This window comes from Cobetia sp. UCD-24C (genome assembly GCF_001306765.1).
GTDB lineage: Bacteria > Pseudomonadota > Gammaproteobacteria > Pseudomonadales > Halomonadaceae > Cobetia > Cobetia amphilecti.
Genome location: NZ_LJTD01000002.1, coordinates 56,896 through 478,995, shown reverse-complemented (window position 1 = coordinate 478,995; position 422,100 = coordinate 56,896). Strand labels below are relative to the sequence as shown.

320 protein-coding genes, 12 tRNA genes and 1 pseudogene are annotated in these 422,100 nt (G+C 63.8%); 123 read left to right on the top strand and 210 right to left on the bottom strand.

Annotated elements, in window-relative coordinates:
- Nucleotides 1–299: 299 nt before the first annotated feature.
- From AOG28_RS04225 to AOG28_RS04185, 9 genes are all read right to left on the bottom strand, one after another.
- Nucleotides 300–2,204, bottom strand: coding sequence for a M48 family metallopeptidase (locus AOG28_RS04225; RefSeq protein WP_054555403.1), 1,905 nt, complete (start codon nucleotides 2,202–2,204; stop codon nucleotides 300–302).
- A gap of 70 nt (nucleotides 2,205–2,274) precedes the next feature.
- The gene (locus tag AOG28_RS04220; protein ID WP_054555402.1) at nucleotides 2,275–2,868 is read right to left on the bottom strand and encodes a LemA family protein; all 594 of its coding nucleotides are present in this window, start codon (nucleotides 2,866–2,868) and stop codon (nucleotides 2,275–2,277) included.
- 187 nt (nucleotides 2,869–3,055) lie between these two features.
- On the bottom strand, nucleotides 3,056–4,705 hold the full coding sequence (locus AOG28_RS04215; protein WP_082388223.1) for a bifunctional 2-methylcitrate dehydratase/aconitate hydratase: 1,650 nt from the start codon (nucleotides 4,703–4,705) through the stop codon (nucleotides 3,056–3,058).
- Nucleotides 4,706–4,910: 205 nt separating this feature from the next.
- Nucleotides 4,911–6,179, bottom strand: a complete 1,269-nt coding sequence (gene prpF, locus AOG28_RS04210; RefSeq protein WP_054555401.1) for a 2-methylaconitate cis-trans isomerase PrpF — start codon at nucleotides 6,177–6,179, stop codon at nucleotides 4,911–4,913.
- The gene (gene acnD / locus AOG28_RS04205) at nucleotides 6,176–8,878 is read right to left on the bottom strand and encodes a Fe/S-dependent 2-methylisocitrate dehydratase AcnD (protein ID WP_054555455.1); all 2,703 of its coding nucleotides are present in this window, start codon (nucleotides 8,876–8,878) and stop codon (nucleotides 6,176–6,178) included. The genes prpF and acnD overlap by 4 nt, the downstream gene beginning before the upstream one ends.
- A gap of 67 nt (nucleotides 8,879–8,945) precedes the next feature.
- On the bottom strand, nucleotides 8,946–10,088 hold the full coding sequence (prpC, locus tag AOG28_RS04200; protein WP_054555400.1) for a bifunctional 2-methylcitrate synthase/citrate synthase: 1,143 nt from the start codon (nucleotides 10,086–10,088) through the stop codon (nucleotides 8,946–8,948).
- 182 nt (nucleotides 10,089–10,270) lie between these two features.
- On the bottom strand, nucleotides 10,271–11,182 hold the full coding sequence (gene prpB, locus AOG28_RS04195) for a methylisocitrate lyase (protein ID WP_054555399.1): 912 nt from the start codon (nucleotides 11,180–11,182) through the stop codon (nucleotides 10,271–10,273).
- A 73-nt stretch (nucleotides 11,183–11,255) separates the two neighbouring features.
- Nucleotides 11,256–12,035, bottom strand: coding sequence for a GntR family transcriptional regulator (locus AOG28_RS04190; protein WP_043333965.1), 780 nt, complete (start codon nucleotides 12,033–12,035; stop codon nucleotides 11,256–11,258).
- Between the two features lie 370 nt (nucleotides 12,036–12,405).
- Nucleotides 12,406–13,278, bottom strand: a complete 873-nt coding sequence (locus AOG28_RS04185; RefSeq protein WP_054555398.1) for an alpha/beta fold hydrolase — start codon at nucleotides 13,276–13,278, stop codon at nucleotides 12,406–12,408.
- Nucleotides 13,279–13,521: 243 nt separating this feature from the next.
- Between AOG28_RS04185 and pabB the strand changes: the two genes are divergently transcribed.
- Both pabB and AOG28_RS04175 read left to right on the top strand, forming a co-directional pair.
- On the top strand, nucleotides 13,522–14,973 hold the full coding sequence (pabB, locus tag AOG28_RS04180) for an aminodeoxychorismate synthase component I (protein WP_054555397.1): 1,452 nt from the start codon (nucleotides 13,522–13,524) through the stop codon (nucleotides 14,971–14,973).
- A gap of 215 nt (nucleotides 14,974–15,188) precedes the next feature.
- The gene (locus tag AOG28_RS04175; protein WP_054555396.1) at nucleotides 15,189–15,815 is read left to right on the top strand and encodes a phosphoadenosine phosphosulfate reductase domain-containing protein; all 627 of its coding nucleotides are present in this window, start codon (nucleotides 15,189–15,191) and stop codon (nucleotides 15,813–15,815) included.
- Between the two features lie 151 nt (nucleotides 15,816–15,966).
- Here AOG28_RS04175 and cysB read toward each other — a convergent pair whose 3' ends face one another.
- A complete protein-coding gene (gene cysB / locus AOG28_RS04170; protein ID WP_043333969.1) occupies nucleotides 15,967–16,938 on the bottom strand; it encodes an HTH-type transcriptional regulator CysB in 972 nt (323 codons plus the stop codon).
- A 176-nt stretch (nucleotides 16,939–17,114) separates the two neighbouring features.
- Between cysB and AOG28_RS04165 the strand changes: the two genes are divergently transcribed.
- On the top strand, nucleotides 17,115–17,891 hold the full coding sequence (locus tag AOG28_RS04165) for a sulfite exporter TauE/SafE family protein (RefSeq protein WP_043333970.1): 777 nt from the start codon (nucleotides 17,115–17,117) through the stop codon (nucleotides 17,889–17,891).
- A gap of 250 nt (nucleotides 17,892–18,141) precedes the next feature.
- Nucleotides 18,142–18,465 (top strand): thioredoxin, encoded by a 324-nt coding sequence (gene trxA, locus AOG28_RS04160; RefSeq protein ID WP_043333971.1) that lies wholly within the window; start codon nucleotides 18,142–18,144, stop codon nucleotides 18,463–18,465.
- Between the two features lie 134 nt (nucleotides 18,466–18,599).
- Here trxA and AOG28_RS04155 read toward each other — a convergent pair whose 3' ends face one another.
- The 5 genes from AOG28_RS04155 to AOG28_RS04135 form a co-directional block, all read right to left on the bottom strand.
- A complete protein-coding gene (locus AOG28_RS04155; RefSeq protein WP_235506940.1) occupies nucleotides 18,600–19,820 on the bottom strand; it encodes an AI-2E family transporter in 1,221 nt (406 codons plus the stop codon).
- Between the two features lie 414 nt (nucleotides 19,821–20,234).
- Entirely contained in the window at nucleotides 20,235–22,046 is a 1,812-nt protein-coding gene (locus AOG28_RS04150) for an acyl-CoA dehydrogenase C-terminal domain-containing protein (RefSeq protein ID WP_054555395.1), read from the bottom strand.
- A gap of 455 nt (nucleotides 22,047–22,501) precedes the next feature.
- A complete protein-coding gene (locus AOG28_RS04145; protein ID WP_054555394.1) occupies nucleotides 22,502–23,266 on the bottom strand; it encodes an SDR family NAD(P)-dependent oxidoreductase in 765 nt (254 codons plus the stop codon).
- A 127-nt stretch (nucleotides 23,267–23,393) separates the two neighbouring features.
- Nucleotides 23,394–25,052, bottom strand: a complete 1,659-nt coding sequence (locus AOG28_RS04140) for an AMP-binding protein (RefSeq protein ID WP_054555393.1) — start codon at nucleotides 25,050–25,052, stop codon at nucleotides 23,394–23,396.
- Nucleotides 25,053–25,391: 339 nt separating this feature from the next.
- Entirely contained in the window at nucleotides 25,392–25,994 is a 603-nt protein-coding gene (locus AOG28_RS04135; protein ID WP_054555392.1) for a TetR/AcrR family transcriptional regulator, read from the bottom strand.
- 117 nt (nucleotides 25,995–26,111) lie between these two features.
- Here AOG28_RS04135 and AOG28_RS04130 point away from each other — a divergent pair, with 117 nt between their 5' ends.
- Nucleotides 26,112–27,332 (top strand): acetyl-CoA C-acyltransferase, encoded by a 1,221-nt coding sequence (locus AOG28_RS04130; RefSeq protein WP_054555391.1) that lies wholly within the window; start codon nucleotides 26,112–26,114, stop codon nucleotides 27,330–27,332.
- A gap of 146 nt (nucleotides 27,333–27,478) precedes the next feature.
- Here the strand turns inward: AOG28_RS04130 and pstB are convergent, their stop codons facing one another.
- The 5 genes from pstB to AOG28_RS04105 form a co-directional block, all read right to left on the bottom strand.
- Entirely contained in the window at nucleotides 27,479–28,321 is an 843-nt protein-coding gene (gene pstB, locus AOG28_RS04125) for a phosphate ABC transporter ATP-binding protein PstB (protein ID WP_082388222.1), read from the bottom strand.
- An 81-nt stretch (nucleotides 28,322–28,402) separates the two neighbouring features.
- Nucleotides 28,403–29,569, bottom strand: coding sequence for a phosphate ABC transporter permease PstA (gene pstA / locus AOG28_RS04120; protein WP_043333976.1), 1,167 nt, complete (start codon nucleotides 29,567–29,569; stop codon nucleotides 28,403–28,405).
- 14 nt (nucleotides 29,570–29,583) lie between these two features.
- The gene (gene pstC, locus AOG28_RS04115; RefSeq protein WP_054555390.1) at nucleotides 29,584–30,840 is read right to left on the bottom strand and encodes a phosphate ABC transporter permease subunit PstC; all 1,257 of its coding nucleotides are present in this window, start codon (nucleotides 30,838–30,840) and stop codon (nucleotides 29,584–29,586) included.
- Nucleotides 30,841–30,968: 128 nt separating this feature from the next.
- A complete protein-coding gene (locus tag AOG28_RS04110) occupies nucleotides 30,969–31,985 on the bottom strand; it encodes a substrate-binding domain-containing protein (protein ID WP_043333978.1) in 1,017 nt (338 codons plus the stop codon).
- A gap of 112 nt (nucleotides 31,986–32,097) precedes the next feature.
- Nucleotides 32,098–33,315 carry a Bcr/CflA family multidrug efflux MFS transporter gene (locus tag AOG28_RS04105; RefSeq protein ID WP_054555389.1) on the bottom strand — a complete coding sequence of 406 codons (1,218 nt, stop codon included), beginning with the start codon at nucleotides 33,313–33,315 and terminating at the stop codon, nucleotides 32,098–32,100.
- 324 nt (nucleotides 33,316–33,639) lie between these two features.
- On the opposite strand from AOG28_RS04105, the gene tal reads away from it, so the two are divergent.
- Nucleotides 33,640–34,578, top strand: coding sequence for a transaldolase (gene tal, locus AOG28_RS04100; protein WP_054555388.1), 939 nt, complete (start codon nucleotides 33,640–33,642; stop codon nucleotides 34,576–34,578).
- 155 nt (nucleotides 34,579–34,733) lie between these two features.
- Here tal and AOG28_RS04095 read toward each other — a convergent pair whose 3' ends face one another.
- The 6 genes from AOG28_RS04095 to AOG28_RS04070 form a co-directional block, all read right to left on the bottom strand.
- Nucleotides 34,734–35,288, bottom strand: a complete 555-nt coding sequence (locus AOG28_RS04095; RefSeq protein ID WP_043333981.1) for an STAS domain-containing protein — start codon at nucleotides 35,286–35,288, stop codon at nucleotides 34,734–34,736.
- Entirely contained in the window at nucleotides 35,281–36,432 is a 1,152-nt protein-coding gene (locus tag AOG28_RS04090; protein WP_043333982.1) for a PP2C family protein-serine/threonine phosphatase, read from the bottom strand. Before AOG28_RS04090 ends, AOG28_RS04095 begins: the two co-directional genes overlap by 8 nt.
- Before the next feature lie 115 nt (nucleotides 36,433–36,547).
- Nucleotides 36,548–37,309: an MlaA family lipoprotein gene (locus tag AOG28_RS04085; protein WP_043333983.1), complete on the bottom strand. Its 762-nt coding sequence runs from the start codon at nucleotides 37,307–37,309 to the stop codon at nucleotides 36,548–36,550.
- A 135-nt stretch (nucleotides 37,310–37,444) separates the two neighbouring features.
- Nucleotides 37,445–38,629 carry a beta-ketoacyl-ACP synthase III gene (locus tag AOG28_RS04080; protein ID WP_054555452.1) on the bottom strand — a complete coding sequence of 395 codons (1,185 nt, stop codon included), beginning with the start codon at nucleotides 38,627–38,629 and terminating at the stop codon, nucleotides 37,445–37,447.
- Between the two features lie 398 nt (nucleotides 38,630–39,027).
- Nucleotides 39,028–43,194 carry an ATP-dependent RNA helicase HrpA gene (gene hrpA, locus AOG28_RS04075; protein WP_054555387.1) on the bottom strand — a complete coding sequence of 1,389 codons (4,167 nt, stop codon included), beginning with the start codon at nucleotides 43,192–43,194 and terminating at the stop codon, nucleotides 39,028–39,030.
- Between the two features lie 220 nt (nucleotides 43,195–43,414).
- A complete protein-coding gene (locus AOG28_RS04070; RefSeq protein WP_082388221.1) occupies nucleotides 43,415–45,175 on the bottom strand; it encodes an AMP-binding protein in 1,761 nt (586 codons plus the stop codon).
- A 520-nt stretch (nucleotides 45,176–45,695) separates the two neighbouring features.
- Between AOG28_RS04070 and cysK the strand changes: the two genes are divergently transcribed.
- Nucleotides 45,696–46,661 carry a cysteine synthase A gene (cysK, locus tag AOG28_RS04065; protein ID WP_043333985.1) on the top strand — a complete coding sequence of 322 codons (966 nt, stop codon included), beginning with the start codon at nucleotides 45,696–45,698 and terminating at the stop codon, nucleotides 46,659–46,661.
- 136 nt (nucleotides 46,662–46,797) lie between these two features.
- Here the strand turns inward: cysK and AOG28_RS04060 are convergent, their stop codons facing one another.
- The 3 genes from AOG28_RS04060 to AOG28_RS04050 are packed head-to-tail and all read right to left on the bottom strand — an operon-like array spanning nucleotide 46,798 to nucleotide 50,416.
- Nucleotides 46,798–47,691 carry a class II glutamine amidotransferase gene (locus tag AOG28_RS04060; protein WP_082388220.1) on the bottom strand — a complete coding sequence of 298 codons (894 nt, stop codon included), beginning with the start codon at nucleotides 47,689–47,691 and terminating at the stop codon, nucleotides 46,798–46,800.
- The gene (locus tag AOG28_RS04055; protein ID WP_082388219.1) at nucleotides 47,684–49,831 is read right to left on the bottom strand and encodes a VWA domain-containing protein; all 2,148 of its coding nucleotides are present in this window, start codon (nucleotides 49,829–49,831) and stop codon (nucleotides 47,684–47,686) included. The genes AOG28_RS04060 and AOG28_RS04055 overlap by 8 nt, the downstream gene beginning before the upstream one ends.
- A 60-nt stretch (nucleotides 49,832–49,891) precedes the next feature.
- Nucleotides 49,892–50,416 (bottom strand): hypothetical protein, encoded by a 525-nt coding sequence (locus tag AOG28_RS04050; protein WP_054555385.1) that lies wholly within the window; start codon nucleotides 50,414–50,416, stop codon nucleotides 49,892–49,894.
- A 267-nt stretch (nucleotides 50,417–50,683) separates the two neighbouring features.
- Between AOG28_RS04050 and AOG28_RS04045 the strand changes: the two genes are divergently transcribed.
- On the top strand, nucleotides 50,684–52,804 hold the full coding sequence (locus AOG28_RS04045; RefSeq protein ID WP_054555384.1) for a S9 family peptidase: 2,121 nt from the start codon (nucleotides 50,684–50,686) through the stop codon (nucleotides 52,802–52,804).
- A gap of 163 nt (nucleotides 52,805–52,967) precedes the next feature.
- Here the strand turns inward: AOG28_RS04045 and AOG28_RS04040 are convergent, their stop codons facing one another.
- From AOG28_RS04040 to AOG28_RS04025, 4 genes are all read right to left on the bottom strand, one after another.
- Nucleotides 52,968–54,494 (bottom strand): catalase, encoded by a 1,527-nt coding sequence (locus AOG28_RS04040; RefSeq protein ID WP_043333987.1) that lies wholly within the window; start codon nucleotides 54,492–54,494, stop codon nucleotides 52,968–52,970.
- Between the two features lie 450 nt (nucleotides 54,495–54,944).
- Nucleotides 54,945–57,191 carry a catalase HPII gene (gene katE, locus AOG28_RS04035; RefSeq protein WP_082388217.1) on the bottom strand — a complete coding sequence of 749 codons (2,247 nt, stop codon included), beginning with the start codon at nucleotides 57,189–57,191 and terminating at the stop codon, nucleotides 54,945–54,947.
- Between the two features lie 321 nt (nucleotides 57,192–57,512).
- Nucleotides 57,513–57,758: a GlsB/YeaQ/YmgE family stress response membrane protein gene (locus AOG28_RS04030; protein WP_043333988.1), complete on the bottom strand. Its 246-nt coding sequence runs from the start codon at nucleotides 57,756–57,758 to the stop codon at nucleotides 57,513–57,515.
- 98 nt (nucleotides 57,759–57,856) lie between these two features.
- The gene (locus AOG28_RS04025; protein ID WP_235506939.1) at nucleotides 57,857–58,474 is read right to left on the bottom strand and encodes a DUF924 family protein; all 618 of its coding nucleotides are present in this window, start codon (nucleotides 58,472–58,474) and stop codon (nucleotides 57,857–57,859) included.
- A gap of 266 nt (nucleotides 58,475–58,740) precedes the next feature.
- Here AOG28_RS04025 and AOG28_RS04020 point away from each other — a divergent pair, with 266 nt between their 5' ends.
- The 7 genes from AOG28_RS04020 (at nucleotide 58,741) to AOG28_RS03990 (ending at nucleotide 69,696) form a co-directional block, all read left to right on the top strand.
- On the top strand, nucleotides 58,741–60,465 hold the full coding sequence (locus tag AOG28_RS04020; RefSeq protein WP_082388216.1) for an alkaline phosphatase D family protein: 1,725 nt from the start codon (nucleotides 58,741–58,743) through the stop codon (nucleotides 60,463–60,465).
- Between the two features lie 363 nt (nucleotides 60,466–60,828).
- The gene (locus AOG28_RS04015; RefSeq protein ID WP_054555382.1) at nucleotides 60,829–62,424 is read left to right on the top strand and encodes a solute:sodium symporter family transporter; all 1,596 of its coding nucleotides are present in this window, start codon (nucleotides 60,829–60,831) and stop codon (nucleotides 62,422–62,424) included.
- A gap of 483 nt (nucleotides 62,425–62,907) precedes the next feature.
- Complete coding sequence (locus AOG28_RS04010; RefSeq protein ID WP_054555381.1) at nucleotides 62,908–64,500, top strand: solute:sodium symporter family transporter; 1,593 nt, start codon at nucleotides 62,908–62,910, stop codon at nucleotides 64,498–64,500.
- A gap of 240 nt (nucleotides 64,501–64,740) precedes the next feature.
- Nucleotides 64,741–65,544 carry a DUF2927 domain-containing protein gene (locus tag AOG28_RS04005; RefSeq protein WP_054555380.1) on the top strand — a complete coding sequence of 268 codons (804 nt, stop codon included), beginning with the start codon at nucleotides 64,741–64,743 and terminating at the stop codon, nucleotides 65,542–65,544.
- A gap of 144 nt (nucleotides 65,545–65,688) precedes the next feature.
- Nucleotides 65,689–66,894, top strand: coding sequence for an MFS transporter (locus AOG28_RS04000; RefSeq protein ID WP_054555449.1), 1,206 nt, complete (start codon nucleotides 65,689–65,691; stop codon nucleotides 66,892–66,894).
- A 112-nt stretch (nucleotides 66,895–67,006) separates the two neighbouring features.
- A complete protein-coding gene (locus tag AOG28_RS03995) occupies nucleotides 67,007–68,494 on the top strand; it encodes a YcjX family protein (protein WP_235506938.1) in 1,488 nt (495 codons plus the stop codon).
- Nucleotides 68,491–69,696, top strand: a complete 1,206-nt coding sequence (locus tag AOG28_RS03990; RefSeq protein WP_054555379.1) for a TIGR01620 family protein — start codon at nucleotides 68,491–68,493, stop codon at nucleotides 69,694–69,696. The genes AOG28_RS03995 and AOG28_RS03990 overlap by 4 nt, the downstream gene beginning before the upstream one ends.
- 132 nt (nucleotides 69,697–69,828) lie before the next feature.
- Here the strand turns inward: AOG28_RS03990 and AOG28_RS03985 are convergent, their stop codons facing one another.
- The gene (locus AOG28_RS03985) at nucleotides 69,829–70,980 is read right to left on the bottom strand and encodes an oxidoreductase (protein WP_082388214.1); all 1,152 of its coding nucleotides are present in this window, start codon (nucleotides 70,978–70,980) and stop codon (nucleotides 69,829–69,831) included.
- A 286-nt stretch (nucleotides 70,981–71,266) separates the two neighbouring features.
- Here AOG28_RS03985 and AOG28_RS03980 point away from each other — a divergent pair, with 286 nt between their 5' ends.
- From AOG28_RS03980 to glpQ, 7 genes are all read left to right on the top strand, one after another.
- Nucleotides 71,267–71,932, top strand: a complete 666-nt coding sequence (locus AOG28_RS03980) for an NAD(P)-binding oxidoreductase (RefSeq protein ID WP_054555446.1) — start codon at nucleotides 71,267–71,269, stop codon at nucleotides 71,930–71,932.
- 184 nt (nucleotides 71,933–72,116) lie between these two features.
- The gene (locus AOG28_RS03975; protein WP_054555378.1) at nucleotides 72,117–74,063 is read left to right on the top strand and encodes an exoribonuclease II; all 1,947 of its coding nucleotides are present in this window, start codon (nucleotides 72,117–72,119) and stop codon (nucleotides 74,061–74,063) included.
- A 290-nt stretch (nucleotides 74,064–74,353) separates the two neighbouring features.
- Nucleotides 74,354–74,731, top strand: coding sequence for a hypothetical protein (locus tag AOG28_RS03970; protein ID WP_054555377.1), 378 nt, complete (start codon nucleotides 74,354–74,356; stop codon nucleotides 74,729–74,731).
- A 723-nt stretch (nucleotides 74,732–75,454) separates the two neighbouring features.
- Complete coding sequence (locus AOG28_RS03965; protein WP_043333996.1) at nucleotides 75,455–76,579, top strand: glycosyltransferase family 4 protein; 1,125 nt, start codon at nucleotides 75,455–75,457, stop codon at nucleotides 76,577–76,579.
- Nucleotides 76,572–77,414 (top strand): DUF2334 domain-containing protein, encoded by an 843-nt coding sequence (locus tag AOG28_RS03960; protein ID WP_054555376.1) that lies wholly within the window; start codon nucleotides 76,572–76,574, stop codon nucleotides 77,412–77,414. Before AOG28_RS03965 ends, AOG28_RS03960 begins: the two co-directional genes overlap by 8 nt.
- Nucleotides 77,415–77,477: 63 nt before the next feature.
- Nucleotides 77,478–78,482, top strand: a complete 1,005-nt coding sequence (locus AOG28_RS03955) for a lysylphosphatidylglycerol synthase transmembrane domain-containing protein (RefSeq protein ID WP_054555375.1) — start codon at nucleotides 77,478–77,480, stop codon at nucleotides 78,480–78,482.
- A gap of 134 nt (nucleotides 78,483–78,616) precedes the next feature.
- On the top strand, nucleotides 78,617–79,777 hold the full coding sequence (gene glpQ / locus AOG28_RS03950; RefSeq protein ID WP_200906725.1) for a glycerophosphodiester phosphodiesterase: 1,161 nt from the start codon (nucleotides 78,617–78,619) through the stop codon (nucleotides 79,775–79,777).
- Nucleotides 79,778–79,957: 180 nt separating this feature from the next.
- Here glpQ and AOG28_RS03945 read toward each other — a convergent pair whose 3' ends face one another.
- The 10 genes from AOG28_RS03945 to sdhC all read right to left on the bottom strand — a co-directional run bounded on the left by AOG28_RS03945 (nucleotide 79,958) and on the right by sdhC (nucleotide 92,531).
- Nucleotides 79,958–80,500: a DUF302 domain-containing protein gene (locus tag AOG28_RS03945; RefSeq protein WP_054555374.1), complete on the bottom strand. Its 543-nt coding sequence runs from the start codon at nucleotides 80,498–80,500 to the stop codon at nucleotides 79,958–79,960.
- Between the two features lie 278 nt (nucleotides 80,501–80,778).
- On the bottom strand, nucleotides 80,779–81,651 hold the full coding sequence (gene sucD / locus AOG28_RS03940; RefSeq protein WP_043333998.1) for a succinate--CoA ligase subunit alpha: 873 nt from the start codon (nucleotides 81,649–81,651) through the stop codon (nucleotides 80,779–80,781).
- A complete protein-coding gene (sucC, locus tag AOG28_RS03935; protein ID WP_043333999.1) occupies nucleotides 81,651–82,817 on the bottom strand; it encodes an ADP-forming succinate--CoA ligase subunit beta in 1,167 nt (388 codons plus the stop codon). Before sucC ends, sucD begins: the two co-directional genes overlap by 1 nt.
- A 108-nt stretch (nucleotides 82,818–82,925) precedes the next feature.
- Nucleotides 82,926–84,365 (bottom strand): dihydrolipoyl dehydrogenase, encoded by a 1,440-nt coding sequence (gene lpdA / locus AOG28_RS03930; protein ID WP_043334000.1) that lies wholly within the window; start codon nucleotides 84,363–84,365, stop codon nucleotides 82,926–82,928.
- A gap of 113 nt (nucleotides 84,366–84,478) precedes the next feature.
- Nucleotides 84,479–86,059 (bottom strand): 2-oxoglutarate dehydrogenase complex dihydrolipoyllysine-residue succinyltransferase, encoded by a 1,581-nt coding sequence (gene odhB / locus AOG28_RS03925; protein WP_054555373.1) that lies wholly within the window; start codon nucleotides 86,057–86,059, stop codon nucleotides 84,479–84,481.
- 51 nt (nucleotides 86,060–86,110) lie between these two features.
- Nucleotides 86,111–88,945, bottom strand: a complete 2,835-nt coding sequence (locus AOG28_RS03920) for a 2-oxoglutarate dehydrogenase E1 component (protein WP_054555372.1) — start codon at nucleotides 88,943–88,945, stop codon at nucleotides 86,111–86,113.
- A gap of 227 nt (nucleotides 88,946–89,172) precedes the next feature.
- The gene (locus tag AOG28_RS03915; protein WP_054555371.1) at nucleotides 89,173–89,877 is read right to left on the bottom strand and encodes a succinate dehydrogenase iron-sulfur subunit; all 705 of its coding nucleotides are present in this window, start codon (nucleotides 89,875–89,877) and stop codon (nucleotides 89,173–89,175) included.
- Between the two features lie 159 nt (nucleotides 89,878–90,036).
- Nucleotides 90,037–91,809: a succinate dehydrogenase flavoprotein subunit gene (gene sdhA, locus AOG28_RS03910; RefSeq protein ID WP_043333106.1), complete on the bottom strand. Its 1,773-nt coding sequence runs from the start codon at nucleotides 91,807–91,809 to the stop codon at nucleotides 90,037–90,039.
- A gap of 3 nt (nucleotides 91,810–91,812) precedes the next feature.
- Nucleotides 91,813–92,160, bottom strand: a complete 348-nt coding sequence (gene sdhD, locus AOG28_RS03905) for a succinate dehydrogenase, hydrophobic membrane anchor protein (protein ID WP_043333107.1) — start codon at nucleotides 92,158–92,160, stop codon at nucleotides 91,813–91,815.
- A complete protein-coding gene (gene sdhC / locus AOG28_RS03900) occupies nucleotides 92,154–92,531 on the bottom strand; it encodes a succinate dehydrogenase, cytochrome b556 subunit (protein ID WP_043333108.1) in 378 nt (125 codons plus the stop codon). The genes sdhD and sdhC overlap by 7 nt, the downstream gene beginning before the upstream one ends.
- 391 nt (nucleotides 92,532–92,922) lie before the next feature.
- On the opposite strand from sdhC, the gene gltA reads away from it, so the two are divergent.
- A complete protein-coding gene (gene gltA, locus AOG28_RS03895) occupies nucleotides 92,923–94,209 on the top strand; it encodes a citrate synthase (RefSeq protein WP_043333109.1) in 1,287 nt (428 codons plus the stop codon).
- Between the two features lie 258 nt (nucleotides 94,210–94,467).
- Entirely contained in the window at nucleotides 94,468–95,355 is an 888-nt protein-coding gene (locus AOG28_RS03890) for an NAD(P)-dependent oxidoreductase (protein ID WP_054555370.1), read from the top strand.
- 530 nt (nucleotides 95,356–95,885) lie between these two features.
- On the opposite strand, the gene AOG28_RS03885 is transcribed toward AOG28_RS03890, so the two are convergent.
- The 3 genes from AOG28_RS03885 to gltX all read right to left on the bottom strand — a co-directional run bounded on the left by AOG28_RS03885 (nucleotide 95,886) and on the right by gltX (nucleotide 97,728).
- Nucleotides 95,886–95,961, bottom strand: a tRNA-Glu gene (locus AOG28_RS03885).
- 18 nt (nucleotides 95,962–95,979) lie between these two features.
- Nucleotides 95,980–96,055: transfer RNA gene (locus tag AOG28_RS03880), tRNA-Ala, on the bottom strand.
- A 197-nt stretch (nucleotides 96,056–96,252) separates the two neighbouring features.
- A complete protein-coding gene (gene gltX / locus AOG28_RS03875) occupies nucleotides 96,253–97,728 on the bottom strand; it encodes a glutamate--tRNA ligase (protein ID WP_054555369.1) in 1,476 nt (491 codons plus the stop codon).
- A gap of 257 nt (nucleotides 97,729–97,985) precedes the next feature.
- Between gltX and cydD the strand changes: the two genes are divergently transcribed.
- The 3 genes from cydD to AOG28_RS03860 are packed head-to-tail and all read left to right on the top strand — an operon-like array spanning nucleotide 97,986 to nucleotide 102,533.
- A complete protein-coding gene (gene cydD / locus AOG28_RS03870) occupies nucleotides 97,986–99,824 on the top strand; it encodes a thiol reductant ABC exporter subunit CydD (protein WP_054555368.1) in 1,839 nt (612 codons plus the stop codon).
- A complete protein-coding gene (cydC, locus tag AOG28_RS03865; protein ID WP_054555367.1) occupies nucleotides 99,821–101,683 on the top strand; it encodes a thiol reductant ABC exporter subunit CydC in 1,863 nt (620 codons plus the stop codon). The genes cydD and cydC overlap by 4 nt, the downstream gene beginning before the upstream one ends.
- 37 nt (nucleotides 101,684–101,720) lie before the next feature.
- Nucleotides 101,721–102,533 (top strand): SDR family NAD(P)-dependent oxidoreductase, encoded by an 813-nt coding sequence (locus AOG28_RS03860; protein WP_054555366.1) that lies wholly within the window; start codon nucleotides 101,721–101,723, stop codon nucleotides 102,531–102,533.
- A gap of 20 nt (nucleotides 102,534–102,553) precedes the next feature.
- Here AOG28_RS03860 and AOG28_RS03855 read toward each other — a convergent pair whose 3' ends face one another.
- From AOG28_RS03855 to AOG28_RS03845, 3 genes are all read right to left on the bottom strand, one after another.
- On the bottom strand, nucleotides 102,554–103,453 hold the full coding sequence (locus AOG28_RS03855; protein ID WP_043333112.1) for a LysR family transcriptional regulator: 900 nt from the start codon (nucleotides 103,451–103,453) through the stop codon (nucleotides 102,554–102,556).
- A gap of 441 nt (nucleotides 103,454–103,894) precedes the next feature.
- The gene (corA, locus tag AOG28_RS03850; RefSeq protein WP_082388213.1) at nucleotides 103,895–104,956 is read right to left on the bottom strand and encodes a magnesium/cobalt transporter CorA; all 1,062 of its coding nucleotides are present in this window, start codon (nucleotides 104,954–104,956) and stop codon (nucleotides 103,895–103,897) included.
- A 962-nt stretch (nucleotides 104,957–105,918) separates the two neighbouring features.
- Nucleotides 105,919–106,473, bottom strand: coding sequence for a carboxymuconolactone decarboxylase family protein (locus AOG28_RS03845; RefSeq protein WP_054555365.1), 555 nt, complete (start codon nucleotides 106,471–106,473; stop codon nucleotides 105,919–105,921).
- Between the two features lie 297 nt (nucleotides 106,474–106,770).
- Between AOG28_RS03845 and AOG28_RS03840 the strand changes: the two genes are divergently transcribed.
- Nucleotides 106,771–107,376, top strand: coding sequence for a TetR/AcrR family transcriptional regulator (locus tag AOG28_RS03840; RefSeq protein WP_054555364.1), 606 nt, complete (start codon nucleotides 106,771–106,773; stop codon nucleotides 107,374–107,376).
- 70 nt (nucleotides 107,377–107,446) lie between these two features.
- Here the strand turns inward: AOG28_RS03840 and AOG28_RS17600 are convergent, their stop codons facing one another.
- A complete protein-coding gene (locus AOG28_RS17600; RefSeq protein ID WP_160317849.1) occupies nucleotides 107,447–108,619 on the bottom strand; it encodes a DUF4263 domain-containing protein in 1,173 nt (390 codons plus the stop codon).
- A 152-nt stretch (nucleotides 108,620–108,771) separates the two neighbouring features.
- On the opposite strand from AOG28_RS17600, the gene dusA reads away from it, so the two are divergent.
- Both dusA and AOG28_RS03830 read left to right on the top strand, forming a co-directional pair.
- Entirely contained in the window at nucleotides 108,772–109,779 is a 1,008-nt protein-coding gene (dusA, locus tag AOG28_RS03835; protein ID WP_052384479.1) for a tRNA dihydrouridine(20/20a) synthase DusA, read from the top strand.
- Nucleotides 109,780–110,251: 472 nt separating this feature from the next.
- Nucleotides 110,252–111,649 carry a peptide MFS transporter gene (locus tag AOG28_RS03830; protein ID WP_054555363.1) on the top strand — a complete coding sequence of 466 codons (1,398 nt, stop codon included), beginning with the start codon at nucleotides 110,252–110,254 and terminating at the stop codon, nucleotides 111,647–111,649.
- Nucleotides 111,650–111,771: 122 nt separating this feature from the next.
- Here the strand turns inward: AOG28_RS03830 and AOG28_RS03825 are convergent, their stop codons facing one another.
- Nucleotides 111,772–112,797, bottom strand: a complete 1,026-nt coding sequence (locus AOG28_RS03825) for a succinylglutamate desuccinylase/aspartoacylase family protein (RefSeq protein ID WP_054555362.1) — start codon at nucleotides 112,795–112,797, stop codon at nucleotides 111,772–111,774.
- Nucleotides 112,798–113,030: 233 nt separating this feature from the next.
- On the opposite strand from AOG28_RS03825, the gene AOG28_RS03820 reads away from it, so the two are divergent.
- The 4 genes from AOG28_RS03820 (at nucleotide 113,031) to AOG28_RS03805 (ending at nucleotide 115,498) form a co-directional block, all read left to right on the top strand.
- On the top strand, nucleotides 113,031–113,801 hold the full coding sequence (locus tag AOG28_RS03820) for a sulfite exporter TauE/SafE family protein (RefSeq protein WP_234368262.1): 771 nt from the start codon (nucleotides 113,031–113,033) through the stop codon (nucleotides 113,799–113,801).
- A gap of 114 nt (nucleotides 113,802–113,915) precedes the next feature.
- Complete coding sequence (locus AOG28_RS03815; RefSeq protein WP_043333117.1) at nucleotides 113,916–114,257, top strand: DOPA 4,5-dioxygenase family protein; 342 nt, start codon at nucleotides 113,916–113,918, stop codon at nucleotides 114,255–114,257.
- Nucleotides 114,258–114,353: 96 nt separating this feature from the next.
- Nucleotides 114,354–114,845: a CreA family protein gene (locus AOG28_RS03810; protein ID WP_054555361.1), complete on the top strand. Its 492-nt coding sequence runs from the start codon at nucleotides 114,354–114,356 to the stop codon at nucleotides 114,843–114,845.
- 161 nt (nucleotides 114,846–115,006) lie between these two features.
- Complete coding sequence (locus AOG28_RS03805; protein WP_054555360.1) at nucleotides 115,007–115,498, top strand: pyridoxamine 5'-phosphate oxidase family protein; 492 nt, start codon at nucleotides 115,007–115,009, stop codon at nucleotides 115,496–115,498.
- A gap of 173 nt (nucleotides 115,499–115,671) precedes the next feature.
- Here AOG28_RS03805 and adhP read toward each other — a convergent pair whose 3' ends face one another.
- Together adhP and exaC are read right to left on the bottom strand one after the other, a co-directional pair.
- Nucleotides 115,672–116,700 carry an alcohol dehydrogenase AdhP gene (adhP, locus tag AOG28_RS03800; RefSeq protein WP_063124263.1) on the bottom strand — a complete coding sequence of 343 codons (1,029 nt, stop codon included), beginning with the start codon at nucleotides 116,698–116,700 and terminating at the stop codon, nucleotides 115,672–115,674.
- A 344-nt stretch (nucleotides 116,701–117,044) separates the two neighbouring features.
- Nucleotides 117,045–118,565 carry an acetaldehyde dehydrogenase ExaC gene (exaC, locus tag AOG28_RS03795; RefSeq protein ID WP_054555359.1) on the bottom strand — a complete coding sequence of 507 codons (1,521 nt, stop codon included), beginning with the start codon at nucleotides 118,563–118,565 and terminating at the stop codon, nucleotides 117,045–117,047.
- A 394-nt stretch (nucleotides 118,566–118,959) separates the two neighbouring features.
- Here exaC and AOG28_RS03790 point away from each other — a divergent pair, with 394 nt between their 5' ends.
- The gene (locus tag AOG28_RS03790) at nucleotides 118,960–119,763 is read left to right on the top strand and encodes a response regulator (RefSeq protein WP_054555358.1); all 804 of its coding nucleotides are present in this window, start codon (nucleotides 118,960–118,962) and stop codon (nucleotides 119,761–119,763) included.
- A gap of 97 nt (nucleotides 119,764–119,860) precedes the next feature.
- On the opposite strand, the gene AOG28_RS03785 is transcribed toward AOG28_RS03790, so the two are convergent.
- From AOG28_RS03785 to AOG28_RS03750, 8 genes are all read right to left on the bottom strand, one after another.
- Complete coding sequence (locus AOG28_RS03785) at nucleotides 119,861–121,186, bottom strand: Nramp family divalent metal transporter (RefSeq protein ID WP_235506937.1); 1,326 nt, start codon at nucleotides 121,184–121,186, stop codon at nucleotides 119,861–119,863.
- Between the two features lie 275 nt (nucleotides 121,187–121,461).
- Complete coding sequence (locus AOG28_RS03780; RefSeq protein ID WP_082388211.1) at nucleotides 121,462–122,964, bottom strand: ATP-binding response regulator; 1,503 nt, start codon at nucleotides 122,962–122,964, stop codon at nucleotides 121,462–121,464.
- Nucleotides 122,954–124,144 carry a nitric oxide-sensing protein NosP gene (nosP, locus tag AOG28_RS03775; RefSeq protein ID WP_054555441.1) on the bottom strand — a complete coding sequence of 397 codons (1,191 nt, stop codon included), beginning with the start codon at nucleotides 124,142–124,144 and terminating at the stop codon, nucleotides 122,954–122,956. Before nosP ends, AOG28_RS03780 begins: the two co-directional genes overlap by 11 nt.
- 112 nt (nucleotides 124,145–124,256) lie before the next feature.
- Entirely contained in the window at nucleotides 124,257–126,419 is a 2,163-nt protein-coding gene (gene recD, locus AOG28_RS03770) for an exodeoxyribonuclease V subunit alpha (RefSeq protein WP_235506936.1), read from the bottom strand.
- A gap of 4 nt (nucleotides 126,420–126,423) precedes the next feature.
- Entirely contained in the window at nucleotides 126,424–130,692 is a 4,269-nt protein-coding gene (gene recB / locus AOG28_RS03765) for an exodeoxyribonuclease V subunit beta (protein ID WP_054555356.1), read from the bottom strand.
- Complete coding sequence (gene recC / locus AOG28_RS03760) at nucleotides 130,689–134,762, bottom strand: exodeoxyribonuclease V subunit gamma (protein WP_054555355.1); 4,074 nt, start codon at nucleotides 134,760–134,762, stop codon at nucleotides 130,689–130,691. Before recC ends, recB begins: the two co-directional genes overlap by 4 nt.
- Nucleotides 134,763–134,966: 204 nt before the next feature.
- A complete protein-coding gene (locus AOG28_RS03755) occupies nucleotides 134,967–136,304 on the bottom strand; it encodes an MFS transporter (protein WP_052384471.1) in 1,338 nt (445 codons plus the stop codon).
- Between the two features lie 513 nt (nucleotides 136,305–136,817).
- Nucleotides 136,818–137,237, bottom strand: coding sequence for a DUF1499 domain-containing protein (locus AOG28_RS03750; RefSeq protein ID WP_043333122.1), 420 nt, complete (start codon nucleotides 137,235–137,237; stop codon nucleotides 136,818–136,820).
- Between the two features lie 421 nt (nucleotides 137,238–137,658).
- Here AOG28_RS03750 and AOG28_RS03745 point away from each other — a divergent pair, with 421 nt between their 5' ends.
- Together AOG28_RS03745 and AOG28_RS03740 are read left to right on the top strand one after the other, a co-directional pair.
- Nucleotides 137,659–139,077, top strand: coding sequence for an exonuclease SbcCD subunit D C-terminal domain-containing protein (locus AOG28_RS03745; RefSeq protein WP_082388209.1), 1,419 nt, complete (start codon nucleotides 137,659–137,661; stop codon nucleotides 139,075–139,077).
- Entirely contained in the window at nucleotides 139,074–142,664 is a 3,591-nt protein-coding gene (locus tag AOG28_RS03740) for an AAA family ATPase (RefSeq protein ID WP_054555354.1), read from the top strand. Before AOG28_RS03745 ends, AOG28_RS03740 begins: the two co-directional genes overlap by 4 nt.
- A gap of 49 nt (nucleotides 142,665–142,713) precedes the next feature.
- Here AOG28_RS03740 and AOG28_RS03735 read toward each other — a convergent pair whose 3' ends face one another.
- The 3 genes from AOG28_RS03735 to AOG28_RS03725 form a co-directional block, all read right to left on the bottom strand.
- Nucleotides 142,714–143,469 (bottom strand): endonuclease V, encoded by a 756-nt coding sequence (locus tag AOG28_RS03735; protein WP_054555353.1) that lies wholly within the window; start codon nucleotides 143,467–143,469, stop codon nucleotides 142,714–142,716.
- A gap of 53 nt (nucleotides 143,470–143,522) precedes the next feature.
- The gene (locus tag AOG28_RS03730; protein WP_054555352.1) at nucleotides 143,523–144,095 is read right to left on the bottom strand and encodes a PRC-barrel domain-containing protein; all 573 of its coding nucleotides are present in this window, start codon (nucleotides 144,093–144,095) and stop codon (nucleotides 143,523–143,525) included.
- Between the two features lie 205 nt (nucleotides 144,096–144,300).
- Nucleotides 144,301–146,007, bottom strand: a complete 1,707-nt coding sequence (locus AOG28_RS03725) for a DEAD/DEAH box helicase (protein WP_043333127.1) — start codon at nucleotides 146,005–146,007, stop codon at nucleotides 144,301–144,303.
- A gap of 591 nt (nucleotides 146,008–146,598) precedes the next feature.
- Here AOG28_RS03725 and AOG28_RS03720 point away from each other — a divergent pair.
- Nucleotides 146,599–147,120 carry a YaiI/YqxD family protein gene (locus tag AOG28_RS03720; protein WP_082388208.1) on the top strand — a complete coding sequence of 174 codons (522 nt, stop codon included), beginning with the start codon at nucleotides 146,599–146,601 and terminating at the stop codon, nucleotides 147,118–147,120.
- Between the two features lie 71 nt (nucleotides 147,121–147,191).
- On the opposite strand, the gene AOG28_RS03715 is transcribed toward AOG28_RS03720, so the two are convergent.
- A complete protein-coding gene (locus AOG28_RS03715) occupies nucleotides 147,192–148,202 on the bottom strand; it encodes a glutathione S-transferase family protein (protein ID WP_054555351.1) in 1,011 nt (336 codons plus the stop codon).
- Between the two features lie 151 nt (nucleotides 148,203–148,353).
- A pseudogene (locus tag AOG28_RS03710) lies at nucleotides 148,354–149,065 on the bottom strand (LysR family transcriptional regulator).
- Nucleotides 149,066–149,574: 509 nt separating this feature from the next.
- On the opposite strand from AOG28_RS03710, the gene AOG28_RS03705 reads away from it, so the two are divergent.
- The gene (locus AOG28_RS03705; protein WP_235506935.1) at nucleotides 149,575–151,188 is read left to right on the top strand and encodes a peptidoglycan DD-metalloendopeptidase family protein; all 1,614 of its coding nucleotides are present in this window, start codon (nucleotides 149,575–149,577) and stop codon (nucleotides 151,186–151,188) included.
- A 147-nt stretch (nucleotides 151,189–151,335) separates the two neighbouring features.
- Here AOG28_RS03705 and AOG28_RS03700 read toward each other — a convergent pair whose 3' ends face one another.
- From AOG28_RS03700 to AOG28_RS03690, 3 genes are all read right to left on the bottom strand, one after another.
- Nucleotides 151,336–151,563, bottom strand: a complete 228-nt coding sequence (locus AOG28_RS03700) for a hypothetical protein (protein ID WP_054555349.1) — start codon at nucleotides 151,561–151,563, stop codon at nucleotides 151,336–151,338.
- A gap of 236 nt (nucleotides 151,564–151,799) precedes the next feature.
- Complete coding sequence (locus tag AOG28_RS03695) at nucleotides 151,800–152,114, bottom strand: hypothetical protein (protein WP_043333132.1); 315 nt, start codon at nucleotides 152,112–152,114, stop codon at nucleotides 151,800–151,802.
- 643 nt (nucleotides 152,115–152,757) lie between these two features.
- Nucleotides 152,758–153,171, bottom strand: coding sequence for a hypothetical protein (locus AOG28_RS03690; RefSeq protein ID WP_152965322.1), 414 nt, complete (start codon nucleotides 153,169–153,171; stop codon nucleotides 152,758–152,760).
- A gap of 669 nt (nucleotides 153,172–153,840) precedes the next feature.
- Here AOG28_RS03690 and AOG28_RS03680 point away from each other — a divergent pair.
- Nucleotides 153,841–154,398: a PRC-barrel domain-containing protein gene (locus tag AOG28_RS03680; RefSeq protein ID WP_054555346.1), complete on the top strand. Its 558-nt coding sequence runs from the start codon at nucleotides 153,841–153,843 to the stop codon at nucleotides 154,396–154,398.
- Between the two features lie 279 nt (nucleotides 154,399–154,677).
- Here AOG28_RS03680 and AOG28_RS03675 read toward each other — a convergent pair.
- Nucleotides 154,678–154,754: transfer RNA gene (locus tag AOG28_RS03675), tRNA-Ile, on the bottom strand.
- A 251-nt stretch (nucleotides 154,755–155,005) separates the two neighbouring features.
- Here AOG28_RS03675 and AOG28_RS03670 point away from each other — a divergent pair.
- The 9 genes from AOG28_RS03670 (at nucleotide 155,006) to fhuB (ending at nucleotide 169,601) form a co-directional block, all read left to right on the top strand.
- Nucleotides 155,006–155,710: a hypothetical protein gene (locus AOG28_RS03670; protein WP_054555345.1), complete on the top strand. Its 705-nt coding sequence runs from the start codon at nucleotides 155,006–155,008 to the stop codon at nucleotides 155,708–155,710.
- Nucleotides 155,711–156,020: 310 nt separating this feature from the next.
- On the top strand, nucleotides 156,021–158,204 hold the full coding sequence (locus tag AOG28_RS03665) for a TonB-dependent siderophore receptor (protein WP_235506934.1): 2,184 nt from the start codon (nucleotides 156,021–156,023) through the stop codon (nucleotides 158,202–158,204).
- Between the two features lie 390 nt (nucleotides 158,205–158,594).
- A complete protein-coding gene (locus AOG28_RS03660; protein WP_082388207.1) occupies nucleotides 158,595–160,283 on the top strand; it encodes a pyridoxal phosphate-dependent decarboxylase family protein in 1,689 nt (562 codons plus the stop codon).
- Nucleotides 160,276–161,892, top strand: a complete 1,617-nt coding sequence (locus AOG28_RS03655; protein WP_152965321.1) for a SidA/IucD/PvdA family monooxygenase — start codon at nucleotides 160,276–160,278, stop codon at nucleotides 161,890–161,892. The genes AOG28_RS03660 and AOG28_RS03655 overlap by 8 nt, the downstream gene beginning before the upstream one ends.
- Complete coding sequence (locus AOG28_RS03650) at nucleotides 161,889–164,606, top strand: GNAT family N-acetyltransferase (protein WP_200906724.1); 2,718 nt, start codon at nucleotides 161,889–161,891, stop codon at nucleotides 164,604–164,606. The genes AOG28_RS03655 and AOG28_RS03650 overlap by 4 nt, the downstream gene beginning before the upstream one ends.
- Before the next feature lie 227 nt (nucleotides 164,607–164,833).
- Complete coding sequence (locus tag AOG28_RS17595; protein WP_082388206.1) at nucleotides 164,834–165,601, top strand: RNA polymerase sigma factor; 768 nt, start codon at nucleotides 164,834–164,836, stop codon at nucleotides 165,599–165,601.
- Between the two features lie 112 nt (nucleotides 165,602–165,713).
- A complete protein-coding gene (locus AOG28_RS03640; protein WP_054555344.1) occupies nucleotides 165,714–166,481 on the top strand; it encodes an ABC transporter ATP-binding protein in 768 nt (255 codons plus the stop codon).
- A gap of 8 nt (nucleotides 166,482–166,489) precedes the next feature.
- The gene (locus AOG28_RS03635) at nucleotides 166,490–167,494 is read left to right on the top strand and encodes an ABC transporter substrate-binding protein (protein ID WP_235506933.1); all 1,005 of its coding nucleotides are present in this window, start codon (nucleotides 166,490–166,492) and stop codon (nucleotides 167,492–167,494) included.
- Nucleotides 167,481–169,601, top strand: coding sequence for a Fe(3+)-hydroxamate ABC transporter permease FhuB (gene fhuB / locus AOG28_RS03630; protein WP_235506932.1), 2,121 nt, complete (start codon nucleotides 167,481–167,483; stop codon nucleotides 169,599–169,601). The genes AOG28_RS03635 and fhuB overlap by 14 nt, the downstream gene beginning before the upstream one ends.
- A 115-nt stretch (nucleotides 169,602–169,716) precedes the next feature.
- On the opposite strand, the gene purU is transcribed toward fhuB, so the two are convergent.
- From purU to glyA, 6 genes are all read right to left on the bottom strand, one after another.
- Nucleotides 169,717–170,592 carry a formyltetrahydrofolate deformylase gene (gene purU / locus AOG28_RS03625; protein ID WP_054555342.1) on the bottom strand — a complete coding sequence of 292 codons (876 nt, stop codon included), beginning with the start codon at nucleotides 170,590–170,592 and terminating at the stop codon, nucleotides 169,717–169,719.
- 238 nt (nucleotides 170,593–170,830) lie between these two features.
- On the bottom strand, nucleotides 170,831–171,532 hold the full coding sequence (locus AOG28_RS03620) for a sarcosine oxidase subunit gamma (protein WP_235506931.1): 702 nt from the start codon (nucleotides 171,530–171,532) through the stop codon (nucleotides 170,831–170,833).
- Complete coding sequence (locus AOG28_RS03615) at nucleotides 171,525–174,632, bottom strand: sarcosine oxidase subunit alpha family protein (protein WP_054555341.1); 3,108 nt, start codon at nucleotides 174,630–174,632, stop codon at nucleotides 171,525–171,527. The genes AOG28_RS03620 and AOG28_RS03615 overlap by 8 nt, the downstream gene beginning before the upstream one ends.
- Nucleotides 174,629–174,955 (bottom strand): sarcosine oxidase subunit delta, encoded by a 327-nt coding sequence (locus AOG28_RS03610; RefSeq protein WP_043333138.1) that lies wholly within the window; start codon nucleotides 174,953–174,955, stop codon nucleotides 174,629–174,631. The genes AOG28_RS03615 and AOG28_RS03610 overlap by 4 nt, the downstream gene beginning before the upstream one ends.
- Before the next feature lie 25 nt (nucleotides 174,956–174,980).
- Entirely contained in the window at nucleotides 174,981–176,231 is a 1,251-nt protein-coding gene (locus AOG28_RS03605; protein ID WP_043333139.1) for a sarcosine oxidase subunit beta family protein, read from the bottom strand.
- Between the two features lie 141 nt (nucleotides 176,232–176,372).
- Nucleotides 176,373–177,683 (bottom strand): serine hydroxymethyltransferase, encoded by a 1,311-nt coding sequence (gene glyA / locus AOG28_RS03600; RefSeq protein WP_043333140.1) that lies wholly within the window; start codon nucleotides 177,681–177,683, stop codon nucleotides 176,373–176,375.
- Nucleotides 177,684–178,054: 371 nt separating this feature from the next.
- Between glyA and AOG28_RS03595 the strand changes: the two genes are divergently transcribed.
- Nucleotides 178,055–178,945, top strand: coding sequence for an AEC family transporter (locus tag AOG28_RS03595; protein ID WP_054555340.1), 891 nt, complete (start codon nucleotides 178,055–178,057; stop codon nucleotides 178,943–178,945).
- Nucleotides 178,946–179,504: 559 nt separating this feature from the next.
- Here AOG28_RS03595 and nhaC read toward each other — a convergent pair.
- Both nhaC and AOG28_RS03585 read right to left on the bottom strand, forming a co-directional pair.
- Entirely contained in the window at nucleotides 179,505–181,037 is a 1,533-nt protein-coding gene (nhaC, locus tag AOG28_RS03590) for a Na+/H+ antiporter NhaC (RefSeq protein ID WP_054555339.1), read from the bottom strand.
- Between the two features lie 211 nt (nucleotides 181,038–181,248).
- Entirely contained in the window at nucleotides 181,249–182,358 is a 1,110-nt protein-coding gene (locus AOG28_RS03585; RefSeq protein ID WP_043333184.1) for a hybrid-cluster NAD(P)-dependent oxidoreductase, read from the bottom strand.
- A gap of 618 nt (nucleotides 182,359–182,976) precedes the next feature.
- On the opposite strand from AOG28_RS03585, the gene AOG28_RS03580 reads away from it, so the two are divergent.
- Nucleotides 182,977–184,260, top strand: a complete 1,284-nt coding sequence (locus tag AOG28_RS03580; RefSeq protein WP_054555338.1) for an aromatic ring-hydroxylating oxygenase subunit alpha — start codon at nucleotides 182,977–182,979, stop codon at nucleotides 184,258–184,260.
- A gap of 171 nt (nucleotides 184,261–184,431) precedes the next feature.
- Here AOG28_RS03580 and cyoE read toward each other — a convergent pair whose 3' ends face one another.
- From cyoE to cyoA, 5 genes are read right to left on the bottom strand one after another with little or no spacing between them, the layout of a single operon-like run.
- Nucleotides 184,432–185,286 (bottom strand): heme o synthase, encoded by an 855-nt coding sequence (cyoE, locus tag AOG28_RS03575; RefSeq protein WP_043333143.1) that lies wholly within the window; start codon nucleotides 185,284–185,286, stop codon nucleotides 184,432–184,434.
- Nucleotides 185,287–185,299: 13 nt separating this feature from the next.
- On the bottom strand, nucleotides 185,300–185,629 hold the full coding sequence (cyoD, locus tag AOG28_RS03570) for a cytochrome o ubiquinol oxidase subunit IV (protein ID WP_054555337.1): 330 nt from the start codon (nucleotides 185,627–185,629) through the stop codon (nucleotides 185,300–185,302).
- Nucleotides 185,626–186,237: a cytochrome o ubiquinol oxidase subunit III gene (gene cyoC, locus AOG28_RS03565; protein ID WP_389382371.1), complete on the bottom strand. Its 612-nt coding sequence runs from the start codon at nucleotides 186,235–186,237 to the stop codon at nucleotides 185,626–185,628. The genes cyoD and cyoC overlap by 4 nt, the downstream gene beginning before the upstream one ends.
- Before the next feature lie 17 nt (nucleotides 186,238–186,254).
- Nucleotides 186,255–188,264: a cytochrome o ubiquinol oxidase subunit I gene (cyoB, locus tag AOG28_RS03560; protein ID WP_054555335.1), complete on the bottom strand. Its 2,010-nt coding sequence runs from the start codon at nucleotides 188,262–188,264 to the stop codon at nucleotides 186,255–186,257.
- Between the two features lie 3 nt (nucleotides 188,265–188,267).
- Nucleotides 188,268–189,236: a ubiquinol oxidase subunit II gene (cyoA, locus tag AOG28_RS03555; RefSeq protein WP_082388205.1), complete on the bottom strand. Its 969-nt coding sequence runs from the start codon at nucleotides 189,234–189,236 to the stop codon at nucleotides 188,268–188,270.
- Nucleotides 189,237–190,682: 1,446 nt separating this feature from the next.
- Here cyoA and AOG28_RS03550 point away from each other — a divergent pair.
- Nucleotides 190,683–191,312, top strand: coding sequence for a flavin reductase family protein (locus AOG28_RS03550; protein WP_052384477.1), 630 nt, complete (start codon nucleotides 190,683–190,685; stop codon nucleotides 191,310–191,312).
- Between the two features lie 232 nt (nucleotides 191,313–191,544).
- The gene (locus AOG28_RS03545) at nucleotides 191,545–193,125 is read left to right on the top strand and encodes a BCCT family transporter (RefSeq protein ID WP_054555333.1); all 1,581 of its coding nucleotides are present in this window, start codon (nucleotides 191,545–191,547) and stop codon (nucleotides 193,123–193,125) included.
- Between the two features lie 124 nt (nucleotides 193,126–193,249).
- On the opposite strand, the gene AOG28_RS03540 is transcribed toward AOG28_RS03545, so the two are convergent.
- From AOG28_RS03540 to AOG28_RS03530, 3 genes are all read right to left on the bottom strand, one after another.
- Nucleotides 193,250–193,489: a hypothetical protein gene (locus AOG28_RS03540; protein ID WP_043333148.1), complete on the bottom strand. Its 240-nt coding sequence runs from the start codon at nucleotides 193,487–193,489 to the stop codon at nucleotides 193,250–193,252.
- Between the two features lie 274 nt (nucleotides 193,490–193,763).
- Nucleotides 193,764–196,790, bottom strand: a complete 3,027-nt coding sequence (locus AOG28_RS03535; RefSeq protein ID WP_082388204.1) for a molybdopterin-dependent oxidoreductase — start codon at nucleotides 196,788–196,790, stop codon at nucleotides 193,764–193,766.
- A complete protein-coding gene (locus AOG28_RS03530) occupies nucleotides 196,787–198,550 on the bottom strand; it encodes an NADH-ubiquinone oxidoreductase-F iron-sulfur binding region domain-containing protein (RefSeq protein ID WP_054555332.1) in 1,764 nt (587 codons plus the stop codon). Before AOG28_RS03530 ends, AOG28_RS03535 begins: the two co-directional genes overlap by 4 nt.
- A 420-nt stretch (nucleotides 198,551–198,970) precedes the next feature.
- Between AOG28_RS03530 and AOG28_RS03525 the strand changes: the two genes are divergently transcribed.
- Nucleotides 198,971–200,560 (top strand): BCCT family transporter, encoded by a 1,590-nt coding sequence (locus AOG28_RS03525; RefSeq protein ID WP_054555331.1) that lies wholly within the window; start codon nucleotides 198,971–198,973, stop codon nucleotides 200,558–200,560.
- A 153-nt stretch (nucleotides 200,561–200,713) separates the two neighbouring features.
- Here AOG28_RS03525 and AOG28_RS03520 read toward each other — a convergent pair whose 3' ends face one another.
- Entirely contained in the window at nucleotides 200,714–201,106 is a 393-nt protein-coding gene (locus tag AOG28_RS03520) for a DUF4168 domain-containing protein (RefSeq protein WP_043333741.1), read from the bottom strand.
- 543 nt (nucleotides 201,107–201,649) lie between these two features.
- Between AOG28_RS03520 and AOG28_RS03515 the strand changes: the two genes are divergently transcribed.
- The gene (locus AOG28_RS03515; protein WP_082388203.1) at nucleotides 201,650–202,351 is read left to right on the top strand and encodes a DUF4174 domain-containing protein; all 702 of its coding nucleotides are present in this window, start codon (nucleotides 201,650–201,652) and stop codon (nucleotides 202,349–202,351) included.
- Between the two features lie 103 nt (nucleotides 202,352–202,454).
- Here AOG28_RS03515 and AOG28_RS03510 read toward each other — a convergent pair whose 3' ends face one another.
- The 10 genes from AOG28_RS03510 to AOG28_RS03465 all read right to left on the bottom strand — a co-directional run bounded on the left by AOG28_RS03510 (nucleotide 202,455) and on the right by AOG28_RS03465 (nucleotide 216,475).
- The gene (locus AOG28_RS03510; RefSeq protein WP_054555329.1) at nucleotides 202,455–203,381 is read right to left on the bottom strand and encodes a hypothetical protein; all 927 of its coding nucleotides are present in this window, start codon (nucleotides 203,379–203,381) and stop codon (nucleotides 202,455–202,457) included.
- 33 nt (nucleotides 203,382–203,414) lie between these two features.
- Nucleotides 203,415–204,869 carry an electron transfer flavoprotein subunit alpha/FixB family protein gene (locus AOG28_RS03505; RefSeq protein WP_082388202.1) on the bottom strand — a complete coding sequence of 485 codons (1,455 nt, stop codon included), beginning with the start codon at nucleotides 204,867–204,869 and terminating at the stop codon, nucleotides 203,415–203,417.
- The gene (locus tag AOG28_RS03500) at nucleotides 204,866–207,061 is read right to left on the bottom strand and encodes a (Fe-S)-binding protein (protein WP_054555328.1); all 2,196 of its coding nucleotides are present in this window, start codon (nucleotides 207,059–207,061) and stop codon (nucleotides 204,866–204,868) included. Before AOG28_RS03500 ends, AOG28_RS03505 begins: the two co-directional genes overlap by 4 nt.
- An 88-nt stretch (nucleotides 207,062–207,149) precedes the next feature.
- Complete coding sequence (gene dgcA / locus AOG28_RS03495; protein WP_054555327.1) at nucleotides 207,150–209,228, bottom strand: dimethylglycine demethylation protein DgcA; 2,079 nt, start codon at nucleotides 209,226–209,228, stop codon at nucleotides 207,150–207,152.
- Nucleotides 209,229–209,500: 272 nt separating this feature from the next.
- On the bottom strand, nucleotides 209,501–210,037 hold the full coding sequence (locus AOG28_RS03490) for a DUF5943 domain-containing protein (RefSeq protein WP_054555326.1): 537 nt from the start codon (nucleotides 210,035–210,037) through the stop codon (nucleotides 209,501–209,503).
- 113 nt (nucleotides 210,038–210,150) lie between these two features.
- Nucleotides 210,151–211,161 carry a dipeptidase gene (locus AOG28_RS03485; protein WP_052384560.1) on the bottom strand — a complete coding sequence of 337 codons (1,011 nt, stop codon included), beginning with the start codon at nucleotides 211,159–211,161 and terminating at the stop codon, nucleotides 210,151–210,153.
- A 248-nt stretch (nucleotides 211,162–211,409) separates the two neighbouring features.
- A complete protein-coding gene (mtgA, locus tag AOG28_RS03480) occupies nucleotides 211,410–212,171 on the bottom strand; it encodes a monofunctional biosynthetic peptidoglycan transglycosylase (RefSeq protein WP_082388235.1) in 762 nt (253 codons plus the stop codon).
- A 285-nt stretch (nucleotides 212,172–212,456) separates the two neighbouring features.
- The gene (locus tag AOG28_RS03475) at nucleotides 212,457–213,638 is read right to left on the bottom strand and encodes a GlxA family transcriptional regulator (RefSeq protein ID WP_043333766.1); all 1,182 of its coding nucleotides are present in this window, start codon (nucleotides 213,636–213,638) and stop codon (nucleotides 212,457–212,459) included.
- A 742-nt stretch (nucleotides 213,639–214,380) separates the two neighbouring features.
- The gene (fghA, locus tag AOG28_RS03470) at nucleotides 214,381–215,244 is read right to left on the bottom strand and encodes an S-formylglutathione hydrolase (RefSeq protein WP_054555325.1); all 864 of its coding nucleotides are present in this window, start codon (nucleotides 215,242–215,244) and stop codon (nucleotides 214,381–214,383) included.
- A gap of 121 nt (nucleotides 215,245–215,365) precedes the next feature.
- Nucleotides 215,366–216,475 (bottom strand): S-(hydroxymethyl)glutathione dehydrogenase/class III alcohol dehydrogenase, encoded by a 1,110-nt coding sequence (locus AOG28_RS03465; protein WP_043333735.1) that lies wholly within the window; start codon nucleotides 216,473–216,475, stop codon nucleotides 215,366–215,368.
- Nucleotides 216,476–216,761: 286 nt separating this feature from the next.
- On the opposite strand from AOG28_RS03465, the gene AOG28_RS03460 reads away from it, so the two are divergent.
- A complete protein-coding gene (locus tag AOG28_RS03460) occupies nucleotides 216,762–217,655 on the top strand; it encodes a LysR family transcriptional regulator (RefSeq protein ID WP_054555324.1) in 894 nt (297 codons plus the stop codon).
- 153 nt (nucleotides 217,656–217,808) lie between these two features.
- Here AOG28_RS03460 and AOG28_RS03455 read toward each other — a convergent pair whose 3' ends face one another.
- Nucleotides 217,809–219,335: an NCS1 family nucleobase:cation symporter-1 gene (locus AOG28_RS03455; protein WP_054555323.1), complete on the bottom strand. Its 1,527-nt coding sequence runs from the start codon at nucleotides 219,333–219,335 to the stop codon at nucleotides 217,809–217,811.
- Entirely contained in the window at nucleotides 219,292–219,657 is a 366-nt protein-coding gene (locus tag AOG28_RS18100; RefSeq protein WP_152965320.1) for a hypothetical protein, read from the bottom strand. The genes AOG28_RS03455 and AOG28_RS18100 overlap by 44 nt, the downstream gene beginning before the upstream one ends.
- Nucleotides 219,658–220,144: 487 nt before the next feature.
- Between AOG28_RS18100 and AOG28_RS03450 the strand changes: the two genes are divergently transcribed.
- From AOG28_RS03450 to preA, 4 genes are all read left to right on the top strand, one after another.
- Nucleotides 220,145–221,047 carry a nitrilase-related carbon-nitrogen hydrolase gene (locus tag AOG28_RS03450; protein ID WP_052384559.1) on the top strand — a complete coding sequence of 301 codons (903 nt, stop codon included), beginning with the start codon at nucleotides 220,145–220,147 and terminating at the stop codon, nucleotides 221,045–221,047.
- Between the two features lie 84 nt (nucleotides 221,048–221,131).
- Nucleotides 221,132–222,574, top strand: coding sequence for a dihydropyrimidinase (gene hydA / locus AOG28_RS03445; protein ID WP_043333732.1), 1,443 nt, complete (start codon nucleotides 221,132–221,134; stop codon nucleotides 222,572–222,574).
- Between the two features lie 199 nt (nucleotides 222,575–222,773).
- Nucleotides 222,774–224,174, top strand: a complete 1,401-nt coding sequence (locus AOG28_RS03440; RefSeq protein ID WP_054555322.1) for an NAD(P)-dependent oxidoreductase — start codon at nucleotides 222,774–222,776, stop codon at nucleotides 224,172–224,174.
- Nucleotides 224,174–225,526: an NAD-dependent dihydropyrimidine dehydrogenase subunit PreA gene (preA, locus tag AOG28_RS03435; protein ID WP_082388200.1), complete on the top strand. Its 1,353-nt coding sequence runs from the start codon at nucleotides 224,174–224,176 to the stop codon at nucleotides 225,524–225,526. The genes AOG28_RS03440 and preA overlap by 1 nt, the downstream gene beginning before the upstream one ends.
- Before the next feature lie 160 nt (nucleotides 225,527–225,686).
- Here preA and AOG28_RS03430 read toward each other — a convergent pair whose 3' ends face one another.
- From AOG28_RS03430 to AOG28_RS03420, 3 genes are all read right to left on the bottom strand, one after another.
- Entirely contained in the window at nucleotides 225,687–226,307 is a 621-nt protein-coding gene (locus AOG28_RS03430) for a TetR/AcrR family transcriptional regulator (RefSeq protein WP_043333730.1), read from the bottom strand.
- 167 nt (nucleotides 226,308–226,474) lie between these two features.
- Nucleotides 226,475–227,683 (bottom strand): CmpA/NrtA family ABC transporter substrate-binding protein, encoded by a 1,209-nt coding sequence (locus AOG28_RS03425; RefSeq protein ID WP_054555321.1) that lies wholly within the window; start codon nucleotides 227,681–227,683, stop codon nucleotides 226,475–226,477.
- 50 nt (nucleotides 227,684–227,733) lie between these two features.
- Nucleotides 227,734–228,309 (bottom strand): ANTAR domain-containing response regulator, encoded by a 576-nt coding sequence (locus AOG28_RS03420; protein ID WP_054555320.1) that lies wholly within the window; start codon nucleotides 228,307–228,309, stop codon nucleotides 227,734–227,736.
- Between the two features lie 551 nt (nucleotides 228,310–228,860).
- Here AOG28_RS03420 and AOG28_RS03415 point away from each other — a divergent pair.
- Nucleotides 228,861–230,219, top strand: coding sequence for a NarK family nitrate/nitrite MFS transporter (locus tag AOG28_RS03415; protein WP_043333727.1), 1,359 nt, complete (start codon nucleotides 228,861–228,863; stop codon nucleotides 230,217–230,219).
- 121 nt (nucleotides 230,220–230,340) lie between these two features.
- On the opposite strand, the gene AOG28_RS18500 is transcribed toward AOG28_RS03415, so the two are convergent.
- From AOG28_RS18500 to dbpA, 3 genes are all read right to left on the bottom strand, one after another.
- Nucleotides 230,341–230,508 (bottom strand): hypothetical protein, encoded by a 168-nt coding sequence (locus AOG28_RS18500; protein WP_166019763.1) that lies wholly within the window; start codon nucleotides 230,506–230,508, stop codon nucleotides 230,341–230,343.
- A gap of 186 nt (nucleotides 230,509–230,694) precedes the next feature.
- Entirely contained in the window at nucleotides 230,695–231,267 is a 573-nt protein-coding gene (locus AOG28_RS03410; protein ID WP_054555319.1) for a GNAT family N-acetyltransferase, read from the bottom strand.
- Between the two features lie 251 nt (nucleotides 231,268–231,518).
- Nucleotides 231,519–232,919 (bottom strand): ATP-dependent RNA helicase DbpA, encoded by a 1,401-nt coding sequence (dbpA, locus tag AOG28_RS03405; RefSeq protein WP_043333726.1) that lies wholly within the window; start codon nucleotides 232,917–232,919, stop codon nucleotides 231,519–231,521.
- A gap of 1,096 nt (nucleotides 232,920–234,015) precedes the next feature.
- On the opposite strand from dbpA, the gene AOG28_RS03400 reads away from it, so the two are divergent.
- The gene (locus tag AOG28_RS03400; RefSeq protein WP_152965319.1) at nucleotides 234,016–235,623 is read left to right on the top strand and encodes a pyridine nucleotide-disulfide oxidoreductase; all 1,608 of its coding nucleotides are present in this window, start codon (nucleotides 234,016–234,018) and stop codon (nucleotides 235,621–235,623) included.
- Between the two features lie 341 nt (nucleotides 235,624–235,964).
- Here AOG28_RS03400 and AOG28_RS03395 read toward each other — a convergent pair whose 3' ends face one another.
- Nucleotides 235,965–236,399, bottom strand: a complete 435-nt coding sequence (locus AOG28_RS03395; protein WP_043333725.1) for a hypothetical protein — start codon at nucleotides 236,397–236,399, stop codon at nucleotides 235,965–235,967.
- 389 nt (nucleotides 236,400–236,788) lie between these two features.
- Here AOG28_RS03395 and AOG28_RS03390 point away from each other — a divergent pair, with 389 nt between their 5' ends.
- Nucleotides 236,789–237,292 (top strand): hypothetical protein, encoded by a 504-nt coding sequence (locus AOG28_RS03390; protein ID WP_152965318.1) that lies wholly within the window; start codon nucleotides 236,789–236,791, stop codon nucleotides 237,290–237,292.
- A gap of 203 nt (nucleotides 237,293–237,495) precedes the next feature.
- Nucleotides 237,496–237,810, top strand: a complete 315-nt coding sequence (locus AOG28_RS03385; protein WP_043333722.1) for a hypothetical protein — start codon at nucleotides 237,496–237,498, stop codon at nucleotides 237,808–237,810.
- A 126-nt stretch (nucleotides 237,811–237,936) separates the two neighbouring features.
- Here the strand turns inward: AOG28_RS03385 and AOG28_RS17590 are convergent, their stop codons facing one another.
- Complete coding sequence (locus tag AOG28_RS17590; protein ID WP_200906723.1) at nucleotides 237,937–238,608, bottom strand: DUF2290 domain-containing protein; 672 nt, start codon at nucleotides 238,606–238,608, stop codon at nucleotides 237,937–237,939.
- The gene (locus tag AOG28_RS03380; protein WP_054555433.1) at nucleotides 238,605–240,764 is read right to left on the bottom strand and encodes a DEAD/DEAH box helicase; all 2,160 of its coding nucleotides are present in this window, start codon (nucleotides 240,762–240,764) and stop codon (nucleotides 238,605–238,607) included. Before AOG28_RS03380 ends, AOG28_RS17590 begins: the two co-directional genes overlap by 4 nt.
- A 327-nt stretch (nucleotides 240,765–241,091) precedes the next feature.
- Between AOG28_RS03380 and AOG28_RS03375 the strand changes: the two genes are divergently transcribed.
- The 3 genes from AOG28_RS03375 to AOG28_RS03365 all read left to right on the top strand — a co-directional run bounded on the left by AOG28_RS03375 (nucleotide 241,092) and on the right by AOG28_RS03365 (nucleotide 243,947).
- Nucleotides 241,092–241,982: a pseudouridine synthase gene (locus AOG28_RS03375; protein WP_054555317.1), complete on the top strand. Its 891-nt coding sequence runs from the start codon at nucleotides 241,092–241,094 to the stop codon at nucleotides 241,980–241,982.
- A gap of 142 nt (nucleotides 241,983–242,124) precedes the next feature.
- Nucleotides 242,125–243,318: a DUF3500 domain-containing protein gene (locus tag AOG28_RS03370; protein WP_200906722.1), complete on the top strand. Its 1,194-nt coding sequence runs from the start codon at nucleotides 242,125–242,127 to the stop codon at nucleotides 243,316–243,318.
- Entirely contained in the window at nucleotides 243,315–243,947 is a 633-nt protein-coding gene (locus AOG28_RS03365; protein ID WP_054555316.1) for a hypothetical protein, read from the top strand. The genes AOG28_RS03370 and AOG28_RS03365 overlap by 4 nt, the downstream gene beginning before the upstream one ends.
- 173 nt (nucleotides 243,948–244,120) lie before the next feature.
- Here the strand turns inward: AOG28_RS03365 and guaA are convergent, their stop codons facing one another.
- Both guaA and guaB read right to left on the bottom strand, forming a co-directional pair.
- Nucleotides 244,121–245,695, bottom strand: a complete 1,575-nt coding sequence (gene guaA, locus AOG28_RS03360; protein WP_054555315.1) for a glutamine-hydrolyzing GMP synthase — start codon at nucleotides 245,693–245,695, stop codon at nucleotides 244,121–244,123.
- A gap of 165 nt (nucleotides 245,696–245,860) precedes the next feature.
- The gene (gene guaB / locus AOG28_RS03355; protein ID WP_054555314.1) at nucleotides 245,861–247,330 is read right to left on the bottom strand and encodes an IMP dehydrogenase; all 1,470 of its coding nucleotides are present in this window, start codon (nucleotides 247,328–247,330) and stop codon (nucleotides 245,861–245,863) included.
- Nucleotides 247,331–247,741: 411 nt separating this feature from the next.
- Here guaB and xseA point away from each other — a divergent pair, with 411 nt between their 5' ends.
- Complete coding sequence (xseA, locus tag AOG28_RS03350; RefSeq protein ID WP_054555313.1) at nucleotides 247,742–249,112, top strand: exodeoxyribonuclease VII large subunit; 1,371 nt, start codon at nucleotides 247,742–247,744, stop codon at nucleotides 249,110–249,112.
- A gap of 296 nt (nucleotides 249,113–249,408) precedes the next feature.
- Here the strand turns inward: xseA and glrR are convergent, their stop codons facing one another.
- From glrR to AOG28_RS03320, 6 genes are all read right to left on the bottom strand, one after another.
- The gene (gene glrR, locus AOG28_RS03345) at nucleotides 249,409–250,776 is read right to left on the bottom strand and encodes a two-component system response regulator GlrR (RefSeq protein WP_054555312.1); all 1,368 of its coding nucleotides are present in this window, start codon (nucleotides 250,774–250,776) and stop codon (nucleotides 249,409–249,411) included.
- Nucleotides 250,777–250,896: 120 nt separating this feature from the next.
- A complete protein-coding gene (locus AOG28_RS03340; protein ID WP_054555311.1) occupies nucleotides 250,897–251,463 on the bottom strand; it encodes a hypothetical protein in 567 nt (188 codons plus the stop codon).
- Between the two features lie 4 nt (nucleotides 251,464–251,467).
- Entirely contained in the window at nucleotides 251,468–253,024 is a 1,557-nt protein-coding gene (locus AOG28_RS03335) for a sensor histidine kinase (RefSeq protein ID WP_054555310.1), read from the bottom strand.
- Between the two features lie 1,089 nt (nucleotides 253,025–254,113).
- Nucleotides 254,114–255,424 carry an amino-acid N-acetyltransferase gene (gene argA / locus AOG28_RS03330; RefSeq protein ID WP_054555309.1) on the bottom strand — a complete coding sequence of 437 codons (1,311 nt, stop codon included), beginning with the start codon at nucleotides 255,422–255,424 and terminating at the stop codon, nucleotides 254,114–254,116.
- Nucleotides 255,425–255,606: 182 nt separating this feature from the next.
- On the bottom strand, nucleotides 255,607–256,890 hold the full coding sequence (locus AOG28_RS03325; protein ID WP_043333714.1) for an inorganic phosphate transporter: 1,284 nt from the start codon (nucleotides 256,888–256,890) through the stop codon (nucleotides 255,607–255,609).
- A 40-nt stretch (nucleotides 256,891–256,930) separates the two neighbouring features.
- Nucleotides 256,931–257,611: a TIGR00153 family protein gene (locus AOG28_RS03320; protein ID WP_043333713.1), complete on the bottom strand. Its 681-nt coding sequence runs from the start codon at nucleotides 257,609–257,611 to the stop codon at nucleotides 256,931–256,933.
- A 475-nt stretch (nucleotides 257,612–258,086) separates the two neighbouring features.
- On the opposite strand from AOG28_RS03320, the gene AOG28_RS03315 reads away from it, so the two are divergent.
- The gene (locus AOG28_RS03315; protein WP_054555308.1) at nucleotides 258,087–259,097 is read left to right on the top strand and encodes a CYTH domain-containing protein; all 1,011 of its coding nucleotides are present in this window, start codon (nucleotides 258,087–258,089) and stop codon (nucleotides 259,095–259,097) included.
- 149 nt (nucleotides 259,098–259,246) lie between these two features.
- A complete protein-coding gene (locus AOG28_RS03310) occupies nucleotides 259,247–260,311 on the top strand; it encodes an ion transporter (RefSeq protein WP_082388198.1) in 1,065 nt (354 codons plus the stop codon).
- 144 nt (nucleotides 260,312–260,455) lie between these two features.
- On the opposite strand, the gene AOG28_RS03305 is transcribed toward AOG28_RS03310, so the two are convergent.
- The gene (locus tag AOG28_RS03305) at nucleotides 260,456–261,079 is read right to left on the bottom strand and encodes an L-threonylcarbamoyladenylate synthase (protein ID WP_054555307.1); all 624 of its coding nucleotides are present in this window, start codon (nucleotides 261,077–261,079) and stop codon (nucleotides 260,456–260,458) included.
- Nucleotides 261,080–261,144: 65 nt separating this feature from the next.
- On the bottom strand, nucleotides 261,145–262,122 hold the full coding sequence (locus AOG28_RS03300) for a PHP domain-containing protein (RefSeq protein ID WP_442854943.1): 978 nt from the start codon (nucleotides 262,120–262,122) through the stop codon (nucleotides 261,145–261,147).
- Nucleotides 262,123–262,373: 251 nt separating this feature from the next.
- On the opposite strand from AOG28_RS03300, the gene AOG28_RS03295 reads away from it, so the two are divergent.
- The 3 genes from AOG28_RS03295 to mnmC all read left to right on the top strand — a co-directional run bounded on the left by AOG28_RS03295 (nucleotide 262,374) and on the right by mnmC (nucleotide 265,735).
- On the top strand, nucleotides 262,374–262,955 hold the full coding sequence (locus AOG28_RS03295; protein WP_043333711.1) for a septation protein A: 582 nt from the start codon (nucleotides 262,374–262,376) through the stop codon (nucleotides 262,953–262,955).
- Nucleotides 262,955–263,254 carry a YciI family protein gene (locus tag AOG28_RS03290; RefSeq protein ID WP_043333710.1) on the top strand — a complete coding sequence of 100 codons (300 nt, stop codon included), beginning with the start codon at nucleotides 262,955–262,957 and terminating at the stop codon, nucleotides 263,252–263,254. The genes AOG28_RS03295 and AOG28_RS03290 overlap by 1 nt, the downstream gene beginning before the upstream one ends.
- Before the next feature lie 141 nt (nucleotides 263,255–263,395).
- Nucleotides 263,396–265,735, top strand: coding sequence for a bifunctional tRNA (5-methylaminomethyl-2-thiouridine)(34)-methyltransferase MnmD/FAD-dependent 5-carboxymethylaminomethyl-2-thiouridine(34) oxidoreductase MnmC (gene mnmC / locus AOG28_RS03285; RefSeq protein WP_326998946.1), 2,340 nt, complete (start codon nucleotides 263,396–263,398; stop codon nucleotides 265,733–265,735).
- Nucleotides 265,736–265,749: 14 nt separating this feature from the next.
- Here mnmC and AOG28_RS03280 read toward each other — a convergent pair whose 3' ends face one another.
- Both AOG28_RS03280 and AOG28_RS03275 read right to left on the bottom strand, forming a co-directional pair.
- Nucleotides 265,750–266,487, bottom strand: coding sequence for a response regulator (locus AOG28_RS03280; protein ID WP_054555306.1), 738 nt, complete (start codon nucleotides 266,485–266,487; stop codon nucleotides 265,750–265,752).
- Nucleotides 266,488–266,552: 65 nt separating this feature from the next.
- Nucleotides 266,553–268,370, bottom strand: coding sequence for an ATP-binding protein (locus tag AOG28_RS03275; protein WP_054555305.1), 1,818 nt, complete (start codon nucleotides 268,368–268,370; stop codon nucleotides 266,553–266,555).
- A gap of 192 nt (nucleotides 268,371–268,562) precedes the next feature.
- Between AOG28_RS03275 and AOG28_RS03270 the strand changes: the two genes are divergently transcribed.
- Complete coding sequence (locus tag AOG28_RS03270) at nucleotides 268,563–269,873, top strand: 2-hydroxycarboxylate transporter family protein (RefSeq protein WP_054555304.1); 1,311 nt, start codon at nucleotides 268,563–268,565, stop codon at nucleotides 269,871–269,873.
- 169 nt (nucleotides 269,874–270,042) lie between these two features.
- Here the strand turns inward: AOG28_RS03270 and AOG28_RS03265 are convergent, their stop codons facing one another.
- From AOG28_RS03265 to ccmA, 13 genes are all read right to left on the bottom strand, one after another.
- Entirely contained in the window at nucleotides 270,043–270,321 is a 279-nt protein-coding gene (locus tag AOG28_RS03265) for a YheU family protein (protein WP_043333752.1), read from the bottom strand.
- Between the two features lie 92 nt (nucleotides 270,322–270,413).
- Nucleotides 270,414–272,528: an NAD-dependent DNA ligase LigA gene (ligA, locus tag AOG28_RS03260; protein ID WP_054555428.1), complete on the bottom strand. Its 2,115-nt coding sequence runs from the start codon at nucleotides 272,526–272,528 to the stop codon at nucleotides 270,414–270,416.
- A 397-nt stretch (nucleotides 272,529–272,925) separates the two neighbouring features.
- Nucleotides 272,926–274,038 (bottom strand): cell division protein ZipA C-terminal FtsZ-binding domain-containing protein, encoded by a 1,113-nt coding sequence (locus tag AOG28_RS03255; RefSeq protein ID WP_054555303.1) that lies wholly within the window; start codon nucleotides 274,036–274,038, stop codon nucleotides 272,926–272,928.
- A gap of 413 nt (nucleotides 274,039–274,451) precedes the next feature.
- Nucleotides 274,452–277,973 carry a chromosome segregation protein SMC gene (gene smc / locus AOG28_RS03250; RefSeq protein WP_054555302.1) on the bottom strand — a complete coding sequence of 1,174 codons (3,522 nt, stop codon included), beginning with the start codon at nucleotides 277,971–277,973 and terminating at the stop codon, nucleotides 274,452–274,454.
- A 280-nt stretch (nucleotides 277,974–278,253) separates the two neighbouring features.
- Nucleotides 278,254–279,621 carry a c-type cytochrome biogenesis protein CcmI gene (gene ccmI / locus AOG28_RS03245; protein ID WP_054555301.1) on the bottom strand — a complete coding sequence of 456 codons (1,368 nt, stop codon included), beginning with the start codon at nucleotides 279,619–279,621 and terminating at the stop codon, nucleotides 278,254–278,256.
- Complete coding sequence (locus AOG28_RS03240) at nucleotides 279,618–280,166, bottom strand: cytochrome c-type biogenesis protein (protein WP_054555300.1); 549 nt, start codon at nucleotides 280,164–280,166, stop codon at nucleotides 279,618–279,620. Before AOG28_RS03240 ends, ccmI begins: the two co-directional genes overlap by 4 nt.
- Nucleotides 280,163–280,741, bottom strand: a complete 579-nt coding sequence (locus AOG28_RS03235) for a DsbE family thiol:disulfide interchange protein (RefSeq protein WP_054555299.1) — start codon at nucleotides 280,739–280,741, stop codon at nucleotides 280,163–280,165. The genes AOG28_RS03240 and AOG28_RS03235 overlap by 4 nt, the downstream gene beginning before the upstream one ends.
- Nucleotides 280,738–282,738, bottom strand: coding sequence for a heme lyase CcmF/NrfE family subunit (locus AOG28_RS03230; protein WP_054555298.1), 2,001 nt, complete (start codon nucleotides 282,736–282,738; stop codon nucleotides 280,738–280,740). Before AOG28_RS03230 ends, AOG28_RS03235 begins: the two co-directional genes overlap by 4 nt.
- Nucleotides 282,738–283,244 (bottom strand): cytochrome c maturation protein CcmE, encoded by a 507-nt coding sequence (gene ccmE, locus AOG28_RS03225; protein ID WP_082388193.1) that lies wholly within the window; start codon nucleotides 283,242–283,244, stop codon nucleotides 282,738–282,740. The genes AOG28_RS03230 and ccmE overlap by 1 nt, the downstream gene beginning before the upstream one ends.
- Before the next feature lie 81 nt (nucleotides 283,245–283,325).
- Nucleotides 283,326–283,592, bottom strand: a complete 267-nt coding sequence (gene ccmD / locus AOG28_RS03220) for a heme exporter protein CcmD (RefSeq protein WP_235506928.1) — start codon at nucleotides 283,590–283,592, stop codon at nucleotides 283,326–283,328.
- The gene (locus tag AOG28_RS03215; RefSeq protein WP_054555426.1) at nucleotides 283,589–284,356 is read right to left on the bottom strand and encodes a heme ABC transporter permease; all 768 of its coding nucleotides are present in this window, start codon (nucleotides 284,354–284,356) and stop codon (nucleotides 283,589–283,591) included. Before AOG28_RS03215 ends, ccmD begins: the two co-directional genes overlap by 4 nt.
- Nucleotides 284,357–284,521: 165 nt before the next feature.
- Nucleotides 284,522–285,244, bottom strand: coding sequence for a heme exporter protein CcmB (ccmB, locus tag AOG28_RS03210; RefSeq protein ID WP_054555297.1), 723 nt, complete (start codon nucleotides 285,242–285,244; stop codon nucleotides 284,522–284,524).
- Entirely contained in the window at nucleotides 285,241–286,020 is a 780-nt protein-coding gene (gene ccmA, locus AOG28_RS03205) for a cytochrome c biogenesis heme-transporting ATPase CcmA (RefSeq protein WP_082388192.1), read from the bottom strand. Before ccmA ends, ccmB begins: the two co-directional genes overlap by 4 nt.
- 475 nt (nucleotides 286,021–286,495) lie before the next feature.
- Here ccmA and AOG28_RS03200 point away from each other — a divergent pair, with 475 nt between their 5' ends.
- Both AOG28_RS03200 and AOG28_RS03195 read left to right on the top strand, forming a co-directional pair.
- Nucleotides 286,496–286,972, top strand: a complete 477-nt coding sequence (locus AOG28_RS03200) for a LexA family protein (protein ID WP_043333703.1) — start codon at nucleotides 286,496–286,498, stop codon at nucleotides 286,970–286,972.
- 26 nt (nucleotides 286,973–286,998) lie between these two features.
- Nucleotides 286,999–287,625 carry an IMPACT family protein gene (locus AOG28_RS03195; RefSeq protein WP_054555296.1) on the top strand — a complete coding sequence of 209 codons (627 nt, stop codon included), beginning with the start codon at nucleotides 286,999–287,001 and terminating at the stop codon, nucleotides 287,623–287,625.
- 110 nt (nucleotides 287,626–287,735) lie between these two features.
- Here the strand turns inward: AOG28_RS03195 and AOG28_RS03190 are convergent, their stop codons facing one another.
- Complete coding sequence (locus tag AOG28_RS03190) at nucleotides 287,736–288,365, bottom strand: FMN-dependent NADH-azoreductase (protein ID WP_152965316.1); 630 nt, start codon at nucleotides 288,363–288,365, stop codon at nucleotides 287,736–287,738.
- 153 nt (nucleotides 288,366–288,518) lie between these two features.
- Nucleotides 288,519–289,499, bottom strand: coding sequence for an MliC family protein (locus AOG28_RS03185; RefSeq protein ID WP_160317847.1), 981 nt, complete (start codon nucleotides 289,497–289,499; stop codon nucleotides 288,519–288,521).
- Nucleotides 289,500–290,138: 639 nt separating this feature from the next.
- On the opposite strand from AOG28_RS03185, the gene AOG28_RS03180 reads away from it, so the two are divergent.
- Nucleotides 290,139–291,050 (top strand): LysR family transcriptional regulator, encoded by a 912-nt coding sequence (locus AOG28_RS03180; RefSeq protein ID WP_054555293.1) that lies wholly within the window; start codon nucleotides 290,139–290,141, stop codon nucleotides 291,048–291,050.
- A 239-nt stretch (nucleotides 291,051–291,289) separates the two neighbouring features.
- Here the strand turns inward: AOG28_RS03180 and AOG28_RS03175 are convergent, their stop codons facing one another.
- The 4 genes from AOG28_RS03175 to AOG28_RS03160 form a co-directional block, all read right to left on the bottom strand.
- Nucleotides 291,290–291,496 (bottom strand): cold-shock protein, encoded by a 207-nt coding sequence (locus tag AOG28_RS03175; protein WP_043333698.1) that lies wholly within the window; start codon nucleotides 291,494–291,496, stop codon nucleotides 291,290–291,292.
- A gap of 214 nt (nucleotides 291,497–291,710) precedes the next feature.
- Entirely contained in the window at nucleotides 291,711–292,160 is a 450-nt protein-coding gene (locus tag AOG28_RS03170) for a lipocalin-like domain-containing protein (RefSeq protein ID WP_054555292.1), read from the bottom strand.
- A 24-nt stretch (nucleotides 292,161–292,184) separates the two neighbouring features.
- On the bottom strand, nucleotides 292,185–293,846 hold the full coding sequence (locus AOG28_RS03165; RefSeq protein ID WP_054555291.1) for an ATP-binding protein: 1,662 nt from the start codon (nucleotides 293,844–293,846) through the stop codon (nucleotides 292,185–292,187).
- 3 nt (nucleotides 293,847–293,849) lie between these two features.
- Nucleotides 293,850–294,560, bottom strand: coding sequence for a response regulator (locus AOG28_RS03160; protein WP_043334706.1), 711 nt, complete (start codon nucleotides 294,558–294,560; stop codon nucleotides 293,850–293,852).
- Between the two features lie 599 nt (nucleotides 294,561–295,159).
- Between AOG28_RS03160 and AOG28_RS03155 the strand changes: the two genes are divergently transcribed.
- The 3 genes from AOG28_RS03155 (at nucleotide 295,160) to gnd (ending at nucleotide 301,002) form a co-directional block, all read left to right on the top strand.
- The gene (locus AOG28_RS03155) at nucleotides 295,160–298,060 is read left to right on the top strand and encodes a ribonucleoside-diphosphate reductase subunit alpha (RefSeq protein WP_054555290.1); all 2,901 of its coding nucleotides are present in this window, start codon (nucleotides 295,160–295,162) and stop codon (nucleotides 298,058–298,060) included.
- 277 nt (nucleotides 298,061–298,337) lie between these two features.
- A complete protein-coding gene (locus tag AOG28_RS03150; RefSeq protein ID WP_054555289.1) occupies nucleotides 298,338–299,591 on the top strand; it encodes a ribonucleotide-diphosphate reductase subunit beta in 1,254 nt (417 codons plus the stop codon).
- Between the two features lie 427 nt (nucleotides 299,592–300,018).
- Nucleotides 300,019–301,002 (top strand): phosphogluconate dehydrogenase (NAD(+)-dependent, decarboxylating), encoded by a 984-nt coding sequence (gene gnd / locus AOG28_RS03145; protein WP_043334711.1) that lies wholly within the window; start codon nucleotides 300,019–300,021, stop codon nucleotides 301,000–301,002.
- A 149-nt stretch (nucleotides 301,003–301,151) separates the two neighbouring features.
- Here gnd and AOG28_RS03140 read toward each other — a convergent pair whose 3' ends face one another.
- The 6 genes from AOG28_RS03140 to AOG28_RS18495 form a co-directional block, all read right to left on the bottom strand.
- A complete protein-coding gene (locus AOG28_RS03140; RefSeq protein WP_054555288.1) occupies nucleotides 301,152–301,694 on the bottom strand; it encodes a retropepsin-like aspartic protease family protein in 543 nt (180 codons plus the stop codon).
- Entirely contained in the window at nucleotides 301,691–302,188 is a 498-nt protein-coding gene (locus AOG28_RS03135; protein ID WP_054555287.1) for a DUF3592 domain-containing protein, read from the bottom strand. The genes AOG28_RS03140 and AOG28_RS03135 overlap by 4 nt, the downstream gene beginning before the upstream one ends.
- A 26-nt stretch (nucleotides 302,189–302,214) precedes the next feature.
- Nucleotides 302,215–302,880: an ankyrin repeat domain-containing protein gene (locus AOG28_RS03130; RefSeq protein WP_052384714.1), complete on the bottom strand. Its 666-nt coding sequence runs from the start codon at nucleotides 302,878–302,880 to the stop codon at nucleotides 302,215–302,217.
- A 342-nt stretch (nucleotides 302,881–303,222) separates the two neighbouring features.
- A complete protein-coding gene (locus AOG28_RS03125) occupies nucleotides 303,223–304,587 on the bottom strand; it encodes a sensor histidine kinase (RefSeq protein WP_043334721.1) in 1,365 nt (454 codons plus the stop codon).
- Nucleotides 304,584–305,282 (bottom strand): response regulator transcription factor, encoded by a 699-nt coding sequence (locus tag AOG28_RS03120; RefSeq protein ID WP_043334723.1) that lies wholly within the window; start codon nucleotides 305,280–305,282, stop codon nucleotides 304,584–304,586. Before AOG28_RS03120 ends, AOG28_RS03125 begins: the two co-directional genes overlap by 4 nt.
- A 151-nt stretch (nucleotides 305,283–305,433) precedes the next feature.
- The gene (locus AOG28_RS18495; RefSeq protein ID WP_200906721.1) at nucleotides 305,434–305,943 is read right to left on the bottom strand and encodes a PepSY domain-containing protein; all 510 of its coding nucleotides are present in this window, start codon (nucleotides 305,941–305,943) and stop codon (nucleotides 305,434–305,436) included.
- A 257-nt stretch (nucleotides 305,944–306,200) separates the two neighbouring features.
- On the opposite strand from AOG28_RS18495, the gene AOG28_RS03110 reads away from it, so the two are divergent.
- Both AOG28_RS03110 and AOG28_RS03105 read left to right on the top strand, forming a co-directional pair.
- A complete protein-coding gene (locus AOG28_RS03110) occupies nucleotides 306,201–307,037 on the top strand; it encodes a hypothetical protein (RefSeq protein WP_054555286.1) in 837 nt (278 codons plus the stop codon).
- A 337-nt stretch (nucleotides 307,038–307,374) separates the two neighbouring features.
- Complete coding sequence (locus AOG28_RS03105) at nucleotides 307,375–307,728, top strand: hypothetical protein (protein ID WP_054555285.1); 354 nt, start codon at nucleotides 307,375–307,377, stop codon at nucleotides 307,726–307,728.
- Nucleotides 307,729–307,893: 165 nt separating this feature from the next.
- Here the strand turns inward: AOG28_RS03105 and coq7 are convergent, their stop codons facing one another.
- Complete coding sequence (gene coq7, locus AOG28_RS03100; protein ID WP_205700843.1) at nucleotides 307,894–308,559, bottom strand: 2-polyprenyl-3-methyl-6-methoxy-1,4-benzoquinone monooxygenase; 666 nt, start codon at nucleotides 308,557–308,559, stop codon at nucleotides 307,894–307,896.
- Nucleotides 308,560–308,801: 242 nt separating this feature from the next.
- Nucleotides 308,802–309,143 (bottom strand): histidine triad nucleotide-binding protein, encoded by a 342-nt coding sequence (locus AOG28_RS03095; protein WP_043334727.1) that lies wholly within the window; start codon nucleotides 309,141–309,143, stop codon nucleotides 308,802–308,804.
- A gap of 221 nt (nucleotides 309,144–309,364) precedes the next feature.
- Between AOG28_RS03095 and AOG28_RS03090 the strand changes: the two genes are divergently transcribed.
- Nucleotides 309,365–310,195: an RIO1 family regulatory kinase/ATPase domain-containing protein gene (locus AOG28_RS03090; protein WP_054555284.1), complete on the top strand. Its 831-nt coding sequence runs from the start codon at nucleotides 309,365–309,367 to the stop codon at nucleotides 310,193–310,195.
- Between the two features lie 40 nt (nucleotides 310,196–310,235).
- On the opposite strand, the gene AOG28_RS03085 is transcribed toward AOG28_RS03090, so the two are convergent.
- The 4 genes from AOG28_RS03085 to phaR form a co-directional block, all read right to left on the bottom strand.
- Entirely contained in the window at nucleotides 310,236–311,108 is an 873-nt protein-coding gene (locus AOG28_RS03085; RefSeq protein WP_054555283.1) for a phosphoribulokinase, read from the bottom strand.
- The gene (locus AOG28_RS03080) at nucleotides 311,108–311,563 is read right to left on the bottom strand and encodes an acyl-CoA thioesterase (protein WP_054555282.1); all 456 of its coding nucleotides are present in this window, start codon (nucleotides 311,561–311,563) and stop codon (nucleotides 311,108–311,110) included. Before AOG28_RS03080 ends, AOG28_RS03085 begins: the two co-directional genes overlap by 1 nt.
- Nucleotides 311,564–311,822: 259 nt before the next feature.
- Nucleotides 311,823–313,115 carry a phosphoribosylamine--glycine ligase gene (purD, locus tag AOG28_RS03075; RefSeq protein WP_054555281.1) on the bottom strand — a complete coding sequence of 431 codons (1,293 nt, stop codon included), beginning with the start codon at nucleotides 313,113–313,115 and terminating at the stop codon, nucleotides 311,823–311,825.
- Nucleotides 313,116–313,280: 165 nt separating this feature from the next.
- The gene (gene phaR / locus AOG28_RS03070) at nucleotides 313,281–313,799 is read right to left on the bottom strand and encodes a polyhydroxyalkanoate synthesis repressor PhaR (protein ID WP_054555280.1); all 519 of its coding nucleotides are present in this window, start codon (nucleotides 313,797–313,799) and stop codon (nucleotides 313,281–313,283) included.
- 197 nt (nucleotides 313,800–313,996) lie between these two features.
- Here phaR and AOG28_RS03065 point away from each other — a divergent pair, with 197 nt between their 5' ends.
- Nucleotides 313,997–314,722 carry a 16S rRNA (uracil(1498)-N(3))-methyltransferase gene (locus tag AOG28_RS03065; protein ID WP_054555279.1) on the top strand — a complete coding sequence of 242 codons (726 nt, stop codon included), beginning with the start codon at nucleotides 313,997–313,999 and terminating at the stop codon, nucleotides 314,720–314,722.
- 126 nt (nucleotides 314,723–314,848) lie between these two features.
- Here AOG28_RS03065 and AOG28_RS03060 read toward each other — a convergent pair whose 3' ends face one another.
- On the bottom strand, nucleotides 314,849–316,537 hold the full coding sequence (locus tag AOG28_RS03060; protein ID WP_054555278.1) for a deoxyribodipyrimidine photo-lyase: 1,689 nt from the start codon (nucleotides 316,535–316,537) through the stop codon (nucleotides 314,849–314,851).
- A gap of 715 nt (nucleotides 316,538–317,252) precedes the next feature.
- On the opposite strand from AOG28_RS03060, the gene AOG28_RS03055 reads away from it, so the two are divergent.
- Genes AOG28_RS03055 through AOG28_RS03030 form a run of 6 tightly spaced genes read left to right on the top strand, consistent with a single transcriptional unit; the run spans nucleotide 317,253 to nucleotide 323,122 of the window.
- Entirely contained in the window at nucleotides 317,253–320,045 is a 2,793-nt protein-coding gene (locus tag AOG28_RS03055; protein WP_054555277.1) for a monovalent cation/H+ antiporter subunit A, read from the top strand.
- The gene (locus tag AOG28_RS03050) at nucleotides 320,045–320,401 is read left to right on the top strand and encodes a Na+/H+ antiporter subunit C (RefSeq protein ID WP_043334740.1); all 357 of its coding nucleotides are present in this window, start codon (nucleotides 320,045–320,047) and stop codon (nucleotides 320,399–320,401) included. The genes AOG28_RS03055 and AOG28_RS03050 overlap by 1 nt, the downstream gene beginning before the upstream one ends.
- Nucleotides 320,401–321,942: a monovalent cation/H+ antiporter subunit D gene (locus AOG28_RS03045; RefSeq protein WP_052384719.1), complete on the top strand. Its 1,542-nt coding sequence runs from the start codon at nucleotides 320,401–320,403 to the stop codon at nucleotides 321,940–321,942. Before AOG28_RS03050 ends, AOG28_RS03045 begins: the two co-directional genes overlap by 1 nt.
- Complete coding sequence (locus tag AOG28_RS03040; RefSeq protein WP_043334742.1) at nucleotides 321,939–322,439, top strand: Na+/H+ antiporter subunit E; 501 nt, start codon at nucleotides 321,939–321,941, stop codon at nucleotides 322,437–322,439. Before AOG28_RS03045 ends, AOG28_RS03040 begins: the two co-directional genes overlap by 4 nt.
- A complete protein-coding gene (locus AOG28_RS03035; RefSeq protein ID WP_043334744.1) occupies nucleotides 322,433–322,702 on the top strand; it encodes a K+/H+ antiporter subunit F in 270 nt (89 codons plus the stop codon). The genes AOG28_RS03040 and AOG28_RS03035 overlap by 7 nt, the downstream gene beginning before the upstream one ends.
- An 18-nt stretch (nucleotides 322,703–322,720) precedes the next feature.
- Entirely contained in the window at nucleotides 322,721–323,122 is a 402-nt protein-coding gene (locus AOG28_RS03030; RefSeq protein WP_054555276.1) for a Na+/H+ antiporter subunit G, read from the top strand.
- 187 nt (nucleotides 323,123–323,309) lie between these two features.
- On the opposite strand, the gene hemH is transcribed toward AOG28_RS03030, so the two are convergent.
- Nucleotides 323,310–324,299: a ferrochelatase gene (hemH, locus tag AOG28_RS03025; RefSeq protein ID WP_054555275.1), complete on the bottom strand. Its 990-nt coding sequence runs from the start codon at nucleotides 324,297–324,299 to the stop codon at nucleotides 323,310–323,312.
- Nucleotides 324,300–324,494: 195 nt separating this feature from the next.
- Here hemH and AOG28_RS03020 point away from each other — a divergent pair, with 195 nt between their 5' ends.
- Both AOG28_RS03020 and AOG28_RS03015 read left to right on the top strand, forming a co-directional pair.
- On the top strand, nucleotides 324,495–326,171 hold the full coding sequence (locus AOG28_RS03020; protein WP_235506927.1) for a cryptochrome/photolyase family protein: 1,677 nt from the start codon (nucleotides 324,495–324,497) through the stop codon (nucleotides 326,169–326,171).
- Nucleotides 326,168–326,554 (top strand): thiol-disulfide oxidoreductase DCC family protein, encoded by a 387-nt coding sequence (locus AOG28_RS03015; protein ID WP_054555274.1) that lies wholly within the window; start codon nucleotides 326,168–326,170, stop codon nucleotides 326,552–326,554. The genes AOG28_RS03020 and AOG28_RS03015 overlap by 4 nt, the downstream gene beginning before the upstream one ends.
- A gap of 16 nt (nucleotides 326,555–326,570) precedes the next feature.
- Here AOG28_RS03015 and AOG28_RS03010 read toward each other — a convergent pair whose 3' ends face one another.
- From AOG28_RS03010 to rnr, 10 genes are all read right to left on the bottom strand, one after another.
- Nucleotides 326,571–326,927 (bottom strand): DUF6482 family protein, encoded by a 357-nt coding sequence (locus AOG28_RS03010; protein ID WP_235506926.1) that lies wholly within the window; start codon nucleotides 326,925–326,927, stop codon nucleotides 326,571–326,573.
- Between the two features lie 214 nt (nucleotides 326,928–327,141).
- Nucleotides 327,142–329,016: a bifunctional diguanylate cyclase/phosphodiesterase gene (locus AOG28_RS03005; RefSeq protein ID WP_082388190.1), complete on the bottom strand. Its 1,875-nt coding sequence runs from the start codon at nucleotides 329,014–329,016 to the stop codon at nucleotides 327,142–327,144.
- 213 nt (nucleotides 329,017–329,229) lie between these two features.
- Nucleotides 329,230–329,517 (bottom strand): hypothetical protein, encoded by a 288-nt coding sequence (locus tag AOG28_RS03000; RefSeq protein ID WP_043334752.1) that lies wholly within the window; start codon nucleotides 329,515–329,517, stop codon nucleotides 329,230–329,232.
- Nucleotides 329,518–329,603: 86 nt separating this feature from the next.
- A complete protein-coding gene (gene dnaB, locus AOG28_RS02995; RefSeq protein WP_165873876.1) occupies nucleotides 329,604–330,992 on the bottom strand; it encodes a replicative DNA helicase in 1,389 nt (462 codons plus the stop codon).
- A gap of 286 nt (nucleotides 330,993–331,278) precedes the next feature.
- Nucleotides 331,279–331,725, bottom strand: coding sequence for a 50S ribosomal protein L9 (rplI, locus tag AOG28_RS02990; RefSeq protein WP_043334754.1), 447 nt, complete (start codon nucleotides 331,723–331,725; stop codon nucleotides 331,279–331,281).
- A gap of 12 nt (nucleotides 331,726–331,737) precedes the next feature.
- Nucleotides 331,738–332,592, bottom strand: a complete 855-nt coding sequence (locus AOG28_RS02985; protein WP_054555424.1) for a hypothetical protein — start codon at nucleotides 332,590–332,592, stop codon at nucleotides 331,738–331,740.
- A 12-nt stretch (nucleotides 332,593–332,604) separates the two neighbouring features.
- A complete protein-coding gene (gene rpsR / locus AOG28_RS02980) occupies nucleotides 332,605–332,832 on the bottom strand; it encodes a 30S ribosomal protein S18 (RefSeq protein WP_024952281.1) in 228 nt (75 codons plus the stop codon).
- Between the two features lie 26 nt (nucleotides 332,833–332,858).
- On the bottom strand, nucleotides 332,859–333,239 hold the full coding sequence (rpsF, locus tag AOG28_RS02975) for a 30S ribosomal protein S6 (protein WP_043334756.1): 381 nt from the start codon (nucleotides 333,237–333,239) through the stop codon (nucleotides 332,859–332,861).
- 324 nt (nucleotides 333,240–333,563) lie between these two features.
- Entirely contained in the window at nucleotides 333,564–334,475 is a 912-nt protein-coding gene (gene rlmB, locus AOG28_RS02970; protein WP_082388189.1) for a 23S rRNA (guanosine(2251)-2'-O)-methyltransferase RlmB, read from the bottom strand.
- 164 nt (nucleotides 334,476–334,639) lie between these two features.
- Nucleotides 334,640–337,354, bottom strand: a complete 2,715-nt coding sequence (rnr, locus tag AOG28_RS02965; RefSeq protein WP_082388188.1) for a ribonuclease R — start codon at nucleotides 337,352–337,354, stop codon at nucleotides 334,640–334,642.
- Nucleotides 337,355–337,708: 354 nt separating this feature from the next.
- Between rnr and AOG28_RS02960 the strand changes: the two genes are divergently transcribed.
- From AOG28_RS02960 to AOG28_RS02945, 4 genes are all read left to right on the top strand, one after another.
- Nucleotides 337,709–337,795 (top strand) — tRNA-Leu (locus tag AOG28_RS02960).
- A 123-nt stretch (nucleotides 337,796–337,918) separates the two neighbouring features.
- A tRNA-Leu gene (locus AOG28_RS02955) sits at nucleotides 337,919–338,005 on the top strand.
- A gap of 42 nt (nucleotides 338,006–338,047) precedes the next feature.
- A tRNA-Leu gene (locus AOG28_RS02950) sits at nucleotides 338,048–338,134 on the top strand.
- 100 nt (nucleotides 338,135–338,234) lie between these two features.
- Nucleotides 338,235–338,321 (top strand) — tRNA-Leu (locus tag AOG28_RS02945).
- A gap of 287 nt (nucleotides 338,322–338,608) precedes the next feature.
- Here the strand turns inward: AOG28_RS02945 and AOG28_RS02940 are convergent.
- Nucleotides 338,609–339,475: a DNA/RNA non-specific endonuclease gene (locus AOG28_RS02940; protein WP_054555272.1), complete on the bottom strand. Its 867-nt coding sequence runs from the start codon at nucleotides 339,473–339,475 to the stop codon at nucleotides 338,609–338,611.
- A gap of 448 nt (nucleotides 339,476–339,923) precedes the next feature.
- On the opposite strand from AOG28_RS02940, the gene AOG28_RS02935 reads away from it, so the two are divergent.
- Nucleotides 339,924–340,241, top strand: a complete 318-nt coding sequence (locus AOG28_RS02935) for a high-potential iron-sulfur protein (protein WP_043334757.1) — start codon at nucleotides 339,924–339,926, stop codon at nucleotides 340,239–340,241.
- Between the two features lie 189 nt (nucleotides 340,242–340,430).
- Here the strand turns inward: AOG28_RS02935 and AOG28_RS02930 are convergent, their stop codons facing one another.
- The 12 genes from AOG28_RS02930 to AOG28_RS02875 all read right to left on the bottom strand — a co-directional run bounded on the left by AOG28_RS02930 (nucleotide 340,431) and on the right by AOG28_RS02875 (nucleotide 352,790).
- Nucleotides 340,431–341,996, bottom strand: coding sequence for a SpoVR family protein (locus AOG28_RS02930; protein WP_054555423.1), 1,566 nt, complete (start codon nucleotides 341,994–341,996; stop codon nucleotides 340,431–340,433).
- A gap of 83 nt (nucleotides 341,997–342,079) precedes the next feature.
- Nucleotides 342,080–343,363, bottom strand: coding sequence for a YeaH/YhbH family protein (locus AOG28_RS02925; protein WP_043334759.1), 1,284 nt, complete (start codon nucleotides 343,361–343,363; stop codon nucleotides 342,080–342,082).
- Nucleotides 343,364–343,460: 97 nt separating this feature from the next.
- The gene (locus AOG28_RS02920) at nucleotides 343,461–345,383 is read right to left on the bottom strand and encodes a PrkA family serine protein kinase (protein WP_043334761.1); all 1,923 of its coding nucleotides are present in this window, start codon (nucleotides 345,381–345,383) and stop codon (nucleotides 343,461–343,463) included.
- 703 nt (nucleotides 345,384–346,086) lie between these two features.
- Nucleotides 346,087–347,172: a threonine aldolase family protein gene (locus tag AOG28_RS02915; protein ID WP_054555271.1), complete on the bottom strand. Its 1,086-nt coding sequence runs from the start codon at nucleotides 347,170–347,172 to the stop codon at nucleotides 346,087–346,089.
- 199 nt (nucleotides 347,173–347,371) lie between these two features.
- Nucleotides 347,372–348,445, bottom strand: a complete 1,074-nt coding sequence (locus AOG28_RS02910; RefSeq protein ID WP_054555270.1) for a 1-aminocyclopropane-1-carboxylate deaminase/D-cysteine desulfhydrase — start codon at nucleotides 348,443–348,445, stop codon at nucleotides 347,372–347,374.
- Between the two features lie 203 nt (nucleotides 348,446–348,648).
- Nucleotides 348,649–350,676, bottom strand: coding sequence for an NADPH-dependent 2,4-dienoyl-CoA reductase (locus tag AOG28_RS02905; protein WP_054555269.1), 2,028 nt, complete (start codon nucleotides 350,674–350,676; stop codon nucleotides 348,649–348,651).
- Between the two features lie 475 nt (nucleotides 350,677–351,151).
- Nucleotides 351,152–351,228 (bottom strand) — tRNA-Asp (locus AOG28_RS02900).
- Between the two features lie 4 nt (nucleotides 351,229–351,232).
- Nucleotides 351,233–351,309, bottom strand: a tRNA-Val gene (locus AOG28_RS02895).
- A 49-nt stretch (nucleotides 351,310–351,358) separates the two neighbouring features.
- Nucleotides 351,359–351,435 (bottom strand) — tRNA-Asp (locus AOG28_RS02890).
- 41 nt (nucleotides 351,436–351,476) lie between these two features.
- Nucleotides 351,477–351,553, bottom strand: a tRNA-Asp gene (locus AOG28_RS02885).
- Nucleotides 351,554–351,631: 78 nt separating this feature from the next.
- Nucleotides 351,632–351,707: transfer RNA gene (locus AOG28_RS02880), tRNA-Val, on the bottom strand.
- A 216-nt stretch (nucleotides 351,708–351,923) separates the two neighbouring features.
- Complete coding sequence (locus tag AOG28_RS02875; RefSeq protein ID WP_054555268.1) at nucleotides 351,924–352,790, bottom strand: alpha/beta family hydrolase; 867 nt, start codon at nucleotides 352,788–352,790, stop codon at nucleotides 351,924–351,926.
- Between the two features lie 321 nt (nucleotides 352,791–353,111).
- Here AOG28_RS02875 and AOG28_RS02870 point away from each other — a divergent pair, with 321 nt between their 5' ends.
- From AOG28_RS02870 to fnr, 4 genes are all read left to right on the top strand, one after another.
- A complete protein-coding gene (locus tag AOG28_RS02870) occupies nucleotides 353,112–354,602 on the top strand; it encodes a cbb3-type cytochrome c oxidase subunit I (RefSeq protein WP_054555267.1) in 1,491 nt (496 codons plus the stop codon).
- Complete coding sequence (locus AOG28_RS02865) at nucleotides 354,599–355,216, top strand: cbb3-type cytochrome c oxidase subunit II (RefSeq protein WP_054555266.1); 618 nt, start codon at nucleotides 354,599–354,601, stop codon at nucleotides 355,214–355,216. Before AOG28_RS02870 ends, AOG28_RS02865 begins: the two co-directional genes overlap by 4 nt.
- 25 nt (nucleotides 355,217–355,241) lie before the next feature.
- Nucleotides 355,242–355,520, top strand: coding sequence for a hypothetical protein (locus AOG28_RS02860; protein WP_054555265.1), 279 nt, complete (start codon nucleotides 355,242–355,244; stop codon nucleotides 355,518–355,520).
- Nucleotides 355,521–355,808: 288 nt separating this feature from the next.
- On the top strand, nucleotides 355,809–356,558 hold the full coding sequence (fnr, locus tag AOG28_RS02855; protein ID WP_043333190.1) for a fumarate/nitrate reduction transcriptional regulator Fnr: 750 nt from the start codon (nucleotides 355,809–355,811) through the stop codon (nucleotides 356,556–356,558).
- A gap of 234 nt (nucleotides 356,559–356,792) precedes the next feature.
- On the opposite strand, the gene AOG28_RS02850 is transcribed toward fnr, so the two are convergent.
- Nucleotides 356,793–359,291 carry a fatty acid cis/trans isomerase gene (locus tag AOG28_RS02850; RefSeq protein WP_054555264.1) on the bottom strand — a complete coding sequence of 833 codons (2,499 nt, stop codon included), beginning with the start codon at nucleotides 359,289–359,291 and terminating at the stop codon, nucleotides 356,793–356,795.
- Between the two features lie 270 nt (nucleotides 359,292–359,561).
- On the opposite strand from AOG28_RS02850, the gene bufA2 reads away from it, so the two are divergent.
- The 8 genes from bufA2 (at nucleotide 359,562) to AOG28_RS02810 (ending at nucleotide 366,216) form a co-directional block, all read left to right on the top strand.
- On the top strand, nucleotides 359,562–359,828 hold the full coding sequence (bufA2, locus tag AOG28_RS02845; protein WP_197738697.1) for a BufA2 family periplasmic bufferin-type metallophore: 267 nt from the start codon (nucleotides 359,562–359,564) through the stop codon (nucleotides 359,826–359,828).
- Nucleotides 359,829–360,047: 219 nt separating this feature from the next.
- Nucleotides 360,048–361,007: an MNIO family bufferin maturase gene (bufB, locus tag AOG28_RS02840; RefSeq protein ID WP_054555263.1), complete on the top strand. Its 960-nt coding sequence runs from the start codon at nucleotides 360,048–360,050 to the stop codon at nucleotides 361,005–361,007.
- Entirely contained in the window at nucleotides 361,004–361,840 is an 837-nt protein-coding gene (locus tag AOG28_RS02835; RefSeq protein ID WP_054555262.1) for an HvfC/BufC N-terminal domain-containing protein, read from the top strand. The genes bufB (AOG28_RS02840) and AOG28_RS02835 overlap by 4 nt, the downstream gene beginning before the upstream one ends.
- Nucleotides 361,841–362,080: 240 nt before the next feature.
- Nucleotides 362,081–362,920: a pseudouridine synthase gene (locus AOG28_RS02830; protein ID WP_082388226.1), complete on the top strand. Its 840-nt coding sequence runs from the start codon at nucleotides 362,081–362,083 to the stop codon at nucleotides 362,918–362,920.
- A 215-nt stretch (nucleotides 362,921–363,135) separates the two neighbouring features.
- Nucleotides 363,136–364,020 carry a tRNA cyclic N6-threonylcarbamoyladenosine(37) synthase TcdA gene (gene tcdA / locus AOG28_RS02825; RefSeq protein ID WP_054555261.1) on the top strand — a complete coding sequence of 295 codons (885 nt, stop codon included), beginning with the start codon at nucleotides 363,136–363,138 and terminating at the stop codon, nucleotides 364,018–364,020.
- A 73-nt stretch (nucleotides 364,021–364,093) separates the two neighbouring features.
- Nucleotides 364,094–364,351: a DUF1653 domain-containing protein gene (locus AOG28_RS02820; RefSeq protein ID WP_225996526.1), complete on the top strand. Its 258-nt coding sequence runs from the start codon at nucleotides 364,094–364,096 to the stop codon at nucleotides 364,349–364,351.
- Between the two features lie 221 nt (nucleotides 364,352–364,572).
- Nucleotides 364,573–365,091 (top strand): 5-(carboxyamino)imidazole ribonucleotide mutase, encoded by a 519-nt coding sequence (gene purE / locus AOG28_RS02815; RefSeq protein WP_043333193.1) that lies wholly within the window; start codon nucleotides 364,573–364,575, stop codon nucleotides 365,089–365,091.
- Nucleotides 365,092–365,094: 3 nt separating this feature from the next.
- Nucleotides 365,095–366,216: a 5-(carboxyamino)imidazole ribonucleotide synthase gene (locus tag AOG28_RS02810; protein WP_054555260.1), complete on the top strand. Its 1,122-nt coding sequence runs from the start codon at nucleotides 365,095–365,097 to the stop codon at nucleotides 366,214–366,216.
- 93 nt (nucleotides 366,217–366,309) lie between these two features.
- Here the strand turns inward: AOG28_RS02810 and bfr are convergent, their stop codons facing one another.
- Together bfr and AOG28_RS02800 are read right to left on the bottom strand one after the other, a co-directional pair.
- Complete coding sequence (bfr, locus tag AOG28_RS02805) at nucleotides 366,310–366,789, bottom strand: bacterioferritin (protein ID WP_043333195.1); 480 nt, start codon at nucleotides 366,787–366,789, stop codon at nucleotides 366,310–366,312.
- A gap of 399 nt (nucleotides 366,790–367,188) precedes the next feature.
- Complete coding sequence (locus AOG28_RS02800; RefSeq protein ID WP_043333196.1) at nucleotides 367,189–367,392, bottom strand: bacterioferritin-associated ferredoxin; 204 nt, start codon at nucleotides 367,390–367,392, stop codon at nucleotides 367,189–367,191.
- Between the two features lie 617 nt (nucleotides 367,393–368,009).
- Here AOG28_RS02800 and AOG28_RS02795 point away from each other — a divergent pair.
- Nucleotides 368,010–368,834, top strand: coding sequence for a hypothetical protein (locus tag AOG28_RS02795; RefSeq protein ID WP_054555259.1), 825 nt, complete (start codon nucleotides 368,010–368,012; stop codon nucleotides 368,832–368,834).
- A gap of 115 nt (nucleotides 368,835–368,949) precedes the next feature.
- Here AOG28_RS02795 and AOG28_RS02790 read toward each other — a convergent pair whose 3' ends face one another.
- Genes AOG28_RS02790 through lptF form a run of 3 tightly spaced genes read right to left on the bottom strand, consistent with a single transcriptional unit; the run spans nucleotide 368,950 to nucleotide 371,583 of the window.
- The gene (locus AOG28_RS02790) at nucleotides 368,950–369,414 is read right to left on the bottom strand and encodes an RDD family protein (RefSeq protein WP_235506925.1); all 465 of its coding nucleotides are present in this window, start codon (nucleotides 369,412–369,414) and stop codon (nucleotides 368,950–368,952) included.
- A complete protein-coding gene (lptG, locus tag AOG28_RS02785; protein WP_054555257.1) occupies nucleotides 369,407–370,489 on the bottom strand; it encodes an LPS export ABC transporter permease LptG in 1,083 nt (360 codons plus the stop codon). The genes AOG28_RS02790 and lptG overlap by 8 nt, the downstream gene beginning before the upstream one ends.
- Nucleotides 370,489–371,583 (bottom strand): LPS export ABC transporter permease LptF, encoded by a 1,095-nt coding sequence (lptF, locus tag AOG28_RS02780; RefSeq protein WP_082388186.1) that lies wholly within the window; start codon nucleotides 371,581–371,583, stop codon nucleotides 370,489–370,491. Before lptF ends, lptG begins: the two co-directional genes overlap by 1 nt.
- Before the next feature lie 412 nt (nucleotides 371,584–371,995).
- Here lptF and AOG28_RS02775 point away from each other — a divergent pair, with 412 nt between their 5' ends.
- From AOG28_RS02775 to AOG28_RS02765, 3 genes are all read left to right on the top strand, one after another.
- The gene (locus AOG28_RS02775) at nucleotides 371,996–373,516 is read left to right on the top strand and encodes a leucyl aminopeptidase (protein ID WP_054555256.1); all 1,521 of its coding nucleotides are present in this window, start codon (nucleotides 371,996–371,998) and stop codon (nucleotides 373,514–373,516) included.
- A gap of 145 nt (nucleotides 373,517–373,661) precedes the next feature.
- Nucleotides 373,662–374,756 (top strand): branched-chain amino acid aminotransferase, encoded by a 1,095-nt coding sequence (locus AOG28_RS02770; protein WP_043333205.1) that lies wholly within the window; start codon nucleotides 373,662–373,664, stop codon nucleotides 374,754–374,756.
- A gap of 235 nt (nucleotides 374,757–374,991) precedes the next feature.
- Nucleotides 374,992–375,462, top strand: a complete 471-nt coding sequence (locus AOG28_RS02765; protein WP_043333207.1) for a DNA polymerase III subunit chi — start codon at nucleotides 374,992–374,994, stop codon at nucleotides 375,460–375,462.
- A gap of 15 nt (nucleotides 375,463–375,477) precedes the next feature.
- On the opposite strand, the gene AOG28_RS02760 is transcribed toward AOG28_RS02765, so the two are convergent.
- Nucleotides 375,478–378,432, bottom strand: a complete 2,955-nt coding sequence (locus AOG28_RS02760) for a cache domain-containing sensor histidine kinase (RefSeq protein ID WP_054555255.1) — start codon at nucleotides 378,430–378,432, stop codon at nucleotides 375,478–375,480.
- A 263-nt stretch (nucleotides 378,433–378,695) separates the two neighbouring features.
- Between AOG28_RS02760 and AOG28_RS02755 the strand changes: the two genes are divergently transcribed.
- Nucleotides 378,696–381,539: a valine--tRNA ligase gene (locus tag AOG28_RS02755; RefSeq protein ID WP_054555254.1), complete on the top strand. Its 2,844-nt coding sequence runs from the start codon at nucleotides 378,696–378,698 to the stop codon at nucleotides 381,537–381,539.
- 165 nt (nucleotides 381,540–381,704) lie between these two features.
- Here AOG28_RS02755 and AOG28_RS02750 read toward each other — a convergent pair whose 3' ends face one another.
- Entirely contained in the window at nucleotides 381,705–382,211 is a 507-nt protein-coding gene (locus AOG28_RS02750) for an META domain-containing protein (RefSeq protein ID WP_054555253.1), read from the bottom strand.
- 460 nt (nucleotides 382,212–382,671) lie between these two features.
- On the opposite strand from AOG28_RS02750, the gene AOG28_RS02745 reads away from it, so the two are divergent.
- Nucleotides 382,672–383,418, top strand: a complete 747-nt coding sequence (locus AOG28_RS02745; RefSeq protein WP_235506924.1) for a phosphatase PAP2 family protein — start codon at nucleotides 382,672–382,674, stop codon at nucleotides 383,416–383,418.
- Between the two features lie 41 nt (nucleotides 383,419–383,459).
- Here AOG28_RS02745 and AOG28_RS02740 read toward each other — a convergent pair whose 3' ends face one another.
- From AOG28_RS02740 to AOG28_RS02725, 4 genes are all read right to left on the bottom strand, one after another.
- Nucleotides 383,460–384,686: a GGDEF domain-containing protein gene (locus AOG28_RS02740; protein ID WP_160317846.1), complete on the bottom strand. Its 1,227-nt coding sequence runs from the start codon at nucleotides 384,684–384,686 to the stop codon at nucleotides 383,460–383,462.
- 285 nt (nucleotides 384,687–384,971) lie between these two features.
- The gene (locus AOG28_RS02735; protein WP_043333215.1) at nucleotides 384,972–385,412 is read right to left on the bottom strand and encodes a VOC family protein; all 441 of its coding nucleotides are present in this window, start codon (nucleotides 385,410–385,412) and stop codon (nucleotides 384,972–384,974) included.
- A gap of 174 nt (nucleotides 385,413–385,586) precedes the next feature.
- A complete protein-coding gene (locus tag AOG28_RS02730) occupies nucleotides 385,587–387,974 on the bottom strand; it encodes an FdhF/YdeP family oxidoreductase (RefSeq protein WP_082388183.1) in 2,388 nt (795 codons plus the stop codon).
- A gap of 15 nt (nucleotides 387,975–387,989) precedes the next feature.
- A complete protein-coding gene (locus AOG28_RS02725; RefSeq protein WP_054555251.1) occupies nucleotides 387,990–388,781 on the bottom strand; it encodes a formate dehydrogenase accessory sulfurtransferase FdhD in 792 nt (263 codons plus the stop codon).
- A 337-nt stretch (nucleotides 388,782–389,118) separates the two neighbouring features.
- On the opposite strand from AOG28_RS02725, the gene trhO reads away from it, so the two are divergent.
- Nucleotides 389,119–390,213, top strand: coding sequence for an oxygen-dependent tRNA uridine(34) hydroxylase TrhO (gene trhO, locus AOG28_RS02720; protein ID WP_082388182.1), 1,095 nt, complete (start codon nucleotides 389,119–389,121; stop codon nucleotides 390,211–390,213).
- A 69-nt stretch (nucleotides 390,214–390,282) separates the two neighbouring features.
- Here trhO and AOG28_RS02715 read toward each other — a convergent pair whose 3' ends face one another.
- The 8 genes from AOG28_RS02715 to AOG28_RS02690 all read right to left on the bottom strand — a co-directional run bounded on the left by AOG28_RS02715 (nucleotide 390,283) and on the right by AOG28_RS02690 (nucleotide 397,583).
- Complete coding sequence (locus tag AOG28_RS02715) at nucleotides 390,283–391,170, bottom strand: LysR family transcriptional regulator (protein ID WP_082388181.1); 888 nt, start codon at nucleotides 391,168–391,170, stop codon at nucleotides 390,283–390,285.
- A 175-nt stretch (nucleotides 391,171–391,345) separates the two neighbouring features.
- Nucleotides 391,346–391,477, bottom strand: coding sequence for an entericidin A/B family lipoprotein (locus AOG28_RS02710; RefSeq protein ID WP_043333217.1), 132 nt, complete (start codon nucleotides 391,475–391,477; stop codon nucleotides 391,346–391,348).
- 151 nt (nucleotides 391,478–391,628) lie between these two features.
- Entirely contained in the window at nucleotides 391,629–391,760 is a 132-nt protein-coding gene (locus AOG28_RS17585; RefSeq protein WP_131431188.1) for an entericidin A/B family lipoprotein, read from the bottom strand.
- Between the two features lie 23 nt (nucleotides 391,761–391,783).
- Nucleotides 391,784–391,915: an entericidin A/B family lipoprotein gene (locus AOG28_RS17525; RefSeq protein WP_082388179.1), complete on the bottom strand. Its 132-nt coding sequence runs from the start codon at nucleotides 391,913–391,915 to the stop codon at nucleotides 391,784–391,786.
- A 65-nt stretch (nucleotides 391,916–391,980) separates the two neighbouring features.
- Nucleotides 391,981–392,976: a zinc-dependent alcohol dehydrogenase family protein gene (locus AOG28_RS02705; protein WP_054555249.1), complete on the bottom strand. Its 996-nt coding sequence runs from the start codon at nucleotides 392,974–392,976 to the stop codon at nucleotides 391,981–391,983.
- Between the two features lie 179 nt (nucleotides 392,977–393,155).
- Nucleotides 393,156–393,935, bottom strand: a complete 780-nt coding sequence (locus tag AOG28_RS02700) for a sulfite exporter TauE/SafE family protein (RefSeq protein ID WP_235506923.1) — start codon at nucleotides 393,933–393,935, stop codon at nucleotides 393,156–393,158.
- 202 nt (nucleotides 393,936–394,137) lie between these two features.
- Nucleotides 394,138–396,210 carry a TRAP transporter permease gene (locus AOG28_RS02695; protein ID WP_152965327.1) on the bottom strand — a complete coding sequence of 691 codons (2,073 nt, stop codon included), beginning with the start codon at nucleotides 396,208–396,210 and terminating at the stop codon, nucleotides 394,138–394,140.
- Nucleotides 396,211–396,575: 365 nt separating this feature from the next.
- On the bottom strand, nucleotides 396,576–397,583 hold the full coding sequence (locus AOG28_RS02690) for a TAXI family TRAP transporter solute-binding subunit (RefSeq protein WP_043333219.1): 1,008 nt from the start codon (nucleotides 397,581–397,583) through the stop codon (nucleotides 396,576–396,578).
- 404 nt (nucleotides 397,584–397,987) lie between these two features.
- Between AOG28_RS02690 and AOG28_RS02685 the strand changes: the two genes are divergently transcribed.
- The gene (locus AOG28_RS02685; RefSeq protein ID WP_054555248.1) at nucleotides 397,988–398,416 is read left to right on the top strand and encodes an HIT domain-containing protein; all 429 of its coding nucleotides are present in this window, start codon (nucleotides 397,988–397,990) and stop codon (nucleotides 398,414–398,416) included.
- 190 nt (nucleotides 398,417–398,606) lie between these two features.
- On the opposite strand, the gene AOG28_RS02680 is transcribed toward AOG28_RS02685, so the two are convergent.
- The 6 genes from AOG28_RS02680 to AOG28_RS02655 form a co-directional block, all read right to left on the bottom strand.
- Nucleotides 398,607–399,857, bottom strand: coding sequence for a nickel/cobalt transporter (locus tag AOG28_RS02680; RefSeq protein WP_054555247.1), 1,251 nt, complete (start codon nucleotides 399,855–399,857; stop codon nucleotides 398,607–398,609).
- Nucleotides 399,847–400,608 (bottom strand): DUF1007 family protein, encoded by a 762-nt coding sequence (locus AOG28_RS02675; protein ID WP_082388178.1) that lies wholly within the window; start codon nucleotides 400,606–400,608, stop codon nucleotides 399,847–399,849. The genes AOG28_RS02680 and AOG28_RS02675 overlap by 11 nt, the downstream gene beginning before the upstream one ends.
- Before the next feature lie 122 nt (nucleotides 400,609–400,730).
- A complete protein-coding gene (locus AOG28_RS02670) occupies nucleotides 400,731–402,260 on the bottom strand; it encodes a sigma-54-dependent transcriptional regulator (protein WP_082388177.1) in 1,530 nt (509 codons plus the stop codon).
- Between the two features lie 16 nt (nucleotides 402,261–402,276).
- On the bottom strand, nucleotides 402,277–404,379 hold the full coding sequence (locus AOG28_RS02665; protein WP_054555246.1) for a sensor histidine kinase: 2,103 nt from the start codon (nucleotides 404,377–404,379) through the stop codon (nucleotides 402,277–402,279).
- Nucleotides 404,380–404,518: 139 nt separating this feature from the next.
- Nucleotides 404,519–404,956 carry a hypothetical protein gene (locus AOG28_RS02660; RefSeq protein ID WP_043333222.1) on the bottom strand — a complete coding sequence of 146 codons (438 nt, stop codon included), beginning with the start codon at nucleotides 404,954–404,956 and terminating at the stop codon, nucleotides 404,519–404,521.
- Nucleotides 404,956–405,579, bottom strand: coding sequence for a hypothetical protein (locus AOG28_RS02655; protein WP_054555245.1), 624 nt, complete (start codon nucleotides 405,577–405,579; stop codon nucleotides 404,956–404,958). The genes AOG28_RS02660 and AOG28_RS02655 overlap by 1 nt, the downstream gene beginning before the upstream one ends.
- Nucleotides 405,580–405,991: 412 nt before the next feature.
- On the opposite strand from AOG28_RS02655, the gene AOG28_RS02650 reads away from it, so the two are divergent.
- From AOG28_RS02650 to AOG28_RS02640, 3 genes are all read left to right on the top strand, one after another.
- Nucleotides 405,992–407,989: a BCCT family transporter gene (locus AOG28_RS02650; protein ID WP_054555244.1), complete on the top strand. Its 1,998-nt coding sequence runs from the start codon at nucleotides 405,992–405,994 to the stop codon at nucleotides 407,987–407,989.
- Nucleotides 407,990–408,353: 364 nt separating this feature from the next.
- Nucleotides 408,354–408,833 carry a Dps family protein gene (locus tag AOG28_RS02645; protein ID WP_043333228.1) on the top strand — a complete coding sequence of 160 codons (480 nt, stop codon included), beginning with the start codon at nucleotides 408,354–408,356 and terminating at the stop codon, nucleotides 408,831–408,833.
- 199 nt (nucleotides 408,834–409,032) lie between these two features.
- On the top strand, nucleotides 409,033–410,145 hold the full coding sequence (locus tag AOG28_RS02640) for an App1 family protein (RefSeq protein ID WP_054555243.1): 1,113 nt from the start codon (nucleotides 409,033–409,035) through the stop codon (nucleotides 410,143–410,145).
- A gap of 98 nt (nucleotides 410,146–410,243) precedes the next feature.
- On the opposite strand, the gene AOG28_RS02635 is transcribed toward AOG28_RS02640, so the two are convergent.
- From AOG28_RS02635 to rmuC, 5 genes are all read right to left on the bottom strand, one after another.
- Nucleotides 410,244–410,717, bottom strand: coding sequence for a DoxX family protein (locus tag AOG28_RS02635; protein WP_054555242.1), 474 nt, complete (start codon nucleotides 410,715–410,717; stop codon nucleotides 410,244–410,246).
- A 78-nt stretch (nucleotides 410,718–410,795) separates the two neighbouring features.
- The gene (locus AOG28_RS02630; protein ID WP_054555241.1) at nucleotides 410,796–411,602 is read right to left on the bottom strand and encodes an HvfC/BufC N-terminal domain-containing protein; all 807 of its coding nucleotides are present in this window, start codon (nucleotides 411,600–411,602) and stop codon (nucleotides 410,796–410,798) included.
- Nucleotides 411,599–412,525 carry an MNIO family bufferin maturase gene (gene bufB / locus AOG28_RS02625; RefSeq protein WP_054555240.1) on the bottom strand — a complete coding sequence of 309 codons (927 nt, stop codon included), beginning with the start codon at nucleotides 412,523–412,525 and terminating at the stop codon, nucleotides 411,599–411,601. The genes AOG28_RS02630 and bufB (AOG28_RS02625) overlap by 4 nt, the downstream gene beginning before the upstream one ends.
- A gap of 109 nt (nucleotides 412,526–412,634) precedes the next feature.
- The gene (locus AOG28_RS02620; RefSeq protein ID WP_043333233.1) at nucleotides 412,635–412,931 is read right to left on the bottom strand and encodes a BufA1 family periplasmic bufferin-type metallophore; all 297 of its coding nucleotides are present in this window, start codon (nucleotides 412,929–412,931) and stop codon (nucleotides 412,635–412,637) included.
- A gap of 346 nt (nucleotides 412,932–413,277) precedes the next feature.
- The gene (gene rmuC / locus AOG28_RS02615) at nucleotides 413,278–415,197 is read right to left on the bottom strand and encodes a DNA recombination protein RmuC (protein WP_054555239.1); all 1,920 of its coding nucleotides are present in this window, start codon (nucleotides 415,195–415,197) and stop codon (nucleotides 413,278–413,280) included.
- Nucleotides 415,198–415,413: 216 nt separating this feature from the next.
- Here rmuC and AOG28_RS02610 point away from each other — a divergent pair, with 216 nt between their 5' ends.
- The gene (locus AOG28_RS02610) at nucleotides 415,414–416,001 is read left to right on the top strand and encodes a type 1 glutamine amidotransferase domain-containing protein (RefSeq protein ID WP_054555238.1); all 588 of its coding nucleotides are present in this window, start codon (nucleotides 415,414–415,416) and stop codon (nucleotides 415,999–416,001) included.
- 405 nt (nucleotides 416,002–416,406) lie between these two features.
- Complete coding sequence (locus AOG28_RS02605) at nucleotides 416,407–416,820, top strand: hypothetical protein (RefSeq protein WP_054555237.1); 414 nt, start codon at nucleotides 416,407–416,409, stop codon at nucleotides 416,818–416,820.
- A gap of 133 nt (nucleotides 416,821–416,953) precedes the next feature.
- Here the strand turns inward: AOG28_RS02605 and AOG28_RS02600 are convergent, their stop codons facing one another.
- Complete coding sequence (locus tag AOG28_RS02600) at nucleotides 416,954–418,420, bottom strand: aminoacyl-histidine dipeptidase (RefSeq protein WP_054555236.1); 1,467 nt, start codon at nucleotides 418,418–418,420, stop codon at nucleotides 416,954–416,956.
- Nucleotides 418,421–418,763: 343 nt separating this feature from the next.
- Nucleotides 418,764–421,094: a tRNA(Met) cytidine acetyltransferase TmcA gene (locus AOG28_RS02595; protein WP_160317845.1), complete on the bottom strand. Its 2,331-nt coding sequence runs from the start codon at nucleotides 421,092–421,094 to the stop codon at nucleotides 418,764–418,766.
- 312 nt (nucleotides 421,095–421,406) lie between these two features.
- Between AOG28_RS02595 and AOG28_RS02590 the strand changes: the two genes are divergently transcribed.
- Entirely contained in the window at nucleotides 421,407–421,967 is a 561-nt protein-coding gene (locus AOG28_RS02590) for an iron transporter (RefSeq protein ID WP_054555234.1), read from the top strand.
- Nucleotides 421,968–422,100: the final 133 nt, after the last annotated feature.

The following is a 422,100-nucleotide window of genomic DNA, read 5'->3' as shown; positions in this document are numbered from 1 at the left end:
GAGAAGTCAAGCACTTGATGATGAGTCAGTCGACTGCCTCTAAGCATCATCAAGCGGTGAGGAGCGTTGCTCGATCACCTGTTCCGTAAGGAGTGCGGCGTATTCTAGCGAATCGCCCGGGATTGTCAATCGATGATATCGAAGCGGACTTCAAAAACATCAAGTAAAACAACCACCTGCAAACCTCGTTTACCGCTGGTAACGCCATGCGTCCCCGGCAGCGGATGCGTACTTTACGCAGGAATCGGCTTGATGGCAAGGGCTTTGGCGCAGAAAACAGTCGCTATCCTGCTCGGCACTCAGATCGCCTTGCCGTCCGCGGGCCGAGATACTGGCCGCGCCTGCCAGCCACCACGCGAATGCGACTGTATCTCAAGCGCCGCCTCCAGGCGCACCTCCGGCAGCTGCATGACGCGCGCCAGCAGTGTCAGCAGGGCCACCTCCTCATCGGCCAGCGTCTGGTCGGCATGCACCACCTGGGCAAGCGCCGTGAACCATCGCTGCTTGTCCATCGGGCGCAGGTGAGCCAGCTGCGTGAGATGACGGCAGCGCAGCGCAGGGTTATCCCCATCCGGTTGCGACTGCGGATACGCAAGCGCCAGACCAAGTTCCGCACTGGCGTCCAGGAAGATGTCCTCGCGCAGCGTTTCATCGTCGATGAGTCCGACCATCAGCATGAGCCAATGCTGACAGGCCGGCTGGCATTGCTGCAGGGCCAGCGAGTCACTCTTGCGATCGATTCGCGGGTCCAGTGACTCCAGCAGCAACTGCCACAGACACCAGATGAACATGTCCTGCGAAGGTGTCTGCGCCTTGAGCATGCGATGCGCGCGCTCATCCGCTTCCCGCCAGCGCGGTATCAACCGGTTGAGCAAAGGGATCCACTCGACCCGCGGCAAGGACTCGAGCTTGCGCCGCGCCTCGCGCACGCGCTTGCCATCCAGCCAGTCATGTTGACGCTCAAGCTCGGTGAGCCAGACCCCACGCCGGGTGAGCTCCGAGGGCGCGATCATCGCCACCACCAGCTGCGGGCAGAGAAAGCGCGACAGCGTCAGGTTCTCTAGCTCACCCCGGGAACGCGACAGCTCGCCCATGACGGCCGCGCCGGCGATACCCGCCATGACCCCGCCAAGCACTTCTGCTCCGATGGGCCCCTGCTGCTCGAAGGTATGCACCGGTTGCTGGCGCGCGCTCAGATATTGCCTATCCCAACGGGGTTCCAGGCGCTTGATGCGTTCATCCAGCGGCGGATGCGAGTCGAACCAGCCCGTCAGCCATGGCGGACGCGCTTCGACGAAGAAGAGGTGGTTGTAGGTCATGGCGCGCGGATGCTGGATGCGCCCCTGCCAGCCCATGCCACCGATACGCTTGAGGGCCGAGGCGATGCCATCCGGGAAACGCGTCAGGCGCACTGCACTGGCATCGGCGAGATATTCGCGTGAACGCGCGACCCCGCGCTGCAACAGCCTGCCGCCCAGCCCGCCGAGACTGCCGAGCAACCACAGCGCCACACCGACCAGCATCAGCTGCGGCATGCCGCCTTTCCTGTCGGAACCGGAGGAGCGCGCCCTGCCCAACACGAAGCCGATGCGCCCCGCCCCCATCAGGAAGCGCCCCGCCTCGGAGAGAAACACCAGGCCGTGAACCGCACTCGCCAGACGCAGGTTGAGGCGAATATCGCCATTGGCGATATGGGCGAACTCGTGAGCGACCACGCCCTGCAGCTCGTTGCGATCCAGCTGCTCCAACGCCCCGCGACTCAGCGCGATCACCGCATCATGGGGCCGATAGCCCGCCGCGAAGGCATTGATCATCGCCTCATGCGGAAGCAGGAACAGCTGCGGCGTGGGCAGGTTGGCGGCGATCGCCATCTCTTCCACGACATTCAGTGCCCGCCGCTCGCGCGAGTCCTGGGTCTCGACATCCACCAGCTTGCCACCCAGGCGTGCGGCCACGACCGCACCGCCCTGCTGCAGACGCCGCAGCTCACGCGCCGCGACCAGTGCATTGCACAGGAAGATGATGCTCGCCACTGGCCAGACATATTCAAACGTCGTGGCGGCCGGGCGCCCCAGGAAACTGCTGATCGCGACATGCACAACGGCGCCGGCAGCAAGAGACACCACCAGCGACATGGCCGTGAAGGCCAGCAGCAATAGCCGCGTACGACGCCGCGCACTGTCCTGCTCATGATAGAAATTCATCCGCGCTCGCCATCTACCCAGTCAGGATCACAGCGCAAGGCCGCTGCGAGAGAAGCATCAGCCGGTCGACTCACGAGAAGCTGACATCCGGGGCCTGGCGAATCTTCACGCTGTCATCGAAGGCCAGCAGTCCTGCATCACTGCGATGACCGAAGGTCGGCGCGAACACCACCTGCGGGAAGCTCTGGCGATAGACGTTGTAGTCGGTGACGGCATCGTTGTAGGCCTGACGCGCGAAGGCGACGCGGTTCTCGGTGGCGGTGAGCTCTTCCATCAGGTCGCTCATGGTCTGGTCCGCCTTGAGCTCCGGATAGGCCTCGACCACCACATCCAGCTTGCCCAGACTCGCCGCCAGCCCCTGCTCGGCACCGGCCAGACTGGCCAGCTTGTCCATGCTGCCGGGATGCGCCGCTGCGGCATTCAAGGCGGCCATCGCCTTGTTGCGGGCATTGATCACTTCTTCCAGTGTGCCACGCTCATGACTCAGATAGCCCTTGGCCGTCTCGACCAGATTGGGAATCAGGTCATAGCGCCGCTTGAGCTGCACCTCTATCTGCGCGAAGGCATTCTCGAAGCGCGCCTTGAGGCTGACCAGCTTGTTGTAGATCGAGATCACGTAGATGACGATCAGCGCGATGGCGCCCAGCAGCAGAAAAGTTTTCATGATGAGTCCCTTGTGATGAAGCCTTTGCAATGAAGGCCCGGCAGGCGTTGTCCCGCTCTCCGGCGAGTCTTTGCAAGCGCCCCTGTCGGTCTTTCTGTGCAATCCGCTTCCAGTTTACCCATACCGGATGACGGCACCAGTCAATTGGATGACTGATTGCCAACGGGGCATCATGCGGCCGGCAACCTCACGGCACCCAATGCGCCATGAACTCGTGCACCGGCAGTGCTTCGAGTCGCTCGCGATCACCCAGCAACGCCATCAAGGTGTCGCACCGCGTGGGTGGGAAGCAGGTGGCCAGATTGGCCCGACACTTGTCCTCGAGCGGAACGAGCGACTCTTCACGCCGCCGACGATGTCCCAGCGGGTATTCCACCGTCACCTGCTCAGTGGCACTGCCATCGCAAAAGACCACCCGCAGGGCATTGGCGATCGAGCGCTTGTCGGCTTCCAGATACTCGCGGGTGAAGCGCGCCTCTTCCTTGACGACCATTCTGTCTCGCAGCCGGTCGATCTCCGGGTGAGCGGCATGGAAGCCATCTTCATAGTGGTCCGCGTTCAACTCGCCGAAGATCAGCGGCACCGCGACCATGTATTGCAGGCAGTGATCGCGGTCCGCCGCATTGGCGAGCGCGCCCTGCTTGGAGATGATGCGGATCGCCGATTCGTGGGTGGTGATCTCGATGCGCTCGATCTCCTCGAGCCGGTCGCGCACCTCGAAGTGGAGCTGGACGGCCGCCTCGGCGGCGGTCTGGGCATGGAATTCGGCCGGGAAGGAGACCTTGAAGAGCACGTTCTCCATCACATAGCTGCCCAGAGGGCGCGCCAGCGTCAGGTGCCGTTCGTCTTCAGGCTTGAGGGCGAGATCGCTATTGCCGTGACTGAAGGAGACATCATTGAAGCCCCACTGCGGCGCGCTGAGAGCACCGGGGATACCCATCTCGCCACGCAGGGCGATATCCGCCAGCCGCACGCCGCGTGAGGTGGCGTCCCCCGCCGCCCAGCTCTTGCGCGAGCCCGCATTGGGCGCATGACGATAGGTGCGCAGGCTCTGGCCATCGACGAAGGCGTGCGACAGCGCCGACAGCAACTGCTCGCGATTCGCTCCCATCAAGCGCGCCGTCACGGCGGTAGTCGCCACCTTGACCAGCATGACATGGTCGAGCCCGACGCGATTGAAGCTGTTGTCCAGCGCCAGCACGCCCTGAATCTCGTGGGCCATCACCATGCTCTCCAGCACATCACGCATCACCAGGGGTGGCTTGCCCAGCGCGACACGCTGGCGCGAGAGGTGATCCGCCACCGCCAGAATGCCGCCGAGATTGTCCGAGGGATGCCCCCACTCCGCCGCCAGCCAGGTGTCGTTGTAATCCAGCCAGCGGATGGTGCAGCCGATGTCCCACGCCGCCTTGACGGGATCTAGACTGAAGGCGGTGCCGGGCACCCGTGCACCATGCGGCACCACGGTCTCGGCCACCAGCGGGCCGAGATGCTTGGTGCATTCCGGGAAGCGCAGCGCCAGGATGCCGCAACCGAGGGTATCCATCAGACACAGGCGAGCGGTGTCCATCGCCTCTGCCGAGGGACCTGAGCGCACGCTCTTGCCGGCCAGGCCATCCACATCCACATCCACATCCGTATCCGCATTCGCGACATGAGGATCATCGCAATACCCCAGCACATAGTCGGCGATCTGCTGCAGCTCCGGGTCATAGTCCGGGCGCTGGTTGGCGCTGGCCTGATTGGTGCTGGCCTGACTTGTACTGGCCTGGTTGGTACTGACCTTGTTGGCGCTGAGACGGCTGTCGCCCGTCTGATCAGAGGATGGCGTGCTCATGTGTGATCTCCTGTCGTGGATCGTCTTTGCTCGCATGCATCTCCCGCGATACCGGCACGTCCCCCGAAATACCCGAGTCCGCACCACAGACACACGAAAGCCGGCCCTCTGCACATGCATGCCAGGCCGGCTTTCATCGGGATGCCCCAAGAGGGATATCAACAGAGATATATTGACAGTAGACCATCGCCTGCCAATACCGGCGCTAGCGCATCAAGGTCTCCGCCGGCACCCGCACCCAGCCTTCCATCAGGATACGCGCGCTGCGACTCATCACGGCCTCACTGACGGTCCATTCGCCCTCGCCTTGCTGGTCGTCACCGTCCTGACCCGAAGGTGACTGACGATGGGCACTCGCGCCGACCCTGAGCGTGCCGGAGGGATGCCCGAAGCACACCGAGTCACGCGCCGCGCCAGTCTGCCCGGCCCCAGACTCAGCCTCGGCTCCGCCAGCGGCGGCAAGATTGACCAGCGTGCCGGGTACCGCAGCCGCCGCGGCAATGGCGACAGCCGCGGTGCCCATCATGGCGTGGTGCAGCTTGCCCATCGACACGGCGCGAATCAGCACGTCGATCTCGTCGGCCTTGATCTCGCGACCACTGGAGACGACGTGATCCACCGGCGGCGCCACGAAAGCGACCTTGGGAGTGTGCTGACGTCTGGCGGCCTCGCCCAGCTCCTGGATCAGCCCCATGCGCAGTGCGCCGTGGGCGCGCAATGTCTCGAGGCGCGCGAGGGCCTCGCCATCCGCGTTGATCGCTTCCTGCAGCTCGGTGCCCTGATAGCCGAGATCGCGGGCAGCGACGAAGATGGTCGGGATGCCGGCATTGATCAGGGTCGCCTGGATCCGCCCGCCCGCGACCACCGATTCCGGCACTTCCAGCGTATCGACCACATTGCCGGTGGGGAACATGCTGCCCTCGCCAGCGGCGGGGTCGCGGAAGGCGACCGCCACTTCGGCGGCCGGGAAGGTCACGCCATCCAGGGCGAAGTCACCGGTTTCCTGGACGCGCCCCTCGCACATCGGCACCCGCGCGATGATGGTCTTGGCGATGTTGGCCTGCCAGATACGCACCTCGGCTATGCCATCACGCGGCAGGCGCTCGGCCGGCACCAGGCCCTTCTCGATGGCGAAGGGCCCGACCGCCGCCGAGAGATTGCCGCAGTTGCCGCTCCAATCGACGAAGGGCGAGTCGATGGAGACCTGACCGAACAGATAGTCGACGTCGTGGTCCGGCTGTTCGCTGCGACTGATGATCACCGTCTTGCTGGTGCTGGAGGTCGCGCCTCCCATGCCGTCGATCTGCTTGGCGTAGGGGTCGGGGCTGCCGATCACGCGCAGCAGCAGGGCATCACGCGCCGGGCCCGGCACCTGCGCCGCTTCCGGCAGCTCATCGTGCAGGAAGAACACGCCCTTGCTGGTGCCGCCACGCAGATAGGTGGCGGGGATCCTGAGCTGTGCCTGCTGGCTCATGCCGATACCTCCGCCGTCGTCTCGCCCGGCGCCTGCGAGCTCAGGAAGTCTTCGGCGAAGCGCTGCAGCACGCCGCCCGCCGAGTAGATGGAGACTTCCTCACGGGTATCGAGACGGCAGGTGACCGGCACGCGCTCGAGCTGGCCTGCCTTGTCGCCGGCGGTGCGTTCTATCACCAGCGTGAGTTCTGCCCCCGGCGCCGGCTCGCCCTCGACAGCGTAGATCTCGCTGCCATCCAGCGCCAGCGTCTTGCGCGTGGTACCGGCGGCGAACTGCAGCGGCATCACGCCCATGCCGACCAGATTGGTGCGGTGGATACGCTCGAAACCTTCCGCGACGATGGCCTCGACGCCCGCCAGCCGCACGCCCTTGGCCGCCCAGTCACGCGACGAGCCCTGGCCGTAATCCGCGCCCGCGATGATGATCAACGGCTGCTTTCGCTGCATGTAGGCCTCGATGGCCTCCCACATGCGTACCACCTTGCCTTCCGGCTCCAGACGCGTGAGCGAGCCCTGCTTGACCTCGCGCTTGCCGTCCGCCCCTTCCACCACGGCCATCTCGTTGATCAGCTTGGGATTGGCGAAGGTGGCCCGCTGCGCGGTGAGGTGATCACCACGGTGAGTGGCGTAGGAATTGAAGTCCTCCTCCGGCAGGCCCATCGCGGCCAGATACTCGCCCGCCGCACTGCTGGCCATGATGGCATTGGAGGGCGACAGGTGATCGGTGGTGATGTTGTCCCCCAGCACCGCCAGTGCCCGCATGCCCTTGAGCGTCGGTGCGCTGGCCAGGCCGCCTTCCCAGTACGGCGGACGACGGATGTAGGTGCTCATCTCGCGCCAGTCGTAGAGCGGGCTGGTCGTGTCGTCGCGATCCTGACGGGCCTCGAACATCGGGATGTAGACCTGACGGAAGTGGTCCGGCTTGACGCTGGAGCCGACGATGGCGTCGATTTCCTCGTCGCTCGGCCACAGGTCCTTGAGCATGATCGGCGAGCCGTCCGGCGCATGCCCGAGAACGTCCTTCTCGATGTCGAAGCGGATGGTGCCGGCGATGGCGTAGGCGACCACCAGCGGCGGCGAGGCCAGGAAGGCCTGCTTGGCGTAGGGGTGGATACGGCCATCGAAGTTGCGGTTGCCGGACAGCACCGCGGTGGAATAGAGATCACGCTCGACGATTTCCTGCTGGATCGCCGGGTCCAGCGCACCGCTCATGCCATTGCAGGTGGTACAGGCGAAGCCGACGATACCGAAGCCGAGCTGCTCGAGTTCCGGCAGCAGTTCTGCCTCTTCCAGATACAGCTGCACGGCCTTGGAGCCCGGCGCCAGCGAGGTCTTGACCCACGGCTTGCGCGTCAGCCCCAGCGCATTGGCGCGTCTGGCCAGCAGCCCGGCGGCGATGACATTGCGCGGATTCGAGGTGTTGGTGCAGCTGGTGATGGCGGCGATGATCACCGCGCCATCCGGCATCAGGTCACGCCCGTCCTCGTCCTGCTCATGCTCGACCACGCCGGAGATGCCGCGCGCGGCCAGCTCGCTGGTCGGCACGCGACTGTGCGGATTGGAGGGCCCCGCCAGGGTGCGCACCACCGAGGACAGATCGAAGGTCAGCTCGCGCTCATATTCCACCGCGCCCTCGATATGGCCGGTCTCATCTGCCCACAGGCCAGTCTCGCGTGCGTAACGCTCGACCAGCGCGATGTTCTCCGGCTCGCGGCCGGTCAGGGTCAGGTAATCCAGCGTCTGCTGGTCGATGTAGAACATCGCCGCCGTGGCGCCGTACTCTGGCGTCATGTTGGAGATGGTGGCGCGATCACCCAGCGTCAGGCTGGCCGCGCCTTCGCCGAAGAATTCCAGATAGGAGGAGACGACCTTCTCGGCGCGCAGGAATTCGGTCAACGCCAGCACGATATCGGTGGCGGTGATGCCCGGCTGCGGGCGCCCGGTGAGGCGCACGCCGATGATGTCGGGCAGGCGCATGTAGGAGGCACGCCCCAGCATCACGCTCTCGGCCTCCAGCCCACCGACGCCGACGGCGATCACGCCCAGCGCATCGACATGTGGCGTGTGGCTGTCGGTGCCCACCAGGGTATCCGGGAAGGCGACCTGATGGCCCTTTTCATCGGCGCGCGACTCGATCACCGGCGACATCCGCTCCAGATTGATCTGGTGCATGATGCCGTTGCCCGGCGGGATCACGTCGATGTTCTCGAAGGCCTGACGGGTCCAGTCGATGAAGTGGAAGCGGTCCTCGTTGCGACGCTCCTCGATGGCGCGGTTCTTGGCGAAGGCGTCCTTGTCGAAGCCGGCGTGCTCCACCGCCAGCGAGTGGTCGACGATCAACTGGGTCGGCACCACCGGATTGACCTTGGCCGGGTCTCCGCCGCGCTCGGCGATGGCATCACGCAGGCCGGCCAGATCCACCAGCGCGGTCTGACCGAGGATGTCATGACACACGACGCGCGCGGGGTACCACGGGAAATCGAGATCACGCCGACGCTCGATCAATTGCACGAGGCTGTCACGCAGCTGATCCGGCGGGCAGCGGCGCACCAGGTTCTCGGCCAGTACGCGTGAGGTATAGGGCAGACCGGCGTAGGCGCCGGGGGCGATGTCTTCCACGGCGGCACGCGCATCGAAGTAGTCGACCGGGGTACCCGGTGACGCCGTGCCAGGCAGGGGTTTGCGATACTCGGTATTCATGGGCATCCGGACTCATCAGGCGATCAGGAAAACGATCGGCCAGCACGCTGACTGGCCGAGGAAAGGGTCAGTCGCGCTGCTCGATGGGCAGCCAGTCGCAATGCTCCGGGCCGGTGTAATCGGCGCTCGGGCGGATGATGCGATTGTTGGCGCGTTGCTCGAAGACATGCGCCGCCCAGCCGGTCAGGCGTGAACAGACGAAGATCGGCGTGAACAACTTGGTAGGAATGCCCATGAAGTGATAGGCGCTGGCGTGGAAGAAGTCGGCATTGCAGAACAGCTTCTTCTCGCGCCACATCACGGCTTCGACGCGCTCGGAGACGGCGTAGAGCTGAGTGTCACCCACATCCTCGGACAGCTTGCGTGACCACTCCTTGATGATGGCGTTGCGCGGGTCACGTTCACGGTAGATGGCGTGGCCGAAGCCCATGATCTTCTCGCGGCGTTCCAGCATGCCGAGAATCTCGCGCTCGGCTTCCTCCGGTGAGCGCCAGTGCTCGATCATCGCCATCGCCGCCTCGTTGGCACCGCCATGCAGCGGTCCGCGCAGCGAGCCGATGGCCCCGGTCACGCAGGAATGCAGATCAGAAAGCGTCGAGGCGCAGACACGCGCGGTGAAGGTCGAGGCATTGAATTCGTGCTCGGCGTAGAGGATCAGCGAGGTATTCATCACCGCGGCATGCAGTTCGCTGGGGGCCTCGCCGTGCAAAAGGTGCAGGAAGTGCGCGCCGATGGAGTCGTCATCGGTCTCGGTGTCGATGCGCACGCCATCATGGCTGAAGCGATACCAGTAATTGATGATCGACGGGAACACCGCCAGCATGCGGTCGGCCTGGTCGGACTGCTCATCGAAGCTCTCTTCGGTCTCCAGATTGCCGAGCATCGAGCAGCCGGTGCGCATCACGTCCATCGGGTGGGCACTGGCCGGAATCTGCTCCAGTACCGCCTTCAGGGCATCCGGCAGGCCACGCAACCCCTTGAGGCGCGCGATGTAGGCGTCCAGTTCTTCGCGATTGGGCAGCTTGCCCTTGAGCAGCAGATAGGCGACTTCTTCAAAGCTTGCGTGGGCGGCGAGATCCTCCAGATCGTAGCCGCGATAGCGAAGGCCAGAGCCGGTCTGGCCGACGGTGCACAGGGCGGTCTCGCCGGCACTCTGGCCGCGCAGCCCGCTGGAGGCACTAGGGCTCGGGGTAGCGGTGGTATCTGACATGGCGCGATCTCCTTGGCAGTGACGTCATTGAGTTGTTCTTTTTCTTGTAGGGCATAAAGCGTCAAGCCCCTCGCCGGCCAGGCGTTTGCCAGCGAGGGAGAAACGGTCGGGCCGGAAGTGCCGGCCCGTGAAGCCAATGGCCTCCTGATGCGAGACATGGCGTCCGTCTCGAGCGTCTGGCATCAATCCTTGCGGCTTTCGGCCTCGAACAGGGTGTCCAGCTTCTGCTCGAAGGTGTGGTAATCGAGGAAGTCGTAGAGCTCCATGCGGGTCTGCATGTCGTCGACCACGTCCTTCTGGTCACCCTTGTCGTGGATGTTCTGGTAGACCTTGAGGGCGGCGGCGTTCATGGCGCGGAAGGCCGACAGCGGATAGAGCACCATCCGGCAGCCGACGTCACCCAGCTCGCGCTGATTGAACAGCGGCGTGGCGCCGAATTCGGTGATGTTGGCCAGAATCGGCGCGTCGACGACCTCGCAGAAGGCGCGGTAGTCCTCGAGGGTATGCACCGCCTCGGCGAAGATGGCGTCCGCCCCGGCCTCGACACAGGCATTGGCACGCGCCACGGCGGCCTCGAGCCCTTCCTTCTGGAAGGCATCGGTACGCGCGATCAGATAGAAGTCGTCATCACGACGGGCATCGGCGGCCGCCTTGATGCGATCGACCATCTCCTGGCTGGAGACGATGGCCTTGTTGGGACGGTGTCCACAACGCTTCTGGGCGACCTGGTCCTCTAGGTGCACGGCAGCCACGCCGGCACGCTCCATCTCCTGAATGGTGCGCGCGATGTTGAAGGCGCCACCCCAGCCGGTATCGATGTCCACCAGCAGCGGCAGTTCACTGGCGGCGGTAATGCGACGCGCATCTTCCAGCACGTCATTCATGCTGGTCATGCCCAGATCCGGCAGACCGTAGGAGGCGTTGGCCACGCCGCCACCGGACAGGTAGATCGCCTGATGCCCGACGCGCTCGGCCATGATGGCGGTGTAGGCATTGATGGTGCCGACGATGGGCAGCGGACGATTGGCCTCCAGCGCCGCGCGGAAGCGGGCGCCGGGGCTTGGCAAGGCGGTGGAACTCAGATGGCGTGACATGACATCTCCCGGGCTGGGCCCATGACGGGGTTGGAATTGTTGGGGGTGATCCGGTCGCAAGCGGTGTGGCAGTTCACTCCTCGCCCTGCTCTTCCTTGAGCGTGGCGGCATAGCGGCGGGCGACGTTCTCCCGCGAGGCGCTGACGTGGCGCCGCATCAGCAGCTCCGCCAGCTCCTCGTCGCCGGCCTCGATGGCATCGACGATACGGTGGTGCTCGACGAAGGCCTTCTGCGGACGCGAGCCACTGGCGCTGAACTGGGTGCGATACATGCGCACCAGGTAGTAGAGGTCGTCGCAGAGAATCGTCATCAGCATGTGGTTATGGCTGCCGAGGACGATCTGATAGTGGAAGTCGAGATCGCCTTCCTTCTGGAAGTAGGCGGTGCCGGTCTTGAGGTCCGACTGCTGCTCATGGGTCTTGAGCACGCTGCGCAGCCGCGTGACCTCCTCCTGCGTCATGTGCCGCGCCGCCAGACGCGCGGCCATGCTCTCCAACGCCTCACGTACGTCGAACAGCTCCAGCAGCTCGGTCATCGAGAGCTTGACCACCCGCGCGCCGACGTGGGGCACGCGCTCGATCAGGCGATGAACCTCGAGACGACGCATCGCCTCGCGCAGCGGGCCGCGCGAGATGCCATAGGCCTGCGCCAGCCCCGGCTCGGTGATCTTGCTGCCCGGTGCCAGCTCGCCGCGCACGATGGCGTCCTGCAGCTGGTGGAAGACGCGCTCGGCCAGGGTGCGCACCTCAGGCGTCGGAGCACTCGCGGAGGCGGTGTGGCCTGCCTGCTCGGCAGTGGCGCCGCGCGCGAGGCTTCGAGCGGTGGTGGCATTGTGAAAGGCATCGGTGGTCATGGCGGTCAGGCAATCCGGCTGGACAAGGGGCTGAGACAGGACAATGGCGATGAGGGACTTTCAGCACCATTGTCGACAATTATTCAATGACTGCCAGACTAGCCAGCGAGCCTGAGTGGGTCAAGATGCAATCCGCCAAATCCTCTACACCTTTGGCGTAAGAGAGCTGGCATGCGCTGGATAAACGGCTGCCAGAACAAGGCTTAACCGTCTGAGACGCCGCCATGCCAGTCTTCTCACTTCGACAAGCCAGAGGCACGCCAGCCGGTAGCGGCCGAGACGAAAGACGCCCCGCCAGCACAGGCTGACGGGGCGTCTTGAGTCTCAATGCCAGACCGCTCATCGGTCGGCTTGTCGACAATCACGCGATTTATGTGAAGCTGAGCTCCGCGCCGATGCGGCGGGGTTTCTGGAAAGGCAGCGAGTGATCGGTGCCGGGGATTTCCAGCGATTGCCAACCCGCATGACGCTCGGCCAGCAGGCTGTGATAGTCGCGCAGGGTCTGCGGGCTCTTGCCGCCGACCAGGCTGCGCACCTCGCTGCCTGAGGCCAGCACGTCAGCCAGCAGCGCCTCGCGGTCGATCTCGCGCACGGCATGCGTGACACAGTCCAGCGCATTGGCGAAGCCCAGATGGCGATGTGCCAGTCGCGCCACCATCATGCGCTCGGCGCGCGGGTTGCGCGTGCGATGCGGCGAGATGAGGTCGAGGAAGGCGGTGATGCCCGCCTCGGGACTTGAGGCTTCGCGCATGGCGCGCGCCGCCTCGGCGTAGCCGTCACGCACCTTGACCATGGTGGCGTGGCATTCGCGCTCCAGCAGTGCCGGCTCCAGCAGGCTGATGTCGCCGACCTTCACCTCCGGGCGCTCGGCGCGCAGACGCTGGACGAGACGCATGGCGACCAGCCCGCCGAAGCTGTAGCCGATCAGGTCGAAATGCGTGATGCGCTGGGTCTCGATCAGCGCCATCACGTCCTCGACCACCTGCTCGAGGGTGAAAGGAGGCTCGCCGCCCTGCGGCGCCAGCGTCTGCCCCATGCCACGCAGGTCCGGGATGATCAGCTCATCATGGGCCGTGAGATGCCCGACCAGCGGTGCCCAGGTCAGCGTGCCGGCCACACCCGCGCCGTGCAGCATCAGCAGTCGACGCCCGCCCTGGGCGCCATGCCGCTTGAGACGCTGCCAGAAGATGTTCTGATCGGGACGTGACAGCAGATGTTGGCCATGTTCGAACTCGGGATGCATGCAGGGGCTCCGGTGGGGTGCCAGGGGCTGGGCAAGAGACTGGGCAAGAGGGCTGGGCGAACGTCAGCACGCGCGTCAGGGCAGTCATCGATGACGGCGCAGGGCGTTCAGAGGCAGGCACCTTAATCAGCGCACGGGAGAACGGCAAGCCGACAAGGCAAGCCCCTCACCGGAATCCGCACGCATGGGCGGACAAAACGCTTTCGGATGCCTAGAATGCCCTGTCCGCCAACGGAAGCTGTCATGACCATCTCGCTCGAAATCAACGCCCTGCCCTACGCCCTCGCCGCCGAGGATGAAGCCTCCACGCTGTCGCGCTTCGCACGCCTGCGCTCACGTCCCGACGCCGTGCTGCTCGACAGCGGCCAGCCGTCGCTGGCCGGTGGCCGCTTCGACATCATCAGCAGCGACCCGCTGGCCGTGCTGGAGCAAGGCCCACACGGCGGCAAGCTCACTGGCCCGCTGCCGGAGTCGATGCGTGACCTGAGCCAGTTCCGTGAAGCGCTGGAGCGCCTCGCCCGCCTGCCGGTGATCGAGGCCCAGCGCCAGCTGCTGACCCTGCTGCCACAGACGCTGGCAGGCGAAGAGCTCGCCCGGCACGACCTGAGCGCCGAGGACCTGCCGTTCATCGCCGGCCTGCTGGGCTACTGGAGCTACGACTTCGGGCGCGCGCTGGAAGACCTGCCCGCCACGACCGAGGACGACATCGCGCTGCCCTGGGCGCGTCTGGGTCTCTATGACTGGGCATTGATCAGTGACCATCAGCGCCAGCAGAGCTGGCTGATCGCTTCGCCCCAACGGCGCCGACAGGTGCTTGAGTGGCTGGAGCAACCGGCGCCGCGCAGCGCCGACTTCGCCCTCGACACCCCCTTCGCGCCACTGCTGGATCGCGCGGGCTACGGCGAACGCTTCCGCCAGGTGATGGAGTATCTGCATGCCGGTGACTGCTATCAGATCAACCTGACCCAGCGCTTCTCCGCCGACTGCAGTGGCGACAGCTGGGATGCCTACCTGCGCCTGCGTCAGGCCACGCCGACACCCTACGCCGGCTATCTGAGCTGGCAGGACGCCAAGGGCGAGGAGATGGCGATCGTCTCCGTCTCGCCGGAGCGCTTCGTCGAGGTCAATCACCGCGCGGTCGAGACCAAGCCGATCAAGGGCACCCGCGCACGTGGCGCGACACCGGAAGAGGACGCCCGACTGGCCGCCGAGCTGCTGGCCAGTCCCAAGGACCGCGCCGAGAACGTGATGATCGTCGACCTGCTGCGCAATGATCTGGGGCGTGTCTCGGCACCGGGCAGCGTCAAGGTACCATCGCTGTGCGCGCTGGAGAGCTACGCCAACGTGCACCATTCCGTCAGCACCATCACCAGCACGCTGGAGGAAGGGCGCGATGCGCTGGATCTGCTCGGCGCCGCCTTCCCCGGCGGCTCCATCACCGGCGCGCCCAAGATCCGCGCCATGCAGATCATCGAGGAGCTGGAGCCGGTTCGCCGCAGCGCCTATTGCGGCAGCCTCGGCTACCTGGACATCCGCGGGCACATGGATACCTCCATCGCGATCCGCACGGCGGTGATCGCCGAGGGCCAGGTGCACCTGTGGGGCGGCGGCGGCCTGGTCGCCGATTCCGAGGAAGAGGCCGAATACCGCGAAAGCCTAGCCAAGATCCAGCGACTGATGGAAGCACTCGGCTGACAGACTGCGTTATAAGGCGTCATGAGCGCCATAACTCGATGGCATATAACGATCGAACGAATTCGTATTGGGGAAGCAGTGCCCGCCTTTGATAGGGTAGGCGCATTCCTGCACGTCTCCTTGAGCGCTACCCGCCTCTGCTGATGGCCTTTCCTGGCCATTGATCAGCCCTGCGCCCCGCTCCATCGGACGTGCCCTCGTTCTGGAGACTCCTCATGTCCGATACCTTCGATCTCGCCCGCATCAATGCCGAATTCGGCAACGACCCCGAAGCCCTGACCCGCTGGGCTCTGTCGCTGGACAAGCACGCCATCTGCACCACCAACTTCCGTCCCTTCGAGGCGGTGATTCTGCACATGGTGACGCGCTTCCGTCCTGACATCCCGATCGTGTGGATGGACAACGGCTACAACACCGATGCCACCTATCGCTTCGCCGATGAAGTGACGCGCAAGCTGAACCTGAACCGCATCATCTATCTGCCGCAGCGCACGCGTGCCCACCGTGAAGCCGTCGATGGCCTCACGCCGCATATCGATGACCCGCGCCACGAAGCCTTCACCCGTGAAGTGAAGCTCGAACCCTTCGAGCGTGCGCTGCGCGAACTGAACCCCGAGATGTGGTTCACCGCCGTGCGCGCCAGTGACACCGCCTTCCGTGCCGGCATGCAGCCGGTCTCGCTGAACGGCGATGGCCTGATCAAGGTCGCCCCGGTACTCAACTGGTCATCCAAGCAGATGCACGAGTATCTGGTCGCCCACGACCTGCCCAACGAGTTCGACTACGTCGACCCGACCAAGGCGGAAGACAACCGCGAGTGTGGCCTGCACTTGGCACACTGAGCCCTGTGGTTGACGCTGTGCGCTCGAGCCGCCCAGCCAGCAAAAAGCCCGCCTCTCAAGAGGCGGGCTTTTTCATCTGTGCTGTGGCAGATCAGGCGAGCGGCACTCAGTCCACCGACACTCAGTCCACCGACACTCAGCCAACCGGGACTCAGCGCACCGGCAGCTCGATGTCGTGGAAGATCTCGTGCTCGTGGCGCGGGCCAGCGGCCAGTGCCGCTTCGACACGCTCGCGCGTCAGGTGCGGCGCGAAGCGCTCGACGAATTCGAACATGTAGCTGCGCATGAAGGTGCCGCGACGGATGCCGATCTTGGTCGTGGAGCTCTCGAACAGATGCGTGGCGTCCAGCGCGACCAGGTCCTCGTCGGCCACCTCGTCCACCGCCATGTGCGCGACGATGCCGATGCCCATGCCGAGACGCACATAGGTCTTGATGACATCGGCGTCCGAGGCGGTCAGCACCACGTTGGGCGCCAGGCCATGGGACTTGAAGGCATCATCCAGCTGGCTGCGGCCGGTGAAGCCATAGGTGTAGGTGACCAGCGCATAACTGGCCAGCGACTCGAGGGTCAGCTCCTCGCCATTGGCCAGCGGATGATCCTTGGGCACCAGCACGCAGCGGTTCCAGCGATAGCACGGCAGCAGGATGAGGTCATTGAACAGCTCCAGCGACTCGGTGCAGATGGCGAAGTCGGCCTGCCCTTCACTGACCATGTTGGCGATCTGCTTCGGCGTGCCCTGCTGCATGTGCAGCGCGACATCCGGGTACTTGCGCGTGAAATCGGCGATCACCGGCGGCAAGGCATAACGCGCCTGGGTGTGCGTGGTGGCGATCGACAGGCTGCCGCGCCGGTCGTCACTGTGCTCCTGGGCGACGTGCTTGATGTTCTCCACCGTGCGCAGCACCTGGCTTGCCAGCTCGACGATGGACTCGCCGGCCGGGGTCACCCGCGTCAGGTGCTTGCCACTACGTGCGAAGATTTCGACGCCAAGCTCATCTTCCAGCAGACGAATCTGCTTGGAAATGCCCGGCTGGGAGGTATACAGACTTTGCGCGGTAGCGGACACGTTCAGGTTGTGGCGGGTGACTTCCCAGATATAACGCAACTGCTGGAGTTTCATGCGGCTTCACTCTCCTGAGAAGCACCATCGACGCGACGCGGCGTGACAGTGGCCCGGACATGGCCGGTCACCTTGCTAAGATGATCGGGCGATAAAATCATGAATAATGATTCCTTTCGGGAATATACGCTCAAGAGTAGATTGGCGACAGTAACCTGACAAGGGGGTAGGTAGGGATGGAAGTCACACAACTGCTGCTATACGTGCTGGCAGGCGCCGGAGTGGGTTTCGCGGTCGGTGTCACTGGCGTGGGCGGCGGCTCGCTGATGACGCCCCTATTGTTGATGTTCGGCTTCCCGCCGCACATTGCAGTGGGCACCGACCTGCTCTATGCCTCCATTACCAAGGCGGGCGGCGCCTTCGCGCACCATCGCCAGGGCCATGTGGACTGGACCATCGCCCGACGCCTGGCCATCGGCTCGCTGCCGGCGGCGCTGTTGACGATTGCGGTCCTGCATACCTTCTTCACTGACCCCACCGCCTACGCGGGCCTGATCAAGGGCATGCTGGGCGTGATGTTGATCCTCACCGCCGGCGTGCTGCTGTTCAAGAAGCGCCTGCTGGGGCTGATCAGCCCGGAAAGCTTCATCGTACGCCACGCGGCACCGCTGACCGTGCTGTCAGGCATCGTGCTCGGCGTGTGCGTCACCCTGTCCTCCGTGGGTGCCGGCGCCTTCGGCGCTGCCGTGCTGATCATGCTGTTCCCGCTGTTGAGCACCGCGCGCATCGTCGGCACCGATATCGCTCACGCCGTACCTCTGACCCTGGTCGCGGGGCTGGGCCACCTGTGGCTGGGCAACGTCGACTTCCTGTTGCTCGGCGCGTTGCTGGTCGGCTCACTGCCCGCCATCAGCCTGGGCGCACGCCTGACACGCCACATGCCCAGCGGCCTGCTGCAGGGCCTGCTGACGACACTGCTGCTGGGGCTGGGCATCCGTTACGCCTTCTTCTGAGCTCTCCTTGCTGCGGGATCCTTCGCACAGGCAATACCAAAGTCGGGGCAGGCAATCCACATTGCCTGCCCCGTTGCTATTCCCTCAAACCAATAAAACAGCTATAAAAACACTAGCGATCATAACCCCGTGCTATTGAGCCGATGGACAATGCCCATTTGTCAGTGATGCAAAGTGGCGCTACCATCGGACGCAGCCTGCATGTCCGGCAATGCCGCAGACAGCGAAACGAATCCCCTGGAGAAACAAGATGTCCAATCACGTCGATGTCACCGGCGCCAACTTCGAACAGGAAGTTCTCAACGCTGAAGCCCCGGTCCTGCTGAAGTTCTGGGCCCCGTGGTGTGGTCCGTGCAAGATGATGGCGCCGGTCGTCGAAGAAGTCGCCAACGAGAAAGGCGAAGGCCTGAAGATCGTCAACGTCAATGTCGATGACGCGCCGGAAATCGCCGCCGAGCAAGGCGTGCGTGGCGTGCCGACCGTGATCCTGTTCAAGTCCGGCGCCAAGGTCGCCTCTCTGGTCGGTGCCCAGTCCAAGGGTCAGCTGAGCCAGTTCATCGAGCAGAACCTCTGAGTCGACTTGCTGACAGGTGACTGCCCCGCCAGCCACCGCGCACTGATTCGATAACCAAAGGCCCCGTCACGCACAGCGTGACGGGGCCTTTGGCATTCTGGCAGCGGGTCATCCACGCAGAGCTGGCTCGCGGGTCATTCCTCCGCCATGCGTCGGCGACGGCGAATCCGGCGCACGGAGGGGCCCAGCAGGCGCGCCGCCCAGCGCGTGCCCGGGTGCGAGTCGAAGGCGATCTTGAGCGTCATGGTGATCGGCACTGACAGCAGCATGCCCACCGGCCCGAACACCCAGCCCCACACCACCAGCGACAGGAAGGCGGCCAGCGTCGACAGCCCCAGGGTGCGCCCCATCACGCGCGGCTCGATCAAGTTGCCGAGAATGAAGTTGATCGCCAGATAACAGCCGCCGAGCATCAGCGCCTTGACCGCGCCACCCTCCGGCATCACCAGCGTCAGCAACACCGCAGGCACCGCGGCCAGCGCCGAGCCGATGTTGGGAATGTAGTTGAGGCAGAAGGCCAGCGTGGCCCACAGGAAGGCGAACTCCACATCGAGCACCATACAGCTGATCGCGACCAGTCCCCCGGTCACGAGGCTGATCAAGGTCTTGACCGCCAGATAGCGGCGCAGCGTCAGCGAGAACAGCGTGAAGCGGCGCAGACTGACATGCGGGCTGCGCAGCGTGCTGACCAGCTTGTCGCGCAGTGACAGCGCCTCATAGAGCAGGAAGGTGGCCGTCAGCACGATGATGACGCTCGAGGACAGCAGCCCCCCAAGCCCGGTCAGCAGGTTCGGCACCCATTGGGTCAACGAGGCCGGATCGACCAGCTCGCTGAAACGGGCCGGCGCGATGGATACGCCGCTGTCCGCCAGCCATTCCAGCATGCTCTGATACTGTTCGCGCAGGCTCTCCTCAAGCTTGGGCATCTCATCGCTGAACAGGGTGAAGCGCGAGACCAGCAGCGCCGTCAGCGACGAGAACAGCACGCAGACTGTCAGGATGACGATCGGCACCCCGAAGCGTTGCCCGATACCGTGACGGGCCAGCCAGCGCACCGGCGCGTCGCAGACCGCAGCGACGAACACCGCCAGCAGCAGCGGGACCACCAGGTCCGCCGCCAGCTTGAGGCCGCCGATGATGATGACCACTGCGGCCATGCCGACCAGCAAGGGGTGAATCTCCAGCGCGCGGCGCACATTGGGCGCATGGCGAGAACGCCCGGAGCGTTCGAGCGCCTCCTGCTGACGCTCGTCGCGTGGCACCTGCATGCGTGTCACGGCCTCCTCGATGGAAGTGCCCTCACTGACGCTGCGTGGCTCGCCAACGCTATCGTCAGGCGCTTGCGCATCAGCCATCTGCGCCTCGGGCGGCACTTCCTCGTGTCGCGATCTTTCCTCAGGCGTATCGTTCGCGTGCATCCTGCGCCACCTATCCTGTCAGTGCTTGCCATCAGTACTTGCCATCAGTACATGCCATAAGTACTTGCGCGTCGTTGCCCCGCGGGTTCCTCGGGGCAGCCTTCGATGCGCCTATCTTGGGCGCATGCCTGTCACAAGCCAAGACTGAAACGAGATTGATTGCTCGTGTCGAGGAAAACCCGCGCCTCCCTCAAGACGCACAAAAAAATGGGGAGACCGAAGTCTCCCCAAGGGTACCGAGTCAGAGCGCACTGACTGGAGGCATAAGACACGACTGTTGCCGATACATCTAACTGCTGAGTCTTGAAACTGCTGTCAGGCTTGAAACTGCTGTCAGGCTTGAAGCCGTCATCAGATCTCGAAGCCGCTGCCGAAGCCTTCCACCGTCGGCGCCATCAGCGTCTCGCCACCGGCACGAATCATCGCGGCATGGCCTTGCGTGCGCGGCAGGATACGTTGGAAGTAGAAGCGCGCGGTATCCAGCTTGGCCTGATAGAAGGCAGCGTCCCCTTCGCCGGCCGCCAGCGCGGCCCTGGCCGTCTCACCGGCCCGCGCCCACAGGTAGCCCAGCGTGACGTAGCCGGCATACATCAGGTAATCGACACTGGCCGCGCCGACCGCTTCGCGGTCCTGCATCGCGCCCATGCCTACCGCCATGGTCAGCTCGCCCCATTCGCGGTTGAGCTCGGCGAGCGGATTGGCAAACTCGCTGCCTTCGCTGGCCTGACAGAACTTGTGGATCTCCTTGGTGAAGACCTTGAGCGATTCGCCCTGGCTCATCAGGATCTTGCGGCCCAGCAGGTCCAGCGCCTGGATACCGGTGGTGCCTTCATAGAGCAGAGTGATACGCGCATCGCGCACGAACTGCTCCATGCCCCACTCCTGAATGAAGCCGTGGCCGCCATAGACCTGCACGCCGTGATTGGTCGCCTCGAAGCCGGTCTCGGTCAGGAAGGCCTTGACGATGGGCGTCAACAGGCCGAGCAAGGTATCGGCACGCGCCTTGTCTTCGCTGTCCGGAGCATTCTCGACGATGTCATTGAACTGGGCGGCGTACATCACCAGCATGCGCCCGCCCTCGGCGATGGCCTTCTGGGTCAGCAGCATGCGGCGCACGTCCGGATGCACGATGATCGGGTCGGCCGCCTTCTCAGGCGCCTTGGCCCCGGACAGGGCACGCATCTGCAGACGGTCACGCGCATAGCTCAGCGCATTCTGGAAACTGGCCTCGGCCAGCGCCACGCCCTGGATCCCCACGCCGAGGCGCGCGGCATTCATCATGGTGAACATGCAGGCCAGCCCCTTGTGTGGCGGACCGACCAGATAGCCTGTGGCGGAGTCGAAGTTCATCACGCAGGTCGCGTTGCCGTGAATGCCCATCTTGTGCTCGATGGAGCCACAGCTGACGCCGTTGCGCTCACCGGCCTCGCCATTGGCGTCGGGCAGGAACTTGGGCACCACGAACAACGAGATGCCACGCGAGCCTTCCGGAGCATCCGGCAGCTTGGCCAGTACCAGGTGCACGATGTTGTCGGACAGGTCGTGCTCACCGGCCGAGATGAAGATCTTGGTGCCGCTGATGCGGTAGCCCTTGCTGCCATCGCTGTCATCCAGCGGCACGGCGCGGGTCTTGATCAGGCCCAGGTCCGTGCCGCAATGCGGTTCGGTCAGGCACATGGTGCCGGTCCAGCTACCTTCGACCAGCTTGGTCAGATAGGTCTGCTTGAGCACCTCGCTGCCGTGATGCTCGAGTGCATTCATCGCGCCATGCGACAGACCCGGATACATGCCCCATGACAGGTTGGCGGAGGCGACCATTTCCGAGAGCACCATCGCCAGTGACGGCGGCAGCCCCTGACCACCATGTTCCGGTGAGGCAGCCAGGCTCGGCCAGCCGCCCTCGACATACTGCTGATAGGCAGCCTTGAAGCCGCTCGGCGCCTTGACCTCGCCGCCCTCGAAGGTACAGCCCTCGCGATCGCCCGACTGGTTCAGCGGCGTCAGCACCTCGTGCGCGAAGCGTGCGCCCTCCTCGAGGATGGCGGTCACGATATCGTCGCTGGCCTCATCGCCACCCGGCAGGCTGGCATAGTGCGCGGGATAGTCGAGCAGCTCATTCATCACGAAGCGGATGTCGCGCAACGGCGCCTGATAGTCCGGCATGCTTTACTCCTTGAGCCGTCGCGACGCGGCGGCGCTGACCTGAACAACGACAGGTGGCGGCAAGACGCTTGTCAGGCGGCGCAACACTCGCTCGAGCAATGAAGAAGCGAGTCGCTGGCGGCGAACAGGTCTGACGCAACACTATCAAACATGTGTTTGAAATTAACGCCTCCTTCGCCATACCGTCAAGCGGTCGTTTGATTTCTGACCTGCGACATTGGTGGCAAGCCCTGTCTCATCAGTGGCAAGCCCTGTCTTCAGGCCACGCCGCGCGCACGGCAGACACAAAAAGACACACACTAAAAACAGACACAAAAAAGCCCGACCGCAGCCGCGGTCGAGCAATATCTCCCCCAGAGATAACCTGTCCTGCAAGATTCCTTGTGTACCGTGCTCTCTCCCGAGAGCCGATCCAGAGAGCCCGATCCAGACGATAAAGGCCTTGCCCGCCAGCCTCAGGCCATGCGAATGCTGCCATCGAGGCGGATCACCTCACCGTTGAGCATGCTGTTGGTGATGATGTGCTCGGCCAGACGCGCGAATTCATCGGGCTTGCCCAGACGCTTGGGAAACGGCACCGCCTCGCACAGCGCTTCGCGAGCCGGCTCCGGGATGCCGGCCATCATCGGTGTCTCGAACACGCCGGGCGCAATCGCCATCACGCGAATGCCATGGCGTGCCAGCTCACGTGCCATCGGCAGCGTCATGCCGGCGACCCCGGCCTTGGAGGCGCTATAGGCACACTGCCCCACCTGGCCGTCAAAGGCCGCGACCGAGGCGGTATTGAGAATGATGCCCCGCTCGCCGTCCTCGCCCTCGGCGGCATTGCGCGCCATGCGTGCCGCCGTCAGGCGCGCCACGTTGAAGGTACCGCTCAGATTGATCGCCAGTGTCTTCTCGAAGCCCGCGAGCGGAGCAGGCTCGCCGTCACGGTCCACCAGCTTGGCGACGCTCACCACGCCGGCGCAATGGATCACCCCATGAATGGCACCGAAGGTCTGCTCCGCGACATCCAGTGCGGCCTCGACACTGGCGCTGTCGGTGATGTCGCAATGACAGAAGCGTGCCGCCTCCCCCAGTGAGTCGGCCTGTTCACGTGCGGCCTCGGCAAGGTCCGCCAGCACCACCTGGCCGCCGGCCGCGACGATACGTGAGGCCGTGGCGGCCCCGAGGCCGGATGCTGCGCCGGTGATCAGAAAGCAGTGGTCGGCGATCTTCATGAAACGAGTCCCCCGAAAGGTGATGGCAGGAAAGGTGATGAGAGGCCGGTGGTGACAGGCGCGTGGTAACAGACAATCCCCGCCGGATAGCCGGCCGTGCCTGAAAGCCGCGTGTATGCCTCGGTGTTCAGCTCGCACGCGCCTGTGCTCGCAGCAGGAAACGCTGGATCTTGCCCGATGGCGTCTTGGGCAGGCTGTCGACGAAGTCGATCTCGCGGGGATAGCTATGCGCCGAAAGTCGCTGACGCACGCTGGCGCGAATTTCCTCCGCCAGCTCGTCACTGCCGACATGGCCATCGCGCAGCACCACATAGGCCTTGATGATCTCGCCACGCAGCGCATCCGGCTTGCCGACCGCCGCCGATTCCGCCACCGCCGGATGCACCAGCACAGCGTTCTCGACATCCGCCGGGCCGACGCGATAGCCCGCGGTGGTGATGATGTCGTCATCACGCCCGGCAAAGGTGAAGCGGCCATCGGGCTCTGCCACCACCACGTCTCCGGTCAGGTAATAGCCCTCGACGCAGGGCTGTTTCTCCTGCCAGGTGTAGCCGGCGAAGAAGTGCGCGGGAGAGCGGGCGATATCCACCGCCAGCACACCCGGCTCGCCCGGCGGCAGCTCACGATACTCGGCGTCGAGCACGGCGAGTCGATAGCCGGGTAGCGGGAAGCCGACACTGCCGACCACGACCTCATGGGCCAGCGCGTGATGATTACAGCAGGTCATGCCGGTCTCGGTCTGGCCGTAATGGTCCATCACCGCACAGCCCAGCTCCCGCGCGACCCAGCCCACCACCTCGGTGTTGAGGGGCTCACCGGCGGAGCTTGCGACCCGCAGGTTCAGGCGCTCGAAGGCCCCCTCCCCGAGCCCGGAGGCCTTGAGCATCCGATAGGCCGTGGGCGCCGCCGCGAAGTTGTCGATGGCGTGGCGCTGCAGGAAGTCCAGCCCGCCCTGCGCGCTGAAGGGAGCTTGCATGAAGTAGGTGGTGGCACCCAGCAACAGAGGTGCCGTGATCCCGTAGTAAAGCCCGTAGGCCCAGCCGGGGTCGGCCATGTTCCAGAAGCGCTCGCCGGGGCGCAGATCCACTGCCAGCCGCTGATAGAGCCAGAAGGCCGGCAGCGCATTGAGTGCCACCGCCACCCCCTTGGGCTTGCCGACCGTGCCGGAGGTGAACATCTGCAGGAAGGGCGCATCACTCGGCAATTGTACGGGCGGTTGCGCCAGGGGCTCGCTTTGCATCAGGGCCTGCCAGTCCAGATCCCCCTCATCCAGTGCCTCCCCCTCCCCGCGCACGCAGATGATCGGTGGATGGCTCGCAAGCGCCCTGAACTTGGCACGCTGACCGGACTCGGTGATCACGACACTGGTCTCGGCGCGCGACAGACGGTAGGCGAGCGCATCCGTTCCGAAGGCCGTGAACAGCGGCTGATAGATGGCGCCCAGCCGCCAGGTGGCGGCCAGCGCGATCAGAAGCTCAGGCGTACGCGACAGCATGCAGGCCACGCGCTCGCCGGGTCCGACGCCCTGCGCAGCCAGCGCCGTGGCCATCCGAGCACTCTCGAGATCCAGTTCGGCGTAGCTGAGCGTGCGTACCTTGCCATGCTCATCCTCGTGGACCAGAGCGATGCGCTCGCCCTGCCCAGCGCGCAGGTGCCGACCGATGCAGGCGTCAAAGGCATTGCCCATGTGCCCTTGCCCGGAGGACGTCAGGAGTTCATCGCGCAACGCGTCGATGTCGAAATGTTCCAGATACTCGCTCAGCGTCTGGCTGGCAGCCGGTTGCATGGCGGATGAATTCGCAGGTTCGTCAGATGTAGCGGCAGATGTAGCGACATATGCAGCAGAGGCGGCGCGTGACGTGCGGTTTGTTGTTGTATCGCTTGGCGTCATGGCGTGACTGGCTCCTGAGTGGCGCTCCGGGGCGGATCGAGATGGCTGGGCGCCAGCCATCTACAGTTAACGTAAACGTCAAGTTAGCGGCAAGCCTGTCGTGCGGCAAGCATTGTGGCGCTCGACTGGCCGAAAGTTGCAGACGCCGTGTAACGGACGGCGTGTAACGCACGCTGTGTAGCAGACGCCGGGTAACGGATGCTATGTAGCAGACGCCGTATAACCGACGCTCGCTCAGGGAAGACGACACAGGCTGTCGACCAGCGCCTCGGCCAGCTCATCCGGGGAACGCTCCCCCTCGGGACGGTACCAGCGTACGCTCCAGTTGAGCGCCCCCAGCATGAACTGGCGCAGAAGCAGAGCATCTCCCTTGAGCAGTCCCGCGGCGACGGCCGCCTCGATGGCGTCGCGCCACAGGGCTTCATACTCGTCACGCAGATGCACGAGATGCTCCCGCGAGGCTTGCTCGAGGCGACGCCATTCGTAGAGCGCCACGACATGCGCATTACGGTCCGTCAGCAGGGTTTCCAGATGCGCCCGTGCCAATGCCAGCAAGCGCTCTCGCGCCTGCTGATGCCGTGATGCGGGCGCTGAGCCGGCTTCCAGCCGCGCGAGATGCTCACGCGCGATGGCCAGTGCGCTGAACATGCCCTCCTCGATCACGGCGCACAGAATTTCCTGCTTGTCGGCGAAGTGATGGAAGAGACTGCCGGACTTGATGCCCATTTCCTGGGCCAGCATACGGACGGTGGTGCGATCGAAACCCTCCTCGACGAACAGGCGGGCAGCGATACGGACCAGCTCCTTGCGACGGGGTGAGGCGGTGGCTACATTCATCGTATAACTAGCGCTTGCTTGGTTTATGGGATTGAATGGATCAAAGCATAGCCACGCAGTGATCACAACGCCGACTGCACGACTCGATCTTCCAATAACAAGACACAGGAGACCGTCATGACGACCGCTTCCCGCACTACGCCAAGCCCCGCCGCCAGCGCCGATGACATCGTGATTCTCGCCGGGGCCCGCACGCCGATGGGCGGCCTCAAGGGCTCACTCTCGACGCTGAGCGCGCCACAGCTCGCCGCCGTGGCCATCAAGGCAGCCATCGAACGCGCAGGCCTCACGCCTGCCGATGTCGACGAGGGTATCTTCGGCTGCGTGCTGCCCGCCGGCGTCAAGCAGGGCCCGGCGCGGCAGGCCATGCGTCAGGCCGGCGTGCCGGACAGCATCGGCGCCACCACCATCAACAAGCTGTGCGGTTCCGGCATGAAGGCCACCATGCTGGCGCATGACCTGATTCGCGCAGGCACCAACCGCATCATGCTGGCCGGCGGGATGGAATCGATGTCCAACGCCCCGCATCTGCTCACCCAGGCGCGTGGTGGCTATCGCCTCGGCCATGGCGAGCTGAAGGACCACATGTTCTTCGATGGGCTGGAAGACGCCGAGACCGGCAAGCTGATGGGCGTGTTCGCCCAGGAAGTGGCCGATGCCCGCGGCTATGACCGCCAGCGCATGGACGACTTCGCCATCGAATCGCTAAGGCGTGCCATGACGGCGACCGAGTCGGGTGACATCGCGCCGGAAATCGCCGCCGTCACGGTCAAGAGCCGCAAGGGCGAGAGCGTGGTCGAGCAGGACGAGCAGCCCTTCCAGGCCAACCTCGACAAGATTCCCACCCTGCGCCCGGCCTTCGCCAAGGACGGCACCATCACCGCCGCCAATGCCAGCTCCATCTCCGACGGCGCCTCTGCGCTGGTGCTGACGCGCCGTGATGAAGCCGCACGGCGCGGGCTGGCCGTCAAGGCGCGTATCCTCGGTCACAGCACCCACTCCCAGCACCCCAGCGAATTCACGCTGGCGCCCATCGGGGCCATCGACTCGCTGATGAAGCGCCTGGAGTGGACCACGGAAGACGTCGACCTGTTCGAGATAAACGAGGCCTTCGCGGTGGTCACCCTGCTGGCGATGGATGCCCACGACATCCCGCATGACAAGGTCAATGTCTTCGGCGGCGCCTGCGCCCAGGGGCACCCGGTGGGCTCCACCGGCTCGCGCATCATCGTCACCCTGATCAACGCGCTGGAACGCCGCGGCAAGAAGCGCGGCATCGCGGCGCTGTGCATCGGCGGCGGCGAAGCCACCGCGATCGCCGTCGAACTGGAAGGCTGATCCGCCAGCAGACACTGAACCAACCTGATGCTTGAAACGACACGAGGCCCGGATCACGGATCCGGGCCTCGTGTCGTCGTGCGGCCTGCGATGCTCTCAGGAAGTGATCAGGGGCTCAGCCTTCCGAGCCCTGACACTGGCGCCGCTTAGCCATAGCGGCCGGTGATGTAGTCCTCGGCCTTCTTGGTATTCGGGTTGGAGAACATGGTCTTGGTGTCGTTGTACTCCACCAGTTCCCCCATATGGAAGAAGGCGGTGTAATCGGCGACGCGCGCCGCCTGCTGCATGTTGTGCGTCACGGTGACGATGGAGAACTGGGTCTTCAGCTTGTCCATCAGGTCTTCGATGGTCGCGGTGGAGATCGGGTCGAGTGCCGAGGTCGGCTCATCCATCAGGATGACGTCCGGCTTGACCGCGATGGCACGCGCGATGCAGAGGCGCTGCTGCTGACCACCGGACAGTGAGGTGCCCGGCTGGTCGAGAATGTCCTTCACCTCTTCCCACAGACCCGCATCACGCAGCGCGCTCTCGACCAGATCATCCTTGTCGGCGCGACGGCTGACCAGGTCGTGCATGGTCGGCGCGTAGGCGATGTTGTCATAGATCGACTTGGGGAACGGATTCGGCTTCTGGAACACCATGCCGACGCGACGACGCAGCGCCACTTCATCCATGTTGCGCGCGTTGACGTCACGGCCATCCATCTCGACCAGACCTTCGATGCGCACGCTGCGGATCAGGTCATTCATGCGGTTCAGACAGCGCAGGAAGGTCGACTTGCCACAGCCGGACGGGCCGATCAGGGCGGTGACGTTCTTCTGGAAGATATCGATGTTGATGTTCTTCAACGCCTGCTTCTCGCCGTACCAGAGGTTGAGATCTTCCACGCGAATGGCCAGCTCGTGGTTGGCATCTTCATTGATGACGACCGGGCTACCGGGACGAGTGGCGGCGGCAGGCTTGGCGGGAGTGGCGACGGTGCTGTTCATGTCTCGTATTCCTTGATGAGTCGTGGGCCAGGGCTAAGGGTGGAAGGCGACCGGCCAATCGGCGGGCCGCCTCGCAGCTGCCTACCAGCGACGCTCGAATTTCTTGCGCAGCATCACGGCTGCGGCATTGAGTAGGATCAGCACTGACAGCAGCACTAGGATGCCCGCCGCAGTACGTTCAACATAGGCCTGCTCCGGCTCGCCCGCCCAGGTGAATATCTGGGCGGGCAGCACGGTGGCAGCCTGGGTGATGGCAGTCGGCGCATCCGGAATGAAGGCCACCATGCCGACGATGATCAACGGCGCGGTCTCGCCCATCGCCTGTGCCAGGCCGATGATGGAACCGGTCAGGATCCCCGGCAGTGACAGCGGCAGCACGTGGTCACGCACCACCTGCCAGCGGGAGCAGCCGACGCCGAAGGCGGCCTGACGAATGGTGTCCGGTACGCTGCGCAGCGCCGAGCGCGTGGTGATGATGATCACCGGCAAGGTCATCAGACCCAGCGTCAGACCACCGACCAGCGGGGAGGAACGCGGCATGCCGAAGAAGTTGATGAAGATCGCCAGACCCAGCAGACCGAACAGGATCGACGGCACCGCCGCCAGATTGTTGATGTTGATCTCGATGGCCTGGGTAAAGCGGTTGTCCGGAGCGAACTCCTCCAGATAGACCGCCGTCAGTACGCCGACCGGGAAGGCGAAGGCCAGCGTGACCAGCAGCGTCAGGATCGTGCCCATCGCGGCCGACCAGATACCGGCGTATTCCGGCAACTTCGAATCACCGGTGGTGAAGAAGTTGATGTTGAACTTGAGCTCGGCCGTGCCGTTCTCGATCATGCGGTCCAGCACGGCGGTCTGCTTGGGCTTCAGGTGTGACTTGTGGCCCTTGAGGTACTGATCGACCTGGTCATCGGCGATCACCCAACGGTCGATCGTCTGACCCATCAGGCTGGCGTCAGCGGCCATGTCGCGCGGCAGCTGGCGCAGCCAGCCGCGGCTGACCAAATCACGCACGTCTTCTTCCACCGCTGCCAGCGGGATTTCCTGCGACTGCTCGCTGTAGGTGACCGGCACGTGCAGTTCTGCCTGCTGGAAGGCCGGGTAGCCGCGCATGACCATGTCGCCGATGAAGACCACCAGGAAGGTGGCGGCCAGGGCGAGTGCGCCCATGGACATGAATTTCAGGCGCTTGGTGCGGCGATGACGGCCCTTCAGCTGGGCCGAGATATCGTCGAATGAATGGCTCATGTCTAGTCTCGGCCTCAGAGGTTGTTGGCGCTGTACTTCTCACGGAAGCGGCGGATCAGGACCACCGAGACCATGTTCAGCAGCAGAGTGACAACGAACAGCACCAGACCCAGCGCGAAGGCCGACAGAGTCTCGGCACTCGCGAATTCCTGGTCGCCGGTCAACGCGGCAACGATGCGCACCGTGACGGTGGTCATGTCTTCCAGCGGGTTGGCGGTCAGGTTCGGACGCATGCCCGCCGCCATCACCACGATCATCGTCTCGCCGAGGGCGCGTGACATGGCCAGCAGAGACGCGGAGATGATGCCCGGCAGAGCCGCCGGCAGGATGACGTTGCGGATGGTCTCGCCGTGGGTCATGCCCAGCGCCAGAGAGCCCTGACGCATGGTGTCCGGCACGGAGGTGATGACGTCATCGGACAGTGAGGAGATGAACGGAATGATCATGATGCCCATGACCAGACCCGGCGCCAGCGCGTTGTTGTAGGACGCCTCGATGCCCAGCGGCGAGAAGATGTCGACGATCAGCGGCGCGACGGTGATGGCGGCGAAGAAGCCGTAGACCACGGTAGGGATACCGGCGAGCACTTCCAGCACCGGCTTGGCGACGGTACGCACGCTCTCGGGGGCGAACTCTGCCATGTAGACCGCGGCGAGCAGGCCGATGGGAATGGCCACCAGCATCGCGATCAGAGTGATCATGAAGGTACCGGCGAACAGCGGTACGGCACCGAAGTTGGCGGTGCTCTCGACGCCTTCACCACGGCCGGCGGCCATCTGGAAGCTGTTGCCCGGATCCCAGGTGGTGCCGGTGATGAAGGTCCAGAAGCTTTCCATCTGGAAGAAGCGGATGGCCTCGAAGATGATCGAGACCAGAATGCCGAACGTCGTGACGATGGAGATCATCGCCGCGCCGATCAACACATAACGAATGAGGGTCTCGATGGCATTGCGCGCATGGAAATCAGGCTTCACCAGGGCGAGGCCGATGACCAGGCCGACGGCTGCGACGACCAGACTGGCGATCAGCAGCTGCATGCCTTCGATATCGATATCTGCGGTGGCAATCGCAACGACGGCTGCCAGACCGACCAGCAGAGCAGGCCCTGAGCTGGAGATTGCCGTGAACCAGCCGTACTGATCCGGCTGGGCGTACATTTCAGCACCGCTGGCGCGCACACGCTGTGCCTTGCTGCGGCCGCTGAAGAAGGCCACCAGGCCAGCCAGCGCCACGATGCCTATGAAGAAGAGAAAGATCTGCTGAGTCTGCATCTTTCGGGTCCCGGAGTCGCGTTGTTCACAGGGGGAAGGCTTCATGCCTTGCGAAACCCTGCGACCAGTCAAGCAAACGGGCCGGCTGCCAAGGGCAACCGGCCGCGTCAGAGGGTCAGCTGCGTTGCTTACTTCTGGAGATCGGCCAGAGTCAGCTTGGTGCGCTCAGCGACCTGCTCGCGAAGCGTGGCGCGCTCTTCCTTCGGCAGCGGGATCAGACCGATGCCCTTCAGGTAGCCCAGCTCACCGATCATCTTCTCGCTCATGAACAGGTCGTTGTAGGCCTGCTGAGCCGGCACGTCATCCTTGTGCTGGTTCTTCACGTAGTAGAACAGGGAGCGGGAGACCGGGTACTCGCCAGAGGAGATGGCATCGGCTTCCGGCTGCACGCCATCGATGGAAGCACCGACGACCTTGTCAGCATTCTCTTCGAGGAAGGAGTAGCCGAAGATACCGAAGGCTTCGGTGTTCTCGACCAGCTTCTGGATGATCAGGTTGTCATTCTCGCCGGCAGCGATGTAGTGACCGTCCTGACGGATGTTGGTGTAACCCTCACCGCCGTAGCCTTCCATCTCTTCGGTGGAGACTTCCATCACCAGCTCTTCGAAGGCGTCACGGGTACCGGAAGTGGAAGGCGGCCCGTAGACGGTGATCTTGCGGTCCGGCAGGGAGGAGTCGATCTCGGACCACTTGGTGTAGGGGTTGTCGACGAGCTTGCCGTCGACCGGCACCTGAGCGGCGACCGCCAGGGTGATCTGCTCACGGGTCAGGTCGATGCTGCCATCGCGGACAGACTGGGCGAAGGCGATACCGTCGAAGCCGATCATGGCTTCGGTGATATCGGTCACGCCGTTCTCTTCACAGCGCTCGAATTCAGACGTCTTCATGCGACGAGAGGCGTTGGTGATGTCCGGAGTGCTGTCACCGACACCTTCACAGAACAGCTTCATGCCGCCGCCGGAACCGGTGGATTCGATGACCGGAGTCGGGAAATCGCTGGTGGCACCCAGCTCTTCAGCGACGTAGCTGGAGAACGGATAGACCGTGGAAGAACCCACGATGCGCAGCTGTTCACGGGCTTCTGCAGCACCAACTGATGCAGCGATGACAGCCACTGCGAGACCGGACTTGAGGAACGCCTTCATGCCTGAAACTCCTTGCGATAGGAATGAGCCAGTGAGGTGGCTTCTTGTCTACAGGGAGTACCTTGCCAAGCATTCATGACAACTGTGTGACAGTCGCCGGCTCAAGCCTTTCTCAGTCGGACGGCGTCTCATGGCGCGCCAGGGCGCGGCGCCCTGCCAGCACCCGCAGCAGAATATTGCTGACCAGCGCCGTGCCCAGCATGCCGAGAATCATCGGCCACAGGCTGTCCATCGCCAGACCTGCGATCAACATGCCGATCACGGCGCCACTGGCAAACTGCATGCTGCCGATCAGCGCATTGGCCGTGGCGCTGATGCGCGGGAAATACTCCAGCGCCGAGGAGATCGCGTTGGGCGCCACCATGCCGTTGGCCCCGACGAAAACCATCAGCAGCGGCGCGATGACGTAGAGCAGGTCCAGCCCCAGTGCCAGCGCCGATACCAGCAGGATGGCCGCAGACAGCTGGATACCGATGCCGATGCGCAGCAGACGCGGCGGCGACAGGCGTGACAGCAGGCGCACGTTGAGACGGTTGGCGGTGAACATGAACAGGATGTTGGCGCCGAACAGCACCGGGTACCAGGCCGCCGTCACTCCGAAATGCTGCATATAGACGTAGGGCGACGCGGTGATGAAGGCGAACATGCCACCGAAGCCCATCGCCTGCGTCAGCGCATAGCCCATCGCCGGCCCGTGGCGCAGCACGCTGGCATAGTCACGCGCGACCTGCAGGAGGCTGGCCGGCGGCTCGTCCGCCTCGCGCTTGCGCCGGGTCTCGGGCAAGCGCAGCGGCAGCACCACCAGCAGGAAGGCGGCATAGGCGGCCAGAAAGGCGAAGATCAGCCACCAGCCCGCCATGCCCAGCAGCAGACTGCCGATGGCAGGCGCGATCAAGGGCGCCAGCATCATGATCACCGCGACGGTGGACAGCACCTTGGCCGCCTCGCGGCCACTGAAGCAATCGCGCACGATCGCCGAGGAATTGACCACCGAGGCGCCGCCGCCCAGCGCCTGCAGGAAGCGCAGCGCATAGAGCCCCTCGAGGCTCTCGACCTGGGTGATGGCCAGACTCGCCAGCAGGAAGACGAAGATGCCTGACAGCAGGACCGGCTTGCGCCCGATACGGTCTGACAGCGGGCCGAAGATCAGCTGCCCCAGCGAGAAGCCGAGCAGGAAGACCGACAGCGACAGCTCCGTATGGTGCACCGTGGTCGCCAGGTCTTCTGCCATGGCCGGCAGTGCCGGCAGATAGGCATCGATGGCCAATGGAGCCAGGGCCGTATTGGCCGCGACCAGCAAGGCCAGCTGACGGGTTTGACGCTTGTCCACATCCCCTCCTGCAATCGTTTGTCGATGGTATGTCCACGTGCCGAAAACGCCACGTCCTTGCCGTCAGATGACGACAGTGGGCGCGCCGCCGCACAATTGATACAGTTGACCTACACAGGTGACGAATGTCACATCACGCTGATGAAATCCCCGCGGATCATCCACTTGGGGCGATCGGCCCGAGATGTCTTCACAGCCGGCAGGCGTGGGTGCACACTCGGTGGCAGCGCTCGCTCCGGCGGCCCCTGCCCTTCACCTCTTGCCTTATTCATGAGGGCCACTCACCCCTTCGGGTGGCTCACGCTCAGTACAGGAAACTCTTGCATGGCACAGGACAAGCTCTCCCAACTCAAGGAAATGACCACCGTCGTCGCCGACACCGGTGACCTCGAGGCCATTCGTCGCTTCGCGCCCACTGATGCTACCACCAACCCGTCACTGATCCTGCAGGCCGCTCAGGACCCGTCACGTCGCGAGCGCCTGACCGAAGTCGCGCGCAAGGCCACCGACATCGATGATGCCGTCGACGCCGTGGCCGTGGATATCGGTACCGAGATCGCCGGCCTGGTGCCGGGTTATGTCTCCACCGAGGTCAGCGCCCGTCTGTCCTTCGATGCCGACGAGACCATCCGTCGCGCGCATCGCATCATCGAGCGCTACGCCGCCAATGGCATCGGTCAGGAACGCATCCTGATCAAGACCGCCTCTACCTGGGAAGGCATTCGCGCCGCCGAGAAGCTCGAGCGCGAAGGCATCCGCACCAACCTGACGCTGCTGTTCAGCTTCGCCCAGGCCCAGGCCTGTGCCGATGCCGGCGTGACGCTGATCTCGCCCTTCGTCGGTCGTATCCTCGACTGGCACAAGGCCAATCAGCCGGACGCCGACTTCAGCGGCGACAACGACCCGGGCGTGAAGTCGGTCAAGGCCATCTACGAGCACTACAAGGGTCACGGCTACAAGACCATCGTGATGGGCGCCAGCTTCCGCAACACCGGCGAGATCGAAGCGCTGGCCGGCTGTGACCGCCTGACCATCTCGCCGGCACTGCTGGGTGAGCTGGCCGAGAGCACCGGCCCGCTGGAACGTCGCCTGCTGGCCGCCGATGCCGAGCAGAACGTGCCGGAAGTGCTGACCGAGTCCAACTTCCGCTGGGACATGAACGAAGACGCCATGGCCACCGAGAAGATGGGCGAAGGTATCCGCAAGTTCATGGCCGATCAGCGCAAGCTCGAGACCCTGCTGGCCGAACTGCGCAGCCACTGAGCCTGAGGAGGATAGCGCCGATGATGAGCTCTTGTTAAGCAAGAGCTCATTGAATGGCCAAGGCAACAAAAAGCGCCTGCCGTGTTTCACGGCAGGCGCTTTTGCATCGTGCATTCTGAATCGTGCTGTCAGGCTCAACGCTCCAGCGCGCGCCTTCAGTGCGGCTGGCGATGCTCCTCACTTTCCAGCAGCTCGATCAGCGGCTGGAACTCCAGGCGATTGTGGCCGTTCAGGCACATCAACAGCCGGTGAGCCTCGAGAATGCGACCGCGCAGCTCCTGCTCCTGCTGGGGCGAGGCATCGGCGTCATCCTGAGACTCGTTCAGCGCTGGCGCGTTGCAGCAGGAAGCTCCGTCCAGATCGGCCTGGTCCGCCTCCGGCAGGCTGCCGGCGTCCACGACACTGGCCACCTCGTCGAACCCCATCACCTTGAGCATGGTCAGCACGTCGGGATGGGCAGCCACCACCTGCGCCGGCATCACCAGCCGGTCGCGGACCGCCAGCGCCAGCTTGGCCAGAAAGCCCAGTGCGGTGGAATCGACATTGGTCGCTTCGCGCAGATCGATGATCACGCTTTCCAGTCCCTCAACCGCAGCCACGCGCTGTACCTGCTGATCCAGCGTGGCACACAGCGTCAGGCGTACATCACCGGATAGCTTGAGCACGAACAGGCCGTCTTCGAACACGGCCTGGATACGTCCTTCATCCATCATGGAATCCTGTCAGCGTCATCAAGGTAAGGTCATCCGGCAGCTCGCCATCCAGCGCCAGTCCACGACGCAATCCTTGCACATCCTCACTGCTCAGAATCCGTTGATGCAGTGCTCGAGTCCTGTCCTCCAGCGCCTCGCCCGGCAGGCATTCCAGTACACCATCACTGGCCAGCCACAGACGGAAGCGCTCAGGAAGCGCCACACGATACGCTGGATAGCGGGTGTCTGGGAAGAGCCCCACCGGCCGACCGCTGCCTTCCAGCTCACGCAGTTCGCCGTCGGGCGTGACCAGTACCGGCATCGGCAACTGGGCACCCAGGGTGTAATGCAGCGTGCGCGTGTCACGGTCCATCACACCACACATCACCGTGGCATGCTTGCCGATGCCACTGTCGATCAGTTCACGGTTGAGCAGTGCCAGCCACTCGGGGCCGAAGGTTTCCGGCGTATGTTCCTCCCAGTGGCGGATCGCGCGTGCGAACAACAGCTTGAGCAGCACGGTCACGAAGGCCGACGAGGCGCCATGCCCGGAGACATCCGCAAAGTAGAACAGGCTGAAGCGTTCGTCGATCGCCTGATACTCGAGGAAGTCACCCGACAGATACAGCGACGGCGACAGGCAGTACTCATAACTGACGCCATTGATGTGCTGCCCGCTCTGGGGCAGCAGACGCTGCTGGATCTGGCCACCGGCCTGCTGGTCCTGACGCAGCAGCGCCAGATGCGTCTCCAGGTGCTCGTTGAGCTCCTCGAGGCGCGCGCGTGCCTTGGCGTGCTCATGGGCCAGCTGGTGATGCTCCGCCGCCCGCTTGAGCAGACTGCGCAATACCGAGCCATGCTCGCGCGGCGAGATGAGGTAATCGACCAGCCCGGCCTCCACCGCCGGCAGCAGGCATTCATCGCCACGGCTCTCGGCCACCACCACCGTCGGCAGGCGCTCGGCCAGACGCGCCCACTCATGACTGGAAACGGCCTCGACATGCGCGACCACCACCGCCACTCCGCTGGGCAGTGTCGCGATGCCATCACAGGCCGCCACCGCACAGCGTTCATCCGTCAACAGGTTCGCCAGCGCATCACGCCGCGAGCCGGGAAGATCAATCAGACCGATCAACAGACGCTTGCCTTGCTCATCCGCCATGCCAACCCCTCATTCCCGTCCTTACTGCCATCCACTCGCAGTCTTGATGCTGCTTGCCCTCGCGACCGGCACCACTGCCCCTTCACGGTACCGGTCGCCTGCTGCGGGTGACGCGTTACTGGCTGTCGTCTTCCGGTGCGAAGGCACCGTCGAGATCGGCATCATCGAAGCTGTCACTGGCGAAGGGATCATCGCCCAGCTTGCCATCGTTGATCTCGAAGTTGCGGCGCTGCAGGTAGGCATCACGAATGAAGCTGTAGCGATCGCCCTGGATCAGCTTCTCCTGCTCGAGCAGACCGGCACGGGTATCGACCAGATCCAGCGCCTTCAGGCCGTAACGCACCTTGTCGTCTTCGACGTAGTTGACGGGATCAGCGAAGTAATCCACCGGCATGCCCGCGGTATCACGCACGGTACTCGGACCGAACAGCGGCAGCACGAGATACGGCCCCTGCCCTGCACCCCAGACGGCGAGGGTCTGACCGAAGTCTTCCTCGTCCACTGTCCAGCCAAGTTCGCTGGCCGGATCGAACAGGCCGCCGATGCCGACGGTGGAGTTGAGCAGCAGACGGCCGGTGGAGACACCGGCATTGGCCCACTTCCACTGCAGCACCGAGTTGAACATGGTGCTGACCTCTCCCAGATTGGAGAAGAAGTTGCCCACGCCATCCTGTACCAGCTCCGGCGTCACATAGTCATAGCCCTGCGCGACCGGCTTGAGGGCATAGCGATCCAGGGTGTCATTGAAGGTATAGACGTTACGGTTGAAGCCCTCCCAGGGGTCCTGAGGGTTCGGCTCGCTGTCTCCGGTGCTGGCGCAACCCGCCAGCAGGGACATGGCCAGCAGTGCCGGCAGGGAAGTCTTGATCGTGTGCATCTCGTCACCTGTAAGTCTATTGGATTCCTGCAGCGGTCCTTGCCACATCCCTGGCTGTCAGGTCCGGTCTTCTTTATACGTTCCGCGCCCGCCAAGAGCCAGCACAGGCCACGTGGATTCGCGCAATGTCCTGCTTCAACCGCAGCGTTTCAGCAGCACGCTGCCGGCACTGTAGCCTGCCCCGAAAGAACACAATACCCCCAGGCTCCCCGGCGCCAGATCAGCGTGATGGAGGTGGAAGGCGATCACCGAGCCCGCGGAGCTGGTATTGGCGTAGCGATCGAGAATGATCGGCGCTTCCTCGCTCGACGGGTCACGCCCGAGCACGCGCCGCGCGATCATGTCGTTCATGTGGCGGTTGGCCTGGTGCAGCCACATGCGATCAAGATCACCGCCGTCTGCCTCGATCTCGCCCAGATGGGTGGTGATCAGCTCGGCCACCATCGGGCAGACCTCGCGGAAGACACGCCGCCCCTCCTGGATGAACAGCTTGTCATCGGCCTTTACACGATGGCTTGCGCTGTCAAGTGTCATCGCGGATGCCACGTCGTCCTCAAGCACCGCCGTGCGATTGAGGAAGCCGAAATTGTTGCGTATCGCGTTGGAGAAGCGCGTCACCAGACGCGTGCCGAGCACCTCGAAGCCATCGGTGCGCGTGGCGACATCCGCCGCTTCCAGCACTACGGCCGTGCAAGCATCCCCGAAGATGAAGTGGCTGTCACGGTCGCGGAAGTTGAGATGCGCACTGCAGATCTCCGGATTGACCATCAGCACGCGCCTGGCACTGCCGCTGCGAATCGCGTTGGCGGCGGTCTCGATGCCGAAGGTGGCGGAGCTGCACGCCACGTTCATGTCGAAGGCATAGCCACCGGCCTCGAGCGCGGCCTGCAGTTCCACCGCCACCGCCGGATAGGGGCGCTCGAGGTTGGAACAGGCCACGATGACCAGATCCAGGTCCGCGGCGTTGACGCCCGCCGCCGCCAGCGCTTCACGCGCGGCCGCCACGCCCATCTCGCACTGCACCGAGGGCTGGTCATTGGCGCGCGCCGGCAGGCGTGGGCGCATGCGCTCCGGGTCGAGAATGCCCTCGGCATCCAGCACGTAGCGGCTGTGGATACCCGAGGCCTTGACGATGAATTCGGCGCTGGACTCGGTGCGTGCCTCACGCTCACCACGTGCGATGGCGTCGGCATTGGCGGCATTGTCCGCCGCCACCCAGGCATTGAAGGACGCCACCAATGCCTCGTTGCTGATGGCATTGGGCGGCGTGTAGAGCCCGCTGCCGGTGATCAGTACGCGATGATTGCCGCTGGCGCTCATGGACTGACCGGCGTTGGCGTGTTGCGTCTCGGCAGCGTGATCATTGTCATTGTTTGGCATGCATCCACTCCTGACAGTGCTATCCCGCGGGATATCACCAGAATTGAGCGGGGCACGACCCGGCGCCGCGTCGTCATGCCCCATGTTCAGTGTACGCTGTCTCGGCGATTCCAGACGCCCGAGTCAGCATTTGTCGGGCGATCACAGTGAATGCTTAAACAGCAAGTCCTGTCTGCAGCTTGGGCCATCCCGCCGCGGCACGCCTCCACGTACCGGTCACGCAAGCCCCTGATGCCACGCACAGCGCCCTGGAATGGCCCCAGACAAGGCAGAGCTTCAGCCAGGGCAGAGCTTCACAAGGCAGAGCTTCAGCCAGGACAGAGCCCAGCCTCAGGACATCAGCGGCGCGCCATCAGCTCCTGCCAGCGCTTCTCGAGGCGCTTGGCGGAGACGGTCTCCAGGGTGCCGAGCTGCTGGGCAAACAGCGAGACGCGCAGTTCCTGCAGCCACCAGCCGAACTCTTCCAGCTCCGCATCCGGCAGCCCCTGCTCGCGCGCCTTGCTCAGGCGGGCATCAAGGCGGGATTCGAAGCCCTTGACCTCCTCCATGTCACGCTGGTCGCGCATGCGCTCACGCGGCGCCTTGTCGAGACGGATCAGCATCGCCTCCACATAGCGTGGCAGCTGATGCAGCCATTCACCGGAGGCCTGGATGAAGCCCGGCGTGATCAGGCGTGCCTGCTGGGCCTTGAGGTCAGCCACCACCAGCGCCATCGAGAAGTCGATCTTGCCCTTGAGGCGCTTGGATAGCTCCAGATGCTGCTTGAGCGCGGCCTCCAGCGGCTTGAGTAGCGCCTCGGCGTGCGGCACCAGCTCGGCCCGCCTGTCATCGAGACGCGCCTGCAGCTCACTGCGCGAACGCGGCAGCGGCTCGACGGCCATCACCTGCTCGAAGACGCTGTAGATGAAGTCATCCGCCAGCTGGCGACGCGTCCCGACCTTGGCGAACAGCAACGCACAGCGTTCCAGCGCCTTGAGGTCACGGTCCAGATAGCGCACCTGGTCCGGCAGGCGTGCCATCGCCAGGCGCGTGATGCCATCACGGTGCGCGGCGGCGGCCTTGGCCGGATGATCGAACAGCTCCACGCTCAGATTCTGCTCGACCTGAGCCGTCGCGCTGGCAGGCGCATGGCTTGACGGCGCGCTGTTCTTGCCGGTCTTGCGCGCCAGCTTGCGCTGCTTGGCGCTCATGCCGCTGTCGGCAGGCGCCGCCGCCTTCACCACCAGCGCCGGGTAGGCCTCGACGCGAATGCCCGCCTGGGTGGTGCTGTGCGAGGTGGCGATCGGTGTCTCCGGCAGATCTTCCAGCACTTCGCTGTCGGCTTCACGGCTGCGGCTGGCCATCGCCCGCGCCGCGGCCGCGGCCGAGTCCTTGAAGCGTGCTTCCAGCGCTTCGAGATCACGCCCTTCGCCCAGCACCTTGCCGTCCTGATCGACGATGCGCAGGTTCATCTTCAGGTGCGGTTCCAGCGTTTCGGGCGCCCAGGCATCCTGCGGCAGGCGCAGGCCAGTCTTGACGCGCATGAACTCGGCCAGCGCATCGGTCAGCGGCACGTCGTCCGGGGTCAGCGCTTCAAGTGCGGCATCGACCCAGTTGGGAATCGGCACCACCTGCTTGCGGTACTGCTTGGGCAGCGACTTCATCAGCGCGATGGCCTTGTCACGCAACAGCCCCGGCACCAGCCATTCGATGCGATAGCGCGGCAGCTGCGAGAGCATCGCCGCCGGCACGATCATCGTCACGCCGTCATCCACCGCACCGGGCGCGAAGTGATAGCTCAGTGGGTAGGCGACGCTGTTGTGATGCAGCTGTTCGGGGTAGCGCGCGACGGTGACTTCCTCGGCGTCGCGCGCCATCAGGTCGTCGAGATTCAGGTGCAGGACATCGGGGTTGTCGCGCTCGGCCTCCTTGCGCCACTTGTCGAAGCTGCGCCCGTTGTAGATGCCTTCCGGAATGCGCTCGGCATAGAAGGAGAACAGCGTCTCTTCGTCGACGAGGATGTCCCGCTTGCGCGCGCGGTCCTCAAGCTCACCGACCTCATCCATCAGGCCGCGATTGTGGGCGAAGAACGGCGCACGGGTCTGGAATTCGCCCTCGACCAGCGCACGGCGAATGAACAGCTCGCGGGATTCTTCCGGCGCCAGCGGGCCGTAATGCACCTTGCGCGCGGTGACGATGGGCAGCCCGAACAGGGTCACCTGCTCACTGGCGACCACCTGGGCACGTTTCATCTCCCAGTGCGGCTCGCTGTAGCTGCGCTTGACCAGATGCTCGGCCAGCGGCTCGACCCACTCGGGCTTGATCGCCGCGACCTGACGCGCGTAGAGCTTGGTGGTCTCGACCATCTCGGCCGCCATCACCCACTTGGGCGACTTCTTGGCCACACCGGAGCCCGGGTGAACGAAGAAGCGTCGGTTGCGCGCGCCGAGATACTCGCGGTTTTCCTGCTTGAGGCCGAGATTGGAGAGCAGCCCGGTCAACAGCGCGCGATGCAGTGATTCGTGATCGATGGCCACCGACGGGCGGCGGCCCTGCCCCGGTGAGGCCAGTACCCGCGCGGTGACCTCGGCCTGCGCCTCGGCGTCGCGCTCATGCTGGGCGCTGGTCATCTCCAGCCCCAGGTCGCGCGTCAGCTGCTTGAGCTGACGGAAGGTGTCATGCCACTCGCGCAGGCGCAGATAGTTGAGGAAGCGCGCCTTGCACCAGCGGCGCAGCGGGTTGGCACCCAGCGCATCCCGCGCCAGTTCGAAGCCTTCCCACAGATTCAGCCAGCTGACGAAGTCGGAGTTGTCATCATCCCACTCGTGGTGGATCTGATCGGCCTGCTGGCGCTTGTCGGCAGGGCGCTCGCGCGGGTCCTGGATCGACAGCGCGCTGACGATGATCAGCACTTCACGCAGGCAGCCGCGCGAGGCGCCTTCAAGCACCATGCGCGCCAGACGCGGGTCGATGGGCAGACGCGCCAGGGTGCGGCCATCACGGCTCAGACGGTTGTGTTCATCCACCGCGCCCAGTTCGCGCAGCAGGCGGAAGCCATCGGTGACGAAGCGCGAATCCGGCGCATCGACGAAGGGAAACTTCTCGATGTCGCCCAGCTTGAGCGACAGCATCGACAGGATCACCGAGGCCAGGTTGGTGCGCTGGATTTCCGGCTCGGTGTATTCCGGGCGCGCGAGGAAGTCCTCCTCGCTGTAGAGGCGGATGCACAGGCCTTCGGCGATACGCCCGCAGCGGCCCTTGCGCTGGTTGGCGCTGGCCTGGCTGATCGGCTCCACCGGCAGACGCTGGATCTTGGAGCGATAGCTGTAGCGGCTGATGCGCACCAGGCCCGGGTCGATCACGTAGCGGATGCCCGGCACGGTCAGCGAGGTCTCGGCGACATTGGTGGCCAGCACGATGCGGCGACCACGATGCGGCTGGAAGACGCGGTTCTGCTCTTCGTTCGAGAGGCGCGCGTACAGCGGCAGCACCTCGGTATCACGCAGCTGGGCACGACGCAGGGTGTCCGCGGTGGCGCGGATCTCGCGCTCGCCGGGCAGGAAGATCAACACGTCACGCGGGCCCTGCATCCAGCCCTTCTCACGCTCGATCACCGACAGCTCTTCCACCGCGCGCAGGATACCTTCCTGCAGGCTGAGGTCTTCCTCATCCTCGGCGTCGCGCACCAGCGGCAGGTACTGGGTCTCGACCGGGAAGTTGCGCCCGCTGACCGAGACGATGGGCGCCGGCGTGCCATCCTGAGCCGCGAAGTGCTGACTGAAGCGCTCCACGTCAATGGTCGCCGAGGTGATGATGATCTTGAGGTCCGGGCGGCGCGCGGTGAGACGCTTGAGATAACCGAGCAGGAAGTCGATGTTCAGACTGCGCTCGTGGGCCTCATCGATGATGATCGCCTCATAGCGGCTCAGATCCGGGTCATGCTGGGTTTCCGCCAGGAGGATACCGTCGGTCATCAGCTTGATCAGCGTCGACGGGCCGGTGGTGTCGTTGAAGCGCACCTGATACCCGACCGTCTCGCCGAGTGTCGTCTCGAGCTCCTCGGCCAGACGCGCCGCCACCGAGCGCGCCGCCAGACGGCGTGGCTGGGTGTGACCGATCAGGCCATTGCGCCCCAGCCCCATCTCCAGACACAGCTTGGGCAGCTGGGTGGTCTTGCCCGAGCCGGTCTCGCCGGCGACCACCACGATCTGATGCTCGGCAAGCGCGGCGAGGATGTCTTCGCGACGCTCCACCACCGGCAGTTCCGGCGGATAGTTGAGCGCGGCGGGTGTCTGCCAGCGTGCCAATGCCGTCTCGCGCGCGGCGCGCTGGGCGATGCTCGCCTCCAGGCGGCTCTCGATATCGTTGATAGCACGATCGACCGGCTTGCCTTCCTTGAGACGCCGCCGCAGGCCAGCCAGGCGCTTGCCCAGCTCGCGCTGATCACGGCTCAGGGCGCGTTCAAGGCGAGCCGCGAGGGCTTCAAGACGCGCATGTTCGGACGGTGCGGTAGCGGTGTCGCTCAAGGACTGCCTCTTCTCAACCAGCGACCACACGCCACGCGCGCAGCCGGAAACTCTCGGGAATTCAGCCTCACGCTCGCCTGCACGAGGCAGCAAGCCATGACGCCTGAATGACAAAACGGCCCGTCAACAAGTGACGGGCCGTCCATTGTAGCCCTGCGCGTAGCCGCGCCCAACCTTGGCGGTGCTAGTCCCCTGCCACGCCGCCGGCTCAGCGCTGCCCTCAGTGCTCGCGTAGCGGCGTATTGCCACCGCTCTCTTCGCTGTCGCGCAGCTCACGGCGCAGCACCTTGCCGACGTTGGTCTTGGGCAGTTCATCGCGGAATTCGACGAAACGCGGCACCTTGTAGCCGGTCAGCTGCTCCTTGCACCAGCTGCGCAGGCTGTCGCGATCCAGGTCCGGGTTGCTGGAGACCACGAACAGCTTGATCGCCTCGCCGCTCTGCTCGTCCGGCACGCCCACGGCCGCCGCCTCGACGATATCCGGATGGCCGCTGACCACGTCCTCGATCTCGTTGGGGAACACATTGAAGCCGGAGACGATGATCATGTCCTTCTTGCGATCGACGATGCGCACGAAGTCATCTTGCTGGATGACCGCGATATCGCCGGTGCGGATGAAGCCCTCGTCATCCATCGCCTCACGCGTGGCATCGTCACGCTGCCAGTAGCCCTTCATCACCTGGGGGCCGCGCACGCACAGCTCGCCCGGCGCATCGCGCCCCAGCGTCACGCCATCGGCATCCACCACCTTGAGCTCGGTGCCTGGCACCGGCTTGCCGATGGTGCCCAGCTGCAGCTCGCGCGGCGGATTGAAGCTGACGATGGGTGAGGTCTCGGTCATGCCGTAGCCCTCGGCGATCGGGCAGCCGGTGACGGCTTCCCAGCGCTCGGCCGCGCTGCGCGTCAGCGCCATGCCGCCGGAGATGGTCAGCTTGAGACTCGAGAAGTCCAGCGCCTTGAAGTCATCACGCTGGCACAGCGCCGAGAACAGCGTGTTGAGGCCGACGAAGGCGGTGAACGGTGTCCTGGCCAGTGTCTTGATGAAGCCATCGATATCGCGCGGATTGGTGATCAGCACGCTGTGGTTGCCGCTCTCCATGCTGTAGAGGCAATTCACCGTGAAGGTATAGATGTGATAGACCGGCAGCGGCGCGATCAGCACCTCCTGACCTTCATTGAGCACATCACTGATCACGCCGCGCGCCTGCAGCATGTTGGCGACCAGATTGCGGTGGGTCAGCATGGTGCCCTTGGCAACCCCGGTGGTACCGCCGGTGTACTGCAGCGCGGCGATGTCCTCGGGCTGGCGCGTGACACGCGTGTGCGAGAGCCCCGCCCCGCGCTTGAGCACGTCACGCAGGCCGTGTGCGTCGGGCAGGTGGTACTTCGGCACCATCTTCTTGACGTAGCGCACCGCCAGATTGATCAGCGGACGCTTGGGGAAATCATGCAGGTCACCGATCTCGGTGATGATGACCTCCTCGATGGACGTGCGCTTGAGCACCTTCTCGAGCTTGTCCGCCATGTTGGCCAGAATCACGATGGCGCGGGCGCCGGAGTCATGGAACTGGTGCTGCATCTCGCGCTCGGTGTAGAGCGGGTTGGTGTTGACCACCACCAGACCGGCGCGCAACGCACCGAACACGGCCACCGGGAACTGCAGCAGATTCGGCAGCTGGATGGCGATGCGGTCACCGGGCTCAAGGCCGGTCTCGTGTTCCAGCCAGGCGGCGAAATTGCGCGACAGGCGGTCCACATCGGCGTAGCTGAGCGTCTTGTCCATGCAGCTGAAGGCCGGACGCTCGGCATAGTTGGCGCAGCTGGCCTCGAAGACCTCGAGAATCGAGGGGTAATCCTCGAGACCGGACAACGGCTCACCGCTGACGATCAGGTTGGCGTCCCCGGTCACGGGGCCAGCGTGATCAGACGCCTTGTCGGCTTCCGGGTCTGCCGAGGCGTTGGCAGGATTGGCATCATGCATGGCTTGGGCTCCATGACTGCATTCGTCTGCTGGATCGTGGCCGGGCGCGGAGTCTTTCACTGGCAGCCACAGGCGAGAATTCAGCACTTGTTGTTATCAGGGCGTCACGCCCACATGTGAACAATGACATGAATGACGGCGTGATGGGGAAAAGGACGGCGCGACAACGCGCGCGCAGGTACCGGCAATACACCGACGACACCCCGGCAAGAACCTCCAGGGCCGCCGCGCTTCACCTTAACCAGTCACGCCAATGATGTAAAACGACCGATTGAAACCATCGTTCACATCCGAAAAAGTGTCGTTGAATCAAACCACTACTCTTGTACGACCTTGGTCAGAGACTAGCCGCGACTGCCAACCTTGCCATGTCGTTATGCGCTTCAGGCCTTTGAGTCGCGCTCGGCTAGCCCTTAACCTTATGCTCATACAGTCGCGACAGGCGCTGCTGAGCATCATCACTTCACTCAAGCAGCGGGCATGATCGCTGTCTAGCCGCCAGATACCCAGAGGACCTCGCATGGCCAAGATCTATCAGGACAACTCGCAAGCCATCGGCAATACGCCGCTGGTCAAGATCAACCGCCTCAGCAGCCATCCACGCCTGTACGCCAAGGTGGAAGCCCGCAACCCGGCGTTCTCGGTCAAGTGCCGTATCGGTGCCAGCATGGTGTGGGACGCCGAAGAGCGCGGCGTGCTCAAGCCGGGCATGGAGATCATCGAGCCGACCTCCGGCAATACCGGCATCGCGCTGGCCTTCGTCGGCGCGGCGCGTGGCTACCCCGTCACCCTGACTATGCCTTCCTCCATGAGCATGGAACGCCGCAAGGTACTGAAGTCCCTCGGCGCCAACCTGGTGCTGACCGACCCGGCCAAGGGCATGCAGGGCGCCATCGACAAGGCATGCGAGCTGCAGAAGGCCGAGCCGGAACGCTACTTCCTGCCGCAGCAGTTCTCCAACCCGGCCAACCCGCGCATCCACGAAGAGACCACCGGCCCGGAGCTGTGGGATGCACTGGATGGCGAGATGGACGTGCTGGTGGCGGGCGTCGGTACCGGCGGCACCATCAGCGGCATCGCTCGCTACTTCAAGACGGTGCGCGGCCAGTCACTCGAAGCCGTGGCGGTGGAGCCGGCGGAATCTGCCATCATCACCCAGCGCATGCAGGGCGAGTCGATCACGCCGGCCCCGCACAAGATCCAGGGCATCGGTGCCAACTTCATTCCCGACAACCTGGACCTGGCGCTGATCGACCGCGTCGAGCCGGTCGCCAGTGAAGATGCCATGGCCATGGCGCGTCGCATCATGCAGGAAGAAGGCATCATGTGCGGCATCTCCTGCGGTGCGGCGATGACCGCGGCGCTGCGTCTGGCGGAAGACCCGGCCTACGCCGACAAGTCCATCGTCGTCATCCTGCCGGACAGCGGCGAGCGCTACCTGTCCTCGCCGATGTTCGCCGGCATGTTCGACGATGTCGAAGGCTGAGCCTCACGCGTTGACCAGGCAAAAGTCGCAAACACGAAGGGCCGCAATCGCGGCCCTTCGTGTGTCTGGCATTCACGCTCTTTCTCGGTCGCTCAGCGTCAGCGACTCAGCCAAACGTCAGCGACTCAGCCAAACGTCAGCAGCTCAAGTCAGAAGCCAGCCAATCCGGCTTGCGGCGCGCGGTGGCGGTGCGATCGACCGCCCCGCTCTCGGATTGCTCCTGCCCTGGCTCTTCCTGGCTCAGCGGCAACTCACCGCCAAGACTGGCGACCAGCTCGCCTTCGCGGAACACGACCAGTTGCCCCGGCAGCAGGCGCTGCCATTGCTCGTTGTCGGTCAGCGGATCGGTGGCGATCACCGAGACCACATCGGCATCGGTGGTGTGCTGCTGGAAGTCGACGCTCATCTCGAAGTCGGTGAGGCTCGCCTGCCCGAAGGGCGCACGGCGCGTGATGTGCGCCAGCTTGGTGGAGCAGTAGGCGTAGAGATGCACGCCATCGGAGAGCAGCAGATTGAAGACGCCAAGCCCGCGCAGACGCTCGCACTGGGCGTGCAGATGCCGCCACAGGTCTTCGCACCGCGCCGGCGGATTCGGGAAGGCGCGCCGGATCTCGCCGAGCAGGAAGCAGGCAGCGTGCTCGCTGTCCGTGCTGCCCACCGGGCGATAGTACGGCAGGGGCAGTGCCTGCCAGTCCGCCAGCTGACCGTTGTGGGCATAGCACCACTGCCGGCCCCACAGCTCGCGCGTGAACGGGTGGGTATTGGCCAGTGTCACCTGGCCGACATTGGCCTGGCGAATATGGCTGATGACCATCTGCGACTTGATCGGATAGTCGAGAATCATGCGCGCGATGGGCGAATCCACCGACGGATGCGGGTCACGGAATTCGCGATAACCGCCCTCTTCATAGAAGGCGATTCCCCAACCATCGCGGTGCGGACCAGTGCCACCGCCTCGCTGCAGAAAACCGGCGAAGCTGAAGCAGATATCGGTCGGCACATTGGCACTCATGCCGAGCAGTTCACACATGGGGTTCCTCCCGCTGAGTCGGCTTGCGCGTCATGCGACGCACCAACATGATCACTACCAGCAGGCCGATCACACCGGCCACGGCGTAAGCGATCATGCGGCTTTGCGGTGATTCTGCCTCACGCTGGGCAAAGTCCGAAGCTCCTTCGAACCACTGACTGATCAACGCAGGCACCTTGTCGATGGGCAGACGGCCCTTCATCAGCAGATCATTGAGGTCTTCCTTCTCCTCTACCGCCTGATCCAGGCCCTGAATCTCACCGAAGGACTCACCCTCGATGGGCGAGCGGTCCAGATTGGCGGCACGCCGCGCCGCATTCTCGTTGAGGGTATAGGGCGCCAGGTCAATCACCCGCGAACTCCCGCCCAGCGCGATGCGCGCGCTGATCTGCACATCGGCACTGACGTCACGTTCCAGCGGCGGCAGTTCGATACGCCAGCGACTCTCGCCCGCTTCCGCCACGCTCAGCGGCTCGCCCTGCAGCGTCGCGTCCAGCTGGGTATTGGCGGTGTTGAGCAGCGGATGGCGCGCGCTGACCTCCAGCGCGCTCGGCGGCGTCGCATTCTGCGCATTGCCACCGATCGGCTCGACCAGCAGCGGGTCGACCACGCTGGTGCGCTGGCTCAACTGACGTGCAAAGGGCGCGCCATCGCGCTGGCCCTCGATGGTCAGCGTCAGGCGAGCACCACCCGGCTGCTGCGGCGGCGGCATGTTGACGCTGAACTCCGAACCGTCACGCTCAAGGCCGCGCTGCTGGGCGCTGGTCACGGCTGCCGTTTCTGCTGACATGCCACCCTCGTCTTCCGGCACCAGACGCGCATTGCCGTCCAGCGTCGCCAGGAAATCCTGCTCGTCGACATCACGTGCGCCGTCGACCAGCGAGGCTGAGAGGGAATAGCCAAAGCCGCGATACAGCGTGGCCGGCAGCGGGCGCGACACCAGCGCCAGGTCTGACACCACGGTGATGCGGCTGTCGACACCCACCTGCCCTTCGATACGCCATTGTCCGGCCTCGGGATCGGCCACGGTGATCAGGTCATAGCGCGGCTGATGTTCCCAGCGCACGCCCTCAGGCAACGACGCCTTGTCGGCCAGCGAATAGCGCTGTCCATCCGGCGCAATCAACACCGGCGCGCTGTCATCGGGGCCATGGAAGACCAGCGCCGTGAATTCCTCGACGCTGCCATCGATGGTGAAGCGCTTGTCCTCGAGCGGCACCAGCTCGCCGGGCACGATACGGTCGAGCGCCCCAAGGAAGGCACGCAGCAGGTCTTCCGGGGTCTCGGCGACCGTCGCCAGCCCGCCGGTGCCATCGGCGACCTGCTGCAGCAGATCGATATCGGCGTTGCGCGACAGCGCGACGGTATGCACCGTGATGTTGTGCGCCGCCAGCTGTGGCGTCAGCTCATCGGTGATGCGCTGACGCGAGGCGCTGTCCGAGGCGGCCTTATCGCTGCTTGGCTCACGCAGGTCGACCATGCCATCGGAGAGCAGAATGACCTGACGCGGCCCCTGGCCATCGATGCTCGCATCGGCGCCTTCGGCGGCGGCACGCAGGCCCGCCTCGAGGTCGGTGTACTGCTCGTAATCGTCCAGCCGCCCTTCCAGCCCGCGGGCCGCCTGCTTCCAGCCCGCATCGACCGCGCCCAGCGCCAGCAAGGGCTGTACCTGCTCACCGAAGCCCCACAGTCCCGCACGCGAGCGCTCCGGCAGCAAGGTGACCAACAGGTCCAGCGCACTGGCGCGCAGATTGGTCGGGTCGTTGTGCTTCATGCTGCCGGAGACATCGATCGCCATGCGCAGGTCAGGCGCAATGTCGCGTGCCGAGCCACTGCTTGCATTCACGTCACTCGCGACATCCCGGGCCACGAACGGCATCTGTTCAGCCTGTTCGCTTGACGACTCATCTACCGGCTCACTCACCGACTCGCTCATCGGCTCACTTGCCGAAGCGTTGTCCGCTGGCGACGCCTGCTCGGCGAAGGCCGAGGGCGACGCGAGGCTGATGCCCGCCAGCATCAGGGCAGCCAGCCAGCGCGCCCCCGCACCCTTCGCTAGAGGGCCGGATGAAGAGCCGGACGCAAGCCCTGGTGAACGGACTGGCTCAAGAGACGAAGTGACAGCTACATCACGGGGCATGACAGATCCTTAGTCCACGCTCGGACAATGCACGGCTGGCGCTGATCGAACGACGCTCGATCAGAGCGACGGTTCCTGACGGTCACGGCCTGCGCGGGTACGCGCCGACGCACGAGCCGGGGTGCCACGTTTCTCGCTACGCAAGCTGGCGCCAGCGACGTGGCCCTCGCGCACTTCCTCATCTTCCTGCTCGTGGCCATGAGGCTGGCGGCGCTGCTGGGCGGCGCGGCGACGCTGTTCACGCCCGCGTCCCAGCCACCAGATCACCAGGCCCAGCACCACGCCGGCCCCGATGCCCAGTACCAGCATGCCGAAGGCCGAGGCCATGCCACCACCATCCTTCTGCACCACGCTGACGGCAAAGGCCACGATGGCCGGCGCAAGGCCGGTGTAGGCATCTTCCGCGACGCTGGCCGTGACGTGAAAACTGGTCGGCACGGCGATCATGCCGGCGATACCGCCGACGAGGATCCAGCGCAAGAAACGCGGCAGTATTCGCACCGCCATATAGCCGGTAAACAGCACTACCGCTGCCAGGCCAAAATAGATCAGCCACATCTGCGGCAGCGAATCGGAAATCATCATGCCCTTCACTCCTGTCATAACATCCTGTCGAGACTGACATTCTGAGGGGTGCCTGTCCCGTGCAGAAGCAGCCGGCACCTCAGTTCAGCCATCGAGTCATCCCATCATCGGGGCCACACGTTGCGTGGCACCAGAGGCTGCGCATTCATCTCTCACGGCGGCGATGCCTCCCATGAGGCAAGGGCTTGCGCACGCTGTGGGACAGGCTCAATGTTACACTCCATGCCCGCCCGACACACTCGAGCACCCCACTTTCAAGAGGTAGCCATGCCCGATAGCCCCGTCCAGCGCCATTATCGTGCCGATGACCCCGAATGGCACTGGCTTGAAGAACGCGACACGCCAGAGGTCACCACCTTTCTCACGGCGGCCAACGCCGAGAGTGATCGCTGGTTCGCCCCGCTCGCGCCGCTGAGCGACGCCCTCTATCACGGCCATCTTGCGCGCCGCGAACTGGCCGTCTCAAGCTTGGCCGAGGCACTGGATCACTACGTTTATTGGAGCGAGACCGCCGCCGACGCCGACTATCCGGTCTGGTGGCGCCATGCGATCGGCGCCGACCCCGCCGATACCCGCCAGCACGAATGCCTGCTGGACCTGCAGAGCCTGTCGCGCCATCACGACTTCGTCGAGCTCGGCGATATGGCCATCTCCCCGAATGAACAGCAACTGGCATGGACTCTGGACACCAGCGGCGACGAGGTGTTCAGCCTGCGTCTTGCAACACTGAACGCGACGAATGGCGACTCACGCAACGCCGGCCACGATGACGAGTGCCTACTGGAGGATATCGGGCCGGATCTGGTGTGGGCCGAGGACGGCCAGCACCTGCTGTTCACGCGCTATGACAGCACCCAGCGCCCCTTCGAGATCTGGTGTCTGAATGTCGCGAGCCGCGCCGAGACGCTGCTCTATCGCGAGGAAGACAGCGAATTCTGGATCGGCATGGGCAAGACCCGCTCACGCGCCTGGCTGATTCTGGAGACCGCCTCCAAGGACACCAGCGAGACCTGGTTGCTCAAGGCCGACACCCCGCTGGGTGAGATGCGTCTGGTGCGCGCCCGCGAGACCGGCGTCGAGTACGGCGTCGACCACCGCCCCGGCCACTTCTATGTGCTGCACAACAGGCAAGCGCCGCACTTCCAGCTCGATATCGCCTCCGAGCATGCGCCCGGCGACTGGCAGCCGCTGATCGCCACCCGCGATGAGGTGACGCTGGAAGGCGTCGAGGCCTTCAGCTGGGGGCTGATGGTCGATGAACGCGATCACCGTCAGGCCCAGGCCTGGCTGCGCGTGATCGAATTCGAGGGCACGGCACCGACACAATCGATCTGCCGCGACGAGCGCCTGGCGATGCCGGAGCAACCGCTGAGCCAGGGGCTGGGCGACTGTCCGCATTTCGACGCTCGCCGCCTGCGCATCCGCGAGGAAAGCTTCACCACGCCGCCGAGCTGGATCGAGCTGGACCTCGACACGGGAGAGCGCCGCCTGCTCAAGCGTCAGACCGTGCATGGCGATCTCGCGCCCGAGCAGCTGATCAGCCGCCGCCTGTGGGCAACCTCCGACGATGGCGAGCAGGTGCCGGTCTCGGTGGTCATGCGGCGCGACCTGTGTGATGACGCGGGCCGCCCCCACGCTCCGCTGCCGGTCTTGCTCTACGGCTATGGCGCCTACGGCGAGACGCTGGACCCCTGGTTCTCGATCGCCCGCCTGGAACTGCTGACGCGCGGCGTCGCCTTCGCGGTCGCCCACGTGCGTGGCGGCGGAGACCGTGGCGAGCCTTGGTATCTGGCCGGCAAGCTGGAGCACAAGGAAAACAGCTTCAATGACTTCCTCGCCGCGCGTGATGCGCTGGTCGAGCAAGGCGTCGGGGCCGCGGATCGCATTGCCGCCTACGGTGCCAGCGCCGGTGGCCTGCTGGTCGGCGCCAGCCTCAACAAGCGTCCCGAGGCCTTCTGCGCCGCGGTGCTCGATGTGCCCTTCGTCGATGTGCTGCGCACCATGGAAAACCCGGAGCTGCCGCTGACCACCGCGGAATACACCGAGTGGGGCAACCCGCACGAGAACGAGGCACGGCGTCGCATCCGCGCCTATTCGCCGCTGGACAACCTGAGCGCCGCGCCCTATCCGCCGCTGTTCCTGCAGGGCAGCTGGCATGACACCCGCGTGCCCTACTGGGAGCCGGCCAAGCTGTATGCGCGTCTGCGCCAGATGGACTGCACGCCGCATCCTGTCCTGTTGCGCACCGACATGAGCTCCGGACACGGCGGTGCCTCGGGTCGCTTCAAGGCGTGGCGTGACAATGCGCGCCAGGACGCCTTCCTGCTGTGGGCGCTGGGCGTGTGCGAGAAAGCCGACGGCAATGAGGCCACGCGCGACGACGACTGAGGTGCCTGTGCTTGCGTGTCTTTCGCACAGCGCTGTGACTGTCGGATAGCACCCTGACAGCCGCATACGACAAGGCCCCCGCCGGTTACCCGGCGGGGGCCTTGATGTTTTCGTCAGCTCAAGGGGTCACGCTTGACCTGACGAAGGGTGCAACATGACTGACTCAGCGCGGATCGAGCTTGGCCAGCTTGGTGGCGATACGATCACCATAATCGGCATCCGCCTGACGGAAGTGCGCGATCATCTTGTCCTGGACCACGTGGCTGACGCCTACCATGGTGCCGGCGATGACGTCGGTGATGCGCGTCTTCTGGCCTTCATCGAACAGACGATAGAGGTTGCCGGCCTGGCTGTAGTTATCCTCATCGCTGTTGTCGTGATAGCCCATCCAGGCGTTCTGCTCCAGCGGCATCGCCGGCTCGGCGACGGTAGCGTCCGGCACAGGGGCGCCCTGCTCGGCACGCTCGTTGGGGTAGAAGTTGGTGCGTGAGTACTGGCCACCTTCCTTCGTTTCTCCCGGCACGCCCTGACCGACCTGGCCGCCCAGCGGGCCGCCACCGTGACCGGTGACCGGGCACATGCCCGCCATCACGCCATCACGCTGGTAGTGGTTGACCGGGCAGACCGGACGGTTGACCGGCAGCTGCTCGGCGTTGGCACCGACACGGTAGCGGTGTGCATCGGCGTAGGCCCACAGACGAGCCTGCAGCACGCGGTCCGGCGAGGCGCCGATACCCGGCACGAAGTTGGACGGCGAGAAGACGGACTGCTCGACTTCCGCGAAGTAGTTCTCCGGGTTGCGATTGAGCTCCATCTTGCCGACTTCCATCAGCGGGAAGTCACCGTGCGGCCACACCTTGGTCAGATCGAACGGGTTGATGTGGTAGTCACGTGCCTGGGCTTCGGTCATCACCTGCAGGTTGACGGTCCAGCTCGGACGCTCGCCACGCTCGAGGCGGGTGAACATGTCGTGCTGGTGGAAGTCCGGTGCGACCTGCGCCGCTTGATCGTCGGTCAGTGTCTCGTGGCCCTGGTCGGTCTTGAAGTGCCACTTGACCCAGACACGCTCGCCCTTGTCGTTCCACAGGCTCAGCGTGTGCGAGCTGTAGCCGTTCATGGTGGTCAGCGACTTCGGGATACCGCGGTCGGACATCAGGATGGTGACCTGATGCAGCGCCTGCGGATGGTTGGCCCAGAATTCCCAACGATTCTGCCAGTCGACCATGTTGGTGCGCGGGTCTTTCTTCTGGGTGTGGATGAAGTCAGGGAACTTGGACGGCTCGCGGATGAAGAACACCGGCGTGTTGTTACCGACCATGTCCCAGTTGCCGTCCTCGGTGTAGAACTTCAAGGAGAAGCCGCGCACGTCGCGAGTGTTGTCGCCGCTGTCCTGGCCACCGGCCACGGTGGAGAAACGCGCCAGCAACGGGGTCTGCTTGCCGACACCCTGCAGGAAGCGGGCGATGGTCAGGTCAGACAGGTCACGGGTCAGGGTGAAGGTGCCGTAGGCGGCGACGCCACGGGCGTGGACGACACGCTCCGGAATGCGCTCACGGTTGAAGTGCGCCAGCTTCTCGAACAGACGCCAGTTGTCGAAGGTCAGTGAACCATTCGGGCCCGCTGTCTGGCTGATGTCATCGTGAGGCACCGGGGCGCCGTTACCTGTGGTATAGCGTGGAGTCTGGGACATGTAGACGTTCTCCTGTCAGGTAGAAAAAAGCGCTATCAAACTCGACTGGCAAGGCCAGATGCTGCTGATGTCACATTTTCATGCGCTGCTTGATGTGAAAGCCTGCAGCCCATTGTCGAATCGGGTCGGGGCCGATGCCTGCCCGGCATGTGCTGGCTTGTGGCCCCTTGATGCCTGCTTACCTTACGCACCTGGTGCTTCTAGCGATAATCAATTACCAGCATGTCTTCGATAATCAGCCCCTATCACTGAGCCTATCAGCCACCCTCAGCGGCGTGAACCGCAGGACGGCACTCAATCCGGCGGCATCACCAACCCTGTTTTCACCTTTCTTCGCCACCCCATCTTCACGTCCGGAAATGACCACATCATGACCATGAAAAAGCCCCCTGACCTTTGCAGGTCAGGGGGCTTGGTGAGTTACATCATACCTTGTGGGGCGTCAGCACCTCATGCCGGCATCTGATTGGCACGCGCATCACGCGACCACACACGGTGAGCCATCAGGGCATCACGCAGCGGCAGGCTGGCGGCGAGCACATCATCCACCAGGATGACGCCCTCCTCGACCGGCACGCGAGCGGCGGCCAGCAGCTCCTTGCCTTCACAGATCGCCACGATGGGCTTCAGGTGCTTGTAGGCTTCCTGGACATAATAGAGTCCCAGGCCCGAGCCGCTCAGCGCCTCGACGCTACCCACGCCGCCAGCGACGACGACGGCATCCACCGTCACGGACGGCAGGCCATTGAGCATCGCATCCGGCGACAGCATGGTGCCGTCTCCGGCCTTGATCGGCGCCATGCTCGGGGCGATCAACAGCCCTTCGGCACCCTCGGCGGCCAGCTGCTCCTTGATCGAGCGAACATCTTCCATGGCGACGCCATCGGCGGCCAGGATCGCGACCTTGCGGGTGGCGATGGAGTCCGGCAGGCGCGCCATCAGGCTCAGTGCCGGGTCGCTGTCGACCTGGCTGGTGCCCAGTTCACCGTCCGGCGCGGGCTTGCTGGTCGGTGTCTCGATGCCGTGATTCTCACCGACGCGACGTGCCAGCTCCAGATCGATGTTGGGCAGGATCTCGGTGATCACCCGCTCACGGATCCACGGACGCTCGACCTTGGAAAGCTCGAAGGTGTAGGCCGCGATGATGTGCTCCTTCTCCACATCAGTCTGGCTGTTCCAGAACAGGGTGGCCTGGGAATAGTGATCCCCGAAGGAGGCGCTGCGCGCACGTACCTTGTGCGCCTCGATGCGCTCATGATACGGCTCGAAACCGCCATGGGCATCCTGGGACGGCGGTGTCTCGGCCGGCCAGCCACCATCGATGGAGTTCGGCTCGTAGGACGCCTGCCCCGTGTTGATGGTCTGACGATGCTGGGCATCTCGCTGGTTGTTGTGGAACGGGCACACCGGCTGGTTGATGGGAATCTCGTGGAAGTTCGGCCCACCAAGACGCAGCATCTGGGTATCCAGATAGGAGAACAGACGCCCCTGCAGCAGCGGGTCATTGGAGAAGTCGATTCCCGGCACGATGTTGGCCGGATTGAAGGCGACCTGCTCGGTCTCGGCGAAGTAGTTGTCCGGATTGCGGTCCAGCACCATCTTGCCGATCGGCACCACCGGCACCAGCGATTCGGGGATCAGCTTGGTCGGATCGAGGATATCGAAGTCGAAGCTGTGCTCGTCCTTCTCCTCGACCACCTGGATGCCCAGCTCCCACTCCAGCGGCGCGCCGCTCTTGATGTCATCCCACATCATGCGACGGTTGAAGTCCGGGTCACGTCCCCACAGCTTCTGGGCTTCATCCCAGATCAGCGAGCAGGTACCAGCCACCGGCTTCCAGTGGAACTTGACGAAGCGCGACACGCCTTCACGGTCGATCAGACGGAAGGTATGCACACCGAAGCCTTCCATGTTGCGGTAATGACGCGGGAAGGCGCGGTCCGACATGGTCCACAGCACGGTGTGAGTGGTTTCCGGCATCAGTGACACGAAGTCCCAGAAGGTATCGTGGGCTGACTGGCCCTGGGGAATCTCGTTGTGCGGCTCCGGCTTCACGGCGTGCACGAAGTCAGGAAACTTCATCGCGTCCTGGATGAAGAACACCGGGATGTCATTGCCGACCAGATCCCAGTTGCCGTCATCGGTGTAGAACTTGGTCGCGAAGCCACGCACGTCACGTACCGTGTCGTTGGAGCCACGCGAGCCCTGCACGGTCGAGAAACGCACGAACACCGGCGTCTTCTTGGACGGGTCGCTGAACACGCCGGCCTTGGAATACCTGGCGGCATTGTCGTAGGCCTGAAAATACCCGTGCGCGGCCGCGCCACGCGCGTGAACGATACGCTCAGGGATACGTTCATTGTCGAAGTGGTTCATCTTCTCGCGGAAGATGAAATCTTCCATCAGGGTCGGACCGCGTTCCCCCGCCTTCAGCGAGTTGTGGTTGTCCGCGATGCGCAGCCCCTGGTTGGTACGCAGGTCATGCCCTTCGGCGTCGGCGCGATAGGTCTCCAGCGCCTCGTCCTTGGTATGACCGTCACCGGCATTGGGCTTGGTGTCATGCGGCCCATTGCGGTTGGGATGGGTATAGGGGTTCTCTCCCTCTGCCGAGCGATTCTGGCCCTCGTGATAGGGGCACTTCGCGCTGTCGGCATTCGACTGGGAAGAAGGTGCTGAATCGTGCTCATTGCTCGCCATGCTCAAACGCTCCTGTTTTCGCTAGATCCGCAACGCGCCACTACTGTGGCGCTGAAGGATGATTCGGCCTTGCCGCCTCTTGCCGGCGTACTTCTTGTCCAAGCACTTCTTGTCCAAGTACTTCTTCTCAAAGCACTTCTCGAACAAGGCACCTCTCGGCGCCGTGACAGATTACCGGGCAGTCAGGTGCCCCGGGTGACAAGAGGCGTTGCTGCGGCGGGTGTCTCCATCGAATCCATCCAGACACCCGTAAGGGACTTCACTTGCTGTTGACGACTGCACTTGCTGCTTGCACGCCTGACGGGACTCGACACCGCGCCGTCAGGCCTTGGACTTGACCTTCGAGACGATCCACAGCAACACCACCGCCCCCACGACCGAGACAACCAGCGAACCGATGATGCCGGTGGAGGCCAGCCCCAGCAGCTTGAAGATGACGCTGCCCAACAGGCCGCCGACGACACCGACGACGATGTTGCCAAGAATGCCGAAGCTGCCGCCGCGCATGATGTTGCCTGCGATCCAGCCGGCCAGACCACCGATGATCAACCCGAGAATGATACCCATCTGCTGTCTCCTTCCTTGCTGATGTACAGGCGCTTGGCGCCGCTGTACAAGTCTTGGAGACGACGTCACACAATTAAAAGGGGGCGATCTTTCATTTGTCAGAATGAGGAGCCGGGCTGGCCCAAGAAGGCGATCTCTTCCGGCGTGGACTCGCGACCGAGAATCGCATTGCGATGCGGGTAGCGGCCGAATCTACGCACGATGTCCGCATGCAGATGCTCATAGCGCAAGGTGTGCTCGAGGCCGGGGCGTGCGAACAATTGTTCGGCATGCTCATGGATGCGCAACGATTCGCTGTGCATCCACGGCATGATCGCGAAGGGCTGCCAGGCCAGCGGAAGGCAGTCCAGGTCGCCCAGCGTGACGGCCTGCTGGGAGAGCGCGAGTGCCAGGTTGTCGCCACTGAAGGCGCGCGGAGTATCGCGATGGATATTGCGCGCAAACTGGTCCAGCAGCAGGATTTCCGCCAGCCGCCCACCGACGCTCGCCCGCCACTCCCACAGCTCACAGGCAAGTGCCTGCTCGAGCCGCGCGGCGAATCGCTCACGCAGCTGGCCATCGAGGGCATCGCTCTTGCGAAACCAGTCCTTGGGCGTCAGCTGAGTGAACCAGTAATCGAGTACCTGCCGTGCCTGGGGATGGCTGTCCGCAATCAGCCTGGCGGCGTCAGGTTGCGGGGATTCCGAGGGGCTTGAGGGGAGCATGGAGGGGGGCATCGAAGGTGTCCTTGCGTGGAGTCGAGAAGGAAGCCGCGCGACAGGCCTGACTGAGCGCACCACCTTGCACTGCGAGTGTCGGGCCTGAGCGGCGCGGGGCGATCATGGTTCTGACACCGGATCTTCATCTTGAGCGTGGAAAGTAGCCTCTCCCATCAGCGCTGTCAGCCTTTGCGGCATGCCCCGCGCTGGCTGGTGCACTGATGTCACTTATGTTGCCACTCTCTATCCCAACCTGACGCCAGACCGTTACAAGGAAGCCCGCCATGTCCCGCCGCCTGTCTGATCTGCTGCCTTTGCGCTCCTCTCGCAAGTCCCACGCCGCTCAAACCACCCCTACATCCCCCGCTTCGCCAAGCGCTGCGCCAGCCGGCAATGACGCTTCGACAGTCACCCCCGCCGGCGCCCCGTCACGGATGGACCGCCGCCAGCTGCTGGGGCGCGGCCTGCAAGGTGCCGGAGTCGGGCTGCTGGCGACCACGGGCCTGCTCGGCGCTCCCGCCATCGTGATGGCTGAAGGACGGCGCCCGCGCATGCCCTCCGGCGTGATGAGCGGCGACGTGACCGCCAGCCGCGCCATGCTGTGGAGCCAGAGCGACAAGCCGGCACGTATGCTGGTCGAACTGGCCGACAATCCCGAGATGCGCGGCGCCTTCCAGATGCGTGGCCCGGTGGCCCTGCCGGCGGACGGCCTGACCAGCAAGCTCGACCTGACCCGCATCGGCACTCGCGCCAACGCCAGCGGCGAGGTCTTCTACCGGGTGCGCTACGCGGCGCTGGATGACCACCGCGCCATCAGCGAGGCCACCGCCGGTCGCCTGGTGCTGCCGCCGAGCGCCCAGGCACCGCGTGCGCTGCGTTTCGTGTGGTCCGGTGACACCGTCGGCCAGGGCTGGGGCATCAACCCGGACTTCGGTGGCCTGCGCCTCTACGAGACCATGCGTCAGGTCAAGCCGGACTTCTTCCTGCACTCCGGCGATACCATCTACGCTGATGGCCCGCTCGAGGAGAGCGTCATCCAGCACGACGGCAGCCTGTGGCGCAATATCGTCACGCCCGCCAAGTCCAAGGTGGCAGAAACGCTGGACGAGTATCGTGGCCAGTACGCCTACAACCTGATGGACGATAACCTGCGCCGCTTCAATGCCGAAGTGCCGATGTTCGCCCAGTGGGACGACCACGAGACCACCAACAACTGGTACCCGGGCGAGATTCTCGAGGATGATCGCTACACCGAGAAGAATCTCGACTTGCTGTCCGCCAATGCGCGTCGCGCCTTCCTCGAGAACATGCCGCTGCGCACCGGCCCAGCCGCGCCGGAGCGCATCCACCGCAATTTCAGCTTCGGGCCGGGGCTCGAGATGTTCATGCTCGACATGCGCAGCTTCCGCGGCGCCAATTCCGCCAACCGCCAGACAGGGCGTGGGCCACAGACCGACTTCCTGGGTCGCGATCAGCTGGCATGGCTCAAGCAGTCGCTCAAGGCCAGCACCGCCACCTGGAAGGTCATCGCCTCCGACATGCCGATCGGGCTGCTGGTGCGTGACGGCGACAACTTCGAGAACGGCGCCAACGGCGATGGCGAGGCGCTGGGGCGCGAGCAGGAGATTGCCGAACTGCTCAAGTTCGTACGCGATCACGACATCCAGAATCTGGTCTGGCTGACCGCCGACGTGCACTACACCGCCGCGCACCACTACTCGCCCGAGCGCGCCGTCTTCAAGGACTTCACGCCGTTCTGGGAATTCGTCAGCGGCCCGATCCACGCCGGCACCTTCGGTCCCGGCGAGCTGGACAACACCTTCGGGCCGAAACTCGAATTCGTGAAGGCACCGCCTGAGGGGCGGGCCAACATGTCGCCCAGCGAGGGCTTCCAGTTCTTCGGCCAAGTGGATCTCGACCCCGAGAGCGAAGCGCTGACCGTGACGCTGAAGGACATCCACGGCGCCTCGCTCTACCAGCAGGTGCTGACCCCCGCCGCCAGCGCCTGACAGCGGCGTCTGTTTCTGACACTCGCTGCTGACTATCGGCTTCCGATACCAGGTTCTGACAACGACAACGCCCCGCCTCCTGCTGTCGATCGACACGCAAGAGGCGGGGCGTTCTGGTCATGGCGACAGGTCGACAGCCGCTGGCGGGCTATGTCTGCACGAATCAGACAATTGCAGAAAAATGTCAGACAAATTGTCAATGGTGAGGGTCCGGCATTTCTTTGACACTGATCGGCACGCTAGATGTCGGTCGCTGACAGCGTGTCTCGTGGTACCGCGCGCCAACGGTGAGGCATGTTCTGCAGACGATGGGCAGCTGAGCAAGCAGGCCTCCGAGCCCTGTTGTTCAACAAGGATAATGCCATGAACGCCCTCACCCTGAGCTCCTTCGTGTTCTTCACGGGGCTGGTCGCCGTGATCACCTGGTGGCTGACCCGTCGTGACGACCATCAACATTCCACCGGCTATTTCCTCGCCGGACGCAGTCTGACCTTCCCGATCATCGCAGGCTCCCTGCTGATGACCAATCTGTCCACCGAGCAGATGGTGGGCCTCAACGGCGCCGCCTTCACCGACGGCCTCTCCGTGATGGCCTGGGAAGTGGTGGCCGTGGTCTCGCTGGTCGCGATGGCCATGTTCTTCCTGCCACGCTTTCTCAAGAGCGGCATCACCACCCTGCCGGAACTGCTGGCACTGCGTTTCGATCGCACCACCCAGCTGCTGGCCAACCTGATCTTCATGCTGGCCTACGCCATCATCCTGCTGCCCAGCATTCTCTACTCCGGTGCCCTCGGCCTGATGGGCGTGCTCGACCTGCGTGCCCTGACCGGCATCGACTCGCAGATGGTGCTGCTGACCGGCACCGTGATCGCCGTCGGCATCGCCGGTGCCATCTATGCCCTCTTCGGTGGCCTGCGCTCCATCGCCATCTCCGACACCCTGAACGGCATCGGCCTGCTGATCGGCGGCATGATCATCGTCTACTACGGGCTGGACCGTGTCGGTGACGGCAATGGCATTCTCGCCGGCTGGGAGACGCTCAAGGAGACCCACCCGGAGAAGCTCAATTCGCTGGGCGGGGATGACCAGTCAGTGCCGGTCTCGACCCTGTTCACCGGGGTGCTGCTGCTCAACATGTTCTACTGGTGCACCAACCAGCAGATCATCCAGCGCACCTTCGCCGCCAAGACCCTCGCCGAGGGCCAGAAGGGCGTGCTGCTGACCGGCGCCCTCAAGCTGCTGGGCCCGCTGTACCTGGTGCTGCCGGGCATCATCGCATTCCAGCTCTACGCCGGTGACGGCATCAAGGCCGACGCCGCCTATGGCCGGCTGGTCTTCGATGTGCTGCCCGCGCCGCTGACCGGCTTCTTCGCCGCGGCGATGGTCGGGGCGATCCTGTCGTCCTTCAACTCGGCGCTCAACTCCACCGCCACCCTGTTCAGCCTCGATGTCTACAAGGCACGTCTCAAGCCGCAGGCCAGCGATGAAGAGGTGGTCAAGGCCTCCAAGTGGGCCGGCTGGATCATGGCCGCCGCCGCGATGGCCATCGCGCCGCTGCTGGCGACCCAGGAAAGCCTGTTCGTCTACGTGCAGAAGGTGAACTCCATCTACTACATCCCGCTGCTGGCGGTGATCGTGGTGGGACTGATGTCCAAGCGCGTGCCGGCCATCGCAGCCAACCTGGCGCTGGTGCTCGGCTGCGCGGTCATCGGCCTGTTCTACTTCGTGCCGACGCTTTCCGAGCTGGTCGATCGGGTGCACAACTTCCACTTCATCGCCATCGTGCTGGTGCTGTTGATCGCCATGATGCTTGTGATCGGCAAGCTGTCACCGCGCGCCGAACCCTGGATCCAGCAGGACGTCGGTGCCATCGACATGACCCCCTGGGCTGGCACGCGTATCGCCAGCATCATTCTGCTGGTGCTGGTGATGGCCATCTACCTGGCCTTCGCCGGCTGATCGCCCCATTCGCCCAGAGCGATCGCATACCACATGTCATCGACATGAGCGTATGACATGAGCACGCCAGCGCCCCGTCATCTTCACCGATGGCGGGGCGCTGGCGTCTCTGATTGGGCATGAAGGATGACCCGCAATGCGCGGTGAAAGCCGTGACATGCGTCTTTTTACGACACTGCGATCAAGGCCTGATACCAGAGACTGAGAAGCAATGACCGCCTGTTCATTCTCAACGCTCAATCGACGCCAGCTGCACCTCAAAACCAACGTATGTTCTACAAATGGCGGATAGCGAGAAATCGGGAGATACCTACACTATCGCCAGTCTTGCCGTGAATGTTACCGGTGAGTCTCTTCACGGACGATGACACAGCTTGCTGTGTGCATTGCATCGCCACGGCTGGATCGGCGTCGAATCGCCACCCGGGTCACCTACCCACCGCCTCATGATTCGCCTCCGCACGCCTAAAGGAATCCTCCCCCATGCATGCCCTGACACTTGTTTCTTTCGTGTTCTTTACCGGCCTGGTCGCTGCCTTGACCTGGTGGTGGACACACCGCGATGACACCTCGCATTCCACCGGTTATTTCCTCGCTGGACGCAGCCTGACCTTCCCGCTGATCGCGGGGTCCCTGTTGATGACCAACCTGTCCACCGAGCAGATGGTCGGCCTGAATGGCGCCGCCTTCACCGATGGCCTGTCGGTGATGGCCTGGGAAGTCATGGCGGTACTGGCCATGGTGGTGATGGCGATGTTCTTCCTGCCACGCTTCCTCAAGAGTGGCATCACCACCCTGCCCGAGCTGCTGGCCCTGCGCTATGGCCGCAGCACCGAGCTGATCACCAACCTGATCTTCCTGTTCGCCTACGCGGTGATCCTGCTGCCGATCATCCTCTACTCCGGTGCCATCGGCCTGCAGGGCATGCTGGATCTGCCCTCGCTGACCGGCATCAGCTCGCCCAATGCGCTGCTGTGGATGACCATCTGGGTGGTCGGCATCATCGGTGCCATCTATGCCCTGTTCGGCGGCATGCGCTCCATCGCCATCTCCGACACCTTGAACGGCGTGGGCCTGTTGATCGGCGGCATGCTGATCGTCTATTTCGGCCTCGATGCGGTGAGTGATGGCCAGGGCGTGATGGCCGGCTGGGACACGCTGACCGCCGCCAATCCGGAGAAATTCAACTCCATGGGCGGTGAAGACCAGTCGGTGCCCTTCTCGACCCTGTTCACCGGCGTGATGATCATCAACTTCTTCTACTGGTGTACCAACCAGCAGATCATCCAGCGCACCTTCGCCGCCAAGACCCTCGCCGAGGGCCAGAAAGGCGTACTGCTGACCGGTGCCCTCAAGCTGCTGGGCCCGCTGTATCTGGTGATTCCCGGCATCATCGCCTATCACCTCTACGCCTCTTCCGGCGTCAAGGCCGACAGCGCCTACGGCCAGCTGGTCTTCGATGTGCTGCCCGCACCGCTGACCGGCTTCTTCGCCGCGGCGATGGTCGGCGCGATCCTGTCGTCCTTCAACTCGGCGCTGAACGCCACCACCACGCTGTTCTCCACCGGTATCTACAAGGCGCATCTGCGTCGTGATGCCAGCGACGAGGAAGTGGTCAAGGTCTCCAAGGGCTTCGGCTGGGTGCTGGCGATCGCCTCCATGACCCTCGCGCCGCTGCTGGCCGGTCAGGAAAGCCTGTTCGGTTACCTGCAGAAGATGAATGCCATCTACTTCATCCCGATCTTCGCCGTGGTGCTGATGGGGCTGCTGACGCGTCGCGTGCCGACCATCGCCGCCAACCTGGCACTGCTGATCGGTTGCAGCGTGATCGGGGTGGTCTACTTCGTGCCAGCCTTCTCCGGTGTGCTCGACGTGATCCACGAGTTCCACTTCGTCGGCCTGGTGTTCGTGCTGCTGATCGCGATGATGCTGATCATCGGCAAGCTGGCACCGCGTGACGAGCCGTGGATCCAGCAGGATGTCGGCGCCATCGACATGACGCCCTGGAAAGGCGCCAAGGTCTGCGCGCTGTTGCTGGTCGTGCTGGTGATCGCCATCTATCTGGCCTTCATCTGACGCCTGAAAGTCGCCGCTTCAAAACGACAAATCGTCATCAAATGAGTATCACGCCCCGCGTTGCCCCCTCGGACACGCGGGGCGTGTGCATTTCAGGCATGCTGGACTGCATGTTCCCTGAAGAGGTCGCCCATGCCCTGCTTACCCCATCGACAGTTAAAGGGGCTGTTCTTTTCCTCGCTGAGGTCGCCTTTCTCCTCTTCGCTGAGGGCTTCTTTCTCCTCTTCGCTGAAGGCTCCTGTGGCGCCCAAGGCGCTGGGTATCGCCCTGCTGCTGTCCAGTCTGACCGCCGTCACCCCGAGCCAGGCCGCCGAGCGCTGGCAGCGAGCCGAAGTGCTGACGGACAGCTTCATGGAAGTGGCACTCAAGCGTGAATACCAACCCGGCAGCAGCGCCTCGCTGGTGCGCTGGCAGGCGCCCATCAAGGTGCGGGTCGATTCGCAGCTGGGCAATTCGCGCATGCAGCGAAAGATGAGCGAGGTCCAGTTTCGTCATCTGGCCGCCATTACCGGCCAGCCGCTGAGTTTCGTGTCCTCCGCCAGAGAGGCCAACCTGCGCATCGCCTTCATCGCCCGAGACCACATGACGCGCGAGGCCGCCGCCTACATCGGCAAGCAGCAGGCCGCCACCCCGGGCATGCGCAAGGCATTGCGTGAAGGCGTGTGCCTGACGCTGTTCAAGACCGGGCCGGATCACGCCATCGCCAACGGCCTGATCCTGATTCCCGCGGACTATGCCCGCCAGAAGGCGCGTCTGGTGGACTGCGTCGTCGAGGAGAGCGCCCAGCTGATGGGGCTGCCCAATGATTCAGACAGGGTCTTCCCCTCCATCTTCAGTGACGTCACGGTGGATACCTGGCTGAGCCCGCTGGATTACGTGCTGCTCAAGATGCTGTATGCCCCGGAACTTTCCCCCGGCATGTCAGCCGCGCAAGTTCGCGCTGCGCTGCCCGCGGTCATCCAGCGCCTTGCCGAGCAAGGCGAGCTGTCACACGCCATCCGTCGCGTGCGCCAGGGCAGTCTGCGGGAATGGGCCGGTGACTAGGCTCACCGAGAGCGCAATCCCGGACACGGAGTTGGAACGCCTGAGCGGAGCACAGGCATAATCAGGTCAGGCGCGCCGGGCGCCGACATCCGACGGAGCTGCGCCTTCATGCCACTATCTTCTCCCGCTGCCGACCGGGCACGCCTGCCCTTGGCCGTCACGCTGCTGTCGCTGTGTCAGGCCTTGCTGGTCAGCGGCAACATCCTGCTGATCGCGGTCTCGCCGCTGATCGGTGCCCAGCTGGCTTCGAGCAGCTGGTCGACCGCGCCAGTCGCCACCCAGTGGCTGGGCCTGATGTGCGCCACCATTCCCGCCTCGTTGATCACCGCTCGTCTCGGGCGGCGGCGCGGCTTCGTGCTCGGCAATCTGTGCGGGCTGGCTGGCGCGGGGCTGGCCGTGCTGGCGCTGCATCTGCAGCATTTCGGACTGTTCCTGCTTGCCACCTGGCTGGTGGGCATCGGCATCGGCTTCGGGCAGCTATATCGCTTCGCCGCGATGGAGGCCGCCCCGGAGGAGCAACGTGAACGCGCCATCGGACTGGTGATGGGCGGTGGCGTGCTGGCGGCCTTCTTCGGGCCCTGGCTTGCACGCACCAGTCATGCATTGGCCGACACGCCCTTCCTGGGCAGCTTCATCGGGCTGGGGGCGCTCTATCTGCTGGCGCTGTTGCTGCTGGCCTTCATCCGCCTGCCCCGTGAAGGCAATGCCCAGTCAGCCGACGATAATGCAGTGGCGCCGGCACGCCCATTGGGCGTGATCCTGCGTCAACCGACCTTCCTGCTGGCCGTGCTCAGCGCGATGGTCGGCTATGGGGTGATGAATCTGGCGATGACGGCCACACCGCTGGCCATGGCCCATGCCGGGCACGGCTTCGATCACGTCGCCACCACCATTCAATGGCACGTGGTCGCCATGTTCCTGCCGTCCTTCTTCACCGGGCGGCTGGTCGCCCGCTTCGGGGCGGGCACCATGATCGTGACCGGCTGCGGCTTCCTGCTGGCAAGCCTTGCCACCGCGCAGCTGCTGGCCGCCGACTACCTGACGGGAACCCAGGGGTTCTTCCTCGGTCTCATCCTGCTCGGCATCGGCTGGAACTTCACCTTCCTGCCCGCCACCACGCTGCTGACCCGCTGCCATCGTCCCAACGAGAAGGCCCGCACCCAGGCCGCCAACGAGTTCCTCGTCTTCACCACCGGGGCGGTGACGGCGCTGCTGGCCGGCCCTCTGGTCAGTACGCTGGGCTGGGCGCTGCTCAACCTGCTGCTGATCCCCGCCTGCCTGCTGCCCATCGCACTGCTGGCGTGGCGTCAGCTTGCCTTGCGCGCCGATCGCCCGCAGATAGAGGGATGATGGCGAGCCGTGCGGCGCACGCTGACAAGTCCCGGCCATCACCCAGCTCATCATCAGCTGCCAGGACGCCATCACGTCGCGCCGCCTCGCCCCCACTGACAGGGAATGCCTGATGTTCAACACCATGACCCGCAACGCCCGCCAGCTTGCCCGCGATGTGGGCCGCGAAGCACATGACCTGCTGGAGCGCGGTCTCGACCGCCAGCTGCGGCTCGCCGTCACCGGCCTGTCCGGTGCCGGCAAGACCGCCTTTCTCGTCTCGCTGATCGAGCAGCTGCGCCATGCCGGACTCGGCGCGCGTCTGGAACTGCTGCCCGCCGCACGCGACGGCCGCCTGCTCGGCGCGGAACGCGTCAGTCAGCCGGACCTCTCCATTCCGCGCTTCCCGCTGGAAGCCGGCTTGCGCTCGCTGTCCGGCCAGTATTCGCCCCACGGTCCCGAATGGCCGACGCCGACCCGCAGCATCAGCGAGCTGCGCCTCAAGATCGGCTTTCGCCCCACCTCGCGCGCCGCGCGCATGCTCGACAGCCAGCGCGCCACCCTGACGCTGGACCTGATCGACTATCCCGGCGAATGGCTGCTGGACCTGCCGATGCTGGAGCAGGACTTCAGCGGCTGGAGCAGCGAGTGCGAAACCCAGCTGGCCGACGGGCGTGGCGACTGGGCGCAGGACTGGATGGCGGCCGTCGAGGGCCTGACACCGGACAGTGAGGTGGATGAAGACCGCCTCGCCGAGATCGCGAGCCTTTATACCGACTATCTGCACGCCGCGCGCCGCAAGGGTGGCTTCGTCGACCTGACACCAGGCCGTTTCCTGCTGCCCGGCGAGCTGGACGAAGCGCCGGTGCTGCAGTTCTTCCCGCTGCCGGGACTAGGTGACTGGAGACCCGACGCGCTGGCCGCCCTGCCGGAAGCCAGCCTGTATCGCACCCTTGCACGCCGCTTCGATCACTATCGCCGCCGCGTGGTGCGCCCCTTCTATCATGACCACTTCCGGCGCTTTGACCGCCAGATCGTGCTGATCGACGTGCTGGGCGCGCTGAATGCCGGCCCGGCGCCCTTCCGCGACCTGAGCCGTGCGCTGGACAAGCTGTTCGACAGCTTCGCCTATGGCCGCCGTCACCTGCTGGCGCGCCTGATGGACCGCCGCATCGACCGCCTGGCCATCGCCGCCACCAAGGCCGACCACGTCACGCCAGAGCAGCATGGCGCGATGCGCGACCTGCTCGAGCAGCTGCTGGCGGACCCGCTCAAGCGCCTGCGCTATCGCGATGTGCCGCTCAAGGCCTTCACCATCGCCGCCATCCGCGCCAGCGAGGCGCGCGAGGTGGTCGAGAATGGTCAGCGTCATCCGGCGCTGGCGGGACAACTGCTCGCTGAGCACGAGGGGGCGAGCGACTCGGACACGCAAGGCGCCGGCCGCGAGTCCGTGCTGCTGTTCCCGGGCGAGGTGCCCTCACGGCTGCCCGACCCGAATTTCTGGGCCGAAAGTCGCTTCGACTTCCCCCACTTCGCGCCGCCGAAGATCGACGGCAATGCGCCACCTCACATTCGCATGGACGCCGTGCTCGACTGGCTGCTGGGAGACCACCTGAAATGACTACCGAATCCCGCCATCCGCGCCCGGGCAAACGCTTCACGAGCCCCGATTCGGCGCAGGCCGATGCCGCCTCGACCACCTATGCCGAGCGCCCCACCGAGAGCGCATCAGAAAGCGCGGCAGAGGCCCTGCGCGGCGCGCGTCACTTCTCGCCGGAGATGGAAAGCCAGCCCCTGGCGGCGGCCGAGCCGGAACCCGCCACGCCGGGACTGGATGCGACGCTGAGCGCCCGGCCACGTCACCGCGGCCTCAAATGGCTGCTGCTCGGCACCCTGACCCTCGGGGGTGTCGAAGCCGGTCATGCGCTCTATCAGGCGGCCATGGGCGGTGATCTGATCACCGGCGCCTGGGGCCTGCTGGGCCTTGGCGCCATCGGACTCGGCGCCCGCGCGCTGGGCAAGGAGCTCTTCAGGCTGCGTCACCTGCGCAAGCACGTCGCGCTGCGCGCCGAGCTGGAAGAACATCAGCAGGATGACTTTGGCCAGGAGAGCTTTGGTCAAAGGGGTTTTGGCCAGAAAAGCTTTGGCCAGCGCGGTGATGCGCCACCCACGCCTGACGAGGACTCGGGCAAGGCAGGCGGCAAAGCCGACAGCCAGCAGGAAGACCTGCTCGAACAGCTGCGTCGCCAGATGAAGCTCGGCGATGATGACGCCGGCGTGCGCGCCTGGCGCGCCGCCTGTGAAGCGCATCACTCCCCGTCGGAGCGCCGCGAGCTGTTCGCCTTCCACGTGCTGGGGCCGCGGGACCGTGAGGCGCGGCGTCTGATCTCGCGCATGAGTGGCGAGACGGCGGTGATGGTGGCGGTCTCGCCGCTGACCTGGGTCGACATGAGTCTGGTGGCCTGGCGCGGGCTGCGCATGATGGAGCGCCTGTCGCGCCTCTACGGGCTGGAGCTGGGCTATGCCAGCCGCCTGCGGCTGTTCAAGGAGGTGCTGGCGTCGATGGCCTTCGCCGGTGCCAGCGAACTGGCCGCCGAGGCCAGCATGGACCTGCTGTCGATGAATCTGGCCGGCCGCCTCTCCACCAAGGCCGGTCAGGGGCTGGGCAGTGGCCTGATGAACGCACGTCTCGGCCTGCGAGCCATGCGCCTGCTGCGCCCCATCCCCTTCCATGCCGAGGAGGTGCCGCGCATCGGTGAGCTGCGCGCGGAGCTGTTCTCGCGCATGCGCAAGGCCGACAAGGGCGAGGACGACGCGAGCTGAGCAGGCCGCGACCTCCCCTGCCACTGCCTTGAAAAACAAGACGCGCGCCTCTGATAGCTGGCCATTCGGGCCTTCAGGGCGCGCGTCTTTCGTGAGTCATCTCACCTTCGATGGTTTTAGTCTTCGATGGTTTCAGCCTTCGCTGGCGATGCCGGCCTCCAGCCACTTCATCACGCGCAGTGCCTCATGGGGCGAGGTCGGATTGCCGCCCTGGCCACGAATGCAGTCGCGCAGCCCCGCGTACCAAGCCGGATAGTCGCCATCGCGGCCCTGATGGGTGCCGCCCACCAGCACCTGCTCGCCTTCGGCGCCGTCCGGGTCGGCCTCCAGCACAGTCAGCATTCCGGGACGCGCATCCCGCCCCCACTGGCGCGCCTGGCGCTCCTGCGGGTCACGCGAGGGCCAGTCACCAGCCTTGAGGCAATCTTCCTGAGGGTCGAGCCCGAACACCACATAGCTGCCACGGGTACCGTGCGCGGCGAAGCGTGCCGTCGGCGCCGCCGTCAGTGCACTGGCGTGCAGCTCCACCACCAGACCGGGGTGCCTTGGATGGTGGGCGTAATCGAGCACGGCGTGGAAGAAATCATCGGTCACCGCGCCTTCGCGCTGGGCGCGACGCGTGAGCTGGATGGCGTTCGGTTCGCCGAACAGGCACAGCGCCTGATCCAGCAGGTGCGGGCCGAGGTCATACCACAGGCCGCTGCCGGGCAGTGCCTGCTCACGCCAGCGGTTCGGCACCGTCGGGCGGAAGCGGTCGAAGTGGGATTCCAGATGCGCGATGCGCCCCAGCGTGCCGTCGTTGATCAATTCCGCCAGCGTCAGGAAGTCGGCATCGAAGCGCCGATTGTGAAATACCGCCAGCACCCGTCCGGCCTGCTCGGCCTGGCGGGTCAGGGCCTCGCCTTCTTCAAGCGTCACCGTGAAGGGCTTGTCGACGACCACATGCTTGCCTGCCGCCAGCGCCGCAGAGGCCAGCGGGGCGTGGGTCTCGTTGGGCGTCGCGATGATGATCAGATCGATATCGTCACGCGCAAGCAAGGCCTCCGGGGTGGCCTCCACCTCCAGTTGCGGACGCTCGGCCCTGACGACCTCGGGCCGCGAAGTGGACAGCGCCACCAGCGCCAGCCCGTCCGTGGCCTCGATCAAGGGTGCGTGGAAGGTACGCACCGCCATGCCATAACCGATCAGCCCGACCCGGATCGCGCTCTCGGAGGGGAAGGCGGCGCCGTGCCATGCGGCGGTGTCGCTGTGATCATCAGTGGCGGGGTGGGCTATGCGGCTCATCGGGCATCCTTGTCGTTGGCGCAATCTTGAGGGAGTCGTGCCTGGCAGCGCCATCCTAGCAAGGCTCCCGTGCCACAGACAGAGATGACAGCCGCCTTTAATGCTTGTCCATCGCAGACTTCATCCCGCGAGCGAGTCGCCGCGTAATGCCCGCCATCGAACAGCAGTCCCCTTGAAGTCTCGTGGCTCAGCCCGCAGACCTTGCTGTACCAGGAGAGGCGTGGCAATGAGTGGCAATATCACTCGCCAGCCGCCTCGCCATTTGATTCGCGAAGGAGCAGACAGCATGCGCAAGACGCTCATCATCGGTGCCAACGGCAAGATCGGTCGTCAACTCTGCGAGAAGGCTCAGGCCGCCGGCGAACCCGTCGTGGCGATGATCCGCTCGACCGAGCAGCAGAGCTGGTTCCATGAACGCAGCATCCCGACGGTTCTGGGCGATCTGGAAGGCGAGATGCGCCAGGCCTTCTATGGCTGCGATCAGGCGGTGTTCGTCGCGGGCTCCGGCCCGAATACCGGCCCGGACAAGACACTGACCATCGACCTGCACGGTGCGATGCGCACCGCGGAGCTGGCCGCCGAATTCGGGCTGTCGCGCGTGATCCAGGTCAGCTCGATCCGCTCCGAGACACCGCTGGCCGGTCCGGCGGCGATGCGCCCCTACTTCGCGGCCAAGAAGGCCGCTGACCTGTGCCTCGCCGAGAGTGGCCTGCGTCACGTCATCGTCAAGCCCGGCCGTCTCACCAACGAGAGCGGCAGCGGCAAGCTGACCCAGAACGCCGATGACTCCGACAAGATGCAGGTCTCGCGCGCCAATGTCGCCGAGTTCCTGCTTGGCTTGATCAAGGCCCGCGAGATCGGTGGCCGTCATCGCAAGGCGCCCATCTTCACCCTGTTCGACGGTGATACGCCGGTTTCGGGTCTGCTGAACGCCACGACGACCGCCGACTGAGTGCGCGCCTGAGCCTGTGGCAAAGCGCACTGGCAGGTCGCTTTCGCCAGGCTTGCCCACGCTTGACCTGCCACTCATCCATGCCTGCGCGCAGCCCGCGCGGGCGTTGGGCCATCTGGTAGCTTTCCCCCCATGCTCCATGTCCGTATAGTGAGCCACTGACCCCGCCAACAGAACTTCCGAAATGCTGCAGAACAATTCGCTGCTGGCGCAGCTGAAAGATCAAATCCGCCAGGAAATTCCCCGTGTCACGGGGGTGATCAAAGGCACCGACAAGGGCTTCGGCTTCCTCGAATGCGAGGACGGCGAGTCTTACTTCGTGCCGCCACCCGCCATGAAGCAGGTACTGCACGGCGATACCGTCGAAGCGACCGTCAAGGTGGAAGGTGAGAAGAAGTCCGTACAGCCGGAAGTGCTGATTGAGACGGGTGTCGATCGCTTCGTCGCTCGTGTCGGCAAGCGTGATGGCCGCCTGAACGTGATGCCGGACCACCCCTCCATCAACACGCGCATGAAAGCGCGCGTGAAGCGTGGCATCAATGAGGAAGCCCTCAATGATGGCGACTGGGTCGTGGCACGTCTGCTGCGTCATCCGATGCGCAAGGACGACCGCAGCTTCTTCGCCCAGATCGAGGAAGTCATCGCCACCGTGGACAACCCGCGTGTGCCGTGGCGCGTCACCCTGGCGCGTCACGCGCTGGAACAGGCCTCTCCGGAGGGCGGCACTGACTGGCCGCTGCTCGAGGAAGGCCTGACTCGCGAAGACATGACCCACGTGCCCTTCTTCACCATCGATGGTGAGAAGACGCGTGACATGGATGACGCCCTGCACATCGTCGAGCGCCCGGAAGGCGGCTGGACCCTGAGCATCGCCATCGCGGACCCGACCGCCTACGTGCCGGAAGGCAGCCGTGTCGACGAAGAGGCGCGCACGCGCTCCTTCACCGTCTACCTGCCGAGCCAGAACGTCACCATGCTGCCGGAAATCCTGGCCGACGACCTGTGCTCGCTGAAGGAAGGTGAAGACCGTCCGACGCTGATGTGCATCGTCGACATCGATACCGATGGCGTGATCGGCGAGCCGAAGTTCTTCGCGGCCACCATGCGCTCCCACCACCGCCTGACCTACGACAACGTCTCCGACTGGATCGAAGGCAAGGAAGGCAGCTGGAAGCCGGAAACCGAAGAGCTGGCCGAAGGTCTGCGTCAGCTGGAAGCCTTCACCCAGGCGCGTATCGCCTGGCGTGCACGCAATTCCCAGGTCTTCCGCGAGCGTCCGGACTTCGAGTTCGAGCTGGATGAGGAAGGTAACGTGCTCAACGTACGTGCCGACCACCGCCGCATCAGCAATCGCATGATCGAAGAATCCATGATCACCGCGAACCTGAGCTGCGCACGTCTGCTCTCCAAGCACATCGGTCACGGTATCTTCAACGTGCACCAGGGCTTCGCGCCGGAGAAGTACGACGACACCATCGAGTTCCTGGCTGGTCAGAACATCACCGCCACGCCGGAACAGCTGGGCAGCCTGGAAGGCTACCGCCTGATCCGTCAGGAGCTGGACAGCCGCGAAGACACCTGGCTGGACGTGCGCATGCGTCGCTTCCAGGGTTACACCGTGATGTCCGCTCAGCCGGGACCGCACTTCGGTCTGGGTCTGGAAGCCTACGCGACCTGGACCTCGCCGATCCGCAAGTACGGCGACATGGTCAACCACCGCTTGATCAAGCGCGTGATTCTCGGCCAGGACGTGCCGGCGGAAGCCACCGAGCAGCTGACCGAGCACCTCAGCGAACGTCGTCGTCTCAACCGCATGGCCGAGCGCGATGTGAAGGACTGGCTCTACGTGCGCTACCTGACCAAGGCCGCCGAAGAACAGCAGGTCTTCACTGGCGAGATCATCGACATCCGTCGTGGCGGCATGCGCGTGCGTCTGGAAGAGAATGGCGCCAGCGTCTTCATTCCGGCACCGCTGATCCACAGCGATCGCAAGAAGGTCGCGATCGATGACAAGGAAGGCCGCGTGCGCATCGAAGACGAGCTGCGTTACTCACTGGGCGACATCATCAAGGTCTCCTTGACCGAAGCCCGTGAAGAGCGTCGTTCACTGGTAGGTCGTCCGGCCGAATAAGCCGCGACCCACCACTGCCGTATGTAACTGCCTTGTCATCACAGGCAATTGCCACGGCCATCTACGCCCCGGAGCGCTCTGCGCCCGGGGCGTTTTTCGTTCTCGTGCATTACGTATACGGTGCGTGTACCAAGCGTGAGAAATTGTAATTTTGTGAAACAGAAGCTCACGCTATACTCCTCACATCGACACACGACATCTGCTTTCACTGCTGCAGCGTTACTGGATTGACCAAGCGCGAATGACTGAAGCCTGTCCCTGATGAAGTTCGTCCATGCGAGGACCCGGAAATGAAAACTCATCGCTCCACTGCAGCTACCTCACTGCGTCACCTGGCCGAGCATGCCGCCATCGTTCGTCACCCGGCCATGAGCTACGCCCGCGTCGACGCCGCAGCAGACAGCAGCTCAGGCAGAAGCTCGGAAGGCAACTCCACCTCTCCGGAGCGCCAGCGTGAGATTCAACGTGAAGCGATGGAACACGTCGCGATGCTGCTGGAACGTGATCGTCGCCGCACCCGCAACCGTCTGCTGCTGGCCGCCGGCCTGCTGCTGAGCCTTGTGCTGCTCGCCAGCCAGCGCCCAGCCGAGCCGGAAGCCGCCTTCTCGCAGGAGCTTGGCCAGGCAATGCCCAGCGCCCTGCACCTGTCCCAGCATGGACTGGCGTGATGACGCCCGATCTCCCTCCATCAGGACAGATAACGATGCCAGGACCCCATGCAACACCAGGCACGGATGCCAGACATGACTGAGTCGATCCTCTGCTAGACCCTGCAATGCCCGCTCCGGCGACCCTCCCCCCTGTCGCCCCCTGTATTCCTGTAGTGCACGCACTTGCCCTGTCCGGTGGCTCCGGACAGGGTCTTTTTTTGCCAGTCGTATGGCTTCTCTTGCGCAGCACTGACCAGAGGCCAGCTGCCGCACTCCCTGCTGGAGCACGCCAGCATGGCGAAACGCCTTTCTTCCTCCCTCGCAGTAAACCTGATGCCAGGAGCCTGATGCCAGGGGCGTGATGCCAAGAGCTTGATGACAAATGTCCGAGAGCGGGAGCGCATCGCACCAACATTGTTCCCTGTTGTCACACAGAACAGTCATCTCCTGATGTAACGTCATTGCCAGCCGCAGTGTGGAACATCGCGTGGCGAGGCGTCTCGTCACGCGCGACACCGCATGTCATGCCTCGTGCCCTTGGTTTCACGTCGGGTTCCCCCCATGACTTGACCAGAGGCTCGTTCGTCAATGCCACTGGCTTGCTGGAATCTGCGTGCTCGATTGCGTCTTTCTCAAGCACCCGGGAACACCCTGAAGCACGACAAGGCAGCCATGGCGGGCAGTGACGTCGGGATTCATCTTCATCGCGCACGACCGGTAAAGCGGTCTTGAGGAGTCCGTGTGCATATCGCTGACATGACCATGTTCCATGCCCCCTCCAGTGGCGGGGTCAGAACCTACTTGGAAGCCAAGCGACGACGTCTGCGGACGCGGCCCGATGTTCGTCACAGCCTGCTGGTCCCCGGCGAGACCACCAGTGTCAGTGATGATCTCTACAGCGTGCCGGCACCGCCCATTCCCTTCGGCAACGGCTATCGCTTCCCCCTGCGCCGGGGCGGCTGGGTCAGCACGCTGCTGGCACTGCAGCCGGATGTCATCGAGGCCGGCGACCCCTACGTCACGGCGTGGGCAGCACTCGATGCCGGTCGCAAGCTCGATGTCCCGGTGCTGGGCTTCTATCACTCGGACCTGCCGCGCCTGATCACCAATCGCCTGGGCGAGTGGTCAGGGGCCAACGTCGATCGCTACGTCAAACGCCTCTATCGCCACTTTGACCGCGTGCTGGCCCCCAGCCAGGTGATGGCCGACCGACTCGACCGACTTGGCGTCGACAATGTCCATATCCAGCCACTCGGTGTCGATCTTTCCACCTTCCACCCTGACTGCCGCGATGAGAGCCTGCGCCGCGAGCTTGGTCTGGAAGACCACGTGCGCCTGCTGGCCTTCGCCGGCCGCGGCTCACGCGAGAAGAATCTGGATGAGCTGCTGGAGGCCGCTCGCCTGCTCGGCCCCGACTACCATCTGCTGTTGATCGGCTCGGGCATGCCGCGACATCTGCCCGATAATGTCAGCGTGACCGGGCATTTCTGCAGCAGCACCGAAGTGGCGCGCCTGGTGGCCTCGGTGGATGTGCTGCTGCATGCCGGCACCCAGGAAACCTTCGGTCTGGTGGTACTGGAAGCCATGGCCTGCGGCACGCCGGTGGTGGCGGCACGCGCCGGCGCGCTTGCCGAGAATGTGCCACTGGGCTGCGGTCAGCTGTGCAACCCACACTCGCCGCATGCCATGGCGCGTGCCGTGCAGGAAGTCTTCGCCAACGACCCCGCCGCACTGGGTCGTCAAGCGCGGCGGCATGTCGAGAAGCACCACGCCTGGGACCGTGTCGTGGATGGCTTGCTCGGGCATTATCACGCGGTCACCGGGACTCGCATGCAACCGGTACTCGAGGAGGTGACCCATGGCTGAATCGCCGGCTGCCAAGCAGCACTTTCTGCTGGTCCTGCATGATGTCGCGCCCGAGACCTGGACCGACTACCGGGACTTCGTCGCCGAGGTGGATGCCCTCTGCCAGGCACGCCTGAACCATCCCTGCCCGATCACCTGGCTGGTGGTGCCTGACTTCCATCATCGCAGCGCCCTGGAAGACGCTCCGGAATTCATCGCCCTGCTGGACTCTCGCCGCCAACAGGGGGACGAGCTTGCCCTGCATGGCTTCCATCACTGCGATGACGCGCCAGCCCCCCGCACCCCGCGCGATTACCTGATGCGCCGCGTACTGACCTGGGAGGGCGAGTTCTACCCCCTCGATGAGGCCGAAGCCAGACGACGCCTGCGGGAAGGTGCCGCACTCTTCAAGCGTCTCGGCTGGCCATTGGACGGCTTCGTGGCCCCTGCCTGGCTGATGAGTGACGGCACTCGCAAGGCGCTGAAGTCCCTCGACTTCCGCTACACCAGCGACCCCCAACATCTCTATCGGCTGCCCGACTTCACGGTCATCGATGCGCCCGGACTCGTGTGGAGCGCACGCTCCGCGCCACGCCGCCTGATGTCGCAGTGGGTGACGCAGCGCAAGCTGAGCCGCGAGCAACAGGCGCCGGTGTTGCGTCTAGGCCTGCATCCGGTCGACATGCGTCATGCACGCTCACGCCAGTATTGGCTGACGCTGGTCGAGCGCCTGCTCGATGAAGGGCGCCTGCCGATGACCAAGATCGGCTGGCTGACCCAGCAGGGGCTGCTCACCCCCGCCACGTCTGACACGACGCAACTGAACTCGCACCAGGCGGCCCACAGTGCTGCCTGAGACCCACCCACCTGATGAGTCCCGTCGTATGGGCCTTGTGACAACCCGCTGCGGGAATCTGCCATGAATCGTGCCCTCTGGTTACTGGGTGCTGGCCTTGTGATGGTCATCGCGATACCGCTGGTGCTGGGCGGCAGCGGACTGGGCGGCCAGTTGCGCCAGTTCCCCCTCGACACCTTCCTCTTGATGCTGGGCATGATCGTGATGTGCTGGAACCTGAACGCCGGGCGGTTGCGTCTGCTGCTGGCCGGGCGTGGCGGTCACCTGGGGCAACGGCGCGCCGTCGGCATGGTGATGGCGACCGAGTTCGCCATCAGCGCCACCCCCGGCGGCAGTGGCGGTCCGCTTACCCTGATGGGGCTGCTGTCACGTCAGGGGGTGCGCCCGGCGCAGGCCACGGCGGTATTCGCGGTCGATCAGATCACCGACATGCTGTTCTTCCTCTCGGCACTGGCCAGCATCGGGCTCTACGCCCTCTCGCATACCATCGACCTGCGCCTGGGGTGGATGCTGGCCGTGCCGGCGCTGTTGCTGATCATCGGCTTTGGCCTGCTGGCCGCGCTGGGCAAGCATCATCGGCGCCTGCTCAAGACCAGCGGACGCCTGCTGCGCTGGCTCAAGGTACGCCATCGCTCACGCATCAAGCTGGCGCGGGGCCTGATCCACTTCCGCCATGCGCTGGTCGAGACGCTCGCCCTGCCGCGCCTGACGCTGAGCCTGATCTTCCTGCTCTGCTGTGCCCATTGGCTGCTGCGCTACTCGATCCTCTATCTGGCCGTGTCCGGACTGGGGCAGGACATCGACTGGAGCTGGACCTTCATCGTGCAGATGCTCTCGCTGGCGGCGGGCCAGCTGACGCTGTTGCCCGGCGGTGCCGGAGGTGCGGAGCTGTCCTCCACTGCCCTGCTCAGCCCGATGATCGGCGCCGCCAGTGCCGCAGCTGCCGTGGTGATCTGGCGAGCGGTGACCTTCTATTTCTACCTGATCGCCGGCGCTCCGGTGTTCTTCGTGATGGCGGGACGCAGCATGCTGGGAAGCTTGCTCAAGCGTCGCTCGGCAGCCACATGACAGGATGACCGAGCAGTGCTGCAGGCTTCATCATGAAAAACACTTGATCATCGCCATATGAATAAGACTTTGTTATGTTGGCAGGCGGCTTTATTGAACGGCCATACAATAACCACAGCTCAAGGTGATCTCACATGCCGCATCCTTCCCAACGTCACCCGACTTCCGCCCGCATTCGCCGTCCGCTGGCCATGATGGGCGTGGTCGGCTCGCTGCTGGCCACCTCGACCTCAGCGGCACTCGCTGATGACAGGCCCCTGCGCAGCATCGACCCCGGCCATGGCACCGACAAGGTCGTGGTCGCCCACCGGGGTGCCTCGGGCTACCTGCCGGAGCACACCCTCGCGGCCAAGGCGATGGCCTACGCCCAGGGCGCCGACTTCCTCGAGCAGGATGTAGTGATGAGCAAGGATGACCAGCTGGTGGTGCTGCACGACCGCTTCCTGGACCGCGTGACCAATGTCGCCGAGGTCTTCCCCGAGCGTGCGCGTGATGATGGCCGCTACTACGCCATCGACTTCACGCTGGATGAGCTGCGCCAGCTGTCGTTCAGCGAGGGCTTCACCGTCAAGGATGGCGAGCAGGTCGCCGACTACCCTGAGCGCTTCCCGCTGGGCAAGTCGCACTTCGGACTGCACACCCTGAGTGAAGAGATCGAGATGATTCAGGGCCTGAATCACTCCACCGGACGCGATGTCGGCCTGTATGTGGAGATCAAGGCGCCCTGGTTCCACCAGTCGGAAGGCAAGCAGGTCTCGCGAGCCGTGCTCGAGACCCTCAAGCACTACGGCTACGTCGCGCAGGATGACAATGCCGTCGTGCAGGTCTTCGATCCCAATGGCCTCAAGCGCATCCACGACACGCTGCAGCCCGAACTGGAGATGGACCTGCGTCTGGTGCAGCTGATGGGCGAGACCAGCTGGGACATGACCTTCCAGCCGGATGCGGCTGGCAAGCTTGAGCCCTACGACTATGACTGGATGTATCAGGAGGGCGGCATGCAGCGCATCGCCACCTACGCCGATGGCATCGGGCCGTGGAAGCCGATGGTGATCGAGGACAGCTCGACCCGGGACGACATCAAGGTCACAGCAATGGTCGAGGAAGCCCATGCGCAGGGCCTGATCGTGATGCCCTACACCTTCCGCCTCGATGAAGGGCGCATCCCGGACTGGGCCAGCGATTACGACGACATGCTGCGCGCCTTCTTCGTCGACGCCAAGGTCGATGGTGTCTTCACTGACTACCCGGACCGCGCCGTGCAGTGGCTGAAGCAGCACGGTGATGCTCTGTAAGAGCTCTACGAGCAGCCCTGCAAGCCCTGCCTGCAAGCTCCCCTGCAAGACAGTCAATCCTTGGCAGGGGAACATCAAAAAGCCGGGCTCCATGAGGAGTCCGGCTTTTTCGTCCTGCCTGATCGTCAGCGCTCGCTGTCAGTTCACGATATCAGCATCGACACGTGATGAGCGCTGCCTTCATTGACCCGCCGCTTCGGCGGCCAGCCCCTTGAGCAGCCCGGCGATCTTGTCCAGCGGCAGCTTGCAGTCGCCCAGATCATGACGATTGGCCATGTACTGCGGGTCATTCCACTCGATCACGCTGCCGCCCTCCACGGCGCGAATCAGCATCTTCTGCGGCAGGTCCAGGGCGGCCGCCCCGTTGCACTGCATCAACAGGGTGCCCACCTTGGGATTGCCGAAGATGACGGTATGCGTCGCGGGCAGCTCCATGCCGACCTTCTCGGCTCCCGCCTCATGATCGATGACGCTGAACAGCGTCAGCCCCTTGGCCTTGAGCGCCGTCTCGAGACGCGCCTGGACGGAGGCGACATCATCACGGCTGGTCACCGACTCGATGCCCTTGGCAGGCACCTGCATGCTCGCTGAAGCTTCAGGGGCGGAGGCTGCCGCCGCGCCGGAATCTGCACTGGCAGACAGCGGCATGCCTGCAACCAAAGGCAGGGACAGCAACGCCAGCAGGCGCGCGGAGCGCGTAAGGGCGGGGAATGACTTGAGCATGGAACATCCTTATCAGTGAGTCGTGTTGCGCCGTGGGGCATCTGCACGTGTCGCTTGGTCAGGTGCCAATGAACAGTCATCAGATTAGCAACTGCTTGATATGAACGCACCTGCCCCGCCTGCATCAGCTGAAACACCTCTCCCCTCGCCTGCGCCACCGGCTGCGTTTGGGAGCGACTGGTGGCGGCCAGAAACGAAAAAAGGGCAGGCCCTGTGGGCCTGCCCTTTCGGTGACATGCGATCCGCTTGACGCCGATCGCTGTCAGGAGATCAATGGCTTACCAGCCAGTGACTTCCTTGATGGCATCGCCGATCTGCGCGAGTGAACGCACAGTCTTGACGCCAGCTGCTTCCAGAGCCGCGAACTTCTCGTCGGCAGTACCCTTGCCGCCAGAGATGATGGCGCCTGCATGGCCCATGCGCTTGCCCGGAGGCGCAGTCACACCAGCGATGTAGGAGACGACCGGCTTGGTGACGTTCGCCTTGATGTAGGCAGCAGCTTCTTCTTCAGCAGAACCGCCGATCTCGCCGATCATGACGATGGCTTCGGTCTTCGGGTCCTTCTCGAACATCTCGAGGATGTCGATGAAGTTGGAACCCGGGATCGGGTCGCCGCCGATGCCGACACAGCTGGACTGGCCGAAACCGTGGTCAGTGGTCTGCTTGACGGCTTCGTAGGTCAGGGTGCCGGAACGAGACACGATACCGACCTTGCCCGGCTGGTGGATGTGACCCGGCATGATACCGATCTTGCACTCACCCGGAGTGATGACACCCGGGCAGTTCGGACCGATGACGCGCGCGCCCAGCTCGTCGCACTTGACCTTGACTTCCAGCATGTCGAGAGTCGGCACGCCTTCGGTGATGCAGACGATCAGCTTGATGCCTGCATTGGCCGCTTCAAGGATGGAATCCTTGCAGAACGGTGCCGGCACGTAGATGACGGACGCTTCAGCGCCAGTCTCGGCAACGGCTTCGGCGACGGTGTTGAACACCGGCAGGCCCAGGTGAGTCTGACCACCCTTGCCCGGCGTCACGCCACCGACCATCTTGGTGCCGTAGGCGATGGCTTGTTCAGAGTGGAAGGTACCCTGGCCGCCAGTGAAGCCCTGGCAGATCACCTTGGTGTTCTTGTCGATCAAAATGCTCATTACTTGCCCTCCGCAGCTTTGACAACCTGCTGCGCCGCGTCAGTCAGGCTGGTAGCAGCGATGATGTTCAGACCGCTTTCGGCCAGCTTCTTGGCGCCGAGTTCAGCGTTGTTACCTTCCAGACGCACCACGACCGGCACGTTGACACCGACCTGCTCGACGGCACCGATGATGCCTTCGGCGATCATGTCACAACGCACGATGCCGCCGAAGATGTTCACCAGAACAGCTTTGACGTTGTCGTCGGACAGGATGATCTTGAATGCTTCTGCAACGCGTTCCTTGGTAGCACCGCCACCCACGTCGAGGAAGTTGGCCGGCTTGCCGCCAGACAGGTTGACGATGTCCATGGTGCCCATCGCCAGGCCTGCGCCGTTGACCATGCAGCCGATGTTGCCGTCGAGGGCAACGTAGTTCAGTTCGAACTTGGCAGCATGCGCTTCACGCTCGTCTTCCTGAGACGGATCGTGCATCGCCTGCAGGTCCGGGTGACGGTAGACGGCGTTGGCGTCGATGTTGATCTTGCCGTCGAGGCAGTGGAGGTTGCCTTCGTCGGTGATGACCAGCGGGTTGATTTCCAGCAGCGCGAAATCCTTGTCGGCGAACATCTTCGCCAGACCCAGGAAGATCTTGGTGAACTGCTTGATCTGGGTCGGGTTCAGACCCAGCTTGAAGGCCAGTTCACGCGCCTGGTACGGCTGTGCGCCGACCAGCGGATCGATCTCGGCTTTCAGGATCTTTTCCGGCGTCTCTTCAGCAACCTTCTCGATTTCCACGCCGCCTTCGGTGGAAGCCATGAAGACGATGCGACGAGTGGTGCGGTCAACGACGGCGCCCAGGTACAGCTCTTCGGCGATGTCGGTGCAGTTCTCGACGAGAATCTTGGTGACCGGCTGACCGTTTTCGTCAGTCTGGTAGGTCACCAGGTTCTTGCCCAGCCACTGGGTCGCGAAGTCGGAAGCGGCTTGTGCGCTGTCGACCAGCTTGACGCCGCCAGCCTTGCCGCGGCCACCTGCGTGGACCTGTGCCTTGACGACCCACTTGTCGCCGCCAATCTTCTTGCACGCTTCAGCAGCGTCTTCCGGGGTGTCAACGGCAAAGCCCTTGGACACCGGCAGGCCATAGTCGGCAAAAAGTTGTTTTGCCTGATATTCGTGAAGGTTCATCGTGTCATGCCATTGGTTGCATTAGACTCGAACGGCAGTCGCAAGATGCCACTGCCACCGTTCGCCCCGGCCTGGCCGGGGCGACGCGCCTCTTGTTCGGAAGGACGCTTACTTGCGCTTCTTGCGGTTTGCGATGTGAATCGCATGCCCGTCAACGGCCAGCGCGGCTTCGTGCACGGCTTCCGACAGTGTCGGGTGAGCCGTGCAGATCAGTGCGAGGTCTTCGGCGCTTGCGCCGAACTCGAGGGCAGTCACACCCTGTGCGATCAGCTCACCGGCATGCTGGCCGATGATGTGAACGCCCAGGACGCGATCAGTCTCAGCGTCGGCAATGATCTTGGCCAGACCTTCAGTGGCATTGTTGGCCATGGCACGACCGCTTGCCGCGAACGGGAAGCTGCCGGTCTTGACTTCGATGCCTTCGGACTTGGCTTGCTGTTCGGTCTTGCCGACCCACGCCACTTCCGGGAAGGTGTAGATGATGCTCGGGATGGCGTCGTAGTTCATCTCGGCCTTGTGGCCAGCGATGATGTCGGCAACCATCACGCCCTCTTCAGAGGCCTTGTGCGCCAGCATCGGGCCACGCACCACGTCGCCGATGGCGTAGACGCCCGGCACGCTGGTCGCGCACTGGTCGTCGACGTGGATGAAGCCACGCTCGTCCAGATTGATGCCCACATCGCTGTCGAGCAGGCTCTGGGTGTACGGACGACGGCCGACCGCGACGATGATCTTGTCGAAGGTCTGTTCCTGTTCGCCGTTGGCGTCGGTGTACTTGACGACGACTTCGCTGTCCTTGATGTCGGAACCGGTCACACGGGCGCCGAGCTTGATGTCCAGACCCTGCTTCTTGAGCAGCTTCTGGGCTTCCTTGGCGACGGCCGCATCGACCATCGGCAGGAAGCTGTCGACCGCTTCCAGCACGGTGACTTCAGAACCGCAACGGCTCCACACGCTACCGAGCTCGAGACCGATGACACCGGCACCGATGACACCCAGACGCTTCGGCGCTTCGTCGAACTCGAGCGCGCCGGTGGAATCGACGATCAGACCTTCGGTCAGCGGCGTCGGCGGAATCTCGACCGGCACGGAACCGGACGCGATGACGATGTTCTCGGCTTCGTAGGTCGCCTTGCCACCGTCGTGATCGGTCACTTCGACCTGCTTGTTCGGCAGCACCTTGCCGGTACCTTCCAACGCGGTGACACCGTTGGCCTTGAACAGACCGGAGATACCGCCGGTCAGGTTCTTCACGATCTGCGCCTTGCGCTCGATCATCTTGGCCACGTCGATCTCGACGCCGTCGGCCTTGATGCCCAGTTCGGCGAATTCATCACGCGCTTCGACGTACTTGTGCGAGGTTTCCAGCAATGCCTTGGACGGAATGCAGCCGACGTTCAGGCAGGTACCGCCGTGAACGACCTTGCCTTCCTTGTTGACCCACTTCTCGACGCAGGCGGTCTTCAGACCCAGCTGAGCAGCGCGGATAGCGGCAACATAGCCACCAGGGCCAGCGCCAATGACGATCACATCAAATTTATCGGCCATGTCTCTTCCTGTTGGTGCAGTTCGATTCGGGTTGGCAACCCGGCGAGTGTCAGTGCCACCCGCCGGGGCCGCTCACGCCCTCGAGATCCTCAAGGACGTGAGACATTGCGGTCTCAGACGTCGAGCAGGAAACGAGCCGGATCTTCCAGCAGGTCCTTGATGGCGACGAGGAACTGGACTGCATCCTTGCCATCGATCATGCGGTGATCGTAGGACAGTGCCAGATACATCATCGGACGGATGACGACCTGACCGTTCACGGCCATCGGACGCTCCTGGATCTTGTGCATGCCCAGAATGGCGGTCTGCGGCGGATTCAGGATCGGGGTGGACATCAGGGAACCGAAGATGCCGCCGTTGGTGATCGTGAAGGTACCGCCCTGCATCTCATCGATGCCCAGCTTGCCGGCACGGGCACGCTGACCGAAGTCGACGATGGTCTTTTCGACATCGGCGAGCTTCATGCTGTCGGTATCACGCAGCACCGGCACGACCAGACCGCGGTCGGAAGACACGGCAACACCGATGTCCTGGTAACCGTGGTAGACGATGTCGGTGCCGTCGATAGAGGCATTGACGTCCGGGAAGCGCTTGAGCGCTTCGGTGGCCGCCTTGACGAAGAAGCCCATGAAGCCGAGCTTGGTGTCGTGCACCTTCTGGAAGGTGTCCTTGTACTGCTTGCGCAGTTCCATCACCGCGCTCATGTCCACTTCGTTGTAAGTGGTGAGCATGGCGGCAGTCTGCTGGGCATTGACCAGACGCTTGGCGATGGTCTGACGCATGCGGCTCATCGGCACGCGCTTCTCGGGACGCTCGCCCTCGAAGGTCGGTGCAGATTTCGGCGCGGCCTTGGCATCAGACTTGGAAGCGCCGGACTTGGCAGCCGGCTTGGCAGCGGACTTGGCCGCAGTGCCTTCCTTGACGGCCTTGGCCACGTCTTCCTTCAGCACGCGACCGCCCTTGCCGGTACCGACCAGCTTGCTGACGTCCAGATCGTGCTCGGCCACCATCTTGCGCGCTGCCGGGGCGAGGATCTTGTCGCCGACCTTCTCGTCCTGACCTTCGTCAGAGCCGGACTTGTCGTCGCTTGCCTCAGCGGCCGGCGCGGCGCCACCGGAAGCACCAGCGCTGAACAGTGCCAGCACGGCTTCGGTCTCGCAGGTATCGCCTTCCTCGACCTTGATCTCGCTCAGGGCGCCGTCGGCCGGAGCCACGACTTCCAGCACGACCTTGTCGGTCTCGATCTCGACGATCAGCTCGTCGCGCTCACAGGCTTCACCGACCTTCTTGTGCCAGGTGGCGACGGTGCCTTCGGCAACGGATTCCGGGAAGCTCGGTGCCTTGACTTCCAGCGTCTTGCCTTCGCCACCGGCGGCCGGCTTGCTTTCGGCCTTGGCGTCGTCCTTGCTCTCTTCAGCGGCGGAGTCGTCCTTGGCGTCAGAAGACGCAGCGGCGTCTGCATCACCGATGGAGCCCAGCACTTGCTCGGACTTGCAGGTGTCGCCTTCCTGGACCTTGATCTCGCCCAGGGTGCCGTCCTGCGGTGCGACGACTTCCAGCACGACCTTGTCGGTCTCGATCTCGACGATCAGCTCGTCACGCTCGACGCTGTCGCCGGGCTGCTTGTGCCAGGTCGCCACAGTGCCTTCGGCGACGGATTCCGGAAAAGACGGCGCTTTGATATCGATAGCCATTGGAGTTCCTTAACTCAATTCTCTCTCGGTGCCCTTGCGGGTCGCGAGCCTTTACTTGTTGAAGGCGTCGTCGACCAGCTGGCGCTGCTGCTCGTTATGAACGGACATGTAGCCCGCGGCAGGTGCCGCAGAGGCCGGGCGTCCGGCGAAGTCCAGGCTCATGCCAAGCCCCTGACGGTGCTGCTCAGCGACCTGACGCATATGGTGCTGACTCTGATACCAGGCACCCTGGTTGAGCGGCTCTTCCTGGCACCACATCACCTGCTCGAGATTCTCGTAGTCGGCGATGGCGGCCTGGAGCTCTTCCTTCGGGAAGGGATAGAGCTGCTCGACACGGATGATGGCAACATCTTCACGGCCCTGCTCGGCGCGATAGGCGGCCAGGTCATAGTAGACCTTGCCCGCACACAGCACGACGCGCTTGACCTTGGAAGCTTCCAGGTTGCCCTTGTCGGACAGCACCATCTCGAAGCGGCCATCGGCCAGCTCGTCGAGGGTGGAAGTCGCTTCCTTGTGACGCAGCAGAGACTTGGGTGACAGCACGACCAGCGGCTTGCGCAGAGAGCGGATGACCTGACGACGCAGCAGATGATAGATCTGCGCCGGCGTGGTCGGCATGCATACCTGCATGTTGTGCTCGGCACACAGCTGGAGGTAACGCTCGAGGCGTGCGGAGCTGTGCTCCGGGCCCTGACCCTCGTAGCCGTGCGGCAGCAGCATGGTCAGACCACACAGGCGGCCCCACTTGCTCTCGCCGGAGGAGATGAACTGGTCCATCACCACCTGGGCGCCGTTGGCGAAGTCACCGAACTGGGCTTCCCACACGACCAATGCCTTGGGCATGGTGGTGGCATAGCCATATTCAAAGGCCAGCACCGCTTCCTCGGAGAGGTAGGAGTCATGGATGGTAAAGGTCGCCTGACCATCCTTGATGTGCTGCAGCGGCACGTAGGTGTCGCCATCCTTCTGGTTGTGCACCACCGCATGACGGTGGGAGAAGGTACCGCGACCCACGTCCTGACCGGTGATACGCACCGGATGGTCGGCATCGACCAGGGTGGCGTAGGCCAGTGTCTCGGCGAAGCCCCAGTTCAGCGGCATGCCACCAGCGGCCATCTTGCGACGGTCTTCGTAGATCTTGTTGACCTGACGCTGGACCGAGATGCCGTCCGGCACTTCGCACATCTTGTTGGCGAGGGCCTGCAGCTGCTTCATGTCCATCGAGGTATCGGCAACGCCGGTCCACTCGTGGCCCAGGTACGGCGTCCAATCGACGAACAGACCGGTGTTGGGTTGCTTCACCAGCGCATTGGCAACGTGGTTGCCGGCATCCAGGTCGGCACGGTACTGGTCGACCAGGTGCTTGGTCTCTTCCGCGCTGAGCACGCCTTCCTCGACCAGACGATCCGCATACTTCTCGCGGGCAGTCTTCTGGGACTTGATCTTGGCGTACATCAGCGGCTGGGTACCGGACGGCTCGTCGGCTTCGTTGTGACCGCGCTTGCGGTAACACACGAGGTCGAGCACGACGTCACGCTTGAACTGCTGACGGTAGTCGATGGCGACCTGAGCGGCGTGCAGCACGGCGTCCGGATCATCTCCATTGACGTGGATGATCGGCGCCTGAACCATCTTGGCGATGTCGGTGCAGTATTCGGTCGAGCGAGCGTCATCGGCACGCGAGGTGGTGAAGCCCACCTGGTTGTTGATGACGACATGCACGGTACCGCCCGTCTTGTAGGCACGGGTCTGCGACATCTGGAAGGTTTCCATGACCACGCCCTGACCGGCGAATGCCGCGTCACCGTGGATGGAGATCGGCAGTACGCTGTCGCCTTCGCTGTCTTCGCGACGGTCCTGACGGGCACGCACGGAGCCTTCCACCACCGGAGAGACGATTTCCAGGTGCGACGGGTTGAACGCCAGCGCCAGGTGGACTTCGCCGCCCGGGGTCATGACATTCGAGCTGAAGCCCTGGTGGTACTTCACGTCGCCGGAACCCTTGGCAATCTGCTTCTTGCCATCGAATTCCTCGATCAGCTCTGACGGGCTCTTGCCCAGCAGATTGACCAGCAGGTTGAGACGGCCACGGTGGGCCATGCCGATCACGACTTCCTTGGTACCGTACTTGCCGCTGCGCTGGATCAGCTCATCCATCATCGGAATGAAGGATTCGCCGCCTTCCAGACCAAAGCGCTTGGTGCCCGGGTACTTGCTGGCGAGATAGCTCTCGAGGCCTTCGGCGGCGGTCAGACGTTCCAGCACGTGATGACGGACATCGCGTGAGAAGTTCGGCTTGGAACGTACGGACTCGAAACGCTGCTGCAGCCAGCGCTTCTCTTCCGTGTTAACGATGTGCATGAACTCGGCGCCGATGCTGCGGCAGTAGGTCTGCTCCAGCGCGGCGTGGATTTCCTTGAGCGGTGCAACATCCTTGCCGAGGAACAGCGAGCCGGTCTGGAACTCGACGTCCATGTCAGCGGCGGACAGCTGATGGAAGGACAGTTCGAGGTCCGGTACCGGTGCCGGCTTGCGCAGACCGAGGGGATCGATATCCGCCTTCTGGTGGCCACGGAAGCGGTAGGCGTTGATCAGCTGGAGAACACGAACCTGCTTCTTGTTCTCGCTGCTTTCGCCCGCAGAGACAGCCACCGGGCGGCGACTGTTGCGACCCATCTCGTAGAACTGATCACGGATCGGCGCTAGCGGAACATCCTGGGAGGGGCTGCCGTCATGACGCGGCAGAGTATCAAAGTAGTTGCGCCACTCGTCGGGAACCTCATTCGGGTCGACAAGATAACGCTCGTAGAGATCTTCTACGTAGTGGACATTCCCCCCGCTCATATGGGAAGTGCGCCACATCAACTCCATTGTGCCTTCTTGCATCTCTCGGTCACCCTGACTGATGGGGTGGGGTAGGCGCCTGACAAGCGCTGTCGGCGTCACTCGATTATGCCCTGTATGGCGAAACCATGGAGGCCTTCACCATCTGAGTCTTCTTTTATCGTCAAAAGCCGGTGCACAAGGCACCGGCTTCAGCAAGCTGTGCGCTGCGACAAGGTGTGACACCCTGCCGCAGCTGACGTGCATCATAGCAAGCTAAGGCGCGGCTTTTAAGTGGCGTTTGCCAGCAAAAGCTCACGAATCTTGCCGATGGCACGTGTCGGGTTCAGACCCTTGGGGCAAACCGCGACACAATTCATGATTCCGCGACAACGGAATACGGCAAACGGGTCGTCCAGCTCGCTCAAACGCTCCTTGGTGGCGGTGTCACGCGAGTCCGCCAGGAAGCGATAGGCCTGCAGCAGACCGCTCGGACCGACGAACTTGTCCGGGTTCCACCAGAAGGACGGGCAGGCAGTCGAGCAGCAGGCACACAGAATGCACTCGTAGAGACCGTCGAGCTTGTCACGGTCTTCCGGCGACTGCAGACGCTCGATGGCCGGCGCCGACGTGTCGTTGAGCAGGTACGGCTGGATGCGCTCGTACTGCTTGTAGAAGATGCTCATGTCGACGACCAGGTCACGCACGACCGGCAGGCCCGGCAGCGGACGCAGCACCAGCTTGTTGTCCTTGACGACTTCGGACAGCGCGGTGACACAGGTCAGGCCGTTCTTGCCGTTCATGTTCATGCCGTCCGAACCACAGACGCCTTCACGGCAGCTGCGACGATAGGCCAGCGAGCTGTCCTGTTCCTTGAGCATTTCCATCACGTTCAACACCATCAGGTCACGACCTTGGGTGTCGACCTGAAACTCCTGCATGTACGGCGCAGTATCGGTTTCAGGGTTGTAGCGGTATATGGATACCTGAAGCATGGTTTCCCCTCCGGGCAAACGGGTCAGGTGCGTGCGGTGACCTGCACGCACCTCGATCACGGCGAACTCAAGCGAGAGTGAACTCGAGCGAGTGCGAACTTGGTCTGAAAGAAGGCGCGGCGTCCCGAGCGGGTCGCGACGCGCGCCTTGGGTTCAGACTCAGTAGGTACGAATCTTCGGCTCGAAACGCTCGACGGTCTTCGGCGCGAAGTTCACATCACGCTTGCCGACACGCTTCTCGTTCGGGAAGAACAGAGAATGCTTGAGCCAGTTCTCGTCATCACGGTCCGGGAAGTCGTAACGGGAGTGAGCACCACGGCTTTCCTTGCGGGTCAGGGCCGCAATGGCAGTGGCTTCCGCCACTTCCATCAGGTTGTCCAGCTCGAGAGCTTCGATACGCGCGGTATTGAAGACCTGAGACTTGTCGGACAGACCCGCCTTGGCGATACGCTCACGCAGATCGGACAGTTGCTTGACGCCCTCTTCCATCTTGTCTTCCTGACGGAAGACACCGAAGGAGTTCTGCATGATCTGCTGCAGTTCGCGCTTGAGTTCCGGCACGGACTCGCCGCTTTCGGACTCGTTCCAGCGGTTCAGGCGCACCAGGGCTGCATCGATGTCGCTCTGCGTCGGCTCGAGGTACTCGACACCTTCGTTGAGCGCGCTTTCGATGTACTTGCCCGCGGCGCGGCCGAAGACGACCAGATCCAGCAGCGAGTTGCCGCCCAGACGGTTGGCGCCGTGAACGGACACACAGGCCACTTCACCCACGGCATAGAGGCCGTTGACGATGCGGTCGCTGCCGTCTTCGTTCTGTGCGATGGCCTGACCGTGCACGTTGGTGGCGATGCCGCCCATCATGTAGTGGCAGGTCGGCACGACCGGGATCGGCGCGTTGGTCGGATCGACGTGCGCGAAGGTCTTGGACAGCTCGGAGATACCCGGCAGGCGCTTGTTCAGCACTTCCTCGCCCAGGTGATCCAGCTTCAGGAAGACGTGGTCGCCATTCTCGCCACAGCCACGGCCTTCGAGGATTTCCAGCACCATGGAGCGCGCGACGACGTCACGGCCCGCGAGGTCCTTGGCGTTCGGCGCATAACGCTCCATGAAGCGCTCGCCGTCCTTGTTGACCAGGTAGCCACCTTCACCGCGGCAACCTTCGGTGACCAGCACGCCCGCACCGTGAATCCCGGTCGGGTGGAACTGCCACATTTCCATGTCCTGGACCGGCAGGCCGGCACGCAGTGCCATGCCGATACCGTCGCCGGTGTTGATCAGGGCATTGGTGGTGGAGGCGTAGATACGGCCCGCACCGCCGGTGGCCAGAACGGTGGCCTTGGACTTCACGACCACGGTCTCGCCGGTCTCGATGCACAGGGCAATCACGCCGACGATATCGCCGTTGGCATTCTTGACCAGATCGATGGCGTACCACTCGTCGAGGAAGACGGTACCGTTCTTCAGGTTGGCCTGATACAGAGTGTGCAGCAGGGCGTGACCGGTACGGTCAGCCGCGGCGCAGGTACGAGCCGCCTGGCCGCCCTTGCCGAAGTCCTTGGACTGGCCACCGAACGGACGCTGATAAATGCGGCCGTTGTCGAAACGGGAGAACGGCAGACCCATGTGCTCAAGCTCGAAGACCGCTTTCGGGCCTTCGGTACACATATATTCCGCAGCGTCCTGATCAGCGATGTAATCGCCACCCTTGACGGTGTCATACATGTGCCAGCGCCAATCATCATTCGGATCAGCAGAAGCGATGGCACAGGTGATACCGCCCTGGGCAGAGACAGTATGCGAGCGGGTCGGGAAGACCTTGGACAGCACGGCGGTCTTCTTGCCGGACTGGGACAGTTCGAGACCGGCACGCAGGCCAGCGCCGCCGCCGCCGATGATGATCGCGTCGAATGTCAGGCTACGCATGGTGGACATGTATCAGGCTCCCCACAGGACTTGAACGCCCCAGACCAAGAAGATGAACAACGCAAGGATGACGAAGACCTGGAAACCGAAACGCAGTGCGGTCGGCTTCATGTAATCGGTCGCCACGGTCCACAGACCGATCCAGGCGTGTGCGGCAATCGAGATGAATGCCATCAGAGAGAAGATGCGCATCGCCGTGTTCTCGAACAGACCACTCCAGGTGGTGTAGTCGAGGTTCGGATGGAGCAGCAGGTAGCCGACCATGAACACGGAATAGACTGCCAGAATCACGGCAGAAACACGCTGCAGCACCCAGTCGGACAGACCGCTGCGGCTGAAATTGGTGATGTTGTTTACCATACCCAGACTCCCGCCAGGACCACGAGAACAGCACTGATCACGACAGTGACCTGCGCCTTGCGATTAGCACTTTCCAGTTCGACACCAATATCCATGTCCATCAGCAGGTGCTTGATGCCAGCCACGAAGTGGAAACCGAGGGCAGACAGCAGGCCCCAGGCCACGATCTTGGCCAGGAAGTTGGTCGCCAGGGTGTCGCGCACTGCCTCGAACCCTTCCGGGGAGGACAGCGAGGCATCGAGTGCCCACAGCGCAAATACCAGGCCCACGAACAGAATCACGCCAGTAATACGGTGGGTGATTGAAGTCAGCGCAGGGAGAGGGAACTTTATCGTCGTCAGATCGAGATTTACGGGTCGTTTGCTATTCACGGCTCTTACACACTCTCTTGGCCCAACACGGACGCAAGCCCGCAGGGGCGGTGGTTTGAGGAAGGGTCTCGGGCGCAGGCCATCCACGGTACCGAGCCGAATTTCCCGCCAGTCGCGCGACGGTGGATTATAGGGGTTGGCCATTGGCATGACAAATGGCATGACGTCGCAGGGCCGCAACCACGGATTGCACAAAATGCAGTGAACAGGACGCGACCTGACGCCACGGGATACGTAAACGTCGGGGAACTGACGCACAGCAGCATGGCGCGCGTCTCTACGCCGTGTGGCGAATTGACAATCTTTCGCGGGCTTCTATAGTGGGCGGGATTGATGCAAGCCCGGCATGGCAAGCAAGTCAAAGAGTTACGCGAATAATGAGGAGGTCGGCATGACTGACAAGAAAGCGACATTGACAGTAGACGGTATCGACAAGAGCATCGAGTTCCCGGTCTATTCCGGCACGCTCGGCCAGGACGTCATCGACGTTCGCGGCCTGACCGCCGAAGGCATGTTCACCTACGACCCGGGCTTCGTCTCCACTGCCGCCTGCGAATCATCCATCACCTTCATCGATGGCCAGAAAGGCGTACTGCTGCATCGCGGCTACCCCATCGACCAGCTGGCCAAGAGCTCCAACTACATCGAGCTGTGCTACCTGCTGCTGTTCGGAGAGCTGCCGAGCGACGAGGAATACGACAAGTTCGCCCAGCTGATCAGCAACCACACCATGGTGCATGAACAGATCGTCAACTTCTTCAAGGGCTTCCGTCGCGACGCCCACCCGATGGCGATCCTGTGCGGCGTGGTCGGTGGCCTGGCCGCCTTCTATCACGACAACCTGAACATCACCAACGAGAAGGAACGCTACGTCAGCGCCGTGCGCCTGATCGCCAAGATGCCGACCCTGGCGGCCATGTGCCACAAGTACAACATCGGTCAGCCGTTCATGTACCCGCGCAATGACCTCTCCTACGGCGAGAACTTCCTGTACATGATGTTCGGCAACCCGTGCGAGGAGTACAAGATCAACCCGGTGTTCGCCAAGGCGATGGACACCATCTTCATGCTGCACGCCGACCACGAGCAGAACGCCTCGACCTCTACCGTGCGTCTGGCCGGCTCCACCGGTGCCAACCCGTTCGCCTGCATCAGCGCCGGTATCGCGGCACTGTGGGGCCCGGCACACGGCGGCGCCAACGAAGCCGTGCTGGCCATGCTCGACGAGATCGGTGAAGAGTCCGAGGAGAACATCCAGCGCTTCATCGACAAGGCCAAGGACAAGGAAGACCCGTTCAAGCTCATGGGCTTCGGTCACCGCGTCTATCGCAACTTCGATCCGCGCGCCAAGGTCATGAAAGAGACCTGCGACGAAGTGCTGGAGCAGCTGGGCATGGCGGACGACCCGCAGCTCAAGATCGCCAAGCGCCTGGAACAGATCGCGTTGGAAGACGAGTACTTCATCGAGCGCAAGCTGTACCCGAATGTCGACTTCTATTCCGGCATCATCCTCAAGGCGATCGGCATCCCGACCAACATGTTCACGGTCATCTTCGCCATGTCGCGCACCATCGGCTGGATCTCCCACTGGAACGAGATGATCGCCGGCGGCCACCGCATCGGCCGTCCGCGTCAGCTCTACACCGGCCACCCGCAGCGCGACTATCCGGCCAAGTAACCCAGCACCAGGCAACCCGGCAACATCGGGTCATTCGCCTGCAGGACAGACCGCCTCTTCGGAGGCGGTTTTTTTTGGCTGTCGCCTCTCATGCGCGCAGCCTCTGCCTGACAGCAAGCCACAAAGCCGCCCCATCCCCGCCCCGGACGTGCTAGCGTGCTGATGTACCTTCGTCACGCCCTGTACGCGCCGGCACGCCATGCGCCCCACCGCGAGCGGCGCAACCTCATTCCTGATTGATGGCAAGGAGCCCCCAGCATGTCAGACACACACACAACGCCACGTACCGCCGCCTTCATCGGACTCGGTGTCATGGGTTACCCCATGGCCGGCCACCTGAAACGCGCAGGCCTGGAGGTGCGGGTCTACAACCGCACACGTGCACGCGCCGAGCAGTGGAGCGAGGAGTACGGCGGCAGCCATCACGCTACCCCGCGAGAAGCCGCCGAGGGCGCCGATATCGTGCTGATGTGCGTGGGCAACGATGATGACGTGCGCAGCGTCACCTACGGCGACGACGGTGTGCTGGCCGGCATGGCGAGCGGCAGCCTGCTGGTGGACCACACCACCGCCAGTGCCGACCTGGCACGCGAGCTGGCCGCCGCCGCGGCCGAGGCTGGCATCGGCTTCGTCGACGCACCGGTCTCCGGCGGTCAGCAAGGCGCCGTGAATGGCGTGCTGACCATCATGTGTGGCGGCAGCGAGGCGGATTACGCACGCGCCGAGCCGGTGCTGACGCACTACGGTCGCATGGTGAAGCGCATCGGCGAGACCGGTGCAGGCCAGACCACCAAGATGGTCAATCAGATCTGCATTGCCGGGCTGGTGCAGGCGCTTTCCGAGGGCCTGCACTTCGCCGAGCAGGCAGGGCTGGATCGCGAGGCGGTGATCGAGGTGATCTCCAAGGGCGCCGCCGGCTCCTGGCAGATGGAGAACCGCCACGCCACCATGATCAAGGACGAGTACGATCACGGCTTTGCCGTCGACTGGATGCGCAAGGACCTCGACATCTGTCTGGCGGAAGCACGCCGCATCGATGCCAGCCTGCCGGTGACCGCGCTGGTCGATCAGTTCTATGCCGACGTGCAGGCCATGGGCGGCAATCGCTGGGACACCTCCTCGCTGCTCAAGCGCCTCTCCAGATGAAGCGGGCCTGAATACATGCGAGCGAGCTGAATCGCATCACACGGCCTCGCACTGAAAACGCCTCATTCCAACGCCATATGGACGCGGGAATGAGGCGTTTTTTCGTGCCGCAGCGCAACATCCCAGACAGCAGCGGCGCTCGGCAGGTTTTTCCACACTATCTGTGGATAACCTCGTTGATAACCCCTAGACAAGCGCGGCGAACCAGCATGACAGCAGGCTTACCAACAGATTGCACAAAATTTAACCAGCGCATAAACCATTGATATAAAAGAAATTTTTGGTAACACGACGTAAGCGCCAGCCGCAGGGGCCGCACTTTGGGAAGAGACGCAGGGGGAGATGTGACAGCGCGCGAACAGTGGACAAGACACGGGGTCTGTCAAGAGCGACTTGGGGATAACATGCTTTTCTGCCGACACACAAGCTGTGCATAAGCCAGAATCAGGGACAAAAAAAACACACCCCGTAAGGTGTGCTTTTTTGTTGACTTCACGAGACCTGAAAGGTGACTCGAGATGTCTGAAGAGTGGCGTCCCATAGGGGGTTCGAACCCCTGTTACCGCCGTGAAAGGGCGGTGTCCTGGACCACTAGACGAATGGGACGCAGTCGCTTGAGAAACTTGGTGGAGCCTAGCGGGATCGAACCGCTGACCTCAACACTGCCAGTGTTGCGCTCTCCCAGCTGAGCTAAGGCCCCGTCTCTCAAGAACGAGGCGTATCTTACTGATAACCCTCGGGGTCGTCAACTTCTTTTTCACACAATTCTCATCGTGCTGCTGATCAGCACTGAAAGCGCTGTTCAGCGCCCTGCTGCAAGACATGGCCCCCATGACGACATACGTCACGGGGGCCATCATCTGCACATCGCAGACACCCTTGCAGGTCGCGATATTCTTACAGGTCGCGATATTCCTTCTCGAAGCGCTTGGCAGCCTTCTTGGAGACGCCGCCCAGCACGGCCACGGCGTGACGCAGACGCGCGCGCGTCATGTCGGAGCCCAGAATGACCATCGCGTCCATCACCGAGGTGGAGGTCGCCGAGCCAGTCACCGCCACGAATACCGGTGCCAGGAAGTCCTTCATCTTGAGCCCGAAGTGCTCGGAGAGCAGCTTCATTTCCGCCAGCAGGTGCTCCTTGTCCCAGCGGCTCACGGCTTCAAGCTTCCAGGTCAGGAACTGCATCTGACGCACCAGGTCTTCGCCTTCCAGCTTCGCCTTGGCGAAGTCGTCCGGCGTGATGGCCGGCAGACCGGAGAAGAAGTGGCCGGCCAGCGGAATCGCCTCGGACAGCGTCTCGATGCGCGGCTTCACTTCCGGCAGAATCTGCTTGACGTAGGACTCGTTGAAGGCCCACTGACGCAGCTCGCTCAGCAGCTCGTCCTCGGACAGATCACGGATGTAGAGACCGTTCAGCCAGCTGAGCTTCTCGACATCGAATACCGGGCCACCCAGCGAGACACGCTGGATATCGAAGTGCTCCTGCATCTCGCTCAGGGTGAACTTCTCGCGCTCGTCCGGCATGGACCAGCCGAGACGGCCGAGATAGTTGATCACCGCCGCCGGCAGGTAGCCCATGCGACGGTAGTAGAGGATCGACGTCGGGTTCTTGCGCTTGGACAGCTTGGTCTTGTCCGGGTTGCGCAGCAGCGGCATGTGGCACAGTTCCGGCATCTGCCAGCCGAAGTATTCATACAGCAGCTGATGCTTGGGCGCCGAGTTGATCCACTCCTCGCCACGCAGCACGTGGGTGATCTCCATCAGGTGATCATCCACCACGTTGGCCAGGTGGTAGGTCGGCATGCCATCGGACTTGAGCAGGATCTGCGCATCGACCTGGGCCCACTCGACCTCGATCTCGCCACGCAGCATGTCCTTGACCACACAGGTACCGCTTTCCGGCACGTTCATGCGGATGACGAAGGGCGCGCCCGCCGCTTCACGACGTGCCACTTCTTCTGCCGGCAGCGCGAGATCGGACGGCTTGAGCGCCATGTGCAGACCTTCGGCCTTGCGCGACTCGCGCAACTCGTCCAGCTCTTCACTGGTGCGATAGCACTTGAAGGCATGGCCGGCATCGATCAGCTGCTGGCAGTGCCTGGCGTAGATGTCGCCACGCTCACTCTGACGGTACGGGCCGTGCGGACCACCGACATCCGGGCCTTCGGCCCATTCGATGCCCAGCCAGCGCAGCGAATCGAGGATCATCTGCTCGGATTCACCGGTGGAACGCGTCTGATCGGTATCCTCGATACGCAGAATGAACTCGCCACCGTGCTGACGAGCGAAGCACTGATTGAACAGGGCGATGTAGGCGGTGCCGACGTGGGGATCACCAGTCGGCGACGGTGCGATGCGCGTACGAACGGTCATGTGGAGTCCAGTAGTTCGAGAAGAGAGGGCAACAAGCGTCTCGGCAATGACTGACTGCCGGGGCGTGAAATCACGCTGCTGTCTCAGCAGCAAGTGCTGGGGCATATTATACGCAAGGTGAAGATGTGCGACAGTGCGTCGCCGTGTACCAACGCTCTCTCGGCGGTAAGCTTGCGCCAGATGCGTCATTCTCTGCCTTGAGACGTGACGCCAGCGCCTCCCTGCAACTATCTCTGCCACCACCGGCAGGAGCATGAATGCCCCGAACTGCCGCTGCACCCGATGTTTCACCCTCCCCCACCGATGCCACTGCATCGGCAGAATTCGTGCCACGCCGCTGGCTGGAGACACTGGCACGTGCCGGTGGCCGCTGGCCCCAGCTCGCCATCCTGTGCGCCCTGCTCTCGACACTGGTGCTGCTCGCCCAGGCCTGGGCCATCGCCCGTCTGGCCCAGGGCGTGGCGATCGACCGCGAAGGCCTGGCGACACTATGGCCGGCCATCGCGGTGCTCGCCGCCAGTCTCTCGCTGCGCGGCGCGCTCACTGGCCTGCGTGGCTATGCCGGCACCCGCGCCAGCCAGCAGATCCGCCGTCGCCTGCGCGAGCGCCTGTTGCAGCGCTTCGCCGAACTCGGCCCGCTGTGGGTGCGTCGCCAGCATCGCGCAAGTCTCGCCAACCGCGTCTGGGACCAGGTCGAGTCACTGCACGGCTACTACGCCGACTTCCGCCCACAGACACGCCTCGCGGGGCTGATTCCGCTGATGCTGCTGTGCGTGGTGTTTCCGCTCAACTGGACGGCCGGCCTGATTCTGGCCACCACCGCACCACTGGTACCGATCTTCATGATTCTGGTCGGCATCGCGGCGCGCAAGCGCTCGCAGGAGCAGTTCCGGGAGATGGACCGCATGGGCCGTCATTTCATGGACCTGCTCACCGGCCTCAAGACCCTGAAGCTGTTCGGCAGCGCCAGACGCGGCCCCCAGGTCGAGGCGGTCAGCCATGCCTTTCGCAAGCGCACCATGCGCGTGCTGCGCCTGGCCTTCCTGTCCTCCACGGTGCTGGAATTCTTCACCGCGGTGTCTATCGCGCTGCTGGCCGTCTACCTCGGCTTCCACTTCCTCGGCCACCTGCAATTCGGCACCTGGGGCGACTCACCGCTGACCCTGCAGACCGCGCTCTTCATTCTGGTGCTGGCGCCCGAGTTCTATCAGCCGCTGCGCGAGCTGGGCGTGCACTATCACGCCAAGGCCGAGGCCGAGGCTGCCGCCAGTGACCTCGCCCCCATCGTCGGCAGTGCCCCCTTCACGCAAGAGGCCGAGGCTGGCGCACAGGCGCACAATGCCATCAGCGACCTGCCCGCGGTGCGCCCTCAGACCCGCAAGCTGCACTCGCTGATGCTGGAAGAGGTCTGTGTGCGCTATCCCAATCAGTGGAACCGTCAGACCAGCACGCTGACTCCGCCGGCGCTCGGCCCGCTGACCCTGCGGATCACCCAGGGCGAACGCGTCGCGCTGACCGGCGCCTCCGGCTCCGGCAAGTCGACGCTGCTCAATCTGCTGCTCGGCTTCGTCGAGGCCAGCGACGGCCTGCTGTATCTCAACGGCCATCCGCTGAGCCACGGCCTGCCGCCGGGCATGGCGACCTGGGTCGGTCAGGAGACGGTGGTCCTGTCCGGCACGCTGGCCGACAACCTGCGTCTGGCCAGGCCTCACGCCAGCGACGCCCAGCTCGAAGCGGCGCTGGACAATGCCGACCTGCTTGACTGGTACCAGCACCTGCCGCGCAGGCTCGAGACGCGCCTTGGCGAGGGCGGTCAGGCGCTATCCGGCGGCCAGGCACGCCGCCTGTCACTGGCCCGCGCCTTCTTGCATGACGCGCCGCTGGTGCTGCTGGATGAACCCACCGCCAGCCTGGACGCCGACAGCGAAGCGCGCGTGATCGCCGCGCTCAAGCGTCTCGGCGAGGGCCGCACCCTGCTGTTGCTGACCCACCGACCAGAGCTGCTGACGCTGTGCCAGCGCCTGATTCACCTCGACGATGGCCAGCTGGTGCAGGACCACCCGCTCCCCCTCCCGACGCCGCGAGGTGACGCATGAACCGCGCCATCCGCAAGCCCGCGCCTGACACGCCCGCGGCTGTCACAGCCAGTGAGCCAGCACTGGCCGAGCCGCACGCCGAACAGCGCCCACATCTTCGCGAGTTGACACCCTATCTGGCCTTGATGCGCGAGCATCGCGGCTGGCTAGGCATCGGCGCGCTGCTGGCGCTGATCACCCTGCTGGCCGCCACCGGTCTGCTGGCGCTGTCGGGTTGGTTTCTCTCCGCCACCGCCGTGGCCGGCTTGAGCGTCGCCGCCACCCAGGCCTTCAACTTCTTCACCCCGGCGGCAGGCGTGCGCGGCCTGGCGCTGGCGCGTACCGCCGGGCGCTATGGCGAGCGCGTCACCACCCACGAAGGCACGCTGCGTCTGCTGGCGAGCCTGCGCCGCCGCCTGTTCGAGGCCATCGAGCCGCTCTCCCCCGCCGCCCTGCAGCATGCCGGCCAGGGAGAGTTGATGACGCGCCTGGGCGCGGATGTCGACGCCCTGGACAGCCTTTACGTGCGCGTATTGATTCCCTCGCTGGTGGCGATCTGCGCCATCCTCGCCGCCGGCACGCTGATCGGCATCTTCGCGCCGACACTGGCGCTGGTGGCGGTGATCGGGCTGGTGCTGACCGGCGGACTGGTGCCGTGGCTGGCCTGGTGGCGCGGCAGCCGTGACGCCATGCGGCATCAGTCCTCGGCCAGCCGCCTGCGCGCACGCCTGCTGGAGCGCCTGCAGGGACTGGGCGAGCTGGTGATCTATGGTCGCTGGAATGAGGAGCTTGAGCGCCTGGCCGAGCAACAGGCCGAGCGGGACCGTATCGAGCGCGCCCAGGCACGCCGTCAGGCACTGGCCAGCTGGCTGAGCCACAGTCTGCTGGGGCTGACGCTGGCCGGGGTGGCGCTACTCGGCGTGATGCAGATGGCGCCATATGCGAACACCGACATGACGATACATTCTGGCGAGCTGCTCGATGGTCGCCTGCTGGCGCTGTTCCTGCTGGCCGTGCTCGGCGCCTTCGAGGCGCTGGCGCCACTGCCGCTGGCCTGGCAGGGGCTCGGTCGCTGCCTGTCGGCGGCCGCGCGCCTCAACAGCGTGCAGGCCAATACGCCGGCGGCCCAGTTCCCCAGTGACTCCGAGGCTGCCACGCCGGTGGGACATGCCTTGGAGATCGAGCAGCTGAGCGTCACCCACGGCGACACGCCGGTGCTTGAAGAGCTGTCCCTGACACTGGCCGCAGGCGAGCATCTGGCACTGCTCGGTCCGTCCGGCAGCGGCAAGAGCACCCTGCTAGACGTGCTCAGTCGCTTCCATATTCCCAGCGCCGGACGCATCACGCTGGGCGGCGTGGCGCTGGACTCGCTCGATGAGGCCACGCTGCGCGCAAGCTTCGCGGTCTGTTCGCAGGACACGCATCTGTTCTGTGCCAGCTACGCCGACAACCTGCGCCTGGCCGCTCCCGAAGCCAGCGATGAGGCACTGACGCGCATGCTGGAAAGCCTTGGCCTCGGCGACTGGCTGGCCCGCCAGCCACAGGGGCTGGCCGGCTTCCCGGATGAAGGGGGACGCTCGTTGTCCGGTGGCCAGCTGCGCCGCTTCGGTGTGGCACGCGCGCTGCTGTCACCGGCGCCGATCGTGCTCCTCGATGAGCCCTGCGAAGGACTGGACCGCACCAGCGCCGAGCAGGTGATGAGCGCGATTCTCGCCGCCTGCGAGGGCCGCAGCCTGATCATGATCACTCACCAGCCGCTGGGGCTAGAGCGCTTTGCGCGCCTGGCGCTGCTGGAAGCGGGCCGCCTGCAGGAAGACGCCACCCCGACCACGCTCAGCAGCGATTCCCGTCTCGCCAGGCTGATGGAGCGCACTGCCTGACGACAGTCACATTCGGCCACTACGGAGGGATACATGCATGGCAGATAGCAGACTGGAAGATCAGCCATTGGCGGCGGATACCTTCGCGCGCCTGCCACAGGGCTTCTGCGCACTGGTCACCGGTGCCAGCGGCGGGATCGGACGGGCGCTGATCGCTGAGCTGCTCGCCCATCCCCACTGTGGAAAAGTGCTGGCGGTGAGTCGCGATGTCTCATGCCTGGCGGCGCATCCCGAGCTCGAGACGCTGGAGGCCGACCTGACCACCGAGCAAGGCACCGCAAGCCTCGAGGAGTGGCTGGCACAGCAACTGGATGGGGAGAGCGAGACGGGACAGCCACCGGCGCTGATACTCAACGCACTGGGCCTGCTGCATGACGAGCGCGAGCAGCTATGGCCGGAGAAGCGTCTGGAAGACTTGAGTCTGGCGGCCCTGACGCGCCTGCATCAGGTCAACGCCTTCGCCCCGGCCCTGCTGCTGGGAATGCTGGCGCCACGCCTGCGCCGACGCACGCCGGTGATCTTCGCCTCGCTGTCGGCGCGGGTCGGCTCGATCTCCGACAACCGCAGCGGCGGCTGGTATGCCTATCGCGCCAGCAAGGCCAGCCACAACATGCTGCTCAAGACCGCCGCCATCGAGATCGCACGGCGCAATCCCGAGGCGCTGCTGGTCGCGCTGCATCCCGGCACCACCGACACCGGCCTGTCGACGCCCTTCCAGGCCCGCGTGCCCGAGGGAAAACTGTTCACCACGGGCTTTGTGGCGCGCCGCCTGCTGCGCGTCGCCTCTGAGCTCCCGCCCATCGCCAGCGGCGGCTTCTACGACTGGGCCGGCCAGGCCATCGAGTGGTAACCCTCTCGGTGGAGGCAACGTCAGAGCTGCAGATGCTCCTGAAACCACTCGGTGATGAAGTCGAGGTAGGCGCGGGTCTTGTCGGGCAGGTACTTGCGTGAGCGGAACAGCACCACCATCGAGCCATGCTCGTTCCAGTAGGGCTGCAGCAGCGGCACCAGCTCACCACTCTCCACTGCCGCGCGGGCCGAGAAGGTCGGCAGATAGGCGAGACCGAAGCCGGCCTTGGCCGCCTCCACCACCCCGAGCAGATTGTTGATCACCAGCCGCGACTCCGGCTCCACATCGAAGGGCTGACCATTGAGCGTGAAGCGCCAATGAGCCCCCAGATCGTAATTGCCGTAGAAGATGGTATCGAAGGCGCGGATGTCCTGGGGCTGCACCGGCGGTGCATTGACGCGCGCCAGATAGTCCGGCGCCGCATACAGGCCATAGACCACCTTGCACAGCGGGCGCGAGACCATCGAGGAATCCGGCAGCGGCCCCATGCGAATCGCCAGATCCACCGACTCATCGATGGGCTCGAAGCGCTGATCCTCGAGCAGAATCTCGACGCTGACATCCGGGTAGCGACGCATGAAGGCGGTGGTCGGCGCGGCCAGATACATGAAGCCGAACGACACCTGCGCTGACACCTTGAGCTGGCCCATCGGCTGCGAGGTGACGGATTGCACGCGGGCCTCGGCGGATTCCAGCTCCTCGCGGATGCGCAGGCCGTGCTCGTAGTAGATGCGCCCCGCCTCGGTGAGATGCAGCTTGCGGGTCGAGCGATTGATCAGGCTGACGCCCAGCTGCTCTTCCAGTGCCGCCACCCGCTTGGACGCCAGCGACTTGGAAATTCCCAGTCGCCGTGCCGCCGCCGTGAAACTCGCTGCGCGCACGACTTCGACGAATACGCGCAATGCATCAAGTGTCGCCATGTGTCTCCCTTACCCTCGCTGTGCAACCGCCATGGCCCCCTGAACACGGCCAGACACCCCATCAATCTTCCAGGTTTCCATATTGGAAACCCTAGTTTTCGATTGTACGCGCTTATTCTCCAAAGCGCGGCACCCTATACTGTGCGCCACGAACATGCGGGAGCAGGCGCGCCGCGGCATCGGCCGCCTGCTCCCGGACTAGACCGACGACGGCCGGGCCTGCGTGGCGCAGCCCGACCGTCCAGGTTCGCGCTCAGGTAGTTGCACTGCTCATCCCACCGATTCCCGGTGACTGGTCTGCATGGCGACGCCCCCACGCGCGGTTTCGCTGTCGGCCCATCCCGGGCCTCGGTGGCGATCTTCAGTGTTGTAATGCAAGTTTCTTGTGCGCCTGGCCGTCTCACGACGCCAGGCGCTTTTTTTATGCCTGTCTTCAGTGACTTACAGCCACTTCTTCCACTTGAAGAATAGATAGGTCGAGAGCGCCGATACCCCCATCAGGCACAGCGCGAAGGGATAGCCCCAGTCCTCGTCCAGCTCCGGCATCCAGTGGAAGTTCATGCCGTAGATGCTGGCGATCAATGTCGGCGGCATGAAGACCACCGCCGCCACCGAGAAGATCTTGATGATGCGGCTCTGATCGAGGTTGGTGAAACCGATCGAGGCATCGAGCAGGAAGTTGACCTTGTCGAAGATGAAGGTGGTGTGCGGATTGAGCGAGTCGATGTCGCGCAGCATGTCGCGAATCTCCTGCCGTCGCGACTTCTGGCGTGGCGCCGAAGGCAGGTGGCGCGTCAGCTGACGCAGCAGGCGCTGACTGTCCAGCAGCGACTGGCGCACCTTGTCGTTGTAGCGCTCCTGCAACAGGATGCCGTGCAGGGTGTCTTCCAGCGCCTCGGGGTGCACCGCCTGCTTGCCCAGCGCCTCCAGCGCCCGGTAGATATCCTCGATCTCATCGGCCAGGTAATCGACCTTCATCGCCAGCAGCGCCAACAGCACCTCCCAGCCATCCTCCGGACTCAGTCGCTGGCGACGCAGGTGATTGCGGAACAGCCGCAGCAGGCCGATGTCCTCGTGGCGCATGCTGATCAGCTGGCGCCCATGCAGATGGAAGGCGACGTTGGCCGTCTGTGGCTCGCGCCCCTTGCGATGCGGAAACAGCGAGACGACGTGGATGCCATCGCCTTCCAGATAGAAGCGCGACGACGACTCGATCTCCTCCAGCTCCTCGACATCAGGCAGTTCCACCGTGAACTGCTCACTCACCCAGCGCTTTTCCTGCTCATCCGGCTCGCAGAGATCGATCCACAGCACATCGCTTCGCACCAGAATCGGTGGCGCCAGCTCGTCATCGGCCAGCAACCCGGCATGCAGGGTAGCCGCCTCTTCAGCGCTATCCGCCAGGCGCGGCGGCGCATCGGCTTGGCCGGGCTGCGGGTCGGGCAACACGATATGTTCGCCGCGCAGGCGGCCATCATCGTGCAGTCGATAGAGTGTGATCATGATGACTTCCTCGAAAAGCCCCGCGGGTCGCGCCTGTGCACTGACTGATGACAATGACTGGCCGCAATGGCCAACCGTCTGAAAAGGCAGCGAAACCCGGGCGCCTTGGCGGCGTGGGAATAGGATGTCGTCATTCTAAACGAGATGGCGCGCCAACGGAGGCCGAGCGACGGGGCGTTATCAAGCACGAGGGCGAGGTCGCGTGTGAGAGACCGCCCGAGGGAGTGATTGAGCGAGTGATCGAGCGAGGAACGAGCGAGGATCGAGATAGCGCGCCAGAGCTGCGTCTGACGGCCAGACACGAAAAAAGGCGACCCGTGAGAGTCGCCCTAAGACCGTGACTAGCTTGATGAGGAGAAACCCGAACAGGGGCCTGACTCCGCTGTTCTGGCTACCGCATTCCATGGCGGGAAGCGATGAATCCAGATTATGCTCTCCAGCAGACGCCGTCAATACTAATGAGAAATATTTTCATTAACATTGAGTCAGCGTTTATCTCACGCGCCGCTGGCCTCCCCTCACCGGCTGACGTATCATGGCGCCAGAATATCAAGGTCGTGACTGGCCTGATGAGACGCTTGCCAGGGACCTGACATCCAAATCTGGTGAGCACGAAGCACCGCTCGACTCGCAAGCCTTCCTCCCTGTCATTGGCAGACGGAAAGCGAATGAATCGAGAAGCGCTTCCGGACGCCTCCCTCGTGCAAGCGAAGGAGGCGTCTTTTTTTGCGCATAAAAAAGCGGCCCACCCCGTAGGATGAGCCGCTGGCAAGGACCGTAAAACTGTCTGATGAGAAGCCTCCCGGACAGGGGCCTGACTCCGCTGGCCGGGACACCGCTACCCATGGCGGGGAAGCGATGACCCCAGAATATGACCCGCAGGCTCAGACGTCAACACTAATGAGAAATATTTTCATTAGCATTGGTGGCTCAAGCACTTGCCGTGCCCTCTCACCTCAGTTTCAGCCCTGCTTGTGCCACTCGAACTTCTTGAACGGCTCGTCGATCGGCGTCTCGGCCAGGTGATTGGTGTAGTTGCTCATCACCTTCTGGGACAGGCCCAGAATCACTTCCAGCACATTGCGCTTGGTGTAACCGGCATCGAGGAAGGTCTGCACGGTGGCGTCATCGACGAAGCCACGCTCACGCACCACGGCCAGCGTGAAGGTACGCAGGGCTTCCAGACGCTCGGTCGGCAGCGGCGTCTCGTTGCGCAGCGCCTCGGTGATGGCGTCATCCACTTTCATCGACTTGGCGATACCGGTATGCGCCGGCACACAGTAGTGGCAGTTGTGCTCGACGTTGATGGTCTGCCACACGACGGTGGTCTCTTCATCATCGAAGCTGCTGTCGAGGAACAGCTGGTGCAGCACCTGGTAGCCTTCCAGCAGGCCCGGCGCTTCCGCCATCACGGCGTGCAGGCCCGGCACCATGCCGAAGGCTTCGACGGACTTGCCGAGCAGCGGCTTGCTTTCCTGCGGGGCATTGTCGGCGGTATAGAGTGTGAAATCAGTCATGAGAACTCCTTCGGAATGATGAGCGAGATGCGCGGAATCTCAGGGGCGGGCTGCCAGCCAGTGGCATGAAGCCTCCAGCAGCGCCCCTGGGGATGAAAGGCAAGATATGAGCAAACGCTCAAAATAACGCCTGACCATCCGCTGCACTGCGTTGTCGGGAAACACACTAGCTGGATTTGAGCGATCATTCAAGTTAAACTTGAGTACTCACTCAATACCTTGCTCCTTGCAGACCGCCCGCTTCGCCAAGCCGCGCGAAGACAGGCGTCACTCGCGAGCCCCATCGTCAGGACAGCCATGCCACGCGCGACCTTGCACAACCGCCAGGATTCCCTCGAACGGGCGCTCAATCTCTTCTGGCAGAAGGGCTTTCATGCCACTTCGCTGAAGGATATCGAGCACGCGCTCGACATGCGTCCCGGCAGCATCTACGCCACCTTCGGCAGCAAGGATGGCCTCTTCCAGGAAGCACTGGACTGCTACTCCGCGCGCAGCCTGCGCGAGATGGAAAGCCTGATGGCCAGCCACGACTCGCCATTGACCGCCCTCGCCACCTATATCCGCAAGCTCGGCGGACTGCGCGACTGCGAGGTGCCGTCCCGCGCCTGCATGCTGGCCAAGAGCCTGCTGGAACTCGGCGAGCGTGAACAGGCCGCCCGCGACAAGGTCGAGATGCTGCTCGCCAACATGGAAGCCCGCTTCCGCCAGGCCTTCGCGGACGCCCGCGACGCCGGTGAACTCATCGACCCCGAGCGCCCCGCGCACCAGCCGGAACGCCTCGGCCGCCGCCTGCAAGCCGAAGTCATGGGGCTGCGCGCCTACGCCCAGCGTGAAGGCGAAAGCGACGCGGTCCGCCAGCTCGCCGAAGACATCGCCCAGGATATCGAAGCGCTGAAGATCTAGAACACGTTACAGTTTAATAGCATTGATTTTATACTGGCAGGTTTATTATCAGCTGCCAGTAAATCAAACCTTAACCTTCGACACCTATGAATTGGTGACATAGAGTATCATAATCAATAATTTCAACATCTGGGTATCTTCTTCTAGCCTGCTTGACTTCTTCAATGGGCGCATTCTCCCAACTACCAACAACAAGGACTAGCTTAGGTAAATTCACTTTAATACCATATTTTTCATAGGCGTGCTTAATATTCAGACTATAAGAAAAATATTCACGATAGTTTGCCAGCTGCGCCACACCCTCTTCGACATAGTCTATAAACCTTCTGCGGCTACGCCCAGCTTTTGTTAAGCTCTTTTTAGTTAAAAGAGCAGTCTTTAGATCATAAATATCATAATTCCCGTCTTCCCTTTCTAGCAAGAGATCCGGGTTTATAGCAGTATCCTCGCAAGTGCCATCGTGCTCTTTCCACTCTAGATATGGTTCATATATAAATTTTGTCGCCTTAAAAGCATCTTCTATTATCTTAGGATGCAATTTCAAAAACTCGCCTATTGTCGTCTCATGTAGACTTGGGAAAAGATAAATACTTTGCAATTGTCCAGCTACTATTAGTTTTTTCTCCCGAGCTTCACTTGCCACATGAACAAACTTAAGTCTTTTATCGCTCAATGAGTCTTTAAAAGCATCATGCAGCTCTCGCTTATTGATAGATTTTCTTACTACGAACATTGTTAATATATTTTTACAACGAAATAGACCATCATTAACGTTTACCAAAACACAATTGCTCATAAAGAAAGAACTAAAGTTATCTCCAAACGATATAGGGGACCCGCTACCACCTACTCGAACCAATTTGGTTGGATATAATTCTAACAGAGGAAATCTTCGTGCTACTTCATCTACGTCATACTCTTGCGCCATACATAAATTGATAAAACCGTTATTACTACCATCCAAGTGCACTAACGGCTGGTGATCCTCAAGTTCAAATTGACTCAAATATCTATGAATGGACTTTTCTTTATGCCTTTTAGATATCAAACCATCATAAGTGTTTGTAGCACCTAAAAGCTCTACGATATAATAATCCCCGCACTGGCAAAAAAGAGCCATACTAGGATAGATCACAACATTATCATCAATAGATAACACTCCCTCTTGTAACTGTGTAGAAAGATGACAATAGTAACTATTGAAAAACTCTTTTGACTCGGCGACAAAATTCTCAAATAGCATAAATCCCTCTCTAGACTTTATCTGTCCGGTATTTCCATAATAACTAAAATAATATACCCATACACACGACATTACATACGAACTATGTATAATTCACAAATAAGTGTTAGAATGCCCAACAGCCCACACCAGCCGATATGACTGCCATGCCGATGACACCGATTGACCGCACCTTCTCCGTCGCGCCGATGATGGAATGGACGACCCGTGACTACCGCGCCTTCGCGCGCGTGTTGAGCCGTCGTACGCTGCTGTACACGGAGATGGTGACCACCGGGGCATTGCTGTTCAATCCGGACCGCGAGCGCTTCCTCGGTCACGACGAGACGGAGCATCCGCTGGCGTTGCAGCTGGGTGGCAGCGACCCGCAGGCGCTGGCCGAGTGTGCGGCGATCGCCGAGAGCTGGGGCTATGACGAGGTGAACCTGAATGTCGGCTGCCCGAGCGATCGCGTGCAGAACAACATGATCGGTGCCTGTCTGATGGGCCATCCGGAGCTGGTGGCCAAGTGCGTGGCGGCGATGCAGGCGCAGGTGAAGATTCCGGTGACGGTGAAGTGCCGCATCGGGATCGATGATCAGGATGAGGACGCCGATCTCGAGCGCTTCATCACCACCGTGGCCGATGCCGGCTGCGACACCTTCAGCGTGCATGCGCGCAAGGCATGGCTGCAGGGCCTGTCGCCGAAGGAGAACCGCGATGTGCCGCCGCTGAACTATGGTCGCGTGCACCGCCTCAAGCAGGCGCACCCGTCCTTGCATATCGGCATCAACGGCGGCCTGAAGCTGATGGATGAGCTGCACGAGCAGCTGGAGCACGTCGACAGCGTGATGGTCGGCCGTGAGGCGTACCACAACCCCTGGTTGCTGGCGACGGTGGACAGCGAGCTGTACGGCGAGGCCGAGAATCCGCACACCAGCCGCCACGATGCGCTGCGTGCCTTCCGCCCCTACATCGAGAAGCGTCTCGCCGAGGGCGTGCGCCTCAACCACATCAGCCGCCATCTGCTGGGGCTGTTCCAGGGTCAGCCGGGCGGCCGCCAGTTCCGCCGTCATGTCTCCGAGAACGCCCACAAGCCGGGCGCGGGCATCGAGGTCATCGATGATGCCATGGCGCGCGTGCCGGAGCATCGGCCCGAGGCACAGGTCGAGCAAGCCTGATCGAGCTGGCCTGTTCGCGCCGCTTCTGCCCTGTCTCTTCTACCCTCTCTTCTTCCCTCTCTATTCTGCCCTGTCCTCTTGAGAGCGGCGCTTTCAAAAGACAGTCCCCCGACACCCGGCCCTCGCGCCGGGTGTCGTCGTCTCGGCAGTCAGCAAAGTGACGACACTGCATTGGAAGGCGTGACACCTGACGCAACTCTGCGTCGCCATCTAAGCTAATAACCCCTTAAATACCAACAACATGCATGACTTTCGTTTGATTGTCTGACAAAGCCATCTCACGCAGAATGACTGACCATACGGACAACAACCGGTCTCGACATCGTCACGCCATGCTCGCGTGATGTCAGCCACACAACTGCTCCGTCATCGGCGATTCCTCCACAGTCCTCCTCTGCAGACCTGTGGGCCGGTCCATGTAGTCCCGTCATCCGGGCTGCGCTGCTTCTGCTGACACTTCCTTCGAGGTTCCATGTCCACACACTCCCCTACCGGAGCCAACAGCCGTGAGCTGTTCGGGCATCCGGCCGGACTCTATCTGCTGTTCTCCACGGAACTGTGGGAACGCTTCTCCTACTACGCCATGCGTGCCCTGCTGGTGCTCTATCTCACCGATGCCGTCACCAGTGGCGGTCTGGGCTGGAATCAGGGCGACGCCCTGCAGCTGTATGGCATCTTCACGGGCCTGGTGTACATCACGCCGATGTTCGGCGGAGCGCTGGCCGACAACTGGCTAGGTGCCCGCCGTGCGATCCTGATCGGGGGCCTGATCATGGCGGCCGGGCAATTCGTGCTCGCCGTGCCGCCGGCCATGAGCGGCCTCGACCCCGAGATGCTGCTGTATGTCGGTCTCGGCCTGCTGATCGTCGGCAACGGCCTGTTCAAGCCCAACATCTCCACGATGGTCGGCGACCTCTATCAACAGGGCGATCACCGCCGTGATGGCGCCTTCACCATCTTCTACATGGGCATCAACATCGGTGCGCTGCTGTCAGGCATCGTCGCGGGCTCCATGGCCGAAGGCTATGGCTGGAACGCCGGCTTCCTGGTGGCCGGTATCGGCATGCTGCTGGCGGTCGCCATCCAGCTCATCTTCGCGCCGCGCCATCTGGGTGACCTGGGGGTCGAACCCAGCGCCCGGCGTGAGGCACGCCTGAGCAAGAGCAACAACCGCAAGACACCGCTGAGCCGCGAAGAGCGTGACCGCATCAAGGTCATCATGGTGCTGGGCCTGTTCACCATCCTGTTCTGGGCCGGTTTCGAGCAGGGCGGCGGCCTGATGGCGCTGTATGCGCAGGACTACACCGACCGCATGCTGATGGGCTTTGAAGTGCCGGCGGCCTGGTTCCAGTCACTCAATCCGCTGTTCATCATCCTGCTCTCGCCGCTGCTGGCGGGTCTGTGGACGCGCATGGACAACCGCGAGCCCAGCTCGCCGGTCAAGTTCGCCTTCGGCCTGATCGCCCTCGGCATCGGCTTCGTGTGCATGATCGGCGCGGTGCTGGAGCAGAAAGCCGCAGGCAGCGCCTCGATGATCTGGCTGGTCGGCGCCTTCTTCTTCCACACTCTCGGCGAGCTGTGCCTGTCGCCGGTGGGGCTGTCGATGGTCACCAAGCTGTCACCGGTGCGCATGGGCGCGCTGATGATGGGCGCCTGGTTCGCCTTCGTGGCGCTGGCCAACTACCTGGCCGGCATGATCGGCTCTCTGGTCGGCGAAGCCGGTGCCATGAGCGTGTTCGGCGGCATCGCCATCACCGGCGTGCTCGGCGGCCTGCTGTTGCTGGTGTTCGCCGGCAAGCTGGTGGACTGGATGCACGGCGCGGAAGCGCGTCATGACGGCCCGCTCGAGACCCAGACCAGCCACGGCTGAGTGCTCTGTGGCTGTCGCTTTCGACCAGATGACAGACTGTTACAACGCAAACGCCCCGCTCATTAAGCGGGGCGTTTGCGTGATCACTGCCAGCAACAGGACCGTAAAGGAGCGTGATGCGCCTAGATGGAGTCCGGCACGAACAGCTGCTGGAAGTTGTCGACGGCGCTCTCGGCATCGTCGATCGCATGGAAGCGCGCCACGTGATAGAGCGCCTCGCCCTCATTGGCCAGCGGCAGATTGGCCATGCCGATGATGATGCCATCCGCGGGTGACAGCACCTCGCTTTCGCTGTTGCCGAAGGGGTCGGCGACGATGCCCAGCACCTGATGCTTCTCGACGCGGTCCCCCAGACCCACGCGGCTCTGGACGATGCCATCGATGGAGGCCCGCGCCCAGCTGGAGCCGTTGGACATCTCCACCGCGCGCGAGCTGGGCTTGCGGTCGCGGTCCTTGGCCAGCATGCCGATGGAGCGCATCACGCGCTTCACGCCGCTGACGCCCGGGCGAATCGCCCACTCATCGAAGCGCAGTGCCTCACCGGCCTCATAGGTGATGACCGGCACGCCGCGCTCGCTGGCATAGGCGCGCAGACTGCCCTCGCGCAACTCGGCATTCAGCAGCACCGGCGCGCCGAAGGCGTCCGCCATCTGACGTGTGGCATCGCTGCCGGTCATGGTGGCGCGGATCTGCGGCAGGTTGGTGCGATGAATCGCCCCGGTGTGCAGGTCGATGATGTGGGTGGCCTGATCGGCGATCTGCTCACGGAACAGCGCCGCCACCCGCGAGCCCAGCGAGCCGCTCTCGCTGCCCGGGAAGCAGCGGTTGAGGTCACGGCGGTCCGGCAGGTAGCGCGTGTGCTGCACGAAACCGAAGACGTTGACGATGGGCACCGCGATCAGGGTGCCGCGCAGCCGCGAAAGGCTGGAACTCTTGAGCAGCCGCCGCACGATCTCGACGCCGTTGATCTCGTCACCGTGGATGGCACCGCACACCAGCAGCACCGGGCCGGGCTGACGGCCATGCACCACCTCGACGGGGATGTGCAGCGGCGCATGGGTGTAGAGCTTGGCGACAGGCACATCGACCTGGGCCCGCGTTCCCGGCGCGATGCGGGTACCGCTGATTTCAAATGGAGCGCGTGACATCGCCACCTCAGAGATTGTTCGACCAACGAGCGGCAGGCACTGCGACATGCCCGCCAGATCAGGCTACTCGCCCAGTGTCTCGAAAGAAAACACTGTGCGACATGCGCCTTTTAGCGCATTGGTGCGCCAAGGGAAAGACTTCATTGCAGCGTGTCGGGATGAAGCGCGGCCAGAATTGTTCAACAATGGGCCTTCACGACTCACCTTGCCCGCCCTCTCGACATGAGATGCCCGTGACCGATTCTCTCGATGCCCTGCTGACACTGCCCGATTACTCTGCGCTGGCCTGGAGCGCGATCATCTTCTCGACCTACCTGACCGGCATCTCCAAGGGCGGCTTCGCCGGAGGCTTCGGCTCACTCTCGGTGCCGCTGATGGCGCTGGCCATCGGGCCGCTGGAAGCCGCCGGCATCCTGCTGCCGCTGTTGCTGGTGATGGACTTCCTGAGCTCCCGCGCCTGGTGGGGCAAGCAGCTGTGGTCGGAGGTGCGCATCATCCTGCCCAGCGCCGCCATCGGCATCGCGGTGGGCGTGGTGCTGTTCGACGAGCTGGACGAGAACATGATTCGCGGCCTGCTGGGCGTCATCTCGCTGCTGTTCGCCGCCTATATGCTGTTCAAACCGACAGCCAGGAAACCGCTGCCCCGCTGGCTGGCCATTCCTGCCGGGGCCACCGCCGGTTTCACCAGCTTCTTCGCCCACGCCGGCGCCCCGCCCTATAACCTTTACATGATTCCGCGCCAGCACCCCAAGGAGACCTTCATCGCCACCACGGTGATCATCTTCGCTGGCATGAACCTGATGAAACTGGGCCCCTACGTGGCGCTGGGCGAGATCAACCTCACCAGTCTCTCCACCTCGCTGCTGCTGGTGCCGGTGGCCTGGGCGGGCGTCAGAAGCGGCCTGTGGCTGCAATCCCGCGTCAACGAGAAGCTGTTCTTCCGCCTGATCATCATCGCGATGGCGCTGGTGGGTGTGCAGCTGATCTACAAGGCCTGGGGCTGAGGGCCACAAGGCCCATCACGCCCTGACGGCCACTGCCGCCAGCCATTGAAACTCCCGCCACGGCCCTTGAGGCCGAGCGCTGGAAGCCCCCTTGAGAACGATCGAGACAACGCCATGACACACCATATCAGCTACTACCACGCCCATCTCTATTACACCGATGAGCAGAGCCTGGCCGCCGCTCGCGAACTGGCGGCCCAGGCCGAACAGCGCTTCACGCTGCGCGTCGGGCGCTTCCACCAGCAACCGGTCGGCCCGCACCCGCTGTGGAGCTGTCAGCTGTCCTTCCTGCCTGAAGAATTCGGGCGCATCATCCCGTGGCTGGCACTCAACCGCGGCTCGCTGGACATCTTCGTGCACGCCGGCACCGGCGATGACCTCTTCGATCACACCCAGGGCGTGATGTGGCTGGGCAACTCGCATACGCTGAATCTCGCTGCCTTCGCCAGCGAGTGAAGCCGCGGCAAGCATTGAAGCCAGGGCGATGGTTGACGCCCACCGCGGGTCTGACACGCTATCATCGCCTGACACCACTGACTCAAGGATGACCTCATGACACGACTGCGCCGCCTTTCCTCTCGTGCTGCCCTGCTGGGTGTGATGGCCTCAGGCCTGCTGCTGGCCGGCTGTGATGACAACGAGGTCGGGGATGTCTCGCTGGGCCTGTTCACCACCAAGGACATCAAGATCGAGAGCCTGATCGACCCCAAGGTGCCGGGCGTGACCTGCCACCTGAGCAACATCGAGGCGGACCTCGACTTCTCCGATCCCTCCGACATGAGCATCGCCTGCCGCCAGACCGGCCCGATCACGGCGGAGATGATCGCCGACATCGATACCTCCAAGAGTGGCGAGGAGGTCTATCGCAAGTCCAAGAGCGTGCTGCTCAAGAGCCTCAAGATTCGCCGCATTCTGGATCGCGACTCCCAGAGCCTGCTCTATATCGCCTACAGCACCAAGGAAACCAGCGGCAGCTTCAAGCATGCGCTGAGCAGCGTGCCGCTGTGGGGCAGCGACGCCTGGCAGGCACCGTCAGCGCAGTGAGTCGCCCGAGCGTCTGAATCAAGCACCGACTCATCAAGTGCTGACTCATCAAGCGAAAGCTTCACCATCATCCCTTGAAGTTGTGGGCTGTCGCTCCAAGGTCTTGTGCAACGGCTAGCCAGCCGGATTTTCATTCGCATGACGCAAAGGAGTGACACACGATGTCGAGCCCGGAGCACAAGCAGAAGATCTGGAAGCTGATCAAGGATGTGAAGGTCGGCATGTTGGTGACGCAAGGCGATGGCATGCCCCACGCCCGCCCGATGCATCTGGTGCAGGATGACTACGACGGCACCCTGTGGTTCTTCACCCGCGCCAGCGCCGAGAAGGTGTTTGAGGCCAAGAAGGACAGCGAGGTCTGCCTGAGCTTTTCCGATCAGGATGATGGCGTCTACGTGTCGCTGAGCGGTCATGCCAACCTGCACCGCGATCAGGGCCTGATCGACAAGTTCTGGAATCCGTTCGTGGCCGCCTGGTTCCCGGAAGGCAAGGATGACCCCGACGTCACCCTGCTGGAGATCTCGGTGCAATCCGGCGAGCACTGGAAGGCCAAGGAGAGCAAGGCCTACCAGCTCTACGAGGTGGCGCGCGCCAACCTCGACAAGGACCACACCCCGGACATGGGCGAGAACGAGAAATTCGGCACGGTGTAAGCAGAAGCCCGAGCTCGTCATGGAGAGCTCTTTGCAGTGCCGCGTGAGAGTCAACGCGCACGGCCATGCCAGACACGACAACGCCAGCCCGAGGGCTGGCGTTGTCGTGTCTGGCAGCCTGCCGTTTCCAGCAGGCCTGTCATCGGTGGTGAGGATTCAGGCCAACGAACGCCTCAGGCCTTCATGTCGAGCACGATGCGCCCCTCGATCTTGCCGTCGATCATGCGTCCGAAGATGTCGTTGATGTCCTCCAGCCTGCCTGTCTGCACGGTGGCGGCGACCTTGCCTTCCGCGGCGAAGTCCAGCGCCTCCTGCAGGTCCTGACGCGTGCCGACGATGGAGCCACGCACCGTGATGCCATTGAGCACGGTGGAGAAGATCGGCAGCGGGAAGTCGCCCGGCGGCAGGCCGTTGAGCACCAGGGTGCCGCCACGGCGCAGCATGTTCTGGGCCTGATCGAAGGCCTTGGGCGATACCGCCGTCACCAGCGCCCCATGTGCGCCGCCGATGTCGCGCTTGATGACGCTCGCCGGGTCTTCCTTCATGGCATTGACGGTCACGGTCGCGCCCAGACGGCGGGCCAGTTCCAGCTTGGCATCATCCACATCCACCGCCGCCACGTTCAGGCCCATGGCGCGTGCATACTGCACCGCCATGTGTCCCAGCCCGCCGATGCCCGAGATCACCACCCACTGTCCGGGGCGGGTGTCGGTCATCTTGAGGCCCTTGTAGACCGTGACCCCGGCGCACAGCACCGGCGCGATCTCCACGAAGCCCACGCTGTCCGGCAGGCGGCCGACGTAGCCGGCGTCCGCCAGCGTGAACTGGGCAAAGCCGCCATTCACCGAATAGCCGGTATTCTGCTGGCTCTCGCACAGCGTCTCCCAGCCGCCCAGGCAATGCTCGCAGTGGCCGCAGGCCGAGTAGAGCCAGGGCACCCCGACACGGTCGCCTTCCTTGATGTGGGTAACGCCCTCGCCCACCGCGGCGATGGTGCCGACGCCTTCATGGCCGGGAATGAACGGCGGATTGGGTTTCACCGGCCAGTCGCCTTGCGCGGCGTGCAGGTCGGTATGACAGACCCCGGAGGCGGCGACCTCGACCAGAATCTCGCCACGCCCCGGTCGCGGCACTGCGACCTCCTCGATCACCAGCGGTGCACCGAATTCACGTACCACGGCGGCTTTCATGCTGCTATCCATGATGGACTCCTCATCCATTGAAGACTGACGAACATTCAAGAAAGACGGACATTCAAGACAGACGAACCAGCAGAGTTGCGGCGGAGAGTTGCGGCGGAGAGTTGCGGCGGAGAGTGTGGGCTTGCGCCTGCATGCGCCAGCGCCCAGGCCAGCGTTTTTCCAGCGCCCGAGCCTGCGCTCAGACCAGTGCAAAGCTTGCCCCTCCATTGAAACCGGACGCAGCGCTCCCTGCCCTGCGCCAGATCAAGCAATCGGATCTGGCGCGGGCATCGATGTCATTTTCTCAAGCAAGAATCGCGGGAGGCGTGCAGCACCACCAGTCGCGGTGGCGCTGCCAGCCAGGCCTAGAAGAAGCCGAGCGGATTGATGTCGTAGCTGACCAGCAGGTTCTTGGTCTGCTGGTAGTGCTCCAGTGCCATCTTGTGGGTCTCGCGACCGACACCGGATTTCTTGTAGCCACCGAAGGCGGCATGGGCGGGATACTGGTGGTAGCAGTTGGTCCACACGCGGCCGGCCTGGATACCACGACCCATGCGGAAGGCGACGTTCATGTCGCGGCTCCAGACACCGGCGCCGAGACCGAATTCGGTGTCATTGGCGATGGCCAGCGCCTCGGCCTCGTCACGGAAGGTGGTGACGGCCACCACCGGCCCGAAGATCTCCTCCTGGAAGACACGCATCGAGTTGTTGCCCTTGAGCAGGGTCGGCTGGATGTAATAGCCGTTGGCCAGCTCGTTCTCCAGCTGCTCGCTGCTGCCGCCGGTGAGCACCTCGGCGCCTTCCTCGCGAGCGACATCCATGTAGGACATGATCTTGTCGAACTGCTCGCGGGAGGCCTGGGCGCCGACCTGTACGTCGGTGTCCAGCGGGTTGCCGCGCTTGATGGTCTTCACGCGCTCCATCACCCGGGCCATGAAGTCGTCGTAGATGCTTTCCTGGATCAGGGCGCGTGACGGGCAGGTGCACACCTCGCCCTGATTGAAGAACGCCAGCACCAGGCCTTCGGCGGCCTTGTCGATGAACTCGGGTTCGGCATTCATGATGTCGGCGAAGTAGATGTTGGGCGACTTGCCGCCCAGCTCCACCGTGGAGGGGATGATGCTGTCGGCGGCGCACTTGAGAATGTGCGAGCCCACGGGAGTGGAGCCGGTGAAGGCGATCTTGGCGATGCGCTTGCTGGTGGCCAGCGCCTGACCGGCCTCGGCCCCGTAGCCGTTGACGATATTGAGCACGCCCGCCGGCAGCAGGTCACCGACCAGCTCCGCGAGCACCAGAATCGAGGCCGGGGTCTGTTCCGCCGGCTTGAGCACCACGCAGTTGCCGGCCGCCAGCGCCGGGCCGAGCTTCCAGGCCGCCATCAGGATCGGGAAGTTCCACGGGATGATCTGACCGACCACGCCCAGCGGCTCATGGAAGTGATAGGAGACGGTATTGGCATCGATGTCCGCCGCGGTGCCTTCCTGAGAGCGCAGGCAACCGGCGAAGTAACGGAAGTGGTCCGCCGCCAGCGGAATATCGGCGTTGAGCGTCTCGCGCACCGCCTTGCCGTTGTCCCAGGTCTCGGCGACGGCCAGCATCTCGAGGTTCTGCTCGATGCGATCCGCGATCTTGAGCAGGATGTTGGAGCGCTCCTGCACCGAGGTCTTGCCCCAGGCAGCGGCTGCCTTGTGGGCGGCGTCCAGCGCGAGGTCGATATCCTCCGCACTCGAACGCGGGATACGGCAGAAGGCCTCGCCCGTCACCGGGCTGACATTGTCGAAGTACTCACCCTTCACCGGCTCGACGAAGCGACCGCCGATATAGTTGCCGTAGATATCCTTGAACGTGACCAGCGCATCGGCGCTGCCCGGGGAGGCGTAGATCATGGCGAACTCCTGTTGGCCGGATTCACGAGTGGCGCTCGTGATCGACGGCCTGTTGTTGTCGTTGCTGCGCAGTCGTTGTCGTTACTGAAAAGTCGTTGTCGTTGCTGAAAAGTCGTTGTCGTGTCAGCGAAACGCCTGTGTTGGCCCTTCTGCAGTGGCGCCGTTGGCGCTGACCCGCTGCCCGATCCATCAAGCGGTACTTGATCAGGCGACTCTCACAGTCTTGACCACCGACGCCAATCGCGACATGCCCCCATGGGCGGAGACCGTCTCATCCCTTGGGAGGAGAAAAGGAAGGAGAAACGAACGCCGCCATACCGCGAAGGCCGCAAGGCACGACACCACGCCATGACGTTATGCTCAGGATATCGCCCGCCACCGGCCAGGAGCCTCCATGTACCGTCTGTTGATCGCGGATGACCATCCGCTGTTCCGTGATGCCATCAGTCGTACCCTGAGTCTGAGCGTCTCCGATGACTCGGCGCCGCCCTACGAGCTGCTGCAGGCCGCCAGTCTCGCCGAGACGCTCAGCCTCATCGACGCGCATGCCGATAGCCTCGACCTGCTGCTGCTGGATCTCGACCTGCCCGACAGCCACGGCCTGGAAGGCCTGGCGCGTTTGCGCCAGGAGGCAGACTGGCTACCGGTGGCGATTCTCTCCGCCCACGAGGCGCGCGAGACGGTGCTGGAAGCCTTGGCACTCGGCGCGGTGGGCTATCTCTCCAAGTCGAGCTCGGCGGAGGTATTGCGCGAGGCGCTTGCGCGCATGCTGGCCGGTGAGGTCTATGTGCCCGCCCGCTTGATGCGCGCCGCCCCGCGCCCGGCGCTGGCGAGCCAGGCGGCTTCTTCATCAGCCTCGGCATCGGCCTCAGCACCAGTGCCACCGCCAGCGCCTCAACTCGCGCCGAGCCTCAGCGAGGCGGAATTCGCGCAGCGCTGGCAGACCCTCACCACCAAGCAGCGCGGCGTGCTGGAGCGCATGGTGCTGGGCGAATCCAACAAGATGATCGCCTGGCAGCTGGGCGTGGCGGAAACCACCGTCAAATCGCATGTCTCCGCCATCCTGCACAAGCTGGGGGTCGCCAGCCGGGTACAGGCGATCCTGCTGGCCAGCCACTCCCTGCCTGCCGTGTCTGGCGCGAGCGCGCCCCCTGCCGCCCCACAACGCGCAACGCCCCGCCGGGGCGCTCACGAATGAGGCACACAGCGGGGCGTTGCGAGGGCCTGCCACCAGCAGGCCTTTTGGAACTCACCAAGGCCATAGGGCCTGGAGCATAGAACAGAGAGTGCGGGGCCTACATCAGCTCGCCGACCAGCACATAGCCATTGAGCAGGATGATGATCGCCGCGACCAGCACCCCGATGGCTGTCACCCAGTGACGATTGACCAGGTCTTCCATCAGGCGGCGGTTGGCGGTGAACATCAACAGCGGCACCAGTGCGAAGGGAATCCCGAAGCTGAGTACCACCTGGCTTGCGACCAGCACCTGCTGCTCCGGCAGCTCCATCAGGATAATGGCGATGGCCGGTGCCATGGTGATCACGCGGCGCAGCCACATCGGAATGCGGAAGTTGACGAAGCCCTGCATCACCACCTGACCGGACAGGGTGCCGACGATGGACGAGGACAGCCCCGCCAGCAGCAGCGTGAAGCCGAAGATGAGACTCGCCGCATCCTGGCCCATCAGCGGTGACAGCAGCTTGTAGCTCTCGGTGATGGAGGCCACGCCGGTCTCGCCGTTGCCGTGGAAGACCTTGGCGGCCAGCACCAGCATCGCCATGTTGATCAGCCCCGCCAGCGCCATGCCGATGATGACATCCAACCGGTAGTAGCCCATCACGCGACGACGCTGACCGCTGTCACGCACCCGGATGCGATTCTGGGACAGCGCGGAATGCAGGTAGATGACGTGGGGCATCACGGTGGCACCGAGGATACCCGCCGCCAGGAAGATGGCGTGACTATCCGGGAAGTTCGGCGACAGCAGACCATAGATGATCGGCTCCACCGGTGGGCGACTGAGAATGATCTCGAGCAGGAAACCCGCCGAGACCGCCAGTATCATCGCGCCGATGATCATTTCCATCATGCGGAAGCCGAAACGCTGCATCACCAGCACCGCATAGGTGATGGCGCCGGTCAGCAGCGCCCCTTCCAGCATGCTGAGCCCGAACAGCAGATTGAAGGCCAGCGCCGCCCCCAGGAATTCAGCCAGATCGGTCGCAATGGCGACGATCTCCGCCTGCACCCAGAAGGCCCACACCACCGGACGCGGGAAGCGTTCACGGATGACCTCGGCCAGATTCTTGCCGGTCGCCAGCCCCAGCCGCGCGGACAGGGTCTGGATCAACATCGCCATCAGGTTGGCCCACAGCACCACCCACAGCAGGGTGTAGCCATAGCGGGAGCCGGCCTCGATGTTGGTCGCGAAGTTGCCCGGGTCGATATAGGCGACGGCGGCGATCATCGCCGGGCCGAGGAATGGCAAGGCCCGGCGCAGGCGGCCAGTGAGACGGACAGGGGAAGCTGTGTGCGCACCACCGGCAGCAGAGGCAGCAGAGGCGTCGCCTTCGCTGCCCAGTGACATGCTTGCGGCATGACGTACGGATTTATCGGACATGACATTCAGCATGGGGGGAAAACCTGCCAGATCAATGACCCGCGAACAGATAAAGAAATATGCGGGAGGCTATGTGATCAGCATACACGCCAAATGTCATTGATTCTCATTAAAAATAAGCGTGATACCTGATAGGCTCCTTCAATCACCCCCCGTGGCGGACACCTATTTGCCACTGTCTTTGCCTTCCCCCTTTCCAGTTTCTTCTTGAGGCCCTTTTCCAGCTCCTTTTCCCTCCCCCCTTCCTGCATCTCTTCCAGCACCTCTGCGCGCGGCTAGCGACGATTGACCAGCAACTGGCGCAGGCGCAGTGGCTTGACCGGCTTGAGCAGAAACCCGAACCCGAGCGCGCGCGCCCTGGCCTTGAGCGGCGCCGAGTGGTCCGCGCTGATCACCACCACCGGCAGGCCCGGCCAGCGTTGCCGCAGGCGTTGCGCCTGCTTGAGGCCATCAGGCTGCCCTTCCCCAAGCTGATGATCGACGATCAAGACCTGCGGCGCGGCCACGGCCTGCTGCAACAGCACCTCGGCATCATCGGCGCAGTGGACACTCGCGCCCCAGCCCCCGAGCAATGACTGCATGCCGGCACACACCTCCCGATCATCCTCGACCACCCAGATAACGGTATCGAGCAGCGGCTGCGCGAGCGGTGACGCGCAAGGCTGGCCGGGAGAAGTCGCGTCAGCCGCTGGCCCCTCCACACTGGCAGGCTGACGAATCGGCACGCGAACCGCGAAGGCGGCGCCGCGCCCCGGCGTGCTGGTCAGCGACAGGGGGTGCTCCAGCAGGCCGGTGATGCGCTTGACGATCGCCAGCCCCAGCCCGAGGCCGCGCTGCTCGTTGTCCTGGCGCGGCGCCAGACGTCGGAATTCCTGGAAGACCACCTCGCGCTGATGCTCGGCGATGCCGGGGCCGTTGTCGGCCACGGTGATCTCCAGCCAGTCACCGCGACGCCGACACCCCAGCAGCACCCGCCCGCGCGTCGAGCCATCCGGCACATGGCGCAGCGCATTGCTCAGGAAGTTGCGCACCACTCGCGCCAGCAATTGCAGGTCCGACTCGATGCTCAGATGACTGGCCACGTAATGCAGCTCGAGCCCACGGGCAGCGCCCAGTTGGCGATATTCCTCGGCGAGCACATCCAGAAGCTCACGCACCGGAAAGACGGCGACATCCGCCGTCAGCACGCCGGCATCCAGCCGCGAGATATCGACCAGCGTGCCCAGCAGACTCTCGACATCTGCCAGCGAGCGCCCCAGCCGCGCCACCAGCTCGCCGGGCGTGGAGACACCCTGCGAAGCATCGCCCGGCGTGACGCCAGAAATGGCATCGCCCGGCAGGGAAGCATCCAGCGCCAGCCGCGCCAGTTGCTCTTCCAGGGCGCTGGCGAACAGCCGCGCGGCATTCAGGGGTTGCAGCAGGTCATGGCTGATGGCGGCGAGAAAGCGGGTCTTGGAGTGGTTGGCCGCCTCGGCGGCGGCCTTGGCAGCGGTCAGGCGTCGATTGAGCGCCCCCAGCTCATCGAGGGTGCGATGCAGGGCATCGGTACGCTCGCGCACCTGATCCGCCAGCAGTACCGCATGTTCGAAGGCGGCGTAGGGCGCGCTCGGTGAAGGGCTGCTGGATTCGACCCTCTCGATCAGGGCGGCGTTGATCTTCTCCAGCTGGCGATTGCGCGCCTTGAGGGCGGCGAGTTCGGCGCTCAGGGCGTCCGGCTCGGTCAGGGAGCCTGTCCTGGTCAGCAAGCCCTGCTCGGTCAGCGGCGTATCAGGCGACATCCTCTCCTCCCGTGCCGTCGGCAACCGAGCGGCGCTGGCCGATCACCACGCCGGTGAAGGTCTGGTTGATGTGCATGCCGTGGTGCTGCTCACCGTAGGTATTGAAGCCGATCACCCGGTGCCGCCTGAGCATGCGCGAGGCCTCATCCTCCAGCGCCAGCGCCTCGATCTCCATGCGCCGCAGGAAGCAGTCGCAGCCGATGGTCAGCGCGGGCGGCCCCAGGCGCGCCTCCACCTCGGCCAGGCGCTGCTCGAGCTGCTCGAGAATCGGCGTGGCCTGCATGGCGGTGAGCACGATGCCGGTCTCCACCGCGCAGTAGAAACTCAGACTGGCATCGTCATTCACGCGCTGGATGGAGCGCACGTAATGCGCCTCGCCGATGCGTACCGCCAGCGGACAACGCGCGAAGACCGCCTCCTCCAGCGCCTCGGGCGCGACGCCGGCCAGCCTGGCGTACTCCTCGGCGGCGGGCTCGGCATTCAGCTCCAGCACGCGGCGCGAATCACGGTCCACCGCCGTCACCACCAGCTTGTCGGCCAGCGGCGTGAGGTGATGGGTGCTGATGACCTCGAACGGCAGCCGCGTATTGACCACCACCACGACCGCCGCCTGATCATGAAAGACGCCATCGGCGTAGACATAGGTGTGCGACAGGCGATTGTCATCCCCGGCGGAGCCACCGAAGGCGGGAATGCTGCCCAGCGCCGCATCCAGCGTCGCCAGCACCTGCTCCTCGCTGCTCGAGAGCCCGTCGAGCAGCGTCAGCGCGAAGCTGTTGCCCATCACCGGCGCCACGGCCTGCTCGCGACAACGTGCCAGCAGCTCGTCACTCAGCGCCTGTGCACGCGGAAGATCGAAACCGCTCAGATCATCGATCAGCACCTGCGCCAGCGCGAAGTCACTGCGCGCAAGGCCAATGGCGGTGATGGAACCGCGCGCATAGCCCGCGGGCGTGATCTCGCCGGCGGTAGTGCAGCCGCTCACCGGCACCTCGCCGAAGGTGGCGGCCAGCGCCTGACCCAGTGCCGCCAGCGGATAATCCGCCGAGCAGAAGAACAGCACCCCGCCGAGCCGCTCACGACTTCCCAGCGCCAGATCAAGCGTTCGGGCAAGCTCAGCCACCGCCGCCTGTGGGTCCTTGAGCTGGCTGGCCGCCGTGGCCAGCGCCACGGCATGCATCTCGCTCTGTGGCTGCGCCCTTTCCTTCACGCGACTGCTGACATCCGTCATGTCCCCTCCTCCCGTCGAGCGCGGCGGAGCCGGAGATGACGATCATCCGTCGGTGTCCGGCCTAGAGCACCAGCCCGCTGGCTCTCACCACGCGTCGTTCAATGGCGCCTTCCAGCGTCTCGCGGCGGGTTCCCGCCAGCGTGACCCGCGACTTGGCCCGCGTGATGCCGGTGTAGACCAGCTCGCGGGTCAGAATCGGATTGGCGCCCTCAGGCAACACGAATAACACATGGCGGAACTCGGAACCCTGCGACTTGTGGACCGTCATCGCGAAGACCGTCTCCACCGCCTCGAGGCGTGACGGCAATACCGCGCGCACGCCACGGTGGAAGCGCTGGATGTCGGTGTCCTGCCCGTCACGCTCGGCGTCTGACGTCGCCTCCTCCTCGACCGGGAAGAACACGCGCAGGCGCCCGCCGGCGGCGGGATCCGGCAGGGTGATGCCGACATCGCCGTTGTAGAGCCCCAACGCGCGGTCATTGCGCGTCACCATCACCGGGCGACCGGCGTACCAGCCGCGCTCATCGTCGATCAGTCCACGCCGCATCAGCACCCGCGCCACGCGCTGGTTGAGGCCATCGACGCCGTAGGGGCCACGGCGCAGCGCGCACAGCAGCTGGAACTCGAGCAGCAGGTCGATCACCTCACGCGCCGGGCGCCGCTCACGCACGGCCTCCAGCGCCGGGCGGTAGCCATTGACTACTAGCTTCTCGAGATCGCGGTCCTCCGGGCCACTGAGCTTGAGCCAGGCGATGTCGCGATAACCGGCCTTCCAGACATCGCGCAGCGCCTGACGATCCCCGGCGTTGCTGGCGCGTGCCAGGGCGCCGATGCCACTGTCGGCAGAGAAGCGATAGCTATTCTGCAGCACCACCACGTGATCGGCGAGTCGGCCGCGTGTCGCACTCGAGACTTGCGGGGCCTCCTGGCTATCACCAGCAGGCTGGCCCTCTGCTGCCTCGGGCGCGGCGATGGCCTGCTCCAGGGTTTCGCCGGTCAGGCGGCTCAAGTCGGCACACAGCGCCGGTGAATAGCGCGGCGGCAACGCATGCTCGCAGAGATCGCCCAGCACGGCGCCGGCTTCCACCGAGGCCAGCTGGTCCTTGTCGCCGAGCAGAATCAGGCGGGCGTGGGCGGGCAGTGCCCCGAGTAGCGCGGCCATCAGGTCAAGATCGACCATCGAGGCCTCGTCCACCACCAGCAGATCCAGCGCCAGCGGGTTGCCGGCGTGATGGCGGAAATGGCGCGAATCCGGACGTGCGCCCAGCAGGCGGTGCACGGTGCTTGCCTCGCGCGGGATGGCGGCGCGTACCGCGTCTGGCACCTCGAGCTTCGCCACCGCCCCCCGGATCGACTCCGACAGTCGCGCCGCCGCCTTGCCGGTCGGGGCGACCAGGCGGATATCCAGCGCCCGCCGCTCGTGCGGATGGCCTGTCTCATCGCTCTCCACCTCGCCCTCTGCACCGTCAGTCCCCCCCCCCAGCGCCTGAGCCTGCAACAGCGCCAACAGGCGCGTGACGGTGGTGGTCTTGCCGGTACCGGGACCGCCGGAGATCACCGTCAGGCGCTGACGCAGCGCCAGGGCGCAGGCCAGCTTCTGCCAGTCCGGCGCGCCGTGGGGGTCCGGCTGATTGCTGGCGAACAGCTCACGCAGACGCTCGCCCAGCGCATCACTGACCCGTGTCTCGCCCTCCTCGCTCGGCCCCATCCGCGCACGCAGCCCCGCCGCGACTTCACGCTCGGCCTGCCAGTAACGCCGCAGATAGAGGCGCTCGCCCACCAGCACCAGCGGGCGCAGCGGCAGATGACCCGCCGGGGAGTCGGCCTGCGCCAGCACGCTGACCAGCCGCGATGCCGCCAGCTGCTCGGCCCAGCGGCCGGCATCGAGATCCGCCAGGAAGGCCTCCGGCAGGGCCACGCTGACCTCGGCCAGGTGCGCCTCGGACTGCTCCAGCGGCGGCAGCGACAGGGTCGCGCGTGGCTCGGCCAGCGCCCGCGACAGCGACAGGCACACATGCCCGCGTCCCAGCTGGTGGCTGGCCAACGCGGCCGCCAACAATACGCTGGCCGGGGCCTCCGGCACATGGCGCGCCATGAAGCGCACCAGATGGGCATCGACGCGCCTAAGCCAGCCCAGCTCCACCCACAGTCCGAGCGTGGCGAGCAGGGTGTCGGCAGTCGGGGCGTCAGGGGCAGCGCTGTGCTGCTGCGTTGGCACAGACATGGTGTCAGACATCGAAGGCCCCCTGCTGGCCGCTTTGCGTGAGTGGCGAGGTGTCGGTGGTGTTGAGGAGCAGGCTATCCAATGCGGAGCTGTCGCCGCCCAGCCAGAGATCCAGCGCCTCGATCAGCGCCTGTGATGGCCGGCGCTGGAAGACGCCGGGCGTCGCTGTCCCTTCAAAAGGCCGGCCGGGCGTCGCTGTCCCTTCAAGGGGCCGGCCGGGCGTCGCTTCAGTCTCATCCACCGCAAGCGCGGGTGAATCACCGCCGGCATCCAGGCCGCGCAGGAAGACATACAGCACTCCGCCCATGCAGCGCTCGTAATCGTAGTCCTCACCGAGGCGCGCCTTGAGCAGACGATGCAGCGCGAGGGTGTAGAGCACGTATTGCAGGTCGTAGCGGTGCTCGACCATGGCGCGGGCCAGTGACTCGCCAAGATAATCCTCGGGGCGCTCGCCCAGATAGTTGGATTTCCAGTCCAGCACGTACCAGCGCCCGCCAGACTGGAAGGTCAGATCGATGAAGCCCTTGAGCATGCCGTGCATGCGGCGTGGCGCGAGCCTGGGCCGCGAGCGCGGCAACGGCTCCAGCGCGGTGACCACGGCGTCCAGCGGCAGACTGCGCGCGTGTACGGCCGGCAGCCAGAATTCCAGCTCCGGCTGCCAGGCCTCGAGTCGATTGAGCAGGATAGGCTCGCCCTCGAAGCCCTGCAGCGGACGGGTCAGTGCCTGCTCCAGCCAGTCGGTGAGACGTGGCTGCCAGCTGGCATCGAAGCCACCGAAATGCAGCCGCGAGCCCACCAGCCGCTCAAGCTCGCCGCGATAGTCATCCGCACCGAGGCGATCGAGATCCACCGCCTCCAGCAGCCCGTGCAGGAAGGTCCCCGGGCGCGGTCCGCGCGGGAAGTCATGCAGATGGATCTCGCCCACCGTCATCGGCAGGCCGCCAGCCAGCAGCGGGCCGGACTGGCCTGCCACCTCGCGGTCCGGGCGCGTCAGGCCCTGCTCGCCTTCTTCCAGCGCGATCTCGGTGGCGCCTTCGGGCACGCGGTCATCCTCGGCATCGCCGGTGTCTTCCAGCGCCGCCGTCACCTGACGGGCATCCGTGAGCAAGGCGGTGTAGGAGGCGATCCACCAGTCATCCTCGATGCCGCCGGCGAAGTGACGCGCGCCGTGGAAGTGCTGATCGCGCTCCGCCGGTGGCTGATAGTCATGACCGGGCAACTCCGGCAGACCGGACACGCGAGCGAGTCCGGCCGACTGCTGTTCACACCAGCCGTGCAGCGCAGCCTCGATGGCGCTGGCCTCGATCTCCTCGTTGTCACTCAGGCCGAGCAGATAACCGATGGCGGTGACGGGCAGGCTGAGCTGCTTGCTGAAGCCGCCCTTGCCGATGGGCGCCAGTCCCAGCCAGCAGGCGAACTTGGGCCGTGTCAGCGCCACGTAGAGCAGACGCACGTCTTCCATCAGACGTGCATGGTCGGCCGCCGCGATGGCCTCCTTGGAGGGCTTCTTGACCAGGATGCTGTCATCCAGCGCCATGTCCGGCTCTGCCGCCGCTGGCAAATCGGTCTTTGCACCGGCTACCTGCTGTGCATCGGCCTCTGCCTTCTCTTCAGCCACAGTCAGCCAGCGCTGCTTGAGGGTCAGCAGGCCGAAATTCCTGTCCGGCTCGGCGGCGCGGAAGCTGGCCATGAACGGCAACAGCACGATGGGATACTCGAGCCCCTTGGACTTGTGGATGGTGACGACGCGCACCAGCCCCTCATCACTTTCCAGTCGCTGACTGAGGCTGTCGCTGTCCAGCGCTTCATGGCCGGATTCCAGCGCCTGATGCCACCAGCGCAGCAGCGCCTGCTCGCCATCGAGGCGCTGGGCGGCATTCTGGGCCAGCTCACCAAGGTGCAGCACGTCCGTCAGGGCACGCTCGCCCCCGGCGCGCGCCGCCAACCGCTCACCGACCCGGAAGTCGCGCATCACGCCGCGCAGCATCGGCAGCACACCGCGCCGTTGCCAGTCGCGGTGGTAGCCATCGAAGCGCTCGACTTCACGCTCCCAGGCCAGCTCATCCACCGCGAGGCGTTCGACCAGCGAGAGATCCTCGGCCAGCAGCCGCGTCGCCAGCGCCGCGCGCAGACGGCGGTCATCACGCGGATGGGCCACGGCCTCGAACAGCTGCAGCAGCTCGAAGGCCTCCGGCGTGTCGAATACCGAGCTCTTCTCGCTCAAATAGACGCTGCGGATACCGCCTTCGGCCAGCGCGCCACGCACCGCCGCGGCCTCACGGCCATTGCGTACCAGCACGGCGATATCGCTGGCGGCCACGCCACGTGGCGTCGCATCGCCTTCGTCCATGAACACCAGCCCCGGCTCGCCCGCCGTCAGACGCTGCTGTCCTTCCAGCAAGGCCTGGATCTGGGCGCGACAGGCACCACTCATGGCGCGGCGGTGGTCATCGGCGCTCAGACGCTCACCGCTGGCCCACCACAGGTTCAGCGCGCAGGCGGCCTCTTCGCGGCCATCCGCATGACGCAGCACCAGCCGGGTGCGTGTGCCCTGGGCCTCGACCGGCTGGAAGGGAATGTCCTCACTGCCGAAGGGTGCCTGATGCTGGGCGAACAGGGCATTCACCGCGGACACCATCGCGGCGCTGGAGCGGAAGTTGCGCGGCAGGGTGAAGCGCGAGCTGGTGACCTTGCGCGCCGCCAGATAGGTGTCGATATCGGCGCCGCGGAAGGCATAGATGGCCTGCTTGGGGTCACCGATCATCAACAGCGTGCTGGGCGCCTCGCCAGCATTGCCATTGACGGCATCGTTGCCGATGGCATCGTCGTCGGACGGGCCATCGCCCGCCGTCTGCGGATAGATGCGCCGGAAGATGCGGTACTGGACCGGATCGGTGTCCTGGAATTCGTCGATCATCGCCACCGGCAGCTCCTGACGGATCTGGCGCGCCAGACGCTGGCTGGCCTCGCCATTGAGCGTCGGGTCCAGCGCGTGATCGAGATCATTGAGCAGATCCGAGAATTCCCACAGCCCGAGGCGGCGCTTCTCGCAGATCAGGGCGCGGGCGACGCTGTCACGCGCATGCACGGCGACCTGATCCAGCAGTACGGCATCCGGGGCGGGCACCTCGGCCAGCATGTCCAGCGCCGCGAAGAAGGGGTGGCGCGGCGTCTGGCAGTTCTTCTTGGTGCCCTTCTCGAGCTTGGCCTGACTCAGCCAGCACAGCTTCTTGCTGTCGAGCATGTCGGCGGCGAAGTCGTGCTCGCCGCTGGCCAGCCAGGCGGCCGTCGCCGCCAGGCGAGGCTCGAGTTCGGCCTCCTTGTAGCTGTTGCCGTTGAGGGCCTTGCTGGCGAAGGCCTCGCCCATCACCGCACGGATGGCCGGCTCATCGAAGCTTTCCTCGACGGCGCGCCGTGCGGCCTCCTGCTGCTGACGCCACTGTTCGGCATTGCCGAGCAGCTCGCTCAGGTCATGCGGGGCCTCAAGACATTCGCCGTCGCGGTACAGCGGGCGCGGCGTGCCATCCCGCAGCAGGCCACGCAGCTCTTCTCCCAACGCGTCAGGCCCGGCCCAACGCCCACGGATCAACGCCTGCCACTCGCGGGCCAGCGGATAGAACTCGCAGCGCCAGTAATCCTCGACGCAGCGCGCCAGCAGCGACTGGCCATCCTGCAACAGCTCGGCGCCGAAGCGTCCGCCAGCATCGAAGGCATGTCGGCTGAGCATGCGCTGGCAGAAGCCGTGGATGGTGAAGATGGCGGCGTCATCCATCAGGCGCGCGGCCTGATCGAGGCGCCGTGCCGCGGCAGCCTTGAGGCGAGATGCGTCCTCGACAGGTGATGGTGTCAGCAGCGGCGCGAGCAACTCGGCCAGCACCGGATCAGGACTGGCACGCTCCAGCAGCGCCTCACGCGCCTGCTTGAGGCGTGCCCGAATGCGGTCACGCAGCTCGGCGGTGGCGGCTTCGGTGAAGGTCACCACCAGAATCTCCGGCGGCGTCAGCGGGCGCGGATAGCAGACGCCCGCGTCCTGGCCGGGCAAGGGCCCGAGCACCAGCCGCACGTAGAGCGCGGCGAGGGTGAAGGTCTTGCCGGTACCGGCACTCGCCTCGATCAGGTGCTGACCGAGCAGCGGCAGCGTCGGAATATCGAGGGCCTGGCCCTGCTGGCTCTGATCCATCTCGTCACTCATTGCCGCTTCCTTGTCCTGAGCGATGCCACTCCTCACGCCACTCTCCACACCGCGCATGTCTTCCACTCCGGTATCGCTCATGGCGTCGCCTTCCCGGTGGCAAGCTCCACCGCGCGTTCGCCGAGAATGCCCTGCCGCACGCCGATCATGCTCTCGATCAGTGGCTGATAGAGCTGCACGCTGTTGAGCACGCCGCCGGCCTGTGCAAAGGCCTCGAACTCCGGCCACAGCTCGCCCAGCGCTCCCTCCTGACGCCTGAGCGCCTGGGGGCCCTTGAAGATGTCTTCGCTGAAGCGGGTTTCCATGGCGCGCGTCAGACTCTCACCAAGCCAGGGCTTGTGAATGGCCCCGAGCGCCGTCTCAAGGTTTGCGTTGCCGTCCGCGGCCTGCGCCTTGAGCGCGCCGAACAGGGCATTGCGATCCTCCTCGCCCACCACCTCCCAGAGGGTGGTCGCCAGTTCCAGCGCGGCCGCCAGCGGCGCCTGCCAGCCCTGGGCATACGCCTTGACGAGATGGCGCAGCGCGGCCTCGGCCTGCTCGATGCGCAGCGCGGGGAACAGCAGCCAGCGGTCCTCGAACACCGCAAGCCACTGATAGCCTTCACGGCTTGCGCCCTGATCACCTGCCACTTCCCCGAGGCCGGGACGCGCATTGGCCATCAGCCAGTCGAGGTAGCCGGCCAGCAGACGATGCGGCTTGCCGAGCTTCTTGTAGCGCCCTTCCTTGCCGGGCTTGAGGGTGCCGAAGTGGGTCGCCTCCAGCGTGGCCAGCAGGCGGCTTTCGCCCTCGGCGTCATCGCGCAGCTGCTGACGACTGATCAGACGCGTAGTGAGGGTCACGCGCAGCATCTCGCCGCCCTCATCCTGCATGATCAGCGGTACCTCGAGGGTGCGCGGCGGCAGCGAGAGGGCATCGCTGAGCTGGTCACGCCAGCTGGCCAACTCCTGATCCAGGCGCTTGAGGCGCGGTTCGATCAAGGCATCGGCAAAGCCCAGCGCCGGCAGCCGCCCGGCCCGGCGCAGACGTTCGGCGGCCAGCGGCAGTGACTGCCCGGCAAGCGCGGCGTCCAGCAGCTCGCGGGTCAGGGTGAAGTTCTCCAGCCCGTCGGGGGCGAAGGGTTCGTTGTCTTCATCCGGCACCTCGGCATCGCGGAAGCGCACGCCGACGCGGTCCAGCCCCAGCTGCCAGGGGCGGCGCAGGAAGCGCGCCAGCGAATCGGCACCGAGGCGCAGATGGGACTCCGGCGCCTGCTCCACCAGCTGCCTCAAAGCAGTCGCTGCCGCCGCTTTCACCTGACTGGCATTGCTTGGGTTTTCCTGAAATGTTTCAGGCACTTGAACCTGACCCGCCGCGCGATACAGGCTCGACCAACTGGCGTCATAGCTGAACAGATCGATGACCGCCGCCTGGGAGGCATGGAAATAGTGCCGCGAGAACGGCTGCAGCGGGTGTTCGGTGATCAGGCGCTCACGCAGCGCCGCCTCCCGCGAACGCTTGGCGGAGTGCGGCTGCTCGGACTCCCAGCCCAGCTCGATGTAGTCGAGCAGTTCACCGACCAGTACCGAGGGCGGCCGCTCGCCGTTGTCGCGCTGGTCACGCCCGACCCACGAGATCGACAGGCGATCCCGCGCCGCCAGCAGCGCCTCCAGGAACAGGTAGCGATCATCGTCGCGGCGTGAGCGGTCGCCCGCCTGCGGGCGGCTGGCCATCAGGTCGAAATCCTGCGGCATGCGCACCCGTGGGTAGTCGCCATCATTCATGCCCAGCAGGTGCACTTCGCGGAAGGGAATCGCACGCATCGGCATCAGGGTGGCGAAGTTGACGCGCCCGGCGAGAAAGCGCTGGGCGAGACCGCCGCTGTCCAGCTCGCCGCGCAGCGCCTCGCGCACCACCTTGAGCGACAGGCAGCCCTCGAAACCGGCCTGCTGCCAGCCCTTGTCGAGGCGTGAGAGCGCCGCCTGCAGACGCGCCAGAATGTCGAATTCCTCGGCGCTGTCCGGGCTGAGGCTCTCTTCCCACAGCCGCTGCAGCGTGGTGGCCCAGTCCGCCGGCGTACGCGAGGTATCCAACCAGCGCCGCCAACGATCCAGGCTCTCGATCAGCTCGCCGACCTTGCCTGCCAGCTCGGCCTCGAGACCGGCCACTTCATCGAAGGGCACCACGCCGTCGAAGCTCAGGCCGTTCATGTCGACAAGGCCGTCCATCAAGTCGTCCCTCTGGCCGTCCATCAGGTCGGCGCTCTGCTCATCGCCAACTACCCCCTGCGTCGGGGCGCCGGCCGCCGGGGAGCCGGCCTCCGGGGCGCCGGTGGCGTAGCCCAGCAGCATGCGCTCGAGGCCGAAGCGCCAGCTGTTCTCGTCGAGTGGCATGAAGCCGAGCTGCTCCCGGTGCTCACCGGAGAGTCCCCAGCGCACGCCGCTGTCGGCCAGCCAGCGCCGCAGACGCTCGAGCTCGCCCTCCTCGATGGCGAAACGACGCCGGAAGGCGGCGACATCCAGCGCATCCAGCACCTCGCTGACGCCGAGGCGGCGCTCCGGCAGCTCCAGCAACATCAGCACCAGCCCGAGCAGCGGATTGGCCTGACTGGCCACGCGGTCGGCGATGGTGAAGGGAATATGGCGCGGATTGCCCGGCGGCAGCTGACCGAACACCGCCTCGATATAGGGGGCATATCTGTCGATGTCCGGCACCATCACCAGGATGTCGCGCGGCCGCAGCGGCTCGCCCTCGCCACGTTTCTCGGCGTCATGGGCCCGCTCGAAGGCCGCCAGCAGGCGGTCATGGAGGATCTCGACCTCACGCAGCGCCGAGTGGGCGCTGACCAGACTGATGGAGTCGTCATCGGCCGCGAGCTCCCGCGGACTGCCCTCGGCCAGGGCGCGCTCGCCGGGGTGGACCAGCTCGAGTATCTCGTCCTGGATCTGCTGCAGCAGCGGTGCCTGCTCGGGTGGCATGTCCTCGCTGATACGCGGCACGAAGACGTCCAGCTCGAGATCGAAGCCGCTGTCGCGCCCCGACAGTGCACTCTCGAATTCATACAGGCTGACGATGAAGTCACGCCCCTGTGCGCCAAGCCCTGCCAGCAGCGGGTTGGCCTTGAGGTGCAACTCCTCCTCCGCCAGCCCGATCAACGCCGGCGCCTCGGGGTGTCGGGCACGCTGTTGCGCGAGGCGCTCGCTGTCCATGCGCTGGCTGTCTGCTCGCGAACTGCGCCGCACGGCTTCGCGGTCGGAGACGATATCGCCCCAGTAATGGCGGCAGGGATTGGTGATCATCAGGTAGATGTCCATCACCCCGGACAGCGCATGCAGCGCATCCAGCGTCTGGCCCGGCAACGCCGAGATACCGAACACGAACAGGCGTGGCGGCAGTGGATGACGGCGTGTCGAGGGCAGTGTCTCCAGCGCACGCGCCGCCGCGACGAAGCGACCATGCAGGGCGGCGCGGTGGTGCTGGCGACTGCTGGATGGCGCATCGGCCAGCACCGCTCGCCACAGTGCCGGCTGCCACTGCTGGCTGTCCGGCAGGTTGTCGGGCAGCAGATTGGCCGGCAGCTCGCTTGCGGCTTGCTGGCGCGCGAAGGCATCCCGGAAGTTGTCGTCTTCCAGCCCGCTCTCCCAACTGCGTACCCACTCGGGGCGATAGTTGAGGTACTGATCGAACAGGTCCGCCAGCTGGCAGGCCAGCTGCCACTGCTGACGCTCAGCCTCCGGGCCTTCGGGCAGCGCTGGCAATGCGTCCTCACCAACCGCCTCGATCAACTGGCCACGCTCATCGCGACACAGGTAATCCCTGAGCGGCGCATAGCATTCGGCCTGGGATTCATCGGCCAGCAGCCCCGGCAGCAGGCGCAGCAGACGCCAGGCAAGCGGGCCCTTGTCGAAGGGCGACAGCTCCGGAATCTCGTCGCCCAGCACGCCGCCCAATACCCCGCGATAGGCGCGCCACACGAAGCTTGAGGGCAGTGGAAAATCCACCGAGGCGGCGATGCCATCGGCCTCGGCCAATGACAATCTCAGCCACTGGGCCATGCCGTTGGACTGGACGAGGAAGGTTTCCGGCACCAGCGGAGGCTGAGGCGCGGCCTTGATCACCTTGAGGGCCAGATCGCGCAGGTCCTCGAGGTGATTGGCGTGAAGAACGGTAAACATGCGGGCATCCTGCTGGGAGTGACAACCCGGCCATCGTGGCCGTGGCAAGCCGCTGCGCGGAAGAGACAATGAATGGCTCTATCCTAGCGTCGCCGTGGCGCCGGCCCAAACGAAAAACGCGCACCACCCAGAGGGTGATGCGCGTTTTCAGGCAGAGGCAGGCCACAAGGCCTGCACCTCATCCTGCGATAGCAGATACGCTGATCAGACGATGCGCATCAGTTCGCGGCCACGCGGGCTGATCGCCAGCCACAGGCCGAGCACCACGCCCATCAGCGACAGCGCCGCCACGTACCAGGTGGGCGACAGCGGCGAGACGGTCATCATCAGCGAGACCAGAATCGGCGTGAAGCCACCGAAAATGGCGTAGGCGACATTGTAGGAGAACGACAGGCCGGTGAAGCGCACCGCCGGCGGGAAGCCGCGGATCGCGATGCTCGGCACCGCGCCGACGATGCCGACGCTGAAGCCGGTCAGGCAGTAGAGCGGCACCAGCAGGCTGGGGTCTGAGTGCATGGTGGCGAGGAAGACCCAGTAGGTGATGCCCAGCAAGGCGCTCCACAGCACCAGGGTGACGCCGGCGCCGATGCGATCGACCATGTAACCGGAGACGATGCAGCCGACGCACACCGCCACGATCGCCAGACTGTTGGCGGAGAAGGCCGCGGCACGGCTCAGGCCCTCGAGGCCCGCGATCAGGCTCGGCGTCATCAGGATCACGACCACGATGGCAGCGGTCAGAATCCAGGTGACCGCCATCGCCACGGCAATCGCCGGACGCTGTTCCCGCAGGATCATCTTCAAGGGCAGCTCGGCGGCCAGCGCCTTCTTCTGCTGCATCTCGGCGAATACCGGCGTCTCGTGCAACCAGCGACGCAGATAGACCGAGAACAGCCCGAACACGCCGCCGATGATGAACGGAATCCGCCAGGCGAAATCACTGACCTCTTGCGGGGTGTAGACACTGTTGATGGCGCTGGCCATCAGCGAGCCGAGCAGGATGCCCCCCACCAGCCCCATCGAGAGCGTGCCGCAGGCCAGACCATTGTGACGCGGTGCGACGTGCTCGCTGACGAACACCCAGGCACCCGGCACCTCACCGCCGACTGCCGCGCCCTGGAACAGACGCAGGATGATCAGCAGCAGCGGCGCCCACATGCCGATGACGGCATAGGTCGGCAGCATGCCCATCAGCAGGGTCGGGAGCGACATCATGAAGATGGACAGCGTGAACATCTTCTTGCGGCCCAGCGTATCGCCAAAGTGGGCCATGATGATGCCACCCAGCGGGCGCGCCAGATAACCGGCGGCGAAGATGCCGAAGGTCTGCACCTGACGCAGCCACTCGGGAATGTCGGGCGGGAAGAACAGCTGGCCGACGACAGTGGCGAAGAACACGAAGATGACGAAGTCATAGAACTCGAGGGCGCCGCCGAGAGCGGACAGACCGAGCACCTTGATGTCACCACGCTTGAGCGAATTTTCGTTGGGCAAATCGTGAGCAGCGGAGGCGGAGCCCGCTGCGGGGACGGAATCGTTCATGGATCTCTGTTTAGCGGGGGCTGGTGTCCAGCGATGGTCAAGGGTGATTCACGCGTCGCACATCTTGTCTTGGAGGCTTTCAGTCGGGGAGACATCATCGATCACGGAGCGGAAGTCGTGCTGATGATGACTGAAAGCACCGGGGTTGCCCCGGAGGCGTGGCGATCATGCGGAATCCTGCCAGCGTACGACGCATCACTGTATTGCAAAAAACACAATACAGATCGATGCAATCATGCGTCTCATGTATCGCGTCCAGAGTAGCAAAGGCGACCTTGGCTGGGTAGCGTTCGCTCACTGTTTGGCAGGGGTCTTGCGGGAAATCACGCCGACCTTGCCAAGAGTTGGCATGAAAAACCCCGGCGCCTCGAGAAGGCGGACCGGGGTGGTGAACGTCCTCCTGTGCAGTTCAAGCAATGAGGGACGTGATGGGTGTCATGCAGTGAGTCATCTTCCCGCGCCTGCCGGGCGACGCCCGAGACCTGGATTCAAGCTCAGGTTCATCGACAAGCGTCAGCTGCAGTAGCCCCAGCCTTCCAGGCGCTGACGAATGTCCTCGACCCGCTGGCGGTTCTTGCCGAGATCGGAATGCCCTCTGCGCGAGACGCTGCGCACATGGCAGACCCCCTCCTCTTCATTGCAGACAATTTCCACATCATCGACGAAGCCCAGCACGGGGGTGTGGAACTCGGCGTGCAGATAGCCGCCATCTTCGCTGACGATTTCAGCATGGCCCATCGATTCTATGATGCCGTGCAACTTCTCCATCGCACTGACGCAGCAATCCTGCGGCATCGGGAGTGGCGCGACATAATGCTTGCTGTCAGTGGCCTGGGAGCTGACCCCGTTGGGGGTGCTGGGGGCCGGAGCCAGCATGCCATCATGCAGGCCGAGATTGTCGGGACGAGGTGAAGCAAAAAGACCTTGGCGCATTTCGAATCCTTCCTGTCATCTCTGGGCGTCGGTAACAGCATCCTCTGTCACCAGCCTGATTGTTATCCAAGTCAGCTTGAAGACGTTGCGAAGACTGTGCGCAAGAAAGCCACATGCGGGCTTCTCCGCTTATGTGATTCGCTTGAGGCAACTCCCACACGCTGCCATCGCGTGGGCTTGTCGGTGAATGACAAGGGCCTCGACTTTCAGCGTAGCGACTTTTGTCGATTTTGCCCGTGGAAGGGTTTGATCCAGATCATCTGCCTGATAATGCGCCGCACCTTGAGCGGCTTGAGGCCGTGCCCTCTTCCGCCCCAGCGAAGCCAGACCGTACACTGGGCAGCATTTCACCCGGCCCGGCCTGCCCCATACGCAGCTCCAGCCCCAGCCGCCGGCCAGACGACTTCGCAAGGACCCCATCGTGAGCTTCCGCTTTCTGCACACTTCCGACTGGCATCTCGGCCAGAGCTTTCACGGCCAGAGCCGTCACGTCGAGCATGCTGCCTTTCTCGACTGGTTGCTCGGGCAGCTCAAGACTCTGGCGCCGGATGCGCTGCTGATCGCCGGAGACCTGTTCGATGTGGTCAACCCGAGCCTGGCCGCCCAGGAACTGCTCTACGACTTCATCGTGCGCGCCCACGAGCAGGACGCGGCGCTGGAGATCGTGATGATCGCCGGCAATCACGATTCCGGCTCGCGCATCGAGCTGCCGGCCGCGTTGTTGGCACGTCTCAAGACCCATGCGCTGGGTCGCGTGCGCTGGGTGGATGACTCCGCCGACGGCGGCGATGCCCACAGTCTCGACTGCCAGCATCTGCTGGTGCCCCTGCATGATCGTGACGGCAAGCGCCGCGCCCTGTGCCTGGCGGTGCCCTTCCTGCGCCCGGCCGAGGTCACCGGCCTGAGCAGCGGCGAGCAAGCCGAGCAGGAAGGAGAAGCAGCAGGCAAGGCCGAACGCACCCGCAGCGAGGCCTACCGCGACGGCGTGGCCCGCGTGCACCAGCAGCTGGTCAGTGCTGCGCGCGCCGCCCGCCAGCCCGGCGAGGCGCTGATCGCCATGGGCCATGCCCATATGCGTGACGGCGAGGTGTCCGAGAACAGCGAGCGCCCGATCCTGATGGGTGGCGAAGAGGCGCTCTCGACCAGCCTGTTCCCCGACGACATCGCCTATGTGGCGCTGGGCCACCTGCATCGCCCGCAACGCGTGGGTGGCGAGGAGCGCATCCGCTATTGCGGTACGCCGCTGGCGATGGACTTCTCCGAGGTCGACTACGGTCACCGCATCCTCGATGTCACGCTCAACAATGAAAGCCTGGAGAAGGTCACGGAGCATCGCGTGCCCTGCCATGTCGCGCTCACGCGCGTCGGGCCTGCGCCCCTGGCCGAGATCACCTCTCGGCTCACGGCGCTGGTCGCCGAAGCGCAGGCGGATCTCGAGCCGACACGCTGGCCGTGGCTGGAAGTGACCGTGCAGCTGGAAGCCCCGCTGATCGACCTGCGCGCCCGTATCGAGGCACTGCTGGAAGGCGCGCCGCTGCGTCTGATCAAGCTGGTCACCCGCTACCCGGCGCCCAGTGCCGAGCATCGCGCGCCGAAGGGCGTGAAGCTCGATGAGCTGGGCCCGATGGGGCTGTTCGAGCGCCACTATCGCGCCACCTATGACAGTGAGCCGGACCCGACGCTGATCGAGGATTTCGCCCAGCTGCTCGAGGAGGTCGAGGCCGCGCGCGAGACGCGTCTCGAAGGCGAGCCGGCCACCCGACCCGCTCGCAAGGCCGACAAGGCGGCTTCGATAGACAAGAAAGCTTCGGCAGACAAGGCCAAGGGAGGTCAGGCATGAAGATTCTCGCCCTGCGCCTCGACAACCTGGCCTCGCTGGCCGGCGCACATGAAGTCGACTTCGAGAAGGCGCCGCTGTCCGATGCCGGCCTGTTCGCCATCACCGGCCCCACCGGGGCCGGCAAGAGCACGCTGCTCGATGCCCTGTGTCTGGCGCTCTATGGCACCACGCCGCGCCTGCGCCAGACGCCGAGTGGCGGCCAGCTGGAGGATGTCGGCGAGCATCAGCTGACGCTCAAGGACCCGCGCAGCCTGCTCAGGCGTGGCTGCGGCGAAGGCAAGGCCGAGGTGGATTTCATCGGCCGCGATGGCCTGCGCTATCGCGCCAGCTGGACGGTCAGCCGCGCGCGCGGCAAGCCCGGTGGGCGCCTGCAGAATGCCAAGCAACATCTCCAGCTGCTGCCCACCGGCGATGACACCCAGCCGGCTCAGACCCTCAACACCAACAGCAATGACGCCAAGGCGTTGATCATCGACAGGCTGGGGCTGAATTTCGAGCAGTTCACCCGCGCCGTGTTGCTGGCGCAGAGCGAGTTCAGCGCCTTCCTGCGTGCCAATGACAATGAACGCTCGGAGTTGCTGGAGAAGCTGACCGATACCGGCCATTACTCCGAGATCTCGATGGCCGCCCATGAGCGCGAGCGCGCCGCCCGCGAGGCCGTCAATGAACTGGAGCGCAAGCTGGAAGGCCAGCTGCCGGCCAGCCCGCAGGAGCGTCAGGCGCTCGAGGAGAAGGTCCGTCTGCGCCAGACGGCCATGACCCGGCTCAGCGAACAGCATGATGCGCTGACGGCCTATCACCAGTGGACCACTACGGCGGGCGAACTCGAACAGGCCCTGCGTCAGGCGCAGCAGGAGCAGACCGCGGCTCACGCCGCCAGCGATGGGCTTTCCCGTCAGCGCGAGCAACTCAGTGCCCTGGAAGCCCTCGCGCCGATTCGCCCTGCCCTGCTGCGCCTCAAGGCGCTCGCGCCGCAGCATGCGCAGCTGGTCACGCAACTGGCCCAGCTGAAGCAGCAGCTCGACGCCCTGTCGCCCAGGGTTGAGCAGGCCAGAGCCGCCAGGCACACCGCCGATGAACGCATGCAGCGCTGCGATACCTGGCGTGGCGAGCAACTGCCGAAGCTTGAAGAGGCACGTCAGGTAGCCTCGCGTCTTTCTCAACAACGCGAAGCACACGCCAGCCAGCAGAGTGAACAGCAACGCCTGCGCGACACGCTCGGCCAACATCAGCAGGAGCTGGAGACACAGGATCGCCAGCGCCAGCAGCTGGAGCAGCAACTCCAGCAGCTGCAGGCGACGCTGGTCGACGAGTCAGGCCAGCCGCTGCGCGATGCCGAAGATTATCGTGACCAACTGCAACGTCAGCGCGATGCACTACTGGAGCTCAAGCCCGTACTCAGCGAGCAGATCAGTGGCCTGGCCCGCCGTGATGAGGTGCAGCAGCGTCTTGTCGAACTGGAGCAGCAACTGCCCCGACAGCAACAGGCGTTGAGGGATGTGGCTGGCCGGCAGGCGCAAGCATTGCAGGCCCGTGACCAGGCGCGCCACGAGGAAGACGCCGAGCGCCGCCAGCAGGAGCAGGAGCGTCTGGCACGCAGCGACAACGTGATGGCGCTGCGCCGCGGGCTGGTTCAGGGCGAGGAGTGTCCGGTGTGCGGCAGCCACGAGCACCCCGCCGCCGGCCAGGCCGCACCGGCCGAGGCGCTGATCGCTCAGCTGGAGCAGCAGGCCCGCGAGCGCCTTGACCAGCGCCGCCAGGCCACGGCCACCGCACAGCAAGCCATGGAGACGGCCAGTCACGAGCATGCCCGCCTCGAGCAGCAGCTCGGCTATCTGCAGCAGGAACAGACCCAGCTGCACACGGAGCTGCAACGCCTGCAGCAGCAGGCGCAGAGCTGCCAGACGAACCTGAGCGAGCTTCTGGCCCGGCACTCGCTGTCGGAGCAGCCCCAGCTTGCCCCCTTGCCGCAGCTGCCGGCTGCCCACGCACTGCAACTGATCGAGCAGCGCCTTGGGGAACTGGACGCCCGCCAGAACACGCTGGTGTCGACACTGCGTCAGCTGACGCCGCTGCGTGAGCAACGCCAGGCACTGGCAACACGTCACGCCACGCTGACGACGCAATGCCAGCATGGCGAGGCGCAGCTTCAACAGTGCGAGACGCAGATCACTGCGCTGGCGCGCGAGATCGAGCAACTCAGTGACACGCTTGCCCAGCAACTGAGCGCAGACCCCAAGCGGCAGCATGCCAGTGTGGGCGACTGGTCCGACTGGATCGAGTCGCTGACCACCCGGATGCGCAACGAGCAAGAGGATGCGCGGCAGGCACTGCAGGAATTGAGCGACCAGCAACAGCAGCTGACGCAGCAGCAGGCCAACCTGCAGCAACGCCAGACGGAGCTGCGCGAGGAGCAGGACTCGCTCGACCGCGAATGCGCGCATTGGCAGGCAGCGAATCCCGGCCTGGATGACGCGCGCATCGCGGAGTTGCTGGCCGTCGAGGATCACGAGCTGCAGGCACTGCGCCAGCAATTGCGCAGCGCCCACGAGCGCGTCGCACGCGCGGATGCCCTGTGTGAGGAGCGCAATGCGCGTCAGCTCAAACACTGGCAGGCCGCTCGGACCTCCAGCTGGCAGACGGTACTCGAGCAGCTGGCAGGACTCGAACAGCTGGCAGCGCCCGCCGTGGAGACGTCAGGAGCAGGTACCGCTGGAGAAGGTCCGGCGAGAGAAAGCACGGCGAGAGAAGGCACCGCAGGAGAAGGCACGGCGGGAACGCAAGAGACGGGCGTCATCCGCGCCCAGGCCCAGCAGGCCCTGGCGCTGCATGCTCGCTTGCAGGCTCATGCGCAACCCCCGCAAGAAGATGCCGCTGGTGCGCCGGAGGATGCGCAGCCACAGCCCGAGGAAGACACCCACGCGCTTGGCGAGGCGTTGGCCACTTTGATCGCGGCGCTCAAGACACCGCTCACTGCCGTGCGCGAGGCCCATCAATCGGCGCAGGCGGCGATACTCAATGATGATCAGCGCCGCAGCGGCAGCGCCGAACTTGGCGAGCAGCTGGTCCGCGCCCGCGCAGTCCATGAGCGCTGGGGAGCGCTGTCGGAGCTGATCGGTAGTGCCAGTGGTGCCAAGTTCCGCACCATCGCCCAGGCCTTCAATCTCGAGCGCCTGATCGAGCATGCCAATCTGCATCTGGCCAATCTGGTTCGCCGCTATCGTCTGGCCCGCGGCGCCAGCCCGCTGGGGCTGGTGGTGGTGGATACCGAGATGGGTGACGAGCTGCGCAGCGTGCATTCGCTGTCCGGCGGCGAGACCTTCCTGGTCTCGCTGGCGCTGGCGCTGGGCCTGGCGGGCATGGCCTCCGGTGAGCTGCGCATCGAATCGCTGTTCATCGATGAAGGCTTCGGCAGCCTCGACCCGGATTCGCTGGCCCTGGCGATGGAGGCGTTGGATGGCCTGCAGGCCAGCGGCCGTCGCGTCGGGGTCATCTCACATGTGGCCGAGATGCATGAACGCATTCCGGTGCGTATCGCGGTGCGCCCCTCGGGCAACGGCCAGAGCCGACTGGAGATCGAGGGCTAGCGGCGGTCAGGCGTCACGAAGCCGGGTTCAGCGTAGCCGCTTGAGGCAGCTAGGTATCGCGAAGCCGCTTGAGGCGCCGGCTGGCGAGCTGGTCCGCCAGTCGGGTCGGCTCGGGCAGCTTGGTCTTGCCCAGACAGTGCAGGGTCATCGCCAGCGCCGTGTCCAGATTCATGCGCTGGCCCGGCGAGACGAACACCGGCTTGACCTTCGCGCGCGAGCGCAGCACGGCGCCCAGCTGGCTGCGCTGTTCGCGTTTGGGCAGCTCGCTATTCTCGATGATGCCGAGCTCGCCATCCGCTTCACGCACGCGATCCGTCAGTGCGACCCAGTCGCCGCGCGCATCGCCCGGTTCGCCATGCTTGCCGCACAGGCGCTTCTTGGCCACGCCGAAGGATGGCAGGTCACACCACAGGCCGAGATGCGCCGCCACACCCAGGCGGCGCGGGTGCGCGATGCCATGGCCGTCCACCATCAGGCATTCGGGCGCACGCTCCAGCGACTCGAGGGCGGCGATGGCGGCGGGCAGCTCCCGAAACGACAGCAAGCCCGGAATATACGGCATGCGTGTCGGCTGACGGATCAGCTGCTGCTCGAGGGGCTCCAGCGTCGCCAGATCCAGCGTCACCACCGCCGCGCGTGTCACCTCGCCCTCATCCTCGAAACCGATATCGACACCGGTGATGGTCGCTGGCCAATCGCCGGGGCTTGCTCCCCAGGGCGGCGTCAACGTCAGTCGAGTGGCCATTTCGCGTTGCTTGGCAACGGCGGCGGCAGGGTCGAGATTCCAATCGTGCAGTGCTGTCATCCACTCACTCATGCATTCCCTCACGGTGGTTGCGAGTCTCTCTCCCTCAGATGCTATCGATCGCCCTCACCTTCAAGCTGCTTGCCCAGTGAACGCAGCACCTCCGCCGCCTGATTGCGGAAGGTGTCCAGCCCATTGCCGACCTCCCCCATGCTGCGCTCCAGCTGACGCGACAGGCGATTGGAAAGCGGCTGGTCCGCGCGGGCCGTCAGCTGCTCCGGCGTCATGTCGAGCACCAGTCGGTAACGGATGTCGCCGGGCGCCGCGGCCGCCAGCGGGTCACTGACCGCCTCACGAGTGAAGCGCGCGAAGTCGATGCTGGCCGCCTTGTCGCCGCCGTCCGGGCGAATCAGCAGGCGATGGATCTGACCACGGGTATCACTGAGCACATCATCGACCTTGCCCAGCGCCTCGCCCTGCGGTGACACCACCGGCGCCAGACGCAGGGCCTCCAGCGAGACCAGCGGGACGCGAATCTCCGGCGTGGCGCTGCTGGCCGGCATGCCGGATTCGGCGTGGGCCGCACTGAGTGGCAACCAGGGGGTCGCCAGCAGAGCGCACAGCAACAGCTGGCGGGCAGGCGTGGCCTGCAGGCCACGGCGCAAGGCATCGAGTGAAGAGATCATGTGGGCATCCTCGGGAAATGATGGGCGGTGGAGCTATGATGAGCGGTGGAGCTACGATTAGCGGTGGACCTACGCCAGCACAGGATACCAGCCCCGGTGACGCCTTTCGTTCAGGCACAAAAAAACCGGCACCTCGTGAGAGGTACCGGTCTTTTCAGAAGCCGTGGCCAGCACTGCGACCAGTGCCGGCCCGACTCAGGCCTGATCAGGCGCGACGACGGTCGTCGTTGCCACCTTCACGGCGCTGCGGACGAGCGCCCGCACCATCTTCTGCCAGTTCCAGCGGACGGCCAGCGACGCGAGCACGCGCCATCTTGGACACGATGCTGGTCGGCAGACCGCTCGGCAGTTCCACGACACTGTGCGTGTTGCGGATGTCGATGCGACCGATGCGTGAACCTTCGATGCCGCCTTCGTTGGCGAGAGCGCCAACCAGCTGGCCCGGCTTGACGCCGTCACGGTGGCCGACGGCCACACGGTAGAGCTTCATGCCTTCACGTGCGACCGGCGCGGAGTTGCGACGCTCACCGCGTTCCGGACGCTCGGTGCGCTCACCGCGCTCGGAACGCTCATTGCGACGCGCACCCGGCTTCGGCAGAGACTGGATCGGCGTCTCTTCGGCGCGAGCCATCTTGACGAAGACAGCGGCCAGCTCGACCGGGTCGTGACCTTCTTCGACCAGGCTCTGGACCAGAGCGCGGTGACCGTTGGAGCTGCTGCCCAGGGCTTCGACGACGCGAGCACGGAAGGCGGCGTCACGGTGACCACGGATCTCTTCTTCGCTCGGCAGCTGGCGTTCGGTGATGCGCTGGCCCAGGGCCTGCTCCATCCAGCGAACCTTGCGCATTTCGCGACCGCTGACGAAGGTGATGGCGCGACCTTCACGACCGGCACGGCCAGTACGACCAGTACGGTGGACGAAGGATTCGCTGTCACCCGGCAGGTCGTAGTTGAAGACGTGGGTGATACGCGCCACGTCCAGACCACGAGCGGCGACGTCGGTCGCGACCAGCACGTCGACCTTGCCACGCTTCAGGCGAGTCACGGTGCGCTCGCGCAGGGACTGGTCCAGATCACCGGACAGCGCTGCCGCGGAGATACCGCGAGCGATCAGCTGTTCGACGACAGTGGTACAGGCGGCACGAGTACGCACGAAGACGATGGCCGCATCGACGGTCTCGACTTCCAGCAGACGGGACAGCGCTTCCAGCTTGGCGCCGCCTTCGACACGCACCATCATCTGTTCGATGGTGGAAGCGGTACGCGATTCGGACTTGATGGCAACCTTGACCGGATCAACCAGGTAGCGGTTGACGATACGCTCGATCTCGGTCGGCAGCGTCGCGGAGAAGAAGACGCGCTGCGCTTCCTTCGGGGTATCGGCGACGACGCGCTTGACGTCATCGATGAAGCCCATGCGCAGCATCTCATCGGCTTCATCCAGCACGAGGGCTTTCAGGCCGTTCAGGTTCAGGCTCTTGCGGTCCAGGTGGTCGATGACACGACCCGGGGTGCCGACGACGATCTGCGCGCCGCTCTTGAGGCTACGCATCTGCTCGCGGTAGTCCTGACCACCGCAGAGAGTGGCCACTTCCAGGCCACGCATGAACTGACCGTAACGTGTGAAGTTGACGGCGACCTGTTGGGCCAGCTCACGGGTCGGGGCCAGCACGAGAACCTGCGGTTCACGGCGGTCGAGGTCCAGACGGGTCAACAGCGGGAGTGCAAAGGCAGCGGTCTTGCCGGTACCCGTCTGTGCCTGGCCGATCATGTCACGGCCTTCGAGCAGACTCGGGATGGTCTGAGCCTGGATCGGGGACGGAGTTTCGTAGCCCAGCTTCTCGAGAGAGGTCAGGACGGCAGGCAGCAGGGCAAGATCGCTGAAGCGATCGACGACGGAAGTCGTGGTCATGTATATCTCACACCTAAATGGCTACAAGTAAGGCTTGCAGCTGAAGAATGGGTCGGGTTGAACCGACACGAAGCGTAAGGGCTCCGTCTGGCGATGCAGTCAGGCACGAGGCGCTGGCATCATCAGAAAAAACGTACGAGTGCTGGACGTCTTGGCATGGACGGGCCCGGGTTGCTCTGAAGGTGGACGCAATTCCACTTTCAGGCACAACGCTGCGGCGACCGTACAGCAACCAGAGGCTCTTCTACTCAGAGTCTCGGGGCGCTCCATCATGCACACTGTGGACAGGGACGGGTCTTGCATCGCGGCGGCCGGACATCGATCGAATCGAGGGGTCACGGATGGCTGGGGCAAGCTACGCCACGCGGTCCGGGAGGCGCGAAATACCGGCTGATGGCCACAAGAAACGGCGATCACGTCGGGCTCGGCTACTCAGGATGGTGGGTCACTACATGCGAGGAGCTGGCATTCTAGCAGCCTCTCACGCATTCTGCATCCTTTCTTTTGACCTTGGTCGCAGGCCGCCCGTCCTCGGGCAGGCATGCGCCCCGCCATCACGACTCGCTGAACAGCCACCTGACAGGAGCCTGCATGACTGACGCGCAAGACCATGACGCCCCCTCCCCACAACATCCCGCCGAGCATGTCACCACGCTGTGGGTCGACGCCGATGCCTGTCCGCGCGCCGCGCGTGACATCCTGGTGCGCGCGGCGGAACGCACCGCGACCCCCACCTGGTTCGTCGCCAATCATCAGGTGCCGCTGCCGCGCTCGCTGCACGTCAAGGCGCTGTCGGTCCCACAAGGGGCCGATGCTGCCGATCAGTTGATCGTCGAGCGCGCCCACCCCGGCGACATGGTGATCACCTCCGACCTGCCGCTGGCGCTGGAGGCAATCGAGAAAGGCGCGCTGGTGATGACGACCCGCGGCGAGGCGCTGGATGGCAACAACATTCGCGCCAAGGTGCAGATGCGCGACTTCATGGAGAGCATGCGCTCCAGCGGCGAGCACACCGGCGGCCCGTCCGCCTATGGCCAGCGCGAGCAACGCGACTTCGGCAATGCACTGGACCGCTGGCTGGCGAAGATCAGACGCCCGACACCGCGCGCCTGATCCAACCGCAGCTGCTCGCCATCAACTCGGGCGCCATCAACTCAGGCGCGATCAGCTCACACTTCAAGACCTCAGGCGTGACGGCGAATGCCCTGGCCCGGCAGACGCTCGCGGTCATGGGGAGCGTCGAGCGCCAGGCTCGGGCCGAGCGGCACGATAGCGGTGGGATTGATGGTCTGCTGACTGGCGTAATAGTGGGTCTTGATATGCGCAAGATCGCAGGTCTCGGCGATGCCCGGCCACTGATACAGCTCGCGCAGATAGTGCGAGAGATTGGGATAGTCGGCGATACGGCGCTGATTGCACTTGAAGTGCCCGAAGTAGACGGCATCGAAGCGGATCAGGGTGGTGAACAGGCGGATGTCGGCTTCAGTCAGCCATTCACCGGTGAGATAGCGCGAGTCGGCCAGTCGGCGCTCCAGTGAATCCAGGCACTCGAACAGCGCCGTGAAGTGACGCTCGTAGACCTCCTGCCGCGTGGCGAAGCCGGTCTTGTAGACGCCATTGTTGACCTTGTCATAGACCTCGGCATTGATGGCATCGATCTCGTCGCGCAGATCTTCGGGATAGAAGTCCAGATCATTGCCGGTCAGCGAATCGAAGGCGCCATTGAAGATGCGCACCAGTTCCGCCGACTCGTTGTTGACGATGCGACCGGTCTGCTTGTCCCACAGCGCCGGCACGGTGACACGGCCGGTGTAGTGCGGGTCGGTCAGGGTGTAGAGCTGGTGGTGATAGCGCACGCCATTGATCGGATCACCGCTGGAGCCTTCTTCCTCGAGATAGCTCCAGCCATGTTCGAGCATCAAGGGGCTGGTGTAGGACATGCCGACCAGCGGCTTGAGCCCCTTGAGAGAGCGCATGATCAGCGCGCGGTGCGCCCAGGGGCAGGCCAGCGAGACGTAGAGGTGGAAGCGGTCCGCACTGACGGGCACGGCCGCTTGTCCCTGCGGCCCCTCGAGCGGGGCATCGGGCGCCACGACCCAATCCCTGAGCCGCGCGCTCTCGCGCTTGAATTCACCGCCGGTGCTGTCGGTGTCATACCAGCGATCCTGCCACTTGCCGTCGACCAGTAAGCCCATCTTGCACGCTCCTTATTATGGCTTGAGAGGATGCCCCCAGCCTAAGAGTCGAGCGCGACAGCGCAAGCGAATTCACTGCGTGGCAACGATCGAGTTTCTCGAACGATCACGTTGTGCGATCCCAGTGCTTTTCTCAAGCTCTGCACGCTTTTCAGGAACGCCGCTCGCTGGCGTCCTGCTCGACGGCAGCGTGCAGCTGCGCCTTCATCGCCCGGACGGCAGGGCCCGCGCGATCATCGTCCGGCAGATAGAGCATCAGCGATACTTCGCGTTCGCCGCTATTGGCCAGCGGCAGTGGCAGCAGCCGCCCCCGGGCCAGAGCCTCGCTCATGCGGGTACGGGGCAACCAGGCGAAGCCCAGTCCGCGTTCGGCAAGATCGACTGACGTGGCCAGGTGACTCACCGTCCAGCGCGCCTCGGCCTTGAGCCAGCCGGCATCCATGCCGCTGGAACGGCTGCTGTCGCGCACCACCAGCTGGCGATGCTGCACGAGATCACGCAGATCCAGCGGCCGCCCGAGGGCGTGCAGCGGGTGCCCCGGCGCTGCCACGGCGATGAAGGTTTCACGCAGCAACGGGGTGCCGAGATGGCCATCCAGCATCAGGCCGCTGATCAACAGGTCCGCTTCCTTCTCCTCGAACAGCTCGCGCCCGGCGCAGCAGCAATTCACCCGCCTCGGTCAGCCGGACATTGCGCCCGACCGGCTCCAGCACCTGCACGCCCAGCAAGGCCTCGAGGCGATGCACGGCGTGATTCAGGGTCGAGGGGCTCTTGTGGATCGCGGCCGCCGCGCGCGCGAAGCTGCCGTGGTCTACCACGGCGGCCAGCATCTGCCACTGAGCCAGTGTCACGCGTGACGACATCGGGATTCCTCTTGCAGAACGTACGGGAATGCACGGGGCAATCCTGACATGCCAGGCGCAAAAAACCAGACACCTGATACTGCAACCCGACGGGAGCAAAAGAGCATTCTGTGCTGTCAGACTCCCGACATCTGGTCGCAATCCTCGGACATCAGGACGGCATCCTCTGAAATGCAGGAGGCCAAATACGCTATTTTGCGTAACTTTACAAAATTTAACACCAAGCAGGATTTACTGCCTGAACAGCGTTTCCTAAGCAAAAATGGCGCTATTTTCGCCAGACCTCATGTTGCCGGTACCGCCAATTGCGCCGTCAATGATCTAAACAGGGTTGAATTACTCATACTGGACATGCGTCCAGCCTATCGAACGATGGGAACCTTGGTTAAGGTTCGAATGCCTCATTGTTGCCATCTTTTCATTTCACATAACTTTATCGGTCACATATGCTGCGAATCCTTCATTCGCTCCCTCGCGCGCACAAGTATCTTCTTTTACCTGTTGCCACCATGGTTACCGTGCTGGGTGCTCACAAGCTTCTCGAAACATTCGATGCTCCTGATGTCTCTACGGCCTCACAGTCCATCGCCATCGACCTGGCCAGTGCAAATTCCAGCACCCCGGCCAAGCTGCCGCTGGCGATTGCTGCCGCCGACGACACTCAGTCTCCCCTGAGCCCGGCGCAGCTCGCCAATCAGGCGGCGCCCAGCTCGGCCTCCGGTGACATTCCGCTGGCAGCACTGACGCCCAGCGAGATCGTCGCCATCGATTTCGACATGCCGACGCTGCTGACGGATGCCAACTATCATCCCGACAGCCAGACGGCAGGCCCGATCGTGGCACTGGCGCCGGCGGCAGTGAAGACCGCAGAAGCCGTCATCGGCACCGCGACCGACGAACAGGCCGGCGGTACCTCCTATGACGACCTCTCCGTCGACCCGGTCGAGCTCGGCGAAAGCCCGACGCTGCAGACCGAGCTGGCGGCCGAGGAAGTCTATGTGCCCGAGTGGCAGACCTATACCGTGCAGGCCGGCGATACCTTCGCCGTGATGGCGGAGCGCTCGCTGGGCCTTGGCTACAGCGAGACCACGCGCATCCTCAGGGCGCTGCCTGACAAGCGCGTGCTGACGCATTGGCGCATCGGCGACAGCTTCGATTACAAGCTGGATGAAGACGGCAACCTGCTGGCGTTGCGCATCATGAAGGACGCGCGTCGCGGCTTCATGGTCAAGCGTGAGGCCGGCGGTGAAAGCTTCAATGTCGCCAAGATCGAGAAGGCAACCCAGGCCACTCAGCGCATGTTCGCCGGTACGGTCAGTGGCAGCTTCTCCCTGTCAGCGGAAGCCACTGGCCTGGGCGTCGCGGAAGTCAGCCAGCTGACCCAGGTACTGGGCAAGAAGATCGATTTCCGTCGCGATACGCGCAAGGGTGACAAGTTCCAGGTGCTGGTCGAGTCCGACATGATCGACGGTACCAGCATGGATTCCCGCATCCTCGCCGCACGCTATGAAGGTTCTCGCAAGTCACTGACCGTAGTGCGCAACAGCAGCGACGGCCGCTACTACACCCCCGACGGCAAGGGCCTCGACCCGGCCTTCAATCGCTATCCGCTGGCGCACAAGGCGCGCATCAGCTCGCCGTTCAACCTCAGCCGTCGCCATCCGGTGACCGGACGCATCAGCCCGCACAAGGGCACTGACTTCGCGGTGCGTATCGGCACGCCGGTGCTTTCCACCGCGGATGGCGTCGTCGAGCTGGTCGGCAACCACCCGCTGGCCGGTCGCTATCTGGTGCTACGCATGGACAACGGCTACAAGACCCGTTATCTGCACCTGTCACGCCCGCTGGTCAAGAAAGGCGAGCGCGTGACCATGGGTGAGAAGATCGCCCTGTCTGGCAACACCGGCCGCTCCACCGGCCCGCACCTGCACTATGAGGTGATGGTCAACAACCGCCAGGTCGATGCCATGCGCGTTCAGCTGCCGAACAACAAGTCTCTGTCCGGCAAGGCGCTCGCCAACTTCAAGCGTCAGTCAGAGAACATGCTGGCCAAGCTGGAAGCCGCCGACAACACTGGCGCCATCGCCAAGGCCTCCACCCCGAGTCAGGGTGACGAGAGCTAACGCGAACCCAGGCGCGGGCCCGCAAGCATAGGGCCTGCGCCTGACATGAAATACGCCTGACATGAAATGTGCCCGATAAAAGAAAAGGCCCCTCACCTCACGGTGGGGGGCCTTTTCTTTTGTCGGTGTCTCATGCCAGAGATCAGGTCACTTCTTCATGCCCTTGTTGGACGCCTGCTCCAGCAGCTCTTCCGCTTCGCTGCTCGCGCCCTCCTCTCGCATCTTGGCCACATCGGCATACAGGCAGACGTAGGTACCGCAGGATGCACAGAACACCTTGTCGTCGGGATTGTGGACCTGCGAGACGCGGACTCGCTGGCTGCCACAGTCCGGGCACGGCTTGGGAATACGCAGTTCCTCGGAAAGATCTGACATGAAGCATTCTCCTGTTCGGTGTCTGGGCCGCTCGCCTTGAAGCTGGTCGATTGGCGTCTCCCCAAGACATGGGGCCACTCGCACGGCATGCAACCCCGCTGGCGGGGAGTCGCTCGTCATTCGGCTCGAGCTACCTCACCGAGATACCTCGCCCAGGCACTGCCCGGCACTACGCTCAGACGCAAAGCCCCGGCACGGTGGCCGGGGCTTGAGAGGCAGGCGCGAACAGACAGATGTCACGCGGCGCTGATGCTGCCGGCAAGCGACTCATGGCTGGTGCCGTGGCTTGCGGTGTTGGACATGCGTGCGACGGGCCGCTCCGGCACACGGTGCTGGCCGTGTGACCTGGCGCCATCACGCGTCAGGCGGAACTCCTCCTGCAGCGCCATCTCACGTGCCGCCAGGCGAAAATCGCCCATCGAACACAACGCATGGCCGTTGGGGCACTTGAGGATGTGATCATCCGGCAGATCACGGGCAGGCCAATCCAGCGCTTCGTTGCATTCGGGACACTGAGGGCCATTACGGGTCGGGACTGATGGGGTAAACATGCGCGAACTCCTTTTCGACGCAAAAGATGACGATGTCATGACCAGATTCTCAGTACAGAAAACATCAAGACGTGGCTCGGTTTGCGTGCGCATGATGGAGACAGATAGCGACAGACTCCATTGCACTTTCGGTTAGATGCCACAATTTTATCGCTGGTCAGTCTCTGCGCTCACGGCTGCGGAAGGTATCGCGCAGAGCGCGGAACACACTTCATGGCAGCGCGACGGGCAAGAGTCTGACAGCACTATCTTACAGTCTGATAACACCTCGCGAATGACGCAGATCAAACGCATACCAGATCAGGGGGTGTCCGCCGCACCGTTCTTCAGACGGGCGTCAGACGGGTATTCATGGGCTTGAAGCCAAAAAAATCCCGACCAAAGGCCGGGAAAACACTCTCAGGCAGAACAGGACCTATCGCGGAAGCAACGCGGCTCGCCGCAGGTCGACCAGGACGCTGAACAGTCGTCAGCGGTATCACGGAAATCTCGACTCCACCTGCAGTGCCATAAATTCAGTTTCGTTGCCTTGGGCAACAAGCCCGCGACCAGGGCGAAACAGCGAATCCGACTGGCACTGAGGTAAAAATTCTTGTGCGCCCTCACACGCACTGGCGAACACTGGGCCTTACAGGCGCTTGCTTCAGGCCGAGGCGTCCAGCTGCTGGACCACCTTCTGCGCCATCAGGGCCGGGTCAATCGCAGCTCGCTTGCGAGCACTGACTTCAAGGCGATCACGCAACATGAACCAGACACCCAGAAACTCATCACATTCTGCACAACTGACGATGTCATCATCTGCCGGGGAGTCTTCGAGGTGAACCCGGTTGCTGCCACAGCGTGAACACTCCATGGGAACCTTGCGTACTGTGTTCATCTCGATGCCCTCCATTGGATCCATGATGAAAACCTTGTGCTCGAAACCGGTGGAGCGGGCGGCATGACGATGTGGAAACTTGCACCAACCTGACAAGGGATTGAAAAAGCGGCTCTGCGGCTCCATCAATGTTGTATCAGGTGATCTCCTGCCTGCCCCGCCGTGCTTCGACAGTTGCAAAGTTAGACACTTCCAAAACCGTGTACAAGTTTTAACGCGTATCAGAACGTATCTGTATAGCTAATGTAGACGCATTGGCAGGCGTTTTCGTGTGCGCTGATCAAGCGTTTACCTCTCCCCATGCGCCCGCTGTGGCATGAGAGAGCGCCGCCAGAGCCGTGTAACACTTCGCTACAAAAAAGCCTCTTTTGACGTGCAAAAACATCTTGTCCCACTCGTCAGGCAGCCAATCAGCGAGCAGAAAAAGCCTTGAACGCGCACTGATTGCGGCATATCCACGTGCCTTGTCTCGACTTCTTGCCTTGAATGGCGAGGGCCTTGGCATCCAAGCAATCCTTCAGCACCTCACCTCTCTGCTCGCCCCCTCTACTCGCCCCCTTCGTCAGGGCCCTGCTGACAGAGCGCTTGCGGGCGGCCTGTTCGCGACAGGTACGGAGCACCAGAAAGCTCACTCTCGTGGCACGACGACATTGCTCCACTACACCTTGCATGTGACAGACAGAGGAATTCTCGTACAAGTTTTTCTTTCACCCCCTTGAAACTTGTCGGTCTCGTCAGGATCTCAGTGGGTAGGGTCATGGTTCTGGCGAATCATTAGCGCCATGAGCGAGAAGGAAGCGCTTGAGGGACCGGACCAGAAGTACCGATTCAACACGCAAGGAGTACGGCATGAGCAATATGAACCGCAAACAGATTCTGGGTGCGATCACCGCGACCACGCTGCTGTCCACTACCAGCATGGCCATGGCCAGTCCGCAGGGGCTCTACTCCGCAGATGAGCTGATGGATGCCAATGTCTACCTGCAGAACGATGACAACAACGTGATCGGTGAAGTCGAGGACATCCTGCTCGACGACAACATGCAGGTCGCCGCTCTGGTCGTCGAAAGCGATGACTCCATGGGGCTGGACGAGAACCAGTACGTCGTGGAAACGGGCAAGTTCACCCTCGAGACCGAACAGGGCGATGATCTGGATGCCCTGGAATATCGCATCCACCTCGACATGGATGTGAGCGAGTTCGAGCAGCAGCCGAACTACACCACCGACTGGTGGCAGGACACGCGCAAGAGCGCCGCAGCGGCCTGGGATGAAACCAAGAACACCGCTGCCAGCGCCTGGCAGGACACTCGTCAGGCGACCGCCAATGCGCTGACCACCGCCGGCAACGCCATCAGCGGTGCCGCCAATGACACTGAGCAGGAAATGGCAGAAGAGACTCAGTGATAGCGACCCTGCAAGAGATCACCCGAACCGGATGATCCTCGCCAATGCAGAGGAAAACGCCTCATGCCCCACGGCATGGGGCGTTCGTGGTTCAGGACCACGAGAAATCACGCCATTGATGCACTGGTGGGGGAAAGAAGGGAAAGAAGGGAAAGAAGAGAAAGAAAGAACAGCAAGAGAGGCCGAAGTGACAGGCACAAAAAAGCCGCCATTGGCGACTTGTCGGGGCACTGGAGCTTTTGAGCATCAGCTGAATGAAACCCCACTGGAAGGCATGCATGGTGGGCCCAGCAGGACTTGAACCTGCGACCAATCGATTATGAGTCGAGTGCTCTAACCAACTGAGCTATGGGCCCATGCAGCGCGCATATGATAGCGAAAGCATGAGCCTCGTGAAAGCCCGAAAACTCAACAACATAGCGATTTCCCCCTCCCGGCTGCGACGCGAGATGTGCGTTGATCATCCCCGTCAGCCTGCGACTGCGACGAGTGTCGCGAACCCTTAGAGCCGCCGCCTGTCCAATGTCCCATCTGCAGCATCGAATCTTTTCCAGGCGCTCATGGTGGGCCTCGCCCGATCAAGCCCCTGGCCATCAGGAGTCATGACATGTCATTGCCTTTCTCTCGCTGGACCCGCGCCCTGAGTCGCACGCTTGCGCGTCGCTCGACCGGCAAACCCGCCAGCCGCCTCACCGCCACAGCCGCCAAAAGCCGCTTCGGCGCCCCGATCAAGGCCGCGGCACTGGCCTTCGCCATGAGTGGCATCGGTGTGAGTCTGCCGACACAGGCAGCCTGGCAGCTGGTGCCCAATAGCAGCGGCGCCACCGCGACGCTGACCGCGCAGGGCAGCCAGGGCAATGTGGAGCACGTGCATCACCTCAATGGCCTGAGCGGCACCGTAGGAGATGACGGCAAGATGAGCATTCCCTTGAGCGTCGGCCAGACCGACCTGCTCGACAAGGTCGGCGAGCTGCCGCCGTGGCTGTCCGGCGTCAGTCAGATGCGCCTGGCCACGCTGACCCTGAACCTTGACCCGTTGGCCATCGCGGCGCTGGAGCCCGGTCAGACGACGCGCATGCAGGTGCCCTTCTCGGCCACCGATGGCAACCGCACCCACCGCGAGACCCTGCCGCTGGAGGTCACCCGTCAGGATGCCACCCACCTGACCTTCATCAACGCCGACCCCATCTCACTGGACAGTGCAGAAGTCGCCAGGAATCAGGTCGGCAGCACCCTGCTCAACCTGCTGGGCTACGGCAAGCTGGTAGGCGACATTCCCGTCACACTGCAGGGCGAGATGGTCGACCAGTAACCTTCAGCACAGCGCGACGCCGCCAGACAAGCGCGGCGCTTCCGTCGCGAGCACGTTCATCGCGTCATCAGAACCGCCCCACGGGGCGGTTTTTTTGTGCCGGTAGCAGCCAAGGATAACGGCCCGCGCCAGCCAGCGAGGGCGCGCATGACGGCGATAGTCAGCCCTCATGACACCACGACATAAGAGAATGATAAAAATAATTCTCATTCATGGTTCAGAAAGCGGTCATCTGAACGTCTACCCACAGGAGAGAACGACGAACAAGAATCATTCCTATATAAATCATTCCGGATGGAACACCGCGCTCATGAAAGACTCCGCCGCACATAAAGCCACTCGCTCCCTGCTGATGACCCTGCCCAGGCACCCTCTGGCACTGGCGATTGGCCTTGGCCTGCCCTTCGCCGGTCAGGCCATGGCGGCCGACCACCGTGAGTCTCAGGACGAGACCCTCGACACCATGACGGTGACCACCACAGCGGCTACCAAGACCGACACCGGCTATCTGGAAACCCCACAGGCCGTCTCCACCATCACGCGCGACGATATCGACAAGCGCGCAGCCGAGACGGTACAGCGTGCCGCGGACTACACGCCGGGCGTCTTCACCAACCAGATCGGTGCCTCCAACCGCTATGACTATCTGGTGCTGCGTGGCTTCTCCGATGGCAGTGTCAGCAACACCTTCCTGGATGGCCTGAAGCTGATGGGTGACTCGGGCTCCTACAGCTCGATGACCATCGACCCCTACTTCCTCGACAGCATCGAGGTGGTGAAAGGGCCGTCCTCCGTTCTCTACGGACGCTCCTCGCCGGGTGGCTTGGTCGCGATGCAGTCCAAGCGCCCCGAGTTCCAGGACTCCGGCCAGGTCCGCTTCACAGTCGGCGACGACAACGAACGCAGCGCGGCCTTCGACCTCACCGGCCCGCTGGATGACGAGCAGCGCATCGCCTATCGCCTGACCGGCCTCGCCAGTGCCGAGGACACCCAGGTCGACTCCGTCGAGGAAGAGCGTTACGCCTTCTCGCCGCAGATCACCATGGACGTCACCGACGACACCACCGTCACCCTGATGGGCTACTTCCAGAAGGACCCGGAAGGCGGTTACCACTCCGGCCTGCCCTATGAAGGCACGGTGGTCAGCTACAACGGCACCAAGCTAGATAATAATTTCTTCGATGGCGACGAAGACTTTGAAAAATTCGAACGCACCGAGCGTATGTTCGGCTATGACTTCGAACACCGCTTCAATGAGAATGTCACTGCTCGGCAAAAATTTCGCTATCTGAGCTCAGACGTTGATTACGAGACTGTTTATCAGACAGGCTGGGTATCAGGAACGGAACTCTCTCGTGGGTATACAGCTGCCGATGAAAGCCTTAACGCGTGGACAGTTGATAATCAGATTGAAAGTCACTTTACGACAGGAAATTTTGATCACGTACTACTGGTTGGAGCTGACTATCAAAGACGTGAAAACAATGTTAACTGGTATAGCGAGACTTACGATTACTACAATGTAAATGCTGGTAGCAGCTCAGATTATGATGATGAATATGACTCATTCACGAATGAAAAAAGACAGCTCGAGCAGGCTGGCATCTATGTGCATGAACAAATCGGGTGGGGAAACTGGAACTTGGCAGCAGGCCTAAGGAAGGATTGGGTTAGCATACACAATGAAGGCTACAATGATTATAATGAATACAAGCAAGATGGCCAGGTAAACAATTACTACTCAGAGATAGACGATTCCTTGGATGATAGTGAAATTACCGGACGTATCGGTCTGATCTACGGTTTCGATAACGGTATTTCACCTTACATTAGCTACTCTACTTCATTTACTCCTAATTCTTATGTAGGTGAAGATGGCGATCTTTTGGATCCAACTACTGGTAAGCAAACTGAAGTTGGCTTGAAGTACCAACCCAACGGTACGCGTGACCACTACAGCATTTCACTATTCCGTATAAATCAAGAGAATGTTGTTTCAAAAGACCCTCTTAATGATTTTTACGAAAGTACTGGTGAAATCGAATCTCAGGGAATTGAGCTCGAGGCTCGTAGCCAGCTGACCCGCGACTTCGCACTGCAGGCCGGTTACAGCTACACCGACGTGACCTATGCCAAGGCGGAAGATGGCACTGAAGGCAACGATGCCAACCAGGTGCCCAAGCACCAGGTCAGCGTCTGGGGTGACTACGCCTTCAATGAAGGCCCGCTCACGGGGCTGAATGCCGGCCTCGGCGTGCGCTACTACGCCGACATGTGGGCGGATTCCGAGAACACCGAGAAGGTGCCGAACTACGCACTGGTCGATGCCCTGGTCGGCTACGACCTGAGCCAGATCGGCTGGAGCGGCACCAGCGTGCAGCTCAACGTCAGCAATCTGCTCGACAAGGAATACATCGCATCCTGCTATAGCACTACTTATTGCTATTACGGTGCCGAGCGCAGCATGACCGCGACACTGACCTATGATTTCTGATTTGGAAAACTCCGCAGTCCGTCGATTCTGAATCGACCCGCACGACCCGCCGGCGGCAAGGATGTCGCCGGCACCATCGCCCTGAACCACTCATCGTCTGATAGCTCTGGCGTGTCCAGCACATGACACCGGGGATGCCGGCCACCGGGATTGCCGGCCACCGAGATTGCTCGACACAGGGGCGCTCGGTGACGACTCACTCTGCCGATGCCCACGGCAGACGTGACTGACCACGCCGACGGCTTCACCAACAGCTTCACCAACAACAACGACCGCAAACGCGGCACTTGATGAATGTCCTGACTGGTCCTCGCACCTGAGCCATCTGTCCCAGCTGGCTGCGAGCCTCTTCCAAGTCTTTATCTGCGAACATTCGCATAAGGTTATGTAATGCACAGCCTTCTAGATTCCGCCGCCACCTACGGCACTGCCACCGGATCCTCCGTGTCTGACGCCCAGACCGACACCTGTGCGAGCTCACTGTCCAGCTCGCCGCGCGCCGCCTTATTCTCGCCTGCCAACATGGATGCCTGGCAGGCAGGCATGGACCGCATCAGCCAGCTGGTGGCTGAACAGCTCGACAGTGTCCAAAAGCCATTCAGTGGCATCACCCCGGAAGCCCTGCGCCCGGCCTTCGCCGACCTCGATCTCGAGACGCCCCTCGAGAACCTCGAGGCCGGTCTGGATGAGCTCAAGTCGCTCTACCTGAAAGATGCCGTCTATTTCCATCACCCGCGCTACATCGCGCACCTCAACTGTCCCGTCGTGCTGCCCGGCGTCTGGGCAGAGAGCCTGCTGGGCGCGATCAATTCCTCCCTCGATACCTGGGATCAGAGCGCCGGCGGCACCCTGATCGAGCAGCGCCTGATCGACTGGACCACCGAGCGCCTGGGCCTGGGCCCAACCGCCGATGGCATCTTCACCAGCGGCGGCACCCAATCCAACCTGATGGCACTGCTACTGGCGCGTGATGCGGTCTGCGAGAAGCTGCCCAACCACCCCGGCAACCAGACCCACGGCCTGCCGCCGGAAGCCGGACGCCTGCGCATCTTCGCCTCCGGCATCAGCCATTTCAGTCTGCAGAAGGCCTGTGCCCTGCTCGGCCTCGGCCACAATGCCGTCATCCCGGTCGCCGTGGATGAGCGCCGCCGCATGGACCCCGTGGCCCTGCGTGACGCCCTCGACAATGCCCGCGCCGAAGGCCTGATCCCTATGGCCGTGGTCGCCACTGCCGGTACCACCGACTTCGGCAGCATCGACCCGTTGCAGGCCATCGGCCGTGAATGCCACGCCCGTGGCATCTGGTTCCATGTCGATGGCGCCTACGGCGGCGGCCTGATCACCTCGCGTCGTCACGGTCACTGGCTCAAGGGCACCGAGATGGCGGACTCCGTCACCATCGATTACCACAAGACCTTCTTCCAGCCGGTCAGCTGCAGTGCCTGCGTGGTACGTGATCGCACCCAGCTGCGCCACGTCACCTACCACGCCGACTACCTCAACCCGGAGCTTCAGGCCCGCGAAGGCACGCCGGATCAGGTCAACAAGAGTCTGCAGACCACGCGTCGTTTCGACGCCCTGAAACTGTGGATGACACTGCGCCTGATGGGCGCCGATGCCCTCGGCGACATGCTCGATTGCGTGATCGACCTCACCCGCGAGGGCTACCAGCTGCTCGAGGCGGCGCCGGATATCGATGTCGTCCAGGCGCCGGAGCTCAGCACCCTGGTGTTCCGCTTCCATGACGCCAACGAAGAGACCCTCAGCGCCGAGCAGTGGGACGCCTTGAACCGCGAGATCCGCAAGCGCCTGTCACGCAGCGGTGAGGCCATCGTCGCCGCCACCAAGGTCTCGGGCCGTCAGTACCTGAAGTTCACTCTTCTGAATCCGGAAACGCGCCAGGAAGACCTAGCCGCCGTGGTCGAGTTGATCCGCCAGCACGGCCAGGCGCTGGTCAAGGCGCATCAGCTGGCCGTCAGCACCACCGCCCAACCGAACCATGGCGCACCACTGGCCGACATTCCGGCCGCCAGCCGTCGCAGTCACACCACAGAAGCCAAGGAAAGCCGTCATGCATGACACCTCGAACCCTCACGTCACAGACACTCTGGAAGCGCGCGATGATGTGCTGGATTTCGTTGCCATCGGCATCGGCCCCTTCAACCTCAGCCTTGCCTGCCTGAGCGAGCCGCTGGAAGACGTCCAGGGCGTCTTCCTCGAGCGCAAGGCCGCGTTCGACTGGCACCCGGGCATGCTGCTGGAAGATGCCAGCATGCAGACGCCCTTCATGGCGGACATGGTCTCGCTGGCCGACCCGACCAGCCACTTCAGCTTCCTCAACTATCTGAAGCTGCATGACAAGCTCTACAACTTCTACATCCGCGAAGACTTCTTCCTGCTGCGTCGTGAGTACAACCAGTACTGCCAGTGGGCGGCGCGCGAGCTGAGCTGCCTGCGCTTCGATCACGACGTCCAGGACATCCAGCATGTCGGCGACATCTATGTCGTGCGCGGCACTCGCCCCAGCACCGGCGAAGCCTTCGCCTATCGCGCACGCAAGCTGGTGCTGGGCACCGGCACCCAGCCCTACCTGCCGCAAGCCGCCGATGCCGTGCGTGACGTGGTGCCGGTCGCGGGCAGCCGCGTGTGCCACAACGCTCACTATCTGGCGCGCAAGGAGGAGCTGACCTCCCAGCCGGCCATCACCATCATCGGTTCCGGCCAGAGCGCCGCCGAGATCTATCTCGACCTGCTGCGCGAGATCGACCAGCACAGCTACCAGCTCAACTGGATCACGCGTTCGCCGCGCTTCTTCCCGCTGGAATACGGCAAGCTGACGCTGGAGATGACCTCGCCGGATTACATCGATTACTTCCACGCCCTGCCGCGTGAGCAGCGCAACACTCTGCTGGCGACCCAGAAGGGCCTCTACAAGGGCATCAATCTCGAGCTGATCGACGAGATCTACGACACCCTCTACGCCAAGCAGCTGCAAGGCGTGGTGCCCACCACCCTGATGACCAATACCGAACTGACCTCGCTGAACAAGCAAGAGACCGACGGCGACTTCACGCTGGGGCTCTATCAGCGCGAACAGCAGCAGGCCTGGCGTCATGACACCAGCGCCGTGGTGCTGGCCACAGGCTATCACTACGTGGCGCCGCCCTTCCTGCGCAGCATCGAGTCACGCATTCGTCGTGACGAGGAAGGCCGCTACGCCGTCGGTCGCTTCTACGCCGTCGACACGCAAAGCACCGCGGATGCCGACGGCAACGAAGGCGATCAATCACCGTTCGCCGGCGAGATCTTCGTCCAGAATGCCGAGCTGCATACCCACTCGCTGGCCGCGCCGGATCTGGGCATGGCCTGCTATCGCAACAGCTGCATCCTGCGCGCCATCACCGGTCGTGAGGTCTATACCATCGAGCGCCGCATCGCCTTCCAGAGCTTCGGCGCGCCCGGCTCTGAAAAGGGCTGTGGCAATGGCTTCACACCGCTGCCCGCTGCACACCTGCCCTACGGCGAGACGGATATTCACGCCGGCCCATCCTCTACCGTCAGCTCATCTACCGGCCCATCCTCTGCCGTCAGCTCTTCTGCCGGCACCGCCTCTGCCGACGCCGCCTCTGCCCCCCAGGCCGACACGACCCACACCGCTGCACCGCAACACCGGGAGACCACCGCATGAACATGCCAGTCGACATCACCAGCGCCGCAAGCGCCGAACAGTCCAGCAGCGCGGCAAGTTCTCACAGTGCAGCGACACCGTCACAACAGGTATTCGGGACGACATCGCTCGCCGCGCCCGCAACGCTCGATCTGCTCAGCCCGGCGCCGGGAACGCGCTTCACCCGACGCGCGGTGGAGCTGGAGCAAGCCCAGGCACGCCTGCGCAAGCCGCAGGATGACAGCACGAGCGAGCGTGCCGAATTCGCGCTGCGCCCGCTCGACCTTGCCGCCGACATGGCGATGGTGGATGAATGGACCAGCGGTGAACGCGCCAGCTTCTGGGGCATGAGTGATGACCTCATCACCACCAAGTACGACTTCTACCAGGGCCTGGAAGACAGCCAGCACGCCCAGGGCTGGGTCGGTTTCTACAATGACCAGCCGGCCTTTCTGGTCGAGCTCTATGACCCGGCGCACGACCCGCTCGGCAAGCATTACAGTGTGCAGCCCGGCGACTTCGGCATGCACTTCCTCGTCGCGCCGCGCAGCGAGGACCAGGCCCCCATCAGCGGCTTCTCGCGGGCGGTGATCGAATCGATCATGGCGATGATCTTCGCCGGCCAGTTCCGCGATGAGCATGCCGATGAAGGGAAAGATGCAGTCCGTCCCGTGACCCGTGTGGTGGTGGAGCCGGACAGCCGCAATCGCGCCATTCATCCGCTGAATGCCGCAGTGGGCTTCGTCGATCATGGCCCGCTGGATCTCGACGGCAAGCCGGCGCGCCTGTGCTTCTGCACCCCGCAGGACTTCCGCGCTGCCCTGGCCAGCCGCAGCCCGCGTCTGGACCGCGGCGTGACCGCCACCCCGGCCGCGGCCAGCCAGCATCTCACCGGCCCGGACTGGCAGCAGGCCAATCGCCTGCTGGTGCGCAAGGCGCTGGCCGAGTTCAGCCACGAGCGTCTGATCCACCCGCAATGCGCCGATGACTGCGGTACCCGCACCGCCTGCCAGAGCCATGACAATTGGCATCACTTCCGCTTGCCATTGGCAGCGCAGGTCAGCGACACGCAGCCGGTCAGCCGCCGCGCGGCGGAATATCGCTTCGTGGCGCGCCGTTTCCAGCTCGATCACTGGCTGATCGATGCCGCCTCCATCCAGCGCCTGGATGCCAACGGCAACGCCCTGCCGCTGGACGCGCGTGAGCTGATTCTGGAACTCAATGACGTGCTGGAGATTCCGCCGCGTCTGCTGCCGGTCTATCTCGAGGAGGTCAGCGCCACGCTCGCCTCCAGCGCCTGGAAGATGCAGCGCGCCGTGCGCGAGAATCAGTCCGCCCGCGTGCTGGCAGGTGCCTCCTTCCAGACCCTGGAATCGGCGATGAGCGAAGGGCACCCGTGCTTCGTCGCCAACAATGGCCGCATGGGCTTCGATGCGCTGGACTATCGCGCCTACGCGCCGGAAGCCGCGCAGCCGTTCTCGCTGGTGTGGATCGCCGTGCATCGCGACAACGCCCATTACTCGGCCGTGGATGGTCTCGATCCGCGCCGTCTGCTCGAGGAAGAGCTGGGTGAAGCCGAACTCGCCCGTCTGGAACAGCAGCTGACCGAGAAGGGCCTTGCGCCTTCCGACTACCTGATGATGCCGGTGCACCCGTGGCAGTGGAGCCACAAGCTGGCGATCACCTTCGCCGCCGAGATCGCCAGTCAGCACATCGTCTGTCTCGGCCTGGGGGAGGACCGCTATCAGGCGCAGCAGTCGATTCGCACGCTCTACAACCGCAATCAGCCGAACCGTCGCTATGTGAAGGTGGCGCTGTCGATCCTCAACATGGGCTTCATGCGCGGCCTGTCGCCCTATTACATGCGTGCCACTCCGGTCATCAATCAGTGGCTGCAGGGCCTGATCGATTCGGACCCGTCCTTCGAGAAGTGGGGCTTCCGCCTGCTGCGTGAAGTCGCGGCCATCGGCTATCGCGATGATGTGCTGGAAGACGCGGACCCGGCGGCCGTCGGCTATCGCAAGATGCTGGCCAGCCTGTGGCGCGAGAGCCCGGAAGACGTCAAGGACGAGGGCGAGCGCCTGATGACCATGGCCGCGCTGCTGCATGTCGACAACGATGAGAAGGCCTTGCTGCCGGCGCTGATCGAGCGCTCCGGCATCGGCGCCGAAGCGTGGATCGACAAGTGGCTGACGGCTTACATGACGCCGCTGCTGCACTGCTACTTCAAGCACGACCTGGTGTTCATGCCGCACGGCGAGAACCTGATCATGCGTCTGCGCGATGGCGTGCCATGTGGTGCGCTGATGAAGGACATCGCCGAGGAAGCGGCGCTGTTCGCCACCGAAGAGACGCGCGCACTCGAACTGCCGGCAGGGGTCGAGCGTCTGGTGGTCGAGGTGCCGGAACCGATCCGTATCCTGTCGCTGCTCACCGATGTCTTCGACTGCATCTTCCGCTTCGCGGTACCGCTGCTGGTGCGCGAGCAGGTGATGACGGAGGAGGCCTTCTGGTCGCGCGTCGCGGCCTGCATCCATGACTATCAGGATGCCCACCCGGAGATGGCCGACAAGTTCGCGCGTCATGATCTGTTCGCGCCGCGCTTCACGCTGTCGTGCCTCAACCGCCTGCAGCTGCGCAACAACCAGCAGATGGTCGATCTCACCGATCCGTCCGGCGCCCTGCAGCTCAAGGGCGAGCTGGATAACCCCATCGCGGCCTTCGCCCGCCGCTAGGCAGTGACGCTTGGCGATCACCAGGTCTCGATGACCTGGTGATCGCCATGACCCGTCAGCTACGACCCGTCAGCCAAGACCAGCTAACTACGACCAAGCAGCACCGGGACCGCCCTCGAGACATTCGGGGGCGGTCCTTGGCGTGTCTGATACACAATCATTGATAATGATTCGTAACAACAATACCATTACCCTCCCATCACGACAGACCTCATTGCGAGCCGTGGATGTCCTCTCACGCCAAGCCCCCAGTTCGGCCTCATCGCGACACGAATGAGCGAACGCCTGACGCACACGGGCCAGAAGCTGAAACGCCCGCTGAGCTGCAGGCTTGTGCTGCACAGCAATACCGCCACTCGCTGGACCAGCTGTTTGCCGAGCATCGTCACGAACTGACCGGCTTTCTGGTGCGCCAGCTGGGCTCGCATGAGCTGGCGGAAGACATCAGCCATGAGGTCTATCTGCGTCTGCGCCTGACCGGAGACTGGCCCGCCAACCCGCGCGCCTGGCTGTTTCGCATCGCTCGCAACCTGATCATCGACCATCACCGCCACCAGTCCCGCGCACCGGAATTCGAATCGGTGTCCGAGGGCGATGAGCGTGTGGCGGCCGCCCATCTGGACCCGGAGAGGAGCGTGGCGCGCCGCCAGAAGCTGCAGGTCGTCGATGCGGCACTCTCCGAGCTGGCGGGCCATTTTCGCCTCGCCCTGACCTGGTATCGCCTCGAGGGCCTGACCAAGCGCGAGATCGGCGAGCGACTCGGCGTGTCCGAGCGCATGGCAGGCCGCTACGTCACCCAGGCGCAGCAGCACTGCGAGATGCGGCTGGCCGCGGCGGGCTGTTATCGCAATGAAGTCAGCCGCGACTGTGCCGCCTGCCAGCAGGACACCGCGGATTCGCCGCCAGCCGTGCAGCGCACGTCAGCCGCGCCCGGCAAGGCGCGACGACGAAGCCGGCGTGATGACATCCCGACAGCAAGAGGCGATCAGCACTGATGGCCCCGCGGAGCACGGATGGGCGACCGTCTCCGCGTCATGTCGCCCAGAATGAATCGCCCCTAGCCTGACGCCCTAGCCTGACGCCCTGACCACGGATGACGATGCTTTCATGTTCACTCTCGACCACCTGCGCTTTGACCTCGGCGAGCGCTGCCTGCTCAAGACGCAGTCTCTCGATTTCGCCCCCGGCCAGGTGCATGGCCTGATTGGCCACAATGGCTCCGGCAAGTCGACACTGCTCAAGCTGCTGGCGCGTCAGAACACGCCGACCAGTGGCAAGCTGGCGCTGGACGATCGCCCGCTCTCGCAGTTCGGCAGTCGGGAATTCGCGCGGGCGGTGGCCTACCTGCCGCAGCATCTGCCGGCGGCCGAAGCGCTGACCGGCCGCGAGCTGGTCGCCTTCGGCCGTTATCCGTGGCACGGCCTGCTCGGTCGTCCCGGCCCCAAGGATGAAGAAGCCATCGAGCGCGCCATCGCGCTGACCCACACCGAAGCCTTCGCCGAGCAGCAGGTCGATACCCTTTCCGGTGGCGAACGTCAGCGCGTGTGGCTGGCCATGCTGCTGGCCCAGGGCAGTCGTTATCTACTGCTGGATGAACCGCTGGCGGCGCTGGATATCGCCCATCAGATCGAGGTGATGGAGCTGGTCTCGCACCTGAGCCACACCCTCGGGCTGGGCATCATCATCGTGCTGCACGACATCAATCTGGCGGCGCGTTACTGCGATCGCCTGGTGGCGCTGCACGGCGGCCAGGTGCTGGCTGAAGGCGCGCCCGACGCGATGATGAACCCCGCCACCCTCAAGGATATCTACGGCGTCGAAATGCAGGTGATCACCCCGCCGCAGAGCCAGCAGCAGATCGCGGTGCCGCTATGAAGTGGCTGTTGGCACTGATCAGTCTGAGCCTGCTGGTGGTGGGCCCCGCCAGCGCTGCCGCAACGGAGGAGGCACTGGCAGACGAGGCTGCGGCGGCCGTGGCTGCGATGAAACAGACAGCGATGACCGAGACAGCCCAGCCACCGGCCGGCTTCGTCGATCGCCCCATCGTGGCACTGGACTGGACCCTGGCCGAGACCCTGACCGGACTCGGAGTGCGCGCCATGGGCGTGGGCCAGGTCGCCACCTACGCAAGCTGGGTGGATCAACCGGCGCTGCCGCAGGGCACGCGGGATCTCGGCCTGCGCACCCAGCCGAACCTGGAGCAGCTGGCCGCTCTCGCCCCCGCCGACATCCTGATCAGCCCGATGCTGTCCAGCCTCGCGCCGCGCCTGTCGGACATTGCGCCGGTCACCAGCATCGCCATCTATACCCCGGACGCCGACACCTGGCAGACACTGGTCAAGGCGACCCGCCAGCTGGGCAAGCTGACGCAGCGCGAGCCCCAGGCCGAACAGCTGATTCGCCTGAGCACCGCTCGCCTTGCCGGTTACAACGCCGCGCTGCGCCAGCAGGCGGCACGCAAGGGCCAATCGCCCCTGCCGCTGTTGATGGTGCAATTCATGGATGACCGCCATGTGCGCATCTTCGGCGACAACAGCCTGTTCCAGGCCGTGATCGAGCGCATGGGCATCGACAACGCCTGGCAAGGGGACACCAACGCCTGGGGCTTCGCCACCGTCAGCCTCGAGAAGCTGGTGACGCTGAAGGGCCGCATGGTGGTGGTGGAGCCGCTGCCGCCCGGCGGACACCAGACACTGGCACATAACGGTCTGTGGCAGGCCATGCCCGGCGTGCGCGAGAACAGCCAGGCCTCGGCGCCGCTGTTCCTGCCGCCGGTCTGGAGCTTCGGCGCCCTGCCCTCGGCCAATCGTTTCGCCGCACTGCTCGCCAGCCATCTGATAGATGATGAGGCGACACTTGAGGGGGAGACCACCGATGGCAACCACTGAGCAGGCCATGAGCACCCGCCCCGCATCAGGCCGTCGCCCGCTGCACCTCACGCCGGGCCGGGCCTGCAGCCTGTTGGCCCTGTCCCTTGTGGTGCTGGGCAGCTTCGCGCTCAACCGTGAAGGCCTGAGCCTGACGCAGGGCCTGACCGCACTGTGGGCCTCGCCCGACTTCAGCGCTGCGGCCAGTCTCGGCCAGGCAGACAGCGCGCTGCTCTCCGCGCAGCTGGTGGCGCATGTCAGCTGGTGGCCGCGTCTGGTCTGCGCTCTGCTGGCCGGTGGCGCGCTGGGCATGGCCGGCGTGCTGATGCAGCAGGTGCTGCGCAATCCACTGGCCGCGCCCACCACCCTCGGCGTCGCCAGTGGCGCGAGTCTGGCGATGATGCTGGCGACGCTGTTCGCCCCGGCACTGATGGCCGGCACGGGTCTTGGAGGAGACGGCTTCCAGCTGGGCCGTGAATGGGTCGCGCTGGCCGGCGGCCTGGCCGCCATGGGGCTGGTGTTCGCGCTGGCCTGGGCGCGTGGCATGTCGCCAACCGTGGTGGTGCTGGCAGGGCTGGTGGTCAATCTCTACATCGGCGCGCTGGGCATGGTGCTGTTGCTGTTCAATCAGGAGGCCCTGCACGGCACCCTGGTATGGGGCGCAGGTTCGCTGGCCCAGAACAGCTGGGATGGCGTGATCACGCTGCTCACCCGTCTACTGCCGGGCATGTTGCTGGCGCTGGTGCTGATGCGCCCGCTGGCAGTGCTGGACCTCGACGAGGCCAACGCCAGAAGCCTGGGCGTCTCACTGCGCAGGCTGCGCCTGATGAGTCTGGGACTGGCGGTATTTCTGAGCGCCTGCGTGGTCAGCGTGCTGGGCATCATCGGCTTCATCGGCCTGGCTGCGCCGGCCTGCGTGCGTCTGATGGGCGCGCGCCGCCTGGGCCAGCGCCTGCTGTGGGCACCATTGTTCGGGGCGCTGCTGCTGGCGGTGACGGACCAGGTGGTCGCCAGTCTCGATGGCCTGCTGCCCAACCTGATTCCGACCGGCGCGATGACGGCGGCCCTCGGCGCGCCGCTGCTGCTGTGGCTGATTCCGCGCCTCAAGCTGGCCCAGGGGGCTGGCCCCGCCAGTCATCACGGCATGTCACTGACGCATCGTCATCCCCGCCCCGACCGCCTGATCGGCTGGCTGCTGGCCGGGGTCTGCGTGGCCCTGATGCTGGCACTACTGGTCGGCAATGGCGCCGATGGCTGGACCCTGGGCAGTGACATGCTCCAACAGTTGCTGGCCGGCCAGACCAGCGTGCTGGACTTCCGCCTGCCACGGGTACTGGCAGCGGCAGGCGCCGGCGTACTGCTGGCCCTGGCCGGTACCCTGTTGCAGCGCCTGACCAGCAACCCGATGGCCAGCCCCGAGATTCTCGGCATCAGCGGCGGCACCGCCATCGCCCTGATGCTGACGCTGCTGCTGGTCCCGTCACCGGGGCAACTGACCCTGCTGGGCGCAGGCATCTGCGGGGCGCTGGCCTGTCTGGCGCTGCTGGTGGTGCTCAATCATCGCAGTGGCTTCATTCCCGAACGCGTGCTGCTGTGCGGGGTGGCGATCACGGCGCTCTACGATGCGGTGCGCGGCATCATCCTCGCCGATGGTGACCCGCGCGGTCAGCAGATTCTGGCCTGGCTGTCCGGCTCCACCTATTACGTGGGCCTCTCCGCGGCGGTCGGCGTGCTCGCGCTGGCGATCATCGCGGTTCTGCTGGTGCGTCCGCTGGCGCGCTGGCTGGATATCCTGCCACTGGGCATGGCGAGCGCCAGTGCGCTGGGCATCGGCGTGACCCGCGCCCGCCTGGTGCTGCTGGGTGCAGTGGCGGTGCTGACCGCGCTGGCAACCCTGATCGTCGGTCCGCTGTCCTTCGTCGGCCTGCTGGCCCCGCATCTGGCACGCCTGCTGGGCCTGAGCCGCGCCCGCGAGCACATGCTCGGCGCGGTGCTGTGCGGCGCGCTGTTGATGGTGCTGGCCGACTGGCTGGGCCGCCAGCTGCTGTCGCCCTACGAGATTCCCGCCGGCCTGATGGCCTCGCTGATCGGCGGCAGCTACTTCCTGTGGAGCCTGCGCAGAAGCTGACGCGCATACGCACACGCATAAACGACGAAGCCCGCCACCGATAGGTCGCGGGCTTCGTCGTTTGTGGAGTCTGTGGAGTTCATGAACAGAGTGAGCTGGCGGACGCAGCCCGGGCTCAGTTGCCGAACACCACCGTGCGCTTGTCATGCAGGAAGACACGACGCTCGAGGTGATAACGCACACCTCGCGACAGCGTCAGGCACTCGATATCACGGCCCTTGGCGATCAGGTCTTCGGGATAGTGGGCGTGATCCACCGTCTCGACGCCCTGGGTGATGATCGGCCCTTCATCGAGATCATCATTGATGTAGTGCGCGGTGGCGCCGACCAGCTTGACGCCCTTCTCGTAGGCCTGGTGATAGGGGCGCGCGCCCTTGAAGCCCGGCAGCAGCGAGTGGTGGATGTTGATCGCACGCCCCGAGAGCTTCTCGCACATGTCGCTCGACAGCACCTGCATGTAGCGCGCCAGAATCACCAGCTCAGCCCCGGTGTCCTGCACGATCTGCCATACCTGGGCTTCCTGCTCGGCCTTGGTCTCGGCGGTGATCGGCAGGTGGTGATACGGCAGGCCATGCCACTCGGCCAGCGGTGCCATGTCCGGATGGTTGGAGATGACGGCGGTGATATCCATCGGCAGCTGGCCGATGCGATGGCGATAGAGCAGGTCGTTCAGGCAGTGGTCCGAGCGCGAGACCATGATGACCACCTTCATGCGCTCATCCGGCGCACTCAGGCTGACGTCCATCTCGAAGTCGGCGGCACGCGTGCCCAGGCCCTGCTCGAAACTCGCGGCATCGAAGCCGTCATCGAGGGCACCGGCCTCGGTCTGCGGACGAAATTCGGCCCGGATGAAGAAGCGCCCCGACAGGCGGTCATCGAAGGAATTGAGCTCGGTGATATAGCAGCCCTGCTCGCGCAGGTAGCGTGTCACGACGTCCACCGTGCCGATGCGGCTGGGACATTGGGCGGTCAGAATCCAGGTATCACGCATACGTAGGTGCCTGTCATGTAAGGATTATCTATTGTTGGAAGCAGCAACGTCAGGGTTGCATCCGAGGCCCTGCGCGACAAACCAATATTATTGAGGCGGGCTTCAGTATTTCTGAAGCCCGCCTCCTGGCCCGGGCAAGGCCCCTGGCAGTTGATTCAGGTCATTGCGTGCGCCTGCGACAGACCTCTCTCCAGACGCAGACCTCAGGCCTCAGGCCTCAGGCCTCAGGCCTCAGATATCAGGCCTTGATGCAGACCCCGAATTCCTCGCTGGCATCCAGCAGCCAGCGGCCGAGGTAATCGGCGAAGCTTCTGCGCACCACCAGCTCGAATTCGCTCTCGCTGACGCGGCGCAGCACCAGTGTCGCCTTGGCGAACACCGCCGGCACGCCACGTCCGACCGGGAAGGCACGCGGGTGCACATCGGTGGGCGTCGACTTCATCAGCACCTGACGCGCCTGGTCGCCACTCAGCGAGATGACGGTCTGACCACCGCTGACGTTGACCACCTGATAGCGGCCGGCCAACGCCTCATGCAGCGCCTTCTCGACAGTGAAGGCTTCCTCGCCGGGTACCAGGATCAGCCACTCATCCGGTGACAGCCACTGGATCGAGCGACCGCCCTCGTTCTGATGGAGGGTCGCCGGCGTCAACGGCAGCGCCAGACCCAGCGCCGCCTCGACACCCTCGGCGAAGCCCGGCTGCGCGGGGTCACCGCGCAGCGTCAGGTGACCGAGAAACGCCTTCTCCTGCAGCACGACGCCGGCATCGCCGTCATCGCGGGCCGTGAACAGATGCGCCAGCGGCGAACGGGCGCACTGAGCGTGGACCTCGGGCGTCGGGCGCTGGTCGATCACCGACGTCTGAGAACTTGTCATGTCCTGCGGCTGCGCATCGACGGCGGCACCCGCTTGCGGGTCGAGTGTGGTGGCATCAGACATGCTGGCGCTCCCCTTTCTTGTCGTAGAACACCGGTGAGGTGATTTCGGCTTCCAGCGTCGTACCATCGGCCTGCGGCAGGAACACCGTCTCGCCGATGCGCTTGGCACCGCCCTTGACCACCGCCAGCGCGAAGCCATGTCCCAGCGTCGGGCTGTAGTAGCTGGAGGTCACGTGGCCGACCATCGGCATCGGGATGGCGTGCTCGGGGTCGAAGACGATCTGCGAGCCTTCCGGCAGCACGATGCGCTCATCGCCGGCCTTCTTGCGCGTCGGAATCAGGCCGACCATCTGCTTGCGGTCATCGCGGCGGGTATCCGGACGCGACAGCGCACGCTTGCCGATCCAGGAATACGGCTTGTTGTAGCCGACGCACCACTGCATGCCGAGATCTTCCGGGGTGATCGAGCCATCGGTGTCCTGACCGACGATGATGAAGCCCTTCTCGGCGCGCAGCACGTGCATGGTCTCGGTGCCGTAGGGCGTGAGGCCGTACTTCTTGCCGCACTCGAACAAACGCTTCCAGACATGCAGCCCGTAGTTGGCCGGCACGTTGAGCTCGTAGGACAGCTCGCCGGTGAAGGAGATGCGGAAGATGCGCCCGGGAATGTCGGCAATCAGACCTTCACGCACTTCCATGAAATTGAAGCTGTCACGGTCAAGGTCGATATCGGTCAGCTCGCCGACCAGCGCACGCGCCTCGGGGCCGGTGACCGTCAGGGTCGCCCAGTGATCGGTGACGCTGGTCATCTGCACGTCCAGTTCCGGCCATTCGGTCTGGTGCCACAGCTCCAGCCATTCCAGGATCGAGGCCGCGCCACCGGTGGTGGTGGTCATCAGGAAGTGGTCTTCGGCCAGACAGGTGGTGACACCGTCGTCCATCACCATGCCGTCGTCGTGACACATCAGGCCGTAGCGCGCCTTGCCGACGCCCAGCTTGGCCCAGGCGTTGGTGTAGATGCGGTTGAGGAACTCACGCGCATCGCGACCGGTGATGTCGATCTTGCCCAGGGTCGAGGCATCCAGCACGCCGACCTTCTCGCGCACCGCCAGACACTCGCGCTCGACCGCGGCATGCATGTCCTCACTGCCCTGCGGGTAGTACCAGGGGCGCTTCCACTGGCCGACATCCTCGAACTTGGCGCCCTGCGCTACGTGCCATTCGTGCATCGCGGTGTAGCGGATCGGGTCGAACAGCTCGCCGCAGTGACGGCCGACAATGGCGCCGAAGGTCACCGGCGTGTAGTTGGGGCGGAACACGGTGGTACCGGTGTCGGGGATGGTCTGCCCCAGACAGCGCGCGGCGACCGCCATGCCATTGATGTTGCCCAGCTTGCCCTGGTCGGTGCCGAAGCCCATCGCGGTGTAGCGCTTGACGTGCTCGATGGACTCGAAGCCTTCGCGGGTAGCGAGCTCGATACCGGCGGCGGTGACGTCGTTCTGCAGATCGACGAACTGCTTGGGCGCGCGAGCGGTGGGCTTGTCATGCGGCACCTGATAGAGCGGTAGCATCGGCGCTTCTGTCAGCTCGGAGACCGCAGGCACCTCGGCCTGGGCAGTCTCGAACTCGCAGGCTTCCACCGCGGCGACACCGCTGGCATAGGCCGCGACCAGCACATCTTCCAGCGCGAAGCTGCCATTGGCGGCGCCGCAGGCATCGAAGCCCTTGAGCATCGGTGCGCCCAGCGCGGGCAGGAAGCCGTGGATCTCGTCGCTCCATACCGGACGTGCGCCGGTGTGCGCTGCCAGGTGAACCACCGGGCTGTAGCCGCCGGAGCTTGCGATGGTGTCGCAGGCGAACTCTTCCACTGCCCCCGTCACGCTGAAGGCATCGATATCGATGGCCGAGATGCGCGCGCCTGTCACGCGGCGCTCGCCCTTGGCCTCGATCACGGCGGCGCCGGCGATGATGCGGATGCCCGCAGCGCGCGCCGCCTCGACCATCACGCCGGAGGGCGCCGGACGCGCATCGGCGATCGCGACCACTTCACGACCGGCTGCCGCCCAGGCAAGTGCCGCGCGATAGGCGTGGTCGTTGTTGACCGACAGCACCAGCTTGTTACCGGCGGCGACGCCGTAACGGGTCAGATAGGTGGTGACGGCACCGGCCAGCAGGTTGCCCGGCACATCGTTGTGGCTGTAGACCAGTGGCCGCTCGTGGGCGCCGGTGGCCATGATGACGCGATGGGCGCGCACGCGGTGCAGGCGGGAACGTGCCTGCTGGGCGCCACGGGCATTCAAGGGCGCGAGATCGGCCTGATGCTCGGTACGGCGCTCGTGCAGGGTCACGAAGTTGTGATCGTGGTAGCCATTGGCGGTAGTGCGCGGCAGCAGCTGCACATCCTCGCAGGCTTCGAGTTCCGCAAGCACCGCGTCACGCCATTCGATGGCAGGCTGGCCGTCCAGGGTCTGATCGAGACAGTCCGCCGACATGGAGAGCAGTGAGCCACCCAGCTCTTCCTGCTCGTCACACAGGATGACGCGCGCGCCGCTGCGGGCTGCGACCAGCGCCGCCATCAGGCCCGCCGGGCCGGAGCCGATCACCAGCACATCGGTGTGCTGATGCAGGTGATCATAGATGTCCGGGTCCTCCTCGAGCGGAGAACGCCCGAGACCGGCGGCCTTGCGGATGTACTTCTCGTAGGTCATCCACAGCGAGGCCGGCGCCATGAAGGTCTTGTAGTAGAAGCCCGGCGGCATGAACTTGCCGCCCAGCTTGCCGACCTGCGGCAGGAAGCGGCTCATCAGGTCCTTCTGGGCCTTGACCCAGCCGCTGACGGCGTGGGCTTCCAGGCCGTCGTAAAGCGCCTGCTGGGTGGCACGCACGTTGGGCACCTGGCCCGCTTCGGTGCTGCCCAGCTGCAGGATGGCGTTGGGCTCTTCGGCACCGGCGGCGACCAGGCCGCGCGGACGCGCATACTTGAAGCTGGCGTTGAGCACGTCGAGGCCGTTGGCCATCAGTGCCGAGGCGAGGGTATCGCCTGCCAGGCCCTGATAGCGCTTGCCATTGAAGGTGAAGGTCAGCGGCGTGGCGCGGTCGATGCGTCCACCCGAGGCGAGACGGCGCGGGGCAGCGGCGGTCTGGTTGTCTTGCTGGCTCATGCGCTCACCCCCTTGGCTTGCGTGGTCGGATCGGCTTTCGTCTCACCGGTGATGGTGGGCTGCTCGCCCATGCGATAGGTCTCGAGAATCTCGTAGGTCACGGTGTGGCGGGTGATGTTGAAATACTTGCGACAGCCCACGGCGTGAATCCACAGCTCGTGGTGGACGCCACGCGGGTTGTTGCGGAAGAACAGATAATCCCCCCACTCGGCATCGGAGCAGGCTTCGGGGTCCTTCGGGCGCTCGATATGCGCCTGGCCCTTGACGTGGAATTCCTCTTCCTCGCGCAGCTCGCCGCAGTAGGGACAGAAGATATGCATCATGGTCGGTCGTCTCCTGACGGCAGGTTCAGTGCGCGACGCCAGCGGCGCCGTGTTCGTCGATCAGCTTGCCCGTATTGAAACGGTCATAGGAGAAGGGTTCTGCCAGCGGATGGGTGCGCCCCTTGGCCAGTGTCCAGGCAAAGACGTTGCCGGACCCCGGTGTGGCCTTGAAGCCACCGGTACCCCAACCGCAGTTGAAATAGAGCCCCTTCACGGGCGTCTTGGAAATGATCGGGCAGGCGTCCGGACAGGTGTCGACGATGCCGCCCCACTGACGGTTCATGCGTACCCGCGAGAAGATCGGGAACATCTCGACGATGGCCTGCAGGGTGTGCTCGATGGTCGGGTAGCTGCCACGCTGGCCGTAGCCCACGTAGCCGTCGATGCCGGCACCGATGACCAGGTCGCCCTTGTCCGACTGGCTGACATAACCGTGGACGTGGTTGGACATCACCACGGTGTCGAGAATCGGCTTGAGCGGTTCGGAGACCAGCGCCTGCAGCGGGTGGGATTCCAGCGGCAGACGGAAGCCGGCCTTCTCGGCCATCACGCCGGAGTTGCCGGCGGTGACCACGCCGACACGCTTGGCACCGATGAAGCCGCGCGAGGTTTCCACCCCGACGATGGCGCCATCCTGCTTGCGGAAGCCGGTGACCTCGGTCTGCTGGATCAGGTCGACGCCGAGGCTGTCGGCGCCGCGCGCGAAGCCCCAGGCCACGGCGTCGTGACGTGCCACGCCACCGCGCGGCTGCCAGGAGGCACCGAGAATCGGATAGCGTGCGCGGCTCGAGCAATCCATCGCCGGCACCAGCTCCTGCACCTGCTGGGCGTCCAACACCTCGCCATCGATGCCCTGCAGACGGTTGGCATTCACGCGGCGCTGGATGTCGCGCATGTCCTGCAGGGTATGGCCCAGGTTGAGCACGCCACGCTGGGAGAACATCACGTTGTAGTTGAGATCCTGGGACAGGCCTTCCCACAGCTTCATGGAGTGCTCGTAGAGCGCCGCCGCCTCATCCCACAGATAGTTGGAGCGCACCAGGGTAGTGTTGCGCGCGGTATTGCCGCCGCCCAACCAGCCCTTCTCGATCACCGCGACATTGGTGATGCCGTGCTCCTTGGCCAGATAGTAGGCCGTGGCCAGACCATGCCCGCCGCCACCGACGATGACGACGTCGTATTCCTTCTTGGGTTCTGGGCTACGCCAGACCTTCTGCCAGTTCTCATGGTGGCTGAGCGCATGCTTGACCAGCCCGAATCCCGAGTAACGCTGCATTTGCCACCCTCCTCACATCTTTGCCACCGCAAGCGCTGTCCGGTGCTCTCGCCCGAGTGATGTCTGTTGTTGTCACCCGAGTGATGTCTCTGCGCTTGCGGCATGTGTCGTTGTTATCGTTGTCTCTCGCCAGCGCCTTGTTCAGGCAAGCGCAGCGGGGTCGGTCACGCTGTTCGATGCGTAGACAGGGAAGCGTGCACAGACTTCCTCGACCTTGCCGCGCACCTCGGCTTCCACCTTGGCGCTCTCGCCGGTGGACAGCGCGTCGAGCAGATCACAGATCCAGCCGGCCAGTGCCTCGCATTCCGCCTCGCCGAAGCCGCGCGTGGTGGCGGCCGGAGTGCCGATGCGCAGCCCGGATGTCACGAAGGGGCTCTGCGGGTCATTCGGCACGCTGTTCTTGTTGACGGTGATATGGGCGCGGCCCAGTGAGGCATCCGCGTCCTTGCCGGTCACGCCCTGGCGGATCAGCGAGACGAGGAACAGGTGGTCATCGGTGCCGCCGGAGACCACGTCATAGCCGCGCGCCATGAAGACCTCGGCCATCACGCGGGCATTGGCGATCACGCGGGCCTGATAGCTGACGAAGTCCTGGCTCATCGCTTCCTTGAAGGCCGCGGCCTTGGCGGCGATGACGTGCATCAGCGGGCCGCCCTGCTGGCCGGGGAAGACGGCGCCATTGAGCTTCTTGTGCAGCGCTTCATCACCGGTGGCGGAGAGAATCAGGCCACCGCGCGGGCCGCGCAGCGTCTTGTGGGTGGTGGTGGTGACGACATGGGCGTAGGGCAGCGGGCTCGGGTAGTGACCCGCCGCGACCAGACCGGCCACGTGGGCCATGTCGACCATCAGCCAGGCGCCGATCTCGTCGGCGATATCGCGGAAGCGACGCCAGTTGACCACGCGCGAGTAGGCGGAGAAGCCGGCGATGATCATCTTCGGCTTGTGCTCGCGCGCCAGACGCTCCATCTCCTCGTAGTCCAGCTCGCCGCTTTCGGTCAGGCCGTACTGGATGGCGTTGTAGTGCTTGCCGGAGAAGTTGGGTGCCGCGCCGTGGGTCAGGTGACCGCCATGCGCCAGGCTCATGCCGAGGATGGTGTCGCCCGGCGAGACGAGTGCCATGAACACGGCCGCGTTGGCCTGGGCGCCGGAGTGCGGCTGCACGTTGGCGTAGTCACAGCCGAACAGCGCACAGGCGCGCTCGATGGCCAGTGTCTCGACCTTGTCGACGAATTCGCAGCCGCCGTAGTAGCGCTTGCCCGGATAGCCTTCGGCGTACTTGTTGGTCAGCTGGCTGCCCTGAGCCTCCATCACCAGCGGGCTTGCATAGTTCTCGGAGGCGATCAGCTCGATATGCGCTTCCTGACGCGCTGTCTCTTCGAGGATGGCCTCGGCCAGTGCAGGGTCGAGTCTGGCCAGTCGGTCATCACGGGTGTAGCCATGTTGCTGAGACATTGCGCGCCTCCGGTAAGCGGATCGTTGTTGTTGGAATGGTTCGATGAAGGGTGATCAGTGATCGTCTGTTCGCTCAAATCCTGTCGAGTCAGCCGGCGCCAAGGCCTTGAGTGGCTGTCTTGACCCGATACTAGCCCTGCCCCCCTGCGGCAAACTGCTTGTCAGCGTCACCCCGCAGCGCGAATGCGACATCGGCAGGCAAAAGCGACATCCGATGGCCCGCACAGAGCTGCTGCGAATAGTGCCTGCCCGCCACTGGCGCTACACCGAAGCCCCTGCGGGCAGGTATGCTAGACACCGATATCGTGCGATCAGGCGCCGAATGACGACTGATCCATGCAAGCGCGCGCCTGGGGAAGGGAGTTGAGAATATGCTGATGGAATTGCTGGCGGTGATGGCACCGGTACTGTGTGGCGCCGCCATCGGCTTCTTCTGGGTCAGGCTGGGCAACGACTACCCGATGGCCTTCGTTACCCGGCTGGTGCTCTACATCGGCACGCCGGCGCTGATCCTCAATGCGCTGGGTAGCGCCGAGATCGACAACTCGAGCTTTTTGCGCACGGGCCTGGCGACGCTGTCCGTGATGGCCCTGCTGCTGGCGCTGAGCTGGCCCTTCGCGCGCCTGATCGGCAAACCCTGGAAGGTGGCGGTGGCGCCGCTGCTGTTCTCCAACGTCGGCAACATGGGCCTGCCCGTCTCGCTCTACGCCTTCGGGCAGGCCGGCTTCGCCTACGCCATCACCATCATGGTCACCATGTCGCTGCTGCAGTTCACCCTCGGCGCCTGGCTTGCCAGCACCAGCGGCAACCCGCTGCGCAGCGTGGTGCGCTCGCCGACCATCTGGGCCAGCATCGTCGCCACCCTCATGCTACTCTGCGATGTGCACATGCCGCGCTTCGTCGCCAACAGCCTGGAGCTGATCTCCGGCTTCACCGTGCCGCTGATGCTGATCACCCTGGGCGTGTCGCTGGCCAGCATTCGCGTCAAGAATCTGGCGGCGGGCGTGGGCTTCAGTGTCCTGCGCATTCCCTTTGCCGCCCTGTGTGCCTGGGGGATCGGCACCCTGCTGGACCTGCCCCCGCTGGCGCTGCACGTGTTGACCATGCAGATGGCCATGCCGGTGGCGGTCTACAACTACATGTTCGCCCAGAAGGCCGGGCGTGAGCCGGAGTACGTGGCCACGCTGGTGTTCTGCTCGACGCTCGCCGCCTTCCTCTATCTGCCCATGCTGCTGGCGGCGATGGGGGCGACACTGGGCTGACCCGACGGAGGCCGCCCGAGCCTTCCCGCACTGAATGACAGGCACAAAAAAACCACGCGAGCCTGAGCTTGCGTGGTCGTGTGACACCTTCCTTCGGAAACTGCCGTACCGTGAAGAAGACGGTATTGCACCATCCCGATATTGAGCAGCACGGCGCTTCCTGTTGCGACGATCAGCCTTGTAGTCCTGCTGGCACCCGCTCCCGGCCTGGAGGTGGCGCACCGTTCCCCTGTGTCATCATTGCCCTTTTGACCAAACCCGTGACTGGAGTGGCAGTCGTGGACCTGACGTGAACGCCCCCCGCTCTCGACCCGCAGCTGAAGAGGGCATGCAGCCCAACGGGGCCTTGTGCTTATGGCACCAAGGCGAACCCTGGCATGGCCTGGCGGGACTTCCCGCAGAGCCCCCTGCACTGCATGCGCTCATTCACGTGGCAACATCTGAAGGGTAGCCCCGAAGTCGTCTGCACCTCCAGATGGTTTGTGCCGTCTTCCTGCGCGAGTCGACTTGCTCATGAACCTGAGCATGAAGTCTTAGAGCACTCATGCCGAGCAGGCTGTCAGCGCACCTCGGGCGCGGCGGCTTGCAGTCCCGCCAGGCCCTCGGCCTGCTGCTGACGCAGCTGGGCCAGCGTTGTCACGGCATGCCCCTTGGCCTGCCATTCGGCGCGCTCGGCATCATCGGCCCGGATGATGAAGCGTCCAAGCAGGGTGTAGAGCAGCCCCAGCAACGGTGACAGCCAGCAGGCGAAGGCCAGCGGAATGTAAAGCAGCCCCTCCATGCCCGCACCACCGGCCATCAGCCCCAGTGAACTGACCACCACCGCGCCGCCGGCATTCCAGGGAATCAGCGGCGAGATCAGCGTGCCGCCCTCTTCCAGTGAGCGCGACAGATTGAGCGTCGAATATCCCTCACCTCGATAGATCGGCGCGTACATGCGCCCCGGCAGGGCGATGGAGAGGTAGGGGTCGCCCGCGATGACATTGGTCAGCGCCGCCGTGGAACTGGCCGCGACCTGCAGCCCGAAGATACCGCGCACCTTGACCAGCACTGCGGCACATAGCGCCTCCAGACAGCCGATGATTTCCAGCAAGCCCCCGAAGGCCAGTGCGATCATCACCAGCAGGATGACCCAGGCCATCGACATGATGCCGCCGCGATTGAGCAGGCTGTCGATCTCGCTCACGCCGGTGCTCAAGGCGTAGCCGCCCTGCATATAGCCGAACAGTGCCTTGACCGCCTCGCCCTGTACGCCGAATGCCACGACCGCCCCGGCCAGCACCCCGACGAACAGCGCCGGGAGTGCCGGCATGCGCGCAACGGCCAGCGTCATCACCAGCAGCGGCGGCATCAGCACCCACAGATTGAAGGTGAAGTGTCCGGAAAGCCCTTCGGTGATGGCGGTGATGCGCTCGAGATCCAGCACCTGACCGGCGGCGAGCAGGTTGCCGGCGATCAGATAGATCACCAGCGCGATCAGCATGGCGGGAATGGTGGTCGGCATCATGTTGCGGATGTGCGCGAACAGATTCACGCCCGTCACCGCAGGGGCCAGATTGGTGGTATCCGACAGCGGCGAGACCTTGTCACCGAAGAAGGCGCCGGACACCACCGCACCGGCGGTCCACCACGGCGGAATGCCGAAGCCGGCCCCGATGCCCATCAGCGCAAGCCCCACCGTGCCCACGGTGCCCCAGCTGGTACCCAGCGCCACCGAGACCACCGCGCACAGCAGCATGGCCGCCGCCAGGAAGTATTCCGGCGAGACCAGCTTGAGCCCGTAGTAGATGATCATCGGCACGCTGCCGGAGGCGATCCATACGCCGACCGTCATGCCGACCAGAATCAGGATCGCGATGGAGGGCAGGCCGACACGCACGATGCGCATCATGCCCTCTTCCATCGCCGACCAGCCGTGGCCCAGCTTCCAGCCGATCAGCGCCGTGATGGCGACACCGCATACCAGCGGCACATGCGGAGTGAACTCGCCGAACACGAACAGTTGCAATGCAAGAACGGCCAGGGTGGCCACGATAGGCAGGCAGGCCATCTTGAGCGATGGCCGTAGTGGGGTCTTCACGTCCCGAGTCATGTCTTGCTCCATTAGTTAGTTGTACTTTTTGTACCCCTAACGCTAATGGGCCCCGGGAAGTCGCGGCTGACTGACTGCGTCATCCAACCGCGCGAATGCGACATGTCCTCTCATTTATCCAGCGCATTTATCCAGCGCATTTATCCAGTGCCTGCGCCCGCCCGTGAATATCGCTCGCGAAAGCCAGCAGGGCGGGAGGCCAGGTTATGGATCAGTAATCGATCACCACATCGCCATTGGGCACGCTGCAGCAGGACAGGATGAAGCCTTCGGCGACGTCTTCATCGGTGATGCCGCCGTTGTGTTCCATCTCGACCTCGCCCGAGACCTTCTGCACCCGGCAGGTGCCGCAGATGCCCATGCCGCAGGCCTTGGGGATATGCAGGCCGAGCTTGGCGGCGGCGGCGTGGACGGTCTCGCCCGGGGCGATCTGCACCGACTTGCCGGTGGCGGAGAACTCGACCCGCGTGAGATCGGAGCGGTCCAGCTCATCGGCCAGCACCTCGGCCTGTTCGGCCTGCTCGATGGCCTCTTCCTCGACATCGACCGGCGTGGCCCCGAAGGATTCCTCGTGATAGCGGCTCATGTCGAAGCCGTGGCTGCGCAGCAGATGCTTGACCGCATTCATGTAGGGCGTGGGGCCGCAGCAGAAGATCTCGCGCTCCATGAAGTCCGGCGCGATCATCTCGAGCATCGCGTCGGTGAGGTAGCCGCGATAGCCGGACCAGGTCTGGCCGGTCTCGAAGCGCTCGCAGATGACGTGCATGTTGAACTCCGGCACGCGGGAATCCATGAACTCGAGCTGACGCCAGAAGATGATGTCGCGCGGGCTGCGCGCGCTGTGCACGAAGGAGATATCCACATTGGCGTTGGTATCGAAGTACCAGCGCGCCATCGACATCAAGGGCGTGATGCCCACGCCACCGGACAGCATCAGAATGCGCTCCGCCGGGTAGTCGATGCAGTTGAAGTTGCCGACCGGACCGTGCACCGCCAGCACATCGCCTTCATTGAGGTTGTCGTGCAGCCAGTTGGAGACCAGCCCGCCCGGCACGCGCTTGACGGTGATCGAGAAGCTGTAGGGCACCGACGGTGAGCTGGAGATGGTGTAGGAGCGCATGATCTGCTGGGCATCGATCTCGAGCTCCAGGGTCACGAACTGCCCCGGCTTGAAGAAGAACATCACCGGCTGTTCGGCCATGAAACAGAAGGTGCGAACGTCCCAGGTTTCCTGAATGACCTTCACGCAGCGCACGCTATGTCGACCGTTGGTCCAGGTCTGCGTCGTAACCGGATTGAAGTTGCTGAGAGTGGTGCTCATGAAGGCCTCGCTGGGCATGTTGTTCTTGGAGACATGTTCTTGAAGAGACAGTGTCAGGCCACCCTGCGCTGCGTGCGCGGCCAACGGTGGGACATGCTCAGGATTGTCGAGTCAGTGCCCGGCAAGCATTTATCCGTGCACGACAGAAACATGCCCGATCACTCCAATCACGCCCCGCAGCGCCCTGCCCCCGCCTCATCGCTACGTCTGTCTGTGCCTCAAAGCCCCTGCGCAGACGACCGGCGTCGGAAATACATCATTGAGCGTCGCCATCAGACATAAGTCGCGACTTGACCTCAGCCACACTGCGATCCATGCGTGGCAATGCCACTCAGATGTCATGCGGGCTGCCTGAACTTCCACGCTGACTATCCTGTCGAGCGAGCGGCACTCTGCCTGCGCCGCCCTCGACACCCGAACCGACCAGGACGGGATGACACACCGCGCGATGCATCGGCACTCCCTCATGGGACCCCGATGTCGCCCCGCAGTGCTGCCCGGCAATGGGCTGTTCACTCGTTCCCTCTGTCCCGGCTTCACAACAACAATGATCAGCACACTCACTCAACCCAAGGCGACCCTGCTCCCGGCGCCTACCGACCGTGCGAGGACACCGCGATGAGCGACTTACTGGAACACGCTCAGGATCAGCAGCGTCAGGCGGTACGCGAGGCCGCCGCGCGGCTTCTAGAGGCCCGCAGTCCCGGCTACACCCTGCCCCAGCCCTTCTACAATGATCAGCGCCTGTTCGATCTCGACATGAAGGAGATCTTCGAGCGCGAGTGGCTGTTTGCCGGTCTCAGCAGCGAGATCCCGCTCAAGGGCAACTTCATGACCATGGATGTAGGCAACAGTCCGATCATCATCGTGCGCGGTGACAACGGGGCCATCCATGCCTTCCATAACGTCTGTCGTCATCGCGGGTCACGCCTGTGCAGCACCGAGCGTGGCAAGGTCGCCAAGCTGGTGTGCGGCTATCACAAGTGGACCTATGAGCTGGATGGTCGCCTGCTGTTCGCCGGTTCCGACATGGGCACCACCTTCGACACCAGTGAGTACGGCCTGCACCCCGTCCACGTGCGCTCAGCCGGTGGCATGCTGTTCATCAACCTCGCCGAGCAGCCCGAGAACTGCGAGCCGTTCTTCAAGACGCTGGAGTTCTACCTCAAGCCCTACGACATGGAGAACGTCAAGGTCGCGGCCAGCTCCTCCATCATCGAGGAAGGCAACTGGAAGCTGGTGATCGAGAACAATCGCGAGTGCTATCACTGCGATGGCTCCCACCCGGAGCTGCTCAACACCCTGCAGGAATTCGATGACACCGATGACCCGCGTGCCACCGAGGCCTACAAGTCGCTGGTCGCCAAGAAGCAGGCCGACTGGGATGCCGAGAAGGTGCCCTATCAGCTGGTGCGCTTCGGTCGCCGCAATCGCATGACGCGCACGCCGCTGCTGGAAGGCACCGTCTCGATGACCACGGACGGCACTCCGGCGTGCAAGAAGCTGTTGGGTCGCCTGCAAAGCCCCGACATGGGCTCGCTGCGCATCCTCAACCTGCCCAACTCCTGGAACCACTTCATGGGCGATCACGCCGTGGTCTTCCAAGTTGACCCGATCGGCCCCCTCAAGACCCGCGTGACCACCAAATGGCTGGTGCACAAGGACGCGGTGGAAGGTGTCGACTACGACCTGGCGAAGCTGCGCAAGGTGTGGGACGCCACCAATGATCAGGACCGTCAGCTGGTGGAAGAGAACCAGCGCGGCGTCAACTCCAGCGCCTATCAGCCCGGCCCCTATTCGGCGACCTTCGAGTTCGGCGTCGTCGACTTCGTCGACTGGTATGCCGAGCGCATGCAGGAAGCGCTCAAGGAACAGCAGGAGCCGCATCTGCAGCTGGCCTGAGTCCTTGAGTCCTTGAGTCCTTGAGTCCTTGAGTCCTTGAGTCCTCGAAACCTGAGACTCTGAAAGACAGGCAAGAAAAAACCCGCCACCGGCAAGCCGGTGGCGGGTTTTTTTGGCTTTCACCCGGGCAACACGCCGATGGCGGGTCACCCGAGAGGTACTACGGCTGGATTACAGCTGCGTGTCCAGGCTCATCATCAGGCTGAGCGCCATGACGATGATGATGGAGAAGCCGAACAGCTTGCGTGCCCAGGAGGCATCAGGCTGATCCTTGAGGCGCCAGGCGGCCAGATACAGCCACCAGCCACCCGTGACGGTCGCGACTACCAGATACCAGATGCCGGTATATCCCCACAGTGTCAGCAACAGCGACACCGGGATGAAGCCGGCAATGTACCCCGTCACTACACGCTTGGCATGCTCCATGCCTCGCGCTACCGGGAGTACCGGAATATTGGCGGCCCGATAGTCATCGACACGAAACATGGCAATCGCATAGGAATGCGGCATCTGCCACATGCTGAAGATGATCAACAGCAGCAGCGCCCCCATGTCCGCCTGACCGGTGACGGCCAGGTAGCCGACCACTGGCGGCGCAGCGCCGGACAGTGAGCCGATGAGGGTGCCATACACCGAGCCACGCTTGAGCCACATGCTGTAGGCCCCGACGTAGATCACGAAGCCCAGCCCCACGGCGATCATCGCCATGAGATTGGTCATCGCGGCCAGAAGCCAGAAGCCTGCAAGGCCCAGCACGCTGCCGAAGACGAAAGCCCCCTTCAGCGAGATGTCGCCCTGCACCAGGGCACGGCCCTGGGTACGCGCCATGTGGCGGTCGATATCGCGATCGATGCAGTTGTTGAACACACAGCCTGAGGCCACGATCAACGCCACCCCGACCAGGGTGGCGATGAACAGCGCCCAATCCACCTCACCACCGGAAGCGAGAAAGAAGCCGCCGCTGACGGTGATCAGGTTGCCGAAGATAATGCCCGGCTTGGTGGTACGCAGGTAGTCCTTGATCATCAGGCTCACGCTATCAGATGGGCATCATGTTCTGATTCAGCTCGATCATGATCCACATGGAACCACCAACGACGATTGCCACGATCACCAGGGTGAACAGCATGGCCATGACATTCCAGCTCTGCTCCTTGGAGCCGTCCAGGTGCAGGAAGAAGTACAGCTGCACGAAGACCTGAGCGATGGCGAAACCGTAGATGGCCCAGATCACGCCGACCCCCGGATCGTCCATCATCATCACCATCCCGAACGGGATGATGGTCAGGATGATGGAGAGAATCAGACCGGTCACGTACTGCTTGACGCTGCCGTGATTGTCGTTGTGGTCGTTGTTGGAATGGCTCATAGCATCACTCCTGTGAGATAGACGACGGTGAAGACGCAGATCCAGATGACGTCCAGGAAGTGCCAGAACAGGCTGAGCATCATCAGACGACCGCGATGCACTTCCGTCAGGCCTTTCTGCTTGACCTGGAAGATCAGCAGCGCCATCCAGATCAGACCGACGGTCACGTGCAGACCGTGGGTGCCGACCAGAGTGAAGAAGGCAGACAGGAACGCGGACTTGTCCGGACCATGGCCGTTCACGATCAGGTGGTGGAACTCATAGATTTCCATCGCGATGAAGCCTGCGCCACAGGCGAAGGTGATCATCAGCCACTTGATCACCGCGGAGCTGTCTCCGCGGTTCATGCCCAGCATCGCCAGGCCGTAGGTGAAGCTCGAGGCCAGCAGCAGCGCGGTCTCGACCAGCACGAAGTCCAGCTCGAAGATCTCGGCGCCCGTCGGGCCACCGGCATAGGCCTGGCTCAGTACCACGTAGCCCGCGAACAGCATCGCGAACAGGATGCAGTCGCTCAGCAGATAGAGCCAGAAACCGAAGACCTTCAGGCCGTTGGTATCGTGATGCTCGTGATCGTCATGGGCGTCATGCGCCCCATCGTGAGATGTCATTGCATTATTCGCCATGATTACCCCTGAACCACTGTGTCGTTAGGTGTGCGGGCGCTGGGCAGGGCGCGACGCTCGCGACCCTCACGCTCGACACGCTCCACTTCCTCGACGGACACGTAGTAGTCGATGTCGTAGTTGAAGGAGCGCACGATGAAGGTGGCGATCATGCCGACCAGCCCGACCACGGCCATCCACCAGATGTGCCAGATCAGTGCGAAACCGAACACCAGGCTGAAGGCGGAGATGATGACGCCAGCAGCGGCGTTGCGCGGCATGTGGATCGGCGCATAAGGCTTCTTGGCCTCCTGCTCGATGCCACGTTCCTTCATTTCCCAGAACTCGTCGAGCTCGGAAACCTGCGGCTCGTGAGCGAAGTTGTAGAACGGTGCCGGTGAAGTGGTGCTCCACTCCAGGGTACGACCGCCCCAGATATCGCCAGTGGTGTCCTGCAGCTGCTTGCGGTTCTTGATGCTGACCGCAATCTGGATCACGGTGCAGGCGATACCGATCATGATCAGGCAGGCGCCGATGAAGGCGACGACCAGGTACGGTACCCACAGCGGGTTGTCGACGTGCTGCAGACGACGGGTCATGCCCATGAAGCCGAGGATGTACAGCGGCATGAAGGCGAGGTAGAAGCCAGTGATCCAGAACCAGAAGGAACGCTTGCCCCACTTCTCGCACAGCATGAAGCCGGTCGCTTTCGGGAACCAGTAGGTGATACCGGCCATCGCACCGAAGACCACGCCGCCGATGATGACGTTGTGGAAGTGAGCGATCAGGAACAGCGAGTTGTGCAGTACGTAGTTGGCGCCCGGAACGGCCAGCAGAACGCCGGTCATGCCACCGATGGTGAAGGTGACGATGAAGCCCAGGGTCCACAGCACCGGAGAGGTCATTTCGACGCGACCGCGGTACATGGTGAACAGCCAGTTGAAGATCTTCACACCTGTCGGGATCGAGATGATCATCGTCGCGATACCGAAGAAGGCGTTCACGTCAGCGCCGGCACCCATGGTGAAGAAGTGGTGCAGCCAGACGATGAACGACAGGACGGTGATGACGAGAGTCGCCCACACCAGCGAGGTGTAACCGAACAGCTTCTTCTTGGAGAAGGTGGAGATGACTTCGGAGAACACACCGAAGACCGGCAGCACCAGGATGTACACCTCAGGATGGCCCCAGGCCCAGATGAGGTTGACGTACATCATCATGTTTCCACCAAGGTCATTGGTGAAGAAGTGGAAGTCGAGGTAGCGATCGAGCGTCAGCATCGCGATGGTAGCGGTCAGAATCGGGAAGGCCGCGACGATCAGGACGTTGGCGCACAGTGCGGTCCAGGTGAAGACAGGCATTTTCATCAGGGACATGCCCGGCGCACGCATCTTGAGGATGGTGGCGATGAAGTTGACACCTGTCAGCAGGGTACCGACACCGGAGATCTGCAATGACCAGATCCAGTAATCCACCCCGACCCCGGGACTGTAATTGGCCCCCGACAACGGCGGATAGGCCAGCCAACCGGTCTTGGCAAACTCACCCAGACCCAAAGAGATGTTGACCAGCAGCGCGCCGACCACGAACAGCCAGAAGCTGAGCGAGTTCAGGAACGGGAAGGCCACGTCACGTGCGCCGATCTGCAGCGGCACGACAACGTTGATCAGACCGATGACCAGCGGCATCGCCACGAAGAAGATCATGATCACGCCGTGGGCAGTGAAGATCTGGTCGTAGTGATCCGGGGGCAGATAGCCGTGCCCGCCGGTGGACGCCAGCATCTGCTGGGAACGCATCATGATCGCATCGGAGAAACCACGGATCAGCATCACCAACGCGACGATGATGTACATCATGCCGATCTTCTTGTGATCGACAGAGGTGAACCACTCATTCCACAGGTAGGCCCACTTTTTCTTTACCGTGATGAAGCCGAACAGGGCTGCACCACCGAGGATTACCGCCGCAAGCACGATCATGACGATCGGCTCGTGATACGGAACAGCCTCTATTGTGAGTTTTCCAAGCATTGCTTATTCCTCGGTTGCCATCGCAGATTCAGCGTGACCAGAAGCGTCATGATCGGACATGCCGTGTTCGGCGCTGTCGTGATGCATTCCACCCTTCTTCATGTGGCGCATCTGATCATCGCTCATGCCCAGCTCCATGCCGTCCATGTAGGGCGCCATGATCTGCTCATACAGGTTCGGCTTGACCTGACCATAGAAGGTCGGGGCGACGTCCTCGCTCGGCTCCTTGAGAGCGGCAAGACCAGCGTCATCCAGCACCTTGCTGCTGCCGCGTGCCTTCTCGATCCAGGCGTCGAAGTCGCCTTCGCTCATGACATGCGCCTTGAAGTGCATGTCCGCGAAGCCGGCGCCGCTATAGCTGGCAGAGATACCGTCGTAGGTACCCACTTCACTGCCGATCAGGTGCAGACGGTTTTCCATCCCCGCCATTGCATAGATCTGGCTACCGAGCTGCGGGACGAAGAACGAGTTCATCACCGTGTCGGATGTGATGTGGAAGCGAACCTGACGATCCACCGGCATGGCCAGTTCATTGACCGTCGCGATCCCCTGCTCCGGATAGATGAACAACCACTTCCAGTCCATGGACACGACCTGCACCTCGATCGGCTCACCGCCGTCGACGATCTCGGCACGCGGGTCCAGCTCGTGCGTGCTCTTCCAGGTCAGGATGCCCAGAGCGAGGATGATCAGGCACGGAATGCCCCAGACCACGATCTCGATCTTGGTGGAATGCGCCCAGTTGGGCGTGTAGGTCGCCTTGCTCTGCTTGGTATCGCGATAGCGCCAGGCGAACCACAGCGTCATGAAGATGACCGGGATAACAACCACGAGCATCAGGTAGGTAGCAGTCAGGATCAGCGACTTTTCGGATTCACCGATAGGCCCCTTGGGATCGAAGAGTACGGCGTCACAGCCGGACAGCATCAATAATCCCGCGAGGATAGGGAGTCCCCGCAGAGCCCCCCGCATTAGGCTTTTTCTCATCTCACGACCTCGTTGGAACACGCCATGGCGTCATGACGAGCCCACATGTGGAACACAGCGTTCGAAGAAATGACCAACAGGAAGCCGTCGATCTTTCGAACGAAATCAGAAGATTTCCCGCAGGCGGGCACAGGATAGAGAAAAGACAGGGGGGCTGACTACGGGGCAGGATGACGCACCAGGGGCCACATGCGGATGACTTCGGCCATCCGGTGCGCGCCAATCATGCCTTGAGCGGCATGAGTTCTCTCACGCCCGAGGAAGGTTAAGGCAGCGGGATCGGGTGGCGAAGCCGACACTCACGGCAATGATGTTGCGACAGTGCATGCCTTGCAGGGCCAGACAGCTCGTCATTCACCGGCCTTCTCCGCGATGCCAGCCCCTCTGCCCTGCTTGATGATGCCCGTGAGAATCACGACCTTGTCGCGCCACAATTCAGTGCATCCCCACAGATGTCCTCGCCATCGGCGCACCAGGTGGCGTCGAATCAACCACTACCGTCACACGATACTGCGCAACAAAAACCTAATAAATGGCCACAACTTGAAATTAAATGCCAAAAATTGTGCTGACAAGCCTTTCAAAAGTTGCTGAAGTACTCCCCCAACCCGGGCGAGAGAGGCATTTTCCCGACATGATACTTGTATGAGGCCGGCGTTAATTGACGAGAAAACATGCATCATTATCGATCATGACCTGACAGGTAAATGCACCATGATGCGTCTCACATGATGCTGGCATTCCCGATCAACAGGGGACGCTTTTTCGCAACCTTGGCATGCCATTCTCATGATCAATGCCGAACCAAATGGCCTGATGACTGTCATTTTCCGCCATTCATTTACGCGGACTCACCACCTTTCTGCCAGATGACGCCCGGCCCGCCATCATAAAAAACACACAAATAAACACGCTACAGAAACCATCTGGTTACCAATCTTGCACAAAAATCCGGTTTCCCGCCCCCATTGTGTGACTTGAGTCAGACAAGGAATGAACTCGACCGCGGCGTCAGGAACAACATCCTCGAAAAAGGTCAAGACCTGCGACAATTGACCACACCAAAAATAGGGACAATGATCTGGGAGAATTTCCCGGGACCTTTTCCACGCCCAGCGGCCACACAGGCCACTCTTCATCAGCACCACCGGTCTGTGGTCAGGCGCGATTCGCGTTCCCCATCAGCGATGATTCGCGGCCGCCACTCGCCGCGACGGCCAGATTCTTAAGCTCTCGGTCTAGCGGGCTCTTGGCTTGCCGGGCTTTGGGCCTGGCGGGCTCTCACTCTCTCCAATGTCAGGCGCCGTGCGACATGCTGCCTGAGCGGGTCGAGAGCCATGCCCTGCGACGACCGCTCTGCGATGACAGCCCTGCGATGACAGCTCTATAACATCGGCCCTACAACCAGAGCCCTGCAATGAGACCCTCACCATGACTGCCTCCTCGACCACGCATTCCCTCATCGCCGCCGACCAGCTTCCCGCAGGCATCCTCTATCGCCTGTTCTCGGGCAGCATCGCGCCCCGGCCGATCGCCTGGGTCTCGACCATCGATGCGGCAGGCAACACCAACCTCGCGCCCTTCTCGTTCTTCACCATCGCCAGCATCAATCCGCCGGTGCTCGCCTTCAGCCCGCTGCGCAATGGCGAAGGCAAGACCAAGGACACCCTCAACAACCTCGGGCAGGTGGCGGAGTGCGTCATTCACATCGGTGGCGAGGCGATGAGCGAGGCGCTCAATCTCACCAGCGCCAGTCTCGCCGCCGACGAGGATGAGTTCACCCACGCGGGTCTGAACAAGGTGGCCATGCCACCGCTTGCGGTTCCGCGCGTGGAAGGCGCTCCGATCGCCTTCGGCTGTCGACTGCGCGACATCATCTCGTTCGGTGATCAGCCGCTGGCCGGTTCACTGGTGCTGGCCGAGGTGGTGGTGATGCATGCCGACGCAGCGGTCTGGGATGGGCGGCATGTCGACAATGAGGTGCTGCGTGCCATCGGGCGTATGGCCGGCAGTGACTATGCACGCACGGACAGCCTGTTCAGTCTACAGCGCCCCGAATGAGTTTCCGGCACAGACAAGAAATCCATAAACCTTAATACAATCAATGCCTTTCAGCGCACGACAAGGATGGCTCAAGGTTTGACGCCACCACCTGCAACTGGCAGAAAGGCGCATGTTGCACAAGGCTTCAGACCAAGGTCTGAACGCTTCCACCAGGCGGGACAAGGTCCCTCATTCTGACTCGAGATGCCCACAGGAGCGGCTATCGAAAGAAAACATACGAGGTAACTCCATGTCATCGAATCCGTATGTGACGGATTACCAGATCGGTCAGGACAATGTTCAGCGACTCGGGCTGGATGTCCACAAGCCGGTCTTCACCATCAGTGCGCTGCTGATCGTAGGGTTCATCCTGTTCACGCTGCTGATGCCCGAGTCAGCCGAGTCGGCACTGGGCGGCGCCAAGGCATGGTCCATCACCCATGGTGATTGGCTGTTCATGCTCTCCAGCAACTTCTTCATCCTGTTCTGCCTACTGCTGGTCCTGCACCCGGTCAGCCGCCTGCGTCTGGGCGGGCGCGACGCCAAGCCGGAATTCAGCCGGATGGCCTGGTTCGCGATGCTGTTCGCGGCCGGCATGGGCACCGGCCTGATGTTCTGGGGGGTCGCCGAGCCAGTGGCGTACTACACCGACTGGTCCGGCACGCCACTGAACGCGCCACCGCGCACGCCGGAAGGCGCGACGGCGGCACTCTCGGCCACCGTCTTCCACTACGGGCTTCACCCCTGGGCCATGTATGCCGTGATCGGCCTGTCGTTGGCCTTCTTCGCCTACAACAAGGGCCTGCCGCTGACGCTGCGCTCGGTGTTCTACCCCTTGCTGGGTGAGCGAGTATGGGGCTGGAGCGGCCATATCATCGATATCGTCGCGGTGCTCGCCACCCTGTTCGGCCTTGCCACCTCTCTGGGGCTGGGCGCGGCACAGGCGGCCTCGGGGCTGGACCATCTGTTCGGCATCGGCGATGGGCTGGTCAGTCAGATCGGCGTGATCGTGGCGGTCACGCTCGCGGCCATCTACTCGGTGAGTCGCGGTCTGGATGGCGGCGTCAAACGCCTCTCCAATCTCAACATGATGCTGGCCGCACTGTTGGTGGTGTTCCTGTTCATCGTCGGCCCGACCATGGACATCATCACCGGACTCGGCACCACCAGCGCCGGCTATCTGGAATATCTGCTGCCGCTCTCCAACTGGATCGATCGCCCCGACGAAGGCTGGTTCCATAGCTGGACCATCTTCTACTGGGCCTGGTGGATTTCCTGGTCGCCGTTCGTCGGCATGTTCATCGCGCGTATCTCGCGCGGACGCAGCGTGCGCGAATTCGTCACCGCCGTGTTGGTGGTACCGACCCTGGTCACCATCGTGTGGATGACCGTCTTCGGCGGCACCGCACTGGAAGAGGCACGAGCCGCCGGCAGCGAGCTGGCCCAGGGCATCGACACTCCCTCGATGGCCATGTTCCAGATGTTCGACAGCCTGCCGCTGTCCTCCATCACCTCCTGCGTCGCCATCGTGCTGGTGCTGGTGTTCTTCGTGACTTCCTCCGACTCCGGCTCGCTGGTGATCGATTCCATCACCGCCGGCGGCAAGCAGGATGCCCCGACGCGCCAGCGCATCTTCTGGGCAGCGGCCGGCGGCCTGATCGCCTGTGCCCTGCTGTATGGCGGCGGCAGCACCGCACTGAGTGCGCTGCAGGCGGGCGCCATCTCCACGGGACTGCCCTTCACGGTGGTGCTGCTGGTGATGTGCTTCTCGCTGTTCCGCGGCCTGCGCTGGGAGAAGCGCGAATACGATCGCGCCAACGCATCGACCTGAAACACTGCGCGCAGTGAAAAGAGGCGAGTGAGCACCCACGCAAAAGGGCCTGTCAGTCGACAGGCCCTTTTGTTCATCTGGCTATCAGTGTCAGCGCGCGGCGCGCAATCTTCCCGGAGCGCGCCTAGCGCAGTCCCGGCAGCAGATACTTGTCCAGTGCCTGGCGCACCGACGGCAGCAGGATATCGGAGTGCATCACCAGCTCGCGCACCAGTTCCTGCAGGCCCGGCACGCCCACCTCGGCATGCTTTCTGAGTGCCATGCGCGCGCAGGTGTCCGCGCAGGCATGCTCGGAAATCTGCACGCCCAGCGCCACCAGCCGCTCACGAAAGTCTTCGTGATCAATCAGCTCCACGATCATCATCGTCATTCTCCTTGCTCGCTGACGGCGGGCATTGTCATTGGTATTGACCCACTCTGTTCTGAGCATAGCCCTTGTGAGGATAGCCGAAATGCGCGGCGGGCTGTCTCCGACATTCTGGTCAGACCGGGGCGCCCTCTGCGTACCTGCCCACGCCACTGGCGTAGGCATTTGCGTCAGGCGCGTCTGGCTCGATTGCGGTCTATTGCCTCGATCTATCCGCTCAGTCCAGCCCGCTTGCCATGTCCACCTCACATGTCCGCCTTACATGTCTGCTTCAGCTCTCCACACCCACCGAGGCAGGTTCGACTCTGGCCAGACGACAGGCGGCGTACTTGAACTCGGGAATCTTGCCCACCGGGTCGAGCGCCGGATTGGTCAACAGGTTGGCGGCGGCTTCGGCGTAGCAGAAGGGCACGAAGACCATGCCGGCCGGCGTCAGCGGATCGGCGCGGGTAGCGAGGGTGATCTGGCCACGTCGCGTGGTGATCGAGAGCGGCTCGCCCGGCGTGATGCCCAGGCGCTCCAGCTCCACCGGATTGAGCGTGGCCACGGCGGCCGGCTCAAGATTGTCGAGCACCGCCGCGCGGCGCGTCATCGAGCCGGTATGCCAATGCTCCAGCTGACGGCCGGTGGTCAACACCGTCGGATAGTCGTCATCCAGCGTCTCATCCGACGGCGTGGGCCAGGTCGGCACGAAGCGGGCACGGCCGCTGGCGCGCGGGAAGCCCTCGCCGAACACCACATCCTCGCCCTCGCCTCCCGGCGTCAGGCACGGGTAGGTCACCGAGTTCTCCTCGGACAGCCGCGCCCAGTCGATGTTGTCGAGGGAATCCATGCCCTTTTGCATCTCGGCGTAGATCTCCTCCGGCCCGGCGTAATCCCAACCAAGCCCCATGCGCCGCGCCAGCTGCTGGGTGATCCACCAGTCCGGCTTGGCCTCGCCCGGGGCGCGCAGTGCCGCCCGCCCGCGCTGCACCTGCCGGTTGGTATTGGTGACGCTGCCGTCCTTCTCCGGCCAGGCGTACGAAGGCAGCACCACATCGGCGAACTGCGCCGTCTCGGTGACGAAGATGTCCTGCACCACCAGGTGTTCCAGATGCGCCAGCGCGCTGCGCGCATGTTCGAGATCCGGGTCCGACATCGCCGGATTCTCGCCGAGAATGTACATGCCGCGGATCTGATCGGCGTGGATGGCGTGCATGATCTCCACCACCGTCAGGCCCGGCGTCGCCGAGAGCGGGGTCTGCCACAGCGCTTCCAGCCGCTCGCGCGCCGCCGTGTCGCCCACCGGCTGATAGTCGGGGAACACCATCGGAATCATCCCGGCATCCGAGGCACCCTGGACATTGTTCTGGCCGCGCAGAGGGTGCAGGCCGGTGCCTTCACGCCCGACATGACCACACACCAGCGCCAGCGCGATCAGACAGCGCGCATTGTCGGTGCCGTGGGTGTGCTGCGAGATGCCCATGCCCCAGAAGATCATCGCGCGCCTGGCGGTCGCGTACTCGCGGGCCACGGCGCGTATCTCTTCTGCCGCCACGCCACACAGCGGCGACATCGCCTCCGGTGTCAGCGCCGCGACATGCTCCGCCAGCGCGGCGAAGTCCTCGGTATGCGCCTCGATATAGGCATGATTGGCCAGCCCCTCGCTGATGATGACGTTGAGCATGGCATTGAACAGCGCCACGTCCGCCCCCGGCGTGAACTGGATCGAGCGATGCGCCTGACGACGCAGCGCCAGCGCACGCGGGTCGATCACCACGATGCGCGTGCCACGCTTGGCGGCGCGCTTGAAGAAGGTCGCCGCCACCGGGTGATTGACGCCCGGGTTGCAGCCGGTCAACACGATCAGGTCGGACTGCTCGGCCTGCATGAAGGAGGCGCTCACGCCGCCCGAGCCGACGCCTTCCATCAGCGCCGCCACCGAGCTTGCATGACACAGCCGCGTGCAGTGATCGACATGGTTGGAGCCGAAACCGGTGCGCACCAGCTTCTGGAACAGCCATGCCTCCTCGTTGGTGCACTTGGCGCTGCCGAAGCCCGCCAGGCTGTCGGGGCCATGCGCGCGCTTGAGGCGCATGAGCCCCTCGGCGGCGACCTCGAGGGCCTCGTCCCAGCTGGCCTCACGGAAGTGGGTCAGCGGATGGGCGGGGTCAAAGTTCGCATCCAGCCCCTTGGCTACGCCGTCACGGCGGATCAGGGGGCGGATCAGACGCTCCGGATGGCGCGGATAATCGAAGCCGAAGCGCCCCTTCACGCACAGCCGGCCGTGGTTGGAGGGCCCATCGCGGCCACTGACCGCGATGATGTTGTCCAGCCGCGTATCCGCGACGCGCTGCCGGCGCTGATAAGTCTTGAGGGAGTCAGCGCCCGCCATGCTCTGCTGGGCATCCGCCAGGGTCGCGACCGGTTGACCCTCGGCACTCAACGCCTCGCCGCTGCCACGGCTGACCTGATACTCCAGCTGACAGCCCACGCCGCAGTACGGGCAGATGGAGGCGACGCGCTCATCGACGGCGGCGCTGTCGCCGAAGCCCTGCTCATCCACCTGGGCGGCGGGCATCAGGGCGCCGGTCGGGCAGGCCTGCACGCACTCGCCACAGGCGACGCAGGTGCTGTCCCCCATCGGGTCCTCGAGATCGAACACGATGCGCGTATTGCTGCCGCGCCCCGCCAGCCCGATCACGTCATTGACCTGTACCTCGCGACAGGCGCGCACGCACAGGCCGCAGCTGATGCAGGCATCATGATTGACCGCCATCGCGGTATGGGAGTGATCGAGAGCGCTGGCCTGCGTCGGCAACCACTCCTCCACCGTATCCCCCAGCCACTCGCGGACCGTCTCGCGGGCGCCGCCCAGGGTCTCGCGCGCGTGCCCGACATCCACCGCCAGCAGCTCGGCCATCGCCATGAAGTGGCTGCTGACATCGGGGTTGTGCGCCTCGGCGGGCATGTCGGCGGCGAGCAGCTCCACCACCATCGCGCGCGCCTCGCCGGCACGTCGCGAGCTGGCACTCTTGACCACCATGCCCGCCCGCGCCTCGCGGATGCAGCTGGCAGCGAGAGTGCGCTCGCCGTCGATCTCGACCATACAGGCGCGACAGTTGCCATCGCCGCGATAATCCGGCGCTTCGCTGTAGCAGAGATGGGGAATCGTCTCGCCGGCACGCTTGGCGATCTTCCACAGCGTCTCGCCGGGATAGGCCGTCACCTCGGCGCCATCCAGCGTGATGGTAAAGCCATCCTCGCGCAGCGGCTGATCATCCGAGGACGAGTTGCCCAACCCTGTCAGCGCATTCATGCCTCACCTCCCGTGGTGTCAACCGCTTGGCTCGTGGCGATCAAGCGCACCCCGCTGCTGGCGAGGGTCTCCCGGAAGTCCTTGAGCAGGCCGAGCACCGGATTGGGCGCGGCCTGACCGAGCCCGCAGATCGAGGCATCCATCATCACCTGCGACAAGCGCGTCAGCAGCGTCTCATCCCACTCATCGCCGCTGAGCGCCGCCAGCATCTGGCGCGTGCCGATACGACACGGCGTGCACTGGCCGCAGGACTCGTCCATGAAGAAGCTCATCAGATTGCGTGCCACCGCTGCCAGATCGTCCTTATCCGACAGCACCACCACCGCGGCCGAGCCGATGAAGCAGCCGTGGGCCTGCAGGGTGTCAAAGTCCAGCGGCAGGTCCGCCTTGCTGGCCGGCAGAATGCCGCCGGAGGCCCCGCCGGGCAGATAGGCACGCAGGCGATGGCCGTCGGCCATGCCGCCGCCATATTCCTCGACCAGCTCGCTGAGCGTGATGCCAGCCGGCGCCAGATACATGCCCGGGCGTCTGACGCGCCCGGAGAGCGAGAAGCTGCGCAGCCCCTGACGCCTCTGACGCCCGGCCGCGACGTAGTGGTCATGGCCTTCGCGATGGAGCCGCGCGATCCAATAGACCGTCTCGACGTTGTTGACCAGGGTCGGGCGACCGAACAGCCCGCACTGGGCCACGAAGGGCGGCCGCTGACGCGGCTTGCCGGGCTTGCCTTCCAGCGACTCGATCAGTGCCGATTCCTCGCCACAGATATAGGCGCCGGCGCCACGCCGCAGCTGGATATAGCCCGGCGCGACGAGGCCTGCGGCTTCCAGCTCCGCGATGCAGTCGCGCAGCACCTCATTCAGAGTCGGGTACTCGTCGCGCAGATAGAGGTAGAGCGCCTCGGCCTCGATGGCATGCGCACTGGCCAGCGCGCCCTCGAGGAAGGTGTGCGGCTCACGCTCCAGATAGCAGCGGTCCTTGAAGGTGCCGGGTTCACCTTCATCGGCGTTGATCACGCAATAGCGCGGCCCCGCCTCGGCGCGCACGAAGCCCCACTTGCGAAACGTCGGGAAGCCCGCCCCACCCAGGCCACGCAGACCGGCCTGTTCGATCATCTGCGCCAGTTCCTCGATGCTGACCTCACCGCCATCCAGCGCGGCGAGCAGCCCATAGCCGCCACTGGCGCGATATTCCGCCAGCCGCGGATAGTCGAGACTCGCTGCCGGCGCGGCATGCACATGGCCTTCGGCAATCGCCGCCGTGACGCCTTCCACGCTGGCGTGGCCGAGATGGTAATGCCCGACCTCCGCCACCGGCGCACTGTCGCAGCGCCCCATGCAGGGCGCACGCAGCACGCGCACCTGTGCGGGGTCCAGCCCCGAGGCGAGACCGGCGCGCAAGGCTTCGGAGCCGGCCAGCTGACAGGACAGCGAATCACAGACGCGCACGGTCAGCGCCGCGGGCGGCGTCTCGCCATCGCGAACCACGGTGAAGTGGGCATAGAAGGTGGCCGTCTCGTAGACCTCGGCCATCGGCAGGCGCATCCACTCGGCCAGCGCACGCAGATGGGCCAGCGTCAGGTAGCCGACCTCATCATTGAGCACGTGCAGATATTCGAGCAGAAGGTCACGTTGCGCCGGGGCATCGCCCAGCAGGCGCTGTACCTCGGCCCAGGCCTCGGCATCCAGCGGACGGCCGCGCAACTGGCTGCGCGAACGGCGGCGAGCGACAGGTGTCGGCTCGGTCAGGGTCTCAGGCGTCATGGCGGCACCACGGTGTTGTTATTGGGCAGGAGCAGGCAAGTACTGGCGTATCGCGCGAGGAGTGAAGTCTCGGGCGCGAAAGTGGTGCGCGGTCAGGGAGCACGCACCACTTTCCTTCACTGTAGATCGCAATCTACAAAGCGGGCACACCTGCGACAACCGCTCTGAGCGCTGAATCGCCCCCTGTGTCAGTCACACATATGCCGGCGTCGTATCCAGCTAACTCGCTCTCGCCCAGCCCTCACACAATCACCGAGGTCCGGTGGCGACCTGCCCCGCAGTCAGACTCGCCACCGCGCTCCGGATTACCATTCCCCCCCTTCCCACATCGCAGCCCCGGGAGACACCCACGACAACACCTCGTTTCACGCCAGCTGCCCTGCCCGGCAGGCGACACCAATAACAACATGAGGTCACCACATGTCATCGAATCCGTATGACACGGACTACGAGATCGGCCAGGACAATGTCCAGGTCATGGGTCTCGATGTTCACAACCCCGTCTTCGCGATCAGCGCCGTGCTGATCGTCAGCTTCATCCTGTTTGCCATCGTCTTCCCTGCGGGCGCGGAAAGTGCCCTGGGCGGCGCCAAGGCCTGGTCCATCGCACATGGCGACTGGCTGTTCATGCTGGCCGGCAACCTCTTCGTGCTGTTCTGCCTGCTGCTGATCGTGCATCCGGTGGGCAAACTGCGCCTGGGCGGCCAGAAGGCAAAGCCCGAGTTCTCGACACGCTCCTGGTTCGCGATGCTGTTCGCCGCCGGCATGGGCATCGGCCTGATGTTCTGGAGCGTCGCCGAGCCGGTGGCCTATTACACCGACTGGTACGGCACGCCACTGAACGCGCCTGCCGGTACGCCGGAAGGGGCACGCGCCGCGCTGGGCGCCACCATGTACCACTGGGGCCTGCATCCCTGGGCCATCTACGCCGTGGTCGGGCTGTCGCTGGCCTTCTTCACCTACAACAAGGGCCTGCCGCTGACCATCCGCTCGGCGTTCTACCCGATACTCGGTGAGCGCACTTGGGGCTGGATGGGGCATATCGTCGATATCCTCGCCGTGCTGGCGACCATCTTCGGTCTGGCGACTTCGCTGGGGCTGGGCTCCGCTCAGGCAGCATCGGGGCTGGACTACCTGTTCGGCGTCGGCGATGGCCTGCCGACCCAGATCGCGATCATCATCCTGGTGACGCTGGTGGCCATCTACTCGGTCAGTCGCGGCCTGGATGGCGGCGTGAAGCTGCTTTCCAACATCAACATGATCATCGCCGCCGTCTTGATCATCTTCATCCTCATCTTCGGGCCGACACTCGCCATTCTCATGGGCCTGGGCACCACCACCCTCAGCTATGTGGAATATCTGCTTCCGCTGTCCAACTGGATCGGCCGCCCCGATGAAAGCTGGTTCCACGGCTGGACCGTCTTCTACTGGGCGTGGTGGATCTCCTGGTCACCTTTCGTCGGCATGTTCATCGCACGTGTCTCGCGCGGCCGCACCGTACGCGAATTCGTCACCGCCGTGCTGCTGGTGCCGACACTCGTCACCATCGTGTGGATGTCCGTCTTCGGCGGTACCGCGCTGGAACAGGCCATCAATGGCGTCGGCGCGCTGGCCAATGGCATCGATTCCGTGTCGCTAGCCATGTTCCAGATGCTCGACAACCTGCCGCTGTCCGGCGTGGCATCCTTCATCGCCATCGTGCTGGTACTGGTGTTCTTCGTGACTTCGTCCGACTCGGGCTCGCTGGTAATCGATTCGATCACCGCCGGTGGCAAGATCGACGCGCCGGTCAGCCAGCGCATGTTCTGGGCTGCGATGGAAGGCCTGATCGCCGGTGCCCTGCTCTATGGCGGCGGAAGCGCTGCGCTGGGCTCGCTGCAGGCGGGTGCCATCGCCACGGGGCTGCCGTTCACGCTGGTACTGCTGGTGATGTGCTATTCGCTGTTCCGTGGTCTGATGCAGGAAAAGAAGGCACAGGACATGCTCATTCGTCCGGTCGCCGGCGCCTGACATGCGGCGCTGACCAAAGCTTTACTGACTAACGCTTTACTGACCAAGGCGGTGCTGACTGACAGGCCGCAAGACATGGGCACAAAAAAACGCCGCCCCCGGCAACCGGGGGCGGCGTTTTCATTGGATGACCCGAACGTCATCCAGGCGAAATCAGGAGTTTTCCTGAGCCAGCTTCTGCACCTTCTTCATCAGGTCCGGGTCGTTCTGGACCGCTTGACCGATGGAGTTGAAGGTGGCGACTTCCAGACCGGAGTCTTCGACAGCGCTGACCATCTCGTCGTTGGCTTCCTGACGCACGCTCTGCTTGGCAGTCTCGTCGTCGGCTTTCTGCAGCTTGCCGGCGAATTCCTGAGAGATGCGTGCGATGTCCTGAGAGGCCGCAGCGAACTGTTCCAGCTGAGCGTCAGTGAAATCGCCAGCCTGAGCCTGTGCCGCTTGGGCAGTAGACTGACCCTGGGCCGGTGCGTCAGCAGCGAACGCCGGTGCCGACATCATGCCCGCGGAAATCAGGGCAGCCGTCATGTATGCAGTCATCCGTTTCATTGCAGCCTCCAGCAGTGATCAATAAGTGTTTGCCCTAACTCAGACGGGCCTGACGACAGGACGTTCATTTTTTCATGCAACTCTTTGAAAACATTCTGTATCGCCAGAGTTACATGAGTCGCAGATCAGCAACGTAAAAACCGCGGGGCCGCGCATGGCGGGCGTCATGACGGCTGGACGCGCATACAGCTTGCGCCACGATTGTGAAAATATCTGCAGCAAGCCGCCTGAGGTCTTCCCGCCACACACTCGACCCGCCCTCGATACAGACATGCCTCTGCGCTCGCTACGCGCTCTGGACAGGCATGCCACCTGTTGCCGCCGCTATCGGTATGTCGCCATTGGCCTTCTCACAGGCTGAATGAGGGCGGCATGTCGTGAAGTACCACATAAATCGCGCGCCAACGGGCAGCAAACTCTCGGCGACTGTCTTAGTCTTGAAGGAGAGGCTGTCATCCTGGGTATGCCATTCTCCTGTGCAACCTGCTTCTGCAGCCCAGGCTGGCTAGCCCAGCTCATAACATTCGTTGCCGGAGGACTGCCATGTCCACGCACATACCGCCCGCGCTGCCTCGACGGCTCTCGCATCACAGGCTGACGCCGGGCCTTATGAACCTCTTGTTGCTGGCCCTGCTGCCGGCCCTGCTGCTGAGCTCGCCGGTGCATGCCATCAGCCTGCTGGATTCGGACGCCGACCTGAACGCGCCCGCCGAGACATCCACTGGCGCGCCACCGCCCCCGACCTCGCCGGACACCGCGGAGACCACCATGACCGCCGCCAATGTCGACCCCGCCGCCAACCCGCTGCTGGGCGAGACCTGGAACCGACGCTCGCTGGTGCTGATCGCGCCGGATGAGCAGGACCGGGATCTCGAGCGTCAGCGCGAGGAACTGCGTGCCACGCGTGGCGAGATGCAGCAACGCGACATGACGCTCTATACGCTGATGGGCACGCGCGGCATCCACGATGGCGTGCCGATGAGCTTCGAGGAGGTGCGTGCCCTGCGCGATGCCATGCAATTGCGCGAGGGCGCGCCCTTCACCGTCATCCTCATGGGCAAGGACGGCGGCAAGAAGATGCAGCAGGAAGGCTTCGTCTCCCCCGACCAGATCTATCAGGTGATCGACAACATGCCGATGCGCCAGCGCGAAGCCAGTCAGGCAGCGCGCAAGCCCCCCCAGGGCACCGACGAGCACACCTCGCCCGAACCCTTGAACGATGAGGACTGGCAGTGGGAGGAGTGACCTTTCTGTAAGGAGCGACCTTCTGTGAGAAGCGACCTTCTGTGATGCATGAAAAAGCCCCTGTCAGCTCGGCTGACAGGGGCTTTTTACCGTCTGCGCGGCTTCAGCGCAGTACGCCTTCCTCACGCAGCAGCTTGAGGATTTCCGCCGCGCCCTCCTCGGCGCTCACGCCTTCCAGACGCTTGCCACCGCCCCCTTCGGCCTTGGCGGCCGCGGCCTTGAAGCGGTCCCGCGCGCTGGTCGCCTTGATGCGCTTCAAGCGCTTGGGACGCTTGCGAGCCGGGGCCACGCCGAAGGCTTCGGCCTGCGCATCATGGACAAGCTCGCCGCTGGCCAGTGAGGAAAGCTCACCGCGCCGCGCCTGCGCGAAGGCCGACTGACGCGCCGCCGGCGCCGCGGAATCGACACTGACAAGCGCCGGAAGCTTCACGCGCAACCGTCGCCGCTGACCACGTGGCAGCGCCTGCAAGGCGGTGAGATGCGCGCCATCGCAGCTCTCGATCGCGACGATACCCTCCACCAGCGGCCAGCCGAGACTCTCCGCCAGCAGATGCGGCAGCAGGCCACTGCCCTCACCGGTCTCGCCCTGGCCGCCACACACCACCAGCTGCGGTGCCGCCTGCTTGAGGCGCGTGACCAGCAGTGGCCAGACATCGATGACCGGCTGATCAGCAGCCTTGAGCGAATCAACAGCCTTGAGCGACGAATCGACAGCCTTGAGCGGGTCAGCGCCAGGAGCATTCGGCGTCACCAGCGTCAACGACTCCAGCCCCATGCCCAGATAGCCGCGCAGCGCCTGGTCCTGCTCGCTGCCGGGCGCGATCTCACTGCCACTGGCATGCCAGGCGCTGAGGCTTACGGCACCGGGCGCCGACTGACGCTCCAGCGCCAGACACAGCTCCAGGGCGCGGGCGTCCTGCTCGGCGCGCCGCAGACGCCCCGAAACCGGGTGCTGCCCCAACGACACCAGACTCACGACCTCAAGCGGCGCCGAGGCCTGCTGCGCAACGGACGAACGATCTGCCTTCATATCCTTCTCCTTTCCCCTGTCGCAGGCACGAGTTCAGGCCGCGTCGGCGGCAAGCGTGGCGGATGACGTACTGGATGACGCCGAGGCCGCGGCAGGCACCTGACCCGCCACCGAGGCATCACTGCCGGCACTGCGTTCGGCCTCGAGCTGCTGACAGAGGCTGGCGAGAATCGCCCCGGCGTCACCGATCACCGAAAGATCGGCACGCTTGACCATGTCACAGCCACCATCGGTGTTGATGGCCACCACCTTGTCGCAGCGCTGGATGCCCTGCAGATGCTGGATGGCCCCCGAGATGCCCACCGCGACATAGACCCGCGCCGTCACCCAGGTACCGGTGGCACCGACCTGACGGGCACGCGGCATGAAGCCGTCATCCACCGCCACCCGCGAGGCGCCTTCGGTGGCCCCCATCAGGCTGGCGGCGCGGTGGAAGCCATCCCAATCGCGGATGCCGTTGCCCGCCGAGAGAATGAATTCGGCCTCGCCCAGCGCGATCGCGGAGGGGTCGACGGCCACCGGGCCAAGATCTTCGATCACGTCTGGCACGGCGTGCGCGGCACTGGCCGCCTCCCACTCGAGCGGCAGCGCGGCGTGGCGCACATCTTCCACCGGCTCGGCGCATTCCGCCTCGCACAGCACGATACGGGTCAGCGGGCGGGTCAGGTCCTGCTGACCATTGCCGCTGCGCCCGGTGACGTTCACCTCGCCAAGCTCGCCACGCCCGATGGCGGCAAGCTCGCCGTCGAGCTGATAGGCATTGCCACTGGGCCGCGCCAGCGCATCGCCCTGACACAGCAGGCGCGCACCGAGACGTCGGCCGCGTTCGCCACCGCCAGTGCGGGATTCCGGCAGCAACCACAGCCGTGGTGCCAGCTTGCCATCGATGGCCTCAAGCTCCGCCAGCTGAGCCAGCGGCGCATAACCATCGTGGAGGGTATCGGCAAAGTGCAGCCAGCGATCGGCACCCGCCGCGCCGAGTCCGACACTGTCGGCGGCGTCACCATCCTCACGCAGCGTGCCGAAGGTGACGGCCAGCACCGCGCCCTGATGGGCGGGGTCGGCATCGGCGATCTGACGCGCCAGCCCCAGCACATCGCGGTCGTGACTCGACAGTCGCCCACCGGTCATGTCCGGCACCACCGCGATCAGGAAGGCGGGTGATGCGATCTCGACCAGCGGCAGCACGCGCGCCTTGGCCACGACCGCGGGCTGGCCAGAACCCGCCGCGGCAGGCCCGGAGCGGCCACTGCGGTCGATGCGTTTGCGGCCATTGGCGGCGATGAAGTGGCCGACGTGCGGGTCGCGACGCATCACGCCCTGCGGGCCCATCCAGCGTTCCCGAGGGGCTGCCGCGCCGCGGCCCAGCGCCTGCAGCGCGATGAGATGCTGCGGGTGCAGGCGATTGCGTGCCTGCTGCTCCAGACGCGGGTCACGGCGTGGCAGTGACTCGCGCTCGGATGCGTGTGGATCGACGGGAATCGTCATGCCGCCACCTCCGCGTCAGTGGGCTGCGTGGTCGACGCCGCCAAGCCTTGCGTGGACGCTTCCAGTACCAGCGCCCGCGCCATCAGTTCCGCCAGATCCAGCACCTGGGGTTCGGCTTCACCGGCCGGAGCCACCACGCCTTCCAGCATCGCGGTGCATTGCGGGCAGCCGACCGCCACGACCTCGGCGCCGGTCTCGCGCACATCGCCCATGCGCATGTCGGGGATACGCTGCTTGCCGGGGATGTCCGTCACCGGCGCGCCACCACCGCCGCCACAGCAGCGTGAGCGGAAACCGGAGCGCTGCATCTCGCGCACTTCCAGCCCCAGCGCCGCCAGCAAGCTACGCGGCGCCTCGAATTCACCGTTGTAGCGCCCCAGATAGCAGGGGTCATGCCAGGTGACCGCGCCGAGCGTGGCCAGCTTGCTGGCATCCAGACTCAGACGTCCCGCCGCCAGCAACTCATTCATGTAGCTGGTGTGGTGATTGACGAGGTAGTCGCCACCGAAGGCGGCATATTCACGTCCCAGCACATGGAAGCTGTGCGGATCGCAGGTGATGATGCGCGCGAAGCGATACTTCGACAGGGTGGCGATATTGCGGGTGGCCAGCGACTGGAAGGTCGCCTCATCCCCCAGACGACGCGCCACGTCGCCACTGTCACGTTCTTCCGCACCGAGGATGGCGAAATCCACCCTGGCGGCGCGCAGTACCTGCACGAAGGCACGCAGCGTGCGCTGGTTGCGCATGTCGAAGGCGCCATCACCCAGCCACAGCAGCGCTTCCACCGGACGCGGATCTCGCGCTGCCTCGCGGGCGGCCTGAAGCTCGGCGATGCGCGGCAGGTCGAGGTCCGCCGCCCAATGCAGACGCGCTTCGAGCGCGAAGCCGCCCGGGTTGTCGGTGGCGATCAGGTTGTCGAGCACCTCGACACCCTTGCCCGGTGTCGCGCCCTGCTCCAGCGTCATGTGACGGCGCATGTCGACGATGGCATCGACGTGCTCGATCATCATCGGGCACTCCTCGACGCAGGCGCGACAGGTGGTGCAGGCCCACAGGGTTTCCGGCTCGACCAGTACCTTGAATTCATGGTTTAGCTTGTCGGAGTCACTTTTCGTACCAGAAGCGCCCTGCTCACCAGCCGCCTTGATCTGGATCGGCCCAGATGACGCTGCCTGAGCTGCCGGGCGAGCATGCGGAGAGGCCCCGACGATGGCCTGCTGCGGGCCGCCGCCATGCTGGCCGGGCGCGCGCCTGGGCTCATCGCCCGGATAGGGCGAACCGGCGTAGGCGGCATCGCTGCCACCGGCCATGCCGACCACCATGTCCTGGATCAGCTTCTTGGGATTGAGCGGCTGACCGGCCGCGAACGCCGGGCACACCGCTTCACAGCGCCCGCACTGCACGCAGGCATCGAAGCCCAGCAGCTGACGCCAGTTGAAATCGGACGGCTTGCCGACACCCAGCGGTGCCTCGGGGTTGGTCAGGTCCAGCGGCAGCAATGCGCTGTCGCGGATGCCGGCACTGTCACGGGTGCTGAAACGTGCCGGACGCCGATGGAAGGCCAGATGCAGCGCACCGGCGAAGGCATGCTTCATCGGCCCGGTGATGCGCGAGCCGCCGCCGGTCATGCCGACGATCATCTCAAGCAGCCCCCAGGCGATGCCCGCTACCAGCACCAGCCCGAGGATACCGCCGGAGATCATGCCGCCGACGCCTTCCGGCAGCACCAGTGACAGACTCATCACGAACAGGCTGGCGGAGAACACCAGCAGGCTCTTGGGCAGACGCATCCACGGGCCACGCGACAGGCGTGCCGGCGGGTCGAGGCGACGACGACGCACGAACAGCGCGCCACCGAACATCGCGCCACTGACCAGCAGCAGCAAGACGCCCAGCCAGGCGGAGTCGATGCCGAAGCCGTAGACCACCACCATCAGCAGCGCCGCGGCCACGAAGCCGCCCCCGGTGGCGACGTGGGTGTTGGCCATGTAGCGGTCCCGCGCGACCACGTGGTGCAGGTCCACCCCGTAGCGGCGCGGTACCTTGGCAAGGCTCGCGATCAGCTCTCCTACACTCATGGACGTGGCGTCCGCCCGCCCCTGGCGCCACAGGCCGATGCGCTTGACCGCGCCGATGGCAGCCAGCGCCAGCGCGGCGAAGATCAATACCGACAAGATCGTGTCATTCATGCTGCTCACCCTCTTTCTTCAAGCCCGCTGTCGACCGGACGACTGCCGAGCCGGCGCAAAGGAGCAGCCGGCTCGACAGATCACGTCATCAGAAGTCCTTGCACAGACGCAGGGCGTCATAGATGGCGGCGTGGGTGTTGCGCGGTGCGTTGCAGTCACCGAGGCGGAACAGCAGGTAATCATCCCCGTCGGTGGCCTGGCTCAGGCACGGCTGCGGCTTGATGGCGTAGAGCGACTCGACGTCGATCTGGCCCTTGTTGAGCGAGCCATCCTTGAAGGCGTAGTAGAGCGCCTCATCCGGACGCACGCCGTTCTCGACCACGATCTGATCGACGACGCGCTCTTCCAGCGTGCCGGTGTATTCGTTCTCGAGCACCGCCACCAGGCCCTCGCCCTCGCGATAGACCTCATGCAGCACCATGTCGGAGGTCATCACGACTTCCTTGGCATACAGGCTGCGGTAGTAGGTCGGGAAGGTGGTGCCGCCGACCGCCGCACCCGGCTTGATGTCGTCGGTGACGATCTCGACCCTGGCGCCCTTGTCGGCCAGATAGTCGGCCACCGAGACCCCGGAGAACTCGCAGATGCTGTCGTAGATCAGCACGTTGCTGCCCGGCGCGACGCGCCCGTCCAGCACGTCCCATGAAGAGACGATCAGGCTCTTGGACGGGTCTTCGTCGTAGCCCCAGGAGGCGAACTGGTCCATGAACGGACGACCGCCCACCGCGAGGATCACCACATCGCCACGCAGGTCACGGATGGTGGCCTCATCGGCCCGCGTGCCCAGGCGCAGGTCAACCTTCAGGCGTGCCAGTTCCAGCTGATACCAGCGCGTGATGCCGGCGATCTGATCGCGCTGCGGCGCCTTGGCCGCGATGGTGATCTGACCGCCAAGCTCATCACGGGCCTCGAACAGCGTCACGTCGTGGCCGCGTTCGGCGCACACGCGGGCTGCCTCCATGCCGGCCGGACCGCCGCCGACGATGACGACCTTGCGCACCGGGCCGATGGTCTTCTCGATCTGATGCGGCAGGCCCATGTATTCGCGCGAGGTGGCGGCATTCTGGATGCACAGCACGTCGAGGCCCTGATACTGGCGGTCGATGCAGTAGTTGGCGCCGACGCACTGCTTGATCTGGTCGAGCTGGCCCATCTTGATCTTGGCGATGATGTGCGGGTCGGCGATGTGGGCGCGGGTCATGCCGACCATGTCGACATAGCCGCCTTCCAGAATGCGCTCGGCCTGGTTGGGGTCCTTGATGTTCTGGGCGTGGATCACCGGAATCGAGACGACTTCCTTGATGCCGGAGGCCAGGTGCAGGAAGGGTTCCGGCGGGTAGGACATGTTGGGAATGACGTTGGCGAGGCTGTTGTGGGTATCACAGCCGGAGCCGATCACGCCGAAGAAGTCGAGCAGACCGGTGGCGTCGTAATAGGCCGCGATCTGCTTCATGTCGTCGTGGGACAGGCCATCGGGATGGAATTCATCGCCACAGATGCGCATGCCGACCACGAAGTCGTCGCCGACCTCGGCGCGCACCGCCTTGAGCACCTCGAGGCCGAACTTCATGCGGCCCTCGAAGCTGCCGCCCCACTCATCGGTGCGCTTGTTGACGCGCGGGCTCCAGAACTGGTCGATCAGGTGCTGGTGCACGGCGGACAGCTCGACGCCGTCCAGGCCGCCTTCCTTGGCACGCCGCGCCGCCTGGGCGAAATCGGCGATGATGCGCTGGATCTCCTCCACCTCGATGGTCTTGCAGGTGGAGCGGTGCACCGGCTCGCGGATGCCGGACGGTGACATCAGCGAGGTCCAGTCGAAGCCGTCCCAGCGCGAGCGACGGCCCATGTGGGTAATCTGGATCATGATCTTGCCGCCATGCTTGTGCACGGCATCGGCCAGATTCTGGAAATGCGGAATGATGCGGTCGGTCGACAGATTGACGGAGCTCCACCAGCCCTGCGGGCTGTCGATGGAGACCACCGAGGAGCCACCACAGATGCACAGGCCACACCCGCCCTTGGCCTTCTCTTCGTAGTAGCGCACGTAGCGCTCGGTGGTCATGCCGCCATCGGTGGCATACACCTCGGCGTGGGCGGTACTGACGACGCGGTTGCGGATGGTCAGCTTGCCGATCTCGATCGGCTGGAAGAGTGCGTCGAATGCCATGGTGAGAGCTCCTCGCCGGGGAGAGCGCCGCCTCGTCACGCTGGCCTGGCCTGCCCGCCGCCACGAGTCGTTGCTGGTGGCGGCGGGGTCGGCGTCAGGCGTCTTGCATGTCAGGAAAGGCGGCGCTCAGGCGTTGCGTTGTCGTTGTTGTGGGTGGTGAGTGTCGTGACAGAGAGATGATCGGGCAGCCGGCTTGTGCTGTTGCCTTTTGCCTGGGCCGGGCCTGGGCCTTGACCCGAGCCATGGAATAGAGAGTGGCGGATCCGAAAACGTCACACTGTTCCGGGAGCGACCTCGAAATACCCCACGTCACAGCCTTCCTCACCGCCGCTCTGGGTCTGGACGGCGACGGTGCGCAGCTCGCTGCCACGCGCAGCCAGAATCTGGTCCATCGCGCCGGCGAACCAGCCGGTGAACATGTACTCGAGCCTGGTGCCGGTCTTGCCCTGCTGATAGACGAAGCAGGAGTGTTCCAGGCGCACCTTGCAGGTACCGCGCTCCAGATCGATCTCCTCGGTGATGAACAGACCCCAGCCGCGCTGCGACAGACGCTTCATGTAGTGCTCGAAGACTTCCACGCCGACCAGGCCGTGCAGCTCGGCTTCCTTCTCGCACCAGTGCCAGGCGCTCTTGTGGCCGGCGTGGTAGAGAATCTCGGCGTACTTCTCCACGCCCAGCGCCTCTTCCACCGCGACATGGTTGTTGATGAAGAAGTGGCGCGGCACGTACAGCATCGGCAGCGCATCGGACGTCCAGACGCCAGTCTCGCTATCCACTTCGATCGGCAGTTCAGGGGCCATCTTGCTCATGTCGGTGTCCTCCAAAGGGGGCTTGAGGGAATTGCAAAAGAGAGATCAGGAAAGAGAGATCAGGAAAGAGAGATCAAGTAAGAGCGATCAAGAAAAGGCGCGGGCAGACAGACTCAGCCGCCCCAGACGTTTTCCAGCGTGCGCAGCCAGTTCTCGCCCATGATCTTGCGTACCTGATGCTCGCTCATGCCGCGACGCAGCAGCGCCTCGGTCAGATTGGGGAACTCGCCGATGGTGCGGATGCCTTCCGGATTGACGATCTTGCCGAAGTTGGTGAGACGACGGGCGTAGCCCTTGTCGTGGGTCAACCACTCGAAGAAGTCCTGGCCGTGGCCCTGGGTGAAGTCGGTGCCGATGCCGATGGCATCCTCGCCGACCAGGTTCATCACGTATTCGATGGCCTCGACGTAGTCGTCGACGGTGGCGTTGACGCCGGCCTTGAGGAAGGGGGTGAACATGGTGACGCCGACGAAACCGCCGTGTTCGGCGATGAAGCGCAGCTCGGCATCGGACTTGTTGCGCGGGTGGTCCTTGAGACCGGCCGGCGCGCAGTGGGAATAGCAGACAGGTACCTTGGACTCGAGGATGACTTCCTCGGAGGTCTTCGAGCCGACGTGGGAGAGATCACACATCACGCCGACGCGATTCATCTCGGCGACCATCTCGCGGCCGAAGCCGGACAGGCCGCCGTCGCGCTCGTAGCAGCCGGTGCCGACCAGGTTCTGGGTGTTGTAGCACATCTGCACGATGCCCACGCCGAGCTGCTTGAAGACATCGACATAGCCGATCTGGTCTTCATAGGCGTTGGCATTCTGGAAGCCGTAGATGATGCCGGTCTTGCCGGCGGCCTTGGCGGCGCGGATGTCGGCGGCCGTGCGCGCCACGCAGACCAGATCACTGCTCTCGGCGATCAACTGGTTGCTCTTGACGATGTTGTTGACGGTCGCCTGGAAGCCTTCCCAGACCGAGACAGTGCAGTTGGCAGCGGTCAGACCGCCCTTGCGCATGTCCTCGAACAGCTCGCGCTGCCACTTGGCGATCACCAGACCATCGATGACGATACTGTCATCGTGCAGGGCGCGGGCCGCATCGGACCCACCGAAGGAGGAGGAGAATTCGGACATCATGTCGCTCCGGCGCTGGGCAGGCGGCTCTGGAAGTCAGGTCACTGCCCGTACCCGGCGGACAGGGCCTGCCGGAACACGATCTCCAGCAGGCTGTGCCAGCATAGTCCTGCCCTCTTCCCCCTCTGACGCCAGATGCGACCCGTGGCTATCGAATCGCGTCAGGGCTGTCGTTTCTGAAACGACGACGCCCCGACTCGAGAGAGCCGGGGCGTCGTGGGACAGCCGATGGTGTAGCGTCAAGCCGGTCAATGCGCGGGGGACAGCTCCTTCAGCGAAGGCAGCAGGTCCCAGCTCAACCAGCCACGCGGCTGTTCCAGACGCTTCAAGTAGCCCATGCCGAGATTGTTCATCTGACGGCGCGTCCAGCTGGCGCGGCGCTGGATATAGGCCGAGGGCTTGCCGGCATTGAAGCGGATCGGGTTGGGCAATACCGCCGCCAGCAGACTGGCCTGGTAGGCGGAAAGACTGGCGGCATCGGTATTGAAGTGATGCTCGGCCGCGGCCTCGACGCCGAAGACCCCCGGCCCCCATTCGGCGACATTCAGATAGACCTCGAGAATGCGCTCCTTGGGCCAGATCATCTCGATCAGGATGGTGAACCAGACCTCCAGCCCCTTGCGCACCCAGCTGCGCCCGTTCCACAGGAAGACATTCTTGGCGGTCTGCTGGCTGATGGTGCTGGCGCCACGCAGACGCTCACCGGCCAGCCGCGCATCGATGGCCTTGACGATCTGATCGACATCGAAGCCGTAGTGATCGGGGAATTTCTGGTCTTCCGAGGCGATCACCGCCAGACGGGCATTGTTGGAAATCTGCTCCATCGGCACCCAGTCATGCTGGAGCGCCATCGGCTCGCCGGTGACCAGGCCATAGCCCCACTTCTCCAGCATCACCATCGACACCGGCAGCGGCACGAAGCGCAGCAATACCACCAGGCCGATGCAGGCCACCATCCAGCAGGCGACGACCTTGAATGCCCACACCGCCAGCCAGCGCAGACGCTCCATCGGGCGCATGCCGGCACGCGGCGCCGGGCGGCGTGTCGCCCCGCGCCGTGCACCCGCCACACGCTCCGTGCCTGCCTGCCTGCGTTGCTGTCCTCGTGCCATCCCTTGCCGTCCCCTGTCGTGCGTGTCGTGGCTCGCCGCCGAGCCATTGTCGTGTCAGCTACTGCTTCCTGGTGCCTTCGAGTGTACCAGAGCGTGCCGGTGGCTCCTGTGAAAACGACAACGCCCCTGCCGGAGCGGCAGAGGCGTTGGATGTTGCGGGAAGCTGCTGTCAGTCGGCAGGCGTCAGCCCTGCAGGCGCACGCTGGCGTAGGTCGGCTCACCGCGCGCATTGGCCAGTGCCAGAATCGCCGAGGAGACGGGGGACTCGCTGGCCGGTTGCAGGGGCGCATTGCCGACCATGCTCTGGCCGATCGACTGGTGCAGCAGCCCTTCCAGACTGGCGACACCGGTCAGCTGATGGTCGCCATCGGCGCGACACGGCACCTCCAGCACGCTGACACTGCGCTCGCCACCGATGCGCTCATCACGCGGCGGCATGCCGAAGTACTCGCGGTAGCACTTGGAAAAGTGCGGCGTGGACACGAAGCCACAGGCCGAGGCCACCTCGATGATCGACAGCGCCGTCTGCTTGAGCAGCTGACGCGCGCGGGTCAGGCGCAGCTTGAGGTAGTAGCGCGACGGCGAGCAGTGCAGATACCGCTGGAACAGCCGCTCCAGCTGACGGCGCGAGACATCGACATAGTGTGCCAGCTCGTCCAGGCCGATGGGCTCTTCCAGATTGGCCTCCATCAGCGCGACGATTTCCAGCAGTTTGGGCTGGGTGGTGCCCAGCACATGCTTGAGCGGCACGCGCTGCTGGTCCTGCTCGCCACGTACGCGATCGCAGATGAACATCTCGGAGATGCCCGCCGCCAGCTCGCGGCCATGCTCGCGACCGATCATGGTCAGCATCATGTCCATCGGCGCGGTACCGCCGGAGGCCGTGGCGCGGTCCTGATCGATGGAGAACAGTCGTGTGGTCAGCGGCACGCGCGGGAAGGCTTCCTGCATCGCGGCCAGGCATTCCCAGTGGATGCTGGTCTCATGGCCTTCGAGCAGCCCCGCCTGGGCCAGCGCCCAGCTGCCGGTGCAGACGGCACCCAGCTTGCGGCCGGCACGTGCCTGCGCCTGCAGCCAGCTGACATGCGGGCGATGCACGGAGCGCTGGATGCCGACGCCACCGCACACGATGACGATATCCAGCGGCGGGCACGCCTCGGTGGAAGTATCGGGCGTGACCTGCAGGCCATCGCTGGCACGCACGGGGGCGCCTTCCAGCGTCACGGTATACCAGCGGTACAGCTCGCGTCCGGCCAGCTGATTGGCCATGCGCAGCGGTTCCACCGCCGAGGCCAGCGAGATGAGCGTGAAGCTGTCGAGCAGCAGGAAGCCGATGGTCTGCGGCTGGCGCGTCTCGCCAGCCATTCCTGCAGCGGATGAGTGAGCTTCGTACGGGCGGGCGAAACGGCCACTGGTCAATGCCATGAGGGGAGTCCTTCTCTATATCTGCTTGAGTGGCAGACCGGGGCCTCGTGGTGCCCTCTCCCGTGACCTGATGAGGCCGGCGGGGGTCCGCAGTATTATCGTTATTGGGTCTCAGCAGGGAGCGAACCCGGAGGGTCGGCTCCAGCAGCGACGACATCGGCGATTGGCCCCATCAGGGGGAGGTCAATAAGCGACCCCTGCAATTCCGATAGCGTCAGGGATGTCGTGATTCACTACCTGGACGTCGTGCGTTGTCCACCTCTCGACAGTAAACCATCGCGCCTGCCTGGCGCAGTGACTTTATCGCCGCTGTGCAGCAAATCATCGTTGCCGCACGGCACAGAATAACGCCTGAGTTGGCTACCACTGATGCAGCATAATCAAACGCCACCAAAACGGGCTTTCATGCCTTGAGGTTCTGAAAAACGCCGCTTCTCATGACGAAAAAACGACAGTCCCGCTATCCATCAATCGATAGCGGGACTGTCGTTTCTGTCTTTCACGCAGGTTCTCTGCTCGGCGAGCGATCAGCTGCGATTGGCACTTTCATACCTCAACGCCTGAGGCTCACCTCAAAGCAGGTGTTTCGCGTGCCTTTTCATTTCTACCGGCGACCACACTCACACCTCAAAGGAGGTGTTTCGCGTGTCTATTCATCTCTACCAGCTACCACACTCACACCTCAAAGGAGGTGTTTCGCGTGGTAGGCAAGATGCTCATCGATGAAGCTGGCCATGAAGAAGTAGCTGTGGTCGTAGCCGGGCTGACGACGCAGGACCAGCGGGTGATCCAACTCGGCGCAGACCGCCTCCAGGCGCTCCGGCTTGAGCTGCTCCTCGAGGAACTGATCACTCTCGCCCTGCTCGACGAACAGCTCCTGACGCGCGGCGCCGCTCTTGCTCGCCTGCTTGACCAGTTCGCAGGTATCCCACTGCGCCCACTGGGTGCGGTCATCGCCGAGATAGCCGCTGAAGGCTTTCTCTCCCCACGGGCAGGCCATCGGATTGACGATCGGCGCGAAGGCCGAGACCGAACGATAGCGGCCAGGATTCTTCAGCGCGCAGATCAGCGCGCCGTGGCCACCCATGGAGTGACCGGAGATGGACTCACGCTCGCCGTCCACCGGGAAGTGCCGCTTGACGAGCGCCGGCAGCTCCTCGGTGACGTAGTCATACATGCGGTAATGACGCGCCCACGGCTCGCGGGTGGCATTGACGTAGAAGCCTGCGCCACTGCCGAAGTCGTAGCTGTCGTCTTCGCCGTCCAGATTGACGCCGCGCGGACTGGTGTCCGGGCAGATCAGGGCGATGCCCAGCTCCGCCGCCTTCTTCTGCGCGCCGGCCTTCTGCATGAAGTTCTCGTCGGTGCAGGTCAGCCCCGACAGCCACCACAGCATCGGCACCGGGCCCTGTTCGGCCTGGGGCGGCAGATAGATGGCGAACACCATGTCGCAATCCAGGCTGCCGCTGCGGTGACGGTAACGCTTGAGCCAGCCGCCATGCACCTTGTTGGCGCTGACCAGCTCGAGTTGTTCGGTCGCGGTCATCATGCTCTCCCTTGTGATATCGCCCATGAAAACGGCGTCGGCAAGCCGACGCCGTTTCGCGTTCCAGATCTCACCGGGCAACAGGTGCTTCCCTGTTGCCCGGCGGCAGTTCAGCCCCGGATCAGAAGCTCAGCACGGTACGGATCGACTTGCCTTCGTGCAGCAGATCGAAGGATTCGTTGATCTTCTCGAACGGCATCTGGTGAGTGATGAAGTCGTCCAGATTGATCGCGCCGTCCATGTAACGCTCGACGTAGCCCGGCAGTTCGGTACGGCCCTTGACGCCACCGAAGGCGGAGCCTTTCCAGACGCGCCCGGTCACCAGCTGGAACGGACGGGTAGAGATCTCTTCACCGGCACCGGCGACGCCGATGACGATGGATTCGCCCCAGCCCTTGTGCGCACACTCAAGCGCGGCACGCATGACATTGACGTTGCCGATGCACTCGAAGGAGTAGTCGACGCCGCCGTCGGTCATGTCGACGATGGCTTCCTGAACCGGCACGGACAGCTTGCTCGGGTTGACGAAGTCGGTGGCGCCGAACTTGCGGGCCAGGTCGAACTTGTCTTCATTGATGTCGATGGCGATGATGCGCGACGCCTTGGCCATCACCGCGCCTTGGATGGCGGCCAGACCGATGGCACCGAGGCCGAAGATGGCAACGGTAGAGCCCGGCTCGACCTTGGCGGTGTTCATCACCGCGCCGATACCGGTGGTGACGCCACAGCCCAGCAGGCAGATCTTGTCCAGCGGCGCTTCCTTGGACACCTTGGCCAGCGAGACTTCCGGCACCACGGTGTATTCGGAGAAGGTAGAGGTGCCCATGTAGTGGTGCAGCATCTTGCCATCGAGGGAGAAGCGCGAGGTGCCGTCCGGCATCAGGCCGCGACCCTGGGTGGCACGCACGGCGCTGCACAGGTTGGTCTTGCCGGAGAGGCAGAACTTGCACTTGCCGCATTCGGCGGTGTAGAGCGGAATGACGTGGTCGCCCGGCACCAGGCCAGTCACGCCCTCGCCCACTTCCTCGACGATACCGGCGCCTTCGTGGCCCAGCACGGACGGGAACAGGCCTTCCGGGTCTGCGCCGGACAGGGTGAACGCATCGGTGTGACAGACGGCGGTATTGACGATGCGTACCAGCACCTCACCGGCCTTCGGCCCTTCGACATCGATCTCGACCAGTTCCAGCGGCTTGCCGGCTTCCAGCGCAATCGCAGCACGTGATTTCATGAATCTCTCCTAGTGAGCATCAATAGCGGTAAACTGGCTGCCAATCTCATGCCCCCTGGTGTGGTGACGATCACCACGGAGGCCACCCTGAAAGGTAGCAGCACCTGACAGGTTGCATAGATGAGTCGCCCGAGGGACTCCCCACGCGACAGGCACTGGGCTCGTCCTTGCGGTTCATCCTTGCGGGCTTGGCATGGAACACAGTCTACGCAGTCATGCGGGTGGGATTAAGCCGTCGGCACTCAGATGATTATTGCCACTCAACAACAATTAATGAGGAGCCAGCATGCAGCGCTGGGACCGTATCGAAGCCTTCGTGGAAGTCGTCAGAATCGGCTCATTTTCCGGGGCCGCCCGTCATCTCGGGGTGTCCAGCTCACATGTCAGTCGTCTGATCAGCCAGTTGGAAGCCCAGCTCGATACCCAATTGCTCTACCGCACCACCCGTCAGACGCGTCTCACCGATGCCGGACAGGTGTATTTCGAGCACTGCCATCACCTCTTCGATGGCTTCCGCGCCGCCGAACAGGCCATCGGTGACTTCCACGCCCGCCCCAGCGGCGTGCTCAAGCTGACCAGCGCCACCACCTTCGGCGAGCGCTACGTCGCGCCGCTGGTCAACGACTTCCAGCTGCTGCACCCGCAACTGGAAGTGCAGATGCACTTCACCAACCGTCCGGTGGAACTGATCGACGAGGGCTTCGACGTCGCCATCCGCATGGGCGTGCTCAAGGATTCCTCGCTGATCGCAAGGCGGCTGGTGGATCGCCGTGAATTCGTCGTCGCCTCGCATGACTACTTCCAGCAGGCACCGCGCCCGCACACGCTGGCCGAGCTCTCCAGCCACCGCTGTCTGGCCGGTTCCAAGCGCGAGTGGCTGTTCGAGGTCGAGGGCCAGCGCCGTGAGGTGCGCATCACCGGCAGCTGGCAGGCCAACTCTGGCCCGGCGCTATTGGACGCCACGCTCAAGGGCCTCGGCCTTGCCCAGATTCCCGACTATTACGTCGCGCCCCATCTGGCCAGCGGCAAGCTGATCTCGGTGCTGGATGAGTACCAGGTACGTGATACCGGGGTGTGGATCGTCTATCCCCGCCACCGTCACCTCTCGCCCAAGGTACGCCAGTTCGTCGACTTCATGGTCGAGCGCTTCGAGGGCGGCATCCCCGGCCTTGACGCATGACGCGCCGCCGCGGATGAGCTGCCGAATTGATGAACGAATAAGTTGATGAGCGGATAAGTTGATGAGCGGATGAGTTGATAAGCCGACGAACGACAGACGGGCTGCCAATCGGCAGCCCGTCTGTCGTTGCACTCACCATGCTCATCAGCGGCGTCAGGCGCGCTGCGCCCCACTGCCCGGCACCGCCTCGGGCAGATGCACCGGCGGCGCCTTGACCAGCAACTTGCTGGCCACGAAGTAGACCAGCGCCCCCAGCAGCGAGCCGGTGAACCAGCCGTAGTCGTAGAACCAGGACAGTCCGGGTTGCGAGAAGCTGATCACCGTCAACCCCACCGGCACGAAGAAGGCGATGAAGCCCGCCGGATTGAAGGCCGGATAGGTGCTGCCATCCAGATAGAGTGCCGGCAGATCAAAGGACTGACGACGGATCACGAAGTAGTCGACGATCATGATCCCCGCGATCGGCCCCAGCAGACTCGAATAGCCCAGCAGCCAGTTGGAATAGAGGCTCTCGAGACTCACGTCCGAGACGATCCAGCCCATCTTCTTGATCAGCTCGAAGCCCATCAGCAGCACCCCGACCAGCCCGGTCAGCAGCACGCCGCGCGTCTGGTTGATCAACTTCGGCGCGATGTTCTGGAAGTCATTGGTCGGCGAGACGATGTTGGCCGCGGTATTGGTGGAGAGCGTCGCGATGATGATCAGCACCATGGCGATGGCGACCCAGCCGGGGCTGTCGATGCGACCGATCAGGTTGACCGGGTCGGAGATGGTCTCGCCCACCAGCGAGCTGGACGCCGCGGTCAGCACCACGCCGAGCGCCGCGAAGAAGAACATCGTCAGCGGCAGACCGATGATCTGACCGACGATCTGGTCCTTCTGGCTCTTCGCGTAACGACTGAAGTCAGGAATGTTCAGCGACAGCGTCGCCCAGAAGCCGACCATCGCGGTCAAGCCCGCCATGAAGTAGCTGGCCACGCCATCGCCTTCGGGACGATTCGGCGGCTGGGCCAACAGCTCGCTGATCGAGGTATGCGGCAGCGCCCACACCATCAGGCCGACACCCACCGCCAACAGCAAGGGCGCGGAGAGCGTCTCCAGCCACTTGATGGATTCCGCGCCACGAATCACCACGAACAGGTTGAGCGCCCAGAACACGAAGAAACCGATGACCTCGCCTACTCCGCCCAGCGCCTTCCAGTCGGCCGAAAGGCTCGACAGCAGCAGGTGGATCGCCAGCCCGCCGAACATCGTCTGGATACCGAACCAGCCACAGGCGACCACCGCGCGAATCATGCATGGCACGTTGGAGCCGATGATGCCGAAGGAGGAGCGCAGCACCACCGGGAAGGGGATCCCGAAGCGCGTACCGGGGAAGGCGTTGAGGGTCAGCGGAATCAGTACCACCAGGTTGGCGACCAGAATCGTGAACAGCGCCTCGCCGACGCTCAGGCCGAAGTAGGCGGTCAGAACGCCACCCAGGGTGTAGGTCGGCACGCAGATCGACATGCCGACCCACAGTGCGGCGATGTTCCAGCGCGACCAGGTGCGCTCGGCACTCTTGGTCGGCGCGATATCCTCGTTGTAACGCGGGCTGCGGGCGACATCCTGTGCCACTACCAGCTCGATCATTTCCTCATTGCTGCGCACCATGTGCGAGCGCGTCTGTGTCGGGGCCATGAGTCCTCACCTGTTCAGCTGTTGTTATTGTTGAGGGTGATGCACTGCGCTTGCCTTGTGTCACTTGTCGTTTCTTGTCTTCCTCACCTTCTCCGTCGCTTTCCTGACTCCTCTTCGCTCCTCCCCGTTCGGCACACATCATCAGGCACACTTCATTCGGCACTGCATGCAGAAGATTCTGTGGTAGGCCGTGTAGAAGAAACACCTTGCGCAGTTCGTGTGGAAAACCCTGTGGCAAATCGCATGCCGCCGGCCGGATTATTGCCGACAAATCAAACCTGTCTTGCAAGACAACTTGAGATTCAATGGTGCGTATTTTCATGCATGACGCCTGTCAGGTGGCGACACGCCGTGTTCGCGCCAACTGTCAGTATGGTCAGGTTCCAAGCTGGTGCAAGGCGGTCTTGCGCAATGCCCGCGCAAACGGTCACAAGCCACTGTTGTGCATCGTCTTTTCCTTTGAAAATCGCGTGAACCACGCTGATTCCCCAGGCACCACAATGGTGAAATATGGCCTTTTCTTGGATAAAAACTCTTTGATAACAACAAGATAAATCCACAAGACTTTATTTGACACTTCATCTTGCCGAACGCGGGAACACTGTCTAATGTTCATTAAGCTGACTGGTGAGACAGGATTTAAATCGGACCTTTCCTGACCCACGATGCCTGCCAGCGGCATGCAGACTTGCCAGGCAGGCGGCGTGTTTTTCCTGGGGCCATTTCGCGCTATCCCTGCTCACCCGTTCAGCCCACCAGCACTCATTGAAGACAACAACAACCGGCGCCAAGCGCCCGATGAGGAAGACATGTCGAACGATTCCCGCATCTCCTATACCGAGGATGCCGGCAAGCTGCGCTGCGCCGTCATCCAGATGGGACTCAACGTCTCCACCGACCTCGAGCCCGCGCAGATCCGTGATGCCATGAACGAGGCCCACCTGCCGCTGATCGACCAGGCCGGTGAGGCAGGCGTCAAGATCCTGTGCTTCCAGGAAGTCTTCAATCAGCCCTATTTCTGCCCGAGCCAGGATGCCAAGTGGTATGCCGCCGCCGAGCGCGTGCCCGACGGCCCCACCGTCACCCTGATGCAGCAATACGCGAAGAAGCATCAGATGGTGATCATCGTGCCCATCTACGAGGAAGTGCAGCCAGGGGTGTACTACAACACCGCCGCCGTCATCGATGCCGACGGCAGCTATCTGGGCAAGTATCACAAGACCCACATCCCGCAGGTGGCGGGCTTCTGGGAGAAATTCTTCTTCAAGCCGGGCAAGTCCGACTGGCCGGTCTTCGACACCGCCTACGGGCGCATCGGCGTCTACATCTGCTACGACCGCCACTTCCCGGAAGGCTGGCGTGCGCTGGCGCTCAACGGCGCCGAGATCATCTTCAATCCCTCCGCTACCGTCGCGGGCCTCTCCCAATATCTGTGGGAGCTGGAACAGCCCGCCTCCGCCGCCGCCAATGGCTGCTACATCGCCGCCATCAACCGCGTCGGCCATGAACAGCCCTGGGATATCGGCGAGTTCTACGGCTCCTCCTACTTCGTGAATCCACGCGGCCAGATCGAAGCCCAGGCCAGCGCCACCGAGGATGAGCTGCTGATCCACGACCTCGACATGGCGATGGTGCGCGAGGTGCGCAACAACTGGCAGTTCTTCCGCGACCGTCGCCCGGACGCCTATACCCGCCTCACCGACGGCGAGTGACGGACTGACGACCCGCACGACAACAACAAGACGACCTGACACTCAATGCCGGACAAGGCCGCGCGATGCGGCCGGGAGAGACTCATGGCAATCCTGATCAAGGGCGGCAGCATCCAGACCCACGAAGAGCGCTACACCGCCGATGTGCTGTGTGACGGCGAGACCATCACCGCCATCGGCACCGACCTGGACGTACCGGACGACTGCGAAGTGATCGACGCCAGCGGCTGTCTGGTGATGCCCGGTGGCATCGACCCGCACACCCACATGCAGCTGCCCTTCATGGGCACCGTGGCCAGCGAGGACTTCCAGACCGGCACCGCCGCGGCGCTGGCCGGCGGCACCACCATGATCATCGATTTCGTGATCCCCTCCCCGCAGCAGCCACTGATGGAGGCCTATCACACCTGGCGCGAATGGGCCGAGAAGTCGTGCTGCGACTACAGCTTCCACGTCGCCGTCACCTGGTGGGACGAGAGCGTCAGCCAGGACATGGCGACGCTGGTCGCCGATTACGGCGTCAACAGCTTCAAGCACTTCATGGCCTACAAGAACGCCATCATGGCGCCGGACGACACCCTCGTCTCGAGCTTCGCGCGCTGCCTGGAGCTGGGCGCGATTCCCACCGTGCATGCCGAGAACGGCGAGCTGGTCTACCACCTGCAGCAGAAGCTGCTGGCCGACGGCATCACCGGCCCGGAAGCGCATCCGCTGTCGCGCCCGCCGCAGGTCGAGGGCGAAGCCGCCAGCCGTGCCATCCGCATCGCCGGCACCCTGGGCACGCCGGTGTATCTGGTCCACGTCTCCACCGCCGATGCGCTGGAGGAGATCCGCTACGCCCGCGAGCACGGTCAGCCAGTCTACGGCGAGGTGCTGGCAGGCCATCTGCTGATCGATGAAGAGGTCTATCAGAACAAGAGCTGGGAATTCGCGGCCGGCCACGTGATGAGTCCGCCGTTCCGCTCGCTGGAGCACCGCCAGGCACTGTGGGGCGGCATCCAGTCCGGAGACCTGCAGACCACCGCCACCGATCACTGCTGCTTCTGCGCCGAGCAGAAGGAAATGGGCAAGGACGACTTCTCGAAGATTCCCAACGGCACCGCCGGGGTCGAGGACCGCATGGCGATGCTGTGGCACGAAGGCGTCAATACAGGGCGCTTCTCCGCCGAGGACTTCGTCGGCCTGACCTCCACCAATGCGGCCAAGATCTTCAATCTCTATCCGCGCAAGGGCGCGATCCGCGTCGGCAGCGACGCCGACATCGTGGTCTGGGACCCCAACGCCGAGCGCACCATCTCGGCCAAGACCCACCACCAGAACATCGACTTCAACATCTTCGAAGGCCGCACCGTCAAGGGCATTCCGCGTCACACCATCAGCCGCGGCGACTGGGCATGGCGCGATGGCGAACTGCATGCCAAGCGCGGCCACGGCCAGTATGTCGAGCGTCCGGCCTACCCCAGCGTGTTCGACCAGCTCAAGGCCCGCGCCGAGAGCAACGTCGTCAGCGCCGTGGATCGCAGCTGACGGCCGACGAACGACTCGAACAAGACAAGACCGGCACGACTGAACGACACGACTGAACGACGGCCTGGCAGCGCACCTGACGCGCTGCCGGTCCCGAAGCGCTGCCAATCAAGGCGTTGCCAGTCAAGAAGCGCAACCTGACTCGCCTGCAAGACCAACAACAACGACCCCGCGCCTGAGCGCGGGCAGGAGCCACACCGTGACCACATCCTCCACTCCTTCCCACTGGGCCCCGAGCGGGCTCGCGGAAGAGGCGCTGAGTGCGCGTTTCACAGACCTGCATCCAGCGCTCAGCAAGCGCCAGGCCTTCATCGAGAGCTCGCGCTGTCTGTACTGCTACGATGCCCCCTGCATCAAGGCCTGCCCGACCAGCATCGACATCCCGACCTTCATTCGCCGTATCCACGATGACAATCTCGAAGGCGCCGCCAGCGAGATTCTCGATGCCAATATCCTCGGTGGCAGCTGCGCCCGCGTCTGCCCCACCGAGATCCTCTGCGAGCAGTCCTGCGTGCGCAATCAGGGCGATGAGTGCCAGCCGGTGCTGATCGGCCTACTGCAGCGACATGCGCTGGACAACGCCCAGTTCGAAGCCCATCCGTTCACGCGTGGCGCCAGCACCGGTCGGCGTATCGCGGTGGTCGGCGCCGGGCCTGCCGGGCTTTCCTGCGCCCATCGCCTGGCGCGTTTCGGCCACGATGTGGTGATCTTCGAGGCCGAGGAAAAGGCCGGCGGCCTCAACGAATACGGCATCGCCCGCTACAAGCTGACCGATGACTTCGCCGCCCGCGAGGTCGAGTTCCTGCTCGAGATCGGCGGCATCGAGATCCGCCATGGCCAGCGCCTCGGCGACAATCTGGCGCTGGCCTCCCTGACACGCGAATTCGACAGCGTCTTCCTGGGCCTCGGCCTTGGCACCAGCCATGCCCTCGGCCTGACCGGCGAGGATGCCAGCGGCCTGATGGCGGCCACCGACTTCATCAAGGTGCTACGTCAGAGTGGCGAACTGAACACCCTGGCGGTGCCCAGACACGCCGTGGTGATCGGTGCCGGCAACACCGCCATCGATATCGCGGTGCAGGCCAGGCGCCTCGGCGCGCAGACGGTGGACCTGGTCTACCGGCGTGGCGAAGAGCAGATGTCCGCCACCCATCACGAGCAGGAAATCGCGCGCGCCAATGGCGTGATGATCCACACCTGGGCGCGCCCGCTGGCGATCGATGTGGCAAACGATGGTGGTAGAAGCGAAGAAGGTGATGACACCGCGCTCAGCGCGATGCAGTTCGCGCGCACGCGGGTCGAGGATGGCCGCCTCGTCGATACCGGCGAAACCTTCACGCTGGCCTGCGATGGGGTCTTCACCGCCATCGGCCAGGGCTTCGATGACGCGAGCCTGAGCGACGTCCATGCCGCAGGGCTGGCCCGCGAGGGGGCCAAGATAGAGGTGGACGAGATGCTGCGCACCAGTCTGCCCGGCGTCTATGCCGGCGGTGACTGCATCGCCCGCGGGCAGGACCTCACCGTTCAAGCCGTCGCCCACGGCAAGCTGGCCGCCGAGGCCATCCATCACGATCTGATGCTCAAGGTGGAGGCCGCCTGATGACCATTCATACCCCGCTCAATGATGACAACGCCCGCCCGGCAGGTGCTGGATCAAGCGGCGATCACGTCGCCAGCTACAAGGCCGATCTGTCGGTCAACTTCGCCGGCATCCGTGCCCCCAACCCCTTCTGGCTGGCCAGCGCCCCGCCCACCGACAAGGCCTACAACGTGGTACGCGCCTTCGAGGCCGGCTGGGGTGGCGTGGTCTGGAAGACCCTCGGCGAAGACCCGGCCGCGGTGAATGTCTCCTCCCGCTACTCGGCGCACTATGGCCCGAATGGCGAGGTCAGCGGCTTCAACAACATCGAACTGATCACCGACCGTTCGCTGGAGATCAACCTGCGCGAGATCACCCAGGTCAAGAAGGACTGGCCGGACCGCGCGCTGATCGTCTCGCTGATGGTGCCGTGCGAGGAAGAGGCCTGGAAGACCATCCTGCCGCAGGTCGAGGCCACCGGCTGTGACGGCATCGAACTCAACTTCGGCTGCCCCCACGGCATGCCGGAACGCGGCATGGGCGCGGCGGTGGGCCAGGTGCCGGAGTATGTCGAGCAGGTCACGCGCTGGTGCAAGACCTACAGCTCGCTGCCGGTGATCGTCAAACTGACGCCCAACATCACCGACGTGCGTGAACCGGCCAAGGCCGCCTGGCGGGGTGGCGCCGATGCCGTCTCGCTGATCAACACCATCAACTCCATCACCCATCTGGATCTCGACCGCATGGTCGCGCATCCCATCGTCGGTGACCGCAGCACCCACGGCGGCTATTGCGGCAGCGCCGTGAAGCCCATCGCGCTGAACATGGTGGCCGAGATAGCGCGCACGCCGGAAACCGCCAAACTGCCGATTTCCGGCATCGGCGGCATCTCCAACTGGGAGGATGCCGCGGAATTCATCGCCCTCGGCGCGGGCAGCGTGCAGGTGTGCACGGCGGCGATGCTGCACGGCTTCCGCATCGTCGAGGAGATGAAGGACGGCCTGGGGCGCTGGATGGACAGCAAGGGCTATCAGCGTATCGATGAGTTCTCGCGCGCGGCGGTGCCCAACACCACCGACTGGAAGCAGCTGGACATGAACTATCAGGTGATCGCCCGAATCGACCAGGACAAGTGCATCGGCTGCGGACGCTGCTACATCGCCTGCGAGGACACCTCACACCAGGCCATCATGCATCTGGCCAAGGACAACGGCACCGCCCGCTATGAGGTGAAGGACGCCGACTGCGTGGGCTGCAACCTGTGCGAGATCACCTGCCCGGTCGAGGACTGCATCACCATGGAAGTGCAGGACACCGGCAAGCCGTACATGAACTGGATGGAGGACCCACGCAATCCGCATCGCGCGGCCTGATCGTCTGGTGCTCCTTTGATCGCGGGGCGCAGGTAGCAATAGATGGGAATCAAAAAAGGGGCTGCCAGCAATGGCAGCCCCTTCTTCATTGGCTTGATGACCCACCAATGATGACCATGACTAGCTTCATGATAACAAAACCATGAGGTCACCTGCTGACTCAGGCGGACAAACCGACGCCCTTCAGCAGCACCCGCGTCACGTTCTGCACCGCCTGCTCGAATTCCCGATCACTCAGCGCCTTGCCCTGATTGAGCACCGCGATCTGGTGATCGAAGTCGGCGTAGTGCTGGGTGCTGGCCCAGATCATGTACAGGTAGGCGGAGGCATCGACGTTGTCGATGCGGCCTTCGCCGATCCACTGGCGCAGGCGTGACTTCTTCATCTCGGCCCACTCGTCGAGCCACACCGTCAGCTCTTCGCCTAGCACCGGCGCACCCTGCATGATCTCGCTGGCCCACACCTTGGAGCCATAGGGGCGCTGGCGCGAGTGCATCATCTTGGCGCGAATGTAGGTGGAGAGCACCAGCTGCGGGTCGTCGTAGGCCTCGAAGCACAGCGCATCTTCCTTCCACAGCGCCAGCAGGCCATCGAGCACCGCGCGATACAGCGCTTCCTTGGTGCTGAAGTAGTAATGCAGATTGGACTTGGGCAGCTCTACCTCGGCGGCAATATCGACCATGCTGGCGCCGACATAGCCCTTGAGAGCGAAGATCTTTTCGGCGGCGAGCAGGATGCGGCCGACATTATCCTTGCGAATCTGAGACTTGCGAGTGGTCATGCGATCCCCTGACGCGGTGCTGGCAGTGCGATGAGAATATCACAACCGCACTGCCAACATGTCTGAGCCGTCAGGTTTGCCCTGCCATCCGGCAAGGACGACGACTTCTCTGCAAGTGCTGTGCAATCCCGCGCCAGCGCGGACCTGCAAGAACCGCGCCCGCCACATCACTCGAAGACCGCGCCATCGATGAAGCCATCCGCCGGCATCGGCACCTGGCCCGCCTCGCCGCTTAGCCACCAGGGCGCCGGATGCGTGCCTTCACTGCGCTCATCCGCCACCGGCACCACCATGCCCAGCTTGCGGGCCGCCGTGCGGTAGAGATCCGGGCGCACACAACGTGTCAGCGTCGCCTCGAGATCCTCATCATTGAAGCCCTGCAGATGCCCCCAGCGCTGCATCTGGGCGATGTACCAGCGGGTCTGGGAACGCCACGGGAAGTTGGCCGCGTAGCGATGGAAGATGGTCCAGCCGGGATTGTGCTGCTGGAAGTCGTCCACCGACTGCTCGACATCGACGTCTTCCAGCCCGAGTGTCACCACGCTCATCGGCACCTCCGGCATGCCCTCTTCGTGCAGCCACTCGGCGGCTCTGGCCCGATTGCCGGGGCGGTCCAGCCAGGCGCAGGCATTGAGCAGCGCGCGAATCAGCGCCTGATGCGCCAGCGGATGCTGCTCCGCCCAGTCCTCGCGCACGCCCAGCACCTTTTCCTGCCCGAAGCGCCAGATATCGTGACTGCCCGCCACCACCTGTCCCATGCCCTGCGCCGCCGCCAGGCTGTTCCAGGGCTCACCGACACAGAAGCCATCCAGCGCACCGCTGGCCAGCTGCGCCGCCATCAGCGGCGGCGCCACGGCACGCATCTCGACGTCGCGGTCCGGATTGATGCCGCCCGCCGCCAGCCAGTAACGCAACAGATAGCGGTGCGAGGAGAACGGGTGCACGCTGGCCAGCTTGAGCAGCGGCTCGCCGCGCTGCTTGCGCTCGTGCACATGCGCCGCCAGCGCCTTCGCGACCTGCAACGGACTGGAGAGGTCGTGGCCGTCCTCGCCGAGGGTGGCCATCAGCGCGCGCGACAGCGTGATGGAGTTGCCGCCCAGATTCAGTGTCATGGCGCTGATCACCGGCGTGGCGCGGCCATCCAGGCCCAGGGTCGAGGTCAGCGGCATCAGCGCCAGCATCTGCGCGCCCTGCAGCACACCGGTCTGCAGGTCATCACGCAACGCCGCCCAAGAGGGTTGCCACTTGAGTGTCACCGCCAGCCCCTCCTCGCGGAAAAGCCCCAACTGCTCAGCGACCACGAAGGGCGCGGCATCATTGAGTGGCATCAGGCCCAGCGTCAGCTGATGGCCATTCAGGGGTACATCTGTGGGCATCACGCACACCTCTTGAACGATCGAGAGAGAAGGACAGTACGGCGACCGGCTCAGCGCCGACGCGCGGCCTTGAGCAGCTCATCGGCCAGCTCATGCAGGGCCAGGCGCCGGTTCATGGCGGTCTTGCGCAGGTATTGGTAGGCGGCATCTTCACTGAGCCCACGCGTCTCCATCACCACGGCCTTGGCACGATCCACGCTGCGCCGCTGCACCAATGTGGTCTGGGTACGGTTGAGCTCCCCCTTGAGCGCACGGTGCGCCTCGAAGCTGGTGATGGCGACCTCGACCATGCTGCGCACCATCGCTGGCATGACGTGGTCCACCACATAGGCCGAGACACCGGCGCCGGCCGCCTCACGCACGAGGTCCGGGGCATCTTCACTGGCCAGCATGATCATCGGCTTGGGATAGCGTCGCCCCAGCTGGCCGAGATGTTCCAGGGTGTCGCGGCTGGGCAGGTCGGCGTCGATGATCACCGCATCGGGCTGATGCTGCTCGACCAGCGCGTGCAGGTCCTCGTGCTCGTCAACGCGCAGCGCCACCTCGAAGCCGGCGCTCAATAGCGCCTGCTCCAGCGCGGCGGAGCGCTCACTGCGGACATCGACGATCAGCACGGTCACGGGCATGTCAGGTTTCCTTGGGTCGGGCATGAGACTTGCGGTACACCCAAGCAGGATTCGTGCCGCAATCTGGTGCAACCCTGCGGCCAAAGGCCTTCAGAGCGGCCGAGCCGAAAGCGTCGCTGCACTGCAATGAGGCACGCGCCTGCCCGCCCCTCCCAGCGCCATCTGCGTGCGCCAGACTGGTACCTCGCGCCTTGCTGACGCACCGCCAGCGCGCATCCAGCCCGGGACACCGCCTGCGCGCGCCAACCCACCGCCCTCGCCAAGCCATTGATCTTCTGGGACTTGTCCCGCCCACACCCCCGCAACTGGCGCGCTACTTGCTTTGTTCCTGTCACTTGCCGCACAGACGCTCTGCTGCCGGCAACCATGGCATCACCGACTGCTGCCATCGCTATCCATGACGTGGACCAGGCTCTTCGGAGTACGAGTGCGTCGAACCAGGCCCCTCAATGACGAGGCGCCCTTGCTGTCGTTCATTCACAGCCGTTCGACCACTCGCCGAGCACACCTGACTTCGTGCCCGGCACCGACGCTGAATCAGGAGCCCACTCATGGATATCCGCAACAAGGCCAGCCGCATCCGGCTGTTCAGCTTCAACACCCCGCAAATGCGCGCCTTCCACATGTCGTGGTTCGCCTTCCACGTCTGCTTCTTCGGCTGGTTCGGCATCGCGCCGCTGATGGCCGTGGTGCGTGACGACCTCGGCCTGACCAAGACCCAGATCGGCAACACCATCATCGCCTCCGTCGCCATCACGGTGATCGTGCGCCTCGCCATCGGCGTGCTGTGTGATCGCATCGGGCCACGCAAGGCCTACACCTGGCTCTTGTGCCTCGGCTCGCTGCCGGTGATGTGCATCGGCTTCGCCGACAGCTTCGAATCCTTCTTCCTGGCCCGTCTGGCCATCGGTGCCATCGGCGCCTCCTTCGTCATCACCCAGTACCACACCTCCGTGATGTTCGGCCCCAACGTGGTCGGCACCGCCAACGCCACCACCGCGGGCTGGGGCAACCTGGGCGGCGGCACCACCCAGATGCTGATGCCGCTGGTGATGGCCGGCCTGCTGATGCTGGGCGTCGAGCAGACCCTGGGCTGGCGTCTGGCGATGGTCGTGCCGGGCATCGTGCTGTTCCTGACCGGTATCGCCTACTACTTCTTCACCCAGGATGCCCCGGACGGCAACTTCAGCGAGCTGCGTGAGCGTGGTGAGCTGCCCAAGGCCGAAAAGGAATACAGTATGCGCGCCACCTTCGGCGCGGCGGCACGCGACATCCGCGTCTGGGCCCTGTTCCTCGTCTATGGCGCCTGCTTCGGGGTCGAGCTGACCATCAACAACGTCGCCGCCATCTACTTCTTCGATCACTTCGATCTCGACCTCGCCACCGCCGGTCTCATCGCGGGGCTGTTCGGCCTGATGAACCTGTTCGCCCGCACCCTGGGCGGCGTGTTCTCCGACCTGTTCGCCCGCCAGTCCGGCCTCAAGGGCCGCGTGCGCTGGCTGTTCATCGCGCTGCTGTGTGAAGGCGTCGCGCTGGTCGGCTTCGCCCAGATGGAAACCCTCGCGGTGGCCATCGGCATCATGCTGGTCTTCAGCCTCTTCGTGCAGATGGCGGAAGGCGCGACCTTCGGTATCGTGCCCTTCGTCAATCGCAAGGCGCTCGGCGCGGTCGCCGGTATCGTCGGTGCAGGCGGCAACGCGGGCGCTGTCGCCGCGGGCTTCCTGTTCCGCAGTGAGGAGCTGACCTACCAGGAAGGCCTGATGTACCTGGGCATGGGCGTGATCGTGATCTCGCTGTTCGCGCTGCTGGTGCGCTTCAGCGCCGCCACCGAAGCCGAGGAAAGCCGCGCCTACGATGCCGCCGTCGCGGACCGCAAGCAGCAGAGCGAGCAGCAGCCCGCCTCGGCATAAGCGGATTTCCTTCTCCCCGAGCCAGACACAAGAAGGCCCCACCTCATGGGAGGCGGGGCCTTCTTGTGTCTGGCGACAGCTCAGGTCAGCGGCGACTCATCGCAGCGCTGGCAGCCGAGCCTCAGCTATCGGTGGCGTTCTCGACGCTATCACCGGCTTCCTCGACGGCGTTGTCCATCTTCTCACCGGCCTTCTCCATCGGGCCTTCGTCCTCGCAACCGGCGAGCGACAGGCCACCGAGACCGAGCATGGCAATCATCAGCGAACTACCCAGCGTCTTGAGCTTCATGATGTCTCTCCTTGAATCATCGGTCGGAATGACGCGACAGCTGCCATCACACGCAGGCTGCCACGTGGTGTTACCCATGACATGGAGCGGGAGCCTTGCCGTTTCAAGGGTCACGCAACGCCGAGTTGCCTGTTGCTGATCAAAACCAATCGCTCAGGGCTGTTCAGGACACCCGCTAAGGGCTGCTCAGATACCCAGCTCAGAGAAGGTATCGGGAAACTGCACTTCACCGCCCAGCCCCTCCAGATAGTCCGGCAGCAGCTCGAAGGCGACGAAGGAACCCGGCACGTCGTCATGATGGCAGTAGAGCCCGTAATGACACGCCGGATGAAAGCCCAGGTGGGTATAGAAATCCGCATGGCCGGCCGCCACCACGGCCCCCGCCCCCAGCAGCCGACAGCGCTTGACCGCCGAGATCACCAGCCGCTTGCCGATGCCGTGACGCTGATGCTGGGGCAGCACCGCCAGCGGCGCCAGCGCCATCAGCACGCGGTCTGGATAGCCGGAAAGCTCCACCCGCGACACCATCACATGCCCCAGCAGGCCGCCCTCGCCTTCGCTGAGGTGACGGCCGGTCTCCGGGTCGGTGACACGCTCGGCCACCAGCGAGATCTGCGCCAGATTGCCTCGACGCAATCTGTCACCCAGGCGCGCTTCACGATGGCCGGCAAAGACGGATTCATGAATGCGGTAGATGCGCTCATGATCAATGAGACGTTCTTCACGGATGCGAAGATTATCGACGGCGTTGGCAGTCATCACGAGGTACCGGATCAGCGCCCTGATGGTCAGGGACGTTACCTCAAGCTTAGCCACCGCCCGCAGCGGCTGCGAGCGTCAATCTGCTGCTCAAAAAGCACGATGCCCGCCGTGGTGGCGGGCATCGCTTGGGGTGATATCAAGGTCGCATGGCAGATGAAAAGCCTGGTTCAGTCCCTCTCAGGCTTCTCGCCGATACCGGTCAGACACGTCACCGACACTGCTCGAGCATCGCGCCGACGCTGCCCGCCTCAGCTCTTGAGACGACGCGCGCGGAAGGAGCGCCCCTTGAGCTTGCCGTTCATCAGCTGGGTGAGTGCCGACTTGGCGACATCACGCTCCACGGCGAGGAAGGTGGTCCGCGCCAGCACCTTGATCTTGCCGATCTTGCTGCCTTCCAGGCCGCCGTCACCGGTCAGCGCGCCGAGGATGTCGCCGGGACGCAGCTTGTCCTTCTTGCCGCCATCGATCTGCAGCGTCGCCATGCGCGCATGGAACGGCTCGCGCGTCAGCATGCTTTTCGAGGGCAGCGGCTCGGCTTCCAGCGTCTGCTCGAGGAATTCGCCCAATTTGGTCAGGCGATAGTCTTCCTTCTCGGTGTACAGCGTGCAGGCGATGCCGGAGCTGCCGGCACGGCCGGTACGCCCGACACGGTGCACGTGGGCGTCGAGATCACGCGCGATCTCGTAGTTGAACACCGCATCCAGCGCTTCGATATCCAGCCCGCGCGCCGCGACATCGGTGGCCACCAGAATCGAGGTGCTCTTGTTGGCGAACATCACCAGCGTCTGGTCGCGCTCGCGCTGTTCGAGGTCACCGTGCAGCGCCATGGCACTGAAGCCGTGCTCATTGAGCGCGTCGCTGACTTCCTGCGCCTGACGCTTGGTGTTGCAGAACACCACGCTGGATTCCGGGCGGTACTTGAGCAGCAGGATACGTAGCGCCTCGAAGCGCGCCTCGTCATCGGCGACACGGTGGAACAGCTGACGGATGCTGCTGTCATCGTGGGTGGAGGCCACCTCGATGCTAACCGGATCACGCAGCATGCGCTCGGCGATCGGACGCACGCCATCGGCGAAGGTCGCGCTGAACAGCAGCGTCTGACGCTCCTCCGGGGTCTCGGCGACGATGGCATCCAGCACCTCGGCGAAGCCCATGTCGAGCATGCGGTCGGCTTCATCCAGCACCAGGGTATTGAGCTCGACCAGGCTCAGGCTGCCCTTGCGCAGATGCTCATCCACGCGCCCCGGCGTGCCGACGATGATGTGCGCGCCGTGTTCCAGCGAGCCCAGCTGCGGGCCGAAGGGCGCGCCGCCGCATAGAGTCAGCACCTTGACGTTGTGAAGGCCACGCGCCAGACGACGGATCTCGCCGGCGACCTGATCGGCCAGCTCACGCGTCGGGCACAGCACCAGTGACTGCACACGGAAGCGCGAGACCTTGAGACGCGACAGCAGCCCCAGGCCGAAGGCAGCGGTCTTGCCGGAGCCGGTCTGGCCCTGGGCGATGACATCGCGGCCTTGCAGCATCGGCGGCAGGCTCTGCGCCTGAATCGGCGTCATGGTGTGATATTCGAGCGTGGCGAGGTTGTCGAGCAGCTCGGGCGCCAGCGCCAGAGAGGCAAAGGCAGGGGTGGCGGTGGCGTCAGTCACGGGGACATTCCTTCAATCGATGAACAGGCACGAGCCGAACGGGCTTACGCGCGGGCGCAGAGCATAGCAGAGCGTGGCCACTAACGCCTGCCACGGATGCCAGCACCTGATACCTGCTCCCCAGGCGAGATAGCCTTTTTGAGCAACGCCCTCTCTTGCCCGCCAGACTCACCTCTCAGCACACCGTATGAGCCAGCTCGAATGTGACTCAACTCAAAGCATGATTTTCGTCACGACAGGATTCGATTCCCGCCAAATATCATTTATTAATTATCGTTAATTAAACAAAATGGCCAATTGTCAGCTGGCATGGTACGGAAACCAATATCAGACGTTGGCTGAGTCGCTGCGTATTTCACGCCATGCATTTCCTGCAGCGCACTTCATGAAAATGGCGCTGGCATTCGTGACGGGTTAATCATCAAGACGTTCTTGTTATCTGCCTCAGACTATCAGTGCCAATGACACACCAGAATTGGCGCATACCGAGATGGGCCCACCCCCATGCCGAGCATGAGGAATGCCACCTCTCATCAGTGATGTACTGCGGGATACCGCTCGGCTGCCGCAGTGGTGCCGCTGCGCGCCCAGAGACTAAATCTGAATCGATGTCATGAATATCAATGACTTGCAGATAACGAAATGCTGTCCGTGCCGCACAGGCGTTTTCGATCTCGGGGTGGTCTCCCGAATTGGAGCGTTGCAAGCGTACTGACAGCTCGTGCGAAACCGGTCATCACGCTGGTCATGAAAACGGTCATCAAGCCCGGCGCAAGGCACAGGTCGCCGGCACTCAGAACCGGCACTCAGAACCGGCAACACCATGGAAACACCATTGATGTGAATCCTGCAGCTTCATCGCCACAATGCACGTCACTACGTGCATGCAAGTTGCTGTAATAGCACGTCAAAGAACAAATGATATCGCACGGACAGGCGATCTTTGCCACCCGCAACACCACGGTCACCGCTGCCCCGACAACAGGGGAGCAGCAATAGAGCGGCGCAGTCTTCAAGCCGCCAGCTGTCAGAGGGGATCACACCTCTCTACCGAAACAGCCACAAGATGTCACTACGACCCAGGGAGAAAAACGACATGAAGGACCTCTCAAGAATCACGGGCTACGGATGTATCGTGGCCGGTGTCGGCCCGGCAGGCATGGGATTTCTGTTCAATGCCCTCAAGACAGGCCAGATCACGACACTGGCCCGCCACGGACTGTTGATTCTCGATGCCGGCGGCACCCACGCCGGCGGCAAGCTTGGCGCTGGTCGGCTGGGCGAATATCGCATCACCGCCAACTCGGTCGGCGATGTGTTCCTCGACTGCCTGCGCGACCCGGCACTCGCCGACGTGCTGGCCCCGCTCGAAGGCGAACCCTGCCTGGAGCGAATCCGGGCCGACCCCTACTCCTCCCCGCGACTCGATGAGATCGGCGAGCTGCTGGAAGCCGCCAGCGCCCTGGTATTGGCGCACATCACCGCTCTGCCGGGCGTCGAGATGTGGTGCGGTACCAGCCTGGATACGCTGCGATACCTCGACGGCACCAGCATTCTGACTCTCTCGCATGAACCGGAGGTGGCCCAGCGCACGACGCGACTGCGCACCGATAATCTGGTACTCAACCTGGGCGGCCAGCAGTGCCCGGAGCGATTGATCCAGAGCCTCAATCGTCAGGGACTGACACCGTCGCGGCGGGCACGCATCTACAGCGGCGATGAGCTGTTGCGCATGCCACCGGGACAGCTGCGCAGCCTGCTGCTGCCGCGCCTGCGGCGTGGTGGTCGCGTCTGTGTGGTGGGGGGCTCGCACAGCGCCTTCTCGATGCTCGACGTGCTGGCCGACGCGCTGCGCAATACCCGCGTCAAGGAGATTACCCTGCTGCATCGCTCGCCGATTCGACTGTTCTTCGAGAATGCCGAAGAAGCGCGCGCCGCAGGCTATCACTACGATGCCGAGCGCGATGTGTGCCCGATCAGCGGTCGCATCAACCGCTCCGGCGGGCTGCGCTACCGGGCACTGGCCATCGGTCAGGAAATACTGGCCACCGGCCGCATCGAAGAGTGCGCGATGGACATCCAGCTGGTACAGACCGGCCCCGGCAGTGCCCAACGCCTGGAACTGGCCAGCGAAGTGCTCGCCGACGCGCCCATCGTGGTGCAGTGCAACGGCTATCAGCCGATTCTGCCCACCATCAGCGACGCCCATCATCAGCCCATCACACTGCGTGAAGTGAATGGCGGGCTGGATTCCGATGCCAACGGCAACCCCTGCGACATCCACGGCCAGCGTCTTGCGGGCCTCTACATGTTCGGGCTGGGCGCCGGGCTCGCCGTCGACCCGACGCTGGGCAGTGAAGCCTCCTTCGATGGCCGCATCTACGGCGTATGGCAGTTCCACAATCACGCCAGCCTGCCGGCCCTCCACGCCATCATTGCGCGCAACGCCAGTGACGACGCACTCGGCAGCGACACTGCTCACTCCGTCGGTCAGGTGATCGCCAGCGATCGCGGCATGGCAAGCGAAAGCGGCAGTGGAATGACCATCGACAAGACCAGCGACAAGACCAGCGCAAACAGTGTCGTCAGCGAGAAGGCCAGCGCGGACAGCCTCGCACAGGCGAGCGAAGCCGAGGACTTCTCCAGCGCCCTCAAGGTGCTGAGTGACTCACTGGGCCTGCAGCAGAAATCCCGCATGGCGTAGCAAGGCATGACGTGACCTGAGCAAGCACAGTGCTGCCTGTGGGCCTTGCCATCAGATGATTACGTAACGCTGATTATGGTGCACAGAAGGTACAATCATAGGCTTTATAACCTGAACACAAGCTAATCGATTATCTTTTGGATAAACACAACAAGAAACCACACATAAAGACGCTGGAATCCCACTCTCCCCGGCGCAAGCAAGAAAGGCCACACGAAGACGCACGATGGCGATACCTCCCCACATGAAAGCGCCGCCCGGGCATGTCCCGAGCGGCGCTTTTGTGTGTCATCTCAGCAAGAGCCGTGGCCGAACCTTGCAGCCAGCTCGGCCACGGGCACTTAGCGTGCCGCTTCTTCCTCAAGACGCGCCTGCTTGCCACCGAGGGTGAAGCAGGTGTCGATCTCGCGCAGCATGAACAGCGCGACACAGGCGGCCAGCATCGGCCAGGCAGCGAAGAACAGCAGGTGATCGAACGGGTCCAGGTACTGCTTGAAGGCAGAGAAGGTCGACCCGGCGTGCAGCAACAGCACCAGACCGTAGGTGAGGGTCTTCTTCACGCCGGTGACGAACAGCAGCAACAGCACCATCTCGATGACGGCAATCGCGATGACGATGCCCTCGCCCATGCCACCGATGGCATAGAATTTCTCGAAGATGGCGGCGGCGTGGCCAGGATTGAAGAACTTGTCCAGTGTCCACATCGTGATCACGAGGAAGACCCCGAGGCGCAGCAGCAACAGGGAAATGCGGATTCGATCGGCGTACTTCGTCATGTCAATTCTCTCCAGGGGGAATGGGTCAGCGCTGCAACGCAGCAGGCACGTACTGCTGTGTACGCACGAAGTGGCTGCCTGGTTGCATCGATTGATGATTTTTCTCGCAAAATTAATCACTTGGCAGCGCAATCCCGCCGCGTGACACTTGGCGCAAACGCCTGCCGCATCGAAGGGTGTAGCGCCCTCAAGCTGCCATTGTTGGGCAAAACAGCAGCAGTGACTGCCGCGCAAGAGACATTGACTCGCCCGCCATCCAACACTCTGCCTTTCTCGCTGTCTGATCCAGCAGCGGCTAGCGCCTTTGCTGCCTCGCCCTGACCTTAGACCCTAGCCCCTCGCCCCTCGACCGGCCTGCCGGTTCGCCCTTCGCTCTGGAGTTTATCCACATGGCCTCCAAGACTGATCATCCGTCTGCTTGCCCACCGTCAGACGCTTCAATGCCGGGCTCTTCCACCCAGCCATCTCCTGCGCTGCGCCGCTGGCAAGCGCCCGGGCCTGGCGACTCGCATCTGCAGGCCCGCATTGCAAAGGCGCGCTTTCCGGCCTTGAGTGCCCAACTGCTGGCGCATGCCGCGCGCATTGCAGCAGAACGCGAGCGCGGCGAGATTCTCGACTACGCCTGTGCCATGAGTGCAGTGCCGACGGTGATTCAGGAGATCTGGCTGGCCAGTGGCGAGCTTGAGACATTCGCATTACGCGAAGGCATCCAGATCGAGAGCCTGGCGGAGCTGCTGGGCGAGCACACTCCGCCTGACAGCCCCGCCACCGCTGCACAAAGTGGCGAGCCAGCGCGGGTCGTGAGGCCCCTTGATACTTTCGACTGGCTGCATCTGGCGCTGGAGCAGCTGTTGCAGATACATCAGGATAAGCAACGTTTACACTCAGACTGATGTATCTCGGCGCCAAAACTCGTATGGTGAGAGAGAGGCTCGGCCTGTCGTCGATCAAGATGACGCGCGAGCCTCGAGCACGACTGTCATATGCACGACTGGAACGCATTTCTGGTACGAGCAACAAGGCACGACATCAAGCACAGCACGCGGAGCAGAACATCACGATCGATCATTGAAAACGACCAGCCGAGGAGGTTCACATGAAGGTCTACAAACCTGAATGGCGTTGCACGCTCGACGTGACGGAAGGTCCCGACCCCACCGCCCGCTGGAAAACACGGCTTGCCTGGCGCTTGCGCGCCCTCGCCGACCGCTTTGATGGCGGTAGTCGTACGATGAAGATTGACTGCAATGTCACCCCGGCGCTCACCCGCGAAGAGGTCGACACCTGCCTGGGCAAGGGCTTCGCCCTCAGCCAGAATCTGATGCTGCAACTGGCCAACCACAGCGCCTGCGAAGATGTCCTACGCGACGCCAAGGCCGAGCTCTACGAAGAAGAGCAACACCCGATGTAATGGTCTGATCTGAGTAGAACCCCGCAGATCACCCCATCGGTGAACGTAGTCCGCAAGACGCATGAAAAAGCCCTCCCGGCGATGCCGGGAGGGCTTTTTATTTTAATGGAGCTTATATCTCCTGAATTAATAAGGAACAACCATATGCATTAACTTAAGCTCATTATTAGTAATGCTCGTCGGGAATTTTATCTTATGCCTAGGTAATGTACTTAAGAACTCATATTTGTCGGACTGATAAAAATTGCGTATTATCAACTCTAGAAACCAACGAGGGGTTAGCGGCGCTGAAACAGGTATTCTACACCCTTTCACATCTCCCAAAGTTAAGTGGCTTTTGGGGTGTACAATATCTGAATATATACCTTCACGTGCATCAAAATCAAACCTAAGTGGAAAAGGAACTATATTTCTTTCAATTATATCAATAAAGATTTCGTCTCGCATATAATCATCGCCATCCTTTTGAAAAGAAGAAAGGTGTGGCGATGGATAGAAAGCTAGCCGGTGCTGGACTAAACCGCCTCCCTCAAGGCGGTACATCATCTGTAATAACGCACCATCGATAAACTTAACATTATATGAACGATTCTCAGCGAGCTCGTTATAAATATCGCAGTATGGCGACTCACCTAAGGCTATAGAAATATATTCAGCGCCTAAAAACGTGACTTCGGAAGAACCTCCTGCTTCACGTAAAGATGTGAAGTTGGAATCATCACACAAAGCACTTTCAATTAGGCAAGAAATAAGCTGATCGACCTCTTTCTTTAATTCAACTGGAGTGGCAATTTTCACTTTTCGACCCCAAGCAGTTTTAACAATCTCTTCCTAGTCTCCTCATCAATATCTTCTGGGCTCATCCCACCATTTTCCATATTGGCAATAGCGTCCTTAAAGCTAACATTTGTTTTTTCGAAACGCTCTCTCTCTTGCGGGGACAAATCACGATGAACAACTTTAAGTTTACTTAATAGCGCATCATCGGGATAAACAAAATCTAACTCAAATCCTTTACCTTTGAGCTCAGAAAATTCATCGATGAGACCTTGCATTTTATCACCATGACCGATGACCCTTACCCACGCCTTACTTCTGGTCATAGCTGTAAACAGACGATTACGCAAACTACTTAAACCAGCACCACTTGCATTACAGTCTTGGGCATTTATTACATATACCATACCGGCTTCGTTGCCTTTAGCTCGGTATATACCAGTAAAGGTTACCGAAGGTACCCCAGTTTTAAAGAATACATCTGCATCCGTATCAACCCCTGCTAAATGTGTCTGTATTCCTGCGTCAAAAAGCTGTTTACGTATAGGGCCTGAACACCTCCGAGCGCTAATCGGATCGGGATGTATAACTACTATATCATCATGCCTTAGCTCATCTTCTTCTAAATTTTTCTTAATCTCTGCCGCTAGCCAGGCATTCTGCTCTTGCTCATTTTGAAACTTAAAAAAACTAATAATATCGTCAACAGGCGAATGCTTTTCTAAGAATTCAGGACTACTCTCTGAAGTTCTTTTAAGCACTACGCTACTACCCTTGCTTAGCTGACCACTATTAACTTGATAACCAATTTCTTGCCAAAGCAAGGGGTAGTCAAACATTTGCACTAAACCAGTGTCTGTAACCGTTGATGGCTTTCGGTAGATACCGAACCCTAAGCCATGTGCAGCAACCAATATTGGTCTAGAGTTTCTATAGCACTTCTGAAGAATAACATCTCGTTTGCGGTCATCCCCAAATGTTACTAGTGGGGAGCCATCGGGGTGATACCCAAATAGCTCTTCCGGGGGCAATAAGGATATACCTGAAAGATTCTGCAACTCATCATATGCATATACTAACCTCTTGGGTGGCTTCAGCATTGCATAGCATAACTTTAAGAAACTGGGAGCAAAGTCTTGAGCCTCGTCAGCCAATATCACGTCATAAAGCTCTACCTCTGTAGCTTTGGTACTTAATGCTTGTTGACAGGCGCCATCGAATGCCTTGTCGTTGCCTCCAAACCTGCTACTAGCACTTCGGAAGTCTAAAAAATCACAGCCTGAAGCTCTACAAAACTCATAATAAATACCATCTCTAGCATCACCACCAGGCGCCCCCCAAGCATTGACAATTCTTATTTTTGACCAATCTGGCTCCTCCCCACTCTGCTCAATACAGAAGTTATTTATTAACCTTTTTATTTGCGCTTTTAAAGATCGTGTATTAAAAGTTACAGCTATACGCCAATTTGGGTACTGAGTATGTAAATAAGCAGCCTTTAAAGCCAATACAATAGTCTTTCCGGAGCCTGCCAATCCACGTATCCGCTGAACACCATCAACAGTTTCAATAACAGCTTTATTCTGACGGTGGTCTAATGTAGCAATAGAGTCTTCGAGCGCCTTAAGTTTAGCACCGCGCGAATCAGGTCTCTTAATCTCTCTTTTGGAGCGACTTTTTCTAATACTACTTAGGCTTTCAATAGCTGAAAGAGTCATACGATATAAATCTTCTCCAGCATCATCCCATACTATATTATTTAAAACAGCTTCTAACCCCGCCTCACCAATACATTCATAACCATCAACTGCAACGGCTTCTAAATTATTAACACTGGGTGCAAATGAGATGATGTGCAATGGCACGAGCAAGTTACGACCTTTCATGAGGTCTCGATGAATCTTTAGCTTGGCTTCTACTTTATTTGCAATATCATCTTGTCTATCATGATATCCACCAACATCAGTACCTTCAATCAAATCAAATAAAATAATACCCTTATTCGGACTAACTAAAGTTGCATCTATGGACAACTTACCCTCTGGGGTCGCAATAATAGGATATCCTGTGAATACTTCACCATCTAGTCCATCCACACCTTTTAAAGCTTCCACTAAAATATCAGTGCAGACTGGTTTCTTATTAGCACCACGAGTAATACTAAGACATTCAGCCATCATACACCTCTAACTTAAATAATCATAAAAAAGAAAACTATAAATCAACTAGACACCGGCCATCTTCAAATTATAAAACAAACAATATAAAAGCACAATGTCAATTTGCACCGTAGTTTAAACCCTAGCTAAAGCATATAACTACATAACAATGAATATTAGTTTAAACGTAAGTATGTGTATGCACTATATAAGCATGATCCGTGAACTGGTCAAGCTTTACCTTTGCTTATAGAGATGCATAACTAATTTAACAGCATTAAAGCAATATAGTCAGCATTGATTTATCATAGCTCATTAGCAGCTCCTCCCAACCTCAGGCCTTCCATGTCCATTTCCGCACGTCCTTCCAAGCTGAGCCTGCCTCAGGTCAATCCCGGTGTGACGACGGTGCTGGAGTATCTACTGCTCAAGTTTCCGGCGATTGCCGAGTCACGCTGGCGCGAGCGCATGGCCGAGGGCAAGGTACATCGCGATGATGGCTCGCGGATTACGCCAGAGTCGCCCTACCAGCCACATCTGCGCGTGTTCTATTACCGCGAGGTGGCAAGCGAGCCGAGCATCCCCTTCGCGGAGCGGATTCTCTATCAGGATGAGCACATTCTGGTGGCCTACAAGCCGCACTTTCTGCCGGTGACACCCGGTGGCCTGTACGTGAACGAGTGCCTGCAACAGCGACTTCGCAAGCGCACCGGGATAGAGGCGCTGCAGGCGGTGCATCGGCTGGATAGGGTCACGGCGGGGCTGGTGCTGTGCTCAGTCAATCCCGACACGCGCCCCCTCTACCATCAGCTGTTCAAGTCGCGAAATATCCACAAGACCTATCAGGCCATCGCCGAGACACACAGCGATGAATCCCTGGTGGGCCAGCAGTGGGAGGTAAAGAACCGTCTTGAGCAGAGCGAGCAACGCTTCCGCATTCATGTCACCGACGGCGCGGCCAACAGCCACTCGGTGATTCGCTGCGTAAAGCAGACAGCCAGTCAGGCATTGTTCGAGCTGCACCCTGTCACCGGCAGAACCCACCAGCTACGCGTGCATATGCAGACGCTGGGCTGGCCGATTCTGAACGACCGCTACTACCCCGTGCTGCAACCGCTCTCGCCGGATGACTTCGCGCGCCCCTTGCAGCTGCTCTCCAAGGGATTCGAGTTCATTGACCCCGTCACCGGCGAGGAAAGACGCTTCGAATACGACGGTGACCTGACACTGGCGTGAGCCGTGACATGGCCCGTGGCTGTCGTCGCCAGCCGACGCACAGGCCACGGCATGTGCACAAAGAAATCATCTGGCGAAAGCTTCATGCTCGACGTCAGGCGGGCTAAGGTTTTCCTCCTGTCCCCGGAAAATAGGCCCATCGATGTCCCGACGTCTCGCAGTGACCGGAGGAGCCGCGCTGGCCGCGCTCCTGTCCTTCCCCGTCCTCGCACAACAAGGGCACGACGGGCCGCCGCCCGATCACGATGGCCCGCCGCCGATGTCAGCGGAAGACCAGGCCCTGAGCGAGGCGCTGCGCGCGCGCATGGGCGACACCAGCACCCAGATGCAGAGCGTGCCCATCCCCGAGAGCGCCGCCGAGTGCGGCGACACACCCGGTTATGAGCGCATGCTGTGCCTGATAGATCTGCTCAAGGCAGATATCTCCGACGATGACATCCTGCAGAACCTGCAGCATGACTACTCGCTCGCTGAGGCCGAGAACTGGAGCAATCTGCCCGCTGGCGCCTTCCCGAAACGCCCCGGCGTGCTGCTGGGCGAGCTGAACATCAAGCAGCGCGGCCTCGTCAAAGCCATCATGCTGGAAGCCACCGGCCACGCGCCCGATGAAGGCTTCGACGAGATGCTCCAGACGCTCAACGCCGATGACTACATCAACACCGTCAGCACCGACTACAAGGCCGGTTACTCCTCCTACAACACCAAGTTCGCCTTCCTCGGCACGCCCGGCGAGACCGGCACCTGGGAGCTGTACTACGGCGGCCACCACATGGCCTTCGCCAACACCTATACCGACGGCAAGCTGGCTGGTGCCACACCCTCCTTCCGTGGCGTGGAACCCTTCCCCTATTTCGAGATGAACGGTCGCGTGAACGAGCCGCTGACCCAGGAACGCGATGCCTTCGCCACCCTGTTGAGCTCGCTCTCCGATGATCAGCAGGCCGAGGCCACGCTGGAAGGTACCTACCGCGATATCCTCGCTGGCCCCCAGGCCGACGATGCTATCCCCGAAAGCTATGAAGGCCTGCCGGTCTCCGAGCTGGATGATGAGCAGCAAGCGCTGCTGCTGACGGCCATCGAGACCTACGTGGACGATATCTCCGCCCCCGAAGCCGCGGCCTACATGGAGAAGTACACCTCCGAACTTCCCGAGACCTATCTCGGCTTCTCCGGCACGCCGCAGGTCAGCGCCGAAAACGATTATGTGCGCATACACGGCCCGTCGTTGTGGATCGAATTCTCGTTGCAGTCCAACAAGTCCACCGACAAGGTCGGCAACCATCCGCACTCGGTATGGCGTGACCGCACCGACGACTACGGCGGCCAGAGCGAATGACCCGCTGCTCGCCGTGGCGCGCGGCACTGCTCACGCTCGCGGTGATGATCGGCGGGACTGGCATGAGTGCCAATGGCATGGGGATCAGCGGCATGGGCATCATCCAGTCGGCTCACGCCCATGCCCTGCCCGGCAGCACGCTCATCTTTGAGCAGCAGCCACAGCACACGCTCAAGCTCACTCTCCAGTTCCCGCGTGAAGACCTGCTGATCGCCGCGCCGGAACTGACAGCGCTTGGTGACGCCAAGCCCGATGCCCCCTTGGCGCAGACGCTGACAGCTCAACTCGGCGACTATCTCAGTCAGCACATGGCGCTCTCCAAGGACGGCGACGCGCTACCGCTGACGCTCACTGAGGCACATCTCACCTCTACCTATCAGCCACAACTCGGCGGCTACGTGCTGGTCGTCACCCAATGGGATGTGAAGACCGAGGAAGCCGAACCGGACTCACTGCTGCTGAAATACGACGCCGTGATGCACGAAGTGCGCAATCACCGCGCCGAAGTTGAATGGCAAACTCCCGCAGGCGACACCCGCCTGATGGCCGACTTCGGCTTCTTCCACTCCGCCCACGGCGTCCGGCTCGACCTGCGCAAGGCCAGGCAGCCGCCGGTCAAGCAGGAGTGAGCCGAGCTGGAGTAAACAAGGCGGTAAGCGTTTCCTGAAACGCGCCCACAAAAAAGCCCTTCTGGCCATTGGCCAGAAGGGCTTTTTGCTTGCTGCGTTCTCGTCTCGATCAGCTCAAGAGACCGTCTCGACAGAACGCTGCGTCAGCTCAGCGAGGGGTGATCGTCAGGCGATCATTCCCACTCGATGGTGGCCGGCGGCTTGCTGCTGACGTCATAGGTGACGCGCGAGACGTGCTCCAGCTCGTTGATGATGCGGTTGGAGACCTTCTCCAGCAGCTCATACGGCAGGTGCGCCCAGCGGGCAGTCATGAAGTCGACGGTCTCGACGGCACGAATGGCGATGACCCACTCGTAACGACGGCCATCGCCGACGACGCCGACGGACTTGACCGGCAGGAAGACGGCGAACGCCTGGCTGGTCTTGTGGTACCAGTCGAAGTTGTGCAGTTCTTCGATGAAGATGGCGTCGGCTTCACGCAGGATGTCTGCGTATTCCTTCTTCACTTCACCGAGGATACGCACGCCCAGACCCGGCCCCGGGAAGGGGTGACGGTAGACCATGTCGTAGGGCAGGCCGAGTTCGAGGCCGACCTTGCGGACTTCGTCCTTGAACAGCTCGCGCAGCGGCTCGACCAGTTCCATCTTCATGTCGTCCGGCAGGCCGCCGACATTGTGGTGGGACTTGATGACGTGAGACTTGCCGGTCTTGCTGGCAGCGGATTCGATCACGTCCGGGTAGATGGTGCCCTGGGCGAGGAAGTCGACATCCTTGAGCTTGGCGGCTTCGGCATCGAACACTTCAATGAAGGTGTTGCCGATGGCCTTGCGCTTGGCTTCCGGGTCGCTGACGCCAGCCAGCTTGCCGAGGAAGAGGTCTTCGGCGTCAACACGGATGACCTTCACGCCCATGTGGCGAGAGAAGGTTTCCATGACCTGGTCGCCTTCTTTCTTGCGCAGCAGGCCGTTGTCGACGAAGACGCAGGTCAGCTGGTCGCCGATGGCCTTGTGCAGCAGCGCCGCGACCACGGAGGAGTCGACACCACCGGACAGGCCGAGCAGCACCTTGCGGTCACCGACCTGAGCGCGAACGCGATCCGTGAGGTCTTCGATGATCTTGGCCGGAGTCCACAGACGCTCGGACTGGCAGATCTCGATCACGAAGTGCTCGAGGATGCGCTGGCCCTGCAGGGTGTGGGTGACTTCCGGGTGGAACTGCACGCCGTAGAACTGCTTCTCTTCCCACGCCATGGCGGCGATCGGGCAGCTCGGGGTGGAGGCGGTGACGGTGAAGGTCTCCGGGACTTTCGCGACCTTGTCACCGTGGCTCATCCAGACGTCGAGCAGCGGGCGGCCTTCGTCGTCCAGGTGGTCCTTGATGTCCTTGAACAGCGCGGACTCACCGTCGACACGAATCTGGGCATAGCCGAATTCGCGCACGTTGGAGCCTTCGACCTTGCCGCCGAGCTGCTCGGCCATGGTCTGCATGCCGTAACAGATGCCGAACACCGGCAGACCCATCTCGAACACGCACTCAGGCGCACGCGGCGAGTCCAGCTCGGTGACGGATTCCGGGCCACCGGCCAGGATGATGCCGTTGGGGTTGTACTCGCGGATCTCTTCTTCGGTGATGTCGAAGGCACGCACCTCGGAGAACACGCCCAGCTCACGCACGCGACGTGCGATCAGCTGAGTGTACTGGGAGCCGAAATCGAGGATCAGGATCTTGTGGGAATGGATGTCTTGCATCTTCAGTCTCTCATTGGGGAGTCATGTGACCCGCTTCGGAGCTGCGAGGGAGCGCGGGGTCGACACAATCTGGCGCCGAGAATAGCCGAGACCAGAAGTTTCTTCGACCTAAGCAAAGCGGGAACCCGTGTAGGGCTCCCGCTTTGCATCGCGCTTCGCTATGTCTCAGTCGCGCCGATAGTTGGGCGCTTCCTTGGTGATCTGCACGTCGTGGACGTGGGATTCGGCGAAGCCGGCACCGGTGATCTGCACGAATTGCGGCTTGGTGCGCATCTCTTCGATGGTCTGGCTGCCGGTGTAGCCCATGGAGGCACGCAGGCCGCCCATCAGCTGGTGCACGATGGCGCTCATCATGCCCTTGTAGGGCACGCGGCCTTCGATGCCTTCCGGTACCAGCTTCTCGACGCCGGCGTTCTTGTCCTGGAAGTAACGATCGCTGGAACCCTGGGTCTGGGACATGGCGCCCATGGAACCCATGCCGCGATACGCCTTGTAGGTACGGCCCTGGAACAGCTCGACTTCACCCGGCGCTTCCTCGGTACCGGCGAGCAGACCGCCGATCATGACGATGCTGGCGCCTGCGGCGATGGCCTTGGCGATGTCACCGGAGAAGCGGATACCGCCATCGGCGATGACCGGCACGTCGTACTTGGCCATGGCGGCCGCGACGTTGGCGACAGCGCTCATCTGCGGCACGCCGACACCGGCGACGATGCGCGTGGTGCAGATGGAACCCGGGCCGATACCGACCTTGACGCCGTCCGCGCCGGCTTCTGCCAGGGCGATGGCGGCTTCGGCGGTCGCGATGTTGCCACCGATGACCTGAATCTTCGGGTGGTGCTCCTTGACCCAGGCGACGCGGTCGATCACGCCCTTGGAGTGACCGTGAGCGGTGTCGACAACGATGACGTCAACGCCGGCTTCGGCCAGTGCAGCGACGCGGTCCGGGGTTTCCGGGCCGGTGCCGACGGCGGCGCCGACCAGCAGGCTGCCGTTGCTGTCCTTCGCCGCGTTCGGGTAGGTCTTGACCTTCTCGATGTCGCGAACGGTGACGAGGCCGCGCAGGCGGAATTCGTCATCGACGATCGGCATCTTCTCGATGCGGCTTTCCTGCAGCTTGGCCTTGATCTGGTCCAGCGGCGTGCCTTCCAGCACGGTGACCAGCTTCTCGCGGCCGGTCATGATGCCGGCGACGGTATCGCTGAAGTCAGGCTGGAAGCGCATGTCGCGACCGGTCACGATGCCGACCAGGTATTCACCCTCGACCACCGGGAAACCGGAGTAGCCATGCTCCTCGGACATTGCCAGCAGATCCTGGATCTTGGCCTTCGGGCTGACAGTGACCGGGTCACGCACGATGACGCTTTCGTGCTTCTTGACCTTGCGGACTTCCGCGGCCTGCTGGGCGATGCTCATGCTCTTGTGGATGATGCCGACACCACCTTCCTGCGCCATGGCGATGGCCAGGCGAGCTTCGGTGACGGTATCCATCGCAGAGGAGATAAGCGGGATATTGACGCTGATGTCGCGTGTGAGACGTGATCTCAGGCTGACGTCCTTGGGGAGGACCTCGGAGTAGCCGGGGACGAGAAGAACGTCATCAAACGTCAGAGCTTCTTGCGCTATACGTAGCATGTCGAACGCCCAGTAGCAGTTTATGAGGGATGCGCGAAAGCCGCAGTTCAGGGCCCGATGGACAGGCGCCATGACTACGGTTCTAGCGGTTGCTGCGAGGTAATCACCCATGATAACCCATTCGCCCCGCCCGAGACAAACGTCGCAGGCTATCAAACTCGCAACTTCACGTCCCGACGACACTAACCATCTGGTCAACTAAAGCCACGGATGGCGCGGCCTGCGGGCTGGCGGGCGGTGAGTCACCTTGCCAGAGCCGAGCCTCGCTGAAGCGCTGGCCAGCGCATCCCGAGGATCGCTTTGGATCGTCTCTCGCTTCTCGCCTGTGGCATCATTGTCTTGTTCTCTTCACAAGCTTCAATAGTCGCCCTGACACGAGCTCCCCGTCAGCTCCAGCACAAGGAATGTCGCGTGTTCGAAACCTCGTCTGCCGCCAACGCCATCAGCGTGACCCAGCTCAACCGCGAGGCCAAGGGCCTGCTGGAGCGAGGCCTGGGGGAGCTCTGGATCGAGGGGGAGATCTCGGGCTTTTCGCAGCCGCGCTCCGGCCACTGCTACTTCACGCTCAAGGATGACAACGCCCAGGTGCGCTGTGCGCTGTTCAAGAGCCGTGCCCAGTTTCTGCGCGAGAAGCCCAGGGACGGTGATCGGGTGCGGGTACGCGCCAAGGTGTCGCTGTTCGAGGCGCGTGGCGACTATCAGCTGATCGTCGAGGCGTTGCAGCAGGCGGGGCTGGGGGAGTGGCTGGCGCGACTGGCACGACTGAGGGAGCAACTGGCGACCGAGGGCGTGTTCGCCAATCAGCGTGCCCTGCCCCATCCGCCGCGCCATCTGGGCGTGATCACCTCCGCGACCGGCGCGGCGCTGCAGGATGTGATCGCGGTGACGCGCAAGCGCTGGCCGCAGGCGCATCTGAGCGTGTTGCCGGTCGCCGTGCAGGGGCCGCAGGCGGTGCCGCAACTGATTCGCGCGGTGGCGATGGCCAATCGCGACAGCGACTGTGATGCGCTGCTGATCACGCGTGGCGGCGGCAGCCTGGAAGACCTGTGGGCCTTCAATGACCAGCATCTGGCGCGTGCCATCTTCCACTCACGTCTGCCGGTGGTGGCCGCCATCGGCCACGAGACCGATACCACCCTGGCGGAGCTGGCCGCCGACCTGCGCGCGCCGACGCCCTCCGCCGCAGCCGAGGCGCTGTACCCGGACCAACGCGCCCAGGTGCAACAACTGACCGCCCTCAAGCAGCGGCTGTGGCGCGCGCAGCGTGCCCGCCTCGACCAGGCGGCGCAGCGGCTGGATCATGCCCGCTCGCGCCTGCGACATCCGGCCCGTGAGCTGGAAACCCAGCGCCAGCGTGCCCGTGAGCTGGAACGCCGCCTGCACACCGCAGTGCGCATGCGCATGACCAGTGAGCAGCAGAAGGCCGATCAGCTGACCCGCCGCCTGCAGCAGGCCAGCCCCGCGCGCGATATCCAGCGTCATCGTCAGCAACTGGCGATGCTGCCCCCGCGCCTCAACAACGCCCTGCCACGTCGTCTGGCCGCTGAACGTGAACGCCTGGAAGGCGCGATGCGCGCGCTGAATGCAGTCAGCCCGCTCAATGTGCTCAACCGTGGCTACGCCATCGTCGAACGCGTCGGCAGCAGCCAGACGCAAGCCCCCGGCGACAGCAAGGTGATTCGCGCCGCCCACCAGACCCAGCCCGGCGAGATGCTCTCGATCCGCCTCGGCGAAGGCCGCCTGGCCGTCGAGGTCAAACGCCGCTACAAGCCGCGCCCCTGATCCCCTGCCTTGCCTCGGCATGACGAGAACAAGACGAGAACAAGACGAAAAAAGCCCCGCCACCTGAACAGGTAACGGGGCTTTTTCATGGGCGCTTCACGTCCGCCACACCGAGCCGCTTTTGATCACTCGCCTTGCGCACAACTCACACTGACACTCGTGAACTGCTATGCAGGTCTTGACCCTGGTCTTTCGCGCGGCTTCGGACGCGCTGGATCGCTTTTGACCCTGATCTTCTGCACGGCGCCGGGCCGCTTTTGACCTCATGCCTTTCGCGTGGCTTCGGACGCGTTAGATCAAAAGTCAGGCGGACCCTGTTCGGCGCCCGGCTTGAACACGCCCGGCTCCAGATCATGACGTCCCAGCAGCTTGTAGAAGTCGGTGCGGTTACGCCCGGCGATACGCGCCGCCTGGGTCACGTTGCCTTCGGTGATCTTCAGCACCTTGATCAGATAGCTGCGCTCGAAACCGGCACGCGCCTCGGAGAAGGACGGCAAGGCGTTCTCTTCCGCGGCCAGCGCCTGGGAGACCAGCGCTTCCGGAATCATCGAGGAGCTGGTGAGCGCGACACACTGCTCGACCACGTTGACCAGCTGACGCACGTTGCCCGGCCAGGCACTGGAGGCCAGCAGGTTGAGCGCTTCCGGCGAGAAGCCCTTCACGAACGGCTTGTGGCGCGCGGCGGCCTGGCTGATCAGATACTTGGCCAGCAGTGGCACATCCTCGGCACGCTCGCGCAGGGCGGGCAGCTTCAGATTGACCACGTTGAGGCGGTAGTAGAGGTCTTCGCGGAAGTCGCCGTCATGCATCGCCTTGTCGAGATTGCGGTGCGTGGCGGAGATGATGCGCACATCGATGGGCACCGAGGTGGTGGAGCCCAGCGGGCGAATCTGACGTTCCTGCAGGGCACGCAGCAGCTTGACCTGCAGCGCCAGCGGCATGTCGCCGATCTCGTCGAGGAACAGGGTGCCGCCGTCCGCCGCCTGGAACAGGCCCTGGTGGGCACTGACCGCGCCGGTGAACGAGCCCTTGGCGTGTCCGAACAGCTCGCTTTCCAGCAGCTGCTCCGGCAGCGCGCCACAGTTGATGGCGACGAAGGGACGCGAGGCGCGCGGGCTGGCGTTGTGGATGGCCTTGGCCATCAGCTCCTTGCCCGAACCGGACGGACCGGTGACCAGCACGCTGACATCGGATGCCGCCACCATGCGCGCCTGCTCGAGAATCTGCTCCATCTGCGGGGAGCGAGTGATGATGCCAGCGCGCCAGGCATCGTCACCCTCCTTTACGGGCGGCGCCTGGGCCAGCGCCTCATCGATGGCGGCGAACAGCTCGTCCTTGTCGACCGGCTTGGTCAGGAAGCTGAACACGCCCTGACGGGTGGCACTGACGGCATCAGGGATGGAGCCGTGTGCGGTCAGCAGGATGACGGGCATACCCGGCTGACGCTTCTGCAGCTCACCGAACAGGGCCATGCCATCCATTTCATCCATGCGCAGGTCGGACAGGACCAGGTCTGGACGTGCGGCTTCGAGACGGCTGAGCGCCTCGCGGCCACTGCTGGCCGTCGTGACCTTGAAGCCACGGCTTTCGAGACGCATGCCGAGCAGCTTGAGCAGGCTCGCATCATCATCGACGAGCAGAATATGCGCTTGTGCGTATTTCACACTAACTCTCCTTGCGACACCCGAGGGCCTGGGACATCGACGTCGGGGCCGCACAGTCTTGCGTCATGCAATCGCGGGGATTGAGTGACAGGGTCGTGGCCAGAGTCTGCCGCTGAGGGTTCAGGGCGTGCTCTGGCGGCGCGAATTGATCGATTCTTCGATGGCCGTCAAGGCTTCCAGCTTCTTGGTCAGCTGGGCGTTCTCGGCGCTGAGCTTGCGACGGGCACCGTCATTCTTGTCACGCTCGGCGATCAGACCGCGACGCTCCTCGAGGCCATTGAGCCACTGACGAAGCAGCGGCTGCAGGCGGCTCGGGGCGGTGGGCAGGTCCGCCTTGTAGAGGTCGGAGGCCAGCTCCCAGTCCGATTCATCGCCCCAGCTGAGCACGATGGCACGCGCGAGACGACGGTCGTGACGGTTGCCTTCCAGCTGCAACATGGTGCTTTCACGCCAGCCGCTGTTGCCACGCTGGGCCTGCAACGCGAAGGCGACCCATTCATCCAGCAGGCAGTCCTCGCCGGTGAAGTCCGGCAGGTCACCAGCGCCATAGCAGCTCTCTCGCACACTCGGGCTGACCACTTCCGGCTCGCTGCCCGGCATGGTGATATTGGTCAGGGCGCCACAGGCGCTAAGCGTACTGAGCAACACGCCTGCAGCCAGGCGCATCAGTAGTCGTTGACCCTTCATCACTTCAGTTCCTTGCGTGCTTGATGGCGTTCAATGACGCCATTTCATGTGGTGTGGACTGCTGATCCGCTCCGGCGGCATCCCTGTCTGCCTGCGGTTCATGCTCGCTGCCTTCCCCTGACGTCAGCGAGCGACTCGGTGTCGGCAATGTCAGCCGGAAGCAGACATCCGCCTTGGGGTCATCCACCAGCGCCAATTGACCAAATTGGGCGCGGGCGCTGTCAGCGGCGACCGAGAGACCGATGCCCGAGCCCTTGAGCGGGCCCTTGCGCTTCACCGCGCCCTGATAGAAGGGCTTGAACAGGTGGTCACGGTCCTGGGCGGCGATGGGTTCACCGCTGTTGGCGACTTCGATGATCAGCTTGCGGCGCTCCTTGCGGGCTCTCAACCACAGGTCACCGCTGTCTTCGCCATAGGCGATGGCATTGGAGATCAGGTTGTCGAGAATACGCCCGGTACGCGGCCTGTCCGCCTCCCAACTGAGGCTGGCAGGCGGAAGATGCACGCGCATGCCCTTCTTTTCCAGTGCCAGGCGATGTTTCGCCAGCACTTCCTTGAACACTTCATGCACATCGAAGCGGCTCTGTTCGAGGCCCTGATTGTGCTGCAGCAGATTGTAGTCGAGGAGTTGCTCGATCAGCTTCTGCAATTCCTTGCTGGAGTCATCCAGCAGGCCAAGAATCTCGGTCTGGTGCGGACTCAGCGGCCCGGCGACCTCGTCGATCAGCAGGCCGGTGCCTTCACGGATGCTGGCCAGCGGGGTCTTGAGCTCATGCGACATGTGACGCAGGAACTGCTGCTTCTGCTCCTCGAGCTCATCCAGGCGCGTCGACAGCCAGTTGAGACGCTCGCCCAGCTGCACCAGCTCCGCCGGCCCCTTGATGACGATGGGTCGCTCGCTGTCGGTGCCGCTACCCAGGCCATTGATGCGGCGCTCCAGCTGCCGGATAGGACGGATGATCAGCCAGGTGAAGAACAGCATCAACAGCAGACTGATGGAGACCAGCGCGGCGGTCTGCCACCACAGCTGATTCTTGACCTGGGAGGCGCGGGCGCGGATGCCTTCGATACGCGCATCGACGAGTTCACGCGTGGAGTTGAGCAGGCCGCTGGCCTGGATCGAGAAGGGCCCGAAGTCTTCCAGATGGCGACTGACCTGATCGACGCTCATCTCGGGCATGCGCTCGAGCTGTGACAGCGTCGCCTTCAATTCGCTGACGCGGGGGTCGCCCTCGCCCAACAGGCGCGCCTGCTCATCCAGCAAGGTGCGGAAGCTGTTGGCCTTGTCGGCGTAGATCTTCATCAGATCGGGATTTTCCAGCACGGCGTACTGGCGGGCGCTACGCTCCATCTCGACGGCGAGATTGGTCAGCGTGCGGGCGCGGCGGGTCTGGTCGACGGCCTGGCGGGCACTGACATCCGCCAGTTCCGACAACTCCGACAGCGCCTGCCCTGCTTGAAACATGAGCACGGCAATCGGCAGCATCACCACCAGAAATGCCATCAGAACCAGCTGCGGCAGCGAGCGGGGACGCCAGCGTCGTGACACTGTGGAGGCCATGGAAAGAACTCTATGCAAGAAAGGGGTGGTCATCATCGAATCACGTCTTCCTAGAATACCAGAGTTCACCAGCGTCCATCGCGGTTGCCAGTTCGTTAATAAATATGACTCTTATTCAAATCATTACGCCGCCACGAGACAAACCGCCCCATTGGCAACGTTTCGCATGAAATTGTTGACCATTCAGCGCTAGACGCACAAAAAAAGAGGGCCGGCATAGCCGGCCCCAAGTACGCAGGGAACTGAAGGGTCAGTCATCACGTGGTGCCTCTGGTACCTGGAGACCAGAGGCACCACGTGATTGGCGGGTCTGACAGGTGGTCTGCCTGTCAGTCCCGGGAGAAAAGAACGTCACCTGGTGGTCGTTCCAGGTCAGTTGACGTTCACGCCGGACAGCGTCCGCGCTCCCTATCGGATGTGAAGCAGGGGGCAACACATCGCAATGTGGGTGATCGAGTCGGATGGCTTGCCGACTTGCCCGCCTCGATCGTCAATTCGGGGATGACGGCAGCCAATCTCTCCGGCTACCGCATCGGTTTCGGGCATCCTTGCCCGGGCGTCCTTGCCCTCAAGATACTGTCCATGCCCACCAGGGGCCGTACCTGTCTCATCGCAACCTGAAGTCACACATCGCGTGGAGCAGACGCTTGGCCTGTCAGCGATCACGGAGCGCACAGGGTAGTGAGTACCGTCATCGCTGGAAGGCCAGAGAAAGGGCCGGTGATGCACCTCATATCTCTTGCTCACGGTACCTATTGCCAAAGGCGTGCCATAAACGCGAAAACACATTACAAAACAATGACTTGAAATTACGATAACGACGACAGGCATGCCAATGTTGCCCAGGACGGCACACAGAGTCGTGTTTTACTGGCCGATTCGTCGCGATTTGCCAACACATATACGGGGCATGCTATTTTTCCCTTTTGAATCAATGTCTTGAAACGTCTCCTTTGCAAGACAATCCCGCAAGGGGTGGGGGAAAACTGCGACACCTACGCAAGAACACCCGCTGATCAGCCCTCATCGAGGAAGGTCATCAGCGGGTGTTCTCTGGGCGATTCACACTGGCAGGCAAGTGAGGTGTGACTAGAGCGACTTGAGCAATACCTTGGAGTTACGCGCCGAGTTGTAGGCCTCGCGACGCATGGGCGGCAGGTCTTGAAGGCCGGCCGACACGAAACCGTGCTCGATGAACCAGTGGACGGTATGGGTCGTCAGCGCATACAGACGCTCGACGCCGGCGCGACGCGCGCGCAGCTCGATCTCGGCCAGCAGCTGCTCGCCGCGCTGTCCGCGGCGATAGTCATCATGCACGGCCACGCAGGCCAGCTCGCCCATGGCGGCGTCACGGCTGAGATGCAGCGCCGCACACCCGATGACCATGCCATCGCGCTCCAGCACCACATAGTCGTCGATCTCATGTTCGAGACGCTCACGCGAGCGGGCCACCAGAATGCCACGCTGCTCCAGCGGCCCCAGCAGTGCCAGCAGGCCACCGACATCCTCGAGCCGCGCCTTGCGCAGCTGCTCGTAGCCCTGACGCGTGATCATGGTGCCGATGCCGTCACGGGTGAACAGCTCGCCCAGCAGGGCGTCACGGTCGCGCCAGCTCAACAGGTGAGTGCGCCCGACGCCGCGACGTGCGGCGCCACAGGCAGCGGCCAGGTGGCGCGACAGCTCGCTGTCGTCATCGCGGGGCGGCGCCATCAGTGCGGCTTCCTCAGGATTGAGCTGACGCAGCAGATCGCCGTCTTCGCCGAACAGACCCTCCCCTTCGCCAAGCAGGATCAGCTTGTCGGCGGCCAGCGCCACGGCGGCGTGTTCGGCGACCTCAGCGGCGTCCAGATCGAACACCTCGCCGGTGCTGGAATAGCCCAGCGGCGGCAGCACGACGATGGCCTGCTGCGAGAGCAGCCCCTGGATCGCCTCGCTGCGCACGCGGCGCACCTCGCCACCATGCAGGAAGTCGACGCCATGACGCACGCCCAGCGGCTTGGCCATCACCAGATTGCCGGAGACGGCGGAGAGCTCCACGCCATGCAGCGGCGTATTGGGCAGCCCCTGGGACAGACTCGCCTCAAGACGCAGACGCAGCGTGGCGACCTGCTGCTCCAGATGGCCGAGAATCTCGCGCGTCACCACCCAGCGGCCCTGATGGCGGTCCGCCTCGATACCGGCAGCCTGCAACGCCTCGGCCACCTGCGGGCGCACCCCGAACACCACCACCAGCTTCACGCCGAGGGTATGCAGCAACGCCAGATCCTGTATCAACTGCGTTCGTCGTGACGAGGACAGGGCATCGCCCTCGATCAGAATGACGAAGGTGCGGCCACGATGGGCATTGATATAGGGAGAGGAGTTGCGAAACCAGTCCGCGAAGGGGAAACGCGTGTTCAAGAGCCAGCTCCGGGCAGGAGAGAGGGAAAATGGCATGTCAGGCATGCCCATGAATCATCATATCAGCGCCGCAGCCTGCACGGCGAGCGGTGCCCCCTGACATCCATGTGTCAGATACGAGAAAGGCGACCCGAAGGTCGCCTTTCTCGTTTTTCCAATTCAGCTCTGGATCATGCGTCGGCTTAGCCGAACATGCCCTTGAACATGAAGAAGAACAGGATCGACAGGATCGCGCCGGCAGGCAGAGTGATCAGCCAGGACATCACGATGGTGCCGATCACGCGCAGGTTGAGCGCTGCCATGCCGCGTGCCAGACCTACCCCCAGCACCGCACCGACGAGGGTGTGGGTGGTGGAGATCGGCAGGCCGGTGCCGGAGGCCAGCACGACGGTCGAGGCGGCGGCCAGCGTGGCCGCGAAGCCGCGTGACGGCGTCAGCTCGGTAATGCCGGTGCCGACAGTGGCAATGACGCGACGACCATAGGTGACCAGGCCGACGACGATACCACCGCCACCCAGCACGAGGACCCACCACGGCATGCTCGCCTTGGCGCCGATCTGACCGGCAGAGTCGACGACGCTGATGATGGCCGCCAGCGGACCGACCGCATTGGCCACGTCGTTGGAGCCGTGGGCGAAGGCCATCGCACAGGCGGTGAACATCATCAGCAGGCCGAAGACCTTCTCGACGCCGCTGAAGTCGAAGTCGTCACCGGTGGCGCGATTCTTCTCCTTGAGGCGTGAACGCGCGACCTTGCGCTCCATCAGCACGCCGATACCCATCACGATGGCGCCGATGACGACGGCCAGCAGCAGGCTGGATTCGAAGCTCAGGTGCAGGCCGACATGCTTGAGGCCCTTGACCATGGTCACCATCGAGATGATGAAGCCGACCAGGAACATGTACATCGGCACGTAGCGCTTGGCGGCCGCGAACGGGTCTTCGTTGTCGAAGATCAGCGTCTGCACGGACTTGAACAGCACGAAGGCGATGGAGCCCGCCAGCAGCGGCGAGACCAGCCAGGAGGCCGCGATCTGACCGACCTTGGTCCATTCGACGGCATCCACACCCAGACCCGCAGCGGAGAAGCCGACGATGGCGCCGACGATAGAGTGGGTGGTCGAGACCGGCCAGCCCTTCATGGAAGCGATCAGCAGCCAGATACCGGCGGCCAGCAGCGAGGCCAGCATGCCGTAGACCAGGAACTGCGGATTCTCGATCAGCAGTGACGGGTCGATGATGCCCTTGCGGATGGTGTCAGTCACCTCACCACCGGCAAGCCAGGCACCGAGGAATTCGAAGATCACGGCGATGATGATCGCCTGCTTGATGGTGATCGCCTTGGAACCTACCGAGGTTCCCATGGCATTGGCGACGTCATTCGCACCCACACCCCATGCCATGAAGAAACCGAACAGACAGGCAAGAATGACGAGCACATCGCCGTATTGAGCAATGATGGACATAGAAGACTCTTGGACAGATGGCAGGACGTCCTGATGGCGCTCAGCGCGCCATCAGGATCTGCAGTCGGGTACCGACCTTTTCCGCTTGGTCAGCCACATCGCCGACCCAATCGATGATCTTGTAGAGGAAGATCACATCGACGGGCGGGAGACTGGCTTCCAGCGAGAACAGGGTCTGGCGGATGGCGATCTGCTGTTCGTCGGACTGCTTCTCGAGCTCATGCAGCTCGTTGATCAGCTTGTCGACCAGCTCGCTCATGTTGCGCCCGAAACCGGACTCGACGAGGTCTTCCAGTTCACCCAACGCACGACGCGCCTGGCAGACCGATTCGACCGCAGTCTTGAGATACTCACGCATGGCGGGCACCAGTGCGGTGGGTATCTGCATATGACGACCCAGCATGATCCCTGCGATGTCCTTGGTGACATTCGCGATGGAATCCTGGACATGGATCAGCTCGAGAAGGTCGGAGCGCGAGACCGGCAGGAACAGCGAGTTGGGCAGGTTGAGGCGCAGCTGCGTCTTCAACTCGTCCGCTTCACGCTCCAGACCACTGATGGTCTTGCGAATGCTGGCTGCCTGCTCCCAATCACCCTGCTCGCAGGCGTCGAAGAAGGTCAGCAAGTGCTGGGCGCACTCGTCGGTCTTGATGATGTGGGTGTGCAGCGCCTTGAAAGGCGAGCGCCCGAACATCGAAGAGAAAGGGTTGGTCGTTACCATAGTGGCCGTCGGCGTTAAGGATTGACGCGCGGAGTGTAGCAAAGCCTTTGTGACGATCACATAACTTTCATCGTAACGTCATGATACCGCCATGCTGTTGTCATTTACGCAACAACAGCGGCAGTTCGGGGGAACACGAAGGATTCCAGAAGAGAGATTGTCATGTAGCGGCAGGACCCGTGGTCGCTGGCTTTATCCACTGTTCGTAATATAACCAAGGACGTGACGACAGGCAATTGCTGTCACTTCAATGTCATCATGCTGTCATATAAGTGTGATTCTGCCGACAGGCCGATATCCCGCATGCCCTTCCGCCCTCCCCGTGCTTGCCTTGCCGCGGGCCAGGCGCGAGCATGAGACACACGAGCCTTCGTCACCATGCACCACGCATGCCGAAGGCTCTGCGGTCCTGGCGCCGCTGTCATCCTCATCCGTCAGCATCTGTCTTCTTTCATCCGTACAGGGAGTGCCCATCATGGCGCAGGAAATCGAACTCAAACTGGCACTGTCTCAACCCGTTATTGATCGCGATGCCATTCTGGAGACACTGGCGAGCATTGCAGAACTGGCAACGGTCACCCCCAGGCGGCGCTGGCTGGCCAACACCTACTTCGACACCCCCGAGCATGCGCTGGAGCGCGCGCGCATGGCGCTGCGTCTGCGCCAGAGCGGTGAGGATGCCGACAGCACGGGCGCCCTGCGCCAGACGCTCAAGACCAGCGGCGAGAGCCATGGCGGACTGCATTCTCGCGGCGAATGGGAGTGGGAGCTGCCCGAGGGCCAGACCGGCCTCGACCTCGACGGTCTGCGTGGCCTGCCGCCCTTGCAGGCGCTGGGAAACGGCGCCCGTGAGCAGCTGCTGAGTGCGCTCGCGCCCAGCTTCAGCACCGATTTCGAGCGCCATGCCTGGCAGATCGACGTCAAGGCGACATGCAGCGACAAGAATGTGGGCGACGAGCAGGTCACCGTCGGCGTCGAGATGGCGCTGGACCTGGGCGCGGTGAAGGCCAGTGGCCGCGAAGTGGCCATCCAGGAAATCGAGCTCGAGCTGACCGGCGGCGAAGCACTCGCCCCCGAGGTGAGAGAAGGCGTGCTCTGGCAGCTGGCGGATTCACTGGCGAGCCGCCTGGCACTACGTCCGGCAGATGCCAGCAAGGCCAAGCGCGGTGCGGCGCTGCGGGATGGCGAATGGCATGAGAAGACGCTGGATACCGCTGACCCCGGCGCGCTGCTGTCCGCCGCCATCGATGCGCTCGATGCCCACGCCGACCGTCAGGCGAAAGACGACCTCAAGTGGCACGCGCATGCGCTGGCCGCCCTGTCGGCCCTCGCATCACGACTGGCCGCCAGCCAGCATCCCGGCCATATCCACGCGGTGGCGCTGGTCGAGGCACTGGAAAGCAGTGACGGCGATGCCTCACAGGACTGGGCGACTCGCGACTTCGGCCAGCACAGCCTGTCACTGCTCGCGACGCTGCGCGGCTGAACCTCAAAACGACACTGACTGCCCAGCCACCAGGCGCTAGACCACTGGCTGATGGACAACGGCCGGGCAGTCACTGAAGGTCATACTGAGACATCCCCGATACGCCCTGACATTCATCCGGCGTCGTCACGCCCGTCAAGGAAGCCTGCATGCCTGAACGCCAGGGCCCTGCCAATGAATATGGCAGCACGCCGCAAAGCCCCCCAGCGACCCCCTCGCACCCCAGCGACTACGAACCCGCGACGGGCCGCCTGCGCGCACGACTGTTCCACTGGATCTTCGAATCCGACACCAAGGCGGCCAAGGCCTTCGATATCGGCCTGATCCTGATGATCTTCGCCAGTGTCGCCGTGGTGATGCTCGACAGCGTCCCCTCGCTCAATGCGCAATACGGCGAACTGTTCCGCATCATGGAGTGGGGCTTCACGATCATCTTCACGCTGGAATACGCCGTCCGCCTCTACTGCCTGAAGCATCCCGGCACCTGGGCCAAGGGCTTCTACGGCGTGCTCGACCTGCTGTCGATCGCGCCCACCTGGCTGTCGCTGCTGATACCGGGCGCCCAGGCCCTGCTGGTGGTGCGCGTGCTGCGTGTGCTGCGCCTGTTCCGCGTGTTGCGCCTGATGGCCTTCGTCGGCGAGGGCCGCATGCTGGTCGAGGCCATGACGCGCAGCCGGCGCAAGATCCTGCTGTTCTTCATCACCGTGCTCAGCATCGTCACGGTGTTCGGCGCCCTGATCTATCTGATCGAGCCACCCGAGGCCGGCTTCACCTCCATCCCCAAGGCGCTCTACTGGGGCGTGGTGACGCTGACGACGGTGGGCTACGGCGACATCGCGCCCATCACGCCGCTGGGGCAGTTCATCTCGGCACTGATGATGATTCTCGGCTACTCGATTCTCGCCGTGCCCACCGGGGTGTTCTCGGCCGAGGTCCTCAACGGCCTGCGCATGCAGCAGACCAGCGACGAAGCCTGCCCGGGCTGTGGTCGTGAAGGCCATGATCGCAACGCCAAGTACTGCAAGTTCTGCGGCACCTGGCTGGACGAGGACACCCGCGACCCGCGCGAGCCAGAACCGGAGACAGCGCCAGAACCTGATCCAGAGCCGGAGTCCGAATCTGAAGCTGATGCAGAGACGACATCGGGGGATCAGCCAGAACCTCCCGATAGCGGGCCTCCCGAGAGCGGGCCTCCCGACCGCGACCGCAGCTGACGAAGCCGAGAATCACTCAGCACACGACAACGCCTCGGAAATGACAACGCCTCAGAAATGACAACGCCCCCGCGACCGCAAGGTCCGGGGGCGTCTTCGTATGGCAAGGCGATGTCAGCGCCGTGAAGCGCTACGTTGTCGCGATCACTCCGTGAAGCTCGAGATATCGCCGCGCCCTTCGCGCACGATCACCGGCGGCAGCTCGCGCAGGTCCACCACACTGGTGGTCTCGAAGCTGCAGGCGCCACCGTCGATGACCAGATCCAGCGCATGTCCGAAGCGCTCGCGAATCTCTTCGGCGTCTGTCATCGGCAGCTCCTCACCCGGCGGAATCAGCGTCACGCTCATCAGCGGTTCGCGATGGGTTTCCAGCAGGGCGTGGGTGATGGCGTGGTCCGGCACGCGCACGCCGATGGAGCGACGCTTGGGGTGCAGCAGCAGGCGCGGCACTTCGGAAGTCGCCTGCAGGATGAAGGTATAGGCGCCTGGCGTGTGACTCTTGAGCAGGCGGAAGATGGCGTTGTCGACCTTGGCGTAGGTGCCGATTTCCGACAGGTCAGAACACACCAGGGTGAAGTTGTGCTTGTCGTCCAGCTGACGCAGGCGCTTGATGCGCTCGATGGCCTTCTTCTCGCCCAGATGACAGCCCAACGCGTAGCCGGAGTCGGTCGGATAGGCAATCACGCCACCCTGCTGGATGATGGCGACGGCCTGATCGATGAGGCGTTTCTGGGGATTTTCGGGATGAATCTGGAAGAACTGTCCCATGCGGTGCTCCTTGCGTCTGGGCGCCAGCCCGGCAGGCGGACTGGCGTCACGTTGATCTCTTGATATCACATGGAGGCAGCGTCGGCCGCAAAAAAGGGCGCGATGCGCGGATGACACCACACGGGCGGCACCTTGGTGCGGGGCGGCGGGCTCATGCTGCCGGGCGCCAGCGGGCCGCCGGGGAAGTGGAAGTCACTGCCGACGGAGGCGTAGAGCCCCAGCTCATCCAGCTGACGCGCCAGGTCACGCGCGCGATCGATATTCTGGAAGCCGCTGACCAGCTCCGCGCCTTCGCCGCCGGCGGCAATGAAGTCACGCAGCAGCTCGCCACGCTTGGTGCGCGTCAGCTTGTAGCGCATCGGGTGCGCCATCACGGCGATGCCGCCATCGGCACGCACCCAGCCTACCGCCTCTTCCATCTCCGGCCAGTGCGCCTTGACGTCGCCTTTCTGGCCCGCGCCCAGATGCCGCTTGAAGGCGTCCTGCAGGTTGCGTGCAATCCCGGCCTTGACCAGCGCGCGGGCGAAATCCGGGCGTGACAGCGGGCGGTCGCCTGAGCCACTCAGCATGGCCTGCTCCCGGGCGCGCTCGAAGGCATTCTCGAGCCCGAGCTTTTCCATGCGCGTGGCGATCTCGTGGCTGCGGCGTTCACGCGCCTCGTGCTGCTGCTTGAGGCCGGCACTCAGCGCATCGCCGGCGCCCTCGGGCATCAACGCCACGATGTGGATGGTCTGGTTGCGCCAGCGGACAGACAGCTCACAGCCGGGCAGCAACGAGATTCCCTCGGCGCGGGCGGCCTGCTGGGCCTCGAAGATGCCTTCCATGCTGTCGTGATCGGTCAGAGACATGCGTGACAGACCGCGCCGCGCGGCCAGCGCCACCAGCTCTGTCGGTGCCATGCCGCCATCGGAGGCGGTGGAGTGCATGTGCAGGTCGATGTCCGGCACCTCGATATCGGAATCGAAGCGCTCCGGCAGCGGGCGAAACTCGATCGGCTTGCGGGTTGCGGAAATCGGCGAAGAGTCGGACGGGACGTCGGACACGGGGAACCTCTCGGGATGAACGTCTGTGCCACGCGATGCCTGAGATGCAGGCGATCCAGCGGGCCAGACGTCGGGCAGTATTGGCTGCGATGCGCGCCCGGACACACAGGGGCTTTGTCAGCAGGCAGCAATGGCGGCAGAATGAGCACATGCAGGCAGGGGTGCGCCGCTGGTGTCAGACAGGATACCACTCGCACAGGCCCTTGCCTTCCCGACGGCTGCGTCGTCGTGTTCAGGAGTGCGCATTACCCATGAAGATGTTGCTCGACTTTCTGCCGATCGTGATCTTCTTCGCCGTCTACAAGATGACTGGCGACATGATCATGGCTACCGCCGTGTTGATTCCCGCGACCCTCGCGCAGGTGCTGTACATCTACTGGCGCCACAAGCGCGTCGAGAAGATGCAGCTGGTCACCCTGGCGCTGGTCGTCGTGCTGGGTGGCGCGACCGTGCTGTTCGGCAACAGCTCCTTCATCCAGTGGAAGCCCACCGTGGTCAACTGGCTGTTCGCCGTCGCCTTCCTGCTGTCACCGCTGTTCGGCGGCAAGCCACTGGTGGAGCGCATGATGGAAAAGGCGATTCAGCTGCCACGCCCCATCTGGCACCGCCTCAATCTGGCCTGGGTGGTATTCTTCCTCGCCATGGGCGGCCTCAACATCTACGTCTTCAGTCACTATTCGGAAGACATCTGGGTCGATTTCAAGCTGTTCGGCATGCTCGGTCTGACACTGCTGTTCGTCATCGTTCAGGGCGTCTACCTGTCCCGTCACATGGTGCAGGCCCCTCAGGAAGAGAACGCTTCCTCGACCAATTCTCAAAAGGATGATTCGTGATGCTCTACTCCATTGTCTGTCAGGACGTCGAAGGTAGCCTCGAAGCGCGCATGGCGGCGCGACCGCCGCATCTGGCACGTCTGGAGGCGCTGCACGCCGCCGGGCGTCTGGTCATCGCCGGCCCCAACCCGGCCATCGACAGCGAAGCACCGGGTGAAGCCGGCTTCAGCGGCAGCGTCATCATCGCCGAGTTCGATTCCCTCGAAGACGCCCAGAAGTGGGCCGATGCCGATCCCTTCGTCATCGCCGGTGTCTATGAAAGCGCCGAAGTGAAGCCCTTCAAGCAGACCCTGCCCTAGCCCGGCGTCCGACCGGTCATCTGACCGGCGGTTGCTTTCTGACGACGGACAGCCTGGCTGTCCGTCGTCTGCGTTGCAGGCCTTGCTCTGCCGCTGTCTCGCTGTGCTGCTCTCCCGCTCGACCTCCTGCCAGGAATGCCCGTGAACGACCACCCCTCCTCCCCCCGCCAGCCCGCTCCCGATCAGTCAGATTCGGATCAGACCGCCTCGTCAGCCCGCGAGCCTTCGCCGCAGGAAACCTCGGGCAGCGCGGCACGCAAACCTGCCACAACGCCACCGAGCGCGATCGAGCCGGTCACGGCGCCCGGCGTAGTGCCGGACGTGCCACTGGCACCACTGGCGGCATTGGAGGAGGCGCAGCTCGAGTGGGACGACACCGCGCCACAGGCCACCGATTACGGCGATGTGTACTTCTCGATCCACGATGGCCGCGCCGAGACCGTGCACGTCTTCCTCGACAGCAACCGACTGAGCGAGCGCTTCCGTGACTGGCGGGAAGCGCGCCCCTTCGTGATCGGCGAAACCGGCTTCGGCACCGGCCTCAACATCCTGTGCGCCGCCCAGCGCTTCCTGGCGACGGCGCCCGCCGAGGCGCGTCTGCATGTCGTCTCGGTGGAAAAGCACCCGATGCGCGCCGCCGACCTCGAGCGGGCGCTGTCCGCCTGGCCGGACCTCGCCTCACTGGCGAAGCCGCTGGTTGCTCAATGGCCCGCTGCCGTCCTCGGCGTGCACCGCCTATGGCTGGATGAGCGCATCACCCTGGACCTGCACTTCGGCGATGCGGTGGAGCGCCTGTCGCGCCTGGAAGGTGGCGTGGATGCCTGGTTCCTCGATGGCTTCTCGCCGTCGAAGAATCCGCAGATGTGGTCACCCGAGCTGTTCGCGGCCATGGCGGGTGTCTCGCGCCCCACGGCGACCTTCGCCACCTTCACCGCCGCGGGCTTCGTGCGGCGTGGCCTGCACGCGGCAGGCTTCGTGTGGCGCAAGGTGCCCGGCCACGGCATGAAGCGCGAGATGATCTGCGGCGAGCTGGACGAGCCGACCGCCGCCGCGCGCGCCGAGCTGATGGGGCTTGATGCCTCACCCGCATCCACCCACGCCCCCATGCAGGAGCACGCGGTGCGTGGCGCCCTTCATCCGCTGCGTCGTGAGCAGCCCTGGACCCAGCCCCCGCAGCCCGCGCCGGTCAGTCGCGAGACGCATGTCGCGGTACTCGGCGCCGGTATCGCCGGCACCAGCTGCGCCGAGGCGCTGGCGCGGCGCGGCGTGAAGGTCACGCTGATCGATGCCGAAGCCCCAGGCGCGCGTGCCTCCGGCAATCGCCAGGGCGCGCTCTACGTCAAACTGGCCGCCGAGACCAACCCCGCCAGTCGCTTCCAGCTGGCCGCGCTGCAGTACAGCCGCCGCTGGCTGGCAAGCCTCGACCCTAAGCAGACCCTGTGGTCCGCCAGCGGCGTGCTGCAGCTGGCCACCAGTGAACGTGAGCGCAAGCGCCAGCAGCGCTTCCTCGACAATCACCCGCTGCCCGAGGCGCTGCTCAAGCCGGTCAGCGCCAGCGAGGCCAGCCGGATCGCCGGCAGCGAGATCGCCTTCGACGGCCTCTTCTATCCGGTCGCCGGCTGGGTGCGCCCCAGCGCGCTCTGCCAGCACCTCGCCGCCACCCCGGGCATCCGCTTTCTGCAGGCGCGCATCGAGGCCATTCAGTCGCTGGGGGCCGAGGAAGGCAGAGAGGAAGGCGGAAAGACAGGCAACGGCGCGCCACGCTGGCAGCTGCAGACCAGCGATGGCACCAGCATTGAAGTGGATCAGCTGATTGTCGCGCTGGGGGAGCAGACTAATCTGCCCGAGCCGCTCGCACACCTGCCGCTGCAGCCGATTCGCGGCCAGGTCAGCGAGATCACGGTAGCGCCGGAACACGCCGCGCACCTGCCCGCGCTCGACAGCGTGGTGTGCGCCGGTGGCTATGTCTCGCCCTATCAGCGCCACGCCGATGGCAGCGTGACACTCAGCTTCGGCGCGACCTTCGCCCCGCGCGATGAGGATGAGGCTGTCCGCGAGGCGGACCACGCCGCCAATGTCGCGGAGCTGCGCAGTGCCCTGCCCGCCTTCGTCGCCGCCTGGGAGCAGGCGCGTGGTATCAGGCTGGAAGACGATGATTGGCAGGGACGTGTCGCCTGGCGCGCCGCCAGCCCGGACAAGAGCCCGCTGGCCGGCCCGGCACCGGACGCCGCGCAATGGCGTGAGGACTACGCCGCCATGGCTTTCGATGCGAAAAAGCGCGTGCCGCAGTCGAGCGGTGCCCATCTGCCCGGCCTGTGGCTCTCCACCGCACACGGCTCACGCGGCTTCACCACCGCCCCGCTGTGCGCCGAACTGATCGCCTCGCAACTGTGTGGCGAACCGCTGCCACTGGAACGCGAACTGGCCGAGCACCTGCACCCGGGACGCCGCCTGATCCGCGATATCGTCCAGCGGCGCTGAGAGGTCGGTATCACTCAGGCCTGACGGCACTGTCTGGACAGGGCCTGACGGTCGATGACCTGATAGGTGAAGGATGGCCGGCCGATCTGACCGTAGTGGAAGGCCTCGCTGAGCATTCCGCAGGCCGCGAGATGGCGCAGATACTTGCGGATGGTCACTCGCGACATGCCGGTGGCAGGCAGCAACGCCTCACTGGTGAAGCTGCCTTCCTCGCGCGGCAGCGCCTGGATGGCACTGGCCACCAAGGCAAGTGATGCCGACGTCACGCCCTTGGGCAGGCGCCCCTCGGGTACCGCGCCCGCAGCGCCGCTGACCAGCCCTTGCACGCCGAAAAGCTGGTCCAGTTGTTGCTGGCTGACTTCACCCTCGAGGCTCTCCAGCTGCTGGCGGCCGCGACGCGCCAGTGCCAACGCCTGCTGAAAACGGGCGAAGCTGAAGGGTTTGACCAGGTAATCGCACACCCCGAGCGCATGTGCGCTGCGCACCGTGTCCGCCTCACTGGCGGCGGTGATCAGGATCACCTGGATATCGGGGGCGGCGCGGCGCCTCAGCCATCGCAACACTTCCAGCCCGCTGCGGCTGCGCAGGTAGACATCCAGCAGCACCAGGTCCACCGCTTCCTGCGCCAGCACGTCGAGTGCCGTCGCGACATCCTCGCACTGGGCCACCAGGCGCATGCCGTCGATGCGACTGAGGTATTCGACATTGAGACGCATGACCATGGGGTCGTCTTCGACTATCAGCACACGCATGCGCTCTGGCTCCTTCGTTGTGCAAATTCCGGCCGCAACGCCATCCTGTAGCGCTCGAGATCAGCTCAAGGCGCCGCGCCAGTCAGCAGTCGGCAAGGCAGGGTCAGCTCGACCAGGGTACCGCCGCCCGAGGGCGCATAGAGGTGCCATTCTCCCTCGCGCGCGGTCACGATCTCCTGCACCAGCGACAGGCCCAGCCCGCGGCCTTCTCCATGGCTGCTCACCCCCGCCATGCGTGCCGTCTGCCTCAGCTCCGTCGGCATGCCGGGGCCGTTGTCCGCCACGCTGATCGACAACTGCGCCTCTGCCGACGGGTCCAGTGATTCCAGCATCAACCCCAGGGTCACAGACGGGGCGTGAGCGTCAGCGCCTACCTCCTCCAGCGCTTCGAAGGCATTGTCGAGCAGATTGCCGATCACGCTGACCAGATCATGACTCAAGCTACGCTCCAGCACCGGAAACTCGGCCTGAGCGCCCTCGTCCTGTGACATTCCCCACTCAGTGCAGCGGCCATGATGGCACTCGATCTCCAGCTCGACCGCCAGCGCGATGCCACGCTCGCGCGCCTCGCTGTGCTTGCCGATCAGAAGACCTGCCAGCAGAGGGTCCGCGATGCGCTCGGCGGCTGCGGCATCCGCCGGCAACTCCCGCTCCACCAGCAACGCAAGATAATCGCGCAGCCCGGCGAGGTCCTGCATCTGCGTCAGGCCCGACAGCACATGCAGCCGGTTGCGGAACTCATGGCGCGCGGCGCGCAGTGACTCCGCCTGACGGCGGACGCCGGTCAGCTCCTCGGCGAGGCGCTGCATGCGGTCGTGCTCGCGCAGTACCAGCACGCCGCCCATCAGCAGCTCGCCATCATGCACTCGCTGGCAACGCACCAGCAATCGCCGCCCGCCGTGAGTCACCTGGCGCAGTCGGGCCTCTTCCTGCTCGCTCACTGGCTGGCGCGCAACAAGGCACTCACGCATGCCGGTGTCGGGCAACCAGTCATCAAGGCGCTCGCCCAGCGTCGGCAAGGCCCCCAACAACTCGCGCGCCGCGGCATTCACCAGCGTGATCCGCCCCTCGGGATCGACCACGATGATGCCCTCCTCCAGGCTGGCCAGCACCGCCTGATGCTCCTCCACCAGGCGCGCGATGGCCGCCGGCTCCAGCCCCTTGAGCTGTCTACGCAGATAGCGCGCAAGTCCCAGTGCGCCCAGCGTGCCGAACAGCATCAACACACCCAGCCCGAGCAGCAGCTGGCGCTTCTCATCGGCCAGACGCCGCCCCAGGGAATCCAGCGTGATACCGATGGCCACCGCACCGATGACAGCGCGCTCATCGTCCCTGGATGCATTCGCCATGACCGGAACGAAGCTGCGCAGGCTTTCGCCGAGCGTGCCGCGGGATTCGGAGAGGTAGGAGGCACCGGCAAGCGCACGCTGTTCGTCGCCACCCTGGAAGGGCTGCCCGATGCGTGCGGGGTCCGGGTGACTGAGCCGCAAGCCATCCGGGCGCATCACCACGATGAAGTCGACGGCATTCTCCTGACGCAGTCGCTCGATGCGTGCCGCCAGGCGGCTGTTCGCGACGGGAGGCGCAGCCTGCGGCGAGCTGGACTCGCTCAGGGCGGAACGCACCTCGGGCAGACGCGCGATACGCTGGGCAAGAGCGGCAATGCGCTGGCCCTGAATCTCGCGCTGGGTCCGCTCCAGCTGGGCACTGAAGAGCCAGGCCGCGACCAGCAGGCTGACGATCACCATGCCGGCGGCGAGCAATGAGGTCAGCGCGCTCAGTCCGGGTTGAGAATGCCGCAACACGCCGGACAAGCCATGTGCCCCCTTGGTGGCATGGCCATTCGGCCCGGCGCATGGGCGAGCGGCAGCCGGCGCTTTCATAAGTTTCAAAAGGCTTTCTTTAATTCGCAAAACTTGGCCCTCGGGAGCCACACCGTAAGCTCCCTGTGACGCGCATCCAGTGCGCGAACATGATGTCCCTTCCCCGTCCCAAACGATCCCGCGATGCCACGCCAACGCGTCCGGGCATGACAACAGGTCCTGCAACGACAGAGTGCAGGACAAGGAGCATGCATGACACATTCCTCGCAGACCGCCACGGCCACGCCTGCCGCAGAGTCCCCCTGGCAGAAGACGCGCATCTTCGGCATGTCGCTGCCGATCTTCGCCCTGTCCTTCCTGGTTCTGATTGCCGCCATCGCCACCGACACCCTGCCTGCGGGCATGATCGGCGCGCTGCTGGTCATGATGATTCTCGGGGAGCTACTGGGCTTTCTGGGCGACCGCCTGCCGATCATCAACAGCTATCTGGGTGGCGGCGCCATTCTCGCCATCTTCGGTGCCGCAGCGCTGGTCTACAGCGGCTGGCTGCCGCAGGAAGTCACGGCGAATGTCAGTGAGTTCATGAAGGCCGGTGGCTTTCTGAACTTCTACATCGCGGCGCTGATTACCGGCAGCATTCTCGGCATGGACTCCCGCGTGCTGGTCAAGGTCGGGGCCCGCTTCGCGCTGCCGCTGCTGTGCTCGGTGCTGTTCGCGGCGCTCTTCGCGATGCTGGTCGGCTGGGTCATGGGCTTCTCGCCCAAGGATGCCGTCATGGTCATCGCCCTGCCCATCATGGGCGGCGGCATGGGCGCCGGCGCCGTGCCGATGAGCCAGATCTACGAGCAGCTGCTGGGGCAACCGGCCAGCTACTATATCTCGATCCTGGTGCCGGCACTGGCCCTGGGCAATGTCTTCGCCATCATCATTGCCGGGCTGCTCAACGGGCTTGGCAAACGCTTCCCGTCGCTGACCGGCGGCGGCCAGATGATGCCGGGCGTCAATGTCCGCGAAGAGAAGAGCACGCCTGACCTGTCCCAGCTTGGCATCGGCATGGTGATTGCCCTGAGCTTCTTCGTCGCCAGCCAGATTCTCGGCAAGGTCATTCCGCTGCACCCCTACGCGCTGATGATCATCGCGGTCGCCGTGCTCAAGTGCGCCAACCTGGTACCGGAGAACATCAATCAGGCCGCCGCCCAATGGTTCCGGTTCGTGGCAGGCAACTGGACCTTCGCGCTGCTGTTCGGCATCGGCGTGGCCTACACCGATCTGGGCCAGGTGATCGATGCCATCACTATCACCTACGTGGTGATCGTGTTCGGTGTCGTCGCGGGCGCCGCCTTCGGTGCGGGTCTGGTGGGCAAGCTGGTCGGCTTCTATCCCATCGAGTCCGCCATCACCGCTGGCCTGTGCATGGCCAACATGGGCGGCACGGGTGACGTCGCCGTACTCTCGGCGGCCAATCGCATGCAGCTGATGCCTTTCGCGCAGATTTCCTCGCGCCTGGGCGGGGCCTTGATCCTGCTGATCTCGAGCCTGGTCGTGCCGATGTGGTTCGCATGATCCGGCGCATCGCCAGACGCCACTAGCCTCACCAACTGGTGCAACAACTGGTGCATCATGAACGACAACGCCCCTGGCCTGTGCCAGGGGCGTTGTCGTTTCCAGCCCCGGGGTCAGGGGCAGGGCAAGGATCAGGGCATGCTCAACACAGCATGACCGCTGGCTGGGCTCAGTCGCCCTCTTCCTCGTCGTCCGCCAGCTGGCGACCGAAGGACTGCCATTGCTCCAGCGTCATCACCTCGGTGGATTCGGTGCCGATGTCGTGGACGATCAGCAGCTTGCCGCGTGACAGCTGGCCTTCCAGCTCCGCGACCCAGCCGGCCATGCCTTCACCGACATCGGTGGTGTCGTAGCCCTGACGGGTGACGAAGGCTTCCAGCAGGGCGCGCCGTGTATCGGCGGGCAGCATGGTCTGCGGCACCTCGATGAAGCGGTCCCGCGGGTCCATCTGATCAAGTGGCATCTGGCTCATGGGTAGCTCCTGTCCATCATCAGGGTGGCGTGACGCCGCCTGCGGTGCATCGTTCAGCGTATCCGTACTCATGCATCCTCTCCCGCGCTGTCTTGCGCACTGTCTTGCGGATTGTCCTGCTGTGCATCAGCACCGGATTCCCATTCGGCCAGGCGCTTCACGAAGGTCTCTTCGTCCAGCACCGTGAGGCCCAGCTGCATGGCTTTCTCGAGCTTGCTGCCCGCTGCCTCGCCGGCGACCACACCGGCGGTCTTCTTCGAGACACTGCCCGCCACCTTGGCGCCCAGCGCCTGCAGGCGCGCCTTGCCTTCATCACGCGTCATGCTGTCGAGGCTGCCGGTCAACACCCAGGTCTGGCCTGCCAGCGGCTGGGGCCGCTCACCGATCTCGACCTCTTCCCAGCTCAGGCCGCAGGCGAGCAACGCTTCCAGCGTCTCGTTGTTGGTCGGCTGCTGGAAGAAGGTATGGATATGCGCGGCGACGATGGGACCGACATCTTCCACTGCCTCCAGCGCGGCCTGATCCGCTGCGCGCAGCGCTTCAAGCGTGCCGAAGTGCGTGGCCAGATTCGCGGCGGTGGCTTCACCGACTTCCCGAATGCCGAGGGCGTAGATGAAACGTGCCAGGGTGGTGTTGCGGCTCTTGTCCAGCGAGGCGACCAGATTGGCGGCGGACTTCTCGCCCATGCGCGGCAGCTCGGCCAGGGTGGCAGCTTCCAGGTGGAACAGATCCGCCGGCGTCTTGACCAGCTCACGCTCGATCAGCTGCTCGATCAGCTTCTCACCGAGGCCATCGACATCCAGCGCCTTGCGGCTGGAGAAGTGCTTGAGGGCTTCCTTGCGCTGCGAGGCGCAGATCAGTCCGCCCGCGCAGCGTGCCACCACCTCGCCTTCGAGGCGCTCGATCTCGGAGCCGCACACCGGGCAGCCGTCCGGCAGCACGATGGCTTCACGGCTGGCGCCTTCGCTGGCGACCCGCACCACCTGCGGGATGACATCGCCGGCGCGCCGGATGATGACGCTGTCACCGATCTGCACGCCGAGACGCTCCACCTCGTCCATGTTATGCAGTGTGGCGTTGGAGACCACCACACCGGCGACCTGCACCGGTGCCAGCCGGGCGACCGGCGTCAGCGCGCCAGTGCGTCCGACCTGAAAATCGACGCCTTCCAGGGTGGTTTCCTGCTCCTGCGCCGGGTACTTGTAGGCGATGGCCCAGCGCGGTGCGCGCGCCACGAAGCCCAGTTCACGCTGCAGACGCAGTGCATCGAGCTTGATGACCGCGCCATCGATGTCGTGATCGAGGCCATCCCGCTGCTCGCCGAGGCGGCGGGTGTAGTCGATGATGCCCTGAGCACCGCGCACCACCTCAAGCTGGGGGCTGGTGCGGAAGCCATAGTCGTTGAGCAGCGCCATCAGGCCGGAATGATTCTGGCCGGCCTCCGTGGCCAGCAGCGCATCATCCACCCGCGCGACCTGATAGGCGCAGAATTCCAGCGGACGCGAGGCGGCGATATTGGAATCCAGCTGGCGCAGGCTGCCGGCGGCGGCATTGCGCGGGTTGGCGAACACCTTGCCATCCTCGTCGCGGCCGCGCGCGTTCAGCGCCTCGAAGCCAGCGTGGCTCATGTAGACCTCGCCGCGCACTTCCAGCAGCTCCGGCAGATCATCACCCCGCAGCTTGAGCGGGATCGAGCGGATGGTGCGCAGGTTGGTGGTGATGCCTTCGCCGGTGCGGCCATCGCCGCGCGTCACGCCTTGCACCAGCACGCCATTCTCGTAGATGAGCGACACGGCCAGGCCATCGAGCTTGGGCTCGCAGCAGAAGCTCAGCTCGTCACCCGCATCCTGGGCGTCTCCCAGCTCCAGCGTTTTCGCCGCACGTTGCACGAAGGCACGCAGCTCATCGTCATCGAAGGCATTGTTGAGCGACAGCATCGGCACCGCATGCTGCACTTCTTCAAACCCGCTGGCCGGCGCGGCTCCGACACGCTGGGTTGGCGATTCCGAGCTGATCAGCTGGGGATATTCGGCTTCCAACGCCTCGAGACGGCGCAGGCGCGTGTCGTAGTCGGCATCGGTCAGCGTCGGATCATCCAGCACATAATAGCGATGGCTGGCCTCAAGCAGCTCGCGATGCAGCTGCGCGACCTCCTCCACCAGCTTGGCTGGCACGCCTTCCACCGCGGCCGGAGCAGCGGAGCGAGAAGCGCTCGAGGCGTTGGGTTCATCGGCAGGCGCCGAAAACAGATCATCCTGGGCTGACATGACACTCACTCGAAACAGTGGCTCGCCAGCACTGCCAGAAGGCAGCGCTGAGCGACCTGAAAACGGGTGGCGAACCCTCCGACCTGACGCACTTGCAAGAGCTGCAAAAACTTGCAGGTAGAGGGGTCGCCTTGATGCTGCCATTGTACTCAATGTGAACGACGGGCCACACATTCAAGCACTTCGGGCGACTGGCAGGGGCTGGCAGAGGCTGCAAAAGGTCGGCAGGATACGCAAACGCCAACGGCGACCCGAAGGTCGCCGTTGGCGTTCTGGCATGACTGGTCGACTCAGAGAATGGCTGGGGAGTCGATCAGTTGGCCTGGTAGCGATGCAGACGATTGCGACGCTCGAACTCATGCACCTGCTGACGCTTGAACTCGATGGTCTGGGCCGTCATCACGCTGTGGTTCTCGTCTTTCAGCTCACCGCCCAGACGACGCACCAGCAGCATGGCGATCTCGACCATGGTCTCGAAGGCGGCAGAGGTGTCGTCCGCGCCCGGCAGCGGCATCAGGAAGGTGACGCCATCCAGCTGGCTGTCCACCATCTCGGCCGGCTTGAAGATGCCCGGCTTGACCACGTTGGCCATCGCGAACTGCAGCGGGCTGTCGTCGTCATCTTCCTCGTGGCGCAGGAACAGCCCCATCTCGGAATGACGCAGACCACAGGCCAGCGAGATACCCAGCACGTCTTCACCACTGAAACCTTCGTCGCCACGCGCCATCACCGAGATGATGATGACTTCACTGGCATCGGCCAGGGTGTCGCGTGCGAGCTGGTCATCGACCTGATTGCGCTCGGCACGCAGCACCAGCGGATGACGATCATCCTCGGGCGCTGTGGCATCGGCAGCAGGCGCGGCGGCCGCTTCCAGTGAAGGTTCCTGGCGCTGGGAAGCACTGCCGGCGACATCGGCTGGCTTGCCAGCGGAGGACGCCTCAGTTCTGGTATCCTGACCTTCCTCGATCTCGGCCATCGGCTCGAGATCATCGGCCTGGGTGGAGGAGACGCTGATGCTGTCGTCCTCGGCGGTGATCTCCGGCTTCTCATGGAAGTCGTCTTCGCGCGCCGTCTCGGCCTGCTCACTGGAAGCGCTGCCGAGCACGGGCTCGCGATGCGCATCGTCGTGCTCATGCTCATCATCACGCCGTGCGCCCAGACTGGCCGTCACGTCGCGCATTGACTGGCTGGCACGTGCACCGAAGGCAGCCGCACGCTCGCCGAAGCCCTTGCGCTCCGGCGCTTCACGACGCTCCATGGGCTGCGCCGGACGACTCGGTTGAGTCACCCGCGAGGCCTTGATGCCGTGCGCATTGTCGAGCACGACATCTTCCTCGTCCTCGGCATGCGTCTCGGAATCGCCAACCACCCGGTAGCCGCCGTTCGGCAGCTCCCAGTTGTCACGTTCTTCCTCTTCTTCCACCGCGGGATTGCCCGCATCGTCGGTGGAATCCTCTGTACCCGCTCGATCCAGTCGGGGTACTCGACGTTGACGTTGGAGCCTGCGCACACCGTCAACGACGATGATTGCGACCAGCACCAACCCCAACAAGATGAGCCACTCTCTCAATTCCATGGGTCATTAGCCTGTTTGCTTGGGCACCATGCACGTGAACAGCATAGCGCGATTGCAGAAAAAGGGGACATTTTTTCGAATGTCAATCCTGTGGTGGTGACCTGCGCAATCGCCCTTCAATTATCCCTGACTGACACTATGACGCAAACTCGTAGTGCTTTCGATCTCTAGATGCAACACGATCTTGCCAACTAGGCCGCCAAGGCGGCCACTGGCTACCGCGCCGGAGGATGACCTCGCCCTCCTGAAGGGCTTTTCCCTCACGCTTCGGCAAGCACGGCAGCTTCTTCTATCCCTACAGAGACAAGGCGCGAGACGCCGGGTTCCTGCATGGTGACACCCATCAGCCGATCTGCCGCTTCCATGGCGATCTTGTTATGGGTGATATAGATGAACTGTACGCTTTCCGACATCTCCTTCACCAGCCTTGCATAGCGTCCGACGTTGGCATCATCCAGCGGTGCATCCACCTCATCGAGCATGCAGAACGGGGCCGGATTGAGCTGGAAGATGGCGAAGACCAGCGCCAGTGCCGTCAGTGCCTTCTCGCCGCCTGACAGCAGGTGAATGGTGGAGTTTTTCTTGCCCGGTGGCCGCGCCATGATCGCGACTCCCGTCTCCAGCAAATCATCACCAGTCAGCGTCAACCATGCGGTTCCGCCCCCGAAGATCTTGGGGAAAAGCGCCTGGATTCCGGCGTTGACCTTGTCGAAGGTGTCCTTGAAGCGCACCCGTGTTTCCTGGTCAATCTTGCGGATGGCACGCTCGAGGGTCTCCAGCGCTTCGCTCAGCTCGGCATGCTGGGCTTCCAGATAGTTGCGACGCTCGGCCTGCTGGTCGTATTCCTCGATGGCCGCCAGGTTGATGGCCCCCAGCCGCTTGATGCGCTCGCCGATCTGCTCGAGGTTGTGGCTCCAGGCCGATTCGGTGGCATTGGGGTCCAGCTCGTCCTCGAGCTGCGTGATCGCAGCCTCGTCATAGCCCAGTTCCACCAGTTGCTCGTCCTGCGCATCGCCCTTGAGGGTCAGCGCCTGCACCTGCATGCGGCCTTCCTCGAGGCGCTGGCGAATCCCCTCGAGATTGCGCTCATGAGTCTGACGCGACTGTTCCGCCTGACGCATCTGCTCGACCAATTCATGAGTCTTGTCACGACAGGCGTTGAGCTTGGTTTCCTGATACAGACGCGTCTCGAGCAGCATCTCGAGCTTTTCGCGCTCTTCTTCCTGCGGCAGTGAGGCTTCTTCGCGGCTGGCCTCGAGCATCTCGATACGCTCGGCGAGCTTCTCGCGCTGCTCGACGGCCCGCATGCGCTGGCCCTGCATGCCGTCACGCTCGGTGGTCAGGCGCTGACGCTCCATATCGAGGCGGTTGACCTGCTCACGCGCGGGCGCCAGCTGGGCACGCAGCCCGGCCAGCGCCTCCTGATGTTCGCGCCGTGAACGCTCCAGCGACTCGCGCGACTGGGCGTTGTTCTCGACCGCCTCCAATGCCTGCTGCCAGCGCTCGCGCGCCTCCTCCAGCGTCAGAGCCTGAGTCTCGCGCGTTTCCGCCAGCTGCTCGAGCTCCTCATCCAGCTCACGAGCGCGGCCATCGACATGCTCCAGGCGGCTGGCGATGCCGGCCTCCTTGAGACTGAGTTCACGCTGGCGCTCGCCCAGCTCGCGCTCTTCGACGCGCAGATGCTCGAGCTGCTGCTCGGCGCCGGCAATCTGTTCGGCGGCTGCGGCCAGACGCGTCTCGATCTCCTCGAGACGCTCATCCAGTGACTCGAGCTCCAGCACGACCTGCTCGAGGCGCGCCCGCTGGGCGATGACGCTATCGGCACGTTCACCGGCTACCTGACGGCGGCTCCAGCCCTGCCCCAACCACAGGCCGTCCGGCGTCAGCACGCTCTCGTGCGCGGCCAGCGATTCACGCCTGGCCCAGGCGGCTGCCTGTGACTCGACACAGTGGATGCTGGCCAGCCAGCCGGCCAAGGTATCCGCGCCGCTCACCTGCGCCGCCAATGTGCCGGCGGGGCGGGCTGCCGCGCTGGACGCCGGCGTGCCATCGACCAGCAACAGCTCGCCGCCGGGCAGCTCATCCATCAGCGTGGCCAGCCGCGACGGTTCGCTCGCCGCCAGGCGCGCCTTGAGGAAGGGGCCCAGTACCCAGGCACTGGCCGATTCCCAGCCCTCGGCGACCTCGAGTCCCTCGGCCAGCGCCGGGGTCTCGGCGAGCCCGTGCTGCTCCAGATGGCTCGCCAGGCTGTCATCGTCGTCACGCAGCGCCGCGTCGATCAGTGCCTCAAGCGATGCCTTCTCGCCCTGCAAGACGTTGCGACGCTGGCGCAGCTGATCGCGCTCTCCATCCAGCGCCAGACGATCGGCCTGGGCCTGCTCACGGGCTTCACTGGCCTGCTCGCGGCGCGACTCCAGCGATTCGCCGCTGAGCGACAATTCATCAAGCTGCTCGCGCAGCTCCTCGCGGGCTTCACGCAGCTCGGCGACATCCGGCAGCTCCGCCAGCTGCTGGCGGCGGCGCTCGCGCTGGCGCTCGGCGTCGGCGATGGCATTCTCGAGCTGCTGGATCTCGCTCTGGGCCCGCTCGGCGCCACGCTGGGATTCGTTGTCGGCCTGACTGAAGCGCTCCCACTCGCTCTGGCTGTCCTGGCGGCGCTCCTCGGCCTCCTCCAATGACAGCTCGAGCCCTTCGAGGGTCTCGCGGGCCAGCTCGAGTTCCGGGGCGATGTCTTCCAGACGCGCATCGATCATCTCGAGGCGCTCACCGTCCTCGCCCTCGACGCGCTGGATCTCGCTCAGCTCACGGCGGGCCATCTCGAGATCCGCCGCCAGCTGCTGCTCACGGGTACGGGCATGCTCGAGGCTCTGCTCGAGGCGCGCGATCTGGGCGCCGGTCTCATAGAAGGCGGCCTGATGGGTTTCCAGCTCACCGGCCAGCTCGTCGTGCTGATAGCGCTGCTCTTCCAGCTGACTCTCGCACTGACGCTGACCGAGAATCTCGCGCTCGACGCCGGTTTCCAGCTCCGCGACGCGTGACTGCTGCTCGCGCTGCTGCGCACGCAGGCCCCGCCGACGCAGCACGGCCAGCTCGCCCTTGAGGCGGTATTCATCCTGCTTGAGGGTCTGATAGCGCTTGGCGGCCTCGGCCTGACGCTTGAGGCGCTCGAGCTGCTTGTCGAGCTCCTCACGCAGGTCATCCAGGCGCTCCATGTTCTCCTGGGTGCGCTTCATGCGGTTCTCGGTCTCGCGGCGGCGCTCCTTGTACTTGGAGATGCCCGCGGCTTCCTCGAGGGTGCTGCGCAGGTCATCCGGGCGCGCCTCGATCAGCTGCGAGATCATGCCCTGACCGATGATGGAGTAGGAGCGCGGCCCGAGGCCGGTACCGAGGAAGACGTCGGCGATATCACGCCGGCGACATTTCTGGCCATTGAGGAAGTAGCCGGACTGGCCATCGCGCGTCACCAGACGCTTGACCGCTATCTCGGCGTACTCGGACCAGGCGCCACCGAGGCTGCCATCGGCATTGTCGAAGGTCAGCTCGATGGAGGCCTGCCCCACCGGCTTGCGCCCGGTGGAGCCATTGAAGATGACATCCGTCATCGACTCGCCGCGCAGATTCTTGGCGCTGGACTCGCCCATCACCCAGCGCACAGCATCGATGACGTTCGATTTCCCGCAGCCGTTGGGGCCGAGAATCGCCGTCATGTTGCTGTCGAAGGGCACGGTGACCGGATCGACGAAGGATTTGAAGCCGACCAGCTTGATCGATTTGAGCCGCATTGCGCCTGGCGCGTCCTTGAGTCTGGAGAAAGAAGGTCTGAAGAAATAAGTTCTGAAGAAAGAAGCTCTGACGCAGGAAAACCTGAAATACCGCGGCGTCGCAGGCCTTTCAATAAGGGCCCGCACCGCCGCAAGGTAAACATGTCCTTACGACGAGACAGCCGGTCATCGAGGGTATTTTCGAAAAACCAGCGCGCAGTCTACCCAAAAGCGGCGATGGCCCCAACCGGCGCAATGACAAACGAAGCCGTCATCGCGCGGGCCAGGGGCCAATCGCGACTTACTGAGTGACGCGGTGATCGATGCGCAGTGCCAGCGGCGCCTGTGATGCATCAGTGCCCTTCTCGTCATCGTCATCGGCACTGCGGGTGACGATGACATTCTCGAGCTTGCCTTCGAGATCCCCCGGCTGGGCAGTCGGCTGCCCAGAGGCAGAGATACGCGCCACGAGCGTGACGCGCTCGGCCATCGAGAGCCGCGCCATCGGGGCCATGGCGTTGTCGTCCGACAGAGTGAGCGTCAGCGGCAGCTTGTCCGCGGTGGTGCGCACCACTGCCAGCGGCGGCAGCTTGCCTTCGCCATCGCGCGCCACGATGAACAGGGTCGCCGCTTCGGCGCTGACCGGCAGCGCCGCCAGCTGCGCCTCGAGCGCCGGGTCCAGTGACACCTTGAGCGTCAGACGTGCGGCGCCCTCCTTGCTGTCCTGATCAGCCGCAGTGCTCTGAGCCGCCGAGCCTTGGTCTGGCGCGACCGAGTTGGCCAGGGCGACCGAGGCATCGACATCACCGGCACTGGCCATGCGCTGGCGTGCGGCCTTGATGCCTTCGCGCAGCGCCTTGGCGGCATCGGGATTCTCGAAGCCGGCAATCGCCTTGCGCCAGTAATCGATGGCCTCGGAATAGCGGGCATGATCGAAGGCCTCGATCCCGAGCAGGCCGAGTACCGTCGGCTGACGCGGATCGGCCGCCAGCACTTCATCGACCAGTGCCTGGACCTCATCAGTCAGGGTGCGTTGGGCGGCGAAGAACTTGAGCTGCGCCAGCTGCGCGATCAGCGCAGGCACGCGACCCTCGAGCGCGATCAACGCCTCGAGCGACTGCATGGCCTCATCGAGACGTCCGGCATCGCGGTAGAGCGGGAACAGCGCCATCCACACCTTGGCGTTGTCGGGCTGGGCCTCGGCCTCAGCGCGCAGCCGGGCGATGCGCGCCTCGAAGCTGGCAGCATCGTGGATCGGCGTGGCGGCAATCGCCTGCGCCAGCGCCAGGTCCCCGCTCGCGCCTTCGCGCTGATACCAGTAGAGCGAGCCCGCCACCATCGCCACCAGCAACACGGGCACCAGCACACGGCCACTGCTGGCCGCCTTGAGTGGGGAGCGCTTGAGGGATTCGGCATCTTCCAGCAGGCTGCGTTCCAGCTCGACCCGCCCTTCCGCCAGCGCCGTGTCATCCAGCTCGCCGCGCGCATGGCCGCGCTCCAGCGAGGCCAGTCGACGCCGATAGACACGCACGTTCTCGGCGCCGAGGCTGTCGTTGTCCTCGAACGCCTGCTGATCGGCATGCACGCGACGCGCCCGCAGCAACGGCAGCAACAGCAGCCAGCCGGCGGGAATCAACAGCACGGCAATCGCCAGCCATAACAGGATCATGAGCGCTCCTTGGCAGTGTGTTGCCCAGCGCCGGGCTGCTCATCGCCGGACTGGCGGTGCGTGGCCAGCAATGCCGACAGGCGCGCCTGCTCATCATCATCCAGCGCACGCACTCGCGCACGTCGCCGGGCGCGCACGATCAGGGTCACGACCAGCAAGCCGAGCAGAATCAGGGCGGCCGGGCCGCCCCACAGTAGCCAGGTGCGCCCATCGAGGCGCGGGTTGTAGAGCACGTACTCGCCGAAGCGCGCGACCATGAAATTCTGGATCTCGCTGTCACTGCGGCCGTCCTTGAGCAGGTCCGCCACGTTCTGGCGCATGTCACCGGCGATGGGGGAGTCCGAGTCACCGATCGCCTGGTTCTGACACTTGGGGCAGCGCAGCGCGGCGGTCAGGCTGTCGTAGCGCTTCTGCAGCACCGGATTGTCGAACTGATGCATCTCGATGGCGGCATGCGCCTTGCCGGCAGACAGCCAGGCAAGAAACATCAGCACCACCAGCGCCTGCACCAGCGGGATGGCGAAACTCCTGAGCACGGACTTCATGAGCTGGCCTCCTCATCGGGCGTGCTGGCGGCGTCAGTCGCAGGCTCCGCGATGCGCTCCAGCGTCGGCAGGATGACGTCGCGGACATCTTCGGGCCGGATGTAGCCGGTGTGGTGATAGCGGATCACACCCTCGGCATCGACCAGGAAGGTTTCCGGTGCCCCATAGACGCCGAGATCAAAGCCCAGCGAGCCCTCGGGGTCGAACAGATTGACGCTGAACGGGTTGCCGAATTCCTCCAGGAACTGGCGGCCCTTGGCGCGGGTGTCCTTGTAGTCGACGCCGACCATGTGCACGCCGCGGCTGGCGAGATCCAGCAGCTGCGGCATCTCGTGCTTGCAGGTCGGGCACCACTCGCCCCAGACATTGACGAGGCTGACCTGCCCCTTGAGCAGCGAGGCATCGAGGCGCGCCTGCGGATCACTCAAGGTGCTGAGCGAGAATTCGGGGAAGGGCCGCGACAGCAGCGCGGAGTCCCGTGCATAGGGGTCATCATCGAGGCGCTGGTAGAGGAAGGCACCCAGCCCCACCACGACCACCAGCGGCACGAACAGCACCAGACGACGAACATTCATGGGCGAGCCTCCTGTGTGGCGAGGGAGCGGGTGTCAGAGGCCGTGCTGGCCTCGACACGGCGGCGATAACGGCGATCCAGCACGGCGATCACACCGCCCGCCCCCATCAGCAGGGCGCCCAGCCACAGCCAGCGCACGAAGGGTTTGACCTGGATGCGTACCGCCCAGCTGTCGTCATCCAGCTTCTCGCCCATGGCGACGTAGAGGTCACGCGTGAAGCCGGCATCGAGCGCGGTCTCGGTCATCGGCATGCCGCTGGCCAGGAACAGACGCTTCTCGGGATGCAGTGTCGTCACGGGGTCACCATCTCGGCTGACTTCCACCGTGGCGCGGTCCGACAGGTAGTTGGGGCCGCGATATTCACCAAGTTCGGTCATGCGGAACTGATAGCCGCCCACGCTGACTTCCTTGCCCTGCACCATGCGCACGTTCTCGGCGACCTCGGTATTGGAGACCAGCGTCACGCCGACGATGGTCACCGCCAGCCCCAGATGCGCCAGCTGCATGCCCCAGTAGCTGGGCGTGAGGCGCTTGAGCCCCGCCCAGCGACCCGCCTTCGAGGCACTCTTGTCCCACAGGTCGCGCAGCAGCGGCAGCACCACCCACAGCGCGATGACCAGCCCGAGCGCCACCGAGAAGCTCCACTCGATATCCAGCGTCAGCGGCAGCAGACCGCCGATGACGAGTGCCGCGCTGCCGGCCAGCGCCAGACGACGCGTAAGCTCGCGCCCCGGCATCTGCTTCCAGCGCGAGGCCGGCCCGAGGCCCATGAAGGCGCACAGCAGCGTGGTCAGCGGCACGAACAGCGCATTGAAGTACGGCGGGCCCACCGAGATCTTGCCCAGCCCCAGCGAATCCAGCACCAGCGGATAGAGGGTGCCCAGCAGCACGGTGACCATCATCACCAGCAGCACGAGATTGTTGACCAGCAGGAAGGCATCCCGCGACAGCCAGTGAAAGCCCAGCGTCGAACGCACGCGCGGTGCACGCAGCGCGAACAGCAGCAGCGAGCCACCGACGGTAATGCCGAGCAGTACGAGAATGAACAGCCCGCGATCGGGGTCACTGGCGAAGGCGTGCACCGAGGTCAGCACGCCGGAGCGCACCAGGAAGGTGCCCAGCAGTGACAGCGAGAAGGCGAAGATCGACAGCAGCACCGTCCAGCTCTTGAAGGCACCGCGCTTCTCGGTGACCGCCAGCGAGTGGATCAGGGCGGTACCGGCCAACCACGGCATCAAGGAGGCGTTCTCCACCGGGTCCCAGAACCACCAGCCGCCCCAGCCGAGCTCGTAGTAGGCCCACCAGCTGCCCAGCGCGATGCCGACGGTGAGGAAGGCCCAGGCGATATTGGTCCAGGGGCGCGCCCAGCGTGCCCAGGCGGCATCGAGACGCCCGCCCATCAGTGCCGCCATCGCGAATGCGAACGCCACCGAGAAGCCCACATAGCCCATGTAGAGCATCGGCGGATGGATGATCAGCCCGATGTCCTGCAGCAGCGGATTGAGGTCCGCGCCGTCAGCCGGCATGTCCGGCAGCAGGCGTGCGAAGGGATTGGAGGTCAGCAGCACGAAGGCCATGAAGCCGGTGGAGATCAGCCCCATGATGCCCAGCACCCGTGCCAGCATGTCGCGCGGCAGATGGCGCGCGCCCAGCGAGACGGCAAAGCCCCAGCCGGCCAGTATCAGGCTCCACAGCAGCACCGAGCCCTCGTGGCTGCCCCACACGGCGCTGAACTTGAAGTACCACGGCAGCTGACTGTTTGAGTTGTTGGCGATGTAGGCGACGCTGAAATCATCCAGTAGGAAGCTCGCGGTCAGGCAGGCATAGGCGATCAGCACGAACAGGAACTGCCCCCAGGCCATCGGCTGGGCGAAGCTCATCCACAGCGGACGGCGCGTACTGGCCCCCGCCAGCGGTACGACCGCCTGCACACAGGCCAGACAGGCGCCCAGAATCAGCGCGAAGTGGCCGATTTCCGGCAACAGTTGCGTCACCATCACGGGGTCTCCTGCGGATCGAGCGCGGCCTTGGCTGCGCTGCTGTCGCTAGTCAGGTTGCCCGTCCTGTTACCAGACACATCACGCCCGGAGGCCTTGAGTGCATCGGTCACCTCCGGCGGCATGTACTTCTCGTCATGCTTGGCCAGCACCTCGCTGGCCTCGAGATACTCACCATCGAAGGTGCCCATCACCACCACGCCCTGCCTTTCACGGAACAGGTCCGGCAGGATGCCCTGATAATGCACCGTCACGTCATGATCGAAATCCGTGACGGTGAAGATGGCATCCAGCGTCTCGTTGTCGCGCCTGACACTGCCATCACGCACCATGCCGCCCGCACGGATCTGCCGCCCCTGGGGCGCTTCGCCGGTGGCGATCTGCGTCGGGGTATAGAAGGCGTTGATGTTGGCGCGCAGGGCATAGAGGGTCAGGCCCACCGCGAGGGCGGCCAGCAGCACGATGGCCGTGACGATATACAGGCGCTGCTTGCGTTTGGGAGTCATGGTCAGGGCTCGATCAGGGCAAGGGACGGTCAAGCCTCTCGCGGTCAGCGGGACAACCGCCGCGGGAGGGAGAAAACAGGTTCAATCACGAGAGGTGTGGCGCGAAGCCTGATGTGACGAACGATGCGAAGCGCGGTGTGAAGCAGGGTGCGAAGAATGACGGGAAGCGTCACGGCGCAGGCGGCGACGGATATCCGCCTCCAGCGCGCGACGCGACAACCGCGTGGCGATCACCAGCCCCACCAGACACGCCGCCGTCAGCCCCCAGGCCGACCACACATACAGCGCATGGCCGCCCATGGCGAAGAACTCGCTGACACTCGAGAAGGCGATGCTCGGCAGATTCATGGCTTGTCCCCTTCTGACGCGACCACCGCAGCATCGGGGCGCGCACGCGAAGACGGACTCAGCAGATCACGCACCCATTGCTTGCGACTCTCGCGCCTCAGCACCTCGACCCGCGTGCGCATCAGCACCAGCGCGCCGAACAGGGCGTAGAAGCCGATCACCATCATCAGCAAGGGGATCCACATGCTGGCCGGCATCGGCGGCGCTTCGCTGAGCGTGAAGGTGGCCGGTTGATGCAGTGTGCTCCACCAGTCCACCGAATACTTGATGATCGGGATGTTGACCATGCCGACCAGCGCCAGGATCGAGGCCGCGCGCGAACCGCTGTCACGGCTGGCGAAGGAGCCACGCAGCACGATCACGCCCAGATACAGGAACAGCTGGATCAGCATCGAGGTCAGCCGGGCATCCCAGATCCACCAGGTGCCCCAGGTGGGGATGCCCCACACCGAGCCGGAAAACAGCGCCAGCGCCGTCATCAGCGCACCGACGGGCGCGGCGGCCGTGGCGACCATGTCCGCCAGCTTGATCTTCCACACCAGGAAGATGAGCGCGCACACCGCCAGCAGCATGAAGCACGACTGGGCGAGAATCGCCGCCGGCACATGCACATAGATGATGCGGAAGCTGTTGCCCTGCTGGTAGTCGGCGGGCGCGAAGGCCAGCCCCCAGACACTGCCGGCCACCAGCGCGATGATGGCCAGGGCCCAGAACCATGGCAGCCAGCGCTGGCTGGCCGCGAAGAAGGTCGCCGGTGCGCCCATGCGATGCAGCCACGGCCATAGCCCGCCCTTGCGGGGGCGAACCTTGCGGGCAGGCGCTTGAGGAGAGTCGGAGTCGGCGGTCACACGGGCCTCTTGTCAGGGGCAATGAAGAGCCTTGCGAATGCCCGAGAATGCTCGGGCAGCGTCATGCAGTTCTTGATCGGGCTAGCCATTGATGCTCAGCCTGAGTCCGGCGGCGATGGCGAGCGGTGCCAGCAGCAGGGCCAGCGCCAGCATCGCGCCCAGAATGGCCAGATGGGCCAGGCTGGGCATGCCGTTGACGGCGCTCTGTACGGCGCCGGCGCCGAAGATCAGCACCGGAATGTACAGCGGCAGGATGATCAGCGAGAGCAGCACTCCGCCGCGCCGCAGCCCCACCGTGAGCGCCGCACCGATCGCGCCGATCAATGACAGGCTCATGCTGCCCAGCGCCAGCGAGGCGATCAACACGCCAAAGGCGCCGCTCGGCAGCCCCAGCATCACGCCCAGCAAGGGTGCCATCAGCGCCAGCGGCAGGCCGGTCAGCAGCCAGTGGCCCGCCACCTTGGCCAGCACCAGCAACGGCAATGGCTGCGGCGTCAGCAACAGTTGCTCGAGGCTGCCGTCCTCCAGATCCTGCCGGAACAGACCGTCCAGTGACAGCAGCGTCGCCAGCAATGCCGCCACCCACAGCAGGCCCGGTGCCAGCGTCGCCAGCAGCGCCTTGTCCGGGGAGATGCCCAACGGAAACAGCGTGATCACCAGGGCGAAGAACACCAGAGGATTGATCAGCTCACTGCGTCGGCGCAGCGCCTGACGCAGATCGCGCGCGAGGGTCGCCTTGAAGGCACCGGCCAGCGAGCTGATGGGCGGGGCCTCGGGCAATGCCGTCAGCAGCTCATGGTTCATGCCGAGGCGCCTTGTGTCGAGGCTGTGTCTTTCCCGCCCACGCCCTGCTCTGAACCCTGTTCTAGCCCCTGCTCTGATCCCTGTTCGGCCTTCACCCTTTCCTTCGCGCCCAGGCACAGGCGGCGCAAGCGCGAGGCCTGCGAGAAGCGATGATGAGTCGTCATCACCACGCTGCCCCCACGCTGGGCGTGAGCCAGCAGCAATGCTTCCAGCGCCTGAACGCCGTCGCGATCGATGGCGGTGAAGGGCTCATCGAGCACCCACAGCCGGCGTGGCGTCAGATGCAGCCGCGCCAGCGCGATACGTCGCTGCTGACCGGCGGACAGCTGCTGGGCAGGCACATCCTCGAAACCGGCCAGCCCCACGGCATCCAGCGCCGCCCAGGCAAGCTCGCTGCGGGCTTCTGACTTCGCCTGCGGTTGACCGCCAAGCGCCTGATACCAGGCAAGGTTTTCCAATGCGGTCAGGGTGCCCTTGATGCCGGGCTGGTGACCCAGATAGAGCAGTGAGCCCAGAAAGTCGTCACGCACCCGCGAGGTGGGCTGGCCGCGCCACAGCACCTCGCCCTCGTAGTCATGGAACTGCCCGGACAGAATCTTGAGCAGGGTGGTCTTGCCACTGCCATTGGGGCCCACGACCTGCAGGATCTCTCCCGCATGCAGCGAAAGATCCAGCCCCTCGAACAGCCAGCGCTCATCACGCTCACAGCCGAGCGCCACGACCGCCAACAGAGGCGGCGCGCTACAGACTTCATCGCTGGCAGGCTGACTGGGCATCCCGGATTCTCGCGGCTGAGCCGTCGCGGAGTGCGACATCAAGGGCAGACCCCGTGGGGTCACTGCGAGCCATTCTACGAGCTGAGGTCGACACTGACCACCGAGCAGCCGATCGCCTGGCCTCGCAGCCCCGCCATGACGGGCAGTCAAGCACCCGAGAAATATATCAGCGACATGTGGTGCACATTCATACGACACACTTTCGCTGGATTGGCGCTGGTCGATCCGCTCACCTCTTGCCACTTCGCGAGAGCTTGCTATGATGCAGACACTGTATACAAAAACAGTATCCATACAGTACCTTCATCACACGCCTGCCGAGTGCAGGCACAGACTGATCGGGTCGGCTCAACGCGTTGTCAGCATGTTCGCGGAGCCTAGCAGGCGACAGATGAACTCAGCCTGACGACCCTCCACGCTGCACCGCAGGCCGACGCACCATCCGCGCCGACCGCACGGCATCAGGGGATAGCTCATGTCACGTCTTCACGCTCCGCACTACCTTCAGCGTCTTCACAACCTGCCGCTCAATGACCAGGCCTGGCAGGAAATCACCGCCAGCGACATGATGGATATCCCGCTGCTCGGCAACATCACCGCCGGCATGCCCATCGAAGCCATCGCCGACTGCGGTACGGTTGCCGTGCCGACGCGCATGGTGCGCCGCAATACCTACGCCCTGCGCGTGCGCGGCCATTCGATGATCAACTGCAATATCCATGATGGCGACATCATCATCATCGAACGCAGCGAAAGCGCCGAGAACGGCGAGACCGCCGTGGTGATGATCAACCAGCAGGAAGTGACACTGAAGAAGCTGTATATCGAGAAAACCGGCGTGCGCCTGCAACCGGCCAACGACAGCATGGCCCCCATCTATCTCAAGAATGCCGATATCGAAGTGCTGGGCATGGTCATGGGCGTGGTGCGCGGCAATGCCGTCACTCACTGAGGGCGGCGCTTTGGTAAGATGGTGCCATGACCTATCTGATACCGGCACTGGCGCCCGAGGCGCACCATGAACACAGCATCGAGATCGAGAAGAGCCGCTTCATCGCCTGGCTGGCCCATGCCCCGACGCCAGAAGGCATGACGCGGCTGCTGGCTCAGGCGCATCTCGCCCACCCCAACGCACGCCATCACTGCACGGCGTTCATCGCCGGGGCACCCAATGAGCAGAATGCCATCGGCTTCTCCGATGATGGCGAGCCGGGCGGCACTGCTGGCAGGCCGATGTATCAGGTGCTCGAAGGCAGTGGCGTCGGCCAGGTGGCCTGCGTGGTGATCCGCTACTTCGGCGGCATCAAGCTGGGCACCGGCGGCCTGGCGCGGGCATACAGCCGCGCGGTGCTCGAGGCGCTCGAGCACCTGCCCACCACGACCTTCACGCCGCGCACGCCCAGGCGTCTGAAAGTCGGCTTCGCCCATGAGGCCGATGTTCGCCACTGGTTGAGCGGCTACGATGTGCCGGTGGATGCCAGCGAATATGGTGCCGATGGCGTGGTGTTGACGGCGGGCTGGCCGCAAGGCGGCACCCAGCCGCCGCTGGAAGAACTGCATGCGCGCCTCAAGGGAGCGCTGGAAGTGCTCGACTCCCGCGACTGATCTGCACCAGCGACTGACCGACGCCAGCGCCTCCCTTTGGTTCTCCACAAACACGAACGCCATCGCCGCCCGGACAAGGGGCGGCGATGGCGTTCGTGTTTTCACTTCTCTCAGCGGAACTGCAGGGCTTCCACCTGATTGGCGATGGCTGCCTTGGCCTCGGCCAGCGAGGCGGCCCTGGACTCATCGCCCATGCTGAGGCCTTCGGCATACACGAAGTGCTGATCCGTGATGCCCATCAGCCCGAGCATGGATTTCAGATGTGGTGTCTGGGAGTCCATTTCAGTGCCCGCGTACATGCCGCCACGCGCCGCCAGTACCAGCGCCTGCTTGCCTTCCAGCAGGCCCACCGGCCCTTTCTCGGTATAGCGGAAGGTCTCTCCGGCACGCAGCACCCGGTCGAACCACGCCTTCATCTGCGTCGGCAAGCCCAGATTGTAGAGCGGTGCCGCAACGACCAGCAGGTCTGTCGCTCTCAGCTCGGCCAGAAAGCCATCGGACAGTGCGGCGAGCTTGCGTTGCTCGGCGCTACGCTCATCCGCCGGCGTCATCCAGGCCTGCATTTCCGCGCCATCGAGATGCGGCAGGTCACGCTCGACCAGATCATGATGCGTCAGCTGAAATGGCTGCCCGGAGGCCTCGAGCGCACTGACGAAGGATGAGGCCAGCGCACGTGAATTGCCCTTGTCGGCGAACAGGGAAGCAGACACCAGCAGGACATTGAGCGAAGCTTTTGACATGTGGAGGGTCTCCATGAAAGTGAGGCGCGATCCTGTCGACGGTATTCGACCCGATCCGCATGGACAGCATGATAAATGAACCATTCCACACGAAAAGCGACTTAAATCGCCCATATCATTCGAAAAAAGCGAATATTAAATCCAGCCAGCCTTTTATTCGACCGCTGACTGATAACGGAACGCCTCACCACAGCCCTTCAATTCCTGCCCCGCAATCGTCAAGGTCGCCGTCAGTGGATAGGGCGCGCCCTGCATGGAATCGAAGCAGGCGCCCGGCGCGACCACCAGCTGCAATGGCTCGCCCTGCTTGCCGTCAGCCGGGAGTTGCGCCTTGAGCACACGGCTATCGTTTGCCTCACGGGCGACCCGATAAGGCAGCTTCACCACCTGGACACCTGACGAGCGAGCACCAGCCTCCGCCTCTGCAGAGCGCTCGGATGCCTGCGCCTCGTGCGGCAACTCGAGCAAGCCCTGCATGGCCGTCAGCGTCAGCAGGTTGTGCTCGCTGTCGAGACTGACCTGCCAGCCGGGCTCGTTGCCCTGCGCCACCAACAGCGGCTTCTGCGTCGTCGGATGAATCACGCGCCGATCATCCTGCACACATTCCAGATTGCCACGGGCATTCTGCAGCATCGCCTCGGAACCCTTGAACCACACCTCCAGCCCCTCTTCACCGGGCAGCGCCTTCACATCACCAGACGCCTTCTCGGCCGGCGATGCACCGGCATTGGCCTGATAGCGCTCGCCCGAGGCACTGACGACCCGCTCCAGGGTATAGGCATGCCGCCGCGACCACAGGCGCAACCAGTCATGCGACGCCTCGGAGTCGCCTTCGCTGAAGGCCATCAGCAGATCCTGCGCCGGGGTGCAGCGCCACACCTGATACTCACTCGCCCGGGGCGGTGGCAGAAAATTGGAGGGCAAGGTCACGGCAGCGGCCTTGCCCAGCGATTCCGCACTGGGCGGCGCAGGTTTCTTTGCCACCTCATGCACCACGGGGCCCGGGTCCTGTGCGGGAGCCGGCACCTTGAGCGGCGGCTGGCCAGCATCCGTCCCTGACGCGGCATCCTGACTCCACGGCAGGGAGGTACATCCGGCCAGCAGCATGGGCACCGCCAGAGGCGACAGGCGCAAGCCCGCTCTACCGACAGCGATCATCCCTGGCGTGAGGCTCGCGGCCCACCTATGGGGCAACACACGGGAAATGGCAAAAAGACGACAGCAGTGACGTGACATGATGAACCCTCCCTGGGCATGTCGGACGACAAGATGCAGCGCAGGACTCTGATGATGAGACACTGCGGCATGGCTGGACTTCAAGGCGGAGACGGCGGCTTTCCTGGCGCACCCTGCCAAAGTCTATCAAGCGCAGTGGGGCTTGTGGGGATGGGAATGCACTGAGGGTACAAGGCGCGTGCCCTGCCGGCCTTGCATGACACCCTCCTGGCGCCTGACTCCGGCGCCCTTCGTGTTCCGCCGCCCCGAGTGATACGCGAAACGCCATGAATATGAGACAGTGTCATGAGCGCCCTCGGGCAGCCGCGCGTCACGATGGTGGCTTGGCGGGGAGAAAATCCCGCTGCCACTCTCCCACTGATCCAGTCACGCGGGAGTGATTGACCCGCGCGCGGCTTGCGCCAGGACTTTCAACTTATCGTTCTCGACTTAACGTTCTCGGCTTGCCTGTCTCAACTGACCTGTCTCAACTGACCTGTCTCAACTTGCCGTTCACAATGTATCTCTCTCAACCTCTCAACATGAGCACCATTCATCATGCTTGAATTGCGCCATCTGCGTACCCTGCTGGCCCTGCGTGATGCTGGCTCGCTGGTCGAAGCCGCGGAGCGTGTCCACCTTACCCAGTCCGCCCTGTCCCATCAGCTGAAGGACCTCGAGGAGCGACTGGGCGCGCCGCTGTTCATCCGCAAGACGCGCCCCGTGGAGTTCACCCGCGCCGGACAGCGCCTGTTGTCGCTGGCAGAGCAGGTACTGCCGCAGTTCCGCATGGCTGAGCGAGACATTGCTCGCATGGCGGGTAGCGAGCAGGGCCGGCTGCACATGGCCATCGAGTGCCATAGCTGTTTTCAGTGGCTGATGCCGACGGTGGATCGCTTCCGCGATCACTGGCCGGAGATTGAAGTCGATATCCCCTCGGGCCACAGCTTCGCTCCCCTGCAGGCATTGGGCCGCGAGCAGCTGGACCTGGTCATCACCGCCAACCCGGTGGAGATGACCGGCATCCAGTACATTCCGCTGTTCCGCTATGAGGTCATGCTGGCCGTGGCACGCCAGCATGCACTGGCCATCAAGGGCCATGTGGAGCCGCAGGACCTATGTGACGAGACCTTGATCATCTATCCAGTCGAGCATGATCGCCTGGACGTCTTCACCCAGTTCCTCGAACCGGCCAACGTGAGCCCGCGCGAGATCCGCAGCGCCGAGATGACGGTGATGATGATGCAGCTGGTCGCCAGCGGCCGCGGCGTCACGGCGCTCCCCAACTGGGCGCTGGCCGAGTATCTGACGCGCGATTACGTGCGCGGCCTGTCGCTAGGCGACGGTGTCTGGGCGACACTCTACGCCGCCGTCAGAGAAGATCTGCTCGGCACGCCGTGGATGGACGACTTCCTGCGTACCGCCCGTGAGACATCATTCGAGGTGCTGAGTGGCGTGAAGCCTGCCTGATACCCGGGCCTCAGCGCTTACGAAGAATGGATACACGAAAGCCCCATCACTCGACAGGCCGCAAGGCATCGAGTGGTGGGGCTTTCGTGCATATGCTGATCACTGCTTGTTCGCGCCATATCACTACGGCTTGCGTCCAAGACTTTTTCTTCAGCACAAACAGAACCGCCCCAGCATGAGCTGGGGCGGTTCTTGACATCTATCATCTCAAGCGGAAAGCATTCCGCAATGAGTGATGATCAGTCGATAGCCTTGACGTTGGCTGCCTGCAGGCCTTTCTGGCCCTGGGTCACGTCGAAGGAGACCTGCTGGCCGTCCTGCAGAGTCTTGAAGCCATCAGCCTGGACTTCGGAGAAGTGAACGAACAGATCGTCACCACCGTCAGCCGGAGCGATGAAACCAAAACCTTTAGCGTCGTTGAACCACTTAACTGTACCTGTAGCCATGAGAAATTCCTCTCTGATTAGCATGTTTGAAATAACGGGCATTACCCGAAGAGCGTGGGCAAAGCAAAACCATGCATCAAATCAGCGAGGCTTCTCGGGGCGCTCAAGGCGATTTACCGAGCAGCACAGGCGACTGAGTGGTGCGTCTTGCTATCCAACAGGGGCTACATTGCACGCTAACCCATGATCACGTCAAGCCTTTTCGACAATCACTTCACACAGTCGCCAAGCGATGCCACTCCAGCCAGGTCAGAAATCCCCCTTCGGGCAGCTGCAGATTCGGCGCATCGGTCCCCAGCAGCAGGCGGTCTCCCTCGAGCGTGACGCGCCGAACAAGGGTGACCTCATCCCAATCGGCGATCGTGGCCAGCGACAGATGATGGCAGACCTCCTCCCGCTCACTGTCCCACTGCCAGCGCCCACAGTAGGCAAAGCCCTCACGAAAGGCGGCGACCAGCTGATCATCCGTCGGCGCCATCCCCAGAGGCTGACGCTCACAGGACACCAGCTGCACGCTCATATAGCCATTGGCCATGTAATGCAGCTGTCCCTTGCACTCGCCCAGCGGCTCCAGCTCGCGTCCATCCGGCCAGGCATACCAGAAACGCTCGAGCCGCCATGCGCCGATCAAGTCAGGATGCAGTGACAAGGAAGATTGCCGCATGGCCGATTCCTCAAACGGTCGTGATCAGGTGGCGTGCTCGTCCTGGAGTGACGGCGGCTTGACCGGCGGCAAGGGCACAGGCGCCTTGCGTTCCAGCTGGCTGGAGGTCAGTGGCAGCAACAGGCTGAAGCGCGCGCCCTTGAGCGACCTGCCCTTGTCCACCACCACGCTGCCGCCGTGGGAATGCAGGATCTTCTGCACGATGGAGAGCCCCAGCCCGTAGCCGCCGGAGGCACGCGTACGCGAATCATCCAGGCGCGCGAAGGGCTTGAAAACCTTCTTGCGATCTTCCTCATTGATGCCGGGGCCATCGTCCTCGACATCGAGCCTGACCACCTGCGGGTCACTGGTGATGCGCACCAGCACACGGGAGTCCGCGTGACGGCAGGCATTGGAGACCAGATTCTGCAGCGCCCGCTGCAGATAGCGTGCCTCGGCCTCGACCTCCAGCGCCTCGCCCTCGATACTCAGCAGCAATTCAGGATGCAGCGGCGCCAGCGTCTCGCAGACCTGCTCCGCGATCTCGCGGCAATCCACCATGCCGAGATCCAGCTGGATACCGGCGGCATTGTTGAGGCGTGCGTAGGTCAGGATCTCGTCGATCAGCTTGTCGAGTTCCTCGATGTCGCCGTCTGCGCCCTTTATCTGACGCTGGACGAAATCATCATCGACCATGTCCTCGATCATCTGCAGCGCGAAGCGGATACGCGCCACCGGCGTGCGCAATTCATGCGAGACCGCCCGAATCATGTCCTGCTGCGCGCCCAGCAACCCCTGCACCCGCTCGGCCATGCCATTGAAGGCCATACCGAGACGCCCGAGAAAGTCATTGGACTCGATGCGCACCCGCGTATCGAGATAGCCGCCCGCGATGCGGGTCGCGGCCTTTTCCAGACGCGTCAGGCGCGCCTCCAGTGAACGCACCACCAGATAGATGACGCCGCCCAGCAGACTGATGACCGCCAGTATCATGGCAATGATCAAGGCCGGCGGTGTCGTCTCGAAGCCGCGAATGGGCCCGACCTTGAGCATGGCGCGGTCACCCAGTCGAGCATAGAGCGCCATCGCCTGACCGTGACTGGCCACGTTGAGCACCACCCGACCGGCCTCCAGGCGACTGGCCTGCTGCGCATCGAGATTCTGCGGAATGTCCGGCAGCAGCGCGAAGGACAGACCGGAGGCCTGCTGCAGCTGGGCCAGCAAGTCGCTGCGCTGCTCGGCATTCATGGGCTGCAGGGTGTCATGCAGCGACACCATCAACCCGCGCAACTGCCGCTCCGCGAGATGCAGCAACCGGAATTCCAGCACTCTCTCTTCGCCGGGCACCGCCATCAGCAGCTGCCAGCCGGCGTCATCATGTGGCCGCACCAGCGGCCGCCCGGCCTCAAGGCGGCGCTGCTCCCACCAGCTGAGGTCAAAGACCGCCGCCGGTGCCAGCAACAACCGCCCATCCAGCAGGCGGGCGGTCCGATTGAGGAAGGCCCCGCGCTCAGCCTCCGGCGTGGCCGCGATCTGGCTCACCAGCAGGCGCATCGGCGCTGCGCCCAGACGCGTCTGGTAGGCCTCCAGCCGGACCATGTTGGTCAGCTGAAAGCCGCCCAGCGCGATGCCCAGCGTGAGCACCAATGCCACCAGCAAGGCGACATAGACACGCAGGAAGATGCTGTCGGAGAGAGCCCGGCGCATCTTCTAGAGGTCCTTGACGAACAGGTATCCCTTACTGCGCACCGTCTTGATCCGCTCAGGATGATTGGGGTCATCGCCAATCTTGGGGCGGATGCGCGAGACACGCACATCGATGGAGCGGTCCTGGCCGTCGTACTTGATGCCGCGCAGCGCAGAGAAGATTTCCTCGCGCGTCAGCACGCGTCCCGCGTTCGAGGACAGTAGCCACAGCAGGTCGAACTCGGCACTGGTCAGTTCGATGCGCTCGCGCGCCAACCATGCCTCACGGGTGGCGTTGTCGATCTCGAGATCATTGAACACCAGGCGCGTCTCACCGGCGGCCACTTCGGGGCCATCGGCGCGACGCAGCAAGGCCCGCATGCGTGCAAGCAATACACGCGGCTGCACCGGCTTGGGCACGTAATCGTCGGCGCCCATCTCCAGACCCAGCACCTGATCCATGTCATCGGTACGCGCCGTCAGCATCAGGATCGGCCCGGCGAACTGAGGCCGCACGCGACGACAGATGGACAGACCATCCTCGCCCGGCAGCATCAGGTCCAGAATCACGATGTCGGGGCGCAGACTGATGATCAGGTCCACCGCCCGCGCGCCGTCATTCTCGACGCTCACGCGGAAGTTGTTGGCTTCGAGGTATTCGCGCGTCAGTGTCGCCAGACGCTCGTCATCCTCAACAATCAATACATGTTCTTGCGCATTGGTATCCAAGGGCATTCCATCCGCATCGTTGGGTCAACGTGGCCAGCAGCTCACAAGCAGTTACTTTCCTGTGCCACGTCGTAACCTTTTCAGGGTGATTTGTCACGAATGATACGCCAATTTGGGCGTTTACGCGCCAGCAGCGCAGGCACCATCTGCATTGACGGAGCGCAGAAAATTTAACACCTGAACTCTTGACATCCCCCAGCGACAAGGCCGGATTTTCAACCACACCTTACCCACAAGTTATCCACTTGCACGCCCCACCAAACAACACTATCTTGTGTCCAAAATCAGCTCACACCCCATATGTAGGGTTTTGGCGACGTCGACACCCATAGATCATGGCGACGATTGTCAAGCCCCGAAAGCATGAATAAGCGTATGGGAAGGCAGTCACGCAAGGCTGCTGGAACCGTGTCTCATGAACGCTATCAGGCTCAGCCCGGGCGCCGATTGCCCCGCCTGAGCCTGATCGAGTTTCTCGACGACAAGGCTGACGACGACAGAATATCCCCGGGCGCAGGCAGGAATTTCCAGCCTGCGCCCCGATACGAATTGCCCTCGAGCCCTAACGGGCAACGATTCACCTTCAGACGATTCAGGAAGGCGTCATGGATTCCACTTTCAGCACCGATCAGGCGACAGTCGACGTGACTGCCCCCCAGCGCCTGCGCGTCATCAAGCGCAATGGCGATGTTGCGGCCTTCGACGCCAGCAAGATCTCCGTCGCTCTCTCCAAGGCGTTCATCGCCGTGGAAGGCGATCAGGTCGAGTCCAGCTCGCGCATCCGCGACCTGGTTCAGCAGCTGACCAGCCAGATCACCGACGCCTTCCAGCGTCGTATGCCTGACGGTGGCACCCTGCACATCGAAGACATCCAGGATCAGGTCGAGCTGGCGCTGATGCGTTCCGGCGAGCACAAGGTCGCCCGTGCCTATGTGCTGTACCGCGATGAGCATGCTCGTGCCCGCAGCGCCCAAAGCGAAGGGATCGCCAAGCCGCACCCGACCATCAACGTCACGCACCTCGACGGCAGCGTGCGTCCGCTGGATCTGGGCCGTATCGAGACCCTCGTCTTCGATGCCTGCGCCGAGCTTTCCAACGTCGATGCCCAGAAGATCGTCGATGACTCCCTGAAGAATCTGTACGACGGCGTGCCGGTCGATGGCGTGTCCACCGCGCTGATGATGACCGCGCGTACGCTGGTCGAGAAGGACCCGAACTACACCTACGTCACCGCCCGCCTGCTGCAGGACAACCTGCGCCGCGAAGCCCTGAGCTTCCTCAAGGTCGCTGATGAGGCCACCTTCGGCGAGATGAAGGACCACTACCCGGTCGCCTTCAAGGCCTACATCGAGAGCGGTATCGCCTTCGAGCAGCTGGACGAGCAACTGGCCACCTTCGATCTGGAGCGTCTCGGCGCGGCCATCGATCACACGCGTGACAACCAGTTCACCTACCTCGGCCTGCAGACCCTGTACGACCGCTACTTCCTGCACCAGAACGACGTGCGCTATGAGCTGCCGCAGGTCATGTTCATGCGTGTCGCCATGGGCCTGTCCCTGAACGAGGAAGACCGCGAAGGCCGTGCCATCGAGTTCTACGAGCTGCTGTCCAGCTTCGACTACATGGCTTCCACGCCGACGCTGTTCAACGCCGGCACCCGTCGCAGCCAGCTGTCCAGCTGCTACCTGACCACCGTGCCGGACGCCCTCGACGGCATCTACGGCGCCATCCGCGACAACGCCATGCTCTCCAAGTGGGCGGGTGGTCTCGGCAATGACTGGACGCCGGTGCGTGCGCTGGGCTCCTACATCAAGGGCACCAACGGCAAGTCCCAGGGCGTCGTGCCCTTCCTGAAGGTCGTCAACGACACCGCCGTTGCCGTCAATCAGGGTGGCAAGCGCAAGGGCGCCGTCTGTGCCTATCTGGAAACCTGGCACATGGACGTCGAGGAATTCCTCGACCTGCGCAAGAACACCGGTGATGACCGTCGTCGTACCCACGACATGAACACCGCCAACTGGGTGCCGGATCTCTTCATGAAGCGTGTCTTCGATGACACCGAGTGGACCCTGTTCTCGCCGTCCGACTGCCCGGACCTCCACGACCTGTACGGCGCGGCCTTCCAGGCGCGTTACGAGCAGTACGAGGAGATGACCCGTCAGGGCCAGCTGAAGCTGTTCAAGCGCGTCAAGGCGCGTGATCTGTGGCGCAAGATGCTCTCCATGCTGTTCGAGACCGGCCACCCGTGGATCACCTTCAAGGACCCGTGCAACCTGCGCAGCCCGCAGCAGCACGCCGGTGTCGTGCACTCGTCCAACCTGTGCACCGAGATCACCCTCAACACCTCCGAGGACGAGATCGCGGTCTGCAACCTGGGCTCGATCAACCTGGCGCAGCACGTCATCGACGGCAAGCTGGATGGCGACAAGCTCAAGAAGTCGGTGCGTACCGCCGTGCGCATGCTCGACAATGTCATCGACATCAACTACTACGCCGTACCGCAGGCGCGTCGCTCCAACATGCGTCACCGCCCGGTCGGCCTCGGTATCATGGGCTTCCAGGATGCGCTCTACGCGCAGTCCATCGCCTATGCCTCCGAAGAAGCCGTGACCTTCGCCGACGAATCCATGGAACTCGTCAGCTATCACGCCATCGAAGCTTCCAGTGATCTGGCCGCCGAGCGTGGTCGTTACGAAAGCTTCGACGGTTCGCTGTGGAGCCAGGGCATCCTGCCGATCGATTCCATCGAGAAGCTCAAGACCGAGCGTGGCGCCGACTACATCGAGATGGACGAAAGCCAGACTCAGGACTGGGACTACATCCGCGAGAAGGTCCGCACCCAGGGCATGCGCAACTCCAACGTGATGGCGATCGCGCCGACCGCGACGATCTCCAACATCTGTGGTGTCTCGCAGTCCATCGAACCGACCTACCAGAACCTGTTCGTCAAATCGAACCTGTCTGGCGAGTTCACCGTGGTCAACGCCTACATGGTCAACGACCTCAAGGCGCGCGGCCTGTGGGACGAGGTCATGATCAACGACCTCAAGTACTACGACGGCAGCGTGCAGCCGATCGAGCGCATCCCGGAAGACCTCAAGGCGCTGTACGCCAACGCCTTCGAAGTCGAGCCGAAGTGGATCGTCGAAGCCGCCTCGCGTCGTCAGAAGTGGATCGATCAGGCCCAGTCCCTGAACCTGTACATCCAGGGCGTGTCCGGCAAGAAGCTGGACGTGACCTACCGCATGGCATGGTTCCGTGGCCTCAAGACCACCTATTACCTCCGTGCTCTGGGTGCGACCGCCGTGGAGAAATCCACCGTCGATCGCAGCAAGCACAACGCCGTCGGCAATGCACCGACTCCGGCACCTGCTCCTGCGCCGACCCCGGCACCGGAAGCCAAGCCGGAACCGCGCGGCATCGAAGACTTCCTGCAGGGCAAGAGCGGCCAGCGTGCCCCCTCCGCCAGCAACATCGATGAGTTGGGCTGTGAGGCCTGTCAGTAAGCGATTGCGCCAGACCCGAGTCCGCTGACGCTGACTCACCGCCTGCCAGGACACACCTTGCAGGCGGACTGCGGCAAACCTACAAGACCGAGCCCCGCTCGGTCTTGTGCCGCCACCAACAATCACTGCCTCCTGACATTCCCTCGAAACAAGCCCGGGCCTGACTCCCTGTGGGAGCCACGCCACTCGATGGCGCTCGCGTCGTAGAACGCACCGCCCCTGCCTTTTCGTCACGCTGACTGCCCGCGTGACCATCACCGAACACGAGGAACGCAACATGTTGAACTGGGACGATTTCCACGAAGACGAAGCCCCCGCTGCCGAGAAGCCGGCGACGGCCAAACCGGCGCCGCAGGCCGAAGCTCCCGCGGCTGCCCCGGCGGCTGACGCTGTCGTCGCGAACGAGAACAGCGAAGGCTACGCGATCAGCGATGCCGAGCGCATCGCCCGCGCCCAGCAGGCGCTGGACGATCTCGACGTGGCCAAGGGTCTGGAAGAACTGGAAATGGGTGCCCAGCGCATTCAGGTCGACGAGAAGCGCATGATCAATGCGCGCGCCGACGTCAACCAGCTGGTGCCCTTCAAGTACGACTGGGCATGGCAGAAGTACCTCGACGGCTCCGCGAACCACTGGATGCCGCAGGAAGTGAACATGAACGCGGACATCGCGTTGTGGAAGAGCCAGGACGGCCTGACCGAAGACGAGCGTCTGATCGTGATGCGCTCGCTGGGCTACTTCTCCACTGCCGACTCGCTGGTCGCCAACAACCTGGTGCTGGCCGTCTACAAGAACATCACCAACCCGGAGTGCCGCCAGTACCTGCTGCGCCAGGCCTTCGAAGAGGCGATCCACACCCACGCCTACCAGTACTGCATCGAGTCACTGGGCATGGACGAAGGCGAAGTCTTCAACATGTACCGTGAAGTGGACTCCGTGGCGCGCAAGTCCGCCTGGAGCCTCAAGCACACCCAGGCGCTGGCGCGTGCCGACTTCCACACCGGTACACCGGAAGCGGACCAGGAATTCCTGCGCAACCTGATCGGCTTCTACGCCGTCACCGAAGGCATCTTCTTCTACTGCGGCTTCTCCCAGATCCTGTCCATGGGTCGTCGCAACAAGATGACCGGCGTCGCCGAGCAGTTCCAGTACATCCTGCGTGACGAGTCCATGCACCTGAACTTCGGCATCGACGTGATCAACCAGATCAAGGTCGAGAACCCGCACCTGTGGACCGCCGAATTCCAGGACGAAGTCACCCAGATGATTCTGGAAGGCACCCAGCTCGAGATCGAATACGCGCGTGACACCATGCCGCGCGGCGTGCTGGGCATGAACGCGGCCATCATGGAGGAATACCTCCACTTCATCTGCAACCGTCGCCTCGCGCAGCTGGGCCTCAAGGAGCAGTTCCCGGGCGCCAAGAACCCGTTCCCGTGGATGTCCGAGATCATCGACCTGCGCAAGGAGAAGAACTTCTTCGAGACGCGCGTCACCGAATATCAGGTCGGCGGTGCCCTGAGCTGGGATTGATGTGAAGTATTGGCCTTCACTTGCTTTTGTGGAGGCCAAAAAAAACGCCCGAAGCTGCAACTTCGGGCGTCTCGAGCGTCAGGGCGTGTGGTCACCCCAAAATGCTCAGGTAGGCTAGCTACCAAATGCGGAGGCATTGTCTCCTTCTGGTTAGCCAAGATCAAGTTGGCCGCCCCACCGATTGAGGAGATTAGCCATGGCTAAAACTCAAAGCGGCAAGAAGAAGGTACATGTCCCACCGCACACCCGGACATCACCTTCTGGAAAGACAGTGAAAGTGCCTGAGCATTATCGCTCCACTCCGAACTGATCAGCAGAAAACGAACGGGCCATGTCATTGATATGGCCCGTTTTTGCGTCCAGCGCCCGCACAGGGTAGGCTTCGCGCCGTCCCGACTCTCCCCGGCTTCACGTGAAAGGAACGAACATGCAACTCGGTATCATCGGACTCGGCCGCATGGGCGGCAATATCGCTCGTCGCTTGATGCGCAATGGCCACGAAGTGGTCGCCCATGATCGTGACGCGGCAATCGCCCAGTCACTGGTCGCCGACGGTGCGACGCACGTCGATAGCCTCGTGGAACTGGTTCAGCAGCTCGAGGCGCCGCGCGCCGTCTGGGTCATGCTGCCGGCTGGCGAGATCACCGAGCAGACCATCGCCACGCTGGCCGAGCTGATGGAAGCCGGCGACACCATCATCGATGGCGGCAACACCTTCTACAAGGACGACATCCGCCGTGCCACGGCCCTCAAGCTGAAGGGCCTGAACTACGTCGATGTGGGCACTTCCGGCGGCGTGTGGGGCCTGGAGCGCGGCTACTGCATGATGATCGGCGCCGAGAAGGCCGTGTTCGAGCATCTCGAGCCGCTGTTCGATACTCTTGCCCCGGGCTATGGCGATCTCGAGCGCACCAAGGGCCGCAACGCCCCGGACGAGCGCGCCGAGCGCGGCTACATCCACGCCGGTCCGGTCGGTGCCGGTCACTACGTGAAGATGGTCCACAACGGCATCGAGTACGGCCTGATGCAGGCTTATGCCGAGGGCTTCGAGCTGATGCAGAGCAAGGGCTCCGACGCCCTGCCGGAAGATCAGCGCTTCGACCTCAATCTGGCCGATATCGCCGAGGTGTGGCGTCGTGGCAGCGTGGTGTCTTCCTGGCTGCTCGACCTGACCGCCCAGGCCCTGGCCGGTGACGAGCGTCTGGACCACTACAGCGGTGCCGTCTCCGACAGTGGCGAAGGCCGCTGGACCGTCGATGCCGCCGTCGAGCAGGGTGTCGCCGTGCCGGTGCTGGCCAATGCGCTCTTCTCGCGCTTCAGCTCGCGCAAGGAAAACACCTACGCCAACCGCCTGCTGTCGGCAATGCGCTTCGGCTTCGGTGGCCATGTCGAGCCGCCCAGGAAAGACTGAGCACCTGCTCTGACACGCCAGACGTGAAACGCCCCGCTCATGGAGATCATGAGCGGGGCGTTGTCGTTTGCGGGGCCTGCTGACAGAGCGGTGGAGTGTCAGCTGACCTTCTTGCCAGCCCTGTCAGCCATCTGTGTCAGCCAATGGCGTTATCGGCCGCCGCCAGCGCCATCCACCGGCGTCAGCGTCATCTGCTGACCGCGCATGTTGATATCGAACTCTCCCAGGAAACTCATTCCCAGCAGCACCACCTCATCATGCATGCCCGGCACGATGGCCCCGCGCACCTCGCGCTGGCTGAGCCCCGCCAGACTGACGGTATCCAGTGTGGTCAGGGCACCGTGGCTGACGCCATTTGCGGTGGTGAAGCGCGCATCTCGCCCGCGTGGCAGCTGCAGGCGCTCGGCCAGCGCTTCGGACACTGAAACATAGGTGGCGCCGGTATCGAGCAGGAAGGTCACCGGCTGATCATTGATCGTACCGGGGGCCACGAAGTGCCCTGAGCGGTTGCGCGACAGCGTCAGCGGCTCGCCGGATGACAGCGACTGGCCAGCCAGCGAGGCATTGGGCCGGGTGCGCTCATCAAGCTGGTCCTGAAACCACCACACCAGCATGGCGAGAATCAGCGCCCAGCACAGCACCAGCATGCCGACACCATAACGGCGGGTCGCGCCGCCCCCTGAATCACTCATCCACCACCACCCCGCAACAGCAGGCGTAGGCCGACGGCGCACAGTGCGAAGCCGAGAATCAACGGCACCCCGATCAGCCAGCCGCGCGTTCCCGGCAGGCTGGCCTCATGCGGGGCGTCGAGGCGATAGACCAGCGCCACGCTCTCCCCAACGGCGGGTGTCGGCGAGGGCACCGCCAGCGGCGAGATGATCTCGTGCCAGCCATCACGCTGATCCTGATAGCGCACCACGGGCGCATACTGGATCGACTCGATATTGAAGCGCCCACCCGGCGGCAGCCCCGCCATCGCCAGGGCCTCATCCTCGCTGAGCCTGCCGCCCTTGGGCAGATGGATCGGGCCACGCCCTTCGACGTGCAGCGTACGGTCGTGATTGATGACCTCGCCCATCACCTGTGCGCTGTTGCGGGCGAAGGACTGTGCCTGCTGCCAGCGATAGCCACCGAGCAGCATCAAGGCGATGCCGATGATGATCAGTCCCCAGGTCAACGCCATGCGATGCCTCCTTGTGGTCGGTGCTATCATGCACGACGCGGTGTCGAGGTACGGGCCTGGACGTCGTCGCTCACGTCATGGGCAACGCCCTGCTCGTGTCCGCCGGCCGCTTCCAGCCTCTCGCTCAGCGCCTCGAACTGGCGCCAGCGCGCATGCGCCAGCGGCGTGACACCTTCGGCGTCCGCCAGATTGACGTCGGCACCGTGGGCCAGCAGCTGCTCGACGACACGTTGATAGTCAACGCCGCCATCCCCCAGCAACACGGCCTCGATCAGTGCCGTCCAGCCGAGCGTATTCTGGTGATTGACGTCGACATCGGTCTCCTCGAGCAGCTGACGGCAGATATCGGCATGGCCACGCTCACTGGCCGACATCAGCGCAGTGGAAGAGAAGCGATTGAGCACCGTCGCCGAGGCGCCATGCGCCAGCAGCCGGCTCAGGCAGCGGCCATAGCCGAGTGCGGCCGCAGCCAGCAGGGGCGTGTCGTGCAGGGCATCGGTCTGCTCGCAATCGGCGCCGGCGGCCAGCAGGGCCTCCACCGCCTCCGGCTGATTGGCCTGCACCGCGACCAGCAATGGCGAGCGCCCGCGATAATCCACGTCATTGACTCGCTCGTGCGCATCGGGAGCGGCCAATGCCTGTGCCAGGCCCTCCAGATCGCCATGCTGAGCACACATTGTCATGTCCTTCATCACCACCTCCTGACGCCCGGCAACGGATGCTTACTCTCTGACAGCCTATGCGATCCTGAGCGTGACCGTTAGCCCCGCCAGCGTTCAATCGGCGCCTTGAGCATCGCCGATCAGGCATGGCGTGACGAATGACAGGCAAAAAAAAAGCGCTCCCGAAGGAGCGCCAGTTCGTCATCACCGCAGGGCGCGGCAGACGAGACTCAGAAACGAAGCCCGTCCGGCTGCCAGCCGGACACCGTCAGAATACGATGTCGCCCTGCCCGCGCCCAATCATCTCTCGGGATGGCTGTGATAGCGCTGAACTATCAAGACAAGACCACTGATAAACGTGGCGGCGCCCTGTCACTCCTTCGGCTGCGCCCCGACCAGCGGGGAGCTCGGCAGCCAGACGCGTGCCGCCAGGCCGCCCAGGCTGGAGCGCTCAAGTGCCAGCTCGCCCCCATAGAGCGCCATCAGATCATCGACGATCGCCAGCCCCAGACCGGAACCGGAGCGCCCTTCATCAAGACGCGCCCCACGCCCCAGCGCGGCAGCGCCCTCTTCTTCATTCATGCCAGGGCCGTCGTCCTCGATGATCAACAGCACGCCGCCATCGCGGGTCTCGCTGCTGACGCGCACCTGCTGGCGAGCCCACTGCAAGGCGTTCTCGAGCAGGTTACCGACCATTTCCTGCAGGTCCTGCGGGTCGACCCGCACGCTGGCGTCGTCCTCTAGCGCCAGACTGAGCGTGATGCCACGCCGACTCGCCAAGCGCCCTAGCCCCTCGAAGACCGGCCCCGCCGCCTCACGCAGGCTGATGCGCCCGCTGAGATGCGCGCCACCGGCGGCACTGGCACGCGCCAGGTGGTGGCGCACGGCTTCATCGATACGTTTGAGCTCGGCGTCGATCCGCGCACGGTCCTCGCCGTCGAAGCGCTCGGACTGCGCCTTGAGCACGCTGACCGGCGTCTTGAGGGCATGCGCCAGATTGCCGGCCGCCGCACGCCCACGCTCGATCAAGCGCTGATCTCGCTCGAGCACGGCATTGATGGCGCGGGTCAGCTCGGTCAGCTCCGGCGGCAGACGGGTCTCTTCCAGCCGCTCCGCCTCGCCGTCGGCAACCTTCTTGAGGCGAGCCCGCAGGCGCCGCAGAGGCGCCAGCCCCCAGCTGATCTGCGCGGCAGAGCCGCACACCAAAAGCGATGCCAAGGCCACCAGCGCGCCCGCCAGCAGCCACTCGAAGCGCGCGACCTCGGCGTCGACCTCACTACGACTGGCCGCCACCATCACGTGCAGTGGCTGGTTGCGGCCGGGCAGGCGGATATCGCGCTCGAGGGAGCGCAACACCTGATGGCGCGGGCCCTTGAGGTCACGGCTGATGATGACGCCCTTGTCCATGTCTTCCAGCGGCGGCAGTCGCTGGTCCCACAGCGAGCGCGACGTCAGCACATTGCCGTTGCGATCGGAAATCTGCCAGTACCAGCCCGAATAGGCCTGATCGAAGCGTGGGTCGCCCAGCGAGCGTGTCAGGCCGGGGCGGCCCTTCTCGCGGTCGAACTGGATGGCGGCGATCAGCACCTTCGACAGCGACAGCAGGCGCTGGTCGAAGGCGGTAGTCACGGCGTCACGGAAGCTCCAGGCCAGACCGAGCCCGGTCAGCGGCATGACGATCAAGGCAATGACCAGCGAGCCGCCCAGCAAGCGGCGGCCGACGGACAGTGGCTTCATGCGTCGCTGCCATCCGCCGGCGTCTGTGTCTCGGCGTCCGGATCACGCAGGCGATAGCCACGCCCGCGCAGCGTCTCGATGCGCTCGGCACCCAGCTTGCGGCGCAGACGGCTGATCTGCACGTCGATGACATTGGAATCGGGTTCGTGGTCGCGGTCATAGACATGCTCGACCAGTTCAGAACGGCTGACCACACCGGGCACGGCGTGCATCAGGTGCATCAGCAGGCGCGTTTCCTGGGCGGTCAGCGACACGGGGCGCCCCGCCAGACTGACGGTACCGCCATGGGTGTCACAGGCCAGATCACCCAGCTTGAGCACGGGGTGGGCATGGCCGCGTGAGCGCCGTACCAGGGCGCGCAGACGGAAGATGACCTCGGCGGTCTCGAAGGGCTTGGTGACGTAATCATCGGCGCCGGCAGAGAAGCCGGCGGCCTTGTCAGACCAGCGCTCGCGCGCGGTCAGCACCAGCACCGGCACCTCGATGCCGGCTTCCCGCCACTGGGCCAGCCAGCGCGTGCCATCACCGTCCGGCAGGCCGAGATCCAACACTACGGCATCGTAGCTCTCGGTCTGGATCAAAAAGTCGGCGTCTCCCCCGGTGGTGGCATGCTCGACCAGTACATCGGCTTCCCCCAGGCGCGCCATCAGCGCTTCGGCCAACGGCATGTCATCTTCAACCAGCAATATCTTCATCGATTCTCGGGCTCCTGACGCAAGCGGCGTTCTACCGGTGGCGCAATGGACAATGGCACTAGCATACCGTTCCTCAGGGCCGCCAGGCACCCTCGCGCCCTTGTCACAGCCTGCGCTGGCACTACCTGGCCTGGCGACTGCCTGCCTCGTCCTACTGACTCTCGACCTCGGCATTGGCGCCGTCAGTCACGAGCGGCGCGTCGGCCGTCTCGGGCAGGGGCCTGGTCAGGGGCTTGGTCAGAGGCTCAGACAAGGAACCGCTGCCAGCGCGACGCATGGCATCCAGATTGACGCCGCGCACCTCACGCAGACTGCCATCCGAGGCGCGCACGGTGAATCTGGCCATCTGGCCCTGTGGCCCGAGCATCTCGACCTCATAGATCAGCTCGCCATGCGTCTCTTCGAGTTCCACCTCGACCACCTGACCCAGCCAGTCGCGCTCGAGGCTATCGAGCAGCTCGGACAACGAAATGACACGTCCGGCGGCGACTTCGTCGTGCAGGCTGCGCCAGCGCTCGCTGTCACACAGCGCATGCGGCGGCAGTGCCAGTGCTCCGACCAGCAGGCTCCCGAGCCCGAGGCACAGCCAGACATAGCGTTGCCGCCATTGACTGCCACGCGCTGCACGGGCGTCTGGCTGAGCCTTGTGGGGAGTCTGCATGAAGAGGAACCTCGTGAATGACGGCGGGCTGGTGTGCGCCCAAGGCGGGCGCTTGCGCGTGGCGCTCAATCTAGCAACGGAATGTGCAATCAAACCTGCGTTGGAACAACGCGGACCAACGCGAGAGCAACCACTGACCCTGTGATGCAGAGACTGACAGGAGGCAATGAACCTCAGATGAATTCACGTCTCAGCGTCGCGCAAGGTCGCCTGGCCCACAGTGAGCGCCATGCCCAGCCATCCTTGAGGAGGGTGTCATGTCCCCATCAGCCGCGTCCCGTATTGCTCCCGTTCGTGAATCAGACTCCGCATCCCGGCAGCCGCCATCCTCGGCCGCAGGCACCGCCCCGTCACGCTTCTGGCTCGCCAGCCGCGCAGTCCAGCACTGGCGACACGGCCTGGGCGTCAGCGCACTCGGCCTGATGCTGGGCTCGGCTCCCGCCTATGCCAATGGCATCGAGGACCTGCCGGTGCGCCATCAGCTGTCGGCGGCAGAACTCTCGACCGCAGGGCTCTCTGCAAATGGGCCCTCGACTACCGAGCACTCAGATGATGGCAAGGCGCACGCCACGCTCGGAAATGATGCGGAGGATAGCGCGCTGGACACGGCCGCCACCCGCACAGCCGGAAAGCCTGCGACGGATATCTCTGACGCCGCGACTACTCAAGGGCTCGCGCCAGAGCTGCTCACGCAGATGATGATCCACGCCAGTCGCAAGGGCATGATGGAATTCAGCACGATGGATATCCGCGACGATCATGTTCAGTTCACGGGCTGGGGGCATAATGGGTGGCAGATGGAACTGGCCATCAATCTCGCCGATGGAGAATTCATCAGCGAAGCGCTGCGCCAGAGTGATTCCGCGCCCGGCGACAAGGCCATCGATGGCGACAGCATGCGCCAGACCTTGAATTTTGCCGCTGTCGACGGCATCAAGAGTGTACAGAGCGTCGAAGTCGCTGCGCACGCCATCCAGATTCACGGGCGCGATGCGCAAGGCAGGCCGCAACGGATGACATTGAACATGCCGCTGCCGGGCAACGCTTTCAACCTCGCCGCCAGCGTGTCCATGAATCCGGATTACCGGCCGTGAACTGATCGACCCGTTTGACCAGCCACCGTGCCTTGAAGTGGTTCAGGGACTGAACCTGACATCCAGCGCTGGATCAACGCCGAAGCCGCTTGACGGCAACGATGCCAACTTCGATGCTGAACGAGTCAACCGGCCGCCCGATGCCATCAAGCGCCTCATGCAAAAGTGCGTCGCATCGAGCCCCACTTACCCATCCCCCGGCCCAGAGCACGAATGCCAGTTGCGCCGGGAGGGCAATACCCCTGTTTCCCTGACCCGATATCCCCGACCACCCACTTTCACCTATCGGGTCATCCTCGCCCGGCCTGACGGCCCGGCTCTATCGTGGAGAAGACACATGCAAGGCCAACAGCACAACACTCTGTGGAACCAGGCTCGCCAATGGCAGGCCAATGCAGGCAACCAACGCCCCTCCAATGGCCTGTCCGGCCTCAAGCTGGTCGCCGCCTGGCTGATCGGTGGCGTGGTCATGATCTTCAGCCTGTTCGCGGCGCTGGTGATGATGATACTCGGCATCATCATGCTGCCCTTCATCCGCCGTCGCATGAAAAAGCGCATGAGCGAGATGCAGCAGCGCATGCAGGAGGCCCAGGACAAGGCCAGTGGCCGCCAGAACTACTCGCGTGATGCCACGCGTGAAGACGGCAGCAGCACCGAGACGCTGGACGGTGAGTACCAGGTCAAGGAATAAGCCCTGACACCAGAGACCGCTGAACGTCTCACACTGGCCGACTCGCAATGATCGTCTCGCATTGATCATCACGACGTTCGCCAAAAACACAAAGGCCGCCCCATGGGGCGGCCTTTTGCGTTGTAGCGTCCTGAAGCTGCCAAGGCAGGCTCAGGCGTCTGACCATCACACCCGATAGACGCTGGCCGTCATCACCTTGGACATCAGGCGCATGGCGCTCTTCAGCGGCCCCGGGAAGCGATGACCACCGGCTTCCAGCGCCCACTGCTCATGATGGGCTTCGTCGATTTCCATCTGGCGCAACACGGCACGTGAGCGCTGATCGCCCTCGGGCAGCGTCTGCTGGTGCTTCGACAGGTGCTCGCCGACCAGTTCTTCGGTCGCGGCCACGAACCCGAGGCTGACCTTGTCATTGATGGCGCCAGCCGCCGCCCCGAGCGCAAAGCTCGTCATGTAGAACAGCGGATTGAGCAGGCTGGTATTGGCATCCAGCTCGACGAGTCGCGCATCGCACCAGGCCAGGTGATCGATCTCTTCCTGGGCAGCCAGCTCCATCTGCGTGCGCGTTTCGGGCAGACGCGCCGTGAACCCCTGACCCTGATAGAGCGCCTGGGCACACACCTCGCCGGTGTGATTGATGCGCATCAGGCCAGCGGCGTGCTGACGCTCTTCGTCGCTGATCGCTTCGTCATGGATGTCGCCCGCCGGAGAGGGACGCGACGGCTGGGCGGCATGTGGCACCAGGGTACGCAGTACGGTGTCGAACTGATGGATCAACTGATCGGCGCGGCTGTGATGACGTTGCGCCGAAATGGCATCGGAATGCGGCATGGGGAGACTCCTGCACGGCGTGAGCAATGAGGCCATCTTACGCAAGCCAGCCCGCGACGGTAAGGGGCAGAGTGTCGCCGGGCGAGGCCTGACCGGCTCCCTTGCGCCGTGGCTTCCCAAATGCAAAACCGGCAATGCCGTTTTCACGACATTGCCGGTATGCGCCTGTGTGCCGCGCGCTTGTTATCGCTAGCCGCTACCTGCCCGCGAACCGCCGGTACAGGCGCCTGCTCTATGCCGGCTCAGCCAGCCGGCCATGTGAAGCGGCGACCACCCATCAGGTGCATATGAATATGATAGACCGTCTGGCCGCCATCTTCATTGCAGTTCATCACCACGCGATAACCGCCCTCGGCAAAACCGTAGTCCTTCGCCAGTCTGGCGGCGGTGTACTGCAGGCGCCCTACCGTAGCCAGCTGATGCTCCTCGATATCGTTGAGCGTGGCGATGTGCTGCTTGGGGATGATCAACACATGGGTCGGCGCCTGCGGATTGATGTCATTGAAGGCCAGCACCTCATCATCCTCATAGACGATATCGGCGGGAATCTCGCGGTTGATGATCTTGCAGAACAGACAGTCCATGACACCTTCTCCCTTGAAGTGGGGCTGCCCACGGCAGCGTGGCCTGCCAGCGTAGCGCCAGCCGGGCAACAGGCCAAGGGCAGACGCAGGAAAACGCGGGCCAGTTGGCGGACAGGGCAATGTCGCCTTTAGGGAAACAGACTGATTCACCGCTGCCAGTGGGCGAATGAGGAAAACAGTAGGATAATCATTGTTATCCCGCTAACGAGAAGCCGCCCGTCATGCCCGTGTTCACTCGCCAAGATTCCTCCCTGCGCAAGGCCAACCACGAACTGGAGGCCGGCCTTGGCGCTCACGGCGAGACACGACCGGCCACTGTCGGCGCCCCCGCCGTTGATCGCGCTGAGCCTACGCGCGCCGAGAAGGCGCGGGCGGCACTACGTGCCGCGCCCAGGGTCGCGCGTATTGACGGCGAGCAGGCCCCGGGCGAGTTCCTGCAGCGTGCCAAGGGCTTTCTCAAGGCCGAGGTCTATATCACGCACCTCAATGGCCAGCCGGTGGTCTGCAAGGATTACCGCCGCTATGCCGGCACGCCGGCGGCATTGATGGCACGCTGGCTGGTACGCCACGAGCTGAAGATGCTCGAGCGTCTGGGCGACTGGACACACGCCCCCCGCGCCGTGGCGCGCCTGTCACCGCTGTCGCTGGCGATGGAGTACATTCCCGGGCCGTTGCTGAGTGATGCCGCCCTGGATGACGTGACGGATGCCCGCCTCAGTCAGCAACTGATTCTCGTCGTGCAGCAACTCCATCAGCGTCAGATGGCCCACAACGACATCCGTGGCTCCAACGTCGTGCTGCGCGATGGCGTGCCGGTCCTGATCGACTTCACCTCTGCCGTCCGCCTGCCGCGCCTGCCGGGCACAGCCACTCTTGCGCGCATGATGCGCCGCTTCGACCTGCGTCACTCGCTGAAGCTCAAGCAACGCACCCTCGGCCTGCCGTTGAGCACCCGCGAGGCGCGCCTGCTGATCCGCAGCGGCCGCCTGAATCGCGCCCTGCGCGTCTGGAAGAAAGGCATCCTGCCACGCCTCAAGGGCCGCAAGCACTGAGCCAGCCCGAGCCCAGCCCCCTTCGTCTTCATGTCTGTGACTAGCGGAACCGCCGCTGCGCCAGCAGGCTCTTGACCAGCGGCGTGATGATCAGCTCGATGGCCAGTGCCATCAACGCGCCGGGCACCACCAGCGTATGCGGGCGCGACATGAATGAACCCTGGATCATCGCGAGCAGGAACGGGAAATCGACACTGCCGGGATCGCGGAAGTGGATCACGACCATCGACTCGGCGTCCGTCGGGATATCCTGCGGTTCGAAGGGGTTGGAGGTATCCACCGTCGGCACGCGCTGGAAGTTGATGTGCGTGCGTGAGAACTGCGGCTGGATGTAGCGCACGTAGTCATCCATGCGGCTCAGGATGGTGTCCACCACCGCTTCCTGGGAGTGCCCGCGCAGCTTGGTGTCGCGATCGATCTTCTGGATCCACTCCAGATTCATGGTCGGCGCCACCCCGATCAGCAGATCGACATGACGCGCGATGTCATGCTCCGGCGTCACCAGCCCGCCATGCAGCCCCTCGTAGAACAGCAGGTCCGTACAGTCCGGCAGCGACTGCCATTCGGTGAAGGTGCCGACCTTGTAGCCGGCCTCGATCATGCGCTTGTCTTCGGCATGAATGTAGTGGCGATGCGTGCCGGAGCCCTGCTCGCCATATTCGACGAACAGCGCTTCCAGACGATCCAGCTGGTTGGCCTCGACCGCGAAGTGAGACAGCTCGCGCTTGCGCTCCGGCACCTCCTGAAACATGCGCACCAGCTCGTCACGGGTATAACGGTGAAAGGCATCCCCATCCACGTAGGCGGCATGAATCGCCTCACGCGAGAACATGCGCTCGAAGGTGCGCATGACGGTGGTGGTGCCCGCGCCGGAAGACCCCGTCACGGCGATGATCGGATATTCCCGCGACATCAGTTGGCTACCCGAGACGACATGGCTGAGACGGCCTGCTCGATGGCGGCACTGGCGCGCGCGCTTGGCTCCGCCAGCCCCTGCTCGCCAGTGAACACCAGCCCGACGCGCAGCGTCGCCAGCACCGCGTCATCGCTGACACGCAGCAGGCGGTGATGGACACCAAGTCCCTTGCCGGACACGCTGTCGATGGCCGTTTCCACCACGAGGGCGTCACCCAGCCGGCCCTCGCCCTGATACTGCACGGCGAGATCCGCGACGATGCTCATCAGCCCATCGATGTTCCATTCGGGGAAGCCCAGCGACTGCCAGGCCTGGCCCCGCGCCTCGTGCGCCAGGCTGACTACGCTGTCGTGACCCAGGTGCTGGCCATAGTTGATGTCGCTGACCCGAATCGTCATCGGGTGGCGATGTACCAGGCGGGAAACCGGAAATTCAAGCCGGATACGGTCCATGCAGACTCCTTGTCGGCGAGACAGGAAAAGGGTTCAGGGCGGACGGCGACGCCATCTTTCGACGCCGGTCTGCCTCAAGAAGGAATATAGGATGACTAGGGTTATCGCATGCCCGACACCGACATGACCAGACCCCGACACGATGGTCGTAGGCGCTCAGGGCGTCCAGAGACGCCCCAACGACAAGACCCGGCCTGAGGCCGGGTCTTGTCGTGAAGCAGGCATGTCGCGGGGCGATGGCCCGTGCGACTCAGCGCTTTCAGCTATCGCCGCGCTCGCGAGCGATGGCGCGCCAGGCGATGTCGCGACGCACCAGCATGTCCTGCCAGCTGATGGCATCGACGCCTTCATAGGCACGCTCGGTGGCCGCCGCGACGCTGTCGCCCAGTGCGGTGACACACAGCACGCGACCACCGCTGGTGACGACCTGGCCATCCTGCTCGGCGGTTCCGGCATGGAAGACCTTGCAGCCGGTCGCTTCGGCAGCGTCGAAGCCGCTGATGACATCACCCTTGCGGTAGCTGGCCGGGTAGCCGCCAGCTGCCAGCACCACGCCGACCGCCGCGCGGGAATCCCACTCGCAGGTCTGGGTGTCGAGACGCCCGTCTTCGGCGGCCAGACACAGCGCGACCAGATCGGACTTCAGACGCACCATGATCGGCTGGGTTTCCGGGTCACCGAAGCGGCAGTTGTATTCGATGATCTTCGGCGCGCCCTGGGCATCGATCATCAGACCGGCATACAGGAAACCGGTATAGGGATGGCCTTCGGCCGCCATGCCATGCACGGTGGGCAGGATAATCTCGTCCATCACGCGCTGGTGAACGTCAGCCGTCACCACCGGCGCCGGAGAGTAGGCCCCCATGCCGCCGGTGTTGGGGCCGGTGTCGCCTTCGCCGACGCGCTTGTGATCCTGACTGGTGGCCATCGGCAGCACGTTCTCGCCGTCGACCATCACGATGAAGCTGGCTTCCTCGCCGTCGAGGAATTCCTCGATCACCACACGTGCGCCGGCATCGCCGAAGGCGTTGTCCTCGAGCATGTCACGCACCGCGGCGCGGGCCTCCTCGTCGCTCATCGCGACCACGACACCCTTGCCTGCCGCCAGGCCATCGGCCTTGATGACGATGGGCGCCGGATGGGCCGCCAGGTACTCAAGCGCAGCATCGACCTCCGCGAAGGTCGCGTAGTCGCCGGTCGGGATGGCATGACGCGCCAGGAAGTCCTTGGTGAAGGCCTTGGAGCCTTCCAGCTGGGCGGCACCGGCCGTCGGGCCGAAGCACTTGAGCCCCGCTTCGCGGAAGCGATCGACCACGCCGATCACCAGCGGCGCTTCCGGGCCGACGATGGTCAGCTCGATGGCGTTGTCACGCGCGAAGGCGACCAGCGCATCGAGATCGTCAGCGGCAATCGCCAGATTGGTCAGCTTGGACTCGCGCGCCGTACCCGCATTGCCGGGCGCCACGAAGACCTCCTCGACACGGGATGACTGGGCGGCCTTCCAGGCCAGCGCATGTTCGCGGCCACCGCCGCCGATGATCAGGACCTTCATCTTTTCAACCTTCATGAGCCAGTGAGGATCAGGGCTACCCGCATGGCGCGAGCTACCGAGGAAATATCAGGCTGCGCATTATGGCAGAAAGGCGCCCTGCTCGGGGCGCCCCTTTTCACATCACGATGAATTTATGTGAAAGCTGGATCTGACACGGTGTCACACTCAGCGCCGCTCATCGTCCGGCGGCGTGTCCGACTCATCAGGCGCCGCATCCGCATCGCTCGGCTGTGAGCGTGAGGCGCTCTTGCCAGCGCCCATGCCAGCGCCCATGGCCTGCTGCCAGAGGCGCAGGTTCTCTTCGGCGACCTCGCGCATCATCTCCATCGGCGAGTGACGCATGGCCTGGGACCACTGCTCCTGCATGCGCTGCTGCTGCTCCATCATCAGGCGCGTGCCCTGCTCCAGATAACCGGCCAGCGGCAACGGCTTGGCCATCGCATAGATGCGGATGAACTGCTCCAGCAGCTCGTTGGAGAAGACCTCGGCCTCGCCCTCGCCCTGCTCCTGCTCGATGATGATGGTCAGCAGGATGGTGCGCGTGAGGTCCTCACCGCTCTTGGCGTCCTCGACCTTGAAGACCTCTTCCGCCAGCACCAGGCTGCGCAGGTCTTCCAGGGTCACGTAGCGGCTCTGCTCGGTGTCGTATAGGCGCCGATTGGCATATTTGCGGATCACTCGCACGTGTCAGGCTCCTGTCGATTTTTCTTCATTGTGCACTCAAGGGGGGGGACTGCAAGAAAAGGCGTCTCCACGCGTCAGCCATTGACGCCATGCCAACGCTGTCCCCGTCGGGTCAGCATGCACGACATGCTAGAATAACGCCCGCTTGCCGCTGTCTGTAAGCGATGCATCCCGCCCTCCACTGCCCCGGTATTGCCATGAATCTGATTTTGCTCGGCGCTGACGACCTGACCTCTCAGGACCATGCACGTGTCACGGACCCGCGCCGCCTGCGCCATCTGCGTGAGGTGCATCGTGCCAGCGTCGGCAACGAGATGACGCTGGGGGTGGAGGGCGGCCTGATCGGCCGTGGCCGTCTGGAGCGACTGGACGCGGACAGCGCCGAATTCAGCCTGACGCTGGACCGTCAGCCGCCGGCGCCACTCGACGTGCATCTGCTGCTGGCGCTGCCGCGCCCGCGCATGCTGGCACGCTCGCTGGAACACGTCACGGCATTGGGCGTGAAGCACATCACCCTGCTGCATACGCGGCGGGTCGAGAAGAGTTATTGGCAGTCGCCGGAGCTCAAGGAAGACAAGATTCGCCAGCACCTGGTGCTGGGACTGGAGCAGGCGCGTGACACCATCATGCCGACAGTGACCCACGAGAAACTGTTCAAACCCTTCGTGGAAGACCGCCTGCCGGCACTGATGACGCCAGCATCAGGCACGCCTCCGCGCGGCATCATCGCCCATCCTGGCATGCCGAATGAATGCCCACGCGCCGTCCGCGAGCCGGTGATTCTGGCCATCGGCCCGGAAGGCGGCTTCGTGGACTATGAGGTCGAGAAATTCATGGCGGCAGGCTTTGAAGGGGTGCATCTGGGCGAGCGCATCCTGCGCGTCGAGACGGCAGTCACGGCGCTATTGGCACGTCTGGGCTGAAGAGCGCCAGGTCATACAAGCAGCAGATCATAGTAGCAGCAAGTCGTAGAAGCAGCAGGTCATAGATGAGGTGCCACAAGGGCTTGGATCTTCCTAGACGACTGGCGTGATATCGACACCGTCTGATCACACATCGAAGCCCGCCAGATGCCGCCATTCGCCCCAGTGGATGGCGGCGTCGTAATCGAGCAGGCAACGCTCGAACCAGCGCGCGCCCAACCGCCAGTCGCCGCCGTCCTCCAGCCAGGCACCGGCCAGATACTTGCGCTCGGACCACGGCAACCAGCCTTCACGTACCAGCACCTGCATGGCCTTGTCAGCCCGGGCATCGCCGGTTCGCCCTTCGCTCCAGCGCGCAAAGGCGGCGTCATTTGCGGCGTCTTCCCGCAACGCGGCGCCATACCAGGCCGCGCGAGCCTCCCCATCCTTGTCACGCAGCATGCGCTGCCAGCACTCGCGCTGCAGCACGATGGCCAGCAGCTGCTGATTGATCGCCTCATCACCCGCCTCGCGGCGGCGGGCATCCAGCACCTGCAGGATGCGGCGCGGACTGATGCAACCCAGCGCCAGCCATGCTGCCAGTGGCCATGCATCCGCCGGGCGCGCCATCGATTGCATAGCGTCAAGCGTCTTCCCCGCCTCCCGCTGGGGCGCCAGCCCCGCCGGCACACCAGCGCCTTCGCCAGCGACAGAGTGCGATCGCTGATAGGACGCCCCTTCTATCCAGTCGTCATCGCCCTTGCCGTCATCTCCCTTCGCCCAGGCCTTGCCCCACAGCAAGGTCGACAGGTATGCGCGGGCGGGTTCCTCGCCACCCTGCAGCTCCGCAAGCCCAGCAGTCGCCGGCTGCCAGGCTTGCGCCGAGCCACAGATGGCATCCAGCGGTGGGAAGCCACGCGAGGCAGAATCGGGCCACGGCGGCAGGGAATAGGGCAGCCCCTGCAAGGGCGACTGCGCCTCGCACAGCGCGCGCCACTGCTCCTCGTTCAGCCCTGTCGGCAAAGCCTCGCGCTGAGGGCGTGCCTGCAAGGTGCCGGGCGTCGGCGTCAACACAGCACAAGGCGGCAGCATCAGGTCGGCCACGCCAGAGTCATCGCCACCACTGGCCCGCAGCACCCGCGAGGCAAGCGCGGCGCAGGTCGCCAGGGCGTCATGATCGTCTGATGCGCCTGTGTCAGCATAGGCTGTGCCAGCAAAACCTGTGTCAGCAGAGGCCGTGTCACGCAGTTTGAGATCACTGGAGGGAGCCGCCCGCTCATCTACAACGCGGGACGCTTCATGCGCCACGCGCAGGCGCGCCGTCTCTTCGCGGGGGAATCTGCCCGGCAGCAGGCGATCAAGCAGCGGGCCATCCAGCAGCTGGCTGTCGAAGGCGATCTGGTCAGCGGGATGACAGTGGAGCCGGGTCGAGGCCGGCAGGCGCCGTGAGAGCTGCTGCAGGGCACGGCTATCTTCCGGCGCGGCGGCGAGGCTGACTTCGAGGCACTGGACATCATGCTGGGCGACCTGCGTCAGCACTTCCTCGACGGGGTCCCCGACGCGCACCAGCAGGTCACTGCCGCGGCGCAGCAGCATGCCACGCAGGTTCATCAGGCTCTGCCACAGCAGGCGCAGACGCGCGGGCCCCAGGCGTGGCAAGCCGTCGCTCGGTGTCAGCCAGCGACGGTCGAAGACATACATCACCAGCATCTGATGCGGGCGACGTGACAGGGGCAGCGCGAACAGCGGGTTGTCTTCCAGCCGCAGGTCGTAACGCAACCACACCAGAGAGGTTTCCGGTGCGTTGCCCGAATTCATGCTGGCGACCTCGTGCATGATGACTCCGTGGAACGTATGGCGTGCAATATTTGTACAAGAAAATAGACATCTTGTACAACACTTCACACGGTACATGTCGCGTTCCGGCGGGTCGTGCATGCGCTGGCGAGGGGTGCAAGTGCGTGATACATTCGAGAGGTTAGGTCACGTTCCATCAATGTTTTCAACAAGATCGCGCAAGTGTCTCCACTCGAACACACACTTGTCATCCAGGGGCTTCAGGAGGAATACGGCCATGCTCGCAAGACATGACATGACCGCACCAACCCGGCATATTCGCCGTCTGCCCGTTGCGGGCAGCCGGGGACGCGCTGCGGACCTCATCCCATCCTGGATGCTGGCACCCCGTGCCGTGCGACTCCCCTTCCTGACGGATCCGCCCCTTGCGACGGTAACGTCATGCTCGGAGCGATTGACGCGCTGAACCCGCGCCAGTTCCTCCGTGCAGCCTGAGCCAGCCACTGCCAACCCTTGCTGCCGCGTGACGCATGTCGTGTCTCGCATGGCCCCATGAGAACGTCTTCCTGACAGAGTCTCGTGTGTCCGGCACTTCATCGCAGCAACCTGCAGTGCGCTCGCCTATTCTGTCGGCACCCAGTGGCCGAAACTCCGCCTCCCGATCTCGAAGCTGGCAGTCCGGCCCTGAGCCTGTGTCTGCGCTGCCCACGAATGACGGACTACGTACTACAACAACGACTGGAGCGAGTCTTCCATGACCCTGCTGTTGATCGTGCTATTGCCGTTACTCGGTGCCCTGGTGCCCTTGATGGCCAGAAATCTGCCCCGCGCACGCCTTGCCTGGCTGACCGCGGTGGCACCTGCCATAGCACTCGGTATCGCCGTCTTCCACCTCGGAGACGTCTTCTCGGGCATGGTGCCCCAGTTCCATCTGCCCTGGATCGCGGAGCTGGGTCTCAACCTGTCGCTGCGCTTCGATGGTCTGTCGGGGCTGTTCGTGCTGCTGATTCTCGGCATTGGCCTGCTGATCATCCTCTATTCCCGCTATTACCTGTCGGGTGAGGATTCACTGGCACGCCTCTACAGCTTCCTGATGCTGTTCATGACCGCGATGCTCGGCATCGTGATGGCAGACAACCTGCTGCTGATGTGGGTGTTCTGGGAGCTGACCAGTCTGAGCTCCTTCCTGCTGATCGGTTACTGGTACCAGCTGAGCGAGGCGCGCAAGGGCGCCCGCATGGCCCTGACCGTCACCGGCGCCGGGGGTCTGGCACTGCTGGCCGGTATCCTGGTCATCGGGCATATCGTCGGCAGCTACCAGTTCGATGACGTGCTGGCCGCGGCGGACCAGATCCGCTCCCACGAGCTCTATCCGGTCGCGCTGGTGCTGGTACTGCTGGGCGCCTTCACCAAGTCGGCCCAGTTCCCGTTCCAGTTCTGGCTGCCCCATGCGATGTCGGCGCCGACGCCGGTATCCGCCTTCCTGCACTCCGCCACCATGGTCAAGGCCGGTGTCTTCCTGCTGGCGCGCATGCACCCGGTGCTCGCGGGGACAGACCTGTGGTTCTACATCGTCAGTCTGACCGGTCTTGCCACCCTGCTCTACGGCGCCTGGTTCGCCTTGATGAAGCAGGACCTCAAGGGCGTGCTGGCCTTCTCGACCATCAGTCACCTGGGCCTGATCACGCTGCTGTTCGGCTTCAACAGCCAGATGGCCGCCGTCGCGGGTCTGCTGCACATCATCAACCACGCCACCTTCAAGGCCTCGCTGTTCATGGCCGCCGGCATCGTCGATCACGAATGCGGCACGCGTGACATCCGCAAGCTCAACGGCCTGTATCGCTACATGCCGCATACCACGGTGCTGGCGATGGTCGCCTCGGCCTCGATGGCCGGCGTGCCGCTGCTCAACGGCTTCCTGTCCAAGGAGATGTTCTTCGCCGAGAGCCTCGATGCCCAGCTGCTGGGCGGCCTGTCGTGGCTGATTCCGGCGCTGGCGACCCTCGGTGGCATCCTGTCAGTGGCCTACTCGCTGCGCTTCATCCACGACGTCTTCTTCAATGGCGAGCCGAAGGATCTGCCCAAGACTCCGCATGAGCCGCCGCGCTACATGAAACTGCCCATCGAGGTACTGGTGCTGATCTGTCTGCTGGTCGGTATCCTGCCGTCGCTGGTGATCAAGGACCTGCTGGTCAGTGCCTCCGCCAGCGTGCTGGCCGGACCGGTACCGGACTTCAGTCTCGCCATCTGGCACGGCTTCAATCTGCCGCTGCTGATGAGCGGTATCGCGCTGGCGGGCGGCGTCGCCGTCTATGCCCTGCGCCACCATCTCTATTCCTTCCAGCGTCAGTTCCGCGCGCGCAATGCCCTGCTGGTGTTCGAGGCCAACGTGCAGCGCCTCGTCAAGCTTTCCGAGCGCAGCATGGACAGCTTCGAGAATGGCTCGCTGCAGCGCTACATGCTGTGGCTGCTGCTGACCGCGCTGCTGTTCGTCGGCATCGGCCTGCTGGCCGTGCCGCAACTGGGCGGGGAGCTTGAGCAACAGCCCTTCGATGGCATGCTGCTGACTGGCGCCGTGATCACCGGCCTGGCCGGCCTCGGCACCGCGATCACCCACCGCAAACGTCTGATATCGCTGCTGATGCTGTCCGTGGTCGGCCTGATGACCTCGCTGGCCTTCGCGCGCTTCGCCGCACCGGACCTGGCACTGACCCAGCTGGCGGTCGAGGTGGTGACGATGATCCTGCTGATGCTGGCGCTGTTCTTCCTGCCCCAGCGCACGCCCAAGGAGTCCAGCGCACGCCGCATCATGCGCGACGTGCTGCTGGCCAGTGCCTTCGGCGTGGTGGTGGCGAGCCTCAACTTCGCCATCCTGACCCGCCCGGTGGAGTCGATCTCCGACTTCTTCATGGCCAATGCGGTCTCCGGTGGCGGTGGCCATAACGTGGTCAACGTGATTCTGGTCGACTTCCGTGGCTTCGATACGCTGGGTGAGATCACCGTACTGGGCATCGCGGGTCTGGCGATCTTCAAGCTGCTCAACCGTCTGCGCCTGTTCATGCCGTCCAGTGACCTGGATGGCCGTGGCTGGTCGCCGGACCGCCATCCGATGATCCTGGCCACCGTCTCCCAGACGCTGCTGCCGCTGGCACTGCTGGTCTCGGTCTACATCTTCCTGCGGGGCCACAATGCGCCGGGCGGTGGCTTCATCGCCGGTCTGGTGACGGCAGTGGCCATCATCCTGCTCTACATCGCGCGTGGCGTGGACTGGACGCAGCGCTGGCTGCGCTTCCCCTATCAGCCCGTCGCGGCGGCCGGGGTGTTGATCGCCGGCCTGACCGGTGCCGGCAGCTGGGTGTTCGGCTATCCGTTCCTGACATCCTCCTTCGGCCACTTCACCCTGCCCGTCATCGGGGAAATCGAGCTGGCCACCGCGCTGCTGTTCGACCTCGGCGTCTACCTGACCGTGGTCGGCGCGACCCTGATGATTCTCGCCAATCTGGGCAAGCTGACGACTCCGCATCGCCCGACCAAGGAGAAGATGTGATGGAAGCCCTCTACGCCACTACCACCGGCCTGCTGGCCGCCTGCGGTGTCTACCTCACCCTGCGCGGCCGCACCTTCCCCGTCGTGGTCGGCCTGACGCTGCTGTCCTACGCCGTCAACCTGTTCCTGTTCTCCATGGGTGGCCTTGCGATGCACGGCAATCCAGCCGTGGTCGGTGCCGGCTCACCAGCAGCTGACCCGCTGCCCCAGGCGCTGGTGCTGACCGCCATCGTGATCGGCTTCGCCATGACGGCCTTCGTGGTCATTCTGGCGATGCGCGCGCGCGGCGACCTGGGCAGTGACCACGTCAACGGCAATCGCCTGGATGATTCGAAAGAGAAAGAGGACACCAAGTGATGCTGCAACACCTGATTGTCCTTCCGATTGTCCTGCCGCTGCTGGTGGGGGCGGGCCTGCTGCTGAGTCGTGCCACCTCACCGACCCTGCGTCGCACGGTCAGCCTGGTGGCCCAGGCCTTGATGGTGGCCATCGCCATCGCGCTGGTGGTGCAGGCCGGTGATGGCACCATCCGCTACTACGCGCTGGGCGACTGGCAGCCGCCGTTCGGGATCGTGCTGGTGCTGGACCGCCTGTCGGCGACCATGGTGCTGCTCAGCTCGCTACTGGGCCTGCTGGCCTGTCTGTACGCCACGGCGGGCATCGATGAGACCGGCTCCAACTTCCATGGTCTGTTCCTACTGCAGCTGATGGGCATCAACGGCGCCTTCCTGACCGGCGACCTGTTCAACCTGTTCGTGTTCTTCGAGGTGCTGTTGATCGCCTCCTACGCCCTGCTGCTGCATGGCGGCAGCAAGGCACGCACGCTGTCGGCGCTGCACTATGTGGTGCTGAACCTGATGGGCTCGGCGTTCTTCCTGATCGCGCTGGGTATCCTGTATGGCGTGACCGGCACCCTGAACATGGCCGACATGGCGGTCATCGTCACTACGCTGGACCCGGGCCGTGCCGGCCTGATGGAAGCCGGCGGCCTGCTGTTGCTGGTGGTGTTCGGCCTCAAGGCGGCGATGCTGCCGCTGTACTTCTGGCTGCCACGCGCCTATGCCGCGGCCTCGGCACCGGTGGCGGCGCTGTTCGCGATCATGACCAAGGTCGGCATCTACTCCATCCTGCGCGTCTACTCGCTGATCTTCACCGACAACGCTGGCGCACTGGCGGACCTCGGTCGTGACTGGCTGTGGTGGGCGGGACTCGCCACCCTGGTGGTGGCGATGCTGGGCGTGCTCTCGGCGCGTGATCTGCGCACCCTGGTGGCCTATCTGGTGATGGTGTCGGTGGGCACGCTGCTGACGGCGCTGGGCATGAACACGATCGAGGCAGACAGCGCGCTGCTGTTCTACCTGATCCACTCGACGCTGGTCACTGGTGGGCTCTTCCTGCTGGTCGACGTGGTCGCCGGTCAGCGCGGCAAGGCCGGGGCACGCATCGTGCGCTCGCGCCCGCTGCTGCAGGCAGGCCTGCTGGGCGGCCTCTTCCTGATCGGCACCGCCGCTGCCGCCGGGCTGCCACCGTTCTCGGGCGCCATCGGCAAGGCGCTGATTCTCGCCTCGGCGACACCGGAGCAGCAGATCTGGCTGTGGCCGCTGCTGCTGCTGGCCGGTCTGTGCTCGCTGGTCGCCTGCTCGCGCGCCGGTTCCAGCGTGTTCTGGCGCACCAGCAAGGCCGAGCCCAGCGGCGAGCGCATCGGCGTAGCCCGTGGCATCGCCACTGGCGGGCTGATCTCGGCCGCGCTGATGCTGGTCATCTTCGCGGGGCCGCTGGCGAACTGGACCAAGGCCACCGCCGAACAGCTGTCCAACCCGGCCCCCTATCTTGAGTCCTTGCTCGGCAAGGACGCGGCACCCGAAACCGCACCGCCGCTGAAGGGAGATGTCTCATGATCAAGCCTCGTTCCCGTCTCTTGCCCACGCCGATGCTGTCGGTGCTGCTGTTGATCGTCTGGCTGATGCTGCAGAACAGCGTCGCGCCCGGTCAGATCCTGCTCGGAGCAGTGCTGGCCATCGCGATCCCCATCCTGACCTACCGCTTCTGGGAGCCGCAGCCCGACCTCCAGAAGCCCTGGCGGCTGATCAGCTACTTCCTGCGCGTGATCATGGACATCATCATCGCCAACCTGCAGGTGTCCTACCTGATCCTCAATCCGCGCGCCAAGTTCCGTCCGGCCTTCGTGCGCTATCCGCTGGAGCTTGAGGAGAAGTTCCCGATCACCCTGCTGTCGAGCACCATCACGCTGACGCCGGGCACGGTCTCGGCCTATCTGACGCTGGATGGCCGCCACCTGATCATCCACGCGCTGGATGTCGAGGATGAGCAGGAGTTGATCGACGAGATCCGCCAGCGCTACGAGCGTCCGCTCAAGGAGATCTTCGAATGCTAGACATCGCCCTGTGGATCAGCATTGCGCTGTTCGCCGCCTCGCTGGTGCTCAACGTCTTCCGGCTCGCCATCGGGCCGGACCTGCCGGACCGCATTCTGGCGGTGGACACCATGTACGTGAACTCCATCGCCCTGATCGTGCTGTTCGGCATCCAGCTCAACAGCAAGTCCTACTTCGAGGCGGCGCTGTTGATCGCCATGCTCGGTTTCGTCAGCACCGTGGCAGTCTGCAAGTACCTGCTGCGCGGCGACATCATCGAATGACCTGAGCGGAGACTCCCCATGCCCACCTGGTTCTATCCTGTCCTCGAAGGCGTGATCGCCTTCTTCCTGGTTGCCGGCGGCCTGTTTGCCTTCATCGGCTCTCTGGGACTGACGCACCTCAAGGACTTCTACATGCGCCTGCACGGCCCCAGCAAGACCACCACGCTGGGGGTCGGCTGCGTGCTGATGGCGTCGATGATCTACTTCCGCGCCACCACCGGCCATTTCAGCTTTCAGGAAATGCTGGTGTCCATCTTCCTGTTCATCACCGCCCCCGTGACCGCTCACCTGCTGTCCAAGGCGGCGCTGCACCAGAAGCTGGTGGCGGACAGCCGCACACGCAACGTGCCGGAGCGACTCGAAGTCGCCGAGGAGCCGGACGAGGTCAACGCCGAGGCCAGCGAATCCCGCCTGCCGTGATCGTCACTCGGCTCTCACCAGGCAGGTCCTCATCAAGCGGGACCAAGCCACGAGAACGGATTCACGAGCGCTGATTCGCAGGAGCGGATTCACGAACAGCAGGCCAGCAACATGAAAACGCCCCACCAGTGATGACTGGTGGGGCGTTTTCATTTCTCGGGCAATGGCAGTATGACGGCCCTGCTCGTTACCAGCCCTGAGTATGCTGGCGACACAGCGCCTCGAGCAGGTCGATATGGTCACTGCGGTCATTGAGCGCCGGGATGTAGCGGAAGTCGCCACCGCCGGATTCGGTGAAGTAGCCGCGGTTCTCTTCCTCCAGCTCTTCCAGCGTCTCGAGACAGTCAGCCGCGAAGGCCGGCGAGATGACATCGACGCTTTCCAGCCCTTCACCGCCCCACGCCTTCAGCGTTTCATCGGTGTACGGCTTGAGCCACTCGGCCTTGCCGAAGCGCGACTGATAGGTCATCGCCCACTCATCGTCACCAAGCCCCAGCGCCTCGGCCAGCAACTGGCTGGTGCGCTCGCATTGCGTCGGGTAGGGGTCGCCTGCGGTGGCATAGCGCTTGGGAATGCCGTGATAGCTCATCAGCAGGCGCTTGCCGCGCCGACCTTCCTTCTCCCAGTGCTCACGCACGCTGGTGGCCAGCGCCGCGATGTAATCCGGGTGGTCGTGATAGTCGCGCACGAAACGCAGCTCCGGCAGATGCGGGCACGGCTTGAGCGCACGCGCCAGGCGATCGAAGACCGCGGCAGTGGTCGTGCGCGAGAACTGCGGATAGAGCGGCAGGATCAGCATGCGGTCGGCACCGCGGCTGGCGAGCTTGCGCCCCACCTCTTCCATGGTCGGCTTGCCGTAGGTCATCGCCAGTTCGACGGGAATGTCCTCGCCCAGTGACTCGGCCAGGCGTGCCTCCAGCGCGGCGCGCTGACGCTTGCCGATCGCCATCAGCGGCGAGCCGTCTTCCGTCCACACCGAGGCGTAGGCCTCGGCCACCTTCTTGGGACGCGTCGTCAACACCAGGCCATGCAGAATCGGCAGCCAGAGCAGACGCGGCAGGTCGATCACGCGCACATCACCAAGAAACTCCGCGAGGTAACGGCGCACCGCCTTGGGGGTCGGGGCATCGGGGGTGCCGAGATTGACCAGCATGACGCCAAAACGCGGGGTACTCATGGATGATGGACTCCTGACTAGGGGCAAGAAGAGAGGTGAAGCGGCAGCGCAGCCACTTTCACCGCAGCGCAGCCACCTTCACCGACAGCGCAGCCATATTACCAGCTCGCCCTGTGCGTGAGGGATGAAGTTATACTATCATCACGATTTGTATAGCTTTAAGACAATTATTGTCACAACCCTCCCGGAGTCATCGTGCCCGAACCCTCCACTCTGCAACTTGCCACTCGTCACAACTTCGCGCGGCCACTGGTGCTGATCCTCGGCGACCAGCTCAGCCATGAGCTGGCAAGCCTCAAGCAGGCGCCCGCCGACAGCGTGATCGCCTTCTGCGAGGTCGAGGAGGAAGGCCGCTACGTGCCGCACCACCCGCACAAGATCGCGATGATGCTGGCCGCGATGCGCCATCACGCCCAGGAACTCAGGGAGTGTGGCTGGCAGGTACATGAAAGCCGACTGGAGGATCCGGACAACCTCCAGCGTCTGGCCAGCGAGGCAGAGCGTCTGGCTGCCCTGTATCAGTGTGATGGCGTGCTGGTGACCCGCCCCGGCGAGTGGCGGCTGCTGGACGACTTCCTGGCGCGGCGCGAGGCCGGCTGCGTGCGCTGGGAAGTCCTCGAGGACACACGCTTCTTCACCACGCCGGCAGCCTTCGCCGGCTGGGCCGAGGGCCGCAAGCAACTGCGCATGGAGTACTTATATCGCGAGCAACGCCGTGACACGGACCTGCTGATGGAAGGCAGCGAACCCGCCGGCGGCAAGTTCAACCACGACCACGACAACCGCGAACCGATTCCAGACGACTTCCACGCCCCACCGCCGCCGGTGCATGCCCATCACGAGGATGTGACGACTCGCGAGGTGCTGACACTGGTCGCGACACGCTTCGGGGAGCAGGCCAGTGACAAGGAACGCCACTTCGGCAGCCTCGAGAACTTCAACTGGGCCGTCACGCGCGCCCAGGCCCGCTCTGACCTCACGCATTTTCTCGATCATTGCCTGGCGGACTTCGGCCGCTATCAGGATGCCATCGAGGACAGCGATCCCTTTCTGTTCCATTCACGCCTGTCTGCCGCGCTCAATATCGGCCTCTTGAGCCCGCAGGAGGTCTGCAACGCCGTGGACGCCGCCTGGCGGCGCGGTGAGGTGCCGATCAACTCGGCGGAGGGGTTCATTCGTCAGATACTCGGCTGGCGCGAATATGTGCGCGGCATCTACTGGACGCGCATGCCCGGCTACAAGCGCGAGAACCGGCTGGAAGCCAGCCGCAACCTGCCGGAATTCTTCTGGACGGGGGACAGCGGCATGCGCTGTCTGGATCAGGCCATCGCCAGCACCCGCGAGCATGCCTACGCCCACCATATTCGCCGCCTGATGGTCACGGGCAACTTCGCGCTGCTGTGCGGCGTGAAGCCCGAGGCGCTATGCGACTGGTATCTGGCGGTCTATGTGGACGCCTGTGAATGGGTCGAGCTGCCCAATACGCTGGGCATGGTGCTACATGCCGATGGCGGCCTGATGGGCTCCAAGCCCTACTGTGCCTCGGGCAAGTACATCGACCGCATGTCCAATCACTGCGCCAGCTGCCAGTACTCGCCGAAGAAGGTCACCGGCCCTCAAGCCTGCCCGCTCAACAGTCTCTACTGGCACTTCATCGAGCGCCATCGCGAGGCGTTGTCACGCAATCCGCGCATGTCACTGGTCTACGGCAGCTGGCGACGCATGAAGGACGACAAGCGCGACGCCCTGCTGCAACAGGCCGACGCCTTCCTGGCTCGCCTCGACAGCGCCGCGGACTATGGCAGTGATGCCCATCGCGCCGGTTACTACGCCGCACCCTCCAGTCTCACGCCCGACAAGGAATCCTCATGAGTCGCATCTGGCAAGCCAGCGCACCGGTCACGCTCTACCACGATGGCAAGTGCCCCCTGTGCCAGCGCGAGGTCGCCTGGCTGGCCAGGCATCCCGGGCGGGAGCGGGTCAGAACGGTGGATATCCGTGCACCAGATTTCTCGCCTCAGGCGCTGGGCTTGAGCTTCGAGACGATGATGGGACGTCTGCATGTGCAGGACGCACGCGGGGAATGGTATGTCGGCATGGATGCCAGCCGAGCACTCTATGCGGTACTCGGCTATCGGCGCCTGGTGCGCCTGTCGCTGCTGCCGGGCCTGCGCCCGCTGATGGACTTGAGTTACCGCTTCTTCGCCCGCCATCGCGAGCGCATTGGCCGCTGGGTGCCTCAAAAGCACACCTGAGCCAGGAGGCGCGGGCTCAGAAGCTCAACGGGATACGCGAGCTCAAGGGCTGGTGGTACTGCGGCGGGCGGCCGATCATCTCGTCATTGGCGACCTGCGAGACCAGCCACGCCCGTGACATCCCGCCCCGCTTGAGCTCGCTGTAGACATCCTCCAGCGAGCGGAACAGCATCGGCTTGCCGCGCTTCATCAGCAGCTCACTGCGCTCCTCCTCTTCCTCGCCGGCGGCTTCCAGCACCAGCTGGACCTGATAGAAACGGCTGGCGGCATGACTGATCACGCGCGCCTCCAGTGCAGGATATTCGGCCATCAGTGACTGCAGATTGCTGGTAAAGATGGCGGACGGCGTGAAGATGCTGACGGTTCTGGACATGTAAAGACTCCTGCGCATCCAGGGGACTGCGCATGGTAAGGCCGTAAGACGACGACGTGGTACAAGGATAGCCTGTGAAAACAGGGGCTGGGCGACTCAGACTCCCAGCAGCCCGACACTTCAGGATGAACTTCAAGGCTTCACGCCAGACTGATGGCCAGCGATGACAGTCATGGGGCAGGCGGATGACGATTGAGTGACTCGCAGGCGGAGATCACTGCACTGGTGAGGCACACGCCTCGATGACACGCCCGGAGTCCCGCGCCTTGGCCTCGCTCTTGAGCTCACTCCAGCGCGCGGCGATCCGGGTCGTCTCGCACCCGGCAAGGCCATGCAGCGCCACCAATGACAGTCGCGTCAGCGGAAAGAAGCGCGTGGTGCCGAAGCGGTCGTGGCCCTGAAAGCCTCCCGCTGCCAGCACATCGGCCGGATACAGGCTGGCGACCGCATGCTGGAATGCCGACTGCAGGCCAGCCAGACGTTGCTCGAGCGCTGTCAGGCGCAGTGCCCGGTGAGATTCGGTCATGCACAGCGTCATCACGAAATCATCGCCGCCGACATGGCCGAGAAAGTCACCCTCCTGCAGCGCATCGCGCAATACCGTCGCCAGTGCCAGCAGCATGCGGTCGCCCTGCGCGTGGCCGAAACGGTCATTGAAGGGCTTGAAGTTGTCGAGATCCAGATAGATTGCCACCCATTCGGCACAGCGCGCGCTGCTGCTCTCTCGCAAGTCCTCTCGCAAGTCCTCGCCCAAGCCCGCGCCCTCGCCAGCCACGCACTCGAGCAACTGACGCTCGATCGGCCCGTTGCCCGGCAGGCGCGTCAGTGGGTTGGCCTCCTCGGCGCTCGCCACCTGCAGCTCCGTGATGATGCGCAGCAGATCCAGGGTGCGCCCCAGCCCCTGATAGCGCCCGCCCCGCGTGATGATGAAGTCCTCATCGCGATCGCTGCCTTCGCGGCCGGTCACCTTGGCCGAGACGCGCTCCAGCGTCTCATCCGCCTCGACGCGCAGCGGGCTGCTCTGCATGACCTCGTGGATCATACGACGCGCATGCAGTTCCGGCCCGAAACGCTGGCTCAGCAGCCCCAGCAGGCGATGGCGGATGATCAGGCCCACCGGTCGTTGTTGCTCGTCCACCACGGCCAGCGACATCACCTCCTGCTCGGCATGCAGACGCTGGGCGACCTCATTGACGGTGACATCCTGCTGCACCGGCGTCACGGCGCGCGCCAGGCTGCCGATGCTGCGGCCAGGCGGCGGGCGCTGCTGCAGCCTGCGACTCAGCTGGCGCAGATGCCGGTCGAGCGCGGCGCGTTGGCCAAGCGGGTCGGCCTCGGCCGGCGCGAACAACCAGCCCTGCAGATAGTCGGCCCCCAGCTGGCGCACACAGTCCATTTCCGCCTCATGCTCGATTCCCTCGGCGATCACCTGACTGCCACTGCCGTGAGCGATATCGATGATCGAGCGCACGAAGCGCCGCTTGAGCGGGTCGGCATGGATCCCACTGATGAAGTGACGGTCGATCTTGACGAAGTCCGGCTGCACCGACGACCACAGCTTGAGGCTGGCATAGCCCTCCCCGAGATCATCCAGCGCGATGGCGAAGCCCATCGATTGATAATGGCTGACGGCTTCCCGCATCAGCGCCGAATCCAGCCCCGGTGTCTGCTCGGTCAGCTCGATCACCACCTGATGCGGACGCAGGCCGAAGCGCCGCAGCAGGCGTCGCGTCAGGCCGGGCGAGTGGGCGCCATCCAGCAGCACATCGGGAGATACGTTGATGAACAGCCGCTCCGTCAGGCCCAGCGTCGACCACTGCTCGAGCGCACGCTCGCGACACAGGCTGTCGAGCTCCACCAGGCGGCCGTGCTCGCGCGCCGCCGAGAACATCGTCAGCGGTGAGGCCAGCGGCCCCGCGGCATTCCCGCGCGCCAGCGCCTCATAGGCGAAGACCTCACGGCCGTTGGACGACACGATGGGCTGGAAATGCATGCTCACCTGGCGCAGACGCAGCAACGCCTCCAGTGCATGACGGGATTCGACGACAGGCTGGCCATGAGCGGCTTGCAGGGACGGGGATGGGAGCATGTCAGAATCTGAACATGCTGATATGACAGAGGTATGACAAAGGTGCCGCGCGGCGCATGAGGCGCCTCATCCGATAGAGGGGACGCCAGACGCCAGATCGACCAACTCGATGTGCCGACTATCTCGATATACCGGCTATCTCGATCAAAACAGGATCACGCCATGCCGGCCTGGCAGCCGGCATGGCGTGATCCTCAAGCGCCGGAGTGATGCTTACAGCGAGTTGGGGTCGATGGCCTTGCCGAGGGAGTTGCGGTCGATCCACTTGCCCGCCTTGGTCTCCTTGTAGCGGAAGACGACCATATCGCCGGCTACCACCGGCACTTCGCTGTCTTCGGTCTGGTAGCTGTAGCTCTCACCTTCCACGACCAGCGTGAAGCGGTAGAGGTCCGGCATGCCCAGCCATTCCTTGAAGGGTCCTTCACGCTCCAGGCTCTCCAGCGTGCCGCGGCCCTGCAGCTTGGGGGTACGTGCGCGTCCGCGCCCAAATCCACCTGCCATGCTATCTCCTCCCCGTCAGTGCGGGTCTTGCGAGGCAACGGCGATGCCGCCGCCCGGGTACATGATTGACGCGCGTACGCATCACGTTATTCAGCGAAGGCCTGGCCATAACTGTCGGGTGCCAGGTCTTCGAAACGGGTGTACTTGCCGATGAAGGCCATGTGAACGGTACCGATGGGGCCGTTACGCTGCTTGCCGATGATCAGCTCGGCCAGCCCCTTGTTGTCGGGATTGTCCTTGTTGTAGACCTCATCACGGTAGACGAAGGCGATGACATCGGCATCCTGCTCGATGGCGCCGGATTCACGCAGATCCGACATCACCGGGCGCTTGTTGGGGCGCTGCTCAAGCGAGCGGTTCAGCTGCGAGAGTGCCACGACCGGGCAGGCGAATTCCTTGGCCAGCCCCTTCAGCGAGCGCGAGATCTCGGAGATCTCGGCGGTACGGTTCTCGGAAAGACCCGGCACCTGCATCAGCTGAAGGTAATCGATCATGATCAGGCCGATGCCGCCATGCTCACGCGCCATGCGTCGACAGCGCGAGCGCATCTCGTTGGGCGACAGCGCCGCGGTGTCATCGACGAACAGCTGCTTGTCCTTGAGCAGGTTGACCGCCGAGGTCAGACGCGGCCAGTCCTCGTCTTCCAGCTGGCCGGTACGCACCTTGGTCTGATCGATGCGGCCCAGCGAGGAGATCATGCGCAACATCAGCGATTCGGCGGGCATCTCCATCGAGAACACGGCGACCGGCTTGTCGCCGGAGACCACGGCATGCTCGACCAGGTTCATGGCGAAGGTGGTCTTGCCCATCGAGGGACGCCCGGCGATGATCACCAGATCCGACGGCTGCAGGCCGGAGGTCATGTCATCGAGATCACGGAAGCCGGTCGACAGGCCCGTCATCTGGCCCTTGAGATTGAACAGCTCATCGATGCGGTCCACCGCGCCGGTCAGCAGCTGACTCATGCCCTTGGGGCCGCCGCTCTTGGGCCGCGACTCGCTGATCTGGAACACCAGGCGTTCGGCCTCGTTGACCAGCTCATCGGCATCACGGCCCTGCGGGCTGAAGGAGCTCTCGGCGATCTGGTTGGCCGCCTGGATGAGCTTGCGCAGCGTGGCGCGCTCGCGAACGATGTCGGCATAGGCCTTGATGTTGCTGGCCGAGGGCGTATTGCGCGCCAGTTCAGCGAGAGTCGCCAACCCGCCGACCGACTCGAGCTGGTCACGACTTTCCAGCAGCTCGGACAGCGTCACCACATCCAGCGGGCGGCTGCCGCCGACCAGCTGAGACATGGCGTTGTAGATGAGACGGTGCTCATAGCGATAGAAGTCGTCGGCCACCAGCCGCTCGGAGACGGTATCCCAGGCGCTGTTGTCCAGCATCAAGCCGCCAAGCACCGACTGCTCGGCCTCCAGCGAATTGGGCGGCACCTTGAGCGCTGCCGTCTCGCGATCCTGATCCTGAATCTCGCTCATGCCTGGCTGACTCCTGCTGATGACTGACATGCCCGCGGGGGCTTCTAGTTTCACGCATTGACGCAAGCCTGCCAACCGCCGCGCCCACGCCGAAGCCTCTTCCTGACGGGGGCAGGCATTCTACCGGATTTTGTGCGTCATCGCCTCGCCGGCGACCAGGCAAATGCCACGCCGACGACAAATCGCGCCCATGAAAAAACCGCCTTCGCATCGAGGATGCAAAGGCGGCTTGGGTACCGCAGCAGTCGCTACACCGGATCACCGGCCAGCCACTGCAAATCAGCGATTACTCGCCGACCACGACCACACGGACAGTGGCAGTCACTTCAGCGTGCAGCTGCAGCACGATGTCGTATTCGCCAGTGTTGCGCAGCGGGCCTTCCGGCATGCGGACTTCGCTCTTGGCGATGTCGATGCCAGACTGGGCGATAGCTTCGGCCAGATCACGCGGACCGATGGAACCGAACAGCTTGCCTTCTTCGCCAGCTTTGGCGACCAGGGACAGTTCGATTTCGTTCAGCTGAGCGGCACGCGCTTCAGCTTCGGTCTTGCGCTCTGCAACCTGTGCTTCCAGCTCAGCGCGCTGAGCTTCGAAAGCTGCCTGGTTTTCAGCAGTGGCCGGAACTGCCAGGCCGTACGGCAGCAGGTAGTTGCGACCGAAGCCAGCCTTGACGGAAACCTGGTCACCCAGGTTGCCCAGCTTGCCAATCTTGTCGAGCAGAATGACTTGCATCTCGTAAACCTCTTATCGATGACTGCCGGCGAGACGTGCGCGAAAATCCGCAAAGACGTCCACAAGCGCCAACAGCAGCAAAATCAGAATCGTGGGCCAGGTGGTCAGCATCATGAAATAGACGCCGACGAGCCATAACCCGCTCATCCCCTTTAACCCGATGTAACCATGTACCAGGGCAATGCCCGCCACCAGCAGCGGTATCCAGATCAGCAGGAGCACTGCAGGTACATTGAGCAGTACGCCAATGATCCCGCAGGCTGCCAGTATCAGGATTTCGGGCAAACTCAGCCGAAAGGCATGGAATTCGCTGCGAAACCCACCCGGATTGTAGAGCCCGGACTGCCAACTGCGCGCCAGGGCCAGACAGCCCGTGGCGGCCAGCAGGACCACCAACCCGGTAATACCACCGATGACCAGCCCTGCGAGCTGTTCAGTCGGCACACCTTGAGCGGCAAAGTCGTTCAAGCGTGCGTCAAGCTCAGGGACATTCTTGCGAATGCTCTCAAGCAGTGGACCGGCTCCGCCTGGTGGCAGGAATATCCCGGACTGCACCATCAGTGCCGCCGTCAGGCTGGCGCCTATCAGCGCCTCACCCCATCGCACGCGAGCGCGCAACAGGGTTGCCATCAGGGTGACCAGCAATACGGTTGCCAGAGGCACCGGATCGCCTTGTACCCACCACCAACCGGCCGGAACGGCGGCGGCGATGACTACGGGTGCGGCAGGCGCAAGGCCACGCCGAAGCGTGACCAGCGCACTGATGGCGGCACTGAACCAGAAGAACCAGGGCACGATTCCCGTCAGCAATGCAATCGCGATGCATTGCAGGGGGCCGCGCATGGCCCAGCGTGCCAGTGCCAGCATCATGGTGTCGCCTTACTGGTGGCTGTCGCTGTACGGCAGCAGAGCCAGGTAGCGAGCACGCTTGATGGCAGTCGCCAGCTGACGCTGGTAGCGTGCCTTGGTGCCAGTGATACGGCTCGGGACGATCTTGCCGGTCTCGGTGATGTAAGACTTCAGGACTTCGATGTCCTTGTAGTCGATCTGCTTCACGCCTTCAGCGGTGAAGCGGCAGAACTTGCGACGACGGAAAAAACGTGCCATTGCAATGACCTCCTGGGGGTGCGGTATCAGTTAGCGTCTTGAGCTTCGGATTCGTCACGCTTGTCTTCGCGACGCGGACGCTTCTCTTCAGCCGGCTTCATCATCGGAGACGGCTCGATGGCCGCTTCCTTTGAACGCACAACCAGGTTACGGATGACGGCGTCGTTGAAACGGAAGATGGTTTCGAGTTCTTCGACCACCTCACCGGTAGTTTCGACGTTCATCAGCACGTAGTGGGCCTTGTGGATCTTGTTGATCGGGTAGGCCAGGTGACGGCGACCCCAATCTTCCAGACGATGCACAGTACCGCCGGCTTCGGTCACGATGGAGGTGTAACGCTCGATCATGGCCGGAACCTGTTCGCTCTGGTCCGGGTGGACCATGAACACGATCTCGTAGTGACGCATGGCTTGGCTCCTTTCGGTTTGACAGCCCCCACGGCGCGTCTCGGGCCGGGAAGCAAGGAGTGGAGTGATTACTACGGTTGTGCCATTCAGACCCGAAGGCCACGAAAGACGCGCGCGGGCGAGGACAGATGCCCCCATGCCGCGCATTCACTGCAGACTGCACTTCACAGAACCGCAGTATTGTAGAGAGGAGTCAAGGGCTTGGCAAGCGGCCCGTGAAAGACAGCCAGCCCCGTTCCGCCGGCCGCTTCTCTTTTGTCTCTATCTTGCCTCTTCTTGCCTCTACCCTGCCCCTCCCCTGACTATCCCCTGCCGACAATTGCCTCAGCCGCGGCGCTGACGCACGGCCTCGAACAGGCAGATGCCCGCGGCAACCGAGACATTGAGGCTGGAGACGCTGCCCGCCATCGGCAGCTTGATCAGGCTGTCGCAATGCTCGCGGGTCAGGCGACGCATGCCCTTGCCCTCGGCGCCCATCACGATGGCGACCGGGCCGGTGAAGTCGGCTTCGAAGGCCATGGATTCGGCTTCGCCCGCCGTGCCCAGCACCCAGACACCGGCTTCCTTCATGGCGTCCAGCGTGCGGACCAGGTTGGTGACCTGATAGACCGGCACCACTTCCGCTGCCCCACAGGCCACCTTGCGCACGGTCGCGTTCAGTGAGGCCGACTTGTCCTTGGGCACGATGACACCATGGGCGCCCGCGGCATCGGCACTGCGCAGGCAGGCACCGAGGTTGTGCGGATCCGTGACGGAGTCCAGCACCAGAAACAGCGGAGCTTCTGCGTGGGACCAACCATCGAGACGCAGCTTGAGGCCGGTCTCGTTCTCGGTGGCCAGCGGTGCACACAGCGCGACCAGCCCCTGATGGGCGCCACCGCCGACAGCCAGTGCATCCAGCTCTTCGCGCCCCTTGAGGGTGACGCGCGAACCGGCGGCACGCGCCTGCTCGATGATCTCGCTCAGGCGCAGCTCGGCCTCGCCCGCCTGCACCCACAGCTCGCTGGGTGCGCGGTCACGTGCCAGCAAGGCTTCCACGGCGTGCACGCCATAGACGGCTTCCAGGCCACCGGGAATCTTCGGCGCGGCGGCGCGTGCGCCACCCTTGCGTGCACCGCCACGCTCATGACGCTGAGCGCCGCTGCGCTCGCCTCGGGAATGCTCACTTCTGGCGTGGCTAGCACGCTCGCCGGCGGGCTTGCCGCGGCCGGGCTTGCGCCCCTTGTCCTGACTCATTGTGCCTTCCTGACTGATGACCCGACGGGCCCTGTCACATTGACGGAAACTGAGCTGCCGCCGACGCGACAGCCTTGAAATCGTGCAGTCTGACGACTGCCCAACGCATCAGCCCCGACCGGAGCCGGGGCTGATGCAATGACGCGCGAGGAGCCGAGCCGAAATCAGCTGCGGCCGTTACCGCGACGCCCGCGCGAGCGCGAACCCCGCTTGCGCGACGGATCGTCCTTGCCTGCGGCACCCATCGGCGCGACCGGCGCGAACGGGCTATCGGCGGCTTCCGGGCCACTCGGCACGGCCGGACGCGCCGCAGCGGGCGCCTCGGCGACGGGCTGCTGCTCATTGCCAGCGGCGGCCTTGCGCTCTCCACGGCCCGAGCGATCACTGCGCTCGCCAAGCTCACCGCGCGGCTTGCGCGGCGGACGCTCACCTGCCGGCTTTTCGGCCGCAGCCGCGTTGCCATTGCCTTCCTGACTGACTTCCTCGGTCAGGGACTTGAGGCGTTCGCGCTCACGCTTGCCGGGACGTCCCTTGGCGGCGGCTTCCTTGCTGGCAGCGGAGCCACTCTTGCCGGCTGCCGGCTTGTCGCTCTCGCTGCTGCGCGCCTTGCGCGGCTTGCGCTTGGGACGCGGCGTCGGGTCGCTGAGCATGAAGTCGATCTTGCGCTCATCCATGTCGACACGGGCCACCTGGACGGTGACGCCATCGCCGAGGCCATAGCTGACGCCGGCACGCTCACCCTTGAGGCGATGCTTCTCGGCCTCGTAGTGATAGTAGTCGGACGGCAGCGAGGAGATGTGCAGCAGGCCTTCGACGTAGTAGGCATCCAGACGCACGAACAGGCCGAACTGGGTGACTGCCGCGACGGTGCCTTCCAGCACTTCCCCGACCTTGTCCTTCATGAACTCGCACTTGAGCCAGTCGTTGACGTCACGCGTCGCCTCATCGGCGCGGCGCTCGGTCATCGAGCAGTGCTCACCCAGCTCGAGCATCTGCTCGAAGGTGTACGGGCACCACTTGGTCGGGCGCTCGGTCACGGCATCTTCGGCGCGCAGCACGGTGTCGGTCTTGCGCGGGCCACGGATGACGGAACGAATCGCACGATGCACCAGCAGATCCGGATAGCGACGGATCGGCGAGGTGAAGTGCGCGTAGGCATCGTAGGCCAGACCGAAGTGACCTTCGTTCTGCGGCGAGTAGACCGCCTGGGTCATGCTGCGCAGCATCACGGTCTGGATGATGTCGAGGTCCGGGCGCTCGGCGATCGAGGCACGCAGTGCCTGGAAGTCCTTGGGTGCCGGCTCGTCGCCACCTTCCAGCGTCAGACCCAGCTCACCCAGGAAGGCGCGCAGGTTGTTCAGACGCTCCGGTGCCGGCTGCTTGTGGACACGATAGAGGGCCGGGAGATCGTGCTCATCCAGGAAGCGTGCCGTCGCGACGTTGGCCGCCAGCATGCATTCCTCGATCAGTTTGTGCGCGTCGTTGCGGGTACGCGGCACGATCTGCTCGATCTTGCGCTCATCGTTGAACAGGATCTGCGTTTCGGTGGTCTCGAAGTCGATGGCACCGCGCTTGTCACGCGCCTTGCGCAGCACGCCGTACAGCGCGTGCAGGTTGTGCAGCGACGGCAGCAGTTCGTTGTACTGCTGGCACAGCGCCTGACCTTCCTCACTTTCCGGGTCGGTCAGCATGGTGCCGACCTTCTCGTAGGTCAGGCGAGCATGTGAACGAATCACGGCTTCGAAGAAGCGATAGTCGAGCATCTCGCCACTGCTGGCAGAGATGGTCAGCTCACAGACCAGCGTCAGACGATCGACATGCGGGTTGAGCGAGCACAGACCGTTGGAGAGCAGCTCCGGCAGCATCGGCACGACCTGACCCGGGAAATACACCGAGTTGCCGCGCACATAGCCTTCCTGATCCAGCGGGCTGCCGCCACGCACGTAGTGGGAGACATCGGCGATGGCGACCAGCAGCTTCCAGTTGCCGTTGTCGTCCTGCCAGGCACAGACGGCGTCATCGAAGTCCTTCGCGTCTTCGCCATCGATGGTGACCAGCGGCGTCTCGCGCAGGTCGATGCGGCCCTTCTTGTCTTCTTCCAGCACCTCGGCGGAGATGGTCGAGATCTGGTCTTCGACTTCCGGCGGGAATTCACTGGGGATATCGTGGGAACGGATCGCGATATCGATTTCCATGCCCGGGTCCATGCGCTCACCGAGCACCTCGACCACTTCACCCACCGGCTGCACGCGTGTGGCGGGCTGCTGAGTGATGCGCACGGAAACCACCTGACCGTCCTTGGCACCATTGGCCACGCGGTTGGGGATGATGACTTCCTGCGCGATGCGCGAGTTCTCGGGAATCAGCACACCGAAGTCCGGCTCGGACTGACGATAGATGCCGACCAGGGTCTGGGTATTGCGCGCCAGCACCTCGACGATGGTGATCTCGTCGCGGCCACGACGATCACGGCCGCTGACGCGAGCCAGCACCTGATCGCCATGGAAGACGCGACGCATCTGGCGCGGCGGCACGGCGAGATCCGGCTTGACGCCATCTTCGCGCGCCAGGAAGCCGAAGCCGTCGCGGTGACCGACGACGCGGCCACGGATCAGGTCCAGCTTGTCGATCAGGGCATAGGCACCGCGACGATTGCGCAGCACCTGACCATCACGCTCCATGGCATTGAGGCGACGGCGCACAGCTTCCTGTTGCTCCTCGTCCTCGAAACCGAGCATGCGGCTCATGTTCTCGTGGGTAATGGGCTTGCCATACTCTTCCAGCTTGTCGAGCAAGAACTCTCGGCTGGGGATGGGCTTGTCGTACTTATGGGCTTCGCGTTCCGCGTGCGGGTCGTCGCTGAGCGTCCATTGGGTCATTAATCAGGATTCCTTGACGATGAATTCGAGACGGGCAGCGATCGCGGCACGGAATGACAGGTTGTCTCTCATCCGCGCATTATAGCCTCTACCCTTGGGCCGACCCAACCATTCCCCGCCACTCATCACGGCGGAGGGGCCATTCAGTGCTCTCAATGGCGGCCCGAGGCCAGACTCTCAAGTCTGAAAGCTCGCCAATTGATGAGCTTCATCTGTCTGTTCTCTCTCTCTGTCCTCTTTCTGTCCCCTGGTCTGTCCTCATCAAGCGAGAGAGACTTTCTGCGGCTCGCTCAACAGGGCATGAAAGAAAAAGCTTGCATTCCCACAGTACATCCGTATTATTCGGCACCACTTGCCCAGATGGCGGAATTGGTAGACGCGCTAGCTTCAGGTGCTAGTGTCCGTATGGACGTGGAGGTTCAAGTCCTCTTCTGGGCACCAATTTCAGGTTTCATGTTGGCGTGACACACGTTAAGATGGATACCAGAAAACGGGTAAAGCATTTAATTTTCAACAACTTGACTGCTGATCCGGGTCTGCGGACCGAAACGAGTTCTGATGTCTGCCCAGGTGGCGGAATTGGTAGACGCGCTAGCTTCAGGTGCTAGTATCCGTAAGGATGTGGAGGTTCAAGTCCTCTCCTGGGCACCACGGACGTCAGACTCACAACGAACGACCCCTGTATCGCGCTTCGCCCAGATGGCGGAATTGGTAGACGCGCTAGCTTCAGGTGCTAGTATCCGTAAGGATGTGGAGGTTCAAGTCCTCTTCTGGGCACCACGATGCGCACTCGAACAGGGAACATGGCATCCACTACCAAGGATTTCATGCTCGTTCAGCTGCAAGACTCAGCTCTTGAGACTTCAGCACACAACTTGATGCCCAGATGGCGGAATTGGTAGACGCGCTAGCTTCAGGTGCTAGTGTCCGTATGGACGTGGAGGTTCAAGTCCTCTTCTGGGCACCATCAAGTTGATATCCGATGCATCCTCGCAGCGCCTGCTGCTCACATCGCGATAGTCCCCCTCGCAATATTCTGACTGACTCACCCTCTTGTTTTGCCCAGACCCACAGCGCCCTGCGTTGTCTTTCGCATGTCGCGAAGAAAATACCGCCCTCCTCATGCGCAACTTGTCCACACCCATTACTACGCCTGGCATTGTGGATAACTCTTTTCAGCTGCACCCCTTCAGTCGGCACCTGTCCGCCGAACTGCTTCAGTACGTTCCTGTCAGTCGGGCCTTGGCTGTGCGCTCAATAACGTGATGGCGTTCGACTGAAACTGTCGACCTGCCAGCCATCGCGCGCGACCTGCGCCTCGAGGCGCTGCTCGACGTCATCGGGGAGCTCATGGAAGAAATCCAGCCCTGTCAGAGACTCGATGCGATCGATGCTGACCAGAAAACGATCCAGCGGCTCATCGCCCCTCACCTGCTGCGGAAAGAGAAATGCCAGCGCACGCGGTGCCTGCCGATCCGAGCCGGGCGAGATGATGATCTTGTAGAAGGCATCGGGAATCTCGATCAGATTGGGCAGCCGCTCGATGCTGCCGCTGAAGACCGGTCCTGCCGTGATCCACAGCGCGCCTTCGCGCGGCAGGATGCTGTCCATGATGGCGGCTTCCAGCCGTTGCCAGAGCTTGCGGTTGAGCGCGGGTGTCTGTGGCGAGATATTCGTCATGCGGAAGGTCTGATGCTGCGCCTTGACGCCGTAGATCTTGCCGATGGCGTAGTTGGGCGCCAGGTGCCCACGGTCGTAGCCACTGTTGCGATAGCTATCCGGCGTGACGGGCCATAGAGAGCGCCAGTCGCGCTCGAACTCGTCAGGACGCTCCCCCAGCCGCGACCCTTGAGTATTCTCGAGTCGCCATGTCACCCATAACGGGTTGGCGCGCAGATCAGACCAGCCCACCAGATAGGCATCGCTGCGCAAGCCGCGCGCCAGCGTCTTCCAATCCAGTGCACGCGCCTGCGGCACGCCTTGCCAGACGTAGAACTGCTGGTAGTCGCGCTCCTGCCACCACCAGAGCCCACCCCCTACCAGTGCAAACACCACGCTGACCCCGAAGCCCCGCCACAGCTTGCGGCCGGCCGAGCGAATATCGTCCATCACATCCAGCATCCCGCCATTTCCTTCTTGTCGTTGCAGTTACCTCGGCAAGGCATGCATCCATCATTTCGCCATGGCTCGCGGGCGACAGCGACGCCATTCACGTTCCTGCGTCATTTCCATCATGCCAGAGTTCTGCCAGCGAGGCTGACGGTTGCCCCAACTCAAGCCACAATAAGCAGGCAGCACCCGCTTGATGCACCATCGGCGAGCAGAGACCTCCTGACAAATCTGCCCGAACACCGATGGCGCAGAACCTGACCATATGTTCAGCATCTGGCATGCCACCTGCATCCATGAATGCCAGCAAGCGGTCAGCAATGCCACACAGAGTGCCCATCAAGGTGCCGGTGGCACCCGCGACACTGCAACGACTGACATGCAAGCGCCTCCTGACAGGCGAGCCGTGACCGCAGCACATCCCGACGGTTGTGCTCCATTGATGAGAAGGAATCAGACCATGGCCAATCAGAGCCGCCGTAACTTTATGCGCAACAGCCTGCTGGGGCTCGCTGCCCTGCCACTGGGCGCCGCCATACTCTCACCCCGCGCCCTTGCCGCCGACCTGCCGCGGCTGGATACCTCCAATCCGCAAGCCAAGGCGCTCAACTACGTGGAAGTCGCCAGTGAAGCCAAGGACCACCCTGCCTTCAAGCCGGGCTCGGACTGCGCCAACTGCATGTTCTACAAGCCCGAGAACGAAGGCTGCCAGCTTTTCCCAAGCCATAGCGTCGAGCCGAAGGGCTGGTGTCAGTCCTGGACCAAGCGCCCGGCCTGAGACGCTCAACTGGAACCCTCTGGCTGAGAGCACGAGCACGAGCACGAGAGCCGATTGAGACAAGAAAACCGCCGCGAGGGTGTCCTCACGGCGGTTTTTTCATGCCTGCCTTATGCCGATTGCGCGCCTGTCAGGACCGACATCCCTCGACACCTACTCGATCCGCCATGAGCGTCACCTGACGCCCTGTCAGCCGAGATTGGCGTCCTCCGGCAGTGGCCACTGGTAGCGCCTTGCCACCTCATCGTTCTCCATCGACTCCAGATGGACAGGGAAGCCCCACAGCTGGTGCAGATAGCGCATCACGGGATAGACGCTGCGCGCCAGCGGGCGCCGATCATCCTGCACATGGCGCAGGGTCAGCGAGCGATCACCGCGAATGTTGGCGGCCCACACCTGGATATTCGGCTCACGATGGCTCAGCGCGTACTGCACGCACAGCGCCTCACGAATGCGCTTGTAACCGCGACTGTCGTGGATGGCGTCGATGACGAGATGCTCATCGCTGTCATCATCGACCAGCGAGAACAGCTTGAGATCCCGGATCACCTTGGGCGACAGGAATTGCTGGATGAAGGACTCATCCTTGAAGTTGCGCATCGCGAAGTGCACCGTTTCCAGCCAGTCGCTGCCGGCGATATCCGGGAACCACTCACGATCCTCATCGTCGGGGTGCTCACAGATACGCTTAATATCGGTGAACATCGCGAAGCCCAGCGCATAGGGATTGATGCCGTTGTAATGCGGGTGATCGAAGCCGGGCTGCTGCACCACCGAGGTATGCGACTGCAGGAACTCGAGAATCACGCCCTCGCCGATCAACCCCTCATCGTAGAGCTGATTCATGATGGTGTAGTGCCAGAAGCACGCCCAGCCCTCGTTCATCACCTGTGTCTGGCGCTGCGGGTAGAAGTACTGCGCCAGCTTGCGCACGATACGCACCAGCTCGCGCTGCCAGGGCTCCAGCAACGGGGCATTCTTCTCGATGAAATAGAGCAGGTTCTCCTGCGGCTCCGGCGGATAGCGGCCGCGGCGATGCAGACCGAGGGGGTCATTGACCTCATCGATCACCTCATCCTCTTCGCCCGCCTGGGGAATCGTGGTCCACAACGCATTCACCTGGGCCTGCAGGTAGGCCTCACGCTCCTGCTGACGCTGGACCTCCTCCTCCGGCGAGATGGCCGAAGGACGCTTGTAGCGATCCACGCCATAGTTCTGCAGCGCATGGCAGGCGTCGAGCAGCTGCTCGACGGCGTCCACGCCATGACGCTCCTCGCACTCGGACACGTATTTCCGCGCGAAGACGAGGTAGTCGATGATCGCCGAGGCATCCGTCCAGGTGCGGAACAGATAATTGCCCTTGAAGAAGCTGTTGTGGCCATAGCAGGCATGCGCCATGACCAGAATCTGCATCATCAGGGTGTTCTCTTCCATCAGATAGGCGATGCACGGGTCGGAGTTGATCACCAGCTCATAGGCCAGCCCCATCTGCCCTCGCCGATACGCCTGCTCCACCGACAGGAACTGCTTGCCGAACGACCAGTGATGGTAGCCGACCGGCATGCCGATGCTGGCGTAGGCATCCATCATCTGCTCGGACGTGATCACCTCGATCTGGTTGGGGTAGATATCCAGCTTGTACTGCGCGGCGATGCGCGCGATCTCGCTTTCGAAATGCTCGAGCAATTCGAAGGTCCAATCCGACCCGCTGGCCGGCTGGGTGTCTTCCAGCCGGCTATCGATGCGCTTGCTCATTCGGTCATCAAGACCGCCATCAAGACCATGACTCATGAGGCCTCCTGGCCCGGCGCGACTGCCGGGCACGTCGCATGATGTGATCAGGCGCTGATGCGGCGCTTGAACAGCTCGCGGAACACCGGGTAGATATCGCCTGCCTCGACGATCTGCTGCATGGCAAAGCGTTCCGGAAATTCCGCCTCGACCCGCTCGTACTCCTCCCATAGCGCCTGATGGGCATGCGGCGTGATCTCCACATAGGCGTAGTACTGCAGGCGCGGCATCAGCTTCTTGATCATCAGTTCGCGACAGTTGGTGGAATCGTCGTCCCAGTTGTCGCCATCCGAGGCCTGCGCCACGTAGAGATTCCACTCGCCGGCCGGATAGCGCGATTCGATCACCTCATCGAGCAGCGTGAGGGCACTGGACACGATGGTGCCGCCGGTCTCGCGGGAGTAGAAGAACTCCTCCTCGTCGACCTCCTTGGCAGCGGTGTGGTGACGGATGAAGACCAGCTCGACCTTCTCGTAGTTGCGCTCCAGAAACAGATACAGCAACAGGAAGAAACGCTTGCCGATGTCCTTGTGCGCCTGGGTCATCGACCCCGAGACATCCATCACGCAGAACATCACCGCCTTGTTGGACGGCATCGGCTGATTGATGAGGTGGTTGTAGCGCAGATCATAGGTATCGAGGAACGGCACCGCCTTGAGGCGCGCCTCGAGCCGCTCGATTTCCGCCTTGAGCTCACTGATGCGCACCTTGTTGCGCAGCACCGGGTCCTTGCGCTCCTCCTGCTCCAGCGCTTCGACAGCTTCCTTCAGCGCCCGCTTGATCGGGGAACGCATCGCGATGCGCCGCGCCTGCGCTGAACGCATCGAGCGCACGATGTTGATACGTGCCGGTGTACCGTCACGCGCGATCCCCGCGCGCACCGGGCGCACCTCTTCCATGTCCGCGATCTGCTTGCGCTCCAGATGCGGCAGTTCCAGCCCGTCGAAGACGAACTCGAGAAATTCCTCGCGCGAGAGGGTGAAGGCAAAGTCGTCTTCCCCCTCGCCCTGGTTGGAGGCCTGGCCCTCGCCACTGCCGCCTCCCCCACCACCGCCACTGGGACGGCGCATGCGGTCCCCTTCGACAAATTCCTTGTTGCCGGGATTGATCACACGCCGCTTGCCGCCCTGTCCGTGCTGGAAGACCGGCTCGGAAATGTCACGCGTCGGAATGGAGACTTCCTCGCCGCGCTCCATGTCAGTGATGGAGCGCCGATTGACGGCATCCTCCACCGCCCGCTTGATATGACTGCGATAGCGCCGAATGAAGCGCTGTCGATTCACTGCACTCTTGTTGCGTGCATTGCTGCGTCGATCAATGAAATAACTCATTCGCCCTCCTTGCCGGCCCCGCCCTCAGCGGATGGCCGGATGGCAAGTGCCGGCGGCAATCGTGCCCGCCGGCAGGCCTGTCGTCAGTCGGCAGGGCTTACTGCGACTTGCGTACGCGCAGATACCATTCGGACAACAGGCGCACCTGCTTCTCGGTGTAGCCGCGATCCACCATGCGCGCCACGAAGTCCTCGTGCTTGCGCTGGTCGGATGCCGAGGCCTTGGCATTGAAGGAGATGACCGGCAGCAGCTCTTCGGTATTGGCGAACATCTTCTTCTCGATCACCGCACGCAGCTTCTCGTAGGACTGCCAGCTCGGGTTGGTACCGTTGTTCTGCGCCCGTGCGCGCAGCACGAAGTTGACCACCTCGTGACGGAAATCCTTCGGGTTGGAGATGCCCGCGGGCTTCTCGATCTTCTCTAGTTCCTCGTTGAGTGACTGACGGTCCAGCAGTTCGCCGGTCTCGGGATCGCGATACTCCTGCTCCTGGATCCAGAAGTCGGCATAGGTCACATAGCGATCGAAGATGTTCTGCCCATACTCGGAATAGGACTCGAGGTAGGCGGTCTGGATCTCCTTGCCGATGAAATCGACATAGCGGGGCGCCAGGTATTCCTTGATATAGCGCAGGTAGCGCTCGTGGGTTTCCTTGGGCAGCTGCTCCTGATCGAGGCGCTGCTCCAGCACGTAGAGCAGATGGACCGGATTGGCCGCGACCTCACTGGCATCGAAGTTGAAGACCTTGGAGAGAATCTTGAAGGCAAAGCGTGTCGAGAGCCCATCCATCCCCTCGTCGACACCGGCGCTGTCGCGGTATTCCTGGATCGACTTGGCGCGCGGATCGGTATCCTTGAGGTTCTCGCCGTCATAGATGCGCATCTTCGAGTAGACGCTGGAATTCTCCGGCTCACGCAGACGCGACAGCACGATGAACTGGGACAGCATGCGCAGCGTATCAGGAGCACAGGGCGCCTGGTTCAGCGACGAATGCTCCAGCAGCTTGGCGTAGATCTTGACCTCCTCGGAGGCACGCAGGCAGTAAGGGACCTTGACGATATAGACGCGATCGAGGAAGGCCTCGTTGTTGCGGTTGTTGCGGAATGCCTGCCACTCGCTCTCGTTGGAGTGCGCCAGCACCACGCCATCGAAGGGAATCGCACCCATGCCTTCCGTCGGGTTGTAATTGCCCTCCTGGGTCGCGGTCAGCAGCGGATGCAGCACCTTGATCGGCGCCTTGAACATCTCGACGAATTCCATCAGCCCCTGGTTGGCCTTGCACAGCCCGCCGGAGAAGCTGTAGGCATCCGGGTCGTCCTGGGCATAGAGCTCCAGCTGACGGATATCGACCTTACCGACCAGCGCGGAAATGTCCTGGTTGTTGTCATCGCCCGGCTCGGTCTTGGAGATACCGATCTGATTGAGGCGCGAGGGATAGAGTTTGACCACGCGGAACTTGCTGATATCACCGCCATATTCCTTGAGGCGCTTGGCGGCCCACGGTGACATGGCACTGCGCATGCAGCGCTGTGGAATGCCGTACTCCTTCTCGATCAGCTCGCCATCTTCCTCCGGCGAGAACAGCCCCAGCGGAGACTCGAAGACCGGCGAGCCCTTGATGGCATAGAAGGGAATCTGCTCCATCAGCAGCTTGAGACGCTCCGCCAGAGACGACTTGCCGCCGCCCACCGGGCCGAGCAGATACAGGATCTGCTTGCGCTCCTCCAGTCCCTGCGCCGCATGCCGGAAGTAGGAAACGATCTGCTCGATAGCCTCTTCCATGCCATAGAACTCGGCAAAGCTTGGATAACGGCGGATCAGCTTGTTGGAAAAGATACGGGAAAGACTGGGGTCCTTGGCGGTATCGATGACCTCCGGTTCACCGATGGCCGCCAGCATGCGCTCGGCAGCGCTGGCGTAGGCAGTAGTGTCCTGCCGGCACAACTCCAGGTACTCCTGGAGACTCATCTCTTCTTGCTGAATCCGCTCGTAGCGGCTCTGCACGTGATCGAAGATGCTCATGGAAGCCTCCTTGTCGCGACATCAGTCGCTGGGACCATCGCCGGGCCCACTCAGGTAAGACCGCAAAATTCGTTCGTCCGCTCAGCCTAGATAGCGTACGCAGGACGACTGCCTCGGCGTGTTCATCAGCATAGGTCGATATAGGGTGCTGGTGTCCAATACAGTGAATGAATGCATTCAACGAACTTTCCGCCGGCGGAGCCAGTTCTGCCAAGCACCACAGGATCTACGGCAGCCAGTGGGTCAGCAGACACTACGATGGCGCCTGAACGCCCCTGACAACGCGTTGAAGAAAGCTTCGAAAGACGCGAAAACTCGACCAATGCTTCTGCTGTCGCGGGTGATTCACTCATGTCATGTTGCACCGCAGCACACCTTGAGCATAGGAACAGACTGACGGTTGACGCCAGTCACTCTCACGCCCAGACGACACTGCATACCAGCCAGTCGAGCAAGAATGGCCGCGCCCACACTTCACTCCCGACCACCCCCGCCATGCTTCACGCAGCCTCCTGACTCACCACAAAGACCATGAAAACAACGACTGGCGACGAAGTGGCTACCAACCTGATCAGACGCTTGACTCAGTCACGCATGACGTTGACAAGACCGGACAACAGGCCACAAAAAAATCCCCACCGCCGGGGCGATGGGGATCTCGAGAGAGGCGCTCACGCCTTGGGTACTGCCTGAATCAAGAGGCTCACAGCACGTCGCGAATATCCTTGAGCAAGGCGTCGAGCAACTCGGTGGTGGTATTCCAGGAGCAGACGAAGCGCGCGCCACCCGCACCGATGAAGGTATAGAAGGTCCAGCCACGCTCACGCAGCGCCGCCAGCACATGCTCGGGGAAACTGGCGAACACGCTGTTGGCCTCGCTGGGGAACAGCAGCTCGATGCCCTCCAGCGCCTCGAGTCGCTCGGCCAGATACTGCGCCATGCCGTTTGCATGGCGGGCGTTGTTCAGCCAGACATCATTTTCCAGCAGCCCCATCCAGGGCGCCGCGATGAAGCGCATCTTGGAGGCCAGCTGACCGGCCTGCTTGCAGCGGTAATCGAAATCGCGTGCCAGCTTGCGATCGAAGAAGATCACCGCCTCCCCCATGGCCAGGCCATTCTTGGTGCCGGAGAAGCACAGCACGTCCACGCCCGCCTTCCAGGTCAGCTCAGCTGGCGAGACACCCAGCGCGGCGCAGGCATTGGCGAAACGGGCGCCATCCATATGGATCTGCAGATCATGACGGTCCGCCACTTCACGAATCGCCTGCAGCTCTTCCAGGCTGTAGACGGTGCCGACCTCGGTGCACTGGGTCAGGGAGATCACGCGCGGACGCGGATAGTGGATATCGCTGCGCTTGGTGACCAGCTGCTCGATGCCTTCCGGCGTCAGCTTGCCGTCGGGGCCCGGCGCGTTGAGCAACTTGGACCCGTTGGAGAAGAACTCCGGCCCACCGCATTCATCGGTCTCGATATGGGCCAGTTCGTGGCAGATGACACTGTGGTAGGACTGGCACAGGTGGGCCAGCGACAGGGAGTTGGCGGCGGTGCCATTGAAGACGAAGAACACCTCGCACTCGGTCTCGAACAGCTGACGGAAGCTGTCGGTGACCTGCTGTGTCCAGCGGTCATTGCCGTAGGCGAGATCGTCATCACGATTGGCCTGCATCATGTACGCCATCGCCTCGGGACAGATACCGGACGTGTTGTCACTGGCCAGAAAGCGTGAAGTGCACGCTTCATCGGCAGCAGAGGTCGCAGCGGGGGTCGGGGCAATGGCGTCAGTCGTCATGGGGATTTCCAGAGCGGGACAGGGGATCACCCTGTCCGGTGAAACAGACACGGCTCCCGGATGGCAGGAGCCGCTGCAGAAACTCCATCATAACAGCGCTGCACGCCGCCGCCAGTGGCAGGTGAAGGCTGCACGCAAGCCACCGGAGGGCGCCTCGCGAGAGGAGACGAGCCAGATGACACTCGCCTCGCCAGCACCCTCAGATGGCCTGCAACGCCGGATAACCTCGCCGCCCCTGCAAGCCCCCGCTGTGCAGCACGCGAATGCGCGTACCGCGTGCGATCAGACCATTGGCAAGATGGTGCGCCAGCGTCGCAAACAGCTTGGCGGTGTAGACCGGCTCCACCGCAACGCCTGTCTCGGCCTCGAAGCGCTGAATGAACTGGATCAACCAGTCAGGCGCCTTGGCAAAGCCGCCGGCCTGCGCTCCCAGCCACAGGCCCCACTCCGGCGTCTTCTGCTGGCTGCCGCCACTCTCTGCCAGCAGGCGACGCACACGATGGTAGAGCTGATCGCCATGATTCATGGTCGGCACCCCGATGACCCGCAGCCCATCGCGCTCGCCCAGCGCACTCAGCACCCCGGCAAGCGTCGTGCCGCTGCCACAGGCCAGCAGCACCAGCTGCGGCGCAGATTCGCCCGGCACCGGCTCGGCCAGCGCCTGGGCCAACGGTGCCAGCCCGGCGACGCCCTCCACGCAACCGCCACCCTCGGGAATCCATACTCCCTCGCCATGGCGCCTGGCAAAATCAGGCTGGTCGCGCTGCCGGTACTCGGCTCGAGAGACGAAACTCAAGCGCATGCCATTGTCGCGCGCATCGGCGAGCGTGGGCGTCAGCGGCGCTTCGGGATGCCCGCGCACCAGGCCATGCGTCTCGATGCCCAATCTGGCCCCCGCCGCCGCCAGCGCATGCAGATGGTTCGACCAACCGCCCCCACAGCTGATGATGCCCCGCTTCTCGCTCAACGCCCTGGCCAGCGGCAGGCGCAACTTCCAGGCCTTGTTGCCGGAAATCTCGCTGTCCAGCGTGTCGGCGCGCAGGCACTCGACGATCACACCGGCCTCATCGGCCAGCGGCCACGCCAGGCGCTCGACCGCTGGGGGCGTGAACAGATCCAGCAGGCTGTCCAGTGTCTCGGCTACCGGCGGGGAGGCGGCCAGCGATGATGAAGTCCGAGCATCCTCCCTGTGTGGCGGCAAAGGACTGTCCTCGGTGTCCGGCATCAGAGCCTCAGCGGTGGCATGGCGTGAGGCGGCAGCGTGCGGTGACATGAGCAGATCCCATCGTGGCGGCAAGGCAGAGATCAGAGCGCATCGAGCCGCTGGCGCGGCGCCCGAGGCAAACTCTGAAGACGACAAAGCCACCACGGAGGCACATGCAGCAAAGGCACGGCGTCCGCGGTGGCTTCCATCAGTCTAGGCAGTGGTCAGGCTCAGCTCAACGCTGAATATCCCCATGCGTGATTGCGGTCAACTCAAAGGGCAGCGGCCGCCATGGTGCCCTGCGCGATCGCGCGCTTGGCATCCAGCTCTGCCGCCTTGTCGGCGCCACCGATGATATGCAGCTCCACCCCCGCCGCCTCCAGAGGCGCCTTGAGTTCCAGCACCGAATCCTGACCGGCGCACAGCACGATGCTGTCCAGCGCCAGATGCTGCTCTTCGCCATTGAGGCTGACAGTCAGGCCTTCGCTGTCGATCGAGCGATACTCACAGCCGGCGACCATCTTGACGCCACGCTGCTTGAGGGTCGCGCGATGCACCCAGCCAGTGGTCTTGCCCAGCCCCTTGCCGGGCTTGGAGGTCTTGCGCTGCAGCAGCCACACCTCACGAGGCGCCTGCGGCACCACGGGTGCCTTGAGGCCGCCAGGCGTGCTGACCGAGAGATCCACCCCCCACTCTTCGCACCACAGCTCACCATCCAGCGAGGGCGACGGCTCGACGTGAGTCATCAGTTCCGCGACATCGAAGCCGATCCCGCCAGCCCCGATCAACGCCACGCGCCGCCCGACCCGCTCCGGCGCACTGATCGCCTCGGCATAGCTGAGCACCTGACCCCGTTCGATACCGGCTTCGACACCCTCGATATCCGGCGTCCGCGCCTTCACCCCCGAGGCCAGAATCACGGCATCGAATTCCGCCAGCATCTCGGCGGTGGCGCGAGTATTGAGACGCACCTCGACCCCACAACGCACCAGCTTCTCGTTGAAGTAACGCAGTGTCTCGTCAAACTCTTCCTTGCCGGGGATGCGGCGCGCGAAATTGAACTGGCCACCCACCTCGGGCTGCGCCTCGAACAGCACCACGTCGTGACCACGCTCGGCCGCCGTCACGGCGGCAGACAGTCCCGCCGGCCCTGCGCCCACCACTGCCACGCGGCGCTCATGTCGCGCAGGCTCAATCACCATCTCGGTTTCATGGCAGGCACGCGGATTGACCAGGCACGAGGTCAGCTTCATCTGGAAGGTGTGATCGAGACACGCCTGATTGCAGGCAATGCAGGTATTGATGATGGCAGCATCGTCCGCCCTGGCCTTGCTGACCCATTGCGGGTCCGCCAGGAACGGTCGCGCCATCGACACCATGTCGGCATGGCCCTCGGCCAGCACCGACTCGGCAACCTCGGGCATGTTGATGCGATTGGTGGTGATCAGCGGCAGACTGAGTTCCTGCTTCATGCGCTGGGTCAGCCCCGTGAAGACAGCGCGCGGCACGCTGGTGACGATGGTCGGCACACGCGCCTCATGCCAGCCGATGCCGGTATTGATCAGGCTCGCCCCTGCCGCCTCGATGGCCTTGCCGAGCGCGACCACTTCCTCCCAGGTGCTGCCCTCATCGACCAGATCCAGCATCGAGAGGCGATAGATGATCAGAAAGTCCTCACCCAGCGCGGCACGGATACCGGCGACGATCTCCACCGCCAGGCGGATGCGATTCTCGAAGCTGCCACCGTACTCATCCTCGCGCTGATTGGTGCGCCGACAGATGAACTGGTTGATGAAATAGCCTTCCGAGCCCATCACCTCGACGCCGTCATAGCCGGCCTCGCGTGCCAGGCTGGCGCAGCGCACGTAGTCAGCGATCTGCTCCTTGACCTCTGACGTGCTCAGCGCGCGTGGCGTGAAGGGGTTGATCGGCGCCTGAATCGCCGAGGGCGCGACCTGATCCGGCGAGTAGGCATAACGCCCCGCATGCAGAATCTGCAGACAGATGCGTCCATCCTCGGCGTGCACCGCCTCGGTGACCTCACGATGGTGCTTCGCCTCCTCCGGGGTGGTCAGCTTCGCGGCCCCCTGCATGACAGCCCCTTCCGCATTCGGCGCGATACCGCCCGTGACGATCAGCGCCACCCCGTGGCGTGCACGCTCACGATAGAACGCCGCCAGGCGCGCGAAGCCATCGGGAGTCTCCTCAAGCCCCGTGTGCATAGAGCCCATCAGCACACGGTTCTTGAGCGTGGTGTGGCCCAACGTCAGCGGACGGAAGATATTCGGATAGGCAGTCATTGCGGTCTCTCCTTGGCTGTCTCGAGCACCTCGGACAATCATTGTTATATCGCGCCGCCGCCACTCTCATCAGCAACACTCACTCAGTCATGGTCGTCAGTAACAGGTTGTCAGGACATCAACGACTGATGACAGATGGCAAACGGTCGTATGAAACGAGTGATCCCAGTGTAGAGCATCGCGCCCTTGGCTCAATACTCCCAAAGGCCACATTGCGAATGACATCAGTGATGACATCAGAGAGGTGAGCAACCGCGCAGGACACCCATCAACGGGAAAGAACGAAATGTCGTGATGTGCCCAGGGAGGGCCGACAAGCCTGGAACATGACCAGGTCGAGAAGAGAGAAGAGAGAGGAAAGAGGCAAGGACAGGGAGACAAGTGGGGCTGGATCAGTACTGAGGACTTTCCGACAGCCAGAAACGCAAAAACCCGAGCTCGAAAGCTCGGGTTTCACGAATTCTATGAGATCGAATGGCGGACCGGACGGGACTCGAACCCGCGACCTCCGGCGTGACAGGCCGGCATTCTAACCAACTGAACTACCGGTCCGCATTGGTGGGTGATACTGGATTCGAACCAGTGACCCCAAGCATGTGAAGCTTGTGCTCTAACCAACTGAGCTAATCACCCAACACAAACGATCTTTGCTGCAAGCAGCGGTGATATCTCGCGATTCTGATGGCGGACCGGACGGGACTCGAACCCGCGACCTCCGGCGTGACAGGCCGGCATTCTAACCAACTGAACTACCGGTCCACTTCAGAACAACTCAACATCGGGCGCATGACAAACGAGAATGGCGGACCGGACGGGACTCGAACCCGCGACCTCCGGCGTGACAGGCCGGCATTCTAACCAACTGAACTACCGGTCCACGACAATCGCTTGCTTCTGCTAACGAACCAGGCCATTTAATCAAGTAACGCTTTGAAAAGCAATGACTTTTTTCAAATGGTGGGTGGTACTGGGTTCGAACCAGTGACCCCCAGCTTGTAAGGCTGGTGCTCTACCAACTGAGCTAACCACCCCTGTCTCGTTGGCGCTGCATTCTACGGAATCCGGCCCATGAGTCAATACTTTTTTTGCGCGCAATTTCAGCAATCGTCCGCGACAGAGTATTGATAAGACAGGACTTTCCCGCTGCATATCGCCTGCAGGCCAGTAAACATCAGCGTTGCGTCATCATTCTGACATGCCGCTGTCGCCATCGAAGGCCAGGGTAATGCCCCTCGCAGAGTGACGATTCACTGCCGTTTTCCGCCCAGCGCCGGGTGATTGGCCAAGGCCTGCGCCGCACGCGAAATCAGTCCTTCACGCGTCTCGCCACTCGCTTTTCGTGGCTTGAAATCATGTTCGCCATCATTCAGCCAAAGCAATGTCAGGCTTTCCGGCAACGGATATGCCGTCACTTCCTCGCGAGCTCCGAAGGGATCGCGGCTGCCCTGACAGATCACCCCCGCCATCGGGATATCCGGCAGATGGTCGATACGCAACTTGTCGGGCTTGCCCGTGGGATGAAACGGATAGCCCAGCGCGTACCACCCGTCCGGCAACCGCGCATGCGTCGCCCGGGTCAACTCCACCAGCAGATGGGAGGCCACACGACTGCCCATCGACTTGCCGCCGACCAGCCAGGGCAGCGATCGCAAGGAGTCGACGGCCGCTACACACGCCATCAGCGCCTGACACCAGCGCGCCATCTCCTCGATCAGCCCGGGCAGCCGGGGCGGCGGTCGGCGACGGCCTTCACAGCGCATCCTGACGAGATAGCCGAAATCGAATGCCAGCCACGCCATGTCTTGCATCAGGCAGGCAGCGCCGAACTGTTGATGGAAGTCGGTCTCACGCCCGGCGCCGGCACCATGCGCATGCAACAGCAGGGCACGCCCCGGTCGCCCATGGATCTCAAGCGGGCCCAGTTCCGCCAACCAGCCTCGCCACGGCTCTCGCGCGGCCAGCGCGTCGTGGGACATGGTCTGGCGGGCAGCAAGCTCCGAGGCGACTTCGGCCAGGCTGGCGACACGAAAGCCTTCCTCGGCGTAAGGGCTGGGAACCTCAGCCGTATTGGACGCATTGGCATCTTCGTCCGATGATGAAGTGACGGCGGGCAAGCGAAATTCTCCTGTTGATCTCGTACGGCTCGCGCCAGACAACGCTGGAACCGATGAGGGGTAAACGCTGCATTCCAGCGCGAGGGATGGCCTGTCAGTCGGTCATGGTCGCGCGTGATATCGGTCAGCGCCAGCCCTGCCGCCCTGACAGGGGCGTCGATGACCTGGCCGCTCCCGCAGCGCCGCTTCCAGCACCGTCACCACCAGCACTGCGCTTTCGCCCACTGCCGACGAGGTCGTGATATGCGTACAGCTCTTGAGGCTTCGGCCTGCCATCCCCGCGTGAACCACCATCATCACGCAAGCCATGATTTCGCTCGCATGGCCGTCATCTGGGGCCTGCTCAGCCTCTGTCTGGCGGTGTGGCTCAACCTCATCTGGCTATGGCCCTCGCTGGGGCCGGAAGTGGCCTGGCTGAGCTACGGCCGCCTCGCGCCCTTGCAACATCACCTGCTGCTCTACGGTCTGGGCGGTTCGGCAGTGATCGCCGGCGGCTACTCCATCGCCATGCACAGTGTCCTGCAACGCGAATCACGCACGGACGCCGAGACGGCGATAGCGGATATCGCACTGCCCCCCTTCACGCTCAAGTTGATGCATTTCACCTTCCTCGGCTGGCAGGCCGTGGTCGCGCTCGGCGCACTGGCGATTGTCGCAGGCTACTCCTCGGGCCAGTACATGACCGAAGCGCCCTGGCTCGTCGATCTCCTGATGACCCTCGTCTGGCTGGCCGTGGCGTGGGTCTTCTTCACGGTGCTGGAACAGCGCACGCTGCGCCGCCTGCCGGTGGCCTGCTGGTACTTCATCGCCGGCCTGATGCTGGTGTTGATGCAGCATGTGCTGATCTCGCTCAGCGTGCCGATCGGCCTGCTGGAATCGATACCGCTCTTCACGGGCAGCCTCGAGGTACTGATTCAGCGCTGGCAGGCCGGGCCACTCCCCGGCGGAATGTTCGCATTCGGCCTCATTGCCTTGCTCCATCACATGGTGACGAGCCGCTCGCGGCTGCCGCTCTACTCGCATCGGCTGGCCACCACCAGCTTCTGGATGCTGGTGCTGCTGGTGACATGGGGAGGTGCTCCGCTGCTGTTCGCGAGCGCCCTGCCGGCCTGGAGCCAGACGCTGGGCATGGCGATGGGCATCCTGCTGCTGGCGCCGGGGCTGGCACTCAGCCTCAATGGCCTGATGACACTCAAGGAGGATTGGCACTCATTGCGCCGGGACCCGCTTAACTGCCTGCTGGCGGCAGCTCTGATCAGCTTCGCCCTCGCGGTTCTTGAATACAGCCTGCTGTCACTGCCGACCCTCAATGCCCTGACCTTCAGTGCCGCCAACAGTCTGTCGCCGGCAGCAAGCCTGGGGGTGGTCGCGACAGTCGCCATCGTGATGGCCTACCACCTGCTGCCCCCGATGCGCTCCCTCGCGCTGCTCAAGATGCACGCCCCGCTGGCCATCATCGGTACCCTGCTGTGCATTGCCGCCAGCTGGGCGACCACGCTGCTTCAAGGCAGCATGTGGCATGTGCTGGCAGATGACGGCAGGCCGCTATACACCTTGAGCGAGGTGCTGGAAGCGGCCCGCATGCCGATGATGATCTCGCTGGGCGGGCTCGCCTGCTGGGCGCTCGGCTTGCTGCTGATGCTTCTCAACGTGACGCGCACCCTGGCTGATCAAAAGAGCGAACGCCAAGCCGCTCACGAGCGCCAGCGCCTGAGCTCCGGCTCACGCAAGGCATCATCAGAACCTGCCAGGCACTCTGCGCCCCCCTCTACCACGCCCCCTGCCACATCCTCGGGAGGGCACTACGCATGAGACATGTCCTGCTCGAACGTCACGCCGGCCTGATGACGGCACTATGTCTGCTCACCATGAGCCTCGGCGCCCTCGCCCAGCTGGTGCCGCTCGGGGCTCACCCCAGCCTCGCCAGCGCACCCGAAGACCTCAAACCGCTGAGCGCCCTGGCGCTGGAGGGCCAGCGCATCTACCAACGCGAGGGTTGTCAGCAGTGCCACACACGCATGGTGCGCGATCTACCGGGCGACACGGCGCGACACGGCGATGCGACGATCGCTCGGGCGCGCTACTACGACCGCCCTTCGCTGTGGGGCGTAGAGCGCTGGGGGACGGATTTGAGCCAGCTGCCTGCGCAGCATGACGATGCCTGGCAGCGCCTGCACCTGAATGACCCGCGCAGCCAGGTGCCGGGCTCAGCGATGCCCGCCTACCCGTGGCTGTTCGAGCGGGCGTTGAGCGGCGAAGGCATCGCGGCCCGCATGCGAGCCCTGCAAGGCCTGGGCGCGCCCTACGCGGAAGACGAGATTCTCGCCGCCCCCAATGACGTGCGTGGCACTGCTGAAATCACGGCGCTGCTCGCCTACCTGCAGCAGGCCGCCCCCGCGAGCGACATCGCCAGCCGCGACCCATGACAGGACACCGCTCAGGAGACACGACATGAATCTGCTGGAGACAACTGGACTCCCCCTGTTCTGGAATCTCTGGGTGCTGGCCCTCACGCTGGGCAGCCTGGTGCTGTTCGCCATGCTGGCACTGGGCAGTCTTTCGCGCGCTACAAGCGGTGACAGCGACGAGCGCGAAGGCGATGGCCCCATGCAGGAACATCGCATCAATGGCGTACGTCAGCCTGACACACCAGCGCCACGTGCCTGGGGCATACTGGCACTGGCGACGCTGGCCGCCGCACTGATCCTGCTGCTCGGCGCAGCGGGCTGAGGCAGGTCGTCGCGGTATGGTCACGCGGGGCCAACCAGGCCTAAAGTTCACACACCTTGCAACGCCCATGGGTTGGGCAGGATAATGAATTAATAAAATCTAATATTATGGCGTCACGAAATTGCACTGCGCCAGCCGATGAGCGCTCAGACTCTGGCCGCTCGAATCACATCGGCTGAGCAGGGTAGCGGCGGGCGACAAGGCCCCGCCCCACCATTCGTTGCGCCTGAAAGACCCCTCCGCTGCCCTGCCCCAGGGGTAGCGGTGACATTCCTCAGGAGAGTCACCATGACGGCCAATGCACAGGCATCACACCGCTTGCGCGCCCATGAAGCCCGCTGCCAGACCTGTTCGCTGAGTTCACTGTGCCTGCCACTGGCACTGAACATGGAAGATATCGACCAGTTTGACGCCATCATCCGCCGTCGCGCGCCACTCAGAAAAGGAGAAGTGCTCTTCACCCAGGGCGATGCCTTCGATTGCGTCTTCACGGTGCGCTCCGGAAGTCTCAAGCAGATCACCAATGAAAACAGCGGCATGGAGCAGCTGACCGGCTTCTACCTGCCCAGCGAGCTGGCCGGGCTCGATGCCATCGACAGCAATTGCTATCCCGGCACCGCCGTGGCGCTGGAGACCACCACCGTCTGCGAGATTCCCTTCGACCGCCTCAATGCGCTCTCGGAGCAGATGCCGGAGCTGAGAACCCAGCTGTTCAAGAGCCTGAGCAAGGAGTTGCACGAAGATCGCCGCATGATGATGCTGCTGTCGCGCAAGACAGCCGATGAGCGACTGGCGAGCTTCCTGGTCAACCTGTCACAGCGCTTCCGTCGTCGTGGCTATTCGCCGTACAGCTTCCGCCTCTCGATGGCACGCGCCGATATCGGCAACTATCTGGGACTGGCCGTCGAAACCATCAGCCGTATCCTGACCCGCTTCCAGACCCAGGGGCTGGTCGACATTCGTGCCCGCGAGGTGCATATCCTGCATCTGGATGGCCTGATCGAACTGGCCGAAGGCGAGTGTCAGGGCGGTCGCTGATGACGCCTGCTGACAGCACATCACGCTGAGCGACACTGCGCTGATCCGCCGACATGGCGCCATGTCGGCACCACACAAGACAGAAGCCCGCCACGCAATTTGCGTGGCGGGCTTCTTCTTTCTGTCAGGCCAGTCGTCAGTCGTCCTGACAACCCTGACAGTCCTGACAACCCTGACAGTCCTGACAGTCCTGACAGTCCTGACAACAGGCCTTGTCTCGGCCTTCGCTGGCGATCAGCGGTTCTCGAGGCGGTTATAGTCCAGCAGGCCCGCTTCGACAGGGCGATCAGCATAGTTGGTGCGCAGCACGCTGTCGGAGAACTCCCAGAAGCGCGGATCAGTCCGGCGCACCCCGATATCGGCCTGCAGGGCGCGATAGTCCTCTTCGGTCTCGAGTGCCGCCACCCGCCCTGCCAGCCCCGTCAGGGTGTCAGGCGTCAGACGCCAGAAGGCATTCGGGTAATCGCCCGCCACGCCCCGCAAGACGTCGAGAGTGTCTTCCTCAGGACGGCGATTTTCCTCCTCATCGAACAGGCTGGTGATGTTGGCGTGGGCGGAATTGCGCAGCACGCTGTAAAGGCGCGGCGAGTCATCAGTGCCATCCTCCAGCGCGACGATCGTCACCTCCGGCATCAGGCTGGCCGAGACTCCCTGCACCGCAGCGAGGGCCTGCAGCTCATGTCGCACGTGCTCGTCCTCGACATTGCTCAGGCTGCGCTCATGACCGAGTTCCGGCGCGAGGCGCTCCTGCATGCGCCGCATCAGACCAAGGCGAGCCTGGTTCGGCGATGACAGCTCCTGCGGTGTCCAGACGATGCCACTGGGTGCATCGAACTGCGGCGGCTTCTTGAACAGCAGCTCGCCAAGCCCGGGGTTGACGTCGCGATACCAGCTGTCATGCACCGCCTGGCGCTCGCCCGCCGGCAACAGCACCAGCAGGTTGTTCTCACCTTCCATGCGCAGGAAGTCCATGTACAGACGGGTGACCAGCTGATGGCCGAGATTGCCATAGACATCGAAGCCGGCGACCAGCAGATAGTGGATGCGCTCCAGCATCGGGTAATCGATGATCCAGCCCGTCTTGGGCACGCCACCGACCAGCCCCTTCATCACCGCCGCATTGTCGAAGTGACGATAGATGGTCAGGGCCGCGTTGGGGTTGCGCCCCTGGCCGGGGCCGTCGGTCCAGCCGCTGCCGTCCCACAGCACTCGCTCATCCAGGCGCAGATCGCCATCGAGATAGGCCTGGGACATCAGGCGCTGCTTGGCCTTGAGGTAGGCGGTCTGCTTGCTCTCGAACTTGACCCAGGAGCTGATCGGCAACGCATTGCTGCTCTGCTCTGCGGGCAGGCTGAGATTCTTCCCTTCCTCGGCCAGGGTGCGTTCCACTTCCGGGTGGCTGAACATCTTCGGATCAGTGAAGCCGACCCAGAAGTGATCATTGATCACATCCACCGCGACCTGACCGCGACAGACCGGCCCCTTGATGAAGCCCATGATGGTGTTCTGCGACTCATCCAGCATGAAGCGATAGCGTGACTCGGCCGGAATGGCCTCGAAGGTCAGGAAAGGATTCGAGGCCGTCTTGAGGTCGTAATCCGGCAGGTCATCCACCGGGTAATCCGGCGCCAGGAACAGCGCCTGCCAGCGTTTGAAACGAGCATCATCGAGCGCATAGGGCAGATGATTCTTGGCCAGGACCGTCGCGCGCTCCTGCCACAGACGGTAATAGACCCGCGGGCGCCCGGCGTCATCGTGGGGCAGGCTCGCGCGCTCATCGGCGGTGTAGGAGGCATAGGGTGCATCGTAGGGGCGGCGCGTGGAGATGCGCTTGATCGGCTCGCCCGGCGGGGTGCTGGAACGCACCAGCTTGAAGAAGATCGGCCGTCCGTCCGCGCCCTTGATGCCCGGGAAATACACATGGCTCAGGAAGAGATGCTCGTAGATATAGCGATTCATCAGGCGCTGCTTGAGGCTGTCGCCATTGAAGAAGCGCTCGGCCTGCTCGATGTGCGGCATCAGCGCCTGGGGCAGCGGTGCCGGGCCCGTCATCGCACCACCCTTGGCCAGCCAGTTCACCAGCGTGCGGTGCTCTTCATCGCTGACCTGTGGCAGGGCGTAGGGCATGCCCCAGTCAGGATGGTCTTCGGCGAACTTGTCGTAGCCCTCCACGGGGGCACACACCTGACTGCGATTGAGCGACAGGTCGAAGCGGTCTTCCGGCAGCAGGCCATCTTCCGTCACCGGCAGCGGCGCCTTGCGCTTCTGGCTGAGCGCACGGAACAGCACACTGCCCTCCAGATTGGCGGCCGGAGAGTCGAAGCGCTCATTGAGCACCGGCGAGAAGTCCATGCTGCGCCACTGCTCGGTGGTGTCCGCGTCCTCGAACATGCGCGTCAGATTGGCCGCCAGCAGGCGCGTGCCATCGTAGACCGGCGCCGGATTCATGCCGCGATCGATCCCGGCGGCCGATGACATCTTGAGCTGACAGGGAGCGTCGTAGCAGCCATGACAGACCACGCAGCGCGTCTCGATCACCGGCTTGACCTCATCCTCCCACTGGCGCCCGGCAAGACTGTCGTGTGACACCACCCGCTCACGCGGTGACGCGGGGCCGAAACGCTCATCGAGCTGATGAATCGCGACGGCACTGCAGCCCCCCAACAGTAGAACGAGCACGATGCTCCAGCGCCAGCGCGGTATGCGCCACAGGCGTCGAAGTAGGTCCGGCATGGGGAACTCCAGCAAGAGGAAGGGATATCGGCAATCGGGCAGATGATGGCGAAAGCGTACCATAAGCAGGCTCACGAACTCGCCAGGACTGCCTTTCCAAGCATAGTGAACAATGATGTCAGATTTTTTCTGGCGCCTCCGCATCCAACCTTGTTTTGACGGCGTATGACTTAATGACCCGCCTGAACGAGCTGTCTGACGCTAGCGGGTACCACGATGTTCCTGATCCATAATTCAAAAAATATGGGCCCTGCCCGATAGGAAGCCATCATGACCATGAAGAAGACCGTTACTGCCGCTACCTTCGCTGCTGCTGCCGCCGCGCTGTTCTCCACTGCCGCTCTGACCTCACTGCCGGTGCACGCCGGTGACAATGCCGTGAAGTGCTCCGGCATCAACTCCTGCAAGGGCACCTCCGAATGCGCGACTGCCAACAGCGCCTGCAAGGGCCACAACGCCTGCAAGGGCCAGGGCTGGTCGTACACTGCCAGCGCTGAATCCTGTGTCGGCGAAGGTGGTACTGTCGTCGAGGGCTGATCCTCAGGCACGCAGAGGCGTCTGCCCTGGCAGGCGCCTCTGGCGAATACCCGACGGGAGGACGGCACACCGTCCTCCCGTTCCTGATTCTGGCTCTAGCTCTGGTTCTGGCTCTGTTTCTGTCCGGGAACCCTGGCGGGTGTCTTTCAGCTCTTCTGACTCGCCATCTGCCTCGCCCTTTTCCGCACCCTCTGCCTTCGCTCAGAAGAGGACTCACGCATGACGACAGCTGTCACCGCTCGCCTGCCCACGCCCGCCAGCGCCGGCATCGGTCAGGGGCTGGGGCTGCGCCCCGAGTACTACCACGAGATTCTGACGACGCTGCCGGACATCGACTGGTTCGAGGCCATCAGCGAGAACTACATGGGTCACGGCGCCAGAGAATCCGGTGGCCTGAGTACCGGTGGTCTGAGTGCCGGCGGCAAGCCACTGCATCACCTCGAGCGAGTCCGCGAGCACTACCCCATCGCCTTGCATGGCGTCTCGCTGTCCATCGGTGGCAGCCATCCCATCGACAGCCGTTACCTGCGCGAGCTGCGCGCCTTGTGCGAGCGCATCGAACCGCTGTGGGTCTCCGATCACTTGTGCTGGACGCGCACCGGCGCGCATCAGTTCCACGACCTGCTGCCGCTGCCCTATACCGATGCCACCATCGACCATCTGGCCGAACGCATCGATCAGGTCCAGAACGCACTCGGCCGTCAATTATTGCTGGAAAATGTCTCCAGCTACCTGACCTGGCGCCCTGACGAGATGAGCGAATGGGAGTTTCTGGCGGAAGTCAGCCGCCGCGCCGACTGCCTGATCCTGCTCGACCTGAACAATGTCATCGTCTCCAGCAACAATCATGGCTTTGATCCGCTGGCCTATCTGGACGCCATGCCGACAGAGCGCGTCTGGCAGCACCATCTGGCCGGGCATATCCGGCAGGAAGTCTCCGGCGGCGAGCTGTGCATCGACACCCATGACCAGCCCGTCCCGGACGCCGTGTGGACGCTATATGACGCCGCGCGGGAGTGCTTCGGCGATGTCGCCACCATGATCGAGCGCGACGACAACTTCCCGCCCTGGTCAGAATTGATGCAGGAGTACGCCGAGCTGCGCCGCCGCAGTGGTCGTCCGCTGGCGGATGCCACGCGCGCGAATCAGACGCCAGACCACGGAGGGCTGCGCGCATGACGCAAGCGAGCCCCGCAGGCGGTGCTGATCGCAGTGCCTTGGCGCAGCTGCAGGAGACCACGGGCGCCTACCTCGCGACACCGAGCCCTGACACCCGCAGCGCGGCGGCCGAGGCCGTCATCAGTGATCAGCTTGCCAGCGCCGAGGAGCGCCTCGACATCTACGCGATGGCCTATCGGCTGCGGCTCTTCGAGGTCTTCGGCGGGGATTTCGAGGCCGTGCACACCCTGATCGGCGATGACGCCTTCGGGCTGCTGTGTCGTGACTACCTCGCGGCCCACCCACCGAGTCATTATTCGATTCGCTGGGCCGGCCAGCATTTCCCGGCCTTCGTCGCGGCGCGCGAACCCGAGCGCTCCCTGGTCACCGAGATGGCCGCCTTCGAGTGGGCATTGGGACTGGCGCTGGATGTGGTGGACAGCCCCCCGCTGAGTGTCGAGACCCTGCAGACGCTGGCCCCCGAGGAGTGGCCAGAGCTGGCCCTGGCAGCGCATCCGTCCCTCAAGCGCTTCTCGTTCCACTTCGATACGCCAGCCATCTGGAAGGCCATCGACAACGATGAGCCGCCACGCGCACCGGTCGAGTCCGACACGCCCTCGCCCTGGATCGTCTGGCGCCAGCCCACCGCTGGCGCGCCCGAGGTGCACTATCGCTCTCTCGATGCGCTGGAAGACCTGGCTCTCGGCGCCATCCTCGCGGCCGGCGCCGAGGGCCTGAGCTTCGGCCGGCTCGGTGAGCTGCTGACGCCGCAGGTGGGGGCAGAGCAAGCCCCGAGCGTCGCGATCAACCTGCTGGTGCAGTGGCTCGCCGCCGGACTGCTGATCAGGCCCTGACATCAGGCCCTGACATAGGCATCCGCGCGCCCGACGCCACAGCGGACATGACAGCCAGCGGCGAAAGCCGGACAATACACGCCGACCCTCATTGCGATGGTCGGCTTTCGTCTTCCTGCTGCCGTGATGCCCATGCCCTCTTCTCCTGATGCTCCGCACTCCGACGCGCCGACGGCGCCTCAGACACCTGCGCCGATGGCGGACGCCACGCCAACGTCTCTCGAGGCCAAGTCTGCCGAGATGACTGAGCCGGCTGAGCCGGCTGAGCCTGTTGAGCTGACTGAACCCGCCGAGCCACTCGACATCCTGTTCCAGGATGAAATGCTGGTGGTGGTTCACAAGCCATCGGGCCTGCTGGTGCACCGCAGCCCCATCGACAAGCACGAGACCGAGTTTCTGCTTCAGCGCCTGCGCGACCAGATCGGCCAGCATGTCTTCCCCGTGCATCGCCTCGATCGCCCGACATCAGGGCTGATGGTGTTCGGCCTCTCGCCCCAGGCGGCGCGCAAGCTGAGCACCGCCTTCGAGGAGCAGCAGGTCAGCAAGCGCTATCTGGCGATAGTGCGCGGCGTCGCGCCCGAGCAGCAACGCCTCGATTACGGCCTGCGCAAGGAAGATGGCAAGCTGCCCAAGGCCGAGATGCCGGAGCAGGAAGCCATCACCGACACGCGCCGCCTGGCACAGGTCGAGCTGCCCATCGCCATCGATCGCTATCCGCAGTCGCGCTTCTCGCTGGTCGAGGCCCGTCCGCTGACCGGCCGCCGCCATCAGATTCGCCGTCACCTGTCACGCCGTGGCTACCCGATCATCGGCGACGCCAAGCACGGCAAGGGCAACTACAATCGCTACTTCGCCACGACACTGGAATGCCCCCGCCTGCTGCTGGCGGCTGTCGGGCTTGAGCTTCCTCACCCCGAGGGTGGCTGGCTGAGCCTGTCGTGTCCGCCAGAAGGTGCCTACGCGGCACTGATGGAGCGCTTCGGCTGGCTGGGCCATCTGCCCGAACGCTACGCTGAACATCTGGCAGAGCGCCCGACCAGACACTGGCTCGATGCGACCGCCGGCGACCCGGCTGACTGAGCGCGCCCCAGCCGACTGCCACCCGTTCCCCCGAGATTCGCGAGCTGCGCATGACCACCTCTTCCGACACCCCGGACTCGACCGACATGAGCCCAGAACAGCAAAGCTCTGACAATAAAAGCTCTGAAAACAAAAGCTCTGAAAGCAAAAGCTCTGACCGCAAACCCTCAGGCGAGCCGTCGCCCCACGACAGCACGCCCTCCGCCAGCGAACGGATGCTGGAGAGCTTCTTTGCGGCCAGCGCTGCCAGTCAGGCCCCCGCAGAAGACGACTACGACTTCCGCTTCGGCGGCATCCGACGCCTCTACGGTGCCAGCGCCTTCGCCCACTTCCGCCACGCGCATGTCGCGGTGATCGGGGTCGGCGGCGTCGGCAGTTGGAGCGCCGAGGCGCTGGCTCGCTCCGGCATCGGCGAGATGACGCTGATCGATCTCGATGATGTCTGCGTGTCCAACGTCAATCGGCAGCTGCATGCGCTGGATGGCCAGATCGGCCGTCCCAAGGTCGAGGTGCTGGCCGAGCGCTGTCAGCTGATCGCGCCGCAGATGAAGATCCACGCCATCTCGGCCTTCGTCACGCCGGACAACCTCGCCGAGCTGATCCACGACGACCTCGATCACGTCATCGACGCCATCGACAGCGTGCCCGCCAAGACAGCGCTGATCGCCTGGTGCAAGCGGCGCAAGCTGGGCCTGACCGTGACGGGCGGCGCCGGTGGCCAGCTCGACCCGACGCGCATCCAGATCGGTGATCTCGCCCGCACCGAGCAGGACCCGCTGCTGGCGCGCGTTCGCTCACTACTGCGGCGCGACTACAATTTCAGTCGCAACCTGAAGCGCCGGTTCGATGTCGAGTGTGTCTATTCCGACGAGCAGCTGACCTACCCCGGCGCCGACGGCGAGGTGTGTGCCACCAAGCCCGGCGACAGCGCCACGCGCCTGGATTGCGCTGGCGGCTTCGGCGCGGCCACCTTCGTCACCGGCAGCTTCGGCTTCACCGCCGCTGGCCGCGCGCTGGCGCGCATCGCACGCCGCGGTGCCAAGGCCACGCCTGTCGCTGATGACACGTCTGTGGCTGATGCGCCGAACGCTGTCGACTGATACGCCTGCTTCTCGCTGTTGGCTTCACCGCTTCTTGCTTCTCGCTTTTGGCTTCACCCTCAAGGAAATCGCCATGACTGACCTGCCTGCCATGCCGCCGCTGCCGGAAAATCGTCCCGTGCCGGGCCTCTACCGCCACTACAAGGGCGCGCAGTACGAAGTGATCGGCACCAGTCGCCACAGCGAGACCGAAGAGCTGCTGGTGGTCTATCGTGCTCTTTATGGTGAATGTGGGCTGTGGGTGCGTCCGCTGAGCATGTTCATGGAGAACGTCGAGATCCAGGGCGAGCCGGTGCCACGCTTCGCGCTGGTCTCGGCGTGGTCCTGCTGATCCGCGGCCTTGCCGCACCCACACCCTGACCGACCAGACAGGTACATGCCGCCTGTCGGTCGCGGTGCTATACTGCGCCGCTTGTTTTTCCAAACATACGCATTGAGCCGCTTGCGGGCATGATCTGCCCGCGCGGCTCGGCCACGCCCACACAGCGCACTGCCCAGCACGTCTGGCAGGCACTGTGAGCTGGTTCATACCACGTCAAGAGCGGAGGAAGCATGAGCGCACTGGTTGGTGTCATCATGGGATCAAAATCGGATTGGGCGACCATGTGCCATACGGTCGAAACCCTGGAAGCGCTGGGGATCGAACACGAGGTCAAGGTCGTCTCTGCCCATCGCACGCCCGACCTGCTGTTCGACTATGCCGATACCGCTGCCGAGCGTGGCCTTGAGGTCATCATCGCCGGTGCCGGCGGCGCGGCGCACCTGCCGGGCATGTGTGCCGCCAAGACCTGGCTGCCGGTGCTGGGCGTGCCGGTGCAGTCCAGCATGCTGTCAGGTGTCGATTCCCTGCTCTCCATCGTGCAGATGCCCGCTGGCATCCCCACCGGCACGCTGGCCATCGGCCGCGCCGGTGCCGTGAATGCCGCGCTGCTGGCCGCCAGCCAGCTGGCCAACAAGTACCCGGCCATCCGCACCGCGCTGATCAACTTCCGTGCCGAGCAGACCGACCGTGTGCTCGACAATCCGGACCCGCGCCCCGACGCACCCAGCCTGTCCCACGGAGGCGAGTAAGCCATGAGCCAGCCGTTCCGCTTCGGTATCGTCGGCGGCGGTCAGCTGGGCCGTATGTTGGCTCAGGCCGGCGCCGCCCTGAATGCCCGCTTCACCTTCCTTGATCCTTCGGATTCGCCCTGCGGTCGCGTCCACGGTCATCATCTCTGCGCCGATTGGCAGGATGATGTGGCCCTGACGCAGCTGGTGGCGGCCTCTGACGCCATCACCTTCGAGTTCGAGAACGTGCCGGCGGACGCCGTCTCGCGTCTGGCAGCCGAGCGTCCGACCTTCCCACCGGCTGGCGCCCTGGATACCGCGCGTGACCGCTGGAGCGAGAAGTCGCTGTTCATGCGTCTTGGCATCGAGGTGCCGCCGCTGGCGCTGGTCGACAGCCAGGCGGACCTTGAAGCGGGCGTCGCGACCATCGGTCTGCCCGCCGTGCTCAAGACACGTACGCTGGGCTATGACGGCAAGGGCCAGAAAGTGCTGCGCGAGATGGCCGACGTCGCCGACACCTTCGCCGAACTCGGCAGCGTGCCGCTGATCCTGGAAGGCTTCATCGCCTTCGATCACGAAGTCTCGGTGATCGCGGTACGCGGTCGCGATGGCGAGACACGCGCCTGGCCGCTGTCGCGCAATGAACATCGCAGCGGCATCCTGCACTGCTCCACACCGCTCGACTCCCACGGCCTGCAGGCCGAAGCCGAGGCGGCTGCCTTCAAGGTGATGCACGAACTCGACTATGTCGGCGTGATGGCCTTCGAGTTCTTCGTCGTCAAGGACGCCGATGGCAGCGAGCGCCTGCTGGCCAACGAGATCGCACCGCGTGTGCACAACTCGGGTCACTGGAGCATCGAAGGCGCCGTCACCAGCCAGTTCGAGAATCACCTGCGTGCCGTCGCCGGCATGCCGCTGGGCGAGACCGCACTGCTCACACCCTGCGCGATGCTCAACATCATCGGCCGCATGCCGGAACGTGACGCCGTGCTCGCCATCCCCGGCGCGCGTCTGCACGACTACGGCAAGGCGCCGCGTGCGGGGCGCAAGATCGGCCACATCACGGTTCTGGCCGCCGACAAGGCGAGCCTCGACGCCCGCATCGCGGCTGTCGAAGCGCTGCTGGTCAATGAACTGGGCAAGTAAGCCGGTTCTGCGCCACTGAAGACAAAACGCCCCCGCTGCCATCGGCAGCGGGGGCGTTTTCGTTTCGGCACGGCTCAGCGAGCCGCCACGTAATCAGTCGATCTCGTGGTGGATCTGCTTCTGCAGGTAGAGCTCGATGCCGACCTTCTCGATCAGGCCCAGCTCGGTCTCCAGGTGATCGATGTGCTCTTCCTCGTCGTCGAGGATCTTGCGGAACAGGTCACGCGAGGTGTAATCGCGAACCTGTTCGGCGTAGGCGATCGCTTCCTTCAGATCGCCATGTGCCTGGTGCTCCAGCGCCAGATCGCACTCGAGCATTTCCTTGGTGTTCTCGCCGATGCGCAGCTTGCCGAGGTCCTGCAGGTTGGGCAGACCTTCCAGGAACAGGATGCGTTCGATCAGGGTGTCGGCGTGACGCATCTCTTCGATGGACTCGTCGTATTCCCACTTGGCCAGGCGCTTGAGGCCCCAGTCCTTGTACATGCGCGCATGCAGGAAGTACTGATTTATGGCGACCAGTTCGTTGGCCAGTATGGTGTTGAGATGCTCGATGATCTTGGGATCGCCTTTCATGTCGCCATTCCTCTCTTGTCAGGGTTGCTGCTTGCGTCAGGTTCTGTGCTGCGCCTGATGACGGCATGCATCAGCCGCAGCGCGGGCACGTCAGGCGTGCCCTATCGATCAGGTGCGGCAAGTATGGCGCAAAAACATGAATTTTTCGAGACATACCAACAAGTTATCGACTTTTAGGCGCAAATGGGAAGGATTGGTATCCGCGTTGTCATGTGGCGACCGACGCCGGATTGCCTGGCGCCCATACGAAAACGCCCGCCACCCGGTCTTGAGACCAGGTGGCGGGCGTCAGGCAAGCGAGCACTTGCCAGGAGTCGACGAGAACGGATCACGCAACAATGGACAGCGCGGCGACTGGAGTGTCAGTCGCCGGCAGGCGAGCCTCGGCTCAAGCCTGCATCACACCGCGTAGGCGAGATCCTCTGCCGGCATCATTTCACGCGCGACCGCTTCGCGAGTGATGGTCTTGGCCATGCAGGCACATTTGCCGCACTGGGTCGCGCAGCCGGTCTGCTCACGGACTTCGCGGAAGCTGCGCGCTCCCTGTTCCACGACTTCGCGGATCTTGTGGTCTGACACACCTTTGCACAGACAGACGTACATGGCTCACCTCGCTCACTCCAAGTGAGACAAATGTAAATGATTCGCAGAAACATGCGCAACACCTGACTGCAAAAAATTCTCATTCACACGTTATATCAAATACTTAGCGAGGCGATTTCTGGCCGGTTTGCGGTTGCGGAACACACGATGTCATAAGCAGGCCACATCAGCCTCACAAAGCGATTGCCGTGGGGAAAGCCAGCGCCGTATAAAGAATGATGGCCCGTGGCTGACAGAAAGGTAGGGTTGCGATTTCACACGAGGCCGCTAGTATGTATAACGATTTTTTATGCAATTCGAAAAACAATCACACCAAAACATAATGAGTCATCGCTAGCCGATCACTCAGGCGGGTCACTCGAACGCAGCCCAGCTCCTCGCTCACGGGAAGCGCCGCGTCACGATGAAGGCAAATGACTGCCACGCCCCGCCAGGCAATCAGGAAAGAACATGAACAGGACACTGCAAGAGATTCCGTCGCTACGCCTCCTCATGGCCATGACCCGCATCGGCATGCCGATGATGGGCGCCACGCTGAAGCCGTGACCGGCCTGAATCCGTCTGCTGTTGCCCTATCTGCCGATTTCCGAACGCCAATCCGCAAGGAGCCCGATATCATGTCAGCACAACTCGCCACCGCCGATCATCACGCCACGTCCCACCTGCCACTTGATCTGGACGCCGTCCGCGACGCCGGCAGCTGCTTCGGTGACCACCACCGTCTGCCGCTGACCCCGCTGCTGCGCAATCTCTATCGTGAAGCCCGCCGTGAAGGCCTGGTGGATGAGCATTGCAACGCGCGTGAACTGATGAGCCATATCGCTCTGCCCCATGACCACGTGGTCACCCAGGAAATTTCCGACCGCGTCTGGCGCTACAACGTCGGTTACTCCAACACCGGCGAGAGCGCGGAACAGGGCGACCTGAGCGCGGCGCTGGACTCCCTGAACGAGCGCACCCTGGATGAGCCGCTGCCGGGCGCCCTGCAGCGCCTGACCGAATCCTGGCTGTACCTGCCGGGCGAGCTGGAAAGCCCGCGTCAGGCCAGCGCTGACGTGCTGTGGCTCGACAAGCAGGGCCGTGCTCGCTACCGCCTGGATCAGGCGCGCCACTGGTTCGCCACCCTGCGTGACGAAGCCGTCGACATCGATGGCTGGCTGGCATGGCGCCTGACACACCTGCCGCTGACCAGCGCGCCGGTGCTCGATACCGTCAGCGCCTTCACGCGTCTGGCGCGCCTCGACCACGATGGCCAGCGTCCGATCGGTCAGCTGTCCTTCGTGCGCTACCGTGAGGGCGTGCGCCTGGAAGGCATGGGCACCGCGGTGATCGACCTGCCGCGCGAGCTGCCCGAGACGGCGGCACAGGAAGACAGCCTGGTGGTGTCACGCGCCAGCGTGGAACGCATCATCACGCGCCTGGATGGCCTGCTGGGCGTCTGATCAACCCCTGCACTCGCGGAAAACACAACGCCCCGCCAGTCGATGACTGGCGGGGCGTTTTTTTATCTGGCTGAGATCACGTCTGGCTGAGGTCACTGTCTTCATGCACGGTGCCTTACTCGCGCCGCGGCTTGGGCAGCACCACCACGCGGGTGCCGGAGGCGATGTCCTGCCAGCTGCGCTGTTCAGGGTCCCACAGCTGCCAGACGTACCCCAGCCCGCAGGCACCCAGTGACAGCCCGGCAACCACGAAGCGTATCAGGCACTGCTGCAGCGTCGGGACATGGCCCTGTGGCGTCTCGATGCGCAGTCGCCAGGCCTGCATGCCCAGCGTCATGCCACTGCGACTCCAGCAGCCGCCGAAGAAGGCGAACATCGCCACCAGCAACAGACTGCGGAACAGCGGCGACTGATTGGCCTCACCGCCATTGACGGCGACCCCGATGAAGCCCAGCACGATCAACAACGCCATCACAAGGAAGGCGTCATAGACCACGCCGCCCAGACGCCGCATCAGGCCCGCAGGGCGCGCTCCCTGCGGGTCGAGACGGCGGCGAGAGTGCGGGGCGCCCCTAGCCACTGCGCCGGATCAGCAGCAGGCCGATCACGTAACAGGCCAGCATCGGCGCCAGCACCGCCCAGATGGGCGCGAAGCCGAACACCACCGAGGCCGGGGCGAGCAGGTCCTGCAGATACTTGAACAGCAGGCCGACCACGATGCCGTAGAAGACCCGTGTCCCCGCCGCCACCGTGCGCAAGGGCCCGAACACGAAGGAGGCGGCCACCAGCACCAGCGCCGCCAGCGTCAGCGGCTGCAGAATCTTCTGCCAGAAGTAGAGCAGCGGCTGATTGGCCGACAGCCCCTGGTCCTGCAGATAGCGGGAATAGCGCCACAGGTCGGAGGCTGACTGCTGCTTGGGGTCGCTGATGACCAGCTTGAGCAGGTCTGGCGTCAGCTGGGTGTCCCACTCGCGGGTCTCCTGCTGAGCCACCGTGGTGGCGCTCGGCTCGCCATCCTGAGACTCGAAGGTGGTGGTCTGCACCACCTCCAGCGACCAGCCATCGTCCTGCCAGACGGCGCGCCTGGCGTAGAGCGCCTGGGTCAGGTGGCGCTCGTCATCGAAGCGATAGCGGGTGACATTGAGCACCACATCATCGCTGCGAATCGAGCCGAATCGGTAGTAGTCGTTGCCCTCGCGCTGCCAGCCGCCGCCTTCCGCGTAGACGGCGCCTGCGCCCTGCTGCTTCTCGGCGCGCCAGGCGTCAGCCTGCAGTTCGGTGACAGGGGCGACATATTCACCGACCGCCATGGTGATGGCGATGACCAGCCCCAGCGGCTTCATCACACCCCACAGAATGCGCGTCAGTGAGCGACCGGCGGCGCGCATGATGGTCAGCTCATTGCTCGAGGCCATGCTGCCCAGCCCGATCAGGGCGCCCAGCAGTACGCCGACCGGCACGAATTCGTAGAAGCGCGACGGCAGACGCATCAGCAGATAGAGGAGCACTTCAAAGGCGCCGTAGTCGCCTTTCACGTCCCCCAGGTCATTGATGTAGGTGATCATCAGGTCGAGCCCGAGAATCAGTACCTGCACCACCAGCATGGCCACCAGCACATTGCGGGCGATGTAACGGTCGAGACGATCAAGCAGCATCAGCGGCCACCTCCGCGGTTGTCGCGCCAGCTCAGCCAGATGCCGAGCGCCAGATAGACGCCGTGAATGGGCCACAGGCCAATGGCGGCCGGGTACTTCTCGGATGCGACGGCATTCTGCGCCGCGATCAACAGGCTGAGATAGGTGATATGCACGAAGATGGCCGGCAGCAGGCGCGCGAAACGCCCCTGACGCGGATTGACGCGTGCCAGCGGCAGGCCGATCAGCATCAGGATCGGCACCATCAACGGCAGCGAGATGCGCCACTGCAGCTGGGCCTTGGCCTCCGGAAGATCGGAAGCCCAGAGCTGCGCCGTGGTCGCAAGCTCAATATCCTCCTTGAGAGCCGCGGCGTCCTGGCCCTCGGTGATGCGCACGCCGTAACGATCAAAGCCCAGTCGCTGGGCGATCGCCTTGCCCGGCTCCACCCCGTAGCGCGTGCCGTCGCTCAAGACCAGATAACGACTGCCGGTCTCGGGGCTGACTTCCTGGAAGGCACGCTCGGCGCGCACCACCGACTGGCTCGGTTCGCTGTCGGGCGTGCTGGCGGCATTGCTGTCACCTGCCTCGGCGATGAAGACGTTTTCCAGCTCGCTGTTGTCATCGCTCATGCTCTCGGCATAGACGGTGCGATTGCCGATCTCCTGGAAGCGTCCCGCGCCGAGAATCGAGAAGTCGGTCTTCTGCTTCTGCTGCTCGAGCAACAGCTCATTCTTGAGCGCGCCGGCAGGCGTCAGATAGAGGCTGCAGGCCGCGACCAGCGCCGTGATCAACAGCGCCGGCAGCAGGGTGACACGCAGCAGGCGCTCCGGGCCGACGCCACAGGCGACCAGCACGGTGATCTCGCTGTTCATGTACAGCTGACCGAAGGCCAGCAACACGGCGAGGAAGAAGGACAGCGGCAGCAGCAGTTCGAAGAAACCCGGCAGGTGATAGAGCATCAGGCTGCCGAGAATCGACGCCGGGAAATCCCCCTCCGCCGCATCACTGAAATAGCGGATGAATCGGCTGCCCATGATGACAAGCATCAGCACCCCGGCCACGGCGGCCATGGTGGTGAGTATCTCGCGTGTCAGGTAGCGGAAGATGATCAAGTGGAACTCCTGTTTCCCGCTCGCAAGCGAGCGTGTTGACCAGATCGATGATAGCCGGTGGAGGAATGGTCGTGATCACATGAAGGCATCATCCCCCTCATGCATGGTGCGCAGCCTTTGCGTACACTGGCGGCACGGGTCTGAAGACTGGACGGGAGCGGCTCCCCCTCATGCAGCAGCATTATCCAGAAAGGATGCTGCCTTGTCGCGGCTGCAGGCATTGCACGTGGACAGCCTGACATGATGGACTGCCCTCACTCGTGCATGCCAGCTCAGCTTGTCATGAGCGGTCTGCGCCCCCATCCAGACCAAGACCCCGATGTCGCCGCGAGCCGGGCCCGCCTGGCCTGACGACATCCTTCATCCTTGTACTATTCATCTTCGTACCCTCACTCGCGCGCGTGGAGTTGCCATGGAATTTCCTGTAGTCACTGCCAATCCGGCCCAGCTTGAAACCGCCTGCATCGTGGTACCTGTCATCGAGGGCGACCTCACCGGTGCTGCGGCACGACTCGACGATGCCAGCGAGAAGCTGATTTCCCAGCTGATCGAGCGCGGCGACTTCAAGCCCGAGCTCGGCAATACCCTGCTGGTGCCCTTCGCTCCGGGCCTCGGCGCTCAGCGCCTGCTGCTGGCCGGTTTCGGCAGTGAGGAAAAGCTCGACGAAAGCCGTTACAAGCGTGGCCTCGATGCCGCCATGACTGCCCTGCTCAAGCTACCCGTCGAAGACGCGGCCTTCGCTGGTCTCGAGCTGAATCTCGAGCTGCGTGAGGCTGACTGGATGGCGCGCATGATCGCCGAGAGCGCACTGCGCACTGCCTATCGCTTCACCGAGATGAAGAGCAAGCCGGGCGAGCCCGTCTCTCTGACCCGCCTGAGCGTGGTTAGTGCCGACAAGCAGCGTCAGGCCGAGCTGGAAGCCGGCCTGCGCGTCGGTGCCGCCATCGGCATGGGCGTCAATGAAGCGCGCACGCTGGGCAATCTGCCGGGCAACATCTGCACGCCGCGCTACCTGGGCGAGCGTGCCGAGCAACTGGGTGCCGCCTCGGATGGCGCCCTGAAAGTGACCGTGCTCGGTGAGGAAGAGCTCGAGGAGCTCGGCGCCCTGTCCCTGCTGTCGGTCGGCCGCGGCAGTGAAGAGCCGAGCCGCCTGATCGTGATGGAATACCGCGGCGCGGAAGACGAGAACGAAGCCCCGCACGTGCTGGTCGGCAAGGGCATCACCTTCGATACCGGCGGCATCTCGCTCAAGCCGGGCGCCGGCATGGACGAGATGAAGTACGACATGGGCGGCGCGGCCAGCGTGTTCGGCACCATGCGCACCGTGCTGGAACTCAAGCCCAAGCTCAACGTGGTGGCCATCGTGGCCAGCGCCGAGAACATGCCGGACGGCCGCGCCACCAAGCCGGGCGACATCATCAAGACCCTGAAGGGCCTGACCGTCGAAGTCCTCAACACCGACGCTGAAGGCCGTCTGGTGCTGTGTGATGCGCTGACCTACGCCGAGCGCTTCGAGCCAGCCAGCGTCGTCGACATCGCCACCCTGACCGGCGCCTGCGTCATCGCGCTGGGCAATCACGCCACCGGCCTGATCTCCAACGATGATGACCTGGCGCTCGACCTGCTCGACGCCGGCGAAGAAGCCTGGGACCGCGCCTGGCACATGCCGCTGTGGGACGAATATCAGACGCAGCTGGATTCCAACTTCGCCGACATCGCCAACATCGGCGGTCGCGAAGCCGGCATGATCACCGCAGGTTGCTTCCTGTCCCGCTTCGCGGACACCTTCCCGTGGGCGCATCTGGACATCGCCGGCACCGCCTGGATGTCCGGCAAGCAGAAAGGCGCCAGCGGCCGCCCGGTGGGCCTTCTGACCCAATACCTGCTGGATCGCGAAGCGGAACTCAGCGCCCCGCAGGAAGAGACCGTCTGAGGCTTCGCATGCTCTCGATAGCGTGCTAGCGTTGAGACACGCGGGTCGCGACGCCACTCGGCACCGCTGACCCGAGAGGTCCTATAAAAATGATTCGACCCCCGGCGTTCCGCGTCGGGGGTCTCGCTGCTACGGAGACACCCACGTGACCAAAGGCTTCGACGTCCGCGCGTCCACGCAACCGGCGGATGCTGCCGTTCGTGACACCATTCTGGCCAATCCCGGCTTCGGCCGTCACTTCAGCGATCACATGGCCCATGTACGCTGGACCGCCGACGGCGGCTGGCACGGCCATGAAGTCCGCCCCTACGGCCCGCTGAGCCTCGACCCCGCCGCCTCGGTACTGCACTACGCCCAGGAAATCTTCGAAGGCATCAAGGCCTACCGTCATGAAGACGGCTCGGTGTGGACCTTCCGCCCCGAGAAGAACGCCGCACGTTTCCGCAACTCCGCCCGCCGTCTGGCACTGCCGGAGCTGTCCGACGAGGACTTCGTCGGCTCGCTCAAGGCCCTGCTCGCACAGGACAGCGCCTGGGTACCGACCCCGGCCAGCGTCAGTGACGAATGCAGCCTCTATCTGCGTCCGTTCATGATCGCCAGTGAAGCCTTCCTCGGCGTGCGTCCGTCGCGTGAAGTCGATTACTACGTGATCGCCTCACCGGTGGCGGCCTACTTCAAGGGCGGCATCAAGCCGGTCTCCATCTGGCTGTCCTCGCACTACAACCGTGCGGCCGCCGGCGGTACCGGTTTCGCCAAGTGCGGCGGCAACTACGCGGGTTCACTGGCCGCGCAGAGCGAGGCTTCCGCCAATGGCTGTGACCAGGTCGTGTTCCTGGACGCCGCCGAGAACAAGTGGGTCGAGGAACTGGGTGGCATGAACCTGTTCTTCGTCTTCAAGGACGGCCGTCTGGTCACGCCGCGCCTGACCGGCACCATTCTGGAAGGTGTCACCCGTGACTCCATCCTGACCATGGCGACCGATCTGGGTCTGACGCCGGAAGAGCGCCCAATCAGCATCGACGAGTGGCGTGAAGGCATCGCCTCCGGCGAGATCACCGAGGTGTTCGCCTGCGGTACCGCTGCCGTCATCACCCCGGTGGGCGAGCTGGTCAGTGAAGAAGGTCGCCTCGACCTGACCGCCAACGCCGGTGATGTCGCCATGCGTCTGCGCAGCCAGCTGCTGGACCTGCAATACGGCCGCGCCGAAGACACGCGAGGCTGGATGACGCGTCTGGCATAAGTGACTGAAATAAGTGCACTGACATGAGTGCACGGGAACAAGCCCTCGAGCCTGCCCCTGTGGCTTGAGGGCTGACCGAAAACCCCAAGGCCCGCCTCTTTCGAGGCGGGCCTTGGGGTTTCTGGCGCACTGATATCTGGCTGCGGAAAGATGTCACGGAATGCAGGCTGCATCGAAGCCGCGCGGCGAGTGCGGTATCCTGAACGCTCGAGAATTCCTTGCCCGAGCGGTGCCCATGACCCAGATCGACTTCTACATCCTGCCCGACACCACGCTGGAAGCCCGGCTGGAATTCGCCTGCCGGCTGGCCGAGACCATCCACGCCAAGGGCTTTCGCCTGCATGTGCATGTCGAGGACGAGGCGATGGCACGTCAGTTCGATGAGCATCTGTGGCAGTTCCGCCCGGAAAGCTTCGTGCCCCATGCGCTGGATATCGATCTCGACATGGCCGCCCGCGAGGCCGAACACGCCGATGACGTGCCACGCCCGCCGGTCACCATCGGCTGGCAGGACGCCCCGGCGCCGGGTATCGAGGCGCTGCTCAACCTGCACCCCGAGATTCCCGAGTGGTTCTCACGCTTCGAGCGCGTTGCCGAGATCATCAATCAGCATCAGGATGTGCTGGTGACCAAGCGCGAATGCTGGCGCACCTACAAGTCACGCGGTTATGCCGTTCGCTCGCATCAGCTCAAGGGCGTCAGCTGAGCGAACCGGCTTTCGTTACATTCCCAGAGTCAGGGCAAGCTTGAAGTTATCCTGCAGATGCGAAAGCCAGCGCTCGATATCGGCCATGCTCGGCGGACTCTCACCGCTGTCGAAGAAGGCCTCGGGCAGGCCGCCTGCGGCCTCGCTAGCGTCACGCTCCCCGATACGCACGGCCCACAACGGCAGTTCGCGCGGCATGCGCTGGATCTCGGCGAACAGCGCCGCCACGTTCATGTCCGGCACATCGCCGAAGATGACCAGACACGGGCTGACATCTCGCACCAGGCGCAACGCCTGGGCCGCACTGCTGGCGATGATGATCTCCAGATTGGCGACGTGACTGCCGATCACCTCGAGGCGCAGACGGTCCTGCGCCCGCGTGCTGATCACCAGCCAGCGACAGGGCACCGGCAGCACCTTCTCCGCCGACCACGCCGCCTGAACGACGCGCTCATGGGCGCTGACATCCGCCAGCGGCAACCAGACCCGGAAGCTGGCGCCCTCGCCCAGCTCGCCCCGCGCCGTGATGTCACCGCCCATGCGGCGGGCGAGCTCCCGCGACAGCGCCAGCCCGAGTCCGGTGCCCTCGATGCCTGAATCTTCTCGTCCCAGACGCGAGAACGGCTGGAACAGCTGGACCGCCTGCGCGGAATCAAAGCCGAAGCCGCCATCGGTGATTTCCACCCAGCCCATCTCCACTCCGCTGGCATTGCGCTCCTGGCCGATGGCCAGACGAATCCAGCCCCCCTCGCGGTTGTACTTGATGGCATTGCCCATCAGGTTGCCGAGAATCTGATCCAGTCGACGCTGGTCGGCATTCAGCCACAGTGACTCGCCTTCCAGTGCCAGCGATAGCGTCAGGTTGGCGCTCTCCAGGCGCGGCTGATATTGCCCCGCCAGCCGGATCAGCTTCTGGCCCACCGAGAGAGGTTGGCAGTCCAGCGGCAGGTCACCGGCTTCCAGACTCGACATCTGCAGCACATCCTCGATCAGCGCCGACAGCTGCGCCGCCGCATGACTGGCCTCATCCACGTAGCGGCGCTGCTCGCGGGTCAGGTCGGCTTCCTCGCAGAGCAGATCCGTGAAGCCCATGATGGCGTTGAGCGGGGTGCGAATCTCGTGACTGAAACTCGAGAAGAAACGCGACTTGGACTGGCTGGCCTCGGTGGCACTGTCGCGGGCCGCCTCCAGCAGCTTGAGTGACTGCTTGTGGCGCTGGATATCCAGCGCCAGCCCGGTGGCGCGCTGTGGTCGGCCCTCATGATCACGTCGGGTGATCTGGCCGCGAATCTGCACCCAGACCCAGTGACCACGCGCATGCCGATAGCGCACGTCGCGCGCCTCGGCCCAGCTCTCACCGTGCATGACCCGCCAGCGCGCCTCGAGCAGACCGACGAGGTCTTCCGGGTGCGTCATGGCGTCAAGGTCCGCCAGATGCATGCTGGCGCGTACCGGCAGCCCCAGCATCAGGAAGAAATTCTCGTGCAGGTAGAGATCGTCCTGATCGAAGTCATAGCGCCAGGTGGCATCGCCGGAGGCCGCCATCACCATCTCGACGTGCCGCGCACCCTCGGCGCGTTCAAGCTCGATCTGGTCGCGCCGCTGAGCTGCTTCGCGCAGCGCCTCACCGGCCTGATCCAGCTCCTGTAGCTGGAAGCGCTCGCGTACCACGGGCTGGCCGCGACCGATGCGCAGCGCCATGTCGCTGAGGCGTGCCAGTGATTCGGACAGGGTGGCCGCCATGGCTTCGGCCCGCCAACGCATTACCACCAGCAGGGCGAAGAAGAACAGGATCAGCCCCACCAGCATCACATAGCCCAGCTGATTGAAGCGCTCATTCCAGATATCGATGCCGCTGTTGACCTGCTGCGCATCCACCACCGCCAGCAACCGCCAGTCGGTGCCCGGCACCGATTGCCAGCCGATCAGCCGCTCACCGGCGAGCAAGGAAACGCTGCGCACGCCCTGCGCCTCATCCGAGATGCTGCGCAGCAGGTGCGCCATGGCCGGGGAGTTCTCGACATCATGCGCCGTATCGAGGAAGCGATCGTGCAGCAGCGGCATCGGCACCACTTCAGGGTCGGGCTGGGGGCCGAAATCCTGCTCACCGACACGGGGCATGGCCATGACGACATCGTCACTCACCAGAATCAGATAGGCGCCCCAGGGCAGCTCGGCATTCTCGAGCCGCTCGACCAGAGAATCGAGGGTGACGTCGATGCCGACCACGCCTTCGAGGAAGTCGCCGCGATGGACCGGCATCAGCGTCGAGACCAGCCAGCCGCTGCCGACCGGGTCCTGGTAGGGCGGCGTAATGACGGCGCCACGGCTCGGGTTGTTGCGGTCATCCGCCAAGTAGTAGAAGCCGTAGCTGGTGAGGTCGACGCCGGGCGTGAAGATGTTGCGGGTATCGGTCCACGGCGATATGCGGAAGTAGCCGTCGTAGCCGGAGAACCAGATCTGGCGCAGCTCGGATTGCGTAGCGAGCATGTCCGATACCTGGGCATCCATTGCCGAGAGGCGCACCACCTTGTCGTGGTCCTGCAGATAGCTGGGCACCAGCGAGGAGTAATAGGAGCCGGCGCCACCATCGTTCTCGGCGACGTACAGGGTGCCGTCGCCCGCACTCATGTGGCGCTTTAGCTCCTGCTCGCGCTGGCGGGACGTCACGGGGGTGTCCATGTGACGCAGAGTGCTGCGCGCCAGCTGACGGGCATCACTGCGCCAGTCGTTCGCCAGCAGGCTGATGTGCTCTGCCTCGTAATGGGTCAGCTGCTCGAGCTGGGTATTCACCAGCTCACTGCGCGTGGAGTCCTGCTGTCCGGAGACCAGCCAGTGCAACACCAGATAGCAGCCCAGCAGCGCCACCTCGAGCACCAGCAATGGCACCAGCGCATGACGCAGCAGTTCATGCCAGACCCAACGACGTGTCGGACGAGGGGCACCGTCCGTGGGGCGAGGCTTGGACATTGCGGCTCCGCGAGCGTGAGAGAATGGGAAGTGTGCGAGGCGGCAAGCCTCGGCGTCATGAGGTCGCAACAGGATACGGCATCAGTGCGTGGATGTTGCCTGCTTTGTGAAAACAGCGTCTGCCAGACGCCACGAGTGCCTGCCAGCCAAGACCGAATGACGCCCGTCATCAGCGGCGCTATAATCGAGCCCATTTTCTGCCTGCGCTGACCGCTCCTTGAGCCGGCGCGGGACGCCCCGCCCAACCGGATCAATGCAGACCCATGGACAAGACCTACCAACCGAACGCCATCGAGACGCGCTGGTACGAGCGCTGGGAATCCGACAACCGCTTTGCGCCGTCAGGCCAGGGCGAGAGCTTCTCACTTGTCATCCCGCCGCCCAACGTCACCGGCTCCCTGCACATGGGCCACGCCTTCCAGGATTCCATCATGGACACCCTGGTCCGCTGGCGCCGCATGCAGGGTCGCAACACCCTGTGGCAGGTAGGCACCGACCACGCCGGTATCGCCACCCAGATGCTGGTCGAGCGCAAGGTCGCCGCCGAAGAAGGCAAGACCCGCCATGATCTCGGCCGCGAAGCCTTCACCGACAAGATCTGGGAATGGAAGGAAGAGTCCGGCGGCAACATCACCCGCCAGCTGCGTCGCATGGGCACCAGCATCGACTGGAAGCGCGAGCGCTTCACCATGGATGACGGCTTCTACAAGGCGGTGCAGGAAGTCTTCGTGCGCCTGCACAAGGAAGACCTGATCTACCGCGGCAAGCGTCTGGTCAACTGGGACCCGACCCTGCACACCGCGATTTCCGACCTCGAAGTCGAGAACCGCGATCAGCAGGGCAGCTTCTGGCACTTCCGCTACCCGCTGGCCGATGGCGTCAAGACCGCCGATGGCAAGGACTACGTCATCGTCGCCACCACGCGCCCGGAAACCCTGCTGGGTGACACCGGCGTGGCCGTCAATCCCAAGGATGAGCGCTACGCAAGCCTGGTCGGCAAGTTCATCGAGCTGCCGCTGGTCGGCCGTCGCATCCCCATCGTCGCCGATGAGCACGCCGACATGGAAAAGGGCTCCGGTTGCGTCAAGATCACCCCGGCCCACGACTTCAATGACTACGAAGTCGGCAAGCGTCAGGGCCATCTGCTGATCAACGTGATGAGCCAGGATGCCACCATCCTGGAGCGCGCCGAGATCTATGACCTGCAGGGCCGTCCGCAGCCCCAGGAAGACGCCAGCCTGCCGGCCGCCTACGCCGGTCTGGATCGCTTCGTCGCGCGCGAGAAGCTGGTCGCCGACATGGACGCGCTGGGCCTGCTGGAGCAGGTCGAGGCCGTCAACAACACCCTGCCGCACGGTGACCGCTCCGGCGATGTCATCGAGCCGCTGCTGACGGACCAGTGGTTCGTGGCCGTCGAGGAGCTGGCGCGTCCGGCCATCGAAGCGGTCGAGAACGGCGACATCGAGTTCGTGCCCAAGAACTACGAGAACATGTACTTCGCGTGGATGCGCGACCTGCAGGACTGGTGCATCTCGCGTCAGCTGTGGTGGGGCCACCGCATTCCGGCCTGGTACGACAACGACGGCAACGTCTATGTCGGCCGCAATGAAGAGGAAGTCCGCGCCGAGAACAACCTGGGTGCCGACGTCGAACTGCGTCAGGACGAAGACGTCCTCGACACTTGGTTCAGCTCCGCGCTGTGGACCTTCGGCACCCTCGGCTGGCCGGCGGACACGGAAGAACTCAAGACCTTCCACTCCACCGACGTGCTGGTCACCGGCTTCGACATCATCTTCTTCTGGGTGGCGCGGATGATCATGTTCACCCTGAAGTTCAAGGGTGAAGTACCGTTCCGCAAGGTCTACGTCCATGGCCTGGTGCGCGACAGCCTCGGTCAGAAGATGTCCAAGTCCAAGGGCAACGTGCTTGATCCCATCGACCTGATCGACGGCATCGGCATCGAGGAGCTGGTCGAGAAGCGTACCGGCAACATGATGCAGCCGAAGAAGGCCAAGGCGATCGCCAAGGCCACGCGCAACGAGTTCCCGGAGGGCATCGAGCCTCACGGTACCGATGCGCTGCGCTACACCCTGCTGTCACTCGCCTCCACCGGGCGTGACGTGAAGTTCGACATGGGCCGTCTCGATGGCTATCGCAACTTCTGCAACAAGCTGTGGAATGCGGCGCGCTACGTGCTGATGAATGCCGAGGACCAGGATTGCGGCGTCAACGGCGAAGCCGTCGAGCTGTCACTGGCCGATCGCTGGATCATCGCGCGCCTGCAGCAGACCGAGCAGCAGGTCACCCGCGCGCTGGAAGAGTTCCGCTTCGACCACGCCTCCCAGGCGCTCTATGAGTTCATCTGGAACGAGTACTGCGACTGGTATCTGGAGCTCTCCAAGCCGGTTCTGTGGGACGACAACGCCAGCATCGAAGCCAAGCGCGGCACGCGTCGCACCCTGGTGCGCGCCCTCGAGACCATCCTGCGCCTGATCCACCCGATGATGCCGTTCATCTCCGAGGAGATCTGGCAGCGTATCGCACCGCACGCCGGCAAGCCGGTGGAAGGCGAGAGCATCATGAGCCAGGCGTGGCCGCAGGCCGAAGCCGACCGGATCGATGAGCAGGCCATCCGCGATATCGAGTGGCTGAAAGGCATCATCATCGCCATCCGCAACGTGCGCGGCGAGCTCAACCTGTCACCGGCCAAGCCGCTGGAGGTCTACCTGCAGAACGGCGCGGCTGGCGATGCCGAGCGTCTGGAAGCCAACCGCCTGTTCCTCTCCAAGCTGGCACGTCTGGAAAGCATCACCTTCCTGGCGGCAGGCGACGAAGCCCCGATGTCCGCCATCCAGCGCGTAGGTGAGCTGGAAGTGCTGGTGCCGATGGCAGGCCTGATCGACAAGGAAGCCGAGCTCAAGCGCATCGACAAGGAGCACGAGAAGCAGCAGAAGGTCATCACCGGCCTCGAGAACAAGCTCGGCAACGAGAAGTTCGTCGGTCGTGCACCGGCTGATGTGGTCGAGAAGGAGCGCGCCAAGCTGGCCGACGCCCAGGCGGAACTTGCGCTGCTGGAAAGCCAGCGCGTCAAGATCGAAGCGCTGTAAGTCACGCTCGCGCTTCACGCAAGCAAAAGCCCCCTGCACCGAACGGTGCAGGGGGCTTTCTCGTTTCTGGCAGCCCGCTCGCGAATCGCCATCTCAGACATGCCACCAAAGGCAAGCCGGATGAGCGCATCGAGATGAGCTCATCGAGAAAAGCGCGCCGAGCGATTACTCGGCGGGGCCTGCCAGCGGCATGAAGGTCGCCAGCAGATAGCCTGTGTCATCCATCACGCGCAGCCGAGCGCTCTCACCGCTGCCGATGATCTGATAACTGGCCACATCCTCGAGCATGCGATTGAAGGCGTTGGACTGCTCAGGGTTGGGGCACATCTTCATGGTCGAGGCCAGCGGACCGATATCCAGCGTCTGACGCGACTCATCCAGCACCACCGGCCCCATCAGGCGGTTGCAACCATTGCTGCCGACCAGACGCAGACGGTCATCCTCCTCGTCTGCCAGCTGCTGCTGGCTGGGAGGCTGCAGCAGGAAGTTGGCGGCCTCTTCACTGGCATCCGTGGCGGAGAAACTCCATTGGGTGCCCACCAGGGCAGGAGCAGCGGCACCCGATGAGGCACTGCCCTGCGGAGGCTGTGTCATGGCCGCGCAGCCAGCCAGCAAGGAGATAGCGAACCCCACGGAGGTATAACGCGATAGACGACGCACGGTAATGGACATGGATGACTCCTGTGGCGCCCGCCAGTGGCATTGCCGGCAACGGCAATCACCCGGCAGACGGAGAGAACGGTGGGTAAGGAACGGACATGACAGCAAGGGTAGCGATCATGCGCACGGCTGTCATGAACGACAGGCCCTCACGACATGCGCCTGAATGTCACCTGCCGGACTGCCGCCAGCTTGCCAGCAGCGCGATGGACGCAACCATCTGTCCACCTCGCCGACTTTGAAAACAGTGTTTTCAAAGCGAAGCCTGCTCTAGAATTTCGAACAGATCGCCACTCAGCGTCGCCTGTCTCGAGTCCTCTGGCCATCGAGCCAGCGAGCTACCGACCTGAGTGCGCCTATCCCGACATGAGCCCCGCAGAGCTGACACGACATGACTCCCGCCGCCCCCGACAGTCCTTCCGCTGATACTGCGTCTTCACAGCGAGTCAGTGGTTCGCAGCAGGCCCCGCACGTGCAACCCTCGCCCCCGCCCCACCCGCGCAGGGCGCAGACAGGATTCAACCTGCGACGACTGGTGATCCTGAATGCGCTGGGAGTGGCGCTGCTGGCGTGCTGGTGGATACCGGCGCTGGATTTCTGGCCCACCCTCGACAGCGATGTCTTCTGGGACTTCAACCAGTTCATCACACCGCTCAATCCGCACTGGGACACGCTGCTCGGCATTCTGAACACGCGCGCCTTCGATGCCATGGCCTTCGCCATGATGGGGGTATTGTTCTGCTGGGCGATGCTCAATGATCAGCAGCCTGCCCGCTATCGCCGCTGGACCAGCATCGGCATCACCATGCTGCTGACGGCGGGCCTGCTCTCGCTGTTCGTGCTGCGCGCCATCAGCTATGGCCATGCCAGCCCGACGCGCTTCTTCAGCCACGCACAGCATCTCTCCGAACTGGTGTCCTTCAAGACCAAGGATTCGGCGTCGAACAGCTTCCCGGGGGATCACGGCCTGATGCTGATGGTATTCGCGAGTTTCATGCTGGCCTTCGCACCGCGCCGCATCGCCCTGTGCAGCCTGGCGTTCGTGGTGCTGCTGAGCGCTCCGCGGATCATGGTCGGCGCTCACTGGTTCAGCGATGTCTATCTGGGCTCGCTCAGCATTGCACTGATCGCGTTGCCCTGGGTGCTGTGCACACCACTGGCGACCACCGTTGCCCGTGGCATGGAGAACGCGCTGGCCCGATTGAAGCAGCGCTCCTGAAACAGCATTCGTGAACCTGCACTCAAGAACCTGATCTCAGGTCAGCCGACGAGGGGCGTCCGCGAGAAAGGGCTGGAATCCTTGTGGTGCCGCTTATCCTGACGGTCATCCTCCTTGCCGCGAGCGCCCTCCTCCACGACCTCTGCCTTGCCAAGTCCGCCGCCGTCATTGCCGGGGGGCGGAGGGCTGACATCGGGCGTGGCAAAGCCTGTCATCTCGTGTTCCCCACCGGCCACCACCTGATCACGCCCATTGTGCTTGGCGTGATACAGCCGCCTGTCGGCCAGCTGCATCAGCTCATCCAGCGAATCGACCTCATGACTGATGGCAACGCCGATGGAAACCGTGACCGGCACCGGCGTGCCGGCGAAGACCGGTGGAGACTTGGCCAGCAGGGAGCGCATGCGCCCCGCCACGGAAATGGCCTCGGTGCGCCCGATACGTGGCAGCAGCACCAGGAACTCCTCGCCACCGACACGCCCGGCGCGATCGCCCTGACGAAGCGTAGCCGTCAGCAGGCGGCCCAGATGACGCAGCACTTCATCACCGACGGCATGGCCATGCAGGTCATTGACGCGCTTGAAGTTGTCCGCATCCAGCATCAAGACCGCACAGGGCACTCCGTCACGCCACCAGTCCTCGGCGTGGCGCAATATCTGGCGGCGATTGAGCAATTCGGTCAACTCATCACGACTGGCATCCTTCAGATACTGGCGCTCGAAATGTTCGGTAAGCGCCAGCATGCGCCACAGGAAGGTGACCATCATCAGGAAGACCGCGAACAGATTGGTCGATTGCAGCACCCAGGCCGACAGGACGCCGCCCTCATGCAGGACTGGCGAGACCATCAGTGCCGAGACAGCCGCCATGAACAGCATCAGGGTCGTCACCACTCGAACACGCGCCGCCAGCGGGGCCAGGTGAACACCGGCCATCACGATGAAGAAATAGTACTCATAGCCCGCCGAGAGCCCGAAACAGAAAACCGAGAGCCAGGCCATCAGCGTCAAGGCGCTCATCATCAGGGCCAGGCCCAGCGTCAACTGATGCGCCCGGTGCAGCATCACGCCCAGCACGGACACGAGCGCCATGATGCCGCTGACGAATGCCAGCCGCGGCTCGTTGAAGAGAGTGAAGAAGGGAACCCACACCACGAAGAGGCCCATCAGCATCAGATAGACCCAAAGATAGGCATGGTAGAAACGACGATGCTCCACGGCGAGCAATCGTGGTTCATGACGTAGCCAGGCGCTTATGACTCTCGGCATCAGGCAGTCCTTGCCAGCTAGGCAGTGTCCGCGTGGCGGTCCCTCACGCGACTCAAGGAGGTGCAACATCGCGGCAGGCGGGCAGCAAGAGAAAGGAAGAAGGTATAGCTGCCTGCCGCGATGACACTCCACAAAGGCCGAGCACGACATGTCACACATCATGCTGCGGGGCTTATGAACTTCATTACATCATAAGCCCTGCTGGGCGATGCACCAGTCACAATTCGGCTATTGCGTTGCCTGGATGCGACGCTTACGCACACGTCAACATGCGTCGTTGCTTGCTTACCAGCTGCCCGTGTTGCTCATGGAGGCCCAGGGTTCCTGCGGCGCAAGGGCGTCACCGGCCTGCAGCAGCTCCAGCGAAATCCCATCCGGGCTCTTCACGAATGCCATGTGGCCGTCACGCGGCGGGCGATTGATGGTCACGCCGTTGTCCATCAGATGCTGACAGGTGGCGTAGATATCCTCGACGCGATAGGCCAGATGGCCGAAGTTGCGCCCACCTTCGTATTCTTCCGGGTCCCAGTTATGGGTCAGTTCCAGCATCGGCGCCTGCATCTCGCGGGCACGTTCGGCATCCTGCGGGGCTGCCAGGAAGATCAGCGTGAAGCGGCCCTTCTCGGAATCCTTGCGCGAGATCTCGACCATGCCGAGCAGGTCACGGAAGAAATGCAGTGAAGCGTCGACATCACGGATACGCAGCATGGTGTGCAGATATTGCATGGATCACTCTCTTGAACGGTGGTTGGGACAGGACTGAGGACGGAAAAGACGTGCGCCGAGAGTAGTTGGCTCGGCGCACGTGAATATTCTAGACACACGACTGCCGCGCGACGAGTCTCCTCGCGGCACGGCAGTGTGGTGATGCATGCACCCTGCTGCTGGCATCTCGCGCCGTCAGGCGATGCGTGAACTGCGCTCCAGACGCACGGGCACCGCCTTGGAGGATGGCGTGCCGGTATCAGCGCCGTGGCTTTCCAACGCGACCAGCACGTTGGTCTCCGGATAGTAGGCCCCGATGCAACCGGCCGGGATGTCGTACTCGACCAGACGGAACTGCGGCGCACGTCGCTCGCTGCCGTCCGGACGCGGCTCGCCGAGCATGTCGACCCAATCACCGTCGGCCAGCCCCAGCCGCGCTAGGTCTTCACCATTGATGAAGATCACCCGCCGCTGACCCGACACGCCGCGATAGCGGTCGTTGTAGCCGTAGACGGTGGTGTTGTACTGATCGTGGCTGCGCATGGTCTGCAGCGTCAGCCAGCCGTCACGCCGCGCCAGCTGTTGATGCATCACCGACTCCGGCAGCGGCATGTGCGAGAACTCGGCCAGGCCGCTGGAGGTCGGGAAGGCAAGCTCGCGAACCGGATTGGCGAGGTGGAAGCCGCGCTTGTGTGCCAGCCGTGAATTGAAGTCCGCGAAGCCGGGGATGACCGCCGCGATCTCGTCACGGATCAGATCATAGTTCTCGCTCAGTGCCTGCCAATCGACCGGATCACTGATACCTCGCGCCGGCAGCACGCGCGCCAGGGTGGCACGCGCGATCGCCGCGATGATGCCGGGCTCGGAGCGCAATTCAGGGCTGGCCGGTGCCTTGATGCCGGCGCTGGAGTGCACCATCGACATCGAGTCCTCGACGCTGATGTGCTGGGAAGCCACCTGTGAGGAGCGATCGATCTCGCTGCGACCGAGACACGGCAGAATCAGCGCATCGGTCTGCTTGCCCATCACCAGATGACTGCGGTTGAGCTTGGTGCTGATCTGGACGTTGAGCTCGAGGTTGCGCATCGCGGCCTCGGTCCGCTCGCTGTCCGGCGTGGCACGCGTGAAGTTGCCGCCCAGCGCGATGAAGGTCTTCGCCTTGCCCTGCTCCAGCGCCGCCAGGCTCTCTACGGTGTTGTAGCCCTGCGCACGCGGCATGCTGACGCCGTAGCGCGCTTCCAGCGCATCGATCAGCCAGGCGGGCGCCTTCTCGTCGATACCCATGGTGCGATCGCCCTGGACGTTGGAATGGCCACGCACCGGACAGGCACCGGCACCGGGACGGCCGAAGTGCCCCCCGAGCAACAGCAGATTGACGATCTCGCGCACACTCTCGACGGCATGCAGATGCTGGGTGATGCCCATCGCCCAGGTGCAGATGACGTTGTCGGCGCCCGCAAAGATGGCGGCCGCCTCCTCGAGCTGAGCGCGCGTCAGGCCGGACTGGTCCTCGAGGGTTGCCCACTCGGTCGCCTCGACCAGCGCCTGCCAGGCCTCGACGCCCCGGGTATGCGCCTCGATGAAGCTGGCGGCGCGCGTGAATTCGCCCCGCGCCTCCATCGCGAACAGCGCCTTGGCCATGCCGCGCACCGCCGCCATGTCGCCGCCCATGCGCGGCTGGTAATAGCGATGGCTGATGGGCTGGCTGGAGAGGGTCATCATCTCCAGCGGCGACTGCGGGTCGGCAAAGCGCTCCAGCCCCCGCTCACGCAGAGGATTGAAGCTGACGATGCGCGCGCCACGCCGTGAGGCACGCCGCAGATCGCCCAGCATGCGCGGGTGATTGGTGCCGGGGTTCTGACCGAACACGAAGATGGCATCGGCGTGCTCGAAGTCCTCCAGCAGCACCGTGCCCTTGCCGACGCCGAGACTCGCCTTCATGCCGACACCGCTGGCCTCGTGGCACATGTTGGAGCAGTCGGGGAAATTGTTGGTGCCGAACAGACGCACGAAAAGCTGGTAGAGATAGGCCGCCTCGTTGCTGGCACGCCCCGAGGTATAGAACAGCGCCTCATCCGGCGACGTCAGCGCGCTGAGATGCTCGGCGACAAGCTCGAAGGCCGCGTCCCAGCTGATCGGCGTATAGCGATCACTGGCCGCGTCGTAGCGCATCGGTTCGGTCAGGCGCCCTTGATCCTCGAGCATGAAGTCGTCCCAGCCCAGCAGCTCCGTGACGGTGTGCTGAGCGAAGAAGCACGGCGTGACTCGCTTGGCGGTCACTTCCCAGGCCACCGCCTTGGCACCGTTCTCGCAGAACTCGAAGGAGGAGCCGTGTTCCGGGTCCCCCCAGGCACAGCCGGGGCAGTCGAAGCCCTTGTCCTGATTGGCCTTGAGCAGGGAGCGCACGCTCTTCCACGGTGCCCTGGAGTGACTGACATGCTGACCGACGCTCTTGAGCGCGCCCCAGCCGCCCGCCGGCCCGGAATAGGCGGCAATGCGCGGATGACGCGTCTGTTGCGCATCCTCGCGGGGCAGGCTGGCAGACGCAGGCGTCTCGATCTCGGGGGCAGCAATGTCGGTCATGTCAGGATCCACTGGCTAGGATGAACGGGGGCGATCAGCGTGACCGCTGAGCAATTCGAGTCGACGCCCGCGGTGGGCACAGATCAGATTGAGGTCGCAGGCGCGGGCGGTCTCGACGGCGAGTCGCGAGGGCACCGCGAGGGTGATCAGGGTCGGAATTCGCGCACGGATGGTTTTCTGCACCAGCTCCAGGCTGCACCGGCTCGACACCAGCAAGGCCTCGGGCCACACACCGCTGTCGAGGCTCATGCCGATCACGCGGTCCAGCGCATTGTGGCGACCGATATCGGCGCCCTGCGAGATCAGACCGCCTTCGGCATCAAGACCCAGCGCCAGATGCATGCCGCGGCGCGTGGCGCGCTCCAGGCGCTCCAGCCCACGCATCAGCGCATCGGGTGCCAGCGCTGCCCGTGGCGGCAGACGCATGAGTCCCGCCATCAGCTCCGCTTCGTCCTGCACGCCACAGGCGCCGCAGCTCGAGACACTGCTCTCTCGCCGCTGATGACGCTCGGCCTTGTGCGCCAGCGAGTCACTGACCTCAAGACGCACCGCCAGCCCATGACGCAGCCGCGAGAGATGGATCGCCGAGACCTCGTCACGCCGCGTGATCCAGCCCGCGGTGAAGGCATGCCCCAGCGCCAGCGGCTCAAGGGCCTCTGGACTGGCCAGCAAGGTGCCCATCGCGGTGTCATTGAGCGCCAGGCTCACCGGTAGCTCCGATGGGCCATCCAGCTCGCGCAGCGGCACCTCGCGGGCATCCGCGTAGCCTGCAGCGCCTGGCGCCTGTTGATAGAGCGAATCTTTCATTACGGCTCTCCGTGGCGCAGATGCGTGGCGAGAACGGTGCGCGCAACCCTCACCCGACCTCTGCGCAATATGGGAATATCCTACCGTCATGCCGTGAGGGCGACCAATTGAGCCGAGCCGCCAGTTGATAGACACCGCCAATGAAGATGACGTCCTGCCGGTGACAGGCATGCGAGCCATCGCGGCGGGCGAGAAATTCGCGCGCGAGTCGCGTAAAATGCGTCGCCGACCCTTGAGGGCGCTCCTGCTGTCGCGCTATCACCCGTCCGCCGGCCGCTCTCATCTCTCGATCATCCTGCTCCGGATTTACGTTCCGGCCCGCATGAGGACCCTTCGCATGACCGACACTCCCGACCTGACTGCCGCATCTGATCAGGCCAGCGCCCCGCAGCTGACCAGCACATCTGCCTCCACCCGCCCCAGCCCGCTGGCGCCGCAGCATGTGGTCTGCGCGCTCTACAAGTTCGTCACCCTCGAGGACTTCGAGGCGCTGCGCGACCCGCTGCTGGCGGTGATGAACGAGCACGCCATCCGCGGCACCCTGCTGCTGGCCCGCGAAGGCATCAACGGCACCGTGTCCGGCTCACGCGCCGGCATCGATGCGCTGCTCGCCTGGCTGACCAGCGACCCGCGTCTGGCCGAGCTCGACACCAAGCAGTCACTGGCCGAGCAGGCACCCTTCCTGCGCGCCAAGGTCAAGCTCAAGCGCGAGATCGTCACCATGGGCGTCGAGGGCATCGATCCGCGTCACACCGTCGGGACCTATGTGGAGCCGAAGGACTGGAATGCGCTGATCTCCGATCCTGAAGTACTGCTGATCGACACGCGCAATGACTATGAGGTGGAAGTGGGGACCTTCGCCGGTGCCGTCAACCCGAACACCACTGCCTTCCGTGATTTCCCGGACTACGTCTCGCGTGAGCTGGACCCGACACAGCACCGCAAGGTGGCGATGTTCTGCACCGGCGGCATTCGCTGCGAGAAGTCCACGGCCTATCTCAAGGAGCAGGGCTTCGATGAGGTCTATCACCTCAAGGGCGGCATCCTGAAGTATCTGGAAGAGGTGCCCGAGGAAGAGACGCTGTGGCAGGGCGAGTGCTTCGTGTTCGATGAGCGCGTCACCGTCGACCACCAGCTGCGTCCCGGCCAGTACGACCAGTGCCATGCCTGCCGCCTGCCGATCACCGAGGAAGACAAGCAGAGCGAGCGCTACCAGAAAGGCGTCAGCTGCCCGCGTTGCTACGACAAGCTGAGCGACGCCCAGAAGGCGCGTTTCGCCGAGCGCGAGAACCAGATTCGCCTCGCCAGAGAACGTGGCGAAGCCCACCTGGGTATGGATGCCGTCGCCCAGATGCAGGCGCGGCGCGATGCCAAGCAGCAGCAGCGTGAAGCCGCCCGTCGTGCCGCGCTGGAAGCCAGCAAGAAGCGCTGATAGCAGCCAACGCCGCTTTCGCTACCCGAACACCCCGTCTCGACGGGGTGTTCTGCGTTGCAGGCTCACTCAATCGGCCACACCCGCCGAGTGAGGCAGCGAACGCAGCAGCTCCAGCACGGCATTCAGCCGTCGGCTGCGCTGCTGACCACTGCGCCACAACAGTCCGACCGTCTCGCCCTCACCGGGCAGTCGACGCGCGATCAGCCCTTCACCAAGCCGCGAATCGGCCAGGTTCTCCGCCAGCACGCTGACTCCCAGGCCAGCCTCCAGCATCACGCCGAGGCCGGAAATCGAATTGGCCTCCAACAAGGGCGAGGGCTGCAGCCCCAGCAGCTCGAACTGCTGATTGAGGCGCCGCCGCTGCTGCATCTCCGGCGTCAGCAACACCAGCGGGTAGTCACGCAGGCACTCCCACTGCGGCGCGTCGGGCAGGCGGAAATGCGCCTGACTGGCGATCAAGGCCGAATGCTCCTGATAGAGCGGCCGACAGGCGAAGCCGCTCATGGCCGGCGCCGCAGGGTAGCCGACCGCAAGATCCAGCTCGCCATCCTCGAGCCCCTGGGCCAGCGATGAGGTCGACAGCTCGCGCAGGCGCAGCGAGAGCTGCGGAAAGGCCTCACGCAGCCGCGGCAGAAACTCGCCGACCGCCGCCAGCGCCGACGGCACCACGCCCAGTGACAGGCGGCCGGTCAGCACCGCGCCCGGCGACAGGTCTCCCTTCAGCTCATCCAGCTCGGCGAGAATGCGCCGTGCGTGGGTCAGCACGCGCTCCCCTTCCGGGGTGAAGCCCTCGAAGCGGTGGCCGCGCAATATCAGCGCCGTGCCTAGCTCCTCCTCGAGCTGCTTGAGGCGCGCCGACAGCGTCGGCTGGGTGACATGACAGACCCGTGCGGCGCGACCGAAATGGCGCTCACTGGCCAGCGCGACCAGAAAACTCAACTGTCGATGATCCATGTCGGGCCCTTGGCTCGCGGTGGCGGGAGTGACGTACGCTGAGGGCGCATGCCGTCAGCGCTATGATGACGCAAGGCGGCCCGTCAGTCAGCACGCCTGCATGTCTGGCGATCAGACACGAAAACGCCCGGCGCGATGGCCGGGCGTTGGATATCACCACTATCCGGGGCGTCGCTTATTGAGCGGCGTCCTGGACAGCTTCGCCAGCATGCTCGACATCCTGGCCGGCACCGTCAACGGTGTTGCAGCCGGAAAGCGCGGCCAGAGTGAAGAAAGAGGCGAAGATGAGTGCAATGGTGCGGGACATGGTCATGCTCCTTGCGGTAGTGAATATCGAGAAATCTCGTAAAGACGCCAGTTCCTGCGCCTCTACCCTCATACCTTGGGCCGCCCCATAGGCTTTCAAGGGGTGAGATTCATGTTTTGTTCACTCGCCGCCCATGTCATGGACAGTGCCATCAACTGGCCGATTCCTCGATGGAACCCCCAAGGTGTTCGAGATCTTCCCCGAAACCTTCCACGGTATTGCAGCCACCCAACAGCAGGCCGATCAGCAGCGCGGTGCCAGTCATCATCATGAATCGTCGCATGGGCATTCCTCTCTCTCGGGCAATCAGCTGGCGGCGTTGTCGATCGAACCGCCCAGATGCTCCAGGTCCTTGCCGAAACCGGCCACGGTATTGCAGCCGGACAGACTCACACTGGCCACCAACAGGGCAGCCACCATCAAACGCGTCATTCTCATCACTTCTCTTCCTGATCAACGGCCAATGAAGGTAAGACACTCTCACTGACCGAAGGTGCCAATACTCAGCGATTTACCAGCAGAATCTTGCCCAGCGCCTCGCCGGACTCCAGCAACTCATGCGCCTTGGCGACGTCACGGAAGCTGAACTGGTGCTCGTCGAGCAGCGGACGTACCGCGCCGGCCTCCAGCATCTCGCTCAAGGCGTTAAGCAGCTCCGGCTGGTCGTCCATGCCGATACCGGTCAGCAGCGGTACCGAGCGGAAGATGACGTGCAGCGACAGGTTCTTGGAGTGCAGCTGAGTCAGGTCGTGGGTCGAGCGGGTGTTGATGGAGCACAGACGACCGGAGGTCGCGGTGGCCTCGATGGAGCGATCCAGGTTGTCGCCACCGACGGTGTCGAAGACCAGATCGAAGCCACGCCCGGAGGTCAGGCGTGTCACGTAGTCCGCGACCGCTTCCTCGCGGTAGTTGATGATCTCGTCGGCGCCCAGCTGGCGCGCCAGGTCCGCCTTGGCTTCGCTGGACACGGTGGTGGTGACATGTGCGCCGAGATACTTGGCGATCTGTACCGCGACATGGCCGACGCCGCCGGTGCCGGCGTGGATCAACACGTGCTCGCCTTCCTTGATCTGACCGCGCGAGACCAGTGCCGTCCAGGCCGTCAGGAACACCAGCGGCAAGGCCGCGCACTCTTCCAGCGTCAGCGCCGCCAGGCTCGGGCGCTTCACGATCACACGGGTGTCGGCGATCATGTAGTCCGCCAGAGCGCCCTGCCAGCCCTTGACGCCACCGGCGCAGCCCAGCACTTCATCCCCGACGGAGAAGTCCGATACGCCTTCGCCGACGGCATCGATCACCCCGGAGACATCGCCATTGAGAATGGCCGGGAATTCCGGGTGCGACTTGACCAGCCCGCTGCGCAGCTTGGTCTCGATCGGGTTGATGCTGGAAGCCGTCACCTTGATACGCACCTGCCCCCGCGCCGGTGTCGGGGTCTCCAGTTCGCGCTCGACGAACACTTCGGGACCGCCGTACTGCTCGATGACCATGGCTTGCATGAGGAAAGACTCCTGAACGATGAAGGAAGAGACGCCATAGCCGGGCTCGGCGCCATCATGAATAGGGGGTGAGCGGCATGGCAGTGTGTCGACAGGACAGACTGGCATTTCGCTCAGATTACCGCGAGCTTACTCCGTGTCTTGCATAAGGTCAGCATCAGGCCAGCATCAGGCCAGCATCAGGTCAGCGCCAGCTTGAGCACGATGATGAAGATGACCGCGACCGTCAGCCACTTGACCCACCGCGCGCCCGCGGGACTCATGTTGACCCGCGCGCCGAGGAAGGCGCCGCTCATGTTGCCGACCGCCAGTACCAGACCGTAGGCCCAGCGCACCTGACCATCGAACACGAACACCGCCAGCGCCGGCAGGGTATACATCAACACGATGAAGACCTTGAAGACGTTGACCTGGGTCAGGTCGATCTTGAGCAGCCGATAGAGCACCACGATGAACAGCACGCCGACACCGACCTGAATGAAGCCACCATAAATGCCGATGCCGAACATCGCCAGCAACACCACGGGCGTGATGCGCTCCGGCGTCAGTTCACGGGTGTCGATGCGCGGCGTCGGCAGCAGCATCATGATCGAACACACCACCATCACCACGATCAGGACGCTCTCGAAGGCCTCGGCACTGATGCGGGTCGCCAGCCAGGCGCCCAGCATGGCGCCTGCCACGGCGGGTACGGCCAGCCGCCAGGCCACCCCCATGTTGTGCGCGCCCGCCTTGAGGAAGGTGCTGGTCGCGGTCGCACTCTGCAACGCGATCGCCACGCGGTTGGTGGCATTGGCCTGCGCAGGCGGCAGGCCGAGAAACATCAGCAATGGCAGCGTCAGCATCGAGCCACCCGCCGACAGCACATTGATGAAACCGGCCACGCCACCCAGTGCGATCAGCGCCACTACGCTGATCAGATCAAGGCCGCTGGTCAGCCCTGCAAAATCCGACATCATGCCGACATTCCTTGTCCCGCCATCCCGTTGAGTGAAGACGCCCGCGGCAAACAGGCCCCAGAGCGCGCGATGCCCGACACACCACCCTCGCGACTGAGCGGGGGAAAGTGATGCCGGGCATCGTTCATAGCATATCGCGTCGCGTCACGCCTGCTTCAGCCACATCGGCTGACGCGTCTGGCGCTCATCCGACACGCCTGGCTCAGTGCGCCAGCGCTTCCTGCCGGCCACTCTGACGCACACTGTAGGTCAGCACGCCCAGGAAGATGACCAGGCCTGCGAGGTCGTAGGTCAGCTGACCATGCGGCCACAGCATCAGTGCACCGAGCGGGAACATCGCCAGACGCAGCCACCAGGGCAGCTCGTGCTCCAGATAGCCTTCCAGACCCGCGACGATGGCGTAGATTCCGAACAGCGCGAACACGAACACCGTCAGCATCTCGCCGATGTCACCGGAGATCAGCGGGCTCCAGGCGAACAGCAGCGGCACGATGTAGAGACCCTTGGCGATCTTCCAGGCCATCAGGCCGGTCTTCATCGGCGGTGTGCGGGCGATCGCGGCTGCCGCGAAGGCGGTCAGGCAGACCGGCGGCGTGACGTTGGAATCCTGGGACAGCCAGAAGATGATCATGTGGGCACTCACCAGCGCCATGGTCAGCACATGCGGCGACAGCGCCTGCTCATACAGCTGGCTCTGGAAGGTATCCGGCACCAGCGCCAGCAGTTCGCGGGCGGCGTCCATGCTCATCGGCGCGCCCAACAGGTCCAGCTTGTCCGGTGCGGCCAGCATGAAGATGGCCTTGGCCTGCTCCGGCAGGTTGCCCGCCGCCAGCAGATCCACCAGCTGGGAATGGGCGATCAGGTTGTAGAGCGCCGGGGCGGACAGCGTGCCCAGCACGATATAGGACGCCGTCACCGGTAGGCCCATGCCCAGAATCAATGACGCCAGCGCGATCAGGATGATGGTGATCAGCAGGCTGCCACCCGCCCAGTCGGTAATCATCAGCGAGAAGGTGTTGCCGATACCGGTGGTGGAGACGACGTTGACGATCAGGCCGACAGTGATCAGCAGGATCGCCGTGGTGGTCATGTTGCGCACCCCGGCCAGCATCGCCTCGATGATGTCACCGAGCTTCATCGGATTCTTCGACAGCCACGAGGCCGCGATGACGGACAGGATCGCGATGCCGGCGGCGTAGGTCGGCGTGAAGCCGTAGATCAGTGCACCGACCAGCACGAACAGCGGTGCCAGATAGTGCCAGCCATCCTTGAGCACGTCCTTGAGGCGCGGGCCCTGCGGGTCATCCAGCGCCGTGGCGTCGGAGCGCTTGGCCTCGATGCGCACGAACATGGCCACCGACAGGAAGTAGAGCAGCGCCGGCAAGGCGGCCACGCCGACGATGGTCAGGTACGGCACCTGGGTGTAGGACGCCATGATGAAGGCGCCCGCGCCCATCACCGGCGGCATCAGCTGACCACCGGTCGAGGCAGCAGCCTCGACGCCTGCCGCGAAGCGCGCCGGGAAGCCGGCACGGCGCATCAGCGGAATCGTGATCACGCCGGTTGAGACGGTGTTGGCGACACTCGAGCCGGACACCGAGCCCATCAGGCCGGAGGCGAACACCGCCACGAAGCCCGGGCCACCCTTGAAGCGACCCGCCGCGCAGCGCGCCAGATCGATGATGAAGTCACCCGCGCCGGACTTGACCAGAAAGGCCCCGAACAGGATGAACATGAACACGTAGGACCAGGAGATGCGCGCGATGGAGCCCAGCATCCCTTCGCCGCCGATGAAGCTTCTGAACAGCACCGTCTCCCAGGTCAGGCCCGGGAAGTTGAACACGCCACCGACATACTTGCCCCACCAGGCCACGTAGGTCAGCGCGATCAGACACAGCACCGGGATGAACCAGCCGGTGGTGCGACGCGCGAACTCGAGGATCAGACCGACCGCGACGATGGAGACCACCCAGTCCGCGGTGGAGAACACCACGCCGCGGTCATAGAGCGCATCCTCGAAGCCGATCAGGTAGAGGCCGCAACCCAGTGCCGCCAGCCCCAGCATGACATCCACGCCCAGCACCCAGCGCTTGGCACCATCACTGGCCGGCGTCAGCATCGGAATGGTCAGCGCGCACAGCAGACCGAACAGGCCATAGTGCAAAGCGCTCACCCACAGCTCCGACAGGGTCGAGACGGTGTTGAAGTACAGGTGTGCCAGACAGATGACGATGGAGATCACGAAGACGGCACGCCCCAGCCAGGGCAGTTCCATGCGCCACGGCGCAGCTTCGGCGGATTCGTCGCGCACACCGGAGAGATCCGGCTCCTGCGCTTCGCTATCAGTGGGACGAGAGGGCTCTGGCGAGCGGGAATCATGCATGGCGTTGCCTCAAAACGGGATCAGACAGCGATGGCGCAGCGACGACTTGCGTCACCATGCGCCCGGGCTTGCGAGGAGAATACGGGCTTCTACAGCAATCAATCGTGGGCACTGCTCTGGTCCTGCGCCTGCCACTTTGCCCACGCGGGGCTGTGTGATGGCGCCGGACCGGCGGTGGTTTATTGGTCTGGGAAACTGCGCTGCCCTCACCGCCGCCAGAGGCGAGCGATGAGGGCAGCGGGAACATCAGGAGTGGATCACTCGGCGATCAGGCGCGCCGGAATCTCGATGCCCTGCTCCTTGAAGTAACGTGCGGCACCCGGGTGCAGCGGCAGTGGCAGACCCGCGATGGCCTTGTCGATGGCCATGGCCTTGGTGGCCGGGTGGATGTTGTTCAGGAACGGCAGGTTCTCGTACATGGTCTTGGTGATCTGATAGACGTCTTCTTCGGAGACATCATCACGCACCACCAGGATGTTCGGCTGGGCGATGGTGTTGATCGCCTCGTCTTGGCCCGGGTAGGTGCCAGCGGCGATTTCATACGGAGTCCACAGTTCGAACTGGGAGTTGACCTTGGCCAGCTGCTCTTCGGTGAAGTCCAGCGTGGTGATCTCGCCGCCCAGGTTGGCGTAGGCACGGGTCACGGCGGAGGCCGGTGCGCCGGCCGGAATGTTCATGCCGTCGATGTTGCCGTTCTGCATCGCGTCGGCGCTCGGGCCATAGCCCATGTAGGCCAGATCCATCTTGTCGGCATCGATGCCCAGCTGCTCGAGGATGAAGCGACCCGAGCCTTCGGTACCGGAGTTCTTCTTGCCGATGGAGAAGCTCTTGCCGTAGAAGTTGGTCATGTCCTCGATGGTGCCGGACTTGACCTCATCGTTGCGGGCCACGAAGTGCTCGACGTTCTGCCACAGCATCGAGATGCTGCGCAGGTTCTTGTGCGCCTTGTTGACCGGCGGGGTGCCATTCCATGCCCAGGCGCCGTAGAGGCCCTGGATGATGCCGAACTGGGCCTGGTCCTCTTCCATCAGCTTGAGGTTCTCGCCGGAACCGGCAGAGGAGATCGCGGACACGGAGATGCCGGCGGTCGGCTCGAGCTTGACCTTGATCAGCGTGGAGAGTGCCACGCCGACCGGGTAGAAGGTGCCACCGGTGGTGGCGGTACCCATGATGTACTTGCCTTCCGCCTGAGCCACGGCACTGAGACCAAGAGAGGCTGCGATGGCGAGACCGAGACCGGCCTTGAGGAACTGGCGCTTTTGCATGGAGTGACTCCTTGGCGAACCTGCCGGGCGCAGGTTGAGCATTCTTGTAATGTGGGTAGGCAGACGGACATTGCGGCTGAGCAGGCTCTGGTCCTGGGCGGTGCTGGCCATGTCGCGACCGACAATGCGCAAGGTAGCCCTCTTTTGCGTGGGGCGTTCGTTGCGAGCCTCTGCTTCAGCGTAGGAAGAAGGTTAGCAACTGTCCGCGCGGCGCGGTATTTGGCGATGGGGGCATTGCGCAGCCCCCACAGCGCGCACGGGCAATCCGCAAAGTGGCAGGATTCTGCCGATCTGGTCACACTGAGGGCATTCGCGGGCGTTCACGCCAGGGAGTCCGCCACGATTCGGGTTACCCTTTGCCCTCGACTCACGCCCGCCCTGCTCCATCCGATCAAGGAGAGACGATGACCCCCTTCAGCCTTCACCCGCAGCTGGACGCCGACACCCACTTCGTGGCCGACCTGCCGCTGTGCACCGTGCGCCTGATGAACGATGCGCGCTATCCGTGGCTGGTACTGATTCCGCGCCGCGATGCCATCCGCGAGATCTACGAGCTGGACAGCAGCGCCCAGCAGCAGCTGTGGCAGGAAACCACGCAACTGGGCGAGCTGCTGATGACGGTAAGCGGCGGCGAGAAGCTCAATATCGGCGCACTGGGCAACATGGTGCCGCAGCTGCACATGCACGTGATCGCCCGCCGCAGCGATGATGCAGCCTGGCCAGGGCCGGTGTGGGGCGTCGGCACGGCCGAGCCCCACGACAGCGAAGCGCTGACGGTGCTGGTCGACACCCTGCGCATGAAGATCGCCGAGCTGCCGAGCTATTCCTACTGACAGCGTCACCTGCGCTTTCACTGACATCTGCGCTCTCGCAGACACTGTCATCTACGCTCTCACATCTACGACAACGGGGCCCAATGGGCCCCGTTGTCGTATCTTGCTGGTAGCAAGCAGTAGCTAGTAAGCGACAGGTAGCAAGCGGCACGCCTGTTATGGCGCCGCAGACCTCACTCGTCGCCGGATCTCACTCGTCGCCTGAGGTCTGCCCTGACGACCTCGGGCCCAGAGGGCTCTGGAGGGAGGTGCCCGGCGCCGAGCGATCGAAGGGCGAAGCACCGCGACCGGTGGGAGAATCCAGCGCCTTGAGACTGCTGGCGACCAGCAAAGCGCCAAAGACCGTGATGATGATGCCGCCGAGCAGCCCGACCAGTGCCGCCCACGGCCACTGACGACGCGCACGGCCGTTTGAGTGCGGCCCACCCAGGCGCGAGCCGGCCGCCGCCAGCCGTCCGCTGGCCTTCATGATCAAGGTGACCATCGCCACGCTGCCCACCGTCAACGCGGTGCCCAATGACATCGCCAGCACCGCCAGCACGCCGCTGCCGACCATGTTCAACGCCAGCGCGGCCAGCAAGACCAGAATCGCGCCGGAACACGGCCGCAGGCCGATCGCCAGCACCGCCATGCCCATGGTGCGCCAGTCGCCACTGGCCTGCTCCGCCGTCACGCCATGCGCATGGCCGCAACCACAGTCATGCCCGTGTGAATGATCGTGGCCGTGAGAGTGAGAGTGAAAGTGAGATTGAGAATGTGAGTGGTCGTGGCCAGGCGACGGCTCGAACGCCAGCCCCTGCATCGCTGGCGCCTGCGGCGTTCCCGCGCTTGAGACAGGCTGTGCCCTGACAACACGCCATAGCGTGCGAGCGGCGCGCCACAGCAGCAACAGCCCCAGCACCAGCACCCCGAGATGACTGAGCAGGGTGACCTTCTCGACCTGCCCGAGCACATCACGCCCCGCCCAGTCAAGCAGACCCGCCCCGAGACCGACCAGCACCAGCGCACTGACGCCCTGCAGCAAGGCCGCCAGCAACGACAGCCACAGCGCACGACGCCGGACGATGGGGTGGCTGACCAGCAGCGTACTGATCACGACCTTGCCATGCCCGGGGCCCGCGGCATGCAGCACGCCATAGGCGAAGGACAGCCCGATCAGCGCCCAAGGCGTGCCGGGATGCGCGGCAAGCTCACTCATGGCTCGCCCCAGCGAGCGCTGGAAACGCGATTGCTCGGCGAAGATCCATCCCAGCGCCTCGCCCCAGCCCTGCACCAGGCTTGGCCAGAGCGCCATGCCCAGCACGAGCAGCCCGCAGCCGACCGCCAGCCAGCCGGCCAGGCGCCGCCCCCGCGACGAGGCCGGCTTCAGCAGGCCATCACGCATGCCCTTGAGGCTCTTGATATCGCCAAGCCCGCTGGTGTCCTTCGGCTCACTGCTCATCAGCCACCTCACAGCTGACACTGCCGACCTCGGCGAAATACTGGCCGAGATCCATCGGTGCGGTGGCGTTGATATCCAGCATCGAGGCCTCGGCGACCTTGGACGGGTCCGGGTCGGCCGGCGTGATGCCCGGCGTGCAGCTCAGCGCCGAGTCCTGCCCTTCCAGCCCGCTCACCACCAGCCCTTGCTGCACGGCGATGGCATCCGGGTCATGCAGAATCTCGATGTAATAGGTGGGGTCATAGATGCGATAACTGAGGGTGTGGCCAGCCATCGCGACCGGCTCGGCCAGCGGCAGCTCCATCTGGAAGGCGACACGCTCGCCCTTGAGCCAGGTGGTCTGGCGCGTCGCCTTGCCAAGCGCCACGGGTTCGCCGTCCAGCGTGACATGGGTGTAGTAATCGAACTGCGACAGATTGGCCAGAATCTCGCTGCCCAGCACATCGAGGCGCTGCTCCATGCTGGTATCGTCCTCGAGCGCGGCCAGCTCCTGACGCAGCGTCAGGCTGTAGAAGGGGTCGAGCAGCCAATACTGGCGCATCGCGACGGCCCGCCCCTGGTCATCGAGGCGCAGCGTCACCCGCAGATCGACCCAGCCATGCGGATGCGCGGCGGCAGGCTGACTGGCCACCAGGGTGCCCAGCATCAGCAACGGCGTCAGCCAGGCGACGGGGCGCAGGCTGTGACGAGACGGGAAACGCGCCAGCGCGGACGACAGCGCCGCCACCAGGCGATGAACAGCAACAGACATCGGGAAACTCCGGCAGAACGTCACGGGGACGACAGGAAGGGATCGGCAGGATGTTACTTCATGACAAAACGGGCGGCATCCCGACGCAGCCCGAGGACACCTTCGACAGGCAACGGTGACGGTCAGTTCGCCGAATCATCATGGCCATGGCGAAAGTCTTCACGGCGCAGCCCGTATTTGTGCATCTTGAGATTGAGCGTACGCCGCGGCAGTGCCAACTCCTCCAGCACCTGAGCGATGTTGCCGCGTGCGCGGGTCAAGGCGGCGCGAATCAAGGTCGACTCGAACATCGCCACCTGTGCCGCCAGCCCATGCTCCTCGCTGTTCGCCAGCGCCTCGTCGCTCGCGCCATTGCCGGTCTCGCCTGCGTCCTGCTCCGCTGAGGCATTGCCCGGTGCGGAGGACTGCCGCGTCGTGGGCGATTCCCCCAGCACCACGCGGCGACTGGCGGCCTGACGCAGCTGCCACAGATTGCCCGGCCACTCCGCCGCCATCAACGCGGCCAGCTCACCGCTGGCGAAGGGTTGCGCCTCCACCTCATGCACCTCGGCGGCCTGACGGCTGAAATGCGCCATCAGCAACGGGATGTCCTCGCGCCGCTCGCGCAGGGCGGGTGTCGTCAGTTCGATCTCGGCCAGTGCATGGCCGAGAGTACGCGTCAGCGGCCCACTTGCCATCACGTCGCCCACGCTGCACTGCGCGCTGCACACCAGCCGTGGCGCCTGGCGGGCGCCGTCCTCACGCGTGGCGATCCAGCCGTCCAGCCACTGCCATTGCGTGCCACTCAGGTGGTCCACCTCATGCAGCAGCAAGGTATTGGCCACAGGACATGCCGCGAGTGCATCCTCGATCGCGCCCGCCAGTACTTCCGCGCCCTCTGCCCTGGCTTGCGACAGGGGCGCGCATTCCACTCGCGCCAGCAAGGCCGTCGCCGCCATCGGCATGGCAGCAGATGAGGCCGACGCGTCGGCAGGCGGCGCATGCTCGGCCAGTGCCAGCGCCAGAGTGCTGCGCCCGCTGCCCGCCTCGCCGCTGATCCAGACGCGCGCAGGATGTCCGCGCAATTCAAGCAGTCGCTCACGCAGCTGGCGAATCTGACGGCTCTCGCCCCGCAGCAGACCACTGAGGCCGCGCACGCTCAAGCGGCGGCGCAGGCGTTGGTTTTCATCACTCAGACGCCGCCCCGCCAGCGCCTGACGCAGCTTGAGCTCCAGCGCTTCGGGGTCAAACGGCTTCTCGATGAAGTCACGGGCGCCGCCCTGCATCGCGGCGACGGCCGTGGCGACATCACCGTGACCGGTCATCATCAGCACCGGCAGCTCCGGCGCCTTTAGCGCAAGCCGCGCCAGCAACGTCAGGCCATCCATGCCCGGCATGCGGATATCGCTGATCACCACGCTGACCGGCTCGGCGGCGGCCAGGGCTTCCAGCAGCGCCTCGGCGCGCGAGAAGCAGCGCAGATGGATCTCGGCCAGCTCCAGCCACTGGGCGAGGGATTCGCGCACCGCCGGATCATCATCCACCAGCCATACCGGCGCCTCGCGGGTCAGATCGCTGTCCTGCTGCAAGCGCAGCTCTGCCGGTTCCAGCCCCGTGGTGGCAAACTCCTCTGCGCCCTCGAAGCCATCGCTGTCATGCGTATAGCCTGTCATTCGTGCATATACCCCGTCATGTCACGGATTGCTGCCCGCTGCCGTGTTGTTCGGTGCCGTCGGCTGCATGCGTTGCCTCCGACGCCGGCGTGCGTAGCCACAATTCGAAGCAGGCGCCGCCCAGCGCAGAGCCCTCAGCCAGCGAGGAGCCTTCAGCCAGTGAGGAGCCCTCAGCCGGTTCAGACACAGAAGCGCCATCGGCCAGACGCAGCAGGCCACCGAGGTCGCGCGCCAGGCCATAACTCAGAAACAGCCCCATCCCCATGCCTTCTCCGACCTCACGTGTGGTGGTGAAGGGATCGAACAGCGTGGCACGCAGCGCAGGGTCGATGCCGGGGCCGTTGTCCTCGATGCGCAGACATCCACCCGGCTGCCCCTCAAGACTGGCCACTGCCGGCCAGGCCTGCCAACTGAGGCGCAGCCGCGGGGCCGCGCGCTCGTCGCTCTGCTGATCGGCCTGCTGTGCTCTCTGCTCCCCTTCCAGCGCATCGAGCGCATTGCGGATCAGGTTGGTCAGCAACTGCTCGAGACGCACCTGTTCGCCCATCACGATGATGTCTCGGGGCAGCGCGCCCTGCTCCACCGTCAGGTCGAGGGCGGTGACTCGCTCGGCGAGCAGTTCCAGCGCGAAGTCGATGCGCGGCGCCAGCGCCAGGGCGACGGGCGCCTGCTGACTGGCCGGACGCACGAAGACCCGCAACTGGCGAATCATGTCGGCCAGACGCTCGGACAGCTCACTGATGCGCGTGAAGTTGCTGGCGGCGGATTCGGCGGCACGCGCGGTCAGCTCGGGGCGCGTTGCGGCGGAGGCGATGCCCCGCGCCAGCAGCTTGCCGCCGCTGGCGGCATAGGTGCGAATGCCGACCAGCGGCTGATTGAGCTCATGAGCGATACCGGCCGCCATGGTGCCCAGCGCGGCCAGCTTGCCGGCCTGCACCAGCTCGTCACGCGTGTCCTCGAGTTCGCGCGAGCGCTGGGCGACCCGCTCCTCGAGGCGCTCGTTGATCTCGCGCATCATCACCGCTTCACGCCGAATCAGCCCCAGACGCGCCTGACGCTCGCGCATCCACAGCGCCATCATCGCCAGTCCCAGAATCACGGCGAGCCCGACCAGCACCACATTGCGCGCCTGGATATAGAGTGGCCGCAGCGGCATCAGAAAATGCAGCTGCCAGCCCAGCGGCCCGCTGGCCAGCGACTCATCCAGATAACGCTGGCCCATCGCCGCCGTCGGCAGCCGCGCGATCTCCGACGCCGCCAGTTCGTGGTTGTCGCCCAGCACCAGGCTGCCGTCCTCCAGCTCCCGCGACAGTGGTGTCAGCGGCGCCCCGCGAAACTGCTGCTGTGCCCGAATGCTGTCCAGCGCCTGCGGCTCGATCGCCTCCAGCGCGCGATACTTCCAGTTGCGCCGCGAGGCCAGCAGGACGATGCGATTGGCATCGGCGAGCAGCACCGTCTCCCCCGCCTGGCGCCAGGTATCTTCCAGCGCCTCCAGCGAGACCTTGACCACCATGACGCCCAGCGGCTCGCCCTCGACCCCGAGTACCGGCGCCGAGACGAAATAGCCGGGGCGCCCGGTGGTATTGCCGACGGCGAAGAACTCGCCGCGCCCGCGCGCCAGGGCATCGATGAAGTAGGGGCGGTAGTCGTAGCGATAGCCGACGAAGCTGTCTGGCTCATCGAAGTTGCTCGCGGCCACGGTCATGCCGTCGCGGTCGGTCAGGAAGATGGCCGCCGCGCCGGAGGCACGCGCGACACGCCGCAGATGCTGGTTGAGATCACTGCTCGAACCGAGGGGAGCGGCAGCACTGGCGGCGTCGCGTTCGTCTGAGGGGATAACAGGCGGCGTTGCCGCAGGCGGAACGCCCTGCTCGCCAAGGGCGATACGCACACGGGCCTGGCGCGCCAGCAATTCCGGCAGCCACTGGAAGCGCGATAACTCGGCATTCAGCGTGCTGGCATAGAAATTCAGGCGAGTCGCGGCGTGCTGGCGGGCATCACGCTCGCCACGCGCCAGCTCCCAGTGCCAGAGAGCAAACAAGGCCATCAGCCCGGCCAGCAGACTGGCCGAGAGCGCCAACCAGGCCAGACGCCGACGGCGCAGCGCACTCAGCGTCATGGGCCATCACACCGCGCGAGCGCGGGCTCGACCGGGCTCCGGTACTGCCCGCCTGCAGAGTGGTGGACAAGGCCAGAGAGGCGACGCCGAGGGCCGCCTCGTGGGGTTGTCATGCGTGGGGTTGGCATGCGCGGGGCGGTCACGGCGCGCCGATCACCGGCACGGTGCGCGCATCCAGAGCCACGGCGACCTCCACCAGCAGGTTGTCGAGGCGGCCCGGCGCGATATCGGCACCATTGCTGTCACCGCTCACGCTGAGACGAATCTGGCCGTTGACCTCGCTCACCCAGGCTTCCAGCGCCAGCGGCGGCCGGGCAGCGTAGCTGGCATCGAGGCGCTCGAGGTCCGGGTCTGCGCGCTCGATGATGAAGCCACGCTCCGCCAGCGTCGTCAGCAGGGTGACGAAGACCTGCTGGGAGGTCAGGGTGCCGCTGTTGGGGGCGATCACCGCGGTGCGCGAGTCCGGCGCATGGGTCGGCTGATTCATGCAGCCACCCAGTACCAGCAGGCCGGCGAGCAGCGTCGCGAGCCCCAGACGTTGCCACAGCGAGCGTGGAGATGCCTTGCGCATGTTCATCAGCGAACCTCCCGTGGATCACGACCCGCCAGCGCAGCCTGCAGCTGACGCTCGATCTGGCGGCAGCTGTCGCTGTCATTGTGAGGACGGGCATCGATGACGTAGCCGCCCTGATTGATGACCTGCTCATCGCGGATCACGCGCACGCGCTCATCCGGCGCGACCAGCGAGATGCGCTCGAAGCTGATCGGGTCATCGCGGAAGGTGTCATTGCCGACGCCCACGCCGAAATCATTGCCCGCCGCGATGCCATAGCCCACCGAGAAGCCGATGCGCGAGCCGAAGGGCCCATCGATCGCGCCCAGGCCAGGCTGGTCCACCTTGCGCTCACCCGTCACCACGCCCAGCGCCTGTTCGCTCTCGCGGATCTTGTAGCCACGGGCCTCGACGACCTGCGCCGCGGCACGCAACCACTGATTGGCATCGCCCTCACGCGGGAAGATGCAGGCTTCGGGCAGGCCAGCGCTGTCATTCGCGGCCAGCGGGTCCTTGCCGGACAGGGCCGAGCAGCCGCTCAGCAGCACCAGCCCCACTGCGAGCAGTGTCATGCGCGGCAGGCGCGAGCGCGCTGACGTGTCAGCCACGCTCGGCCGTGCGGGAAATTCGGGAAGTCGATGGAGCATGCGAACGTCTCCGGTCAGCCACTTGAGCCGGCGCTGCATCACGATTTTCACACCATGAGACACACCAGAGGCACTAGACTGACACATAAGTCTTGTAGGGTTTCTGCATAATTATGGTATCGAGACAGCGGGATACCCTGGATGCAGGAAGCCTCATCTTAGCGCCCAGCCGTGCCAGCGCCTACCGTATCCAGCCCCCGACAATGCAAGCCAAGACCGTACCGCCATTGCCATTTCGCAGGATGATCACGCAACGCCAGCGCTGCCAGGGCCGCTCGCTCGGCGCGCAAACCGCCGGTCAGCGCGCGCAACACTGGTTACATATGGAAACGATATCGCGCGGACAACTCACGACGCTACAGGTTCAATAAGTTACCATTATCGACGAATAGGCAATCAGGGAGAGAAATTTATGTCAGAAAATGCCGACCAGCCCACGGTCGCCAAGATCAATCCGCCAGTCTTCTTCGGCTCCGCCGTGGTGATTCTGGCGTTCGTGATCTTCACGGTCGCCATGCCGGATACCGCGCAGACCGCCTTCGGTCATGTCCAGACCTGGATCATCGACACCGTCGGCTGGTTCTACCTGCTGGCCATGGGCGTGTTCGTGATCTTCACGCTGGGTCTCGCCTTCTCGAGCTATGGCGACATCAAGCTGGGGCCAGACCATTCCGAGCCTGATTTCAGCTACGGCTCCTGGTTCGCGATGCTGTTTTCCGCGGGCATGGGCATCGGCCTGATGTTCTACGGTGTCGCCGAGCCTGTCTTCCACTTCACTGCGCCTCCGGTCGGCGATGCCGGCACCGTCGAGGCCGCGCGTGAAGCCATGAAGACCACCTTCTTCCACTGGGGCATCCACGCCTGGGGCGTCTATGCCGTGGTGGCGCTGGCGCTGGCCTACTTCAGCTTCCGCCACAACCTGCCGCTGCGCATCAGCTCTGCGCTGTATCCGCTGATCGGCAAGCGCATCCATGGCCCGATCGGCCATGCCGTCGATATCTTCGCCGTCTTCGGCACCATGTTCGGGGTCGCGACCTCGCTGGGTCTGGGCGTGCTGCAGGTCAGCTCCGGTCTGCATTACCTGTTCGATATCGACAACGACCTGACCACCCAGATCATCCTGATCGCCATCATCACCTGTCTGGCGACCGTTTCCGTGGTCATGGGTCTGGACGGCGGCATCCGTCGTCTCTCCGAGCTGAACCTTGGCCTGGCACTGGCGCTGATGCTGTTCGTGCTGTGCGTGGGCCCGACCATCTTCCTGCTGCAGACGCTGATCCAGAACATCGGTGGCTACCTCAGCGAAGTGGTCGACAAGACCTTCAACATGTTCGCCTATATCCCGGAAGATGGCCCGTCCAAGTGGCTGGGTGGCTGGACCCTGTTCTACTGGGGCTGGTGGATCGCGTGGTCCCCGTTCGTGGGCATGTTCATCGCACGCGTCTCGCGTGGCCGCACCATCCGTGAATTCGTCTACGGCGTGCTGTTCGTGCCGATGGGCTTCACCTTCCTGTGGCTGACCTTCTTCGGCGACAGCGCCCTGCACATGCTGCTGACCGATACCGCGGGCAACCTGGCAGAAGCGGTCTCCGCCGATGCATCCGTGGCACTGTTCAAGTTCCTGGAGCTGTTCCCGTTCGGTAGCATCACCTCCATGCTGGCCACCCTGCTGGTCGTGACCTTCTTCGTCACCTCCTCGGATTCCGGCTCGCTGGTCATCGACATGCTGACCTCCAAGGAAGGTGACGAATCTCCGGTCTGGCAGCGTGTCTTCTGGGCCTTTTCCGAAGGTTTCGTCGCCGTGGCGCTGCTGATGGCGGGTGGCCTGGGCGCTCTGCAGACCGCCTCGCTGGCCTCTGCCCTGCCGTTCGCGATCATCCTGATGTTCGTCTGCTATGGCCTGCTCAAGGCACTGCGTCTCGAGGGCGTCAAGCAACGCTCCATGCAGCACCTGAGCAACACGCCGGGCCACACCGCCGGTGGCGCACGCAGCTGGCAGAAGCGCGTCCAGACCCTGGTCGAGACGCCGCGACAGAAGAACGTCGAGCAGTACCTGATCAACACCGTCACGCCGGCACTGGCGGATGTCGCGAAGGAATTCGAGGCCCAGGGCCTGGATACTCGCGTCAATGACGAGGAAGACCGCAGCTATCTGCAGGTCAGCCACGGCGAGGAAGTCGACTTCGTCTACGGTGTGCGGGTGCGCGAATATGCAGCACCGGCCTTCGCGCTGCGCAACGTCAAGCGCAAGGGCACCAGCGACGTGGAACGCCATTACCGCGCCGAGGTCTTCCTGCGTGAAGGTGGCCAGACCTATGACGTCATGGGTTACACCAAGGAGCAGGTGATCGGCGACGTGCTGGACCAGTACGAGAAGCACATGCACTTCCTGCACATGGCGCGCAACTGACGCCTGAGCGTTGCAGAAGTGATGACAGCTGATGACATGGCTGTCGCAAAGGCCCCGCCCCGTGCGGGGCCTTTGCGTATGTGGCCGAAATCAGAATGTCCGAGCCGACGACATTGGCTGCAATATCCGTGTGCGACCTTGAAAACCGCGTGCGCGCACCACATCTCTTACCAGGCATTCATCTACGGCTTGAGGGTGGTGCGCCGGCGACGATAGGGGTGGCCGATGAGGGCGATACAGTGAATTCGTTACCCTGCATCCCGCCCAGCCTCTACATTGGTGGCATACTGGCAGCACGGCTCGCCACCTGCATCTCCACTTTCCCCACAATGCCGTTCACTTCACATTTTTCAGGAGAGTCTTCATGTCCAACGATACCAATGCCATCGGCCTGCACACTGCCAGCGCCACTCAGCTGGCCGAGCACCTCAACATCCTGCTGGCCAACTACCAGACCTTCTACATGAACGCCCGTGGTTACCACTGGAACGTGAAGGGCAACCAGTTCTTCGAGCTGCACGTGAAGTTCGAGGAAACCTACACCGACCTGCTGACCAAGGTCGACGAGATCGCCGAGCGTATCCTGACCCTGGGTCACGAGCCGCTGCACGCCTACAGTGACTACGCGCGTGTCGCCACCATCAAGGAAGACACCCACGTCAGCGACGGCACGGCTTGCGTCAAGGGCCTGCTGACCGGTTACAAGTCCCTGATCGAACTGCAGCGCGAGATCATGTCCGTCGCGTCTGACGCCGATGATGAAGGTACCGCTTCACTGGTCGGTGACTACATCCGCGAGCAGGAAAAGACCGTGTGGATGCTGTCCGCCTACCTGGGCGAGTAAGCGCTCAAGCCAATGCAGTGCCAGGGCATGGCAGCGCGGATCTCTGATGCTGCTGCCTGACGCTGTACTTGACTGACACTGGGCCGCGAGGCATACGCGCAGTGTGAACGCCGCCTTTCGACCCTGCACACGCGGGACTCGAAAGGCGGCGTTGTCATGTGGCCATGAAGGCCCGCCAGATACCGACCAGGAGGGTTGCATGTCACTGCCGCTGACACGTCTGCTACGCAAGCTGCTGCATGTGGCTGCCAAGCCCATGCGCCACGCACAGGGCAAGGATGGATACGTCATTCACGCCTATCGTGGCTACGGCTCGCACAGCGAAGCCTTTCTGATGGGGCGCATCTTCCGCCAGCCCGGCTCACGCAGCCAGCTGGCCCCCGGCGCTGGTCGCGACCTGATGGATGTCGGTCGTCGCATGCTGCGCTGGGGCAAGAGCGGCGTCGAGGTAGAGGTCGCACTGGGGGACAACCGCACCACCGCCATCACCGACCGCGATGGCTACTTCAGCGTACATCTGCCGCTCGATGAGCCGCTGGAGCACCAGGGCCAATGGCATACCGCCCGCATCACCGCGTGTCCGCCGAAGCAGCCCCCGGTGGAGGGCGAGGCGCAGGTCTATCTGCCGCCCATCAGCACACGCCTCGGGGTGATCAGCGATATCGACGACACCGTGATGTACACCGGTGTCGCCAACAAGCTCAAGATGCTTTACCGCCTGTTCATCGAGTCCGCCGAGCGGCGCACCGCCTTCCCCGGCGTGGCCGCGCTCTATCAGGCGCTTCATGAGGGTGATGATGGCCAACAGCAGCGCCCGCTGCTCTATGTGTCGCGTGGTCCATGGAGCATCTACGAGATGCTGGAAGTCTTCTTCCAGCACAACCGCATTCCGGTCGGGCCGATCCTGTTCCTGCGCGAGTGGGGCCTGACGCTGCAACGCCCGCTGCCCAGACGCTCCGAAGACCACAAGCAGGCGCTGATCGAGAAGATGCTCGGCCTGTATGACGAGATGCAGTTCCTGCTCATCGGCGACAGCGGCCAGCATGACCCGGAAGTCTACGCCGAGGTCGTGCGCCGCTATCCCGGTCGCATCTGCGCGATCTACATTCGCCAGATAGGCGATTCGGACTCGCGCAAGGCCGAGCTGGACCGGCTCGGCGAGGAGCTGGCCGCCCTCGGCTGCGTGATGCTGTTGAGCACCGACAGCCTCGACATGGCGCACCACGCGCATGCCAACGGCTACATCGATGCCGCCAGCGTCGAGATGGTGCGTGCCGAAATCGAGCATCAACTCGCCGACGAACCGGCCTGAGCGCCTCGCTAGCCAGCGGATAGATAGCTGGCACTATCGCGGTACTACAACGCAAGACTGATATGAGCCTCACCGAACGACTCTGCCGAATGACGGCCTCAGGCGATGCGTGAGCGAATCAGCTGATCGAGCGACAGGCGTCCCGGCCCCTGCAATACCAGCACCAGCAGGCTGGACAGCCACAGGCCGTGGGTCACCCAGGCATGGGGATAGACGAACAGCTGGATGGTCAGCGTCATGACGGCAAGCCCCAGCGCCGCGAAGCGCGCCCCCAGCCCCAGCCACAGCATCAGCGGGAACAGGTGCTCGGCGATGGTCGCCAGCCAGGCGGCCAGTATCGGCGAGACCAGCGGCAAGGCGTATTCGTGCTCGAACAGGAAGAAGGTGCTGTCCTTGATCGAGAAGCCGTCGACCTTGGTCTGCGCCGACATGAAGAATACCGCGCCGACGATGATGCGCATCAGGATCAACAGCGCATCCATGCGCAGGTTTTCCAACCAGACGAACACTTTCAGGACCTGCCCCGCCACACCGGTACGAACCGCAGGCGTCGTTGATGATTCAAGGCTCATGATGAGGCCTCCTCAAGGGTGCGCCAGGGCGCGAAGGGTCAAACAGAAAAGAGCCGAGCAGAAAAGAACCAGGCAGGATCAGGTCGGCGCGCGGAAGGCACCACTTGCCAGCAGGGGGGCCAGCAGCGGCCCCAGCTCCTGCTCGGGGTGCTCGTCCGCGAGCCGCGCTGCCGCGTCCGCCAGCGTCTGCCCCGCCAGCAGCAGCTCGAGCAGCAAGGCAGCGGCCTCGCACAGCACCGTGACCCGCACCTCCAGCGCCGGGCGCGTGATCAAGATCCGCTCCGGCCGCGCGATATCCAGCCCTTCAAGCGTCGCGTCGGCATGCTGATGGCGCTGCCAGATCTCGAGCACCGCATGCTCCAGGTGCAGCAGACAAGCTGCGGGGTGCGCCGAGAACCTGAGCTCCATCACCGCCTCAGGCGGCAGTCCCGCCAGCTGGGTCGGCACCAGGGCTTCGGCGTCCGCCGCGTGATAGGCCACCAGACGAGCGGCCTCGAAGCGGGCCAGGTCCACCGCATAGAACGGCAGCTGAGCGGCCGACACCTGACGCGTCTCGATCAGCGTGGTCAGGGTCTCGTGCAGGCTCTCGGCAAGCCCGGCCCCGTACTCCATCATCAGCGGTGAGCGCGGCAGATGCTGGCGGGAATGATCGTGGGCCAGGGCCGCAAAGAAGCGCTCGCCCACAACCTGTCGGGTCACCGGATAGGCCTCTTCCAGCGCACTGATCAGGCTGGCCCAGACATTGTTGCGATAGACATCGAGGCGCTGCTGATGGCCTGCCTCGATACCCAGAAGCGCGGCATCGGGCTTAGTGAGTGTCTCGATGAAGGCGCGCTGCCAGTCGGGCTGGCGCTCAGCGCTGGCATGCCGCTCGAGAGAGGTCATTGGCCGCCCTCCATGCCGGAGCGCGTCAGCTGCTGCGCCCGTGTGCTGTGCAGCAACGCCTGAGCGCGCGTGGTCTGCCCCAGCAATACCTCCAGCGCCGGCACCTGGGTATCCCACTCAATCAGCGTCGGACGCGGCCCGATGCGATTGATGAAGTCGGCATACAGCGCCCAGACCTCATCACAGACCGGCGCGCCATGGTTGTCGATCAGCAGGCCTTCACGCGAGTCCTCGCCATGCCCCGCCAGATGGATCTCCCCGACGGCGTGGCCCGGAATGGATTCCAGCCAGGCCGCGGGATCGATCCCGATGTTGTGCGCCGAGACGAAGACATTGTTGACGTCGATCAACAGACCGCAGCCACTGCGCTCGACCAGACGAGTGAGGAAATGCGTCTCGGGAATCAGTTCCGCTCCCAGCTCGTGTGCATCGAAACGCAGATAGTGGGCGGGATTCTCGATCAATACCTGACGGCCCAGGGTGTCCTGCAACTGCATCAGGTTATCGCTGACCCGTGCCAGCATCGCCTCCGTCAGCGGTACCGGCAGCAGGTCGTTGTAGAAGTGGCCGCTATGGCCGGCCCAGGCCAGGTGTTCTGACACGCTGGTGGGCGGGTGACGCTCGCAGAGCGTTCTGAGACGCGCCAGATGCGTGGCATCCAGCGGGCGCTCCGATGCCAGCGACAGGCCGACACCATGAATCGAGAGCGGGTACTCCTGCAGCGCATCCAGCCGGGCATGGGGTGCCCCGCCGGCGCCCATGTAGTTCTCGGCATGAATCTCGAGAAACCCCAGCGCCGGTCGCGACGACATCAGCTCACGCACATGCTGCGCCTTGAGGCTGATACCGACGGCCATCTCGTCGAGGGACGGATAGGCCGTACCGAAATCCGGACTGCCGGAGGAAGGGGATGGCTGGTGCATGAAGACCTCTCGAGGCGGCGAACATCCGGTGGCGGCGTGGCGCCAGGCCACCGGACGTCAAGTTCGGGGGGATGCTAGGGAAGTCCGAGCCAGCCCCGAGGCGTGTTGCTTACTTGATTTCTTCCAGGCTGCCGGTGCCATTCGGCGTTTCAATGGAGGTGCAGGTGCCTTCCGGAACCAGCTTCCAGGCATTGCCCTGATAATCGACGGTGGAAGTCCCGGCACACGAAGTACCCGGGCCGGCGGCGCAGTCATTCTCACCGGCCAGCGACACGCCGTAGCACTTTTCCATGCCCGCCGCGTGGGCCGGGAGGGAGACGACAGCGGTAGACAGAGCGACAGCGGTTCCGAGTGCGGAGGCCAGGGCAAAAGCGGTCTTGGCGGACTTGTTAGTCTTGGTAGACATGGGCACATCTCCTGAGAAAATGCTCTTTAATGAGCCAAACGTTATTTATCTATCACTTTCGCCCCTGTGCTGCGGGCTCAATCCAACTTACGGGGGGCTTGGGGAGATGGATGCAGAAAAGATCGAAATTCTTGCCGCGACTCGACAATATCGCGCTGACCGCACTCCCCTCATCGCATGCGGAAACGATACCCCGCGCTTGCGTTGACCTCGCCATGCAAACGCAAGCGGCCCCATATAGGGGCCGCTTGCGTCGACTGTCATCTGCTGTCTGACGGCATGTCGCGACGTCTGTTGTAACGTCAGTCGCAACGGCTGCCTGCAGTGCTGCAGGCGATGAGGCCGATCAGCTATCGCCCTGCCACTTGCGCTCCATGAGCTCCCAGCGCGAGAGCGACGCAGGCACCTGCCCTGCCTCGGTGTCCAGTGTCTCTGTGTCCAATGCCTCGGCATCCGGTGCTTCGGCACCCGGTGCTTCGGCATCAGGTACTTCGGCACCCGGTACTTCGGCGCCCGGCGCTCCGGTGACATCCTGGCCTTCGCTGGCTGCCGCTTCTTCACTGGCAGGCGCTTCTTCACTGGCAGACGGCTCGGGCGCGGGCTGGCGATCAAGCGCCGACGGCGCGGATGTCGATGGCTGATCCAGCGCCTGCTCGGGTTGATGCAGGGTGTCACGCGACTGGCGCACCAGCGCTTCCGGCAGTGGCTTCTTCATGCGCGCGCCGAGCTCCAGCAGCTCCTCGGCACGGCTGATCAGATTGCCGCGCCCGCTGGCCAGCCGCTTCATGGCGGTATCATGCGCCTCGCGCGTGCGCCCCAGCTGAGTGCCCAGCTCCTCGAGGGATTCGGCGAGACCGCGGAACTTGTCGAGCAACGCTCCCGCGCGCTCCCCGATCACGCGCGCATTGTCGTTCTGACGCTCCAGACTCCACAGACTCGCCACGGTGCGCAGGCTGGCCAGCAAGGTGGTCGGCGTCACCATCACCACGCCCTGGGTGAAGGCATCCTGGAACAGGCTGTCATCGTGCTCGAAGGCCAGCGCGAAGGCCGGCTCCATCGGCAGGAACAGGAACACGAAGTCCGGCGAGCCCAGCCCCTCGATGGCGGGATAGTTGCGCCGCGCAAGCCCAGTGACATGGCCACGCACCGAGGTCAGATGCGCGCGCAGTGCGCGTGCTCGCGTCACGTCATCCTCGGCGTTGACGTACTCGGTGTAGGCGGTCAGCGAGACCTTGGCATCGATGATCAGGTGCTTGTTGTCCGGCAGGTAGACGATAGCATCCGGACGCTGGCGTCCGCCCTCGCCGGTGAACGACACCTCGCGCTTGAACTCGATGCCATCACGCAGACCGGAGCGCTCCAGCACGGTCTCCAGAATCATCTCGCCCCAGTTGCCCTGCATCTTGCTGTCGCCCTTGAGCGCCCGCGACAGATTGGCTGCCTCCTCGGTGATCTGGCGGTTGAGCCCCGCCAGCTGGTCGAGCTGACTCTTGAGACTGGTGCGCTCACGTACCTCCTCGCCATGCAGCTGCTCGAGGCGTTGACGGAAGTCGCCGACCTGCTCACGAAACGGCTTGAGCAACTGCTCGAGCTGAGCACCACTGGCGGCGGTGAAGCGCTGCTGACGCTCCTCGAACACCTTGCCCGCCAGCTGCTCGAATTCCTGACTCAGGCGCTCGCGCGACTCGTTGAGCAATGCCAGCTGCTGCTCGTGATGGCTGGCCTCCTGACGCTGGCGCGTCACCAGCGAGGCATGTGTCTCGCGCAGCTCGGCGTAGCGCTCGGTCAGTGTCTCGAGACGCTCTTCGCGCTCCAGCAGCTGCGCCTCCAGCACTTCCTGCTGGCGGGTCAGGCTGCGCGCCAGCGTCTGCTGCTCACTCAGGGCGCGTGACTGTTCATCCAGGCGCCCCTGCAGCGATTCGCGCAGCGTGGCGAGCTGCTCCGTCAGCGCATCACGCGCCTGGCGCGCCTCCTCCAGCGACTGGCTCAGGTAGCGCTGCTGCTGCTCCGCCTGCTGCCCGTCCAGTGCGGCACGTTGCTCAATCAGGGCCGCCCGCTGCTCGGCCTGTTGCTGGCGCTCACGCGACTCGTCCAGCGAGGCCTGCCACGTCTGCTGCATCGACTGTTGCTCCTCCTCACTGCTTTCCTGCAGCGCATGGAGCTGCTCGCGGGTTCGCCGCCAGCCCAGCCCCAGAGCCAACGACAGCATCAACAGCACGCCGACCAGCAACCACATCACGGCGGAAGATTCAGAAAGCAGCGACATCGGGCACTCCATGGCCTATGAAAACGCAGCGGGGTCACCCCCCTTGAAAGTCAGTATCGCGCATCCATGTCTTGAGTGTCAGGGCACGAAAGGACGGGAATTGCCTGCCATCAGCGTGCAGTGCTCACTGCGGTGAGTGACGCACACCGAGAGCAGAATTCCCCCCTTCTCTGCCCAACACGCTCGCAAGAGCCGAAGCACGGAAAGGAGATTCGCATGACACAGCAGACCGATCAGCAGACACGTCAACAACTGCAAGGTAAGCGCGTGGCCATTCTCGCGACCCATGGCTTCGAGGAATCCGAGCTCGCGGTGCCGCGCGCCGCACTGCTGGAGGCGGGCGTCGAGGTAGACATCGTCTCGCCGGAGAAAGACGGCATTCGCGCCTGGGCCGAAACCGACTGGGGCGAGAAGTACCAAGTCGACACCCCGCTCAGCAATGCCAGCGAACACGACTATCACGGCCTGGTGCTACCGGGTGGCCTGTTCAATCCGGACACCCTGCGTCAGGACGAGAACGCACTGAGCTTCGTGCGCAGCTTCTTCCAGGCCCACAAGCCGGTCGCCGCCATCTGTCACGCGCCGTGGATCCTGATCGATGCCGGCGTCGTCGAAGGCCGTCAGATGACCTCCTTCCCTTCCGTCGCACAGGACCTGAAGAACGCCGGCGCCGAGTGGCAGGACAGCGAAGTGGTGTGTGACAGCGCGCTGGTCACCAGCCGCAAGCCAGCAGATCTCGATGCGTTCAACGCCAAGCTGCTCGAGGAACTGGCCGAAGGCAAGCACCAGCATCAGCACGCCTGAGGCCGCAAGCCAGAGAGCCGCAAGCCAGACAGCCGCAAGCTAGAGAGCCGCAAGCTCTGAAGCTTGAACAGACAGACGCCCCTGCCACTTCGGCAGGGGCGTTTTTGTTGTCTCAAGGGCGCAATCCGGTGCCTTGACGGCAGAAGTGAAGTGTCCTCGCAGCACTGGCTGAACCCCTCATCTCCGAGGTTCGTTGGCCACTCTGCAGCCGTGCATCCCAGAACCTCATTGCGAGCAACCACTTACGCCACAGGCAAGACAATCTGGACAACTCAGCTCCACAACAACACGACAAGCGACGCACGGAGACATTAGCGAACGCCTTTCGTAAAAGGCGCTGCGACACGATATTCTGACGACAAGGATCCTCTTGGGTGACTGACCGACCATACGGGAGACCGCCCCATGCATATCTCTACCTTGAACACAGCCCTTACGTCTCTGCTGCCTTCCCTGCTGCTGGGACTGACGCTGATGCTCGCCACGCCGACGCTGGTCGCCGCGGATGATCGCCATCGCGCGCAGGGCCAGCACAGCGAGCGCCACAGCACGCCGCACAGTCGCCACGAGGCGATCAAGCGCCGCCACCTCAGGATGTTCGACGAGCCGCGCGTGGAGCGCCATCACTCGCGCCAGCACTCTCGTCATGACATCCGCCGCCATGTCCCCAAGCGCCGCTACTATCAGCATGGGCGTCTTGAACACGACCGCTACCGCCCGTACTACTACCAGAACCATGACTCCGGTCGGCATGGCATACGCCGCTACCATAACGGCGTGAGCATCGGCATTCCGGCGATCCGCATCAATATCAACTGAGCTTGCGCACTCTCATCAGGCCACGCCAGCGCCTGATGCCCAGAGATAACGACGCCCAGAGATGACGACGCCCCCGCAGGCTGACCTGCGGGGGCGTCGTTCGTCTACGTGACGAGTCTTGCCTGAGAATTGCTCAAGCGGCCTTGGCAGGCTCGGCGAGTTCGGTGATCAGACCCTTGAGCACCTGCCAGAATTCACCGACCGACTCGATCTCGACCCGCTCGCTGGGCGAGTGGGCACCGCGAATCAGCGGCCCGAAGGAGATCATCTCGAGCTGGGGATACTTGGCCCCCAGAATGCCGCACTCGAGTCCGGCATGGATGATCTTGATCTCCGGCGCACGGCCGGTGACGCGCTCGTGCAGGCTGCAGAAGCGAGCCAGCAGCTGCGCATCCGGCGCCGGCTGCCAGCCCGGATAGGCATTCTCGGCCACGGTGGTCGCGCCGATCAGCGCAAAGAGCCCACGAATGCGTTGCTCCATCATGGTCACGGCATCATCGCGCAGCGAACGCACCAGCGCGCAGAGATGGAAGCGCCCCTCGCGCAACTGCACCACGCCGAGGTTGTTGGAGGTTTCCACCACGCCTTCCACCGCCGCGCTCATGCGCTCGACCCCGTAGGGCGCGGCATCCAGCACCGCGACCAGCCGCTGGGTGTCCTCGACGGACAGCGCATTCTCGGCATTGCCACGGGTCACGCTGAGCGAGACATCCGGGTCCGTCTCGCGCAGCTCGTCGCGAATCTGGGCCTCGAAGTCCGCGAGGCGCTGGCGCGCGGCGGCGACGCGCTCGTCATAGATCACCACGCCGACCGTGGCCTCACGCGGCAAGGCATTGCGCAGCGTACCGCCAGACCAGCTGACCAGACGCGGCTTGAACTCGGCCAGCGCGACCAGCGCGCGTGACATCAGGCGATTGGCATTGCCGCGACCACGATGGATATCGAGCCCGGAATGGCCGCCGACCAGGCCGCCGATGGTCAGCTCCAGCTCCGCTTCGGCATCCTTCAGAGAGGAGGTGGCAAACTCGTGGGCGACATTGATGTCCGCGCCACCGGCACAGCCGATATAGACCTGTCCGCGGTCTTCCGAATCCAGGTTGAGCAGGTAGCGCCCTTCCAGCCAGTTCTCGGCCAGATTCAGCGCGCCGCCCATCGAGGTTTCCTCCTCGAGGGTGAACAGCGCTTCCAGCGGACCGTGCACGAGGCTGTCGTCTTCGAGAACGGCCAGCGCCGCCGCGACGCCGAGACCGTTGTCGGCCCCCAGAGTGGTGCCGCGCGCCTTGAGCCAGCCGTCTTCCAGATAGGTGTCGAGGGAATCACGCGTGAAGTCGTGATCACTGTCGCTGGCCGCCTGGGCGACCATGTCGAGATGGCCCTGCAGCACGATACCCGCTGCGCTCTCGTGACCGGGCGTGGCGGGCTTGCGCAGACGCAGGTTGCCGAAAGCGTCGCGATCATGGGCGAGACCACGCGCTTCGGCCCAGTCGATCAGATAGGCCACCAGTGCGGCTTCATGCCCGGACGGGCGCGGGATATTGCACAGAGTGCGGAAATGACGCCAGAGGTTGGCGGGGTCCAGCGTATCGATATGCTCATTCATGGCGAAGATTCCTGTTCTTGTCATCAATGAGCATACGGAACAGCGGACGGGCGTGGCTAGTGGTTGTCGACACCTATCGATCAGTGACTTCGAATATGCAAGGATGACAATCACGACCCTGCTGACAGCTGCATGCCATTCCCCACCTTCATCGGAGCCTTTATGCCTCGTCGACTACTGCTGCTGACCGCCATCTCCGCCACTGCTGGCCTGCTGATGCTGAGTGGCTGCTCGCCGATTCCTGACATGCCCGGACCAATCGGCATTCCGGGCCTCTGAGCCACGCCCGGCCGCTCTGCTCTTGTCAGACGGGCTTGACCGATGCTCTTGCCTGATCGGCTTGTCATTCGCTCTGTTCGATCAGGCGCCCGGCGGCCGCTCGGCACCAGCGATCGCGCGCCTTGCGGCCCACGATGCCCAGCCCCTCGGCCCAGCTGATGAAGGCAGGCGCATCCTGTCCGCCCAGCGCCAGCACCAGCCCATGACGTGACGCCTCATCGAGTCGTGAAGGCTCACGGGACTCGAGTGCTGTCTCGAGCCACGGCCGTACCAACGCCAGCCCCCCGCCACCACGGCGATACCAGTCCAGTCGCTGCGCGCATGCGGCTGGCGTCAGCGTGGCCAGGTCATTCTCACTTCCTCGCTGCCGCAGTCTGTCGGCCAAGACGGGCGGCAAGCCGTGCAGCTCATGCGCGAGCAGGCTGGGCAGCAGGCGCTGGAAGTCCTGCTGCAGCGCGCCGAGCAAGGCATCCTGCGCCAACTGCCCGCGCGGCGCAGATTCACCACTCCCGCTCTCACCGATGGCCTTGCCCATCATCACCGCGTGCTCGCCACTGGCGGCATCGCGCTTGAGGCCCATGCGCAGCGGCACGAAGCCCTGCGCCAGCCAGAAGGCGACCAGATCGGCCTCGGCCCCGAAGCTGGTGCCGAGCCGCGTGACGCCTGCCGCCAGCGCTTGCTGCTCGAGCGCCTGGAGCAAGCGCGCGCCCTGACCACGCCGCCATAAAGCGGGATGCACCGCGATACGCAGCACCCGCCACCAGCGGGCTTCGGCGGCGCCCTGATGGCCTGCATGCGCCGCCAGCGACTGTGCCAGCAGATGCCCACGCGGACGCCGCTTGCCGCACCAGATGTCATGCGCCAGAGGCGTCGGGAAGCCACCCTCCTCGACGGCGGCCACCACCCCCAGCCAGGCATCACGCCCAGTCGTGACGTCTCGCTGACGAATCGCCGTCAGCGTGAGCCCCGGCGTGTCGAGCAGCTGGCGCAGGTCCGCCGGTGTGGTGCGGTAATGCGCCTGCACCAGCAGGCCGAACAGCTGCCGCAACGCCGCCTCGTCACGCGCCAATGCATCACGCTCCAGTACGACAATGTCGCAGCCCTCCAGCCACTGCTGAGCATTCTTCGCGCATGGCTCAGACAGCTCAGGCGGCTGCGCCGAGAGCAGCAGCAGGTCATCGGTCAATGCTTCCAGCGGGTCGCCGGGCGCCCAGCGCACGGGCGTCGTCATCTCCAGCGCCTGCCAGCCGGGACACTGGCGCTCGAGATGATGGCGAAACCGCAACTGGAAGCCGCGCCCGGTGCCTTCATAGCCATGCACGGTGGTAGCGAAGGCGATGCGCGGGAAATGCGCCAGATAGCCTTTCAGCAATGGCGTGGGGATGGCGGCGGCCTCATCGACAAACAGCCGCGGCAGCACCTCATCGCGACAGGCGAGGCGAGCCGCCTCGATGGCATCCGGCGCCAGAAAACGCAGCTCGCTGCCGGAAGCCGTATCGTCATCCGCCTGCCCAGCCGGCAAGCGAATGACATTGCCCTCGCGCAGCCCTCGGGGCAGCAGGGCCGCCAGGCGTTCGAAGATCGCGCTGACCGCCGCAGGGCGTGGCGCCGTCAGCCAGACATCCTCCCCCGCCGCCAGACAGCGCGCCGCGGCGATGCCCAGCGCGCCACTCTTGCCACGCCCGCGATCGGCACTGATCACCACGGGCCGCGCAGGCGCCAGAGCCTCCAGCGCAGCCACGCTGGCGGCCTGGTCCTGCGTCAGGCAGTCGCTGTCGGCGATGGCGTCTGATCGCGCCGCGTGATTGCCGCTACCCAGCGATGGCGCAGGCAAGTGTCCGCCCTGTGGCCAGTGCAGCACACTGGCATGCGATGAGAGGCGCCGCGCCAGCCGCGCCAGATAGCGTGCCGTCAGCTGTTCCCGCGCGAAGGGCCAGTGGGCCAGCCGCGCGTGATCGCCATCCGGCACTGGCGCAGGGTCTGCCGCGGCCCAGGCGGCAGGCGTCATCAGCACCAGCAGGCCACCCGCCTTCAGGGTGCCGGCCACGGCGCCGAAGGCATCGGGGTCGAAACCAGCCGCCGGCTGCGCCGCATCGAAGATGACCAGTGACTGCTCACCGCCCAGCTGGGTGGCGGCCCTGGCCATCGCCAGCGTACGCACGGGCATCGCGCCCGCTGTCGACAAGGCTTCACCTGTGCCCAGCCACAGCGGAGCAGGCTCACGCGCTGGCCACCGCTCGCAGATCGCCTGCGCGGCGCCAGAGGGGTCATCGCCGCTGATCCACAGGCAGGCACGCTGACGCCGCGCGAGCAGATGTTGATGCAGCGTTCGGCACCACGCCTCGAGGGCGGGCAGATCAATGCGAGAAGGAGAATCTGAAGGAGGAGTCGTCATGTCGCGCAGCATGCCGCATGGCAGCGCGCCAGACCAGATGAGCAGACCAGATGGCGCGAGAAACTCGCGAGGCAGCCGTGTGGCAATCGTGAGGCCGTCGCAAGAAAACCGCGATCTGCTCGGCGCGGCCGCCAGGCCTGCCACTCGCGCCTGTTACTTGAGAAGAATCTCGTGCTTACTTGAGAAGAAGCTCATGCTCATACAACGCCCCGTTGCAAGATGAGCAACGCAAGCGGCGCAGGGATGAGAATGGTTATATTTAGGCTTATCGGGATAATGAAGCTCCACTTCCCATCATTGCGAGTCCCCCCGATGCCACAGCGTCACTCCCTCACCACTGCTCTGCCCCGCGCGCTCAAGCCTTGCCTGCTCGCCCTGAGCCTGGCGGCAACATTCGTGGCGGGTCAGGCCTCGGCACTGGAATACCCGATCGGCACGCCGGTCAAGGAAGGCGGCATGGAAATCGCTGCGGTCTACCTGCAGCCGGTGGTGATGGCCCCGGCTGGCAAGCTGCCTGCCAATCAGGCCGATATCCACCTGGAAGCCGATATCCACGCGCTGATGGAAAACGACAACGGCTTCGCGCCGGGCGACTGGATTCCCTATCTCGGCATTCACTACACCCTGACCAGGCAGGGTGGCGAGGCGCCGATCGAAGGCGAGCTGGTGCCGATGATCGCCAATGACGGCACCCACTACGGCAAGAACGTCAAACTGGATGGCCCGGGCAAGTACCACCTGACCTTCGAGATCCAGCATCCGGACATGCCGCGTCATATTGACAAGGAAACCGGCGTCGCCGAGTGGCCGCAGACCATCACCACCGACTACGACTTCGTCTATGCCGGCGTCGGCAAGAAAGGCGGCTACTGAGCGCCGCTCTGCCCTTGCTGCATGCCCCTGAATGCCTGCATCCCGTGAGGCGGCCATTGCCGCTTGCTCCTTCGATGGCCGCCTGTGCTGACCTGCACTCGCGGCCATTGGTCGCTCTACCACCAGCGCCTTG

Excerpts from the sequence above, each read along its gene's own strand:
- AOG28_RS03845 (WP_054555365.1), bottom strand. The coding sequence starts at position 106,473 with ATGACTGATTTCACACTCTATACCGCCGACAATGCCCCGCAGGAAAGC.
- AOG28_RS03130 (WP_052384714.1), bottom strand. The coding sequence starts at position 302,880 with ATGAAGGACATGACAATGTGTGCTCAGCATGGCGATCTGGAGGGCCTG.
- AOG28_RS02940 (WP_054555272.1), bottom strand. The coding sequence starts at position 339,475 with ATGCTGGATGTGATGGACGATATTCGCTCGGCCGGCCGCAAGCTGTGG.
- AOG28_RS03750 (WP_043333122.1), bottom strand. The coding sequence starts at position 137,237 with ATGCGCCAAGGTCTTTTTGCTTCACCTCGTCCCGACAATCTCGGCCTG.
- purU (WP_054555342.1), bottom strand. The coding sequence starts at position 170,592 with ATGCGTGATACCTGGATTCTGACCGCCCAATGTCCCAGCCGCATCGGC.
- AOG28_RS04165 (WP_043333970.1), top strand. The coding sequence starts at position 17,115 with ATGGAAGTCACACAACTGCTGCTATACGTGCTGGCAGGCGCCGGAGTG.
- AOG28_RS03715 (WP_054555351.1), bottom strand. The coding sequence starts at position 148,202 with ATGGGCTTACTGGTCGACGGCAAGTGGCAGGATCGCTGGTATGACACC.
- AOG28_RS02775 (WP_054555256.1), top strand. The coding sequence starts at position 371,996 with ATGGAATTTCCTGTAGTCACTGCCAATCCGGCCCAGCTTGAAACCGCC.
- dnaB (WP_165873876.1), bottom strand. The coding sequence starts at position 330,992 with ATGAGCGAGATTCAGGATCAGGATCGCGAGACGGCAGCGCTCAAGGTG.
- AOG28_RS04010 (WP_054555381.1), top strand. The coding sequence starts at position 62,908 with ATGCATGCCCTGACACTTGTTTCTTTCGTGTTCTTTACCGGCCTGGTC.
- glpQ (WP_200906725.1), top strand. The coding sequence starts at position 78,617 with ATGCCGCATCCTTCCCAACGTCACCCGACTTCCGCCCGCATTCGCCGT.
- purE (WP_043333193.1), top strand. The coding sequence starts at position 364,573 with ATGAGCGCACTGGTTGGTGTCATCATGGGATCAAAATCGGATTGGGCG.
- AOG28_RS17525 (WP_082388179.1), bottom strand. The coding sequence starts at position 391,915 with ATGAGAATGACGCGTTTGATGGTGGCTGCCCTGTTGGTGGCCAGTGTG.
- AOG28_RS04175 (WP_054555396.1), top strand. The coding sequence starts at position 15,189 with ATGTCCGATACCTTCGATCTCGCCCGCATCAATGCCGAATTCGGCAAC.
- AOG28_RS02605 (WP_054555237.1), top strand. The coding sequence starts at position 416,407 with ATGCATATCTCTACCTTGAACACAGCCCTTACGTCTCTGCTGCCTTCC.
- AOG28_RS02595 (WP_160317845.1), bottom strand. The coding sequence starts at position 421,094 with ATGACGACTCCTCCTTCAGATTCTCCTTCTCGCATTGATCTGCCCGCC.
- AOG28_RS03755 (WP_052384471.1), bottom strand. The coding sequence starts at position 136,304 with ATGAACGATTCCGTCCCCGCAGCGGGCTCCGCCTCCGCTGCTCACGAT.
- rpsF (WP_043334756.1), bottom strand. The coding sequence starts at position 333,239 with ATGCGTCACTACGAGATCGTGTTCATGGTCCACCCGGACCAGAGCGAA.
- cyoE (WP_043333143.1), bottom strand. The coding sequence starts at position 185,286 with ATGATCAAGGACTACCTGCGTACCACCAAGCCGGGCATTATCTTCGGC.
- AOG28_RS04085 (WP_043333983.1), bottom strand. The coding sequence starts at position 37,309 with ATGCACACGATCAAGACTTCCCTGCCGGCACTGCTGGCCATGTCCCTG.
- cyoB (WP_054555335.1), bottom strand. The coding sequence starts at position 188,264 with ATGCTTGGAAAACTCACAATAGAGGCTGTTCCGTATCACGAGCCGATC.
- AOG28_RS03170 (WP_054555292.1), bottom strand. The coding sequence starts at position 292,160 with ATGCGGCAATCTTCCTTGTCACTGCATCCTGACTTGATCGGCGCATGG.
- AOG28_RS02635 (WP_054555242.1), bottom strand. The coding sequence starts at position 410,717 with ATGAGCCTTGAATCATCAACGACGCCTGCGGTTCGTACCGGTGTGGCG.
- AOG28_RS03660 (WP_082388207.1), top strand. The coding sequence starts at position 158,595 with ATGCACAGCCTTCTAGATTCCGCCGCCACCTACGGCACTGCCACCGGA.
- AOG28_RS17595 (WP_082388206.1), top strand. The coding sequence starts at position 164,834 with ATGTCCTCTCACGCCAAGCCCCCAGTTCGGCCTCATCGCGACACGAAT.
- AOG28_RS03810 (WP_054555361.1), top strand. The coding sequence starts at position 114,354 with ATGACACGACTGCGCCGCCTTTCCTCTCGTGCTGCCCTGCTGGGTGTG.
- AOG28_RS02865 (WP_054555266.1), top strand. The coding sequence starts at position 354,599 with ATGAGACATGTCCTGCTCGAACGTCACGCCGGCCTGATGACGGCACTA.
- prpB (WP_054555399.1), bottom strand. The coding sequence starts at position 11,182 with ATGTCACGCCATCTGAGTTCCACCGCCTTGCCAAGCCCCGGCGCCCGC.
- recD (WP_235506936.1), bottom strand. The coding sequence starts at position 126,419 with ATGTCTGTGCCAACGCAGCAGCACAGCGCTGCCCCTGACGCCCCGACT.
- AOG28_RS03665 (WP_235506934.1), top strand. The coding sequence starts at position 156,021 with ATGAAAGACTCCGCCGCACATAAAGCCACTCGCTCCCTGCTGATGACC.
- AOG28_RS03340 (WP_054555311.1), bottom strand. The coding sequence starts at position 251,463 with ATGAAGGGTCAACGACTACTGATGCGCCTGGCTGCAGGCGTGTTGCTC.
- AOG28_RS02620 (WP_043333233.1), bottom strand. The coding sequence starts at position 412,931 with ATGTCTACCAAGACTAACAAGTCCGCCAAGACCGCTTTTGCCCTGGCC.
- AOG28_RS03985 (WP_082388214.1), bottom strand. The coding sequence starts at position 70,980 with ATGAGCCGCATAGCCCACCCCGCCACTGATGATCACAGCGACACCGCC.
- AOG28_RS18500 (WP_166019763.1), bottom strand. The coding sequence starts at position 230,508 with ATGAAGCTCAAGACGCTGGGTAGTTCGCTGATGATTGCCATGCTCGGT.
- AOG28_RS03860 (WP_054555366.1), top strand. The coding sequence starts at position 101,721 with ATGGCAGATAGCAGACTGGAAGATCAGCCATTGGCGGCGGATACCTTC.
- AOG28_RS04215 (WP_082388223.1), bottom strand. The coding sequence starts at position 4,705 with ATGAGCACGCCATCCTCTGATCAGACGGGCGACAGCCGTCTCAGCGCC.
- AOG28_RS03580 (WP_054555338.1), top strand. The coding sequence starts at position 182,977 with ATGAGCGACTTACTGGAACACGCTCAGGATCAGCAGCGTCAGGCGGTA.
- AOG28_RS02730 (WP_082388183.1), bottom strand. The coding sequence starts at position 387,974 with ATGACCGACATTGCTGCCCCCGAGATCGAGACGCCTGCGTCTGCCAGC.
- AOG28_RS03915 (WP_054555371.1), bottom strand. The coding sequence starts at position 89,877 with ATGCTTCAGGTATCCATATACCGCTACAACCCTGAAACCGATACTGCG.
- recB (WP_054555356.1), bottom strand. The coding sequence starts at position 130,692 with ATGAGCGATACCGGAGTGGAAGACATGCGCGGTGTGGAGAGTGGCGTG.
- AOG28_RS03970 (WP_054555377.1), top strand. The coding sequence starts at position 74,354 with ATGAAAACTCATCGCTCCACTGCAGCTACCTCACTGCGTCACCTGGCC.
- AOG28_RS02645 (WP_043333228.1), top strand. The coding sequence starts at position 408,354 with ATGTCCAACGATACCAATGCCATCGGCCTGCACACTGCCAGCGCCACT.
- AOG28_RS02935 (WP_043334757.1), top strand. The coding sequence starts at position 339,924 with ATGGCCAATCAGAGCCGCCGTAACTTTATGCGCAACAGCCTGCTGGGG.
- nosP (WP_054555441.1), bottom strand. The coding sequence starts at position 124,144 with ATGCATGCCGTGGCGCTGGCCACGGCGGCCAGCCAGCTCAAGGACCCA.
- AOG28_RS03190 (WP_152965316.1), bottom strand. The coding sequence starts at position 288,365 with ATGTCAAAAGCTTCGCTCAATGTCCTGCTGGTGTCTGCTTCCCTGTTC.
- AOG28_RS03545 (WP_054555333.1), top strand. The coding sequence starts at position 191,545 with ATGTCATCGAATCCGTATGTGACGGATTACCAGATCGGTCAGGACAAT.
- AOG28_RS03825 (WP_054555362.1), bottom strand. The coding sequence starts at position 112,797 with ATGTCACGCGCTCCATTTGAAATCAGCGGTACCCGCATCGCGCCGGGA.
- AOG28_RS02685 (WP_054555248.1), top strand. The coding sequence starts at position 397,988 with ATGACCCCCTTCAGCCTTCACCCGCAGCTGGACGCCGACACCCACTTC.
- AOG28_RS03500 (WP_054555328.1), bottom strand. The coding sequence starts at position 207,061 with ATGAATGACACGATCTTGTCGGTATTGATCTTCGCCGCGCTGGCGCTG.
- cydC (WP_054555367.1), top strand. The coding sequence starts at position 99,821 with ATGAACCGCGCCATCCGCAAGCCCGCGCCTGACACGCCCGCGGCTGTC.
- AOG28_RS03200 (WP_043333703.1), top strand. The coding sequence starts at position 286,496 with ATGTCACGTCTTCACGCTCCGCACTACCTTCAGCGTCTTCACAACCTG.
- adhP (WP_063124263.1), bottom strand. The coding sequence starts at position 116,700 with ATGGATAGCAGCATGAAAGCCGCCGTGGTACGTGAATTCGGTGCACCG.
- AOG28_RS03305 (WP_054555307.1), bottom strand. The coding sequence starts at position 261,079 with ATGGGACAGTTCTTCCAGATTCATCCCGAAAATCCCCAGAAACGCCTC.
- AOG28_RS03655 (WP_152965321.1), top strand. The coding sequence starts at position 160,276 with ATGCATGACACCTCGAACCCTCACGTCACAGACACTCTGGAAGCGCGC.
- AOG28_RS03320 (WP_043333713.1), bottom strand. The coding sequence starts at position 257,611 with ATGGTAACGACCAACCCTTTCTCTTCGATGTTCGGGCGCTCGCCTTTC.
- guaA (WP_054555315.1), bottom strand. The coding sequence starts at position 245,695 with ATGCAAGACATCCATTCCCACAAGATCCTGATCCTCGATTTCGGCTCC.
- trxA (WP_043333971.1), top strand. The coding sequence starts at position 18,142 with ATGTCCAATCACGTCGATGTCACCGGCGCCAACTTCGAACAGGAAGTT.
- dusA (WP_052384479.1), top strand. The coding sequence starts at position 108,772 with ATGACACCGATTGACCGCACCTTCTCCGTCGCGCCGATGATGGAATGG.
- AOG28_RS02800 (WP_043333196.1), bottom strand. The coding sequence starts at position 367,392 with ATGTACGTCTGTCTGTGCAAAGGTGTGTCAGACCACAAGATCCGCGAA.
- AOG28_RS03890 (WP_054555370.1), top strand. The coding sequence starts at position 94,468 with ATGTCAGACACACACACAACGCCACGTACCGCCGCCTTCATCGGACTC.
- AOG28_RS03980 (WP_054555446.1), top strand. The coding sequence starts at position 71,267 with ATGCGCAAGACGCTCATCATCGGTGCCAACGGCAAGATCGGTCGTCAA.
- AOG28_RS03855 (WP_043333112.1), bottom strand. The coding sequence starts at position 103,453 with ATGGCGACACTTGATGCATTGCGCGTATTCGTCGAAGTCGTGCGCGCA.
- AOG28_RS03695 (WP_043333132.1), bottom strand. The coding sequence starts at position 152,114 with ATGTTTACCCCATCAGTCCCGACCCGTAATGGCCCTCAGTGTCCCGAA.
- AOG28_RS03265 (WP_043333752.1), bottom strand. The coding sequence starts at position 270,321 with ATGGACCCGCGGGACCGCTTCATCGAGGTGCCGCAGACCATGCTGCCC.
- AOG28_RS03410 (WP_054555319.1), bottom strand. The coding sequence starts at position 231,267 with ATGACTGCCAACGCCGTCGATAATCTTCGCATCCGTGAAGAACGTCTC.
- AOG28_RS03240 (WP_054555300.1), bottom strand. The coding sequence starts at position 280,166 with ATGAAGTCCGTGCTCAGGAGTTTCGCCATCCCGCTGGTGCAGGCGCTG.
- ccmE (WP_082388193.1), bottom strand. The coding sequence starts at position 283,244 with ATGACTCCCAAACGCAAGCAGCGCCTGTATATCGTCACGGCCATCGTG.
- AOG28_RS03460 (WP_054555324.1), top strand. The coding sequence starts at position 216,762 with ATGCAGCGCTGGGACCGTATCGAAGCCTTCGTGGAAGTCGTCAGAATC.
- AOG28_RS03105 (WP_054555285.1), top strand. The coding sequence starts at position 307,375 with ATGCAAGGCCAACAGCACAACACTCTGTGGAACCAGGCTCGCCAATGG.
- AOG28_RS03125 (WP_043334721.1), bottom strand. The coding sequence starts at position 304,587 with ATGAAGCCACTGTCCGTCGGCCGCCGCTTGCTGGGCGGCTCGCTGGTC.
- AOG28_RS02690 (WP_043333219.1), bottom strand. The coding sequence starts at position 397,583 with ATGCAAAAGCGCCAGTTCCTCAAGGCCGGTCTCGGTCTCGCCATCGCA.
- AOG28_RS03960 (WP_054555376.1), top strand. The coding sequence starts at position 76,572 with ATGGCTGAATCGCCGGCTGCCAAGCAGCACTTTCTGCTGGTCCTGCAT.
- AOG28_RS04150 (WP_054555395.1), bottom strand. The coding sequence starts at position 22,046 with ATGCCGGACTATCAGGCGCCGTTGCGCGACATCCGCTTCGTGATGAAT.
- lptG (WP_054555257.1), bottom strand. The coding sequence starts at position 370,489 with ATGCTGCTTGATCGTCTCGACCGTTACATCGCCCGCAATGTGCTGGTG.
- AOG28_RS03230 (WP_054555298.1), bottom strand. The coding sequence starts at position 282,738 with ATGGTGACGCAACTGTTGCCGGAAATCGGCCACTTCGCGCTGATTCTG.
- AOG28_RS02905 (WP_054555269.1), bottom strand. The coding sequence starts at position 350,676 with ATGACTGCCTATCCGAATATCTTCCGTCCGCTGACGTTGGGCCACACC.
- AOG28_RS03380 (WP_054555433.1), bottom strand. The coding sequence starts at position 240,764 with ATGGCTGAATGTCTTAGTATTACTCGTGGTGCTAATAAGAAACCAGTC.
- AOG28_RS03005 (WP_082388190.1), bottom strand. The coding sequence starts at position 329,016 with ATGCTCCCATCCCCGTCCCTGCAAGCCGCTCATGGCCAGCCTGTCGTC.
- AOG28_RS02670 (WP_082388177.1), bottom strand. The coding sequence starts at position 402,260 with ATGACAGGCTATACGCATGACAGCGATGGCTTCGAGGGCGCAGAGGAG.
- AOG28_RS04025 (WP_235506939.1), bottom strand. The coding sequence starts at position 58,474 with ATGCCCCCCTCCATGCTCCCCTCAAGCCCCTCGGAATCCCCGCAACCT.
- exaC (WP_054555359.1), bottom strand. The coding sequence starts at position 118,565 with ATGATCTACGCCTCCCCGGGCAGCGCCGATGCGCTGGTCACGTTCAAG.
- AOG28_RS03310 (WP_082388198.1), top strand. The coding sequence starts at position 259,247 with ATGCCTGAACGCCAGGGCCCTGCCAATGAATATGGCAGCACGCCGCAA.
- AOG28_RS04145 (WP_054555394.1), bottom strand. The coding sequence starts at position 23,266 with ATGAAGATCGCCGACCACTGCTTTCTGATCACCGGCGCAGCATCCGGC.
- AOG28_RS04080 (WP_054555452.1), bottom strand. The coding sequence starts at position 38,629 with ATGAGCGCCAGCGGCAATCATCGCGTACTGATCACCGGCAGCGGGCTC.
- AOG28_RS03425 (WP_054555321.1), bottom strand. The coding sequence starts at position 227,683 with ATGCCCACAGATGTACCCCTGAATGGCCATCAGCTGACGCTGGGCCTG.
- guaB (WP_054555314.1), bottom strand. The coding sequence starts at position 247,330 with ATGCTACGTATAGCGCAAGAAGCTCTGACGTTTGATGACGTTCTTCTC.
- AOG28_RS03520 (WP_043333741.1), bottom strand. The coding sequence starts at position 201,106 with ATGAAACGGATGACTGCATACATGACGGCTGCCCTGATTTCCGCGGGC.
- AOG28_RS04190 (WP_043333965.1), bottom strand. The coding sequence starts at position 12,035 with ATGACCACCGATGCCTTTCACAATGCCACCACCGCTCGAAGCCTCGCG.
- AOG28_RS02740 (WP_160317846.1), bottom strand. The coding sequence starts at position 384,686 with ATGCCGAGAGTCATAAGCGCCTGGCTACGTCATGAACCACGATTGCTC.
- cyoD (WP_054555337.1), bottom strand. The coding sequence starts at position 185,629 with ATGAGCCATTCCAACAACGACCACAACGACAATCACGGCAGCGTCAAG.
- glyA (WP_043333140.1), bottom strand. The coding sequence starts at position 177,683 with ATGTCTCAGCAACATGGCTACACCCGTGATGACCGACTGGCCAGACTC.
- AOG28_RS03610 (WP_043333138.1), bottom strand. The coding sequence starts at position 174,955 with ATGATGCATATCTTCTGTCCCTACTGCGGCGAGCTGCGCGAGGAAGAG.
- AOG28_RS03295 (WP_043333711.1), top strand. The coding sequence starts at position 262,374 with ATGAAGATGTTGCTCGACTTTCTGCCGATCGTGATCTTCTTCGCCGTC.
- AOG28_RS03725 (WP_043333127.1), bottom strand. The coding sequence starts at position 146,007 with ATGACCACGACTTCCGTCGTCGATCGCTTCAGCGATCTTGCCCTGCTG.
- ccmA (WP_082388192.1), bottom strand. The coding sequence starts at position 286,020 with ATGCCCAGTCAGCCTGCCAGCGATGAAGTCTGTAGCGCGCCGCCTCTG.
- AOG28_RS03790 (WP_054555358.1), top strand. The coding sequence starts at position 118,960 with ATGTACCGTCTGTTGATCGCGGATGACCATCCGCTGTTCCGTGATGCC.
- AOG28_RS03620 (WP_235506931.1), bottom strand. The coding sequence starts at position 171,532 with ATGTCTGATGCCACCACACTCGACCCGCAAGCGGGTGCCGCCGTCGAT.
- AOG28_RS04060 (WP_082388220.1), bottom strand. The coding sequence starts at position 47,691 with ATGTGTGAACTGCTCGGCATGAGTGCCAATGTGCCGACCGATATCTGC.
- lpdA (WP_043334000.1), bottom strand. The coding sequence starts at position 84,365 with ATGGCCGATAAATTTGATGTGATCGTCATTGGCGCTGGCCCTGGTGGC.
- gnd (WP_043334711.1), top strand. The coding sequence starts at position 300,019 with ATGCAACTCGGTATCATCGGACTCGGCCGCATGGGCGGCAATATCGCT.
- gltX (WP_054555369.1), bottom strand. The coding sequence starts at position 97,728 with ATGACCGTTCGTACGCGCATCGCACCGTCGCCGACTGGTGATCCCCAC.
- AOG28_RS02850 (WP_054555264.1), bottom strand. The coding sequence starts at position 359,291 with ATGCCGGACCTACTTCGACGCCTGTGGCGCATACCGCGCTGGCGCTGG.
- AOG28_RS03415 (WP_043333727.1), top strand. The coding sequence starts at position 228,861 with ATGGATATCCGCAACAAGGCCAGCCGCATCCGGCTGTTCAGCTTCAAC.
- AOG28_RS02810 (WP_054555260.1), top strand. The coding sequence starts at position 365,095 with ATGAGCCAGCCGTTCCGCTTCGGTATCGTCGGCGGCGGTCAGCTGGGC.
- fhuB (WP_235506932.1), top strand. The coding sequence starts at position 167,481 with ATGGCAACCACTGAGCAGGCCATGAGCACCCGCCCCGCATCAGGCCGT.
- rmuC (WP_054555239.1), bottom strand. The coding sequence starts at position 415,197 with ATGTCGCTGCTTTCTGAATCTTCCGCCGTGATGTGGTTGCTGGTCGGC.
- AOG28_RS03530 (WP_054555332.1), bottom strand. The coding sequence starts at position 198,550 with ATGACGCCTGAGACCCTGACCGAGCCGACACCTGTCGCTCGCCGCCGT.
- AOG28_RS03135 (WP_054555287.1), bottom strand. The coding sequence starts at position 302,188 with ATGGCGTTGACCTGGGGACTGATCATCATCGGCATCGCCTTGATGCTG.
- AOG28_RS02870 (WP_054555267.1), top strand. The coding sequence starts at position 353,112 with ATGGCCGTCATCTGGGGCCTGCTCAGCCTCTGTCTGGCGGTGTGGCTC.
- AOG28_RS02600 (WP_054555236.1), bottom strand. The coding sequence starts at position 418,420 with ATGAATGAGCATATCGATACGCTGGACCCCGCCAACCTCTGGCGTCAT.
- AOG28_RS03730 (WP_054555352.1), bottom strand. The coding sequence starts at position 144,095 with ATGATCTCTTCACTCGATGCCTTGCGCCGTGGCCTGCAGGCCACGCCT.
- AOG28_RS03830 (WP_054555363.1), top strand. The coding sequence starts at position 110,252 with ATGTCCACACACTCCCCTACCGGAGCCAACAGCCGTGAGCTGTTCGGG.
- AOG28_RS03180 (WP_054555293.1), top strand. The coding sequence starts at position 290,139 with ATGCTTGAATTGCGCCATCTGCGTACCCTGCTGGCCCTGCGTGATGCT.
- AOG28_RS03450 (WP_052384559.1), top strand. The coding sequence starts at position 220,145 with ATGTCGAACGATTCCCGCATCTCCTATACCGAGGATGCCGGCAAGCTG.
- AOG28_RS03365 (WP_054555316.1), top strand. The coding sequence starts at position 243,315 with ATGACCCGCTGCTCGCCGTGGCGCGCGGCACTGCTCACGCTCGCGGTG.
- bfr (WP_043333195.1), bottom strand. The coding sequence starts at position 366,789 with ATGAAAGGCGATCCCAAGATCATCGAGCATCTCAACACCATACTGGCC.
- AOG28_RS03585 (WP_043333184.1), bottom strand. The coding sequence starts at position 182,358 with ATGAGCACCACTCTCAGCAACTTCAATCCGGTTACGACGCAGACCTGG.
- AOG28_RS03325 (WP_043333714.1), bottom strand. The coding sequence starts at position 256,890 with ATGTCCATCATTGCTCAATACGGCGATGTGCTCGTCATTCTTGCCTGT.
- pstA (WP_043333976.1), bottom strand. The coding sequence starts at position 29,569 with ATGAGCCATTCATTCGACGATATCTCGGCCCAGCTGAAGGGCCGTCAT.
- trhO (WP_082388182.1), top strand. The coding sequence starts at position 389,119 with ATGACCGACACTCCCGACCTGACTGCCGCATCTGATCAGGCCAGCGCC.
- AOG28_RS04050 (WP_054555385.1), bottom strand. The coding sequence starts at position 50,416 with ATGATGATTTCCGATTCGCTGCCGCAGATGTGGCTGATCTATTTTGGC.
- AOG28_RS03290 (WP_043333710.1), top strand. The coding sequence starts at position 262,955 with ATGCTCTACTCCATTGTCTGTCAGGACGTCGAAGGTAGCCTCGAAGCG.
- AOG28_RS03150 (WP_054555289.1), top strand. The coding sequence starts at position 298,338 with ATGTTGAACTGGGACGATTTCCACGAAGACGAAGCCCCCGCTGCCGAG.
- AOG28_RS03390 (WP_152965318.1), top strand. The coding sequence starts at position 236,789 with ATGGCCTCCAAGACTGATCATCCGTCTGCTTGCCCACCGTCAGACGCT.
- AOG28_RS03400 (WP_152965319.1), top strand. The coding sequence starts at position 234,016 with ATGAAGGACCTCTCAAGAATCACGGGCTACGGATGTATCGTGGCCGGT.
- AOG28_RS02675 (WP_082388178.1), bottom strand. The coding sequence starts at position 400,608 with ATGTCTGTTGCTGTTCATCGCCTGGTGGCGGCGCTGTCGTCCGCGCTG.
- hemH (WP_054555275.1), bottom strand. The coding sequence starts at position 324,299 with ATGAGTACCCCGCGTTTTGGCGTCATGCTGGTCAATCTCGGCACCCCC.
- rnr (WP_082388188.1), bottom strand. The coding sequence starts at position 337,354 with ATGACCCAATGGACGCTCAGCGACGACCCGCACGCGGAACGCGAAGCC.
- AOG28_RS03420 (WP_054555320.1), bottom strand. The coding sequence starts at position 228,309 with ATGCCCGTGACCGTGCTGATCGTCGATGTCCGCAGTGAGCGCTCCGCC.
- AOG28_RS03535 (WP_082388204.1), bottom strand. The coding sequence starts at position 196,790 with ATGAATGCGCTGACAGGGTTGGGCAACTCGTCCTCGGATGATCAGCCG.
- AOG28_RS03275 (WP_054555305.1), bottom strand. The coding sequence starts at position 268,370 with ATGAAAGCGCCGGCTGCCGCTCGCCCATGCGCCGGGCCGAATGGCCAT.
- bufB (WP_054555263.1), top strand. The coding sequence starts at position 360,048 with ATGACGACAGCTGTCACCGCTCGCCTGCCCACGCCCGCCAGCGCCGGC.
- cysB (WP_043333969.1), bottom strand. The coding sequence starts at position 16,938 with ATGAAACTCCAGCAGTTGCGTTATATCTGGGAAGTCACCCGCCACAAC.
- AOG28_RS03785 (WP_235506937.1), bottom strand. The coding sequence starts at position 121,186 with ATGTCCGATAAATCCGTACGTCATGCCGCAAGCATGTCACTGGGCAGC.
- AOG28_RS02715 (WP_082388181.1), bottom strand. The coding sequence starts at position 391,170 with ATGGATCATCGACAGTTGAGTTTTCTGGTCGCGCTGGCCAGTGAGCGC.
- AOG28_RS03015 (WP_054555274.1), top strand. The coding sequence starts at position 326,168 with ATGAGTCGCATCTGGCAAGCCAGCGCACCGGTCACGCTCTACCACGAT.
- AOG28_RS02915 (WP_054555271.1), bottom strand. The coding sequence starts at position 347,172 with ATGACGACTGACGCCATTGCCCCGACCCCCGCTGCGACCTCTGCTGCC.
- AOG28_RS04220 (WP_054555402.1), bottom strand. The coding sequence starts at position 2,868 with ATGAAAACTTTTCTGCTGCTGGGCGCCATCGCGCTGATCGTCATCTAC.
- cysK (WP_043333985.1), top strand. The coding sequence starts at position 45,696 with ATGGCCAAGATCTATCAGGACAACTCGCAAGCCATCGGCAATACGCCG.
- AOG28_RS03280 (WP_054555306.1), bottom strand. The coding sequence starts at position 266,487 with ATGCGTGTGCTGATAGTCGAAGACGACCCCATGGTCATGCGTCTCAAT.
- AOG28_RS02755 (WP_054555254.1), top strand. The coding sequence starts at position 378,696 with ATGGACAAGACCTACCAACCGAACGCCATCGAGACGCGCTGGTACGAG.
- AOG28_RS03525 (WP_054555331.1), top strand. The coding sequence starts at position 198,971 with ATGTCATCGAATCCGTATGACACGGACTACGAGATCGGCCAGGACAAT.
- recC (WP_054555355.1), bottom strand. The coding sequence starts at position 134,762 with ATGTTTACCGTTCTTCACGCCAATCACCTCGAGGACCTGCGCGATCTG.
- AOG28_RS04045 (WP_054555384.1), top strand. The coding sequence starts at position 50,684 with ATGCCCGATAGCCCCGTCCAGCGCCATTATCGTGCCGATGACCCCGAA.
- AOG28_RS02930 (WP_054555423.1), bottom strand. The coding sequence starts at position 341,996 with ATGAGCAAGCGCATCGATAGCCGGCTGGAAGACACCCAGCCGGCCAGC.
- AOG28_RS03045 (WP_052384719.1), top strand. The coding sequence starts at position 320,401 with ATGCTGCAACACCTGATTGTCCTTCCGATTGTCCTGCCGCTGCTGGTG.
- AOG28_RS03335 (WP_054555310.1), bottom strand. The coding sequence starts at position 253,024 with ATGGCCTCCACAGTGTCACGACGCTGGCGTCCCCGCTCGCTGCCGCAG.
- AOG28_RS03165 (WP_054555291.1), bottom strand. The coding sequence starts at position 293,846 with ATGCGCCGGGCTCTCTCCGACAGCATCTTCCTGCGTGTCTATGTCGCC.
- AOG28_RS02830 (WP_082388226.1), top strand. The coding sequence starts at position 362,081 with ATGACTGAGCCGGCTGAGCCGGCTGAGCCTGTTGAGCTGACTGAACCC.
- AOG28_RS04030 (WP_043333988.1), bottom strand. The coding sequence starts at position 57,758 with ATGGGTATCATTCTCGGGTTGATCATCGGTGGTCTGGCCGGCTGGATC.
- bufA2 (WP_197738697.1), top strand. The coding sequence starts at position 359,562 with ATGACCATGAAGAAGACCGTTACTGCCGCTACCTTCGCTGCTGCTGCC.
- AOG28_RS03270 (WP_054555304.1), top strand. The coding sequence starts at position 268,563 with ATGACACATTCCTCGCAGACCGCCACGGCCACGCCTGCCGCAGAGTCC.
- AOG28_RS02860 (WP_054555265.1), top strand. The coding sequence starts at position 355,242 with ATGAATCTGCTGGAGACAACTGGACTCCCCCTGTTCTGGAATCTCTGG.
- tcdA (WP_054555261.1), top strand. The coding sequence starts at position 363,136 with ATGCTGGAGAGCTTCTTTGCGGCCAGCGCTGCCAGTCAGGCCCCCGCA.
- pabB (WP_054555397.1), top strand. The coding sequence starts at position 13,522 with ATGACCATCTCGCTCGAAATCAACGCCCTGCCCTACGCCCTCGCCGCC.
- AOG28_RS03515 (WP_082388203.1), top strand. The coding sequence starts at position 201,650 with ATGTCCACGCACATACCGCCCGCGCTGCCTCGACGGCTCTCGCATCAC.
- AOG28_RS02735 (WP_043333215.1), bottom strand. The coding sequence starts at position 385,412 with ATGCAATATCTGCACACCATGCTGCGTATCCGTGATGTCGACGCTTCA.
- prpF (WP_054555401.1), bottom strand. The coding sequence starts at position 6,179 with ATGAGCCAGCAGGCACAGCTCAGGATCCCCGCCACCTATCTGCGTGGC.
- AOG28_RS03065 (WP_054555279.1), top strand. The coding sequence starts at position 313,997 with ATGAATCTGATTTTGCTCGGCGCTGACGACCTGACCTCTCAGGACCAT.
- AOG28_RS03465 (WP_043333735.1), bottom strand. The coding sequence starts at position 216,475 with ATGAAATCACGTGCTGCGATTGCGCTGGAAGCCGGCAAGCCGCTGGAA.
- AOG28_RS04020 (WP_082388216.1), top strand. The coding sequence starts at position 58,741 with ATGTCCCGCCGCCTGTCTGATCTGCTGCCTTTGCGCTCCTCTCGCAAG.
- AOG28_RS03430 (WP_043333730.1), bottom strand. The coding sequence starts at position 226,307 with ATGACCACTCGCAAGTCTCAGATTCGCAAGGATAATGTCGGCCGCATC.
- AOG28_RS03385 (WP_043333722.1), top strand. The coding sequence starts at position 237,496 with ATGAAGGTCTACAAACCTGAATGGCGTTGCACGCTCGACGTGACGGAA.
- sdhA (WP_043333106.1), bottom strand. The coding sequence starts at position 91,809 with ATGTCCACCATGCGTAGCCTGACATTCGACGCGATCATCATCGGCGGC.
- AOG28_RS03455 (WP_054555323.1), bottom strand. The coding sequence starts at position 219,335 with ATGGCCCCGACACAGACGCGCTCGCACATGGTGCGCAGCAATGAGGAA.
- AOG28_RS03505 (WP_082388202.1), bottom strand. The coding sequence starts at position 204,869 with ATGACGATTCCCGTCGATCCACACGCATCCGAGCGCGAGTCACTGCCA.
- prpC (WP_054555400.1), bottom strand. The coding sequence starts at position 10,088 with ATGTCAGATACCACCGCTACCCCGAGCCCTAGTGCCTCCAGCGGGCTG.
- AOG28_RS03605 (WP_043333139.1), bottom strand. The coding sequence starts at position 176,231 with ATGCAGCGTTACTCGGGATTCGGGCTGGTCAAGCATGCGCTCAGCCAC.
- AOG28_RS03840 (WP_054555364.1), top strand. The coding sequence starts at position 106,771 with ATGCCACGCGCGACCTTGCACAACCGCCAGGATTCCCTCGAACGGGCG.
- AOG28_RS03030 (WP_054555276.1), top strand. The coding sequence starts at position 322,721 with ATGCCCACCTGGTTCTATCCTGTCCTCGAAGGCGTGATCGCCTTCTTC.
- AOG28_RS03720 (WP_082388208.1), top strand. The coding sequence starts at position 146,599 with ATGACTGACGCGCAAGACCATGACGCCCCCTCCCCACAACATCCCGCC.
- ccmD (WP_235506928.1), bottom strand. The coding sequence starts at position 283,592 with ATGAATCTGCCGAGCATCGCCTTCTCGAGTGTCAGCGAGTTCTTCGCC.
- fnr (WP_043333190.1), top strand. The coding sequence starts at position 355,809 with ATGACGGCCAATGCACAGGCATCACACCGCTTGCGCGCCCATGAAGCC.
- AOG28_RS04095 (WP_043333981.1), bottom strand. The coding sequence starts at position 35,288 with ATGGATGAAGGACGTATCCAGGCCGTGTTCGAAGACGGCCTGTTCGTG.
- AOG28_RS02725 (WP_054555251.1), bottom strand. The coding sequence starts at position 388,781 with ATGAAAGATTCGCTCTATCAACAGGCGCCAGGCGCTGCAGGCTACGCG.
- AOG28_RS02820 (WP_225996526.1), top strand. The coding sequence starts at position 364,094 with ATGACTGACCTGCCTGCCATGCCGCCGCTGCCGGAAAATCGTCCCGTG.
- AOG28_RS03485 (WP_052384560.1), bottom strand. The coding sequence starts at position 211,161 with ATGTCCGAATTCTCCTCCTCCTTCGGTGGGTCCGATGCGGCCCGCGCC.
- AOG28_RS03315 (WP_054555308.1), top strand. The coding sequence starts at position 258,087 with ATGGCGCAGGAAATCGAACTCAAACTGGCACTGTCTCAACCCGTTATT.
- gltA (WP_043333109.1), top strand. The coding sequence starts at position 92,923 with ATGACTGACAAGAAAGCGACATTGACAGTAGACGGTATCGACAAGAGC.
- AOG28_RS17585 (WP_131431188.1), bottom strand. The coding sequence starts at position 391,760 with ATGCGACGATTCATGATGATGACTGGCACCGCGCTGCTGATCGGCCTG.
- AOG28_RS03815 (WP_043333117.1), top strand. The coding sequence starts at position 113,916 with ATGACACACCATATCAGCTACTACCACGCCCATCTCTATTACACCGAT.
- AOG28_RS04185 (WP_054555398.1), bottom strand. The coding sequence starts at position 13,278 with ATGCATCCCGAGTTCGAACATGGCCAACATCTGCTGTCACGTCCCGAT.
- AOG28_RS03095 (WP_043334727.1), bottom strand. The coding sequence starts at position 309,143 with ATGGACTGTCTGTTCTGCAAGATCATCAACCGCGAGATTCCCGCCGAT.
- rpsR (WP_024952281.1), bottom strand. The coding sequence starts at position 332,832 with ATGGCACGTTTTTTCCGTCGTCGCAAGTTCTGCCGCTTCACCGCTGAA.
- AOG28_RS03780 (WP_082388211.1), bottom strand. The coding sequence starts at position 122,964 with ATGTCGCCTGATACGCCGCTGACCGAGCAGGGCTTGCTGACCAGGACA.
- AOG28_RS03740 (WP_054555354.1), top strand. The coding sequence starts at position 139,074 with ATGAAGATTCTCGCCCTGCGCCTCGACAACCTGGCCTCGCTGGCCGGC.
- AOG28_RS02660 (WP_043333222.1), bottom strand. The coding sequence starts at position 404,956 with ATGAACATGCGCAAGGCATCTCCACGCTCGCTGTGGCAACGTCTGGGG.
- cyoC (WP_389382371.1), bottom strand. The coding sequence starts at position 186,237 with ATGACATCTCACGATGGGGCGCATGACGCCCATGACGATCACGAGCAT.
- coq7 (WP_205700843.1), bottom strand. The coding sequence starts at position 308,559 with ATGCCGCATTCCGATGCCATTTCGGCGCAACGTCATCACAGCCGCGCC.
- AOG28_RS03650 (WP_200906724.1), top strand. The coding sequence starts at position 161,889 with ATGAACATGCCAGTCGACATCACCAGCGCCGCAAGCGCCGAACAGTCC.
- AOG28_RS04040 (WP_043333987.1), bottom strand. The coding sequence starts at position 54,494 with ATGTCCCAGACTCCACGCTATACCACAGGTAACGGCGCCCCGGTGCCT.
- AOG28_RS04110 (WP_043333978.1), bottom strand. The coding sequence starts at position 31,985 with ATGAAGGCGTTCCTCAAGTCCGGTCTCGCAGTGGCTGTCATCGCTGCA.
- AOG28_RS03110 (WP_054555286.1), top strand. The coding sequence starts at position 306,201 with ATGTCCCCATCAGCCGCGTCCCGTATTGCTCCCGTTCGTGAATCAGAC.
- AOG28_RS03550 (WP_052384477.1), top strand. The coding sequence starts at position 190,683 with ATGACTGCCTCCTCGACCACGCATTCCCTCATCGCCGCCGACCAGCTT.
- AOG28_RS03040 (WP_043334742.1), top strand. The coding sequence starts at position 321,939 with ATGATCAAGCCTCGTTCCCGTCTCTTGCCCACGCCGATGCTGTCGGTG.
- AOG28_RS02590 (WP_054555234.1), top strand. The coding sequence starts at position 421,407 with ATGCCACAGCGTCACTCCCTCACCACTGCTCTGCCCCGCGCGCTCAAG.
- AOG28_RS03035 (WP_043334744.1), top strand. The coding sequence starts at position 322,433 with ATGCTAGACATCGCCCTGTGGATCAGCATTGCGCTGTTCGCCGCCTCG.
- AOG28_RS03120 (WP_043334723.1), bottom strand. The coding sequence starts at position 305,282 with ATGAAGATATTGCTGGTTGAAGATGACATGCCGTTGGCCGAAGCGCTG.
- AOG28_RS03370 (WP_200906722.1), top strand. The coding sequence starts at position 242,125 with ATGTCCCGACGTCTCGCAGTGACCGGAGGAGCCGCGCTGGCCGCGCTC.
- cyoA (WP_082388205.1), bottom strand. The coding sequence starts at position 189,236 with ATGCGGGGGGCTCTGCGGGGACTCCCTATCCTCGCGGGATTATTGATG.
- sucC (WP_043333999.1), bottom strand. The coding sequence starts at position 82,817 with ATGAACCTTCACGAATATCAGGCAAAACAACTTTTTGCCGACTATGGC.
- corA (WP_082388213.1), bottom strand. The coding sequence starts at position 104,956 with ATGATCACACTCTATCGACTGCACGATGATGGCCGCCTGCGCGGCGAA.
- pstB (WP_082388222.1), bottom strand. The coding sequence starts at position 28,321 with ATGAACAGCACCGTCGCCACTCCCGCCAAGCCTGCCGCCGCCACTCGT.
- cydD (WP_054555368.1), top strand. The coding sequence starts at position 97,986 with ATGCCCCGAACTGCCGCTGCACCCGATGTTTCACCCTCCCCCACCGAT.
- AOG28_RS03395 (WP_043333725.1), bottom strand. The coding sequence starts at position 236,399 with ATGACGAAGTACGCCGATCGAATCCGCATTTCCCTGTTGCTGCTGCGC.
- AOG28_RS03010 (WP_235506926.1), bottom strand. The coding sequence starts at position 326,927 with ATGTCCAGAACCGTCAGCATCTTCACGCCGTCCGCCATCTTTACCAGC.
- purD (WP_054555281.1), bottom strand. The coding sequence starts at position 313,115 with ATGAAGGTCCTGATCATCGGCGGCGGTGGCCGCGAACATGCGCTGGCC.
- AOG28_RS02630 (WP_054555241.1), bottom strand. The coding sequence starts at position 411,602 with ATGACCTCTCTCGAGCGGCATGCCAGCGCTGAGCGCCAGCCCGACTGG.
- AOG28_RS02925 (WP_043334759.1), bottom strand. The coding sequence starts at position 343,363 with ATGAGTTATTTCATTGATCGACGCAGCAATGCACGCAACAAGAGTGCA.
- AOG28_RS04090 (WP_043333982.1), bottom strand. The coding sequence starts at position 36,432 with ATGGCGGATGAGCAAGGCAAGCGTCTGTTGATCGGTCTGATTGATCTT.
- sucD (WP_043333998.1), bottom strand. The coding sequence starts at position 81,651 with ATGAGCATTTTGATCGACAAGAACACCAAGGTGATCTGCCAGGGCTTC.
- mtgA (WP_082388235.1), bottom strand. The coding sequence starts at position 212,171 with ATGGAGCGTCTGCGCTGGCTGGCGGTGTGGGCATTCAAGGTCGTCGCC.
- AOG28_RS03000 (WP_043334752.1), bottom strand. The coding sequence starts at position 329,517 with ATGGCAGGTGGATTTGGGCGCGGACGCGCACGTACCCCCAAGCTGCAG.
- AOG28_RS03060 (WP_054555278.1), bottom strand. The coding sequence starts at position 316,537 with ATGCACGAGGTCGCCAGCATGAATTCGGGCAACGCACCGGAAACCTCT.
- AOG28_RS03155 (WP_054555290.1), top strand. The coding sequence starts at position 295,160 with ATGGATTCCACTTTCAGCACCGATCAGGCGACAGTCGACGTGACTGCC.
- AOG28_RS02640 (WP_054555243.1), top strand. The coding sequence starts at position 409,033 with ATGTCACTGCCGCTGACACGTCTGCTACGCAAGCTGCTGCATGTGGCT.
- AOG28_RS04140 (WP_054555393.1), bottom strand. The coding sequence starts at position 25,052 with ATGCAACCGGCTGCCAGCCAGACGCTGAGCGAGTATCTGGAACATTTC.
- AOG28_RS04015 (WP_054555382.1), top strand. The coding sequence starts at position 60,829 with ATGAACGCCCTCACCCTGAGCTCCTTCGTGTTCTTCACGGGGCTGGTC.
- AOG28_RS03140 (WP_054555288.1), bottom strand. The coding sequence starts at position 301,694 with ATGAGTGATTCAGGGGGCGGCGCGACCCGCCGTTATGGTGTCGGCATG.
- AOG28_RS03375 (WP_054555317.1), top strand. The coding sequence starts at position 241,092 with ATGTCCATTTCCGCACGTCCTTCCAAGCTGAGCCTGCCTCAGGTCAAT.
- dgcA (WP_054555327.1), bottom strand. The coding sequence starts at position 209,228 with ATGGCATTCGACGCACTCTTCCAGCCGATCGAGATCGGCAAGCTGACC.
- AOG28_RS03055 (WP_054555277.1), top strand. The coding sequence starts at position 317,253 with ATGACCCTGCTGTTGATCGTGCTATTGCCGTTACTCGGTGCCCTGGTG.
- AOG28_RS02650 (WP_054555244.1), top strand. The coding sequence starts at position 405,992 with ATGTCAGAAAATGCCGACCAGCCCACGGTCGCCAAGATCAATCCGCCA.
- preA (WP_082388200.1), top strand. The coding sequence starts at position 224,174 with ATGACCATTCATACCCCGCTCAATGATGACAACGCCCGCCCGGCAGGT.
- AOG28_RS03990 (WP_054555379.1), top strand. The coding sequence starts at position 68,491 with ATGACTACCGAATCCCGCCATCCGCGCCCGGGCAAACGCTTCACGAGC.
- AOG28_RS03215 (WP_054555426.1), bottom strand. The coding sequence starts at position 284,356 with ATGGGCGCACCGGCGACCTTCTTCGCGGCCAGCCAGCGCTGGCTGCCA.
- AOG28_RS03595 (WP_054555340.1), top strand. The coding sequence starts at position 178,055 with ATGCTGATGGAATTGCTGGCGGTGATGGCACCGGTACTGTGTGGCGCC.
- AOG28_RS04055 (WP_082388219.1), bottom strand. The coding sequence starts at position 49,831 with ATGCCCCGTGATGTAGCTGTCACTTCGTCTCTTGAGCCAGTCCGTTCA.
- ccmI (WP_054555301.1), bottom strand. The coding sequence starts at position 279,621 with ATGATCCTGTTATGGCTGGCGATTGCCGTGCTGTTGATTCCCGCCGGC.
- AOG28_RS02705 (WP_054555249.1), bottom strand. The coding sequence starts at position 392,976 with ATGCAAGCCATGGTCATCGAGCAGTACGGCGGTCCCGAAGTGTTCGTC.
- AOG28_RS03090 (WP_054555284.1), top strand. The coding sequence starts at position 309,365 with ATGCCCGTGTTCACTCGCCAAGATTCCTCCCTGCGCAAGGCCAACCAC.
- AOG28_RS02795 (WP_054555259.1), top strand. The coding sequence starts at position 368,010 with ATGTCAGCACAACTCGCCACCGCCGATCATCACGCCACGTCCCACCTG.
- AOG28_RS03805 (WP_054555360.1), top strand. The coding sequence starts at position 115,007 with ATGTCGAGCCCGGAGCACAAGCAGAAGATCTGGAAGCTGATCAAGGAT.
- AOG28_RS03700 (WP_054555349.1), bottom strand. The coding sequence starts at position 151,563 with ATGTCAGATCTTTCCGAGGAACTGCGTATTCCCAAGCCGTGCCCGGAC.
- AOG28_RS03540 (WP_043333148.1), bottom strand. The coding sequence starts at position 193,489 with ATGATGATCGTGGAGCTGATTGATCACGAAGACTTTCGTGAGCGGCTG.
- AOG28_RS02700 (WP_235506923.1), bottom strand. The coding sequence starts at position 393,935 with ATGATGTCGGATTTTGCAGGGCTGACCAGCGGCCTTGATCTGATCAGC.
- AOG28_RS03735 (WP_054555353.1), bottom strand. The coding sequence starts at position 143,469 with ATGACAGCACTGCACGATTGGAATCTCGACCCTGCCGCCGCCGTTGCC.
- rlmB (WP_082388189.1), bottom strand. The coding sequence starts at position 334,475 with ATGAGTCAGGACAAGGGGCGCAAGCCCGGCCGCGGCAAGCCCGCCGGC.
- katE (WP_082388217.1), bottom strand. The coding sequence starts at position 57,191 with ATGGCGAGCAATGAGCACGATTCAGCACCTTCTTCCCAGTCGAATGCC.
- acnD (WP_054555455.1), bottom strand. The coding sequence starts at position 8,878 with ATGAATACCGAGTATCGCAAACCCCTGCCTGGCACGGCGTCACCGGGT.
- AOG28_RS03640 (WP_054555344.1), top strand. The coding sequence starts at position 165,714 with ATGTTCACTCTCGACCACCTGCGCTTTGACCTCGGCGAGCGCTGCCTG.
- AOG28_RS03975 (WP_054555378.1), top strand. The coding sequence starts at position 72,117 with ATGCTGCAGAACAATTCGCTGCTGGCGCAGCTGAAAGATCAAATCCGC.
- AOG28_RS03670 (WP_054555345.1), top strand. The coding sequence starts at position 155,006 with ATGTCATTGCCTTTCTCTCGCTGGACCCGCGCCCTGAGTCGCACGCTT.
- tal (WP_054555388.1), top strand. The coding sequence starts at position 33,640 with ATGGCACAGGACAAGCTCTCCCAACTCAAGGAAATGACCACCGTCGTC.
- AOG28_RS17600 (WP_160317849.1), bottom strand. The coding sequence starts at position 108,619 with ATGCTATTTGAGAATTTTGTCGCCGAGTCAAAAGAGTTTTTCAATAGT.
- AOG28_RS04135 (WP_054555392.1), bottom strand. The coding sequence starts at position 25,994 with ATGAATGTAGCCACCGCCTCACCCCGTCGCAAGGAGCTGGTCCGTATC.
- AOG28_RS02665 (WP_054555246.1), bottom strand. The coding sequence starts at position 404,379 with ATGACGCTGAGTGCGCTGCGCCGTCGGCGTCTGGCCTGGTTGGCGCTC.
- AOG28_RS03705 (WP_235506935.1), top strand. The coding sequence starts at position 149,575 with ATGGTTACCGTGCTGGGTGCTCACAAGCTTCTCGAAACATTCGATGCT.
- AOG28_RS03945 (WP_054555374.1), bottom strand. The coding sequence starts at position 80,500 with ATGCTCAAGTCATTCCCCGCCCTTACGCGCTCCGCGCGCCTGCTGGCG.
- AOG28_RS02655 (WP_054555245.1), bottom strand. The coding sequence starts at position 405,579 with ATGCTCCATCGACTTCCCGAATTTCCCGCACGGCCGAGCGTGGCTGAC.
- AOG28_RS03195 (WP_054555296.1), top strand. The coding sequence starts at position 286,999 with ATGACCTATCTGATACCGGCACTGGCGCCCGAGGCGCACCATGAACAC.
- AOG28_RS04130 (WP_054555391.1), top strand. The coding sequence starts at position 26,112 with ATGACGACCGCTTCCCGCACTACGCCAAGCCCCGCCGCCAGCGCCGAT.
- AOG28_RS03680 (WP_054555346.1), top strand. The coding sequence starts at position 153,841 with ATGAGCAATATGAACCGCAAACAGATTCTGGGTGCGATCACCGCGACC.
- ccmB (WP_054555297.1), bottom strand. The coding sequence starts at position 285,244 with ATGAACCATGAGCTGCTGACGGCATTGCCCGAGGCCCCGCCCATCAGC.
- AOG28_RS18495 (WP_200906721.1), bottom strand. The coding sequence starts at position 305,943 with ATGCAGACTCCCCACAAGGCTCAGCCAGACGCCCGTGCAGCGCGTGGC.
- odhB (WP_054555373.1), bottom strand. The coding sequence starts at position 86,059 with ATGGCTATCGATATCAAAGCGCCGTCTTTTCCGGAATCCGTCGCCGAA.
- AOG28_RS02710 (WP_043333217.1), bottom strand. The coding sequence starts at position 391,477 with ATGTCCCGCACCATTGCACTCATCTTCGCCTCTTTCTTCACTCTGGCC.
- AOG28_RS02610 (WP_054555238.1), top strand. The coding sequence starts at position 415,414 with ATGACACAGCAGACCGATCAGCAGACACGTCAACAACTGCAAGGTAAG.
- AOG28_RS02920 (WP_043334761.1), bottom strand. The coding sequence starts at position 345,383 with ATGAGCATCTTCGATCACGTGCAGAGCCGCTACGAGCGGATTCAGCAA.
- nhaC (WP_054555339.1), bottom strand. The coding sequence starts at position 181,037 with ATGACTCGGGACGTGAAGACCCCACTACGGCCATCGCTCAAGATGGCC.
- AOG28_RS02985 (WP_054555424.1), bottom strand. The coding sequence starts at position 332,592 with ATGCTGGCACTGGCACGCTGGGCCATGCGCGGCCCCCTGCAATGCATC.
- AOG28_RS18100 (WP_152965320.1), bottom strand. The coding sequence starts at position 219,657 with ATGAAAATACGCACCATTGAATCTCAAGTTGTCTTGCAAGACAGGTTT.
- AOG28_RS03050 (WP_043334740.1), top strand. The coding sequence starts at position 320,045 with ATGGAAGCCCTCTACGCCACTACCACCGGCCTGCTGGCCGCCTGCGGT.
- smc (WP_054555302.1), bottom strand. The coding sequence starts at position 277,973 with ATGCGGCTCAAATCGATCAAGCTGGTCGGCTTCAAATCCTTCGTCGAT.
- AOG28_RS02910 (WP_054555270.1), bottom strand. The coding sequence starts at position 348,445 with ATGTCACCGCACGCTGCCGCCTCACGCCATGCCACCGCTGAGGCTCTG.
- AOG28_RS03160 (WP_043334706.1), bottom strand. The coding sequence starts at position 294,560 with ATGCCCTTGGATACCAATGCGCAAGAACATGTATTGATTGTTGAGGAT.
- sdhD (WP_043333107.1), bottom strand. The coding sequence starts at position 92,160 with ATGGTAAACAACATCACCAATTTCAGCCGCAGCGGTCTGTCCGACTGG.
- AOG28_RS03490 (WP_054555326.1), bottom strand. The coding sequence starts at position 210,037 with ATGAGCAAGATGGCCCCTGAACTGCCGATCGAAGTGGATAGCGAGACT.
- AOG28_RS03175 (WP_043333698.1), bottom strand. The coding sequence starts at position 291,496 with ATGGCTACAGGTACAGTTAAGTGGTTCAACGACGCTAAAGGTTTTGGT.
- rplI (WP_043334754.1), bottom strand. The coding sequence starts at position 331,725 with ATGCAAGTCATTCTGCTCGACAAGATTGGCAAGCTGGGCAACCTGGGT.
- AOG28_RS03475 (WP_043333766.1), bottom strand. The coding sequence starts at position 213,638 with ATGGCTGGCGAGACGCGCCAGCCGCAGACCATCGGCTTCCTGCTGCTC.
- AOG28_RS02680 (WP_054555247.1), bottom strand. The coding sequence starts at position 399,857 with ATGAGCAGTGAGCCGAAGGACACCAGCGGGCTTGGCGATATCAAGAGC.
- AOG28_RS03615 (WP_054555341.1), bottom strand. The coding sequence starts at position 174,632 with ATGAGCCAGCAAGACAACCAGACCGCCGCTGCCCCGCGCCGTCTCGCC.
- hydA (WP_043333732.1), top strand. The coding sequence starts at position 221,132 with ATGGCAATCCTGATCAAGGGCGGCAGCATCCAGACCCACGAAGAGCGC.
- fghA (WP_054555325.1), bottom strand. The coding sequence starts at position 215,244 with ATGACCGCGACCGAACAACTCGAGCTGGTCAGCGCCAACAAGGTGCAT.
- AOG28_RS03510 (WP_054555329.1), bottom strand. The coding sequence starts at position 203,381 with ATGAAGGCAGATCGTTCGTCCGTTGCGCAGCAGGCCTCGGCGCCGCTT.
- AOG28_RS03235 (WP_054555299.1), bottom strand. The coding sequence starts at position 280,741 with ATGAATGTTCGTCGTCTGGTGCTGTTCGTGCCGCTGGTGGTCGTGGTG.
- AOG28_RS02695 (WP_152965327.1), bottom strand. The coding sequence starts at position 396,210 with ATGGAACTGCCCTGGCTGGGGCGTGCCGTCTTCGTGATCTCCATCGTC.
- pstC (WP_054555390.1), bottom strand. The coding sequence starts at position 30,840 with ATGCAGACTCAGCAGATCTTTCTCTTCTTCATAGGCATCGTGGCGCTG.
- AOG28_RS03920 (WP_054555372.1), bottom strand. The coding sequence starts at position 88,945 with ATGCAAGAAGGCACAATGGAGTTGATGTGGCGCACTTCCCATATGAGC.
- AOG28_RS03080 (WP_054555282.1), bottom strand. The coding sequence starts at position 311,563 with ATGGACCGTATCCGGCTTGAATTTCCGGTTTCCCGCCTGGTACATCGC.
- AOG28_RS03955 (WP_054555375.1), top strand. The coding sequence starts at position 77,478 with ATGAATCGTGCCCTCTGGTTACTGGGTGCTGGCCTTGTGATGGTCATC.
- AOG28_RS04225 (WP_054555403.1), bottom strand. The coding sequence starts at position 2,204 with ATGAATTTCTATCATGAGCAGGACAGTGCGCGGCGTCGTACGCGGCTA.
- AOG28_RS02765 (WP_043333207.1), top strand. The coding sequence starts at position 374,992 with ATGACCCAGATCGACTTCTACATCCTGCCCGACACCACGCTGGAAGCC.
- AOG28_RS03085 (WP_054555283.1), bottom strand. The coding sequence starts at position 311,108 with ATGTCGCGGGAATATCCGATCATCGCCGTGACGGGGTCTTCCGGCGCG.
- AOG28_RS02835 (WP_054555262.1), top strand. The coding sequence starts at position 361,004 with ATGACGCAAGCGAGCCCCGCAGGCGGTGCTGATCGCAGTGCCTTGGCG.
- AOG28_RS03995 (WP_235506938.1), top strand. The coding sequence starts at position 67,007 with ATGTTCAACACCATGACCCGCAACGCCCGCCAGCTTGCCCGCGATGTG.
- AOG28_RS04155 (WP_235506940.1), bottom strand. The coding sequence starts at position 19,820 with ATGGCTGATGCGCAAGCGCCTGACGATAGCGTTGGCGAGCCACGCAGC.
- AOG28_RS04070 (WP_082388221.1), bottom strand. The coding sequence starts at position 45,175 with ATGCATGATGCCAATCCTGCCAACGCCTCGGCAGACCCGGAAGCCGAC.
- AOG28_RS02750 (WP_054555253.1), bottom strand. The coding sequence starts at position 382,211 with ATGTCCATTACCGTGCGTCGTCTATCGCGTTATACCTCCGTGGGGTTC.
- AOG28_RS02760 (WP_054555255.1), bottom strand. The coding sequence starts at position 378,432 with ATGTCCAAGCCTCGCCCCACGGACGGTGCCCCTCGTCCGACACGTCGT.
- bufB (WP_054555240.1), bottom strand. The coding sequence starts at position 412,525 with ATGCACCAGCCATCCCCTTCCTCCGGCAGTCCGGATTTCGGTACGGCC.